The 461,373-nt window shown below is 60.2% G+C and carries 399 protein-coding genes, 3 tRNA genes and 9 pseudogenes (2 of these 411 cut by a window edge); 227 read left to right on the top strand and 184 right to left on the bottom strand.

The features are described from left to right. On the top strand, positions 1-705 hold the 3' portion of the coding sequence (locus tag BLU71_RS15970; protein WP_083353472.1) for a cache domain-containing protein. Its footprint begins 147 nt before the window's first position; 705 of the gene's 852 nt are visible here — the last part of the coding sequence; the start codon falls outside the window, past its left edge; the stop codon is at positions 703-705. A gap of 124 nt (positions 706-829) precedes the next feature. Here BLU71_RS15970 and BLU71_RS15965 read toward each other — a convergent pair whose 3' ends face one another. Further along, positions 830-2,347, bottom strand: a complete 1,518-nt coding sequence (locus BLU71_RS15965; protein WP_083353471.1) for an MDR family MFS transporter — start codon at positions 2,345-2,347, stop codon at positions 830-832. A gap of 78 nt (positions 2,348-2,425) precedes the next feature. Next, the gene (gene pobA, locus BLU71_RS15960) at positions 2,426-3,619 is read right to left on the bottom strand and encodes a 4-hydroxybenzoate 3-monooxygenase (protein ID WP_083353470.1); all 1,194 of its coding nucleotides are present in this window, start codon (positions 3,617-3,619) and stop codon (positions 2,426-2,428) included. A 176-nt stretch (positions 3,620-3,795) separates the two neighbouring features. On the opposite strand from pobA, the gene BLU71_RS15955 reads away from it, so the two are divergent. Further along, positions 3,796-4,686 (top strand): helix-turn-helix domain-containing protein, encoded by an 891-nt coding sequence (locus BLU71_RS15955; RefSeq protein ID WP_042607337.1) that lies wholly within the window; start codon positions 3,796-3,798, stop codon positions 4,684-4,686. 131 nt (positions 4,687-4,817) lie between these two features. Here BLU71_RS15955 and BLU71_RS27510 read toward each other — a convergent pair whose 3' ends face one another. Further along, positions 4,818-4,994 carry a hypothetical protein gene (locus BLU71_RS27510; protein ID WP_173867352.1) on the bottom strand — a complete coding sequence of 59 codons (177 nt, stop codon included), beginning with the start codon at positions 4,992-4,994 and terminating at the stop codon, positions 4,818-4,820. 217 nt (positions 4,995-5,211) lie between these two features. Beyond that, the gene (locus BLU71_RS15950) at positions 5,212-6,117 is read right to left on the bottom strand and encodes a LysR family transcriptional regulator (RefSeq protein WP_201297834.1); all 906 of its coding nucleotides are present in this window, start codon (positions 6,115-6,117) and stop codon (positions 5,212-5,214) included. A 113-nt stretch (positions 6,118-6,230) separates the two neighbouring features. Between BLU71_RS15950 and BLU71_RS15945 the strand changes: the two genes are divergently transcribed. Next, positions 6,231-7,109 carry an MBL fold metallo-hydrolase gene (locus tag BLU71_RS15945; RefSeq protein ID WP_083353468.1) on the top strand — a complete coding sequence of 293 codons (879 nt, stop codon included), beginning with the start codon at positions 6,231-6,233 and terminating at the stop codon, positions 7,107-7,109. A 45-nt stretch (positions 7,110-7,154) separates the two neighbouring features. Next, positions 7,155-7,769, top strand: coding sequence for an NAD(P)-dependent oxidoreductase (locus BLU71_RS15940; RefSeq protein WP_065616691.1), 615 nt, complete (start codon positions 7,155-7,157; stop codon positions 7,767-7,769). 197 nt (positions 7,770-7,966) lie between these two features. Here BLU71_RS15940 and BLU71_RS15935 read toward each other — a convergent pair whose 3' ends face one another. Continuing rightward, positions 7,967-8,848: a LysR substrate-binding domain-containing protein gene (locus tag BLU71_RS15935; protein WP_065616692.1), complete on the bottom strand. Its 882-nt coding sequence runs from the start codon at positions 8,846-8,848 to the stop codon at positions 7,967-7,969. Positions 8,849-9,075: 227 nt separating this feature from the next. On the opposite strand from BLU71_RS15935, the gene BLU71_RS15930 reads away from it, so the two are divergent. Together BLU71_RS15930 and BLU71_RS15925 are read left to right on the top strand one after the other, a co-directional pair. Beyond that, complete coding sequence (locus BLU71_RS15930; protein ID WP_083353467.1) at positions 9,076-10,713, top strand: 5-guanidino-2-oxopentanoate decarboxylase; 1,638 nt, start codon at positions 9,076-9,078, stop codon at positions 10,711-10,713. Further along, complete coding sequence (locus tag BLU71_RS15925; protein WP_173867406.1) at positions 10,713-12,161, top strand: aldehyde dehydrogenase family protein; 1,449 nt, start codon at positions 10,713-10,715, stop codon at positions 12,159-12,161. Before BLU71_RS15930 ends, BLU71_RS15925 begins: the two co-directional genes overlap by 1 nt. A 209-nt stretch (positions 12,162-12,370) precedes the next feature. On the opposite strand, the gene BLU71_RS15920 is transcribed toward BLU71_RS15925, so the two are convergent. Further along, a complete protein-coding gene (locus BLU71_RS15920) occupies positions 12,371-13,300 on the bottom strand; it encodes an AraC family transcriptional regulator (protein WP_042607330.1) in 930 nt (309 codons plus the stop codon). A gap of 396 nt (positions 13,301-13,696) precedes the next feature. Between BLU71_RS15920 and BLU71_RS15915 the strand changes: the two genes are divergently transcribed. Together BLU71_RS15915 and BLU71_RS15910 are read left to right on the top strand one after the other, a co-directional pair. Then, positions 13,697-14,050, top strand: coding sequence for a putative quinol monooxygenase (locus BLU71_RS15915; protein ID WP_039758266.1), 354 nt, complete (start codon positions 13,697-13,699; stop codon positions 14,048-14,050). Between the two features lie 43 nt (positions 14,051-14,093). Further along, positions 14,094-14,336, top strand: coding sequence for a hypothetical protein (locus BLU71_RS15910; RefSeq protein WP_083353465.1), 243 nt, complete (start codon positions 14,094-14,096; stop codon positions 14,334-14,336). On the opposite strand, the gene BLU71_RS15905 is transcribed toward BLU71_RS15910, so the two are convergent. The 8 genes from BLU71_RS15905 to BLU71_RS15870 form a co-directional block, all read right to left on the bottom strand. Next, on the bottom strand, positions 14,337-14,966 hold the full coding sequence (locus tag BLU71_RS15905; protein ID WP_065616696.1) for a flavin reductase family protein: 630 nt from the start codon (positions 14,964-14,966) through the stop codon (positions 14,337-14,339). It lies immediately after the preceding gene. A gap of 197 nt (positions 14,967-15,163) precedes the next feature. Continuing rightward, complete coding sequence (locus BLU71_RS15900; RefSeq protein WP_024014128.1) at positions 15,164-16,483, bottom strand: MFS transporter; 1,320 nt, start codon at positions 16,481-16,483, stop codon at positions 15,164-15,166. Between the two features lie 378 nt (positions 16,484-16,861). After that, positions 16,862-18,190 carry a sigma-54-dependent transcriptional regulator gene (locus BLU71_RS15895; RefSeq protein WP_083353464.1) on the bottom strand — a complete coding sequence of 443 codons (1,329 nt, stop codon included), beginning with the start codon at positions 18,188-18,190 and terminating at the stop codon, positions 16,862-16,864. Next, positions 18,190-19,950 (bottom strand): sensor histidine kinase, encoded by a 1,761-nt coding sequence (locus BLU71_RS15890; protein WP_083353463.1) that lies wholly within the window; start codon positions 19,948-19,950, stop codon positions 18,190-18,192. The genes BLU71_RS15895 and BLU71_RS15890 overlap by 1 nt, the downstream gene beginning before the upstream one ends. Positions 19,951-20,026: 76 nt before the next feature. Then, positions 20,027-22,699, bottom strand: a complete 2,673-nt coding sequence (locus tag BLU71_RS15885; RefSeq protein WP_331717124.1) for an RHS repeat-associated core domain-containing protein — start codon at positions 22,697-22,699, stop codon at positions 20,027-20,029. A 77-nt stretch (positions 22,700-22,776) separates the two neighbouring features. Further along, positions 22,777-25,488: an RHS repeat-associated core domain-containing protein gene (locus BLU71_RS15880; protein ID WP_083353461.1), complete on the bottom strand. Its 2,712-nt coding sequence runs from the start codon at positions 25,486-25,488 to the stop codon at positions 22,777-22,779. Beyond that, positions 25,485-29,999: a SpvB/TcaC N-terminal domain-containing protein gene (locus BLU71_RS15875; protein WP_083353460.1), complete on the bottom strand. Its 4,515-nt coding sequence runs from the start codon at positions 29,997-29,999 to the stop codon at positions 25,485-25,487. The genes BLU71_RS15880 and BLU71_RS15875 overlap by 4 nt, the downstream gene beginning before the upstream one ends. Before the next feature lie 201 nt (positions 30,000-30,200). Then, positions 30,201-31,724 carry a fumarate hydratase gene (locus BLU71_RS15870; protein ID WP_016773454.1) on the bottom strand — a complete coding sequence of 508 codons (1,524 nt, stop codon included), beginning with the start codon at positions 31,722-31,724 and terminating at the stop codon, positions 30,201-30,203. A gap of 430 nt (positions 31,725-32,154) precedes the next feature. On the opposite strand from BLU71_RS15870, the gene BLU71_RS15865 reads away from it, so the two are divergent. The 3 genes from BLU71_RS15865 to BLU71_RS15855 are packed head-to-tail and all read left to right on the top strand — an operon-like array spanning position 32,155 to position 34,967. After that, positions 32,155-33,261 carry a sensor domain-containing diguanylate cyclase gene (locus BLU71_RS15865; protein WP_064365051.1) on the top strand — a complete coding sequence of 369 codons (1,107 nt, stop codon included), beginning with the start codon at positions 32,155-32,157 and terminating at the stop codon, positions 33,259-33,261. Next, on the top strand, positions 33,254-34,189 hold the full coding sequence (locus tag BLU71_RS15860; RefSeq protein ID WP_083353459.1) for an iron-sulfur-binding ferredoxin reductase: 936 nt from the start codon (positions 33,254-33,256) through the stop codon (positions 34,187-34,189). The genes BLU71_RS15865 and BLU71_RS15860 overlap by 8 nt, the downstream gene beginning before the upstream one ends. A 28-nt stretch (positions 34,190-34,217) precedes the next feature. Further along, positions 34,218-34,967: an enoyl-CoA hydratase-related protein gene (locus BLU71_RS15855; RefSeq protein ID WP_083353458.1), complete on the top strand. Its 750-nt coding sequence runs from the start codon at positions 34,218-34,220 to the stop codon at positions 34,965-34,967. A gap of 126 nt (positions 34,968-35,093) precedes the next feature. On the opposite strand, the gene BLU71_RS15850 is transcribed toward BLU71_RS15855, so the two are convergent. Continuing rightward, on the bottom strand, positions 35,094-38,996 hold the full coding sequence (locus tag BLU71_RS15850) for a hypothetical protein (protein ID WP_083353457.1): 3,903 nt from the start codon (positions 38,994-38,996) through the stop codon (positions 35,094-35,096). A 163-nt stretch (positions 38,997-39,159) separates the two neighbouring features. Then, positions 39,160-40,611 (bottom strand): pyruvate kinase, encoded by a 1,452-nt coding sequence (gene pyk, locus BLU71_RS15845; protein WP_024014116.1) that lies wholly within the window; start codon positions 40,609-40,611, stop codon positions 39,160-39,162. A 172-nt stretch (positions 40,612-40,783) separates the two neighbouring features. Here pyk and BLU71_RS15840 point away from each other — a divergent pair, with 172 nt between their 5' ends. Together BLU71_RS15840 and BLU71_RS15835 are read left to right on the top strand one after the other, a co-directional pair. After that, a complete protein-coding gene (locus BLU71_RS15840; protein ID WP_042607317.1) occupies positions 40,784-41,170 on the top strand; it encodes a tetratricopeptide repeat protein in 387 nt (128 codons plus the stop codon). Between the two features lie 231 nt (positions 41,171-41,401). Next, on the top strand, positions 41,402-41,761 hold the full coding sequence (locus BLU71_RS15835) for a PilZ domain-containing protein (RefSeq protein ID WP_083354345.1): 360 nt from the start codon (positions 41,402-41,404) through the stop codon (positions 41,759-41,761). Positions 41,762-41,853: 92 nt separating this feature from the next. On the opposite strand, the gene BLU71_RS15830 is transcribed toward BLU71_RS15835, so the two are convergent. Continuing rightward, entirely contained in the window at positions 41,854-42,231 is a 378-nt protein-coding gene (locus BLU71_RS15830) for a DUF6124 family protein (protein ID WP_042607316.1), read from the bottom strand. 476 nt (positions 42,232-42,707) lie between these two features. On the opposite strand from BLU71_RS15830, the gene BLU71_RS15825 reads away from it, so the two are divergent. The 4 genes from BLU71_RS15825 (at position 42,708) to BLU71_RS15810 (ending at position 57,426) form a co-directional block, all read left to right on the top strand. Beyond that, positions 42,708-45,479, top strand: a complete 2,772-nt coding sequence (locus BLU71_RS15825; protein ID WP_083353456.1) for a carboxypeptidase regulatory-like domain-containing protein — start codon at positions 42,708-42,710, stop codon at positions 45,477-45,479. Positions 45,480-45,618: 139 nt separating this feature from the next. Next, positions 45,619-49,272 (top strand): Tc toxin subunit A, encoded by a 3,654-nt coding sequence (locus BLU71_RS15820; protein ID WP_083353455.1) that lies wholly within the window; start codon positions 45,619-45,621, stop codon positions 49,270-49,272. A 32-nt stretch (positions 49,273-49,304) separates the two neighbouring features. Further along, positions 49,305-53,393, top strand: coding sequence for a neuraminidase-like domain-containing protein (locus BLU71_RS15815; RefSeq protein ID WP_083354344.1), 4,089 nt, complete (start codon positions 49,305-49,307; stop codon positions 53,391-53,393). Then, positions 53,386-57,426, top strand: coding sequence for a hypothetical protein (locus BLU71_RS15810; RefSeq protein WP_083353454.1), 4,041 nt, complete (start codon positions 53,386-53,388; stop codon positions 57,424-57,426). Before BLU71_RS15815 ends, BLU71_RS15810 begins: the two co-directional genes overlap by 8 nt. Here the strand turns inward: BLU71_RS15810 and BLU71_RS15805 are convergent, their stop codons facing one another. From BLU71_RS15805 to BLU71_RS15780, 6 genes are read right to left on the bottom strand one after another with little or no spacing between them, the layout of a single operon-like run. Beyond that, positions 57,427-58,758: a DUF58 domain-containing protein gene (locus BLU71_RS15805; protein ID WP_083353453.1), complete on the bottom strand. Its 1,332-nt coding sequence runs from the start codon at positions 58,756-58,758 to the stop codon at positions 57,427-57,429. After that, on the bottom strand, positions 58,755-59,756 hold the full coding sequence (locus BLU71_RS15800) for an AAA family ATPase (protein ID WP_042607313.1): 1,002 nt from the start codon (positions 59,754-59,756) through the stop codon (positions 58,755-58,757). The genes BLU71_RS15805 and BLU71_RS15800 overlap by 4 nt, the downstream gene beginning before the upstream one ends. Continuing rightward, positions 59,753-60,916 carry a DUF4350 domain-containing protein gene (locus tag BLU71_RS15795; RefSeq protein ID WP_083353452.1) on the bottom strand — a complete coding sequence of 388 codons (1,164 nt, stop codon included), beginning with the start codon at positions 60,914-60,916 and terminating at the stop codon, positions 59,753-59,755. The genes BLU71_RS15800 and BLU71_RS15795 overlap by 4 nt, the downstream gene beginning before the upstream one ends. After that, positions 60,913-62,451: a DUF4129 domain-containing protein gene (locus BLU71_RS15790; RefSeq protein WP_083353451.1), complete on the bottom strand. Its 1,539-nt coding sequence runs from the start codon at positions 62,449-62,451 to the stop codon at positions 60,913-60,915. Before BLU71_RS15790 ends, BLU71_RS15795 begins: the two co-directional genes overlap by 4 nt. Next, the gene (locus BLU71_RS15785; RefSeq protein WP_083354343.1) at positions 62,438-63,415 is read right to left on the bottom strand and encodes a stage II sporulation protein M; all 978 of its coding nucleotides are present in this window, start codon (positions 63,413-63,415) and stop codon (positions 62,438-62,440) included. The genes BLU71_RS15790 and BLU71_RS15785 overlap by 14 nt, the downstream gene beginning before the upstream one ends. Beyond that, positions 63,412-64,128 carry an RDD family protein gene (locus BLU71_RS15780; protein ID WP_083353450.1) on the bottom strand — a complete coding sequence of 239 codons (717 nt, stop codon included), beginning with the start codon at positions 64,126-64,128 and terminating at the stop codon, positions 63,412-63,414. Before BLU71_RS15780 ends, BLU71_RS15785 begins: the two co-directional genes overlap by 4 nt. 267 nt (positions 64,129-64,395) lie before the next feature. Here BLU71_RS15780 and sbcB point away from each other — a divergent pair, with 267 nt between their 5' ends. Next, positions 64,396-65,826: an exodeoxyribonuclease I gene (gene sbcB, locus BLU71_RS15775; protein ID WP_083353449.1), complete on the top strand. Its 1,431-nt coding sequence runs from the start codon at positions 64,396-64,398 to the stop codon at positions 65,824-65,826. A 97-nt stretch (positions 65,827-65,923) separates the two neighbouring features. Here sbcB and mvaT read toward each other — a convergent pair whose 3' ends face one another. Continuing rightward, positions 65,924-66,301 carry a histone-like nucleoid-structuring protein MvaT gene (gene mvaT / locus BLU71_RS15770; RefSeq protein ID WP_016773476.1) on the bottom strand — a complete coding sequence of 126 codons (378 nt, stop codon included), beginning with the start codon at positions 66,299-66,301 and terminating at the stop codon, positions 65,924-65,926. Between the two features lie 336 nt (positions 66,302-66,637). Here mvaT and purU point away from each other — a divergent pair, with 336 nt between their 5' ends. Both purU and BLU71_RS27505 read left to right on the top strand, forming a co-directional pair. Further along, complete coding sequence (purU, locus tag BLU71_RS15765; protein WP_016773477.1) at positions 66,638-67,486, top strand: formyltetrahydrofolate deformylase; 849 nt, start codon at positions 66,638-66,640, stop codon at positions 67,484-67,486. 81 nt (positions 67,487-67,567) lie between these two features. Then, complete coding sequence (locus BLU71_RS27505; protein WP_173867350.1) at positions 67,568-67,744, top strand: hypothetical protein; 177 nt, start codon at positions 67,568-67,570, stop codon at positions 67,742-67,744. Here the strand turns inward: BLU71_RS27505 and BLU71_RS15760 are convergent. From BLU71_RS15760 to BLU71_RS15745, 4 genes are all read right to left on the bottom strand, one after another. Further along, on the bottom strand, positions 67,728-68,726 hold the full coding sequence (locus tag BLU71_RS15760) for a lysylphosphatidylglycerol synthase transmembrane domain-containing protein (RefSeq protein WP_042607308.1): 999 nt from the start codon (positions 68,724-68,726) through the stop codon (positions 67,728-67,730). The genes BLU71_RS27505 and BLU71_RS15760 overlap by 17 nt on opposite strands. Further along, positions 68,723-69,493 (bottom strand): DUF2334 domain-containing protein, encoded by a 771-nt coding sequence (locus tag BLU71_RS15755; RefSeq protein ID WP_083353448.1) that lies wholly within the window; start codon positions 69,491-69,493, stop codon positions 68,723-68,725. Before BLU71_RS15755 ends, BLU71_RS15760 begins: the two co-directional genes overlap by 4 nt. Next, positions 69,486-70,577, bottom strand: coding sequence for a glycosyltransferase family 4 protein (locus BLU71_RS15750; protein WP_173867404.1), 1,092 nt, complete (start codon positions 70,575-70,577; stop codon positions 69,486-69,488). Before BLU71_RS15750 ends, BLU71_RS15755 begins: the two co-directional genes overlap by 8 nt. A gap of 286 nt (positions 70,578-70,863) precedes the next feature. Continuing rightward, positions 70,864-72,753: a methyl-accepting chemotaxis protein gene (locus tag BLU71_RS15745; protein ID WP_083353447.1), complete on the bottom strand. Its 1,890-nt coding sequence runs from the start codon at positions 72,751-72,753 to the stop codon at positions 70,864-70,866. A 186-nt stretch (positions 72,754-72,939) separates the two neighbouring features. On the opposite strand from BLU71_RS15745, the gene BLU71_RS15740 reads away from it, so the two are divergent. Continuing rightward, positions 72,940-74,424, top strand: coding sequence for a helicase HerA-like domain-containing protein (locus tag BLU71_RS15740; RefSeq protein WP_064365102.1), 1,485 nt, complete (start codon positions 72,940-72,942; stop codon positions 74,422-74,424). 90 nt (positions 74,425-74,514) lie between these two features. Here BLU71_RS15740 and BLU71_RS15735 read toward each other — a convergent pair whose 3' ends face one another. Next, entirely contained in the window at positions 74,515-74,970 is a 456-nt protein-coding gene (locus BLU71_RS15735) for a DUF721 domain-containing protein (RefSeq protein ID WP_042607304.1), read from the bottom strand. Positions 74,971-75,277: 307 nt separating this feature from the next. Between BLU71_RS15735 and secA the strand changes: the two genes are divergently transcribed. From secA to BLU71_RS15715, 4 genes are all read left to right on the top strand, one after another. After that, a complete protein-coding gene (secA, locus tag BLU71_RS15730) occupies positions 75,278-78,019 on the top strand; it encodes a preprotein translocase subunit SecA (RefSeq protein ID WP_083353446.1) in 2,742 nt (913 codons plus the stop codon). Positions 78,020-78,141: 122 nt separating this feature from the next. Next, positions 78,142-79,359 carry a bifunctional glutamate N-acetyltransferase/amino-acid acetyltransferase ArgJ gene (argJ, locus tag BLU71_RS15725; protein WP_065616720.1) on the top strand — a complete coding sequence of 406 codons (1,218 nt, stop codon included), beginning with the start codon at positions 78,142-78,144 and terminating at the stop codon, positions 79,357-79,359. Positions 79,360-79,518: 159 nt separating this feature from the next. Further along, complete coding sequence (locus BLU71_RS15720) at positions 79,519-80,151, top strand: glutathione S-transferase family protein (protein ID WP_083353445.1); 633 nt, start codon at positions 79,519-79,521, stop codon at positions 80,149-80,151. Then, positions 80,148-81,095, top strand: a complete 948-nt coding sequence (locus BLU71_RS15715) for a Nudix family hydrolase (protein ID WP_042607300.1) — start codon at positions 80,148-80,150, stop codon at positions 81,093-81,095. Before BLU71_RS15720 ends, BLU71_RS15715 begins: the two co-directional genes overlap by 4 nt. A 111-nt stretch (positions 81,096-81,206) precedes the next feature. On the opposite strand, the gene BLU71_RS15710 is transcribed toward BLU71_RS15715, so the two are convergent. From BLU71_RS15710 to BLU71_RS15700, 3 genes are read right to left on the bottom strand one after another with little or no spacing between them, the layout of a single operon-like run. Continuing rightward, positions 81,207-81,791 carry a cob(I)yrinic acid a,c-diamide adenosyltransferase gene (locus tag BLU71_RS15710; RefSeq protein ID WP_064365019.1) on the bottom strand — a complete coding sequence of 195 codons (585 nt, stop codon included), beginning with the start codon at positions 81,789-81,791 and terminating at the stop codon, positions 81,207-81,209. A gap of 3 nt (positions 81,792-81,794) precedes the next feature. After that, positions 81,795-83,831 (bottom strand): sensor histidine kinase, encoded by a 2,037-nt coding sequence (locus tag BLU71_RS15705; RefSeq protein ID WP_042607298.1) that lies wholly within the window; start codon positions 83,829-83,831, stop codon positions 81,795-81,797. A 45-nt stretch (positions 83,832-83,876) separates the two neighbouring features. After that, positions 83,877-84,794 (bottom strand): putative 2-dehydropantoate 2-reductase, encoded by a 918-nt coding sequence (locus BLU71_RS15700; RefSeq protein ID WP_083353444.1) that lies wholly within the window; start codon positions 84,792-84,794, stop codon positions 83,877-83,879. Between the two features lie 140 nt (positions 84,795-84,934). Here BLU71_RS15700 and BLU71_RS15695 point away from each other — a divergent pair, with 140 nt between their 5' ends. Both BLU71_RS15695 and BLU71_RS15690 read left to right on the top strand, forming a co-directional pair. Continuing rightward, positions 84,935-85,420: a YajQ family cyclic di-GMP-binding protein gene (locus BLU71_RS15695; RefSeq protein WP_042607296.1), complete on the top strand. Its 486-nt coding sequence runs from the start codon at positions 84,935-84,937 to the stop codon at positions 85,418-85,420. Between the two features lie 152 nt (positions 85,421-85,572). Further along, a complete protein-coding gene (locus tag BLU71_RS15690) occupies positions 85,573-86,415 on the top strand; it encodes a mechanosensitive ion channel family protein (protein WP_042607295.1) in 843 nt (280 codons plus the stop codon). Between the two features lie 117 nt (positions 86,416-86,532). Here BLU71_RS15690 and BLU71_RS15685 read toward each other — a convergent pair whose 3' ends face one another. After that, on the bottom strand, positions 86,533-87,882 hold the full coding sequence (locus tag BLU71_RS15685) for an OprD family porin (protein ID WP_042607294.1): 1,350 nt from the start codon (positions 87,880-87,882) through the stop codon (positions 86,533-86,535). Positions 87,883-88,771: 889 nt separating this feature from the next. Between BLU71_RS15685 and BLU71_RS15680 the strand changes: the two genes are divergently transcribed. Together BLU71_RS15680 and BLU71_RS15675 are read left to right on the top strand one after the other, a co-directional pair. After that, positions 88,772-89,197, top strand: coding sequence for an HIT family protein (locus BLU71_RS15680; protein ID WP_065616723.1), 426 nt, complete (start codon positions 88,772-88,774; stop codon positions 89,195-89,197). A 3-nt stretch (positions 89,198-89,200) separates the two neighbouring features. Further along, on the top strand, positions 89,201-89,407 hold the full coding sequence (locus BLU71_RS15675) for a SlyX family protein (RefSeq protein WP_016773495.1): 207 nt from the start codon (positions 89,201-89,203) through the stop codon (positions 89,405-89,407). A gap of 64 nt (positions 89,408-89,471) precedes the next feature. Here the strand turns inward: BLU71_RS15675 and BLU71_RS27940 are convergent, their stop codons facing one another. Then, a complete protein-coding gene (locus BLU71_RS27940) occupies positions 89,472-90,074 on the bottom strand; it encodes a cold-shock protein (protein ID WP_042607292.1) in 603 nt (200 codons plus the stop codon). A 310-nt stretch (positions 90,075-90,384) separates the two neighbouring features. On the opposite strand from BLU71_RS27940, the gene BLU71_RS15665 reads away from it, so the two are divergent. The 19 genes from BLU71_RS15665 (at position 90,385) to nadA (ending at position 105,435) form a co-directional block, all read left to right on the top strand. After that, positions 90,385-90,855: a Dps family protein gene (locus tag BLU71_RS15665; RefSeq protein WP_016773497.1), complete on the top strand. Its 471-nt coding sequence runs from the start codon at positions 90,385-90,387 to the stop codon at positions 90,853-90,855. A gap of 181 nt (positions 90,856-91,036) precedes the next feature. Then, positions 91,037-91,375 carry a ribbon-helix-helix domain-containing protein gene (locus BLU71_RS15660; RefSeq protein ID WP_042607291.1) on the top strand — a complete coding sequence of 113 codons (339 nt, stop codon included), beginning with the start codon at positions 91,037-91,039 and terminating at the stop codon, positions 91,373-91,375. Between the two features lie 130 nt (positions 91,376-91,505). Next, the gene (locus BLU71_RS15655; RefSeq protein WP_042607290.1) at positions 91,506-91,727 is read left to right on the top strand and encodes an FmdB family zinc ribbon protein; all 222 of its coding nucleotides are present in this window, start codon (positions 91,506-91,508) and stop codon (positions 91,725-91,727) included. 97 nt (positions 91,728-91,824) lie between these two features. Then, positions 91,825-93,600 (top strand): aspartate--tRNA ligase, encoded by a 1,776-nt coding sequence (gene aspS, locus BLU71_RS15650; RefSeq protein WP_064365013.1) that lies wholly within the window; start codon positions 91,825-91,827, stop codon positions 93,598-93,600. A gap of 119 nt (positions 93,601-93,719) precedes the next feature. Beyond that, positions 93,720-94,466, top strand: a complete 747-nt coding sequence (locus tag BLU71_RS15645) for a YebC/PmpR family DNA-binding transcriptional regulator (RefSeq protein WP_024014089.1) — start codon at positions 93,720-93,722, stop codon at positions 94,464-94,466. A 155-nt stretch (positions 94,467-94,621) separates the two neighbouring features. Beyond that, positions 94,622-95,149, top strand: coding sequence for a crossover junction endodeoxyribonuclease RuvC (gene ruvC, locus BLU71_RS15640; protein ID WP_083353443.1), 528 nt, complete (start codon positions 94,622-94,624; stop codon positions 95,147-95,149). A 114-nt stretch (positions 95,150-95,263) separates the two neighbouring features. Next, positions 95,264-95,872, top strand: coding sequence for a Holliday junction branch migration protein RuvA (gene ruvA, locus BLU71_RS15635; RefSeq protein WP_024014088.1), 609 nt, complete (start codon positions 95,264-95,266; stop codon positions 95,870-95,872). Further along, positions 95,873-96,934: a Holliday junction branch migration DNA helicase RuvB gene (gene ruvB, locus BLU71_RS15630; protein ID WP_024014087.1), complete on the top strand. Its 1,062-nt coding sequence runs from the start codon at positions 95,873-95,875 to the stop codon at positions 96,932-96,934. Between the two features lie 126 nt (positions 96,935-97,060). After that, positions 97,061-97,528: a tol-pal system-associated acyl-CoA thioesterase gene (gene ybgC / locus BLU71_RS15625; protein WP_064365011.1), complete on the top strand. Its 468-nt coding sequence runs from the start codon at positions 97,061-97,063 to the stop codon at positions 97,526-97,528. After that, positions 97,518-98,213 (top strand): protein TolQ, encoded by a 696-nt coding sequence (gene tolQ / locus BLU71_RS15620; protein WP_008080223.1) that lies wholly within the window; start codon positions 97,518-97,520, stop codon positions 98,211-98,213. Before ybgC ends, tolQ begins: the two co-directional genes overlap by 11 nt. 23 nt (positions 98,214-98,236) lie before the next feature. Further along, on the top strand, positions 98,237-98,689 hold the full coding sequence (tolR, locus tag BLU71_RS15615) for a protein TolR (protein ID WP_161806102.1): 453 nt from the start codon (positions 98,237-98,239) through the stop codon (positions 98,687-98,689). Beyond that, a complete protein-coding gene (gene tolA / locus BLU71_RS15610; protein WP_042607286.1) occupies positions 98,689-99,765 on the top strand; it encodes a cell envelope integrity protein TolA in 1,077 nt (358 codons plus the stop codon). Before tolR ends, tolA begins: the two co-directional genes overlap by 1 nt. Before the next feature lie 17 nt (positions 99,766-99,782). Next, complete coding sequence (gene tolB / locus BLU71_RS15605) at positions 99,783-101,063, top strand: Tol-Pal system beta propeller repeat protein TolB (protein WP_082367955.1); 1,281 nt, start codon at positions 99,783-99,785, stop codon at positions 101,061-101,063. Positions 101,064-101,115: 52 nt separating this feature from the next. Continuing rightward, positions 101,116-101,613 (top strand): peptidoglycan-associated lipoprotein Pal, encoded by a 498-nt coding sequence (pal, locus tag BLU71_RS15600; RefSeq protein WP_003178634.1) that lies wholly within the window; start codon positions 101,116-101,118, stop codon positions 101,611-101,613. A gap of 6 nt (positions 101,614-101,619) precedes the next feature. Then, positions 101,620-102,459, top strand: a complete 840-nt coding sequence (gene ybgF / locus BLU71_RS15595; protein ID WP_083353442.1) for a tol-pal system protein YbgF — start codon at positions 101,620-101,622, stop codon at positions 102,457-102,459. A gap of 167 nt (positions 102,460-102,626) precedes the next feature. Next, positions 102,627-103,274 carry a 7-carboxy-7-deazaguanine synthase QueE gene (gene queE / locus BLU71_RS15590; protein ID WP_083353441.1) on the top strand — a complete coding sequence of 216 codons (648 nt, stop codon included), beginning with the start codon at positions 102,627-102,629 and terminating at the stop codon, positions 103,272-103,274. Position 103,275: 1 nt separating this feature from the next. Next, positions 103,276-103,968: a 7-cyano-7-deazaguanine synthase QueC gene (queC, locus tag BLU71_RS15585; protein WP_039758175.1), complete on the top strand. Its 693-nt coding sequence runs from the start codon at positions 103,276-103,278 to the stop codon at positions 103,966-103,968. A 62-nt stretch (positions 103,969-104,030) separates the two neighbouring features. Further along, positions 104,031-104,106 (top strand) — tRNA-Lys (locus BLU71_RS15580). Positions 104,107-104,376: 270 nt separating this feature from the next. Then, on the top strand, positions 104,377-105,435 hold the full coding sequence (gene nadA, locus BLU71_RS15575) for a quinolinate synthase NadA (protein ID WP_042607283.1): 1,059 nt from the start codon (positions 104,377-104,379) through the stop codon (positions 105,433-105,435). 135 nt (positions 105,436-105,570) lie between these two features. Here nadA and BLU71_RS15570 read toward each other — a convergent pair whose 3' ends face one another. From BLU71_RS15570 to arcD (BLU71_RS15515), 12 genes are all read right to left on the bottom strand, one after another. Beyond that, the gene (locus BLU71_RS15570; protein WP_065616727.1) at positions 105,571-106,059 is read right to left on the bottom strand and encodes an RDD family protein; all 489 of its coding nucleotides are present in this window, start codon (positions 106,057-106,059) and stop codon (positions 105,571-105,573) included. Between the two features lie 97 nt (positions 106,060-106,156). After that, the gene (locus BLU71_RS15565; protein WP_003227496.1) at positions 106,157-106,369 is read right to left on the bottom strand and encodes a cold-shock protein; all 213 of its coding nucleotides are present in this window, start codon (positions 106,367-106,369) and stop codon (positions 106,157-106,159) included. 403 nt (positions 106,370-106,772) lie between these two features. Next, positions 106,773-107,897 (bottom strand): glycine cleavage system aminomethyltransferase GcvT, encoded by a 1,125-nt coding sequence (gene gcvT / locus BLU71_RS15560; RefSeq protein WP_083353440.1) that lies wholly within the window; start codon positions 107,895-107,897, stop codon positions 106,773-106,775. A 151-nt stretch (positions 107,898-108,048) separates the two neighbouring features. Continuing rightward, the gene (locus BLU71_RS15555; protein WP_083353439.1) at positions 108,049-109,425 is read right to left on the bottom strand and encodes an L-serine ammonia-lyase; all 1,377 of its coding nucleotides are present in this window, start codon (positions 109,423-109,425) and stop codon (positions 108,049-108,051) included. 200 nt (positions 109,426-109,625) lie between these two features. Beyond that, complete coding sequence (gcvP, locus tag BLU71_RS15550) at positions 109,626-112,478, bottom strand: aminomethyl-transferring glycine dehydrogenase (RefSeq protein WP_083353438.1); 2,853 nt, start codon at positions 112,476-112,478, stop codon at positions 109,626-109,628. An 11-nt stretch (positions 112,479-112,489) separates the two neighbouring features. Then, entirely contained in the window at positions 112,490-112,873 is a 384-nt protein-coding gene (gene gcvH, locus BLU71_RS15545; RefSeq protein ID WP_083353437.1) for a glycine cleavage system protein GcvH, read from the bottom strand. 434 nt (positions 112,874-113,307) lie between these two features. Continuing rightward, positions 113,308-114,816: a sigma-54-dependent transcriptional regulator gene (locus BLU71_RS15540; RefSeq protein ID WP_064364998.1), complete on the bottom strand. Its 1,509-nt coding sequence runs from the start codon at positions 114,814-114,816 to the stop codon at positions 113,308-113,310. 262 nt (positions 114,817-115,078) lie between these two features. Beyond that, complete coding sequence (locus tag BLU71_RS15535; RefSeq protein WP_042607276.1) at positions 115,079-115,441, bottom strand: DUF5064 family protein; 363 nt, start codon at positions 115,439-115,441, stop codon at positions 115,079-115,081. A 62-nt stretch (positions 115,442-115,503) separates the two neighbouring features. Continuing rightward, positions 115,504-116,433: a carbamate kinase gene (arcC, locus tag BLU71_RS15530; protein WP_016770621.1), complete on the bottom strand. Its 930-nt coding sequence runs from the start codon at positions 116,431-116,433 to the stop codon at positions 115,504-115,506. A gap of 151 nt (positions 116,434-116,584) precedes the next feature. Then, positions 116,585-117,595 (bottom strand): ornithine carbamoyltransferase, encoded by a 1,011-nt coding sequence (locus BLU71_RS15525; protein ID WP_041479782.1) that lies wholly within the window; start codon positions 117,593-117,595, stop codon positions 116,585-116,587. A gap of 69 nt (positions 117,596-117,664) precedes the next feature. After that, positions 117,665-118,921 carry an arginine deiminase gene (arcA, locus tag BLU71_RS15520; protein ID WP_064364996.1) on the bottom strand — a complete coding sequence of 419 codons (1,257 nt, stop codon included), beginning with the start codon at positions 118,919-118,921 and terminating at the stop codon, positions 117,665-117,667. Positions 118,922-118,956: 35 nt separating this feature from the next. Continuing rightward, complete coding sequence (gene arcD / locus BLU71_RS15515) at positions 118,957-120,384, bottom strand: arginine-ornithine antiporter (RefSeq protein ID WP_083353436.1); 1,428 nt, start codon at positions 120,382-120,384, stop codon at positions 118,957-118,959. Positions 120,385-120,821: 437 nt separating this feature from the next. Between arcD (BLU71_RS15515) and arcD (BLU71_RS15510) the strand changes: the two genes are divergently transcribed. Further along, positions 120,822-122,249, top strand: coding sequence for an arginine-ornithine antiporter (gene arcD / locus BLU71_RS15510; RefSeq protein ID WP_083353435.1), 1,428 nt, complete (start codon positions 120,822-120,824; stop codon positions 122,247-122,249). Between the two features lie 196 nt (positions 122,250-122,445). Here the strand turns inward: arcD (BLU71_RS15510) and BLU71_RS15505 are convergent, their stop codons facing one another. From BLU71_RS15505 to gap, 9 genes and pseudogenes are all read right to left on the bottom strand, one after another. After that, on the bottom strand, positions 122,446-123,795 hold the full coding sequence (locus BLU71_RS15505; protein ID WP_083353434.1) for a CoA transferase: 1,350 nt from the start codon (positions 123,793-123,795) through the stop codon (positions 122,446-122,448). A gap of 188 nt (positions 123,796-123,983) precedes the next feature. Further along, positions 123,984-124,511 (bottom strand): annotated as a pseudogene (locus BLU71_RS28190) (methyl-accepting chemotaxis protein); the annotation flags it as partial. Positions 124,512-124,889: 378 nt separating this feature from the next. Continuing rightward, positions 124,890-125,849: pseudogene (locus BLU71_RS28185) on the bottom strand (chemotaxis protein); the annotation flags it as partial. Between the two features lie 442 nt (positions 125,850-126,291). Further along, positions 126,292-126,702 carry a YbaN family protein gene (locus BLU71_RS15490; protein ID WP_064364987.1) on the bottom strand — a complete coding sequence of 137 codons (411 nt, stop codon included), beginning with the start codon at positions 126,700-126,702 and terminating at the stop codon, positions 126,292-126,294. 164 nt (positions 126,703-126,866) lie between these two features. Then, positions 126,867-127,463 carry a biliverdin-producing heme oxygenase gene (locus BLU71_RS15485; RefSeq protein ID WP_083353432.1) on the bottom strand — a complete coding sequence of 199 codons (597 nt, stop codon included), beginning with the start codon at positions 127,461-127,463 and terminating at the stop codon, positions 126,867-126,869. Positions 127,464-127,566: 103 nt separating this feature from the next. After that, positions 127,567-130,152 carry a TonB-dependent receptor gene (locus tag BLU71_RS15480; protein ID WP_083353431.1) on the bottom strand — a complete coding sequence of 862 codons (2,586 nt, stop codon included), beginning with the start codon at positions 130,150-130,152 and terminating at the stop codon, positions 127,567-127,569. Between the two features lie 122 nt (positions 130,153-130,274). Beyond that, positions 130,275-131,240, bottom strand: coding sequence for a FecR family protein (locus BLU71_RS15475; protein WP_083353430.1), 966 nt, complete (start codon positions 131,238-131,240; stop codon positions 130,275-130,277). Positions 131,241-131,342: 102 nt separating this feature from the next. Further along, entirely contained in the window at positions 131,343-131,870 is a 528-nt protein-coding gene (locus BLU71_RS15470; RefSeq protein WP_042607266.1) for an RNA polymerase sigma factor, read from the bottom strand. A gap of 199 nt (positions 131,871-132,069) precedes the next feature. Beyond that, entirely contained in the window at positions 132,070-133,071 is a 1,002-nt protein-coding gene (gene gap, locus BLU71_RS15465) for a type I glyceraldehyde-3-phosphate dehydrogenase (protein ID WP_016773526.1), read from the bottom strand. A gap of 220 nt (positions 133,072-133,291) precedes the next feature. Between gap and edd the strand changes: the two genes are divergently transcribed. The 11 genes from edd to BLU71_RS15410 all read left to right on the top strand — a co-directional run bounded on the left by edd (position 133,292) and on the right by BLU71_RS15410 (position 147,015). Beyond that, entirely contained in the window at positions 133,292-135,118 is a 1,827-nt protein-coding gene (gene edd, locus BLU71_RS15460; protein ID WP_083353429.1) for a phosphogluconate dehydratase, read from the top strand. After that, complete coding sequence (locus BLU71_RS15455) at positions 135,115-136,074, top strand: glucokinase (protein WP_065616738.1); 960 nt, start codon at positions 135,115-135,117, stop codon at positions 136,072-136,074. The genes edd and BLU71_RS15455 overlap by 4 nt, the downstream gene beginning before the upstream one ends. A 178-nt stretch (positions 136,075-136,252) precedes the next feature. Then, entirely contained in the window at positions 136,253-136,984 is a 732-nt protein-coding gene (locus BLU71_RS15450) for a response regulator (protein WP_039758123.1), read from the top strand. Beyond that, complete coding sequence (locus BLU71_RS15445; RefSeq protein WP_083353428.1) at positions 136,974-138,443, top strand: ATP-binding protein; 1,470 nt, start codon at positions 136,974-136,976, stop codon at positions 138,441-138,443. The genes BLU71_RS15450 and BLU71_RS15445 overlap by 11 nt, the downstream gene beginning before the upstream one ends. 334 nt (positions 138,444-138,777) lie before the next feature. Continuing rightward, entirely contained in the window at positions 138,778-140,037 is a 1,260-nt protein-coding gene (locus BLU71_RS15440; protein ID WP_083353427.1) for an AGE family epimerase/isomerase, read from the top strand. A 118-nt stretch (positions 140,038-140,155) separates the two neighbouring features. Further along, entirely contained in the window at positions 140,156-141,457 is a 1,302-nt protein-coding gene (locus BLU71_RS15435) for an ABC transporter substrate-binding protein (RefSeq protein ID WP_024014061.1), read from the top strand. A 139-nt stretch (positions 141,458-141,596) separates the two neighbouring features. Further along, the gene (locus tag BLU71_RS15430; RefSeq protein ID WP_042607263.1) at positions 141,597-142,505 is read left to right on the top strand and encodes a carbohydrate ABC transporter permease; all 909 of its coding nucleotides are present in this window, start codon (positions 141,597-141,599) and stop codon (positions 142,503-142,505) included. Beyond that, positions 142,498-143,343 (top strand): carbohydrate ABC transporter permease, encoded by an 846-nt coding sequence (locus BLU71_RS15425; RefSeq protein ID WP_042607262.1) that lies wholly within the window; start codon positions 142,498-142,500, stop codon positions 143,341-143,343. Before BLU71_RS15430 ends, BLU71_RS15425 begins: the two co-directional genes overlap by 8 nt. A gap of 2 nt (positions 143,344-143,345) precedes the next feature. Then, complete coding sequence (locus BLU71_RS15420; protein WP_064364972.1) at positions 143,346-144,506, top strand: ABC transporter ATP-binding protein; 1,161 nt, start codon at positions 143,346-143,348, stop codon at positions 144,504-144,506. Positions 144,507-144,697: 191 nt separating this feature from the next. Continuing rightward, positions 144,698-146,047: a carbohydrate porin gene (locus BLU71_RS15415; protein ID WP_042607260.1), complete on the top strand. Its 1,350-nt coding sequence runs from the start codon at positions 144,698-144,700 to the stop codon at positions 146,045-146,047. Between the two features lie 113 nt (positions 146,048-146,160). Then, the gene (locus BLU71_RS15410) at positions 146,161-147,015 is read left to right on the top strand and encodes a D-hexose-6-phosphate mutarotase (protein WP_064364970.1); all 855 of its coding nucleotides are present in this window, start codon (positions 146,161-146,163) and stop codon (positions 147,013-147,015) included. A gap of 208 nt (positions 147,016-147,223) precedes the next feature. Here the strand turns inward: BLU71_RS15410 and BLU71_RS15405 are convergent, their stop codons facing one another. Beyond that, positions 147,224-148,084 carry a MurR/RpiR family transcriptional regulator gene (locus tag BLU71_RS15405; protein ID WP_169842436.1) on the bottom strand — a complete coding sequence of 287 codons (861 nt, stop codon included), beginning with the start codon at positions 148,082-148,084 and terminating at the stop codon, positions 147,224-147,226. A gap of 226 nt (positions 148,085-148,310) precedes the next feature. Here BLU71_RS15405 and zwf point away from each other — a divergent pair, with 226 nt between their 5' ends. From zwf to BLU71_RS15385, 4 genes are all read left to right on the top strand, one after another. After that, positions 148,311-149,777 (top strand): glucose-6-phosphate dehydrogenase, encoded by a 1,467-nt coding sequence (gene zwf / locus BLU71_RS15400; protein ID WP_083353426.1) that lies wholly within the window; start codon positions 148,311-148,313, stop codon positions 149,775-149,777. Continuing rightward, positions 149,764-150,477: a 6-phosphogluconolactonase gene (pgl, locus tag BLU71_RS15395; protein ID WP_083353425.1), complete on the top strand. Its 714-nt coding sequence runs from the start codon at positions 149,764-149,766 to the stop codon at positions 150,475-150,477. The genes zwf and pgl overlap by 14 nt, the downstream gene beginning before the upstream one ends. A 17-nt stretch (positions 150,478-150,494) precedes the next feature. Beyond that, positions 150,495-151,160 carry a bifunctional 4-hydroxy-2-oxoglutarate aldolase/2-dehydro-3-deoxy-phosphogluconate aldolase gene (locus tag BLU71_RS15390; protein WP_016773539.1) on the top strand — a complete coding sequence of 222 codons (666 nt, stop codon included), beginning with the start codon at positions 150,495-150,497 and terminating at the stop codon, positions 151,158-151,160. 171 nt (positions 151,161-151,331) lie between these two features. Beyond that, positions 151,332-151,913 carry a hypothetical protein gene (locus tag BLU71_RS15385; RefSeq protein WP_064364967.1) on the top strand — a complete coding sequence of 194 codons (582 nt, stop codon included), beginning with the start codon at positions 151,332-151,334 and terminating at the stop codon, positions 151,911-151,913. Here the strand turns inward: BLU71_RS15385 and BLU71_RS15380 are convergent. Together BLU71_RS15380 and BLU71_RS15375 are read right to left on the bottom strand one after the other, a co-directional pair. Next, positions 151,910-153,091, bottom strand: a complete 1,182-nt coding sequence (locus tag BLU71_RS15380; RefSeq protein ID WP_042607399.1) for an aminotransferase class V-fold PLP-dependent enzyme — start codon at positions 153,089-153,091, stop codon at positions 151,910-151,912. The genes BLU71_RS15385 and BLU71_RS15380 overlap by 4 nt on opposite strands. A 30-nt stretch (positions 153,092-153,121) precedes the next feature. After that, the gene (locus BLU71_RS15375; RefSeq protein ID WP_003227425.1) at positions 153,122-153,358 is read right to left on the bottom strand and encodes a DUF3820 family protein; all 237 of its coding nucleotides are present in this window, start codon (positions 153,356-153,358) and stop codon (positions 153,122-153,124) included. A gap of 206 nt (positions 153,359-153,564) precedes the next feature. Here BLU71_RS15375 and BLU71_RS15370 point away from each other — a divergent pair, with 206 nt between their 5' ends. Next, complete coding sequence (locus BLU71_RS15370; protein WP_042607255.1) at positions 153,565-154,032, top strand: PA2169 family four-helix-bundle protein; 468 nt, start codon at positions 153,565-153,567, stop codon at positions 154,030-154,032. Positions 154,033-154,296: 264 nt separating this feature from the next. Here BLU71_RS15370 and BLU71_RS15365 read toward each other — a convergent pair whose 3' ends face one another. Together BLU71_RS15365 and BLU71_RS15360 are read right to left on the bottom strand one after the other, a co-directional pair. Further along, positions 154,297-154,767: a MaoC family dehydratase gene (locus BLU71_RS15365; RefSeq protein WP_003227420.1), complete on the bottom strand. Its 471-nt coding sequence runs from the start codon at positions 154,765-154,767 to the stop codon at positions 154,297-154,299. Positions 154,768-154,809: 42 nt separating this feature from the next. Beyond that, positions 154,810-155,754, bottom strand: a complete 945-nt coding sequence (locus tag BLU71_RS15360) for an alpha/beta hydrolase (RefSeq protein ID WP_064364965.1) — start codon at positions 155,752-155,754, stop codon at positions 154,810-154,812. A gap of 225 nt (positions 155,755-155,979) precedes the next feature. On the opposite strand from BLU71_RS15360, the gene fadD2 reads away from it, so the two are divergent. Continuing rightward, the gene (gene fadD2, locus BLU71_RS15355) at positions 155,980-157,668 is read left to right on the top strand and encodes a long-chain-fatty-acid--CoA ligase FadD2 (RefSeq protein ID WP_065616743.1); all 1,689 of its coding nucleotides are present in this window, start codon (positions 155,980-155,982) and stop codon (positions 157,666-157,668) included. 350 nt (positions 157,669-158,018) lie between these two features. Then, entirely contained in the window at positions 158,019-159,716 is a 1,698-nt protein-coding gene (gene fadD1, locus BLU71_RS15350; protein WP_064364959.1) for a long-chain-fatty-acid--CoA ligase FadD1, read from the top strand. Positions 159,717-159,981: 265 nt separating this feature from the next. On the opposite strand, the gene BLU71_RS15345 is transcribed toward fadD1, so the two are convergent. Next, complete coding sequence (locus BLU71_RS15345; RefSeq protein ID WP_042607251.1) at positions 159,982-160,359, bottom strand: hypothetical protein; 378 nt, start codon at positions 160,357-160,359, stop codon at positions 159,982-159,984. Positions 160,360-160,554: 195 nt separating this feature from the next. Between BLU71_RS15345 and BLU71_RS15340 the strand changes: the two genes are divergently transcribed. The 3 genes from BLU71_RS15340 (at position 160,555) to def (ending at position 162,402) form a co-directional block, all read left to right on the top strand. Continuing rightward, a complete protein-coding gene (locus BLU71_RS15340) occupies positions 160,555-160,746 on the top strand; it encodes a CsbD family protein (RefSeq protein WP_042607250.1) in 192 nt (63 codons plus the stop codon). A 163-nt stretch (positions 160,747-160,909) separates the two neighbouring features. After that, entirely contained in the window at positions 160,910-161,866 is a 957-nt protein-coding gene (locus BLU71_RS15335) for a YihY/virulence factor BrkB family protein (protein ID WP_083353424.1), read from the top strand. Then, positions 161,863-162,402: a peptide deformylase gene (gene def, locus BLU71_RS15330; protein ID WP_042607249.1), complete on the top strand. Its 540-nt coding sequence runs from the start codon at positions 161,863-161,865 to the stop codon at positions 162,400-162,402. Before BLU71_RS15335 ends, def begins: the two co-directional genes overlap by 4 nt. Before the next feature lie 121 nt (positions 162,403-162,523). Here the strand turns inward: def and BLU71_RS15325 are convergent, their stop codons facing one another. Next, complete coding sequence (locus BLU71_RS15325) at positions 162,524-162,940, bottom strand: GNAT family N-acetyltransferase (protein WP_083353423.1); 417 nt, start codon at positions 162,938-162,940, stop codon at positions 162,524-162,526. Between the two features lie 323 nt (positions 162,941-163,263). Between BLU71_RS15325 and BLU71_RS15320 the strand changes: the two genes are divergently transcribed. From BLU71_RS15320 to BLU71_RS28175, 6 genes and pseudogenes are all read left to right on the top strand, one after another. Then, entirely contained in the window at positions 163,264-164,205 is a 942-nt protein-coding gene (locus tag BLU71_RS15320) for a fatty acid desaturase (protein ID WP_083353422.1), read from the top strand. A gap of 140 nt (positions 164,206-164,345) precedes the next feature. Then, complete coding sequence (locus BLU71_RS15315; protein ID WP_083353421.1) at positions 164,346-165,137, top strand: phosphate/phosphite/phosphonate ABC transporter substrate-binding protein; 792 nt, start codon at positions 164,346-164,348, stop codon at positions 165,135-165,137. Positions 165,138-165,260: 123 nt separating this feature from the next. Then, on the top strand, positions 165,261-165,788 hold the full coding sequence (locus BLU71_RS15310) for a sigma-70 family RNA polymerase sigma factor (RefSeq protein ID WP_083353420.1): 528 nt from the start codon (positions 165,261-165,263) through the stop codon (positions 165,786-165,788). Further along, entirely contained in the window at positions 165,785-166,798 is a 1,014-nt protein-coding gene (locus BLU71_RS15305; protein WP_064364949.1) for an ABC transporter substrate-binding protein, read from the top strand. Before BLU71_RS15310 ends, BLU71_RS15305 begins: the two co-directional genes overlap by 4 nt. A 563-nt stretch (positions 166,799-167,361) precedes the next feature. Beyond that, a pseudogene (locus tag BLU71_RS28180) lies at positions 167,362-168,135 on the top strand (PAS domain-containing protein); the annotation flags it as partial. 6 nt (positions 168,136-168,141) lie between these two features. Continuing rightward, positions 168,142-168,681 (top strand): methyl-accepting chemotaxis protein, encoded by a 540-nt coding sequence (locus tag BLU71_RS28175; protein ID WP_223259141.1) that lies wholly within the window; start codon positions 168,142-168,144, stop codon positions 168,679-168,681. 65 nt (positions 168,682-168,746) lie between these two features. Here the strand turns inward: BLU71_RS28175 and BLU71_RS15290 are convergent, their stop codons facing one another. Both BLU71_RS15290 and BLU71_RS15285 read right to left on the bottom strand, forming a co-directional pair. Further along, complete coding sequence (locus BLU71_RS15290) at positions 168,747-169,175, bottom strand: hypothetical protein (RefSeq protein ID WP_064364948.1); 429 nt, start codon at positions 169,173-169,175, stop codon at positions 168,747-168,749. Positions 169,176-169,405: 230 nt separating this feature from the next. Further along, complete coding sequence (locus tag BLU71_RS15285) at positions 169,406-169,843, bottom strand: PACE efflux transporter (protein WP_064364946.1); 438 nt, start codon at positions 169,841-169,843, stop codon at positions 169,406-169,408. A 121-nt stretch (positions 169,844-169,964) separates the two neighbouring features. On the opposite strand from BLU71_RS15285, the gene BLU71_RS15280 reads away from it, so the two are divergent. After that, positions 169,965-170,837: a LysR family transcriptional regulator gene (locus BLU71_RS15280; protein ID WP_083353419.1), complete on the top strand. Its 873-nt coding sequence runs from the start codon at positions 169,965-169,967 to the stop codon at positions 170,835-170,837. A 117-nt stretch (positions 170,838-170,954) separates the two neighbouring features. Here the strand turns inward: BLU71_RS15280 and BLU71_RS15275 are convergent, their stop codons facing one another. Beyond that, entirely contained in the window at positions 170,955-171,986 is a 1,032-nt protein-coding gene (locus BLU71_RS15275; RefSeq protein ID WP_042607241.1) for a LacI family DNA-binding transcriptional regulator, read from the bottom strand. 216 nt (positions 171,987-172,202) lie between these two features. Here BLU71_RS15275 and BLU71_RS15270 point away from each other — a divergent pair, with 216 nt between their 5' ends. Beyond that, positions 172,203-172,736, top strand: a complete 534-nt coding sequence (locus BLU71_RS15270) for a gluconokinase (RefSeq protein ID WP_065616749.1) — start codon at positions 172,203-172,205, stop codon at positions 172,734-172,736. An 82-nt stretch (positions 172,737-172,818) separates the two neighbouring features. Continuing rightward, a complete protein-coding gene (locus BLU71_RS15265) occupies positions 172,819-174,171 on the top strand; it encodes a GntP family permease (protein WP_042607239.1) in 1,353 nt (450 codons plus the stop codon). A gap of 248 nt (positions 174,172-174,419) precedes the next feature. Here BLU71_RS15265 and BLU71_RS27355 read toward each other — a convergent pair. Beyond that, positions 174,420-174,548: pseudogene (locus BLU71_RS27355) on the bottom strand (alanine transaminase); the annotation flags it as partial. Positions 174,549-174,550: 2 nt separating this feature from the next. On the opposite strand from BLU71_RS27355, the pseudogene BLU71_RS27350 reads away from it, so the two are divergent. Continuing rightward, a pseudogene (locus BLU71_RS27350) lies at positions 174,551-174,817 on the top strand (permease DsdX); the annotation flags it as partial. 236 nt (positions 174,818-175,053) lie between these two features. On the opposite strand, the gene alaC reads toward BLU71_RS27350, so the two are convergent. Beyond that, entirely contained in the window at positions 175,054-176,271 is a 1,218-nt protein-coding gene (gene alaC / locus BLU71_RS15255; RefSeq protein WP_065616751.1) for an alanine transaminase, read from the bottom strand. 138 nt (positions 176,272-176,409) lie between these two features. Here alaC and BLU71_RS15250 point away from each other — a divergent pair, with 138 nt between their 5' ends. From BLU71_RS15250 to BLU71_RS15240, 3 genes are all read left to right on the top strand, one after another. Beyond that, positions 176,410-177,072, top strand: a complete 663-nt coding sequence (locus BLU71_RS15250) for a LysE family translocator (protein ID WP_042607237.1) — start codon at positions 176,410-176,412, stop codon at positions 177,070-177,072. 69 nt (positions 177,073-177,141) lie between these two features. Then, entirely contained in the window at positions 177,142-177,627 is a 486-nt protein-coding gene (locus tag BLU71_RS15245; protein WP_083353417.1) for a GyrI-like domain-containing protein, read from the top strand. Positions 177,628-177,715: 88 nt separating this feature from the next. Continuing rightward, positions 177,716-178,204, top strand: a complete 489-nt coding sequence (locus BLU71_RS15240) for a GNAT family N-acetyltransferase (protein ID WP_083353416.1) — start codon at positions 177,716-177,718, stop codon at positions 178,202-178,204. 141 nt (positions 178,205-178,345) lie between these two features. On the opposite strand, the gene BLU71_RS15235 is transcribed toward BLU71_RS15240, so the two are convergent. Continuing rightward, entirely contained in the window at positions 178,346-178,831 is a 486-nt protein-coding gene (locus tag BLU71_RS15235; protein WP_042607234.1) for a GNAT family N-acetyltransferase, read from the bottom strand. Between the two features lie 142 nt (positions 178,832-178,973). Between BLU71_RS15235 and BLU71_RS15230 the strand changes: the two genes are divergently transcribed. Genes BLU71_RS15230 through BLU71_RS15220 form a run of 3 tightly spaced genes read left to right on the top strand, consistent with a single transcriptional unit; the run spans position 178,974 to position 181,012 of the window. Next, a complete protein-coding gene (locus tag BLU71_RS15230; RefSeq protein WP_083353415.1) occupies positions 178,974-179,399 on the top strand; it encodes a YybH family protein in 426 nt (141 codons plus the stop codon). A 40-nt stretch (positions 179,400-179,439) separates the two neighbouring features. Continuing rightward, positions 179,440-179,784: a YciI family protein gene (locus BLU71_RS15225; RefSeq protein ID WP_083353414.1), complete on the top strand. Its 345-nt coding sequence runs from the start codon at positions 179,440-179,442 to the stop codon at positions 179,782-179,784. Then, positions 179,777-181,012, top strand: coding sequence for an RNA polymerase sigma factor (locus tag BLU71_RS15220; protein ID WP_083353413.1), 1,236 nt, complete (start codon positions 179,777-179,779; stop codon positions 181,010-181,012). The genes BLU71_RS15225 and BLU71_RS15220 overlap by 8 nt, the downstream gene beginning before the upstream one ends. Before the next feature lie 233 nt (positions 181,013-181,245). Here the strand turns inward: BLU71_RS15220 and BLU71_RS15215 are convergent, their stop codons facing one another. After that, the gene (locus BLU71_RS15215; protein ID WP_083353412.1) at positions 181,246-182,100 is read right to left on the bottom strand and encodes a LysR family transcriptional regulator; all 855 of its coding nucleotides are present in this window, start codon (positions 182,098-182,100) and stop codon (positions 181,246-181,248) included. A gap of 89 nt (positions 182,101-182,189) precedes the next feature. Here BLU71_RS15215 and BLU71_RS15210 point away from each other — a divergent pair, with 89 nt between their 5' ends. Then, positions 182,190-182,627, top strand: a complete 438-nt coding sequence (locus tag BLU71_RS15210) for a multidrug/biocide efflux PACE transporter (RefSeq protein WP_083353411.1) — start codon at positions 182,190-182,192, stop codon at positions 182,625-182,627. A gap of 111 nt (positions 182,628-182,738) precedes the next feature. On the opposite strand, the gene BLU71_RS15205 is transcribed toward BLU71_RS15210, so the two are convergent. Continuing rightward, positions 182,739-183,497 carry an SDR family NAD(P)-dependent oxidoreductase gene (locus tag BLU71_RS15205; RefSeq protein WP_064364917.1) on the bottom strand — a complete coding sequence of 253 codons (759 nt, stop codon included), beginning with the start codon at positions 183,495-183,497 and terminating at the stop codon, positions 182,739-182,741. A gap of 121 nt (positions 183,498-183,618) precedes the next feature. Between BLU71_RS15205 and BLU71_RS15200 the strand changes: the two genes are divergently transcribed. Further along, positions 183,619-184,515 carry a LysR family transcriptional regulator gene (locus BLU71_RS15200; protein ID WP_083353410.1) on the top strand — a complete coding sequence of 299 codons (897 nt, stop codon included), beginning with the start codon at positions 183,619-183,621 and terminating at the stop codon, positions 184,513-184,515. A 122-nt stretch (positions 184,516-184,637) separates the two neighbouring features. On the opposite strand, the pseudogene BLU71_RS15195 reads toward BLU71_RS15200, so the two are convergent. Next, positions 184,638-186,251 (bottom strand): annotated as a pseudogene (locus BLU71_RS15195) (inorganic phosphate transporter). A gap of 247 nt (positions 186,252-186,498) precedes the next feature. Continuing rightward, the gene (locus BLU71_RS15190) at positions 186,499-187,521 is read right to left on the bottom strand and encodes a transporter (RefSeq protein ID WP_083353409.1); all 1,023 of its coding nucleotides are present in this window, start codon (positions 187,519-187,521) and stop codon (positions 186,499-186,501) included. A gap of 198 nt (positions 187,522-187,719) precedes the next feature. Here BLU71_RS15190 and BLU71_RS28170 point away from each other — a divergent pair. Both BLU71_RS28170 and BLU71_RS28165 read left to right on the top strand, forming a co-directional pair. After that, a pseudogene (locus BLU71_RS28170) lies at positions 187,720-188,535 on the top strand (methyl-accepting chemotaxis protein); the annotation flags it as partial. A gap of 117 nt (positions 188,536-188,652) precedes the next feature. Next, a complete protein-coding gene (locus BLU71_RS28165; RefSeq protein WP_371919899.1) occupies positions 188,653-189,420 on the top strand; it encodes a methyl-accepting chemotaxis protein in 768 nt (255 codons plus the stop codon). Between the two features lie 259 nt (positions 189,421-189,679). Here the strand turns inward: BLU71_RS28165 and BLU71_RS15180 are convergent. The 4 genes from BLU71_RS15180 to nhaA form a co-directional block, all read right to left on the bottom strand. Then, positions 189,680-190,821, bottom strand: a protein-coding gene (locus tag BLU71_RS15180; RefSeq protein WP_408980746.1) for an IS3 family transposase whose coding sequence is annotated in 2 segments (ribosomal slippage) — positions 189,680-190,560 and positions 190,560-190,821 — 1,143 coding nt in all. Because the reading frame shifts where the segments join, the coding sequence is not laid out codon by codon here. Positions 190,822-191,023: 202 nt separating this feature from the next. Continuing rightward, on the bottom strand, positions 191,024-191,764 hold the full coding sequence (locus BLU71_RS15175; RefSeq protein WP_083353407.1) for a zeta toxin family protein: 741 nt from the start codon (positions 191,762-191,764) through the stop codon (positions 191,024-191,026). Beyond that, entirely contained in the window at positions 191,761-192,030 is a 270-nt protein-coding gene (locus tag BLU71_RS15170) for a hypothetical protein (protein ID WP_042608213.1), read from the bottom strand. The genes BLU71_RS15175 and BLU71_RS15170 overlap by 4 nt, the downstream gene beginning before the upstream one ends. 120 nt (positions 192,031-192,150) lie before the next feature. After that, positions 192,151-193,338: a Na+/H+ antiporter NhaA gene (gene nhaA / locus BLU71_RS15165; RefSeq protein WP_042608212.1), complete on the bottom strand. Its 1,188-nt coding sequence runs from the start codon at positions 193,336-193,338 to the stop codon at positions 192,151-192,153. 250 nt (positions 193,339-193,588) lie between these two features. On the opposite strand from nhaA, the gene BLU71_RS15160 reads away from it, so the two are divergent. Next, positions 193,589-194,683 carry a PLP-dependent cysteine synthase family protein gene (locus BLU71_RS15160; RefSeq protein ID WP_065615240.1) on the top strand — a complete coding sequence of 365 codons (1,095 nt, stop codon included), beginning with the start codon at positions 193,589-193,591 and terminating at the stop codon, positions 194,681-194,683. Positions 194,684-194,799: 116 nt separating this feature from the next. Here BLU71_RS15160 and BLU71_RS15155 read toward each other — a convergent pair whose 3' ends face one another. The 3 genes from BLU71_RS15155 to BLU71_RS15145 form a co-directional block, all read right to left on the bottom strand. Next, the gene (locus BLU71_RS15155; RefSeq protein WP_083353406.1) at positions 194,800-196,413 is read right to left on the bottom strand and encodes an NAD(P)/FAD-dependent oxidoreductase; all 1,614 of its coding nucleotides are present in this window, start codon (positions 196,411-196,413) and stop codon (positions 194,800-194,802) included. Positions 196,414-196,508: 95 nt separating this feature from the next. After that, a complete protein-coding gene (locus BLU71_RS15150) occupies positions 196,509-197,162 on the bottom strand; it encodes a COG3650 family protein (protein WP_083353405.1) in 654 nt (217 codons plus the stop codon). 135 nt (positions 197,163-197,297) lie between these two features. Beyond that, positions 197,298-197,897, bottom strand: coding sequence for a short chain dehydrogenase (locus BLU71_RS15145; protein WP_083353404.1), 600 nt, complete (start codon positions 197,895-197,897; stop codon positions 197,298-197,300). 104 nt (positions 197,898-198,001) lie between these two features. On the opposite strand from BLU71_RS15145, the gene BLU71_RS15140 reads away from it, so the two are divergent. Further along, positions 198,002-198,916, top strand: a complete 915-nt coding sequence (locus BLU71_RS15140; RefSeq protein WP_042608207.1) for a LysR family transcriptional regulator — start codon at positions 198,002-198,004, stop codon at positions 198,914-198,916. 109 nt (positions 198,917-199,025) lie between these two features. Here the strand turns inward: BLU71_RS15140 and BLU71_RS15135 are convergent, their stop codons facing one another. The 9 genes from BLU71_RS15135 to BLU71_RS15095 all read right to left on the bottom strand — a co-directional run bounded on the left by BLU71_RS15135 (position 199,026) and on the right by BLU71_RS15095 (position 206,756). Continuing rightward, a complete protein-coding gene (locus tag BLU71_RS15135; RefSeq protein WP_083353403.1) occupies positions 199,026-199,502 on the bottom strand; it encodes a DoxX family protein in 477 nt (158 codons plus the stop codon). After that, a complete protein-coding gene (locus BLU71_RS15130) occupies positions 199,499-200,257 on the bottom strand; it encodes a DNA-binding domain-containing protein (protein ID WP_042608205.1) in 759 nt (252 codons plus the stop codon). The genes BLU71_RS15135 and BLU71_RS15130 overlap by 4 nt, the downstream gene beginning before the upstream one ends. Further along, complete coding sequence (locus BLU71_RS15125) at positions 200,254-201,141, bottom strand: DUF692 domain-containing protein (RefSeq protein ID WP_083353402.1); 888 nt, start codon at positions 201,139-201,141, stop codon at positions 200,254-200,256. The genes BLU71_RS15130 and BLU71_RS15125 overlap by 4 nt, the downstream gene beginning before the upstream one ends. A 25-nt stretch (positions 201,142-201,166) precedes the next feature. Beyond that, on the bottom strand, positions 201,167-201,472 hold the full coding sequence (locus BLU71_RS15120) for a DUF2282 domain-containing protein (RefSeq protein ID WP_065615234.1): 306 nt from the start codon (positions 201,470-201,472) through the stop codon (positions 201,167-201,169). A gap of 284 nt (positions 201,473-201,756) precedes the next feature. Next, positions 201,757-202,458, bottom strand: coding sequence for an ABC transporter ATP-binding protein (locus BLU71_RS15115; RefSeq protein WP_003222380.1), 702 nt, complete (start codon positions 202,456-202,458; stop codon positions 201,757-201,759). Then, on the bottom strand, positions 202,459-203,226 hold the full coding sequence (livG, locus tag BLU71_RS15110) for a high-affinity branched-chain amino acid ABC transporter ATP-binding protein LivG (protein ID WP_016771357.1): 768 nt from the start codon (positions 203,224-203,226) through the stop codon (positions 202,459-202,461). Further along, positions 203,223-204,479 carry a high-affinity branched-chain amino acid ABC transporter permease LivM gene (locus BLU71_RS15105; protein ID WP_016771356.1) on the bottom strand — a complete coding sequence of 419 codons (1,257 nt, stop codon included), beginning with the start codon at positions 204,477-204,479 and terminating at the stop codon, positions 203,223-203,225. The genes livG and BLU71_RS15105 overlap by 4 nt, the downstream gene beginning before the upstream one ends. Beyond that, positions 204,476-205,399, bottom strand: a complete 924-nt coding sequence (gene livH, locus BLU71_RS15100) for a high-affinity branched-chain amino acid ABC transporter permease LivH (protein WP_016771355.1) — start codon at positions 205,397-205,399, stop codon at positions 204,476-204,478. The genes BLU71_RS15105 and livH overlap by 4 nt, the downstream gene beginning before the upstream one ends. A 229-nt stretch (positions 205,400-205,628) precedes the next feature. Then, the gene (locus tag BLU71_RS15095; RefSeq protein ID WP_064364193.1) at positions 205,629-206,756 is read right to left on the bottom strand and encodes a branched-chain amino acid ABC transporter substrate-binding protein; all 1,128 of its coding nucleotides are present in this window, start codon (positions 206,754-206,756) and stop codon (positions 205,629-205,631) included. Positions 206,757-207,107: 351 nt separating this feature from the next. On the opposite strand from BLU71_RS15095, the gene BLU71_RS15090 reads away from it, so the two are divergent. After that, positions 207,108-207,428: a DUF2288 domain-containing protein gene (locus BLU71_RS15090; protein WP_042608201.1), complete on the top strand. Its 321-nt coding sequence runs from the start codon at positions 207,108-207,110 to the stop codon at positions 207,426-207,428. Positions 207,429-207,696: 268 nt separating this feature from the next. On the opposite strand, the gene BLU71_RS15085 is transcribed toward BLU71_RS15090, so the two are convergent. Continuing rightward, a complete protein-coding gene (locus BLU71_RS15085) occupies positions 207,697-209,895 on the bottom strand; it encodes a hypothetical protein (RefSeq protein ID WP_042608200.1) in 2,199 nt (732 codons plus the stop codon). A gap of 196 nt (positions 209,896-210,091) precedes the next feature. On the opposite strand from BLU71_RS15085, the gene BLU71_RS15080 reads away from it, so the two are divergent. Continuing rightward, positions 210,092-210,988, top strand: coding sequence for an NAD(P)-dependent oxidoreductase (locus BLU71_RS15080; RefSeq protein WP_162276425.1), 897 nt, complete (start codon positions 210,092-210,094; stop codon positions 210,986-210,988). On the opposite strand, the gene BLU71_RS15075 is transcribed toward BLU71_RS15080, so the two are convergent. Further along, a complete protein-coding gene (locus BLU71_RS15075; RefSeq protein WP_083353401.1) occupies positions 210,879-213,161 on the bottom strand; it encodes a putative bifunctional diguanylate cyclase/phosphodiesterase in 2,283 nt (760 codons plus the stop codon). The two genes, BLU71_RS15080 and BLU71_RS15075, sit on opposite strands and share 110 nt — an antisense overlap. 151 nt (positions 213,162-213,312) lie before the next feature. Next, entirely contained in the window at positions 213,313-213,681 is a 369-nt protein-coding gene (locus tag BLU71_RS15070; RefSeq protein ID WP_042608197.1) for a YkgJ family cysteine cluster protein, read from the bottom strand. A 301-nt stretch (positions 213,682-213,982) separates the two neighbouring features. Here BLU71_RS15070 and BLU71_RS15065 point away from each other — a divergent pair, with 301 nt between their 5' ends. After that, a complete protein-coding gene (locus BLU71_RS15065) occupies positions 213,983-215,332 on the top strand; it encodes a spinster family MFS transporter (RefSeq protein WP_083353400.1) in 1,350 nt (449 codons plus the stop codon). Positions 215,333-215,494: 162 nt separating this feature from the next. Here BLU71_RS15065 and rapA read toward each other — a convergent pair whose 3' ends face one another. Beyond that, positions 215,495-218,341, bottom strand: coding sequence for an RNA polymerase-associated protein RapA (rapA, locus tag BLU71_RS15060; RefSeq protein ID WP_083353399.1), 2,847 nt, complete (start codon positions 218,339-218,341; stop codon positions 215,495-215,497). Between the two features lie 252 nt (positions 218,342-218,593). Here rapA and BLU71_RS15055 point away from each other — a divergent pair, with 252 nt between their 5' ends. The 3 genes from BLU71_RS15055 (at position 218,594) to ccoM (ending at position 219,450) form a co-directional block, all read left to right on the top strand. After that, positions 218,594-218,935, top strand: coding sequence for a hypothetical protein (locus tag BLU71_RS15055; protein WP_024011931.1), 342 nt, complete (start codon positions 218,594-218,596; stop codon positions 218,933-218,935). A gap of 32 nt (positions 218,936-218,967) precedes the next feature. Next, positions 218,968-219,192: a hypothetical protein gene (locus BLU71_RS15050; protein ID WP_042608194.1), complete on the top strand. Its 225-nt coding sequence runs from the start codon at positions 218,968-218,970 to the stop codon at positions 219,190-219,192. A 144-nt stretch (positions 219,193-219,336) separates the two neighbouring features. Beyond that, a complete protein-coding gene (gene ccoM / locus BLU71_RS28005; protein ID WP_016771346.1) occupies positions 219,337-219,450 on the top strand; it encodes a cytochrome c oxidase subunit CcoM in 114 nt (37 codons plus the stop codon). A 1,094-nt stretch (positions 219,451-220,544) separates the two neighbouring features. Here ccoM and BLU71_RS15045 read toward each other — a convergent pair. Together BLU71_RS15045 and BLU71_RS15040 are read right to left on the bottom strand one after the other, a co-directional pair. Then, positions 220,545-222,020: an inorganic phosphate transporter gene (locus BLU71_RS15045; protein ID WP_042608193.1), complete on the bottom strand. Its 1,476-nt coding sequence runs from the start codon at positions 222,018-222,020 to the stop codon at positions 220,545-220,547. A gap of 371 nt (positions 222,021-222,391) precedes the next feature. Next, complete coding sequence (locus tag BLU71_RS15040; protein ID WP_008080067.1) at positions 222,392-222,592, bottom strand: hypothetical protein; 201 nt, start codon at positions 222,590-222,592, stop codon at positions 222,392-222,394. A 631-nt stretch (positions 222,593-223,223) separates the two neighbouring features. Here BLU71_RS15040 and pcaR point away from each other — a divergent pair. From pcaR to pcaC, 11 genes are all read left to right on the top strand, one after another. Beyond that, a complete protein-coding gene (pcaR, locus tag BLU71_RS15035) occupies positions 223,224-224,066 on the top strand; it encodes a pca regulon transcriptional regulator PcaR (RefSeq protein ID WP_016771343.1) in 843 nt (280 codons plus the stop codon). A gap of 294 nt (positions 224,067-224,360) precedes the next feature. Next, positions 224,361-225,707 (top strand): MFS transporter, encoded by a 1,347-nt coding sequence (locus tag BLU71_RS15030; protein WP_083353398.1) that lies wholly within the window; start codon positions 224,361-224,363, stop codon positions 225,705-225,707. A 268-nt stretch (positions 225,708-225,975) separates the two neighbouring features. Beyond that, positions 225,976-226,833: a CoA transferase subunit A gene (locus BLU71_RS15025; protein ID WP_024011937.1), complete on the top strand. Its 858-nt coding sequence runs from the start codon at positions 225,976-225,978 to the stop codon at positions 226,831-226,833. Then, the gene (locus tag BLU71_RS15020) at positions 226,833-227,612 is read left to right on the top strand and encodes a CoA-transferase subunit beta (RefSeq protein ID WP_042608191.1); all 780 of its coding nucleotides are present in this window, start codon (positions 226,833-226,835) and stop codon (positions 227,610-227,612) included. Before BLU71_RS15025 ends, BLU71_RS15020 begins: the two co-directional genes overlap by 1 nt. Continuing rightward, a complete protein-coding gene (gene pcaF, locus BLU71_RS15015; RefSeq protein ID WP_173867348.1) occupies positions 227,609-228,814 on the top strand; it encodes a 3-oxoadipyl-CoA thiolase in 1,206 nt (401 codons plus the stop codon). Before BLU71_RS15020 ends, pcaF begins: the two co-directional genes overlap by 4 nt. 36 nt (positions 228,815-228,850) lie before the next feature. After that, complete coding sequence (pcaH, locus tag BLU71_RS15010) at positions 228,851-229,555, top strand: protocatechuate 3,4-dioxygenase subunit beta (protein WP_042608189.1); 705 nt, start codon at positions 228,851-228,853, stop codon at positions 229,553-229,555. Position 229,556: 1 nt separating this feature from the next. Next, positions 229,557-230,123 (top strand): protocatechuate 3,4-dioxygenase subunit alpha, encoded by a 567-nt coding sequence (pcaG, locus tag BLU71_RS15005; RefSeq protein WP_064364185.1) that lies wholly within the window; start codon positions 229,557-229,559, stop codon positions 230,121-230,123. A 194-nt stretch (positions 230,124-230,317) separates the two neighbouring features. Next, positions 230,318-231,613 carry an MFS family transporter gene (locus BLU71_RS15000; RefSeq protein WP_039762664.1) on the top strand — a complete coding sequence of 432 codons (1,296 nt, stop codon included), beginning with the start codon at positions 230,318-230,320 and terminating at the stop codon, positions 231,611-231,613. Positions 231,614-231,659: 46 nt separating this feature from the next. Beyond that, positions 231,660-233,024, top strand: a complete 1,365-nt coding sequence (locus BLU71_RS14995; RefSeq protein WP_083353396.1) for a 3-carboxy-cis,cis-muconate cycloisomerase — start codon at positions 231,660-231,662, stop codon at positions 233,022-233,024. Positions 233,025-233,035: 11 nt separating this feature from the next. Next, positions 233,036-233,827 carry a 3-oxoadipate enol-lactonase gene (gene pcaD / locus BLU71_RS14990; RefSeq protein ID WP_064364183.1) on the top strand — a complete coding sequence of 264 codons (792 nt, stop codon included), beginning with the start codon at positions 233,036-233,038 and terminating at the stop codon, positions 233,825-233,827. A 10-nt stretch (positions 233,828-233,837) separates the two neighbouring features. Further along, complete coding sequence (gene pcaC, locus BLU71_RS14985; protein WP_025110738.1) at positions 233,838-234,230, top strand: 4-carboxymuconolactone decarboxylase; 393 nt, start codon at positions 233,838-233,840, stop codon at positions 234,228-234,230. 158 nt (positions 234,231-234,388) lie between these two features. On the opposite strand, the gene BLU71_RS14980 is transcribed toward pcaC, so the two are convergent. From BLU71_RS14980 to emhA, 4 genes are all read right to left on the bottom strand, one after another. Then, positions 234,389-235,648, bottom strand: a complete 1,260-nt coding sequence (locus BLU71_RS14980) for an OprD family porin (protein ID WP_083353395.1) — start codon at positions 235,646-235,648, stop codon at positions 234,389-234,391. 417 nt (positions 235,649-236,065) lie between these two features. Then, positions 236,066-237,526: an efflux RND transporter outer membrane subunit EmhC gene (gene emhC / locus BLU71_RS14975; protein ID WP_042608184.1), complete on the bottom strand. Its 1,461-nt coding sequence runs from the start codon at positions 237,524-237,526 to the stop codon at positions 236,066-236,068. Further along, complete coding sequence (gene emhB, locus BLU71_RS14970; RefSeq protein ID WP_039762672.1) at positions 237,523-240,687, bottom strand: efflux RND transporter permease subunit EmhB; 3,165 nt, start codon at positions 240,685-240,687, stop codon at positions 237,523-237,525. The genes emhC and emhB overlap by 4 nt, the downstream gene beginning before the upstream one ends. Positions 240,688-240,690: 3 nt before the next feature. Then, a complete protein-coding gene (gene emhA, locus BLU71_RS14965) occupies positions 240,691-241,848 on the bottom strand; it encodes an efflux RND transporter periplasmic adaptor subunit EmhA (protein ID WP_016771331.1) in 1,158 nt (385 codons plus the stop codon). Positions 241,849-242,114: 266 nt separating this feature from the next. On the opposite strand from emhA, the gene emhR reads away from it, so the two are divergent. Beyond that, positions 242,115-242,747, top strand: coding sequence for an efflux system transcriptional repressor EmhR (gene emhR, locus BLU71_RS14960; protein ID WP_016771330.1), 633 nt, complete (start codon positions 242,115-242,117; stop codon positions 242,745-242,747). Positions 242,748-243,131: 384 nt separating this feature from the next. Here the strand turns inward: emhR and BLU71_RS14955 are convergent, their stop codons facing one another. Genes BLU71_RS14955 through BLU71_RS14945 form a run of 3 tightly spaced genes read right to left on the bottom strand, consistent with a single transcriptional unit; the run spans position 243,132 to position 245,716 of the window. Continuing rightward, positions 243,132-244,181, bottom strand: a complete 1,050-nt coding sequence (locus tag BLU71_RS14955) for an alkene reductase (protein WP_065615224.1) — start codon at positions 244,179-244,181, stop codon at positions 243,132-243,134. A gap of 31 nt (positions 244,182-244,212) precedes the next feature. Then, positions 244,213-245,379 (bottom strand): MFS transporter, encoded by a 1,167-nt coding sequence (locus BLU71_RS14950; protein ID WP_064364180.1) that lies wholly within the window; start codon positions 245,377-245,379, stop codon positions 244,213-244,215. A gap of 34 nt (positions 245,380-245,413) precedes the next feature. Continuing rightward, on the bottom strand, positions 245,414-245,716 hold the full coding sequence (locus tag BLU71_RS14945; RefSeq protein ID WP_007917068.1) for an ArsR/SmtB family transcription factor: 303 nt from the start codon (positions 245,714-245,716) through the stop codon (positions 245,414-245,416). Between the two features lie 168 nt (positions 245,717-245,884). On the opposite strand from BLU71_RS14945, the gene BLU71_RS14940 reads away from it, so the two are divergent. Beyond that, positions 245,885-246,469, top strand: a complete 585-nt coding sequence (locus BLU71_RS14940) for an ACP phosphodiesterase (RefSeq protein ID WP_083353394.1) — start codon at positions 245,885-245,887, stop codon at positions 246,467-246,469. A gap of 102 nt (positions 246,470-246,571) precedes the next feature. On the opposite strand, the gene BLU71_RS14935 is transcribed toward BLU71_RS14940, so the two are convergent. Beyond that, on the bottom strand, positions 246,572-247,363 hold the full coding sequence (locus tag BLU71_RS14935) for a lysophospholipid acyltransferase family protein (protein ID WP_042608180.1): 792 nt from the start codon (positions 247,361-247,363) through the stop codon (positions 246,572-246,574). Next, complete coding sequence (gene olsB, locus BLU71_RS14930) at positions 247,363-248,118, bottom strand: L-ornithine N(alpha)-acyltransferase (protein WP_042608179.1); 756 nt, start codon at positions 248,116-248,118, stop codon at positions 247,363-247,365. The genes BLU71_RS14935 and olsB overlap by 1 nt, the downstream gene beginning before the upstream one ends. Before the next feature lie 153 nt (positions 248,119-248,271). On the opposite strand from olsB, the pseudogene BLU71_RS27345 reads away from it, so the two are divergent. From BLU71_RS27345 to BLU71_RS14905, 5 genes and pseudogenes are all read left to right on the top strand, one after another. Continuing rightward, positions 248,272-248,400 (top strand): annotated as a pseudogene (locus tag BLU71_RS27345) (acyl-CoA dehydrogenase); the annotation flags it as partial. 203 nt (positions 248,401-248,603) lie between these two features. Then, complete coding sequence (locus tag BLU71_RS14920; protein ID WP_083353392.1) at positions 248,604-249,683, top strand: serine hydrolase domain-containing protein; 1,080 nt, start codon at positions 248,604-248,606, stop codon at positions 249,681-249,683. Continuing rightward, complete coding sequence (locus tag BLU71_RS14915) at positions 249,680-249,976, top strand: hypothetical protein (protein WP_064364175.1); 297 nt, start codon at positions 249,680-249,682, stop codon at positions 249,974-249,976. The genes BLU71_RS14920 and BLU71_RS14915 overlap by 4 nt, the downstream gene beginning before the upstream one ends. A gap of 204 nt (positions 249,977-250,180) precedes the next feature. Continuing rightward, the gene (locus BLU71_RS14910; protein ID WP_042608176.1) at positions 250,181-250,771 is read left to right on the top strand and encodes a YceI family protein; all 591 of its coding nucleotides are present in this window, start codon (positions 250,181-250,183) and stop codon (positions 250,769-250,771) included. Between the two features lies 1 nt (position 250,772). Beyond that, the gene (locus BLU71_RS14905; protein ID WP_083353391.1) at positions 250,773-251,930 is read left to right on the top strand and encodes a phospholipase D-like domain-containing protein; all 1,158 of its coding nucleotides are present in this window, start codon (positions 250,773-250,775) and stop codon (positions 251,928-251,930) included. A 98-nt stretch (positions 251,931-252,028) separates the two neighbouring features. Here the strand turns inward: BLU71_RS14905 and bglX are convergent, their stop codons facing one another. Further along, positions 252,029-254,320, bottom strand: coding sequence for a beta-glucosidase BglX (bglX, locus tag BLU71_RS14900; RefSeq protein ID WP_083353390.1), 2,292 nt, complete (start codon positions 254,318-254,320; stop codon positions 252,029-252,031). 258 nt (positions 254,321-254,578) lie between these two features. On the opposite strand from bglX, the gene BLU71_RS14895 reads away from it, so the two are divergent. The 5 genes from BLU71_RS14895 (at position 254,579) to BLU71_RS14875 (ending at position 258,671) form a co-directional block, all read left to right on the top strand. Further along, a complete protein-coding gene (locus BLU71_RS14895) occupies positions 254,579-255,187 on the top strand; it encodes a LemA family protein (RefSeq protein WP_042608173.1) in 609 nt (202 codons plus the stop codon). Positions 255,188-255,200: 13 nt separating this feature from the next. Continuing rightward, positions 255,201-255,956, top strand: coding sequence for a TPM domain-containing protein (locus tag BLU71_RS14890; RefSeq protein WP_042608172.1), 756 nt, complete (start codon positions 255,201-255,203; stop codon positions 255,954-255,956). A gap of 33 nt (positions 255,957-255,989) precedes the next feature. Next, positions 255,990-256,607 (top strand): TPM domain-containing protein, encoded by a 618-nt coding sequence (locus BLU71_RS14885; protein WP_016771315.1) that lies wholly within the window; start codon positions 255,990-255,992, stop codon positions 256,605-256,607. Between the two features lie 310 nt (positions 256,608-256,917). After that, the gene (locus BLU71_RS14880) at positions 256,918-258,144 is read left to right on the top strand and encodes a class I SAM-dependent methyltransferase (protein ID WP_065615218.1); all 1,227 of its coding nucleotides are present in this window, start codon (positions 256,918-256,920) and stop codon (positions 258,142-258,144) included. A 182-nt stretch (positions 258,145-258,326) separates the two neighbouring features. Then, positions 258,327-258,671, top strand: a complete 345-nt coding sequence (locus tag BLU71_RS14875; protein ID WP_083353389.1) for a YegP family protein — start codon at positions 258,327-258,329, stop codon at positions 258,669-258,671. 166 nt (positions 258,672-258,837) lie between these two features. Here BLU71_RS14875 and BLU71_RS14870 read toward each other — a convergent pair whose 3' ends face one another. Beyond that, positions 258,838-259,857: a DUF4917 family protein gene (locus BLU71_RS14870; protein WP_083353388.1), complete on the bottom strand. Its 1,020-nt coding sequence runs from the start codon at positions 259,855-259,857 to the stop codon at positions 258,838-258,840. Positions 259,858-260,011: 154 nt separating this feature from the next. Here BLU71_RS14870 and yiaY point away from each other — a divergent pair, with 154 nt between their 5' ends. After that, positions 260,012-261,160 carry an L-threonine dehydrogenase gene (yiaY, locus tag BLU71_RS14865; protein WP_083353387.1) on the top strand — a complete coding sequence of 383 codons (1,149 nt, stop codon included), beginning with the start codon at positions 260,012-260,014 and terminating at the stop codon, positions 261,158-261,160. Here yiaY and BLU71_RS14860 read toward each other — a convergent pair. Then, positions 261,121-261,798 (bottom strand): hypothetical protein, encoded by a 678-nt coding sequence (locus tag BLU71_RS14860; RefSeq protein WP_173867346.1) that lies wholly within the window; start codon positions 261,796-261,798, stop codon positions 261,121-261,123. The genes yiaY and BLU71_RS14860 overlap by 40 nt on opposite strands. Before the next feature lie 218 nt (positions 261,799-262,016). Here BLU71_RS14860 and BLU71_RS14855 point away from each other — a divergent pair, with 218 nt between their 5' ends. The 8 genes from BLU71_RS14855 to BLU71_RS14820 all read left to right on the top strand — a co-directional run bounded on the left by BLU71_RS14855 (position 262,017) and on the right by BLU71_RS14820 (position 270,475). After that, a complete protein-coding gene (locus BLU71_RS14855; RefSeq protein ID WP_156889236.1) occupies positions 262,017-263,327 on the top strand; it encodes a hypothetical protein in 1,311 nt (436 codons plus the stop codon). 61 nt (positions 263,328-263,388) lie between these two features. Beyond that, positions 263,389-264,294: a LysR family transcriptional regulator gene (locus BLU71_RS14850; protein ID WP_064362625.1), complete on the top strand. Its 906-nt coding sequence runs from the start codon at positions 263,389-263,391 to the stop codon at positions 264,292-264,294. Between the two features lie 248 nt (positions 264,295-264,542). Then, on the top strand, positions 264,543-265,736 hold the full coding sequence (locus tag BLU71_RS14845; RefSeq protein WP_083353385.1) for a CaiB/BaiF CoA transferase family protein: 1,194 nt from the start codon (positions 264,543-264,545) through the stop codon (positions 265,734-265,736). Continuing rightward, a complete protein-coding gene (locus BLU71_RS14840; protein WP_083353384.1) occupies positions 265,733-266,659 on the top strand; it encodes a hydroxymethylglutaryl-CoA lyase in 927 nt (308 codons plus the stop codon). Before BLU71_RS14845 ends, BLU71_RS14840 begins: the two co-directional genes overlap by 4 nt. Before the next feature lie 172 nt (positions 266,660-266,831). Then, positions 266,832-268,163, top strand: a complete 1,332-nt coding sequence (locus BLU71_RS14835) for an MFS transporter (RefSeq protein WP_083353383.1) — start codon at positions 266,832-266,834, stop codon at positions 268,161-268,163. A gap of 193 nt (positions 268,164-268,356) precedes the next feature. Continuing rightward, positions 268,357-269,091 carry a hypothetical protein gene (locus tag BLU71_RS14830; protein ID WP_083353382.1) on the top strand — a complete coding sequence of 245 codons (735 nt, stop codon included), beginning with the start codon at positions 268,357-268,359 and terminating at the stop codon, positions 269,089-269,091. Between the two features lie 85 nt (positions 269,092-269,176). Continuing rightward, positions 269,177-269,815, top strand: a complete 639-nt coding sequence (locus BLU71_RS14825) for a LysE family translocator (RefSeq protein ID WP_042608161.1) — start codon at positions 269,177-269,179, stop codon at positions 269,813-269,815. A 156-nt stretch (positions 269,816-269,971) separates the two neighbouring features. Further along, positions 269,972-270,475, top strand: a complete 504-nt coding sequence (locus BLU71_RS14820) for a DUF4142 domain-containing protein (RefSeq protein WP_042608160.1) — start codon at positions 269,972-269,974, stop codon at positions 270,473-270,475. 170 nt (positions 270,476-270,645) lie between these two features. Here BLU71_RS14820 and BLU71_RS14815 read toward each other — a convergent pair whose 3' ends face one another. Further along, a complete protein-coding gene (locus tag BLU71_RS14815) occupies positions 270,646-271,056 on the bottom strand; it encodes a low affinity iron permease family protein (RefSeq protein ID WP_083353381.1) in 411 nt (136 codons plus the stop codon). A 218-nt stretch (positions 271,057-271,274) separates the two neighbouring features. Between BLU71_RS14815 and BLU71_RS14810 the strand changes: the two genes are divergently transcribed. Then, positions 271,275-272,360: a type I restriction endonuclease gene (locus BLU71_RS14810; RefSeq protein ID WP_083353380.1), complete on the top strand. Its 1,086-nt coding sequence runs from the start codon at positions 271,275-271,277 to the stop codon at positions 272,358-272,360. 108 nt (positions 272,361-272,468) lie between these two features. Continuing rightward, complete coding sequence (gene tam, locus BLU71_RS14805; protein ID WP_083353379.1) at positions 272,469-273,239, top strand: trans-aconitate 2-methyltransferase; 771 nt, start codon at positions 272,469-272,471, stop codon at positions 273,237-273,239. A gap of 130 nt (positions 273,240-273,369) precedes the next feature. Here tam and BLU71_RS14800 read toward each other — a convergent pair whose 3' ends face one another. After that, the gene (locus BLU71_RS14800) at positions 273,370-274,098 is read right to left on the bottom strand and encodes a class I SAM-dependent methyltransferase (protein ID WP_064362611.1); all 729 of its coding nucleotides are present in this window, start codon (positions 274,096-274,098) and stop codon (positions 273,370-273,372) included. A gap of 433 nt (positions 274,099-274,531) precedes the next feature. Between BLU71_RS14800 and BLU71_RS14795 the strand changes: the two genes are divergently transcribed. Next, positions 274,532-274,891 carry a DUF6124 family protein gene (locus tag BLU71_RS14795; RefSeq protein ID WP_039760852.1) on the top strand — a complete coding sequence of 120 codons (360 nt, stop codon included), beginning with the start codon at positions 274,532-274,534 and terminating at the stop codon, positions 274,889-274,891. Positions 274,892-274,958: 67 nt separating this feature from the next. On the opposite strand, the gene BLU71_RS14790 is transcribed toward BLU71_RS14795, so the two are convergent. Continuing rightward, on the bottom strand, positions 274,959-275,315 hold the full coding sequence (locus BLU71_RS14790) for a helix-turn-helix domain-containing protein (RefSeq protein WP_042608155.1): 357 nt from the start codon (positions 275,313-275,315) through the stop codon (positions 274,959-274,961). Then, positions 275,315-275,410 (bottom strand): type II toxin-antitoxin system HigB family toxin, encoded by a 96-nt coding sequence (locus BLU71_RS28160; RefSeq protein ID WP_231982414.1) that lies wholly within the window; start codon positions 275,408-275,410, stop codon positions 275,315-275,317. Before BLU71_RS28160 ends, BLU71_RS14790 begins: the two co-directional genes overlap by 1 nt. Positions 275,411-275,413: 3 nt before the next feature. On the opposite strand from BLU71_RS28160, the gene BLU71_RS14780 reads away from it, so the two are divergent. Beyond that, positions 275,414-275,668, top strand: coding sequence for a helix-turn-helix transcriptional regulator (locus tag BLU71_RS14780; protein ID WP_083354340.1), 255 nt, complete (start codon positions 275,414-275,416; stop codon positions 275,666-275,668). Between the two features lie 428 nt (positions 275,669-276,096). Here the strand turns inward: BLU71_RS14780 and BLU71_RS14770 are convergent. The 5 genes from BLU71_RS14770 to BLU71_RS14750 all read right to left on the bottom strand — a co-directional run bounded on the left by BLU71_RS14770 (position 276,097) and on the right by BLU71_RS14750 (position 279,966). After that, positions 276,097-276,170, bottom strand: a tRNA-Gly gene (locus BLU71_RS14770). 158 nt (positions 276,171-276,328) lie between these two features. Continuing rightward, the gene (locus BLU71_RS14765; RefSeq protein WP_041478884.1) at positions 276,329-277,213 is read right to left on the bottom strand and encodes an alpha/beta fold hydrolase; all 885 of its coding nucleotides are present in this window, start codon (positions 277,211-277,213) and stop codon (positions 276,329-276,331) included. Positions 277,214-277,529: 316 nt separating this feature from the next. After that, complete coding sequence (locus BLU71_RS14760) at positions 277,530-278,222, bottom strand: pseudouridine synthase (RefSeq protein WP_083353378.1); 693 nt, start codon at positions 278,220-278,222, stop codon at positions 277,530-277,532. A gap of 33 nt (positions 278,223-278,255) precedes the next feature. Next, on the bottom strand, positions 278,256-278,486 hold the full coding sequence (locus BLU71_RS14755) for a cysteine-rich CWC family protein (protein ID WP_064362599.1): 231 nt from the start codon (positions 278,484-278,486) through the stop codon (positions 278,256-278,258). After that, on the bottom strand, positions 278,479-279,966 hold the full coding sequence (locus BLU71_RS14750) for a sensor domain-containing diguanylate cyclase (protein WP_083353377.1): 1,488 nt from the start codon (positions 279,964-279,966) through the stop codon (positions 278,479-278,481). The genes BLU71_RS14755 and BLU71_RS14750 overlap by 8 nt, the downstream gene beginning before the upstream one ends. A gap of 370 nt (positions 279,967-280,336) precedes the next feature. On the opposite strand from BLU71_RS14750, the gene BLU71_RS14745 reads away from it, so the two are divergent. From BLU71_RS14745 to BLU71_RS27930, 4 genes are all read left to right on the top strand, one after another. Beyond that, positions 280,337-280,741: a hypothetical protein gene (locus BLU71_RS14745; protein WP_039760873.1), complete on the top strand. Its 405-nt coding sequence runs from the start codon at positions 280,337-280,339 to the stop codon at positions 280,739-280,741. A 196-nt stretch (positions 280,742-280,937) separates the two neighbouring features. Then, positions 280,938-282,182 carry a glycosyltransferase family 4 protein gene (locus BLU71_RS14740; protein ID WP_083353376.1) on the top strand — a complete coding sequence of 415 codons (1,245 nt, stop codon included), beginning with the start codon at positions 280,938-280,940 and terminating at the stop codon, positions 282,180-282,182. Between the two features lies 1 nt (position 282,183). Next, the gene (locus tag BLU71_RS14735; protein ID WP_083353375.1) at positions 282,184-283,038 is read left to right on the top strand and encodes a hypothetical protein; all 855 of its coding nucleotides are present in this window, start codon (positions 282,184-282,186) and stop codon (positions 283,036-283,038) included. 2 nt (positions 283,039-283,040) lie between these two features. Beyond that, positions 283,041-288,572, top strand: a complete 5,532-nt coding sequence (locus BLU71_RS27930; protein WP_083353374.1) for a calcium-binding protein — start codon at positions 283,041-283,043, stop codon at positions 288,570-288,572. A 68-nt stretch (positions 288,573-288,640) separates the two neighbouring features. Here BLU71_RS27930 and BLU71_RS14725 read toward each other — a convergent pair whose 3' ends face one another. Then, positions 288,641-289,753, bottom strand: coding sequence for an enoyl-CoA hydratase/isomerase family protein (locus BLU71_RS14725; RefSeq protein WP_042608148.1), 1,113 nt, complete (start codon positions 289,751-289,753; stop codon positions 288,641-288,643). Between the two features lie 132 nt (positions 289,754-289,885). On the opposite strand from BLU71_RS14725, the gene ung reads away from it, so the two are divergent. After that, complete coding sequence (gene ung, locus BLU71_RS14720; RefSeq protein WP_083353373.1) at positions 289,886-290,578, top strand: uracil-DNA glycosylase; 693 nt, start codon at positions 289,886-289,888, stop codon at positions 290,576-290,578. 90 nt (positions 290,579-290,668) lie between these two features. Here the strand turns inward: ung and BLU71_RS14715 are convergent, their stop codons facing one another. The 4 genes from BLU71_RS14715 to BLU71_RS14700 are packed head-to-tail and all read right to left on the bottom strand — an operon-like array spanning position 290,669 to position 294,704. Further along, complete coding sequence (locus BLU71_RS14715) at positions 290,669-291,703, bottom strand: AbrB family transcriptional regulator (protein ID WP_042608146.1); 1,035 nt, start codon at positions 291,701-291,703, stop codon at positions 290,669-290,671. Continuing rightward, positions 291,696-293,210, bottom strand: a complete 1,515-nt coding sequence (locus tag BLU71_RS14710) for a tripartite tricarboxylate transporter permease (RefSeq protein ID WP_042608145.1) — start codon at positions 293,208-293,210, stop codon at positions 291,696-291,698. Before BLU71_RS14710 ends, BLU71_RS14715 begins: the two co-directional genes overlap by 8 nt. A gap of 1 nt (position 293,211) precedes the next feature. After that, positions 293,212-293,670, bottom strand: coding sequence for a tripartite tricarboxylate transporter TctB family protein (locus BLU71_RS14705; protein ID WP_039760883.1), 459 nt, complete (start codon positions 293,668-293,670; stop codon positions 293,212-293,214). A gap of 56 nt (positions 293,671-293,726) precedes the next feature. Continuing rightward, positions 293,727-294,704: a Bug family tripartite tricarboxylate transporter substrate binding protein gene (locus tag BLU71_RS14700; RefSeq protein WP_042608144.1), complete on the bottom strand. Its 978-nt coding sequence runs from the start codon at positions 294,702-294,704 to the stop codon at positions 293,727-293,729. A 448-nt stretch (positions 294,705-295,152) separates the two neighbouring features. Here BLU71_RS14700 and BLU71_RS14695 point away from each other — a divergent pair, with 448 nt between their 5' ends. Beyond that, entirely contained in the window at positions 295,153-295,824 is a 672-nt protein-coding gene (locus tag BLU71_RS14695; RefSeq protein WP_034153139.1) for a response regulator, read from the top strand. Next, positions 295,817-297,202, top strand: coding sequence for a sensor histidine kinase (locus tag BLU71_RS14690; protein ID WP_083353372.1), 1,386 nt, complete (start codon positions 295,817-295,819; stop codon positions 297,200-297,202). Before BLU71_RS14695 ends, BLU71_RS14690 begins: the two co-directional genes overlap by 8 nt. Positions 297,203-297,288: 86 nt before the next feature. On the opposite strand, the gene BLU71_RS14685 is transcribed toward BLU71_RS14690, so the two are convergent. After that, positions 297,289-298,110 (bottom strand): HDOD domain-containing protein, encoded by an 822-nt coding sequence (locus BLU71_RS14685; protein WP_042608142.1) that lies wholly within the window; start codon positions 298,108-298,110, stop codon positions 297,289-297,291. A gap of 34 nt (positions 298,111-298,144) precedes the next feature. After that, a complete protein-coding gene (locus BLU71_RS14680; protein WP_083353371.1) occupies positions 298,145-299,086 on the bottom strand; it encodes a YgfZ/GcvT domain-containing protein in 942 nt (313 codons plus the stop codon). Between the two features lie 150 nt (positions 299,087-299,236). On the opposite strand from BLU71_RS14680, the gene BLU71_RS14675 reads away from it, so the two are divergent. Then, a complete protein-coding gene (locus BLU71_RS14675; protein WP_007911418.1) occupies positions 299,237-299,491 on the top strand; it encodes a succinate dehydrogenase assembly factor 2 in 255 nt (84 codons plus the stop codon). Next, positions 299,475-299,927, top strand: a complete 453-nt coding sequence (locus BLU71_RS14670) for a protein YgfX (protein WP_083353370.1) — start codon at positions 299,475-299,477, stop codon at positions 299,925-299,927. The genes BLU71_RS14675 and BLU71_RS14670 overlap by 17 nt, the downstream gene beginning before the upstream one ends. Here the strand turns inward: BLU71_RS14670 and nadB are convergent. Next, positions 299,896-301,512, bottom strand: a complete 1,617-nt coding sequence (gene nadB, locus BLU71_RS14665) for an L-aspartate oxidase (protein ID WP_064362580.1) — start codon at positions 301,510-301,512, stop codon at positions 299,896-299,898. The two genes, BLU71_RS14670 and nadB, sit on opposite strands and share 32 nt — an antisense overlap. Positions 301,513-302,069: 557 nt before the next feature. Here nadB and rpoE point away from each other — a divergent pair. The 4 genes from rpoE (at position 302,070) to BLU71_RS14645 (ending at position 305,885) form a co-directional block, all read left to right on the top strand. After that, positions 302,070-302,651, top strand: a complete 582-nt coding sequence (gene rpoE / locus BLU71_RS14660) for an RNA polymerase sigma factor RpoE (RefSeq protein WP_003172477.1) — start codon at positions 302,070-302,072, stop codon at positions 302,649-302,651. A gap of 30 nt (positions 302,652-302,681) precedes the next feature. Further along, positions 302,682-303,269, top strand: coding sequence for a sigma-E factor negative regulatory protein (locus BLU71_RS14655; RefSeq protein WP_008077804.1), 588 nt, complete (start codon positions 302,682-302,684; stop codon positions 303,267-303,269). 8 nt (positions 303,270-303,277) lie between these two features. After that, the gene (locus BLU71_RS14650; RefSeq protein ID WP_065615194.1) at positions 303,278-304,243 is read left to right on the top strand and encodes a MucB/RseB C-terminal domain-containing protein; all 966 of its coding nucleotides are present in this window, start codon (positions 303,278-303,280) and stop codon (positions 304,241-304,243) included. A 208-nt stretch (positions 304,244-304,451) separates the two neighbouring features. Beyond that, entirely contained in the window at positions 304,452-305,885 is a 1,434-nt protein-coding gene (locus BLU71_RS14645; protein WP_042608136.1) for a DegQ family serine endoprotease, read from the top strand. Between the two features lie 78 nt (positions 305,886-305,963). On the opposite strand, the gene BLU71_RS14640 is transcribed toward BLU71_RS14645, so the two are convergent. Beyond that, positions 305,964-307,397, bottom strand: coding sequence for a M48 family metalloprotease (locus BLU71_RS14640; protein ID WP_042608135.1), 1,434 nt, complete (start codon positions 307,395-307,397; stop codon positions 305,964-305,966). Between the two features lie 97 nt (positions 307,398-307,494). Between BLU71_RS14640 and BLU71_RS14635 the strand changes: the two genes are divergently transcribed. Continuing rightward, entirely contained in the window at positions 307,495-307,734 is a 240-nt protein-coding gene (locus BLU71_RS14635) for a sulfurtransferase TusA family protein (protein ID WP_042608134.1), read from the top strand. A 32-nt stretch (positions 307,735-307,766) separates the two neighbouring features. Continuing rightward, on the top strand, positions 307,767-308,837 hold the full coding sequence (locus tag BLU71_RS14630; RefSeq protein WP_041478862.1) for an AI-2E family transporter: 1,071 nt from the start codon (positions 307,767-307,769) through the stop codon (positions 308,835-308,837). A gap of 121 nt (positions 308,838-308,958) precedes the next feature. On the opposite strand, the gene BLU71_RS14625 is transcribed toward BLU71_RS14630, so the two are convergent. Beyond that, entirely contained in the window at positions 308,959-309,432 is a 474-nt protein-coding gene (locus BLU71_RS14625) for a peroxiredoxin (RefSeq protein ID WP_039760907.1), read from the bottom strand. 10 nt (positions 309,433-309,442) lie between these two features. Continuing rightward, positions 309,443-310,003 (bottom strand): glycine cleavage system protein R, encoded by a 561-nt coding sequence (locus tag BLU71_RS14620; protein ID WP_042607411.1) that lies wholly within the window; start codon positions 310,001-310,003, stop codon positions 309,443-309,445. Positions 310,004-310,331: 328 nt separating this feature from the next. Here BLU71_RS14620 and dapA point away from each other — a divergent pair, with 328 nt between their 5' ends. The 8 genes from dapA to BLU71_RS14575 all read left to right on the top strand — a co-directional run bounded on the left by dapA (position 310,332) and on the right by BLU71_RS14575 (position 317,217). Beyond that, positions 310,332-311,210 carry a 4-hydroxy-tetrahydrodipicolinate synthase gene (gene dapA / locus BLU71_RS14610; protein WP_083353369.1) on the top strand — a complete coding sequence of 293 codons (879 nt, stop codon included), beginning with the start codon at positions 310,332-310,334 and terminating at the stop codon, positions 311,208-311,210. A gap of 17 nt (positions 311,211-311,227) precedes the next feature. Next, positions 311,228-312,343 carry an outer membrane protein assembly factor BamC gene (bamC, locus tag BLU71_RS14605; RefSeq protein WP_083353368.1) on the top strand — a complete coding sequence of 372 codons (1,116 nt, stop codon included), beginning with the start codon at positions 311,228-311,230 and terminating at the stop codon, positions 312,341-312,343. Between the two features lie 6 nt (positions 312,344-312,349). Beyond that, complete coding sequence (locus tag BLU71_RS14600) at positions 312,350-313,111, top strand: MBL fold metallo-hydrolase (RefSeq protein ID WP_042607414.1); 762 nt, start codon at positions 312,350-312,352, stop codon at positions 313,109-313,111. A gap of 28 nt (positions 313,112-313,139) precedes the next feature. Further along, positions 313,140-313,853, top strand: coding sequence for a phosphoribosylaminoimidazolesuccinocarboxamide synthase (gene purC, locus BLU71_RS14595; RefSeq protein WP_016771262.1), 714 nt, complete (start codon positions 313,140-313,142; stop codon positions 313,851-313,853). Positions 313,854-313,937: 84 nt separating this feature from the next. Beyond that, positions 313,938-314,027 (top strand) — tRNA-Ser (locus BLU71_RS14590). 119 nt (positions 314,028-314,146) lie between these two features. Beyond that, entirely contained in the window at positions 314,147-315,502 is a 1,356-nt protein-coding gene (gene chrA / locus BLU71_RS14585) for a chromate efflux transporter (protein ID WP_083353367.1), read from the top strand. 243 nt (positions 315,503-315,745) lie between these two features. Then, on the top strand, positions 315,746-316,630 hold the full coding sequence (locus BLU71_RS14580) for a manganese catalase family protein (protein ID WP_064362567.1): 885 nt from the start codon (positions 315,746-315,748) through the stop codon (positions 316,628-316,630). Between the two features lie 77 nt (positions 316,631-316,707). Beyond that, the gene (locus BLU71_RS14575) at positions 316,708-317,217 is read left to right on the top strand and encodes a ferritin-like domain-containing protein (protein WP_083353366.1); all 510 of its coding nucleotides are present in this window, start codon (positions 316,708-316,710) and stop codon (positions 317,215-317,217) included. Between the two features lie 54 nt (positions 317,218-317,271). Here BLU71_RS14575 and BLU71_RS14570 read toward each other — a convergent pair whose 3' ends face one another. Then, the gene (locus tag BLU71_RS14570) at positions 317,272-318,261 is read right to left on the bottom strand and encodes a ribonuclease Z (protein ID WP_083353365.1); all 990 of its coding nucleotides are present in this window, start codon (positions 318,259-318,261) and stop codon (positions 317,272-317,274) included. A gap of 218 nt (positions 318,262-318,479) precedes the next feature. Here BLU71_RS14570 and BLU71_RS14565 point away from each other — a divergent pair, with 218 nt between their 5' ends. From BLU71_RS14565 to BLU71_RS14555, 3 genes are all read left to right on the top strand, one after another. Further along, positions 318,480-320,057, top strand: coding sequence for a histidine kinase famiy protein (locus BLU71_RS14565; RefSeq protein WP_083353364.1), 1,578 nt, complete (start codon positions 318,480-318,482; stop codon positions 320,055-320,057). A gap of 91 nt (positions 320,058-320,148) precedes the next feature. Further along, positions 320,149-320,379: a hypothetical protein gene (locus tag BLU71_RS14560; RefSeq protein WP_064362564.1), complete on the top strand. Its 231-nt coding sequence runs from the start codon at positions 320,149-320,151 to the stop codon at positions 320,377-320,379. A 19-nt stretch (positions 320,380-320,398) separates the two neighbouring features. Then, positions 320,399-321,376 (top strand): SDR family oxidoreductase, encoded by a 978-nt coding sequence (locus BLU71_RS14555; protein ID WP_083353363.1) that lies wholly within the window; start codon positions 320,399-320,401, stop codon positions 321,374-321,376. 16 nt (positions 321,377-321,392) lie between these two features. On the opposite strand, the gene BLU71_RS14550 is transcribed toward BLU71_RS14555, so the two are convergent. Continuing rightward, on the bottom strand, positions 321,393-321,914 hold the full coding sequence (locus BLU71_RS14550; RefSeq protein ID WP_159245214.1) for a DUF4142 domain-containing protein: 522 nt from the start codon (positions 321,912-321,914) through the stop codon (positions 321,393-321,395). 160 nt (positions 321,915-322,074) lie between these two features. Beyond that, on the bottom strand, positions 322,075-322,266 hold the full coding sequence (locus tag BLU71_RS14545) for a YegP family protein (RefSeq protein ID WP_016771242.1): 192 nt from the start codon (positions 322,264-322,266) through the stop codon (positions 322,075-322,077). Between the two features lie 202 nt (positions 322,267-322,468). Here BLU71_RS14545 and BLU71_RS14540 point away from each other — a divergent pair, with 202 nt between their 5' ends. Then, positions 322,469-323,398: a LysR substrate-binding domain-containing protein gene (locus BLU71_RS14540; protein ID WP_042607421.1), complete on the top strand. Its 930-nt coding sequence runs from the start codon at positions 322,469-322,471 to the stop codon at positions 323,396-323,398. A 159-nt stretch (positions 323,399-323,557) separates the two neighbouring features. Next, complete coding sequence (locus BLU71_RS14535) at positions 323,558-323,923, top strand: 5-carboxymethyl-2-hydroxymuconate Delta-isomerase (protein ID WP_064362557.1); 366 nt, start codon at positions 323,558-323,560, stop codon at positions 323,921-323,923. A gap of 3 nt (positions 323,924-323,926) precedes the next feature. On the opposite strand, the gene BLU71_RS14530 is transcribed toward BLU71_RS14535, so the two are convergent. Continuing rightward, positions 323,927-324,862: a LysR family transcriptional regulator gene (locus tag BLU71_RS14530; RefSeq protein ID WP_064362555.1), complete on the bottom strand. Its 936-nt coding sequence runs from the start codon at positions 324,860-324,862 to the stop codon at positions 323,927-323,929. 176 nt (positions 324,863-325,038) lie between these two features. Continuing rightward, positions 325,039-326,211: a cyanate transporter gene (locus tag BLU71_RS14525; protein WP_083353361.1), complete on the bottom strand. Its 1,173-nt coding sequence runs from the start codon at positions 326,209-326,211 to the stop codon at positions 325,039-325,041. Positions 326,212-326,613: 402 nt separating this feature from the next. On the opposite strand from BLU71_RS14525, the gene BLU71_RS14520 reads away from it, so the two are divergent. The 4 genes from BLU71_RS14520 to BLU71_RS14505 all read left to right on the top strand — a co-directional run bounded on the left by BLU71_RS14520 (position 326,614) and on the right by BLU71_RS14505 (position 330,888). Beyond that, entirely contained in the window at positions 326,614-328,263 is a 1,650-nt protein-coding gene (locus BLU71_RS14520; protein WP_083353360.1) for a phosphoethanolamine transferase, read from the top strand. 163 nt (positions 328,264-328,426) lie between these two features. Beyond that, positions 328,427-329,560, top strand: a complete 1,134-nt coding sequence (gene rnd / locus BLU71_RS14515) for a ribonuclease D (protein WP_064362548.1) — start codon at positions 328,427-328,429, stop codon at positions 329,558-329,560. Continuing rightward, positions 329,557-329,850, top strand: a complete 294-nt coding sequence (locus BLU71_RS14510) for a YcgL domain-containing protein (RefSeq protein ID WP_041478850.1) — start codon at positions 329,557-329,559, stop codon at positions 329,848-329,850. Before rnd ends, BLU71_RS14510 begins: the two co-directional genes overlap by 4 nt. A gap of 105 nt (positions 329,851-329,955) precedes the next feature. Then, on the top strand, positions 329,956-330,888 hold the full coding sequence (locus BLU71_RS14505) for a D-2-hydroxyacid dehydrogenase (RefSeq protein ID WP_065617454.1): 933 nt from the start codon (positions 329,956-329,958) through the stop codon (positions 330,886-330,888). Positions 330,889-331,013: 125 nt separating this feature from the next. Here the strand turns inward: BLU71_RS14505 and BLU71_RS14500 are convergent. Further along, a pseudogene (locus tag BLU71_RS14500) lies at positions 331,014-331,607 on the bottom strand (nitroreductase family protein). 164 nt (positions 331,608-331,771) lie between these two features. Between BLU71_RS14500 and BLU71_RS14495 the strand changes: the two are divergent. Then, positions 331,772-332,221 (top strand): YcgN family cysteine cluster protein, encoded by a 450-nt coding sequence (locus BLU71_RS14495; protein WP_016771232.1) that lies wholly within the window; start codon positions 331,772-331,774, stop codon positions 332,219-332,221. Positions 332,222-332,339: 118 nt separating this feature from the next. Here BLU71_RS14495 and BLU71_RS14490 read toward each other — a convergent pair whose 3' ends face one another. From BLU71_RS14490 to BLU71_RS14475, 4 genes are all read right to left on the bottom strand, one after another. Beyond that, positions 332,340-332,717 (bottom strand): YgaP family membrane protein, encoded by a 378-nt coding sequence (locus BLU71_RS14490; protein WP_042607429.1) that lies wholly within the window; start codon positions 332,715-332,717, stop codon positions 332,340-332,342. An 81-nt stretch (positions 332,718-332,798) separates the two neighbouring features. Then, a complete protein-coding gene (locus tag BLU71_RS14485; RefSeq protein WP_007911337.1) occupies positions 332,799-333,269 on the bottom strand; it encodes an RNA methyltransferase in 471 nt (156 codons plus the stop codon). Positions 333,270-333,398: 129 nt separating this feature from the next. Continuing rightward, positions 333,399-333,770 (bottom strand): YajD family HNH nuclease, encoded by a 372-nt coding sequence (locus BLU71_RS14480; protein ID WP_003222612.1) that lies wholly within the window; start codon positions 333,768-333,770, stop codon positions 333,399-333,401. Positions 333,771-333,818: 48 nt separating this feature from the next. Continuing rightward, a complete protein-coding gene (locus BLU71_RS14475; protein WP_083353359.1) occupies positions 333,819-334,505 on the bottom strand; it encodes a spermidine synthase in 687 nt (228 codons plus the stop codon). An 81-nt stretch (positions 334,506-334,586) separates the two neighbouring features. Here BLU71_RS14475 and BLU71_RS14470 point away from each other — a divergent pair, with 81 nt between their 5' ends. Continuing rightward, entirely contained in the window at positions 334,587-334,871 is a 285-nt protein-coding gene (locus tag BLU71_RS14470) for a hypothetical protein (RefSeq protein ID WP_042607431.1), read from the top strand. Here BLU71_RS14470 and BLU71_RS14465 read toward each other — a convergent pair. Then, the gene (locus BLU71_RS14465; protein WP_042607432.1) at positions 334,868-335,341 is read right to left on the bottom strand and encodes a cyclic nucleotide-binding domain-containing protein; all 474 of its coding nucleotides are present in this window, start codon (positions 335,339-335,341) and stop codon (positions 334,868-334,870) included. The genes BLU71_RS14470 and BLU71_RS14465 overlap by 4 nt on opposite strands. Before the next feature lie 191 nt (positions 335,342-335,532). Continuing rightward, positions 335,533-337,587 carry a S9 family peptidase gene (locus BLU71_RS14460; RefSeq protein WP_083353358.1) on the bottom strand — a complete coding sequence of 685 codons (2,055 nt, stop codon included), beginning with the start codon at positions 337,585-337,587 and terminating at the stop codon, positions 335,533-335,535. Between the two features lie 225 nt (positions 337,588-337,812). Here BLU71_RS14460 and BLU71_RS14455 point away from each other — a divergent pair, with 225 nt between their 5' ends. From BLU71_RS14455 to BLU71_RS14445, 3 genes are read left to right on the top strand one after another with little or no spacing between them, the layout of a single operon-like run. Then, positions 337,813-338,310: an MFS transporter gene (locus BLU71_RS14455; RefSeq protein WP_083353357.1), complete on the top strand. Its 498-nt coding sequence runs from the start codon at positions 337,813-337,815 to the stop codon at positions 338,308-338,310. Positions 338,311-338,325: 15 nt separating this feature from the next. Continuing rightward, positions 338,326-339,102, top strand: coding sequence for a class II glutamine amidotransferase (locus tag BLU71_RS14450; RefSeq protein WP_042607435.1), 777 nt, complete (start codon positions 338,326-338,328; stop codon positions 339,100-339,102). Between the two features lie 12 nt (positions 339,103-339,114). Beyond that, entirely contained in the window at positions 339,115-339,657 is a 543-nt protein-coding gene (locus BLU71_RS14445) for a DUF2937 family protein (protein ID WP_083353356.1), read from the top strand. 145 nt (positions 339,658-339,802) lie between these two features. Here BLU71_RS14445 and BLU71_RS14440 read toward each other — a convergent pair whose 3' ends face one another. Beyond that, positions 339,803-340,717: a LysR family transcriptional regulator gene (locus tag BLU71_RS14440; protein WP_083353355.1), complete on the bottom strand. Its 915-nt coding sequence runs from the start codon at positions 340,715-340,717 to the stop codon at positions 339,803-339,805. Between the two features lie 159 nt (positions 340,718-340,876). Here BLU71_RS14440 and BLU71_RS14435 point away from each other — a divergent pair, with 159 nt between their 5' ends. From BLU71_RS14435 to BLU71_RS14420, 4 genes are all read left to right on the top strand, one after another. Beyond that, positions 340,877-342,163, top strand: coding sequence for an MFS transporter (locus tag BLU71_RS14435; protein WP_064362531.1), 1,287 nt, complete (start codon positions 340,877-340,879; stop codon positions 342,161-342,163). 62 nt (positions 342,164-342,225) lie between these two features. Continuing rightward, positions 342,226-342,978 (top strand): 5-oxoprolinase subunit PxpA, encoded by a 753-nt coding sequence (locus BLU71_RS14430; RefSeq protein ID WP_065617449.1) that lies wholly within the window; start codon positions 342,226-342,228, stop codon positions 342,976-342,978. Further along, on the top strand, positions 342,975-343,679 hold the full coding sequence (pxpB, locus tag BLU71_RS14425) for a 5-oxoprolinase subunit PxpB (protein WP_065617448.1): 705 nt from the start codon (positions 342,975-342,977) through the stop codon (positions 343,677-343,679). The genes BLU71_RS14430 and pxpB overlap by 4 nt, the downstream gene beginning before the upstream one ends. After that, positions 343,676-344,599 (top strand): biotin-dependent carboxyltransferase family protein, encoded by a 924-nt coding sequence (locus BLU71_RS14420; protein ID WP_083353354.1) that lies wholly within the window; start codon positions 343,676-343,678, stop codon positions 344,597-344,599. The genes pxpB and BLU71_RS14420 overlap by 4 nt, the downstream gene beginning before the upstream one ends. Positions 344,600-344,687: 88 nt before the next feature. Here BLU71_RS14420 and BLU71_RS14415 read toward each other — a convergent pair whose 3' ends face one another. Together BLU71_RS14415 and BLU71_RS14410 are read right to left on the bottom strand one after the other, a co-directional pair. Next, positions 344,688-345,866: a vWA domain-containing protein gene (locus BLU71_RS14415; RefSeq protein WP_007956512.1), complete on the bottom strand. Its 1,179-nt coding sequence runs from the start codon at positions 345,864-345,866 to the stop codon at positions 344,688-344,690. Between the two features lie 12 nt (positions 345,867-345,878). Next, positions 345,879-346,724 (bottom strand): AAA family ATPase, encoded by an 846-nt coding sequence (locus tag BLU71_RS14410; RefSeq protein WP_083353353.1) that lies wholly within the window; start codon positions 346,722-346,724, stop codon positions 345,879-345,881. A gap of 226 nt (positions 346,725-346,950) precedes the next feature. On the opposite strand from BLU71_RS14410, the gene BLU71_RS14405 reads away from it, so the two are divergent. Then, a complete protein-coding gene (locus tag BLU71_RS14405) occupies positions 346,951-347,448 on the top strand; it encodes a helix-turn-helix domain-containing protein (protein WP_064362522.1) in 498 nt (165 codons plus the stop codon). Here the strand turns inward: BLU71_RS14405 and BLU71_RS14400 are convergent. After that, positions 347,445-348,521: a DUF748 domain-containing protein gene (locus BLU71_RS14400; protein ID WP_042607443.1), complete on the bottom strand. Its 1,077-nt coding sequence runs from the start codon at positions 348,519-348,521 to the stop codon at positions 347,445-347,447. The two genes, BLU71_RS14405 and BLU71_RS14400, sit on opposite strands and share 4 nt — an antisense overlap. Positions 348,522-348,662: 141 nt before the next feature. Between BLU71_RS14400 and cysK the strand changes: the two genes are divergently transcribed. Both cysK and BLU71_RS14390 read left to right on the top strand, forming a co-directional pair. Then, on the top strand, positions 348,663-349,637 hold the full coding sequence (gene cysK, locus BLU71_RS14395) for a cysteine synthase A (protein ID WP_064362519.1): 975 nt from the start codon (positions 348,663-348,665) through the stop codon (positions 349,635-349,637). Positions 349,638-349,821: 184 nt separating this feature from the next. Continuing rightward, positions 349,822-350,760, top strand: a complete 939-nt coding sequence (locus tag BLU71_RS14390) for an aspartyl/asparaginyl beta-hydroxylase domain-containing protein (RefSeq protein ID WP_039760974.1) — start codon at positions 349,822-349,824, stop codon at positions 350,758-350,760. A gap of 46 nt (positions 350,761-350,806) precedes the next feature. Here BLU71_RS14390 and BLU71_RS27340 read toward each other — a convergent pair whose 3' ends face one another. Then, entirely contained in the window at positions 350,807-350,983 is a 177-nt protein-coding gene (locus BLU71_RS27340; RefSeq protein ID WP_156889235.1) for a hypothetical protein, read from the bottom strand. A 43-nt stretch (positions 350,984-351,026) separates the two neighbouring features. Continuing rightward, the gene (locus tag BLU71_RS14385) at positions 351,027-351,563 is read right to left on the bottom strand and encodes a hypothetical protein (protein ID WP_064362517.1); all 537 of its coding nucleotides are present in this window, start codon (positions 351,561-351,563) and stop codon (positions 351,027-351,029) included. Positions 351,564-352,010: 447 nt separating this feature from the next. Here BLU71_RS14385 and BLU71_RS14380 point away from each other — a divergent pair, with 447 nt between their 5' ends. Then, complete coding sequence (locus tag BLU71_RS14380; RefSeq protein WP_064362516.1) at positions 352,011-352,874, top strand: DMT family transporter; 864 nt, start codon at positions 352,011-352,013, stop codon at positions 352,872-352,874. A gap of 119 nt (positions 352,875-352,993) precedes the next feature. On the opposite strand, the gene BLU71_RS14375 is transcribed toward BLU71_RS14380, so the two are convergent. Beyond that, the gene (locus tag BLU71_RS14375) at positions 352,994-353,902 is read right to left on the bottom strand and encodes a DMT family transporter (protein ID WP_042607446.1); all 909 of its coding nucleotides are present in this window, start codon (positions 353,900-353,902) and stop codon (positions 352,994-352,996) included. A 214-nt stretch (positions 353,903-354,116) separates the two neighbouring features. On the opposite strand from BLU71_RS14375, the gene aceK reads away from it, so the two are divergent. The 5 genes from aceK to BLU71_RS14350 all read left to right on the top strand — a co-directional run bounded on the left by aceK (position 354,117) and on the right by BLU71_RS14350 (position 362,349). Next, the gene (gene aceK, locus BLU71_RS14370; protein ID WP_083353352.1) at positions 354,117-355,838 is read left to right on the top strand and encodes a bifunctional isocitrate dehydrogenase kinase/phosphatase; all 1,722 of its coding nucleotides are present in this window, start codon (positions 354,117-354,119) and stop codon (positions 355,836-355,838) included. 169 nt (positions 355,839-356,007) lie between these two features. Beyond that, positions 356,008-359,919: an ATP-dependent RNA helicase HrpA gene (gene hrpA / locus BLU71_RS14365; RefSeq protein WP_083353351.1), complete on the top strand. Its 3,912-nt coding sequence runs from the start codon at positions 356,008-356,010 to the stop codon at positions 359,917-359,919. Between the two features lie 328 nt (positions 359,920-360,247). Continuing rightward, positions 360,248-361,369, top strand: a complete 1,122-nt coding sequence (locus BLU71_RS14360; protein ID WP_083353350.1) for a beta-ketoacyl-ACP synthase III — start codon at positions 360,248-360,250, stop codon at positions 361,367-361,369. Between the two features lie 135 nt (positions 361,370-361,504). Further along, positions 361,505-362,116, top strand: a complete 612-nt coding sequence (locus BLU71_RS14355; protein ID WP_065617442.1) for an RNA polymerase sigma factor — start codon at positions 361,505-361,507, stop codon at positions 362,114-362,116. Further along, on the top strand, positions 362,110-362,349 hold the full coding sequence (locus BLU71_RS14350) for an anti-sigma factor family protein (protein ID WP_042607451.1): 240 nt from the start codon (positions 362,110-362,112) through the stop codon (positions 362,347-362,349). Before BLU71_RS14355 ends, BLU71_RS14350 begins: the two co-directional genes overlap by 7 nt. Positions 362,350-362,526: 177 nt before the next feature. Here BLU71_RS14350 and BLU71_RS14345 read toward each other — a convergent pair whose 3' ends face one another. Further along, complete coding sequence (locus BLU71_RS14345; RefSeq protein WP_039760990.1) at positions 362,527-363,849, bottom strand: putative porin; 1,323 nt, start codon at positions 363,847-363,849, stop codon at positions 362,527-362,529. 281 nt (positions 363,850-364,130) lie between these two features. Here BLU71_RS14345 and BLU71_RS14340 point away from each other — a divergent pair, with 281 nt between their 5' ends. After that, positions 364,131-365,255: a GNAT family N-acetyltransferase gene (locus BLU71_RS14340; RefSeq protein ID WP_083353349.1), complete on the top strand. Its 1,125-nt coding sequence runs from the start codon at positions 364,131-364,133 to the stop codon at positions 365,253-365,255. A gap of 47 nt (positions 365,256-365,302) precedes the next feature. Here BLU71_RS14340 and BLU71_RS14335 read toward each other — a convergent pair whose 3' ends face one another. The 4 genes from BLU71_RS14335 to BLU71_RS14320 form a co-directional block, all read right to left on the bottom strand. Beyond that, positions 365,303-367,135, bottom strand: a complete 1,833-nt coding sequence (locus tag BLU71_RS14335) for an ABC transporter ATP-binding protein (RefSeq protein WP_083353348.1) — start codon at positions 367,133-367,135, stop codon at positions 365,303-365,305. 88 nt (positions 367,136-367,223) lie between these two features. After that, complete coding sequence (locus tag BLU71_RS14330) at positions 367,224-367,787, bottom strand: peptidylprolyl isomerase (RefSeq protein WP_042607454.1); 564 nt, start codon at positions 367,785-367,787, stop codon at positions 367,224-367,226. 3 nt (positions 367,788-367,790) lie between these two features. Next, on the bottom strand, positions 367,791-368,594 hold the full coding sequence (locus BLU71_RS14325; protein ID WP_083353347.1) for an alpha/beta fold hydrolase: 804 nt from the start codon (positions 368,592-368,594) through the stop codon (positions 367,791-367,793). Between the two features lie 14 nt (positions 368,595-368,608). Beyond that, positions 368,609-369,532 carry a LysR family transcriptional regulator gene (locus BLU71_RS14320; RefSeq protein WP_016771199.1) on the bottom strand — a complete coding sequence of 308 codons (924 nt, stop codon included), beginning with the start codon at positions 369,530-369,532 and terminating at the stop codon, positions 368,609-368,611. Positions 369,533-369,581: 49 nt separating this feature from the next. Here BLU71_RS14320 and BLU71_RS14315 point away from each other — a divergent pair, with 49 nt between their 5' ends. The 3 genes from BLU71_RS14315 (at position 369,582) to BLU71_RS14305 (ending at position 372,526) form a co-directional block, all read left to right on the top strand. Continuing rightward, positions 369,582-369,896, top strand: a complete 315-nt coding sequence (locus tag BLU71_RS14315; protein ID WP_083353346.1) for a 3-phosphoglycerate kinase — start codon at positions 369,582-369,584, stop codon at positions 369,894-369,896. A 233-nt stretch (positions 369,897-370,129) separates the two neighbouring features. Continuing rightward, on the top strand, positions 370,130-370,729 hold the full coding sequence (locus BLU71_RS14310) for an FMN-dependent NADH-azoreductase (RefSeq protein ID WP_083353345.1): 600 nt from the start codon (positions 370,130-370,132) through the stop codon (positions 370,727-370,729). A 930-nt stretch (positions 370,730-371,659) separates the two neighbouring features. Then, positions 371,660-372,526: a carboxylate/amino acid/amine transporter gene (locus tag BLU71_RS14305; protein ID WP_065617493.1), complete on the top strand. Its 867-nt coding sequence runs from the start codon at positions 371,660-371,662 to the stop codon at positions 372,524-372,526. 107 nt (positions 372,527-372,633) lie between these two features. Here BLU71_RS14305 and BLU71_RS14300 read toward each other — a convergent pair whose 3' ends face one another. Next, the gene (locus BLU71_RS14300; RefSeq protein WP_042607459.1) at positions 372,634-373,932 is read right to left on the bottom strand and encodes a mechanosensitive ion channel family protein; all 1,299 of its coding nucleotides are present in this window, start codon (positions 373,930-373,932) and stop codon (positions 372,634-372,636) included. Positions 373,933-374,122: 190 nt separating this feature from the next. Between BLU71_RS14300 and BLU71_RS14295 the strand changes: the two genes are divergently transcribed. Continuing rightward, positions 374,123-375,463, top strand: a complete 1,341-nt coding sequence (locus BLU71_RS14295) for a DEAD/DEAH box helicase (protein ID WP_039761006.1) — start codon at positions 374,123-374,125, stop codon at positions 375,461-375,463. 52 nt (positions 375,464-375,515) lie between these two features. Here BLU71_RS14295 and BLU71_RS14290 read toward each other — a convergent pair whose 3' ends face one another. Next, on the bottom strand, positions 375,516-375,791 hold the full coding sequence (locus tag BLU71_RS14290) for a hypothetical protein (RefSeq protein ID WP_042607461.1): 276 nt from the start codon (positions 375,789-375,791) through the stop codon (positions 375,516-375,518). Positions 375,792-375,880: 89 nt separating this feature from the next. Beyond that, positions 375,881-376,615 carry a DUF899 domain-containing protein gene (locus BLU71_RS14285; RefSeq protein ID WP_083353344.1) on the bottom strand — a complete coding sequence of 245 codons (735 nt, stop codon included), beginning with the start codon at positions 376,613-376,615 and terminating at the stop codon, positions 375,881-375,883. Between the two features lie 174 nt (positions 376,616-376,789). Between BLU71_RS14285 and BLU71_RS14280 the strand changes: the two genes are divergently transcribed. After that, positions 376,790-377,182, top strand: coding sequence for a transcriptional regulator (locus BLU71_RS14280; RefSeq protein WP_083353343.1), 393 nt, complete (start codon positions 376,790-376,792; stop codon positions 377,180-377,182). A 122-nt stretch (positions 377,183-377,304) separates the two neighbouring features. On the opposite strand, the gene BLU71_RS14275 is transcribed toward BLU71_RS14280, so the two are convergent. The 3 genes from BLU71_RS14275 to BLU71_RS14265 form a co-directional block, all read right to left on the bottom strand. Continuing rightward, entirely contained in the window at positions 377,305-378,174 is an 870-nt protein-coding gene (locus BLU71_RS14275; protein WP_042607464.1) for a DUF6279 family lipoprotein, read from the bottom strand. A gap of 77 nt (positions 378,175-378,251) precedes the next feature. Then, positions 378,252-378,968 (bottom strand): TorF family putative porin, encoded by a 717-nt coding sequence (locus BLU71_RS14270; RefSeq protein ID WP_083353342.1) that lies wholly within the window; start codon positions 378,966-378,968, stop codon positions 378,252-378,254. A gap of 202 nt (positions 378,969-379,170) precedes the next feature. Next, entirely contained in the window at positions 379,171-379,359 is a 189-nt protein-coding gene (locus BLU71_RS14265) for a hypothetical protein (RefSeq protein WP_016985943.1), read from the bottom strand. 339 nt (positions 379,360-379,698) lie between these two features. Between BLU71_RS14265 and BLU71_RS14260 the strand changes: the two genes are divergently transcribed. The 3 genes from BLU71_RS14260 (at position 379,699) to BLU71_RS14250 (ending at position 382,219) form a co-directional block, all read left to right on the top strand. Continuing rightward, on the top strand, positions 379,699-380,535 hold the full coding sequence (locus BLU71_RS14260; protein WP_016771157.1) for a S1 RNA-binding domain-containing protein: 837 nt from the start codon (positions 379,699-379,701) through the stop codon (positions 380,533-380,535). 109 nt (positions 380,536-380,644) lie between these two features. Then, complete coding sequence (locus tag BLU71_RS14255) at positions 380,645-381,037, top strand: DUF2177 family protein (RefSeq protein WP_064362496.1); 393 nt, start codon at positions 380,645-380,647, stop codon at positions 381,035-381,037. 252 nt (positions 381,038-381,289) lie between these two features. Then, positions 381,290-382,219, top strand: a complete 930-nt coding sequence (locus BLU71_RS14250) for a DMT family transporter (protein WP_042607467.1) — start codon at positions 381,290-381,292, stop codon at positions 382,217-382,219. On the opposite strand, the gene BLU71_RS14245 is transcribed toward BLU71_RS14250, so the two are convergent. Beyond that, complete coding sequence (locus tag BLU71_RS14245; protein WP_083353341.1) at positions 382,167-383,348, bottom strand: MFS transporter; 1,182 nt, start codon at positions 383,346-383,348, stop codon at positions 382,167-382,169. The genes BLU71_RS14250 and BLU71_RS14245 overlap by 53 nt on opposite strands. A 104-nt stretch (positions 383,349-383,452) precedes the next feature. Here BLU71_RS14245 and ptrR point away from each other — a divergent pair, with 104 nt between their 5' ends. Further along, positions 383,453-384,346 (top strand): putrescine utilization regulator PtrR, encoded by an 894-nt coding sequence (ptrR, locus tag BLU71_RS14240; protein ID WP_065617434.1) that lies wholly within the window; start codon positions 383,453-383,455, stop codon positions 384,344-384,346. A gap of 142 nt (positions 384,347-384,488) precedes the next feature. Then, on the top strand, positions 384,489-384,617 hold the full coding sequence (locus tag BLU71_RS27925) for a PA1414 family protein (protein WP_003184145.1): 129 nt from the start codon (positions 384,489-384,491) through the stop codon (positions 384,615-384,617). Positions 384,618-384,777: 160 nt separating this feature from the next. Here the strand turns inward: BLU71_RS27925 and BLU71_RS14235 are convergent, their stop codons facing one another. From BLU71_RS14235 to speB, 4 genes are all read right to left on the bottom strand, one after another. Then, positions 384,778-386,157 carry a sodium:solute symporter gene (locus tag BLU71_RS14235; protein ID WP_064362490.1) on the bottom strand — a complete coding sequence of 460 codons (1,380 nt, stop codon included), beginning with the start codon at positions 386,155-386,157 and terminating at the stop codon, positions 384,778-384,780. A 156-nt stretch (positions 386,158-386,313) separates the two neighbouring features. Further along, on the bottom strand, positions 386,314-387,816 hold the full coding sequence (locus tag BLU71_RS14230; RefSeq protein ID WP_064362488.1) for a purine-cytosine permease family protein: 1,503 nt from the start codon (positions 387,814-387,816) through the stop codon (positions 386,314-386,316). A gap of 51 nt (positions 387,817-387,867) precedes the next feature. Continuing rightward, the gene (locus tag BLU71_RS14225; RefSeq protein WP_083353340.1) at positions 387,868-388,290 is read right to left on the bottom strand and encodes a YybH family protein; all 423 of its coding nucleotides are present in this window, start codon (positions 388,288-388,290) and stop codon (positions 387,868-387,870) included. 10 nt (positions 388,291-388,300) lie between these two features. Next, positions 388,301-389,251, bottom strand: a complete 951-nt coding sequence (gene speB, locus BLU71_RS14220; protein WP_042607473.1) for an agmatinase — start codon at positions 389,249-389,251, stop codon at positions 388,301-388,303. A gap of 360 nt (positions 389,252-389,611) precedes the next feature. On the opposite strand from speB, the gene BLU71_RS14215 reads away from it, so the two are divergent. Together BLU71_RS14215 and BLU71_RS14210 are read left to right on the top strand one after the other, a co-directional pair. Then, positions 389,612-390,505 (top strand): LysR family transcriptional regulator, encoded by an 894-nt coding sequence (locus BLU71_RS14215; protein WP_083353339.1) that lies wholly within the window; start codon positions 389,612-389,614, stop codon positions 390,503-390,505. Positions 390,506-390,511: 6 nt separating this feature from the next. Next, a complete protein-coding gene (locus BLU71_RS14210) occupies positions 390,512-391,108 on the top strand; it encodes a tRNA-uridine aminocarboxypropyltransferase (RefSeq protein ID WP_042607475.1) in 597 nt (198 codons plus the stop codon). 159 nt (positions 391,109-391,267) lie between these two features. Here the strand turns inward: BLU71_RS14210 and BLU71_RS14205 are convergent, their stop codons facing one another. The 3 genes from BLU71_RS14205 to BLU71_RS14195 form a co-directional block, all read right to left on the bottom strand. Next, entirely contained in the window at positions 391,268-392,629 is a 1,362-nt protein-coding gene (locus BLU71_RS14205; RefSeq protein ID WP_083353338.1) for an HlyD family type I secretion periplasmic adaptor subunit, read from the bottom strand. 170 nt (positions 392,630-392,799) lie between these two features. Continuing rightward, the gene (locus BLU71_RS14200) at positions 392,800-394,959 is read right to left on the bottom strand and encodes a type I secretion system permease/ATPase (protein WP_083353337.1); all 2,160 of its coding nucleotides are present in this window, start codon (positions 394,957-394,959) and stop codon (positions 392,800-392,802) included. Positions 394,960-395,170: 211 nt separating this feature from the next. Next, positions 395,171-396,529 (bottom strand): TolC family outer membrane protein, encoded by a 1,359-nt coding sequence (locus BLU71_RS14195; protein WP_039761048.1) that lies wholly within the window; start codon positions 396,527-396,529, stop codon positions 395,171-395,173. Positions 396,530-397,061: 532 nt separating this feature from the next. Here BLU71_RS14195 and BLU71_RS14190 point away from each other — a divergent pair. The 4 genes from BLU71_RS14190 (at position 397,062) to BLU71_RS14175 (ending at position 411,738) form a co-directional block, all read left to right on the top strand. After that, positions 397,062-404,924 (top strand): retention module-containing protein, encoded by a 7,863-nt coding sequence (locus BLU71_RS14190; RefSeq protein WP_083353336.1) that lies wholly within the window; start codon positions 397,062-397,064, stop codon positions 404,922-404,924. 380 nt (positions 404,925-405,304) lie between these two features. Then, positions 405,305-407,239 (top strand): hypothetical protein, encoded by a 1,935-nt coding sequence (locus BLU71_RS14185; RefSeq protein ID WP_083353335.1) that lies wholly within the window; start codon positions 405,305-405,307, stop codon positions 407,237-407,239. A gap of 100 nt (positions 407,240-407,339) precedes the next feature. Then, entirely contained in the window at positions 407,340-409,271 is a 1,932-nt protein-coding gene (locus BLU71_RS14180) for a hypothetical protein (RefSeq protein ID WP_083353334.1), read from the top strand. A 178-nt stretch (positions 409,272-409,449) separates the two neighbouring features. Beyond that, positions 409,450-411,738, top strand: a complete 2,289-nt coding sequence (locus BLU71_RS14175) for an autotransporter outer membrane beta-barrel domain-containing protein (RefSeq protein WP_083353333.1) — start codon at positions 409,450-409,452, stop codon at positions 411,736-411,738. Between the two features lie 61 nt (positions 411,739-411,799). On the opposite strand, the gene BLU71_RS27765 is transcribed toward BLU71_RS14175, so the two are convergent. The 3 genes from BLU71_RS27765 to BLU71_RS14160 form a co-directional block, all read right to left on the bottom strand. Continuing rightward, positions 411,800-416,317, bottom strand: a complete 4,518-nt coding sequence (locus tag BLU71_RS27765; protein WP_231982412.1) for an Ig-like domain-containing protein — start codon at positions 416,315-416,317, stop codon at positions 411,800-411,802. Between the two features lie 247 nt (positions 416,318-416,564). Beyond that, positions 416,565-416,960, bottom strand: coding sequence for a YbaN family protein (locus BLU71_RS14165; protein WP_083353332.1), 396 nt, complete (start codon positions 416,958-416,960; stop codon positions 416,565-416,567). 10 nt (positions 416,961-416,970) lie between these two features. Then, positions 416,971-417,558 carry a YecA family protein gene (locus tag BLU71_RS14160; RefSeq protein WP_042607482.1) on the bottom strand — a complete coding sequence of 196 codons (588 nt, stop codon included), beginning with the start codon at positions 417,556-417,558 and terminating at the stop codon, positions 416,971-416,973. 386 nt (positions 417,559-417,944) lie between these two features. Between BLU71_RS14160 and recQ the strand changes: the two genes are divergently transcribed. The 3 genes from recQ (at position 417,945) to BLU71_RS14145 (ending at position 422,741) form a co-directional block, all read left to right on the top strand. Continuing rightward, positions 417,945-420,074 (top strand): DNA helicase RecQ, encoded by a 2,130-nt coding sequence (gene recQ / locus BLU71_RS14155; protein WP_083353331.1) that lies wholly within the window; start codon positions 417,945-417,947, stop codon positions 420,072-420,074. 308 nt (positions 420,075-420,382) lie between these two features. Beyond that, the gene (locus tag BLU71_RS14150) at positions 420,383-420,817 is read left to right on the top strand and encodes a MarR family transcriptional regulator (RefSeq protein WP_016771142.1); all 435 of its coding nucleotides are present in this window, start codon (positions 420,383-420,385) and stop codon (positions 420,815-420,817) included. Positions 420,818-420,944: 127 nt separating this feature from the next. After that, a complete protein-coding gene (locus tag BLU71_RS14145) occupies positions 420,945-422,741 on the top strand; it encodes a FimV/HubP family polar landmark protein (protein ID WP_083353330.1) in 1,797 nt (598 codons plus the stop codon). A 128-nt stretch (positions 422,742-422,869) separates the two neighbouring features. On the opposite strand, the gene BLU71_RS14140 is transcribed toward BLU71_RS14145, so the two are convergent. Next, on the bottom strand, positions 422,870-425,059 hold the full coding sequence (locus tag BLU71_RS14140; RefSeq protein ID WP_083353329.1) for a patatin-like phospholipase family protein: 2,190 nt from the start codon (positions 425,057-425,059) through the stop codon (positions 422,870-422,872). A gap of 71 nt (positions 425,060-425,130) precedes the next feature. Between BLU71_RS14140 and BLU71_RS14135 the strand changes: the two genes are divergently transcribed. Next, positions 425,131-425,418, top strand: coding sequence for a SelT/SelW/SelH family protein (locus BLU71_RS14135; RefSeq protein WP_083353328.1), 288 nt, complete (start codon positions 425,131-425,133; stop codon positions 425,416-425,418). On the opposite strand, the gene BLU71_RS14130 is transcribed toward BLU71_RS14135, so the two are convergent. Then, complete coding sequence (locus tag BLU71_RS14130) at positions 425,412-426,305, bottom strand: DMT family transporter (protein ID WP_083353327.1); 894 nt, start codon at positions 426,303-426,305, stop codon at positions 425,412-425,414. The two genes, BLU71_RS14135 and BLU71_RS14130, sit on opposite strands and share 7 nt — an antisense overlap. A 225-nt stretch (positions 426,306-426,530) precedes the next feature. Here BLU71_RS14130 and BLU71_RS14125 point away from each other — a divergent pair, with 225 nt between their 5' ends. Next, positions 426,531-427,346, top strand: coding sequence for a UDP-2,3-diacylglucosamine diphosphatase (locus BLU71_RS14125; RefSeq protein ID WP_025110572.1), 816 nt, complete (start codon positions 426,531-426,533; stop codon positions 427,344-427,346). Positions 427,347-427,457: 111 nt separating this feature from the next. On the opposite strand, the gene BLU71_RS14120 is transcribed toward BLU71_RS14125, so the two are convergent. Then, positions 427,458-428,048: an HD domain-containing protein gene (locus BLU71_RS14120; RefSeq protein WP_083353326.1), complete on the bottom strand. Its 591-nt coding sequence runs from the start codon at positions 428,046-428,048 to the stop codon at positions 427,458-427,460. 14 nt (positions 428,049-428,062) lie between these two features. Further along, positions 428,063-428,374: a DUF962 domain-containing protein gene (locus BLU71_RS14115; protein ID WP_042607489.1), complete on the bottom strand. Its 312-nt coding sequence runs from the start codon at positions 428,372-428,374 to the stop codon at positions 428,063-428,065. 165 nt (positions 428,375-428,539) lie between these two features. Here BLU71_RS14115 and BLU71_RS14110 point away from each other — a divergent pair, with 165 nt between their 5' ends. Next, the gene (locus BLU71_RS14110; RefSeq protein ID WP_201297820.1) at positions 428,540-429,601 is read left to right on the top strand and encodes an AraC family transcriptional regulator; all 1,062 of its coding nucleotides are present in this window, start codon (positions 428,540-428,542) and stop codon (positions 429,599-429,601) included. Here the strand turns inward: BLU71_RS14110 and BLU71_RS14105 are convergent. Further along, entirely contained in the window at positions 429,558-431,012 is a 1,455-nt protein-coding gene (locus tag BLU71_RS14105; protein WP_042607491.1) for a TrkH family potassium uptake protein, read from the bottom strand. The two genes, BLU71_RS14110 and BLU71_RS14105, sit on opposite strands and share 44 nt — an antisense overlap. A 121-nt stretch (positions 431,013-431,133) precedes the next feature. On the opposite strand from BLU71_RS14105, the gene BLU71_RS14100 reads away from it, so the two are divergent. Then, the gene (locus BLU71_RS14100; RefSeq protein WP_064362083.1) at positions 431,134-431,700 is read left to right on the top strand and encodes a nitroreductase family protein; all 567 of its coding nucleotides are present in this window, start codon (positions 431,134-431,136) and stop codon (positions 431,698-431,700) included. Positions 431,701-432,105: 405 nt separating this feature from the next. On the opposite strand, the gene BLU71_RS14095 is transcribed toward BLU71_RS14100, so the two are convergent. Beyond that, the gene (locus BLU71_RS14095) at positions 432,106-433,446 is read right to left on the bottom strand and encodes a sensor histidine kinase (RefSeq protein ID WP_083353324.1); all 1,341 of its coding nucleotides are present in this window, start codon (positions 433,444-433,446) and stop codon (positions 432,106-432,108) included. A gap of 173 nt (positions 433,447-433,619) precedes the next feature. Then, positions 433,620-434,072 (bottom strand): Spy/CpxP family protein refolding chaperone, encoded by a 453-nt coding sequence (locus BLU71_RS14090; protein ID WP_042607494.1) that lies wholly within the window; start codon positions 434,070-434,072, stop codon positions 433,620-433,622. A gap of 322 nt (positions 434,073-434,394) precedes the next feature. Between BLU71_RS14090 and BLU71_RS14085 the strand changes: the two genes are divergently transcribed. The 3 genes from BLU71_RS14085 to BLU71_RS14080 all read left to right on the top strand — a co-directional run bounded on the left by BLU71_RS14085 (position 434,395) and on the right by BLU71_RS14080 (position 436,053). Next, the gene (locus tag BLU71_RS14085; RefSeq protein ID WP_065617423.1) at positions 434,395-434,901 is read left to right on the top strand and encodes a PAAR domain-containing protein; all 507 of its coding nucleotides are present in this window, start codon (positions 434,395-434,397) and stop codon (positions 434,899-434,901) included. Then, positions 434,901-435,599, top strand: coding sequence for a hypothetical protein (locus tag BLU71_RS27335; RefSeq protein ID WP_116659053.1), 699 nt, complete (start codon positions 434,901-434,903; stop codon positions 435,597-435,599). The genes BLU71_RS14085 and BLU71_RS27335 overlap by 1 nt, the downstream gene beginning before the upstream one ends. Before the next feature lie 94 nt (positions 435,600-435,693). Beyond that, positions 435,694-436,053 (top strand): hypothetical protein, encoded by a 360-nt coding sequence (locus tag BLU71_RS14080; protein ID WP_223259156.1) that lies wholly within the window; start codon positions 435,694-435,696, stop codon positions 436,051-436,053. Between the two features lie 161 nt (positions 436,054-436,214). Here the strand turns inward: BLU71_RS14080 and BLU71_RS14075 are convergent, their stop codons facing one another. The 4 genes from BLU71_RS14075 to BLU71_RS14060 form a co-directional block, all read right to left on the bottom strand. Then, the gene (locus BLU71_RS14075) at positions 436,215-436,892 is read right to left on the bottom strand and encodes a response regulator transcription factor (protein WP_065617422.1); all 678 of its coding nucleotides are present in this window, start codon (positions 436,890-436,892) and stop codon (positions 436,215-436,217) included. 7 nt (positions 436,893-436,899) lie between these two features. Continuing rightward, positions 436,900-437,310, bottom strand: a complete 411-nt coding sequence (locus tag BLU71_RS14070) for a translation initiation factor 2 (protein ID WP_016771128.1) — start codon at positions 437,308-437,310, stop codon at positions 436,900-436,902. 108 nt (positions 437,311-437,418) lie between these two features. Further along, entirely contained in the window at positions 437,419-437,718 is a 300-nt protein-coding gene (locus BLU71_RS14065) for a YciI family protein (protein ID WP_041478984.1), read from the bottom strand. 1 nt (position 437,719) lies between these two features. Continuing rightward, positions 437,720-438,316 (bottom strand): septation protein A, encoded by a 597-nt coding sequence (locus BLU71_RS14060; protein WP_042607495.1) that lies wholly within the window; start codon positions 438,314-438,316, stop codon positions 437,720-437,722. 87 nt (positions 438,317-438,403) lie between these two features. On the opposite strand from BLU71_RS14060, the gene BLU71_RS14055 reads away from it, so the two are divergent. From BLU71_RS14055 to arfB, 8 genes are all read left to right on the top strand, one after another. After that, positions 438,404-439,267 carry a PHP domain-containing protein gene (locus BLU71_RS14055; RefSeq protein ID WP_065617421.1) on the top strand — a complete coding sequence of 288 codons (864 nt, stop codon included), beginning with the start codon at positions 438,404-438,406 and terminating at the stop codon, positions 439,265-439,267. Between the two features lie 13 nt (positions 439,268-439,280). Then, positions 439,281-439,910 (top strand): L-threonylcarbamoyladenylate synthase, encoded by a 630-nt coding sequence (locus BLU71_RS14050; protein ID WP_016771124.1) that lies wholly within the window; start codon positions 439,281-439,283, stop codon positions 439,908-439,910. A gap of 123 nt (positions 439,911-440,033) precedes the next feature. Continuing rightward, entirely contained in the window at positions 440,034-440,732 is a 699-nt protein-coding gene (locus BLU71_RS14045; RefSeq protein WP_172667879.1) for a segregation and condensation protein A, read from the top strand. A gap of 11 nt (positions 440,733-440,743) precedes the next feature. After that, entirely contained in the window at positions 440,744-441,703 is a 960-nt protein-coding gene (gene scpB, locus BLU71_RS14040; RefSeq protein WP_065617420.1) for an SMC-Scp complex subunit ScpB, read from the top strand. A 144-nt stretch (positions 441,704-441,847) separates the two neighbouring features. Continuing rightward, on the top strand, positions 441,848-442,039 hold the full coding sequence (locus tag BLU71_RS14035) for a DUF1289 domain-containing protein (RefSeq protein ID WP_016771121.1): 192 nt from the start codon (positions 441,848-441,850) through the stop codon (positions 442,037-442,039). Positions 442,040-442,182: 143 nt separating this feature from the next. Then, a complete protein-coding gene (rluB, locus tag BLU71_RS14030; RefSeq protein ID WP_039761212.1) occupies positions 442,183-443,403 on the top strand; it encodes a 23S rRNA pseudouridine(2605) synthase RluB in 1,221 nt (406 codons plus the stop codon). A gap of 947 nt (positions 443,404-444,350) precedes the next feature. Then, positions 444,351-445,763, top strand: a complete 1,413-nt coding sequence (locus tag BLU71_RS14025) for an amino acid permease (RefSeq protein ID WP_042607500.1) — start codon at positions 444,351-444,353, stop codon at positions 445,761-445,763. 229 nt (positions 445,764-445,992) lie between these two features. Then, entirely contained in the window at positions 445,993-446,406 is a 414-nt protein-coding gene (gene arfB, locus BLU71_RS14020) for an alternative ribosome rescue aminoacyl-tRNA hydrolase ArfB (protein WP_016771119.1), read from the top strand. Here arfB and BLU71_RS14015 read toward each other — a convergent pair. The 6 genes from BLU71_RS14015 to phhA all read right to left on the bottom strand — a co-directional run bounded on the left by BLU71_RS14015 (position 446,403) and on the right by phhA (position 450,813). Beyond that, positions 446,403-447,590 carry an MFS transporter gene (locus BLU71_RS14015; RefSeq protein ID WP_083354337.1) on the bottom strand — a complete coding sequence of 396 codons (1,188 nt, stop codon included), beginning with the start codon at positions 447,588-447,590 and terminating at the stop codon, positions 446,403-446,405. The two genes, arfB and BLU71_RS14015, sit on opposite strands and share 4 nt — an antisense overlap. Before the next feature lie 112 nt (positions 447,591-447,702). After that, positions 447,703-447,885 (bottom strand): hypothetical protein, encoded by a 183-nt coding sequence (locus BLU71_RS14010; RefSeq protein WP_039761215.1) that lies wholly within the window; start codon positions 447,883-447,885, stop codon positions 447,703-447,705. Positions 447,886-447,954: 69 nt separating this feature from the next. Then, positions 447,955-448,086 (bottom strand): hypothetical protein, encoded by a 132-nt coding sequence (locus tag BLU71_RS27920; RefSeq protein WP_268893344.1) that lies wholly within the window; start codon positions 448,084-448,086, stop codon positions 447,955-447,957. Between the two features lie 270 nt (positions 448,087-448,356). Next, a complete protein-coding gene (locus BLU71_RS14005; RefSeq protein ID WP_083353323.1) occupies positions 448,357-449,550 on the bottom strand; it encodes an amino acid aminotransferase in 1,194 nt (397 codons plus the stop codon). After that, the gene (locus tag BLU71_RS14000) at positions 449,550-449,906 is read right to left on the bottom strand and encodes a 4a-hydroxytetrahydrobiopterin dehydratase (RefSeq protein ID WP_016771115.1); all 357 of its coding nucleotides are present in this window, start codon (positions 449,904-449,906) and stop codon (positions 449,550-449,552) included. Before BLU71_RS14000 ends, BLU71_RS14005 begins: the two co-directional genes overlap by 1 nt. Positions 449,907-450,021: 115 nt before the next feature. Then, the gene (gene phhA / locus BLU71_RS13995; RefSeq protein ID WP_042607502.1) at positions 450,022-450,813 is read right to left on the bottom strand and encodes a phenylalanine 4-monooxygenase; all 792 of its coding nucleotides are present in this window, start codon (positions 450,811-450,813) and stop codon (positions 450,022-450,024) included. Between the two features lie 374 nt (positions 450,814-451,187). On the opposite strand from phhA, the gene BLU71_RS13990 reads away from it, so the two are divergent. The 8 genes from BLU71_RS13990 to BLU71_RS13955 all read left to right on the top strand — a co-directional run. After that, positions 451,188-452,750, top strand: coding sequence for a sigma-54-dependent transcriptional regulator (locus BLU71_RS13990; protein ID WP_083353322.1), 1,563 nt, complete (start codon positions 451,188-451,190; stop codon positions 452,748-452,750). Between the two features lie 348 nt (positions 452,751-453,098). After that, a complete protein-coding gene (locus BLU71_RS13985; protein ID WP_042607504.1) occupies positions 453,099-453,839 on the top strand; it encodes a flagellar basal body rod protein FlgF in 741 nt (246 codons plus the stop codon). Positions 453,840-453,884: 45 nt separating this feature from the next. After that, on the top strand, positions 453,885-454,670 hold the full coding sequence (gene flgG / locus BLU71_RS13980; protein ID WP_016771111.1) for a flagellar basal-body rod protein FlgG: 786 nt from the start codon (positions 453,885-453,887) through the stop codon (positions 454,668-454,670). Positions 454,671-454,721: 51 nt separating this feature from the next. Continuing rightward, positions 454,722-455,417: a flagellar basal body L-ring protein FlgH gene (flgH, locus tag BLU71_RS13975; protein ID WP_042607505.1), complete on the top strand. Its 696-nt coding sequence runs from the start codon at positions 454,722-454,724 to the stop codon at positions 455,415-455,417. A gap of 27 nt (positions 455,418-455,444) precedes the next feature. After that, positions 455,445-456,533, top strand: a complete 1,089-nt coding sequence (locus tag BLU71_RS13970; protein WP_024012083.1) for a flagellar basal body P-ring protein FlgI — start codon at positions 455,445-455,447, stop codon at positions 456,531-456,533. An 11-nt stretch (positions 456,534-456,544) separates the two neighbouring features. Further along, the gene (gene flgJ, locus BLU71_RS13965; RefSeq protein WP_042607506.1) at positions 456,545-457,858 is read left to right on the top strand and encodes a flagellar assembly peptidoglycan hydrolase FlgJ; all 1,314 of its coding nucleotides are present in this window, start codon (positions 456,545-456,547) and stop codon (positions 457,856-457,858) included. A gap of 25 nt (positions 457,859-457,883) precedes the next feature. Further along, positions 457,884-459,929 carry a flagellar hook-associated protein FlgK gene (gene flgK, locus BLU71_RS13960; RefSeq protein WP_064362075.1) on the top strand — a complete coding sequence of 682 codons (2,046 nt, stop codon included), beginning with the start codon at positions 457,884-457,886 and terminating at the stop codon, positions 459,927-459,929. A 13-nt stretch (positions 459,930-459,942) separates the two neighbouring features. Continuing rightward, positions 459,943-461,373: the 5' portion of a flagellar hook-associated protein 3 gene (locus tag BLU71_RS13955; RefSeq protein WP_042607508.1), read on the top strand. Its footprint extends 138 nt past the window's final position; the window shows 1,431 of its 1,569 coding nt (coding positions 1-1,431); it begins with the start codon at positions 459,943-459,945; the stop codon falls past the right edge of the window.

Genomic DNA, 461,373 nt, shown 5'->3' with positions numbered 1-461,373 from the left:
GGCGACAAGGCGTTCGCTGCGTTCAGCCGCCAAGGGGAGTTCGTCGACAAGGACCGCTATGTCTTCGTCCTCGACACCAAGGGCGTCATGCTTGCCAGCGGCGGGCCGTCTTCGGCGCTGATCGGCCGCGATGTCAGCGAAGTGCTCGGGCCGGATCTGCAGAAGGCGTTCAAGGACGCGCTGAAGGTGCCGGAAGGCAACGGCATCCAGCAGGCCGAATACCGCTGGCAGAACTGGGCCGACGGCAAGGTCGAGCGCAAGCATGTGTTCTATCAGCGCGTCGGTCAGCGCATTCTTGCCGTCGGTTACTACTTGCCGCGTGCCTCTGCCGAGCAGGCCAAGGCCTTGCTGGATAAAGCCGCGACGGATCTGGGCAAGGACGAGAAGGGCACGCTTACCGCGATCAACTCGCTCAAGGGCGGTTATCTGCAGGACGATCTGTATGTGTTCGTGGTCGATCTGAACAACCAGCGCTACGTCGCACACGGCACCAACCTGCGCTTGATCAACACCGATTTTGGCAAGGTCAAGGACCCGGAAGGCAAGCCGGTGGGCGAGCCGATTCTGGCGCTGATCGGCAAACAGGATGAAGGCGAATACGAATATCGCTGGAAAAACCCGGTGACCGGCAAGATCGAGGACAAGCATGCCTACCTGAAAAAGGTCGGGCACTTCCTCGTCGCGGTGGGTTACTACAGCCCTTGAGCGAACGCCGTTCCTCTGTAGGAGTGAGCCTGCTCGCGATGCGGTGTTTCATACAACAATGATGTCGACAGGCATACCGTCATCGCGAGCAGGCTCGCTCCTACAGGGTTTTGCGGTGCTTGTGCTATTTCGCGCCGTGTTCGCGCCCGCGCAGCAGGTTGTTCGGCATGGCAATCGCCGCCGCCAGCCCCAGCAGCGACACTGCCGTGCTGACCCAGAGCAAGTGTCGGAAGGTCACCAGCAGTTCCGCGCGCAAGGCGTTCTGCGCATCCCCCGGCGCGGCGTTCAGGCCATCGAGCAGGACATTGCCAGAATGCCCTTCGCTGATCAGCGCACTGTTCGCCAGGTGGGCGAAACTGGAGTCGTGCAGCAACGCGAGCAACAGCGCCGACATCAACGCCACGCCTACCGCACCGCCCAGTGAGCGAAACAGGTTGGTGGTGCTGGTAGCGACGCCGATGTCCCGTTGTTCCACTGAGTTTTGCGTACCGACCAGCGAGGTCGGGAACTGCATGCCGCCGGCAATACCGCTGAGCAACATGAACAACCCGCTGAGCAACGTCGCTTGCGGCGGACTGAAGGCCATGCCGAGAATCGAGATCGGCATGAGGATCGCCCCGGTGAGAATCTGCGGTTTGTAGCGCCCGGTAATCGACGTGCGGCGGCCGGCGAAATAGGCGCCGATCGGCAAGCCCATCGCCAGTGGCAGCAAGTGCAACGCGGCGCTGTCGGCGCCGGCGCCGGTGACGCTTTGAAAGCGCAGCGGCATCAGCACGATCAGCGAGATGGCCTGGAAACTGGTGAAGAAAATCGTGCACCAGCACAGCAGGGCATTGCGGTTGGCGAACAGGTGCATCGGCAGCAACGGCTCGCGTGCCCGGCGCTCATGCCAGACGAACAACGCCAGGACGATCACGGCGCAGGCGAGCAGGCCGAGCACTTCGCTGCTGCGCCATGAATGGCCCTGGCCGACTTCGGTGATGCCGAGCAGCAACGCAGTCAGACCGATGATCATCAGCACCGTGCCGAGGTAATCGATCACCGGTTTGCGCTGCGGAATCGGCAAGCCGCGCAGGTTGCGCCGCGCCACCCACCACGCGCCGAGGCCCAGCGGCAGGTTGATCAGAAACACCCAGCGCCACGACAGGTATTCGGTCATGTAGCCGCCGAGCACCGGGCCGGCGACGCTGGCCACGGCGTACATGCTGCTGAAGTAACCCTGATAGCGCCCGCGCTCACGCGGCGGGACGATGTCGCCGATGATCGCCTGACTCACCGAGATCATGCCGCCAGCGCCGATGCCCTGAAGAATGCGCGCCAGCACCAGTTGCTCCATGCTTTGCGCCATGCCGCAGAACAACGAGGCGAGGGTGAACAGGCCCATGCCGAACAGCATCAGTTTGCGTCGCCCGTACAAGTCGCCGAGCTTGCCGTAGATCGGCACCGCGACGGTCATCGCCACCATGTAGCCGGAAATCACCCAGGCCAGCAGGCTGACGTCCTTGAACTGCGCGGAGATCGCCGGCATCGACACGGCGACGATGGTCTGGTCCAGCGCACCAAGAAAGATCGCCATCATCAAGGCGACCAGCACGCTGCGAATGGCCGGTTTGGGCGTTTCAGGCTGGTTGAGAGTGGTCACGGAAAACCTGCGGGCAGTGATTGACCCGCACGGGCAAGGCGAGCGGGTAAGTGCTCGCCAGTGTAAGTCGATAGCAGGCTATTCGATAGCCTCGTACGGGAGCCCGACGTAATTTTCTGCAATGGTTTTCTGCCCGGCTTCCGAGCTGACGAAGTAGTCCAGTTCCGAAGCGCTGATGCGCTGGCTGAATTCATCGTGCTCGTCGAAGCGATGCAGCATCGACGTCATCCACCAGGAAAACCGCTCGGCTTTCCACACCCGGCGCAGGCAAATCTCTGAATATTTTTCCAGCAGATCGCTACGGCCTTCTCGATAGACCTTCAGCAGAATATTGAACAGCGTACTGACATCGCTGGCCGCCAGATTCAAGCCTTTGGCACCGGTGGGCGGGACGATGTGCGCGGCGTCGCCGACCAGGAACATCCGGCCGTACTGCATCGGTTCAACGACAAAGCTGCGCAGCGGCGCGATGCTTTTTTCGATCGAAGGGCCGGTAACCAGTTTTTCCGCGAGGGCCACCGGCAGGCGGTTTTTCAACTCATCCCAGAAACGCTGATCGCTCCAGTCATCGACGTTTTCATCCGCTGGCACTTGCAGGTAATAACGCGTGCGGGTGGCCGAACGCATGCTGCACAAGGCGAAGCCGCGCTCGTGACGGGCATAGACCAGTTCCTCGTGAACAGGTGGTGTGTCGGCAAGAATGCCCAGCCAGCCGAACGGATAAACCCGCTCGAAGATCTTCAGGCAATCGGCAGGAATCGACTGCCGCGCGACGCCGTGGAAGCCATCGCAACCGGCGATGTAATCGCAGTCGACGCGCCACGATTCACCGTCCTTTTCGAAGGTGACAAAAGCTTCGTCACTTTTCATGTCGTGGGGAACGACATTGCTCGCCTGATAAATAGTCGGTGCGCCGGCCTCCCGACGAGCGGCCATCAGGTCGCGGGTGACCTCGGTCTGGCCGTAGACCATTACGGTTTTGCCACCGGTCAACGCGTGCAGGTCGATATGCACCTGACGACCGTCCAGCGCCAGATCGAATCCGCCATGAATCAGGCCCTCGGCATCCATTCGCTGACCGATCCCGGCCTGACGCAGCAGCTCTACCATGCCTTGTTCAAGCACACCGGCACGGATGCGCCCGAGAATGTAATCAGGGGTCTGGCGTTCGAGGATCAGGGTGTCGATGCCAGCGTTGTGCAGCAACTGGCCGAGGAGCAGTCCGGAAGGACCGGCGCCGATAATGGCGACTTGGGTTTTCAGGGTTTTCATTGTTTTTATGACTCGCAAGCTTCACGCAGCAATTGCCGGTGAATGATTTTATGGATCGAGTGCTTGCATTTTTCCCTTGCGGGTCTGTCAATTGAAGGTGAAAACTGAGCCGATACCTGTACATTCTGCCAATCGGTGCGATTATCGCCCATAAACCCGAGGCCTGGATTGAAGTGATGAACAAGCCTGCCCTGCCTTCGATTCCGGTGTTCAAGCTCTATGGTGAAAGCCTGGACTGGCCGACCCCGGACTTGCTGCACTGTGAAACCATTTCCTCGCGCAGTCGCGAACATCAATGGGAAATCAAACCTCACCGCCACGCGGATCTGTGCCAGCTGCTATTCGTTTTCAAAGGTCAGGCAGAGCTTGAAATCGAAGGCCAGCGCACGCAACTCGAGACGCCTGCGATACAGGTGTTGCCACCGTTGTCGGTGCACGGTTTTCGCTTTTCCGAGGACGTCGAGGGCTTCATCGTCACCCTGGCGACGCCCCTGATCAACCATTTGCAGGCGCAACTGGGCGACTCGGTACACGCCCTGGCCCGGGCGGAAAACTACCCGGCCGGCGAGGACGGCGATTACCTCAACAGTCTGTTTGCAGCGTTGCAGGCCGAGTACAACGGCCATCAACCAGCGCGGGAAATGCTCATGCATTCGCTGGTCAGCGTGATCATGGTCTGGGTCAGCCGTCAGGCGATCGTCCGCCACAAGGCCAGTCAGCGCCCACAACGTCAGCGCGAGTACCTCAACGGTTTCATTCAGCTGGTGGAAGAGACTTACCGCCAGCACGTCAAAGTGGAAGACCTCGCCCATCGCCTGGGCATTTCCGTATCGCACCTCAACGGCACCTGCCGTGAACTGGCCGGGCAACCGGCGTTGCAGATCATGCACGAGCGCCAGTTGCTGGAAGCCAAGCGCCTGCTGACCTACACCAGCATGACCATTTACGAGATGTCGGAGTTGTTGGGCTTTTCCGACCCGACCAACTTCACGCGGCTGTTCCGCCGCCGGGTGGGGATTTCGCCAAAGGCATTCCGCGACCGCTTGAAGGCCGAGCAGCAATCCTGAGAACACCGCAACCCCCTGTGGGAGCGAGCCTGCTCGCGAATACGGCCTCTCATTCAGCAACGATGCTGGCTGACACAGCGCATTCGCGAGCAGGCTCGCTCCCACAGGGATTGCATTCCAGCCCAGGTCAATCAGCGCAATGCATTCAGCGTGGCATTGTGCGGAATACACCGCTCATAGTTGCAGCTCGCATACTCGCGCGGCAGCTGGCGTAACTGCTCGACCCGCCAGGCAGCGGCGCCATACAACGCCAGGGTGGCGGCGCAGGTGATGAAAATCGCGGCGTACCTTTTTGTTTTGATGTTCATGGCGTAGACCTCTGAACGTCTACCTTGCGGTATTACTTTGAGCATAGGTCAGCGGTGCACACTTGCCAGCGAGTGCGCTTGAGGATTTACCTGGCCATTCAGCACACTGATGAGCCCCTGTAGGAGTGAGCCTGCTCGCGATAGCGGTGTGTCAGTCACCGCTGTGCCGACAGAAATACCGCTATCGCGAGCAGGCTCACTCCTACAAGGGATTGCTTTACAGGCCGGCATCCCACGCGGGATTCTCGGGAAAGCGCTGCACCAGAAAATCGAGCAGGCTGCGCAGCGCTGCGGGCATGTGTTTGCGTGAGGCGTACACCGCGTAGATGTTCATCTGTCGCGGTTCGGCATGTGGCAGCAAACGCAGCAGTTCGCCGTTGTGAATGTGCACCCCGGCCTGGTAGGTCGGCAGCATCGCCACACCCGCGCCGGCCAGGGTGGCGCGCAGGAGGGTGCTGGCCTCGTTGGCGCTGATATTGCCCTGCACCGGTACAGAAACCGGTTGGCCATCCTCTTCGAAATGCCACAGGCTCTTGCCGAAGTAGGAATGGGTCAGGCAATTGTGTCGGCTCAGATCTTCAACTGTCCGTGGCGCCGGATGCTCTCGCAGGTAAGCCGGCGCTGCGCACACCACCGAACGACAAACGGTCAGGCGTCGGGCGATCAGATTCGGATCGAGATCGTTGCTGGTGCGAATCGCCAGATCGATGCGTTCATCGACCAGATTCACCGTGCGGTCGAGCATTTGCAGATCGATGCTCACGCCTGGGTAAAGCTTGACGTATGCCGCCATGGCATCGGCCAGTTGCGCCTGGCCGAACGAGGTGCTGACGCTGATCCGCAGCAGTCCGCGCGGGGCGTCATCGGGTTCGCTGACGGCGGCCCGCATGTCGTGCGACAGGTCGATCATCTGCCGACAACGCGGGAGGATTTCACTGCCGGCGGCGGTCAGGCTCAGTTTGCGCGTGGTGCGGTGCATCAGCCGCGCGCCGACCCAGTCTTCCAGCTCCGCCAGATAGCGCGAGACCACCGGCCGCGACAGGTCGAGGTGGTCGGCCGCCGCTGACTGGCTGCCCAGATCCACCACCGTGACGAATACGCGCATTGCTTGAAGCCGATCCATGATTTGCCCGATTTTAGAAACAAACTATGTTCAAGCATCGCATTTTTTGTACTGAGTCTGGCAACTAAGCTCTGTTGCATCGCCAACCTGGCATTCGAAACTCGGAGCAACAGATGATCGGTTTCACCCAGTTCAAACGCGTGCTGCTCGCCTCAGCATTTTTCGCTTTTGCCGCCCATGCGTCCGCTGCCGAGCTGAGCCTCGATATCTACAACCCGGGCACCCAGGCGATTTTCCCGGTCAGCTCGGTGCTGGTCAGTGGCGAGAAAGAGGCGATTCTGGTCGACGCGCAATTCGGCAAATCCCAAGCCGAGCAGGTGGTGGAAAAGATCCGCGCCAGCGGCAAGCAATTGACCACCATCTACATCAGCCACGGCGATCCGGATTACTACTTCGGTCTCGACACCCTGACCAAAGCATTTCCACAGGCGAAAGTGCTGGCCTCGCAGCCGACCGTTGATCACATCAAGCACACCGTCGATGGCAAACTGGCCTACTGGGGCCCGAAAATGGGTGCCGATGTGCCAGCGAAAACCATCGTCCCGGACGTGCTCAAGGGCGACAGCCTGACCCTCGAAGGGCAGAAGTTGCAGGTGATCGGCCTCGACGGCAAACAGCCGGATCGCAGCTTCGTGTGGATTCCGTCGCTGAAGGCGGTGGTCGGCGGCGTGGTGGTCGCCGAGAACATTCATGTGTGGATGGCCGACACCCAGACTGCGCAATCCCACGCCGACTGGCTGCACACCTTGCACACCATCGAAAGCCTGAAACCGCAAACCGTGGTGCCTGGCCATTACCTGGGTGATAGCAGCCGCTCGCTGGACAGCGTGAAATTCACCGCTGATTACATCAAGGCCTTCGATGCCGAAACCGCCAAGGCCAAAGATTCTGCTGCGTTGATCGCGGCGATGAAAAAGCGCTACCCGCAACTTGGCGAGGAAAGCTCGCTGGAACTCAGCGCGAAAGTCGCCAAGGGTGAGATGCAGTGGTAAGCCGAACCTGAACACGCAGCCTTTTCAAGCCAACTGGAGAATCTCATGAGCAAGATTGCAATCATCGGCGCCACCGGACGTGCCGGTAGCCAACTGCTGGAAGAAGCCCTGCGTCGCGGTCACAGCGTCACGGCCATTGCCCGCGATACTTCGAAGATCGGTAATCGCGCCGGTGTCGTCAGCAAAAATCTCGACGTGCTGGATGCGGCGGCGCTGCAGGCGGCGGTAGCCGGTCACGACGTGGTGATCAGCGCAGCGCATTTCGCCACCGTGCCGGCCTCGGCGATTGTCGGGCCGGTCAAGCAGGCGGGCGTTAAACGCTTGCTGGTGGTGGGCGGCGCCGGTTCGCTGTTGCTGCCGGATGACACGCGGGTGATCGACAGTGCCGGGTTCCCGGCCGAGTACAAAACCGAGGCGAGTGCGGGGGCGGCGTTTCTTGAAGCGTTGCGTCAGGAACAGGAACTGGACTGGACTTTCCTGTCGCCGTCGGCGGAGTTTGTCGAAGGTGAGCGCAGTGGCACCTTCCGTGTCGGCAAGGATCATCTGTTGGTCAGTGCGCAAGGGCGTAGCTGGATCACGTTTGCCGATTACGCGATTGCGCTGATTGACGAAGTGGAAACGCCGAAGCATTCGCGCCAACGTTATACGGTCGGATATTGAGTCAAGACTTTTCCCCTCACCCCAGCCCTCTCCCGGGGGGAGAGGGACGCGACCGAGTTGTCTTGGATCACGCATTGACCTGAACGACCGTGTCGATTATGGATTCGGCGCGGCTGTGTCAGGTCGATGAATTTCTTGAGCATCCCCCAATCAGTTCCCTCTCCCTGGGGAGAGGGCTATGGTGAGGGGGAGAAGCTTCAGCGCAAATGTGCCTGCTCAACCAGCCAAAGCATCAACTCTTCCAACTGCGGCGAGGGCTTGGCTGCAGCAGGCACCACCGCGTAATACGCCAACCCCGTCTTCACCTTCAACGCAAACGGCATCACCAGCCGCCCGGCGTTCAGATCATCACCAATCAGCGACCAGTCCCCGATCGCCACACCTGTGCCATGGGAGGCCATCGACATCGCCTGATCCAGCGTTTCGAAATGCTGCCCGCTACCCAGGTTACTCAGTTGCAAACCCGCCGCATCGAGCCACACCGACCAGTCCTGAAGGTCGTGGGTCGGGTGCAACAACAGATGCGCCTGCAAATCCTCCGGTGAATTAAGCGCGGGCGAGCCCTTGAGCAATTGCGGCGAGCAGACCGGTGTCAGTTGCTCGTCGAACAGATGCAGCGCGCCTGGCGAATTATCCGGTGGCGGGCCGTAGATCACGGCGGCGTCGAATTGCTCGCGCTGAAAATCCACACCGTGTTGCAGCGAGGCCGTCAGTTTTACCGGCACGTCCGGGCGCTCCTTCTGCCATTGCAGCAGACGCGGCAGCAGCCAGCGCATCACGCAGCTCGGGGCCTTGAGTTGCAAAGTCTGATGTTTGAGTCCGATCTGCTCGGTCGCTTCGCCGATCAGTCCGAAGACCTTTTCCACCTGCGGCAGCCATTCGCGGCCTTCGGCCGTTAACGCCAGACCGCGGGCCAGACGAATGAACAACGGATAACCGAGCTGTTCCTCCAGCCCGGCGATCTGCCGGCTCACCGCGCCCTGAGTGATGTGCAACTGCTCGGCGGCGCGGGTGAAGTTGCAACATTGCGCGGTGATCCAGAACGTATGCAGCGCGGGAAGGGGAGGCAGGCGTTTCATGGCAATCCGAGGTATGACGGGAGGACATGGCTAGTATGACTTTTAATCGATTGTTGCTGCCAGTTGTGCACCGTTCCAATGAACGCATTCCACGGCTTTTCTGTAGGAGTGAGCCTGCTCGCGATAGCGGTGAGTCAGTCACTGCAATGTTGAATTTCATGACGCTATCGCGAGCAGGCTCACTCCTGCACAAGCTGTGTTTCAGCGAACGAGAAAGGGCAATCAACATGGCAACGTGCGGCGAAGTACTGGTCAGGCTGTTGGAGAATTACGGGGTCGAGCAGGTGTTCGGCATTCCCGGTGTGCACACCGTTGAGCTGTACCGGGGCCTCGCCCGTTCGAGCATCAACCACGTCACGCCTCGCCATGAGCAGGGTGCCGGCTTCATGGCCGACGGCTATGCGCGCACCAGCGGCAAACCCGGTGTGTGTTTCATCATCACGGGCCCGGGCATGACCAATATCACCACCGCCATGGGCCAGGCTTACGCCGATTCGATTCCGATGCTGGTGATCTCCAGCGTCCAGTCGCGCCATCAGTTGGGCGGTGGCCGCGGCAAGTTGCATGAGCTGCCGAACCAGAGCGCACTGGTCGGCGGCGTTGCAGCGTTCTCGCACACGCTGATGTCTGCCGCCGAGTTGCCGGTGGTGCTGGCCCGTGCGTTTGCCTTGTTCCAGGCCGGGCGACCGCGTCCGGTGCACATCGAAATTCCCTTGGACGTGTTGGTGGAGGAGGCCGATGAATTGCTCGCCAGCATGCCGGTGAGCATCGACCGTGCCGGCGCCGCACCGGCTGCCGTGAGTCGCATGAGCGAACTGCTCGCCAGCGCGCAACGGCCACTGATTCTCGCCGGCGGCGGTGCCATCGACGCCGCCCCGGAGCTGAGGCGAATCGCCGAGTTGCTCGATGCGCCGGTAGCGCTGACCATCAACGCCAAGGGCATGCTGCCGACGGGCCATGCGCTGTTGATCGGTTCGACGCAAAGCCTGGTCGCCACCCGCGCACTGGTTGCCGAGGCCGATGTGGTGCTGGCGATCGGCACCGAGCTGGCCGAGACCGATTACGACGTCATGTTCGCTGGCGGCTTCGAGATTCCCGGCAGGCTGCTGCGCATCGACATCGATGCCGATCAGACCGTGCGCAACTACCCGCCGCACGTCGCACTGGTCGCTGATTCGCGCAACGCCGCACAGGCATTGCTCAGCACGCTGACGCAAAAACCGCTGGCCGAGCGCCGCGATGATTGGGGTCACGCTCGGGCTGCGCGCTTGCGCGATGAGCTGGCGGCGAGCTGGGATGCGCCGACCTTGGCGCAAACCCGTTTCCTCGAGACCGTACTGCACGAGCTGCCGGACGCGGTGTTCGTCGGCGATTCCACGCAACCCGTGTACACCGGCAATCTCACTTTCAACCCCGAGCGACCACGCCGCTGGTTCAACGCCTCCACCGGTTACGGCACCCTCGGCTATGCGTTGCCTGCGGCGATTGGTGCGTGGCTCGGTAAACAACTCGATAACGGCGCCCGTCCGCCCGTGGTGTGCCTGATCGGCGACGGCGGCTTGCAATTCACCCTGCCGGAACTGGCCAGCGCCGTCGAAGCGCGGGTGCCGGTGATCGTGCTGCTGTGGAATAACCAGGGTTACGAGGAGATCAAAAAGTACATGGTCAACCGCGCCATCGAACCGGTCGGCGTGGACATCTACACCCCGGACTTCGTCGCCGTGGCCAAGGGCCTCGGTTGCGCCGCGCAAGCCATCAGCAGCGTCGACGAACTGCGCGCAGCGCTGCGCAAGGCGACGGACCGGCAAGGCCCGACGCTGATTGAAATCGACCAGAACCAGTGGATGCAGGCGGTGGCCCCATGATCAATTTTCCAACCACACTCGATGGCCTCTACATCAACGGCCAATGGTCGTCGGGCCGTGAACACCTGCGGGTGATCAACCCCGCTACGGAGGCGCTGCTGACCACGGTCAATGGCGGTGACGAACAGACGGTCGATGAAGCGATCAGCGCCGCGTGCGAAGCGTTCAAACACTGGTCGCAGACCACCGGCACCGACCGCGCGGCGATCCTGCGCAACATTGCCAATGGCGTGCGCAAGGGTCGCGAGCATTTGATGAACCTGCAATCGAGCAACAACGGCAAACCGCAGTTCGAAGCGGCCATTGATGTCGATGACGTGATCGCCACGTTTGAGTATTACGCCGAACTCGCCGAAGGCCTCGACGCAAAACAGGACAGCCATGTGCCGCTGCCCAGCGCGGATTTCAGCGCGCGCCTGCGTCGTGAGCCGTGCGGCGTGGTCGGGCTGATCGTGCCGTGGAATTTCCCCATGGTCACCACCGCATGGAAACTCGCTCCAGCGCTGGCCGCCGGTTGCTGCGTGGTGCTCAAACCCTCCGAAGTGACGCCGCTGCCGGAGCTGGAACTGGCGGCGATCATCGCTGAATCCGGTTTGCCCGACGGCGTGTTCAATCTGGTCTGCGGTACTGGTCTGGCGGTGGGTGCGCCGTTGTCGGCGGATCCACGTATTGCCAAAATCTCCTTCACCGGCAGCAACGCGGTTGGCGTGCAGGTGATGCAACGCGCTGCCGAAACCGTGAAGGGAGTCAGCCTGGAGCTCGGTGGCAAATCGTCGTTGCTGGTGCTGGCGGATGCCGATGTTGAGCTGGCGGTGGAACTGGCGTGTGGCGGTGCGTTCTTCAACGCCGGGCAGATGTGTTCGGCCACCAGTCGGGTGCTGGTCGCCGAGCAATTGATGGATGAATTTCTTCAGCGCCTGCAAATACGCGCGCAGGCGATTCGAGTCGCCGATCCGTTCGACCCGGACGTGGAGATGGGCGCGCTGGTCAATCAGGCGCAATACCAGCGGGTACTCGGGCATATTGATCGTGGCCTGAGTGCGGGGGCGCGTTTGCTCTGTGGCGGCAATCGCCCGGCAGATTTGCCGCGGGGCTATTTTCTGCAACCGACGGTGTTCACCGACGTGCCGCTGGACAGCGCGTTATGGCGAGAGGAGATTTTCGGGCCGGTGGTATGTGTGCGCAGTTTCGGCAGCGAGGCCGAAGCAATTGCCTTGGCCAACGACACCCGGTTCGGCCTGGTGGCGAGTGTGGTGACGCGCGATGCCGCCGCAGCAGATCGCGTGGCCAATGGGTTGCAGGCGGGGCTGGTGTGGATCAATGCACCGCAGGTGATCTTCCCGCAGACGGCGTGGGGCGGATACAAGCAGAGCAGTATTGGCCGCGAACTGGGGCCTTGGGGGTTGGCGGCGTTTCAGGAAATCAAGCACGTCGTGCGAGCGGTGTAAAAGCCGACCCTCACCCCAGCCCTCCCGAAACGTCGGACCGCCCGGAGGGAGAGGGAGCCGACCGAGGTGTCTTGCGATGTTCGCCGACCTGAAAAATCGAGTCGATTATGGATTCAAAGGTAATCGTTCAAGTCGGTGAACCTCTTCAATATTCCCCAATCTGTCCCCTCTCCCTCTGGGAGAGGGCTAGGGTGAGGGGCTTTTAACGGTCAGACCGACAGCCGCAGCCGCGCCAGATCCCGCAACGGCGGTGCGCCAAACAGCCGGCTGTACTCGCGGCTGAATTGCGACGGGCTTTCATAGCCCACGCGATACCCCGCCGCTGACGCTTCCAGTCCTTCGGTCAACATCAGTCGCCGCGCCTCTTGCAGGCGCAGCTGCTTCTGATACTGCAACGGACTCATCGCCGTCATCGCCTTGAAGCGGTGATGCAGCGTCGACACGCTGAGGTTCACTTCCCGCGCCAGATCATCGATGCGCAACGGCTGCTCGAAATTGCCGTTGAGCCATTTGATCGCCTGGCTGATGCGATGGCTCTGGCTGTTGGCAATCGCAATCTCATACAAGCGATGACCCTGCGGGCTGCGCAGCAGGCGATAGAGAATCTCCCGGCGAATCAGTGGCGCGAGCATGGCGATGTCTTTCGGCGCGTCGAGCAATCGCGCCAGACGCAACACCGCGTCGAGCATGGCGCTGTCGATTTTTTCCACGTACAGACCACGGCCGGTCGGGCGCGTCGGCACGCCCATCGGGCCGGCGTCGGCGATCAGCGCGGTGATTTCCGTCGGGTCGATGTCGAGGCGCACGGCGAGGATCGGTTCTTCGGGGGAGACGTTGACCACCCGCCCGCTGAGCGGCATCGAAACCGACACCACCAGATAATTCAGCGGGTCGTAATTGAAGAACTCGTCAGCCAGTCGGACCTCTTTTCGCCCCTGCGCCATGATGCACAGCGCCGGCTGTGCGAGCACCGGGGCGAAGTCATGGGACTTGGTGTGGCGCGACATGACCAGCGAGCCGATGGCGGTCTGGTAGCTGCCATCATCGCTGGTGTTGCGGCGGATGATCGCCGCCAGCTCCGCTCGCTGCTTTTCCATGTCGGCGCTGGGTTCGGCTTGAAAACGATCGAATGACGTCATGCACGGCATCCTCGGCAAGTGAGGGGGAATGCAACAGAGCATATGTTTGTGCAAGCAGCGGCGGTAGACACATTCTGCCAAATGCTTGCCTGATTCTGCCCTGAGGTGCGCACATGTCTCCCGCCATACGATCCTGTAGGAGCTGCCGAAGGCTGCGATCCGTTGATCTTCAAGGCAAAATCAAAAGATCGCCGCCTTCGGCAGCTCCTACACAAAACGCGTATGACCCACGTGTTGCGCAGGTTTACAGGTTGTTACAGGTCGTCTGCACAGTCTCGCAGGATTGTGCAACGCGAAGGCAGGAATCGACTAACGGCGCTGCCGGCCCGGCCCTTAATCTTTGCTTCAGTCGCAGCCCGTCCCCCGGCTGCCACGCGATTTCATGGAGGGTTGATCATGTCCAAGCAGATGCCTGTCAGTCATATGGCCTTCGTTCGTGCCCAGGCCGGGCGCTCGGCGGAACTCGGTGTGCGCCTGAGCGCTTTGATCGAGGTCTCGCGCGCTGCGCCCGGTTGCCTGAGTTTCTCGTTGCAACAATCGCAGTGCGACGCCGACCTGTGGCTGGTCAGCGGCTACTGGAGCAGCCAGCAGATGATGACTGCTTACTTCAACAGTCCGTCGATGGAAGTCTTCGCCGAGCTGGTCCAGGACCTGGTGGTCAACAGCCTCGACTTCCACACCTTCAGGGACGTTTCCGCCGCGCAGGCCCTCGGTCAATGTTCGGCGCCGATACACAAACTCGCCGGTTGAGGGTTTAATGTCCGGCTTAATTGATTGAGCCAGGATCCGCGACATGGCACGTAAAGAGTTTGAACGCTTCGAAGCAGTCTCCGCAGTCGTCCCCGTCGAGCTGGGCGGCAACAAGGGTTATTACGCGGCCATCGCGGTCAAGGCCCTGATCGAGGGCGGCGCACCGCGCTTTCACAAATTGCTGAACGAGCAGGTGTTTCCCGGCGCCATCGCAGCCGATGAAGCGGCGATCAACGAGCTGGATAAACTCCAGGGCGTCACTGATGACGCCGAGCTGATCTGGTAGTTATTTCTGCGCCCCCGGGCGCCACATCTTGAACAATGCTTCAGGCCCCAGCTGGAAATAATCCGCCGGCCCGCCGCCACGCAGAATCGGTTGTGCGGCGGCGGTGTCGTAGACGCCATCTTTCAGCAGCCATTTGGCAATGTGCACGGCGACCACTTCGCCGAGAATCAGCCAGCTCGGCACGGTTGCGCCATCGGCGCGTTGCAGCTGAATGATCTGCGTGACCTTGCACTCAAAGGACACCGGGCTTTCGGCGACCCGTGGGACGGAAATCACCTTCGACGCCACGGTCGTCAGCCCCGCCAGTTCAAACTCGTTGACCTCCGGCGCGACCATCGCGCAGCTCTCGTTCATCTGCTCGGCCAACGGGCGGGTGGCGAGGTTCCAGACGAACTCACCGGTCTGCTCGATGTTGTTCAGACTGTCTTTGCGCCCGATGCTGGAAAAACCAATGATCGGCGGAATGTAGTTGAAGGCGTTGAAGAAACTGTACGGCGCCAGATTGAGCCGGCCTTCGGCATCCTGCGAAGAGATCCAGCCGATGGGGCGCGGGCCGACGATGGCGTTGAACGGATCGTGAGGCAAGCCGTGGCCATTGGCAGGTTCGTAGAAGTGGATGTCATCGGGCATGGGGAGCGGATTCCTGAGCTGCATTCGGATGCAGCCATAGTGCAAGGAGCCAGTGCATATTTCCACCCGGATGCAAACCTTGTAGGAGTGAGCCTGCTCGCGATGGCGGTGTGTCAGATATCAGTGATGGCGACTGATACACCGCTATCGCGAGCAGGCTCACTCCTACAGTGGATTTGTGTTGATCAAAAGCCCTATCAGTCAGTCACGATCCGCGAATGCTTCTGGGTGTCTTTCATGGTGATGTACACCAGCAGCGACACGGCAATGCATGCGGTGACGTACCAGTAGTAACCGGTTTCCATGCCGATGCTCTTGAACCACAGCGCGATGTATTCAGCGGTGCCGCCGAAGATCGATACGGTCAGTGCATACGGCAGCCCGACGCCCAGGGCGCGGATTTCGGTCGGGAACAATTCAGCTTTCACCACGGCGTTGATCGAGGTGTAGCCGCTGACGATGATCAGCGCCGCCATGATCAGGAAGAACGCGCCCCACCAGGTCTGGATGGTGTGCAGGGTCATCAGGATCGGCACGGTGAAGATCGTACCGAGCACGCCGAAGGCGATCAGGATCGGGCGCCGGCCGATCTTGTCCGACAGGCCACCGATGATCGGTTGCAGGCACATGAACAGGAACAGTGTTGCGGCAGAAATGGTGGTCGAGTCGGAGATGCTCATGCCGACGGTGTTCACCAGGTATTTCTGCATGTAAGTGGTGTAGGTGTAGAACGCCAGGGTACCGCCCATGGTCAGGCCGACCACGGTCAACAGCTCTTTCGGGTGGCGCATCAAGGTGCGCATGGCGCTTTCCTTGGACTTCTCTTTTTTGGTGAACGACTCGGTTTCTTCCATGCCGCGACGCAGGTACAGCGCCACGACCGCACACAGCGCGCCGATGGCGAACGGGATGCGCCAGCCCCACGCGTACAGCTGTTCGGTAGTCAGCATGTTTTGCAGCACGATCAGCACGCCGAGGGCGATGAGCTGGCCGGAGATCAGCGTTACGTACTGGAAGCTGGAGAAGAAGCCGCGACGTTCCTTGGTCGCCATCTCGGACAGATACGTCGCCGACGTGCCGTACTCGCCACCGACCGACAGGCCTTGCAGCAGGCGGGCGAACACCAGCAGGATCGGCGCGCCGATGCCGATGGTTTCATAGTTCGGGCTCAGGGCAATCAGCAGCGAGCCGAAGCACATCAGGTACACCGAGGCCATCAGCGCTTTCTTGCGTCCGACCTTGTCGGCGTACATGCCCATCAGCCAGCCACCGATCGGGCGCATCAGGAAGCCGACGGCGAAGATCGCTGCGGTGTTCATCAGTTGCGCGGTGGTTGAACCGGCGGGGAAGAAGGTCTTGGCGAAGTACAGGGAGAAGGCGGCATACACGTACCAGTCGTACCATTCGACCATGTTGCCGACAGAGCCGCTGAAGATCGATTTGATCCGGCTGGCGGTGGTTCTCGGTTTGGCCGGCACGGCAGCCGACCCGAGGGGCAGGGCGTTGGAGTTATCCATTGAAGGATCCTTCGTTTAATTGTTTTTGTGGAGCGCGTCGGAACGCAGCCTGCCGGGGCTATAGCAGGAGCTGTGCCAAGGGCCGGAGGGCCGGTTTAGAGGGGGTAGGGGGAATGGGTGAGCGGATTTGTGCCGACTGATTGGTTTGTGTGAGCGGATTTCCGCTTATCGGCGTGAAGATCAAAGCCCCTCACCCTAACCCTCTCCCAGAGGGAGAGGGAACTGACCGAGGTGTTCTCGTGGGTTACATCGACCTGCAATATCGAGTCGAATACAGATTCGGGAAAGCATGGAGATCGGCTCCCTTCCCCCTCGCCCCCCTGGGGGAGAGGGCTGGGGTGAGGGGGAGGGATTTCAGCTACACCACAAATCTCTGCCTCACTCGGCCAAAAACATCTCCCGACTCAACCCATGCCGCTGCATCTTTTCATTGAACGTGCGGCGCGGCAGTTGCAGTTCTTCGAGCACGGCTTTCACATCGCCTTTGTGCCGGGTCAGCGCCGCGCGCAGGCATTGCGCTTCGAAGGCTTCCTGCTGCGCCGCCAGCGATTGCCCCGGATCGATTCCGGCGACTGGTTCATCCAGCCCCAACACCTGACGCTCGGCAACGTTGGCCAGTTCGCGGACGTTGCCCGGCCAGTCGTGGCTGAGCAGGTGACTCAGTTGGGCGCCGGTCAACGGTGGAAAGGTCCGGCCCAGACGCTGGGCGGCGTTCTGGGCAAATGTTTCGAACAGCAACGGAATATCTTCGCGGCGATCGCGCAGCGGCGGCAAGCGCAGTTCGGCGACGTTCAGGCGATAAGCCAGGTCTTCGCGAAAACGTCCGGCGCGGGCCTCATCAAGCAGGTCCGGTTTGGTCGCCGCAACGATGCGCAAATCGACGCGAATGCTCTGATTCGAGCCCAGCCGTTCAAGCTTTTGCTCCTGCAACACCCGCAGCAATTTCACCTGTTGGGCCAGCGGCATGCTTTCGATCTCGTCGAGAAACAGCGTGCCGCCATCGGCGTACTCCAGTTTGCCGATGCGCTTGCCCGAGGCGCCGGTGAACGCGCCGCTCTCATGGCCGAACAGTTCGGCCTCGAACAGTTGTTCCGGGATCGCCGCGCAGTTCAGCGCCACGAACGGTTTGTCGGCGCGCGGGCCGAAATCATGCAGGCAGCGCGCGACCAGTTCCTTGCCGCTGCCGGTTTCGCCACGGATCAGCACGTTGACCGGCAGCGCCGCCAGATCCAGCACCTGCCGACGCAACGTCTGCAAACCCCGAGACACGCCCAGCAACGTCGCATCCAGCTTCGCGCGGTTGTCGGCCAGTTCGTGCAGGGCGCGGTTTTCCAGGACCAGGCGGCGCTTGTCCAGCGCCCTGCGCAGACTGCCGAGCAGGGTTTCCGGGCTGAACGGTTTTTCCAGAAAGTCGTAGGCGCCGTCGCGCATGGCTTCAACCGCCATCGGCACGTCGCCGTGGCCGGTGAGCAGAATCACCGGCAGGTCTGCGTCGCGCTTCTGCGCCTCGGCGAGCAATTGCAAACCGTCCATGCCGGGCATGCGCACATCGCTGAGGATCACCCCGGGAAAATGCTCCGGCAGCGCGGCGAGGCATTCTTCGGCGCGGCTGAACAGCTGCACTTCGAAGCCCGACAGGCTCAGCCATTGTTCGACGGCGTCGCGAATGCTGCTTTCGTCGTCGACCACCATCACCGAATTGAGCATCAGATGTGTGCCTCCAGATCGATTGGCAAAGTAAGACTGAACACCGCGCCGTTGTCGGCATTCTCGGCGCTCAGACGGCCGCCGGATTCATGCACGATGGCGAAGGATACTGCCAGCCCCAGGCCCAGGCCGTCACCCACCGGTTTGGTGGTGAAGAACGGATCGAACACCTGGCCCAGATGCTCCTCGGCAATGCCGCCACCATTGTCGCTGACGCTCAGCCGCCACAATTGCTCGTCGGCCTCCAGACGGATTTGCAGACGCTTGCAGGCTTTGCCTTGCATGGCGTCCAGCGCATTGCGCAACAGGTTGATCAGCACCTGTTCGAGACGAATCGCATCACCGCGCACCCATGCCGGGCGTGTCAGATGCAGCACCAGGCTGACCTGCTCGTCGCGCAGCCGCGCATCGAGCAATTGCAGCGATTGATCGACCACGGTCGCCAGATCCAGACGCTCACGCAAACCGCTCGGACTTTTGCGGGCGAAAGTCTTGAGGTGGCCGGTGAGGGCGGCCATGCGCGTAAGCATGTCATCCACCGGTTTCAGCGCCTTGTACGCGTCATCCACGCGGCCATGTTCGAGCAGCAGGCGCAGGGTCGCCAGTTGCATGCGCTGAGCGGTCAGCGGTTGATTGATTTCATGGGCCAGCGCGGCGGACATCTGCCCCAGCGCGGCAAGCTTGGCCGACTGCACCAGACCTTCCTGAGCAGTGCGCAGGTCGCGGGTACGCTCCTCGACCAGACGCTCGAGTTCTTCGCGATTGCGCTGGCGGACCTTGGCCAGCCGCCAGCGCTGGTTGAGAAACAGCAACAGAAACACCAGCGCCAGCCACACCCCGGCGGCGGCCAGCGCGGCGTTGCGCAAATCCTCGAAGGCCACTTGCGGGCGGCGCAGCAGGTGCAGGGTCCAGCCTTCGGTCGTCAGCGGCAGCGATTCCCACAGATAATCCGCCGTGCCCTGCGGGCCTTCGACCCGGCGCAGATCGCTGTTGTCATCGAAGCGCCGTAGCGGCAAATGGGTCAAAGGGACCAGCGATTGCTTGTCGTACTGGCGGGTGGTTTTGATCTCGGCCAGATCGCTGGCGCTCAACGGCCGCAAGGCGCGATAACGCCAGCCCGGCTGGTTGGCGATGAAGATGATCCCGCGCGCATCACTGACCAGCAGCGTGTCGCTGCCCTGACTCCATTCGCGCTCCAGCTCGGGAAATTCCAGCTTGACCACCATCGCGCCAAGGAACTCGCCGTTGTCCCCGAGCACAGCGCTTGAGAGGAAATAACCGGGAATGCCGCTGGTCACACCCACCGCGTAGAAACGCCCGGTGCCTTGGGTGCGGGTCTGGCTGAAGTAGGGGCGGAAGCCGTAATTGTGACCGACGTAACTGCTCGGCAAGCGCCAGTTACTGGCGGCCACGGCCAGGCCGGTGCGGTCGAGCAGTTCAAGGGTCGAGGACTGCGCCGCGCCATTGATCTTTTCCAGCTTCAGATTCAGTGCGGTCTGCTGCGCCGCATCGACAGGGCCGCCCAGTGCCGAACGCAATTGCGGATCCAGCGCCAGCACGGCGGGCAGCGCGCGGTAGCGGTCGATCAGGGTGTGCAATGAGTTGGCGTAGAGCCCCAGTTGCTGGTTCGCGCGGGTGGCGTCTTCTTCCTGTGCCTGACGCTCGGCGTGGCGCATGGCGAGCGTCGCGGCCACGACAGTGCCGGCGATGATCAGCAGGGAATACAACGACAGACGCAGGGTACGGGAAGTCGGCAGCATGCTGGGCGCAGGAATAAGGACGGGCAGGCACCTTACCATGAGCACTGTTCAGGCCAGGAGCGGCGTCGTCACCTTTTCATACGGCAGTAAAAGTCGACGAATTGGAATGAAGCACGGTCCTCAGGTTTCGCAGCCTTCTTATTCGCTGTCCTGTATCGCGTTCAATGCGTTCAATGCGCTTGGAGGGGTCCGTACGACTTAGGGTCTTGACCGTTTCGATTAAATGTTTCGAGCGATACTGCAGCATATTGATCGTGTCGGTAATGTCGGCATCCAGTGCAGTCACCTCATCCTCGGTAAGATCATTTGCGCTGGTTACTATTTCATTCAAGAGATCGAGGGTGTCCGGAATCACCTTGATGGCCGGCCCGACGTAGGGGATCTTGCCAGCGGCTGCCAGGGCCAGTTCCTTGCCAGCCGCGATGCCGCCTTGTTGGATCTCTTGCCGTCCTTCTGGTGTGAGCGGGTTGTAACTGGCGATAGCTTTAAAGTTGATCACGGGCCCTTGTTCGCCCTGGGTTTGCTTTAACAGCCTGGGTCCTTTCAATCGATCCGTTTGCAAGCTGATGGAGGTGTTCAAACCGGTTTTTTTGCCGATCGCTTTCGTCGTTCTACTCACGGTTTTTCCGACGACGAAACCAAGAGCTCCGCCAATCAGCATTCCCAGAGGGCCGCCAGGGATTCCCATTGCTACCCCGGCTGCGCCCATGCCTATGCCAACCGCGTTGGACGCGCCCTTTTCCGCAAGAAAAAAACCTGTTCGTTTCGCGGTTGATACCCTGCTGTTGGTCTCGGAACGATGATTGAGTATCTGTGTGGTGACATCCCTGACAGCCAGATCGACCGCTGAAAGCAGCTCGTTATGGAAGGCCAGTTTCTTCTGCATACGCTCTGTGGGAGTGTTTCCGGTAATAAACGCCAGAGCGCCTGTGCTTGACGGCTGGGCTTCTTCTGTTTTGTTGCCTGTCGTGTCGAAGTAAGTCATCGGATTGTTGCGCACGAATCCATACAGGTTCAGCCCATCCACATCCCCCGCCGGATCCGCACTGACCCAGCGCTGCAACCATGGCGCGTAATAACGGGCGCCGTAGTAATACAAACCGCTGGTGTCCATCTCCTTGCCCGAATAGCGGATGAACTTGTAGGGGGCCTCGATCTCTGAAGGCGCGGTCATCCACGCCGTGGCGCCGAACGGGTAGTAACCTTCGGCGCTGATCAGTTGCGCCTGCTGACCGAGTTCCATCACGCAGGAGCCGAGGTGATCTTCCAGGCTGTAGCGCAGTTGATCGGTGGCGATGCCTTCGGGTTTTTTCGCTACCCAATGCAGGCAACGGGCGTTGCCGAGGGTGATGACGTGCAGTTCTTCGCCGTTGTCGCGGGTGCGGATTTCCAGCCCCGGCAAGTAGCGCACCTGATGAAAGTGGGCGGCTGCGGAGCTATGGAATTCGTGGCGTTTGAACACGCGCATGCCCTGGCTGTAGCGGTAATGTTCGGCATCATCGGGGCCGTCCGGGCGCTGGATCAGGGTCACGCTTTGCAGCTCGTCGCGGGCATTCCAGGTCAGCGGTTTGCAGGGGTTCATCGCGTTCAGGTTGCCGTGGCGATCGAACAGAACGTCGAACTCCGGTTCCGGATCGTCTGTTTTCCAGCGTACCCCGCGATTACTGTTCGGATCGATGCGCATTTGCCGGGTGTAATGGTTGCCCGCCCGTACATGGCACAGCTCGATCAGGTTGCCACCGTGATCGTACTCATAGGTCTGGGTGTAGTTGCGGCGATCGTTAGGGTCACCCGGTTGCGGCAGACCGGGGATGTCCGGCGGCGGGCCCGCATCGTGGCCGGTGGCGCTGATCAGCCGATAAAGCGAGTCATAGATGAAATCACGGTGGCCGTCGATCCGTTGGTTGGCGAAATATCGCGGCGCAAAAGCGTGGTCTTCGATGCGGGTGATGTTGCCGACGCGGTCGTAGAAGTACTCGAGGTTTTGCAGGACCCCACGGTCTTCGTGGTGGCTGGACTGGGTGTGCAAACGATTATCCGCCGGGTCATACGTCCACGTGCTGTGCACCCGATTCCCGGCCAGTTGTTCGATGATCTGGTCGTTGGCGTTGTACTGCGCGTCGATCAGCACCGGTTGCCAGTCAGACGTGCCGCTGATCTGCAGTTGCGCGTCCTTGAGTTGCCCGGCCAGGCCGTAACATAAGCGTCGCCGGTGGCCGCCGGCGTCGGTCTGCTCCAGCAGTGCGCCGAGGGGGCTGAACACTTGGTGGCTGGTAAATGGCTCACCGTCGTGGAACGTGCGGGTTTCCCTCAGAGACGGGCCGGTCAGGGAAAAACTGTCGGTAAGCAGTGAGCCGGCACGATCCTCTTGTTCCAGCAACTGGCCGCGCTGATTGAGCCCCGCCTCGGCCGAGGCGTCGGCGTAGATGAAAACATCCACGTTGGGCCGGCCATTTTCCTCGACGGCGACCACCCGCAGTTGCGCATCGAAGAGCGTCTGCCAATGGCTGCCGCGCTGGTCCCAGCGGCGCAAAGGCTCACCGGCCAGCCCGGGCAGGGTCAGGCGCCAGCCGGCGTCGACGCTATCGGTTTTCAAGGGCTCGCCGTTCAGTGAATAGACGAGGGCAAGGTTGGGACGGGGGCTTGAGCCAAAAAGACGCGCATCCCATTTTTCAACCACCGCGCCTGTCGCGTTGTAATACTGACGAGCGACAAGCATTTGCACAGCAGGGTCACCGGGTTTGCGCAAACAGGCAATCTGTCTGACAGCCAGGCCTCTGCCATCCCAAGCGACTATGTCTGGTGTGCGAGTCAAGGCGCGAGCGTTCATAAGTGATTCGCTGCACTTTTTTTCTGCTGGTGTGCCGACACTCTCGGCAGCAACTCGGTGACACGGTTCAACTTGCCCAGCACAGCGGTCTCGACCTGTCCCAGGCGATAGCGGGTGCCTTGAGCCGTTGCAATGTGCTCTCGACCGAGACCTTCAAGCTCTGCCAATGCCTGGTCATACAGCTCCTTCCGGGCAGCGAGGTAATCGGCGGTCAATTCGATACTTTGTCCTACCAGGTCCAGATCGCGCTGCCCGAGCGAATTATTGAGTGCCTCCGTCACTTCGACACTGAGACGGAAAAAGGCCAGCCATTTTTCCAGATGAGTGCCTCCTGTGATGTCATCAGCGACTCCAATGGTTCCTGCTATCAGACTTTCCTTGTTACCGTCGGTGGTGCGGGGGTCATATTTTGAGAGAAAGGATTTGATTTTATTTTTCCCGTCCGTGGGTTTGGCTTCTTCAGCCAGACGACCGACATCGTAATCTGCGCTGTCGGGCAACAGTTTGTAGCCGTAAGGATTGTCTGCGCCTAGCTTGTCTATCCCTGCACCTGTCACGTCCGCGGCGATGGCTGCTGTGGCTATGCCGATACCCAACCCGGTGATCGGGTTGAACGTGGCAAATGTTCCGACGAATGTTCCTGCAGTAAGCGCCGTACCCGCAGTGAGGGCAGAGGCCAGAACGTTGAGCAGGGTCAGGGCTGCACGCTTCCCGCTGGAACGGTAGATATCCCTGGTGGAGTTCAAATGGCTGAGTTGATAGATCGATTTGTCCAGTTTGCCTGTAACAACAGCAAGCAGGTTTTCGTAGTCTGTCGCCACGGTCAGTAATTCAGAAGGTGTTCGCTGTTGCCCCTGAGCATCGAAGTACCGCAGCGGATTATTGCCAACGAATCCATACAGGTTCAGGCCATCCACATCCCCCGCCGGATCCGCACTGACCCAGCGCTGCAACCATGGCGCGTAATAACGGGCGCCGTAGTAATACAAACCGCTGGCATCCATCTCCTTGCCCGAATAGCGGATGAACTTGTAGGGGGCCTCGATCTCTGAAGGCGCGGTCATCCACGCCGTGGCGCCGAACGGGTAGTAACCTTCGGCGCTGATCAGTTGCGCCTGCTGACCGAGTTCCATGACGCAGGAGCCAAGGTGATCTTCCAGGCTGTAGCGCAGTTGATCGGTGGCGATGCCCTCGGGTTGTTTCGCTGCCCAATGCAGGCAACGGGCGTTGCCGAGAGTGATGACGTGCAGCTCTTCGCCGTTGTCGCGGGTGCGGATTTCCAGCCCCGGCAAGTAGCGCACCTGATGAAAGTGGGCGGCTGCGGAGCTATGGAATTCGTGGCGTTTGAACACGCGCATGCCCTGGCTGTAGCGGTAATGCTCGGCATCATCGGGGCCGTCCGGGCGCTGGATCAGGGTCACGCTTTGCAGCTCGTCGCGGGCATTCCAGGTCAGCGGTTTGCAGGGGTGCATCGCGTTCAGGTTGCCGTGGAGATCGAACAGAACGTCGAACTCCGGTTCCGGATCGTCTGTTTTCCAGCGTACCCCGCGATTACTGTTCGGATCGATGCGCATTTGCCAGGTGTAATTGTTGCCCGCCCGTACATGGCACAGCTCGATCAGGTTGCCACCGTGATCGTACTGATAGGTCTGGGTGTAGTTGCGGCGATCGTTAGGGTCACCCGGTTGCGGCAGACCGGGGATGTCCGGCGGCGGGCCCGCATCGTGGCCGGTGGCGCTGATCAGCCGATAAAGCGAGTCATAGATGAAATCACGGTGGCCTTCGATCCGTTGGTTGGCGAAATATCGCGGCGCAAAAGCGTGGTCTTCGATGCGGGTGATGTTGCCGACGCGGTCGTAGAAGTACTCGAGGTTTTGCAGGACCCCACGGTCTTCGTGGTGGCTGGACTGGGTGTGCAAACGATTATCCGCCGGGTCATACGTCCACGTGCTGTGCACCCGATTCCCGGCCAGTTGTTCGATGATCTGGTCGTTGGCGTTGTACTGCGCGTCGATCAACACCGGTTGCCAGTCAGACGTGCCGCTGATCAGCAGTTGCGCGTCCTTGAGTTGCCCGGCCAGGCCGTAACATAAGCGTCGCCGGTGGCCGCCGGCGTCGGTCTGCTCCAGCAGTGCGCCGAGGGGGCTGAACACTTGGTGGCTGGTAAACGGCTCACCGTCGTGGAACGTGCGGGTTTCCCTCAGAGACGGGCCGGTCAGGGAAAAACTGTCGGTAAGCAGTGAGCCGGCACGATCCTTTTGTTCCAGCAACTGGCCGCGCTGATTGAGCCCCGCCTCGGCCGAGGCGTCGGCGTAGATGAAAACATCCACGTTGGGCCGACCATTTTCCCCGACGGCGACCACCCGCAGTTGCGCATCGAAGAGCGTCTGCCAATGGCTGCCGCGCTGGTCCCAGCGGCGCAAAGGCTCACCGGCCAGCCCGGGCAGGGTCAGGCGCCAGCCGGCGTCGACGCTGTCGGTTTTCACGGCCGATCCGTCCAGGCGGTAAACCGTGGTCAGGCACGGTGCCGACAGGCGCGGATCCCATTGTTCGACCAGACGCCCGGCGCAGTCGTGCTGCTGCCGGGTTACCAGGGCTTTGGGAGTGTCGTCGGTCACACTGCGCAAGTACCCCACCTGCCGCACTGGCAAGCCGCGCGCATCGCCCACGGCCAGCGCGGGTGTGCGGCGATGCACGCTGGCGGTCACGACCCTGGCGCCTGGGTTGGAGATGATGTCTCGGCAGTGTCGTTGAAATCTTCGCTGGTTTGAAACCAGGGATGGTAGGCCACTCGGGACAGGTGCCCCTTGGCATTGATCAATCGCACCTGCCGGCTCATGACGTCATAGAAAACCTTGTCGTGATGGCCGAGGGTGCGCAGGGACTGATCGTTGACGTAGGTATAGGTATCGGCGAAAAACGCGCGGTACTGACGAACCGGCAAACCCTTGTTGTTGAATTCGACACGCTCGCTGATGCGCCAGCGCGGATTGGCATCGACCACTTTGATCTGACCATTTTCGATAATCAGTGAACCGTCAGCGTCCACGGCATACGCCTCGCCCGGATCGACCAGCTGCTGGGTTTGCAGAGCGCGGCCAAAGCCGTCGACACAGGCTTTGATGATCTGGATCTGCGCCAGCGGATCGTCCGGGTAGCGGTCGGCGCTGAGGATCACGCTGTGGACCGGTTCGCGATGCACGGCGGCGATGGCATCTTGCAGGGCTCGCTCATCGGGCGTCAGGACGTTACCAGGCCGGGCAAGTCGGCGGCGCGCGCTGGCCCTGATGTGGCCGCTGGGCAGCAGATAACCCTGGGCGATCCAGGCCAAGGGGGCGCGGGTATCACTGGCGATCCGACCCATCCAGCTGAACAGGTCCTTGCGCAGGGCACTCGCGGCTTTTTGTACGGCATCGGATGGGTGGGCAATGGCGGCGGCGGGGCTGCGGTCATCCGGAATTCTGTATTCGCTCAGTGGCTTGAACCCCGCCTCCCTGTTGTTCTCGGTGCCATGGAAACTGGTGGCCAGAGGCTGCCTGGCGGGGTCATAAATACCCTGATGAATGTTCAGGTTGGCATCGATGATTTGCAGCGGTTGCAGCGCGTGATAGTCGTACTCGATACGCGTCAGACAGCCGTCCGGTAACTCCACGCAGATGATGGCCAGCGAGTAAGGGTCGTATTCGGCACTGGTATAGCCATGGCTGAGCGTTTCACGGTAACGCCGTACCTTGTAGAAACGCTCGGGGCCGGCATATTCGGCGTAGCCGAAATTCGCCGACCAGAGGTCCTGCTCCCTGCTGCCCATGGGGTGGACCCAGAACAGGAACGGCATCGGTGTGTAACCGATTTTTGCCAATTCGGTCCGCACGTCGAAATTCGATAGAACGCTGTAAGCGTCCAGCGCCGTCTTGTCCAGTTGTGCCACTTCCAACGGGCCGAACAAGGCTTCGAAGCTGGCAGTGCCGTCGTCCAGCAGTTTGCCGTCGGTACTCACGTAACGTTGCACGGACTGTGTGGTCAGCACTCGCTGGGCGTTCCATTGCGGCGAATCCTCATGTTCCATCAGGCAGTCATAAGAGACCTGCCCAGGCATAAGCCCGGTGGGCAGTGTGCCTTTGGGCAAGACCAGCGCATTGCCGCGCTGCTGATAGGGCAAACCGAGCCGCCAATGCTGCGGATCCTTGTCCAGATCGATGAACGCAGAGCGGCTTTCATTCAGGTAGAACGATTGTTGCGCCGGGTCATGGGCGTCTGACCACCACTGCCGTTCATCAGGATCGTCGAACGGCGGCGTATCGTTGTCGGTGAGCCGCCGGGCGTAGCTCACGGTGATTGAGTGCGTCGCCTGGCCGTAAGCGTTGTAGCGCAGGACCAGATCCATGCGGCACATGGGATCGTCGACGAAGCCGTCGTACTGGTAGTTGATTTTTTCCACCACCAGCGGCAGCAGGACGGCGGCGGCGGTCGCGCCTTGTTTGCGCACCTCGCGCACCCGATAACGGATTTCTTCGACGGTAAAAGGCGTGGTGACCCGCGGAACATCCTCGCCTGTATCGGCATAGGTCTCGATGCGCGTGACCGCGCCAACCAGTGCCCGGGAAATCTGGTAGCAAGTGTCTGCGTCAGGAGCATCCAGCTGTTCCTCGCAATCGTCCGCCTCGTGGTAGCGGCTGAACAGCGTATCGCCCAGTGGCACTGCATGTGCGTCGTGAGTGAAATAGTCGTCACGCGAGCGGTTCATCGATTGCCCGGTATGAAACCAGGTGAAGACCCGCATCGGCTCGCTGAAGCCGTCGCCCTGATCGTCGCCGGCGCTCTCGCTGTCGGTTTGCTGCAACAGGCCGAAACCGCGGAACTCGCGCTCACGGCTGTCGTAGAAACCTTCCCGCCAGGTGAAAACCTGCGTCAGACAGTTGCCGGTGATTTCATCCAGTTGCTGCTGTTTTTTGACCACCGTCACCGGGAATGGCAGGTGGCACGCCGGAAAACGTCTGAGGGTGGGCAAATGGCGTTTCTCATCCAGCCATTCCTGCGCCGAGCTGCGGTAGACCACGCTGGCGCTGCAGCCCATGTTGTTGTTACTGCTGGTCAGCAGATACGGCTTGGCCGAAACGAAGTCGTAACGCCAATGCTGCGGCTGCATGTGCGTTACCGTCAGGATCAGGCTGGCGCAGCCCAGGCCTTGCAAGTCGGCGAAACTCACCTGACAGAACCGGTCGTAGCGCACAACGTCGGGCCACGGCACGCTGATCGGTGTTTGCTCCAGGCCATTGCCGCCGCGATTCAAATAGATATCGAAGGCGTCGGAGTTCAGATAAATCAGCGACGGGGCACCGGAGCCGTCGAGGTCGGCAAGGCGTACCCGGGACGAATCGAATTGCTCATAGCTGAAGGGCAACGCGCTGATCTTGCGGCCACGGCCAAACCGACCATGGCCCAGGTTCGGCCAGCAACGGAGTTCATCGTGGCGAATCCGGCACAGCTCAGGCATATCGCTGCCCAGAAAACTGCTCAGCGCCACCAGTTCTTTGCGGGAGTTGCTGAACAACGGCAAGCGGTCGTCGTCGGGTTTGTGAGCGACCTCCTCGGGAGCAGCAAAGCCCTGTTCACGTTCGTTGGCATACAGTCGCACCGAGTTCGGCCCGATCAATGCCAGGCTACTCAAACCATCTCCAGTCAAATCGCCGAGTGTCGAGAGCGTGTTGAAAAATTCCGGTGGGAATTTGCCAAACGGAATGAAGTCGGCAAACGTGCGTTGCTCTGTCAGGGTGCGAAACCCACTGATGCCCGGTCGGGCAGTAACCCAGTCGAGCCGACCGTCACCCGTCAGGTCGGTCAACAGTTGCTGGACCGGCCGGTTGCGATCAGCCACCGGAATCCTGTCCAGCGCGACCCAGGGCCCATAGTCGATTGCATCGGTGCCCTGGGTCGCGCGCCGCGGTTCGCGGTAGTACCAGCTCTGGTCATGGCGGCAGAGAAAACCCGGCACACCTTCGCCAAAAAGATCGACGCACTGATAAAAACCGCCGTCCTCGATACCCGGCTGCGTATCGAACTCTAGAAAGCGAAGCGGGGTTTTATTGAGGTCAAAAGGGGCGTAGTCGAACTCGACCGGTGGCGTATTTTCGACGAAGCCTGTGGCATCGAATGCCTGATAGTGCGCCGCGCTGATCTGGCTATAGGTCCACTTTGCGCCGTCCTGCGGTCGCCGGTATTCCAGTAGCAGGCGGCTCGCCAGTTTCGGTTGGTCAGTCGGCTTTGCGGGGAAATGATGGAACAGCAACGCTTGCTGGCAGAGTCTGCGCGTGCCCAGCTCAAACCCCTGACCATGGGTCAAAAAGCTGTCCGTTCGCAGCGTCCAGGGTTTCAGGGTGTCACCGTCGTACGCTGGGATATCGCTCAGTGACGTGCTGCGTTCGCCGTAATCGAACAGCAGATGAAAATGCCAGTCCAGTTCGGCGGGGTGTTCTGTGGTCCAGCTGTACAGATTGTTGCTGGCGGTGAAATTGCCGTAGCACACGCGGGCCAGATACCGCTGGGCGCGGTATTCATGCAGCGGGTCGGGATCCTGATCGTCGGCCTTGTAGTCGAAACAGATATGTTCGCCGCGCGCGTTCATGCTTTCGCCTATTAACCAGGCAGCGATATGTCCAGGCGCGTCGGGGTCGGCAATTCGGCTGGCTTCGGTCTTGCCGTAGAGGTGCAGCGAACCGTCGGCGCCGTGTATCAGCCAGAATGACGGTGGATAGGCCTCTCGGGTTTGCGCTTGCCAGCGCTCACGCAGGGCGAAATCACTTTCCACTTGCGGCCAGTAGCGCACGACCCTGTGCGGGCCGATGTCGACATCGTTATAGGTGTGTTCTTCCCGGAATTTGATCTCACCGTTTACATCCAGCTCCGGCATCCATACTTCGCCGTCGACACCGATGATCTCGTCGTGATCGGTGTAGCGCGGCACGCCTTTGTTGGTTCTACGGCTGATCTGACCCGCGCCGGCCAAGTGCCAGGAAAGCCCGAACGGACCGTTGCCGCTTTGGCTGCTGTAGTTCAACGAGAACTGCGCATCCCAGCCGCGCCCGGCCGTCGTCGGAATCGGCAGTTCGAACGAAGCCGCTCCGGTCGGCCCCACCGCGCCCCAGCTTTTGCCAATGGTGGCGATCGATGCGCTTTTGGCGATGGAGGGGGTGGTGATGCTCAGCTCTTGTTGTTCAGGCATGGTCGAATCCATTGCGCGCGGGGTGGGCGTGACTGGACTGACGCTAACAAGAATGGCGGGTAAATGAACCTGTCAGATCTGACAGGTGCGCAAGATCATTTTGTATGCTCCGGCAGTTTTTTTATCGCGATCGGTTTGCACATATGAAAACGGCCGAGTCATCCCTGCGGATGAATCGGCCGTTTCACGGAAGCGAAGGGCTTACTGCACTTCTACCGCCAGGCTTTCGCTGATCTTCTGCTGCCAGATCGCCGGGCCAGTGATGTGTACGGACTCACCTTTGCTGTCCACCGCCACGGTGACCGGCATGTCCTTGACCTCGAACTCGTAGATCGCTTCCATGCCCAGTTCGGCAAACGCCAGCACTTTGGACTTCTTGATCGCTTGCGCAACCAGGTAAGCCGCGCCGCCGACGGCCATCAGGTACACAGCCTTGTTGTCCTTGATCGCGTCGATCGCAGTCGGGCCGCGCTCGGATTTGCCGATCATGCCCAACAAACCGGTCTGCTCGAGGATCTGCCGGGTGAACTTGTCCATCCGCGTCGCGGTGGTCGGGCCAGCCGGGCCAACCACTTCGTCACCCACCGGATCAACCGGGCCGACGTAGTAGATGAAGCGACCCTTGAGGTCCACCGGCAGGGTTTCACCCTTGTTGAGCATCTCGACCATGCGCTTGTGCGCGGCGTCGCGACCGGTGAGCATCTTGCCGTTGAGCAGCACGGTTTCGCCCGGCTTCCAGCTCTGCACGTCTTCCGGCGTCAGAGTGTCGAGGTTGACACGGCGGGCCGACGGGCCGGCTTCCCAGACGATTTCCGGGTAGGCGTCCAGCGGTGGCGCTTCCAGCGAGGCCGGGCCGGAACCGTCGAGCACAAAGTGCGCGTGACGGGTGGCAGCGCAGTTGGGGATCATGCACACCGGCAGCGAGGCGGCGTGGGTCGGGTAGTCCATGATCTTCACGTCGAGCACGGTGGTCAGGCCACCGAGGCCCTGGGCGCCGATGCCCAACTGGTTGACCTTCTCGAACAACTCCAGACGCATTTCTTCGATGCGGTTCTGCGGGCCACGGGCCTTGAGTTCGTGAATGTCGATGGATTCCATCAACACTTCCTTGGCCATCACCGCGGCTTTCTCCGCGGTGCCGCCGATGCCGATACCGAGCATGCCTGGCGGGCACCAGCCAGCGCCCATGGTCGGAACAGTCTTGAGCACCCAGTCAACGATCGAATCGGACGGGTTGAGCATGGCCATTTTCGACTTGTTCTCGGAACCGCCGCCCTTGGCCGCCACGTCCACTTCCACGGTATTGCCCGGGACGATGGAGTAGTGGATCACGGCCGGGGTGTTGTCCTTGGTGTTCTTGCGAGCGCCTGCCGGGTCGGCAAGGATCGAGGCACGCAGGACGTTTTCCGGCAGGTTGTAGGCGCGACGCACGCCTTCGTTGATCATGTCGTCCAGGCCCATGGTGGCGCCATCCCAACGCACGTCCATGCCGACACGGACGAACACGGTGACGATACCGGTGTCCTGGCAAATCGGCCGATGGCCGGTGGCGCACATGCGCGAGTTGATCAGGATCTGCGCCATCGAATCACGGGCCGCCGGCGATTCTTCGCGCAGGTAGGCCTCGTGCATCGCCTGGATGAAATCCACGGGGTGGTAATAGGAAATGAACTGCAAAGCGTCGGCAACGCTCTGAATCAGGTCATCTTGCTTGATCACGGTCATGAGTCGCGCTCCTCGAAAAACACGGTGGGGCAGCTACAAGCTTCTAGCTTCAAGCGGCAAGTTAAAGCATTACGCGGACAGCTAGAGCTTGCCGCTTGAGGCTTGCGGCTGTCCCTTTGTGGCGCGACGCTAAAAAGGCGCGGCAGTATACCGCGGCTCTGTTGGGCATACACGCGCCAGTAGTCATTCATTGCAGCAGCTGCAAGCTGCAAGCTTCGAGCGGCAAGTCAAAGCAGTACGCGGACAGCTTGAGCTTGCCGCTTGAAGCTTGCGGCTTGTAGCTGCCCTTCCGGGCCGGGCGGGCCACACTTTTGACGCCATTTTCCCGGCCCGAAAATCGGTGGTCATTTAGCGACCGGGCCTCTAAAGTGGCATCCGGTCTGTAGAGTAGGACACTCGGTCAGCCTCCTATCGCACGGTGAGTCAACGATTGACCCATAACGCCATTCAACGCCTGTTGCTCAAACGCTTCGCCCTCGCTGCGGCCACCTACGGATTGGCTTTGCTGCTGCTGTGGCTGGCGTTTTTTACCGGGCATTACCAGCAATCGCTCAGTGGCGTGGCGATCGGCAGCGCTCTGGTGGTCATCAGTCAGGCGACCCTGTTCGGGCTGTTCTGGAGCGGTCGCAACCAGCGCTTCGCCGACCCCAGCCTGACCGAAGCGCAAGTGTTGATGGGCCTGGGCTGGCAGACCTGGCTGATCGCCCATGTCGACGAGGCGCGCGGGGCGTTTCTGGTGTTTTACGTGCTGATTCTGCTGTTCGGCCTGTTCCATCTCACCCGCCGGGTGTTCATCCGCTGCGCGCTGCTGGTGTTTTTCAGTTTCTCCGCGATTACCCTGTGGGACGCCTACCACTTCCGCCTCGCCGAGCCCGCGCTCGCGGCATTGCAGGTGTGCATTCTGGCGATGGTTTTGGCGTGGCTGGTGCTTTACGCACGTTTTGTCCAGGTTTCCCGACAACGTCAGCGCCAGCGCCGGTTTGCCTTGCAGGCGCATCAGGACACCTTGCGCGGAATGATGCGCCAGCTCGAAGACCTGGTCGCCACCGATGAACTGACCGGCCTGTTCAATCGCCGTCACTTCCTGCGCATCGCCTCGCGCGAGCTCAACGCGCTGGACAGCGACGTGATGCACGGTCTGGCGCTGATCGATCTGGATCACTTCAAACGCATCAACGACCTGCACGGCCACGCCGCCGGCGATCAGGTGCTGCAGGCGTTTGCCGCTGTCGCGCAAGCGTGCCTGCGCGACGGCGACGTGCTGGCGCGCTATGGTGGCGAGGAATTCGTGGTGCTGTTGCCCGACTGCGATGCCGAACGCCTGACCGCGTGTTGCGAGCGTTTGCGCATCGCCTTCAGTGAGGTGGAATTGATGGGCCTGCAAGTGCGCAACCTGAGCCTGTCGGCGGGCATGACCCTGCTGTGCGTTGGCGATGATCTGGATGAGGCGTTGCAGCGCGCCGATCAGGCGCTGTATCGGGCCAAGCGTGACGGGCGCAATCGTTGTGCCGCGGCATGGGAAAACGTCGATGCCTGAACTGCGCGTCGGTGATCGGCAATGGACGGTTGAGGCGGGCAGCAATCTGCTCGATGTCCTCAACCAGAACGGCGTCGTCGTGCCCTACAGCTGTCGCGCCGGCAGTTGCCATGCCTGTCTGGTGCAATGCACCCAAGGCCTGCCTGCCGACAACCGTCCGGACGCCTTGAGTGCCGAGCAACGTCAGGACGGTTGGCGCCTGGCCTGCCAATGCCAGGTGACCGAAGATCTGCAGGTGCACACCTTCGATCCGCTCGCCGACGGTCGCCCGGCCGTGGTCGAGGCGCTGGACTGGCTCAGCGACTGCGTTCTGCGCCTGCGGCTGACTCCGCAGCGGCCCCTGCGCTACAGCGCCGGTCAGCATCTGGTGTTGTGGATTGACCACATCGCTCGGCCTTACTCGCTGGCGAGCCTGCCGCAAGAAGACCGCTTTCTCGAGTTTCACCTCGATTGCCGTCAGCCCGGCGAATTCATCGATGCCGCACGTCACCTGCAGATCGGCGACTCGATCCGCCTCGGTGAACTGCGCGGCGGCGCTTTGCACTACGACCCGGACTGGCACGCCCGGCCGCTGTGGCTGCTCGCCGCCGGCACCGGTCTAGGCCCGTTGTTCGGTGTCCTGCGCGAAGCACTGCGTCAGGATCACCAAGGCGCCATCCGTGTCATTCACCTGGCCCATGACGCACGCGAGCACTATCTGGCCAAACCCCTTGCGGCACTGGCCGCGCAGCGGGAAAACCTCAGCGTCGAGCTGTGGACGGCGGCCGAGTCGGCCGCCGCTTTGGCGCAACTGCGCCTTGTTTCCCGACAGACCCTGGCCTTAGTCTGCGGCTCGACGGCCAGTGTCGACGCCTTCGCCAGGCGCTTGTATCTGGCCGGATTGCCGCGCAATCAACTGCTGGCCGATGTGTTTCTGTCCCGTGGTTGAGCGCTGATTTCCAGACGCGAGACACGCCATGACCGAAGCCATTCTGCTGGAACGCGAGCGCGGTCTGTTGACCCTGCGCCTCAACCGCCCGGACAAGAAAAACGCCCTGACCCGTGCCATGTACGGCCGCCTCGCCGACGCATTGAAGCAGGCCGATGGCGACCCGCAGATCAACGCCGTGCTGATCACCGGCAGCGCCGAGTGTTTCACGGCCGGCAACGACATCGCCGACTTCATCCAGCAACCGCCGAGCGACCTCGACAGCCCGGTGTTTCATTTCATGCTCAATTTGCTCGAGTGCCGCAAACCGGTGATTGCCGCTGTGGCCGGCGCGGCGGTTGGCATCGGCACAACCCTGTTGCTGCATTGCGATCTGGTTTACGTCAGCCGCGATGCACGCCTGCGCATGCCATTCGTCAACCTTGGTCTGTGCCCGGAGTTCGGTTCCAGCCTGATCCTGCCGCGACTGCTTGGGCAGGCCAGAGCGGCAGAATTGTTGTTGCTCGGCGAAAGCTTCAGCGGCGAGCAGGCTGCGCAGTGGGGGATCGCCACCCAAGCGCTGGACAGCGGTGATGCGGTGCTGAGCAAGGCCCGGGAGATGGCGCTGCGGTTTGATGAACTGCCGGCCGAAGCGGTACGCATCAGCAAGCAATTGATGCGAGCGCCGGATCGCGAGTTGCTGCGCAAAGTGATCGAGGAGGAGGGCGCGTTGTTCACCCAGCGGCTGCGTTCCCCGGAAGCGTTGGCGGCGTTGAACGGATTTATCAAACGGCACTGAAATGGCGGCGACTGCACTGGCCCTGTGAGCTAAGGGGCCACGTCAGCGAGCACATTTGTCAGGCCCAATATGCAACGCCCTGCCATTTACCTGGCAGGGCGTTGCATTTGAGGCGGTTGGCGAAACTCAGCCATGGTAGCGCAGCAACGCGATTTTTCTGCCGGGCAGGGTGGCGCAGATCAAAATCCGGCCATCCTCCTGCAGTGTCAAACCGGTAGCCAGTTGCACGCCGTCCTCCAGGCGTTTGCGTAGCCAACCTTGGCCATCGTTGAACTCCGGATCGAAGTCTGCGTCGATGAACCGTGCGATGACAATGTCAGCCTGTCCCCGTACTCCGATCGCCCCGGCGATCACAATCCTGCCGTTTTTCTGAATGGCTGCGCCTGTCCATGACGTAATCGAACCGGATTCCAGCTCCGTATAGAGAGGTTGACCCCGGTTGAACTGAATGTTGGGACTGCCGTCAGGTTCAAGGCTGATCATCACGCCTTCGTTGCCAAGGCTATCGCCGAACCCGAGGATGCGTTGATTGGGTTGCAGCACGGTAGCCTGGATCAGATGGGCGTGCAGTGGGCTGGCAACAGTGACAAATCCATTGTTGCCAAACTGCTCGTCCAGCTCACCGGAAGCGTTGTAGCGTACGAACATGGCCGGGCTGGGGTTGCCGGAGTCGTCGTACACATTGCCGCAACCCAGGTACTTGCCATCCGGTTGCACGATCACATTCCTCAACACCGTGGCATTGAGGGGGTAATCGGGATGAATCACCGGGATATAACCGATCTGGTTGAAGCCCAGATCCAGTGCGCCATTTTTTTCCAGGCGGATAATGAGGCCATGGGACTGCTGTAAATCGAAAAAATAGTTATGGGATGCGAGGATTTTGCCGTCCGGCAGTATTTCGACGCCGTGTGGATGGGTGGCGCTGGCGTCTATTTTTCGAGATCTGTCGCTGGATGCCGACCTGCCGGGTGGCGACAGCTTGATATCCAGTACGGTGTGTCCGTTGGTACCAAACGAGGGATCCAGTTGCCCGTGAGCGTCGTAGCGGGAGAAGGCGGGCACCAACTGGCCTCCAGCGTAGACTTCACTGAAGATGACGATGTTTCCATCGGGTTGAAACGTGAAGGATTTGATTTGCGACAGGGTGCAGTCAGGATAAATGTCCTGGGCAAAACCGGAGGTTGCAAAACTGCGATCGACACTGCCGTCACTGTTGAACCGACCAAGGAAATACCTGGGGTTCGGATCGGCGACATCTTCACCGTTGCCCGCGCAGTAAATCTTGTTGTCCGGGCCGATACGAACGCCGGAGACCCGCGCCAATGGCATGTCGGGGACATTGATCATTACTGTCCCGTCGGTACCGAACTCCAGGTCAGGCTTGCCTGCGCTATCGAGGGTTTGACTCTTCGTTGTCAGCAGACCGCGCGCTACGCAGGACACTCGCCGACCATTGTCCATTACGGTTGCAATGAACAGCGCGCTGTAGTCGGTGAGCAACGATGCAGGCATGAACCCCCTCATGACATCGAACTGCAGCCATCCTGTTCCGGCCCCGAACGTTTTATCCAGTTCGCCCCGGTCAGTGAACTTCGCGATCACGGTGCGACCTGGATCAAACAGGTATCCAAACGCCAGAATACTCCCGTCCGGCTGGGTGGCCGCCGATGACCAACTGGTCGAGCGGCCCTCCAGTCTGGTCAGCAACGGTTCGCCCCGATTGAACTGGATGTTCGCGCTGCCATCGGATTCCCGACTGATCAACAATCCCCGCTCCTTGTCCAAGTGTTGATCCTGGCCAATGCCCAACAGACGTCTGTTGGCCTGGGCAACGAGTTTGCCAATGAAGAAGCGCAGTTCGTCGCTATTGGGCTTGACCACCAAATAGCCCGCTGTGGCGAAGGAAGTGTCCAGGGCCCCAGTGATCTCCAGTTTGCTGAAAAGCGCGTCGCCCGGCCGATGGTTTTTTCCGAGGCAATAACCGCTCAGAGCGTACTTTCCTTCATGGTCGACGACCATATCGGTCAATACGGTATGAGGATAGTCAGGGTGTGCGACGCGGACCATTCCGGTCTGGTTGAAGCTGGTGTCGAGTGCACCATTGGGCATGAAACGAAGCACGACCGACTGCGTTTGTTCATTACCGTCATAAATCCGCGTCAGTACCAGAATCTTGCCATCAGGCAGCACAGGGCCGTGGCTGACCGATTGAGCCAGCGGCGTTGCGCGGGAGTTCTCATCGCGCAGTTTCCGGTCGGCGCTCAGGCTGCCAAGGGGGATCAGCACTTCCCCCTTGTCGCCGAAGTCCGGATCCGGACGGCCATCGGGTAACAGGCGCACGAGCCCGACCCATGCGTCAAAGCTGCCGTCGTGGTGGTCGCCTATCAGCAATATCTTGCCGTCAGGCAGCGGTACGACTTCAAGGATGTCCGAATGGGCACGTCCGCCTTCATCGGGATCGAACTCGCCGGTGACATGTCCACTCTTGCCGAATGTGCTGTCGACGACGCCACTGGCACTCATCCTCATGCACCAGTAGGAAACCCTGTCACTGTGCTCAGCGCCGACGACGTAGATCCGGCCAGTGGAATCGACGCCCAGCCCCCTGGGCTCAATCGTAGCCCCTTCAGTACCCGAAGCGTTCAGGAGCACTAGACCGTGGGTGCCGAAAGCGGGATCGAGTTGCCCTTCATTGTTCGAAGTCGATGGCGGCTTACCTGTGCCGTTGGCGTGGTAACGCAGGATCAGGCCTTGGAAGCCTCCGTCGCCGTGCCGAAAACCGGCCACGACGACCTTCCCGTCCTTCTGCAATGCCAGCCCATAGAAACGGGTGTGACCGTCGACCCGAGTGCTTGTCCAGCCGCGCTGGTGAAATGTCGTGTCCAGCGCGCCGTTGTCCAGCAAGCGCACCACCACGCCGGGCGACGACTCGTCCGCAGGCTTGATGGCTCCGCATAGAACAATTTTGCCATCGGGTTGCATTGCGCCTGCTTCCCATTTGGTAGTGCTGTCGTCGAGCCGGGTGAGCAACGGTGTTGCGCCATTGAACTGAATATTGTATTTGCCATCCGCTTCGAGACTGATCAAAAGGCCTCGCCCATCGCTGGTTGAGCCGATCCCCAGCAGCCGCTTGTTCGGCTGGGCAATGACCGTTTCGAATTCGGCGAATTCGAACAAGGTTTGTGGTGGGGCGAAGAAACCCGCCGTGCCAAAGCCGGGTACAAGTTTGCCGGCGCGCGTATAGCGCGCCATCAACGGCACTCTCAGATTCGGATCAGAAACCAGGCCTCCCGCCACCACAATCGTGCCATCGTGATCCACACATGCACTGCGCAGTTTCACTTGAGCGGGATCTGCTCCGGGATAAATCACCTGGACATAACCTGTGCCGTTGAAATCCGTGTCGTACGAACCATCGCTGTTGAGCAGGAACAGGTACGCACGGGTGTCTGTCACGTGAGTGACGGTATAGGTATTGCCCACGAGGATTTTTCCATCTGCCAGCGGTGTGACGCTGGTCGAAAATTCCTGACTGGCATTCTTCTCTGCTATGCCAGCCAGGTCCTGATCAACGCTGGAGACCGGCCGCCTGAGGATCACGTAGCCGTCGACACCGAAAGAGGTGTCGCGTCTGCCGTCAGCGAAGAATCTGGCCAACGCCGGAGTTGCCGTGTCGTAGATCCATCCGGTCAGCAGGATTTTCCCGTCATCGAGCAGCGTGATGGAGCTGCCCGCTGACTCCGTTCGTTGAATGAAATTGCCACTGGCGATGCCGTTATCGCCAAAGTCGGGATCGAGCGTGCCATCGGCTTTCAGGCAGCCCAACACGTAGGGTCTTTCGGTGACGCCCGTACGTGCCTGCCCCGTGAAATAAATCCGCTCGATGGTAGGGGTGTATTGCGTCTGGACGCCATACAGTATGGATTCGCGTCCGAGAGAGACGCGATCCAGTAAAAAAACACCGTTGTCTGCAAAGGTTTTGTCACGCCCATCGTCGTCCTGGGTCAACCGTATCGAATCGTTCATGCCGCTCTCCTTGAGTGGATGGTTACGACCCGATTAGCTACCCAACAATCGACCCGGTCTACTGTCAGGTCTGACAGTAGACACCCGTGTTGACTTTGTGCGCCGCCAACAAAAAGCCCCGCCATTCACATGGCGGGGCTTTTGCGTTTCAGCTGTCGGTCACTCAGACCTGCGGGTCGCCCACGTGCAGGATCTTCATGCCGTTGGTGCCGCCGGTGGTGTGGTAGCTGTCGCCCTTGGTCAGGATGACCCAGTCGCCTTTTTCCACAACGCCGCGCTTGGTCAGTTCGTCGATGGCTTTCTGGCTGACTTCGTGCGGTTCCAGCGAGGCCGGGTCGAACGGGATGGTGTAGACGCCACGGAACATGGCTGCGCGAGCCTGGGCTTCGCGGTGCGGGGTGAAGGCGTAGATCGGCACCGAGGAGCGGATACGCGACATGATCAGCGGAGTGAAGCCACTTTCGGTCAGGGCGATGATCGCTTTGACGCCCGGGAAGTGGTTGGCGGTGTACATGGTCGCCAGCGCGATGCTTTCGTCGCAGCGGCTGAATTCCTTGCCGATGCGGTGGCTGGAGGTCTTGCCGGTCGGGTGCTTCTCGGCGCCGACGCAGATGCGCGCCATTGCCTGCACGGCTTCCAGCGGGTACAGGCCAGCGGCGGATTCGGCCGAAAGCATTACGGCGTCGGTGTAGTCGAGCACGGCGTTGGCCACGTCGGAAACTTCGGCGCGGGTCGGCATCGGGTTCTGGATCATCGACTCCATCATCTGCGTCGCGACGATCACCGCTTTATTGTGGCGACGTGCGTGCAGGATGATTTTCTTCTGGATGCCCACCAGCTCGGCGTCGCCGATTTCCACACCCAGGTCACCACGGGCAACCATCACTGCGTCGGACGCCTTGATCAGCCCGTCGAGGGTTTCGTCGTCGGCCACGGCTTCGGCGCGCTCGATCTTCGCCACCAGCCAGGCAGTGCCGCCGGCCTCGTCGCGCAGTTGACGGGCGTATTCCATGTCCGCGGCGTCACGCGGGAAGGACACCGCGAGGTAGTCGACTTCCATTTCCGCGGCGAGCTTGATGTCGGCCTTGTCTTTTTCGGTCAGGGCCGGCGCGGTCAGACCGCCACCGCGACGGTTGATGCCTTTGTGATCGGACAGCGGGCCGCCGATGGTCACGACGCAATGCAGTTCGGTGGCGGTGGCGGTTTCAACGCGCATCACCACGCGGCCGTCGTCGAGCAGCAGCTCGTCGCCCACGCCGCAGTCCTTGACCAGATCCGGGTAGTCGATGCCGACCACTTGCTGGTTGCCTTCGGTCAACGGATGGCTGGTGGAGAAGGTGAATTTGTCACCGATCTTCAGCTCGATCTTCTTGTTGGCGAATTTGGCGATACGGATTTTCGGGCCTTGCAGGTCGCCGAGCAGGGCGACGAAGCGGCCGTGCTTGGCAGCGAGGTCACGCACCAGCTTCGCGCGAGCCTTGTGCTCGTCGGGGGTGCCGTGGGAGAAGTTCAGACGGGCAACGTCCAGACCAGCCAGAATCAGCTGTTCGAGAACTTCCGGCGAGTTACTGGCCGGGCCAAGGGTAGCGACGATTTTGGTACGACGGACGGACATGCAAAGACTCCTGAGTTCAAGCGCAGGCAGAGGCTACTATGCTCGAAGGGTGTAGTCATTGTTCGAATGCACTACTTATCGTTTTCTTTATTGAACGCGGCAACTTTGCGATCAGCGCGCCTGAAGATTTCCGACCAGGGGTCGATACAGAGCACAAGACAGGAGAACCCCCATGCGATTGTTGCCCATTGCCGCCCTTGCCCTCAGCGTCCTCGCCGTGACGGGCTGCACCCGTTGGTCGATGAACCATCACTTGAACAACGCCTACAGCGCCTACGAGCGGGGCAATTGCGAGCAGGTCATGCTCGAACTCTCCAAGGTCGAACGCGCCAGCCGTGCGCGGCCGTACGTGTGGCCGGAAGTGTCGATGATGCGCGGTCAGTGCCTGGAACGGCAGAAGCTGTACATCGACGCGGTGCAGACCTACCAGTTCATCATCGCTTCGTACCCCGACAGCGAATACGCCTACCGCGCCCGTGCGCGTCTGGAAACCCTGCAGAGTCTGGGCCATTACCCGACGCGCAGTGCCGCTGCGGTGGTGCGGCCGACACGCTTCTGACGGCACTTGCCGTACAAAATCTGGCCGTCTGTACAAGCTCCGCTATAGTCAAGGAAACCGCCTGAAGCCTTGTCTTCACGGCGGCGCAACACCTGCGACTGGCAGTTGTAAAGGTGACGGCGATGATTGCGACCGTCACACCGGAAGCGGGGAGAGCGGGCCTGCCGAACAGGTTCGTTCCGAAGCACAGGTGCGGCTCCTGAGGGAGCCATGCAGGGCGAACTGCTGATCATGTTTACCGACCGCCGGATCGAACGGCACCAGTTGCCGTACTACCTCAGAGTGTTCAATAGCGTGACCGACAAACCCGTTGGCTTTCTCGGCAACGTGTCGGCAGACGGGCTGATGCTGATCAGTCAATTGCCGATGATGGTCGGGATGGATTTCCAGTTACGCCTCAAAGTCCCCACCCGCGATGGCGGCCAGCAAGTCATCGATTTCAGCGCCTGTTGCGTGTGGTGCCATGAAGACGCCACGCCGCTGCACTACGACGCCGGTTTCATCCTGCGCCGCGCGCCAGTGGAGTTCGGTCAATTGGTGCTGGCGCTGCAGCAGTACTTCAGCTTTCAGCCGTTGCCGGCCTCGGCCTGAACAGCAAAAGATCGCAGCCTTCGGCAGCTCCTACAAGGGAACGCGTTCCAGATGCAGGCGCTGCCGAAGGCTGCGATCTTTTGATCTTGACGTCACGCCGTCGTGATCGCTCGCTCCTGATCCAGCGCCTTCTCCGCCAGCAATAACCCCATCTCGCTCAACTGATAGATCGCCATCGCCAGATGTCGCGGCTTGTCCTCGAGGCTGTCCGCCAGATCGAGCAACAGAATGCTGACCGAAGAAAAGGTCTCATAGGTTTGAATGGCCATCGCTTCAGGGTTGATATCAGGCGCGACCATGAACATCTGCATGCCGCGATCGACGGAATTGCACGACGGCGCAGTTGCGGGTTTTTTCAGGTAGTGGTCGAGGGCTTTTTCAGCGGCCTCGTGGAGTCTGGTGGAATCGGGGGACGCGTAGGGGGAGGTCGAGTCTTCGGTTTCGGGGGGATTGGGTGTTGGTTTGATCATGGTGATAACCCTTGGTTGGGGGCCTTCACCCCTCGCGACTAAACGAATGGGGTGGCGGCTGGACGCAGGTTAGTCGACCGGGGGTATCACCAAAAACCGGCGCGCCGAAGCGCCCTGCGTACAGCCACCATCGAGTGCGGGAATAGGATTACCCGACTTGATGACGCTTATACACCTTGATGACAAACCCCCGGGCGACTAAACCCGACCACTGATTGGCAGCGGCACGGATCACGTTACGGGGCAGCTTCAAAGCGCACAAGCCGGCGGATTCTGAGTGATGTGTAGGCAACGGCGCAAGCCGATGTAGCCGCGTGTTAATGGCTGAAGGACGTCTGCATGTTGCGGTGTGGGAATAGTTACCGCTGGTCGGGACTGTCAGAGTTGACAGGTGGCGGCCGAGGCACCAGCGGGTATTAAACACTCAGGCTCCGGCTCCCGCTTGCACCAGCTCTTAACCCGTCGAGGAAAGCTAGATGGAAGACTTTGACAAGAATGTCGATCCGCAGACCGAAAGCGTGTCCTCCTCGCAAATGAATGAAGGAAAGGCGCAGATACTTCAGATCGATTTCCCTCCTCCAAACGCTTTGCTGGGCAGCAAGGTAATCGTGCGAGGCAGAGCTGTTCCGCAGAATCCTTCTCAAGAGGTGGTGGTGGAGGTTAACCGGACACTTTATCCACCTCGAGACGGTAACGGGTATTGGTATGTAGAAGATGATCTTGAGAGTCTGCCCTATCCGAATCTGAACATAGCGGCAAGAATCCGCGACCCTGTGCAGCGTGTATCGGTAGACATTATCTGGCGGAAGAATTGCGGGACCTCGATTACATCTCCTGCTGCAGGCGCGTTCGTACCGCCGGCTCAGCCTTTTCTACTGAAAGGAGACGCCATAACGGGCTCGACGGTTACGGTAAAGAATGTTGCGACAGGCCAAACCTTGGGTACCTGTGTTGCCGGTACGTATGGTTTCTGGGAAGTGAGCATCATCCCTCCGCCCACTTCTTCGCTGACCATTCAGGCTTCTCATGACGGGTTTGGCGGCTCCCATGCTCCGGTCGAGCGCACGTTTGTCACGATGGGTGCACCTCGCATTACAAAACCGATGGAAGCCACTCCCCAGAATCCCCAATTTACTCTGGAAGGCGACCAGGGTGCGTTCGGGGCAACGGTTTCCATCTATCCGGATCTGGAAACCGGTCCGGTCCTCGGATCGTCGACCATCACAGATATGGCAGGTAGCTGGAAGGTAGAGGTCGATGTCTCCCCCGGCCGTCGCTCGTTGGTCGCCAGGCAGCAATTCACCGGCAGCCCTCCATCATCCGCCAGTGTGGCTCGTTACTTCAGAATTCGCCCGCCGAGGCTGGGGGAAGTCGATGTAGTGGTGGAGGGTACCGTTGTAACGTTGTCGGGCGAGGGTATTGATGACGCTACGGTCGAGTTCAAGGTTGTCAGTCCGCCTGAAGCCACAACTCCGCCGCCTGCAGAGGTCATAGGGGGGAAATTTCAAACACAGGTGAATGGCTGGCCGCTTGGGACTGTCATTCTGGACGTTGTGCAAAAAATTCGTGATGTCCCTGCCGGGTGGATCGAGTCTGAGCCTGCGCGGATAACGATTTCGCTGCAATTGCCGGATCCGGCAGCGATAGAACATGACCAGGATTATCAGCCGACCATTTCCGGGATGGGCTATCCCGGCGCAACGGTGAGGCTGCTTGGCCCTGATGACACGGTCGCGGCTGAACCGGTACTGGTGCCCACTGCGGGGCGGTGGTCTACCCGGACCATTGCTGAGTGGGGACCGGTGCGTGATCGCGAGGTTCGTATCAGGCAGTTCATGGACGAACATGCATCCCCCAGCTGGGTGACGTTAAAAGTCACCATCCGGCCGCGAAAACCTGAAATACATCCGTTCGACCAAGACACGCTTTCACCCGAATTCAGTGGAAGTTGCCACAGCACAGCGACCGTCCTTCTCAAGTTCAGTGATGACGAGCGCTTTTTTGAAGCAGATGTATCTGGAGACACCTGGCGCTTTCAGCGCGACCTCTTTTTCACTGAAGGTATGGCTTACGCCGTCCAGGCGACTCAGACGCTCAACGGGCAGACCTCAGAGCCTGCCTCCACCAGCTTCATGGTCTACAGGGAGCGGCTCAAGCCCGCGATCAGAACGCCGCTGCCCGAACAGGAAACGGACAGTGATCTGACAGTGACCGGTGACTTCGGCATGTCAGGCGCTTCGATGCGGCTGTGGAATTTACAGGACGGAAAGCCCTTGGGCGATCCCGTGGTTCTCGGGCAGGACGGCCCTTGGTCGGTGCGCCTCACCGGACTCGCCATCAAGACATGGTTCATCACCGCGCAGCAAACCCTCAACGACCGGGCCTCACCCGACAGTGAGGTGCGCCAATTCGACGTCGTGGTCATGCCGCCCGAGTTCGTGCGGCCGCTTCCTGGAGGCGATCTGACGCGCACGGCAGTTCTGTCGGGTACAGGTCGGCGAGACGGGTTGGTTACCGTTTGGCGCCGCGGGCTCGATGAGCCGTTGTTGCGCGATGTCCAGATCGGTGTGGACGGTACGTGGGAAGCCAGCGTTGTGTTGGAGGTCGGAGACGAAATCCTTTGGGCAACTCAGACGTTCGAGGGCAAAACTTCAAAACCCAGCCTTGACGTGCCATGTCGGGTCGTACCCGTCGCGGTGATGCCCGAATCACCCACTCCCGAAGAATTCCTCGGCGCTACAGTGACGGTGTCCGGGTTCGGCGTTCCTGGTGACCTGATCACGCTCAAGCGCGGGGAATGCGTATTGGGCACGGCCCCGGTGCTTGACGACGCAAGCTGGTCAATCCCCGCAACGCTGGAGCTACCCGATGGGGCTGTCACATTGAGCGTTATGGCCTCCAAGGGTGAATATCATTCGATCCCCAGCGAATGGGAGTGTCAGGCAAGGCTCTTTCTCCCGCAATTCATATACCCAGGGCCAGGCCTCTGGGTTCCTCCCTTGGTGGCCGTCACTGGCTTGGGCAAACCGGGCATCGGGACTCTCTTGAGCTGGTACAGCGCGGATGTCCTGCTTGCCGGCCCCATTACCGTCACTGACGCTGGCTGGACGGCCTCGCCGACGGAGCCGCTCCACAGTGGCGCCCAGTGGTGCCGTTTCCGGCAAATCTCCGACACAGGGGCGCCAATGTCAGACGATGCAGAAAGTGCGCGTTTTGATGTGCGTGTCGATTCGCCAGACAACGCTTGAAGGTTTTCCGATGAATGGTCGTAAAACCTGTCATTTATGACAGTGGACTATGTCTGTTCCGAAGCGCTGAATGCTCTGTATCAACCGATGCCGGCCAGGTTCCCCGCCAGCGCACATCAACTGTTCAAGGACTGACAGCATGGCCAGTAAAAGTACGGCGAAAAAACCCGCCCTGGAGTTGTTCGAGCAGGTCTTTGGCGAGCAGCAGAGCCTGGAGAAGTTCGCCGGTCTGAGATCCTGGCTGGAGCGTGGTGAGTCGATTTTTCCCTTGGTGGAGAAGGGCGCCGAGGGCCTGGCGAAAGACTTCGACATCAATGTCGAGGACGCCAGAAAGTTGCTGCGTCGGTTGAATGGCCTGGCGGTTTACCTGCGACGGCAGTTCATCGAGCAGTCATTGGCCGGCGAGACGACACCGGCACCGTTCGAGGCGGGTGGGTTCAATACCGGGCCCAGTTTCGAACTCCTGTTCCGCCCGGCATTTGACCAGTTCGCACCGGTTGGCGCGCTCGAAGATGCCACGGGGGTTGTCGCTTATCTGGTAGAGATGTGGAAGTGGGTCGGGGACAATATCGAGGACTATGGTGATTCCGATGCGGTAACCGGCATGATTCCGATCCACACGCGTCGGGCCGATATCAGCGAGCTGCTCATCGACCACAACGCGATGCACCAGACCGTTTCAGCAGTGGAGATCACGCTCAAGGTACTGGAAAGGTTTATCGGCAAAACTGAAGCGGAGCTGGAAGCCGCCATGATCCTGCGGCGCTATCCGAACGGTTTGCCGTACTACAAGCATTGGGCAACCATCAATGCGCTGGTCGCTGATCACGGTCTTTCGGTAGGGCACTTCGCCCGCTGGACAAATATCGAATATCCCAACTTTCTTCTCCCGGATGCCTGGGATGACGACGCCGGTCGTGCGCTGGCGCATGCGTCGCGGCTGGGGCCGTTTCAGCGAGACTTGTTGACCGAGAGGCCCGTTCCCGACGACGCCGACACCAGAAACGCATTCTATCTGAAGAATTACGGCGCCACCGGGGTGGACTGGCAGAACCTCAATCAAGTGAATTTTTTCGCCAAGCGCACCAAACTGGATGCCGATGGCGTGGAAGCATTTCTGTCCATTGGCCGTTACGCACCAACACGATCGGATAACGTGAGTATCTATGCGGCTGCCGAAAAGGAGGAAAGCGAGCGTTCCGGTTCGGTTTTTATCAACGGCGGCGAATCACCCGCCGTCAGTGTCAATTACGAAAGATTTCAGCACCGGTTGAGCGAATCCCCCCTCAACCCGAGGCGATACGACCGGATGAACCGCAAGCGACGCCTGGATTTATGGCTGAGGCTGCCTCCCGAAGAGGTCGATTCGCTGCTGGTGGCCGCTTTCAACGCCGAGTGGGCTGGCATCCCGGACTCCCCTGAAAAACCTGTAAAACCCGCCATCTGGGTTACCGACCATACCGTGCATGCGCTGGGGTTGTTCCAGACCTTGCGTGAAGGCTTCCAGTGCACGGCTGCGGAGTTCGCGGTGTTTATCGACAAATTCTCGATCTATGGCCGCGGGCAGCTAGCGTCACAGTTTGATCAGATATTCAATAATGTCCAGAGACACTACCGCGATCCATTGCTCCTGGATAACGGTGAGTTTCTCTTGCTACCGGCGCAGGGTGTGCCCGAACTCACCATCAGCCGAATCTGCAGCGCACTGGAAATCGACCTGCAGACCTACCAGTATCTGGCGCTGGCGATTGCCCGTGCCCATGGCCGAACCGGGACGCTCGAGCGCAGCCCGGAGATTCTGTCGGCGTTTTACCGACTGGTGAAATTGCCCCGCTTGTTGGGCATGACGCCGGTCGAGGGGCTGTTGATGCTCATGGTGCTTGGCGGGGAGGCATGGGCTGACGGACTGGCGGGCGTTCCGGTAATCACGGGAGAACCCACGGCCGGCGACACTGCCCCCGATGTGTTGAACCTCATTTCGGCACTGGTTGCATGCCGCTACTGGTGTCGAACGCGCGATTTGCCGGTGCTGTGGATGCTGCAACAGGTGGCGGTTCCTCAGGTGTCCAATGTGGCGGCCGAGCCAGAACTGCGCTTGTTCGAGCAGGTCCGCAATTTGCTGGGCGAGGCATTATTGACGCATACCGGATTTGTGACCGCCGGTGTGCCGCCGCTGCAGGTGGGGCATAACTGGAAAGATCTGCTTTCTTCGCTGACTGACCCGCTGGGGCTGGTGAAATCCCGCGAGGGTACGGAAGACCAATACGTTGTTTTCGCCAGAGAGGAACTCGACAAGGCGGTCAGGGAGGGGCTGATTGAAGATGACATCAGTGTGCGTGCGCCCATCGTCGAAATCATGCTCACGGTTCTGCTGCAGGCGCGTGCTGCTCAGCTGTCAGTCGCGCGTGAATGTCTGGCCGTTTATACCGGGCTGGATGCAGAGAGGGCGCTGAAGGTCTTGACCTGGGCGAATTCGAGCGTTTATGAGCTGTTGGTCAGAATCGTCGAGCAAATGGGTGAGGACTGGGAGCTGTCACACACCCTGCGCGAGGAACCTCTTGATCCGCTGTTTTTTCTGCTGGCTGACATACGTCGGCTCAGCGCCGTCGTGGCTGAACTCGACATAAGCCTCGAAACCCTCGATGCCCTGCTCGATTACGGACTCAACGATTGGTGGCAGCAGAACGACCCTGAAGTCTTCAGCGTCGCAACGCTGTACTACCTGACGGTTCTGATTCATGCCTTCGAGATCAGCAAGCAGCCTCATACCGAGTTGCTTGAGTACCTGAGGCAGATCCATGAATGGGGAGATCCGGAGGGTTTGTCCACCGACGCGCTGCGCCTTGCACAGCAGGCATCGGAGGTCTGGCTGGCACGGTTTTTCGACTGGAGCGAGCAGGAAGTGCACGAATGCATCGGGCGAATCGACCCGACATACAGGCTCTTGAAAAATCTCCAGCAACTGGATCTGTTGGTTCGGGTACGCGAACTGGCCACCCATACCCAGATGGATGCGCTGACCATTTTTCTCCTGGGGACGCTGCCTGAAACCGTCGACAAGTCGGTTTACAAAGACGCTGCCGAGCATGCCTCGTTGAGTCTGTGGGAAACGGCCGCAGCGGTTCGCCCATCCGCCGAGCTGCGGGCGCCGCTCATCAACATGCAGATTGTGCCGGATAACTTCGAGGTGATTGCCGGGAGTGAGGGCAAGATCATTTTCACCATCAGGCTGACAGATCAGGACGGCACGGCGCTCAGCGGTGTGTCCATTCGCGGACAGGCCAGTCTTGGCACCCTGGTTATCGGCAACACCCAGCCACAAACCGGTGTCGCCACGGCAACCTACACGCCAGGGAAGGTCATGGGCGCTGAGCGTCCGCTGTTCTGGTTGCCCTTGATCGCGCCGCAGGAGGGGCCGCTCATCCAGGTGACCGACGACGAGCTGCACCTGGATTTCCCCGCGCCTTTCATGTCCAGAGTGCCCACCAACGTTGTGCCAGCGGGGCAAGCGGTCGAGTTATCGGCCGTGCTCATGGATCGCTTCGGCAATCTGGGCAAAAACCGCGGGGTGCGTTGGTCCGCCACAGCTGTTGATGACGCGTCTTTACTGGCGGTTGAGGCGGTGATTCGGCCTCAGCAGGGCCAGACCACTCAGCAAGGCGTTGCCCGAGCGGTTATCTCAAGTCCGACGGGAGGCACATTCATTTGCACCGTGTTCTCGGAGAGCAGCAAAAACACAGTGGACTTTGCACCGATTGAATTCGCGCCTCCCCCCCTTCCGAATGAAGCATGACGTTCGCGCAGCCCCGCCAGAAGGTGAAGATCATGAGCCAAAGCATCATCAACGATTTGCTCGAACAACGTCGTACTGCTCTGACGGAGTATTGCCTGGGCCACTTCGGCGAGAGCGATGGCCGGTTCAGCATCATAAAGAACGCTGACCATCTGAATGAATTGTTGCGTCTGGACTCGCTCGACACGCAAAAAGTGCCCAGTGCACTGGGTGCCGAGGCAATCAGCTGCGCGCAGAAATTCATCAATGCTGCCTACCGCAAGCTTGAGCCGGGGTATTCGAAGACAGAGTTCCCTGAAGAGGATCTGAAACGCTGGGAGCTGTACAGAAACTATTCGGACTGGTCGGCGTTGATGTTGCTCCTCATTTACCCGGAAAACTACATGACGCCGTTCGCGCGGTCTCGCATGACTCGTTTGTTCCTGACGTTGATGACCGATCTGAACCAGACACGGTTAAGCACCGATTCGGTACTGATCGCTTTGCGTGCCTATCTGAAGTCTTTTGAAGAAATCTGCAACCTGGAAGTCATCAGTGCTTTTCTGCATGGCACCACGGCCGTGGATGGGCGCTATTTCCTTGTCGGCCGAGAACGGGTGGCGCCTTACCGATACTTTTGGCGCGAAGCGCAGATTGAACTGACGCCGACCTGTACCAACGTCAATCCGGCGGCGTGGTACGAGTGGGACATGATCGATGTCGGGGTGACCGGAACCGTGCTGGATGTGCGCCCGGTGTTCTGGAACGGCAGGCCGTGTCTGGTCTGGGCCGAGCTTTCAGACAAACTCGGGGAGAAAGACAAGGATGGCTATGTTCCCTACAAGGTGAGCATCAACATAGCCTTCAGATCGCAGAACGGAGAGTGGTCGCCGGCAACAAATCTGCAAAGCATTGGAGATCTCGACACGCCTCCGCCAGCCGATAGCCGCTTGATTGCCACGATCCGTGTTACCGAAAGTCATCCCAATGGCTTTCTCGGCGTTTTGTTTTTCAAAGGTGATGAAGCGCAGACGCCGGTAATGCGCGATGTGTTGTTTCGGCCACTCCCTGCGTATGAGGGCGGCTGGCTGGAAAAACTCGCGCAACGTTTCGACAGTGTGCTCACTGTCCAGCATTCGCTGACTGAACAGATGCGGCCAAAAATGGTTACGACGATCCCGACGTCCGGGACGCTGACTGACTTCTACGAACTGGATGCGTTTGTGCTGACTCACTCCACGGGAGACATCCTGGCCGTCAGGGGCATTTGCAGGCCAAATGGCACCGGGGGCGTGGCAACCGTGGGTTTCGACTTGACGCTGACCAGCGAACCCTCGGGCGGGGATCCGAAGGAAACCAGTGGAACGTATTCGACAGACGGTGGATGGGCCACCGACTGGCTTACCTACACGCGTGGTTCAGGCGGCTTCATCAGCCCCATCACCTTCACTTTCGGCGCGACTACTGCCTCTGCAACCTATGGCCGGAAACAGTTCGTGCTGACAATGACCGGCATCGTGGGTTTCGATCCCGCGGTACTGGAAAAGAATCGGCATGACGCGGCGCAGTTTCTGGCCTTCAACAAGCCTGGAACCCTGGCACGGGTACGCCTTAATTCGCTGTTCGGTCCGCGGCTGGTCGGGCTCGCCAATATTTCTGTAGATGCGGTGTACGCCTGGGAGGCGCAGTTTTTCGATGAGCCGACCTCGGAAGCCGGGCCGGTCAATGAGCCCAACGGTGCCTTCAATAGTGCCAATGGCTTGTACTTCTGGGAGTTGTACTACCATGTGATTCATCTGGTGGGTATCCGCTTCCGCGACGAAAATCGTTATCGCGAGGCTGAAGCCTGGTGGCGCAGGGTGTTCGATCCGCAAGCGACCGCGCAGGTTTCCAATCCCCCGCAGCCAAGCGACAAGCCGGACTACTGGCGCTGCCGGCCCTTGGTGAGTCCCGGCAATGCCGGCTCTGAGTGTCTGGTAGAAGATGATCCGTACGCCATCAGTTATGCGGCGCCACAGCATTTTCAGATCCTGACCTTCATGGAGTTCGTCAAGAATCTGGTCGAGGAGGGGGACTGGTATTACCGCCAGCAGACGCGGGACAGTCTGGTGCTGGCCAAGGAGTGTTATCAGCAGGCGCAGGACTTGATGGGCGACCCGCCTACGGCGCGCTCGGTGGCCGATTGGCAGACGCAGACGCTCGGAGCGCTGATTGACCAGAGCGGCGCGCGTCCAACGCTGGAAGCGTTCGAGAGAACGCATGTGTATTCCCTTGCCGACGTACCGCCCGCGGCTGATTTCGCACCGGCGATGGGGCTGCTGGCGACACCACCGTTCAAACTGCCGACCAATGATCGCTTGTTGGCGCTGATCCAACTGCCTCGGCAGCGCCTCTACAACTTGCGCCATTGGTTGACCATTGATGGCAAACCGCTCGAATTGCCGCTGTATGAACCGCCGGGTGATCCTGCGCAACTGTTACGTGATCTGGCGGCAGGAAACAACGCCGGGCCACGGCGAATGGGGGGGCGGCCAGTCCTGAACGGCTACGGCTGGCGAGTCACCAGCGAATTTGCCCTGCGGTCTGCACAGGAGCTGCAAAACCTCGGCAGTGAACTGCTGCGCTTCATGGAACAGCGCGACACAGCGCAACAGATTGAGTTGCAACAAAGGCATTTGCTGGAACAAGCCGAATGGACGAAAACCATTCAGGAAAAATCCCTCGCTCAGATGGACGTGACGCTGACGGCCTTGCGCCAAAGTCACGCCGCCGTCAAGCAACGCGCCGATGAGTACGCCGCGTGGTTTGACGAAAACGTCACGGCAGAGGAATACAAGGTCATGGATGACCTTCACGCTGCCAAGGAACTCAATCAGGGCTCGGTCGCGGTTCAGTCTGCGGCGGGGGGGATTTCGGTCATTCCCAAAGTTTTTGGTATGGCCAACGGCAATGCCTTTCCAGAAGGTGTTTTGCATGCCATCGCACAGGGCTTGCAGATTGCCTCACTGGGCAAGCAGGCCGACGCGGAAAAAAGAGCGGTGACTGAAGGCTATCGTCTGCGTCGCCGCGAGTGGGGTTTGCAACGCAACCTGGCACTCGCCGAACTGCAGGCGCTGGATGAGCAGATCAATGCGCAGGTGATTGCTGTGGATGCGGCCCAGGCCAGTCTGCAATTGGTCTTGCAAACCAATCTTCAATCCATGGCCGTGTACGACTTTCTGCAAAAACGCACCACCCACAGTCAGCTTTACGATTGGCTGCTGGCACAACTCAAGGCGTTGTACTACCAGGCTTATGACGCAACTTACAGTCTGTGCGTCAGTGCTCAGGCATCGCGCATTGCACAAACCGGTGATTACGATTCACCGTCGATTTTGGCCCAGGCATGGTCCGATAAACATCACGGTTTGTTGGCTGGCCAGCAGTTGGCGGGCTTTCTGATGCGCGAGCAGCGCGATCACCTGCAAAGCTTCGAGCGACGTATCGAGCGGGTCAAGACCGTTTCCTTGCGACAGCTTTTCGCTGATACCGTCGAGCCGCAGCCCGACGCCCCCGACTGGGCGACGGCGCTTGGAAACCTGCAGACTCACGGACGCCTCGCTTTTTGCGTGAGTGAGTTGAACTTCAATCGCGACCATCCCGGTGAATACTGCCGGTTGATCCGCTCGGTTGAATTTGACTGCCCGGCATTGCTCGGACCCTACGAAAACCTCAGGGCCACGCTGACCCAGACTGGCAGTCGTACCGTCGTCCGGCCAGTGCCACAGGCGGTGGAATATCTGCATAACCCCGAGAGCAAGGCAGCACCTGCCGATGTGGTGTTCAACACGCGCTCGGGGCAGCAAATCGGCATTTCCCAAGGCGTTGCCGATGATGGGCGCGTCATGGAAGACCAGGATACGGGGCTGCTTCGCGCCTTTGAGTGCTCGGGGGCCGTTTCCTGTTGGGAAATCCATTTTCCGTGGTGGGGCGAGCCGGCTCAATCTGCCGTGCTTGCATCCATTACCGACCTCATTATCACTATCCGCTATTCGGCCAGGCCCGGTGAGCCGACCTTCGTACTGGCAGTGGAAAACCTGGTGACAGAAGCCAAAGCGGATGCTTTGCAGCGCAATGCCGAACGGAGCCGTCATCATGCGTAACCCAGGGATTCAAGCCGAGCGCAATCTGATCCTCAACGGCGACTTCTCTCAGAGCCTGCGAGAGTGGAAAAGAGGGCCGGTCAACCCGGCTTATGTCGTGACCAAGGCCGAGCAATTGGAAAGTGGTGAGCGCCTGAATATCCTGTCCGCTCTCGACGGGTCTTCCGCGTATCAGGAAATTACCTTATTCAAAAGTGCCAGCAACGACGTCAGGTATGTCATCAGCTTTCTTTGTGAAATGGACCACGATGAGGAGGGGCTGCTGGAGCTCAGTGTGGCCGGGCTGCCCGATACGCAGAAAATTCCCCTGCGCGTGGGCGCACTTCGCGACCGCAATGCCGACCTCCAGCGCCAGCGCGATGGTCTGCCTCGGCTGTTCCGGCCACACACGTACGAAGTGGATGTGACACTGCCGCTGTTGGATACACAGCTTCTGAAAGTCCACGCCATCAGTCCGCTCAACAAAGAGGGCGACTACTTCTCCTCGTTGCGTATCACCCGGATCAACCTGCAGTTGCATTTGCCGGCCGCGCATGTGTTGACGTTGCAACTGGACGCAGAACAATTGCCATTGGCGCGCGTCTTGCCTCTTTGTCTGGGCGCGCTGGGTTCGACTGCGCACCGCTTCAAATGCATCCATGCGCAGGATGATGCCTGGCAGGGTACTCGGGCGTCCTTGAACATCAGGAACAACCCACAGGGCGCAATTGTCGCCGATCCGGACTGGGGCAGGGATAAACCGCTGGATGATAACTGGAGTCTCGTTTGCCCGGAACTTGACGGCGACCCTCCCTATCTTTTCACTCTGCAGTTAGCGAACGAGTTCAACTCCCCCGTGCTGGATATTCCGGTCTCACTGGGTGACCACCGCCTCAAGTTCATTCAACTGAAAGAGGCGGCGCATTACGTGGTAATGGAGTATGGCCAATCCATCAGGGTTGGCGTCTGCGTCGGTTCGTATTACACCGACAAGGCGCTGGAGGGCATGACAGTAACCTGGACGGTAGACGGCACGGACGTAAAAACCACAACGCCGACCGATCGTGAGGGCTGGGCCTGGTTTGAACAACAACCGAGCGCGGCCGGCGATGTGCAGATCCAAGCGTCGGTCGAAAGTCTCTACTACGCCAGCGGCGCAGTGAGTCACGTCTTTGAAGTCAAGGTGCTGGCGACCGACCCGTTGCAAGAGATCCGCACGATCATTGGAGAGGGAGGCGAGCGGCCGTGGGATCAGAAAGGCTATCCCAATCGCGGAACGACCTATCGTTTGCAAATCCGCTTCCCCGAGGAACTGTGGGACACAGACGTGACGTTGCGCTGGAGCGGCGACCCTGCCGAGAAGCTGGGAGTTACTGTCACGCCACCGCTTGAAACAGCCGCTCGTATAGGTTCGGGTGGACTGCTTGAGTATCGATTTGATAACGAGGACAGAGACGATGGCCAGTTTTCTCTGCGGTTGACCTCTGCGCATCTGTTGGAAAGTTCGCCTGCCAAACCCATGTTGCTGGCGCGCAATGTCGTTGAACCTGGTGAGGTGCGAGGGCCTGACAGGATTTGTGTGGTGGATGAAAACGACAGCGCACGAATGTGGGTGCAGGTGCTGCACAAGACGGCATCGGGAACCGGTGGCCCGGTCGAGGGAGCACTGGTGTTCTGGACGGAGCCGGATGGGAGCGTGACGAAGACCCTGACAGGCACCGGTGGCTGGGCCAGTCATAGCCATCAGCCTGGCGCTGCGGGAGACCATCGTGTGACTGCCACCATTAAGGCTCATGAAGATGCCGAGCCGAGCGAGATGGAGTTCGTCGTGAAGGCAATCGCGACCAATGTCTGGAAGGCGCATGTGCAGATCACTCTGGATGACGAAGCAGTGGATCTGCAAACCATCGGCCTGGTGTGCCGGCATGGACAGACCCATGTGCTGAAGGTCACCCCTGTTGAGGGCAGCCCATGGGTCGACAACAAACGCATCAGTCTGGATTGGCGAGAGGGCGATCCGCTGATCGGTCTGAACCCGGCTGACCCGGGCATTTTTTTCCCGCTGGGGGCTGATGGATTGACATGGAACCTGTCCTCCAGCGCCGCCGAAAGCCTGAGCAGACCCTTTGAGTTGCGTCTGCGCGCTGATGCTGTTGCAGATGATCGCGAGTTGTGCGGGCGATTCGTCAATGCAGACCTGACCCGGGAGCTTGGCGTCAGGCTGGACCGCGTAACGGCAGCACTCGATGGGCAGACGCTATATCCCTGCCTCGGTGCGGATCATCAGTTCACCGTCTGGCTCAATGAGCTGAGCCCGCTGGTGGGTCTGTCAACAGCGCTGGAGTGGTCGGGAACGCCTGCCGAAGAATTGAACGCGGGCGTGCGTCCGCCCCTGGCGCAATCTCAACCGCTGGGTGCAGAGGGTGCTTTCTGGCAACTCGACTTCAGCAGCAGCACAAAAGCAGGTGACTTTGCGCTCGCTGTGAACCTGCCTCAATTGGCATTCCTCGCCCCCGTCACACCCATGGATCTGGGACATAACGCCTTGAGTTTCAATTCCATACTGGAATCACCGGTGGATCCGGTAGTGGATCTTGATCGGGCCTGGACGTGGGCTAATGTGGTATCACGATTTACCGGGGAGGCAGTTGCCGATGTGCCGGTCACATGGTACGCAGGCGCAGCCCCCGTAGTGGTCAACACGGACAGCAGTGGTAACTCCGGCTTCGCCGTGCTTCCCGTGAGCGCCGACATGCATACGGTGCAGGCGACTTTGCTCAGTCTCTTCGACAATACCTCAGAGCAGAGAAGCGTCACCTTCAAAACATTGGCAGAAGATCTCTGGCCGCGAGTCAAGGTCAGTTTCGATGGTCAGACCAGTCAGGTCTGGGGTGTGACCACCGGATTCCCGCGTCGCAACGGTCGGCACAGTATCGTGGCGTTTTTCCCGGAAGAATTTAACGGGCAGACCGTACGTATGGGGCATACCGGCACGGCGCCCGCAGTACTGGGCAATAGCTATGAGCCAGAGCTGGGCATGGCGCAGGTCGTCACGAATGGAATGGCAAGGTTCGGGTTGCGCGCGGGAGATTTCACGGACGGCAGTTTTGCCTTGCGGCTCTGCGCCGAACGGCTGGCACGGCTTTCGCCGGCCAATGCGATGTCGCAGGGTTCAGGTTCGCGGGTCGTAGAGTTTGCCGAACATACCGTTGCGGACAGAGTACTTGATTGGGGAGAGACACTTGAGTGGCAAGTCAGATTGCAGTCATCGATCAGCGGCAAAGCGATGCCAGGCATAACGGTAAAATGGCTCGGGGCCGGGATCAATGACTTGATGAGTGTCTCGGACTTTTACGGAAGGGCGAAAATAGGTTTTATCCCTGCCTGCCCTGGATTGAACGAGTTGACTGCGACCGTGGGAGCAGGCGCGAGCGCACGCTCCATTCATTATCGATTCACGCTCAATGCGCCGCTTGAAATCAACGAACTGGTCCTTATCCAGTCCGCTGGCTATCCGGGTGAACCGGTAGAGCTTCAAGCCAGCGTCGTGTCAGCACTCGATGGTCAGCCGCAGAGTGACGTTGAGGTCATGTGGAATTACGCGGATGAATTCTTGCCGTCAACCCGTACCAACGCTCAAGGGCACGCAAAGCTTCGCTTGTCGCTGGGGGTTCCGGGGGAGGGGCATGTGTGGGCGGCGGTGAAGGGGGGCGTGGCGGGATGGGATATGAAATCGCTGCCACTGATTGTCACTGAGCGTCCAGCTGTTGTGGCGTCTGTTGTTGCGACGCCGAATCCTGCCTATGTGGGCGCCTATGTATCGATGACTGCATTGGTCGTGGACAAAACGTCGGCAGCACCCGTGCCTCAAAGAAAAATTCGGGTCCGCGTCAACGGCAAGCCTTTCATTGATTCCATTACAGACAGCAAGGGTGAATTCAAGACTGGCTGGAAAGTGATGGCCGCGTCGGAAATCGTTTCCCTTGAGGTTGAAGTGGAAAATGCCGACGGCACCTCCGAAAGTGGATCGGTGTATGTGCCGATTCTGGAGTGATCAAAGCGCCCCACTACTTTTCCAGCTCAGATACTGCGTCACCAGCTCGGCGCCGAACGCTGCGGGCCGAACATCCATCACGGCAACGCCATGAGCACTCAAGCGCTCATGGCGTTCTGCACGCTCATTCAGGTAGTTCACCGTGCCGCAATAAGCCAACGCCTCTGGCAGCGTTTGCACCGGTGACTGGCGTAACGTATCCAGCGCTTCTTCGCGCAGACTGGCGACCATTACCCGATGATGTGCGCTCAGACGCCTGATCGCGCTCAGCAGCTCCTCATCGTCTTCATCGCGCAGGTTGGTCACCATGACCACCAGTGCCCGGCGCTTCTGGCGCGTCAGCAGTTGGTTGACGGCGGCCTGATAATCAGCCGGACGCTGCGTGCTGTCCAGGTCGTAAACCGCGTTGAGCAGCACGTTCAGTTGCCCGCTGCCTTTGACTGGCACGACATGGCGCGGTCGATCATCGGCAAACGTACTCAATCCCACCGCATCGCCCTGACGCAACGCCACATAACTGAGCAACAGGCAGGCATTGAGCGCGTGGTCGAAGTGCGACAGTTCATCGTCCTGGCTGCGCATGCGTCGGCCGCAATCGAGGAGAAAGATGATTTGCTGGTCGCGCTCGTCCTGATACTCGCGGGCAATCGGCGTGCGCTGGCGCGCGGTGGCTTTCCAGTCGATCTGGCGCAGGCTGTCGCCCTCACGAAATTCGCGCAACTGATGGAACTCCTGACCCTGACCGCGACGTTGCCGCTGGCGTACGCCAAGCTGGCTGAGCCAGTTGTCGACGGCGCGTAACTCTGCGCCGTAGAGCCGGGCGAAATCGGGATAGACGCGGGTCTGATCGGCGACCTCGATCAGGCGTTTTCCCGACCATAATCCGAACGGGCTCGGCAGGTTGACTTCGCACTGTTCAAAGCGGAAATGCCCGCGTCTGGCCGGGCGCAGACGGTAGCGGATCTGGCTCGAATGGCCGGGTTGAAGCTCGACGGCCCATGGCAGATGTTCAAACGCGAGGCCGTCGGGAACGTGGTCGAAAAGATTGACGTTCAGCGCCTCGGCGAAGTCATGCGCAATGTCCAGCTGCACCTCTGCCCAGCGCCCCAATGCCAGGCTGCCGGGCATCTGCCGCTTGATGCGTAGCGAGGGCAGGCGTTTGAGGCGCAGTGCGTCAATAACTGCCAACGCCAACAGAGCCAGGAGCAAACCCCAGTTGATCGCAATCAGGCTCGACGGGAGCTCCCTGCCGAGTGCCTGAAAAACGCCGAGCACAAGGCTGACGACCAGCAGCAGGGCGAGCCAGCTCAGCAGCAGCCGCGAGGGTTTCACAGGCGTGGCGCCGGGACTTGATCGAGCAATTGCGCGAGCACCTGATCGACCTGCAGACCTTCGATATCCAGTTCCGGCGCGATGCGCACGCGATGGCGCAGCACGGCCAGCGCGCAACCCTTGATGTCATCGGGAATCACGAATTCGCCGCCGCGCAACAGCGCCCGGGCGCGGGCGCAACGCACCAGGGCGATCGAGGCGCGCGGCCCGGCACCAAGGGTCAACCCCGGCCAGGTTCGCGTACTGCGCGCCAGGCGCACGGCGTAATCGAGAACCTGATCGTCCAGCGGCAAATCACTGGCAATCCGTTGCAGGGCTTGCACATCCTTGGCCTGCAACACGGTGCGCAGTGGTTGCACGTCGAGCATGTCGGCGCGGGTCGAACGACACACCTGACGGACCATGTTCAGTTCCTGATCGGCATCGGGGTAATCCATGCGCACCTTGAGCATGAACCGGTCGAGTTCGGCTTCCGGCAGCGGATAGGTGCCTTCCTGTTCGATCGGGTTCTGCGTGGCCAGGACCATGAACGGTTGCGCGATGGGCAGGGCGCGACCTTCAAGTGTCACCTGGCGTTCCTGCATGGCTTCGAGCAAGGCCGCCTGGGTTTTCGCCGGAGCGCGATTGATCTCATCGGCCAGCAGCAGGTTGGTGAACAACGGGCCTTTGCGCAGCTTGAACTGCTCGGTCTGCAAGTCATACACGGCATGGCCGGTGACGTCGCTGGGCATCAGGTCGGGGGTGAATTGAATGCGCGCAAACTCGCCGCCGAAGCAACGCGCCAGCGCCCGCACCAGCAAGGTCTTGCCCAGACCGGGGACGCCTTCGAGCAACACGTGGCCGCCGGCAATCAGCGCGGTCAGCACGTCGTCGACCACTGCCTCCTGGCCGATCAGCGCCTTGTTCAATTCATTGCGTACCGCTTGCGCCAACTGGCTGGCACGCTGGCGTTGCTGGGCGGCGTGAGTCGCGCTGCCGGGCTCGATCTGTTCAGTCATAACGCGTTCCTCAAGGTTTGCAGATGAGCGACCTGACGGCTGAATTCGGCGCTGGACAAACGCTGCTTCGGTCGTGGGCTCAGGGCCTGGCTGATGGCGCGGGTGGGTTGCCGGGTCAGGCGCGATAACGCCAGCCATTGTTCGGCCACATTCAATTGATCGAAACCGGGATGGCGGCGACGGGCACGGCGCAGGACGTCTTGCTGCAGCGCTTGCAACAGCGCTTGCTGGCCGTTGTGGCGCAGCAGGAAATCGGCGCTGGCGCGCAGATGCTCCAGCAGTTGCCGGCGACCCGCTGGCGCCGGCATTTGCACCGGCCCGTGGCGCACACTCGCCTGCCACAACCACAGACCGATCAAGGCGAGCAGGGCGACGATAGCCTGCGGGAAGTAGCGCCAGAGCAACGTCCACAGACCATCGTGGGCGGTGCTGTAAATCAGCGTGACGTCGGTGTCCGCGCTCAGGTACCAGAGCAGCCAGGCGTTGTCGTATTGGCCGATGGCCGGGGTTTTCCACAGCTCGGCATCGGTGACCACGGTGACCGTGCCGAGGCCGTATACCCGTTGCATCATGTGCGTGGCTTTGGCGCTGTTGGCCCAGGCCTGGGCTACGTTGTTCGGGTCATCGAGGTGGAAGTCGGTGTCGAAACCGGCGTAGGCCGGCGCGTCTTCGTCTTCCAGATACAGCTTGGTCAGTTTCGGGAAGCGATCCTTTTCCACTTCTGCCGGAGGATCTTTCAAGTCTTTGCTCAGCGATTGGTGCAGTTGCACGCGGTCGAGCAGCAGATCGTTGCTTTGCCGGGTTTGCGCATCCCACAGCGACTCGGCGACAAACACCAGACGCCCGCCGGCGCGAGTCCAGTTCAGCACCTGATCGACTTCACGCGGCGTCATCCGCGCGCGTTCACCGAACAACAGCAAGGTGTGGTTGTGCGGATCGATCTGCGGCAGCACCGCCAGGGTGTCGGCGTGATTGACCGCGAGGCCGCGCTCGCGCAGGAACATTTCTGCGGCCAGATACGGGTTGGCTTGCGCGGTGGGCGAGGGGCCGTGATCGATAACTTCCTGATACGGCCGGGCTTTGAGAAACAGAAAAAGGCTCAAGCCGCCGAGCAGCAAAAGCGCCAGCGCACCGATCGACCAGCCGATGCGCCGGTTCAATGCGCAGCACCTTTGGCAAACAATGCACGCCAGCCGTTGCACAGCTCCGCTTGCAAATGTGCCGGTGGAACCCGGTGCCCGTAGGCCATGTTCTGCCAGTGGCCGGTAAGGTTGCGGCTGTAGGCGAGCAGGTCGGGGCGTTGCAATTGCTCGATGCGTTCGAGGATCTGGCTCTCGGTGTCGGCGGCTTTCAGCGTCAGGTCGAAATCGTGCAGCAGATGGCTGAGCAGCCCGCGATAGAGCAGGCCCAGCGCGGCGCGAGGTTCGCTGAGCCACAATTGTTCGGCGCTGGCGGCGATGTCGTCAGGCAAGGTTTCACGGTTCAGATCGAGGCCGAAAACTTGCGGTGGCGCCGGTGGTTTGCTGCGCGATGGCAGGTTCGGGCGACGACTGACAAAGGTCCGGAAGAATTCGCGATACCGCCAGACCAGCCAGCCCAGCGCGGCGATCAATGCACCCCACAACAGCACTTCAATGACATTGGCCACGGCATTCAGGCGTTGCCCGTCGAGCCAGCCGAGCAGGGTCTTCAGCCACTGCGGCGCCTCACCCGGTTGCGCGTCTTTCGCCGGGCTCGCCGGATCCTCGCCAAAGCGGTAACGGGTGACGCTTTCCTTGTTCTTGAACGGCGGTTGTTCCAGCAATGACTGGATGCTGTCGCGCGAGGCCTGACTGGTCAGCGGTTGATTGAGCAGTCGTGGCGCGTCCGGCGTATCAGCCGCCCACACCGGTTGCAGGTTCGGCAGTAGCAGACACGCGGCCAGCAACACGCCGAGCACGCTGTTGTTCAGGCGCTGGCGCAAGCGACGGAAGACCAGCTCGATATCCCAGGCTTCCAGTTGCGTGCGGCGGTTCAGGTACAGGCTGAAACCGCAGGCAACATAGACGGGTTCCCAGACCACCAGGATCAGCGCATAAAACGCGTTGGTCAGGTGTTCCTGCCAACGCCAGTCCTGATCGGCCGCGAGCAGCAGCGACTGCCAGTCCCAATCGGTTTCGATCTGCTGCGGCAGCAACATGTAGAACAGCAGCATCACGCCGATCCACAGTGCGGTTTCCAGATGCACGCCGATGATCGTCAACCATTGCGCGGCGCCGCCGTTGCGTTGCAGCAGCACCTGCAGGCGTTGTTGTCTGGCCTCGCCGTCGAGGCCTTCGAGTTGCGTCACCGGCAGCACAAAGCTGCGACTCAGGCTCAGCCGGCGCCAGGTCAGACTGGCCAGCAGTTGCGGCTTGAGCAGGCGCGGCCATTCACGCAAGGCCTGTTTGAGCGTCGGCGTCTCGCCGAACAGCGCTTTGGAGAGGATGTACAGCGGCAGGCGTTCATATGCCGGTTTCAGCCACCAGAACACAAACACCGCCAGCGATGGCGAATCCCACAGCAGCACGCTGAGCAGGGCGAACAGCGGCAGGGTGACGAGAGCCCAACTGGTCATCAACAACCGCCGATGCTGCTGGCTCAGCAACACGCCCAGGTCCATGGCTTCCCAGGTCGTGCGCGGGCGGATCACCACACTGGCGTCACTCAGGCGCATGGCGGGTCCTTCCGGCCAACAGCAGATAAACCGCAACGGCCAGCCACAGCGCGGCGCCAACGGCGTATTTGGTCAGCGGTGCGACACTGGTCTTCGACGACCAGTAAGCCTCGATGAAGGCTGCAATCAGCAAGAACAGCATGACCCCGCACACCAGCAGCACGCTTTTTTGCGCGGCCAGGCGCAGTGCCTCACCGCGGGTCAGGCGTCCCGGTGCGATCAGCGCCCAGCCCAGCTTCAGGCCCGCGGCACCGGCGAGGGCAATGGCGGTCAGTTCGAATGCGCCGTGGCCGATCACGAAGGACCAGAAGGTCTGGCCGAAGCCGATTTCGCTGAGATGTCCGGCCACCGCACCGATGATCATGCCGTTGTAGAGCAGGAAAAAACCGCTGCCCACGCCCATCAGCAAACCGCTGGCGAAGGTCTGGAAGGCGATGCCGATGTTGTGCATCACGTAATAGCCGAACATCACCCAGTCTTCACTCGCTGCGCGTTCCGCCGAGCGTCCGAGGTGGCCGGCGACGGGGTCGTACATGCCTTGCATCTCGCGCACCTGTTCGGCGGGGATCAGGTTGTAGATCAGCTGCGGAAACAGATAAACCAGCACTGCGAAACCGATCAGACTGCCAAAGAACAGCAGGCTGGCAACCGCAACGAAGCGCCACTCTTCGCGCACCAGTCGCGGAAAGTCGGCGAGGATGAAACTGATGATTTGCGCGCCGAGGCGACTGCGATGCCGATACAGCTGTTGATGGCCGCGCAACACCTGCTGCTGCAATGAATCGATCAGAAAACTGCTGTAGCCGCGCTCCTGGGCCAGAGCCAGATGCTGGCAGAGACGTCGATAGGCTTTGGGAAAAGCGCTCACCTGCGCGGTGTCCTTGCCATGTTCGAGGCGTTCCAGCGCCAGGGCGAAGCGCTCCCATTCGGCTTTGTGGCGGGTTTCGAACAGGCTCTGCTTCATGGGGTCGGCCCCAGCAGTCCGCGTGCGATGCCATTGAGTTCGGACACGGCCTTGGGCGCGGAGATATGCAGCGGCTGCGCCAGCAATGCCGCCAGCTCATTGACTCGAGCCGGCGACAGCTCGGCCTGACGCTCGGCGAAACCGAGTACCGCGCGTTGCTCGCTGAGCGTGAGAGCGACGGGGCAGCGGCGAGGTTCGGCCTCAGGCAATTGCGGGCGACTGAGCGGGCGTTCGCTGTAGACCACCAGTGTGCCGGCGGCAATGTCGCCGAGGCGTTTGAAGGTCGGGTGTTGCAGGCAACTGATCGCACCGAGGCAATAGCCGAAGGGCAGCAGGTCGACAACACGCAGCAGGTTGCGCAGCAGTGAGGCCGACCAGCCGATCGGCGTGCCGTCGTCATGGACGACGCGCAAACCCAGCCATTGCTTGCCCGGCGAGCGGCCTTGGCGCAGCACCTCGAACAGCACCATGTACCACCAGCTGATGGCAAACAGCAGCAGTGAACCGAGGCCCATGCCGAGCTTGCCGAGAAATGCCAGTGCGATAAACAGCACGCCCAGAATCAAGCCGCGAATGCCCAGATCGATGGCAAACGCCACGGCGCGCACCATCAGCCCGGCGGGGCGTAACGGCAGGTCGATGCCTTCCGGCGTTTCGACCTGATGCCGCGTATCCAGCGGTGCTTTCCTTGGCGGTGCTGTGGGTTCGAGCATGGGCTACCTGATGTTCGCCTGTTCGGGATGCAAGTGCGGCTGATGCTAGCAGCCTCTCGGGTGTGGGAGCGAGCCTGCTCGCGAATGCGGTGGATCAGTCAGCCCATGTGCAACTGACAGAAAGCTTTCGCGAACAGGCTCGCTCCCACAAGGGAAATGCAATTCAGCTGTAGGAATCTGGAGAAATTGCTGTTCAAGGGCTCCGAGGCTGGCCGTGGTAACCCTGGAGCGCCTAGACTTCGCCGATCTTCTGTTCAGGATTCGCCCGTGACTTCAATCTTCTGGTACGACTACGAAACCACTGGCATCAATCCGCGCAACGACCGTCCGCTGCAGGTGGCCGGGATTCGCACCGACCATGCGCTCAACGAAATCGATGAGCCGGTGAATCTGTATTGCCAGCCCAGCGAAGACATCCTGCCGCATCCGGCGGCGTGCGCAATCACCGGAATCACGCCCGCTCAGCTTGCCGAGAAGGGTTTGAGCGAAGCCGATTTCATGACCCGTGTGCATGCGCAACTGGCCGCACCGGGTACCTGTGGCGCCGGCTACAACACCTTGCGTTTCGACGACGAGATGACGCGCTACAGCCTGTATCGCAATTTCTTCGACCCCTATGCCCGGGAATGGCAGGGCGGCAACAGTCGCTGGGATCTGATCGACGTGGTGCGCGCCGCTTACGCATTGCGTCCTGACGGTCTGGTCTGGCCGACGGATGACCAGGGCCGCGTGACCCTCAAGCTCGAGCGCCTCACGGCGGCCAATAATATCGATCACGGCCATGCCCACGAGGCGCTGTCGGACGTGCGCGCCACCATCGCACTGGCGCGGCTGATTCGCGAGAAACAACCCAGACTCTACGACTGGCTGTTCCAGTTGCGCAGCAAACAGAAAGTCATGGATCAGATCCGCCTGTTGCAGCCAATGGTGCATGTGTCCGGACGTTTCTCGGCGGTGCGCAGTTATGTCGGCGTGGTCCTGCCGCTGGCCTGGCACCCGAAGAACCGTAACGCCTTGATCGTCTGTGACTTGCATCTCGATCCGCAGGGGCTGCTGGACCTGGACGCGCACGCCCTGCGCCAGCGTCTTTATACCCGCCGCGATGAGTTGGCCGAAGGTGAGTTGCCGGTGCCGCTCAAGCTGATTCACATCAATCGTTGTCCGGTTGTAGCGCCGCTGGCGGTATTGCGTGCAGAAGATCAGCAACGCCTTGGGCTGGATATGGCGCTTTATCAGGAGCGGGCACTGCGACTAACTGACGCACAACAAGTCTGGAAAGATAAAATCGCGGCGATTTATGCCAGCGAAGATTTCACCCCCAACGAAGATCCCGAGCAGCAGTTGTACGACGGATTTATCGGCGATCGTGACCGCCGCCTATGTGAGCAAGTTCGAATGGCGGACCCTGCGCAACTAGCGCAAGAGCCGTGGCCTTTCGATGATGAACGTTTGCCCGAATTACTTTTTCGATATCGAGCACGCAACTTTCCGCAGACCCTGGATGTTGCCGAGCAGGAACGCTGGAGATTATTTTGTCAGCAGCGTCTGACGCAACCCGAGGCAGGCGCACCGAATACCGTGCAGTCATTTATCGAGAGTGCCGAGCAATGGTCGCTTAGTGCGACGCCAATGCAGCGAGAGGTGCTCAATGACTGGCAGAACTATGTCCAGGCATTACGCAAACGTTTGAATCTGTGAAATCGAACATGCCCGGTAATAATTTACCGGCATAAAAAAACGCCAGCGCAAGCTGGCGTTTTTTTGTTCGCGGATCGCTCGGCGAAGGTGTCGCGGCTTAGCCCAGCAGGGTAGCCCAGCCTTCAACCACGTCGCCGCCCCACTTGGCTTTCCACTCTTTCAGAGTCTTGTGGTTGCCACCTTTGGTTTCGATGACTTCACCGTTGTGCGGGTTTTTGTATTGTTTAACTTTGCGTGCACGCTTGGTGCCGGTAGTTTTCACTGCGCCGCCACGTGGAGCCTTGGATTTGGCTTCCGGGTCCAGCAGCGCGATGATGTCACGCAGCGATTTGGAGTATTCACCCATCAGCGTGCGCAATTTGCCTTCGAATTCCAGTTCGGCTTGCAGTTTGTCGTCTTCGGACAGGTTTTTCAGACGGGCTTGCAGCTCTTTGATGGCTTCTTCGGTGGCGCGATATTCGTTGATCAAGGACATGAGTACTACCTTTTGTAGAATGCTGAATGACAGGGGACAGTGCCGCAATAATAGTCAGGCTGTTTCATCAAGTAAACATTTAGATGGGCTTTTTATTTAAATGAGTTACAGGAATTAGCCGTCAATTGAATGTTCCGTTAAATAATGTGATGCAGTCAGCACAGATATTTACAGTTGTCTGACAAACGCCTCGCTAAAGCGTCACGGTCTTGACGAAGACCTGCGTCAGAAAGCCGTTTCGCCGGGCTTCGTTTCGCCCGGCACGCATGCGTACTGCAGTTTTCCTGCACAGTCGCTAGAATGGCGGCCTTTGTGAAGTTCTGGAGTTTCCCCCTCATGCGCACTTTTCGGCTGGTGATATCTTGCCCGGACCGCGTTGGCATCGTTGCCAAAGTCAGTAATTTTCTGGCCTCTCATAACGGCTGGATCACCGAAGCGAGCCACCACTCTGACAATCAAGTGGGCTGGTTCTTCATGCGTCACGAAATTCGTGCCGATTCGCTGCCGTTCGGTATCGAAGAATTGCGCGAGAAGTTCGCGCCGATCGCCGAAGAGTTCTCGATGGACTGGCGCATCACCGACACCGAGCAGAAAAAACGCGTGGTGCTGATGGCCAGCCGCGAATCCCACTGCCTCGCCGACCTGCTGCACCGTTGGCACAGCGATGAGCTGGACTGCGAAATTTCCTGCGTGATTTCCAACCACGACGACCTGCGCAGCATGGTCGAGTGGCACGGCATTCCTTACTACCACGTACCGGTCAATCCGCAGGACAAGCAGCCAGCGTTCGACGAAGTGTCGCGCCTGGTCAAACAGCACGACGCCGAAGTGGTGGTGCTGGCGCGCTACATGCAGATCCTGCCGCCGGACATGTGCCGCGAATATGCGCACAAGGTCATCAACATTCACCACAGCTTCCTGCCTTCGTTTGTCGGCGCCAAGCCGTACCACCAGGCGTCCCTGCGCGGCGTCAAGCTGATCGGCGCGACCTGCCACTACGTGACCGAAGAGCTGGACGCCGGCCCGATCATCGAGCAGGACGTGGTGCGTGTCAGCCACAGCGACAGCATCGAAGACATGGTGCGTTTCGGCCGTGACGTCGAGAAGATGGTGCTGGCCCGCGGCCTGCGTTATCACCTCGAAGACCGTGTGCTGGTGCACGGCAACAAGACGGTCGTGTTCTGATAGCACACGACCTGCTTGAAAAACCAAGGGCCTGGGCGTTGAATCGCTCAGGCCCTTGTCATTTGAGCCCGAGGAAAAGCCATGAGCGATCCACTGGACAAAGCCACCTCCAAAGCACCTGCCACCCTTGGTGAAGGTTGCCTCAGTCGCTACGACCCCGACGACATGAGCCCCGAGGACGGCACCGAATTCCCCGGCGCCGCCGAGTTATGGGAGCAGCTGCAGCAAGAGCACGACGAACCTAAGAAGCCTGCCTGACGTTCATCAGCTTCTTCAGCAACGGCTTGCCCAGCATCAACACGAACACCGGGCCGCCGACCAGCAGATAGAAGTAATACGTCACTACGCGCCAGATCAGGATCGCCGCCGCTGCGGTGGATTTGCCCACCATCGGCGCGAGCAGCGCGGCCGAGGTCAATTCCGCTGCCCCTGCGCCGCCGGGTAACAGACTGAACTGGCCGGCGCCCAGCGAGAGCATCTGTACCAGAAAACTCCATGCCCACTGCAAGTCGGCACCGAGGCCGCGCAAGGCCAGATACAGCACGCTGTAGCGCAGCAGCCAGTGCACGCAGGTCAGGGCGAACACCTGAACCAGCGTCTGCCAGGGCAACTTCAAGGTATCGGTAAAGGCCGCGAGAAAGTGCAGCAACTTGCGCGCCCAGCGGCGGCGAGTGCGCGCCGTAACGTTCATCCCCGCCAACAGCCGGCCGCTCAGGCGAATCAACGCCCGGTGATAGCGCGCAATCAATACGCAACTGCACAAGCCGCCGAACAGCGACACGGCGCTGACCGTCAGCAGCCATTCGAGGCGATCGCTCAGGTGCTGGAACAGCGCGTAAATCAGAATTCCGCTCAGCGCGCAGAGAAAGAACAACAGATCGCTGAGCTGGTCCATGGCAAACACCGCGCTGCCCCGCGCCGGACGCACGCCGCACCGGGCCAGCAAGGCCATGATGGTCAGCGGCCCGCCGCTGCCCCCGGGCGTAGCGCAGTAGGCGAACTCGGCCGCCATCACCACGCCAAGACTTTTCAACGGCGCGACCTTTTCGCGCTGATCGCCCAGCAACAACCGCAGGCGCAGGGTGTTGATGCCCCAGCACAGCAGGATCATGCCGAACATGATCAACAGCCAGTTCAGCGGAAAACTGCGCAGGCGTGCCCAGGTTTCGCCGCCGCCAAGCAGCACCGGTATCAGCACCGCGGCGAGCAGGCCGATCAGCAACAACAGGCTGCGCTTCATGCTGCGCGTTCCAGTTGACCGTGCTGTCGGACGAGCCAGTCGATCTTGGTCAGCGGCACGCGTCCGTCTGCCAGCAGGCGTTCCAGTGTGCGTAACCAATAATCTCGAGAGAAACGATGGCGCATGTCGACCGGATGCAGGCCGAGGCGAATCACCGGCGCGTCGCGCCAGCGCTGTTCACGTTGGTCGCTGACGATTTTCGACACGCCGCGCCGCCAGGCGCTGCGTGCGCTCCAGACCAATCCGGGTGCATCAATGGCGGTGAAATCGGGCAAGCGATAAAGATGTTGCGGATCGCTGGTGTAGCTGAGCGGTAATTCGCGCAAGGCCTGACGGGTGCCGTCGCTCATCAGCCACGCCGGGGCGACGAAACCGTGCACCGGCCAGTCGTAGCGCTGAAACATCTCCAGACCTGCGTGCAGGCGGTCAAGGGCTGCTTCGCGGGACAGCCGATAGAACTCGCCTTCATGGGTGTAGACCCGACGCATGAACCAGTCGCGCGGGGTGTTCGGCACGGGCTCCTGATCGTCGTGGTAGTAACCGTGCAGCGCCAGTTCATCGCCTCGGGCAACCCTGGCATCGAGCACTTGCCGAAACGCCGGGTTGGCATCAAGGGCATCGTGGCGATGGAAATCCGGGACCACCAGCCACGTCATCGGTACATTACCCAACGCATCGACGGCCTCGACAAAGGGCTGGTAATCCGCCCAGGTCGAGGGCGCCACATCATGCAACACCAGACAAACCGTTTTCATTTGCTCAGCCATTGGCCACCCGTGGCAGCGTATGGCCAAGCACCGCGTGGTAGTGGCTGAGCAGGCTGTCGACCACGGTATCCCAAGCGTAGTGCCGCTCGACATGTTGGCGTGCCTGGCGGCCGAGTCGATCACAGCCACGACTGAACAGTTCGCGCACAGCATTGGCCATGGCTTGCGGATTGTTCGGCGCGCAGAGCAGGCCGCAGGAATCGTTGACGATTTCTTCAAACGCTCCGGCGGCGACGGCCACCACGGGAATGCCGCAAGCCATGGCTTCAAGGATGACCAGCCCGAAGGTTTCCTGATCACCGGCATGCAGCAGCGCATCGGCGCTGGCCATCAGCCGCGCGACTTTTGGCGCCGGGCAGAACTCGTCGATGACGCTGACGTTGTCCGGCACCGCAGCGGGCATCGACGAGCCGACCAGCAGCAGGTGATAGCGCGGGCCTAGGCGTTGCATGCACTTGAGCAGCACCGGCAGGTTTTTTTCCTTGGAACCGCGCCCGGCGAAGATCAGCAGGCGGGTGTCTTCGGCAATGCCCAGTTCGGCACGCAGGCCGGGGTCGCGGGCGTCAGGATGGAAGGTGTGCAGATCCACGCCGAGCGGCTGCACATGAACATTGCGCACGCCAAGCCCGGTGAGCTTGTCGGCCATGACCTGGCTCGGCGCAAGCACGCGGTCGAAATTGCCATAGAGACGGGTGACGTAGGCCTCGACATTCGGCGTGACCCAATGGCCCATGCGATTGCCCGCCAGCAGCGGCAGATCCGAGTGATAAAAGCCGATCACCGGCACATCCAGCTGCCGCCGGGCATCCAGCGCCGCCCACGCGGTGAGGTAGGGATCGCCGACTTCGATCAGGTCCGGCTGCAAATCCTGCAAGACATTGCGCCACGGCGCCAGGCGCAGCGGGAAGCGATAGCCTTTGCCGAAGGGCAGGGCGGGCGCAGGAACCGTATAAATGCCGTCATGTTCACCCAGTCGCGCGCCGGGGATCAGCAGGCTGTGACGAATGGCGTTGCGGTCGCCGAGGCGACGGTGTTTGGCATCCAGGTAAGTACGCACGCCTCCGCTGGCCGGGGCGTAGAACATGGTGATGTCGGCGATATGCACGGTGAGCAACCCTCCGCTGTGTTGTTCTCCCTTGGTTGACCGTTATCCAGAATAGATGTTCGGTCGGGATTGCTCGCCCCTCACCCTAACCTCTCCCGGAGGGAGAGGGGATTGATCGGGGTGTTTGGGATTGTTGCGATGTCCTGCGATATCCAGTCGAACACAGGCATTGAAAAGCTTGAAGATCTGCTCCCTTTCCCCCTCGCCCCCTTGGGGGCGGTCCGAGTTTCGGGAGGGCTGGGGTGAGGGGGTTAGGCTTTTGATCTTAAATGCGGAAGCTGCCCACCAGTTGCTTGAGACGCGAAGCCTGCTGCTCCAGATCCGAGCACGCGCGCAAGGTCGCCTGCAGGTTTTCCACGCCTTCCTGGTTCAGTGTATTGATCTCGGTAATGTCGACGTTGATAGACTCGACCACCGCAGTCTGCTCTTCAGTCGCGGTCGCCACCGACTGGTTCATCCCGTCGATCTCACCAATGCGCAAGGTCACGCTGTTCAGGCGTTCGCCGGCGAGATTGGCGATCTCCACGCTGTCCTGGCTGTGGCGCTGACTGTCGCTCATGGTGCTCACCGATTCCCGGGCGCCGACCTGCAGCTCCTCGATCATGGTCTGCACCTGTTGCGCCGATTCCTGAGTGCGGTGCGCGAGGTTGCGCACTTCGTCGGCCACCACCGCAAAGCCGCGACCTGCCTCACCCGCACGTGCCGCCTCGATGGCAGCGTTGAGCGCGAGCAGGTTGGTCTGCTGGGAAATGCTGGTGATCACTTCGAGAATCTGACCGATGTTGACGGTCTTGCTGTTCAGCGACTCGATGTTGGTGCTCGACGCGCTGAGCATGCTCGACAATTGATTCATCGCCTTGATGCTGCGCTCGACCACTTGCTGGCCATCCTCGGCCAGACCCCGTGCGTCACTGGCCTGATTCGAAGCTTGCGCGGCATTGCGGGCAATTTCCTGCGCGGCGGCGCCGAGCTGATTGATCGCGGCAGCGACGCTGCTGGTGCGCGAAGCTTGCTGGTCGGAGTTGTACATCGACGAGTTCGACGCAGCAACGACGCGCAGGGCGACCTCATTGACCTGGCCGGTGGCCGAGGACACTTCGCGGATCGAGCCGTGAATACGCTCGACGAAACGGTTGAACGCGGTGCCGAGGATGCCGAATTCATCGTTATTGACGATGTTCAGACGTTTGGTCAGGTCACCTTCACCGTCGGCGATGTCTTCCATGGCGCGGGTCATCACGTGCAGCGGCTGGATCAGCAGACGGATGAGCATGCCGAGCAGGGCAATGATGATCGCCACGGCAATAATGGTCGCGATCACCGCCGAGGTGCGGAATTGGCTGAGCATCGCGTAGGCCTGATCCTTGTCGATCGACAAACCGATGTACCAGTTCACCGACGGCAGGCCTTTGATCGGAGCGAAAGTGACAATGCGGGTTTTGCCATCCACCGTCACTTCACTGAAGTCGCTGCTGATGCGCGGGGTGTCCTGCGGGTAGGCTTCCTTGAGCGATTTCATCACCAGAGCCTTGTCCGGGTGGACGAGGATCTTGCCGTCGGCGCTGACCAGGAACACATAGCCCATCCCGTCGAAATCCCGCGCGGCGAGGGTATCGACCAGCGATTGCAGGCTGAGATCGCCGCCGACCACGCCGACGCTCTGCCCGGCCTTTTTCGACGCGGTGGCGATGGAGATGATCAACTGGCCGGTGGCGGCATCGATGTAGGGTTCGGTCAGGGTCGACGTGCTGCTGCTTTCGGCACCTTTATACCAAGGGCGTACGCGCGGATCGAAACCGTCCGGCATCTTCACGTCCGGGCGGATGGTGAAATGCCCGGTGGCATCGCCCAGGTAGGTGGCCATGAACGTCGAGGTCAGGCTTTTCTGCTCCAGCAGGCTGGCGACCGTGGCAGGTTCCGGGTTGATGGCGATGTTCTGCGCGGCGTTCTCGATCAGCAAGATGCGCCCGCTGAGCCAGGTCTGGATATTGCCGGCGGTGACCTCGCCCATTTCATTGAGGTAGTTATTGAGATCATCGCGGATCGCATTGCGCTGCAGCCAATCGTTGTACAACGTGAACGAGGCGAAAGCGGCAATGACGATGAGGGCGGCGGCAAGCAAAATCTTATGGCTGAAGCGCAGGTTTTTGTTCATGGCTTGGGGTTCCGCTAAGGTCTTAATGTCCTGGGCGTGCTTTGATAGGGGCGCGCACTATGGGCAAGGTTGAAAAACTGAAATTTCCGGCTCTCCTTAGGGAAATGTCCGACCCGAATTTCTGACGGGTCTGTCCAATTTATGTATCGGCCATGTGTCATCAAAGATTAACCATTGGGTGAGAAAATGCCTGACTCCTTGCAACTCGTTATCGGCGCTGATCCGGCCGCGCAACCCATTGCTCAGGCCATGCGCCTGGCCAACCGCCACGGACTGATCGCCGGCGCCACCGGCACCGGTAAAACCGTGACGTTGCAGCGTCTGGCCGAAGCGTTCAGCGATGCTGGCGTGGCGGTGTTCGCCGCCGACATCAAGGGCGACCTGTGCGGCCTCGGCGCCGCTGGCAACCCGCAGGGCAAAGTGGCCGAGCGCATTGCCGGCATGCCGTGGCTCGGTCACACGCCCCAGGCTTATCCCGTCACGCTGTGGGACATCCACGGCGAATCCGGTCATCCGCTGCGCACCACCCTGAGCGAAATGGGCCCGTTGCTGATCGGCAGCCTGCTCGAGCTGACCGACAGTCAGCAGTCGGCGCTTTACGCGGCCTTCAAAGTGGCGGATCGCGAAGGGCTGTTGCTGCTGGATCTCAAGGATCTGAAAGCGCTGCTCAATCACCTCAAGGACAACCCGCAGTTGCTCGGCGAAGACGCGGCGCTGATGACCACCGGTTCCAGCCAGGCACTGTTACGCCGCTTGGCGACGCTGGAACAGCAGGGCGCCGAAGCGCTGTTCGGTGAGCCGGCGCTGCAACTCGAGGACATTCTGCAACCGGGGGCGGATGGCCGTGGCCGCATCCATCTGCTCGACGCCAGCCGGCTGGTGCACGAGGCGCCGAAGGTTTACGCAACGTTCCTGCTGTGGCTGCTGGCCGAGTTGTTCGAGCAACTGCCCGAACGCGGCGACGCCGAAAAGCCGCTGCTGGCGCTGTTTTTCGACGAGGCGCATTTGCTCTTCGGCGACACGCCCAAGGCTTTGCAGGAGCGTCTGGAGCAAGTGGTGCGTTTGATCCGATCCAAAGGTGTGGGGGTTTACTTTGTCACCCAATCGCCGGCGGATCTGCCGGACGATGTGCTGGCGCAGTTGGGCTTGCGCATTCAGCATGGTCTGCGTGCGTTCACCGCAAAAGAGCAGAAATCCCTGCGCGCCGTGGCGGACGGTTTCCGGCCGAATCCGGCGTTCGACAGCCTGTCGGTGCTGACCGAACTGGGGATTGGCGAGGCGCTGGTCGGGACGTTGACCGACAAGGGCACGCCGGAAATGGTCCAGCGCGTGCTGGTGGCGCCGCCGCAATCGCGGATCGGGCCGTTGACCGAAACCGAACGCACCATGCTGATCGCCGGCTCGCCGTTCAGGGGTCGCTATGACAAGCCGATCGATCGTGAGTCGGCCTATGAAATTCTGATGGGCCGCAAAGGGCTGGCGCCTGAGGCCGAAACGCCGGCAGGTAAACAGGCTGAAGAGCCAAGCCTCGCTGATCGCGCGGGCGAATTCCTCGGCACGGCGGCAGGGCAGGCGCTGAAATCGGCGATGCGCCAGGCGGCCAATAACCTCGGCAAGCAGTTGGTGCGCGGGTTGATGGGGTCGCTGCTCGGCGGCAGCAAGCGCCGCTAAAAGCAAAGATCGCAGCCTTCGGCAGCTCCTACAGTTGAAATGCATTCATTCTGTAGGAGCTGCAGAAGGCTGCGATCTTTTGATTTTGCTTCAGGCTTTACCCTTGGCATGCGCCGCCAACCGCTCCAGCGCCGCGCGCAATCCCGGATCGCTGATCCCGTCGGCCGTCGACTGAATCGTCTCCGCCGCGCTGCTCGACAAATCCATCGTGTGCCCAGTCGCCCGATGCTGGACGATCGGCGGGCGCACGCTGAATTTGATCCGCGTCAGGCTGGCGAACTCTTCGAACAATTGCAGCTGCCGTTGCAGGCGTTTTTGCTGGTAGCGCAGGCGCGTGGCCCAGTGACCGTCAGTGACCACCAGCGACAGTTCGCCCTCGCGCCACTTGGCCACCCGGCAATGCTCGCGGGCGGCCGGTTGCAGCTGGCTTTCGAGCAGGCGCTGCAAATGCTCAAGGCGCTGGGCATGGCCGAGGATGGCTTTGAGCGGCCTGGCTTCGCGTAACAGGACGGCGGGTGCTCTGGCCGTGAGAGGGCGAAACGCCATGATCGAACACCTGAAGTAACAGAGGCGCCATGTTAGCAGAAAGCTGTGGAACCACTGGCCCATTGCTTTTGTCCCTGCTTTGCTCATTAAATCAACGCCTGACTTCTTTCCCCGACGGGTTGAAGTTGAGCAAAACGCCCCTATTTTAAGTGAGCCCCGTCAAAGCGCAGTGCCAGCATCGTGGAACATCGCCACTTTCCTCACCACCGTTTCCGGGTAGAATGCTCGTTCGCATGCGGCCATGAGGGCTGCACGGGCGACTCACGGGGCCGCCCTCCATCCCTTTAGTGTGGAAGATCCTGCCGATATGTTTGCGCCTTTGTTAAAGAAACTTTTTGGAAGCAAGAACGAGCGTGAAGTCAAACGCATGCTCAAGACGGTGCAGCTCGTCAATGCCTTCGAAGAGCAAATGGTGGCCCTTTCGGACGATCAATTGCGTGCCAAGACCGCCGAGTTCAAGGCCCGTATCGCCAAAGGGGAAACCCTCGACAAGCTGTTGCCGGAAGCCTTTGCCGTAGCCCGCGAGGCCGGCAAGCGCGTGATGGGCATGCGCCACTTCGACGTGCAACTCGTCGGCGGCATGACCTTGCACGAAGGCAAGATCGCCGAAATGCGCACCGGTGAGGGCAAGACCCTCGTGGCCACTTTGGGTGTTTACCTCAACGCATTGTCCGGCAAGGGCGTGCACGTTGTGACCGTGAACGACTACCTGGCCCGCCGTGACGCCAACTGGATGCGCCCGCTGTATGAATTCCTCGGCCTGACCGTCGGCGTCGTGACGCCGTTCCAGCCGCCGGAAGAGAAGCGTGCCGCCTACGCCGCCGACATCACCTACGGCACCAACAACGAATTCGGTTTCGACTACCTGCGCGACAACATGGCGTTCAGCATGGATGAAAAATTCCAGCGCGAACTCAACTTTGCCGTGATTGACGAAGTCGACTCCATCCTCATCGACGAAGCGCGTACCCCGCTGATCATTTCCGGTCAGGCCGAGGACAGCTCCAAGCTGTACATGGAGATCAACAAACTGATCCCGCAGCTGGAACTGCACGTCGAGGAAGTCGAAGGTCAGGTCACCAAGGCCGGACACTACACCGTTGACGAAAAGACCCGTCAGGTCGAGCTCAACGAAGCCGGTCACCAGTTCATCGAAGACATGCTCACCCGCGTCGGCCTGCTGGCCGAAGGCGAGAGCCTGTACTCGGCGCACAACCTCGGTCTGCTGACCCACGTCTATGCCGGTCTGCGTGCGCACAAACTGTTCAACCGCAATATCGAATACATCGTGCAGGACGGCCAGGTCGTACTGGTCGACGAGCACACCGGCCGGACCATGCCGGGTCGTCGTCTGTCCGAAGGCCTGCACCAGGCGATCGAAGCGAAGGAAGGCCTGAACATTCAGGCCGAGAGCCAGACCCTGGCCTCTACGACTTTCCAGAACTACTTCCGTCTGTACACCAAGCTGTCCGGCATGACCGGTACCGCCGACACCGAAGCGTTCGAATTCCACCAGATCTATGGTCTGGAAGTCATGGTCATCCCGCCGAACAAACCGTTGGCGCGTAAAGACTACAACGACCTGGTGTTCCTCACCGCCGAAGAGAAATACGCGGCAATCGTGGCGGACATCAAGGAAAGCATGGCCGCCGGTCGTCCGGTGCTCGTGGGTACCGCGACCATCGAGACTTCCGAGCACATGTCTGCATTGCTCGTCAAAGAAGGCATCGAACACAAGGTTCTCAACGCCAAGTTCCACGAGAAAGAAGCCGAAATCATCGCTCAGGCCGGTCGTCCGGGTGCGCTGACCATCGCCACCAACATGGCCGGTCGTGGTACCGACATCCTGTTGGGCGGCAACTGGGAAGTGGAAGTCGCTTCGCTGGAAAACCCGACCCCTGAGCAGATCGCCCAGATCAAGGCCGACTGGCAGAAGCGTCACCAACAAGTGCTGGAATCCGGCGGCTTGCAGGTAATCGCTTCCGAGCGTCACGAATCGCGCCGTATCGACAACCAGCTGCGTGGCCGTGCCGGCCGTCAGGGCGATGCCGGTTCGAGCCGCTTCTACCTGTCGCTGGAAGACAGCCTGATGCGCATCTTCGCCTCTGACCGGGTGAAGAACTTCATGAAAGCCCTGGGCATGCAGCCGGGCGAAGCGATCGAGCACCGCATGGTGACCAACGCGATCGAGAAGGCGCAGCGCAAGGTTGAAGGCCGCAACTTCGACATCCGCAAGCAATTGCTCGAGTTCGACGACGTCAACAACGAACAGCGTAAAGTGATCTATCACATGCGTAACACGTTGCTGGCCGCTGACAACATCGGTGAAACCATCGCCGACTTCCGTCAGGACGTGCTCAACGCTACCGTCAGCGCGCACATTCCGCCGCAATCGCTGCCAGAGCAGTGGGAAGTGGCCGGTCTGGAAGCGTCCATCGAAAGCGATTTCGGCGTGAAGCTGCCGATCCAGCAATGGCTCGACGAAGACGATCACCTGTACGAAGAAACCCTGCGCGAGAAGCTCATGACCGAGCTGATGGCGGCGTACAACGAGAAAGAAGACCAGGCCGGTGCCGAGGCGCTGCGCTCGTTCGAGAAGCAGATCGTCCTGCGCGTACTCGACGACCTGTGGAAAGACCACCTGTCGACCATGGATCACCTGCGTCACGGCATTCACTTGCGTGGTTATGCGCAGAAGAACCCGAAGCAGGAATACAAGCGCGAGTCGTTCACCCTGTTCTCCGAGCTGCTCGATTCGATCAAGCGCGACTCGATCCGCGTGCTCTCGCACGTTCAGGTCCGCCGCGAAGATCCGGAAGCCGAAGAGCAGCGCCTGCGTCAGGAAGCCGAAGCACTGGCGGCGCGCATGCAGTTCGAACACGCCGAAGCCCCTGGGCTGGATCAGCCGGAAGCGTTGGGTGAAGAGGTCGATGTGGCGCTGGCCACCGCCGCTGCCCCGGTTCGCAACGAGCAGAAGCTGGGCCGCAACGAACTGTGTTTCTGCGGTTCGGGCAAGAAATACAAGCATTGCCACGGGCAGATCCAGTAAAACCCGTTTCAATCGCTGAACACCCCGCGCCGCGACCGGCTCCTGCCGTCGCGGCGTTTTGCCATTTATCCCACCGTCCTTTCCCGTGGCGGTGCTGACATCATTGAGTAAGGAGCGCATTCATGGCTGTTGGTCTTGGTCCTTTGCCAACGTTGCACCCGGTTGCCGGTTTTGAACTCGGTATCGCCTCGGCCGGCATCAAGCGCCCGGGGCGCAAGGATGTGGTGGTGATGCGCTGCGCTGAAGGTTCGACCGTGGCTGGCGTGTTCACCCTGAACGCGTTCTGCGCCGCGCCGGTGATCCTGGCGAAAAAACGCGTGAACAACGCTGTGCGTTACTTGCTGACCAACACCGGCAACGCCAACGCCGGCACCGGCGAACCAGGCCTGGCCGCCGCCGAGCGCACCACTGCCAGACTGGCTGAGCTGACCGGCGTCGACGCCAGCCAGATCCTGCCTTACTCCACGGGTGTGATCGGCGAGCCGCTGCCGGTCGAGAAAATCGAAGGCGCACTGCAAGCCGCGCTGGACGATCTGTCGGAAAACAACTGGGAAGCTGCTGCCACCGGCATCATGACCACCGATACTTTGCCGAAGGGCGCCAGCCGCCAGTTCGAGCATGACGGCGTGACCATCACCGTCACCGGCATCAGCAAAGGCGCAGGGATGATTCGTCCGAACATGGCGACCATGCTCGGTTACATTGCCACCGATGCCAAAGTCTCCCGCGACGTGCTGCACAACCTGATGCTCGACGGTGCCAACAAGTCGTTCAACCGCATCACCATCGACGGCGACACCTCGACCAACGACTGCTGCATGCTGATCGCCACTGGCAAAGCCGCGCTGCCGGAAATCACCCGCGCAGAAGGCGAGCTGTTCGCCAAGCTCAAACAAGCCGTGTTCGAAGTGTGCATGGACGTGGCGCAGGCCATCGTGCGTGACGGCGAAGGTGCGACCAAGTTTGTCACTGTTGAAGTGAATGGCGGCGGCAACCACCAGGAATGCCTGGACGTCGGCTATACCGTGGCGCACTCGCCGCTGATCAAGACCGCGCTGTTCGCCTCCGACCCGAACTGGGGGCGCATCCTCGCCGCCGTGGGCCGCGCCGGTGTGCCGGACCTGGACGTGAGCAAGATTGACGTATTCCTCGGCGACGTGTGCATCGCCAGCCGTGGCGCCCGTGCGGCCACCTACACTGAAGCTCAGGGCTCGGCAGTGATGCAGCAGGAAGAAATCACCATCCGCATTGAACTGGGTCGCGGCGATTGCAGCGAAACCATCTGGACCACCGACCTGTCGCATGAATACGTGAAGATCAACGCTGAATACCGCACCTGATCCAGCCTGGGACCGAGTCGCCTGCATCGCCAGCAGGCTGGCTCCCACAGAGATATGTGTCGTTTCACACATCCACTGTAGGAGTGAGCCTGCTCGCGATAGCGCCAGTCCGGACACTACAAAATTAGAGTTTTCCCTCTGACGAAAAGGCGCCACACCATGTCCCTGCACCTGATCATCGGCGACAAACTGCTTTCCTCCTGGTCCCTGCGTGCGGCACTGGCGCTGGAGCTGACCGGCGCACCCTACAGCGAAGAGCTGATCAAACTCGGCAAGCCCGACACCCGCGAACGCCTGCTCAAGCATTCGCCGACCGGCAAGGTGCCGCTGCTGCAGACCACCCGCGGCACCATCGCCGATTCGCTGGCCATCGCTGAATACCTCGCGGAGCAGTTTCCGTCCGAGCAGCTCTGGCCGAGCGATACTTTCGCCCGCGCCCAGGCCCGCTCGGCCTGCGCACAAATGCACAGCGGCTTCTTCGCCATGCGCAACCACATGCCGTTCAACCTCAGTCAGGATGCGCCGCTGAACCCGGTGCCGCCAGAAGTGAAGGTCGATATCGAACGCATGCTCGCGCTCTGGGCCGAATGCCGTGCGGCGGCAACGGAAGAGGGGCCATACCTGTTCGGGCGGGTCAGCCTCGCCGATGCCTTTTTCGCGCCGATCGCCGTGCGCCTGCGCACCTATCAGGTGAAGCTGCCTGCGATCGACGAAGCTTATGTTGAAACCGTCTACCAATGGCCCGCCTTCAAGGCGTGGCAAAAGGCTGGACTGGAGGAATTGAACCCGTGAAACGCGTCCACGTCGCCGCTGCCGTCATTCGTGACGGTGCCGGCAAAATCCTTATCGCCCGTCGCGCCGACACTCAGCATCAGGGCGGCTTGTGGGAATTTCCCGGTGGCAAGGTCGAGGCTGACGAATCAGTCGAATCGGCACTGGCTCGGGAGCTGCACGAAGAGCTGGGCATCGTCGTTGATGCTGCCCGTCCGTTGATCAAGGTTCGCCACGACTACCCGGACAAACAGGTGTTGCTGGATGTCTGGGAAGTCTCGGCATTCAGCGGCGAACCCCACGGTGCTGAAGGCCAGCCACTGGCCTGGGTCAGCGCCAGAGAGCTGGTCAACTATGAATTCCCGGCGGCTAACCAGCCAATCGTCGCGGCGGCGCGTTTGCCCGCCGAATACCTGATCACCCCGGAAGATCTCGAAGGCCCGGCGTTGTTGCGCGGCATCCAGAAGGCGATTGCTGGCGGCATCAAGTTGATCCAGCTGCGCGCACCGAATGGCTACGACCCGAAATACCGCGATCTGGCGGTGGACGCGGTTGGCCTGTGCGCGGGCAAGGCGCAGTTGATGATCAAGGGGCCGTTCGAGTGGCTCGGCGATTTCCCGTCGGCGGGCTGGCACATCACCGCCGCCCAGCTGCGGAAATACGCGGCGGCAGGGCGTCCGTTGCCGGCGGAGCGCTGGCTCGCGGCGTCGTGCCATAACGCTGAGGAATTGGCGCTGGCGGAGCAGATGGGCGTCGACTTCGTCACCCTGTCGCCGGTGCAGCCGACGCTGACGCACCCGGATGCACAGCCGTTGGGCTGGGAGCAGGCTGCGGCGTTGATTGACGGTTTTAGCAAACCGGTGTTCCTGCTCGGTGGGGTAGGGCCGGCGGAGCGTGAGAAGGCTTGGGATGTCGGGGCGCAGGGTGTGGCGGGGATTCGGGCGTTCTGGCCTGATCCTGTATAGCGGCTACTGACCCTATCGCGAGCAGGCTCACTCCTACAATGACCGCGTTTCAACTGAAGAAATACGGTCACTGTAGGAGTGAGCCTGCTCGCGATAGCTTATTTTCAAACACTACAAATCTTCAGGTTTTGCCGCCGGCTGCCACAAAATCTCCGCCACTCCCTGCCGCCGCGCAATCAATCGCGCCGCGACAAACAACAAATCCGACAGCCGATTGATATACGCCAGGCCAACCCCGGCCAACGGTTCGATCGCGTTCAAATGCTGACACCGGCGCTCGGCGCTGCGGGCCAGACTGCGGCAGACATGCGCTTGCGCAATCAACATCGAGCCGCCGGGCAGGATGAAGTTTTCCAGCGGCCCCAGCTCTTCATTCCAGACATCGATCGCCGCTTCCAGCCGCTGGATTTCAGCCTCGTTCAGCGCCTGATACGCCGGCATCGCCAGTTCGCCGCCAAGGTCAAACAAGCGGTGCTGACACGGCGCCAACACCTCAATGATCTCGTTGAGCCCCGGATGCACTTCACGCTCGGCGAGCAGACCCGCCAGCAGCACGCCGACCTGACTGTTCAGCGTATCGACCTCGCCAATCGCCTCGATGCGCGGGTGATCCTTGGGGACGCGACGGCCGTCACCGAGGCCGGTCTCGCCTTTGTCGCCGGTGCGGGTGTAGATCTTCGACAAGCGAAAGCCCATGGGTTACCTCGGTAGTGAATTGGTTTCGGCGGTCAACGGCGCCGGTTGTACCAGCGGCAGACGCAGGGTGAAGCAAGTGCCCTGGCCGGGCGCCGACTGCACTTCCATCTGGCCTTTGTGGTTGTTGGTGATGATGAAGTACGACACCGACAAGCCAAGGCCGGTGCCCTGGCCGATTTCCTTGGTGGTAAAGAACGGCTCGAAGGTACGCTTGCGCACGTTCTCGCTCATGCCGATGCCGTTGTCCTCGACCTGAATCTCGGCCCACGGCGGATTGAGTCTGGTGCGCAAAATGATCCGTCCCGGTTCGCTGTCGTCTTCGCGCTGATGAATCGCCTGGGCGGCGTTTTTCAGCAGATTGAGCAGCACCTGTTCCAGCTCGTTGGCGGTGCCCGGCACCGGCCCCAATGCCGGATCGAACTGGCGGATGATCGCTTGACCCTTGAAGTCGAAACCAATCGCCAGATCGAAGTCGTTGCCGGCGATTTCCACCGCCTGATCGATCAGCGCCGGCAGATCGCACGGCGCCATCTGCCGGGTGCTGCGACGGCTGAAGCTGAGCATGTGCGTGACGATCTTCGCCGCGCGGGCGCCCGCCTGTTGAATGCCATCGAGCAATTGCGGGACTTCGCGGCCCTGCAGGTACCGGTTGACGGCATCCAGTTCGATGCCCAGTTGTTCGGCGGTTTCGATGTTCTTCGGCAGATCCGCCGACAGCCGCCGACGGATGTTCTGCACGTTGTGCAGGATCGCGCCGAGCGGGTTGTTGATTTCATGGGCCATGCCAGCCGCAAGGCCACCGACCGAGAGCATCTTCTCCGACTGCACCATCATTTCTTCCAGCGACAGGCGCTGGGTGATGTCGTCGATACGGATCACCACGCCACGCCCGGCACCGCCCATCAGCGGATAAAACGTCAGCGCGTAATGTTTCGGTTCATCGTCCTTGAACCAGGTCACCCGATCGACTTTCGCCACGGTGTGCTGCTCGACGGTAGCCTTGAGCTGCGGCAGAAACGGCTTGAGCGGTTCGAAGGCGAGGAAGATCGGCTGGTTCAGTGCCTCGTCCAGGCGCGTGCCGGAGAGCGCGCTGGCCTCCTGGTTCCACTGGGTGACGTAAAGCTGCTCGTCGAGGGCGATCAGCGCTGAAGGCATCGAGTCGATAATGCTGTTGAGGTAATTCTGGAAGCCGGTGAGTTTCTTCTCGATCTTGCTGCGCACCTGGACTTCCAGCTCCAGTTTGCGATTGGTGTGGCGGGTTTCCTCGGCCAGCCCCTGCGCCTGATCGTAGGCGGCTTGCGAGTCATCACGGGCGCGTTTGAGCTGCTGCTCGCGGGCTTCGATGCGCGAGAGCATGGTGTTGAACGCCTCGGCCAGACTGCCGATTTCATCGTGATTGCCCCGTGCAGCGCGCAGCGCGTAGTTCTCTTCGCGGGTGACCTGGCGGGACAGCTCCTCGAGCTGATGAATGGGGCGGGTGATCAGACGTTTGATCTGCCGGGCAATCACCAGCCACAACAAGACGCTGAAGATCAGGATGCCGAGGCTGGCGGTCAGGGTGCCGGTGTAGAACGCCATCGGCAGTTCGCTGCTGGCGACCAGCAACAGATGCCCCGGCGCGGCACCGGGGCGGGGCAGGGTGATCAGTTGATTGCTGCGAAATTCGGTGAGTTGCCAGGCTTCGACATGGCGATAGCGCTCGGGCAGGCTGAGCTTTTCACCGCGCTGCACCTGCGCCAGACGTTCACCCTTGCCGTCGTACAGGGCAGCGGCGCGCAACGGTGAATAACTGTCGAGTTCCTTGAGCAGGCGCTCGGCGCTGCGCGGCGATTCCAGCGCGTCGCTGACCAGACTCGGATTGGCGATCAGCCGGCCGATGGTCTGCAGGGCCTGTGGCGCCATGCTTTCCTGGGAAATGTAGTAGGCGGCGCTGATAAAAGTCAGGTTGGCGACCAGCAGAACCGTGGTCAACAACACCAGCAGGGCGGCCAGCAGTTTCTGGCCGACCGGCAGGTTTTCGAGGCGCTGGCGCAATGGCATCGGGTTTATCGCAGCAGGGGAACAAGCCGTCAGCCTAGCGGCTGCTCAGTCGCTGGGCAATCCACGGTTGCGCAGATGAGCGACCAGACGTTGCTGCAACTGGTGCAGGTGCGGCAGGTTCAACTGATGGCGCTCAGCGACTTTGCAGGCGTGGCCCAATAGATAGCTGATTTCGGTGCGGCGCTGGTTGGCGACGTCCTGATACATCGAAGAGTAATTGGCGGCGGTGGCGTGGATCACCCGTTCGACCTCCGCTTGCAGATTGTCTGCCGCTGTCGGCTGACCACAGCGTTCGAGCAGTTCAGTCAGTTCGGCGCAGAGCGTAGCGACCTCGCAGTGATGCGCTGTCAGGCCGCCGTTACGGCAGTCGTGGAGCACGGTCAGCGGGTTGATCGCGCAGTTCAGCGCCAGTTTGCGCCACAGCCGAGTGAGGATGTCGGCGCTCCATTCATGGGGAATATTTGCCGCTTGCAGATCGTCGAGCCAGACCGGTGCCAGCGGATTGCCGATATCGCCCAGCCAGTTGAAACCGTGGCCGGCGAACACCACCCGCCAATCGCCATCGCGAAACGCGCCCTCGGTGCTGGATGCGCTGATGCAGCGCGCTTGCGGCACCCGCGCGGCAACGGCGTCCTGACTGCCCAAACCGTTTTGCAGGAGGATCAATTCGGCATCCGGAGCGAGGCGTGAAGCGAGGCGGGCGACGGCCTCTTCGGCGTCATAGGCCTTGCACGCGACCAGCAGACGGCGAATCGGCTCGGGGCTGTCCGGGGTTTCGCCGGGAACTGCATAGGTATGAGCTTGTCCGTTTTCTACCAGGGTTAATCCGCCACCAGCTGCATAGCTGCGCAAGCGTGACGGGTCGCGCAGGATCAGTCGCACGGCCAATCCGGCGCGGGCCAGCCGTGTCGCCCAGAGTGTGCCGAGACTGCCGGCGCCCAAGACATGCCAGATGGTCGACATCAGTTTTTTGCTCGATTGCTTGCAGGCATGTGCGGCTCGCCGTATCGGTAGGAAAAGACCCGTTATAATGAGCCCGATTTTAACCGCAAGCCAAGCGCGCTCCATCCACATCGAGCGCGCCTTTTTATTGGAGAGATTACATGCCGTCGTTCGACGTGGTATCCGAACTGGACAAACACGAACTTACCAACGCGGTCGAGAACGCCGTGAAGGAACTCGATCGTCGTTATGACCTGAAAGGCAAAGGCAGCTTCGAGTTCAAGGAAAAAGACCTGACCGTCAGCCTCACCGCCGAAGCCGCTTTCCAGCTCGAAGCGATGATCGAAATCCTCAAGCTGGCGCTGACCAAGCGCAAGATCGACGTGCAGTGCCTCGAGGTCAAGGAGGCTTACGCTTCCGGCAAACTGATGAAGCAGGACGCCATCCTCAAGGAAGGCATCGACAAAGAACTTGCGAAGAAAATCGTCGGCCACATCAAAGAGGCCAAACTGAAAGTGCAGGCCGCCATTCAGGGCGAGCAGGTGCGTGTCACCGGCAAGAAGCGCGACGACCTCCAGGAAGCCATCGCGGCCCTGCGTGCCAAGGAATTCGGCATGCCGCTGCAGTTCAACAACTTCCGCGACTAAGCCTGGTCTGAATGCTGTGTGGGAGCGAGCCTGCTCGCGAATGCGGTGTTTCATTCAGCGATGAGTTGACTGACACACCGCTTTCGCGAGCAGGCTCGCTCCCACAGTTGTTTTTAATACACCCCGGGAAGCCGGAAATCAGGAGATAGAACATGGATTTGAATGCTGAAGTGGACCACCTGGTCAAGGCGTCCCAGGCGTGGATCCCGATGATCATGGAATACGGCAGTCGCGTGCTGCTGGCAGTGATTACCCTGGCCATCGGCTGGTGGCTGATCAACAAGGTCACGCAAAAACTCGGCGGTCTGCTGGCCCTGCGCAATGCCGACCTGGCGCTGCAAGGCTTTATCAGCAGCCTGGCCAACATCATTCTCAAGGTGCTGCTGATTGTCAGCGTCGCGTCGATGATTGGCGTCGAAACCACCTCGTTCGTCGCGGCTATTGGTGCTGCCGGTCTGGCGATCGGCCTGGCCCTGCAGGGCAGCCTGGCAAACTTCGCTGGCGGCGTGCTGATTCTGCTGTTCCGCCCGTTCCGCATCGGTGACTGGATCGAAGCCCAAGGCGTGGCGGGTACCGTCGACAGCATCCAGATCTTCCATACCGTGCTGCGCACCGGCGACAACAAGACCATCATCGTGCCCAACGGCAATCTGTCGAACGGCATCATCACCAACACCAACCGCCAGCCAACCCGCAAAGTCGTGTTCGACGTGGGCGTGGATTACGAAGCGGATCTGCAAAAGGCCCGTCAGGTGCTGCTGGATCTGGCCAAGGATGCGCGCGTCATGCAGGATCCAGAGCCACAGGCGGTAATTTCGACACTGGGCGACAGTTCGATCACGGTGTCCCTGCGCGTATGGGTTAAAACTGCAGACTATTGGGATGTGATGTTCATGTTTAATGAACAGGCGCGTGATCGTTTGAAGGCTGCCGGTATTGATATTCCATTTCCGCAGCGAGTTATACGCGTTGTTCAGGAGTCGGCGACACAATGATAGGTTGCTAGCTAAGTAATTGCTCTCGTAGCCAGACTCTTAATCAGTGCCAGGCAAATAAAAAAGGCCCATCGGAAGATGGGCCTTTTTTTATGCTTTGAAACTAACCACTGACGATTACAAGATGTTCAGCGGGTACTCGGTGATCAGGCGGAACTCTTTGACATCGCCTTCACCTTCGTCAGCGTTGGCAACGTGCCAGGCTTGACGAATGCGGAAGGAAAGATCTTTGGCCGGGCCGCTTTGAACAACGTACTTGGCTTCAAAGTTGGTTTCGTGGTGTTTGCCATCATCACCATACAGACCGGCGTAAGCGCTGCCCGCTGGAGTGTTGGTACCGTCGATATCCCAACCTTTGACGTAACGAACCATGAAGCTCAGGCCAGGAACGCCGTACTCGGCCATTTTCAGGTCGTAACGGGCCTGGACGGATTTCTCGCCTGCGCCGTTGAAGTCAGAGTACTGGATGGAGTTGGCGAGGAAGATCGAGTCGCCACCACGGTTGTTCTTGCCCACGCCGATGTAGTCGAACGGGGTGTCGCCGTTGACCTTCTGGAAGGCGAGGGTAAAGGTGTGCGCTTTGAGGAACGACAAAGCGGTTGCCAGGGAGAACGTGGTGTTGCTGATGTCACCCGCTTCGGCACTACCGGTGTCGGTGGTGCGGTAGATGTTGAAGTCGGTGTTCAGCGAAGTGTCACCACCGAACGGAGTGGTGAGGTTCACGTTGGCGTAGTACTGGTTCCAGATGTCTTCCAGTTTTGCGCCGTACAGCGATGCACTGAGGTTGTCAGTGATCGAGTATTTGCCGCCGAAGTAGTCGATGTTGTTCGCTTCAACACCAGCGTAGGTAGCGTAGAGGCCACCATCGCGGGCGTTCTTGTCCTGGCTGGAGCCGGAGTAGAAGTGACCGGCTTCGAGGTCAAGGTCTTTCACTTCGCTGCTCTGCAACTGGAAGCCAGTGGCAGTTTGCGGAAGGATGCGGGAACCGCCGACAGCGAACACCGGAGAAGTGCTTGGCTGCATGTCGCCGAATTTCAGTTCGGTCTTGGAGACGCGGAACTTGATGGAAGCGCCTGCCTTGCCCTGACTGTCATTGACGTCGCGGCCATAGCCGTTGGCCTTCACGGTATCGCTACGGCTCATGTTGCCAGTACCGGAAGTACCGTCACCGCCATCCAGTTTCAAGGCCAGATAACCGTATGCATCAATACCTACACCCACGGTGCCCTGGGTATAACCGGAGGTGAAGTTGCCGAGGAAGCCCTGGGTCCAGTCTTTCTGGTCGCGGCCACCGTTCTTGTTGTCGCGGTTGAAGTAGTAGTTCTTCAACGTCTCGGTGAGTTTCGCGTCTTCAACGAAACCTTTGGCTTCAGCCTGGTCACTGACAAACGGGGCGGCCGTAGCCAACTGCGAACTGGCTGCTGCTGCAACGGCCAGTGCGATCATGCTCCACTTCATCACGCGCATCGTGATTTGCTCCTTTGGTTTTAGAAGAGTACTGCCGTCCCACCTGTTTTATTATCTGGGCGGCTCTTTCTTTTTGTGTCGGCGCAAACTTATATCACGCCGACAATGTTGGCGATACTTGCGAAACCAACCTTTCAGCTTCTTTACGGCGTTGTCGCGAAAGGAGCGCTGGATGTCGCAAATTCACAGTACCAATGCAGCCTGACTGACAACTTCAATCGCTGTATCCGGGCCTTTTTGCATCGATAAAAAGAGTCCCTGGCAAAACACTTGAATCTCCATCGGGCAACCCTGCCACTGTTTTTATTGGCTTCAGCCGACCACTTCCAGTGGTGCGCTTTTAGTCCATACGGTTACGAATGCAACAAGCGTGCACAAACCGCAAAATCGGTGCGGTTATTTTTTCGTGTGCCGCCCGCATATGTGAAAACCTTGTGAAAACGGGGCCTCGGGCCTGTTTTGTCGCGGGCTTGACGAGATTCTCCCAATCGTGTTGCAACGCACCAAAGATGCGCAGGACAACCAAAAACGTTACCGGTTCACCCCGCCGTGAGTATTTGGCGGATGCCTGACCCAGTGAGCGTAGACCCGTTGTGCAGTTTTGGTGCAAAAAAAACACGATCAAGCCTGGAGCGATCGAGCGAGGACTGACTCGAGACTCGGCAGATCAAGGATTTTCATGCGTCTCTTCACGTTCAGGCTCATGTCAGGGGCGGTGTTGGTGCGCGGATGGGATAAATGTCTCATGTCGGAGCGCCTGGCGATTTAGCGCCGGAGGCAGCGTGAAGCCCGCTGCATTCGCAGGTATGCTGCCGCTCTGTCGCTTGGCGCGCCGGTTTTCGGAACCGGCCGCTAAGCTGAGTCATATGATCAGCCGGGAGTACGTACAGTGTTTGCTTTGGATTCACGACTTCAACAGGACACCCTGGTCATCGGCGACTTTCCGTTGTGCCGGCTGTTGCTGTCCAACGACAGTAATTACCCGTGGTTCATCCTGGTGCCTCGCCGCGAGGATATAAGCGAGTTGTTTCAGTTGGATGTCGCCGATCAGCAGCAACTCTGGCGGGAAACCACCACCCTTGCGGAATTGCTCAAGGATTCGTTCGATGCCGACAAGCTGAACGTGGCGACCCTGGGGAACGTTGTCAGTCAATTGCACATGCATGTGATCGTGCGAAAACGCGACGATGCCGCCTGGCCTGCGCCGGTCTGGGGCAAGCATCCGGCCAAGCCGTACAACGGGGACCAGGTGGCAGCCATTCGCGAGCGCTTGCGACTGGTACTGACTGAAGAATTCACTTTTGTGGAGGGCTGAGTCATGAGCCTCGAAGAACGCGTTACCGACCTGGAAAGCCGTCTGGCCTTTCAGGATGACACCATTCAGGCATTGAACGATGTGCTGGTGGCCCAGCAGAGGGTTATCGAGCGCCTGCAATTGCAGATGGAAGCGCTGATCAAGCGTCACGAGGAAATGGTCGGGCAGTTTGGTGCTTTTGAAGAAGATGCACCGCCGCCGCATTATTGAGCCATTCGGCAGGCACAAAAAAACCGCGAACAGTCAGGCTGCTCGCGGTTTTTTTTGCTTTGGATCAGCGACGCGGCAGGGCGGCGATCACGTCCTCGGCTTGCAGGCCTTTGTCGCGGTTCATCACCGAGAACTCGACGCGCTGGCCTTCGACCAGGACGCGATGGCCTTCGCCACGAATGGCGCGAAAGTGCACGAAAATATCATCGCCGGAGTCCCGGGAGATAAAACCGAAACCCTTGGAAGTGTTGAACCACTTCACGGTGCCGGTATCGCGATTGCTCATGTCATAGGTAGTCGGCGCGGCGGCCGGTGACGATTTGTAGAAGCTGACGGCCAGGTGCAGCAGCACGGCAACCAGCGCAATCGCCAGGCTGAACAGCACGGCCGGCTGGCCAGCGATGACCGGCATCGGTGCGATCAGGGTCAGGGTTTGCAGGACGACGGTCAGCACCAGCAGCGCGCTGACCAGATTTTGCAGATGCTGGCGCGGGCCTTTGTTCCAGTAGGGAATTACTGGAGCGATGACCAGGTTCAGCAGGCCGAAAAAGGCCAGGTAAAGTGCATCGGGCTGTTGCAGGTAAGGAACGGCTTCGGCTTTCAGGCTGGGTATGAACGACAGCAGCAAGGCTGCTGCGCCCATTAGCAGGTGGACGATTTTCAACATTTTGATTGGCTCACGTTATGACGGCTCACAAGGAAGAGCTGAAGGCGCACGGTTCGCTTCAGGACAAAATAAGAGGCGGTGGACACGTACACTGATCAGCCTATGCGCAACACCCCGGAAAATGGGGGGTGGCGACACACTCCCTATTTAACAGCAAAGCCTGCGGCTACTCAAATCAGCCCGGCCAGCGGCACGGAAACGGTCGATTTGTCGCAGTCTGATCACCGATTCATAGCTGCGAGCCAGCGCTTGCCTTGCTAAAGTGGGGCTGAACCTGCTGGATGAATTCAATCACTGTTAGGGGGTAAGCATGGCAATTGATATCGGTATCAGTGAAGAAGACCGCAAATCCATCGTCGAAGGTCTGTCGCGACTGCTGTCGGACACCTACGTGCTGTATCTGAAAACCCATAACTTCCACTGGAACGTCACTGGCCCGATGTTCCGCACGCTGCATCTGATGTTCGAAGAGCAGTACAACGAGCTGGCGCTGGCCGTCGATTCGATCGCCGAGCGTATTCGTGCGTTGGGCTTTCCGGCGCCGGGTGCTTATGCGACCTACGCGCGGCTGTCCTCTATTAAAGAAGAGGTCGGTGTGCCGAGCGCCGAGGACATGATCAAGCAATTGGTCGAGGGCCAGGAAGCGGTGACCCGCACCGCGCGGGGTATTTTCCCGCTGCTGGACAAGGTCAGCGACGAGCCGACAGCCGACCTGCTGACCCAGCGTATGCAGGTGCACGAGAAAACCGCCTGGATGCTGCGCGCGCTGCTCGAGGAGTAAGTCGGCCGGTGCGGGCGCCGTCAAGCCGTCCGCACCCTGTCCAGGCTCTTACCATTGTCGTTGGCTTATCCTACGAGGCTGGTCAACAAGTCGTATGGCGATAACTTTGTCACTGGGTTTTTATGAAGGCGCAGGATGTTGCCTTATAAATCAGCAGTCATGGCAAAGGAGTGTCAACGCTATGGTAGAAGGAGACAGGCGAAGCGACAGGATGTCGGCTTCGCGGCACGTAATAAAGGTCGATCCGTTTGTCAGCGAGTTCGACATGAACCTGATCCGGCCCTTGTCCCGATCAATCCGGCTCAACGGTTTCGCGACCTGCCTGCGACTCGAGCAGGTCTACTGGAACATCCTCGGCGGCATGGCCGAGGACAATCATTGTACGATCAGCACATTGTTATCCCACGTCGATCGTGAGGTGCATCTGCGGCACGGCGGGGTGAAGAACTTCAGTGCGCTGATTCGGGTAGTGTGCGTCATGAACGGGATCAAGGATCTCGCACCCGGCGTTTCGCGCTGAAACGGCAGGTACAACGAGGTTGCGGCCTGTGCAGTGTTACGGCTGCACAGGGCGCATTTAATCGATATAATCCCGCGCTTTCGCCGCAAAGCCCTGCGCGCGGCAGCAATCCGATCGCCGAGACACCCTCATGCCAATGTACGATTACCAATGTGCTTCCTGTGGTCATCAGTTGGAAGCCATTCAGAAGATCAGCGACGCACCGCTGGTCGACTGCCCTGCCTGCCAGGCGCCAGATCTGAAGAAGCAGCTGTCCATGCCGGGTTTTCGCCTCAGCGGCAACGGTTGGTACGAGACCGATTTCAAGACCGGAGCCAAGAAGAATCTGGCCGGTGGCGACAAAGCTGACTAGGGTTCAAACCCTGAACGAACGACACGCGTGAGTGGCCGCATTGCTTGAAGCGACGGTTACTCCACCGAATTTCGAATTACGAGAAGCGAACGACACCATGATGCGCAGCCACTATTGCGGCCAACTGAACGAAAGCCTGGAAGGCCAGGAAATTACCCTTTGCGGATGGGTCCACCGTCGCCGCGACCACGGCGGGGTGATTTTCCTCGATATCCGTGATCGTGACGGTCTGGCCCAGGTGGTGTTCGATCCGGATCGCGCCGAGAGCTTCGCCGCCGCCGATCGCGTGCGCAGCGAATACGTCGTGAAGATCACCGGCAAGGTGCGTCTGCGTCCGGCCGGTGCGACCAACGCCAACATGGCGTCGGGCATGATCGAAGTGCTGGGTTATGAACTGGAAGTGCTGAACGAGTCGGAAACCCCGCCGTTCCCGCTCAACGAGTTCTCCGACGTTGGCGAAGAAACCCGCCTGCGCTATCGCTTCCTCGACCTGCGTCGTCCGGAAATGGCCGAGAAGCTGCGTCTGCGTTCGCGCATGACCACCAGCATCCGCCGCTTCCTCGACGAGAACGGCTTCCTCGACGTCGAAACGCCGATCCTGACCCGTGCCACCCCGGAAGGTGCGCGTGACTATCTGGTGCCGAGCCGCACCCACGCCGGTTCGTTCTTCGCCCTGCCGCAATCGCCGCAGCTGTTCAAGCAGCTGCTGATGGTGGCCGGCTTCGACCGTTACTACCAGATCGCCAAATGCTTCCGTGACGAAGACCTGCGTGCCGACCGTCAGCCGGAATTCACCCAGATCGATATCGAGACCAGCTTCCTCGATGAAAAAGAGATCATGGGCCTGACCGAGCAGATGATCCGCAACCTGTTCAAGGAAGTGCTGGATCTGGAATTCGGCGAATTCCCGCACATGACCTTCGAAGAGGCCATGCGCCGCTATGGTTCGGACAAGCCGGACCTGCGTATTCCGCTGGAACTGGTCGACGTTGCCGACCAGCTCAAAGAAGTCGACTTCAAGGTATTCAGCGGCCCGGCCAATGATCCGAAGTGCCGTATCGCCGCACTGCGCGTTCCAGGCGGGGCGAGCATGCCGCGCAAGCAGATTGACGATTACACCAAGTTTGTCGGCATCTACGGTGCCAAGGGCCTGGCGTACATCAAGGTCAACGAGCGCGCAGCCGGTGTTGAAGGTCTGCAATCGCCAATCGTGAAGAACATTCCTGAAGACAAGCTCAACGTGATCCTCGATCGCGTCGGCGCAGTCGACGGCGACATCGTGTTCTTCGGTGCCGACAAGGCCAAGATCGTCAGCGAAGCCCTGGGCGCGCTGCGTATCAAGCTCGGTCACGACCTCAAGCTGCTGACCTGCGAGTGGGCGCCAATGTGGGTCGTCGACTTCCCGATGTTCGAAGAGAACGACGACGGCAGCTTCTCCGCGCTGCACCACCCGTTCACCGCACCGAAGTGCACCCCGCAGGAACTCGAAGCCAACCCGGCCGGCGCGCTGTCCCGTGCGTACGACATGGTGCTGAACGGCACCGAGTTGGGCGGCGGTTCGATCCGTATCCACCGCAAGGAAATGCAGCAAGCGGTATTCCGTCTGCTGGGCATCAACGAAGCGGAACAGGAAGAGAAATTCGGCTTCCTGCTCGACGCGCTGAAGTACGGTGCACCGCCGCACGGTGGTCTGGCCTTCGGTCTGGACCGTCTGGTGATGCTGATGACCGGCGCCCAGTCGATCCGTGAAGTGATCGCCTTCCCGAAAACCCAGAGTGCTGCCGACGTGATGACGCAGGCTCCGGGCGTGGTCGACGCGAAGGCATTGCGCGAGCTGCACATTCGCCTGCGCGAAACGCCAAAGGCTGAGTAAGACGGGCCTGAAGGCGCATCTTCGGATGCGCCTTTTTTCTTTCTCAGGTCGAATTTTTCAATTGCCGGCCGCTGCCTCGGCAGGGCGGGCAAGGTTTCAAAGAGCATTCGGAGCAAGTTATGGCAGGTCATTCCAAGTGGGCAAACATCAAGCACCGCAAAGAACGTCAGGATGCCAAGAGGGGCAAGATCTTCACCAAGTGGATCCGTGAACTGACCGTTGCCGCCCGTCAGGGCGGCGGTGATCCGGGTTCCAACCCGCGTTTGCGTCTGGCGCTGGACAAGGCGTTGAGCGCCAACATGAGCCGCGACATCATCGACCGCGCCGTCGCGCGCGGTGCCGGTGCCACTGAAGCGGACAACGTTGAAGAACTGACCTACGAAGGCTACGGCCCGGGCGGCGTGGCGGTGATGGTCGAGTGCATGACCGACAACCGCAACCGCACCGCCGCAGCTGTGCGTCACGCGTTCAGCAAGTGTGGAGGCAACCTCGGCACCGACGGTTCGGTGGCGTATCTGTTCGAACGCAAGGGCCAGATCAGCTTCGCCCCGGGCGTCGATGAAGACGCGCTGACCGAAGCGGCGCTGGAAGCCGACGCCGATGACGTGGTCACCCACGAAGACGGTTCGATCGACGTGTTCACCTCGTTCACCGGTTTCTATGCGGTGCGCAACGCGCTGGAAGCGGCCGGGTTCAAGGGCGACGACGCGGAAATCGTGATGCAGCCAACCACCAGCGCCGAACTGGATCTGGAAGGCGCGGAAAAAGTGCTCAAGCTGATCGACATGCTCGAGGACCTGGATGACGTGCAGAACGTCTATTCCAACGCGGATATCCCGGAAGACGTCGCTGCTCAGTTGGGTTGATTAGCGACTAGTCTTCCCTGTGGGAGCGAGCCTGCTCGCGAAAGCGGTGTGTCATTCAGCACCTGTGTTGCTGATATACCGCGTTCGCGAGCAGGCTCGCTCCCACATTTGCTATTGGGTGTCAGGTAAATCGTTTTTATGAATCTGCAGGCGTTATGACTCTAATTCTTGGTATCGACCCCGGTTCGCGCATCACCGGTTACGGGATCGTTCGCGATACCGGGCGGGGCGGCTGCATCTATGTGGCTTCGGGCTGCATTCGCACCGGTTCCGGCGAGCTGCATGAGCGTCTGCAGATCGTCTATCGCGGCGTTCGCGAGATCATCAAGACCTACGGCCCGGTGACCATGGGCATCGAAAAGGTGTTCATGGCGAAAAACGCCGACTCGGCGCTGAAGCTCGGTCAGGCGCGCGGCGCTGCGATTGTTGCTGGCGCTGAAGAATGCCTGGAAATTGCCGAGTACACCGCCACGCAAGTCAAACAGGCCGTGGTCGGCACGGGCGCGGCCAATAAAGAGCAGGTGCAGATGATGGTCATGCACATGCTCAAATTGATCAGCAAGCCGCAAATCGACGCCTCCGACGCCCTGGCGATCGCCATCTGCCATGCGCATACACGCTCGAGCCTGCTCCCCCACGGTCTGGGAACCGCACGCAGTCGTGGCGGGCGCCTGCGTCTCTGATAGCATCAGCATCAATTTTCCTGAAAGTGGCTTTTCGGTGCCTGTGTTGCCGGCGCGCAAGCCCCCTTCAATCGTCGCCAGCCCACGGCTGGCCAGCGCTCAAGGATTTCAAACGTGATTGGACGCTTGCGCGGCACCCTGGCTGAGAAACAGCCGCCGCACCTGATTCTCGATGTAAACGGCCTCGGCTATGAGGTGGAAGTGCCGATGACCACCCTTTATCGCCTGCCGTCGGTCGGTGAACCGCTGACCCTGCACACCCACTTGGTCGTACGCGAAGATGCGCAATTGCTCTATGGTTTTGCCGGCAAGCGTGAGCGAGACTTCTTCCGCGAGCTGATCCGTCTCAACGGGGTCGGGCCGAAACTGGCGCTGGCGCTGATGTCGAGCCTGGAAGTCGATGAGCTGGTGCGTTGCGTGCAGTCTCAGGACACCTCGGCGCTGACCAAGGTGCCTGGGGTTGGCAAGAAGACTGCCGAGCGTTTGCTGGTCGAATTGAAAGACCGTTTCAAAGCCTGGGAAACTTCGCCGGCGATGTTCGCGCTGGTGCCGAATCAGCCGGACGGCCCGGCGCCGGTCAACAGCGCCGAGACCGATGCCGTCAGTGCGTTGATATCCCTGGGCTACAAGCCGCAGGAAGCGAGCAAGGCGATTTCCGCGATCAAAGACAAGAACCTGAGCAGCGAAGACCTGATCCGCCGCGCTCTGAAGGGAATGATTTAAGTGATTGAAGCTGACCGTCTGATCGCCGCCGCGCACAGCCCGCGCGAGCGCGAAGAAGTCCAGGACCGGGCGATTCGTCCCGTCAGCCTGGCCGATTACATTGGCCAGCCGACCGTGCGCGAGCAGATGGAACTGTTCATCCAGGCCGCCCGTGGCCGTAGCGAATCCCTCGATCACACCTTGATCTTCGGTCCGCCGGGTCTGGGCAAGACCACGCTGGCGAACATCATTGCCCAGGAAATGGGCGTGTCGATCAAGAGCACCTCGGGCCCAGTGCTCGAGCGTCCCGGTGATCTGGCCGCATTGCTCACCAATCTCGAGCCGCACGACGTGCTGTTCATCGACGAAATCCATCGACTGTCGCCGATCGTTGAAGAAGTGCTGTATCCGGCGATGGAAGATTTCCAGCTCGACATCATGATCGGCGAAGGGCCGGCGGCGCGCTCGATCAAGCTGGATCTGCCGCCGTTCACTCTGGTCGGTGCGACTACCCGCGCGGGCATGCTGACCAATCCGCTGCGTGACCGCTTCGGTATCGTCCAGCGCCTGGAGTTCTACAGCACCGCCGACCTGGCAACGATCGTCAGCCGTTCGGCGGCGATTCTGGGTCTGCCGCTGGATCCGGAAGGTTCGTTCGAGATCGCCCGTCGTGCTCGTGGCACGCCACGAATTGCCAACCGGCTGCTGCGCCGAGTACGCGACTTCGCCGAGGTCCGCGCCAAGGGCCACATCACCAAAGCGGTCGCAGATCTGGCGCTGAACCTGCTGGATGTCGACGAACACGGTTTCGATCACCAGGACCGGCGACTGCTGCTGACCATGATCGAGAAGTTCGACGGCGGCCCGGTCGGGATCGACAGTCTGGCGGCGGCAATCAGTGAAGAACGCCACACCATTGAAGACGTGCTCGAGCCCTATCTGATCCAGCAGGGCTATATCATGCGCACACCCCGGGGCAGGGTGGTGACGCGCCATGCCTACCTGCATTTCGGTTTGAACGTTCCATCGCGTATGGGTGAGATGCCCGTGGCAGACGAGTTTCTCGACGCCGTGGACGATTGATACACATTTGTTGGTGATTTATTCAGGGTTTGTACGGTCATAGGACGGTACTTTTGCGTTATAGCTTTGAAACCACGAAAAACAGTTGTCTGCCGGATTGGCAACCTGAGGAGTAAGCACTAGAGTATGCGCGCGCAAAACGGGCTTGGGCCGTTCGCACATCGTTGTCGCGTTTATTACGAGGACACCGATGCGGGCGGCATCGTGTATTACGTTAATTACCTCAAGTTTATGGAACGGGCTCGAACCGAACGGCTACGGGAACTGGGCTTTGCCCAATCGCAGCTGGCCGGAGAGGACCTGTTGTTCGTCGTGCATTCCAGCGAAGCGCGCTACCACGCGCCGGCGCGACTGGATGACGAACTGCTGGTAAGCGCTGATGTAACCGAATTGAACCGTGCCAGCCTGCGCTTCAGACAGCAGGTCAGGCGGGCCACGGATAATGTGCTGCTCTGCGAAGGGCAGTTTTTGGTGGCCTGCGTGCGCACCGACAGTTTGAAACCCCGGGCCCTTCCCGAAGACCTGCGTGCGGCCTTTGCCGACGCGGTCGGCCCGGGTACACACTCAGAGCAGGAGATAAAGCGTGGAAGCTAACGTCGTCGACCATTCCTCCATGTGGAGCCTGGTCAGCAATGCCAGCATCGTGGTGCAGTTGGTAATGTTGACCCTGGTGGCCGCATCGGTGACCTCATGGATCATGATCTTTCAGCGCAGCAACTTGCTGCGTGCCGGTCGACGCGCCCTGGAGAGCTTCGAAGAGCGCTTCTGGTCGGGTATCGATCTGTCCAAACTATACCGTCAGGCCGGCAGCAATCCCGATCCGGATTCGGGCGTCGAGCAGATCTTCCGTGCCGGTTTCAAGGAGTTCTCCCGTCTGCGTCAGCAGCCAGGTGTCGATCCTGAAGCCGTGATGGAAGGTGTCGCTCGTGCCATGCGCGTGGCCATCTCCCGTGAAGAAGAGAAGCTGGAGCAGAGCCTGCCGTTTCTCGCCACCGTCGGTTCGGTCAGCCCGTACATCGGTCTGTTCGGTACCGTCTGGGGGATCATGAACTCCTTCCGCGGTCTGGCCAGCGCCCAGCAGGCGACCCTTGCCACCGTTGCCCCGGGTATCGCCGAAGCCCTGATCGCCACGGCGATCGGCCTGTTCGCTGCGATCCCGGCGGTCATCGCTTACAACCGTTTTGCTGCACGCAGCGAAACCTTGCTGGGCCGCTACTACACCTTCGCCGATGAATTCCAGGCGATCCTGCACCGCAAAGTGCACACCAGCGAAGAATAAGCAGGTATTTCCCGATGGCTTTAATCGCTCGAGCTCGCAAAAAGCGCAAGCCGGTCGCCGAGATGAACGTGGTGCCCTACATCGACGTGATGTTGGTGCTGCTGGTCATCTTCATGGTGACCGCGCCGATGCTCAATCAGGGCGTGAAAGTTGATCTGCCCAAGGTTTCCAGCGAAGCCTTGCCGCAGGACAACAACACCCAGGTCCTGACCATTTCGATCAAGGCTGACAAGACCTACTACTGGAACCTTGGCAGCGAAGTCGACACCGAGAAGCAACAGGACAGGGCCATGACCCTGCCGCAGATGACTGACGCAGTGACCAAGATCATTCGTGTCGGCACCGAAGGCGGCAAACGCACCCAGGTGTTCATTCGTGGCGACAAGACTGTCGACTATGGCGCCGTCATGGGTGCCATGGGCGGGTTGCAGAAAGCCGGGGTCGGTAACGTTGGTCTGATTACCGAGGCCCCCTGATGCAGCAACAGCGAGAGCCGTCCGCCTCGGAAAGCTACTTCTGGCCTAGTGTTCTGGCAATTGTCCTGCACGTGCTGGTATTCGGCATGCTGTTCGTCAGTTTTGCCTTCACGCCCGAACTGCCGCCGGCCAAGCCGATCGTCCAGGCGACTCTGTACCAGCTGAAATCGAAAAGTCCGGCGACTACCCAGACCAATCAGAAGATTGCGGGTGAGGCGAAGAAAACTGCCGCGCGCCAGACTGAAGTCGAACAGCTCGAACAGAAAAAGATCGAGCAGGAAGCGGTGAAAGCGGCGGAACAAAAGAAAGAGGAAGCGGCTCAAAAGGCCGAGGAAGCGAAGAAGGCCGACGAGGCGAAAAAAGCGGACGAAGCGAAAAAGGCTGATGAAGCCAAAAAAGCCGATGACGCGAAGAAAGCCGAAGCCAAAAAAGCCGAAGAGAAACAATTGGCTGATATAGCCAAGAAGAAGGCCGAAGACGAAGCGAAAAAAGCTGCTGAGGAAGAGGCCAAGAAAGCCGCTGCCGAAGAAGCCAAGAAGAAGATCGTCGAAGACGCGAAGAAGAAAGCCGCCGAAGACGCCAAGAAGAAAGCTGAAGCTGAAGAGGCGAAGAAGAAAGTCGCCGAAGACGCGAAGAAAAAGGCTGCTGCTGACGCTGCCAAGAAAAAGGCCCAGGATGCAGCTCGCAAGTCGGCTGAAGACAAAAAGGCTCAGGCGTTGGCTGAGTTGCTTTCGGACAAGACGGATCGGGCAGCGACCAAGGCGGACGAGCTCGGCGACAGCGTAGCGGGTGATTTCGATGACCTGATCAGGCTCCGTGTTTCGGAGGGTTGGAATCTTCCACCTTCGGCGCGTAAAGGCATGAAAGTGGAGCTTCGGATCAGTATGTTGCCGGACGGTACCGTAACGGGTGCTACGGTCACAAAGTCCAGCGGCGATGCTCCATTTGACGCTTCTGCGGTAGCCGCGGTTAAGAATATCGGGCGATTGACGGAAATGCAGGGCTTGAGCCCCGCTGATTTTGCTCCGTATCGCTCATTCAAGATGACATTCAATCCTGAGGATTTAGGCTTGTGAGAACTATTCTTCGATCAATGCTGGTCGTTATCTGCTGCCTTGCAGGGATAGCGGTAGCAGACGAAAAGAACATCCTGATCAGCAGTGGCACTGACCGGGCTACGCCGATCGCCGTCGTTCCATTCGGCATGCAGGGCGGTGCCGTGCTGCCGGATGACATGGCAGAAATTATCGGTAACGATTTGCGCAACTCTGGCTATTACGCGCCGATCCCCAAGCAGAACATGATCAGCCAGCCGAGCCAGCCGAGCGAAATCATCTTCCGTGACTGGAAGGCATTGGGTGCTCAATACGTGATGGTCGGCAGCATTGCTCCAGCGGGCGGTCGTCTGCAGGTGCAGTGGGCACTGTTCAACGTTGCCACCGAACAGAAAGTGGCTGACGGCAGTGTTTCCGGGACTACCGACCAGATCCGTGACATGGCGCACTTCATTTCCGATCAGTCGTTCCAGAAGCTGACCGGCATCGACGGCGCGTTCTCGACGCGTCTGCTGTACGTAACCGCCGAGCGCTTCTCCGAGAAGAACACGCGTTACACCCTGCAACGTTCCGACTATGACGGCGCTCGTGCAGTGACGCTGCTGCAATCCCGTGAGCCGATCCTGTCGCCACGTTTCGCACCGGACGGCAAACGTATCGCCTATGTGTCGTTCGAGCAGAAGCGTCCGCGCATCTTCATGCAGAACATCGACACCGGTCGCCGTGAGCAGATCACCAACTTCGAAGGCCTCAATGGCGCGCCAGCCTGGTCGCCGGATGGCAATCGCCTGGCGTTCGTTCTGTCGAAAGACGGTAACCCGGACATCTACGTGATGAACCTCGGTTCGCGCCAGATCAGCCGTGTAACCAATGGTCAGGGCATCAATACCGAACCGTTCTGGGGCAAGGATGGCTCGACCATCTACTTCACCTCCGACCGTGGCGGCAAGCCGCAAATCTATAAAACCAGCGTCGGTGGCGGTGGTGCCGAGCGTGTGACGTTCGTGGGCAACTACAACGCCAACCCGAAACTTTCGGCTGATGAAAAGACTTTGGTGATGATCCATCGTCAGGATGGCTTCACCAATTTCAAGGTGGCAGCTCAGGATCTGCAGCGGGGTAGTGTAAAGATCCTCACTGATAGCACTCTGGACGAGTCACCTACTGTTGCGCCCAACGGCACCATGGTAATCTACGCCACCCGCCAACAGGGCCGGGGAGTCTTGATGCTCGTGTCCATTAATGGACGCGTGAGGCTCCCGCTTCCTACCGCTCAAGGCGAAGTCAGAGAACCGTCCTGGTCCCCTTACCTGAAGTGAGCGGGCGCTACACGTTTTACTTAACACACTGGGGTTCATTAGGAGTTTCACGATGGAAATGCTGAAGTTTGGTAAATTTGCTGCGCTGGCTCTGGCCATGGCTGTAGCTGTAGGTTGCTCGTCCAAAGGCGGCGACAACGCCGGCGAAGGCGCTGTTGATCCAAACGCTGGTTACGGCGCAAACACCGGTGCCGTTGACGGCTCCCTGAGCGAAGAAGCTGCTCTGCGCGCAATCACCACCTTCTACTTCGAATACGACAGCTCGGACCTGAAGCCAGAAGCCATGCGCGCTCTGGACGTTCACGCCAAAGACCTGAAAGCAAACGGCGCTCGCGTTGTTCTGGAAGGCAACACCGACGAACGTGGTACTCGTGAGTACAACATGGCACTGGGCGAGCGTCGTGCGAAAGCCGTTCAGCGCTACCTGGTACTGCAAGGTGTTTCCCCAGCTCAGCTGGAACTGGTTTCCTACGGCGAAGAGCGTCCAGTTGCTACCGGCAACGACGAGCAGTCCTGGGCCCAGAACCGTCGCGTCGAACTGCGTAAGTAATTCGATATGCGAACGTGCCGTCGTGCTGTAACTGTTCTGGCTCTCAGCCTCGCGCCGCTTGCGGCGTGGGCTGCGGTTCCTGTGGTCGATGACAACTCCGGTTATAACAATAGCGGGAGCAGTTATCCGCCTGCGGGTTACGGTACGAACGGCGCCTATGCCGGGGGAGCGGCTTCGGCCCCTGCCTCGGCACAAGGCATGCTGTTCAACCAATTGCAACAGATGCAGGATCAGATCTCGCGCCAACAGGGCGTGATCGAAGAACTGCAGAATCAGGTTGCGCGCATGAAGCAGGAATCCCTGGAGCGATACCAGGATCTTGATCGGCGCATAGGATCCGGCGTTGCACCAGCCGCGACTCCCGAGAATTCTTCTACCGGCGGCGATGCAAGTGCTGCTGCCGGTGCTGCCGCAGGCGCGGGTGCTGCTGCGGCCGCCCAAGCCCCTGCTGCGGGTAGCGAACCGGCTGATCCGGCCAAGGAAAAGCTGTATTACGATGCCGCTTTCGACCTGATCAAAGCCAAGGATTTCGACAAGGCCAGCCAGGCCTTCGCGGCTTTCCTGCGCAAATATCCGAACAGCCAGTACGCGGGCAACGCTCAGTACTGGTTGGGCGAAGTGAACCTGGCCAAGGGTGATCTGCAAGGTGCAGGTCAGGCCTTTGCCAAGGTTTCGCAGCTGTATCCCAAGCACAACAAAGTGCCGGACTCGCTGTACAAACTGGCTGACGTAGAACGCCGCCTCGGTCATACCGACAAGGTCAAAGGCATTCTGCAGCAGGTGGTGTCCCAATATCCGGGCACGTCCGCCGCGCAATTGGCCCAGCGTGATCTGCAGCGCATGTAAGCCTGTTTATCCGTGTTTTGAAGAAACCCGCGCTTGTCGCGGGTTTTTTCGTTAGAATTCACGCCCTTTTTCTGAAACACGCTTCTTGCGGTCTACGCGTTGGCGGGATTGCCTGAAGTGCCTGACGGAGGCGGACAGCCTGTTTAGCTGTTACGCCCGTGGCGACTATGCAAGACACATTGAGAATCACCGAAGTTTTCTACTCGTTGCAGGGGGAAACTCGGACTGCCGGGCTGCCCACGGTTTTCGTGCGCCTGACCGGTTGCCCGTTGCGTTGCCAATACTGCGACAGCGCTTATGCGTTCAGTGGCGGCACCGTCCGCACCCTCGACGACATCCTTGAGCAAGTGGCCGGGCTTCGCCCGCGCTACGTCTGTGTCACCGGCGGTGAGCCGTTGGCTCAGCCAAACGCTATTCCTTTGCTTGAACGGTTGTGTGATGCCGGCTACGAGGTTTCGCTGGAAACCAGCGGCGCCCTCGACGTCTCGGCGGTGGATTCACGCGTCAGTCGCGTGGTTGACCTGAAGACCCCAGGCTCGAAAGAAGCGCATCGCAACCGCTACGAGAACATCGAACTGCTGACCCGCAACGATCAGGTGAAGTTTGTCATCTGCTCGCGGGAGGACTATGACTGGGCGGTCTCCAAGCTGATCCAGTACGGTCTCGACCAGCGTGCCGGCGAAGTGCTGTTTTCTCCAAGCCACCATGACCTCAATGCTCGCGAGCTGGCAGACTGGGTGGTGGCGGACAATCTGCCGGTACGCCTGCAATTGCAGCTGCATAAATATCTTTGGAACGACGAACCGGGGCGCTGAGATGACTGAGCAACTGAACACTACCGAAAAACGTGCGGTCATCCTGCTGTCAGGCGGCCTCGACTCGGCCACCGTCGTTGCGATGGCCCGCGCCGAAGGCTACGCCTGCTACACCATGAGTTTCGATTACGGTCAGCGCTCGCATGCCGAATTGCATGCCGCCGCCCGCGTTGCTCGTGATCTGGGCGTGGTCGAGCACAAGGTCATTGGCCTGAATCTCAATGGCATGGGCGGTTCGGCCCTGACCGACACCAGTATCGACATCCCGGAGGAGCTGGGCGAAGGCATTCCGGTGACTTACGTGCCGGCACGCAATACCGTGTTCCTGTCGTTGGCATTGGGTTGGGCGGAAGTGCTCGGCGCCCGCGACATCTTCATTGGCGTCAACGCGGTGGATTATTCCGGCTACCCGGATTGCCGTCCCGAGTTCATCGAGTCGTTCGAGCGCATGGCCAATCTGGCGACCAAGGCGGGCGTGGAGGGCAACGGCTTCCGCATTCAGGCACCTTTGCAGAACCTGAGCAAGGCGCAGATCGTCCAGGCCGGCGTGAAGCTGGGCGTGGATTATGGCCTGACGGTTTCCTGCTACCAGGCAGACGATGACGGGCGCGCGTGCGGCAAATGCGACAGCTGCCGCCTGCGTGCAGAAGGCTTCGCGGCAGCTGGTGTGGACGATCCAACCCCTTATTTTTGATTATTTTCAAAAAGGTGTTGAATAGTCCTTAAAAATCAGTATTATACGCGCCACCACACAGCGGGTCGTTAGCTCAGTTGGTAGAGCAGTTGGCTTTTAACCAATTGGTCGTAGGTTCGAATCCCACACGACCCACCATATTTGGCGGTTTAGAAAATCCGGAAGGCCCACGAAAGTGAGGATTTCCGGGTTTTTTTTTGCCTGCGATTCGGCTGCTTTGTGTTTCAGCGCCGCGGTGCCTGACACAGGTCAGAATCATCTTTTGTATCAACGGGATATTCTGTAGCCTTGCGCAGCTTCAACGCTGTCCGTGCCTGATGATACTCACTCTCCCGGCGGTACCTCTAGCGGTCCGGAGCCGGGTGTATACTCGACTTTCGCGCGAATGCGCCTGCAGGTCTTGCGAACATGACGCAGATTTCCGAACGCCTTCTGGTTCAAGCCCACCTCGACGCCAAACAGCCCAAACCGCTGACGGCAGAGGAAGAGGCCTACTACCGTTCCGCCATCGCCGCCGAGCTCAAGGCTCAGGACGCGGTGCTAGTGGCCCACTTCTATTGCGATCCGGTGATTCAGGCCCTGGCCGAAGAAACCGGCGGCTGTGTTTCCGATTCCCTGGAAATGGCCCGCTTCGGCAACGCCCACCCGGCCAAGACCGTGGTGGTCGCCGGCGTGAAGTTCATGGGCGAGACGGCAAAAATTCTCAACCCGGAAAAACGCGTGCTGATGCCGACCCTGGAGGCGACCTGCTCGCTGGACCTGGGTTGCCCGGTCGACGAGTTCTCGGCGTTCTGCGATCAGCATCCGGAGCGCACCGTGGTGGTTTACGCAAACACCTCCGCCGCCGTGAAGGCTCGGGCTGACTGGGTGGTGACGTCGAGCTGCGCACTGGAAATCGTCGAAAGCCTGATGGACAACGGCGAAACGATCATCTGGGGCCCGGACAAGCACCTGGGCACTTACATTCAGCGCAAGACCGGCGCCGACATGCTGCTTTGGGACGGTGCCTGCATCGTTCACGAAGAGTTCAAGTCCAAGCAGCTCGAAGACATGAAGGCGTTGTACCCGGACGCGGCGATTCTGGTTCACCCGGAGTCGCCGACATCGGTGATCGAGCTGGCCGACGCCGTCGGTTCCACCAGTCAGTTGATCGCAGCCGCACAGAGCCTGCCGAACAAGACCTTCATCGTGGCGACCGACCGCGGCATCTTCTACAAGATGCAGCAGCTGTGCCCGGACAAGGTCTTCATCGAGGCGCCTACCGCCGGCAACGGCGCGGCGTGCCGCAGTTGCGCGCATTGCCCCTGGATGGCCATGAACACCCTTGAGCGCACGCTCAAGAGCCTGAAGGAAGGCACGAACGAGATCTTCGTTGATCCGGCGCTGATCCCGCAGGCGATCCGCCCGTTGAAGCGCATGCTGGACTTCACCCAGGCAGCGCGGATGAAATTGGCCGGTAACGCATAAAACCTTTCAGATACAACACAAAACCTGTAGGAGTGAGCCTGCTCGCGATAGCGGTGTGTCAGTCAGCGATACGTTGACTGACACACCGCTATCGCGAGCAGGCTCGCTCCTACATTGGTATTCGGTGTCTGGAAGTTATATGGCCTTTTTCGGGATTCGCACGAGGCGGGTATCCGAATAAATGTCATGCCACGTGCGCTTCTGCTTGTCGAACAGCGACCAGAAGAATCCCAGCCCGATACACAGCCACGACGCAATCGACACCATAAAGCGCAACAGCGCCTGCCACAGGCTGATCGCTGTGCCGTCGGCGTTCTGCACGCGAATGCCCCAGACCTGCATGCCGAGGGTCTGCCCGCCATGGGTCCAGAACTTGGCGAAGAAGCCGAACAACACCAACAGCAGCACTGTGGAGTAGAGCGGATCACCGTCGAGCTGGCCAGCATCGGTCATTGCCCGCAGGCGTTCTTCGCCGATGATCGCGCCCTGGATCAACTTGTAGATGAAGCCGGTGACGATCAGCAGAGCGGTGCACAGCAGGAAGTCGTAGAACATCGCCGCCAGACGACGACCAAGCGCGACAGGAGGGAAGTCCCCTTGGGGCGTGAGCAGGTTTTTCGACATGGCAGCCTCGGGACGCGAATGGAAGCGCCATTTTACGGATTAGCGCGCACAAAAAAGCCCCTGATATCAATATCAGGGGCTTTTTCGTATCAGAAGATCAGGCTTCTGCTTGTACTTCGTCAGCCTGCATGCCTTTCTGGCCTTGCACAGCAACGAAAGTCACTTTCTGGCCTTCTTTCAGGCTTTTGAAGCCGTTGCCCTGAATGGCGCGGAAATGTACGAACAGATCCGGACCGCTTTCTGGAGTGATAAAACCAAAACCTTTCTCGTCGTTAAACCACTTGACGGTACCGCTCTGACGTGTGGACATTTCTTATTTCCTTTGACGCATAAATTGATGACAGCCCCTTTCACATGAAAGAGTACTGGAGCTGGTTGCAAGGAGTAAGAAGACGTCGAGCGGGATGTAGCTAACTTGTAGGCTACTGCCCAGGTCACGATTCCAAGCTGACCCATGCAAACACAGTGGACAAACTCTACGCCAACTACGGGAGAAAAAACAAGCCCCGCGAAGGCCCCGGTTTTACTGCTCTGAACGGCTGTTAGTCAGCTCACTAGTCCGGGCTTAGACGATTGTCTGGTTATGGTTTTTATAAACGTTATAAGCAACGATCATATTTCACTCGGATGTTAAAAAACGCACTGTTTTATGGCGATTGCGTTACACATTAGTGCACGCATAACGCAATCGCGTTACTTATAGAAACAGTCGATCAGCCACGATAGTAGCGTTGTGGAACAAATGGCATTTTGCTTACAAGCATCTGCACCTTTTTCCCACGGACAATGGCCCACACGGGCGTGTCGAGCGCTACGTAAGCATTGTCGAGGTAACCCATTGCCAACGGCCCGCCCAGGGTCGGACCGAAGCCGCCGCTGCAGACACTGCCGATGATCTCGCCAGCCTCGTTGACGATTTCTGCACCTTCACGCACCGGGGTGCGTTCCTGTGGCAGCAGGCCCACGCGTTTGCGTGCGACGCCATTCTGTTGCTGAGCGAAAATCTGCTGCGCGCCGGGGAAACCGCCGGCCCGTGCGCCATCGGCACGGCGTGGCTTGGACATCGCCCAGAGCAGGCTGGCTTCGATTGGTGTGGTTTCGGTGTTCATATCGTGGCCGTACAGGCACAGCCCGGCTTCGAGGCGCAGCGAATCGCGCGCGCCGAGGCCGATGGCCTGGACTTCAGGTTCGGCGAGCAGGGCGCGGGCGAGTTTTTCCGCTTCGGCAGCCGGTACCGAGATTTCGAAACCGTCTTCACCGGTGTAGCCCGAACGGCTGACAAAGCAGTCGATGCCGAGCAACGACACACGCTTGAACTGCATGAAGGTCATCTTCGCCACGTCCGGCGCAAGACGCGCCAGCACTGTTACGGCTGCCGGACCTTGCAAGGCGAGCAGGGCGCGCTCCTCGAACAGCGCCGTAATGGTGCACTGATCGCCGATGTATTTGTGCAGATGCGCGAGATCCTGATCCTTGCACGCGGCGTTGACCACCAGGAACAGCTCGTCATTGCCGAGGTTGGCGACCATCAGGTCATCGAGGATGCCGCCGCCTTCGTTGGTGAACATCGCATAACGCTGCATGCCCACCGGCAAGTCGATGATGTCGACCGGTACCAGGGTTTCCAGGGCTTTGGCAGCGCTGGCACCGGTCAGGCGAATCTGGCCCATGTGCGAGACGTCGAACAACCCGGCCTGATCGCGGGTGTGTTGGTGTTCTTTCATCACGCCGAGCGGGTATTGCACGGGCATGTCGTAGCCGGCGAACGGCACCATGCGCGCGCCGAGTTCGAGGTGCAGCGCGTGCAGCGGGGTTTTCGACAGGGTTTCGGTGGACATGCGTAGCTCCTTGGAAATTAGAGTTTGGGGGTGAGAAGCAAGATCAAGATCAAAAGCCCCTCACCCCAGCCCTCTCCCAGAGGGAGAGGGGGCTAATTACGTTTCTCTCCCTAGGGGAGAGGTGGTCAATTTCGTTTGGCTTGGTTCGTGATCAGCATTCGATAATGTTGACTGCCAAACCGCCGCGGGCGGTTTCCTTGTATTTGCTTTTCATGTCGGCGCCGGTCTGGCGCATGGTGCGGATGACTTTGTCGAGGGAGACGAAATGCTGACCGTCGCCACGCATGGCCATGCGCACCGCGTTGATGGCTTTCACCGAGCCCATCGCGTTGCGCTCGATGCACGGCACCTGCACCAGGCCGCCGATCGGGTCGCAGGTCAGGCCGAGGTTGTGTTCCATGCCGATTTCCGCGGCGTTCTCGACTTGCTGCACGCTGCCGCCGAGCACTTCGCACAGGGCGCCGGCTGCCATCGAACAGGCCACACCGACTTCACCCTGGCAGCCGACTTCGGCGCCGGAGATCGAGGCGTTTTCCTTGTAGAGAATGCCGATAGCGGCAGCGGTCAGCAGAAAACGCACGACGCCGTCGTCATTCGCCCCGGGGATAAAACGCATGTAGTAATGCAGCACCGCCGGAATGATTCCCGCCGCGCCATTGGTGGGCGCGGTAACCACGCGTCCGCCGTTGGCGTTTTCTTCGTTGACCGCCAATGCATAAAGGTTGACCCAGTCAAGCACCGACAGCGGATCACGCAGGGCCGACTCCGGGTTCTTGCACAATTGCCGATGCAGCGCGGCGGCCCGGCGCTTGACCTTCAGACCGCCGGGCAAAATGCCTTCGTTTCTGCAGCCCGCAGCCACGCAGTCCTGCATCACTTGCCAGATGTTCAGCAGGCCGGCGCGAGTCTCGGCTTCCGGGCGCCAGGCGCTTTCGTTGGTCAGCATCACCTGACTGATCGACAGCCCGTAGGTGCTGCAATGGCCCAGCAAGTCCTTGGCGCTTTTGAACGGGAAAGTCAGCGGCGTGGCGTCTTCGACGATGCGATCGGCACCGGCGGCATCTTCATCGACAACGAAACCACCGCCGACCGAATAGTACTCGCGGCTGCGAATCTGAATTGCGGCCGCATCGAAGGCGCGAAAGATCATGCCGTTGGGGTGGTAGGCCAACGGCTTGCGGATCATTGCCAGATGTTCTTTCTCGTTGAACGCAATGCTGTGCTCGCCGAGCAGATTCAGCCGGCCGTTGCCGCGAATCTCCTGCAGGCGCGCGGCAACGGTTTCGGTGTCGACCGTGTCCGGGTGCTCGCCTTCGAGGCCGAGCAATACGGCTTTGTCGCTGCCGTGACCTTTGCCGGTAGCGCCCAGCGAACCGTACAGCTCGACGCGAACGCTGGCGGTGGCCGACAGCAGGTTTTCACGGCGCAGACCTTCGGCGAACCGCGCCGCCGCGCGCATCGGGCCGACGGTGTGGGAACTGGAGGGACCGATGCCAATCTTGAACAGGTCGAACACGCTTAACGACATGAGTGGTTCTCCGGTTTCTTGTTATGGGGATTGGCAGGTTCGTGCGGCTGACCACATTCCCCTGTAGGAGTGAGCCTGCTCGCGATAACGGTATGTCAGATAACAATTGAGTCGGCTGATCCACCGCTATCGCGAGCAGGCTCACTCCTACAGGGGGCTGCGGCGTGTGGGGGATCGGTGCAACTGATCCCCCTATACGGTTAAGCGTAGCTTTCGATCGATGGGCAGGCGCACACCAGGTTGCGATCACCGAAGACGTTGTCGACCCGGCCGACCGGCGGCCAGTATTTGCCTTCGATCAGCGAGGCGACCGGGTACACCGCTTGCTCGCGGCTGTACGGGTGAGTCCACTCGCCGACCAGTTCCGCTGCGGTGTGCGGGGCGTTTTTCAGTGGGTTGTCTTCCTTGTCCAGGGTGCCGTTTTCCACTGCGCGGATTTCTTCGCGGATGCGGATCATGGCGTCGCAGAAGCGATCCAGTTCTTCCTTGGATTCGCTTTCGGTCGGCTCGATCATCAGCGTGCCAGCGACCGGGAACGACATGGTCGGCGCGTGGAAGCCGAAGTCGATCAGGCGCTTGGCGACGTCATCGACGCTGATGCCGCTGCTGTCTTTCAACGGACGCAGATCGAGGATGCATTCGTGCGCCACCAGACCATTGCTGCCGGTGTACAGCACTGGGTAGTGCTCTTCCAGGCGACGGGAAATGTAGTTGGCATTGAGGATCGCCAGTTGCGAAGCGCGCTTCAGACCGGCGCCACCCATCATGCGGATGTACATCCAGGTGATCGGCAGAATGCTTGCGCTGCCGAACGGTGCCGCGCAGACCGCGCCTTCCTTGCGTGCCATCTGGCCGTGGCCCGGCAGGAACGGGGTCAAGTGCGATTTGACGCCAATCGGGCCGACGCCCGGGCCGCCACCGCCGTGGGGGATGCAGAAGGTTTTGTGCAGGTTCAGGTGGGATACGTCGCCGCCGAACTTGCCCGGGGCGCAGAGGCCGACCATGGCGTTCATGTTGGCGCCGTCGATGTACACCTGGCCGCCGTTGTCGTGAATGATCGCGCAGATTTCGCGGATGCCTTCTTCGAACACGCCGTGGGTCGACGGGTAAGTGATCATCAATGCAGCGAGGTGTTCACGGTGCTCGATGGCTTTGGCGCGCAGGTCTTCGATGTCGACGTTGCCACGGGCATCGCACGCGGTGACGACCACGCGCATGCCAGCCATTTGCGCGGTAGCCGGGTTGGTGCCGTGGGCCGACGACGGGATCAGGCAGATGTCGCGGCGCTCATCGCCACGGCTCTGGTGATAGGCGCGGATTGCCAGGAGACCTGCGTATTCACCTTGCGAACCAGCGTTCGGTTGCAGCGAGATCGAGTCGTAACCGGTGGCGGCACAGAGCATCGCTTCCAGTTCATCGGTCAGTTGCTGGTAACCGGCGCTTTGCGCGGCCGGGGCGAACGGGTGCAGCGCACCGAATTCGGCCCAGGTCACCGGAATCATTTCGCTGGCGGCGTTGAGTTTCATAGTGCACGAGCCCAGCGGGATCATGGTGCGATCCAGCGCCAGGTCTTTGTCCGCCAGTTTGCGCAGGTAGCGCATCAGCTCGGTTTCCGAGTGATAGCGGTTGAACACCGGGTGGCTGAGGATCGGCGACTGACGTACCAGCGCAGCAGGGATGGTGCTCTGCACCGAAGCAGCCAGTGCAGCGAAGTCCGGCAGGGTCTTGCCGTCGGCGAACAGGCCCCACAGGGTTTCGATATCAGCCTGGGTGGTGGTCTCATCGACCGACAGGCCCAGACGTTCAGCGTCGACCACGCGCAGGTTGATCTGCGCAGCGTGCGCCTTGTCGTGCAGCGCGGCGGTGTGTGCGCCGGTGGCTACGGTCAGGGTGTCGAAGAAACTAGCTTGTTCGACGTTAGCGCCCAGTGCGCTCAGGCCCTTGGCCAGAATCGCGGTCAGGTGGTGCACGCGGTTGGCGATCTGGGTCAGGCCTTTCGGGCCGTGGTAGACGGCGTACATGCTGGCGATGTTGGCCAGCAGCACCTGCGCGGTGCAGATGTTCGACGTGGCCTTTTCGCGGCGGATGTGTTGCTCGCGGGTCTGCATCGCCAGACGCAGGGCCGGCTTGCCGAAGCGGTCAACCGAGACACCGACCAGACGGCCGGGCATGTCACGCTTGAACGCATCTTTGGTGGAGAAGTAAGCGGCGTGCGGGCCACCGAAGCCCAGCGGCACGCCAAAACGTTGCGCCGAACCGATCGCCACATCGGCACCGAATTCGCCCGGTGCGGTGAGCAGGGTCAGGGCCAGCAGATCAGCGGCCACGGCGACCAAAGCGTTGGCGGCGTGGAAGCGTTCGGTCAGTTCGCGGTAGTCGAACAGATCACCGTTGCTTGCCGGGTATTGCAGCAGCGCGCCGAAGAACGGCGTCACGTCAGTCAGTTCACGCTCATCGCCCACTACAACTTCAATGCCCAGCGGCTCGGCACGGGTGCGCAGCACGTCGAGGGTTTGCGGGTGGCTGTGGATCGAGGCGAAGAATTGGTGGCTGCCCTTGTTCTTGCTCAGGCGCTTGCAGAAGGTCATGGCTTCGGCAGCGGCGGTGGCTTCGTCGAGCAGGGAGGCGTTGGCGATCGGCAGGCCGGTGAGGTCGCTGATCAGGGTCTGGAAGTTCAGCAGCGCTTCGAGACGGCCCTGGGAAATTTCTGGCTGATACGGGGTGTAAGCGGTGTACCAGGCCGGGTTTTCCAGCAGGTTGCGCAGGATCGGCGACGGCGTGTGGCAGTTGTAGTAGCCCTGGCCGATGTAGGTTTTGAACAGCTGATTCTTGCCGGCGATGGATTTGATCATCGCCAGGGCGTCGGCCTCGCTGAGGCCGTCGTCCATGCCGAGCACGCTGGTGCCCTTGATGCTTTCCGGGATGACGCTGGCGCTCAGGGCCTCGAGGGAATCGAAGCCGAGGCTGTTGAGCATGGCTTGCTCGTCACCGGCGCGCGGGCCGATGTGACGGGCGATGAATTCGTTGGCGGTGCCGAGATTGATCTGGCTCATGGCGTAATTCCTCAGGCTTCGGCTTGGGCTTTGATCAGGCGGTCATAGGCGTCCTGATCGAGCAGTTTGCCGACAGCGGCGGCGTCGCTTGGCTGGAAGCGGAAGAACCAGCCTTCGCCCAGCGGATCTTCGTTGACCAGCTCAGGAGCGTTTTCCAGCGCCGGGTTGACGGCCAGTACTTCGCCGTCGAGCGGCATGTACACGCCGCTGGCGGCTTTCACCGATTCCACGGTGGCGGCTTCGGCGCCTTTTTCGTAAGCCTGCAGCTCAGGCAGTTGCACGAACACCACGTCGCCCAGGGCGTTCTGCGCAAACGCGGTGATGCCGACAGTGACACTGCCGTCGGCTTCGGTGCGCAGCCATTCGTGATCTTCAGTAAAACGCAACTCGCTCATGGAAACTCCTCAGGGGCCAGACGCGTCTGGTGGACGCGGTGGAAAGCTTGGGGCGGGGAGCCCTAATAGATGAGGAGACAGGTAGCAAGAATGCGGCCAAGGTTAATTTATCTATATAAATCAATAGTTTGGCTGTTTGTCGCATTTCTCGGGATGTCGCTGTTGTAGCGAAATCGCTACAGCTTGGGGCGATGAGAAAAGCTGAACGGGATCAAAGCGTTGCGCAGCGCAGGTGATAGGCGGGTGTAGCGATATCGTTCCGCTGTAGCGCTTTCGGTACAGGTGAAGGTCGCTTTTGAACAGATTTCAAATCCGCCACAAATCATTGTAGGAGTGAGCCTGCTCGCGATAGCGGTGTGGCAGACGACAAATTAATTGACTGATAAACCGCTATCGCGAGCAGGCTCACTCCTACAAGGGGGAGCGGCAATGAGTCAGGGTTTATTGGGAATGCCGTACTTGCGCAATCGATGGGCGATGGCGGTATGCGAAGTTTGCAAGCGGCTCGCCAGTTGCCGGGTCGAGGGGTAGCTGACGTAGAGCTTTTCCAGCAGCTCTCTCTCGAAAGACTCGACGGCTTGTTCAAGACTGTCGACGTCGGTGTCGGCCTGGCGCGCCACTGAGGTGCCGGCAATGTCGAGGTCGCCGATATCGACCAGGCTGCTCTCGCAAATCGCTGCCGCGCGGAAAATCACGTTCTGCAGTTGCCGCACGTTGCCCGGCCAGCGATTGCCGAGCAGCGCCGGATAAGTCCCTGGCGCCAGGCGGCAGACCGGGCGCTGGATCTGCGCACAGGCTTGCTGCATGAAATACCGCGCCAACAGCAGAATGTCCTGGCCGCGTTCACGCAGCGGCGGCACTTCGACGTTGAGCACGTTGAGGCGATAGAACAGGTCTTCGCGGAACAGGCCTTCGCTGACCATTTTTTCCAGATCGCGGTGGGTCGCGCTGAGGATGCGCACGTTGACCTTTACTTCACGATCACCGCCCACCCGACGAAAGCTGCCGTCGTTCAGGAAACGCAGGAGCTTGGCCTGCAAGTACGGTGACATCTCGCCGATCTCATCGAGAAACACCGTGCCCTGGTTGGCCAGTTCCATCAGCCCCGGTTTACCGCCACGCGCGGCGCCGGTGAAAGCGCCGGGGGCGTAGCCGAACAGCTCGCTCTCGGCGAGGTTTTCCGGCAACGCTGCGCAGTTCAACGCCAGAAAAGGAGCGCTGTGGCGAGTGCTGATCGCGTGGCAGGCGCGGGCGACCAGTTCTTTGCCGGTACCGGTTTCGCCTTGAATCAATAAAGGTGCGTCGAGCGCCGCGACCCTTTGCGCGCGGGCCTTGAGGGTGCGGATCGCCGGGGATTCGCCGAGCAGCGCGTCGAAGCCTTCGGCGTGGTCGTGGTGCAGCGCCGAGAGCTGTTCGCCGATGCGGTTCGGTTGATAGAGGGTCAGCAGGGCGCCGGCGTCGGTGATCGGCGTGGCATCCAGCAACAGGGTCTGGCCGTTGACGGTGATCTCGCGCAGCGGCAGGCGGAAGCCGTTTTCGAGCAGGGTGCCGAGCAGGCCGGGATCATTGAACAGCGCCGACACGCTTTCGCCAGCGGGTTCGCGACCGTACAACGCGATCAACGCCGGGTTGGCCAGCAGCACCTTGCCGGCGCTGTCGAGGGCCAACACCGGATCGGTCATCGCCGCGAGCAGGGCGTCGAGCTGCAAATGCCGACGCTGGCCGGGCAGGATATCGACCACGGTTACCGCTACCACGCCGAGCACCCGAAACAGCGCATCTTTCAGCTCTTCGAGCACTTGCGGGCTGAGGGTCGGCGCGTCGATGTAGACGTTCGGCGGGATCATCTCCACCGCATCCAGATTGAGATTGCGCCCACCGAGGATAGCCAGGACTTCCTGGGTGATGCCGACGCGGTCGATGAAGCTGACGTGGATACGCATGGGGGCGGTTCAGTGATCTGCAGAGCGGAGGGCGCAAGTATGCCTTGGGCTTGAAGAGAGGTGAAAGCAAAAGCACCCTCACCCCAGCCCTCTCCCGGAGGGAGAGGGAGCCGACCGAGGTGTCTGAGGTTATGCATCGACCTGAAAGTACCGGGCGATTATGGATTCAGTGATGCAGGATCAGGTCGACGCAATGCTGCAGCATCCCCCAATCGGTCCCCTCTCCCTCTGGGAGAGGGTTAGGGTGAGGGGCTTTAGATTTTTATTCGAAATGCTCGAGATTGACCGGATCCCCTGACTGCATATTCAACTTCTGCCGAATGTCTTCGAACATCAGGTCGTAATGCTTGTGCACCGAGCCGATCTGGCTGTGGGTCTTGGGGATTCCGTACTTCTCGGCGATCCGGGTCACGTCACGGGCGAAGTTGTAGGCCTCCTCCTTGGGCAGGAAAAACGTTTCCTTCATGTCCTTGCCCTGCATGCTGCCATGCAGGGTGAACTGAATCCCTTTGCCTTTCTGCGGATCGGTGAACACTTCATAGTCCAGATGCACGTTGTAATTGACGTCATCGTCGGTCAACGCGTGCCGCTCGATATGCAGATGACCGGGTTCGAATTGGGCCATTGAGCTACTCCTTTCAAGGCATGGGAGCGGAGCAGGTCTTGTGCCTGCTCCGGCGTTTATTGTTATCGGTAGCTGATCCCCGGCTTCGCCGTGCTGACCCGCGTACCGGCGGTGCCCTGGACGATGGCTTCGATATCGGCCAGCGAACCGATCACCGCGACCTTGCCAGTATGGCGTGCGAACTCGCAAGCTGCCTGCACCTTCGGCCCCATGGAACCGGCGGCGAAACCGAGGCGTTCGAGTTCGTCCGGGTGGGCTTCGGCGATGGCTTTCTGGGTGGGTTTGCCGTAGTCGATGAACGCCGCGTTGACGTCGGTGGCAATCACCAGCAGGTCGGCTTCCAGTTGCTCGGCGAGCAGCGACGAGCACAGGTCCTTGTCGATTACCGCCTCGATGCCTTTGAGATTGCGCTGTTCGTCGTACATGGTCGGAATGCCGCCGCCACCGGCGCAGATCACAATGCTGCCCTTGTCCAGCAGCCACTTGATCGGGCGGATTTCGAAGATGCGTTTCGGCCGTGGACTGGCGACGACACGGCGGAATTTGTCGCCATCGGCAGCAATTGCCCAGCCTTTTTCGGCGGCGAGTTTTTCCGCTTCGGCTTTTTCGTACACCGGGCCGATCGGCTTGGTCGGGTTCTTGAAGGCCGGGTCGTTGGCGTCGACTTCGACCTGGGTGAGCAGGGTGGCGAACGGCACTTCGAAGTCGAGCAGATTGCCCAGTTCCTGTTCGATGATGTAGCCGATCATGCCCTCGGTTTCGGCGCCGAGCACGTCCAGCGGGTACGGAGTGACAGACGTATAGGCCGCCGCTTGCAGCGACAGCAGGCCGACTTGCGGGCCATTGCCGTGGGCGATGACCAGTTGGTTGCCGGGATGGATCTTGGCGATTTGCTCGGTGGCGATGCGGATGTTGGCGCGCTGATTGTCAGCGGTCATCGGCTCACCACGGCGGAGCAGGGCGTTACCGCCCAAGGCTACGACGATACGCATGGTGCAATCCTTCTAAGCAGAGGAGTGGCAAACGACTCGATCAATTGTAGGAGTGAGCCTGCTCGCGATGACGGAGCATCAGTCGACATTAATGTTGAATGTCAGACCGCTATCGCGAGCAGGCTCACTCCTACATGGAGCGGTGCCGCTCTTAGAGATCAGCCAGGGTCGAGACCAGGATCGCCTTGATCGTGTGCATGCGGTTTTCCGCTTGCTCGAAGGCGATGCAGGCCGGCGATTCGAACACGTCGTCGGTCACTTCGATGCCGTTTTTCAGATGCGGATATTGTTCGGCGATCTGTTTGCCGACCTTGGTGTCACTGTTGTGGAACGCTGGCAGGCAGTGCATGAACTTGGTGCGCGGGTTGCCGGTGGCTTTCATCAGCTCGGCGTTGACCTGATACGGCAGCAGCTGCTGGATGCGCTCGGCCCAGGCTTCCACCGGTTCGCCCATCGATACCCAGACGTCGGTGTGAATGAAGTCGACGCCTTTGACCGCTTCCTTCGGATCTTCGGTGAGGGTGATGCGTGCGCCACTTTCCTCACCGTATTTTTTGCAGCGCGCTACCAGATCGTCCAGTGGCCACAGGGCTTTTGGCGCGCAGATGCGCACGTCCATACCGAGTTTGGCGCCGATCAGCAACAGCGAGTTGCCCATGTTGTTGCGCGCATCGCCGAGGTAGGCGTAGCTGATTTCGTGGATCGGCTTGTCGGCGTGCTCACGCATGGTCAGCACGTCGGCGATCATCTGGGTCGGGTGATATTCATCGGTCAGGCCGTTGAACACCGGCACGCCGGCGAACTTGGCGAGCTCCTCGACGATTTCCTGTTTGAAGCCACGGTACTCGATGGCGTCGTACATGCGCCCGAGCACGCGGGCGGTGTCCTTCATGCTTTCCTTGTGGCCGATCTGCGAGGAGTTCGGGTCGATGTAGGTGACGTTGGCGCCCTGGTCATAGGCCGCCACTTCGAAGGCGCAACGGGTGCGGGTCGAGGTTTTCTCGAAGATCAGGGCGATGTTGTTGCCCTTCAGGTGTTGCTGCTCGGTGCCGGTGTATTTCGCGCGTTTGAGGTCGCGGGACAGGTCGAGCAGGTAACGCAACTCGCGAGGGGTGTGGTGTTCCAGGCTGAGCAGGTTACGGTTGTGGATGTTAAACGCCATGATGATTCTCCTTGGATTCGGTAATCGGCCCGGCCGCTACGGGATAAGTGCGGCCGGGGGGACGGTCGTTTAGTAGTCGATCGGGTCGCGGATGATCGGGCAGGTCATGCAGTGGCCGCCGCCACGGCCGCGACCGAGTTCGCCGGCGCTGATGGTGATGACTTCCACGCCAGCCTTGCGCAGCAGGGTATTGGTGTAGGTGTTGCGGTCGTAGCCGATGACCACGCCGGGCTCCATCGCCACCACGTTGTTGCCGTCGTCCCATTGCTCGCGTTCGGCGGCGAAGCTGTTGCCGCCGGTTTCCACCACGCGCAGTTTCGGCAGGTTGAGCGCAGCGGCGACGGTGTCGAGGAAGCTGCCTTCTTCGCGGCGAATGTCGATGCCGCCCTGTTTGCTTTCGTCAGGGCGCAGGGTGAAGGCGACGATCTGGTTGACCACTTCCGGGAAGATCGTCACCAGGTCGCGGTCGCAGAAGCTGAACACCGTGTCCAGGTGCATCGCCGCGCGGGATTTCGGCAGGCCGGCGACGATGACTTTTTCCACCGCCTTGTTGTTGAACAGGTTCAGCGCCAGTTGGCCGATGGCCTGACGCGATGAACGCTCGCCCATGCCGATCAGCACCACGCCGTTGCCGATCGGCATGACGTCGCCGCCCTCGAGGGTGGAGTTGCCGTGATCCTTGTCCGGGTCGCCGTACCAGATCTCGAATTCGGCATTGGTGAATTGCGGATGGAATTTGTAGATGGCGGTGGTCAGCAGGGTTTCCTGACGGCGCGCCGGCCAGTACATCGGGTTCAGCGTCACGCCGCCGTAGATCCAGCAGGTGGTGTCGCGGGTGAACTGGGTGTTCGGCAGCGGCGGCAGGATGAAGCTGGAGTGGCCGAGGAAGTCGCGGAACATCTGGATGGTCTTGCCACCGAAGCTGTCCGGCAGATCATCGGCCGAGACGCCGCCAATCAGGAATTCGGCGATGTGCCGTGGCTCAAGGCTTTTCAGCCAGGATTTCACCTCACTGATCAGGCCCAGGCCCACCGAGTCGGCGGTGACCTTGCGCTCAAGAATCCAGTCCAGCGCCTCGGGGATGGCGACGATGTCGGTCAGCAGGTTGTGCATTTCCAGCACGTCGATGCCGCGTTCGCGCATCTTGGTGACGAAGTCGAAGTGGTCGCGCTTGGCCTGTGCCACCCACAGCACGTCGTCGAACAGCAGTTCATCGCAGTTGTTCGGGGTCAGCCGCTGATGGGCCAGACCTGGGGAGCAAACCATGACTTTACGCAGTTTCCCGGCTTCGGAGTGGACGCCGTACTTCACTTTTTCCGTGGTCATTTCTGTGTTCCTCCAGATGACAGATCAATCAGGGGTTACAGCGTCAGGAAGCCATCGTAGAGACCGTAGGCCGCCACCACGGCGCCCACGACCACTGCGGCGAAAATCAGCTTCTCGACGTTGGTGAAAACCGGTTGTTTGAGTTCCAGCTTGGCCTTGGCGAACAGGATTGCGCCGGGCGCATAAAGCAGGGCCGACAGCAGCAGGTACTTGACCCCGCCGGCGTACAACAACCACACCGCATAGATCAGGGCGATACCGCCGATGATCAGATCCTTGCGCCGCTCGGCGGCAAACCCTTCGTAGCTCTCGCCGCGCACCGCCAGCAGCAGGGCATAGGCCGCCGACCACAGGTAGGGCACCAGAATCATCGAGGTGGCGAGGTAGATCAGCGACAGGTACGTGCTGGCCGAGAACAGCGTGATGATGAGGAAAATCTGCACCATGGCATTGGTCAGCCACAGCGCGTTGACCGGCACGTGGTTGGCGTTTTCCTTGCGCAGGAACTCCGGCATGGTGTGGTCTTTGGCGGCGGCGAACATGATCTCCGCACATAGCAGCACCCACGACAGCAGCGCCCCCAGCAGCGAAATGATCAGACCGACGCTGATCAGCACCGCGCCCCAGTGCCCGACCACGTGTTCAAGCACGGCGGCCATCGACGGGTTCTGCAGTTTCGCCAGTTCCGGCTGGGTCATGATGCCCAGCGACAGCACGTTCACCAGCACCAGAAACAGCAGCACGGTGATGAAACCGATCACGGTGGCCTTGCCGACGTCCGAACGTTTCTCGGCGCGGGCGGAGAAGATGCTCGCGCCTTCGATGCCGATGAACACCCAGACGGTGACCAGCATCATGTTGCGCACCTGGTTCATCACGCTGCCCAGATCCGGATTTTTTACGCCCCAGATGTCGGCGGTGAAGATGTCCAGTTTGAACGCGAAGATGGCGATCAGCACGAACAGCAGCAGCGGCACGACCTTGGCGACCGTGGTCACCAGGTTGATGAACGCCGCTTCCTTGATCCCGCGCAGCACCAGGAAGTGCACGCCCCACAGCAGCAAGGACGCGCCGATCACCGCCGCCGGCGTGTTGCCTTCGCCGAAGATCGGAAAGAAGTAGCCGAGGGTGCTGAACAGCAGAACGAAGTAGCCGACGTTGCCCAGCCAGGCGCTGATCCAGTAGCCCCAGGCAGACGAGAAGCCCATGTAGTCGCCGAATCCGGCTTTGGCGTAGGCGTAGACCCCGCCGTCCAGGTCAGGCTTGCGATTGGCGAGGGTCTGAAAGACGAAAGCGAGGGTGAGCATGCCGACGGCGGTGATGGCCCAGCCGATCAGCACGGCACCGACGTCGGCGCTGGCGGCCATGTTTTGTGGCAACGAAAATATCCCGCCACCGATCATTGAACCGACTACCAGTGCAACCAGTGCACCGAGTCTTAGTTTTCCGGGCGCTTCAGACATTTGCATGACTCCATTGCAGGAAAGGAGAGCTCACAGCCTAGTACCGTTGTCTGTTCGAATAGCTGACTTGGATCAGTGCATGGCTACATTCCATTGTTAATGAATGACTTATCCACCCGTTGCGGGCATAACGCTGTGCTCTGAAAGGCCCGTGACAGAGCCTTTTCGCTAATGCAATTGGGAATAGCTATTAATGCTTTCGAACTATGACGCTAGTTGCTTTTGCGGGTTTGGCAAATGTCCGTCATCTGTTTTCAGTACAGAATCGAATTATCAGGATCAGCGCACAAAACTGACTTAACGTGCTACGCGTTATCGTCATCCGCTATATATAAATGTGTTCGCCTATGCATTACCTGATAAACGTCATCTACTCTTAGGCTTTTAGTCAGCTGTTGTTACAAATAAATAACAGCGGCTTGTTCAAGGAGATCTGCATGTCGCAACCGACGCAAAAGCTGCGCCTTGGTGCGTTGATCGCTCTGGTGGTGGGCTCGATGATCGGCGGGGGGATTTTCTCGTTGCCGCAGAACATGGCGGCGCGCGCCGATGCCGGGGCGATCCTGATCGGCTGGGGCATCACCGCGATCGGCATGCTGACCCTGGCGTTCGTCTTTCAGACCCTGGCCAATCGCAAACCGGAGCTGGACTCGGGCGTCTATGCCTATGCCAAGGCCGGGTTTGGCGATTACATGGGCTTTTCGTCGGCCTGGGGTTACTGGATCAGCGCCTGGCTGGGCAACGTCGGTTATTTCGTCTTGCTGTTCAGCACCCTCGGCTACTTCTTTCCGGTGTTCGGCCAGGGCAATACGCCGATCGCCATCGGCTGCGCCTCGGTGCTGTTGTGGGCGGTGCATTTCCTGGTGATGCGCGGAATCAAGGAGGCGGCGCTGATCAACCAGTTGACCACCGTGGCCAAGGTCGTACCGCTGATCATGTTCATCGTCATCGCTGCCGTGGCGTTCAAGGCGGACGTCTTTACCCGCGACATCTGGGGCCGCAGCAACCCGAACTTCGGCGGGGTGATGGACCAGGTGCGCAACATGATGCTGGTCACCGTGTTCGTGTTCATCGGCATCGAAGGCGCCAGCGTCTACTCCGCCCGTGCCGAAAAACGCAGCGATGTCGGTCGCGCCACGGTGATCGGTTTCATCGGCGTGCTGGCGCTGCTGGTGCTGGTCAATGTGCTGTCGCTGGGGATCATGAGCCAGCCGGAGCTGGCCAGTCTGCAGAACCCTTCACTGGCGGCGGTGCTCGAACACATCGTCGGGCCGTGGGGCGCGTTGCTGATCAGCGTCGGGCTGGCGATTTCCCTGTTGGGCGCGTTGCTGTCGTGGGCCCTGCTGTGCGCAGAAATCCTCTTCGCCACGGCCAAGGACAAGACCATGCCGGCGTTCCTGAAGAAGGAAAACAACAATCACGTACCGGTCAACGCGTTGTGGCTGACTAACGCGATGATCCAGATTTTCCTGCTGATCACGCTGTTCTCGGCGGGTACTTACACCAGTCTGATCTATCTGGCGTCGTCGATGATTCTGGTGCCGTATCTGTGGTCGGCGGCGTACGCGGTGCTACTCAGCGGGCGCGGTGAAACCTACGAACACGCCTCCGCCGAACGCACCAAGGATCTGCTGATTGGCGGCATCGCACTGGTTTACGCGGTGTGGCTGTTGTACGCCGGCGGGGTGAAGTATCTGCTGCTGTCGGCGCTGTTGTATGCCCCCGGGGTGATTCTGTTTGCCAAGGCCAAGCATGAACAGGGCCAGCCGGTTTTTACCACGGTAGAGAAAGGGATTTTTGCCTGCGTGGTGATTGGCGCGGGGCTGGCGGCGTATGGGTTGTATAGCGGGGTGTTGGCGTTGTGATCTGAAAAGCAGCCCCTCACCCCAGCCCTCTCCCGGAGGTAGAGGGGGCCGACCGGGGGATATTGGCGAATTACGCCGACGTGAAAGACCTTTTCCGAATCCATAATCGACTGGTTTTTTCAGGTCGACGTATAGCGCAAGACACCTCGGTCGGCCCCCTCTCCCTCCGGGAGAGGGCTGGGGTGAGGGGCATCTTCTAGAGCCACTGCGCAGGATACGAGCCCAACTCCATCGCCGGCAAATCCCACCGCACTGCCACCCCGCTGATCTGCACCGGCACGCGCAACCTCCGCGCCGGGCCCCACGCTGTGTGCTCAAGCGCCGAATCCTGATCCTGCACATCTTCGCCACGCAATGCTTCATCCGATCCCTGGCCATGCTCGACCAACAGCTTCGCCGTGCGCGCCAGCGACAGCCGCGCCGAACCCCCGCGACCTTTGGCCAGGCGTTCAGTCAGCAGCCTGATCGCACTCGCCGCCATCAGATACCCGGTCGCATGATCCAGCGCCTGCACTGGCAACGGCGTCGGTTTATCGCTGTGCTTCCAGCGCTGTCCGGCCTCGGCGATGCCGCTGCTCATCTGCACCAGGCTGTCGAAGCCCCTGCGGTTCTGCCACGGGCCGCTCCAGCCGTAGGCGTTGAGGCAGACATCGATCAGACCGGGCGCCAGTTGTCGACGGCGCTCAACACCAAAGCCAAGGTGTTCCAGAGCGTCGGCACGATAGCCGTGCAGCAGGATGTCGGCGTCTTGCAACAAACCTTCGAACACTGCGCGATCCGCTGGAGTCTGCAGGTCCAGCCGCGCGCAATGTTTGCCGACGGTCATTTCCGGAACCACGCCGGGTTCGTTCCAGCTCGGCGGATCGATGCGCAGCACATTGGCGCCCAATCCGGCGAGCAAGCGGCTGGCGGTGGGGCCGGCGAGCACGCGGGTCAGATCGAGCACCTTGATCCCGGCCAGTGGTCGCGCGATCGAACCTTGCCATTCGGCGCGGTGCTCGTCTGTCTGCGCAATGAAATGCACCAACGGCTCAGCATTCACTGCCAGCCCTTGCGGGTGCTGCTGCCACTGCGCCCAACTGCGCATTTCAGCGGCGCAACCCTGGGCGTCGACCACCGCTTGTTCCAGATCCGTACTTGCCCATTGCGCAACTTTCGCCGCCATTGCTGCACGGTCGGCGCAGGCGCCAAGCACCCGTTCAGCGGCGGCGCGGTGATGCGGGGCGTTGGTGTGCAGGCGGATCCAGCCGTCCCGGGTGGCATAGTCGCCGGCGACCGGATCCCACAGCGGCGGCACTTGCCAGCCGATCGGGCGCAGCGAGGTGGAGAACCAGAACGAGGCCAGACGTCGATCGACCGCAACGGCGGGCATGTCACCGGTCTGCTGGTGGAGCAATTCGCTGACCGCTTGCCCGGCAACGGCGATGCTGGCGCAGGCCAGCTCGGTGACCGCGAACGCCGAGGGCAGCGCGCCGTCACCGTTGCAGGGGATTGGCGTGCGCGGCAGGTCGAGTGCGGTCTGGATGGACGTAAGCAGATCAGTCATCGAAGCCCTCCTGAGCGAGAGGGGGATGATAGTGCAAAAAAATCGCGGTTTAGATGAAACCAGGATGTGAACCCGTTCCCTGTGGGAGCGAGCCTGCTCGCGAAGGCGTCGTGTCAGTCAACACTGATGTTGGATATGACGACCTCTTCGCGAGCAGGCTCGCTCCCACAGGGATTTATGCTGGATTGTTACACGCGGAACTGATCCATCAATTTCATCTGCTGGCTCGCCAGGCTGTTGAGCTGGCTGCTGATCGCCGCTGATTCCGTGGCCTGTTCGGTCAGGGTTTCGGTCACGGTGCGAATCGCCGAGACGTTGCGGTTGACCTCTTCGGCCACTGCGCTCTGCTCTTCGGCAGCACTGGCGATCTGCAGGTTCATGTCGCTGATCACCGTCACCGCATCGCTGATCTTGCCCAGTGCATCGACCGCCTGACGAATCTGCCCGGCGTTGTTGTGCGCCTGGGTCTGGCTCGAGTGCATGGTCGCGACCACGCCACGGGTGCCGGTCTGGATGCGCTCGATGACTACGCGGATTTCTTCCACCGAATCCTGCGTGCGCTTGGCCAGGTTGCGCACCTCGTCAGCAACCACGGCAAAACCGCGACCGCTTTCACCGGCGCGGGCGGCTTCGATAGCAGCGTTGAGGGCCAGCAGGTTGGTCTGTTCGGCGATGCTGCGGATCACTTCCAGCACCGAGCCGATCTGCTCGCTGTTGACCGCCAGCGCTTCGACTTCGGTCACCGCTTTGCTGACTTCATCGGCCAGTTGATTGATGTCGCGGGTGCTACGCTCGATGATCGCCATGCCGTCCTTGGCCGATTGGTCGGCACCTTTGGCCGCATTGGCGGCGTTCGAGGCACTGTTGGCGACATCGTGGGCGGTGGCGCTCATTTCGTTGGACGCGGTGGCGACCTGATCGATTTCGCGGAACTGCACCTGCATGCCTTCGCTGGTCTGCCGGGCAATTTCCGAAGACTGGTCAGCCGTGCCACGGGCTTCGGTGATGCTCTGTTTGATCTGCGCGATGGTCGGCTGCAGCTTGTCGAGAAAGCGGTTGAACCAGTTCACCAGCTCGCCCAGTTCGTCTTTCTTGCTGTAGTTCAGGCGCTGGGTCAGATCGCCTTCGCCGCTGGCAATGTTCTTCAGCATTTCGGCGACACTGTTGATCGGACGGGTGACCCCGGAGGCGGTGAGCCAGATCAGCAGCAGGCCGACCAGACCGGCCACCACGGCGACCAGCAGGGCAGTGATCACGCCGGTTTCCTGCGCATCATCCAGCACCGCTTGCAGCTTCACAGAGTCAGCCAGCAGCACTTGTTTGGGCAGGTCGATGACCACGCCCCACGCCCGCGAATTGCCGATCGGATCAACCGGGTAAACCGCGCGAATCAAATCGCCCTGTTCGAGGATTTTCGCGGTGCCGCTGCCGACCAATTGCAATACGTCCTTGCCGTCCGCGCCGAGGGTGTCACTGATCTTTTTGCCGACCCGCGTCGCGTCAGCACTGTCGGCCGCCAGCACGCCGCTGCCGGAGACGATCAACATGTGGCCGGCGTTGTTGAACAGGCTGCGTTGCGAGTCGACGGCGGCGGCTTGCAGCGCGTCGAGGGCGATGTCGACACCAACCACGCCGATCGCTTTGCCGTCGACCATCACTGGCACGGAAATGGTCGTCATGAGCATTTCCTTGCCACCGACGGTGTCGGCATACGGGTCGAGCAGGCAGGTGCGCTTGTTGTCGCGAGGGCAGGTGTACCAACTGTTGTACGGCGTGCCGCTGACGCTGAGGGTGGTCTTGGTCAGGTCATCTTCGACCATGATCGTATTCAGCGCGGCGCCGGCGGCACGGCTCCAGTAGGAGGCGAAGCGCCCGGCCTCGTTGGATTGCCGCGCGGCGTCGTTGGCGAACTCGCTGTCCTTGCCGTCGAGGCCGTTGGGTTCGAAGGCCAGCCAGATACCGAGGACTTTATCGTTGCGCTCGAACGCGGTTTTCAGGCTCTGGTTCAACTCTTCACGAACCGCGCCTGGTTCGAGTGAACGCTTGGCCGCCATCGTCCGCAGATCCTTGATCTGATCGGCGAGGGCGGTGACCACCAGCAGGCTTTCACCAAAGGTTTTCTGCACCCGCACTGCCTGTTCGGCGGCCTTGGCCTGCAGCAGGTTCTGCACGCTGGCGGTGAGCAACTGGTTGCTGGATTGACTGACCAGTTCGTCGTTCTGGTTGGTCTGGTAGATGTTCATGCTGACAATCAGCGCCACCACTCCGAGCAGGCACAGGCCGGAGAGCAGGACGATTTTCAGGCGAATGGACAGAGCGTCGAACATGGGGCGGTCTCGCGAATGGAAAGAAACAGGTGGCTGGGCCTGAGGCCCGGTTTGCCAAATCCATTCAGCGCCATGCAATGCTCATCGGCGTCGATCGAGACGGCATGAGGCGCGCGCCGACGGACGGTCGCCGCTAAACGTTTGCGCAGGGGGAAGTGCTGAAAAATCTTTAATTACAGGGATGTTTCGCGACAGCAGCGGGCGTTTCCGGGCGCGACCAGATCCAAAGATTGCCCAGGCCCATGCCGACCATTGCCAGATAAATCGGCCAGCCGTGATCGAGCAGCACCAGCATCAATGTTGCGCACAGCAGCATGCTCACGGTGGCACTGACCTTGGCCTTGCGCGCGATGATCTTGCCGTTGCGCCAGTTACTGAGGATCGGTCCGAACAGACGATGGTTTTCCAGCCAGGCACTCAAGCGTGGCGAACTGCGGGTCGCGGCCCACGCGGCAAGGAGGATGAACTCGGTGGTCGGCAGACCGGGCACGACGATGGCGATCAGGCCAATGCCGAGGCTGACATAGGCCAGCAGGGCGAACAGCAGACGTGCGAGTTTCGAAGAGGCGGGTGCGGGCATGGGCTCGAGGTGGCTTCTGGAGCGGAACGGGGATCTTACAGACTTACGCAGCCCCCTGTAGGAGTGAGCCTGCTCGCGATAGCAATGTATCAGTCGACATCGATGTTGAATGAAAGGACGCTATCGCGAGCAGGCTCACTCCTACAGAGGGAAATGGCGGTGTGTCAGGCAGGTTCGGCTTCTGTCGCATAAGCCCGTTCCAGCAGCACGGTGAAGCGGTTGAAAGCATCCAGCGCGCCTTGCTCCACTTCGGCCTCTTCCTCTGCCGTGAACGGCAACGCGTCGAGGGTGCGCACAAAGCTTTTCCAGCCCTCGGCGCGGCCACCTTGCGGTTCAGCCAAATGCCGGGCGCCAAAGGTTTCGCTCAGCTCGAGCGCCACGGCGCGCTTGATCAGGAACGCCGCGCCGAGCTTGGAACCCTCCGACACGAAGATCCAGCCCAGCGCCCGTGCCTTGCTCGGGTTTTTCAGCGCGCCAGCCACTGGGGCCGGGACGTCGGTATCGAGGTCGGCGAGGTCAGCCTTGGCCGCTTCGGCGCGGCAACGGGCCGGCAGGTCAGGGACGATCGCAGTCAGTTCGGCGTCGTTGTACAGCTCGACCAGTTCCGCCTGGAACAGGTATTGCGCAACAACGAAACGGGCGAAGCTGGCGCGGGTTTCGAAGGGCGCGTGGGCTTTGACCAGCGCATCGAGTTTGCTGTGCGGCTCATGGGTGATCTGGTTCAGGCGTTGCGAACGCAGGGCTTTTTCCGAGGCAGTCATGATATGTCCTTGATAAATGAGGCGCTTGATAACAAGACGTACGGGCGGGCGCCGGACAGTAAAAAAACTCACTGCGCCGTTAAGCGCAGTGAGGCCGGGCCGATCAGATGTCCCAGATCAGATTGATCGCGAAGTTGCGTCCCGGTTGGGTCAGGCGATCGAGGTTGGCCGGTTGCGTCACCGAGGCTTCGCCGACGCTGTCGTAACCGCGCACGTCGTCCCACAGCCAGTATTTTTTGTCGGTGAGGTTGTAGATGCCGCCGCTGACGGTGACGTCGTCGCTAACCTTGTAATAGCCGGCCAGATCGAGAATGCCGAAGCCCGGGGTCTTGAACTGACTGCTGACGCCGTCCGGCGATTTGAAGTTGCTGTCGTCGACACGGTCCTTTTTCTTCACCACGGTCCAGCTCAGCAGGCCGCCGTAATGATCCTGGTCGTAACCGAGGCCGAAGACGCCGGTGAGTGGGTTGACGCTGTTGATCGGTTCGCCGTTGTCGTTGTTGCGGCCGTAGGCGTAAGCGATCGAGCCCTGGGTATACAGGCCCTGCGGCGCACCGAATGCATCCAGGTTCAAACGACCTTTGACTTCCGCGCCCTTGATGGTGGCGCGCTTGATGTTGTTGCTCTGGAAGGTCAACTGATCGTCGCCCGGCTTGACTGCGTCTTCGTTGATGAAGTCGCGGTACTTGTTATAGAACACCGCGACGTCGAACGAACCCTGCTCGAAATTCCCGCGCAGGCCGGTTTCGAAGCCTTTGCTCTTTTCCGGCTCAAGGTCGGAGTTGGGCGCGACGGTGTAGCCGCTGGTGTTGTTCTCGAAACGCCCGTACAGCGCTTTCGCCGTCGGCGTGCGGAAGCCTTCGGCGTACTGGCCGTACCAGGTGTAGTGTTCCGTCAGCGCATAGGTCAGGCCGAATTTCGGCGAGACTTTGTGCCAGGTCTTGTTCTTGTCGCTGACCGTGCCCTGGCCGTCGGCGTTTACGGTGTTGAGGAACTCCTCAGTGATGTGCGGCTTGAGCTGGGTGTAGTCGTAGCGCAGACCCGGCAGGAAGGTCCAGTCGTTCCAACTGATCTGATCCTGGGCAAACAGGCTGTAGGTGTTGATGGTCGGATCGGGGAAGTCGCTGGCCTTGGCCAGCACGTCCGCCGCGCTGGTCGCGCCAATCGCCGTGCAGCCGCGACCGACTGCCAGGCACGTGCCGTCGCCGCTGCGCGAGCCGGTGACTTTCTGCTGCTTGATCGTGGTGCCGTAAGTCAGCAGATGATCGGTATCACCGATGGCGAAAGCCTTGTCCAGTTGCGCGTCGAACACCCACTGTTTTTCCTGGTAGATGGTGTCGCGGGTACGCAGCACCCTGCGGGTCATCGGGAAGTAATCCTCTTCGGTGCTCTGGTCGGTCTTGGCGATCTGGTGATTGAGGCTCCACTTCACGTTATCTGCCAGCAGGCTGTCGAGGGCGAACGAATGTTCGATGCCGAAACGCTCGCGGGTGATGGTGTCGTTGCCAGTGCGCCACTGGTACATGCCGCCAGGCAGTACGCTGTCGGGGATGGTCGGGGCGCCGTTGAAGTACGGGCCGCCGTAGGCACTTTTCTGATCGGTGTCGCGGTCGTCCTTGTACTTTTCGTAGGTCAGGCCCAGGCGGGAATCGTCGTTGTAGTTCCAGCCGAGCTTGGCCAGCACGTTGGTCGCACGGACGTCTTCCGGGTTCGCCGCGGTGCGCGCAAGACCAGTGCCGTTGTGGCTGCCGAAGGATTCGGTTTCGTGGCCGTCGCGCTGACTGTAATGCAGCAGACCGTCGAACTCACCGCTGCGCCCGGCGACGGTGGCGGATTTCAGCCAGCTGTCGTCGGCGGAGCTGTAGCCGCTTTTCAAACGCGCGCCGACATCCTTGCCCGGTTTGATGATGTCGTCGGCGTCCAGCGTGTAATAGCTGACCGCGCCGCCGATGGCGTTGCTGCCGTACAGCACCGAGGCCGGGCCGCGGAGGATCTCCACGCGCTTGACGATTTCCGGGTCGACGTAATTGCGCTGGCTCTTGGCGTACGGACCGTTGAAGAACCCGTTGGGGATTTCCACGCCGTCGACCTGGGTCAGGATGCGGTCGCCGTCGATACCACGAATGTTATAGCCGCTGATGCCGCCACGCTGACCGGCACCGGCAACGGAAACGCCCGGCTCGTAGCGCACCAGATCCTTGATGGTGTTGACGTTGTTGCGGTCGAGCTCTTGGCGATCCTGCACGCTGACTGTCGAAGGCACGCTGTTGACCGACTGTTCCTGACGCGTCGCGCTGATCGTCACCTGATCGAGATTCAGCGTTCCGCTGCTGCCGCGTTTTTCCAGCACGACGTTGTTGCTGCTCAGCTTGCGGAAGCTCAGGTTGGTCCCCACCAACAGGCGCTCGAGGGCTTTCTCTGGTGGGAGCGAACCGCGCACGCCGGGCGACGAAACGTTCTGACCCAGCTCTGCCGGCAAGCCGACCTGCCAACCGGTCACGGCGGTAAAGGCATTCAGCGCTGAAACCAGCGGTTGCTGGCCGATGGCGAACGCGTAGTCGCCCATGTTGCGCGCTGGTTGCTCGGTGGCTGCGAGCAGCGGCGCGGTGCCGGCCATGAGAATCGCCGCAGTCAGCAGCGACAGTACGCGGGAAGGGGAGGAAGTCTGGCGGGTAAGGCGTGAGGACATCGATAGCGCTCCGTGTCGCACGAATCTTTATAGGTGCTGATCGGCATGGTTAGATGCGAATCAATTGCATTGGCTATAACGAGACGTACTGCCGTTGGCTATCGAGTAAAAATAATTCTCATTCAGTTCAAGATGACCAGCGCGGGGAATTCCTGCAGGCGCGCCGAGGTGATGTGGGCGAGGGAGCGCACCACGTCGAGCGGCTGGTCGAGACGGTAATTGCCGGTGACGGCGACGTCGGCCAGTTGCTCGTTGTTGTTGATGATCCAGCCCGGGTAGTAGCGGCGCAGCTCGGCCAGCACCTGATTGAGCGGACAGTTCTCGAACACCAGACGGCCTTCAATCCACGCCAGATCCGCATTGGCGTCGAGCTTGGCCGGACGATCAAATCCGTTGGGACCGATCCGAATGCTTTCCCCGGCACGCAAGCGCACGCGGGCATCGTTGTGGGTGGCGCGCAGATCGACATCGCCACGCTGCACATTCACCTGCGCGACCCCGTCGAGGTAGCGCACGGCGAATGCGGTGTCGTGCACACTGGCCGTTACCGGCCCCGCATCGATCTCCAGCGGCTGATTGCGCCCGCTGGCGATCTCGAAAAACGCCTCGCCCTGAAACAGCCGGGCCACGCGTTGCTGGTCATTGATGGTGCTGGAGAATGCCGAATTGGTGTTGAGCAGCACTTTCGAGCCGTCTTCCAATTGCAGGCGCTGGCGCTCGCCGACCACGGTCAGGTGATCGGCCTGCAGGCGCATCGGCAGGTTGCTGAAACTGAACAGACCGAGGATCAACACCGCAGCGCTGGCCAGCGGTTTCCAGTGCGGACGCAGACGTTGCAGGACAGTGACTTTCGCCGGTTTCGCTGCCAGGGCCTGGGCGCACAGCACCACTTGCGGGCCATCCCAGATCGCCTGGGCCTTGGCGAAAACTTCGGCATTCAACGGATCCGCCGCCAGCCAGGCATGAAATTGCCGGGTCTGTTCCGCGTCCGGGCTGCCGAGCACGATGAGCCAGTCCAGCGCCTGGTCCATTGCTGCTGCAGCGTCCCGCGCCGAATCGGGCGAAGGCGGGCGGTGGGTGTCCGTCACGGTGGTTCCTCAAGGCTTCTGGCGAAGCAGTTTCCAGCTTCAAGCTGCAAGCTGCAAGCCGGAGTGCGTTACTGCTTTTTGTTTTTACTTGTAGCTTGCTGCTCAAAGCTTGCCGCTGCTGTCATGTCGTTCGGCAACGCCGATGCAAATCGACATGATCAGTTTCAGCTCCTTCTGCACAGTGCTCAGCGACACCTTCAGTTCATCGGCGATTTCCTGATAGCTGTGCCCGTGCAGGCGGCTGAGGATGAAGATCTGCTGCTGGCGCGGGCTGAGTTGACTGAGGCTCACGTTCAAACGCTCCAGCAGTTGTTCGGCATGGGCGGCGTCTTCGGCGCTGCTGGCCGGTGCGGCTATGCTCTGCACCACGTCCTGCGGCACGTCATCGACCATGGTTCGCGCATGGATCTTGCGCGCACGCAAATGGTCCAGTGCCAGGTTACGCGCGGTCTGGAAGACGAAGGGTTCAAGGTGATCGATGGCCCGCTCGCTCAACGCGCGGGTCACGCGCAGGTAAGTCTCCTGCAACAGGTCCTCAGCGGTGCTGTGATTGTTGACCATCCGTTCCAGCGTGCGCAGCAGGGAAGTGCGCTGGGCGAGGAAGACGTGGTTGAAGCGCGATTGACTCACGGGAGGACCTGATCCATTTCGAGCGAATGATAATGCTTATCATCTGGCTGAATGGTCAAGTGCTGATTTCATCGATTTCAATGCATATCCCTGTGGGAGCGAGCCTGCTCGCGAAGGCGTCGTGTCAGTCAATTCCATATCGACTGGCAGAAAGCTTTCGCGAGCAGGCTCGCTCCCACAGGTTTGGGGATACCCGCAATTATTCCGCGTTACACAACGCCAGGCAGTTATCCAGCATGCGGTTGGAGAAGCCCCATTCGTTGTCGTACCAGGCCAGCACCTTGAGCAACTTGCCGCTGACTTTGGTGTGGTTGGCGTCGAAGATCGACGACAGCGGGTTGTGGTTGAAGTCGCTGGAAACCAGCGGCAAGGTGTTGTAACCGAGGATTTTCGAATGCTGGCTGGCCGCTTTCAGCAGGGCGTTGACTTCGTCGGCACTGGCCTCTTTCTTCAGTTGCACGGTGAGGTCGACCAGCGACACGTTGATCACCGGTACGCGCACGGCCATGCCAGTCAGTTTGCCGGCCAGTTCCGGCAGCACCAGACCCACCGCTTCGGCAGCGCCGGTCTTGCTCGGGATCATGTTCTGCGTCGCCGAACGGGCGCGGTACGGGTCGCTGTGATAGACGTCGGTAAGGTTCTGGTCGTTGGTGTAGGCGTGGATGGTGGTCATCAGACCGCTCTCGATGCCCAGCTCGCGATGCAGCACCTGCGCCACTGGCGCGAGGCAGTTGGTGGTGCACGAAGCGTTGGAGATGATCTGGTGCGACTGGCGCAGAATGTCGTGGTTGACGCCGTACACGACAGTGGCGTCGGCGCCTTTGGCCGGAGCCGAGATGATCACTTTGCGGGCGCCGGCGCTGATGTGCGCGGCGGCTTTGGCACGGTCGGTGAACAGACCGGTGCATTCGAAGACCACGTCGATCTTTTCCGCGGCCCATGGCAGGTCGGCCGGGTTGCGAATGGCGCTGACCGCGATGCGGTCGCCATTGACCGTCAGGCTTTCGTTATCGTGGGCCACTTCGGCGTCGAACGTGCCGTGGACGGTGTCATATTTGAGCAGATGGGCATTGATCGAACTGTCACCCAGATCGTTGATCGCGACGATCTGCAGGTCTTGACGATAGCCTTGGGTATACAGTGCGCGCAGGACATTACGGCCGATGCGGCCAAAACCATTGATTGCGATTCGAAGAGTCATGGAACAGCGCCGCCGTCGTTTTGTTGTTGGAATTACAAGATTATTCGCATAAAAATAGAAAACAAGCCTTTTTAGTGGCAATATTTTGTTTTATCTACAACGAGTGACCTGAATCAACTGGTCCGAATGGTCAAAAAAGCCGTCTGTCATTCCAACAACAACGGCGTTTGACCAGCATAGACAATCAGGTCGCCACATCCGTTAGCCTGGAGTTCTACACATGCATCCCCGCGTTCTTGAGGTCACCGAACGGCTTATCGCCCGCAGCCGCGCCACGCGTCAGGCTTACCTTGCACTGATTCGCGGCGCTGCCACCGACGGCCCGATGCGCGGCAAGCTGCAATGCGCCAACTTCGCCCACGGCGTGGCCGGGTGCGGCACGGAAGACAAGCACAGCCTGCGGATGATGAACTCGGCGAACATCGCCATTGTGTCTTCGTATAACGACATGCTTTCGGCGCATCAGCCATACGAAGTTTTCCCACAACAGATCAAGAACGCCCTGCGCGAGATCGGCTCGGTCGGCCAGTTCGCCGGCGGCACTCCGGCGATGTGTGACGGCGTGACCCAGGGCGAGCCGGGCATGGAACTGAGCCTGCCAAGTCGCGAAGTGATCGCCATGTCGACCGCCGTGGCGCTGTCGCACAACATGTTCGATGGTGCGCTGATGCTCGGCATCTGCGACAAGATTGTTCCGGGCCTGATGATGGGCTCGCTGCGCTTCGGTCATTTGCCAACGATCTTTGTCCCGGGCGGGCCGATGGTTTCGGGGATTTCCAACAAGGAAAAAGCCGACGTCCGCCAGAAGTACGCCGAAGGCAAGGCCACCCGTGAAGAGCTGCTGGAATCGGAGATGAAGTCCTACCACAGCCCGGGCACCTGCACGTTTTACGGCACCGCCAACACCAATCAGTTGCTGATGGAAGTCATGGGCCTGCACTTGCCGGGCGCGTCCTTCGTCAACCCGAATACACCGCTGCGCGACGCGCTGACCCGCGAAGCCGCGCATCAGGTCACTCGGCTGACCAAGCAGAACGGCAACTTCATGCCGATCGGCGAAATCGTCGACGAGAAGGCGCTGGTCAACTCCATCGTTGCCCTGCACGCCACTGGCGGCTCGACCAACCACACCCTGCACATGCCGGCCATCGCCATGGCCGCGGGCATTCAACTGACCTGGCAAGACATGGCCGACCTCTCCGAAGTCGTGCCGACCTTGAGCCACGTCTACCCGAACGGCAAAGCTGACATCAATCACTTCCAGGCCGCCGGCGGCATGTCGTTCCTGATTCGCGAACTGCTCGGCGCCGGTCTGCTGCACGAAGACGTCAACACCGTGCTCGGTCATGGCCTGAGCCAGTACACCAAGGAACCGTTCCTCGATAACGGTGAGCTGGTCTGGCGCGAAGGCCCGACTGACAGCCTCGACGAAAACATCCTCCGTCCGGTGTCCCGTGCGTTCTCGCAAGAAGGCGGGCTGCGGGTGATGGAAGGCAATCTCGGTCGCGGCGTGATGAAAGTGTCTGCCGTCGCGCTGGAAAACCAGATCGTCGAAGCACCGGCGATGGTCTTCCAGGATCAGCAGGATCTGGCCGATGCGTTCAAGGCCGGTCTGCTGGAGAAGGATTTTGTCGCGGTGATGCGCTTCCAGGGCCCGCGTTCCAACGGCATGCCGGAGTTGCACAAGATGACGCCGTTCCTCGGCGTGCTGCAGGATCGCGGCTTCAAAGTAGCGCTGGTGACCGATGGGCGCATGTCCGGCGCGTCGGGGAAAATCCCGGCGGCGATTCACGTCAGCCCCGAAGCTTATGTCGGTGGTGCTTTGGCGCGGGTGCAAGAGGGCGATATCATCCGCGTCGATGGCGTCAAAGGCACCTTGGAACTGAAGGTCGACGCCGCCGAATTTGCAGTGCGCGAACCTGCCAAGGGCCTGTTGGGCAACAACATTGGCAGCGGCCGCGAGCTGTTTGGCTTCATGCGCATGGCCTTCAGCTCGGCGGAGCAGGGCGCCAGCGCCTTCACTTCTGCCCTGGAGACGCTTAATTGAAACTGGCTTTGGTCGGTGACATCGGAGGCACCAACGCGCGTTTCGCGTTGTGGCAAAACCAGCAACTGCAATCGGTTCAGGTGCTGGCCACGGCCGACTTCGCCACGCCGGAAGAGGCGATCGGCCTGTACCTGAGCGGGCTTGGCCTGGCGCCGGGTTCAATCGGTTCGGTATGCCTGTCGGTGGCCGGTCCGGTGAGCGGCGATGAATTCAAATTCACCAACAATCACTGGCGACTCAGTCGCAGCGCGTTCTGCAAGACCTTGCAGGTCGACCAATTGTTGCTGACCAACGACTTCTCGGCGATGGCACTGGGCATGACCCGTTTGCAGCCGGGCGAATTCCGCGTGGTCTGCGAAGGCACGCCGGAGCCGTTGCGCCCGGCGGTGGTGATCGGCCCAGGCACAGGCCTGGGTGTCGGCACCTTGCTCGATCTCGGCGAAGGTCGCTTTGCCGCGCTGCCGGGCGAGGGCGGCCACGTCGACCTGCCACTGAGCAGCCCGCGGGAAACGCAATTGTGGCAGCACATCCACAACGAGATCGGCCATGTCAGCGCGGAAACCGCATTGAGCGGCGGCGGCCTGCCGCGGCTGTACCGGGCGATCTGTGCGGTGGATGGCCATGAGCCGACGCTCGAGACGCCGGAAGCCATCACTGCCGCCGGCCTTGCCGGTGACCCGATTGCTCTGGAAGTGCTCGAGCAGTTCTGCTGCTGGCTCGGTCGCGTCGCTGGTAACAACGTGCTCACCACCGGCGCGCGCGGCGGCGTGTTTATCGTCGGTGGGGTGATTCCACGCTTCGCCGATTTCTTCCTCGAAAGCGGCTTCGCTCGCTGCTTCGCCGACAAGGGCTGCATGAGCGACTACTTCAAAGGCATCCCGGTGTGGCTGGTGACGGCACCGTACTCCGGCCTGGTGGGCGCCGGCGTCGCGCTGGATCAAGCAACTCGACCCTGATATACGGTCAACTGTAGGAGTGAGCCTGCTCGCGATAGCGGTACATCAGTCAACGAATCCGTTGTATGTGAAACCGCTATCGCGAGCAGGCTCGCTCCCACAGTGGTTTTGTGGTGTTTGTAAAATCAGCGCTTAAGGCATAATCCGCCCCAACTCCAACAACAAGGATGCCTTCGAAGTGAGCTCAGTCAACAAGTCGATATTGTTGGTCGATGACGACCAGGAAATACGCGAGTTGCTGGAAACCTACCTGACCCGCGCCGGGTTTCAGGTGCGGGCCACCGCCGATGGCGCCGGTTTTCGTCAGGCGCTCAACGAGGCGCCGAGCGATCTGGTGATCCTCGATGTCATGCTGCCCGACGAAGACGGCTTCAGCCTGTGCCGTTGGGTGCGTCAGCATCCGCGTCAGGCGCAGGTGCCGATCATCATGCTGACCGCCAGTTCCGACGAAGCCGACCGCGTGATCGGTCTCGAACTCGGCGCCGATGACTACCTCGGCAAACCGTTCAGCCCGCGCGAACTGCAAGCGCGAATCAAGGCTTTGCTGCGCCGCGCGCAATTCGCCCACGAACGCAGCGGCAGCGAAGTGCTGGCCTTTGACGACTGGCGCCTGGACACGGTCAGCCATCGGCTGTTCCACACTGACGGTGAAGAGGTGATTCTCTCCGGCGCCGATTTCGCCCTGCTGAAACTGTTCCTCGACCACCCGCAGCAAATCCTCGACCGCGACACCATCGGCAACGCCACCCGTGGCCGCGATCTGATGCCGCTCGATCGCATCGTCGACATGGCCGTCAGCCGTTTGCGCCAACGCCTGCGCGACACCGAAAAACCGCCACGACTGATTCGCACCGTGCGTGGCAGCGGTTATCAGTTGGCAGCCAATGTGGTTGCCGGCAATGCTCACTGAGTCACTGCGCAAGTTCGCCAACCGCATGCCGGTGCCGCGTTCGCTGCTCGGGCGGATGTTGCTGCTGACCCTGCTGGCGGTGCTGTTCGCACAGACGCTGTCGAGTGTGATCTGGGTTTCGCAGTTGCGCGCCACCCAGCTCGAAGGCCTGGTCACCAGCGCCCGCAGCCTGGCCCATTCGATGACCGCCAGCGTCAGTTATTTCCGTTCCTTGCCGGTGGCCTATCGACCGCTGGTGCTCGATCAATTGCGCAGCATGGGCGGCACCCGGTTTGTCGTGACCCTCAACGACAAGCCCTTGGGCATGGACGTGCTGCCAGTGACGCCGCGCAAGGCCGCGGTGATGCAAGCGGTGGATGAAGTACTGCGCCAGTCGCTTGGCCATGACACGGATATTTCGGTGACCTTCGTCAGTCCCGAAGACCTGCGCATTTTCAACGCCGGACTGAAACTCGATGAATTGCCGCGTTCCTGGGCGCACTACGCGTTGACGCTTGAACCGGTGAATCCGCCGGTGCTGGTCACTCAAATTCAGATGGCCCCGGGCGAGTGGCTGTACATCGCCTCGTTGCTGCCCGAGCCCTACACCAGTCTCGAAGAGCAAGGCCTGCCGGCGCAGCAGGTGTGGTTCATCGTCCTGACCAGCGGCTTTCTGTTGTTGTTCATCGGCCTGCTGGTGCACTGGCAGAGCCGGCCGCTCAAGCGTCTGGCACGGGCGGCGCGGGATCTGTCGCTGGGCGCCGACGTCGAGCCAGTGGCGGAGGGCGGCGGCAGTGAAGTGGTGGAGGTCGGGCGCGCGTTCAACACCATGCGCGAACGCATCAGCCGCTACCTGACCGAGCGCAGCCAGTTGTTCAGCGCGATTTCCCACGACTTGCGCACGCCGATCACCCGCTTGCGCTTGCGCGTCGAGCTGCTCGAGGACGAACAGCTGCAAGCCAAGTTCGGCCGCGATCTGGATGAGCTGGAGCTGCTGGTCAAAGGCGCGTTGCAATGCGTGAAAGACACCGACATCCACGAGAACATCGAGCCGGTGGATCTCAACCATGTCCTCGATTGTCTGGTCGAGCCGTACCTGGCGCCGAATGGCAACGGTCGCGTAACCCAGCATGGGCGCGCGCTGTCGGCGTATCCGGGCAAGCCGCTGGCGCTCAAGCGCTGCATCGGCAACCTGATCGACAACGCCTTGAAGTATGGACAGAACGCGCACCTGCACATTGATGACGATGACAGTGCGTTTGTTTTGCACGTCGACGATGAAGGGCCGGGCGTGCCGCAGCAGCGGTTGGAGCAGGTGTTCGAACCGCACTTCAGGTTGGCGGGGCAGCAGCAGGGTTATGGGTTGGGTCTTGGCATTGCGCGCAATATTGCCCATAGCCATGGCGGGGAAGTGACGTTGCAGAATCTGCGTGAGGGTGGGTTGCGGGTGACGTTGCAGTTGCCTCGGTCTGTGGATTAACCCCGAAGAGCCCCTCACCCTGGCCCTCTCCCGGAGGGAGAGGGGACCGATTGGGGGATATTTGAGGGATACGCCGACCTGAGCGTGCGATGTCGAATCCAGAGTCTATCCGGTGCATTGCCCAATCCATAATCGACTCGATGGTTCAGGTCGACGGAGAGCGCAAGACGCCTCGGTCGGCCCCCTCTTCCTCCGGGAGAGGGCTGGGGTGAGGGTGCTTTTGCTCTTCTCTTTTGTCACGAGTCAGTGACAAACCCCGTCCCCTTCGTTACAAGCCCGCCCCGGCCCGTTGTTTAGACTGCCCGCAGTCCTAACAACAAAAAAGGGTCACTCCATGGACACCTTTCACCCAGACTTCAGCAGTTGGCTGAATGCCCCTGCCCACCAGCAATGGCTTGCCGCCGAAGGCCTGCGTCTGCTGGATTTTGCCAAGGCCTCGAAGCTGCCGGAAGGTTTCGGCAATCTCGACGAGCGCGGCCGTCTGCCGGCGCACGCGCAAGCCGAAACCATGAACACCGCGCGCATGACCCACAGCTTCGCCATGGCCCACATTCAGGGGCTGCCGGGGTTCGCCGAGCTGATCGATCACGGCATCGCCGCCCTGCGCGGGCCGCTGCGTGATGCGTTGCACGGCGGCTGGTTTGCAGTCGCCGGGCACCGCGATGACAACACCGGCAAGAACGCCTACCTGCACGCTTTTGTCGCCCTCGCCGCCAGTTCTGCCGTGGTTGCACAACGGCCCGGCGCCCAGGCCTTGCTCGATGATGCGATCGATATCATCGACACCTATTTCTGGAGCGAAGAAGAGGGCGCCATGCGCGAATTCTTCAATCGCGACTGGAGCGAAGAAGAAGCCTATCGCGGCGCCAACAGCAACATGCACGCCACCGAAGCATTCCTCGCGCTGGCCGATGTCACCGAAGATCCGCGCTGGCTGGTGCGCGCTCAGCGCATCGTTGAGCGGGTGATCCACGGTCACGCAGCGGCCAATGATTACATGGTCATCGAACACTTCGACCGTGACTGGCAGCCGCTGCGCGAATACAACCACGACAATCCTGCTGACGGTTTCCGTCCGTATGGCACCACGCCGGGCCACGGTTTCGAGTGGGCACGATTGCTTCTGCACCTCGAAGCCGCGCGGGGGCAGGCGGGTATGCTCACGCCGGGCTGGCTGGCCCTTGATGCGCAAAAGCTGTTTGAAAACAATTGCCGCCACGGCTGGGATGTCGATGGTGCGCCGGGCATCGTCTACACCCTCGACTGGGATAACCAGGCCGTCGTTCGCCATCGCCTGCACTGGACGCATGCCGAAGCCAGCGCCGCTGCCAGTGCCTTGCTCAAACGCACCGGCGACGCGCAATACGAAACCTGGTACCGACTGTTCTGGGAATTCTGTGAGACGAATTTCATCGACCGCTGCAACGGCAGCTGGCACCACGAACTCAATCCACAGAATGTGCCCAGTGCCGATATCTGGCCGGGCAAGCCCGATCTGTATCACGCCTGGCAGGCTGTGCTGATTCCGCGGTTGCCGCTGGCGCCGAGCATGGCCACGGCTTTGGCACGGTTATCTCGGCCTGTTCCTGTGTAACCATGTCGTGACATTTGCGCGTCCCTTCGTTACCTGCGAAGCGAAACGCTCTGTTTAAACTCCGTGCAGCGCAAGCACCAGACTTGCAATGCATAACAACAAGAAAGGTACATCTCGAATGAATGCGATTTCTCGCCTCGCTACTGTCATTTCTGTCGCCTCCCTGTTCCCGCTCGCAATCCTGCCGCTCAGTGTCTCCGCTGCCGACTCCAAAGGTTCGGTCGAAGTCGTGCACTGGTGGACCTCCGGTGGCGAAAAAGCCGCTGTCGATGTGCTCAAGGCCCAAGTCGAAAAAGACGGTTTCACCTGGAAGGACGGCGCTGTCGCCGGTGGTGGCGGTGCGACTGCCATGACCGTGCTCAAGAGCCGCGCCGTCGCCGGCAATCCGCCTGGCGTCGCCCAGATCAAAGGCCCGGACATCCAGGAATGGGCGTCGACCGGTCTGCTCGACACTGACGTTTTGAAAGACGTCGCCAAGTCGGAAAAGTGGGACAGCCTGCTCGACAAGAAGGTCTCCGATACCGTGAAGTACGACGGTGATTACGTGGCCGTGCCGGTGAACATTCACCGTGTGAACTGGCTGTGGATCAACCCGGAAGTCTTCAAGAAAGCCGGCATCACCAAGAATCCAACCACCCTCGAAGAGTTCTACGCCGCCGGCGACAAGCTGAAAGCCGCGGGCTTCATTCCGCTGGCCCACGGCGGTCAGCCTTGGCAGGACAGCACCGTGTTCGAAGCCGTGGTGCTCTCGGTCATGGGCGTGGATGGCTACAAGAAAGCCCTGGTCGATCTCGACAACAAGGCGCTGACCGGCCCGGAAATGGTCAAGGCGCTCACCGAGCTGAAGAAAGTCGCGACCTACATGGACGCTGACGGCAAAGGCCAGGACTGGAACCTCGAAGCGGCCAAGGTCATCAACGGCAAGGCCGGCATGCAGATCATGGGTGACTGGGCCAAGTCCGAATGGACCGCCGCCAAGAAAGTCGCCGGCAAGGACTACGAGTGCGTAGCGTTCCCGGGCACCGACAAGGCGTTCACCTACAACATCGACTCGCTGGCCGTGTTCAAGCAGAAGGACGCAGGCACTGCGGCCGGTCAGCAGGACATCGCCAAAGTCGTGCTGGGTGAGAACTTCCAGAAAGTCTTCAGCATCAACAAAGGCTCGATTCCGGTGCGCAATGACATGTTGAACAACATGGACAAGCTCGGCTTCGATTCCTGCGCACAGACCGCTGCCAAGGACTTCCTCGCGGACGCCAAGTCCGGCGGCCTGCAACCAAGCATGGCGCACAACATGGCAACCACGCTGGCGGTGCAGGGCGCGTTCTTTGACGTAGTCACCAACTACATCAACGACCCGAAAGCCGACCCGGCCGATGCCGCGAAGAAATTGGGCGCGGCAGTTCAGTCGGCCAAGTAATGCTTGGCCCCTGTAGGAGTGAGCCTGCTCGCGATAGCAATCTGTCAGCCACCGTCTGAGTGACTGACACACCGCAATCGCGAGCAGGCTCACTCCTACAAGGGGAATGCTTTCGTAAACCCTTATTGTGGATTTCCCCATGAGTTCTGTTGCTGTGTTCAGCAAGGCCTCGCCGTTCGATGCATTGCAGCGCTGGCTACCGAAACTGGTGCTGGCGCCGAGCATGTTCATCGTGCTGGTGGGCTTCTATGGCTACATCCTGTGGACGTTCATTCTGTCGTTCACCACGTCGACCTTCCTGCCCAACTACAAGTGGGCCGGCCTGGCGCAATACGCGCGGTTGTTCGACAACGATCGCTGGTGGGTGGCGAGCAAGAACCTCGCCGTGTTCGGCGGCATGTTCATCGGCATCACCCTGGTGATCGGCGTGTTGCTGGCGGTGTTCCTCGACCAGCGGATTCGTCGCGAAGGCTTTATCCGCACCATTTACCTGTACCCGATGGCGCTCTCGATGATCGTCACCGGTACCGCGTGGAAATGGCTGCTCAACCCGGGCATGGGCCTGGACAAATTGTTGCGTGACTGGGGCTGGGAAGGCTTCCGTCTGGACTGGCTGATCGACCCCGATCGCGTGGTTTATTGCCTGGTGATCGCCGCTGTGTGGCAAGCCTCGGGCTTCATCATGGCGATGTTCCTTGCCGGCCTGCGTGGCGTCGATCAATCGATCATCCGTGCCGCGCAGATCGACGGCGCGAGCATGCCGCGCATCTACTGGAAAGTCGTGCTGCCAAGCCTGCGTCCGGTGTTCTTCAGTGCGGTAATGATCCTTGCGCACATCGCGATCAAGAGCTTCGACCTCGTTGCGGCAATGACCGCCGGTGGCCCGGGTTATTCCTCCGACCTGCCAGCGATGTTCATGTATTCCTTCACCTTCAGTCGCGGCCAGATGGGCATGGGCTCGGCCAGTGCGATTCTGATGCTCGGTGCGATCCTCGCGATCATCGTGCCTTACCTGTACTCCGAGCTGAGGACCAAGCGTAATGACTAGTCTTGCTGCCAAACCCGCTATCAGCTTGAGCCGTATCGCGATCTACGCGGTGCTGATCTTCGCGGTGTTTCTCTATCTGGTGCCGCTGGTGGTCATGTTGCTGACCAGCTTCAAGACCCCGGAAGACATCAGCACCGGCAACCTGCTGAGCTGGCCGACCGTGGTCAGCGGCATCGGTTGGGTCAAGGCCTGGGCCACGGTTGATGGCTACTTCTGGAACTCGATCAAGATCACCGTACCGGCCGTAATCATCTCCACGGCCATCGGTGCGTTGAACGGTTACGTGCTGTCGATGTGGCGCTTCCGGGGTTCGCAACTGTTTTTCGGTCTGTTGCTGTTCGGCTGCTTCCTGCCATTCCAGACCGTGCTGCTGCCGGCCTCGTTCACCCTCGGCAAGATGGGCCTGGCGAGCACCACCACCGGCCTGGTGTTTGTCCATGTGGTTTACGGTCTGGCGTTCACCACGCTGTTCTTCCGCAACTACTACGTGAGCATTCCCGATGCGCTGGTCAAGGCTGCGCGCCTGGATGGCGCTGGGTTCTTCACGATTTTCCGCCGCATCATCCTGCCGATGTCGACGCCGATCATCATGGTCTGCCTGATCTGGCAGTTCACCCAGATCTGGAACGACTTCCTGTTCGGGGTGGTGTTCTCCAGCGGTGATTCGCAACCGATCACCGTGGCGCTGAACAACCTGGTCAACACCAGCACCGGCGCCAAGGAATACAACGTGGATATGGCAGCGGCGATGATCGCCGGCCTGCCGACCCTGCTGGTCTATGTGGTCGCAGGCAAGTATTTCGTGCGCGGGCTGACGGCCGGCGCGGTCAAGGGGTAATCATGGCTACGCTTGAACTTCGCAACGTAAACAAGACCTACGGGGCCGGCCTGCCGGACACCCTGAAGAACATCGAACTGTCGATCAAGGACGGTGAATTCCTGATCCTCGTCGGCCCGTCGGGCTGCGGTAAATCGACCTTGATGAACTGCATCGCCGGCCTCGAAACCATCACTGGCGGCGCGATCATGATCGGTGATCAGGACGTCAGCGGCATGAGCCCCAAGGATCGCGACATCGCCATGGTGTTCCAGTCCTACGCGCTGTACCCGACCATGAGCGTGCGCGAGAACATCGAGTTCGGCCTGAAAATTCGCAAGATGCCGCAGGCCGCGATCGACGAAGAAGTCGCCCGCGTGGCCAAGCTGCTGCAGATCGAACACCTGCTCAATCGCAAGCCGGGCCAGCTCTCCGGTGGTCAGCAACAGCGCGTGGCGATGGGTCGTGCGCTGGCGCGGCGGCCGAAGATCTACCTGTTCGACGAACCGCTGTCCAACCTCGACGCCAAGCTGCGCGTCGAGATGCGTACCGAAATGAAACTGATGCACCAGCGCCTGAAAACCACCACGGTCTACGTGACCCACGACCAGATCGAAGCGATGACCCTGGGCGACAAAGTCGCGGTGATGAAGGACGGCATCATTCAGCAGTTCGGCACGCCGAAAGACATCTATAACGACCCGGCGAACCTGTTCGTCGCCAGCTTCATCGGTTCGCCGCCGATGAACTTCATCCCCCTGCGTCTGCAGCGCAAGGACGGTCGTCTGCTGGCGCTGCTCGACAGCGGTCAGGCGCGTTGTGAATTGCCGATGAGCATGCAGGACGCCGGGCTTGAAGACCGCGAAGTGATCCTCGGCCTGCGCCCGGAGCAGATTGTGCTGGCGAACGGCGAGGGCAATGGCCTGCCAAGCATCCGCGCGGAAGTGCAGGTCACGGAACCGACCGGGCCGGACACCCTGGTGTTCGTCAACCTGAATGACACCAAGGTCTGCTGCCGACTGGCACCGGACGTGGCTCCGCAGGTGGGCGAAAGCCTGACGCTGCAATTCGATCCATCAAAAGTGTTGTTGTTCGACGCCAATACCGGCGAGCGTCTGGGCACTGCCGGTCAACCACAGACCGATGCGCGGTCTGCGAACGTCGCCCAATTCAAAGGGCGCTGAAAAACAATGTAGGAGTGAGCCTGCTCGCGATGACGGTGTATCAGTCGACAGAGATGTTGAGTGTCAAACCGTTATCGCGAGCAGGCTCACTCCTACAAGGAGCACGCGGTGCCCGGCCTGTCGAGCACTGCAATTTATGTAAACCGCGTTAGATAAAAACAGTTAATAACAATAAAGACGAGGATGTAGGGATGAAAAAGAAACACGTCAATGCCCGGTTGATCTGCCAGGTTTCAGCGGCAGCTGCACTGGTGCTGGCCGGTAATGCAATGGCGGCGGATGCGTTCAGCTCCGACTCCAAATGGATGACCGGCGACTGGGGCGGTGAGCGCACCAAGCTGATCGAGCAGGGTATCGACATCAAGGCCGACTACGTTGGCGAGATGGGCGCCAACCTGCACGGCGGTTATGACGACGACAAGACCGGCCGCTACAGCGACCAGTTCGGCCTCGGCGTGGCCCTCGACCTGCAGAAACTGTGGGGCTGGGACAACACGCAAGCGAAGATCCAGCTGACCAACCGTAACGGCTACAACATCTCCAACGACCGCGTTGGCGATCCGCGTGCCGGCACCCTCAGCTCCTCGCAGGAAGTCTACGGCCGTGGCCACATGGTGCGTCTGACCCAACTGTGGATTCAGCACCAGTTCTTCGACAACAAGCTCGACGTCAAGGCCGGTTACTTCGGCGAAGGCGAAGACTTCAACACCTTCCCGTGCGACTTCCAGAACCTCGCATTCTGCGGTTCGCAAGTGGGTAACTGGGCGACCAACATCTGGTACAACTGGCCAGTCAGCCAGGCCGCGATCCGTGTGAAGTACAACATCAACGACGAGCTCTACGCGCAAATCGGTGCGTACAACCAGAACCCGTCGCAGCTGGAACACGGCAACGGCTTCAAGCTCAGCGGCAGCGGCACCAAGGGTACCGTGCTGCCGGTTGAATTGGTCTGGTCGCCGAAGGTCAACAGCCTGCCGGGCGAATACCGCGTCGGTTACTACAAGAGCACGGCCGATGCCGATGACGTTCGCGAAGACGTCAACGGTTTCGACGCGGCAACCACTGGTGACGAGTACAAGTCGCACAGCAGCAAACACGGCTACTGGTTCGTCGCGCAACAACAACTCACCAGCCACAACGGTGACGCGACTCGCGGTCTGAACATCGCTGCCAACGCGACCTTCCATGACAAGGACACCAACTTCATCGACAACTACCAGTCGGTGATGTTTGTCTACAAAGGCCCGTTCGATGCGCGTCCGAAGGATGACATCGGTATCGGCGCGGCGCGTATCCACGTCAACAAGGACGTCAAGCGCAACGCTGAACTGCTGAACGCCTCCAACGGTGTGTCCGACTACGACAACGCCGCGTTCTCGCCGATTCGTGAGACCGAATACAACTACGAGCTGAACTACGGTTTCCACGTCACCAACTGGCTGACCGTGCGTCCCAACCTGCAATACATCACCCATCCGGGCGGTGTGGATGAAGTCGATAACGCTTTGGTCGCTGGCCTGAAAATTCAGTCAACGTTCTGACGCGTCTGCGATAAGCTCCTCTCTATGTGCGCATTTTGCGGACAGCCCAGGCTGTCCGCTTTTTTTTGGAGGGTTCGCGCCGCCCATGAAAGTTGAATTCGGAACCGTAGCCAATGCCTGAGCATCCGCTGCAACGCTTCTTCAAATCCCTGCGCGAGCGACCGGTGTTCGCCTGGGAGCGCTATCAGATGCGCGACGTGTTGGTGATCGATCATCCGCTGTGTCAGGCGGTGTTCAGTCGTCAGGGCGCGCAGTTGCTGCACTTTCAGCCGCGTGGACAGAAGCCGTGGTTGTGGTGTGCGGCGAAGTGGCCGCATGTCGGCGCGATTCGCGGTGGCGTGCCGGTGTGCTGGCCCTGGTATGGCCGTCATCCGAGCGAAAACGCCTGGCCATCGCATGGTTGGGCGCGACTGCTCGACTGGAAACTGCTCGACAGCAGCAGCGCCGAGGATGGCGTGCGCCTGCACTGGCAATTGCAGCTGTGCGATTGGCAGGTCGACCTGCACGCGCATCTGGGTGAGCGCATGGAATTACGCCTGAGCACCGAGCATCAGGACGACATGCCGTGCCAGTTGAGCCAGGCTTTGCACGCTTACTGGCGTATTGGCGATGTCGGTGAGATAGCGCTGTCTGGCCTCGAAGGCGCACAGGGTTATGACCAGTTGAGCCGCCAGTCTTGCCAACAGGAAGGCGAGTTGCGGGTGGATGGCGGGTGTCAGCGGGTGTTCCAGCATGACGGCGAATTGCAGCTGAAAGATCACGCCTGGCAGCGTGAGTTGTGCATTGATACCGGTGACAGCGCGGACACGGTGGTCTGGCATCCCGGGGCACGGCCGTTGTTGGGCGTGACGTGGGATGAGATTTCCGAGTTTGTCTGTGTGGAAGCGGCGGCGGGCGGGACGGACAGTCTGCATCTGGCGCCGGGGGAGAAGGCGCATTTGAGTTTGCAGGCGTGGGCGGCGGCTTGAGTACGTCAGTTGGAGCGCGGGCCCTCACCCTAGCCCTCTCCCAGAGGGAGAGGGGACCGAATGGGGGATATTCAGGAGATCCACCGACCTGAACGAAGGTCGGTGAATCCATAATCGACTCGGTCATTCAGGTCGATGTATAGCGCAAGACACCTCGATCGGCCCCCTCTCCCTCCGGGAGAGGGCTGGGGTGAGGGGCTTTTGATCTTTAGTTGAATTCATCCCCAACCGGATACCGGCTTGCATTCAAGCTCTCTTTGATCTTGCGCAGATGCGGCTGGAAATCCACCCCGCGACGCAAGGTCATCCCGGTCGCCAACACATCCAGCACGGTCAACTGAATGATCCGCGAGGTCATCGGCATATAGATGTCGGTGTCTTCCGGCAGCGGAATGTTCAGGCTCAGCGTACTCGCCTTGGCCAGCGGCGAATTCTCCGCCGTCAGGCCCAGCACGGACGCGCCGTTCTCCCGGGCGATCCGCGCCACTTCCACCAGCTCGCGCGTCCGCCCGGTGTAGGAAATGATCACGAACAGCTCACCGGTGTGCGCCACCGAGGCGATCATCCGCTGCATCAGCACGTCGGCATGCGCAGTCACCGCAAGGTTGAAGCGGAAGAACTTGTGCTGCGCATCCAGCGCCACCGGTGCCGAAGCACCGAGGCCGAAAAAGTGGATCTGCCGGGCCTGGATCAACAGGTCGACGGCGCGGCTGATCAGGTTCGGGTCCAGCGCCTGACAAGCGCTGTCCAGCGAGGCGATGGCGCTGCCGAAAATCTTCTGTGTGTAGGCTTCGGGATTGTCGTCAGCCTCGACCGCGCGGCTGACATACGCCGCGCCACTGGCCAGGCTCTGGGCCAATTGCAGCTTGAGTTCGGGATAACCGCTGACGCCGAACGAACGGCAGAAACGGTTGACCGTCGGTTCGCTCACCGAGGCGGCCTGGGCGAGGGCGGCGATGCTGAAGCGGGTGGCCTGCTGCGGATTGAGCAGGATCACCTCGGCGACCTTGCGTTCAGCCTTGTTCAGCTCTTCAAGGCGACTCTGGATCTGTTCCAGTAAATTTCGCACGCGGTCCATATGGAATTCCTGATTCACCAACGCAGAGTTGCGTCGGGCTATGCAAATTGGGCCTTTGATATGGCCCGGGACGGTGGCCTATCCTACTGATGCGTCCGGGCGACCACCACTCGGATTGTGCATTGTGGGAAAATGTTGTGGTTATTACTACATTTTCCCTTGAGTGATGCCTTGAAAAAAGGTATTTGTAGCTTAACTTGATAAAAGAACAAACATCATGCCTTCCATTACGGTTGAACCGTGCACCTTTGCCTTGTTCGGCGCGCTGGGCGATCTGGCCCTGCGCAAGCTGTTTCCTGCCCTTTATCACCTTGACGGTGCCGACCTGCTGCACGAGGACACGCGCATCATCGCGCTGGCCCGTGAGCCCGGCAGCGAGCAGCAGCACATGGCGTTCATCGCCGCCGAATTGCGCCGTTACGTCGGCAAAGAGCTGAACGAAACCGTGGCCGAGCGCTTCCTCGCGCGCCTGACCTACCTGCACGTCGACTTCCTCAAGGCCGAAGACTACGTGGCACTGGCCGAACTGGCCGGCAACAGTCAGCGCATGATCGCCTACTTCGCCACGCCGGCGGCGGTGTACGGCGCGATCTGCGAGAACCTGGAAAAAGTCGGTCTGGCCGAGAACACCCGCGTGGTCCTGGAAAAGCCGATCGGCTCTGACCTGGAATCGTCGCGCAGGGTCAACGACGCGGTGGCGCAGTTCTTCCCGGAAGACCGCACGTACCGCATCGACCACTATCTGGGCAAGGAAACCGTTCAAAACCTGATCGCCCTGCGGTTCGCCAACAGCCTGTTCGAAACCCAGTGGAACCAGAATTACATCTCCCACGTGGAAATCACCGTGGCCGAGAAGGTCGGCATCGAAGGCCGCTGGGGCTATTTCGACAAGGCCGGCCAGCTGCGCGACATGATCCAGAATCACCTGCTGCAGTTGCTCTGCCTGATTGCCATGGATCCGCCGGCCGACCTGTCCGCCGACAGCATCCGTGACGAGAAAGTAAAGGTGCTGAAGGCGCTGGCGCCGATCAGCCCGGAAGGCCTGACTACACAAGTGGTGCGCGGCCAGTACATCGCTGGCCACAGCGAGGGGAAATCCGTTCCGGGTTACCTCGAAGAACCGAATTCCAACACCCAGAGCGACACTGAAACCTTCGTCGCTCTGCGTGCCGACATCCGCAACTGGCGCTGGGCCGGCGTGCCGTTCTATTTGCGCACCGGCAAGCGCATGCCGCAAAAGCTGTCGCAGATCGTCATCCATTTCAAGGAGCCGTCGCACTACATCTTCGCCCCGGAGCAGCGCCTGCAGATCAGCAACAAACTGATCATCCGCCTGCAACCGGACGAAGGCATTTCCTTGCGGGTGATGACCAAAGAGCAGGGCCTGGACAAGGGCATGCAACTGCGCAGCGGGCCGCTGCAACTGAATTTCTCCGACACTTGGCGTAGCGCGCGAATCCCCGATGCCTACGAGCGGTTGTTGCTGGAAGTGATGAACGGCAATCAGAACCTGTTTGTCCGTAAAGATGAAATCGAAGCCGCGTGGAAGTGGTGTGACCAGTTGATCGCTGGGTGGAAAAAATCCGGTGACGCGCCCAAGCCGTATGCGGCCGGGTCGTGGGGGCCGATGAGTTCCATTGCATTGATCACGCGGGACGGGAGGTCGTGGTATGGCGATATCTGATGTGCAACTGCCGACGGGCGTGACTGCCCGCGAATTCAACAGCCCGGTGTTGCTGGCCGAAGGCCTGGCACTGAACGTTGCCCAGCAATTGAGCGAGGCCATTGCGGCTCGCGGCAACGCGGTGCTGGTGGTGTCCGGCGGGCGCAGCCCGGTGGCGTTTTTCCAGCATCTGGCCAAACAGGAACTGGACTGGTCGAAAGTCGTTGTGACCCTGGCCGACGAACGTTGGGTGCCGGTCGAACACGCCGACAGCAATGCCGGTCTGCTCAAGCAGTACTTGCTCAAAGGCCCGGCAGCCAAGGCGCAGTTCCTCAGCCTCTACAGCGCTGCGGCGAATGTCGAGCAGGCTGCGGAACAGGCCGACCGTCTGCTCGCCGAGTTGCCGCCGATCGACGTGTTGGTGCTCGGCATGGGCGATGACGGTCACACCGCGTCGCTGTTCCCCGACAGCCCGAACCTCGTCGAAGCCCTGCAAGCCGATGGCACGCGCCGTTGCTGGCCGATGCTGGCGCCAAGCGTGCCGCGTCAGCGCCTGACCATGAGCCGTGCGCTGCTGGCTTCGGCCAAACGCAAGATTCTGTCGATTTCCGGTCAATCGAAACTGACCACCCTGAATGCCGCGCTGGCATCCGATGACGTCGCGGCCATGCCGGTGCGCGCGTTTCTGCAACCTACGTTAGAGATTTACTGGTGCCCATGAGCCAAGGAACAGCCGCTATGACAACCCCATCCCCGACCGTTTCCATGGCGGACAAAGTTGCCCTGATCGACAGTCTCTGCGCCAAGGCGCGGATCCTGCCGGTGATCACCATCGCCCGCGAACAGGACGTGCTGCCGCTGGCCGACGCCCTCGCCGCCGGTGGCCTGACCGCGCTGGAAGTGACCCTGCGTTCGCAGTTCGGCCTCAAAGCGATCCAGATCCTGCGCGAACAGCGCCCGGAACTGATGACCGGTGCTGGCACCGTGCTCGACCGCAACATGCTCGCGGCGGCGGAAGCGGCAGGCTCGCAATTCATCGTCACCCCGGGCATCACCCGCGACCTGCTCGAAGCCAGTGTCGACAGCCCGATCCCGCTGTTGCCGGGCATCAGCAACGCCTCGGGGATCATGGAAGGCTACGGCCTGGGGTATCGCCGCTTCAAGCTGTTCCCGGCGGAAGTCAGCGGTGGCGTAGCGGCAATCAAGGCCCTTGGCGGTCCGTTTGGCGAAGTGAAATTCTGCCCGACTGGCGGCGTCGGCCCGGCCAATATCAAGAGCTACATGGCGCTGAAAAACGTCATGTGCGTGGGCGGTAGCTGGATGCTTGATCCGGAGTGGATCAAGAACGGCGACTGGGCCCGCATTCAGGAATGCACCGCCGAAGCTCTGGCGCTGCTGGACTGATCGTTACCCGACACTTCGTTGTGTGCTTTACGGCTTTATGGTGCGCTTGGTCGGCGCACCTTTTTTTTTGCGCTGAAACAACCGCCGGTACATGCCGCGATACATAGTTACCGCACGCTGGCTGTTTCACGGGGTTAACCTGCGTTCATCTTATGGAAGAGAGAACGCCTCATGGACGACCTTCAGTCTCTGACCCTTACGCCACAATCCCTTTATCAACCGAAGCTGGCCACCCATGGCCGCCCCGATGGCCGAGCAGCCGAACCCCAGGTGCGCAATATCAGCAAGGGGGTCGAAGGCCTGCCGCTGATCCTGCGTCTGTTGCTGGTCGATGTGATGACCGGCGAGCCGGTTACCGGCGCGCTGGTGCGCATTCGGCAGCGTGTCGATAGCCACACCAGCCTCTGCGGCAGCCAATTGACCGACAGCCAGGGCATCGTCCGTTTCACCAGCATCTACCCGGATCGCCCGGCGCTTGGCACATCTTGCCTTTCCCTGAACGTATACATCCCCAGCGACGACAAAAGCGCCCAGGCTCACCACGAAGCCTGGGCCGGCACCTTGCACCTGCCCGGCTGCTGCGACTGTGAAGTGCCCGCCGAGGAAGCCTTGCGGTTGGTGTTGCAGCCGATCGCCGGCACGGATCTCGACGACGGTGCCTTCGCCTGCCAGACGCTCGGCATCGACACCTTCGCCGTATCGTCGCAGCTTGGCCTTGAAGGCTACGAAAAAAATTCCGCTGTGCCGTTCTAGCGCAGCTGGTTCAGCGCCCCTACCAGTTGCTCCATTTCGCCAGCCGTGGTGGTCAGCCCCGGTGTAACGCGGATGCACGGCCCGCATGCGGCGCCGGTGCGCACCACGGTGAACAGGTTGAACTCGTTGAGCAGGCGCTCAACCATGACCTGTTGATCGGCATGACGAGTGAAGCGCAGCGAGGTGATCCCGCAATACAGTTGCGGATCATCCGGCGTCAGCACCTCAATGCCCGGCAGGTCCCGCACTGCGCTGACCCAGAGATTGCGCAGGTAATTCAGGCGTGCGCTTTTGGCTGCGGCACCGCCGAGGGCGTTGTGCTCTTCGAACACCAGCGGCAGGGTCATCAGCGCCGGGATGTTTGGCGTGCTGTACGAGGTGCGCGCGCGAATGTCGGTGACCGGATAATGCATCTCGCCCATGTCCGGATCGATGTCGGCCAGACGCTGCGGGGCAACATAAATGAAGCCGAGGGTCAGCGGCGCGCCGATCCACTTGTGCAGGTTGTAGCCGGCGAAAGCGATGCCCAATGCTTGCAGATCGAATTCGATCTGGCCGAGGGCGTGGGCACCGTCGAGGATAATGTCGACCCCATGCTCTTTGGCCAGCGCGGCGATAGCCTGCACCGGCATGACCAGACCAGTGCGGTGGGTGACGTGAGTAAGGGCCATCAGTTTGAGTTTCGGATGGCGGATGAACGCCTCGCGGTAGCTTTCCAGCAGGCTTTCGAAGCTGGCCGGATGGCGGTGGGCAATTTCGATGACCTCGACCCCGCGGTGTTTCGCCAGCCAGCGCATGGCGCCTTTGACCGTGTCGTAGTCGAGGTCGCAGATCAGTACCTGATCGCCCGGCTGCAGGCGATTGTAATTGCGGATCAGCGATTGCAGGCCTTCGGTGGCGTTACGCGTCAGGGCCACGCTTTGCGCGCGTACGCCAATCAGTTCGGCCAGTTGCGCGCGGATCTCGAGGTTGTCGTGCTGTTCAAAGCGCTGGCGCACGTAAACCGAGTTGCTGGTGTTGATCAGCTCGATGTTGCGCTGGTATTCCTCGATCACCGTACGCGACAGGCGCCCGAAGTAACCGTTCTCCAGATTGACCGGGCCGGGCTGCACATCGTATCGGTCGGCAAAGGTTTGCCAGAAAGCTTCGTCACGGGCTCGGCGGGTGTTGTCAGGCATGGTCGGCACGGCTCAAGAGAGGAGGGCGCTTCAGTGGCGCGGGGCGGGTTTGCCATGTTTGGCGCGTAGCGGCTCAAGCAGGTCGGACAGGCCGTTGTGGTCGATCTCCTGCATTAGCGCGAGCAGACCACCGAGTTCGCCGTGGGGAAAGCCTTCACGGGCGAACCAGTTCAGGTAGGGGCCGGGCAGGTCGGCAATGATTCGGCCCTTGTACTTGCCGAAAGGCATCTCGCGGGTGATCAGCAGTTCGAGTTTTTCCGGATTCATCAGCGCGCTTCATCGGTTTTCAGGTCAGTCTGGAAAATACAGGCATTCTGCATGCAGGCCAAATGACAGATCATGCAAAAAACCAGCATACAGATGGTTCAATCTTTTATAAGTCACTGAAAAACAAGGTTTTATTCTCAATAAGCAAACTGGCACGCACACTGCAATATCCCTTGCATCTTCAACCAACCGCAAGGAATTGGAAAATGACTGACGTAAACAAAGAATCCATCTCGGTACTCAATGACCTGATCGAAACCTCCAAGGACGGTCAGGAAGGTTTCAAGACTTGCGCCGAAGACATCAAGCACCCAGAGCTGAAAAGCCTGTTTGTGACTCGCGCAGCTGATTGCGCCGCTGCCGCAGCTGAGCTGCAAGCGGCCGTTCGTTCGCTGGGCGGCGATCCGGAAACTTCCACCAGCGTCAGCGGTGACCTGCACCGTCGCTGGGTCGACGTGAAAGCCATGTTCACCGGCAAAGACGAAGAGGCTGTGCTGAACGAAGCCGAGCGCGGTGAAGACCATGCCCTGAAGGCTTACAAGGAAGCGCTGGAAAAAATCACCAAGCACAATCTGGTGGGTATTCGTGACCTGGTTGAGCGTCAGTACCACGGCGTACAACGCAACCACGACCAGGTGAAAGCCCTGCGTAACCAGGCTCGTGCCAACTCGTAAGAGTTAGTCGGCTACAAAAAACGCCAGCTAGTCTGGCGTTTTTTTGTGCCCGCAGGAAAAGCCCCTCACCCTAGCCCTCTCCCGGAGGGAGAGGGGACTGACCGAGGTGTCTTTCGCTAAACATCGACCGAATGATCGAGTCGATTGAGGATTTGAAAAACACTCAAACCTGCTCCCTTTCCCCCTCGCCCCCTTGGGGGCGGTCCGACGTTTCGGGAGGGCTGGGGTGAGGGGGAAAGGCTCTACCTGACACCCTACAATCCATCAGCCAATACTGATCGCCGGCAATGTCGGCAAAGTCACCGTCTGCTGCTTGCGCGGCGCGAGAATCTCCGCCTCGCCATCCACCACAAGCTCATCACGCTGATTGAATACGCGAGTGGCAATGCGCACGCGAAATTTCGGCAGTTTCTCGAGAATCTCCAGACGCACCGTCAGCGTGTCGCCGATCTTTACCGGTTTCTGAAAGCTCATCTGCTGACCGATATAAATAGTGCCCGGCCCAGGCAGTTCGCAAGCGACCGCGGCGCTGATCAGCGCACCGCTGAACATACCGTGGGCAATGCGTTCCTTAAACATGCTCGCGGCGGCAAACTCGGCGTCCAGGTGCACCGGGTTGTGGTCGCCCGACATCGCGGCGAACAGCTGGATGTCGCGCTCTTCGACAGTCTTGCTGTAGCTGGCGGTCTGGCCGACTTCGAGGGCTTCGTAAGGGATGTTGGTAACCTGGGTCATCGGTTTCGATTCCTGTGACGGATTCAGTGAATCCACAAAAAATTATTCGCTGCGCTGCGGGCGCGGATGGCTCAGGGCCTGATCGATCCAGGCGAGCACATCGGCGGTCACTTCGTCGCGATTGCTTTCATTGAACAATTCGTGCCGGGCCTGCGGGTAGATCTTCAGTTGCAGGTGCTGGCTGCCGGCCCTGCGCAAGGCGTTGGCCAGATCAGTCAGACGCTTGCCTTCGCTCACCGGATCACATTCGCCGCCAATCACCAGCAGCGGCAGGCCCGGATCGATTTGCGCGAGATTGGACGCTTTGCTGATTTGCTGCAAGCCGCCGAGCAGGTCGATCCAGAACTGATTGGTACAGCGAAAGCCACACAACGGGTCGGCGGCGTATTTGTCGACCTCGGCCGGATCGCGGCTCAGCCAGTCGAAACGGGTGCGCAGCGGTTTGAATTTATTGTTGAACGAGCCGAACGACAGCCACTCGATCAACGCGCTGCGGCCCTTGCCGCCCTGACGCAGTTTTTCCAGCCGGGCAATCTGCCGGGCGACGCGATACAGGGCCACTGGCTGGAAATTCGATCCGCTGAGAATCGCCCCGTGCAGACTGGCGCTGTGGTGTAGCAGATAGGCCTGGGCCAGGTAACTGCCCATGCTGTGCCCGAGCAGAATGATCGGCACGCCGGGGTGTTGCTGGCCGATGTGCTGGTTGAGGCTGGCCAGATCGCCAACGACCTTGCACCAGCCATCGTCATCGGCGAAATGGCCGAGGGTGCCGTTGTCGGCGGTGCGGCCATGGCCGCGCAGATCCGGTGCGTAGACGCCATAGTCTTTGTCGCAAAACGTGTCGGCGAGGCGGGCGTAGCGAGCGCTGTGCTCGGCCATGCCATGGGCGACGAGAATCACCGCTTTCAAGGGCGTGGCCGGCAGCCAGCGGTTGACGTACAGGCGGCTGCGGTCACTCGCGTCCAGCCAGAAGGTGTCGTGGGTCATGGCGATTCCTTTGCTCAGCATCGCCACAGTGTATAGCGCGTCTGATCAGCCCACGCCACGGCAGGAAGATTCACGGGATCAATGAGGGCTTGCGTCATATTTGCCTCAATGGCCATAGCTGCTAGTGTCCGTGAAGCTCCGCTTTGTGCTTTTCGCCTTCCATGGACGAAGCAGAAACGACAGAAAGCGGCTCCCGGATCGGCTCAGGTAAAGAGGACAAGAACAATGCAACCTGATTTCTGGAATGACAAACGCCCGGCCGGCGTACCGCTGGACATCGACATGGGCGAGTTCAAGTCGGTCATCGAAGTGTTTGAGCGTTCCTGCAAGAAGTTCGCTGACCGCCCCGCGTTCAGCAGCATGGGCATCACCCTGACCTACGCCGAGCTCGAGCGCCAGAGCTCGGCGTTTGCCGGTTATCTGCAGGCCCATACCGATCTGGTGCCGGGAGACCGCATCGCGGTGCAGATGCCCAACGTCCTGCATTATCCGATTGCCGTGTTCGGCGCGCTGCGCGCCGGGCTGATCGTGGTCAACACCAACCCGCTCTACACGCCGCGCGAGATGCGCCATCAATTCAAGGATTCCGGTGCGCGTGCGCTGGTCTACCTGAATCTGTTCGGGCAGAAAGTCCAGGAAGTGCTGCCCGACACCGATATCCAATACCTGATCGAAGCGAAGATGGGCGACCTGATGCCCGCCGCCAAGGGCTGGCTGGTCAATACCGTGGTCAGCAAGGTGAAAAAACTGGTTCCCGAGTATTCGCTGCCGCAGGCGATCTCCTTCAAAAGCGCGCTGCGCATGGGTCGTGGCCTGGGTATCAAACCGCTGAGCGTCGGCCTCGAGGACATCGCCGTGCTGCAATACACCGGCGGCACCACCGGCCTGGCGAAAGGCGCGATGCTCACCCACGGCAATCTCGTGGCGAACATGCAGCAAGTGCGCGCCTGTCTGGCCCAGCTCGGCCCGGACGGTCAGCCGCTGTTGCGCGAGGGCCAGGAGGTGATGATCGCGCCGCTGCCGCTGTACCACATCTATGCCTTCACGGCGAATTGCATGTGCATGATGGTGTCGGGCAACCACAACGTGCTGATCTCCAATCCGCGCGACATCGCCGGCTTCATCAAGGAGTTGAAGAACTGGCGCTTCTCTGCGCTATTGGGTTTGAACACCTTGTTCGTCGCGCTGATGGATCACCCTGACTTCAAGACCCTGGATTTCTCCAGTCTGAAGCTGACCAACTCCGGCGGCACCGCGCTGGTCAAAGCCACCGCCGAGCGCTGGGAGCAGATGACCGGTTGCCGTATCACCGAAGGCTACGGCCTGACCGAAACCTCGCCGGTGGCCTGCACTAACCCTTACGGCGACCAATCGCGCTTGGGCACGGTGGGCCTGCCGGTGCCGGGTACGCTGGTGAAAATCATCAACGATGACGGCGTTGAGCAGCCGCTGGGCGAGCGCGGTGAGCTGTGCATCAAAGGCCCGCAGATCATGAAGGGCTACTGGAACAAACCCGAGGCCACCGCCGAAGTGCTCGATGCCGAAGGCTGGTTCAAGTCCGGCGACATCGCCGTGATCGACCCGGACGGTTTCGTGCGTATCGTTGATCGCAAGAAGGACATGATCATCGTCTCCGGCTTCAACGTGTATCCGAACGAAATCGAAGACGTGGTCATGGCCCACCCGAAAGTCGCCAACTGCGCGGTGATCGGCGTGCCGGACGAGCGTTCGGGGGAGGCGGTGAAGCTGTTTGTCGTGGCGCGGGAAACCGGTGTCAGTCTTGAAGAGCTGAAGGCCTACTGCAAAGAGAATTTCACCGCCTACAAAGTGCCGAAACACATCGTGCTGCGTGAGTCGTTGCCGATGACGCCTGTAGGGAAAATTCTGCGGCGCGAGTTGCGGGATATCGCATAAAGGTCACAAGCGAAAAGATCGCAGCCTTCGGCAGCTCCTACATTTGGAATGCGTTCCCTTTGTAGGAGCTGCCGAAGGCTGCGATCTTTTGCTTTTACACCCCCTGACTATGGGGCTTTTACGGTTTAATAGGATTTTTGCTCTAAAATGACCGCTGACAAGTCTTGAGTCGTCAATGTGACTGTAGGGCCCACGTTTGGCTCTGGTCGGCCCTCGGCAAAGCTGCTACTCTCGGCGCGCTTTGTGACTTCTCGGCCTGTAAAACGCCGGATTCACCAATACAAAACACACACCAATAATAATCGCATCAAATGCGGTGAAGAATTCGCGTTGCTGAGGAGTGGGCTTCCATGATCGAAGACTTTTGGAAGGATAAGTATCCGGCGGGAATCGCAGCCGAGATTAATCCAGACGAGTATCCGAACATTCAGGCAGTGTTGAAGCAATCCTGCCAACGCTTCGCCAACAAACCGGCTTTCAGCAACCTGGGCAAGACAATCACCTACGGTGAACTGTATGAACTGTCCGGTGCCTTTGCCGCGTATCTGCAACAGCATACCGACTTGCAGCCCGGTGATCGAATCGCCGTGCAACTGCCCAACGTCCTGCAATACCCGGTCGCGGTCTTCGGTGCCATTCGCGCCGGGTTGATCGTGGTCAACACCAATCCGCTGTACACCGCGCGGGAAATGGAACACCAATTCAACGACTCCGGTGCCAAAGCGCTGGTGTGCCTGGCGAACATGGCGCACCTGGCCGAAGCCGTGGTGCCGAAGACCGGCGTCAAGCACATCATCGTCACCGAAGTCGCCGACCTGCTGCCGCCGATCAAGCGCCTGCTGATCAACAGCGTCATCAAGTACGTGAAGAAAATGGTCCCGGCCTATCACCTGCCCAAAGCCATCAGGTTCAACGACGTGCTGAGCAAGGGCCACGGTCAGCCAGTGGCCGAAGCCAACCCGGACAGCGGCGATGTCGCGGTGCTGCAATACACCGGCGGCACCACCGGCGTGGCCAAGGGCGCGATGCTCACCCACCGCAACCTGGTCGCCAACATGCTGCAATGCAAGGCGCTGATGGGCTCCAACCTCAACGAAGGCTGCGAGATCCTGATCACGCCGCTGCCGCTGTACCACATCTATGCGTTCACTTTTCACTGCATGGCGATGATGCTGATCGGCAACCACAACATCCTGATCAGCAACCCGCGCGACCTGCCGGCGATGGTCAAGGAGCTGTCGAAGTGGAAGTTCAGCGGTTTCGTCGGTCTGAACACGCTGTTCGTGGCGCTGTGCAATAACGAAGGTTTCCGCAAGCTGGATTTCTCCGCGCTGAAAGTCACCCTGTCCGGCGGCATGGCCCTGCAATTGGCCGCGGCCGAGCGCTGGAAAGCCGTGACCGGTTGCGCCATCTGCGAAGGCTACGGCATGACCGAAACCAGCCCGGTGGCCACGGTCAACCCGATCCAGCACATCCAGATCGGCACGATCGGCATTCCGGTGCCGTCGACCCTGTGCAAGGTCATCGACGATGCCGGTGTCGAGCAGCCGCTGGGCGAAATCGGCGAGCTGTGCGTCAAGGGCCCGCAAGTGATGAAGGGCTACTGGCAGCGTCAGGAAGCCACCGATGAAATGCTCGACAGCGATGGCTGGCTGAAAACCGGTGACATCGCGCTGATCCAGCCGGACGGCTACATGCGCATTGTCGATCGCAAGAAAGACATGATTCTGGTGTCCGGTTTCAACGTTTATCCGAACGAACTGGAAGACGTGCTGGCGACTTTGCCGGGCGTCCTGCAATGCGCGGCGATTGGCGTACCGGACGAGAAATCGGGTGAGGCGATCAAGATTTTCATTGTCGCCAAACCGGGTGTGACCCTGACCAAAGAACAGGTCATGGACCACATGCGCGCCAACGTCACCGGCTACAAAGTGCCGCGTTCGGTGGAATTCCGCGATGCGTTGCCGACCACCAACGTCGGCAAGATCCTGCGCCGCGAGTTGCGTGATGAAGAGCTGAAGAAGCTCAAGGCCACGTCTGCCGCGTAAATAAAAAGCCCCGCAGATGCGGGGCTTTTTGTTGGTGCAGAGCAGGGCTTTGATCATGCGGTGAAGCGGCCCCTCACCCCAGCCCTCTCCCGAGGGAGAGGGAGCCGATCGAGATGTCTGGCGTTGAGCATCAACCTGAAAAACCGAGTCGATTATGGATTCAGTAAGCTCGATCAGGTCGGCGTATCTCTTGAATATCCCCCATTCGGTCCCCTCTCCCTCTGGGAGAGGGCTAGGGTGAGGGGAAGGGCTGACGCCACAAATCCTACTGACGAAACGGCGCAAAATTCACGTTGGTCCCCGCCGGACGCATGTCCTGCAGATACGAATCCTTGTCGGCACTCAGCTCCAGGCTCAGCGCCGCCTTGCGCTTGCCTTCATTGCGGATCACCAGACCTTCGAGCTTTTCGCGCAGGAACACCGTCGGCACTTTCAGGTGCAGCAACTCATCGGTGGCCGGGGTGTGCAGCAACAAGTGAATCCACTCGTACTGACCGATCGCCAGACGCGACACCGGCAGGTCGAACCACCAGATGTTGCGGTTGCGGTTCAGTTCGGCGAAGTGGCAGTTGTTGGTGCCGAGCACGGCGCCGCCCAGTTGCTGGTTGCGACGGGCGATGGCCTGGGTTTTATTGAGCTTCATGACATTCCTGCGAATCGGTGTGCGGGGCGCAACGCCCATAGGCTGAGCATTCTCGGGGCAACGCCGGCAAACATAAAGCGCAACCTGCGCATCGCGACGAAATCCCCGCAAAAATAAATGAAACTCGGCGCAAAGCGCACCGGTCAATCGTTACGTAATGACTTTTCTTCCCTATATGCATCACGGAGAAACACCATGAGTAGCACAGGCGATAAAGTAAAAGGCATGGCCAACGAAGCTGTCGGTAACGTCAAACAGGGCGTCGGCAAGGCCACTGACAACGACAAACTGCGCGCGGAAGGCAAAGTTCAAGAGAAAAAAGGCGAAGCCCAGCAAGCGGTCGGCAACGCTAAGGACGCTGTGAAAAAAGGCGTCGACAAGGCGTAAGCGAGCCTTGAACGAATCACACGAGCGGCCATCCAAAGATGGCCGTTTTTGTATCAGAACCCTGCGGTCATCCGCCGAAGGATCGCCAAACAGGCTACCTTGAGGTAAAAAACGGCCCCTGAGTCGCCACGACTTCAACCTTTTGCGGCGCAAGGAGACGCGAATGATATTTCCGGACATGAAAGGTCTGCCCCTGCACCGGGTGATGGTGCGCACGGTCACTGAGTTCGTCGATGACGAAATGTCGACCTACGCCTCGGCACTGGCCTACCAGATGCTGTTCTCGCTGTTTCCGTTCATTCTCTTCCTGATTGCCCTGATCGGTTTCCTCCATCTGCCGGACTTCTTCTCCTGGCTGCGCCTGCAATCCGAACTGGTCCTGCCGCCGCAGGCGCTGGAGCAGGTCAACCCGGTGATCGACCAGTTGCAGCAATCCAAGGGTGGCCTGCTTTCAATCGGTATCGTGATCGCCCTGTACACCGCGTCCGCCGGCGTGCGCCTGATGATGAGCGCGATGAATGCCGCTTACGACGTGGTCGAAGGCCGACCGGTCTGGAAGCGTTTTCCCCTGTCGATCGTCTACACCGTCGGCATTGCCGGCATGCTGTTGATCGCCGCGGCGCTGATGGTGCTCGGGCCGCAGGTGATGGGCTGGATCGCCGCACAAGTGGGGCTGGAAGACTTCATCGTCACGGTGTGGACCATCGCGCGCTGGCCGGTGATCGTGATTCTGATGATGGTCGCGGTGGCACTGATCTACTACGTGATGCCCGACGTCAAACAGGACTTCCGCTTCATCACACCCGGTTCGGCGCTGGCGGTGGTGGTGTGGATCCTCGCCTCGCTGGGTTTTGCCTTCTACGTGAAAACCTTCGCCAACTACAACGCGATGTATGGCAGCATCGGGGCGATCATCGTGCTCTTGCTGTATTTCTATATTTCCGCGGCGGTGTTGTTGCTCGGCGCGGAAATGAATGCGGTGATCGAGCACATGTCCGCCGAAGGCAAGGACAAGGGCGAGAAAGCCCCTGGCGAGCCCGACGAATCCAGCAAACAACACGTCTCGGGCCTGGGCCGCGATCATTCGCTCAAGCCGGACACTGATGAAGCGCGACCATGATCCGTGAAATTCTGAAAATGGGCGACGAGCGCCTGCTGCGCATCGCCCCGCCGGTACCGCCGGAGATGTTCAACAGCGCCGAGCTGTGGCAATTGATCGACGACATGTTCCAGACCATGGAAAGCGTCGGTGGCGTGGGTCTGGCGGCACCGCAGATCGGCGTCGATCTGCAACTGGTGATCTTCGGCTTCGAGCATAGCGAGCGTTACCCGGACGCCGAGGCTGTGCCGCAGACGATCCTGATCAATCCGCTGATCACGCCTTTGAATCCGCTGATGGAAGAGGGTTTCGAAGGCTGCTTGTCGGTACCTGGCCTGCGCGGCGCGGTGGATCGCTATCAGCAGATTCGCTACGAGGGCTTCGATCCCAAGGGCGAGCCGATCGTGCGCGTGGCCTCGGGTTTTCATGCGCGAGTGGTGCAGCATGAATGCGATCACCTGATCGGTCGGCTGTACCCGTCGCGGATTACCGATTTCAGCAAATTCGGCTTTACCGAAGTGCTGTTCCCGGATCTTGATCCCATGGCCGACGACTGATCCAGACTCACCACAATTCCCTGTAGGAGTGAGCCTGCTCGCGATAGCGGTCTGTCATTGACGAATCCGGTGACTGATAGATCGCTATCGCGAGCAGGCTCACTCCTACAAGGGAACTGCGTCAGTCTGGAGGGCTGAGCCCCATCGCAATCATCGGCTTGCTCCGCGCATACCGGCTCAACCGTTCGGCCATTGCCTGCGGCAGCGCCGGATCAACGCTGAACCCGCGCCGCTCATAAAACCCGCGCAGATCCGGATGACAGAACAGCCACACCGGCCCGTCCACCTGAGCAACCGCCGCCGCAATCAACTGCCCGGCAATTCCCTGTTCCCGACACCCCGGATCGACAAACAACCCCGTCAGCCAGTGGCCGCCCGATACCGGTCGCAGGCACAGCGCCGCCACGATCTCGCCGCGCCGCGCGACCCACAGTTGCGCCTCGCGCACGGCTTTCATCGAGGACTGGTGGCTGCGGTAGAACTTGTTCATCAGCGGCCACACCGGTTCGTCGAGCTGGCTGTAGTGGATGTCGGGCATGGTTCGGACTGTCGGTTCGAAAAGCGCCGATTATAAAAGAACGCGCGGCGCGGGATAGGTGTATACCTGATCTCACATCCCTGTGAGTGGAGTACCGATCATGTCCAAAGGTATGGATTCAAAGAAAGCCGCGAAGAAGAAGCCGGCCAAGACCGCGATTGAAAAACGCGCAGAAAAGAAAGCCAAGAAAGTCGACATCTTCGGCCATTGAGCAAACCCTTTGGAAGCCCGTCTCTCGGGCTTCCACGCCATCTGAAAAATAATCTGCAAGATTGCACCGCCTCGTTGCACAGAAGGGGACGATTCCCGTTCCGAGCAACACCATGGCTTTTTATTTCGACGCCCGACATCGCCAGCAAATCGAAACCCTGCGCCAACGCTTTACCGCCCGCAGCGAATGGCCGACCTGGCTGTTGCTGATCGGTGTGTACGCCGGCTGGTTCGCCATCCTCCTCAACAGCGCCTGGCTGGGACGCGGCTTGAGTACGTTGCTGCTGATCCCGCTGCTGGTGTTGTGGTTGTCGCTGCAGCATGAATTGCTTCACGGCCATCCGACCCGCTGGACCTTCATCAATAAAATCCTCGGCTACGCGCCGTTTGCCGTGTGGTATCCGTACACGCTGTATCGCGACAGCCATTTGCGTCATCACCGCGAGGAAGACTTGACGGTGCCGGGCGTCGATCCGGAAAGTCGTTATCTGACCTCGGCGAGCTGGCGGGACGGCTCGGTGTTCGAGCGCAGCGTGCATTGGCTGAACAAAACGGTGCTCGGACGCTTCTTGATTGGCGCGCCGCTGGCGTTGACGGCGTTAGCGCGCGAAGAGCAGCAGCGCTTGCGAAACGCTGATCCGCAAGCCTGGCTGATGTGGCTGAGCCACGGCGTGGTTACTCTATTGATGCTGGGTTTCATTGCCCGCTACAGCATTTTGCCGGTGTGGCATTACCTGTTGCTGATCAGCATACCGGCGCTGTCGATCGCGATGATCCGTTCGTTTCACGAGCATCGACCGCATGCCCAGGCCGAGCAACGCACCGTGCTCAACGAGGCTGGCTGGCCGTGGCGCTGGCTGTTTCTCAACCTGAATTTTCATCTGGTGCATCACGACCTGCCGGGGCTGGCGTGGTACGACTTGCCCAAGGTCTACCGGCTGCACCGCGAGCAGTGGATTGCGCGCAGTGGCGGGTTTGTCGTCCGGGGGTATGGGGAGTTGTGGCGACAACATGGCTTCAAACCGATTGATAGCCCGGAGCATCCGTTTCACTGATCCAGAAACACCACAATCCCCTGTAGGAGTGAGCCTGCTCGCGATAGCGTCGTACCAGTCACTGAGTTTGTCACTGACACACCGCTATCGCGAGCAGGCTCACTCCTACAGGGGAAATTTGTTGTCGGGGAGAAATTTGCATGACCCAACACCACGCCGAACTGCTGATGTACCCGGCCCCGGAGCCCGTCCGCGTGGCCAATGAACAATGGCTGGCGCGCATCCTCGAACACCTCGGCCACAGCCGACTCGACGCGACAAAGCTGACGCTGCCCGAACTGTGGCTATCGCCGCATCTGCTGCTCACCCAGACCTGCGGCTATCCGCTGATGACAGCGCTGCGTGGCCGGGTCCGTCTCATTGGCCGGCCGCGCTATGAATTGCCTGAGGCCAGCGGCGGCCAGCATTGCAGCCTGATCCTTGGCCGCGCTGTTGATCCGCGCTACTCGCTTGGCGACTTTCGCCACAGCCGGGGCGTGATCAACAGCGGAGATTCCAACAGCGGGATGAACCTGCTGCGCCAGCGTCTGGCGCCGCTGCAGCTGAACGGCCGGTTTTTCGCCAGTGTCGGCATCAGTGGCGGCCACCGCGAGAGCCTGCGCTGGCTGCGGGAAAACCTCGCCGACCTGGCCGCGATCGACAGCGTCACGTTCGCTTATATCGCCCGGCACGCGCCCGAAGAAGTCAGCGGATTACGTGTGGTTGCGCTCAGTGCGTTGAGCCCGACGCTGCCATTCATCACGGCTGCCGGTGCCAGCGACGCGCAGGTCGAACGGCTGCTGCAAGTGATGAATCAGACGTTGCATGAATTGCCTGAGGTAGTGCAGACCTTGGGTTTGCCTGAAGTTCTGCCGGCAACTGAAAGCGACTATGAGGTGCTGCTCGACTATCAGCGAGACGCTGAAGCTCAGGGCTATGGGCAACTGCGCTAGTTCGCGCTAATTCCCAAAGTGAATATAAAAATAATATTTAAATATTATTAACGCATAAGGCGCCTTGCTACGATCGCGCCACCGGAACACCGGACATTCAGCGACCCTTGCCCAGGAGCCCCTATGTCCGGCGCCGATCAATTCCATCGCGACACCGTGGAACGCCTGTTCCGCGCGCATTATCGCTGGCTCTGTGATTACCTGCGTCGACACTCGCGCGACGTGGCCGGCGCGGAAGACATTGCCGGCGAAACCTTCGCCCAACTGCTCGAAGCCCCAGCGCTGACGGCGATTCGCGAACCTCGCGCCTTGCTGACGACGATCGCGCAACGTCTGCTTTATCAGCACTGGCGCCGTGCGGATCTGCAACGCCGGCATCGTCAGCAATCCGAACTCGATGTCGCGGCTTCGCCTGAAGACCTTGCACAGTTCTCGCAAACCCTCGATCGCCTTGATCGCAGCCTGCATCGCTTGCCGGCCAAGGTCCGTTCGACCTTTCTGCTCGCGCGTATCGATGGCCTGACCTACCCGCAAATCGCTGCCGAACTGGGCATCTCACAGCGTTCGGTGAGCGTTTACATGGCTCGTTCCCAAGCGCTGTGCGACCGCCACTGCGCCAACCAATACCTGGAAGAAAAGAGGTCTGCATGACATCGATCAAAACCCTGCTCGGCCGCACGCTGCTGGCGCTGAGCCTGAGCGTCGGGGCTGTTTGCGCAGCCGAAAAAAGCGCACCGATTCACTTCGGCGACATCACGTGGGAGAGCGGCAGTTTCATCACCGAAGTGCTGCGCTTGATCGTCGAAAAAGGCTACGGCTATCCGACCGACACGTTGCCGGGCAGCACGGTCAGCCTGGAGGCGGCATTGGCGAAAAACGACATTCAGGTAATCGGCGAAGAGTGGGCCGGGCGCAGTCCGGCGTGGGTCAAGGCTGCCGCCGAGGGCAAGGTATTCGGCCTCGGCGACACGGTCAAAGGTGCCACCGAAGGCTGGTGGGTACCGGAATATGTGATCAAGGGCGACCCGGAACGCGGAATCAAGGCGCTGGCGCCGGAACTGAAATCGGTCGCTGACCTGCCGCGCTACAAAGATGTGTTCCGGGACCCCGAAGACCCGGGCCGCGGGCGCTTTCTCAACAGCCCGACCGGCTGGACCTCGGAAATCGTCAACAGCCAGAAGCTCAAGGCGTATGGTCTGAGCGACAGCTTCGTCAACTTCCGCACCGGCTCCGGCGCGGCATTGGATGCCGAGGTGGCGTCGTCGATCAAGCGCGGCAAACCGGTGCTGTTCTATTACTGGTCGCCAACGCCGTTGCTCGGGCGTTTCAAACTGGTGAAGCTGGAAGAGCCACCGTTCGATGCCGAGGCATGGAAAACCCTGGCCGATGCCAACAACCCGAATCCGCAGGGCACGCGCTCGATGCCGGCGAGCCTGGCGATTGGCGTGTCGGCGCCGTTCAAGGCGCAGTACCCGGAGCTGGTCGCGTTCTTTGAGAAAGTCGATCTGCCGATTGATCTGCTCAACCAGACATTGGCCGGCATGAGTGAAAAACGCCTGCAACCGCGGGCGGTGGCCGAGGCGTTTTTGCGTGATCAGCCGCAGGTCTGGACAGCTTGGGTGCCGGGGGAGGTGGCGGCCAAGGTCAGGGGAAGTTTGTAGTGTTTTCTGATGTTTTTGTGGTGCTGCAACTAACGCTATCGCGAGCAGGCTCACTCCTACAGGGGGGATCGATTCCCATGTGGGAGCGAGCTTGCTCGCGAAAGCGTCCGCTTAGGCAACATTTTTCCCCGCGCTGAACCGTTTCTTGTACAAAAAATGCCAGATACTGGCCGACTAGTGGCCTTGCGCCCGGCGTCAGGCTGGCTATCCTTGCAGGTAACTAACCATGTCGACCGTCATGCCATCCATGACAGCGGCACAGGGTTGGTCCGTGATTCATGCTGCCAGAGTGCGCGATCCAAGGCACCGACACTGAACCAACAAGGAGCGTCACCTACATGGAAGTTCTTCTACGCGTTAGGGCTGGCCCGCATGCGGGCTATCAAGAAAAGGATGTCTTGATCAGAGCGTCGCTGCACGACCCCTCCGATTGATCATCATTTATCACCTGACAACTTCCTCCCTTGGAGGAAGGCGTGTGCCTGTTCTGTGGAACGTAGTGGTGGATCTTGAAGGACCTGGACTTTCATCAAATCAAAGAACGCGCGGAAGGTGATACAACCATGTTCAACCTACATCGCAAGGCTGACCTGCGGGAAATCGAGCGCTTCAGCTGTGCGCTGACCGAGGCCAACGCGAAAATCGAAGCGATCAGCCGCTCGATGGCCATGATCGAGTTCACGCCCGAAGGCATCGTCCTCGACGCCAACGAAAACTTCTGCAAGACCATGGGTTACAGCGCCGATGAAGTGCGCGGCAAACACCATCGGGTCTTCTGCGAAGAAAGCTTTTATCGCAGCGAGGACTACGCAAAGTTGTGGCGTGACCTGGCCCGTGGTGAACCCCTCAGTGGGACTTTTCTGCGTTTGAACAAAAGCGGGCGGGAGATCTGGCTCGAGGCCAGTTACATGCCGGTGTTCGGTCCCGACAAACAGGTCAGAAGTGTCATCAAGGTTGCGGCGGACATCACCGCACGCATTAACAAAGAGCATGAAGAAGAAGCCATGCTGGCGGCGATCGGCCGTTCCATGGCGGTGATCGAGTTCACCCCTGAAGGCCATGTCATCAGCGCCAACGACAACTTCCTGCAAACCATGCAGTACACGCACAACGAAATTGTCGGCCAGCACCACAGCCTGTTCTGTCACCGCGCCGAAGCCGAATCCGCACAGTACAAGGCATTCTGGGCTTCGCTCAATCGCGGCGAATATCACTCGCACCGTTTCGAGCGCAAGAACAAGTCCGGGCAGATGGTTTATCTGGAGGCCTCGTATAACCCGCTGTTCGACGCCAAGGGCCGCTTGTACAAAGTGGTCAAGTTCGCCAGCGACATCACCCGGCAGATGACCACGTTGCAAAATGCTGCGGAATCGGCCCACAGCACTTCGGTACAAAACGACGCCTGCGCGCAAAAAGGCTCACAGGTGGTGCAGCAGACCGTGCAGATCATTCAGGACATTTCCCGCGACCTGAATGAAGCCGCGGTGAGTATCGATGCAGTGAGCAAGCAGTCGGACATCATCGGCACCATCGTCCAGACCATTCGCGGGATTGCCGATCAGACAAACCTGCTGGCGCTCAATGCTGCCATCGAAGCGGCGCGTGCCGGGGAACATGGACGCGGTTTTGCAGTAGTGGCCGATGAGGTACGCAGCCTAGCCGCGCGAACCAGTCAGGCGACGCTGGAAATTGTCGACGTGGTGCGCAAGAACCATGACCTGTCGCTGAGTGCGGTGTCGAGCATGCAGTCGAGCCTGAGCCGCACCGGGCTGGGCGTGGAACTGGCCAACGAAGCGGGCGAGGTGATTCTGGAAATTCAGCAGGGCTCGCGGCATGTGGTGGATGCGATCAGTCAGTTCAATGAAACCCTGCAATTGAACTGACAGACCCTGCAACTGCCCCGACTGCAGGGTGGGGCAGTTTCACGCGGCTTGCTCGAGGCTTTTATTTATTGTCTCAAATTAAAGTTGCCGCGGACCTTCGCAGTTTTTGTCCCGTCTGGTGATTCCGCGGTGTACTCAAAACTGCCTTTTACAGTTTGGTTAACGACGTCGACCTCATCGATGGTGATCTTTCCGCCAGCGGACTGTGCAGTCCATGAACTTTTCTCCCATACCTTGGGAATGTAGTTACCACCACTTTGCCGTGATTCGAAAAGATAAGTAGTACCGGCCACGATGGCGGCATTGATATAAATATCCGCTCCGTGGGAGATGATGTCGTCCTTTACATTTCCAGCGATATATAGGCCTTTGGAGTCCAACCACAATACACGTCGTGTGATGGATAGACTTTCCTCTCCTTGGGCTTGCTCATCGGCATATATAGCGATGTGCCCGATGGCGTTCTTGGCTTTGTTCTTCAGTTCTTCAGACATAATTCCCTTCCTTGATGGTGACTGACAGAGAGCCAGCCATGCTGGTGCATGGCCCGTTCCATGGTTCTTCAGACAAGGCTCAGCGTCTACTGTCAGAAATTACAGGTGCGGTACCCTTTCAGACGGACGGTCTGGGGCCGATTGGCCCTGATGCTGTTCAGCAGAGGCTTATCGCTAACGGCGTTAGCGATGCGTAATTCCCCCACGCCAGCTAGTAGTGCGACGTACCGTTATGCTGTTGCTGAATCCGGCAGCGCCGACGCCGGCAAACCGAAGATCCGGTCAAACAGCCAGTTGAACACGAACGTGTAGCACGGGATGAAAATGATCAGCGCCAGATCCAGCACAAAGGCCTGCACCAGACTGATGTTCATCCACCAGGCAATCAGCGGAATCAGAAACACGATCAGCGTCAGTTGAAAACCGACGGCATGGGCGATGCGCCGTTTGACCGTGCGGGTGCGCGAGACCTGGCGGCTTTCCCAGCGCTCGAACAACGAGGTGTAAATGAAATTCCAGGTCACGGCGATGCTGGTGATGATCACCGCCAGTGGCCCGGTGCTGCCCGGCGATGTGCCCGACAGTAACGCCAGACCGAGGGCGGAGAAGGTCATGCCGATCACTTCGTAGAGCGATACGTAGACCAGTTTGCGTTTCACGCCTTGCATGCAGATTTGCCTCTTTCTTGCCAATTGGGGCCAGCAGGGCTGGCGAAGGCGGCGAAAGATAGCTTCAATAGACCTGACAGAAAAAGTCGGTAGCTTTCAGTTTTATTGATAGGTGGGCAGGTTGAATTTCAATAGCGACAGTATCGAATTGTTTCTCGCGGTGATCGAGCGCGGCTCGTTTTCCGCCGCCGCGCGGCAATTGGGTAAGGTGCCTTCGGCGGTGAGCATGGGCATTGCCAACCTTGAAGCCGAACTCGGCTACCCGTTGTTCGATCGCAGTCACCGTGAGCCGCAACCCACGGCGATCGCACAATCGCTGGTGCCGCACGCGCGACTGATCGCCGAGCAGCTCAAGCAACTGCAAGTGCACGCGGTGGAGTTATCGCTGGGGCTGGAAAGCCGGTTGTCGATCGGCGTAGTCGCCGACCTTGATCGACGTCGCTTGCTGGCGGCGATCAAGGTGATTGCCGAGCGTCATCCGCTGCTCGATGTCGAAGTGCTGACCGCGCCGCAGGATGATGTGCTGGCGATGTTGCACAGTGGCCGGGTCAGCGTGTGCCTGGCCTTCGCCGGGTTGAGCGTAAATGCGCTGGAGCGGTTTCAGTTCGTCGGCAGCGAACGCATGATCGCCACGCTGGCGGCGGACAGTCCGTTGCTGCAGGGGCGGGATGTGTTTCTCGAAGATCTGGTGCAGGTGCGGCAGATCATCGTCGCCAGTCGCGACTTGCCGATCAGCGAGACGCGGCCGTTGGTGGCGGAATCCTACTGGCGCACGGATAACCTCGAAACGGCGATGGAGATGGTCGAGGCGGGATTGGGCTGGGGCAACTTTCCGCTGTCGGTGGTGCAGCCGTGGCTGGAGTCCGGACGCTTGAAACGACTGAATTTTCGCAACATCGAAAATGGTCTGGTGCTGCCGGTGCATGCGGTGTGGCTCAAGAGCCAGCCATTGCAGAAGGGCGCGCAGGCGTTGGTCGACCTGCTCAGCCATTGAGCCCAACACAAAACCCCTGTAGGAGCTGCCGAAGGCTGCGATCTTTTGATCTTGTTCTTGAAAGCAAAATCAAAAGATCGCAGCCTTCGGCAGCTCCTACAGGGGATCGCGTGAGTTTCAGGTACTCTCGCGCACCTTCAGCTCAAACCCCATATCCTCCACCGGCCGCGCTACTTTGTTGCCCGCCATCAACGTCAGCATCTGCTCCGCCGCGCGCCGGCCGATGGCTTCACGCGGGGTGTTGATGCTGCTCAGGCGCGGGACCATGTGCTCGGACATTGGCAGGTCGTTGAAGCCCAGAATCGCCACTTGCTCGGGAATTTTGATGCCATTGCGCAAGGCTTCCAGCAGCGCACCCTGGGCCAGGTCATCGTTGCCAAAGAAAATCGCATCGACATCCGGATGCGCCGCCAGCAGTTGCAGAAACAGCTCACCACCCAAGCCCACCGACGAAGCGCGCGGCGTCAGCACTTCCAGATCCGGGTCGTAGCGGCCAGCCTTCTGCAGTGCCTTGCGGAAACCCTCACCACGCAACAACGTGCGCTGATCCAGCTGCGCGCCGATATACGCCAAGCGCTTGCGCCCGCGAGACAGCAAATGCTCCGCCGCCGTTTCACCGGCGCTCAACTGCGAAAAACCCACGCAATTGACCCCGGCGGCGCTGTCCAGCTCCATCATGTACACGCAGGGAATGTTGCTGAGCTCGATCATCCGCCGCGAACTCTCGGTGCGATCGAAACCGGTCAGCAGAAACCCGCGCGGCTGATAGGCCATGTAATTGCGCAGCAGGTTTTCTTCTTCATCGCGCGAGTAGTGGAAGTTGCCGATCAGCACTTCGAAGCCCTTGGGCGTCAGCACTCGATGAATGGCTTCCAGTGTGTCGATGAACAGCAGGTTGGACAGCGACGGCACCAGCACCACCACCGAATGGCTCTGCGCCGAGGCCAGCGCGCGGGCGGCGGGGTTGACTACATAGTTGAGTTCGAGCGCGGCTTTCTGCACTTTTTCCACCAGTTCGGTGGCCACCGTGCTGACCCCGCGCAGAGCGCGCGAGGCGGTAATCGGGCTGACGCCGGCCAGGCGGGCTACTTCGTTAAGGGTCGGACGGCCGGTGGTGCGGGTATTTTTATCGTTCTTGGGGGAGGTCATCGGGCGGCTTGCCAAACAAAAATCAAGGCACTAAGGTAGCGCTGTCCTGATGCAGCTGCAAATGCGTGAGCGCGGTCCTGCCTGATCTGCGCGCTTTGGCATCGGGAACAAACCTGCTGCAACCCAAAAAAACGACAAGAAGGCGTCGGCAACTTCTGCCTGTGCACTAGAGTCATAGCTAGCAAAGGTAGCGCTGTCTGCGCGCTGAGGTGTTATATGAGTCATCCCATCACCGCCCTGGTCATCATGGGCGTTGCCGGTTGCGGCAAGACGTGCGTCAGCCAGGCCCTGTGCCATTTGAGCGGCGCCACTGCCATTGAAGGCGATACTTTCCATCCGGCCGCGAACATCGAAAAGATGAGCGCGGGGATCCCCCTGAACGACGAAGACCGTGCCGGCTGGCTCGACAGCCTGTGCGATGAACTGCGTCGCGTCGATGCCGAAGGCCAGCGCCCGGTGTTGACCTGCTCGGCCCTTAAACACAGTTATCGCGAACGTCTGCGCAGCGCCTTGCCGGGCCTGGGCTTCGTGTTTCTTGAATTGACCCCGGAAGTCGCCGCCGAGCGTGTATCGCACCGCCCGGGCCACTTCATGCCGGCGACGTTGATCGAAAGCCAGTTCGCCACCCTCGAATCGCCAGTAGGCGAGCCGCTGACCCTGGCCCTGAATGCTTCGGTCCACAGCGTTGAACAACTGGCGTCCCAGGCTCACGTCTGGTGGCAGGCCAACGGCCTGAAACAGGCGGTATGAGTATGTTGAAAAAGACAGCGCTGTCCTCCCGACTTCTGTTCAACCCGCTTTAATAACAACAACAATCCAGGAGACACCCCCCATGTTTGGCATGTCCCACGAGACGTTCCTGCTGCTCGATGCGGTGGTCACGGTAATCGGCCTGATTATCCTGATCACCAAGTTCAAGATTCACCCCTTTATCGCCCTGACCATCGCCGCCGCGTTCCTCGGCCTGACTTCCGGCATGCCGATCAACACCATCATCAAGGCGTTCCAGGATGGCTTCGGTGGCGTACTCGGTTTCGTCGGCATCATCCTCGCCCTGGGCACCATGCTCGGCAAGATGATGGCCGAATCCGGCGGCGCCGATCAGATCGCCCAGACCCTGATCCGCGCCTTCGGCAAGGACAAGGTGCAGTGGGCAATGATGTTCGCCGCGTTCCTGGTGGGCATCCCGCTGTTTTTCGAAATCGGCTTCGTGCTGCTGATTCCGCTGGTGTTCATCGTTGCCCGCCGCACTGGCGTATCGATCATCAAGATCGGTATCCCGCTGCTCGCCGGCCTGTCCGCTGTGCACGGTCTGGTGCCACCGCATCCGGGCCCACTGTTGGCCATCGGCGTGTTCGGCGCTGACATCGGCAAGACCATTCTCTATGGCCTGATCGTCGCGCTGCCGACCGCCATCATTGCCGGTCCGATCTTCGGTACGTTCATCGCCAAGCACATTCCCGGTCACCCGAATCAGGAACTGGTCGATCAACTGGCCCGCGAAAACGATTCGGCCATCCTGCCGAGCTTCAGCATCACCCTGGTCACCGTGCTCCTGCCGGTGTTCCTGATGCTGCTGAAAACCTTCGCTGACGTGGCGCTGCCGGACGGCAATTTCTTCCGCATCTGGATGGACATGATCGGCCACCCGATCTCCGCACTGCTGCTGGCGTTGCTGCTGTCGCTGTACACCTTCGGCTACAAGCAGGGCATCGGTTCCAATCAGATGCTCAAATGGCTGGACGCGAGCCTGGCGCCAACGGCCGCAATCATCCTGATCATTGGTGCCGGCGGTGGCTTCAAGCAGATGCTGGTGACCAGCGGCGTGGGTGACGTGATTGGCCACATGGCAGTGAGCGCGCAGATCTCGCCGATCCTGCTGGCGTGGCTGGTGGCGGCGGTGATTCGTATCGCCACCGGTTCGGCGACCGTGGCGACCATCACTGGCGCCGGTATTGTTGTGCCGGTCGTCGGCATGATTCCGGGCGTCAATCGTGAACTGCTGGTGCTGGCCACCGGCGCCGGTTCGCTGATCCTGTCCCACGTCAACGATGCCGGTTTCTGGCTGGTCAAGCAGTACTTCAACATGACCGTGGCCGAAACCTTCAAGACCTGGACCGCGATGGAAACCATTCTGTCGGTGGTGGCCCTGGGCTTTATCCTGCTGTTGTCGCTGTTCGTTTAAGCTGTTCTTTGTTTAAAGAAAGCGCAGGCACAAAAAACCGCAGCGATGCGGTTTTTTTGCGGGTAAAAAATCTGTGGTAACACGGATGTTGTGGCGAGGGAGATTGCTCCCGCTCGGCTGCGCAGCAGTCGTAAAAACCTCTGCACCCAGTGAATCAGACAGACCGCGATTGCAGGATTTGGGCCTGCTGCGCAGTCCAGCGGGAGCAAGCTCCCTCGCCACATAAGTGTTGTTCTGCCGGTACTGTGTTAGCCGCCAGTTTTTGCGACTAAGCCATCCGCGCGGAACATCCCGCGGATCCCGCGCACGGCCTGACGAATGCGGTCCTGGTTTTCGATCAGGGCGAAGCGCACGTGGTCGTCACCGTACTCGCCGAAACGGTTCGGCGACCGTGGCAACCGTCACCGGTGCTGGCATTGTTGTGCCGTTCGTCGGCATGATTCCGGGCGTCAATCGTGAACTGCTGGTGCTGGCCACCGGCGCCGGTTCGCTGATCCTGTCCCACGTCAACGATGCCGGTTTCTGGCTGGTCAAGCAGTACTTCAACATGACCGTGGCCGAAACCTTCAAGACCTGGACCGCGATGGAAACCATTCTGTCCATCGTCGCGTTGGGCTTTATCCTATTGTTGTCGCTGTTCGTTTAAGCGGCCGTTTGCAGGCACAAAAAAACCGCAGCGATGCGGTTTTTTTGTGGGTAAAAAATCTGTGGTAACACGGATGTTGTGGCGAGGGAGATTGCTCCCGCTCGGCTGCGCAGCAGTCGTAAAAACCTCTGCACCCAGTGAATCAGACAGACCGCGATTGCAGGATTTGGGCCTGCTGCGCAGTCCAGCGGGAGCAAGCTCCCTCGCCACATAAGTGTTGTTCTGCCGGTACTGTGTTAGCCGCCAGTTTTTGCGACTAAGCCATCCGCGCGGAACATTCCGCGGATCCCGCGCACGGCCTGACGAATGCGGTCCTGGTTTTCGATCAGGGCGAAGCGTACGTGGTCGTCGCCGTACTCGCCGAAACCCACCCCCGGCGACACGCAGACCTTGGCCTCGGCCAGCAGTTTCTTGGCAAATTCCAATGAGCCCAGATGTGCATACGCGTCGGGAATCTTCGCCCACACATACATGGAAGCCTTTGGATTCTCGACCATCCAGCCCAATTCATGCAGGCCCTTGACCAGCACGTTACGCCGCTGGCGATACTGCTCGGCGATGTCGCGCACGCATTGCTGATCGCCTTCGAGCGCAGCAATCGCCGCCACTTGCAGCGGAGTAAAGGTGCCGTAGTCGTGGTAGCTCTTGATCCGCGCCAGAGCGTTGACCAGTTCCGGGTTACCGACCATGAACCCGATGCGCCAGCCGGCCATGTTGTAGCTCTTGGACAGGGTGAAAAATTCCACCGCGATGTCCTTGGCGCCCGGCACTTGCATGATCGACGGCGCTTTCCAGCCGTCGTAGACGATGTCGGCGTAAGCCAGATCGTGAATCACCAGCACGTCGTACTGCTTGGCGAGGGCGATCACCCGTTCGAAGAAATCCAGCTCCACGCACTGCGCGGTCGGGTTCGACGGGAAGCCGAGGATCATCATTTTCGGCTTGGGGATCGAGCCGCGAATCGCCCGCTCCAGCTCATCGAAGAAGTCCACCCCCGGCACCAGCGGCACCGACCGCACCTGAGCGCCGGCAATCACCGCGCCGTAAATGTGAATCGGGTAGCTCGGGTTCGGCACCAGTACGGTGTCGCCCTGATCCAGAGTCGCCAGCATCAAGTGCGCCAGGCCTTCCTTGGAACCGATGGTGACGATGGCTTCGCTTTCCGGGTCGATATCGACTTCGTAGCGCTGCTTGTACCAGTTGGAAATCGCCCGGCGCAGGCGCGGAATGCCCTTGGACGTCGAGTAACCGTGGGTGTCTTCACGTTGGGCGACCTGCACGAGTTTTTCGACAATGTGCGGCGGCGTGGCGCCGTCGGGATTGCCCATGCTCAGGTCGATGATGTCTTCACCACGGCGGCGAGCGGCCATCTTCAGCTCGGCGGTGATGTTGAAAACGTAAGGGGGGAGTCGATCTATGCGCGCAAAGCGGCGCGGCGAACCTTGTTCGGCCATTGTTGCCTCGGATAACGTAAGCGCCCGGAACCGTCCGAGCGACGCTGGTCACTGCGGTGACCTGTGGCGGAAGATAAGGGCAGTGATGGCATACTGTCCAGCGCGGTTGTAAACATTTTTTTCAAGGAAAATCGGTCAATGGAATTCACCAGCGGCTTCCTGCTGAGCCTTTCGCTGTGCCTGGATATCGGCGTGGCCAACATCGCGATGATCACCCTGGCCATGCAGCGCGGCTACTTTCAGGGCTTCGCCCTCGGCCTGGGCACCTGCGTCGGCGACTTGATTTATGCGGTGCTGGCACTGGCCGGCATGACCGTTTTGCTGCAATACGAAACCGTACGCTGGGTGCTGTGGATCGGCGGTTCGGCGCTGCTGATCTATTTCGCGGCGAAGATGATTTATTCGGCGATCCACCACGAAGCGCTGCTGGCGGATACGGCCGAGGTGGGGCAGAACTCCCATCGCAAGGAGTTCTTTCGCGGCATCTTTCTCGCCATGTCGTCGCCAAGCGCGATTCTCTGGTTCGCTGCCGTTGGCGGCACCTTGATCGCCCGCTCGGGTGGCGGCGGGCCTTTGAGCTCGGCGTTGTTCCTCGGTGGTTTTCTCTGCGCCGGGCTGCTGTGGTCGGCCGGTTTGTGCTTCGCCGCCAGCCACGGCGGCAAGTTGCTGGGCGACAAGCTTTTGCGCTACTCCTATCTGGCATCCGCGGCGATCTTCTGCTATTTCGCGGTGTACGTGATCGTTTCCGGCTACAACGAGTTTGTCGGATCGGGCGCCGTCGAGCAGTTGCATGCGCTGTAAACGTGCGAAACGGGTCGGCCTTTCTATACTCCCAGCCGAACCCACTTTTCCGTTCTGAGGAGCCGCGTCATGGATGAACACACACGCGTCGAAATAGCCGAACCTCGCTTCGAGCACGGGCAATTTCTGCTGATCGCCGGTTTCGGCGGGCGATTCACTCAGGAAACCACTGGAGACATTCCAAGGCTGTGGGAAAAGCTTATCCCGCACCTGGGAAAAATCCCTGCGCAGGTCAACGAAGTGACCTACGGCGTTTGCTGCAACGCGGACGGCGAGGGAGGTTTCGAGTACATCGCCGGCGTGCAGATCGACAAGCTCGATGACCTGCCGGAGCAGTACCGCTGGGTTGAAATCCAGCCGCAGGAATATGCGGTGTTCGAGCACAAAGGACCCCTGACGCAACTCCCCGACACCTTCCAGCACATCTGGAAAACCTGGCTGCCGCAGTCCGGTTACGAAGCGGCGGATGCGCCGGAATTCGAGCGCTACAGCGACGATTACAACCCGAAGCTCAACACCGGCACCCTGGAAATCTGGCTGCCGATCAAGGCCTGACCGGCGTTCGAATCGAGGCGGAGCATGTCCGCCCCGGTGGTTGTGCTTTATGCTGGCGGGCCTTGTGTCCACAGATTTTCGAGTTGCCATGAACACCGTGATCCGCAACGTCAGCGCCGCCGACCTCGAGCGCTGCTACGCCATCGAAACCGTCGCCTACGAAGGCGACGAAGCCGCCACCCGCGAGAAGATCGCCACGCGCATTGCCACTTGGCCGGACGGCTTCATCGTCGCCGAAGTAGACGGAGTGGTTGCCGGTTTCATCAATTCCGGCGCGGCGTTCGACGTGCAGATGTCCGACGAGGCCTTCAAGGAACTGATCGGCCACGACCCGAAAGGCCCGAACGTGGTGATCATGTCGGTGGTAGTGCACCCGGATTACCAGGGGCAGGGCCTGGCCAAGCGCCTGCTGGCAGAGTTCATCGAGCGCATGCGCGGAATGGACAAAGCGACGATTCATCTGATGTGCAAAGAGCAGCACATTGCACTGTATGCCGGGTTTGGTTTTGCCTACATCAAACCCTCCGAGTCTGACCATGGCGGCATGGCGTGGCACGAAATGATCCTGACCCTCTGAAGCCAACACCTATCACAACTGTAGGAGCTGCCGAAGGCTGCGATCTTTTGATCTTGATCTTCAAAAGCCAGATCAAAAGATCGCAGCCTTCGGCAGCTCCTACAGAGGATCGTGGCGTGTCAGCAGAGAGTTTCTGGATATTCAGAAAACCAGCCCCATCCGCCGCTCGTACCCAATCCGTCCCTTGTACGCTTCGCCGCTGTCGACGTAGCCATGCCTGGCATACAGCGCAATCGCCGCTTCGTTATCGGCGTCCACCGACAATTCCAGCCCCTTGATCTCCGGCCATGCTTCACGCGCGACGGCGGGCAGTGCTTGCAGACAAGCCTTGCCGTAGCCCTTGCCTTGGGCGCGGCGATCGACCTGCAAGGCATGCAACGTGGCGCTGTGTTCGTCGGCCCAGTCGGGCAATACCGGCGGGCGCTTGAGCAGCAAAAATGCCACCGGCACGTCGTCAGCCAGCAGGGCAAAACCCTTTACCCCGGGGCCGGGTTTCGAGAGAAGAGTGTGCAACGCACCGTGGATGTCGCCGGAGAATCTGATCTGCTCGGGGTGGATTTCAATGGCCTCGACTTGCTGACGCTGCAAAGGGCTGAGGCTGTCGTACGGCACGAGTTGGGCTGACACGGGAATTTCCTTTTTCCTACAAAGAATGAGCCTCGGATTCTAGCGACATTGTCGTCGGCGAATTTTTTTTGTTTGCCTTGTCGATCTGCGCAAAGGGCAAACGACTAAAGGTGTCTTCACAACAAAAACCACGGAGAACACCATGAGCGCACAGACCGAAATCCAGACCCTGATCAACACCTATCGCGAAGCGGTGATGGCCAAGGACGTCGAAAAAGTCATGGCCCTGTATGCCGATGACATTGTCTCGTTCGATGCGATCAAGGCCCTGCAATTCAAGGGCAAAGCGGCCTACCGTGCGCACTGGGTCGAGTGCATGGAAATGTGCCCCGGCCCGCACATCTTCGAGTTCCACGAAATCGCCATCGAAAGCGCCGACAACATCGCCTTCGCCCACTGGGTGGCTAACTGCGGCGGCACCAATGACAAGGGCGAAACCCAGAGCTGCTGGATGCGTGTCACTGCCTGTTACCGGCAGGTTGGGGGGACGTGGAAGATTGCTCACGAGCACTGGTCGGCACCGTTCGATCCGATGAGCGGCGCGACGCTGTTCGATGTGACTCCCTGATCTTCAGCCATAGTTGATCCGTTCGAATCAGGAGATCGCCATGAAATATCTATGCCTGGTCTACAGCGATGAACGCCTGTTGCACTCCTCGCCGGACAGCCCGGAGGACGCCGAATGCTGGGCCTACGCCGAGTCGGTGCAGGGCAGCGGGCGGATGATCGCCGCCGAAGCGTTGGAGTCGGTAGAGACCGCAACCACGGTACGGATGCGCAACGGCAAGTTGTCGATCACCGATGGGCCTTTCGCTGAAACCAAGGAGCAACTGGCCGGTTTCTACCTGATCGACGCCAAGGATCTCAACGAAGCGATTCAGCTCGCCGGCAACATTCCCGCAGCCCGGGTCGGCAGCGTTGAAGTGCGTCCGGTGCGGCAGTTGAATGTCTGACGTCAGGGCGCGGGTCGAGCAGGTCTACCGCGAGGATTCGCGGCGGATCCTGGCAACGCTGATCCGCCTGCTCGGTGATTTCGACCTCGCCGAAGAAGCCTTGCACGAGGCGTTCTTCGTCGCGGTCGAGCGCTGGCAACGCGACGGCGTTCCGGACAATCCGCGCACCTGGCTGGTCTCTACCGGACGTTTCAAAGCCATCGATGTGCTGCGCCGGCGCGCGCGGTTCAAGGCTTCGCAACCGCTGCTGCTGGCGCAACTCGATGAGCTGGAACAGGCTGACTGGAGTGGCGAAGACGTGGAAGACGATCGCTTGCGGCTGATCTTCACCTGCTGCCACCCGGCACTCGCGGCGGATGCGCAAGTGCCGCTGACCTTGCGCGAAGTCTGCGACCTCACCACCGAAGAAATCGCCCGTGCTTTTCTCTCGGCACCGGCGGCGATTGCCCAGCGCATCGTGCGCGCGAAAGCCAAGATCCGTGACGCAAAAATTCCTTATCAAGTGCCGACGCTGCATGAACTGCCCGAGCGCCTCGACAGTGTGTTGCGGGTGATCTATCTGGTGTTCAACGAAGGCTATTCGGCCTCGGTCGGCGCCGAGCTGACCCGCGAGGATCTGACGCGCGAAGCCATTCGCCTGGGGCGCCTGCTCATGGAGTTGCTGCCGGAACCGGAAGTCATGGGCCTGCTGGCGCTGATGCTGCTGCACGAATCACGCCGGCCGGCACGCACCTCGCCGAGCGGTGAGCTGGTGCTGCTCGACGATCAGGATCGCGCGTTGTGGGACGCCGGGTTGATGGCAGAAGGTTGCGCGCTGGTCGAGCGCGCGCTGAGTACACGACGCTTCGGGCCGTATTGCCTGCAGGCGGCGATTGCAGCGGTGCATGCGGAAGCGCCGTCGGCGGCGGAAACCGACTGGCGGCAGATTGTCGGGCTGTACGATGTCTTGCTGCGCGCGGTGCCCTCGCCGGTGATCGAGCTGAACCGGGCAGTGGCGGTGGCCAAGCGTGATGGAGCGTTGGCCGGGTTGTCATTGATAGAAGGGATTTTGGCCCGAGGCGAGTTGCAGGATTACCACTTGGCGCATTCGGCGCGGGCGGAGTTTTGCCGGCAGTTGGGGCGGGTCGAGGAGGCGCGTAGCGCTTATCTTCGCGCGCTGGAGTTGACGCGGCAGGAGCCGGAGCGGCGGTTTATTCGAGGACGGATCAAGGCGCTGGGACTGCCCTGAGTTTGGCGCTCTCGCGACGGTGGGCAGCCTGTGGATTGCCCTCACCCTAACCCTCTCCCAGAGGGAGAGGGGACTGATTGGGGGATATTGGAGAGATTCACCGACTTGAACGAATTGTCTTGAATCCATAATCGATAAGGTTTTTCAGGTCGATGCATAACGCCAGACACCTCGGTCGGCCCCCTCTCCCTCCGGGAGAGGGCTGGGGTGAGGGGCTTTTGATCTTGGCAGCTTTATTCGAGCATCTTGCTCAACAACCAGCTCCCCGCCGGCCCCGGCGGATATAGCCGCGACCACAAGGCATCGACAAACACCGGTTTCGGCCAGCCGCGCACGTCCAGTTCAACCAGCAAATCATTGGCATAGCGCTGCACCAGCCACCTCGGCAATGGCGCCCAGCCAAATCCCTTTTCCGCCATTTCCAGCAGCATCAGATAACTCGGCGCCGACCACACCCGGCCTTTGCCGCGACTGTCATATGGATTGACGATGGTCGCCAGGCGCAACTCGCGATGTTGCTCGAGGATCTGCTGATCGACATGCTCAAGCTTCGCCAACGGATGCTCGCGGCTGACGAACAGGGCGATCTCCGTGCGCTCGGCGACGGTCGAGGTGACCAGATCCGGCGGGTAGTTATCCTGCATTTCCGCGAAGGCCAGATGCGCGCGGCCGCGCTGGACCAGTTCGATCAGGTCATCGCATTCGGCAATCAGACATTCCAGCTCCAGCTCTGGATATCGCTGCTCGAAACTCACCAGTGCCGCCTCAAAACGATACGACTGATAGGTATCGGAAATCGCCACGGTCAGCTTCGGCTCGATGCCTTGCGCCAATTGCCGTGCGCTCATCTCCAGGCGACTGGTGGCGGCCAGAATCGCTTCGGCTTTCTGCAACATGACGTGGCCGGCGGGGGTGAGCGTGGGTTTGCGGCTGCTGCGGTCAAACAGTTGCAAATCCAGATCGATTTCCAGACTGGCAACCGCTGCGCTGATGGTCGACTGACTGCGCCCCAACTTACGTGCAGCGGCGGAAAACGAGCCTTGCGTCGCCGCCTGCACAAACGCCAACAGCACTTCTTGCGAAGCCATGAACTATCGCCTTGATCGATGGTTATTGGTTATGAAGTATCGGGAATCGGTTGGATCATGGCAACCATCGTCAAACAAGGAGTCAGGCCATGACTGTCCACAAGTCCATCACCGAACGCGTTTTCCAGGCTGTCGGGTTCGAATTTCTCGCCATCCTCATCTGCACACCGCTGCTGGCGTGGATCATGCAAAAACCTCTGCTCGACATGGGGGCCGTGACCGTACTCATTGCGATGTTGGCGCTGGCATGGAACGTGGTGTTCAACCGTTTTTTCGACCGTGCTCTGGCGCGGATGAATCAGTCGCACAACGCCTGGGTGCGGGTGGTGCATGCATTGTTGTTCGAAGGTGGACTGATCGTGATGGGCGTGCCGCTGATTGCCTGGTGGCTGTCGGTCAGCCTGTGGCAGGCGTTGTTGCTCGACATCGGTGTGCTGCTGTTTTTCCTGCCGTACACCTACGTTTATCACTGGGGCTATGACGTCCTGCGCGAGCGCTTCATGGCGCGCCGCGCCTATGAAAGCTAACGCCGATCCCTGTAGGAGCTGCGGAACGCTGCGATCTTTTGATCTTGTTTTTAAAAATCAAAGTCAAAAGATCGCAGCGTTCCGCAGCTCCTACAGATTCGGTGTTTGCAGTTAGAGAAACATGCCGCCGGATGCCTCGACCCGCTGACCGTTGATCCACTGTCCACCCGGTGACAGCAGCAGCGCCAATGCTCCGCCAATATCGTCTGGTTGGCCGACGCGACCCAGCGCGGTGTTGCTCGAGACCATCGCGTTGACAGCGCTGTTGTCGCGCACCGTACCGCCACCAAAATCGGTTTCAATCGCACCCGGCGCCAGAATGTTCACGCCAATCTGCCGCGCGCCAAGCTCCTTCGCCTGATAACGGGTCAGCACTTCCATCGCGCCTTTCATCGCCGCGTAGGCGCCGTAACCCGGCAGGCTGAAGCGGGTCAGGCCGCTGGAAATATTGACGATGCGCCCACCGTCGTTGATCTGCGGCAGCAGTTGCTGAGTCAGAAAGAACGGCCCTTTCAGTTGCACGTTCATCAGCAGATCGAACTGCTCCGGGGTGGTTTCGCTGAACAGCGCATGCACGCCGATCCCGGCATTGTTGATGAGGAAATCAAAGCGCTGCCGCTCAAAGGTCTGCTCCAGTACTTGTGCAACCTGCGCGGCGAACGCGGCAAAGTGTTCGCTGTGGCCGACGTCCAGTTGCAGCATTGCCGCTTTCGCGCCGAGTGCCTGTAGCTCTATGACCAGATTCTGCGCCTCGTCGGCGCGGCTGTTGTAGGTGCCGATGATGTCGATGCCTTGCGCGGCGAGATGCAGGGCGGCGCTGCGGCCCAGGCCGCGACTGGCGCCGGTGATCAGTGCGATTTTGCGATTCATGCGGACTTCCTCGATTGCGTTGAGTGGGGATGGAAGAAGTTTATTTATCCGCCCTGAGGTGATAAACACGGCAAAAGCGGAATCACTGATCGGCTCAGCCGAACAATCACCGAGGCCTGTGATGAACAAACTGGAACTGCTGCGTACCTTCGTCCGGGTCAGCGAACTGTCGAGTTTCACCCTCGCCGGTGAAAGCCTCGGCCTGCCGCGCTCCACGGTGTCCGACCAAGTGCAGGCACTCGAAGCCTTGCTCGGCACGCGCCTGTTGCAGCGCACCACGCGCAAGGTGCAGGCCACCCAGGACGGCCTGGTGTTGTATGAACGCAGCAAGGATCTGCTCTCGCACATGGATGAGATCGAAGGGCTGTTTCGTCAGGACGAGGCTTCGCTGACCGGGCGCATCCGGGTCGATATGCCGAATATTCTCGCGCGACGGTTGATCATGCCGCGCCTGCCAGAATTCATGGATCGCCACCCGAATCTGCAGATGGAAATCAGCAGCACCGATCGCCGTGTCGATCTGCTGAGCGAGGGTTTCGACTGCGTGTTGCGCATCGGCGCGCAGCCGGATCAGTCGGTGGTCGCCCGGCACTTGGGCGACTTCCCGATGGTCAACTGCGCCAGCCCGGATTATCTGCAACGTTACGGCGTGCCGCAGACCCTGGAAGATCTGGCACAGCATCGGCTGGTGCATTACGTCGGCGTGCTGGGCTCGCGTTCGGAAGGGTTTGTCTATGAGGAGGACGGTGAGGTGCGGCGCGTGGCGATGGCCGGCAGTGTCACGGTCAACAGCACCGATGCCTACGAAGCGGCGTGCCTGGGCGGTTTCGGCCTGACCCAGGTACCGCGCACCGGCATGCAACCGCATCTGGAAAATGGCGAACTGGTGACCGTGCTCGCGCAACACACCGCACCGCCGATGGCGATTTCCTTGTTGTATGCGCGACAACGGCATTTGCCGCTGCGGGTGCGGGTGTTCATGGATTGGCTCGGCGACGTGGTCCGCTCAACGCTCTGACTGATCACGCAGACCCTTGTAGGAGTGAGCCTGCTCGCGATAGCGGTGGGTCAGATAAATCAATGTTGACTGACACACCGCTATCGCGAGCAGGCTCACTCCTACAGGGGGAACTGTTTGGGTCAGAAGATTTGGGTGAACAGCCAGTAAAGGCTGCCCGACAGCAGGATGGCCGCTGGCAGGGTCAACACCCAGGCCATCAGCAAGTTGCGGATCGTGCGCATCTGCAACCCGGCGCCGTTGGCAACCATGGTCCCGGCCACGCCCGAGGACAACACATGGGTTGTCGATACCGGCAAACCGAACATGTCCGCCGCGCCGATGGTCAGCATCGCCACGGTTTCCGCCGAGGCGCCCTGGGCGTAGGTCAGGTGAGTCTTGCCGATCTTCTAGCCGACGGTCACGACAATGCGCTTCCAGCCGACCATGGTGCCGAGTCCTAGGGCAATCGCCACGGCGATCTTCACCCACAGCGGAATGAACCGCGTGGCGTTGTCGATCTGTTGTTTGAACAGTTGCAGCTTGCTACTGGTGTCGGCATCGAAGTTGCCGACCTTGTTCTTGTCCATCAGGCGAATGCTTTCGCTCGCCAGGTACATGTCGTTGCGCACGTTGCCCATGGCTTCGGCCGGGACCTTTGCCAGCGAACCGTAGCCTTTGACTTCCTCGCCGATATGCCCGGTCAGGGCGGCGAGGGCGGGGATCAGTTGCGGCGTGGGTTCCTTGCTGCGCACGTAATCCGAAAGGACCGGGCGCGGATCGGCAGGTGCTGGCAGCGGCGCACTTTTCACCAGCGCTTGTTGAGTGACTTGGGCGACGGCGGCGAATTGCAGCGCTTGTTCTTCCGGCATGGTCCGGTTCAATGCGTAGGCCATTGGCAGCGTGCCGACCAGAATCAGCATGATCAGGCCCATGCCTTTCTGACCGTCGTTGGAGCCGTGGGCGAACGACACGCCGGTGCAGGTGGCGATGAGCAAACCGCGAATCCACAGTGGCGGTGGAGTATTGCCTTCGGGCGCCTTGTACAGCGCACGGTTCTTGACGAACGCGCGCAATGCCAGCAGCAACAGCGCCGCACAACCGAAACCCACCAGCGGCGACAGCAGCAGCGCATAGCCGATCTTGGTCGCCTGCGCCCAGTCGACACCGCTGGTGCCGTCGCGACCGTGCATCAAGGCATTCGCCACGCCGACGCCGATGATCGAGCCGATCAAGGTGTGCGAAGACGACGCCGGCAAGCCCAGCCACCAGGTGCCGAGGTTCCACAGAATCGCCGCGATCAACAGGGCGAAGATCATCGCAAACCCGGCGGACGAGCCGACCTGCAGAATCAGCTCCACCGGCAACAGCGCAATGATGCCGAACGCCACCGCACCGCTCGACAGCAGCACCCCGAGGAAATTGAAGAACCCCGACCAGACTACCGCGACATTCGGCGGCAGCGAGTGGGTATAGATCACCGTCGCCACGGCGTTGGCGGTGTCGTGGAAACCGTTGACGAACTCAAAGCCCAGCGCAATCAACAACGCCACGCCGAGCAGTAGGAACGGCGTCCAGGTGGTGACCACCGTGCCAAGTTCGTGCATGTCGTGCATCAGGCTGTAGGCGGTAAACAGCATGCCCATGGCGAGCACGGCGAAAAAGATGACGTAAGTGAACGGACCGGTTTTCTTGTCGAGCGCCGGTCTGCCACTGGCGGCGGATGCAGGGCTGGCGGTCAGTGAGGGCGTGGCCATGGCGGACAATCCTGAGCGAGGGAAGGAATGTCGCCCATGATCGTTGCAGAATGTTACAGAGAGACTGCGTCAGGTCAGTGTTTGGGTGTTCAAGCCCGCCGCTGATCCGAAGGCTGAAGAAGAAACCTGTGGGAGCGAGCCTGCTCGCGAAAGCGCCCTGTCATTCAACATTGATTTATCTGACACACCGACTTCGCGAGCAGGCTCGCTCCCACAGGGACGACTGTCTTGTGTGTGGGATTTGCGCTCAATAATCCCCACGCTTGCGAAACGCCCAGCGCCCGGCGATCACCGTGAACGTCGCCACCAGCGCAACCAGCACCCAAAACCCGTGCGGGTCCTGCGACAGCGGCACACCGCCGACATTCATGCCGAAAAAACCGGCAATGATGTTGATGGGCAGGGCCAGCACCGTCACCACGGTCAGGGTGAACAGCGTGCGGTTGCTCTGTTCGTTGAGGTTGGCGGCGATTTCCTCCTGCAGCAATTTGATCCGCTCGCCGAGGGCGGTGAGGTCGTTGATGATCAGCGCAAACTCCTCGGTGGATTTGCGCAACTCCTTGACGTCCTCCTTCTGCAACCACGGCGGCGGGCGGTTGAGCAGGCGCAGCAGCGAACCCGGCTCCAGTGCCAGCAGCCGTTGCAGGCGCACCAGCACGCGGCGATTTGCGCCAAGCTCGGCGCGGTTGGTCGACAGGCGCGAGGAAAGCAATTGGTCCTCGACCAGATCGACGCTCAGGCTGGTCTTGCGCACGATCTGCGTCAGCACTTCGCCCTGATCGCGCAGCAGGTGCACGAGCAATTCCGAGGGCGAACGAAAGCACTCGCCGGCCTTCACCGACGAGCGCAATTTATCCACCGAGTGCAGCGGTTGCAGGCGTGCGCTGACGATCAATTTGCTGCGCACGCAGACCCACAGCGTCGACACGTCCGAGGAGACCATGCTGCTGAGGTTGAACACCACATCGTTGACCACCGCCAGCAGCGCCGAGTCGACATGCTCGATGCGCGTCGAACGCGAACCCTCGTGCAAAGCCTCGAAAAATTCGTCGGGCAATTGCAGATGACTTTTCATCCAGCGCTCGCACGCAGCATGGGCCAGGTTCAGGTGCAGCCAGAGGAATTGGTCACTGTCGCTGTCGTCCTGCAAACAGCGCAACGCCGTCGCCGAATCGATCTCCCGACCGCGCTCACCGGGCAGGAAGCGAAAGCCGTAGAGCAGGCCAAACAGATCCGAATCGCGATGGCTGATATCGAGGCTATGGTTCATGGCGGCTCGCTGGGAGGAGGGTGTCTGGTAGAGGATTTTCAGGTTCACCTGAGCGGCATCATCGCAAGCTCACATGACCGTTTTGTGACAGTGAAATGACGTCAAATCAATGCGTTACCGACTGTCGGAAGATTCTCAAGAAGCGCTCTGGCGCGCCGATCCCAAGTGAGTTAGCTTGCGCGCCATTGGCTTCTGGCCATGGTGCGACGACAGGGAAGTCCGGCCATTTTTCACGTCCGCTCGGGCGTGCCTCATCCCTGCTTCGAGTACCTTGCAATGCTGCAAAAATCCCTGAGAGCGCAAATTCTCGCCCTGCTGAGCGGCAGTCTGCTGGCGATGCTGTTGATCGCGCTGGCCTGCTTTCACTTCCTCTCCAACGGCGTGCAAAGCTACAGCCAGTTGATCGCCGGCCCGTTGCACACTTCGCAACTGATCGATGAAGCCAACCTGCAGTTCAAGGTGCAGGTGCAAGAGTGGAAAAACGTCCTGTTGCGCGGCAAGCAACCGGCGGATCTGGCGAAATACTGGAGCCAGTTCGAAGAGCGTCAGCGCGACGTGCAGAACATTCTCGGCGAACTGGCCGGCCAGAAAGGCATCGAGACAAATCTGAAATCACGCATCGAACGTTTGCGCGAAGAGCATCGCCAGTTGGGTGCTGCCTACCAGAAGGGCCGCGATGCCTACGTGGCAGCCGGTGGTGAGCCGAGCGCCGGCGACGCAGCGGTCAAAGGCGTCGACCGCGCCACCAGTGAGCAAATGAGTGCGCTGGTCGCCGAGTTGCGCCAGCAGGGCACCGAGCAATCGGCGCTGATCAGTGCCAGCGCTGAGCGCACCGTGTGGCTGGGGCTTCTGGTGATGCTCGGGTCAGGCTTGCTGATCGGGTTGCTGAGCCTGTGGCTGGTCAGCCGCAACCTGATCGAGCCGATCCGCAACCTCATCGATTACGTCACTCGCTTGAGCCGTGGCCAGTTGGCCGAACGTGTAGTCAGCGAGCGCCGCGATGAGCTGGGCAACCTCGCCGCCGCCGCCAACACCCTGCGCGATTTCCTTGCCGACACCTTCACTCGGTTGCAGCGCAGCACCAGCAATCTGGACAGCGCCAGCGGCGAGCTCAATGCCATTGCCACGACCATGGCCGGGGGCACCAACGAGCAATTCAACCGCACCGATCAGGTGGCCACGGCGATGAATGAAATGTCCGCCACCGCCCAGGAAGTCGCCCGCCACGCCGCTGATGCCGCGCGTGCTGCCGACGATGCCGATCAGTCGGCGCAGCAGGGCGAAAAGGTCATGCAAACCACCATTCATTCCATCACGCAGATGCGCGGCGAAATCGCCAACACCGCCACGGTGATCCGTCGTCTGGAAACCGATAGCGGTCGTATCGGCAAGGTGCTGGAGGTGATTCGCGGCATCGCCGAGCAGACCAACCTGCTGGCGCTCAACGCAGCCATCGAAGCGGCACGGGCCGGCGAGGCCGGGCGCGGTTTTGCGGTGGTGGCCGACGAGGTACGTAACCTCGCCCAGCGCACGGCGGAGTCGATCATCGAGATCAACCAGATCATTCAGAACGTGCAGACTGGGGCTGTCGACGCCGCGCAGGCTATCGAGAGCGGACAGGCGCGCAGTGACGAAAGTGTCGAGCAAGTGACCCAGGCTGGCGCGATGCTGGAGCGCATCACCCTGGCCGTGGAAGCCATTCGCGACATGAACCGTCAGATCGCCACCGCGGCTGAAGAGCAGACGTCGGTGGCCGAGGATATCTCGCGCAACCTGACTGAAATCACCGCGATTGCCAGCACCAATCTGGACAACGTGCAGCGCACCGAAAGTGCCAGTCAGAATCTGCATGGGTTGTCGGGGCAGTTGAATGAGGTGACGGCGCGGTTGAGTGCCTGATTTTGGCTGGCGGTTTGTCAGTGTTTTCGGCGTGATGGCTTTTGCCCCTCACCCTAACCCTCTCCCAGAGGGAGAGGGGACTGACCGTGTTGATTGTTCGAGGTACGCCGACCTGAGATGTCGAGGTGCACTCAGGCTGGTAGTCCTTTGTGATGGCTTTTGAATTTTGAGGCGAACTCAGGCTCCGAAATTTCCCCGATCTGCTCCCTTTGTTCTGGTCAAACGATACTGGACACGGTTATAGGGTTTAGGTCATTTCTCATGCTGCCAAGGCTTCCATTGCTACCGGAGTCCGATATCCGTTGTGACTGTGCAGCCTGATCCGATTGTAATAATGGGTCAGGTAGCGCAACACATCGGTACTAGCCTCATCTTCGTTTCGGTAGCCAGCCTTGGGTATCCATTCAGATTTCAAACTGCCAAAGAAACGCTCCATCGGGGCGTTATCCCAGCAGTTTCCTCGTCGACTCATGCTTTGTTTTATGCGCATGTCCGCCAGCATTTCACGAAATACTTTACTGCTGTAATGACAGCCCTGATCCGAATGGAACATTAGGTTTTCAGGGCGTCCTCGCGACTCGAAAGCCATCTTTAACGCTCGACAGGTCAGAGCTGAATCCGGGCTTCTGGACATCGCCCAGCCGACGATACGCCGGGCATGCAGATCAAGTACAGCAGCCAGATAAACCCAGTAAGTACCGGCCCAAATGTAAGTCACGTCGCCACACCACACTCGATTGGGGATCTCGACATTGAATTTACGCTCCAAATGATTGGGGGCGTATTGCGCCTCCGCACCGCTGGGTTTGTAACGATGCCTGCGCCGTTGCTGACTCTTCAACCCGAGCTCGCGCATCAGGCTACGAGCCATGTAACGACCCACCGACTCTTTTTCGTTACATAGCGCCTTTGACAGGCTGCGCGCGCCCATTGAGCCGCGACTTTGCTCATGTAATTCAGCAGCTTTGATCTTTAGGCGATTGCGCCCGTCATCTACTTTCGCCCGCTGTTTCAGACGCTCGTAATAACTGCTGCGGTTGATTCCAAATACAACGCACAACTCGGATCTTGAATATTGCTCGCTTAACTCCTCGACCAGCCTTACCGATCGAGGGAATCCGACATCAAGAGAGCTGTAGCCTTTTTTAAAATTTCCTTCTCGCGCTCAATCCGTCGAATTGTTGCTTCCAGTTCCTGGATGCGTTGTTGGTCAACGGTCATGGCCTTGGACTTCTCAGGCGTCTTGCCGCTGCGCTCCGCACGCAGTTGCTCAACCCAGCGACGCAGAGCTGTAGGGCCCACGCCCATTGCTTCGCAGGCTTCACTCACCGAATAGTCTTTATCCAAAACCAGGCAAGCCGCATCCCGTTTGAAATCTGTCGAAAAATATCGTCTGGTCAAATCACACCTCGTCTATGGGCGTAGATTACCGCCCTTTAGGGGTGTCCAGAATCATTAAGCCAGATCAGGAAAGCGCGGCTGTAGGACGAGTCGCTAAATACGTGGGGATTGTTCGACGTGGGCGAGGTAATCACGGAGAGCGGGGGGCTGTCTGTTATTCACATTCAGCGTAACCAATCGGCAAAATGATTTTAGAACCAATCTAAAGCAATTTATCCAGCACGAACTGCTTGAACCACGGTGGCTGGGTGTCTGATTTGATTTCTATCAGTTCGCCATCCGTAATTTCAGCTATCTGCGTCAAACCTTCACTGCCTTCATCAGAGTTATCGAAGATATAGGCTCGGTTGGAGGTCAGGATAGCTTCGGATAAAAGCTCTAGAGATCGCCAGTATCGAGCCTCAATCTTTTCAGCAGGCACGTTATGCCCGCCTCGGGAAACGCGGTATGCAACTCTCGCAATATTGATCTGCGGGTCCGCTGTTGCGACGTAATAGACGTAGACCCTATAGCCGGATTTATTCGCTTCAGCGAGAAGGCTGACTTTGTCTGCGGAGGACATGACGGTTTCGAAAGTAAAGCTGATGCGCTCTTTTATCAGCGATCTACGGATGAAGTCGCAGAGTGCTGACGCCACGTACGAGTCGATTTCAGTATTCGAAAAGTTGAGCCGGACTCCGTCAATTGCGAGGTCATCAAGCTTTGCCTGCGAATGAGGCGATTTTTTCAGAAGGGGGTGAGCACGTAGGAAGTCGAACAGCTCGGCTTTGTGTGCTTCGATGCGATAAGAACTGAAATCAAAATACCCGGTATCTTTAATTGAGCGTTCGATGTCGTCAGGGTTTATGTAGTTGCCCAGCAGATGCGCAGGGACAAGTCGATTGAATGTGCTTTTCCCGGATCCGTTCGGTCCCGCGAATATCCGTATTCTCGGTGTGCTCAAGAAGTAACCTGTTTTGAGGATTTTTTGATGTGCAGACGCGTTCCGCTTTTCAGATTGCCGTAGGCGCCAATCGACCGCAAAACGATGGAAGTCTTCTCGGTCACTTCAAGCAGCTGACCATCTTTAGCGACAAGCACCGCTGCGCCGTTTGCAAGTGCCATTTTGTAGGCGTTGCTGAAGGCCTTTAGAGCGATGTCAGGAATTCGCGACTCCTGAACGGCAATCTGATCGTCAGTCATTGGGCGTTTTTCGGCTTTGCGCGACATGAATGACTCCAAGCTGTGCTGAGTAGATGGCTGTTTGATGCGCAAGATATAGCACATTTGCAAGGCTTAGAGCCAAGCCCCTCGTCTGGTGAGGGGCTATGCCATTGGCCGCAATAAACCTCAGGAAGTTTGTATCGTGACCCTACGACTCGCCGCCGCCGTCACCGCATAACCAATCAGCGCCGCGAGAATCGAGCCGGTGAGGATGCCCATCCGATCCATTCCTGCGTAATCACTCACGCCCGGTTCGAAGGCCAGCGAGCCGACGAACAGGCTCATGGTGAAGCCGATGCCGCAGAGGATCGCGACGCCGAGGACCTGGCCCCAGTTGGCGCCTTGGGGCAGGGCGGCGATGCCGATCTTGACCGCCAGCCAGGTCAGGCCGAACACGCCGATGGTCTTGCCCAGCAGCAGGCCGATGGCGATGCCCATCGGTACGTCGTGGGTGAAGCTTTCGACGGTGACGCCGCTCAGCGACAGGCCGGCGTTGGCGAAAGCGAACAGCGGCAGGATGCCGTAGGCGACCCACGGGTGCAGCGCGTGTTCGAGGGTCAGCAGTGGCGACGGCTCGGCATTTTTCGTCCGCAATGGGATGCAGAAAGCCAGGGTCACACCGGCCAATGTGGCGTGGACACCGCTCTTGAGCACGCAGACCCAGAGGATCAGGCCGATGATCATGTACGGCCCGAGCTTGACCACGCCGAGCCGGTTCATCGCCACCAGCGCGGCAATGCAGGCCGCCGCCAGGCCCAGCGAAAGGGTCGACAGTTCGCCAGAGTAGAAAATCGCGATGATGACGATGGCGCCGAGGTCATCGATGATTGCCAGGGTCATCAGGAACAATTTCAGCGAGACCGGCACGCGCTTGCCGAGCAGCGCCAATACGCCGAGGGCGAAAGCGATGTCGGTGGCGGTCGGAATGGCCCAGCCACTCAGGGCGGCGGGGTTGTCGCGGTTGAGGAACCAGTAGATCAGCGCCGGCACCAGCATGCCGCCGATCGCCGCAGCGCCGGGCAGGACGATCTGCGAGGGCTTGGACAACTGACCGTCGAGCACTTCGCGTTTGACTTCCAGACCGATCAGCAGGAAGAACAGCGCCATCAGACCGTCGTTGATCCACAGCAGCAGGGGTTTGGCGATTTTTAACGCGCCGATCTGCGCCACCACCGGGGTGTCGAGCAGGCCGGTGTACAGCCACGACAGCGGCGAGTTGTTGATGATCAGGGCGAGAATGGCTGCGGCGATCAGTAACAGACCGCTGGCAGCTTCCAACTGAAAGAAACGCGTGAAAGTGCTACGCAGAGGCAAGGTCGCTCTCCATCGATTGGTGAAAAAGGTGGGCTACCCTAACCCGTACCGTTAGTTGTTAAAACAAAAGTTATATTCTTTTTTGTTATATGGCGTTACAGGCTGTCTGGCTCGGAAGCATTGAGCCTAGCAGTTGCCTGACACATTGAGACTCAGCTGTATCTTTGCCGTCTGCGGGATATTTCCTAAGCTTGCGCAAGACCTTTTTCAGGAGACCCATCTCCTGTCCGATTCCATGAGAAACGAGACCATGAGCGACAACCGACAGTGGGCCCGCGAAGCCATCCGCATCATCGAGGCGGATTTCCAGCGCAGCGCCGACACCCACCTGATCCCTTTGCCGCTGCCCGGTTTTGCCGGCATCGAGTTGTATTTCAAGGACGAATCCAGCCACCCGACCGGCAGCCTCAAGCATCGCCTGGCCCGTTCGCTGTTCCTTTACGCGCTGTGTAACGGCTGGCTGAAACCCGGCGCGCCGGTGATCGAAGCGTCCAGCGGCTCGACGGCGATTTCCGAAGCGTATTTCGCGCGCATGCTCGGTTTGCCGTTTATCGCGGTGATGCCCGCGACCACTTCGAAAGAGAAGATTGCCCAGATTGCCTTCTACGGTGGCCAGAGCCATCTGGTGCAGGATCCGACGCAGATCTATGCCGAATCCGAGCGCCTGGCCCGCGAGCATGGCGGTCACTTCATCGACCAGTTCACCTACGCCGAACGCGCCACCGACTGGCGGGCGAACAACAACATCGCCGAGTCGATCTTCCAGCAGATGCGTTTCGAAAAACACCCAGAGCCGACCTGGCTGATTTCCAGCCCCGGCACTGGCGGCACCACCGCCACCCTCGGGCGTTACGTGCGCTATCGCCAGCACTGCACCCGCGTGTTGTGTGCCGATGCCGAGCGTTCGGTGTTCTTCGATTTCTATCAGAGTGGTGATGCGAGCCTGCGCCTGGACTGCGGCTCGCGCATCGAAGGCATTGGCCGGCCTCGGGTGGAAGCATCGTTTCTGCCCAAGGTCATCGATGCGATGGTCAAGGTGCCGGACGCATTGTCGCTGGCGGCCATGCATTATCTGGCGCAGCGTTTGGGGCGGCATGTCGGCGGGTCGAGCGGGACCAATCTGATCGGCGCCCTGATGGCGGCGCAGCAGATGAAAGCGGCGGGGCATTCTGGGTCAATCGTGGCGATCCTGTGCGATGGCGGCGAGCGGTATGCCGACACGTACTACGATCAGGATTGGCTGAAAGCGCAGGGGTATGAACTGGGTGATTTGATTGCAGCGGTGGCGGCGAGTGCCGAGCGCGGGGAGGCGCTGCCGACCTCGGTGTTGCGCGCGAATATCTGACACGCCCCAATCAAATGTAGGAGTGAGCCTGCTCGCGATAACGGTGTGTCAGACGCCATAAATGCTGACTGACACGCCGCTATCGCGAGCAGGCTCACTCCTACAAGGGTTTTGTATCAGTCAGTAAGGCCGAGGATATCGCGAGCCACGGCCTCGGCAATGCGAATCCCGTCGACGCCCGCCGAGAGAATCCCGCCGGCATAGCCCGCGCCTTCACCGGCCGGGAACAGGCCCTTGACGTTCATGCTCTGCAGCGACTCGTTGCGGGTGATGCGCAGCGGCGACGAAGTACGTGTCTCGATCCCGGTCAGCACGGCGTCGTGCAGCGAATAACCGCGAATCTGCTTTTCGAACGCCGGCAAAGCCTCACGGATTGCTTCAATGGCAAAATCCGGTAGTGCCAGAGCCAGATCGCCCAGCGCCACCCCCGGCTTGTACGACGGCTCGACTTCGCCCAGTTCGGTGGAAGGCTTGCCGTTGATGAAATCGCCAACCAGTTGCGCCGGGGCCTTGTAGTCGCTGCCGCCAAGGATGAACGCGTGGGATTCGAGGCGTTCCTGCAACTCGATACCGGCGAGCGGGCCGCCCGGGTAATCGACTTCCGGGGTGATGCCGACGACGATGCCGGAGTTGGCATTGCGCTCGTTACGCGAGTATTGGCTCATGCCGTTGGTGACCACACGATTGGGCTCGGACGTCGCCGCGACCACGGTGCCGCCCGGGCACATGCAGAAGCTGTAGACCGAACGGCCATTCCTGGCGTGGTGCACCAGCTTGTAATCGGCAGCGCCGAGTTTCGGGTGGCCGGCGTATTTGCCCAGACGTGCACGGTCGATCAGCGATTGCGGGTGCTCGATGCGGAAACCCACCGAGAACGGCTTGGCTTCCATGAACACGCCACGGCCATGGAGCATGCGGAAGGTGTCGCGGGCACTGTGGCCGAGGGCGAGAACCACGTGTTTGGAATGCAGGGTTTCGCCGCTGGCCAGTTGCACGCCGAGCAGTTGGCCGTCTTCGATCAGCACGTCGGAAACGCGCTCCTGAAAGCGCACTTCACCGCCCAGTTCGCGGATCTGCTCGCGCATGTTTTCGACCATGCCGGTCAGGCGAAACGTACCGATGTGCGGCTTGCTGACGTAAAGGATTTCTTCCGGTGCGCCGGCCTTGACGAACTCATGCAGAACCTTGCGCCCGAGGAATTTCGGGTCCTTGATCTGGCTGTAGAGTTTGCCGTCGGAGAATGTACCCGCGCCGCCTTCGCCGAACTGCACGTTGGACTCGGGATTGAGCACGCTTTTACGCCACAGGCCCCAGGTGTCCTTGGTCCGCTGACGGACTTCGGTGCCGCGTTCGAGAATGATCGGTTTGAAGCCCATTTGCGCCAGCAGCAGACCGGCGAAGATACCGCACGGGCCGAAACCGACGACGATCGGCCGCTGGCCGAGATCGCTCGGGGCCTGACCGACGAATTTGTAGCTGACATCCGGCGCCACGTTGACGTTACGGTCGTCGGCGAACTTGCCCAACACCCGGGCCTCATCGCGTACGTTGAGGTCGATAGTGTAGATGAAGCACAGTTCGGAGGACTTTTTGCGCGCGTCATAGCTGCGCTTGAACAAGGTGAAATCGAGCAGATCATCGCTGGCGATGCCCAGACGCTGCACGATGGCGGCGCGCAGGTCTTCTTCGGGATGGTCGATTGGCAGCTTGAGTTCGGTGATTCGTAACATGGCGGGATCCGGATTCGCGGGGCGCACAACTGCGCCAGGGCGTTTGAAGGCGGCGATTATAAGCCGCCGCGAGCGAATCCGTGGGGGAAAAACGATCAGTCGTTGCGCGCGCCGCCGAAATAGCCGCAGCCGCGCTGCACCTGACCGTCGATGCGCAACTCGGCGCTCATGTGCTGCACGCTGCCGGTGCTGCTGTCGACGCAGCGCTGCGGCGCGACCCATAATTCGATGCGCTGGTTGTTGGCTTCGCTGCTGAGATTGAAGCGGCCGTCGCCCAGTTGCTCTTCCACATAGGGCACGGCGAGCGGGGGCTGGCCGTCGCGCTCGATGACCATGCCTTTGCCGCTGACCTTGGCGTTCCACTCCGGGCCATGGCCGGCGGCGCGCAGGATCAACAGTTTGAAATTCGGGTCATCGCAGGCTGTGCCCGAGCGTTCGACGCGATACAACTGGCCCAGGTCGAGGCGATCGCCGGAGACCTTGCCGCGCACATCGGCAAACAGCTTGCCTTGCTCGTCGGCGAGGGTGGCGGCCTCTTGCAGGACGCTGGTGCCGCCGATGTCATTGACCACCAGTTGCCGCTGCTCCTGACACGGCTGGAACACCAGTTTGCCGTCGGCGGCGGTCAGTTGCCCCTGCATCCGCGTCTGCCCGGCATGGGACACACTTGCACGCTGGCCGTCGAGCAACTGGCAGGCGGCAAACAACGGTAGCAGGGCAACGAGGACGAACGAACGGGCAACACGCATCTTTGGCTCTCCAGACAAGTGCTGCCACGTTACGCAGCCTGACCCCCAAATGCAAAAGATCGCAGCCTGCGGCAGTTTCTGCAGGGAACCATAAAGTCCTGTGCAGGAGCTGCCGAAGGCTGCGATCTTTTGCTCTTAACCGACGTGAAACGTCTGCCCTGTTTGCAATCCCTCGACACTTTTCGCGTAGGCCAATGCGACGTCCGCTGCAGGAACCGACTTGAAGCCACGGAAATAGGGCGCGTATTTGCCCAAGGCTTCGGTCAGGACGGTCGGGCTCACCGAGTTCACCCGCAGGCCCCGCGGCAGTTCGATGGCGGCGGCGCGGACGAAGCTGTCGATTGCGCCATTGACCAGCGCTGCCGAGGCGCCGCTGCGAATCGGGTCGTGGCTGAGCACGCCGGTGGTGAAGGTGAACGAGGCGCCGTCATTGGCGTACTCGCGACCGATCAGCAGCAGGTTGACTTGGCCCATCAGTTTGTCTTTCAGGCCAAGGGCGAAGCTGTCTGCAGTCATCTCGTCCAGCGCTGCGAACGTCACGTTGCCCGCTGCGCAGATCAGCGCATCGAACTTGCCGGTCTGTTCGAACAGCTTGCGGATTGACGCGCTGTCGCTGATATCCACTTGCAAGTCACCGCTGTTACGACCGATACGGATGACTTCGTGGCGTTGCGACAATTCTTTGTCCACCGCCGAACCGATGGTGCCGCCGGCGCCTATCAACAGAATCTTCATCGAGCTGTACCCCAAGTGAGTGAATGAGGTTTCAGTCTAGAGTGGTTTTTTCCGCGGATAAGCGCACTAATGGGCAACCTTTGGTTTTCAATTGGAAACAATCCATGAGCGAAATGGATGACCTCGCCGCATTCGCCGTACTGATCGAGGCCGGCAGTTTCACCCTCGCGGCGCAGCAGTTGGGCTGCAGCAAGGGCCAGTTGTCCAAGCGCATCAGTCAGCTCGAAGCGCAGTTCGGTGTGGTGTTGCTGCAACGCACCACCCGCCGTTTGAGCCTGACGGCGGCGGGGGCGGCGCTGCTGCCGCAAGCGCAGGCACTGGTGGTTCAGGTTGAACGCGCACGGCAGGCTTTGGCGCGGTTGAAGGACGACATGGCTGGCCCCGTGCGCATGACCGTTCCGGTATCGCTCGGCGAGACCTTCTTCGATGGCTTGCTGCTGGAGTTTTCCGGGCAATACCCCGAGGTGCAGATCGAGCTGGAGCTGAACAACAGTTATCGCGATCTGTCCCGCGACGGTTTTGATCTGGCGATTCGCGCCGAAGTCGCCAACGACGAGCGGCTGGTGGCCAAGCCGCTGTTGGCGTGGCACGAAATGACCTGCGCCAGCCCGGCCTACCTTGAGCGCTTCGGCGAACCGGCGGCGCCGCAAGCCTTGGCCGAGCATCGCTGCTTGCTCAATAGCCATTACAGCGGGCGCGAAGAGTGGCTCTATCACCAACAGCACGAGTTGTTGCGGGTGCGGGTGTCAGGCCCGTTCGCCAGCAACCATTACAGCCTGCTGAAAAAAGCCGCGCTGTCCGGCGCCGGCATCGCCCGTTTGCCGTCGTATCTGCTGCAATCCGAACTGGCTGACGGCCGCTTGCGCTGGCTGCTGCGCGATTATCAGACCCGACGGATGCCGATGTACCTGGTGCACCCGTATCAGGGCGGATTACCGAAGCGCACGCAGGTGTTGGCGGATTATCTGATGGGCTGGTTCAAGCGCAGTGGCGAGGCGCTGGATCGACTGCAGCGCTGAAAGCAATCCCCTTTGTAGGAGTGAGCCTGCTCGCGATCACGGTACATCAGCTACGAATTCATCAACTGACAGTCCGCTATCGCGAGCAGGCTCACTCCTACACTTCAGGTCAGCGTTGGAGGCGGCGAGCAATCAGGTGATCAATCGACAACTTGCCCGGGCCGGTCGCCATCAGGTACAGCAGCACCGCCGCCCAGGTGCCGTGGGTCGGGTAGGCATCCGGGTAGACAAACAGTTGAATGGTCAGGGTCATGCCGAGCAACGCCAGCGCCGAAAACCGTGTGGCGAGGCCGAGCAGGATCAGCAGCGGGAACACATGCTCGGCAAACGCCGCCATGTGTGCGGCAATCTCCGGCGACAACAGCGGCAGGCTGTACTCGCTCTGAAACAGCGGAACCGTCGAATCAGCCAAGCGCGGCCAGCCCAGTTCAAATGTGCCGTCAAACAAGTCGACGGCCAGCCCTTCGATCTTGGTTTGCCCGGATTTCCAGAACACGGCGGCGATGGAAAAACGCGCGATGAAGGCAATCAGACTGAGAGGGATTTTTTCGAACGACGCGATGACGCGCAGGATCAGGCTGTTCATGGCAACTCCTTGTAATTGAGCCGGGTGATCGCGTTATGCGCAATCAACAGCGCGAGGGTTTGGGCGAGATCGAACGGCGGACTTTTCTCTGCTGCCACCAGCAGTGGTCGCCCTCCCGCAAGGTGACGAATAAACACGCTCGCCGCGGTCTCGAGAGCAAACACTTCAACATCGAGACCGTTGCGCAGCACCAGGGCGTGTTGGCCTTGATTCAGGCCAATGCCCGCCAGACTTTGCTCCTGCTGATGCGCGGCCCAGATCGCAACCACCGCATAGGCGGAGTCGAGCAAATGCAACGAAGGATGTAATTCGAAACACAGCTCGCTCAGCGACTGCGGATCGGCCAGCGCGGCGCTGACTTGCTCCGGCCGGATCGGCTGCGCATCGGCGGCGTGATAGGCGAGGGTGCGCAAATATTCGAGTCGCGCGACATCGGCCACATAAGGCACGCCGGCGATGGGTTCGAATTGCCCGATGAAGTCAGCGAAGCCCTCGCCGTAACGGCTCATCAACGGACTCTGTGGCGGCTGACTGCGTACGAAAATCGCCGCCATGGCGCGGAAAAATTCCTCACCGACCAATTGCTGCACCACCGGATAACTGTCGGCCAGGGCATTGATCAGCGAGCTCTGCACATTGTTGCGATAGACCGCGAAACGCCGTGACGGATCGGCGCCATTGCGGCTGCACAGGCCCTTGGGGTACGGCAGTTGCACATCGAGCAGGGCGGCGGCGAAGTCCGCTTGCGTGCTCATGCCGCACGCTCCGCTCGGCGCAACAGCGTATCGGCGTGCTGCGCTTCGGCAAGCAATACGTCAAAGGCCGGCAGGTGATTGTCACGTTCGATCAGCGTCGCCACCGGGCCGATCCGACGCAGCACTTGCCGGTACAGATGCCAGACAGCCTGATCAATCGGCGCGCCATGATCGTCGATCAGCAAGCGATCGCCGAGATTGTCGCGATCTTCAGCGAAGCCGGCCAGATGAATCTCGCCGACTGCGTGCAGCGGTAACGCATCGAGATAGGCCAGCGGATCGCGTTGATGATTGATGCATGACACGTAGACATTGTTGACGTCGAGCAACAAGCCGCAACCGCTGCGGCGGATCACTTCGGCGATGAACTCGGCCTCGTCGATCGTCGAATGCTGAAACGCCAGATAGGTCGCCGGGTTCTCCAGCAGCATTGTTCGTTTCAAGGTGTTCTGTACTTGATCGATATGCGCGCAGACGCGGTTCAGGGTCGGCGTGTCGTAGGCCAGTGGCAGCAGATCATTGAGGAACACCGGGCCATGGCTGGACCACGCCAGATGTTCGGAAAAGGCTTGTGGTTGATAGCGCTCGATCAGCTCGGCAAGGCGTTTGAGGTGCTGGCTGTCCAGCGGGCCTTCGCCACCGATCGACAGTCCGACGCCATGCAAGGACAGCGGGTACTGTTCGCGAATCAGACCAAGAAAATGATGAAACGGGCCGCCGGCCACCATGTAGTTTTCGGCGTGGACTTCGAAGAAACCGAGGTCCGGTACGGAGCCGAGCACTTCGAGGAAGTGCCCGGTCTTGAGCCCCAGCCCGGCGCGGGCAGGAAGCTCGGTGCGAGCGGCCTGAGTGCGCGGCAGGGACGGTTCGTGATGACTGAACATGGGCGTCACTCAGGCAGGCCTTGAATCAGGACTTGGCTTTGAAGGCTTCGAGCTGGCCGAAGCCAGTCGGCGAGGTTGTGCTTTCGGTGGTAGCGCAGGTGCCTTTAGGGACGAGTTTCCAGGCGTTGGCCTGATAGTCCGTTTTCGCCGTGCCAGCGCAGGTGGTGCCGGCACCTGCAGCGCAATCGTTCTTGCCTTTGAGGGCCACGCCGAAGCATTTTTCCATGTTGGCATCGGCGGCCTGGGCGGTGGAGACAGTGGCGATGCTCAGAGCGGAACCGAGGGCCAGAACCAGGGCGGTGGCGGACAGGGTGCGGGTAGTAGCAGTCATGATGTTTCTCCAGTTTTTTATCAGGGTTTCTGCAAGCGGTCTGCGCTTGCTTGTCCCTCTAGAGAACGGGTGGCGGGATGCGTTACACGCGGGGCTGAATTTTTTATAAAAATCTTCAGACCACCGCGTCCCCTGTAGGAGTGAGCCTGCTCGCGATGGCGTTTTGTCAGTCACTGCCGTTGCGACTGATACACCGCTATCGCGAGCAGGCTCACTCCTACAGGGGATTTGTGGTGGGCATGAAAAAACGGCCCGAAGGCCGTTTTTCTGTCCAGCGATAACATTCAACCGCCGAGGTACGCCTCGCGTACTTTCGGGTCGGTCAGCAGCGCTTCACCGGTGCCTTGCATGACCACACGGCCGTTCTCCAGCACGTAGGCGCGGTCGGCAATTTTCAGCGCCTGGTTGGCGTTCTGCTCGACCAGGAACACCGTCACCCCGTCCTTGCGCAGCTGTTCGATGATGTCGAAGATCTGCTGGATGATGATCGGTGCCAGGCCCAGCGACGGCTCGTCGAGCAGCAGCAGCTTGGGCTTGCTCATCAGCGCACGGCCGATGGCGAGCATCTGCTGTTCGCCGCCGGACATGGTGCCGCCGCGCTGGTTGAAGCGCTCTTTCAGGCGTGGGAAAAGTCCGAGAACCTTGTCCATCTGTTCCTGATAGTCGCCCTTGTCGGTGAAGAATCCGCCCATGGACAGGTTTTCTTCCACGGTCAGGCGGGCAAATACCCGACGACCTTCCGGGACCACGGCGATGCTCTTGCGCATGATCTGCGACGAGTCCTGGCCGACCAGTTCCTCACCCATGTAGCGGATGCTGCCGCTATGCGCCTGCGGCGAACCGCACAGCGTCATCAGCAGCGTGGATTTGCCGGCACCGTTGGCGCCGATCAGCGTCACGATCTCGCCCTGACGGACTTCGACGTTAACGCTGTGCAGGGCCTGGATCTTGCCGTAGAAGGTGGAAACGTTTTCGAACTGCAGCATTTACGCTTCCCCCAGGTAGGCTTTGATCACTTCAGGATTGTCGCGGATCTGTTCCGGCGTGCCGTCGGCCAGCGGAGTGCCCTGGTTGATCACGACGATGTGGTCGGAGATGCTCATGACCAGTTTCATGTCGTGCTCGATCAGCAGCACGGTGACGTTGTGCTCTTCACGCAACACACCGATCAGCGCCTTGAGGTCTTCGGTTTCCTTCGGGTTCAGGCCGGCGGCCGGTTCGTCGAGCATGAGGATCCGCGGGCGGGTCATCATGCAGCGGGCGATTTCCAGACGCCGTTGCTGGCCGTAGGCGAGGGTGCCGGCGGTGCGGTTGGCGAACTCTTTGAGGTTGACCTTTTCCAGCCAGTACTCGGCAAATTCCATCGCCTCGCGCTCGCTTTTGCGGAACGCCGGGGTCTTGAACAGGCCGGACAGGAAGTTGGTGTTCAAGTGACGGTGCTGGGCGATCAACAGGTTCTCGACCGCGGTCATGTCCTTGAACAAACGCACGTTCTGGAAGGTACGCACCACGCCCTTGAGGGCGATCTTGTGGCCCGGCAGGCCCTGGATGGGCTCGCCGTCGAGCAGGATGCTGCCGCCGGTAGGCTGATAGAAACCGGTCAGGCAGTTGAACACGGTGGTCTTGCCGGCGCCGTTCGGGCCGATCAGGGCAACCACCTGTTTTTCCTTGACGGTCAGCGCCACGCCGTTGACCGCCAGCAAGCCGCCGAAGCGCATGCTCAGATTTTCGACTTTAAGGATCTCGCGGCTCATTTGCGCAACTCCATGTGTGGGCGTTGCATCGGCAGCAGACCTTGTGGACGCCAGATCATCATCAGCACCATCAGCGCACCGAACATCAACATGCGGTACTCGCTGAACTCACGCATCATTTCCGGCAACAGGATCATCACGATCGCCGCCAGGATCACGCCCAGTTGCGAGCCCATGCCGCCCAACACGACGATGGCGAGGATGATCGCCGACTCGATGAAGGTGAACGATTCCGGGGTCACCAGACCCTGGCGCGCGGCGAAGAAGCTGCCGGCGAAACCGGCGAACGCAGCACCCAGGGTGAACGCGGAGAGCTTGATCACGGTCGGGTTCAGGCCCAGCGCACGGCAGGCGATTTCGTCTTCACGCAGCGCTTCCCACGCGCGACCGATCGGCATGCGCAGCAGACGGTTGATGACGAACAGCGCGGCCAGTGCGAGCAACAGCGCAACCAGGTACAGGAAGATCACCTTGTTGATCGAGTTGTATTGCAGGCCGAAATACTCGTGGAACGTCTGCAGGCCTTCGGCGGCCTTGCGCTCGAAGGTCAGGCCGAAGAACGTCGGCTTCTCGATGTTGCTGATGCCGTTCGGGCCGCCGGTGATGTCAGTCAGGTTACGCAGGAACAGACGGATGATCTCGCCGAAGCCGAGGGTCACGATCGCCAGATAGTCGCCACGCAAACGCAATACCGGGAAGCCCAGCAGGAAGCCGAATGTCGCCGCCATCAGGCCGGCAATCGGCAGGCAGATCCAGAAACTCAGGCCGTAGTAGTGCGAGAGCAGCGCGTAGCTGTAGGCGCCGACGGCGTAGAAACCGACGTAACCCAGGTCAAGCAGGCCGGCCAGACCGACGACGATGTTCAGGCCCAGGCCGAGCATCACGTAGATCAGGATCAGCGTTGCGATATCCACCGCGCCACGGGAACCGAAGAACGGCCAGACCAGGGCAATCAGAATCAGCGCAATGATGAAATAGCGCTGGGTGGTCGGCAGGGTCAGGAAGTTGCTGGCCTTGGCCGGGATCAGCGGCATGCCCGGCGAGGAACGCCAGGCCTTGCTGATCTGCTGGTTGAACAGCACGCGCAGAAACATCAGCACCGAGCAGATCGCGATGGTCGCGAGTACCGCCGGGCTGGTGTTGTGCACTTCCAGATTGATGCCGACGATGGTCAGTTTCAGTCCGAGTACCGGGTAGGCCACCGCCCACACCAGCAAGGCACTGAACAGTGCCTGTTTAAGATTCCTAGTCATACTTTCTCAACCTCCGGACGGCCCAGAATGCCGGTCGGACGGAACAACAGCACCAGAACCAGCAGGCCGAACGCGACGACGTCCTTGTACTGGTCGCCGAAGATATCGGCACCGAACGCTTCCGCTACACCGAGCACCAACCCACCGAGCATGGCCCCGGGGATGCTGCCGATGCCGCCCAGTACCGCAGCGGTGAAGGCCTTGAGGCCGACGAGGAAACCGGCGTTCGGGTTGATCACGCCGTATTGCATGCTCAGCAGCACCGCCGCCACGGCGGCCAGCGCAGCACCGATGACGAAGGTCAGGGCGATGATGTTGTTGGTGTTGATGCCGAGCAGGTTGGCCATCTTGATGTCCTCGGCACAGGCGCGGCAGGCGCGACCCAGGCGGGAACGGGAGATGAACAGGGTCAGGCCGAGCATGGCGATCAGGGTCACGACGAACACCACGATCTGCATGTAGGAAATCAGCACTTCTTGTGCGCCACCCGGACCAAAGGCGAAGTTGCCCGGGATCAGGTTGGGGATCGCTTTGTCCTTGGAGTCTTGCGCCAGCAGAACGGTGTTCTGCAGGAAGATCGACATACCGATGGCGGAAATCAGCGGGATCAGACGGTTGCTGCCGCGCAGCGGGCGGTAGGCGATCCGTTCGATGCTGTAACCGTAGGAACTGGTGACGACGATGCTGGCGATGAACGCCGCGGTCATCAACAGCGGGACACTGTCGAGTCCCATCATGGTCAGCCCGGCGATGGCGATGAACGCCACGTAGGAACCGATCATGTACACCTCGCCGTGGGCGAAGTTGATCATTCCAATGATGCCGTAGACCATCGTGTAGCCGATGGCGATCAGGGCATACATGCTGCCAACGTTGAGGCCGTTAACCAGCTGTTGGAAGAAGTGATAGAGGTCAGGCATTACAGCGCTCCTAAAAACCTGTACGCATTTCACTGGTGGAGTCATTTTCCCGCCCGGCCCCGTGGATCTCTATCCACTTCGAATCCGGGTTTTGCCAGCGAACCGCTGATGACGGTTTTGAGATTTTCAGGTGGGCAGACTGGCGGATCACGCCAGCGCGGCCCTTACATTCGCAAAACAAAGCCCACGGCACGCCGTGGGCTTTATTGGCAGTCAGTCGGGCATGGCCTTACTGAGGCGAAACTTCGGTTTTAGGTTTGCCGTTGTGCCACTCGTACACGACAAATTTGAAGTCTTTCAGGTCGCCCTTGTCGTCGAAGCTCAGGTCGCCGGTCGGGGTCTTGAACGAACCGGCGTGGATGGCTTCAGCGACTTTGGCCGCGTCTTCGGACTTGGCCGCCTTGATGCCTTCGGCAATCACGGTCACCGCCGAGTAGGAAGGGAACACGAACGGACCGCTCGGATCTTCCTTCTTGGCTTTGAAGGCGTCAGCCAGAGCAACGTTGGCCGGATCCTGGTCGAAGGACTTCGGCAGGGTCACCAGCAGGCCTTCGGAGGCGTCCTTGGCGATCTGGGTGATCGAGTCGTTACCCACGCCTTCCGGACCCATGAACTTGGCTTTCAGGCCTTTTTCCTGAGCCTGACGCAGAATCAGGCCCAGCTCCGGGTGGTAGCCGCCGTAGTAGACGAAGTCGACGTTGGCTTGCTTGAGCTTGGCGATGATTGCGGAGAAGTCCTTGTCACCAGCGTTGACGCCTTCGAAGACGGCAACCTTGGTGCCTTTCTTCTCGAGGGTCGATTTCACGGCGGTGGCGATACCTTCACCGTACTGCTGTTTGTCGTGCAGCACGCCAACCACTTTAGGTTTCACGTAATCGGCGATGTAGTTGCCGGCGGCAGGGCCCTGGGCGCTGTCGAGACCGATGGTACGGAAGATCATTTTGTAGCCACGGGCGGTGATGTCCGGGCTGGTGGCAGCCGGGGTGATCATGATCACGCCTTCGTCTTCGTAGATGTCCGAAGCGGGCTGGGTGGAGCTGGAGCACAGGTGACCGACCACGAACTTGACGCCATCGTTGACGACCTTGTTCGCTACCGCTACCGCTTGTTTCGGGTCGCAGGCATCGTCGTATTCAACGGCTTGCAGTTGCTTGCCGTCGACGCCGCCCTTGGCGTTGATCTGCTCGATGGCCATTTTCGCGCCACTGAACTGCATGTCGCCGTACTGGGCTACTGGACCGGTCTTGGGGCCGGCGATACCGATTTTGATGGTGTCAGCTGCGAACGAATGGCTGGCAACCCCGGCCAGAACCATAGCGGCAAACAGTTTGGAAATCTGCTTAGTAGCCTTAGTCATAGTGCTCCACTCTTACTGTTGTATTTTTTAGAGTTCTGGCGCCGTAGCAGCAGAACCGGGTCAGATATCTTCGCGATACCCTCCGGAAAATGCCCCGGCAACTGTACCGGTACAGTGTAGAGCGCCGCTTGATCAACTGGGAAGCAGGCGCCACGGGGCAAAACTTGAGGGTGTCGCATTTTTGAATGAAAGAGACAGAATTGCGGCGGGGCAATCGGGGGCATATATCCCAAAAGGCAGCATTCCCTGGCCTTCCTGCTTTTTTCGTTCGGTGAAGCCATTTGCAACCGGGTTTTTCTGACGGACCACCGACGTTATCATTCGCGTCGATTTCTTTTCCGGACAGCTCCCATGAATCAAGAACCTAGCACCCTCTATGCCAAGCTGCTTGGTGAAACGGCATCAATTACCTGGAAAGAGCTGGAGCCGTTCTTCGCCAAGGGTGCCCTATTGTGGGTCGACCCCGACCTTGATTTGATCGCTGCCGCCGAGGCCGTAGCATCGGACGAGGGCGAGAAAGTCGCGGCCTGGCTGGCCGAGGACAAGGTCGCCAAGCTGTCTGAAACGCGGGCGCTGGATATTTTCGATCGTGATCCGCAGCTGTGGGCTGTAGTGGTTTCACCGTGGATTCTGATCCAGGAAAGGGCGGTCACTTCGGGTGATGCACCTTGATGGTGCGACGGGGCGTCTTCGAAAAGTGTGTAGCCGAGTAGCGTGATGGCACCTTGCCGTGGAGAAACACCACGCCTCACGGTGACGTAAACGTAACGGGAACAGTTCATTGAGCGGCCGGACGGTCGCTTAATTGTTTCTGGATGTTGGTTCAGCAGAATTTTCGGTGTTTGAAGGGCCTCATCGCGAGCAGGCTCACTCCTACAGGGGAACGCATTCCGAAATGTAGGAGTGAGCCTGCTCGCGATTGAGACGACCCGGTCTTTGATCAGACCGAGTAAGTCTTCCCGGTATGATTATTCAGCGAAATCACCTTGGTCTTGCCAATCCGGTGGCGGTAGATCTCGCGCAAATACTTGATCGACTTCTTCACGCAATCACGCGACAGGCGGATGTCATTGATCGAGACGAACTTGTCTTTGTCGTTGATCAGCTCGCGATACTTTTTCTCGTACATCGGTTTGATCGCGTACCAATTGGTGTCGAGGATCTTCGCCGGGTTTTCGAATTCGTTGAGCAGGTCGTCGATACGCGCTTCGTCGAAATCTTCCTGAATGATGAAGTCGAGAATCGAGTTGTCCAGCGTCTCGTCGAAACGGTACGGGTTCTTCGCGAAACAGCGCTTGATGAACGCCACGATCAAGGTCAGGAAATCGTCCGACAGGCATGGGCTCTTGGCGATCAGCGTGGTCAGCGACAGGTTGGCCGAAGCGCCGATCACCAGCGCGTAGCGCTTGAGCGTGGTGTTGGGGAACAGGCTGTTGAGGTGGGTCTTCAACCGGTTCAGGTCCATGTACGACAGCTTGTAGTCTTTCGGCAGCGAGACGATCGAGACCACCGACGAGCAGTTCTTGAAGAAGTGCAGATCGTGCAGCGCTGCCGCGTCGTAACCGGAGTTCTTGTACTGCTCCAGCGAAGCGCGATAACGCTTGGATTCGATCGGCAGCAGGCTGATGCCTTCGATCGCCTGAGTGACCTTGTTGAAGTGCGGCAGGTCGATCGAGCGGAAGAACAGGTCGTCGATGTTCAGGCGCTGCGGCTCTTTATCGAAGACCTTGAACTTGTCGCTGCTCGGCGGCGGCGTTTCCGGGACCACCGATTCGGCGTAGGCAATCGCCACCGGGCCGGCCAGACTCATGAACAGGTCATTGGCATCCAGGCGGATGGTTTCGCCGATGTCGATGCCGGCGCGGCGGAAGTAGTTCTGGTCGTAGTCCGTGGTGACTGCCTGCGCCGTCAGAATGTTGAAGATCTGCTGCGAGATGTACTGGTTGGCGTGCTTCTCCATGGCATTGACATCAATGTTCTGGATATTGCCGTCATCGCTTTCTTCGGCGTATCGCATGATGTCGTTGGAGATCAGCATCATCGCGTTCCACGGGCGGATACGCCCCATGACGCTGGCTTCGCTGCTGTCCTCGTTGGCGAAGTTGTAGGAGAAATCCCACTCCTCCGACAGATATTTGCACAACAGGCGCCCGGCGTTGATGTGCAGGGCTTCGGACATTTCGCTGCGGTGATCGGAAATGTTCGGCAGCACGCAAATGCCGCTGGTGAAGATCGGTTCGAACACAAACGAATGGCCGCTCTTGCCGTCGTGCTCGTCCATCGGCTTGGTGTCGAAGGTCTTGTTCATGTACGAGTGCTGCTGCGCCAGACCGAACTCCGAGGCCATGCCGGAACCGGTACCGCCGCCGGCACTGAAGATCGAGAAATACAGGCGCGACTGGTTGGCCTTGATCCCGCAGCTGTCGATCAGGTACGAGTGAATCATTTTCCAGTCAGGGCTGGAGAAGCGCTGGGTGTCCTTGTTGAGGATGATCTTCGCCAGGTACTGGCCGAGGATCGGCGCGTTACCGGCGCCGCCGGCGTGGACTTCGGACAAGTCCATGATCTTCATTTTGCTGTAGTCGCGCAGGAAGCCGCTTTTCTCGCCCTTGCGCGAGAAACGGATGCGCCCGGCGATGTCCTTGTCGAGGTCGCCGAGCATCACCAGCGGTTCGACCAGGAATACCGGTTTGGTCGATTTGCTGGTGCCGATGCGCAGATTGTTCTTGATCCACTGCGCCGGGCTGTAGCCCTTGTCGGCCAGACGCCGGTCAGCCGGGCGGTCTTCGTTGTTGAATTCGTTGAGGTAGAACTTGCGCGCGTTGTACACCAGCTCCGCCACGTCGAGGGCGATGTTGGAGCCGCAGCGACCGAGGCCGATCAGGCACACCGAAGGAAATTCCTGGTCGCTGTGCTGCTCGTTGTCGCCTTCCAGATGCGCCGGGCGCGGAAATACCGAGTCGCGCAGACCGTCGAGGTTATCGAGGATGCGGTCGGTGTTGGTTTCGGTGAAGTACAGATATTGCTGGGTCGACAGCGGGCGTGAAGGCTGCGCGGGTCGGGACAGTGACGCGCTGTTCGCGGCGGGGCTCAGGGTCAGATCGGCTGTTGCACTGGCGGGATTGTTTTTGGAGGTCATGGTGCGCCATTTACCTGGACTGGGTTGGCTCGCCGCACAGTGCCGGCGAACCTCACGGAATTAGATCTCGCGTCTTGTGTGCGCGAATACGGCCCGGGCGTCGTGGTGCTGGCTGCTTTGGTCGCCGGGCGGAATCCTTTCCTGATCGTTGATGAATCGGCCATGATTCGGTGATCTTTAATGGAAAAGAGGCAAAATGATGTCAACGCTACCTTCGTTGGGGTTTGCCGGAATCGGCCTGATGGGCCTGCCGATGTGCCAGCGTTTGCTGGCGGCGGGTTATCCGCTGACCGTGTGGAACCGCAACCCGGACAAGTGCGCACCGCTGGTTGCGGTCGGCGCCCGGCAAGTGACGAGCCCCGCCGAACTGTGTGCGCACGCTGACATCGTCATGCTGTGTCTGGCCGATACTGCCGTGGTGCGTGACGTGGTGTTTGGCGGTGGCGGTATCGCCGAAGGTGCGAAAAAAGGCCAGCTATTGGTGGATTTCTCCAGCCTTGAACCGACCGCGACTCGCGAGATGGCTGCAGCGCTGGCCGAGAAAACCGCCATGGCCTGGCTCGATTCACCGGTGTCCGGCGGCGTGGCGGGGGCCGAGGCCGGCAGTCTGGCGATCATGGTCGGCGGTGCGGCGGCGGATCTCGAACGGGTACGCCCGGTGCTACTCAACCTGGGTCAGCGCGTCACGCACATGGGCGGCATCGGCGCCGGGCAGGTGACCAAGGCGTGCAACCAGATGATCGTTGCCTGCAATGCGCTGGTGATCGCCGAAGTGGTGGCGTTGGCCGAGCAGGCCGGGGTCGATGCCCGTCTGATCGCCGAAGCGCTGGCCGGTGGTTTCGCCGATTCGAAGCCGTTGCAGATCCTCGCCCCGCAAATGGCCGAGAGCCGTTTCGAGCCGATCAAATGGCACGTGCGCACGCTGCTCAAGGATCTCGACACGGCGGTGAAATTTTCCCGCGAACAGGGTTCGGCGACGCCAATCAGCGGATTGGCCGCACAATTGATGCGCCTGCATGGGGCGCAAGGCTTTTTAGCGCAGGATCCAGCGACACTGGTGCAAATGTATCGCGGGCCAGACTCAGAGGATTGATCCCGAGCACGGGTTTGCGCTGGTTGATTTCATCGAGCACCGCGCGCAGTTCGTCCAGCGGCACCGGGCGGCTGAGCAGATAGCCCTGAATGAAATCGCAGCCCGAACGCTCGAGAAACTCATATTGCTCCAGGCTTTCGACGCCTTCTGTGACCACTTGCAGATGCAGGGTATGCGCCATGACGATGATCGCCTGGACGATCTCCATGTCCGCCGTGGCAGTGGGAATATCGAGGATGAACGAGCGGTCGATCTTCAGAGTATTCAGCGGCAGGCGCTTGAGGTAGGCAAGCGATGAGTAGCCGGTGCCGAAATCATCGATCGACAGCGACACGCCGAGGGCACGGATCTGCCGCAGCAGTACCAGGGTGTTGGCGATATTGCCCATCAAAGCGTTTTCGGTAACCTCCAGTTCAAGGCGTTCCGGCGCTACCCCGGCGGTGCGCAATGCGTGTTCGATCTCCTCGGCCAGCTCTTCCCGCGCCAGATTCAGTGGCGAGCAGTTCCAGGCGATTTTCAATTCTGCACAACCATGCCGCGACAGTTCGCCAAGATCCTTGCAGGCGCGGCGCAGCACCCAGTTGTCCAGTTCGGCGATCAAACCGTTGTTCTCGGCGATACCGATAAAGCGATCGGGCGTGAGCAAGCCGTGAAGCGGATGCTGCCAGCGGATCAGCGCTTCGAGCTTGGTCACGCGCCCGGTTTTCAGTTCGAAGATCGGCTGGTAGTAAAGCATCAGCGCGTTGTCTTCCCGTAACGCGCCGCGCAGTTCTTCTTCCAGTTGCAGCTCACAACTGGCGCGGGTCTTCAGGCTGGAATTGAAGAAGTGCAAGCCGTTGCGCCCGGCGCCCTTGGATTGGTACAGCGCCAGGTCGGCGTGCTTGAGCAGCTCTTCGCAGGTGGTGCCGTCTTCGGGAAACAGGCTGATGCCGATGCTGGTGGTCATCACCATGCGCCGGCCGGCCAGTTCGATCGGCTCTTTCATCTTGTGCATGATGCGCTGCGCCATGCCGCGCGCCTCTTCGCGGTCGCGCAGGCTGATAAGGATGCAGAACTCATCGCCGCCGAACCGCGCGACCACGTCTTCGTGGCTGCGCACCGAGCTCTTGATGTGTTGGGCGATGACTTTGAGCAGCGCATCCCCAGCATCATGGCCGAGGCTGTCGTTGATGCGCTTGAAATGGTCGATGTCGAGAAACATCACCGCGAGCATGCCACCTTCGCTGGTTTTCTGGCTGAGCTTCTCGGCGAACATCTGGTTGAAGCCACGGCGGTTGATCAGGTTGGTCAGCGCGTCGTAATTGGCCGCTTGCTGCAGGGACATGCGCGCCTGATCGAGCTGGCTGAGCAACGCGTTGACCCGGCGCAGATCGTTGTCCTTGTTTTGCAGTTTCTTGTCGGCGAGAGCGGCGCTGATCGCACTGCCGAGGATCAACAGGATGATCAGCGCCACGGTCAGGCCCAGTTGCAGATGCCCGGTTTCGGCGCCGCTCGCTGCCAGAGCGCCTTCGGGAAGCACCAGATCCAGGGCAGCCATGCCGGTGAAGTGCATGCTGATGATGCCAGCACCGAGGATCAGCGCCGCGCTGTACTTGAGCAATTGATGCGCGACGCCGCTGCCTTCGCTCAGATAACGCGCCACCCACAGCGCGGCGAAACTCGCGCCGATGGCAATCAGCACCGACAGCGCGAACAGTCCTGGCTGATAGTAGGCGGTGGCGCTCGACTTCATCGCTGCCATGCCGACGTAATGCATCCCCGCGATGCCCAAGCCGATGACAAACGCAGTTTTGAGACAATGCAATGCGCTTGGCTGGACCTCGCTCAGGGTGTGCATGGCCAGCCATGAGGCGAGCAGGGCGATCAGCAAAGAGAAAAGGGTGATGCCGAGGTCGTACTGAATGTCGATCGCTGTCTGGAAAGCCAGCATGCCAATGAAGTGCATGGCCCAGATGCCGCCGGCCAGGCACGTCGCGCCGATCCAGCGCCAAATCCGCCGCGATCCCGGATCTTCGGCATGCACGACGCGCTCAGCCATGTCGAGGGTGGCGAAGCTCGCCGCGCAGGCGACCAGATAGGCCACCAGCACCAGCAAGGGATTGTGACTGCAATCGAGGAGTATCTGCCCGCTCGCCGGCAGCTCGGCAACAAACTGCAAACCAAGCCACTCCATAGCGTGCCCCGTCTCGGATTCATCTGGCCCGTGCGTCAATCCAACGCAGGCGAATGCAAGGAGTATAGAGGCGGTTTCCAAGCTGCAAGGCGTAGTGGCACATTGGTGGTAACGATTTTGCCATTAGCCTCATAGCGATTCGCGCTAAGGCTCAGGCAATGCGCTCCAGCGGCAGGTCGTTCCAGTGTGGCGGCAAGGGTGGCAAGCCGTGGGCGGCGCGGGCCTTGTCGCAGTCGGGGTTGTGCTCGCCGTTCTCCCATGACGCCTCGAACTCGCGGCAGGTGCTCGAGCGTTTGTCATAGATCGTGCAGGCCACAGCGCTGCCGACCTCACCCGCCAGAGACGTGCAACGCGCCGGCTTGCGGTCGGTGCCGATCATCGCCACTCGGCTCGGGGTGATCTGTGCGACCAGTTCATCGGGCACCGTCCCGCCAGCGGATGAGCACTCACCCCAGAAAAAAGACACGCGAAAATGGGAACAGCAGGCACCGCAATTCAGACACGGACTGGCTTCGGACATGGGCGGGGGTATCAAAGGGATTGATCGGAAGATCCGGACGGATCCGGCGGCCATTCTAGGCGTTGCCATGGCGTTGGGAAGGGGGGCGCGAAACTATTTTTTTGTCGCCGGATTTTGCCGGAAAAGCCCCGTATGGCGGGGGATTCCAGACTTATCAAGGGCTTACGTTTCGTTACAGTGCGATGGGCCGATATCAGGCTGACGAATGATGACAGACAGCCCCCGCGCGCCTGACTAGATTGCAGGTTCCGGGCTCGACGCGCTGGCAGTGAAGCCCTCATAACAATAAAGAGACGGACCCATGCAGAACTCGACCCAAGCGGCGAATGCCTGGCGCATTCTGTTCCTGCTGTTCCTCGCCAACCTGTTCAATTTCTTCGACCGCACCATCCCGGCGATCATCATCGAACCGATCCGCATGGAATGGCACCTCAGCGACTTTCAGCTGGGCATCATCGGCACCGCGTTCACCGTGGTTTATGCGATCGCCGGCCTGCCGCTGGGGCGCATGGCCGACACCGGTTCGCGCAGCAAACTGATGGGCTGGGGCCTGGCGACGTGGAGCGCGCTGACCGCCGTCAACGGTCTGGTCGGCAGTTTCTGGAGCTTCCTGATCGTGCGCATGGGCATCGGCATCGGAGAGGCCAGTTACGCACCAGCGGCGAACTCGCTGATCGGTGACCTGTTTCCCGCACACCGTCGGGCACGGGCGATGGGTATCTTCATGCTTGGCCTGCCGCTGGGGCTGCTGCTGGCGTTCTTCACCATCGGCGCGATGGTCAAGGCCTTCGACAGCTGGCGCGCGCCGTTCTTCATTGCCGCCGTGCCGGGGCTGATCCTCGCGGTTTTCATGTTCTTCATCAAGGAGCCGAAACGCGGCGCGGCTGAAACCGTGCAGGTCTCGCAAGAGAGGGTCGACAAGCCGATCCGTCGCGTCCTCGCCGTGCCGACTTTCCTGTGGCTGGTGATGGCCGGGCTGTGCTTCAACTTCGCCACCTATGCCTGCAACTCGTTTCTGGTGCCGATGCTGCAGCGCTATTTCCTCATGCCGTTGCAGGAGGCGGCGGTGGCCACCGGATTTATCGTCGGCGTCACCGGGCTGGTCGGGCTGACCCTCGGCGGCTGGATCGCCGACAAGATTCATCAGCGGTTCGCCAGTGGGCGCCTGCTGTTTGCGGCGTTCAGTCTGATCATCTCGACCTTGTGCACGGCGTGGGCGCTGCATGCCGGACGCGTCGAGATCGGCGTGTTCGTTGCGGTGTTCAGCGTCGGCTGGCTGTTCGCCTACAACTTTTACACCTGCGTGTACACGGCGATTCAGGACGTGGTCGAACCGCGCCTGCGGGCGACGGCGATGGCGTTGTTCTTTGCCGGTCTGTATTTGCTGGGGGGCGGGTTAGGGCCGGTAGTCGTCGGTGGGCTGTCGGATCACTTCGCACACACGGCGATGCTGTCGGCGGGCGCTGAGCAGATGACCGAAGCGTTCAAGGCAGTCGGTCTGCATGACGCGATGTACCTGATTCCGGTCGCGCTGTTTTTGACCATGGTCTTTCTGTTTCTGGCATCGCGCTGTTTCGTGCGGGATGCGCAGCGGATGAAGGACGGGTTGGTGGCGGTGGTTGAGCCAGAAATTGCAGCGGCGACTGCTTAACCGCTATCGCGAGCAGGCTCACTCCTACAAGGGGAACGCATTCCAACTGTAGGAGTGAGCCTGCTCGCGATAGGGCAATTAGCATCAACCCTTGAATTTCAGGCAAACAAAAAGGCCCGCATCACTGCGGGCCTGTTTGTTTTCAGCGGTGGAGCAGGGCGGTTAGCCCGCCACCAGCACCCGAATCGCTTCCAGGCGCAACGCCGCTTTGTCCAGCATCGCCAGACCCTGCTCACGCTGAGTGCGCAAGGCTTCCAGTTCGCTGTCGCGCACGGTCGGGTTGACCGCTTGCAACGCGGTCAGGCGCGCCAGTTCTTCGTCGGTGTCGGCGGCCAGACGGCGGCGCGCTTCGGCCACACGTTCGGCGTGACGCGGGGCGATCTTTTCTTCGCCGGCGTTGATCCGAGGTGTCAGCTGATCGCGCTGGGCCTGGATGAACTTGTTGGCGCTGGCGCGCGGCACGCTTTCCAGCTGGTCGTTGAGGGTTTCGAAGGAGACCCGTGGCGACAGGTCATTGCCGTTGGCGTCGAGCAGGCAGCGCAGTGCCGCCGGTGGCAGGTAGCGCCCCAGTTGCAGCGAACGCGGTGCGACCACTTCGCTGACGTAGAGCAATTCCAGCAACACGGTGCCCGGTTTCAGCGCCTTGTTCTTGATCAGCGCGACGGCGGTGTTACCCATCGAGCCGGACAGCACCAGGTCCATGCCGCCCTGCACCATCGGGTGTTCCCAGGTGATGAACTGCATGTCCTCGCGCGACAGCGCCTGGTTGCGGTCGTAGGTGATGGTCACGCCTTCGTCGTCGCCCAGCGGGAAACTGGCGTCGAGCATCTTTTCGCTCGGCTTGAGGATCAGGGCGTTTTCCGAATGGTCTTCGCTGTCGATGCCGAACGCGTCGAACAGGGTTTCCATGTAGATCGGCAGGGCGAACTGGTCGTCCTGCTCGAGGATCGCCTCGACCAGCGCTTCACCTTCGCCAGCGCCGCCGGAATTGAGTTCCAGTAGACGGTCGCGGCCGGTGTGCAGCTCGGCTTCGAGACGTTCACGCTCGGCGCGCGCTTCGTCGATCAGCGCTTGCCACTCGCCGTCGTCCGCTTCTTCGAGCAGCGGTAGCAGGCGCGGGCCGAACTGATGCTGCAAGGCGTTGCCGGTCGGGCAGGTATTGAGGAACGCGTTGAGCGCTTCGTGGTACCACTGGAACAGGCGCTGTTGCGGACTGGTTTCCAGGTACGGCACGTGCAGTTCGATGATGTGCTTCTGGCCGATCCGGTCGAGACGACCGATGCGCTGCTCGAGCAGGTCCGGGTGCGACGGCAGATCGAACAGCACCAGATGGTGAGCGAACTGGAAGTTGCGACCTTCACTGCCGATTTCCGAGCAGATCAGCACCTGTGCGCCGAACTCTTCGTCGGCGAAGTAGGCGGCGGCGCGGTCGCGCTCAAGGATGTTCATGCCTTCGTGGAACACCGTGGCCGGGATGCCGGAACGCACGCGCAGGGCGTCTTCCAGGTCCATAGCGGTTTCGGCGTGGGCGCAGATCACCAGCACTTTGGTGCGCTTGAGCATTTTCAGCTGATCGATCAGCCACTCGACGCGCGGATCGAATTTCCACCAGCGCTCTTCTTCACTGGCGTCCGGCTGCGCCTGAAAGCTGACTTCCGGATACAGCTCGGCGTGTTCGCCCAGTGGCAGTTCGAGGTATTCGGCCGGGCACGGCAGCGGGTACGGATGCAGTTTGCGCTCCGGGAAACCCTGCACCGCGGCACGGGTGTTGCGGAACAGCACGCGGCCGGTGCCATGGCGATCAAGCAGTTCACGGACCAGGCGCGCACTGGCTTCTGTGTCGCCATCGTTGACCGCGGTCAGCAGCGCTTCGCCTTCGTTGCCGAGGAAACCGTGAATGGTTATGTGCGCTTCGGCCGAGAGACGGCCCTTGTCGAGCAGTTCCTGCACGGCTTCGGCCACCGGGCGATAGTTCTCGCTCTCGGCGCGGAACGCGGCCAGGTCGTGGAAACGGTTCGGGTCGAGCAGGCGCAGACGGGCGAAGTGACTGTCCTGACCGAGTTGTTCCGGGGTCGCGGTGAGCAGCAGCACGCCGGGAATCACTTCGGCCAGTTGTTCGACCAGCGAATATTCCGCGCTGGCCTTGTCTTCGTGCCACACGAGATGATGCGCTTCATCGACCACCATCAGATCCCAACCGGCGGCGAACAAGGCGTCCTGCGCCTTCTCGTCATCGACCAGCCATTCCAGCGCAACCAGCGCCAGTTGCGTGTCTTCGAACGGGTTGGTGGCATCGCTCTCGATGAAGCGCTCTTCGTCGAACAGCGCGACCTGCAGGTTGAAACGGCGGCGCATCTCCACCAGCCATTGATGCTGGAGGTTCTCCGGGACCAGGATCAGCACGCGATTGGCGCGGCCCGAGAGCAACTGGCGGTGGATGACCAGACCGGCCTCGATGGTTTTACCCAGGCCCACTTCGTCCGCCAGCAGTACACGCGGGGCGATACGGTCGGCGACTTCACGGGCGATGTGCAACTGGTGCGCGATCGGCTGCGCCCGCACGCCGCCCAGGCCCCACAGCGAGGACTGCAACTGGCGGCTGGTGTGTTCAAGAGTGTTGTAGCGCAGGGAGAACCACGGCAGCGGATCGATCTGCCCGGCGAACAGACGGTCGCTGGCCAGGCGGAACTGAATGAAGTTCGACAGCTGGGTTTCCGGCAGAGTGACGACTTCGTTCTGCCCGTTGAGGCCGTGATAGACCATCAGCCCGTCGACGTCGTCGACCTGCTGCACGGTCATCTTCCAGCCTTCGAAATGGGTGATGGAGTCGCCGGGCGAGAACCGCACACGGGTCAGGGGCGCATTCCGTAGCGCGTACTGGCGGGTTTCGCCAGTGGCCGGGTAAAGCACGGTCAACAAGCGGCCGTCCTGTGCCAGAACGGTGCCTAAACCAAGCTCTGCTTCGCTGTCACTGATCCAGCGTTGCCCCGGTTGATACTGCTGCGCCATGCTGCCTGACTCCCACCTTGAAAAAGCGGGCTATCTTAACGGAATGAGGGCTTCAGGGCCAAAGATTACTGGCGTAGGAGCTGCCGAAGGCTGCGATCTTTTGATCTTTGGGAACACTTGGGTTTTGCGTTGTCCCATGAAAGATCGCAGCCTGCGGCAGCTCCTACGGGTGCGAGGTGCATCACACAATTACGACAGGCGGCTCAAGGCGCCTGCCCCCCAGCCGATAGCCTGCAGACAGGAGACCTTTATATGTTGCCACCGATGCTCCCCTTGAGCGCTGTGCCGATCACTTCCCAGCAGGATCCGATCCGCCAGCGGCCGGACATTCCGCCGGTGGTGCCGGTGCAGGAAAGCTCCAACGAAAGCACGATCGATCTGCAGAAGCGTGATCCGGAAGAGGATCGGCTGCTGGCCCGAGAGGAACAACGCCGTCAGCAGGAACGTGATCGTCGGCGCCGCGAGGCGGACGAAGATCCTGAAGAGCATCTGGCCGTGCCGGGCACCGAGCTGAACGCTGACAATACCGTGCCAGTGGTGCCGCTGATTGACGATCAGCCGCGTCAGGGACTGTGGGTCGACATCGAGATTTGAGCTGTCACTGGTCAGCGCCAGCGCCACGCGGCATGATTGGCGCAATCCTGCCGGTGATCGGCAGCTGTGATCTCTTTTGCGATGTGCCGAACGCCATGAGCCAAGACGACAAACTGATCGACCTCAACACCGAACGCGCCAAGCGTGTGCATGACCTCAACGAAAAGCGCCTGAACGAAGTGCGCAACGCCTTCGAGCAGGCGATGCCGTTGGGAAAAACCAAGAAAAAGTCGAAGAACAAACCGAAAAAGCGTTGATCTCCCGCCGCATCCATTGATGCAGGTCAGTTATTTCCCCTCCTTTGATTTCCTTCCTTGCGGATATTGATCCTGGTCAATGTGCGCGCCTGTGTGTTTGCTAATTTGAACCCATCGCAGCAAAGCAGGGCCAGGAGGCCAGTCATGTTTTTCGATAACGTGGTGTTTGCCGGAGTTCTGACGGTGGGGCTCATGGTGCTGTTTTTTGCAGGGTTTGGATTTTTTATCTGGAAGGATGCGCATAAGCGGCGCAAGTGAGTTCTTCTGGATTTGATGGGCACGCAAGGCATTTTGGGGCGACTTCGGTTGCCCCTTTTTTTTGGTCGTGGCGGCCTGTGGGCCGGCCAGGCTCTGGTTGGTTTGGGTGAATATCCGGATGTTTCGCTGCGGCGGCTGGCGGTTTCGCCCTTACGGCGAGGCACTTTTTCCAGACGCCGAAAAAGTACCCAAAAAGGCTTGCTCCTGCGTTCGGCCCTCGCAGGCTCGGGTTCCTTCGCTGCGGGATCGATCCTGGCGCAGCGGCTCCGGTTTGCTTCGCTGCACCTCCTTCCGCTGTGTCTGGCTGCGCCAGACGGTCGCTGCGCTCCCACGCCCGGATCAATCCCTCCACTCAGCCTTCCGAAGTCGCCTGTGGATCAAGATCAAAAGCACTCGAGCTAACGCTCATTGTTGAGTGGTGAAAAGCGTGTGGTGTGCTTTGGATCTGTGTTGGATTCGCCCCTCACCCCAGCCGTCTCCCGAGGGAGAGGGAGCCGATTTGCGGGTTTTTCAGAATCTGCATTCGACTCGGTATCTCACGTCAGCGTATTTCGCCTAAACACCTCGGTCAGTCCCCTCTCCCTCCGGGAGAGGGCTAGGGTGAGGGGCTTTTGATCTTGTGCGTATTTGCATTCGACTCGATATCCCAGGCCGGCGTGCTTCGCCCAATCACCCCGTTCAGTCCCCTCTCCCTCCGGGAGAGGGTTAGTGAGGGGCTCTTGATCTGGCTTTTGCTTTGCTTCGGCTCTTGATCTTTTGCCCCTTCGGCAGGCTTCGTTACGGGATTGATCCGGGGGTGGGAGCGCAGCGACCGTACGACGCAGTCGTACACAGCGAGTGTAGGTGCAGCGGAGCAAACCGGAGCCGCTGCGCCCGGATCGATCCCGTAACGAAGGTACCCCGAGCCCCAGCGAGCGGGCCGTACGCCGGGGCAAAGCCTTTTGGGTTACCTTTTCGGCGTTTGGAAAAGGTGACTCGCTGTAAGAGCGAAACCATAAGAAGCCGTTACCGCAGCAACGGATATACACACAAACTCAAAACCAAAAAAAGGCGCGATTCCAAAGAATCGCGCCTCCTTCACAAGCAGCAATCGATCAACTACCCAAAGCCTTCGAAGCCAACCAGAACAACCCGGCCGACAGCGCCACAGTCGCCGGCAGGGTCAACACCCAGGCCAGCAGAATAGTCTTCACCGTGCCACCCTGCAGGCCGCTTTTATTGGCAACCATGGTCCCGGCGACACCCGAAGACAGCACGTGAGTGGTCGACACCGGCAGGCTGAAAATATTGGCCATGCCGATCAGACTGGCCGTGGTGATCTGCGCCGACATGCCCTGCGAATAGGTCATGCCCTGCTTGCCGATCTTCTCGCCAATGGTCAGCACCACGCGCTTCCAGCCCACCATGGTGCCCAGGCCCAGCGCCAGGGCGACCGCCAGAATCACCCAGAACGGCGCGTATTCGGTGGTGGTGGTCAGGTCCTTGCGCAGCTTGTCGAGGTCAGCCTTTTCACGGGCTTCCAGGCCAGGCAATTTGCCGACTTTCTTCGCCGTGTCGTCCAGGCAGAGCAGGTAGCGACGCACTTCGATGCGGCTTTCCGACGACAGCGAATGGTAGTCCGCTACGCCTTTAAGCGTGTGCAGCAGAGCGGTGATGGTCGGTTCGGTCTGCTGCGGGTTGCAGCGGAATTTCTCCGGCAAGTCGCCTTCCACGCTCTTGCCCAGGGCCAGGAACTCACCCAGCGAATCGGCGTTGCGCTGGTAGAACTGGCTCAGGTGCAGGGTCGCGTCGCGGGTGCGTTCGATCTGGTAGGTGGTGCTGTTCAGATCGAGCACGAACTGCGCCGGCACGATACCGATCAGCACCAGCATGATCAGGCCGATGCCTTTCTGGCCGTCGTTGGAACCGTGCACGAAGCTCACGGCCATGGCCGAGATCACCAGGACCAGACGGTTCCAGAACGGCGGGTGTTTCTTGTCGTCGATCTTGCGGCGCTGTTCCGGCGTCTTGTGCATCTTCGACAGCGGGCGCCACCACTTCAGGCCGATCAGCACCAGCGCGGCGATGAGGAAGCCGGCCATCGGCGAGAACACCAGCGAGGCGCCGATGTCGATCGCTTTCTGCCAGTTCACGCCATCGGCCAACGGGATGTCGTTGATCAGCGCGTTGGCCAGGCCGACACCGAGGATCGAGCCGATCAGGGTGTGCGAGCTGGAAGCCGGGATACCGAAGTACCAGGTGCCCAAATTCCAGGCGATTGCCGCGGCGAGCAACGAGAACACCATCGCCAGGCCATGGCCGGTGTTCACATTGATCAGCAGCTCAACCGGCAGCAGATGGACAATGGCATACGCCACACCCACGCCGCCCAGCAGCACGCCGAGGAAATTGAACACACCGGAAAAGAACACCGCCAGGTGCGGCGGCATGGCTTTGGTGTAGATAACAGTGGCTACCGCGTTAGCGGTGTCATGAAATCCATTGATGAACTCGAAGGCGAGGACAAACGTCAGGGCGAGCAAGAGGCTCACAAGCACCCAAGCATCCAGTCCGCTGAATAAATCGATCATGAAGGTTTTCTGACCCGGTCGTAAGGGGGCGCGATTATGCCAGAAAAGACAGGAAATCGATGCCCCGTCTGCTCACTGGTCTCACCCTTGTTCGATTTAATTTGTTGCAGGGCGTGAAAACCAGGCGTCACGAAGGGTTTTTCAACTATTTGATTTTTCTAGTGAAAATTGATTTTCAAGAGTGTTTTTCCGGCGCTTTGGCGCCTCAAACGTTTGTCTGAAATATCTCTGAAACCTGTGGGACGTTCGTTCTTGAGCCACACAATAGCGATGCAGCCGCTGCCCGCGGGTAGCGGGCGCGCGAGGTGTCGTCTTGCCACCGCGCTGAGGCTCGGGTGGACGCCGACTCTGGAATGTTCAGCAGCCGTGGCTCATGGCTCTTCGGCTTTGAGTTCCTTCTCGATTTTTTCGATTTCCTGCTTGAACACCTGATCCTGAACGGTAGGGCGCTTGCGCCATGCCTTGCGTTCCGGTTCCGGCTGAGCGGCGTAGGTGGTGACTTCCCCGCCGTAAACTTCCTTGTAACGTTGTTCCTGGCGCTCTAGTTCCGCGCGCAGTTCGTCTTTCGTCACGGTGTTACCTGTATGAGTTGAATTGAATATCCGGTGAAACACACTGCAACGAGTCAATTGAGCGAACCCGTCAGTCATCCACAGCCCGATCAGGCAGGGTGACATTGGAGAGGCGATCAAGACTTCCGTGTTACAGGCGGCTACGGCACCAGATAAAAACTGACGCAGCATCAGTTTCCTGTTTCAGCGAGCGCTGGCGTTGCATGTGTAATGGGCGCCGGGCGCTGGCCGGGGCTGAGACGAAGGGCCTCGTTCAGCAAGTCGCGGGCTTTGGATTAAAGCGCCGCGACTAGGGTGCATTATAGCGGTCGATTCGGGAATGACTATCTTTGCCAAGTTAAAAACGGTTCTGAATGTGTGACGGGTTTGTTGCTGGCAACTTTTGCCCATAGTTGAGTGTAACGACAGCGTTATAGAAACAGGCGTTCTGTTTTTGGCGCCATTAACTAGAACAACCAAGTTGTGAGCAGAATCGATAAAGGCGACTCAGGGCAATGGAAAGGCGCGCTGGGCTGGATTGCGATTATCGGTCGGCGGTTCGATAATCGCCCAATGTTGATGCCCCGGTGCTTGTGCATCGCGTGGCGAGCCGTTTGACTAGGCATTGATGCGTGCCGGACAAGGACAAGAAATGAACGATCAAATGCGCAACTCCTTCACGTCGGTGGCGCCGCCCATCGTCGCCTCGCCGGCCAAGCGCATTCAGGCGCTGACCGGTGATCCGGATTTCATGACCTCGCTGGCCCGTGGCCTGGCGGTGGTGCAGGCATTTCAGGAACGCAAGCGTCACCTGACCATTGCACAGATCAGCCATCGCACGGAAATTCCCCGCGCCGCCGTGCGCCGTTGCCTGCACACGCTGATCAAGCTCGGCTACGCCACCACCGACGGCCGTACCTATTCGTTGCTGCCGAAGGTGCTGACCCTCGGCCACGCCTATTTGTCCTCGACGCCGCTCGCCGTTTCCGCCCAGCCCTATCTCGACCGCATGAGCGAGCAACTGCACGAAGCCTGCAACATGGCGACGCTGGAGGGCGATGACATTCTCTACATTGCCCGCTCGGCGACCACGCAGCGGTTGATCTCGGTAGACCTTTCGGTCGGCGGGCGTCTCCCTGCGTATTGCACGTCGATGGGCCGGATTCTGTTGGCAGCGCTGGATGACACTTCGCTGGGCGAATACCTCGACCACGCTGAACTCGTCGCCAAGACCAGCCGCACCATTCACACGCCCGACGCTTTGCTTGAATGTTTGCAGCAAGTGCGTCAGCAGGGCTGGTGCATTGTCGATCAGGAACTGGAACAGGGCCTGCGCTCGATCGCCGTGCCGGTATACGACGCCTCCGGGCAAGTGGTTGCGGCGCTGAATGTCAGCACCCACGCCGGCCGGGTCAGTCGCGCCGAGTTGGAGCAGCGCTTTCTGCCGGGCCTGCTCAGCGCCAGTCGCGACCTCAGTGCGCAGTTGTTCGCCTGAGGAAGCTGTTCGATAAACGCACAGTGTTGCGTTTATCGAATTGACGCTAAAACCCTCGGATCATTAATGTCGCGGCAGCGTCATCCGGTGCTGACGTGTATGAGCCCGCCGGACTGTCGACCACGATAATAATGACAAGAGGCAACTCACCATGCGCCCGATCCCCGTCTGTCTGTGTTTCACCCGTTGTTGCCGGGTCCCGCGCAACGCCTGATTACAACCTTCTAATCTTGTGACCGTGCCGTGCTCTGGCCGGCCGCCGTTCGACTGCGTTTTTTGCGTGGAATAAAAATAATGAACCAGCCTCAGTCCGCTGTGGGTAACTGCCTCGATGTGCAGACCTTCATCAACGACCAACCGATCTCGCGCTATCAGTGGCGGGTGGTGATCCTGTGTTTCCTGATCGTATTTCTCGATGGTCTCGACACTGCCGCCATGGGCTTCATCGCCCCGGCGCTGTCGCAGGACTGGGGTATCGATCGCGCCAGCCTCGGCCCGGTGATGAGTGCCGCGCTGATCGGCATGGTCTTCGGTGCCCTCGGCTCCGGCCCTCTGGCTGACCGCTTCGGACGAAAAGTCGTACTCGTTGGCGCGGTGGTTCTGTTCGGCGGCTTCAGCCTGGCCTCGGCGTACAGCACCAACGTCGAACAACTGCTGGTGTTGCGCTTCCTGACCGGGCTCGGTCTCGGTGCGGGCATGCCCAACGCCACCACGCTGCTCTCGGAATACACCCCGGAGCGCAAGAAGTCGCTGCTGGTGACGAGCATGTTCTGCGGCTTCAATCTCGGCATGGCCGGCGGTGGTTTCATCTCGGCAAAACTGATCCCGGCGTTCGGCTGGCACGCCTTGCTGATGATCGGCGGGATCCTGCCGCTGATCCTCGCGGTTGTGCTGCTGTTCTGGCTGCCGGAATCGGCGCGTTACCTGGTGGTGCGCAACCGTGGCACCGACAAAGTGCGCAAGACCCTGGCACCGATCGATCCGATCACCGTCGCTCAGGCTTCGAGCTTCAGTGTGCCGGAACAGAAAACCGTCAAGGCGCGCAATGTCTTCGCGGTGATTTTCTCCGGTACTTACAGCACTGGCACGCTGCTGTTGTGGCTGACCTATTTCATGGGCCTGGTGATCGTCTACCTGCTGACCAGTTGGTTGCCGACGCTGATGCGCGACAGCGGCGCGAGCATGGAGCAGGCCGCGTTTATCGGTGCGTTGTTCCAGTTCGGCGGCGTGTTGAGTGCGGTCGCTGTGGGCTGGGCGATGGACCGCTTCAATCCGCACAAGGTCATCGGCATTTTCTACCTGCTGGCCGGGGTATTTGCCTACGCGGTAGGGCAGAGCCTGGGCAACATCACCTTGCTGGCGACGCTGGTGCTGGTGGCGGGCATGTGTGTGAACGGCGCGCAATCGGCGATGCCGTCGCTGGCAGCCCGCTTCTACCCGACTCAGGGCCGCGCGACCGGGGTGTCGTGGATGCTCGGCATCGGCCGCTTTGGCGCGATCCTCGGCGCGTGGATGGGCGCGACCTTGCTCGGCCTGGGCTGGAATTTCGAGCAGGTGCTGACCGCACTGGTGATCCCGGCCGGCCTGGCAACGGCGGCGGTGCTGATCAAGGGCGTGGTCAGTCACGCCGATGCGACCTGACCGGGCATGAATCTTTATTGAACATGCCGGCCTCTTCGCGAGCAGGCTCGCTCCCACTCTGGAATGCATTTCCCTGTGGGAACGAGCCTGCTCGCGAAGCTTTTGATCTGATTGTTAGGTGAACAACAATCCGTGCGATAAACGAACACTCAGTCGATTATCGGATTGTTTGGCGATTTTCCCAGGCTTAATCTTCAGTGACTCCGGCGCTGAACCTCGCGCCTTTTTATCACTGGCGATTCCTTACAAAAGAACAGGAGCCCGCTCCATGGCTGAGATCCTTTCGCTGCACGACGCGGTGAAGCAATTCGTCAACGACGGCGATACCGTCGCCCTCGAAGGCTTCACTCACCTGATCCCTACGGCAGCGGGTCATGAAATCATTCGTCAGGGCAAGAAAGATCTGACGCTGGTGCGGATGACGCCGGACCTGATCTACGACCAACTGATCGGCGCCGGTTGCGCGCGCAAACTGATTTTCTCCTGGGGCGGCAACCCGGGTGTGGGCTCGCTGCACCGTCTGCGTGACGCGGTCGAGAAGCAATGGCCGCACGCCCTGGAAATCGAAGAGCACAGCCATGCCGACCTCGCCAATGCCTATGTCGCTGGCGCGTCCGGCCTGCCGTTCGCGGTGCTGCGTGCCTACGCCGGTTCCGACCTCCCGAAGGTCAATCCGCTGATCAAAACCGTGACCTGCCCGTTCACCGGCGAAGTGCTGGCGGCAGTGCCATCGGTACGCCCCGACGTCACCGTGATTCATGCGCAGAAGGCCGACCGCAAAGGCAACGTGCTGCTCTGGGGCATTCTCGGTGTGCAGAAAGAAGCCGCGCTGGCGGCCAAACGCTGCATCGTCACCGTGGAAGAAATCGTCGACGACCTCAACGCACCGATGAACGCCTGTGTACTGCCGACCTGGGCCTTGAGCGCGGTCTGCCATGTACCGGGTGGCGCGCATCCGTCCTACGCCCACGGTTACACCGAGCGTGACAATCGTTTCTATCAGGCGTGGGACCCGATCGCTCGCGACCGTGAGACGTTTACCGCGTGGATCAACGAATACATCCATGGCTGCGCTGATTTCAGCGAATTCCAGGCCAAGTTGGCCGCTGCTTCGGAGGCCAAGTAATGACTTACACCACCAATGAAATGATGACCGTCGCTGCGGCCCGGCGCCTGAAGAACGGCTCGGTGTGCTTCGTCGGCATCGGCCTGCCGTCGAAAGCCGCCAACCTTGCGCGTCTGACTTCATCGCCGGACGTGGTGCTGATCTACGAATCCGGCCCGATTGGCGCCAAGCCGAGCGTGCTGCCACTGTCCATCGGTGACGGCGAGCTGGCCGAAACCGCCGACACCGTCGTGCCGACCGGTGAGATTTTTCGCTATTGGCTGCAGGGCGGGCGCATCGACGTCGGTTTTCTCGGCGCCGCGCAGGTCGACCGTTTCGGCAACATCAACACCACCGTGGTCGGCGACTACCACGCGCCGAAAGTGCGTCTGCCGGGTGCCGGTGGCGCGCCGGAGATTGCCGGTTCGGCGAAAAGCGTGCTGATCATCCTTAAACAGTCGGCGCGTTCGTTTGTCGACAAACTCGATTTCATCACCTCCGTCGGTCACGGCGAGGGTGGCGATTCGCGCAAACGTCTGGGCCTGCCGGGTGCCGGGCCGGTGGGGATCATCACCGACCTGTGCATCATGGAACCGGAGGAGGGCACTAACGAGTTCGTGGTCACCGCGTTGCATCCGGGCGTGACCCGCGAGCAAGTGGTCGCCGCCACCGGTTGGGCGATCCGTTTTGCCGAATCCGTTGAAACCACTGCTGAGCCGACCGACGTCGAGCTGACCGCGCTGCGTGATCTTGAAGCGCGCACCGCCGCCGCCCACGGTCAGGCACCGGGAGAAGCATGATGCGTGACGTGTATATCTGCGACGCGATTCGCACCCCCATCGGCCGTTTCGGCGGCGCACTGTCCGGCGTTCGCGCCGATGACCTGGCCGCCGTGCCGATCAAAGCCTTGATGGAGCGCAATCCATCGGTGGACTGGAATGCAGTCGATGAGGTGTTCCTTGGCTGCGCCAACCAGGCTGGCGAAGACAACCGCAACGTTGCACGCATGGCGCTGCTGCTCGCCGGTCTGCCGGACAGCGTGCCCGGCGTGACCCTCAATCGTCTTTGCGCCTCGGGCATGGACGCCATCGGCACTGCGTTTCGTGCGATTGCCAGCGGCGAAATGGAGCTGGCAATTGCCGGCGGCGTCGAGTCGATGTCCCGCGCGCCGTTCGTGATGGGCAAGGCTGATGCGGCGTTCTCGCGCAACATGAAACTGGAAGACACCACCATCGGCTGGCGTTTCATCAACCCGCTGATGAAGGCGCAGTACGGCGTCGATGCCATGCCGCAAACCGCTGACAACGTCGCCGACGACTACCAGGTTTCGCGTGAGGATCAGGACGCCTTTGCCCTGCGCAGTCAGCAACGTACCGCTGCCGCTCAAGCCGCCGGTTACTTCGCTGAAGAAATCGTCGAAGTGCGCATCGCTCATAAAAAAGGCGAAACCGTGGTCAGCCAGGACGAGCATCCGCGCGCCGACACCACAATTGAAGCGCTGGCCAGACTGAAACCCGTCAACGGCGCGGACAAAACCGTCACCGCCGGCAATGCCTCTGGCGTTAACGATGGCGCCGCGGCGCTGATACTTGCCTCGGCTGAAGCGGTGAAAAAACACGGCCTGACCGCCCGCGCGAAAGTGCTCGGCATGGCCAGCGCCGGCGTCGCACCGCGGGTGATGGGCATCGGCCCGGTGCCAGCGGTGCGCAAACTGACCGAGCGCCTCGGCGTCGCGGTCAGCGATTTTGACGTGATCGAACTCAATGAGGCGTTTGCCAGCCAAGGCTTGGCGGTGCTGCGTGAGCTGGGTCTGGCGGATGACGCTACGCAGGTCAACCCGAACGGTGGCGCGATTGCCCTCGGTCACCCATTGGGCATGAGCGGCGCACGACTGGTGCTGACTGCCCTGCATCAGTTGGAAAAGACCGGTGGCAAGAAAGGTCTGGCGACCATGTGCGTCGGTGTCGGCCAAGGTCTGGCCCTGGCCATCGAACGCGTCTGACGCGCTGCGGCACTTACAAGAATTGAGGAAAGTGAAATGACTGACAAGCCTGGTTATCGTCGCCCACAGGCAGGCACTCAGCCTGACTACCTGCACCCGACGTATCAATCCACCAACCTGCGCTCGCCGTCCAAGCCTTTGGTGTACCTGCCCCATTCACTCTCGGAAATCACCGGTCCGACCATCGGTGCCGAACACGTTGCCGAGAAAGACAACGACCTGACCGCGCAGCACGCCGGCGAGCCGTTGGGCGAGCGCATCATTATTCACGGCCGTGTGCTCGATGAAGACGGTCTGCCGGTGCCGGGGATTCTCGTGGAGATCTGGCAGGCCAACGCCGCCGGTCGCTACAACCACGCCCGCGACCTGCACGATGCGCCGCTGGACCCGAACTTCACCGGCACCGGCCGCACCGTTACCGATGCCGACGGCTGGTACCAGTTCCAGACCATCAAGCCCGGGGCTTACCCGTGGGGCAACCACCACAACGCCTGGCGCCCGGCGCACATCCACTTTTCGCTGTTCGGGCCGAGCATCCTTACGCGTCTGGTCACGCAGATGTACTTCCCCGGCGATCCGTTGCTCGCGTATGACCCGATCTACAACTGCGTGCCGGACACCTCGGCCAAGGAACGCCTGATCGCCAGCTTCGATCTGGAAAAAACCATTCCGTCCTACGCCCTCGGTTACCGTTGGGACATCGTGCTGCGCGGGCGTGAAGCCACGCCGATGGAGAAATAAGATGACCCTCTATGCGACCACGTCCCACACCGTCGGGCCGTATTACCACATCGGCCTGACCTGGCTGAACCGCGAAACCCTGGCCAACGAGCTGACCCTCGGCGAGCGCGTGGCGATCACCGGCCAGGTGGTCGACGGCAATGGCGATGTCGTCAACGACGCCATGCTGGAAGTCTGGCAGGCCAACGCCGTCGGCAAATATGACCACCCGGAAGACCAGCAGGACAAACCGCTCGATCCGAATTTCGAAGGCTTCGGTCGGGTGCCGGTGGACGCCGAAGGGCGCTTCCGTTTCACCACGATCAAACCCGGCACCGTGCCCGGCCTGAAAGGCTCGACCCAGGCGCCGCATCTGGTGGTGCTGGTGTTTGCCCGTGGTCTGGTCAAGCACTTGCTGACGCGGATTTATTTTGAGGGTGAGCCGGCGAACGTCGATGATCCACTGCTCGAATGCGTCCCGGCTGAACGCCGCGATACGTTGCTGGCGAAGCAGGATGCGTCCGGTGTTTACCAGTGGAACGTGATTCTGCAGGGCACTGATGCCGAGACGGTGTTCTTCGACTATTGAAAGAACACCATCAATCCCTGTAGGAGTGAGCCTGCTCGCGATGGCAGTGTGTCAGATTTAAATGGTCTGAATGACACACCGCCATCGCGAGCAGGCTCACTCCTACAAGGGAACTGTGTTGCAGATGGAACTGTGGAACGGGACTGTTGCAAAGTATGTCTAGACTGTGACTGTCCCTATCGAGTGAAAAAACAATGACAACGCCCACCTCCCATTACACCGGTGAAGAGCGCAGCAAGCGCATTTTCGCCATTGTCGGCGCTTCGTCCGGCAACCTCGTCGAATGGTTCGACTTCTACGTCTACGCCTTCTGCGCGATCTATTTCGCCCCGGCGTTTTTCCCCTCCGATAACCCTACCGTGCAACTGGTCAACACCGCTGGCGTGTTCGCTGCCGGGTTCCTGATGCGGCCGATTGGTGGCTGGATTTTCGGCCGCGTTGCTGACAAGCACGGGCGCAAGAATTCGATGCTCATCTCGATCCTGATGATGTGCTTCGGCTCGTTGCTGATCGCCTGCTTGCCAACGTACAAGGACATCGGCGTCTGGGCGCCGGTGCTGTTGTTGTTTGCGCGCTTGCTGCAAGGCCTGTCGGTCGGCGGCGAGTACGGCACCACCGCGACCTACATGAGCGAAGTCGCGCTCAAGGGCCAGCGTGGTTTCTTCGCTTCGTTCCAGTACGTGACGCTGATCGGCGGGCAACTGCTGGCGGTGTCGCTGGTGGTGGTGCTGCAACAGTTCCTCACTGAAGAAGATCTGCGCGCCTACGGCTGGCGCATTCCGTTCGTGGTCGGTGCGGTGGCGGCGCTGATTTCGCTGTTCCTGCGTCGTTCGCTGAAGGAAACCACCAACGAAGAAACCCGTGCACACAAGGATGCCGGCAGCATCACCGCACTGTTCCGCGATCACAAGGCGGCGTTCATCACCGTGCTCGGCTACACCGCTGGCGGCTCGCTGATTTTCTACACCTTCACCACCTACATGCAGAAATACCTGGTGAACACCGCCGGCATGCACGCCAAGACCGCCAGCTACATCATGACCGGCGCGCTGTTCCTGTATATGTGCATGCAGCCGCTGTTCGGCATGCTTGCCGACAAGATCGGCCGGCGCAACTCGATGCTCTGGTTCGGCGCCCTCGGCACGCTGTTCACCGTACCGATCCTGCTCAGCCTGAAAAGCATCAGCAGTCCGTTCCTCGCCTTCGTGCTGATCACCCTGGCGCTGGCGATCGTCAGTTTCTACACCTCGATCAGCGGTCTGGTGAAAGCCGAGATGTTCCCGCCGGAAGTGCGCGCCCTGGGTGTCGGCCTGGCTTACGCGGTGGCCAATGCAATCTTCGGCGGCTCGGCGGAATTCGTCGCCCTGAGCCTCAAGGCCGGCGGTATGGAAAACGCCTTCTACTGGTACGTCACGGCGATGATGGCGGTGGCCTTCCTGTTCAGCTTGCGGTTGCCCAAGCAGGCGAAGTATTTGCACCACGATCTCTAACCCGAAGTGCGCGGGCCGTTCTGGCCCGCGCCGGCAAGGACTGTTTATGACTCAGCGACCGGGCAATCAATTGTTCGATGCCTACTTCACCGCCCGCGATATGCGCGAGGTGTTCTGCGATCAGGGCCGGGTGCAGGCGATGCTCGATTTCGAAGCGGCGCTGGCCCGGGCCGAAGCGCGGGTCGGGCTGATTCCTTCTTCGGCCGTGGCACCGATCGCCGCAGCGTGCGATGCGCACCTGTATGACTTCGCCGCATTGGGTGAGGCGATTGCCACGGCCGGCAATTCGGCGATTCCGCTGGTCAAGGCGTTGGGCAAACAGATCGCCTCGAGCGATGCCGAAGCCGAGCGCTATGTGCATCTGGGCGCGACCAGTCAGGACGTGATGGATTCCGGGCTGGTCCTGCAATTGCGTCAGGCGCTGGCGCTGATCGAAGACCAACTGACGCATCTGGCCGACTCACTTGCCGCCCACGCACAACGTTTCGCCACCACACCATTGGCCGGGCGCACCTGGCTGCAACACGCGACGCCAGTGACGCTGGGCATGAAGATCGCCGGTTGGCTGGGCGCTGTGACGCGCAGCCGCCAGCGTCTGCGAGAACTCAAGCCACGGCTGCTGGTGCTGCAATTCGGTGGCGCGTCGGGGACGCTCGCGGCGCTGGGCGAGCAGGGGTTGCCGATTGCTCAAGCGCTGGCCGAAGAACTGCAACTGAGCCTGCCCGAGCAACCGTGGCACACCCAGCGCGATCGCATCGTCGAGTTCGGCGCGGTGCTTGGCTTGATTGCCGGCAGCCTCGGCAAATTCGGTCGCGACATCAGCCTGTTGATGCAGACCGAAGCGGCGGAAGTGTTCGAACCCGCCGCACCGGGCAAGGGCGGTTCGTCGACCATGCCGCACAAGCGCAACCCGGTCGGCGCGGCGGTGCTGATCGGCGCGGCAACGCGGGTGCCGGGGCTGGTATCGACACTGTTCAGCGCCATGCCGCAGGAGCACGAACGCAGCCTCGGTTTGTGGCACGCCGAATGGGAAACCCTGCCGGAGATCTGCTGCCTGGTGTCCGGTTCGCTGCAGCAGGCGCGTTTGCTCGCCGATGGCCTGGAGGTCGACGCCGCACGCATGGCCAGCAACCTCGAATTGACCCAAGGGCTGGTGCTGGCCGAAGCGGTGAGTATCGTCCTCGCGCAACGAGTGGGCCGCGACACCGCGCATCATCTGCTCGAACAATGCTGCAAGCGCGCGGTGGCCGAACAACGCCATTTGCGCGCCGTACTCGGTGACGAGCCGCAAGTCACCGCCGAACTCAGCGGTGCTGAACTCGATGATCTTCTGAACCCGGCGCATTACCTTGGTCAGGCGCAAGTCTGGGTCGAGCGCGCGGTGGCCGAACACAACGCTTTGACTGTCTGAAGGAGAGGGCTGTGGCTTTCGTTCAACTCGCCGATGGCGAACTGCATTATCAAATAGAAGGCCCGGCCGATGCGCCGGTGCTGGTGCTGTCCAACTCGCTGGGCACCGACCTGCACATGTGGGACGCGCAGATGCCGGCGTTCACCGAGCATTTTCGCGTGCTGCGTTTCGACACTCGCGGCCACGGACAATCGCTGGTCACCGAAGGGCCGTACAGCATCGAGCAACTGGGCCACGACGTGCTCGGTCTGCTGGATGCGCTGCACATCGAGCGCGCGCATTTCTGCGGACTGTCGATGGGCGGGCTGATCGGTCAGTGGCTGGGTATTAACGCCGGGCATCGTTTGCACAAGCTAGTCGTCTGCAACACCGCAGCGAAGATCGGTGATCCGTCGGTGTGGAATCCACGCATCGAAACCGTGTTGCGCGACGGCCCGGCGGCGATGGTCGCGCTGCGTGATGCCTCGATCGCGCGCTGGTTTACTCCGGACTTTTCGGCGGCGCATCCCGAGGCGGCGAAGAAGATTACCGACATGCTCGCCGCGACCAATCCGCAGGGCTATGCGGCCAATTGCGCGGCGGTGCGCGATGCCGATTTCCGTGAACAACTGGCTTCGATCAATGTGCCGTTGCTGGTGATTGCCGGCAGCGAAGATGCGGTGACGCCGCCGTCCGGCGGGCATTTCATCCGCGATCATGTGCGCGGCGCCGAGTACGCCGAGTTCTATGCGGCGCATTTGTCCAACGTGCAGGCCGGCACCGATTTCAGCGACCGGGTGCTGGCGTTTTTGCGAGCTCAGTGAGGAAGATTTTGTGGACGAGAAACAACGTTACGACGATGGCATGCAAGTGCGCCGCGCGGTACTGGGTGATGCCCACGTCGATCGCAGCCTGACCACGCTGACCGAGTTCAACTCGGAATTCCAGGAGATGATCACCCGCCACGCCTGGGGCGACATCTGGACCCGCCCGGGCCTGCCCCGGCACACACGCAGCCTGATCACCATCGCCATGCTGATCGGCATGAACCGCGAAGGCGAACTGAAACTGCACCTGCGCGCCGCGGCCAATAATGGCGTCAGCCGTGGCGAGATCAAGGAAGTGATCATGCAGAGCGCGATCTACTGCGGGATTCCGGCGGCGAATGCGACGTTTCATCTGGCGGAATCGGTTTGGGATGAGCTAGGCGTCGAATCTCGAGAATAATGGCGACCGGTCTGCCGCTTTCGCGAGCAGGCTCGCTCCCACAGTTGGAAATGCGTACCCGTGTAGGAGCTGCCGAAGGCTGCGATCTTTTGATCTTGTTTTTAAAAAATCAAACTCAAAAGATCGCAGCCTTCGGCAGCTCCTACAAGGATCGGTAGTTAGAGCAGGCTGATCGGGTAGCTGACGATCAAGCGGTTCTCATCAAACTCGTTATTGCTGAAATCCCGGCGCATCGTCGAGTTGCGCCATCTGACGTTCAAGTCTTTCAACGTGCCGCTCTGCACCGTGTAACCCAGTTCCGATTCGCGACCCCATTCCTTGCCGTCGGTAATCGTCCCGGTGTGCACGTTGTCGCCACTGATGTAGCGGTTCATCAGGGTCAGACCGGGGATGCCCATGGCGGCGAAATTGTAGTCGTGGCGCAGTTGCCAGGAGCGTTCCTGAGCGTTGTCATAACTGGCGTTGTAGCTGTCGTTGGCCAGGGTGCCGCCACTGGTGCCGTTGACCCGCATCCACGCGCTGTCGCCGGTCAGTTTCTGCAGGCCGACGTAGAACGTGTTGCCGCCGTATTTGGCGGAAAACATCCCGTACCAAGTCTTGTTGTCGAGATCGCCGGCGCGGGCGCTGCCATCTTCCTTGCCATAGAAAAAGCCGAGGTTGGCGCCCAGCGTCCAGTCGCCGAGCGGCTGGCTATGCAGCACGTTGAGGTACTGCTGGCTGTAGATGTCCTTGAGCTGCGCGTTCCATAAGCCGATCTGCGTGCGCTTGTCGTTGAACAGGTATTCGCCGCCCTGGAAGTTGAAACGGTCAGAGGTGAACGCGGCTTTGCCGGTCATCGACATGTCGCTCATGCTGCTGTCGTCGCGCGGGCTGTTGGCGCGGAACTGGCCGCCATAGAGGGTCAGGCCAGCGATTTCCTTCGAAGTGATCTGGCCGCCACGAAAAGTCTGCGGCAACGAACGACCGTCGTCCGAACGCAGGATCGGCAGCACTGGCATCCACTCACCGACCTTGACTTCGGTCTGCGAGAGTCTGGCCTTGAACGCGACGTTGGTGCGGCCGAAGTTGTCCGCCGGGCGACCGTCATGGTCCAGTGGCAACAACTGCGTACCGCCCGTGCCTTTACCGCCATCAAGCTTGACCGAATACAGCCCGAGCACGTCCATGCCGAAACCGACGGTGCCTTGGGTGAAGCCGGATTTCGCGTCGAGGATGAAACTCTGCGTCCACTCTTCAGCCTTGCCCTGGGCTTTGGTCGGGTTGGTGAAGTTGCGGTTGATGTAGAAGTTGCGCAGGTTGAGGTTGACCTTGGCGCCTTCGACGAAGCCACCTTCTTCGGCGCTGGCTGGCAGGGCCAGACCGGCGATGGCCAGGGCGATCACACCGGGCAATGCATAAGGCACAGGGAAAACTGTCATGGACTTGGGTCTCTCTTGTTTTTTTAGGGCGAACGGCTGCGCTGTCGCGGCGGGTGCGGCGCAGGCAAAGTGATGCGTGTCTGAGGTTAAGCGGTGGCGGTCAGCCGGGCGGGGCAGGGCGCTGGAGCATGGTGTCGAACCTTGTTGTTATTGGTTTTCTGGGTCGAATGGTGAAGGGCGCGGATGATTGGATTCAATTAGGAAAAGCGGGTTTTGGGCGGTTATCGAACGCAAGATTCCTCCGGATTAGGTGGTGGGTGTGAGGTCCTCTTCGCGAGCAGGCTCGCTCCCACAATTGGAATGCGTTTCCCTGTGGGAGCGAGCCTGCTCGCGAAGAGGCCAGTTCGGCCGTCAAACCTTTCCGACAGGCAACAAAAAGCCCACCAATAAGGTGGGCTTGATGTATTCAGCCGATGATCAGAACAGCTTCATCTTCGGCGCTTCTTCTTTCAGCGGTTCGTTCTGCGCGGTCTGCGCATTCCAGCCACCGCCCAAGGCCTTGTACAGGTTGACCGCACTGGTCAGCTGCGCGAGGCGGTCGGTGATCAGTGCCTGTTGCGCGCTGAACAACTGACGCTGGGCATCGAGGAAGGTCAGGTTGCTGTCGACGCCGATGCGGTAGCGACGTTCGGCCAGGCGGTAGTAATCCTGGTTGGCCTGAACGAAGTCACGCTGTGCTTGCAACTGCTCGGTGTAGGTCTGGCGGGCAGCGAGGCCGTCGGCGACTTCCTGGAAAGCTGTCTGAATCGACTTCTCGTAATTCGCCACGCCAATGTCCTTCTGGATCTTGGCGTAGTCGAGGCTGGCGCGCAGGCTGCCGGCGTTGAAGATCGGCAGGTTGATCTGCGGCTGGAACAGCCACGTCCCCGAGCCACCCTTGAACAGGCCGGACAGATCCGGGCTCAGGCTACCCGCGTTGGCGGTCAGGCTGATGCTCGGGAAAAACGCTGCACGGGCCGCGCCGATGTTGGCGTTGGCCGCCTTCAGGTTGTACTCGGCCTGCAGAATGTCCGGACGACGTTGCAGCAGATCCGAAGGCAGACCGGCCGGCACGTCGCTGAGCAGGTCGTCGGCCAGCGGTTTGGCCGCTTGCAGATTGGCCGGAATACCGGTGCCGAGCAGCAGGGTCAGGCTGTTTTCGTCCTGCGCGACCTGGCGGGTATAACGCGCCAATTGTGCCCGGGCGTTTTCCACGGAAGTGCGCGACTGCGCCAGATCCAGCGCCGAAGCCACACCGACTTCGTTGCTGCGGCTGGTCAGCTTGTAGCTTTCTTCGAAGGCACCGAGGGTGTCCTGAGTCAGCTTGAGCAGTTCCTTGTCCGCCTGCCAGGTCAGGTAAGCATTGGCGACGTTGGCCACCAGACTGATCTGTGTGCTGCGACGTGCTTCTTCAGTGGCGAAGTATTGTTGCAGCGCTTGCTCGCTCAGGCTGCGCACTCGACCGAACAGGTCGAGTTCGTAGGCGCTGACCCCGACCGTGGCCGAGTAGGAGCTGCTGATAGTCGACTCGCCGGTCTGCGAGGCACGGGCCGGCAGACGCTGGCGGCTGCCGGCGGCAGTGGCCGACACCGCCGGGAACAGGTCGGCGCGCTGGATGCGGTACTGCGCCGCGTAAGCGTCGATGTTCAGCGCCGCGACCCGCAGGTCGCGGTTGTTTTCCAGGGCGACCTGGATCAGCTGTTGCAGGGCAGGGTCATGGAAAAACTGCTTCCAGCCCTGTTCGGCCGCGGCTTGCGCCGGAGCCTGGGCCGGCGAATACGCCGGCCCCTGCGGGTACTGGCCTGCGACCGGAGCCTCAGGCTGCTGATAGTCAGGTATCAGCGAGCAACCGCTCAGCACGAATGCGGCGACTGCGATGGAGAGTAGCGACTTGCTCATTGGCCAGCCTCTTTAGGAGTTTCAGTAGTCTCATCCGCGTCGGTCTTTTTGCGCTGACCGATCGACGACACAGTAACGAAGAACAGTGGGACCCAGAAGATCGCCAGGATCGTGGCCGTGAGCATACCGCCAATCACGCCGGTACCGATCGCATGTTGACTGCCTGAACCGGCGCCGGTGGAAATCGCCAGCGGTACCACGCCGAGGACGAAGGCCAGCGAGGTCATGATGATCGGGCGCAGACGCATGCGGCAGGCTTCGATTGCCGCTTCACGCAGGGTGCGTCCCTGTTCATGCAGTTCCTTGGCGAATTCGACGATCAGAATGGCGTTTTTAGCCGCCAGACCGATGGTCGTCAACAGGCCTACCTGGAAGTACACGTCGTTGGACAGACCGCGCAGACTGGTCGCCATCAGTGCACCGATGATCCCCAGCGGTACCACGAGCATGACCGCGATCGGAATCGACCAGCTTTCATACAGCGCCGCCAGACACAGGAACACCATCAGCAGCGACAGGGCGTACAGCGCTGGCGCTTGCGAGCCGGACAGACGTTCCTCGTAGGACAGACCGGTCCAGGAGATACCGACACCGGACGGCAGCTTCTTGGCAATCGCTTCGACTTCGGCCATCGCTTCACCGGTGGAGTAGCCCGGCGCTGGAGCCCCGAGGACCTCGACCGCTTCCACACCGTTGTAGCGCGCCAGTTTCGGCGAACCGTAGACCCACTCGCCCTTGGCGAATGCCGAGAACGGAACCATGGTGCCTTCGGCGTTGCGCACGTACCACTTCTTCAGGTCTTCCGGGCTCATGCGCGAGTCCGGTTGGCCCTGCACGTAGACTTTCTTCACCCGACCACGGTCGATGAAGTCGTTGACGTAGCTACTGCCCAGCGCGATCGACAGGGTGTTGTTGATGTCGCTGATGGTGATGCCGAGGGCACTGGCCTTCTCGTCATCGATTTCCAGCTGGAACTGCGGCTCATCGTTCAGGCCGTTCGGACGCACCTGGGTCAGCACCTTGCTTTGCGCCGCCATGCCGAGGAACTGGTTACGCGCTTCCATCAGTTTTTCGTGACCGATACCGGCACGGTCCTGCAGGAACACGTCGAAACCGGTGGCGTTACCCAATTCCAGAACCGCTGGCGGGGCGAAGGCAAACACCATCGCGTCGCGGAAGCTGAAGAAGTGTTGCTGGGCACGCGCAGCGAGATTGAACACGCTGTTGTCGGCGTTACGTTCGCCCCACGGCTTGAGCATGATGAACGCCATACCCGAGCTCTGCCCACGGCCAGCGAAGTTGAAGCCGGTCACGGTGAACACCGAAGCCACCGCGTCCGCCTCACCGCCGTCCTTGTTGGGACGCAGCAGGTACTCACGCATTTCGTCCACGACCACTTGTGTGCGCTGGGCACTGGAACCGGCCGGGGTCTGCACCTGAGCGAACAGAACGCCCTGGTCTTCTTCCGGCAGGAACGCGGTCGGGATGCGGGTGAACAGCCAGATCATGCCCACGACGATCAGCAGGTACGCCAGCAGGTACGGAGCCTTGCGGGTCAGCATGTTGCCGACGCCGCGCTCGTAGCTGCGTACGCCACGGTCGAAGTTGCGGTTGAACCAGCCGAAGAAACCTTTCTTCGGGGTACCGTGCTCGCCTTTCGGAATCGGCTTGAGCATGGTCGCGCACAGCGCCGGGGTGAAGATCAGGGCAACCAGTACCGACAGGGCCATGGCCGACACGATGGTGATCGAGAACTGCTTGTAGATCACACCGGTGGAGCCGCTGAAGAATGCCATCGGCAGCAGTACCGCCGAGAGCACGAGGGCGATACCCACCAGCGCGCCTTGGATCTGGCCCATGGACTTCTTCGTCGCTTCCTTCGGTGACAAGCCTTCTTCGCTCATCACCCGCTCGACGTTCTCCACCACGACGATGGCGTCGTCCACCAGCAGACCGATGGCCAGCACCATGCCGAACATGGTCAGGGTGTTGATGCTGAAACCGGCAGCGGCGAGGATGCCGAACGTACCGAGCAGTACCACTGGCACGGTCATCGTGGTGATGACGGTGGCGCGGAAGTTCTGCAGGAACAGGAACATCACCAGGAACACCAGCGCGATCGCTTCGACCAGCGTGTGCACCACGCCTTTGATCGACTCGGTCACCACCGGGGTGGTGTCGTACGGGAACACCACTTCCATGCCTTGCGGGAAGAACGGCTTGAGGCTGTCGATGGTGTTGCGCAGTGCTTTGGCGGTGTCGAGGGCGTTGGCGCCGTTGGCCAGTTTCACCGCCAGACCGGACGCCGGGCTGCCGTTGAACTGGGCGCTGATCGCGTAGTTCTCACCGCCCAGGCCGACTTCAGCGACGTCTTTGAGGCGAACCTGCGAGCCGTCCTTGTTGACCTTGAGGAGGATTTCCTTGAACTGCTCGGCGGTCTGCAGACGGGTCTTGCCGATGATCGTCGCGTTCAGTTGCTGGCCCTGCACGGCAGGCAAGCCACCGAGCTGACCGGACGAAACCTGAACGTTCTGCGCGGCAATGGCGTTTTTCACGTCGACCGGGGTCAGGTTGAAGTTGTTCAACTTGGCCGGGTCGAGCCAGATACGCATCGCGTACTGCGCACCGAAGACCTGGAAGTCACCGACACCGGCAGTTCGCGAGATCGGGTCCTGCATGTTCGACACGATGTAGTTGGACAGGTCGTCCTTGGTCATGCTGCCGTCACGCGACACCACGCCGATCACCAGCAGGAAGTTCTTCACTGCCTTGGTCACGCGGATACCCTGTTGCTGCACTTCCTGCGGCAGCAGCGGGGTGGCCAGGTTCAGCTTGTTCTGGACCTGAACCTGCGCGGTGTCGGAGTTGGTGCCTTGCTCGAAGGTCGCGGTGATGGTCATGCTGCCGTCGGAGTTACTTTCCGACGACACATAACGCAGGTTGTCGATACCGTTGAGCTGTTGCTCGATGACCTGGACCACGGTGTCCTGCACGGTTTGTGCGGACGCACCTGGGTAGGTCACTTGGATCGCAATGGCCGGTGGCGCAATGCTCGGGTATTGGTTGATCGGCAATTTCAGGATCGAAAGTGCCCCGACCAGCATGATCACCAGGGCGATCACCCAGGCGAAAATCGGACGGTCGATGAAGAATTTTGACATGGGTTACTCCCCTTTGCCGCCGGCGGCTTTGTCAGCTGCCTGTGCGGGGGCCGGGTTCTTGGTGCCGACGTTCGTCGCCTCGGTCGCTTTGACCTCGACGCCCGGTTTGACGTACTGCAGCCCTTCGGTGATCAGACGATCGCCGGCTTTCAGGCCGTCTTCGATCAGCCACTGGCTGCCGACGGTGCGGCTGGCCTTGAGCTGACGCAGCTCGACCTTGTTGTCAGCGCCGACCACCAGTGCCGTCGGGGTGCCTTTGAGGTCGCGGGTCACGCCTTGCTGCGGCGCGAGAATCGCTGCGCTGTTGACGCCGGCCTGCAGCTGGGCGTGAACGAACATGCCTGGCAGCAGGGTGTGATCCGGGTTCGGGAACACCGCGCGCAGGGTCACCGAGCCAGTGGTCTGGTCAACCGAGACTTCGGAGAATTCCAGCTTGCCGTCGAGCTTGTACTGGCTGCCGTCTTCCAGGGTCAGCTTGACTGCCGCGGCGTTGTCGCCGGCCTTCTGCAGACGGCCGCTTTCCAGTTCGCGGCGCAGCTCCAGCAGTTCCACCGACGACTGGGTGACGTCGACGTAGATCGGATCGAGCTGTTGAATCACCGCCATCGCGTCGGCCTGACCATTGCTGACCAGTGCGCCTTCGGTCACCGAAGAACGGCCAATGCGGCCGGAGATCGGCGCATAGACCTTGGTGTAACGCACGTTGATCTGCGCGCTCTGAAGGGACGCTTCCGATTGCAAGCGGTTGGCCAGCGCAGTGTCGTATTCCTGACGGCTGACGGCCTGCTCATCGACCAGTTGCTTGTAGCGGTCGGAGATCGACTTGGTCGAACGCAGCTCGGCTTCGGCGCTTTTCAGCGTCGCTTCATACACCGACGGATCGATCTGATACAGCTGCTGGCCGGCCTTGACGTCGGCGCCTTCCTTGAACAGACGCTTGAGAATGATGCCGTTGACCTGCGGCCGGACTTCGGCGATGCGGAACGCACTGGTGCGGCCCGGCAGCTCGGAGGTGAGGGTAAAGGCTTGTGGTTGCAGAGTGACGACGCCGACCTGAGGGGGCGGAGCGGCAGGGGCCGCTTCTTCCTTTTTACATCCGCTGAGCAGCGATGCCAGGGCGACGGCAGTGACCAGAGCGGTAACAGCTGGCTTGAATTGCATGAAGATCCTCGGGTCAGGCGCGCAAGAAGCGCACAAGAAGTGTGAAAGAGTAAAAATCGGGCACCGGGTGGATAAGTAGCTTGCTAAGTAATATACTTACGTTCATGGTTGTTTGTAAACACCTGCGCCGCGTATCCACCCTGTTACAAAAGTCGTCGCAAGGTTTGAAATTGTAGGCCGGGGAGTCGATTCACGAGAGATCGCCCCCTCTTTATTCAGCGGATATTCAGCCATCCCTGAAACATCCTGTTTGAGGTTTTACTGCCATGGTCCGTCGTACCAAAGAGGAAGCTCAGGAAACCCGCAGCCAGATTCTGGAAGCGGCCGAGAAAGCCTTCTATGAAAGGGGGGTTGCCCGCACCACCCTGGCGGACATCGCGACCCTCGCCGGCGTGACGCGTGGCGCCATCTACTGGCATTTCAGCAACAAGGCCGATCTGGTCCAGGCCATGCTCGACAGCCTGCACGAACCGCTGGATGAACTGGCCAAGGCCAGTGAAAGCGAAGACGAGCCAGACCCGCTGGGCTGCATGCGGCAGTTGCTGATTCATTTGTTTCATCAAGTTGCACTGGATCCGAAAACCCGGCGCATCAACGAAATTCTGTTTCATAAGTGCGAGTTCACCGATGAAATGTGCGATCTGCGCCAGCAGCGCCGGACGGCCAGTCTCGATTGCAACCTGCGCATCGGCCTGACCCTGCGTAATGCGGTGAATCGCGGCCAGTTGCCGGAAGATCTCGACACTGCCCGCGCGGCCATCAGCATTCATGCCTACATCGACGGCCTGCTGTACGGCTGGCTGCTGGCCCCGGACAGCTTCGAATTGCACGCCGAGGCTGAACGCTGGGTCGACACCGGGCTGGACATGCTGCGCCTGAGCCCGAGCCTGCGCAAATGAAACAAAATGCGCAATTGCCCGGGGAGATGTCAATCAGCCGCCATGGCTGATGATCGCGGCGGGGAGTTTAAACGCAGCGAGCCGTGCATTTTGTAGGGAAATTGTGTAGCTCTTGTGAAACCGTGTTTCGCCGCTTTCCCCTCACCCTAGCCCTCTCCCAGAGGGAGAGGTGACCGACCGGGCTGCTCTTACAAGATACGCCGACCTGGAATATCTCCGCCGAACTCAGGTTCTGAAAGCTCTGCAAATCGGCTCCCTCTCCCTCGGGAGAGGGCTGGGGTGAGGGGCTACGCGTCGTGCCACGCAACAAATCTGAAGCCGAACAACAAAAAGCCCCTGACTCTCACGAGTCAGGGGCTTCTTCATTTCTGCGCTACCGCTTGGTTACAGCGTCGGATAGTCGATGTAACCCACCGGACCCTTGCCATAGAAAGTTTCCGGATGCGGCTCGTTCAACGGTGCATCAGCCTGCAAACGGGCGGGCAGATCCGGGTTGGCAATGAACGGCACGCCGAACGCCACCGCGTCAGCCTTACCGCTGGCCAGCCACTCGTTGGCGCTGTCCTTGGTGAATTTTTCGTTGGCGATGTACGGGCCACCGAAAGCTTCTTTCAGTTGCGGGCCGAGGCTGTCGGCGCCTTCTTTTTCCCGTGAGCAGATGAACGCGATGCCGCGCTTGCCCAGTTCACGAGCGACATAGGTGAAGGTCTCCGCGAGGTTGTCATCGCCCATGTCGTGGGAGTCGGCACGCGGTGCCAGGTGCACACCAACGCGGCCGGCGCCCCAGACGTCGATCGCGGCATCGGTTACTTCCAGCAAGAGGCGCGCACGGTTTTCCAGCGAGCCACCGTACTGATCGGTGCGCTGGTTGGTGCTGCTTTGCAGGAACTGGTCGAGCAGGTAACCGTTGGCGCCATGGATTTCCACGCCGTCGAAACCGGCGGCCTTGGCGTTTTCGGCACCGGTGCGGTAGGCGTCGACGATGTCGGCGATTTCAGCGGTTTCCAGGGCGCGCGGGGTTGGGTAGTCGGCCAGTGGGCGCACCAGGCTGACGTGGCCCTTTGGCTGGATGGCGCTTGGTGCCACCGGCGCTTCACCGTTCAAGTACGAAGGGTGAGAGATGCGGCCAACGTGCCACAGTTGCAGGAAGATCTTGCCGCCGGCAGCGTGAATCGCCTTGGTCACATTGGCCCAGCCACGCACTTGATCGTTGGACCAGATGCCCGGGGTGTCCGGGTAGCCAACGCCCATCGGCGTTACCGAAGTGGCTTCGCTGAGGATCAGGCCGGCCGAGGCGCGTTGCACGTAGTATTCGGCCATCAGCGCGTTCGGCACACGACCTTCGTCGGCGCGGCAGCGGGTCAGCGGGGCCATGATGATGCGGTTGTTCAGCTCGATGTCGCCAAGTTTGATCGGGTCGAAAATAGTCGCCATGTCTAAAAGTCTCTCTTGATAAGGAAGTTGATCAGTGGGAAGCAGCGGCCAGCTCGGCATTGCCGTTCTGGCGGAAAGTAATCAGGGTCACCAGCAGGGCCAGTACGGCGAGTGCGGCGGCGGCCAGTGGCACGCTGGTCAGGCCGTAGCCGTGGGCGATGACGCTGCCGCCGACCCAGGCGCCGAGGGCGTTGCCGACGTTGAAGGCGCCGATGTTCAGGGTCGAGACCAGATTTGGCGCAGCCTTGCCGAAGGTCACCACGTTGACTTGCAGCGCCGGCACAGCGGCGAAACAGGCGGTGGCCCAGAGGAACAAGGTGATCTCGGTCGGGATCAGCGCAACGCTGGTCCAGCTCAGCACCGTGGAAACCACGGCCATGCTGATGAACACGCCGATCAGCGTGGCGGCCATGCCTTTGTCGGCGAGTTTGCCGCCGATGATGTTGCCGACGGTCAGGCCCAGACCGATGAGCATCAGCGTCCAGGTCACGCCACGCGGCGACACGCCGGTAACTTCGCCGAGCAGTGGGGCGACATAGGTGAACAGGGTGAACACCGAGGCGGCGAACAGTGCGGTCATGCTCAGCGACAGCCAGATGCCGGCGCCCTTGAGCGCGGCGAGTTCAGCGCGCATGTCGAGTTTCTCTTCGTCACGCTTGGCCGGCAGGAAGCGGATCAGGCCGATCAGCGCGATCACCCCGATGACGGTCACCGCCCAGAAGGTCGAACGCCAGCCGGCTTCCTGACCCAATGCGGTGCCCAGCGGCACGCCCAACACGTTGGCCAGGGTCAGACCGGTGAACATCAACGCCACCGCCGAGGCACGTTTGTTCGGCGCGACCAGACCGGCGGCCACCACTGAACCGATGCCGAAGAACGCACCGTGACACAGCGCCGTGACCACCCGGGCAAACATCAGCACGTTGTAGTCGCTGGCAATGGCGCAGAGCAGGTTGCCGACAATAAAGATGCCCATCAACGCCACCAGCGCGGCCTTGCGCGGCAGCTTCGCGGTGGCCAGCGCCATGAACGGTGCACCGATTGCCACGCCCAGGGCGTAACCGGTGACCAGCCAGCCGGCACCGGGAATCGACACGCCGAGGTCCGCCGCCACGTCTGGCAGCAGGCCCATGATGACGAACTCGGTGGTGCCGATGGCGAAGGCGCTCAGGGCGAGGATGAGGAGCGAAAGGGGCATGCAGGTTTCCTTGTCGGCTGGCTGACGTTAAGGGTCAGAGCTCTTTACTGAGGGTGCTGAGAAACGCCTGGATGACGTCCTCGTTACGTTTGAAAAAATGCCACTGCCCGGCCTTTTGGCTGCTGATCAGCCCGGCCCGTTGCAGGGTCGCCAGGTGTGCCGACACAGTCGATTGCGACAGGCCGCAACGCTGATCGATCTGCCCGGCGCAAATCCCGTATTCGTGGTTGTGCAACTGCTCGGGGAATTCGTTTTTCGGGTCTTTCAGCCAGTTGAGGATGTCTCGCCGTACTGGGTGCGCCAGGGCTTTTATTATTTCGTCGAGGTCGAGGTTCATGGCGTGGGCTCGTGGGGGCAGTGGCGATATATCGCGATGAGGCGAACTTTAAATCGTTGGATCGCGATATACCAATATGAAAACGGTCTGAGCATCTTGTAAATCGCTATATCGGGTTATAACGATACAAGGGTGCTGAATGTTCGAACCCAGTGCTAAGCTGCGCCCATGAACTATCTCGCGCATTTGCATCTCGGCGGCCAGCGCCCCGGTCAGTTACTCGGCAGCCTGTATGGCGACTTCGTCAAAGGTCGCCTGCAGGGCCAGTTCGACCCGGAGGTTGAAGCGGCGATTGCGCTGCATCGGCGCATCGACGTGTTCACTGATCGCCATCCGCTGGTGGACACTGCCTTGGGGCGGTTTACCGAAACGCGGCGGCGCTACGCCGGGATCGTCCTCGATGTGTTTTTCGATCACTGCCTGGCGCGGGACTGGCGTTTGTATGCCGATCAACCGCTGGAACAGTTCACCGCAGACGTCTATCGGGTGCTGTCCCGCGAACGGCAATTGCCGGAACGGCTGGCGAAGATCGCGCCGCACATGGTTGCCAATGACTGGCTGGGTTCGTATCGCGAATTTGCCGTGCTGGAGCAGGTCCTGCGGGGGATCTCGCGGCGGTTGACGAGGCCTGAAGAGTTGGCGGGAGCGATGCAGGAGTTGCGACGATTGTATGAGCCGCTCAGCGAAGACTTCAGCCTGTTCTACCCGCAATTGCAGGATTTCGCCCGGCACGCCAAACCACCGAAAATCTAATGTAGGAGTGAGCCTGCTCGCGATGGCGGTCTGTCAGTTCATGCAAATGTGACTGACAGACCGCCATCGCGAGCAGGCTCACTCCTACAATGGAAATGTATTTCAGGCAGCAATTGCCGGGCGCATGGGCGATTGTCGGCTTTCCGGGATCGATCCAAACAACACCTTCTGCACCGCCTGCTGCGCTTCGAACGCCAGCGCCGCGCGCTCGCGGCCCTGACAGGCAATCGGCTTGAGCAGATGCACTTCGACATCGCCGCAGTCATGGCTGAACAGGCGCATCAGATGCGAGAGCAAATCATCGTCGCCAATGAACGGCGCCAGCGTGTCGATTTTGCCCTCGCGCAGATAACGGATCGCCACCGGTTGCAGCATCACCTGCGAATCGATCGCCGCCGACAGCAGGCGACCATGGAACGTGCGCAGCGAACGGCCGTCGGTGGTAGTGCCTTCAGGGAACATCAGCAGTGAATGTTCGGTTTGCAAATGACGGGTCATCTGTTTGCGGATCAACTGGCTGTCGCCCGAACCACGGCGGATGAACAGACTGCCGGCCTTGGCCGCGAGCCAACCGGCCACCGGCCAGGTGCGCACTTCGGCCTTGGACAGAAACGACAGCGGCGTGAGCATGCCCAGCAGCGGAATATCGGTCCACGACACGTGATTGCTGACCCACAGCATCGGCTGTTTCGGCAGCTCACCGTGCACGCTCACGCGAAAGGGCAGGGCGTTGCTCAGCCGCGCCATGAAGAAGCGCGACCAGCGCTGGCGACGCTCCATCGAATGGGCCAGACCGATGCGTTCGAACACGCCGAAGACGCTGGCCATGGTCAATCCCAGCGTCACCACCAGCAGCACTCGCGCGATTCGCGCGTACACCCGCAACCGGCTCATCACACCGCCGCCTTGAAGTGCCTGGCGTAGCGCGGGCAGAGTTCGTCGCGCTTGAGCAGGATGAACACGTCGGCGACCTGGAAGTCTTCGTCCCAGCACGGTTCGCCGCAGATCTTCGCACCGAGGCGCATGTAAGCCTTGAGCAGCGGCGGCATTTCGGCGATGACGTTGGAGGGGATATCCAGCGTCGGCAGCGGATTTTTCGGCTCGGCCCGCAGGTGTTCGGTGCACAGATAACGTTCGCGCAAACGCTGCATGATTGCGTGGGCCTGAATGCCGCCGTCCTGCATCGGAATGCTCGCGCAACCCATCAGATAGCTGTAGCCGCCCTGATTGAGTACTTCGGCCAACTCGCCCCAGAGCACGGCGATGGTGCCGCCGTTGCGGTACGCCGGGTCGACGCAGGTGCGGCCGATTTCCAGGATCGGACCTTGCAGATGCGCGAGCCCATGCAGGCTGAATTCTTCTTCGCTGTAGAACTTGCCGAGGCTGCTGGCGGCGGTGTGATCGAGCAAACGCGTGGTTGCGACCAGACGCCCGGTGTTCAGATCACGCACGCCGATGTGGCTGCAGTGAACATCATAATCATCCATGTCCAGACCCAGTTCCGCGCCTTTCAATTTGGCGTTGAACTCGCCGCTGAAGACGGCGAAGCGCAGGGCCTGGGCTTGCTGCAAGGCTTCGGCGCCGACCAGGCGTTCGGCTTGCAGGCGGCGTTCATTGCCGGTGTCGCTGATGCGGGCGATTTGCGTCATGTGAATCTCCGTACGGGCCTTTAACCCGTCGTGGGTTGCAGCCGATCGACTTTCTTTATGCAGCCGTGTTGTGCAAAGTCAGGCTATGTAGCCCCGGTGTCATCGCCATGAACGTTCGGTGATGCTTATATGACAGCCCATAAGGAGGCGCCCGTGCCCTGGACAGAACTGCTGCACCGCCGTGAACGCCTGCCCGCCGCTGCTGATCTGGCCGAAGGTTTTGCAACGTTGTCGCAGGCGCTGGGCAACGTCACGCCGTTCGAATTGGCGGTGGCGGGCGGGGGCGAAGCGCTTGGCCAAGGCTCTTGCATCGGCCTGACTGGCCTCATCGCGAGCAGGCTCACTCCTACACTTGATCGCGTTTGTTCAGTTGGAATGCGATCAAACTGTAGGAGTGAGCCTGCTCGCGATAGCAATATACGAAACGCCACCAACCTGTCATGAACGCCACCTAAGCTCAGCAGACCAACCCCAGAGCCTCAACCATGTTCAAAGGCCTGTCCCTGTTCCTGCTGCTGATCAGCCTCACCGCTCACGCCGAACAATGGCCGAATGAGCAATGGCCAATCGGCTCGCCGATCGCGGGCCCCGCCGTCGAGGCACTGGAAAGTTACGCCTTCCCGCCCCGCAACGACGCCACTCGCGAAGGCATCCGCACCGACGCCTTGTTGATCATCCGCGACGGCCAGATCGTCTACGAACGCTACGCCGGCCCGACCACCGCTCAGAGCCCGCATTTGACCTGGTCGATCAGCAAAAGCCTGCTGGCTACGGTGCTCGGTGTGGCCTACGGCGAAGGCCGGTTCAAACTCGACGACCCGGCCCTGAAGTTCTACCCGGCGCTGGAAAAACACCCGGCGATCAGCCTCGGCCATCTGCTCAACTGGGCGTCCGGTCTGGATTGGCAGGAAGACTACGAATACGCCCCGCTGAAATCTTCGGTGGTAGCGATGCTCTACACCCGGGGCCATCGCGACATGGCGGCATTCACTGCGAACCACGACGCTTATGCCGCACCGGGTCAGGCTTTCCGTTATTCCAGCGGCGACAGCAATCTGCTCGCCGCCGCGCTGAAAACTATCGTGGGGCCGCAGCGTTATGCCGACTATCCGTGGACAGCACTGTTCGAACCCTTGGGCATCCGCCATGCCGTGTGGGAAAGCGATGCCCGCGGCACCTTTGTCGCCTCGTCCTATGCTTATCTCACTGCACGGGATCTGGCGCGGGTCGGCCTGCTGATGGCGCGCGGCGGGCGCTGGAACGATCGGCAGTTGCTGCCCGAGGATTGGCTCGCGTTCAACCTCACACCGTTTGCCGGCTACAAGGCGCATCAGGACGAAGCCGTGCCGGGCGGCCATTGGTGGCTCAATCGTTCTGTCGCTGGTGCAGCATCACCGTGGCCCGACGCCCCGCCCGACACCTTCGCCGCCCTCGGCCACTGGGGCCAGGCGCTGTATGTGATGCCCAGCCGGAAGCTGGTGATCGTGCGTTACGGCGATGACCGCGATGGCAGCTACCGGCACAACGAACTGCTCAAACGCGTGTTGCAGGCGGTGCGGCCATGAAGCGTTTTTTGCTGGTGCTGCTGTTGTTACTGCTCGGCTGGGGCTGGTATGAACGCGAGAATCTCTGGGCGTTTGCGGACATCATCAGCGCCTACACCGCCAAGGAATATTGCTCGTGCCGGTATGTGATGAACAACGATGCCGGGTATTGCCGCGGGTATGTGAAGCAGTGGCTGCCAACCAGCGGTTTTACCGATGACGCTTCGAGCAAAACCATCACCGTCAGCGGCATGGGCCGCAGCAACAGTGCGCAATGGCTGAGCGAACGCCAGGGCTGTCGCCTGAATCCCTGACCACAGCCGATCCCCTTGTAGGAGTGAGCCTGCTCGCGATAGCGGTTTGACATTTAAAAAAGATGTCGACTGATATGCCGTCATCGCGAGCAGGCTCACTCCTACAGGATTTCACCAGCCAATCAATCAGTGGTGATCTCCAGTTTGCAATAACCGTGGAGGCGGTTAAGGTTCGTGCAGGTTTATCGCCCCCACGAGTGTTCAATGTTCAACCGCTCCCTCTATACAGTCTTCGCCAGTCTGCTGTTGACGGCCGCTGCACTGCCGGCCCAGGCCAATTGGTATCTGGACGGCGAATCGTCGCGGCTGTCGTTCGTCAGCACCAAAAATGCCAGCGTGTCGGAAGTGCAGCGCTTTCTGGTGCTGCACGGCAAGGTCGATCCCAACGGTCGCGCCGAAGTCGAAGTCGAGCTCGAATCGATCAACAGTGGCATTCCCTTGCGTGATGAACGCATGCGCAAAGAGCTGTTCCAGATCGAGCAATTCCCCGCAGCGACCATCACCACGCAGATCGACCTGCGCCCGATCAACGATCTGGCCCCCGGCGCGCAGCTGGAATTACGCCTGCCGCTGACCGTCAGCCTGCACGGCAAGCAGCACGAATACCCGGCCGAGTTGCTCGCCACGCGTCTCGATGATCGACGCTTTCAGGTGGTGACCCTGGAGCCGCTGGTGATCAACGCCGAGGATTTCGATCTGGCGCCTGGCCTGGAAAACCTGCGCAAACTCGCCGACCTGTCGGCCATCAGTCTGTCGGTGCCGGTGGGTGCGGTGCTGATTTTCACGGCGCGCTGACATGCGCGGTGCGGTGTTCCCCTGGCGTGACGGCAACCGTTTCGAACTGTTGATCGACGGCCCGCAATTCTTTCCGCGCATGCTCGAGCACATTGCCCTCGCCAAAGAGCAGATCGAACTGGAGCTGTATCTGGTCGAGGCCGGCGCCTGCGCCGAAGCCATCGTTCAGGCTCTGGTCGCGGCGGCCGAGCGCGGTGTGCGCGTCCGGTGCCTGTTCGATGATTACGGCAGTCTCGCGTTTACCCTGACACTGCGTCAGCGCCTGACCGAGGCGGGCGTCGAGCTGCGTTTCTACAATCGCCTGAGCTGGCGGCGCTGGGTCGGCAACTTCTACCGCGATCACCGTAAATTGCTGCTGGTCGATCAATGCCTCGCGGTGGTCGGCGGCACGGGCGTGACCGATGAATTCTGGACGCCGGGCCATGATGTCAGCGAGTGGCACGAAGTCATGGTCGAGATCAGTGGCCCGTTGGTGCTCGATTGGCAATTGCTCTTCGATCGGCAGTGGATTGCCAACCGTTACCGCCGCGCCTGGCGCCCGGCCGCGCATTTCGGGTTACCGCGCCTGCCGCGTGTGCCGGACAAGGGCGAGGGGATGGGCCGCGTCGCTTATGCCGACGCCCGTCAGCACCGCGACATCCTGCAATCACTGTTCCGCGCCTTGAACAGCGGCCAGCAACGCATCTGGATGGCCACGCCGTACTTTCTGCCAACCTGGCAAATCCGCCGCTCCCTGCGCAAAGCCGCGGCACGCGGTGTCGATGTGCGTCTGTTGCTGACCGGGCCGCGGACTGATCACCCTTCGGTGCGCTACGCCGGGCATCGCTACTACCCGCGCCTGCTCAAGGCCGGGGTGCAGATCTTCGAATACCAGCCGTGCTTCCTGCACCTGAAAATGGTTCTGGTGGACGATTGGGTGAGCATAGGCTCGTGCAACTTCGATCACTGGAATCTGCGTTTCAATCTGGAGGCGAATCTGGAGGCACTGGATCCGGCGCTGACGGCAGCGGTGGAGGCGAGCTTTGAGAAGGACTTCGGCTTGAGTCAGTTGGTGAGCCTGGAGCAATGGCAGCGCCGGCCGTTGTGGCGGCGGGTGAAGCAGCGGGTGTGGGGCTGGGTGGATCGGTTGGTGGTGAATATTCTCGATAGACGCGGTTGAAGCAAGATCAAAAGATCGCAGCCTTCGGCAGCTCCTACAATGGCAGGGTGTACACCCTGTAGGAGCTGCCGAAGGCTGCGATCTTTTGCTTTCATGGGTTACAGCAATTCAAAGCTCTGCTGCGTCACCGCCTGCGAATCCAGGCCGATCTGTACGTTGAACTTGCCAGGCTCGGCTGCGTATTTGAGCTGGGCGTTGTAGAACTTCAGGTCGTCCTCGGTGATGGTGAAGTGCACGACTTTCTGTTCGCCGGCCTTGAGCATGATCTTCTGAAAGTTCTTCAGTTCTTTCACCGGGCGGATCATCGAGCCGGTGACGTCCTGGATGTACAACTGCACCACGGTTTCGCCATCACGCTTGCCGGTGTTCTTGACCATGACGCTGGCGTCGAGCTTGCCAGTGGCGTTCAGCGTGGTCGACGACAGCGCCATGTCGCTCAGGGCAAACGTGGTGTAGCTCAGGCCGTAACCAAACGGAAACAGCGGGCCGGTGGTGTCATCGAAATACTGCGAGGTGTAGTTGCCCGGTTTGCCCGGCGTGAACGGCCGGCCGATGCTCAAGTGGTTGTAGTAGGTCGGGATCTGGCCCACGGAGCGCGGGAAAGTGACCGGTAGTTTGCCCGACGGGTTGTAGTCGCCGAACAGCACGTCGGCGATGGCGTTGCCGCCCTCGGTGCCGCTGAACCAGGTTTCCAGAATCGCGTCGGCCGACTGGTTCTCTTCGAGAATCGTCAGTGGACGGCCGTTCATCAACACCAGCACCAGCGGTTTGCCAGTGGCTTTCAGCGCGCGGATCAATTCGCGCTGGGTTTCCGGGATGTTCAGGTCAGTGCGGCTCGAGGATTCGTGGGACATGCCACGGGACTCACCGACAGCCGCGACGATCACGTCAGCATCCTTCGCCGCTTTCAGCGCTTCGTCGATCAGCACATTGGCCGGGCGCGGGTCATCGACCACTTCCGGGGCATCGAAGTTGAGGAAGTTGAGGTAATCGAGGACCTTCTTGTCGCCTGTGATGTTGGCGCCACGGGCATAGATGAGGTTGGCCTTGTCGCCAATCACTGAACTCATACCATCGAACAGCGTGACCGATTGTGTCGGACGCCCGGCGGCGGCCCAACTGCCCATCATGTCGATCGGCGCCTTGGCCAGCGGGCCGACCAGGGCGATTTTCGCGTCTTTCTTCAGCGGCAGGGTTTCGTTCTGATTCTTCAGCAGCACCAGACTGCGACGCGCCACCTCACGGGCCTCGGCGCGGTGCAGGCGGTTTTCGGCGTAGGTGTCGGCCGGATCATCTGCAGCCTTGCCGATGCGCAGGTACGGATCCTTGAACAGGCCCATGTCGTACTTGGCCGCGAGCACTTCGCGCACAGCGTTGTCGATGTCTTTCTGTTCGATTTCGCCGGACTTGAGCAGCCCCGGCAGCTCTTTGCCGTAGAGGGTGTCGTTCATACTCATGTCGATGCCGGCCTTGATCGCCAGCTTCGCCGCTTCACGACCGTCGCGGGCGACGCCGTGCTTGATCAGTTCGAAGATCGCGCCGTGGTCGCTGACCGCCAGGCCCTTGAAGCCCCAATCCTTGCGCAGCAGATCGTTCATCAGCCAGGTGTTGGCCGTGGCCGGAATGCCGTTGATCGAGTTCAACGCCACCATCACACCGCCAGCACCGGCATCGATCGCGGCGCGGTAGGGCGGCAGGTAATCCTGGTACATCTTCACCGGGCTCATGTCGACGGTGTTGTAGTCGCGACCGCCCTCGACCGCGCCGTACAGGGCGAAGTGCTTGACGCTGGCCATGATGCTGTCGGCGGCGCTCGGGGTTTCGCCCTGATAGGCCTTGACCATGACTTTGGCGATGCGCGAAGTCAGGTAGGTGTCTTCACCGAAACCTTCGGAACTGCGGCCCCAGCGCGGGTCGCGGGAGATATCGACCATCGGCGCAAAGGTGATGTCGAGACTGTCAGCGGCGGCTTCTTTCGCCGCAACCCGACCGGACTGGCCGATGGCGTCCATGTCCCAGCTCGACGCGAGGGCCAGCGGAATCGGGAAAATCGTACGGTGACCGTGGATCACGTCGTACGCGAAAAACATCGGGATCTTCAGGCGACTGCGCATGGCAGCGTCCTGCATTGGACGGTTTTCCGCGCGGGTGATCGAGTTGAAGGTGCCGCCGATGTTGCCGGCGGCGATCTCCTTGCGGATCAGCTCGCGGGGCATTTCCGGGCCGATGCTGATCAGGCGCAACTGGCCGATCTTCTCGTCGAGGGTCATTTGTTTCATCAGGTTGCTGATGAAAGCGTCCTTGTTCTCCAGGGGTACCGGGGTCGTGGCGGCCAGTACCTGATGACTGGCCAGGCTGACGAACAGACCCAGCAAACACAGCTTCTTCATGAATTTTTTCTCAAGGGCCCAAACGGTGAGGCAACACCGGCCAGCCAAAATGTAGGGAGCGACTATTGTTGTTCGGGTACCGGCGCAAAACCCTGAGCCGGAAAACCGCAGCCGACCGCGGCAATGTGAACACGAAGGGCACTTTTTAGCCGATTAACCCGTCGCATGCCAGTGGCGGCGCCGATTATGCCCCAACCGCTGGCCGGGAATGCCCAGCGCTCGGTTTTTAAATCAAATGTGTCATGGAGCATCACTGCAATGAATATCAGCCCAACCTCTCGTTCACGGCTACAGATCGCCACGTTGCTGGTGTTCGCCACGCTGTTGACCGCGTGCGGCATCAACAATATCCCGACCCTCGATGAACAGGCGAAAGCCGCCTGGGGCCAGGTGCAGAACCAGTACCAGCGCCGCGCCGACCTGATTCCCAATCTGGTGGAAACCGTGAAGGGCTACGCGGCCCACGAACAGGAAACCCTGACTGCAGTGATCGAGGCACGGGCCAAGGCAACCTCGATTCAGGTCGATGCCAGCACCCTCGACAATCCCGAGAAGCTCAAGCAGTTCCAGCAGGCGCAGGATCAACTGACCGGCGCGTTGAGCCGTCTGATGGTGGTCTCCGAGCGCTACCCGGATCTGAAGGCCAACCAGAATTTCCTTGCCCTGCAATCGCAACTCGAAGGCACGGAAAACCGGATTGCCGTGGCGCGTCGCGATTTCATTCTGGCGGTGCAGAAATACAACACCGAGATCCGCACCTTCCCCGGTCGCCTGTGGCACAGCGTGATGTACAGCGATCTGCCGATGCGCGAAACCTTCGAAGCCACCACGCCCGGCGCGGAAAAGGCCCCGGAAGTGAAATTCTGATTCGAGGTTGCCCATGCGTGTGTTGAAACTGGGCCTGGTGCTGATGCTGTGGCTGTTCGCCGTCAGCGCCCGGGCCGAATTGACGTTCCCGCCGCTGAGCGGACGCGTGGTCGATCAGGCACAAATGCTCGAGCCAACGGTGCGCGCGCAACTCAGCCAGCAATTGCAGGCGCACGAACAGGCCACTGGCGAGCAATTGGTGGTGGTCACGCTGCCGGACCTGCAGGGCACGACCATCGAGGATTTCGGCGTTCAGCTTGGTCGGCACTGGGGCATCGGCCAGAAGGACAAGAACAACGGTGCGCTGCTGATCGTCGCCCGTGACGAGCGCAAACTGCGCATCGAAGTCGGCTATGGCCTGGAAGATCGCCTGACCGATGCGCAGTCGTCGGTGATCATCCATCAGGTCATCACCCCGGCGTTCAAGACCGGCAACTTCAGCAAAGGCATCAGCGATGGCGTTGCGGCGATGCTGGTGGTATTGGGCGGCAATCCGCTCGATGAGCCGTCCACGGTGTACGAATCCAGCGGCGACCCGGCGGATGATTTCATCTCGCGGCATCCGGCGCTGTTCATGTTTCTGGTGATGTTGTTCATCCTGACGGTGTTTGTCTGCCAGATGCTCGGTATCCTGCCTGCCGGTCGGGGCGGCTCCGGAGGAGGGGGCGGTTTCGGCGGTGGCGGCGGCTTTGGCGGCGGTGGCGGAGGCGGTGGCTTCAGCGGTGGCGGGGGCAGTTTCGGCGGCGGCGGTTCGTCCGGCGGCTGGTGAGATCAAAAGAATAATGAGCAGGCACTTTTCGACATGGCATTACTGACTGAACACGAACAACGCAAAGTCGCCGAGGCCATTGCCCGGGTCGAACGCGACACCGACGCCGAGCTGGTCACGGTGCTCGCTGCCCGCGCCGACGATTACGCGTACATCCCGCTGCTCTGGGCCAGTCTGCTGGCGCTGGTGTTGCCGGGCATCGTGCACTACCTCACGGGCTGGCTGACCCTGCGCAGTCTGTTGCTGGTGCAGTGGGGCATGTTCATCGTCCTCTGCCTGCTGTTTCGCCTGCCAAAGATCACCACCCACCTGGTCCCGCGCCGCGTGCGCCACTGGCGCGCCTCCAACCTGGCGCGGCGGCAGTTTCTTGAGCAGAACCTGCACCACACCGTGGGCAGTACGGGCATGCTGATTTTCGTCTGCGAGGCTGAGCGCTATGTGGAGATTCTGGTGGACGAGGGGATTTCCAAACGGCTGGATAACAGCAACTGGGATGCGATCGTCGCGGCGTTTACCGAACAGGTCCGCCAGGGCCGCACGCTGGAGGGGTTTGTCACCTGCGTAGAGGCCTGTGGCGAGTTGTTGAAGGTGCATGTGCCGGTGACGCAGGTGCGGAACGAGTTGCCGAATCGGTTGGTGGTTCTGGGCTGATATTCCTTCTCGCTTGAGATCCAGACCCTCACCAGCCCTCTCCCAGAGGGAGAGGGAGCCGACCGAGGTGTTCTGTCGAGTTCCGCCGACCTGAAATGCCGAGTCGAACTCAAATCCTGACAGCCATAGTCGACTCGGTCGTTCAGGTCGATGTCGAGCGCAAGACACCTCGATCGGCCCCCTCTCCCTCCGGGAGAGGGCTGGTGTGAGGGGCTTCTGGACCGTTGGGTAAATAAGAGGGTGTCCCCAATCCCCATCCCCCCTAAAATACCCGCCATTCCCGATTCCGCCCGTCCGAGGCCGTTTGTCCATGTCCGTTACCGCACCTTCCGCGCCGTCCGCCAGACCGGCCCCAGATCACCACGCCCAGTTCATCGAGCTGCTGCAAACCAGCCTCGACGACAACGGCTTCATCAAACTGGTGCTGGCCAAGTACGTCGGTGAAGAGGCGGATCTGCAGCGGGTCATCATCAAGCCGGTGACGGTCAAGGCGCAGCCGTGCCTGTCGTTCGTTTATCGCTACAAGACCCGCGACATCACCAAGAACCTGCCGCTGAGCGAGGGCGTGGCGCTGATTGCCGGGCTGCTGCCGACCTCGTTCAAAAATGCCCACTTGCTGGCGCTGACCGACGAAGCGCAGCTGGAATACAGCAAAAAAGGCAAGAGTTCGCTGTTCAAGAGCAAGCCTCAGCAATTGCGCGAAGCGCCGTCCGCCGAGCACAACCGCGAGAAAAACCGCTTCCTCGAATTGAGCCGCCCGTTCCTCAAGGACCTGGGCGTGACCAACGCTCAGCATGAACTGATCCCGGCGATGTCGCGCAAGTGGAAGCAGATCAACAAGTTCATCGAAGTGTTCAGTCACGCCTTGACCTCCTCGCCGCTGGCGCTGGACAAACCGGTGCGGGTCGCCGATTTCGGTTCGGGCAAGGGCTACCTGACGTTTGCCATTCACGACTACCTGCGCAACACCCTGAAGGCCGAGGGCGAAGTCACCGGCGTCGAGCTGCGCGAAGAAATGGTCAACCTGTGCAATGCCGCAGCGGCGAAGCTCGAGCATCCGGGGCTGGTGTTCAAATGCGGTGACGTGCGCACAGTGGCGCCGAGCAAGCTGGACGTGATGATCGCCCTGCATGCGTGCGACATCGCCACCGATTACGCGATCCACACCGGCATCCGCTCGGGCGCGTCGATAATCATGTGCTCGCCGTGCTGCCACAAACAGATCCGCCTGCAGATCCAGAGCCCGGCGCTGCTCAAGCCGATGCTGCAATACGGTCTGCACCTCGGCCAGCAGGCGGAAATGGTCACCGACAGCCTGCGCGCGCTGTTCCTCGAAGCGTGTGGTTACGAGACCAAGGTCTTCGAGTTCATCTCGCTGGAACACACCAACAAGAACAAGATGATTCTCGCGGTGAAACGCACCGAACCGGTCGATCCGTCGCAGCTGTTGGCGAAGATCGAAGAGCTGAAAGCGTTCTACCACATCAGCGAACACTGCCTGGAAACCCTGCTGCGCGCCGACGGCTATATGCCTTGAGAGGCAGCTGCAAGCTTCAAGCGGCAAGCTGCAAGTGAAGCATGACGCTGGTGTGCCTGATTTGGGTGATCCTGCTTTTTCTTGCAGCTTGCAGCTTGCAGTCGGCTCAGGCGACAGATCGCAGGTGCTGGTCTTTACTCTGAAGCGCGAGATCTCGCAATCGCCCCCAAGGAGGAACAGGCATGTCCGGATGGTACGAAGTGAGCAAAAGCAGCAACGGCCAATTCAGGTTCGTGTTGAAAGCGGCGAATGCCGAAACGATTCTGACCAGCGAGCTCTACAGCACCCGCGCCGGTGCCGACGGCGGCATTGCTGCGGTTCAGAGCAACAGCCCGCTGGATGAGCGCTACGAGAAAAAGTCGACCAGGGATGGCCATCCCTACTTCAATCTCAAGGCGGCCAATCACCAGATCATCGGCAGCAGCGAGTCGTATTCATCGGATGGCGCCTGTGACAAGGGCATCGCCAGCGTGAAGGCCAACGGCCCGACCACAGTCATCAAGGACAAGACCGTGCCTGTGCTCTGAGGGCACCGAATTCCCTTGTAGGAGTGAGCCTGCTCGCGATGAGGCGATCAGATCCAACTCAGATGTCGCCTGTCGGACCGCTATCGCGAGCAGGCTCACTCCTACAGTTGGAATACATTCCATTGTGGGAGCGAGCCTGCTCGCGAACGCGTCAGCCCGGCCAATATCAAACCTCAACCGGTACCGACAATTTCGGATCACCGAGGGCATGGCTCTTGGCATCAAAAAACCGCAACTCAACCCCGGTACCTTCAAACACCTTGGCGTAGTGACGCTTCTGATGCTGGATGAACGCCGCGCTGCGCGGATAAATCGAGATCGCCACGCACTTCGGGTTAGCCAACCGCAGCGCGCGTACCAGATGCGCATCCTGCTCGCCCAAGGCATGGCCGAAGATGCACAGGCTGTCGCCATGGGCCAGTAACTGCTCATAGCAGAACGACAGATAATCCGAGCTGCGAATAGTCTTGAGCTTGTCGGCGCTCGGTCCTTCGGTGACGAACAGCGGCACGTCATCCAGCGTCTTGATCGTATTGTTGATCGCGAAACTGCCGAGCAGAGTGCCCTCGGTCGAAGTCAGTTTGCGCGCGGTGCCGTCTTGATTGCGCACCAGATGCAGACCACCGTGCAGGTACAGCAGGCGCGGTTTGTCCGTGGCGCTTTGGCTCAGGTCGAAACTGGCGTCCGCGCCGTTGAACAGATCGTCGATGGCTTCGCCCGGGTGTTGCAGCGCCCAATAGTTGAGCAGGTCGTAGTTGGTGGTGAACACCGTGCGATAGCGCGCCAGTTCTGCATTCAGCACCGTCAGCGTCGAAGGCTGCACCAGCCGCCACGGGATGTGCACCGCGTGCACGGTGTTGATCAGCGCTTCCTTGATCGCGTAATAGCGATTGCGCGGCGCCGCCGAGCTGACCGCCAGGGCCTTGTTGACCCGGCTGGTGGTTTTCAGGGCGCCCAGCACTTGCTCGAAGCTGCGGGTTTGCAGCGCGTCGAATACTGCCAGTTCCGATGGGCTCAGCGGTTTCTCTTCGACCGTACGGGCGTTTTCGAACAGCGAGTCGTAGCCGAAGTCATCCCATACCGCGCGACTGGCGCCGTTGCCCACCAGCAAACCGCTGAAAGCGGTCGTGGTGCGCAGGGCACTCCAGTCTTCGAGGGTGGCGTCGACATTGAGAAAATCGGTCATTGCGTGGGCGGTCTCAAAACAAAGGGCAGATGGACGGCGACTTTATCACGAGCGGACATTGAGCCAGATCAACATTGCTGGTGACCGATCGGTCGATGCTGTGTGCACCCGCCGAATCGAGGCAGTCGATCCGGCTCCAGTCAGGAGACACACGATGAGCAGCACCTTCTTCATTCCGGCGGTCAACATCATGGGCAGCGGCTGCCTCGATGAAGCGATGCTCGCGATTCGCAATTATGGCTTTCGCAAGGCGCTGATCGTCACCGACAGCGGGCTGGCCAAGGCCGGCGTGGCCGCAATGATCGCCGAGAAACTGGCGATGCAGGACATCGATTCGGTGATCTTCGATGGCGCCAGACCGAACCCGAGCACGGCCAATGTCGAATCGGGTCTGGGGCTGTTGAAGGAAAGCCACTGTGATTTTGTCGTGTCACTGGGCGGCGGCTCGCCGCACGATTGCGCCAAGGGCATTGCCCTGTGCGCGACCAATGGCGGGCAGATCGGCGATTACGAAGGCGTCGATCGCTCGAGCAAGCCGCAATTGCCTCTGGTCGCGATCAACACCACCGCCGGTACTGCCAGCGAGATGACTCGCTTCTGCATCATCACCGACGAATCGCGCCACGTGAAAATGGCCATCGTCGACCGCAACGTCACGCCGCTGCTGTCGGTCAACGACCCGGAGTTGATGGTTGCGATGCCCAAGGGCCTGACCGCCGCCACTGGCATGGACGCACTGACCCACGCCATCGAAGCCTACGTTTCGACCGCCGCCAACCCGATCACCGACGCTTGCGCGCTGAAGGCCATGAGCCTGATCAGCAGCAACCTGCGCCTGGCCGTGCGCGACGGCAGCGACCTGGCGGCGCGGGAGAACATGGCTTACGCGCAGTTCCTCGCCGGTATGGCCTTCAATAATGCGTCGCTGGGTTTCGTCCACGCCATGGCGCATCAACTGGGCGGCTACTATGACTTGCCCCACGGCGTGTGCAACGCCGTACTGTTGCCGCATGTGCAGAGCTTCAATGCGCTGGTCTGTGCTGATCGACTCAGGGATGTCGCTCACGCCATGGGCGCGGATATTCGTGGTTTCAGCGCGGAGGAGGGTGCGCAAGCGGCGATCCATGCCATTCGCAGCCTCGCCAAAGACGTCGAGATTCCCGGCGGACTGCGTGAGCTGGGCGCGAAGCTCAGCGACATCCCGGTGCTCGCCGCCAATGCCTTGAAAGACGCCTGCGGACTGACCAATCCGCGAGCGGCGGATCAACGCCAGATCGAAGAGATTTTCCGTAATGCGTTTTGAGTGAGGGCGCGAAGGCGAGCGACGCCGAGCAGTTCATCGCCTGTTCGTGCCGCGACGGTAAATGTCCGCACACGGCCCCAATCTGAAGTTTCGCCGGCAATGTTGTGAACAGCGGATATCCGGTACTGCCCGACGGGCAAGCGGTGCTCAGCCGGGGTTGCCCATTTTCGGTCGCTTTCGACCCGGGCCCGGGCAATCTCCAGGCCGGTGTCCAGATCGAAAATACTGACGAAACCTTCGGCCCGTGTGACATCTCCCGAAAACACCGGAGGCGCGGCAACCTGTGCTCCCTCTATCGGTTCGAGAACGAGCGGGACGTCGATGGCGGGCCGCAGTCGCACCTCATATGCGCGCTCGTCACTCCATTGCGACGTGTTGCCTGCGTATGTCTGGTGTGCGTGAATCCTTTGCTGGCCCTGAGCCTGAGCGCCGCTGATGCTGAATGCCCATCGTCCATTTGCGCTGACCTTTCCTGCGCCGAGCGAATGGGTATTTTCAATGTTCCAGACCTGCACAAGCGCATCGGGTATGCCGCTGCCGAGCAACAGTGTTGCAGGCCCGGTCGTGCTGCCCTGTTCTGGATAGGTGATGGTCGGGGCCGGTGGCGGTTGTGAAATTTGCTCGTCGCGAGTGCTCATCGTTCTTCTCGTCTACGGCGGATATGAACGCTGAGGTTGGCATGACGTGCCTGACTTAGAACCTGTAAGAACTACCAGTTCTTCAGGCTTTTTTGATCGGTGAGTAATTTCGTTTTCTTCTGAAAAACTGTCATTTATGTCAGTTGTCTGCAATGGCTTCTTCAGGTCGAATGCTCCGGACAAGGGGATCGAGTCGATCTCTTCAAGAGCATACGAACATGTCGAACTCCGCCGCGGCAAACTCACCAAACGCGCAGTCAGCCGGGGAGCTCGATGAGCTGTTTGGGCAACGAACGCTCGAATTTCCCGGCGCGAGCAAAACCATTGGCAGAGGCGTGGCGATCACCCCGTCGGGGCAGATCATGGTCAGCGCAACGGTCGAGCAGTCGGGCCATTCGTACTACGGCCTCGCGCGTCTGGATGGCAATGGAAATCCGGATCCGGCCTTTGGTGATGGCGGCTATCTCTGCGGCCAGTTCGGTACCGGCCTGCTATCGCAAGGCGGATCCTTGATCGTTGATGCGCTCGGACGGATCTGGATGTGCGGTGTGGTCGGCGTGGTCACAGACAAGGCTTTGGAATACCAGCAAGTCATCGCCCGGTTTTCCCCCGACGGCTCGCCGGACATCGAGTTCGGCGGCGACCGGAGCGGCTATCGGATTGTGCCCATGCGTATTCCATCGCTGGGCGGTGCCACGCATGGGCATCTGATTCTGGCGAAATCTGTTCCACAGGTGACCGAGCCGGACAGACTGCTGTTTGTCACCTCGCAAAAGGGCAGTGGCTTGCTCACGCGGCTGCATTTCGACGGCTCGGACGATTTGACGTTCGCTGCCAACGGCTGGATGCCCCTGACCCTGCCGAGGGTGGCCATTTCCTTGCTCGGGATCGTCCAGCTCGGCAGTGGGCTGATTCTTGTGCACGGCAAAACAGAAATAACCAACCAGGGATTGGTCATGGCGTTCGATCACAGCGGCAACCTCGCAAAAGCATTCGGCGACGAGGGGATTTTGCTGCTGAATATCCAACGGGATGGCAAGCCGCTTGAAAGCAGCGTGGCGGAGATTGTTGTGCAAACGGCAGCGCGCCTGCTCCTGCTTGGTTCGGCGGTCGAGTCATCTGAAGGTGAGAAACTTCAACATGCGTTCATCAGCGGTATCACTTACACCGGTGCGATGGATGAAACGTTCAATCGCAAAAATCCTGTGATCACCCCAGCGACAGGGGCACTGGACCTCAGGCAATGGCAAGCGGGTTTCGCGCTGGACGATATCGATGGCCAACGGATCGTTGCGGTCGGACAGACCTCGGGCAGCACGCGTGGCTTGCTGACGGCGGGCTTTCTGGTTGACGGCGCGGAGGATGATTGTTTCGATGTCGACGGCGCGAAGGATATTTCGTGGCCCGCCATCGATGCCTGTGCGCAAGGCTCTTCGATCCTGGTGTTGGGTCGCAAGGACGACAGCGCGAAGTTGGTCCGCTTGCTGACCGCCTCTGCGACGAAACGCCGTGACAGCACTGGCCTTTGAGCAGGCACAGGTAAAACCGGGCTATCCTGCCGACTCGAATGAACCTGTCTTCGAGTCTCCCATGCTGCAAAAAAACCTGATCCGCCGCCTCGACCTGATCACCCTGCAACTTTTTGTCGCCGTCCACGAGGAAGGCACGCTGACCCGTGCGGCTGCGCGCGAAGCCATTGCGGTGTCGGCGGCGAGCAAGCGTCTGATGGAATTGGAGGAGGCGCTGGGCATCGCACTGTTCGTGCGCCAGGCCAAAGGCATGGTCCTCACCGCGGCCGGTGAAACCCTGCTGCACCATGCGCGGCAGATGCTTTTCAACGTGGAAAAAATGGGCCTGGAGCTGGGTGAGCACAGCCACGGGGTGCGCGGTTACGTGCGCATGCTGGCCAATCTTTCAGCAATCATTCAGTTTCTGCCCGAAGACTTGCGTGACTTCTCTGCGCAGCATCCGCAGGTCAAGACCGACCTTGAAGAAAGGCCTAGCGCCGGGGTGATTCAGGGCGTGCTCGATGGTGTCGCGGACCTCGGCATCTGTTCCGATGACAGCGATACCAAAGGCCTGCACAGCGTGTTGTACCGCCAGGACAAACTGGTGGTGGTGATGCTCCCGGAGCATCCGTTGGCGACGCGCGAATCGGTGACCTTCCACGAAACTCTCGACAGTGACTACGTCGGTTTGCACGCGGCCAGTTCGATCAACATGCGCACCCATGCGGCGGCGCGACAGGCCGGCAAAGTTCTGCGCATCCGCATTCATGTGCCGGGATTCGATGCGGTGTGCCGGATGGTGCAGGCGAACATGGGCATCGGCATTCTGCCGCAGCGAGCCTATGAGTTGTTTGGTCAGGCGCTGGGATTGCGGGCGGTGCCGCTGACCGATGCCTGGTCGGACCGTGCGCTGATAGTAGTGGTGCGCGATGAAGCGGGATTGTCGCCGGTGAGCCGAATGTTGTTTGAGCATTTGCGTGCGCCGTAGATCTTCATTGCGGCTGATGGCCTCTTCGCGAGCAGGCTCGCTCCTACAGGGGATCTGGGTGAACTCAAATCTGTGGGCGACGCAAAACCTGTAGGAGTGAGCCTGCTCGCGATGGCTGACCTGAGGTCACCGAAACTTTCTGGAGCATTCGCATTTCGCGAACGCTCATTGCCGAGAGACGGCTGGATTGTCCAATCATCGTTCCTCTAGCCTTGGCCACCTATTCCAAGAACAAGAGGTACACCGCGATGACTGCCCCTTTGAGTGCAATCAAAGTGATCGAGATCGGCGCCCTGATCGCCGCGCCGTTTGCCGCGCGCATGCTTGCCGAGTTCGGCGCCGAGGTGATCAAGATCGAAGCCATGGGCCAGGGCGACCCGCTGCGCAAATGGCGCAAGCTGCACGAAGGCACGTCGCTGTGGTGGTACCTGCAATCGCGCAACAAGAAATCCCTGGCACTCAACCTCAAATCTACTGAAGGCATCGAACTGGTCAAGCAACTGGCCGGCGACGCCGACGTGATCATCGAAAATCTGCGCCCCGGCGCGCTGGAAAAACTCGGTCTGGGCTGGGACGTGCTGCACGCCTTGAATCCGAACCTGACCCTGGTGCGTATCTCCGGCTACGGCCAGACCGGCCCGTACCGCGACCGTCCCGGTTTCGGTGCGATTGGCGAGGCCATGGGCGGTATTCGCTACACCACCGGCAATCCCGATTCGCCACCGGCGCGGGTCGGCGTCAGCCTCGGCGATTCGCTCGCCTCGCTGCACGCGGTGATCGGCGCGCTGATGTCGTTGTTGCGGGTCAAGACCGGGCAGGGCGGCGGGCAGATTGTCGATGTGTCGCTGGCCGAAAGCGTGTTCAACGTCATGGAAAGTCTGGTGCCGGAATACGACATGCTTGGTCATGTCCGCGAACGCAGCGGCGGCGCCTTGCCGGGTATCGCGCCCTCCAACACTTACCTCACCGCCGACGGTGCCTACGTGGTGATCGCCGGCAACAGCGACCCGATCTACAAGCGCTTGATGCACACCATCGGCCGCGCCGATCTGGCCGATGCAGAGGAATTTGCTCACAACGACGGCCGCGCCGCCAAGAGCGGATTGCTCGATGCGGCCATCACCCACTGGACCAGCAGCCTGCCGATCGACGAAGTTCTGGCCGCCCTCGAAGCCGCCGAAGTGCCGGCCGGGCGCATCTACTCGGTGGCCGACATCGTCGCCGATCCGCACTATCAGGCGCGGGAAATGCTGCTCAATGCCGAGCTGCCCGGCGGCGCAACGGTGAAGATGCCCGGCATCGTCCCCAAGCTCTCGGAGACCCCCGGCGGGGTGAACTGGTCCGGGCCGAAACTGGGCCAGCACACCGACGCTATTCTGGCCGGGCTGGGCCTGACTGAACTCGATATCGAACGCCTGAAAGGCCAAGGGGTCGTGCAATGATCACTGACTATTCGCACCAGCTGATCGTCCAGGAAGTCTCGCCCCGCGACGGTTTGCAGATCGAGCCGACCTGGGTGGAAACCGCTGACAAGATCGCCCTGATCGATCAACTGTCGCAGGCCGGGTTCAGCCGCATCGAAGCCGGCTCCTTCGTTTCGCCCAAAGCCATCCCGGCCCTGCGTGACGGCGAGCAGGTGTTCACCGGCATTCAGCGCCAGCCGGGGGTGATCTACGTGGCGCTGATCCCCAATCTGAAAGGCGCACAACGGGCAGTGGCGGCGAAGGCCGATGAGTTGAATCTGGTGATGTCCGCCAGCCAGACCCACAACCTCGCGAATATGCGCATGCGTTGCGAGGATTCGCTGGCAGCGTTCGCTGACATCGTCGCGTTTGTCTGCGGCTCGGGTGTACGCCTCAACGGCAGCATCGCCACCACCTTCGGCTGCCCGTTCGAAGGCAAGATTGACGAGGATCGGGTGCTGCAGATCGTCGACGCTTATCAGGAACTCGGCATTCAGGGCATCAGCCTCGCCGATACCACCGGCATGGCCAATCCGCGTCAGGTGGATCGTTTGGTACGGCGTGTTCTGCAGCGGGTTTCGCCGGCCGATCTGACCCTGCATTTCCATAACACCCGTGGCCTCGGTTTGTGCAACGTGCTGGCCGCTTACGAGGCCGGCGCACGGCGCTTCGATGCGGCGCTCGGTGGTCTTGGTGGTTGCCCGTTTGCGCCGGGGGCGTCGGGCAATATCTGCACTGAAGACCTGGTGAATCTGTGCGAGGAAGTCGGCATTCCCACCGGGATCGATTTGCCGTTGCTGCTGAAACTCTCGTGTGGCTTGCCAGATCTGTTAGGCCACGAAGTCCCCGGCCAACTGGCCAAGGCCGGGCGCAACTGCGACCTGCACCCGATCCCCACCTGATACACATCAATCCCTTGTAGGAGTGAGCCTGCTCGCGATAGCGGTGTATCAGGCGCCGCATAGGTTGCCTGACACACCGCCATCGCGAGCAGGCTCACTCCTACAGTTGAAACCGCATACCAGACAACAAAAACAATCGGACGCCCATCGGCAGTCCGCCTGGAGAAAAGCTATGAGCCTCAATGTAATGGAGGCGGGCGTGAGTCCGTCCGTCGATCACGACGCCGAGAAAGCCCTGGTCAGCAAAGTCGCCTGGCGCCTGATGCCGCTGATCATGGTCTGCTACCTGTTCGCTTTTTTCGATCGCATCAACATCAGCTTCGCCAAATTCCAGTTGCAGACCGACCTGAGCCTGAGCGACACCGCGTACGGCCTCGGCGCCGGGCTGTTCGTGGTCGGTTACGTGCTGTTCGAAGTGCCGAGCAACATGATGCTGTACAAGGTCGGCGCACGGCGCTGGATTGCGCGGATCATGATGTCGTGGGGCGTGGCAACGGCGGCGATGGTCTTCGTCAACAGCGAATGGCAGTTCTATGCGCTGCGCTTCGTCATCGGCGCGATGGAAGCCGGTTTCGCCCCCGGCGTGCTGTATTACCTGACGCTGTGGTTTCCACAGCACTTCCGTGGCCGCATCACGTCGATGCTGTTTCTCGCCTCGGCATTCGCCGGACTGGTCGGCGCGCCGTTCTCCGGGCTGGTGCTGCAACACCTCGACGGCGTGTTGCAGATGCGCGGCTGGCACTGGCTGTTCCTGCTCGGTGGCGTGCCGTGCATCGCGCTCGGTTTTCTCGTGCTCACCCAGCTCAAAGACCGCATCGAGGATGCGCACTGGCTGACCGCTGACGAGAAGAAATTGCTTTCCAGCCGCATCGCCCATCACGAGCCGCACAAAAGCGGCGGCTCGTTGCTCGCGGCGCTGAAAATCCCCGGTTTCCTGACGTTGGGTTTGATTTACTTCCTGATCCAGGTCGCGTCCTACGGCCTGAATTTCTGGGCGCCACAATTGATCCGCAGCGCCGGCACCGAAAGCCCGGTGATGATCGGCCTGCTGACCGCCATTCCCTACATCTGCGGGGCGATCAGCATGGTCGTGATCGGACGCTTGTCAGACGCCACCGGTGAGCGGCGCAAGTTCGTCGCCGGGCTGGTGATCGTCGGCGCGATCGGCTTCTTCAGCGCGGGGATCTTCGCCAGCCACACGACATTCCTGATCGTCGCGCTCGGGCTTCTCGGTGCGGGCATCATCGCTTCGATCCCGAGCTTCTGGACCCTGCCACCGAAGTTGCTCGCAGGTGCCGGTGCCGGCGCGGCAGGCGGGATCGCGGTGATCAATACCCTGGGGCAGTTCGGCGGGATCGTCAGCCCGGTCATGGTCGGACGCATCAAGGACCTCACCGGCAGCACCACCCCGGCGCTGTACGTCATCGGCGTCGCCGCGCTGATCGCTGCAGCATTGCTGCTGTGGGGCTTGCCGCAGAAGTTGCGGACGCTGGACAAGTATTGAGATTGGCGGCGTCTGTGATGACGCCTTCGCCAGTCGGCTCGCTCCCACATTTGGAATGCGCTCTCCTGTGGGAGCGAGCCTGCTCGCGAATTCCGACTTCAGACGCATGAGAAGACTGGCTGGCCTGATCTGTTGAATCCTCCGATGCAGAAAGGGATAGTGCTCGCCTGGAAATATCTTCAAGGAGCAGGAATTGACAATGAAGTCCATGTGGATCAGCGCTGCGGTGCTCTACGGATGGTTAATGACTGGGCAGGCGTGGGCCGATTGCCCGCCGCCTGCGATCACCGGGGAAGCGGATTTTTCTCTGTGCAAGGACTGGCCGGCTTATTCGCAGTTGACGATTACCGCGCTATCGACGTTCGTGCCCGATCCCGTCTATGCCGACGGCGGCAGGGTGGGTTCATACAATCTCGATTTGGCCGTCATCTCGGCAGGCAGTGCCCAACCGCTGGCGACCTATCATCAGCCGTCGGCGTTTCTCTCCGATGCCATCGCGCTGGAGAGTCTGGAACTGGATACCGCGCGCTATAAACTCACGCCCGACCTGCGTGCATTCGGCGTACGCGCCCATTTCAAAGGCTCCTCACGCGTCAATCCGCTGGATGAAACGTTGCTGTCGCTCTATGTGAAAGAGGGCGACAAGTTGCGCCCGGTGCTGGATCGCTTGGTCGTCTACAGCTTCAGCGGCGAATGGGATGGCAACTGCGCGGGCGAGCGCTCGGAGACGGTGCGCACGCTCGAGATGGGCAAAACCGGTGCCCATGGTTATGCCGATATCATTGTCCGCTCAGTCACCACGGGCCTAGCCGGTGAGGGACCACCTGACAGCTGCGAATTGAAGACCACCCACGAAAAGCCAGTGCTGACCACGTTGAGCTACGACGGCAAAACGTACGTGTTGCCGCAAGGTTTCAAGGGCATGTGACTGGCGTTTTCACGACGCGCAGTGATCGGACGTGATCGGCTGATATAGACTTTGCGCCACGTATTCTGGCGCTTGCAGGTTTTCCATGACTCCATCATTGCTGTTGGCCGTTCTGGCTTCGGGTTTCATCTACGGGATCACGCCGGGGCCGGGTGTGCTGGCGGTGTTCGGGATTGGCGCGGCGCACGGGCGGCGGGCCGGGGCGGGGTTTCTCTGTGGGCACCTGCTCGGCGATGTGATCTGGTGCAGCACCGCGCTGGTGGCGATTGTTGGCGCGCGGGAAATCGGCAGCACTGCATTTGATGTGCTCGGCGTGCTTAGTGCGGTGTACCTGTTCTGGCTCGGCTGGCGTGCGGTGCGTGCCCAGCGTCGCAATGGCGACGAAGCGCAAGGCGCGGCGCGCCAGCCGTTCTGGCACGGCATCGTCTTCGGCCTGACCAATCCCAAGGCGTACCCGGTAGCGGTGGCGACCTTCACCGCGCTGCTGTCGAGCCGCGCCGAATTGCTCAACTGGTCAATGCTGCCGGCGCTGATCGCCCTGAGTTTCATCGGCGGTGCGCTGGCTTACGCCATTCTTATCGGTGTGGTTGGCGCGCAACGAGTGCGTACGGTGTATCAGCGTCACGAACTGCTGATCACCCGTTTGTGCGGCGTGATGTTTATCGGTTTTGCCATCAATGCGCTGGTGCACGCGCTCCCGGGGTTGATGCCGAACAAGGGCTGATGCTGAGCAAGCACCGTTCGTCGCGCCCCGGGCGGTTTTTCTAAACCTTTGACCGTCAAAGCATTCCTAACTGAGGCGGACGCTTGTCCGCCGCGATATTTTGAGCAGCGGGTGAACCACGGCCCGCTTGAATTTTCAACGAAGGAGGGCGCGACCATGAGCCGGATGGCCACCCGTTTACGTAACGTCAGTTTTGCAACCCTGCTGGGCCTGTGCGCCAGCACTGCATTCGCCCAGTCGCCTGCCGAATTCATCAACGATGCCTCCGCCAAAGGCATGGCCGACATCGAAGCCAGCCGTCTGGCACACGGCAAGACCGAATCGAAAGAGGTCAAGGATTACACCATCGTCGTCATCAACGACCGCACCACGGCCAACCAGCACCTGGCGAAAATCGCCAAGAAACTCGACCTGCCGGTTGCGCCCCGCGAAGAACTCGCCGACAAGGCCAAAGAGCTGATGCCGGAAGTGAAGGACGGCGCAACCTTCGATCAGGCCTACGCCGCCAGTCAGGTCAAAGCCACCGAAGAGGCGATTACCCAGATCGAACAACAGGCACAGACCACCGACGTGCCTGAGATCAAAGCGTTTGCCGATGAGACTTTGCCGAAATTGCAAAGTCATCTGGAGAAGGCCCGCGCGTTGCAGGCCAGTCGCTGAGTTCGCTGTATTATTGCAACGCGACCGAAACCTTCAGTTGAAATGCGATGCGTGCCCTGTGGGAGCGAGCCTGCTCGCGAAAGTTGTGTGTCAGTCAATGAGGTTTTGACTGACCATCCATCTTCGCGAGCAGGCTCGCTCCCACAAGTGTGTTTATACCCTGGATTTGTTCAGCACTCGTTCAAATCCTGTTTCGGCTTGCTCTTGTCACCCAGCCCCTCTAGATCAAACACCTGATTCTCACCCAGTGCGCGGTAATGCCGGCGCAGCGCTTCCAGCTGTTTCAAATCCAGCGCCTCCAGCCCGAGCATCGCGTTCTGCGCCTCCTTGTTCACCCGCAGCAGCTCATCGAGTTTCAAATGCAGAATGTCGGTATCGCGGTTCTGCGTGTTCTGAATCAGGAACACCATGAGGAACGTGATGATCGTCGTTGAGGTATTGATGATCAGCTGCCACGTGTCGTTGTAACCAAAAATCGGCCCGCTCGACCCCCACAACCCGATCAGAATCAACGCCCCCATGAACGTCTTCGGGCTACCGGCCCACAGGGCAAGTTTCTGGGCAATCTTGGCGAATTTCATGATGGAAGTCCTTGTTTTGGGAGCCTGAAATTCAGACATCGGCGTTGCGCTGAAAATTCTGTTTACAACTTCCTCGCTCACTCATACGTCGGGCAGGACTCGCCAATCCAAGGCTTCTATATGGACACCTTTCATTGTGGAGGTTTGAGACTAGTATCAAGTGGCAGTCAAACTGCCATCAGCTCATTCCACGGATAGAAACCCGTAAGAGGCGCCTCATGGAATTCTTCGAAAAGTTAGCCAGCCTAGCCGCAAAAGTCCGCTTGCAAAGCGCTGCGATCCAGACTGAGGAGGCAACGAAAAATGCATTCGTCATGCCATTTATCAGCACGGTTCTGGGTTATGACGTTTTTGACCCGACCGAGGTGACCCCCGAGTTCGTCTGCGATATCGGCACCAAGAAAGGCGAGAAGATCGACTACGCGATCATGAAAGAGGGGGAGGTGCAGATTCTGATTGAATGCAAAAAAATCGGTGAACCGTTGCACATCAATCACGCCTCACAGTTGTTCCGCTATTTCCATGTCACCAGCGCTCGAATCTCCATTCTTACCAACGGCCAAGTCTATAAGTTTTTCACCGATCTGGATGCGCCGAATAAAATGGACGAGAAACCGTTCCTTGAATTGGATTTGTTGGACATTGATGAGTATTCAGTCCCCGAGTTGGTGAAGTTGACGAAGTCAGCTTTTGATGTTGATTCCATCATCAACGCAGCGGGGGAGTTGAAATATGTCAGCCAAATCAAAAAGGTCCTCGCCGCGCAGGTCAGCAAGCCAGACGATGACTTTGTAAAGGTTTTCGCTTCTCGGGTTTATGACGGCGTGATCACACAGAAAGTGCGCGACCAGTTTCACGAGCTGACCAGAAAAGCTGTCGGGCAATTTTTGAATGACCAGATCAATGATCGGCTCAAATCGGCAATGAGCGGCGCTATCCAGCCAGCGCTGGCCTCCCTGCCGTCAGTTCCTGCCGGAACTGATCCGGTAGATCCGCGTGACGAATCAGATGATAAGGTTTTAACGACGCTGGAAGAGCTGGAGGGCTATCACATCGTTCGGGCGTTGGTTCGATCTGTCGTTGATGCCAAGCGCATTGTTCAGCGCGATACGCAGAGCTATTTCGGTATCTTGCTGGACGATAACAATCGCAAACCGATCTGCCGTTTGCATTTCAATCGATCACAAAAGTATCTCGGCATCTTCGATGAAGAAAAAAACGAGACCCGGCATGCGATCAATTCGGTGGATGACATCTATGAGTTCTCGGATCATCTGAAAAAAACTGTCGGCTATTACGATTGATGGGAGTCGACCATTCACTCAGACACCTCTTGCAACGTTCGCACTGGAATTGCTTTTCATGCTGCCTGTATCGTGAAAAGCAATTGAACGCCCCGACAGGAGAACGCAATGAGTTGGTCTGCCAAGCAATACGTCGCTTTCGAAGATGAACGCACCCGCCCGGCCTGTGATCTGCTGGCGGCAATACCCACGGCGCAGGCGCGGGCGGTGGTGGACATTGGTTGCGGGCCGGGCAATTCCACCGGGTTGCTGGTGCAGCGGTTTCCTGAGGCAAGGGTCAGTGGCCTCGACAGTTCGGCAGACATGATTGCCGCCGCGCGCAAGCGCTTGCCAGATTTGCAGTTTCAGGTGGCCGAGATCGACAAATGGGCTGACCAAGGTCCGTTCGATGTGATCTTCGCCAATGCGGTGTTGCAGTGGGTGCCTGATCACCATTCGTTGCTGCCAGCCCTGGCGAGCAAGCTTTCAGAGGGCGGCAGCCTGGCGATCCAGATGCCGGACAACCTCAACGAACCGTCCCACCGCTTGATGCGCGAAGTCGCTGCGGATGGACCGTGGGCGAGCAAGCTTGCAGGCGCTGCGGGACAGCGTACCGACATGGCAAGTGCCAGCGAGTACTTTTCGATGCTGCGGCCGCACTGCACGCGGGTCGATGTGTGGCGCACGACTTATCATCATCCACTGGCGGACGGAGCGGCGGGGGTGGTTGAGTGGTTCAAGGGCAGTGGTTTGATTCCGTTTCTGAGCCCGTTGACCGAGGAAGAGCGCGCGCAGTATCTGCGGAGATACCTGGCGGAAGTTGCAAAGGCTTACCCAGCATTGGCCGACGGCTCGGTGCTGTTGCCGTTTCCGCGTTTGTTTATTGTTGCGACTCGCTGAATCACGCCTCTAAGTTTCTTGAGTCCGCCACGTTATCTCAGGTCGGCGCATCTCTCGAAAGCAACCCGGTCGGTTCCCTCTCCCCCGGGAGAGGGTTAGGGTGAGGGGCCTTTCGGAGCATGAAACCCGATCATCGCTGCACTGCCACCAGCATCATCATCGGCCGCTCGCGTTCTTCGGCCAACGCCGGTTGCGCTGCGACCTCTTCGTCACTCGGTCCCCACTCATTGACGTGACGAATATTGAAACCCGCTGCGATCAACGTATTGAGCAACGTGCCCACGGTCCGATGCTGCTTGATCACGCCGTCGGCCAACCAATTCGTCACCCGCTCGCCTTCCATCTGATAGCTTTCCAGCGGCCAGCGCTTGCGACCTTCGTTGTCGATCAGCCAACCCGGATTGCGTGGCGCCATGAAAATCGGATGTTCAATTGAAAAGACAAAATGCGAACCCGGTTTGAGTGCGGCATACAGCTGCGCGAACAACCCCGGGAGATCTGTTATGTAGTGCAGTGCTAGCGAGCTGTAGGCGAGGTCGAAACTGCAGGCGGGCAAGGCGAGGTGTTCGAGGTCGGCGCGTTCATAGCGCACATTCGCGACGGTCGTCGATTGCCGTGCGCGGTCGAGCATCCTCTCGGAGACGTCCAGCCCCAGCACGCTGGCCGCGCCTTGCTCGACTGCCCAGCGGCTGAACCAGCCATACCCGCACCCCAGATCAACCACATTCAGACCGTGCATGACCGGCAGCAATGCCTTGAGCGCTGGCCATTCCGGGGCGGCATCGAGGCCGCCGATCGAGCGATTCATCTGGCTGTAGCCGTGGAAGAACTCGGGATCATCGTAGATGTTTTGCGTCATGTTGACGGTGTCCTTTCAATCCGTTTGCGTTGAATGTGTCGGAGAAATTTCTCTTTTCCCAGCGCTTTTACACGTGGTGCGCCATGGCTGTTTAAAGTCGAATCGCGTTACGTCCCGATGCCTACAAATCCTTGCGCCGCTGCCTACCGGTACGCCAGAATCCGCCGGCTTGTGCGCCTGGAGGGCGGTCGGTAACTTGGTTCGCGTCACTGATTTCCAGTGATCGGGTTTAGTAGCCCGGCAATGTCCTCCTCGTAACGGTTGCACGAGTTCCGTTGAATCAGGCGCGTGCCTGTATTTTATGGTGGCTGTGCGCATGGCGCCTTCGGGTGCGCCGGATGGGGGATGGGTCCGGTCTACTAACTTGCGTACAGCCGCCACCCTCCCGTTTAGTAGCGTGGTGGATGCGGCTCAAATTAAAGGTACCGCCCCCGTGTTCAAAGTAACGCCAAATCCGCCGGAAACCGACCCGGCCTCTCCGTACGAGTCCCTCGACTCAAAAAAACTCCACGAAGCCGCCGAACGCGCCCTCGACCACTATCTCATCCCGCCGAAAACCACTTCACCGCCGTACCAGACCAGCAGCATGTTCCAGGTCAACCCGAGCACCGACACCGAGTCGCTACTGGTCAATGCCAGCGAATCCCTCGGCTCGGCCAGCGTCATGCTCGGCGATTTCGCTGCCTTGCTCGACGGCAGCCAGCGCAAAACCCTGCTCGGCATCGCCCAGGTCGTCATGCTGGGCGAACTGGCGGTGAATCAGGTTTTGGATAATGTGGTGCCGGTGGGTTAGCCGGCGTTGATTTCCGGGTAAAAAGAAACCGGTCGTTGCGACCGGTTTTTCGTGCGATATATTTTCTTCAGACACTGGCGAGCAGGCATTCATAAGGAATACGCAAGCCATCGTGCAGACGTTTGATCATCGCCAGACTCAGCTTGCGTTTGCGGTTCAGCACCTCCGAAACGCGGCCACTTGTGCCAATAAAGGGCTCAAGATCCCGCGGTGTCAAACCTTGCTGATCCATACGAAATTTGATGGCTTCAATGGGATCAGAAGGCGGCATCGGAAAATGCTGCTCCTCATACTTTTCGATCAGCAGAGCGAGAATTTCCAACTCATCGCCCTCCGGCGAGTCGATTTCTGCACCCCACAGCTGTTCCATGCGCAGCAATGCTGCGCTCAGGTCTTCCGGGCTACGAATGGGTCTGATGTTCATTAAACGGTCTCCGCGTTGATCTGGTCGTATTGAGCGTTAGTCCCAACGAAGCGGATAAAGCCGAGTTGCCGTTGGTAGTCGATCGCCAGAATCACTCGATATTTATTCCCGCCGATATTGAATACCACCCTGGCTCCCTTGAGGACGCTCGCAAGACGCTCGCAGAAAAGGCGGGGGTTTCCGAATCCACCATCAAGCGATTCGAAGCGACCGGGCTCGTGACGTTGGAGGCTTTGATCCTGATCGCCACTGCGCTTGATGAACTCGACGCTGTGACCAAACTGTTCAAACCTGAGCACCCGGGCTCGCTGGATGAGCTGAAGAATGCCAGGCGCAAGAGAGGGATGCGCTGATGATCAAGCCGTTCAAACAAACAGAAGCGCTGAATGTTTTGAAGACGGCGCCAAGGTTGGTGAGCTGATTAAAGTCGCGGGCCGCTGACTTCGGTGGCCGCGCAAGCGGATCATGGAGATTTGCAGGGATTACAAATACCTCAAGGCCGAAGAATACATCGAGCAGACTCTCGCTGCGCTCGCCGACTGGAGGGAGGTATTCACTCGACTGAATGTCCCACACAAAGCCGGGGAACCGATCTTTAACGACTGGCGAAGCTGCATCAGGATTTCGAGAAGTAAACCCAAGAGGTAGGGCTCACACCTTCCACGAAAGTCTTTGCCGCGAATACGCGTGAAATCCCGCGCAAAAAAAAACCGGCCATCAAGGCCGGTTTTTCTATTCCTGCATCCCCCGTCAGACAACCCAACGCGAGATCAATATTCGGTGGAGCGGGTAGAGGGAATCGAACCCTCATCTAAAGCTTGGGAAGCTTTCGTTCTACCACTAAACTATACCCGCTCAGAGCGGCTGACTTTGTACCAGACTCGGCCACGGATTTGAAGTTTTCTTTTCTTCGCGATGGCTTTGCCACGCAGAAATCGGTCGATCGCGAGCAAGTGGTGCGCCGGTGCAGTAAGGCACCTCAGGCTTGCAGCCTTGCCCGCGATGACGCGGTTTCAAATGGCCAGTGCATGTTGATCCTGCACAAACGAGTAGCGCGTTCGGCTGGCTTGCGGCGCGGGTTTCAGAAAGCCGAGCAGGGCGTTCTGGCTGTCGCGGCAGGCGGCTTTGTGCTCCATGTCGAGGAAGTGCCCGGTGGCTTGCAGGGTGGTGAAGCTGCTGTGGGCGACGTGATTGCCGAACAGTCGCGCATCCTCGGCGGCGGTGTATTCGTCCCATTCACCGTTGAGAAACAGCACCGGCACGTTGATCTTTTTCGCCGCGTTCAGATAGCACTGTCGATCGCTGTGCAGCACATCGTTGATGTGAAAGTGCATCTGCCCGTATTCATGCTCGGCGAGGCTGCTGACGTGGCGATAGTTGAAGCGTTTGAACAGCGACGGCAGGTGTTTGCCGATGGTGTTGTTGACCAGATGGCCGACCCGGTCGCCGTCGCGGCTGCCGAGGTAGTCGACGCCGCGCTCGAGGTAATCGAGCATGTGTGCATTGATCACCGGTGAAAACGAGCTGATCACGGCTTTTTCGATACGCCGGGGCTGCTGGGCGAGGGCGACCAATGTTGCCGCACCGCCCCAGGAGAAGGACAGCACGTGCTCGGCAGCAAAGTGGTCGATCAGCTCCAGAAGAATCTGCCCTTCGACTTCCTTCGTCAGATGTTTCTCATGCCGGTTGTGGGCTTTTGACCGGCCCGCGTAGGGCTGGTCGTAGCAGACCACGTTGAATTGCGGGTGCAGGTTTTTCACGGTCTGTGCAAACGACGCAGTCGTGGCCATCGAGCCGTTGACCAGAATGATGGTCTTTTCTGCGGCGTCTGCGCGATAGAACTCCGTGTAAACCCGATACTGACCCTGTATATCCAGCACAGCGATTTCTGGCCTCATGTCATAAGACTCCTGGCAAGCAAGCGGGTATGCGCGCAATCGAGATTGCACGAGCTTTGTGACAGGTAGGCATACGCCTGGAATGTGCTGGCCCATGTCGATCCGGTACGGCAGGTCGACGGGTGTTGTTATTGGCGGGCAGATTGCCGGCTGAGGCGCAGCCCCTAAGGGCAGACGACCGACAAAAAGTTTCTTGGAAGTATGTGGTGACTAATCGGTCACATTTCGGCCGACGTCCTGATTCAAGCAGGGGAGCCAGGATCACGCAAGTGCGGTTGGTAAATTGTTCGACAACTTCGGCTGAGCGGTAGCGGGCTTAGAACAAATGGATCTCTTCGGTGCGTAAAACGCGGTACTCGCCCGGTTTTAGCGCGTGGTCGAGGGCCAGTTCACCGATGGATTCGCGATGCAGGCGCAGCACTTTGTTGTTGAAAAAACCAAACATGCGCTTGACCTGATGGTAGCGGCCTTCAACGATGCTCAGCCGCGCCGAGCGCGGACCGAGCAGCTCCAGATGCGCCGGTTGCGTGGTCAGATCCTCGAAAGCGAAGTAGATGCCCTCGGCAAATTTCAGCGCGTAGCCTGCGTCGATGTCCTGCTCGGTTTCGACGTAATAGACCTTCGGCAGTCTGGTTTGCGGCTGCGTCAGTCGCCGCGACCAGGCGCCGTCGTTGGTGATCAGCATCAGCCCGGTGGTATTGAAGTCCAGACGCCCGGCGATGTGCAGCTCTTCCTTGTCCGGTTCATCGAGCAGGTCGAGCACGGTCGCATGCTGCGGATCGCGGGTGGCGCTGACGCAACCCGGCGGTTTATGCAGCATGAAATAGCGCGCCGGTTTGCCGCTTTGCAGCACCTCATCGTCGATTTCGACCCGGCTGAATTCCAGTACCTCACTGTGCGGGTCGCTGACGATTTTTCCGTCAATCCGCACGCGCTTTTCCACCAGCAACAGGCGAACCTGCTGACGGTTGTAGCGGGGCAGATTGCTGAGGAAACGGTCGACGCGCATGGTCACAATTCAACGGAAAAAGGGTCGCGCATCTTACGGGATCGGCCGCCGGCCTGCTTGCAGTTGCGCTTCGACCTGCGCGCAGCGCGGGCACAGGCAGGCTTGATTGCGCAGCTCGAACGGCAGCGCCTCGAGCACTGCCGGATCGATGGTTACGCCGTAGCACCAGCATTCGCGGTCGGCGGTGCGCGGGTCGGCGAGGCTGCAGTCGTTGCGGGCGCCACACGCAGGGCAGTGTTCGGGTTTGACGTTGAGATCAGGCATAGGTCGAGTGCGGCATTTCCATGCAGGTGCGGTTGCGCCCGGATTGCTTGGCGCGGTACATCGCATGATCGGCCCGGGACAGCAGGCTGTGCAAGGTGTCATCGCGTTGCACGGTGGTGGCGCCGATGCTCACCGTCAGATGCAGGCTGTGGCCGTCGTAGGCATATTCGTGTTGCTCGACGTGCTGACGGATTTTTTCGGCGATTTTCTGCGCGGTCTCGCCGTCGGTGTCTTTCAACAGAACGATGAATTCTTCACCGCCCCAGCGGCAGACGATATCCGCGTGGCGCAGGCAACTTTGCAGATCGCGGGCGAACCCGATCAACACCTGATCGCCGGCCATGTGCCCGTAAGTGTCATTCAACGTCTTGAAGTGGTCGAGGTCGAGCAGCAAAGCGGTCAGCGGCCGGGTTTCGCGTTGAGCCTCGTGCAGTGCCTGTGCGGCAAGAATGTCGAAGCCACGTCGGTTCGGTAGTTCGGTGAGGCTGTCGAGTGTGGCGTGCGCCTGAATCTTCGCCTGGAAGCGCTTGATCACCCGATTGAGCAGCGCCAGCACTATCAGCGTCACCAGCAGGCAGATCAGCAGATTGAGATACAGCGACTGGCGGATTTCGCTCAGCGCGCCGTCCTCGCGTTTATCGACGAACAGGTACCAGTTCAACTCGGGAATAAACCGCACGTTGAGAAAATGTCCCTGGCCGTGGGTGGAGTATTCGTAACTGCCGCTGTGCGGCTTGGGCAACTGGCTGACCAGACTTTTCATGCTTTCCAGTTCGCCGAGGCCCTGGCCGATGTGCGCGCCTTCCGGGCCGCCCTCGGCACCGGTCAACACGAGGCGGCCGAAGGTGTCGACGAAGTACACGCTGCGTTGATAGCGCTGTTGATACTTGTCGATCAGCTTGATCACCGCGTCCACGGTCAGGCCCACGCCCGCGGCGCCGATGAAGCGGTTGTGGTAGTCGTAGACCTTGTAGTTGATGAAGAACGTCAGATTGTCCTTGTTGGCCAGATCCGGATCGACGTTGATCTCGTACGGGTCCCGCATGTCGCGTACGCGGAAATACCAGGCATCGCGCGGCTCTTCGATTTTGACCTGCTTGAGCACGCCTTTGGCGTGGTAGTAGGTGAGCGTGGCATTGGAAACGAAGAATGCGGTGTAGGCGCCGTAATGGGTCATGACTTCGTCGAGGTAACGGGTCATCTGCTCGGGGTTCTGTTCGCCGTTGACCACCCAGTCGCGCATGAACGTGTCGCGGGACATCATCGAAGAAATCAGGATCGGCCGGACCAGGTCTTTCTGGATTTCCGAATAGACCGTGTCGGAGGTCAACGGCAGTTCGGTGTTGACGATGTTGTCGCGGATCGACCCGCGGGAAGCGAAATAGCTCAACAGCGAGGTGGCGAGAAACCCGGCGCCGAGCAGGGCGACCAAGGTGAGCACCAGTGAACGTTGCGAGTACAAGGGAGAACGAAGCGGCATGGCAGATCCGTTGGCAGTGGCCCGATGGGATGCATTCTAGTGGGATGGTCGGGAAAACACTGCGGGATTTGTGCCTGAAATGGCGGGGGATATGACTCAGCGGTGTGTCAGGGAAATCGCATCCTTCTACCGGAGGCAGAGGCTGATTGTGGTGATGGCGAAATTGCTGATCGGCTCGGTATCAGTCAAATGATCGCCTCTGAAACTCATCTCCGTGAAGTAAACAGGATTTCATAATCACTTGTTTCAACTTGTTGCAGGAACGCACCAGATTCGGAAAACGCTGTCTGATTTTTCGACAGTCACAGAATTTTTGACTGTCGCCTGCCAGCGTCGCTGGTGTGGCCAACCCGCGGTCCAGGAGGCCGCCATGTATCGCCGAATCGTACTGCTTGCCGTGATGCTTTTTTCCCTTGGCGGATGCGTCCCATATTCATACGGAGACAGCTACTACAGGTCAGAGGTCTACACATCACCCGCACCGGCCTATTACAGCGGTGGCGGCTCCTATTACCGTAGCGGCGGCACCTATTACACCCAGCCGCGCTATTACCAGCCAGCGCCGCGGTACTACCAGCAACCGCGTTATTACCAGGCCCCGCGTCACTACCAACCGGCCCCACGCTATTACGAAAGCCGTCGCTGGCACGGCAATGATCGCGGACGTTGGGACGGCCACCGTCGCGGCGGTTGGGACAACGACCACCGTGGCCGCGGCAACTACGATCGCCACAGCGGTCGCCGTGACTACAACGGCCGTGGCAACCGCTGGTAATTAACCGTAAACAAACAAGCGGCGCATCAGGCGCCGCTTTTTTTTGCCCGTCGAAAAGTAGTTTCATTCGCCTTCTCCCAAGGGATTCCCGGAAGCGTCCTACAGTTTCATTTCGTGGCATTTGTTAGCGTTTGTGGATGCCGAACGACGTGAGAGATCCTCAGCTCAATAGCGGCGAAAAATGGACGTTAGCGCTATGAAGCTTCTGGTTATTCACCAAAATTTTCCGGGTCAGTTCCGCCATGTGGTGCTGGCGGCGATGGCCCGGCATGACGAGGTTGTGGCGATAGGCCGGGACACGGCACCGGGCGTCGTCGGGGTGAAAATCTATCGCTATCGAGCGACCAGCCGAGCGCCCGGCAATATGCACCCCTATCTGATTCGCTACGAACAAGCCGTGATGGATGGGCAGCAAGTTTTCGCAATCCTGAGCAGGCTGAAACGGTCGGGTTATCGACCAGACGCGATTCTCGCTCATCCCGGATGGGGAGAGACGCTCTTCGCCAAGGACGTCTATCCCGATACGCCGCTTATCCACTATTGCGAGTACTACTATCGAGCGCAGGGCGCCGATTCCGGCTTCGACCCCGAGTTTGCGCGGGCCACGGCGGAATCGTCACGGCTGCGGGTGCTCAATTCGCTGCATCTTTTGAATCTTGAACAATGTGATATCGCAATTTCGCCTACGCAGTGGCAGCGCAGCCTTTTTCCGGCCGCTTACCGGTCGGCAATCCGGGTCATTCATGAAGGTGTCATTCAAGGTTCTGACCTGGCAACAGTCGGGGCAGTCAGGTTGCCCAATGGAATCGAGCTCAAAGCGGGACAGCCGATCGTTACCTACGTCGCCAGAAATCTCGAGCCTTATCGCGGGTTTCACAGTTTCATGCGAGCGATTCCGCATATTCAGGCTCAGTGCCCCGATGCGCAAATCATCGTGGTTGGCGGTGATGACGTCAGTTATGGGAGTAAGCCGGTCGGGTATGCAAGCTGGCGCCGCAGGATGGAGGCGGAAGTAAGTTTTGATCACTCCAGAGTGCATTTCACAGGAAAGCTTTCTTACCAGACTTATCGAGCGGTCCTGCAGTGTTCGAAAGTCCATGTTTATTTGACGTATCCGTTTGTTTTGTCGTGGTCGTTACTGGAGGCGATGGCGTCTGGTTGCGTGGTCATTGCGTCGGATACGGCCCCGGTCAAGGAAGTGATCGTTGATGGGATTAATGGAGTGTTGGTGGATTTCTTCGACCATCAAGGATTTGCCAGAAGTGTGTGCAAGGTTTTGAAGTCGGCGGGTGAGTACGATGGTCTTGCCAGCGCTGCGAAGTTGACGGCAAGTCGGTTCAGTGTGAAATCGGGCGTGAGCCAATACTTTGAGATTTTTGAAAGGACGATGTCCGGGCATGACGATATATCAACCGTTCCGCAGTTTGATCGGGAGGGTTGAAATGTCCAGGAAGTCGCGTAAGCAGGCGATCAAATGGTTCAAAAGGTTATTGAAGTATGGCCTGTTCGTGTATGTCTGTTACTGCGTAGCGGAATTTTATATTCAAAAAGAACAATCCGCCGAGTCGGCGGCTATTCACCAGGCAAACGAGAAAGCCTGTCAGAACAAGCTGGCGAGCATGAAGCAGGTGCCGATATTAGGCGGTGCCTATGTGGATAAGACGATGGTCCCGGAGTTTTACGTTGGCATGCCTGAAATGGTGAATAAGAAGGCTTGCCTGGCAATTGCTCTGAAGGGGTTTTTCTGGTGGACCGGCGCGGGACTGCACCGTTACCAGGATCTGCGCCTGGAGCCGATACCCAAAAGCTGGCGGCTTTATAAATTGAATGCCGGACTTTTTACCAGAAAAGAAACCACCGAGCCCCATGAGCGCGGTTATCGGCACGTCAACTGGCCGGATGAGTTGATCGTGAAATTGAAAAATTATCCGGGGCTGGAGATTTGGCTGGATGCACCTCCGCCGCATTTCAAGAATGAAGATTCGGTCAGAACGTTTGTCATTACTGGCTGGCCGCGGCGAGATGGAACCCCTCGGTTGATCAACTGTGATGGCTTGATTCGTCCGGCTTCGGAGGAACAACTGACTGACGAGAAACTGGCACGGTTCAGCAGAGCTGAATTGGAAAACCTTGATTTCGGAAAATTGAATTTTTTCTGCACTATCAATCTGGATAACTTCGACTTCGCTGGGGGACACGGGAGCGTAGGTCTCGGACTAGCGTCATTACGCGAAGCACCTGAGATGCTCAAGTATCTCAGTGATTATCTTTCACGCTCTGTTATTACAAGGAAGTAACAATGAGTTATGTTTTTAGCGATATGGAAAAAACAGAAATTTTCAACGCAGCCAATATTTGCAAAGGAATGAGGCTGCGCTCAAAACAAATTCAGTACGATGCGCTGAAACTAGCAGGAGCCAGCTGCGCTCCTCTGTATCAAAAGCTGTTCGATATTATTGGCGAAAAAATTTCTGAGGTTTTCGCTGTCGATAAAGAGGCTGGAGAAGTGCTGAAAAATGCCAGGCTCTGGCTGGCCGTGGCTATTGATGCCAACGGTGGAAACGGTGCCTACTCGGCGCTGATTCGTGGTTACACCTCGCGGCAAGGTGAACTCAGACTGAATACAATTTTCAGTGAAGACCTGATGCAGCTTTCATCTAACCAGGTTGCCGTCAATTTCATCAATACCCTGATCAACGGGTCCCTCGCCGGTCAACTGGCGCCCTGGACCGTTCCGTCGATCAGCCAGATCGCAGAAATCGATGCCAGCGCGATTGGCGAGGCACTGTTCAAGGAGGTTTGCGGGGAGGACGATACCGCCGTGAAACGCAATGCCGGTTGGTCCGGAACGGTCGGCTTCAGCCTGTTGGGCGGTAAACCTCCCTATGAGACGTGGAGATTGATCTCTGCGGGCGAACAGGATGCGGAAGATGACGGCCCACCCATTCAGGCAAAAGCCAACCGGCTCGACGACTATAAAAACATTCTCTTCGCCATCGATTCCTACAGCGTCGGCCTGCGAGCGGCGATCAGCAATTTCGGCATCAACCCACTGCAAAGTCTGCTTTCAGTGGTGCCGGAGCAGATCAACATTGCTCTAGCCAGTGGCAGTGTGAATCCACTGATCCAGCATGTAGTGAAAGGCACGCCTGTCGCCGCCGTGGTCGACCTGATCTTGCGCTACGGCCAGAACGAATTTCTCGACATGTTCAGGCGCACTTACGACGGCGATTCTGCTGCTTCACCCACCTCCAACGAGACCTTCGCCAGCAACGCTTACGCATTCTTCTCGGCATTCTCCCCAGAGCAGTCGCAAAGCATCGTCACCCGAACAATCGGCGAGTTTGGCAATGCGGGTGCATGGGCAAAACTCGCAGCCGAGGCGACTCCGCTCTGCCTTGCCATCCGCAACTCTTTGCAGCAGCTCAGTGAAGTCGTCATAGAACGTGCCGACGGTTATCCCGGTCGCAACCTCGAGCTTTACCATCCTCACACTGGCGAAGGCTTTATCACCGCGCAGTGGCTGGTGGATCGTGCACAGATGCTGGCCCGGTTGATTGCCCGAACCCAGGGCTCGTTCGGTGAACATTCGCTGCAGAGGTTTTCCTACTCCGATCTCGCCTCAGGCAGACAGGCGACAATGACCACCGGTGTGTTGAACCCGTTGGCCCTGTTCGGTGATGACGATGGGCGATCTTTCGCCGGCGGCGCCAATGCCGATCATCTGTATGGCGGCGTGGGAAATGACTCGATCGCCGGATTGGCGGGTAACGATGTCATTGAAGGAGGCCGCGGCAATGACTCGCTAAGCGGAGGCGATGGCAATGATGCGCTGTACGCAATGGGCGGTGATGATGTGCTGATCGGAGGTAAGGGCAACGACACTCTGATCGGAGGCGAGGGCAGTGACCGCTACGAGTTCTCCAGCGGCGATGGCATTGATGAGATTTTCGATGCCAACGCCAATGGGCAGCTGTGGATCAACGGTGTGCCGATCCCCACGCTAAAGCGCCGCACACCTTCGAGCAACATTTGGTCTACCGAGGATCGGTCCATTACCCTGACGCTTATTGGAAACACGCTCAACATCAAATACGGCCAGAGCGATCTGGTGGTGATCAAGAACTTCCAGCCCGGGATGCTTGGCATCCGACTCCCCGACCATGAGCGGCAGCCGGTCAGCGTTGCAGATCTGACACTTCAGGGCGACTGGAAAGCCAAAGACGCTGATCCCACTACCCCCGGCGATCAACCCTCCTTTGATGAGCTGGGCAACGTTGTGCTGCTGCCCAAGGTAAAACAGCGCAACAAGGCCGACGTACTTTACGGTTCCGCTGCAGACGACGTTGTTCTCGGCCTGGGTGGTTCTGATCGATTGTTCGGCAAGGCTGGAGACGATCGGTTATTCGGCGACAAAGAGACGACGCTCGAAAGGGCCATGGCCGACGGTGATGCCAAGGGCAAGGCAAGTCGCGGCGACTGGCTCGATGGCGGGCAAGGTGACGATTTGCTCATCGGCACGGCATCGCGAGACGTTCTGCTCGGTGGCAATGACCGGGATACCTTGATCGGTGGCGCTGGCGACGACGTTTTATCCGGAGACGAAACCACCGGTGCGCTGGAGCAGGGTTGGGCGGTCAAGCGCGCTGACGTCGCCATAGCTGGCGGTGTCACCAGTCATCGAACGGTCTATTCAAAGGCCTCGACAAACAGCGCATCCGAGGGCGGTGATGACGTGCTGTATGGGCAGGGTGGCAAGGACTTCATCAACGGCGGCTGGGGTCAGGACCTGCTCGACGGCGGGGCTGACGACGATTTGCTCGAAGGCGAGCAAGGGAACGACACCCTGGCCGGTGGCAGCGGCGATGACACGATGCTCGGTGACAATCTCGATTGGGGCGGTGGTCTACCCAGCAAGCATCATGGCAACGATGTGCTGGACGGCGGTAGCGGTGATGACTTGCTCGCCGGTAACGGTGGCAGCGACGCGTTGTATGGCGGCCTTGGCAACGACACTTTGCAGGGTGATGACGACGTAATCGACGGCGTCAACGGTAACGCCGCAGATTTTTTTGGCGATGATCTGCTAGACGGTGGTCCCGGTGACGACAGGCTCTGGGGCGGCGGTGGCGATGATCTGCTCTTCGGCGGCGAAGGCAATGACGATCTGATCGGCGATAGCCCTGACCATCCTGTTCGTTATCAGGGTAACGACTTCCTCGATGGCGGTGCGGGGGACGACACGCTGCGTGGCATGGGGGGCTCGGACACGCTGCTGGGTGGGGCAGGAGCGGATTTCCTGGATGGCGATGTGTCTGACCTGCAGCCGGGCGGAATCAACAATGACCTGCTTCAGGGCGGCGAAGGAAACGATACCTTACAGGGTGGCTTCGGTGCCGACACACTGTACGGCGGCGCGGGCGACGACATTCTTGCCGGCGATTACGAAAATAGCGCTGAAACCGAGCTGAATGCCGATTATCTGGACGGTGGCTCAGGTAACGACACGTTGCTCGGTGGCGCCGGCAACGACACGTTGCTGGGCGCAGAAGGCACGGACTACCTTCGCGGTGATTCCGGCGACAACGTGTTTGATGGCGGTCCCGGTCACGACGTGTTGGACGGGCTGGAGGGTGCTGACATTTATTATTTCGGCACTGGCGATGGCCTGGATGTTGTTACCGATTCTGGTGGCCGCAACATCATCAGGTTCGGTGCAGGGTTTTCCGCGCAAAGCCTGAAGGCCGACGTTATCGAAGTTACCGTCGGCACGGTGTTGCGACTGGCCAATGGCATGGGCGACGCGATACTCATCAAGAATCACGAGAAGTGGAAGGACTCCACATTCAGTTTCAGCGACGGCGTGGTACTGGGTTATGACGATGTCTTGCACAAAACATTGCCGCAGATGGAGGTGCCTGAGTTACCCGTACCGGAAGGTGTAACCGCCCCAGGAACCGTTGAAAGCAGAGTTGAGGATCCGCTTCAGTCAGACGATGTAACTGCTCCGAAGCAACGCCCAGTGGCATCTGTTCAAACGGTTGACTGGACCGAGGAATTCCTCGCGCAAATCAATTCAAAACGCTCCGCCCGCAGACACGCCACTGGTTTTACCCTGGATGAACAAGGGGTCTGGGTTCGCAGTCATATCACCACCAGCGACACTGGTTACACCACCCACACTGAGCTGATCGATCACAGCGTCGAAGCAGGTTCACTGTCTGAAACGCCGCAGTGGATGAAAGCTGATGGCGGGCGAGCCGTAGTCAGTGAAAGGCAGTCGAAAACCACAACGCGGGTCGAACATAAACAGGTGAAAGCCGAGGGAACAATGCCCTCCTCAAGCCAGGCGCCTCGCTATTATCGATCCGGTTCTGCCAGCGGTTTTTCATTCAATATCGCAGATGTATTGGTTGAAGACCGGCAGGAGTCCGGCGCCCTTGAAGGCTGGTACGTTTATCCGGCGGCAAGTTTCAGTTCGAGCGAAACCGTGCGCAGGGAATTCCGTTGGGATGCCGAGAGCACAACGATCAAAAACAAAATCGTCCAAGGCGACGACGTCGGTGGGCGAGTCAATATCGAAGTGGAGAACGTTTTTCACGGCGGTGCGGGAGATGATCTGATCGTCGTTTATGCAGGCTCCCCACTCGACTACGGCACTGTCGGTGACAGAACACCGGGCGCGTATTTATCCGCAGGGGCAGGGGACGATACCTTGCTGGGCTCCGAGGGCGCCGACTATCTGCTCAGCGGCTCAGGTGACGATTGGCTCTACGGCGAAGACGGTGCCGACACCTACATCGTCCAAGCGCACGCCGGAGCGACCACCACGATTGCGGATGTACCGAACCCGGTTTTCTACCGAGCAGAAGTTGGCGCAGCGGGGTGGAAAGACGAGTTCGGATTGATCGATCAGGACACGGTCGTTCTGCCAGCAGATGCACAGCGCGATGCACTGCACTTGAGCTGGGGTGCTGCATTGATAGAAACCACCCATGTCGAGCTGGAGCCCAACCCAGGTCGCGCGGCTTACCGCAATCCGCCGAGGGCGAAAATGCTCCATCCGACTCTGGATATCCAATGGAGCGGGACGCAGAAAGTCCGCATCGTCTTGCCCCTCAACGGTGAACTTGAGGGGGCCGGGATTGAGCTCGTAAAGTTCGGCGATGGGTCGGTCGTAAGTGTGAAGCAACTCTTGGAATCAAGTCAGCTGAGCCCCGCGCCCGACACTTCTCATACTGGCGTCATCGTCAGCAATCCCACGCGTTTCACTGCCTTGCGAGACGAACGAGCACTTCCCTTGGTGGGCGGTCGTGGCAACGACACGATAACCGGCGCCGGAGAGATTCGCGGCATGCAGGGTGATGACCTGCTCACGGGCAGCCCCGCTGATGATCTGCTGCTGGGGGGGGCGGGCAACGACACACTGTCCGGCGGCGCTGGAAATGATATCTACCGATACGATGGCCTCGGCAGAGATGTGGTCATCAACAGCGGAGGTGGCCTGGATGGAATCGATTTTTCCGAGCGCAGGCTGACCATCGACAACCTGAAATTTCACCGTGATCGCGATGATCTGGTGATCGTGGTGGATTACGGCATGGCACCGAAAATCCGGGTTTCCAATCATTTCGCCGCAGGTGAAAGCGCTATCGGCTTCATAAGAGTCAGCCAAGGAGCAACGATTCAGGACTACACCGCAGGGCAAATTGCTGAACGTCTGCACCCGCTTCCGCCATTGAGGGATGTCGAAGACATTTTGATAAAGGGCGACGATGAAGCGCAGCGGGCGATGATGGAAATCATCCAGTTTTACGAGCTGAATGTCTGAGTCGTATGGCGCCCGATTGAGCCAGCTCGCGATGGAAAGCCAGTCGCCATCGCGAGCAACGCGTCAGCTCAATACCGGGTCAGATCCGCCAAGGGATGTCGCCCCTCCCAGACTTTATGGAAGTGCGCCTCGACCACCGCATCCGGCACGTTATTGATATCTGGCCAGTGCCAGTGCGGCTTCTGATCCTTGTCGATCAAACGTGCGCGCACGCCTTCGCTGAATTCCGGGTGCCGGCAGCAGTTGAGGCTCAGGGTGTATTCCATCTGGAATACTTCGGCCAGCGACATATGCCGCGCGCGGAGGATCTGTTGCCAGACCAGATGCGCGGTCAGCGGCGAGCCCTCGGCCATGGTTTTCGCCGCGCGGGCAATCAACGGATCGCTGCTGTCACGGTGCAGGCTGATGGCTTTCCACGCACAGGTGACGTCGCTGACGTCGAGCAATTCGTCGATCTGCTGGCGACGCGGCAGCCATTGCGCTTCGGGCATTTGCTCAAGGGCCTCCTGCTGCAGAGCCTTGAGCAGGCTGTTGAGCTGCATGGCGGTCTGTTCCTGCCAGTTCAATTGCAGCAGGCCTTCGATCAGTTGCGGTTGCTGTTCGTCGAGCAGGAAGCGGTCGGCCAGATCCAGATCCAGCGCATCGCGACCGTTGATGTGCGCGCCGGTCAGCCCGAGGAACAAGCCGAGCCTGCCCGGCAGCCGTGCGAGAAACCAGCTGGCGCCAACATCCGGATACAGGCCAATGCTGATTTCCGGCATCGCCAGACGGCTGCTCGGCGTGACGATCCGCGTGCTGGCGCCCTGCAACAGGCCCATGCCGCCGCCCAGCACGTAACCGTGGCCCCAGCAGATCAGCGGTTTGGGATAGGTGTGCAGGCTGTAATCCAGGCGATATTCCGCGCTGAAAAACTGCGCGGCCAGTGGCGGCACTTCGCCGGGATGAGCGCGGCAGGCTTCGACCAGGCTGCGCACCTCGCCGCCGGCGCAGAAGGCCTTGGCACCGTTGCCGCGCAGCAATACGCAGACGATTTGCGGATCATCGGCCCATACTTTCAATTTGTCGCTGAGGGCGTTGATCATCGGCAGGGACAGCGCGTTCAGCGACTTTTCGGCATCCAGGCTGGCGATGCCGATGCGGGCGCCGTCGGTGCCGGTGCGTTCTTCGAAGTGCAGATTCATCGTGACCTCGATCGGAAATTTGAGCGATCAGTATGATCGCTGTGGGGGAAAGTGCCGGATCTGCGTCAGATCAATTGACAAGCGTGGCCGGCTTTCCTAGGGTTCGCCCCATTGTTTTTGCCGGAAATGACCATGACTGCTGACGACCGTATCAAACTCGAACCGAGCTGGAAGGAGGCACTGCGTGCTGAGTTCGACCAGCCTTACATGGCAGAGTTGCGCAGCTTTCTGCAGCAGGAGCGGGCGGCCGGCAAGGAGATCTACCCGCCTGGGCCGTTGATTTTCAATGCGCTGAACTCGACGCCGCTGGACAAGGTGAAAGTGGTGATTCTCGGTCAGGATCCCTATCACGGCCCGGGCCAGGCCCACGGTCTGTGCTTCTCGGTGCAACCGGGCGTGCCGGCGCCACCGTCGCTGGTCAACATCTATAAAGAGCTGAAGCGCGACCTCAACATCGACATTCCCAACCACGGCTACCTGCAGAGCTGGGCCGATCAGGGCGTGCTGCTGCTCAACACCACCATGACCGTCGAGCGCGCCAACGCCAACGCGCACAAGGACAAGGGCTGGCAGCACTTCACCGACCGTATCATTGAAGTGGTCAGCGAAAAGCAGCCGCATCTGGTGTTCATGCTCTGGGGCGCCCATGCGCAGAGCAAGCAGAAGCTGATCGACGCCACCAAGCACCTGGTGCTGACCTCGGTGCATCCGTCGCCGTTGTCGGCCTATCGCGGGTTTTTGGGCTGTGGGCATTTCAGCCGGACCAACAAGTTTCTCGAACAGAATGGCGAAACGCCGATCGACTGGCGCCTTCCACCAATCTAAAAGCATCGCGAGCAGGCTCACTCCTACTTTGCAATACATTCCCCTGTAGGAGTGAGCCTGCTCGCGATTGGGGCGACTCGGTCTTGAGACTCATGCGGCATTGCGATTCCAGTACCTGAACAACGGCTCCGCCAGAAACAGCACAAACAGCAGCCGCATCACCTGCAGCGCCGTCACCAGTGGCACCGACAATTGCAGTGTCTCCGCCGTCAGACTCATCTCGGCAATCCCCCCCGGCATCATGCCCAGGGTCAGCGAACGCAGATCCAGATGGGTCAGCGCACTCAAGCCCAACGCCGCCAGCGACGCGATCAACATGGTCAGCGCCGTGCCGATCAACGTCCGGCCCATGAACGACGGCGCGCGTCGGAAGAATTGCCGATTGAAGTGACAGCCCAAACCGCTGCCGATCAGCCATTGGCCGATCTGGCTGCCGCCGTTGGGCAAACCGATGTGCAAATCCCAGGTGATGCTCACCGCCGCGCTGACCAGCAACGGCCCGAACAGCCATGGATTGGGTTGGCGCAGACGCTGCCAGAGCCAGGCGAGCAGGGCGCCCGCCGGAAACAGAATCGCCAACCAGCGCCAATCGACGCTGCCGGCATGAGAAATCGGCGTGCCGTCACCGAGCAGATACTTGAACGCCGCCGGCACGCACAACACCACCACCAGTACCCGCAGACTTTGCCCCGCCGCGACATGGCTGAGCAAAGCACCGTTGCGCGCGCCGAGGTTGACCATCTCTCCGGAACCGCCGGGCATGCTCGAGAAAAATGCGGTGGCGCGATCTTCGCCTGTGCGGCGCATCAGCCACACCCCGACCACCGCCGACAGGCTGGTGACCAGCGCACCGAAGAAGATCAGACCGAAATGACTGAGCACCTGCTCCATCACCAGCGGGGTGAAGTGCAGGCCGATACCGATGCCGACGATCCACTGGCCGCACTTGCGCCCGCCAGGGATTTCCGCCAGTTGCCACGGGGTCAGGCAGCGCACGAGGATGATCGCCAGCAATGAGCCGACCATCCACGGCAGTGGCCAGCCGATCTGACTGGCGATGAAACCGCCCAGCAGACCGACCAGCGGGGTGCCCCACCAGGCTTTCAGGGACGAGCGATCAGACATCGGCGATAGCGCGACGAGCGACCGCGCGTTTGCGCCAGATGCGAATCAGCGGGAACAGCAGCATCAGCGCGGTCAGCACCCACACACCGAAAGTGATCGGGCTCGACCAGAGGATTTCCAGCGCACCGTTGGAAATCGACAGCGCGCGACGCAGGTTCTGCTCCATCAGACCGCCGAGGATGAAGCCCAGCAATACCGGCGACAACGGGAAGTCGAGCTTGCGCAGGATGTACCCGAAGATGCCGATGCCGACCATCAGGAACAGGTCGAAAGTGGTGGCGTGAACCGCGTAGACGCCGATCCCGGTGATGATCGCGATGACCGGCACCAGTGCCCAGTTCGGCACGGCGAGGATGCGCGTGAAAATGCGGATCATCGGGATGTTGAGGATCACCAGCATGATGTTGGCGATGAACAACGACGCGATCAGGCCCCAGACGATATCCGGTTGTTGCTGGAACAGCAGCGGGCCTGGGGTGATGTTGTACAGCGACAGCGCGCCGATCATCACCGCCGTGGTGCCCGAACCCGGTACGCCCAGTGTCAGCATCGGCACCAGCGCGCCGCAGGCCGAAGCACCGATCGCCGTTTCCGGTGCAGCCAGGCCACGGGCATCGCCCTGGCCGAACTTGCCGCTCGCACCGGCGATGCGCTTTTCGGTCATGTAGGCCACGGCGCTGGCCAATGTCGCGCCCGCACCCGGCAACACGCCCATGATGAAACCGAGCAGGCCGCAACGAATGTTCACCACGAACACCGAAGCCGCTTCCTTGAAGTTGAACATCATGCGCCCGGTCGCTTTTACCGCTTCCTGGCCGCGATGGGTTTTTTCCAGCAGCAAGAGGATTTCGCTGATCGAGAACAGACCCAGCACCAGCACCACGAATTGAATGCCGTCGGTCAGGTGAATATTGTCGCCGGTAAAACGGTACACGCCGCTGTTCGCGTCGATGCCGACGCTGGACAGGAACAGGCCGATCAATGCCGCGATAAAGGTCTTCAATGGTCGATCACCGGCCATGCCGCCGAGACAGACGATCGCAAACACCATCAACACGAAATATTCCGCCGGTCCGAAAGCAATCGCCCACTTCGCCAGCAGCGGCGCAAACAACACCATCCCGCACGTGGCGATGAACGCGCCGATGAACGAACTCCACGCCGACAGCGACAACGCCACACCGGCCATGCCTTGGCGGGCCATCGGGTAGCCGTCGAGGGTGGTCATGACGGTGGATGCTTCGCCGGGAATGTTCAGCAGGATCGAGCTGATCCGGCCGCCGTATTCGCAGCCCAGATACACCGCCGCGAGCAGGATCAACGCCGACTCCGGCGGCAAACCGAGTGCGAACGCAATCGGGATCAGCAGCGCCACGCCGTTGATCGGGCCGAGGCCCGGCAGCAGCCCGACGACGGTGCCGATCAAGGTGCCGGTCAGCGCCGTGACCAGGTTGTACGGGCTCAGCGCGACGCCGAAGCCTTGACCCAAATAACCGAGGGTATCCATATCAGTTCTCCAGCACGTCGAGCAGGCCAAGGGGCAGCGGGACTTCCATCACCCGATCGAACAACAGGTACAGACCAATGGCCATCAGCGTGGTGACGACGATGCTCGGCACCCAGCGCCCGCCGTACAGGCGCGCCATCGGAATGCCGATCACGATGCTGCTGAGGATGAAACCCAGCGGTTCGAACAGGCCGGCGAACACCAGCAACAGTGCGACGCAGATTGCAATCTTGGTCAGGGTTTCGCGGTCCAGCGGCGGCTCGTCTTCACTGTGTTTGATCGGCGCCGGGCGGAACACCATGTACAGCAGCGCCAGGCCCATCAGGCCAAGCATCAGCAGCGGGAAGGCGCGCGGGCCGACCGGTTCGTAGGAAAAAGCCGCCTGGTACGGCCACGCCATCAGTGCCAGACCGGCGCAAACCAGCAGCAACACCGAGGCGAAAATGCGTTGAATAAGCATGAGAACTCCTGTGCCGCGCCCCCGAAGCGGGGAGCGCGGCCACTAGACAGAGACGATCACTGGATCAGGCCGAACTCTTTGGCCAGCACTTTGTAGTCGGCTACCTGCTTCTTCACATAGGTGTCCAGTTCCGCGCCAGTCATGGCGAACGGGAACAGTTCACGCTGATCGCGCAGGGTGGCGAACTCGTCGGAGGCCAGCAGTTTGTCGAACGCGTCTTTCCACCAGGCGTAGTCTTCGTCGCTGACTTTCGGCCCGAGGTAGAAGCCGCGCACCACCGGCCAGACGATGTCGTAGCCCTGCTCGCGGGCGGTCGGGATGTCTTTCATTTCCGGCTCGTCGAGACGCTTGTCGGCGAACACCGCGAGCAGGCGCATGTCACCGCTCTGGATGTGCGGCATGGAGTCGGAGATATCGGTACTGCCAACCTGGATGTGACCGCCGAGCAGAGCAGTGGCGATTTCGCCGCCGCCTTCGAGTGCCACGTAACGCAGCTCACGGGGATTGATCCCGGCGGCCTTGGCGATCAATGCAGTTTGCATCCAGTCCTGGCTGCCGACGGTGCCGCCGGAGCCAATGACCACCGAGCCTGGATCTTTCTTCAAGGCCTGCACGAGATCGTCGAGGGTCTTGTAGGGCGAATCGCTTTTCACCGCGATGGCGCCATAGCTGGTGCCGACCGCCGCGAGCCAGCGCACGTTGGTCTCATCGAAGCGACCGAACTTGCCCTGAGCCAGGTTCAACAGCGAACCGCTCGACCAGGCTACCAGCGTGCCGGCATCCGCCGGACGTTGCGCAACTACTGCGTTGTACGCGACCGCACCGACACCGCCGGGCATGTAGGTCACGCGCATCGGCTTGCTCAGCAGCTTCTGGTTGACCAGTGCGCTCTGCACCAGTTTGCAGGTCAGGTCGAAACCACCGCCGGGGGAGGCGGGGGCGATGCATTCAGGCCGTTTTGGTTCGGCCAGCAGTTGCCCGGCAAACAGCATCGCGCCAGCGGCGAGCGCAACTTTACGCAGTGATAAGTTCATCTGAGTCTCCTTGGGAGTTGTTGTTATGGACGTGCAGAATTACCAAAGGGCAACGCTTTGCTCAGCAGCGGGCGCAGGTGTTCGTTGCGCGGACGCATTGACTGGAATATCGGAAGGAAAAACGGCGTAGCCCGTCGCGGAAAAACCGGCGAGGGCGGGGTTGCAGCGAAGTGTGTCGGCCTGTGAGAAAGCCCGGGTGTGCATGTACGACATGCGGGGTACTCCGATTATTGTTCTTATTGGTCGAAAACGCGTCGTGGCGTTTTGCGTTGCGCTGTGTGGCAGCAGCGGCGACAGTCGAAACTGTCCGTGGGCCGACTCTAACCGGCTAACCTTTCAGCAACCTTTCAGTTGCCTTTCACGGTTTTCAGGCTTCACAGCGGCGGTTGCGGCTGTAAACTCCGCGGCAAAGCGCGGCGTCGGCCGACCCTGAACGAGGTAACAATCCATGCGTGTCCTGCTCGTCGAAGACCATCTGCAACTGGCCGAAAGCGTGGCTCAGGCGCTCAAGAGCACCGGTCTGACCGTGGATGTGTTGCACGATGGCGTGGCTGCCGACCTGGCGCTCGGCAGTGAGGAATACGCCGTGGCGATTCTCGACGTCGGCCTGCCTCGCATGGACGGTTTCGAGGTACTGGCCCGTCTGCGTGCCCGCGGCAAGAACCTGCCCGTCCTGATGCTGACGGCGCGCAGTGATGTGAAGGACCGCGTACATGGCCTCAATCTCGGTGCTGACGATTATCTGGCCAAGCCGTTTGAACTGACGGAACTGGAAGCGCGGGTCAAAGCCTTGCTGCGCCGCAGTGTCCTGGGCGGCGAGCGTCAGCAGCGCTGTGGCGTGCTGGCCTATGACCTCGACACCCGGCGCTTCACCCTCGGCGAAGAATTGCTGACCCTGACGTCGCGCGAGCAAGCCGTTCTCGAAGCGCTGATCGCGCGGCCGGGGCGAGTGATGAGCAAGGAGCAGCTCGCCGCCCAGGTATTCGGCCTCGACGAAGAAGCCAGCCCCGACGCGATCGAAATCTACGTGCACCGCTTGCGCAAGAAGCTCGACGGCCAGCCCGTGGCCATCGTGACTTTCCGCGGCCTCGGCTACCTGCTGGAAAGCCGCGATGCATAAGCCCAGCAGCCTGCGCTGGCGGTTGCTGTGGAACCTCGGATGGTTGCTGGTGGTGCTGATGCTCGCCAGTGGCTTGAGCGCTTACTGGAATGGTCGCGAAGCCGCCGACACCGCGTATGACCGCACACTGCTGGCCTCGGCGCGGACCATTGCGGCCGGGTTGTCGCAGCGCGATGGCAGCCTCAGCGCCGACGTGCCTTACGTGGCACTGGACACCTTCGCCTACGACAGCGCCGGGCGCATCTATTATCAGGTCAACGACATCCACCAGAAGCTGATTTCCGGCTACGAGAATCTGCCCGGGCCACCGCCCGGCACGCCGCGCACGCACAGCTATCCGGCGCTCGCCCGCTTCTATAACGCCAAGTACAACGGCCAGAACGTACGCGTGGTCAGCCTGCTCAAAGCCGTGAGTGAGCCGAACATGAATGGCATGGCGGAGATTCGCGTGGCCGAAACCGACGAAGCGCGGGTCAGCATGGCGCGCAGTCTGGCGGCGGATACCTTGCTGCGCCTGGGCATGCTGGCCGTGGGTGCATTGTTGCTGGTGTGGTTTGCGGTCAGTGCGGCATTGCGTCCGCTGGAGCGCTTGCGCACCGCCGTCGAAGAGCGCCAGCCCGACGACTTGCGGCCTCTGCCGCTGGTGGAAGTCCAGCATGAACTCGGGCCATTGGTTCGCGCGCTCAACCATTTCACCGAGCGCCTGCGCGGCCAGTTCGAGCGACAAGCGCAGTTCATCGCCGATGCTGCCCACGAATTGCTTACGCCGCTGGCGGCGCTGAAAGCTCGGCTGGAATTGGGCCTGCGTTCAAACGAGCCGGAGACCTGGCGCACAACCCTCGAGTCATCCGCACAAAGCACCGATCGCCTGACGCATCTGGCCAATCAGCTGCTGTCGCTGGCCCGCGTCGAAAACGGTGCGCGGGCGATCGCCGAGGGCGGCGCGCAACTGCTCGATCTGAGCCAATTGGCGCGCGAGCTGGGTATGGCCATGGCGCCTCTGGCGCACAAGCGCGGCGTAGCGCTGGCCTTGGAGGCGGATGAGCCGGTGTGGCTGCGTGGCGAACCGACCTTGCTTAACGAACTGTTGAGCAATCTGGTCGATAACGCACTGGCGCATACCCCGCAGGGTGGCAATGTGATCTTGCGGGTGACGGCACCGGCAGTGCTTGAGGTTGAAGACGACGGGCCAGGCATTCCGCAGGAAGAGCGCGATCGCGTGTTCGAGCGGTTTTACCGGCGTAATCAGCAGGTCGCCGGATCAGGCCTGGGCCTGGCGATTGTCGGCGAGATCTGCCGGGCGCATCTGGCGCAGATCACCTTGCATGACGGTGAGCAGGCGGGGTTGAAGGTGCGGGTGAGTTTTATCGCTGGGTGATCGTGGTGTCTGCACGGGCCTTTTCGCGAGCAGGCTCACTCCTACATGGGATTGCATTCCAGGTGAGGGTACGCCTCGGTCCCTGATCAGTAAAACATCGACCGCGACTCTTCCAGATCCGCGCAAAACTGCTTGTTCTCCGGATCAATCCCCAGCTTTCTGAACGCCGGAACACTCAGCGGATCAATCCGCGCGAAAGGATGGTCGGTACCCTTGCGGCAATACAGGTTCGCTACTTGCACCAAATCGACGTAATCGATTTTGGCCGAGTCGCGCTGAAAGTCCTCGTACAGCAATGGCAGTTGCACCAGCCGTTCGGGAAACTCCCAGACCCGCAGCAACTTCTCGCCCAGCAATGGATGAATCTGCTCGATCACATGAGTGAGGCTGACCGCATCCGAGAGCAACTCGTTGTGGTCTTCGGCGTAGGTCAAAATCGGCAACACACCAATCTGATGCACCAGGCCGCCGAGCGCCGCCTGATCCGGCTTGAGCTGAGTGTGACGACGACACAGCGCATAACTCACACCGGCGATCTCCAGGCTGCTGCGCCAGACTTCGCGCATCTTCTGTTCGACCACTTCGGAGCGGGCGTTGAAGATCTGCTCCATGACCAGACCGATCGCCAGGTTGCTGCTGTAGTTGATGCCCAGGCGGGTGATGGCGGTGTGCAGGTCAGTGACTTCCTGCGCGGCGCGTAGCAGCGGGCTGTTGACCACTTTGATCAGGCGCGCCGACAGCGCAGTGTCACGGCCGATGACTTTGCTCAGATCGCTGACGCTGATTTCCGGATCCTCGGCGGCCTTGCGGATTTGCAGGGCCACTTCCGGCAACGTTGGCAGAACCAGGTCATCGTTATCGATGGCCGCAACCAAATCCTGTTGGACCTTTTCCGCCAGTTCGCTCATTTGGACTCTCTAGGGTGTCGCAACAATGCTGCGATCAGCGCTGGATTTCGCGGTCGCGATCCAGTTCGTAAGGCAGGTCGAGCAGATGCAGCGCGGGGCCTTCGAGGGCGCCCAGATGCAAGTCACCGGCTTCGGCAGCTTCGGCCTGCAACACGGCCAGGAGTTCAATGTTTCCCTCGGCATTGGCCGCCAGCACCACTTCGCCGATCGAGCTGTTGTGGCTTGGGGCAAACAACTGAGTGCCGGGCTCCGGCAGCTCAGCCGTGTCAAGGCGCAAGCGATACAGGCGACGTTTGAGCTTGCCCAGGTACTGCATGCGCGCAACGATTTCCTGGCCGGTGTAGCAGCCTTTCTTGAAACTCACGCCGCCGACCGCCTGCAGATTGAGCATCTGCGGGATGAACAGCTCGCGGGTGCTTGGCATGACCTGACCGATACCGGCGCGGATCTGGCCGAGCAGCCATTGATTCAGATCGCCCTCGGGCAGCGTCGAGGACAATTGGCTCTGGATGTTCTGCGCCTGGACGGCGGGCACCCAGAGTTCGGCGCGCTCGGGCGAGACGCGAATCGCAATCAGGCTTTCGTGGCGCACGACGCTATCGGTTTCGGCCGGCAGTGCCAGACCGAGGCTGGTCAAGGCTGCGTCGCCATGCTCCAGGCCGAAGCGCACCCAGGCGGCGCTTTCATCGGTCAGTTTCGATTTGGAGAACACCGCGTATTTTTTCAGGTCGGCCAGTTGTGGTTCGAGCAGCTCGCTGGCCATCGCCATCACCACGCCGTCACCTTCCAGCAGGATACGGAAGCTCGACTGCATCCGGCCTTTCTGCGTGCAGCGGGCGCCGAGGCTGGCGCGGGTGTCACTCAGGTAATTGATATTGCAGGTCAACTGGCCTTGCAGAAATTTTCCGGCGTCCGCACCGCGAACCGCGAGTACGCCTTCATGAGACAGGGTGCAGAAAAAAGCAGAATCGGCCATGGGTCATCGCAGGGTAAATAGACTGGGGCACATCATAAGGGGGCAGGGTTGAAATGGGTAGTTGATAAAGGATCAAGGGTGCCCGACCAAAGCCGACTGTGCGGGCCGCGCCGGGGCTGTATACTGCCCGGCAAATTCGAGGAGGGCTCCATGGTCGAACAAGTTGAACTGAATCGCCTCTTTTGGCACAGCCGTCGCGGGATGCTTGAGCTTGACGTGTTGCTGGTGCCGTTCGTGCAGGAGGTTTACGCAACGTTGAATCAGGTGGATCGCGATCTCTACGTGCGTTTGCTGACCTGTGAGGATCAGGACATGTTCGGCTGGTTCATGGAGCGCAGCGAGTCGGAAGACCCTGAGCTGCAACGCATGGTCCGGATGATCCTGGATCGTGTTCAGCCCAAGTAATACGTTCGAATGCCGCTGGCATGCCTCACGGCAGTTGCTGGCGGCGTATCTGTTGGCCCAGGCGTTCGCCGTGGGCTCGTTGTGTCTACTGTCGATTCCGCTGTGGGCCAGTCTGGCCGGTGTTTCCGGCTGTCTGTTGCATGGCTTTTGGGTGATGCCCCGGCAGATTCTGCTGAGTCACCCGAATGCATTTTGCGGATTGCGACGCGACGGCGATGGCTGGCAGGTCTGGAATCGGGCGTGCGGTTGGCAGGCCGCGCAGTTACGACCGGACAGCCTGGCGCTGCCGCTGATCGTGGTGCTGCGTTTTCGCTTGCGCGGGGAATGGCGGGTCAGATCGATCTGCGTGCCACGGGATTCGCAGGCGGCGGATCTGCACCGACGCCTGCGAGTGCGGCTCAAGTTCAGCCGGCGTAGGTGGGCGGCACCAGAATAGTGTCGAGCGCTTCCGGCAGCAGGTCCGGGTAGTCGAGGGTGTAATGCAGGCCGCGACTTTCCTTGCGTTCCATGGCCGAGCTGATCATCAACTCGGCCACCTGCGCCAGATTGCGCAGCTCGATCAGGTCACGGCTGACTTTATAGTTGCTGTAGAACTCGTCGATCTCGTCCAGTAGCAAGCGCACCCGATGCTGTGCCCGTTGCAGGCGCTTGTTGGTGCGCACGATGCCGACGTAGTCCCACATGAATCGACGCAATTCGTCCCAGTTGTGCGCGATGATCACGTCTTCGTCCGAGTCGGTGACCTGGCTGGCGTCCCAGACGGGCAGGGCGCTCGGCGCCGCGACATCATCCAGCTGCGCGAGAATGTCTGTCGCTGCCGAACGGGCATAGACGAAGCATTCCAGAAGCGAGTTGCTGGCCATGCGGTTGGCGCCGTGCAGACCGGTGAAGCTGGTTTCGCCGATGGCGTAGAGTCCGGGCACGTCGGTGCGACCGTGCTGATCAACCATCACACCGCCACAGGTGTAGTGCGCTGCGGGAACCACCGGGATCGGTTGACTGGTGATGTCGATGCCGAAGCCCAGGCAGCGCTCATAAACAGTCGGGAAGTGGCTTTTGACGAACGATTCGGGCTTGTGACTGATGTCGAGATAAACGCAGTCGATGCCCAGGCGCTTCATTTCATGGTCGATGGCCCGCGCGACGATGTCACGCGGCGCCAGCTCGGCGCGTTTGTCGAAGCGGTGCATGAAGCGCTCGCCGTTGGGCAGCTTCAAATGCGCACCTTCGCCACGCAGGGCTTCGGTGATCAGGAAGCTTTTGGCTTGCGGGTGATAGAGGCAGGTCGGGTGGAACTGGTTGAATTCCAGATTGGCCACCCGGCAGCCGGAGCGCCAGGCCATGGCGATGCCGTCACCGCAGGCGCCGTCCGGGTTGCTGGTATAAAGGTAGACTTTGGCGGCGCCGCCCGAGGCGAGGATCACGAAGCGTGCGCCGTAAGTATCGACTTCGCCGGTGGCGCGGTTCAGCACATAGGCGCCGAGACACCGCTCGCCTTGCAGGCCCAGACGGCGCTCGGTGATCAGATCGACGGCGACACGCTGTTCCAGCAATTCGATGTTCGCGCGCTCTTTGGCCCGGGCCAACAAGGTCTTGAAGATCGCAGCGCCGGTGGCGTCGGCCGCGTGGATGATCCGCCGATGGCTGTGGCCGCCTTCGCGGGTCAGGTGAAATTCGAAACCGCCATCCTCGGTGCCGGACTTTTCGTCACGGGTAAACGGCACGCCCTGGTCGATCAGCCATTGAATGGCTTCGCGGCTGTGCTCGACGGTGAAGCGCACGGCATCTTCGTGGCACAAACCGCCGCCGGCATTAAGGGTGTCGTCGACGTGGGATTCGACAGTGTCAGTGTCGTCGAGCACGGCGGCGACCCCACCTTGAGCCCAAAAGGTCGAGCCGTTGGCGAGATCGCCCTTGCTCAATACGGCAATGCGCAGATGACCGGGCAAGGTCAGCGCGAGACTCAAACCGGCAGCACCGCTGCCAATCACCAGAACATCGTGTTGGAACTGTTGGCTCATTTCAGGATTCCGCTCAAAGCGACCCGGATCGGGGTTGGCGCAAGACAGCTGGATCGGCGAGTCAAGACAGCCACACAGCCCACTAGTATATAGAGGGGTTGGACGGCACAATAGCCGGGCCCAGATGGCATTGTGAGACTACAGCGGGGTAAAAAGCGCTGTGCTTCGTCGGAAGATTTTTTCCCAGTGTGTGGGAAAAGACACCTGTATCGGCGCTGAAACAGACTTTTCCGCCCACGGTTGCGCAATGTCAGGTGGGTCCGGCTATAAATAATTGGAACTTTTGCCAAAGGCCCAAGATCAATAGACGGTGCCAGAAACCACGGACAGTGTCGGCTTCAGTGCGGAATCTGCGTTTGGATTCCTGCCGGCGAAACCGATAACAAGATTATTCGCGCAGCCGGTTTATCCCGCGCTGCGTTTTTCGTGCGTGCCAAATCAGAGCCCGCAGGAAACTTGCTTGGAGGGGGAGAACTTTTGCGAAAAGCCCGAGTCTATGTTTGCAAGTCTGGTCGTTTAGTAATGCAAGTCTCCTCCGGGCTTATCGAGGAGTGTTCATGCTAACCCAGGAAGAGGATCAGCAGCTGGTCGAACGCGTTCAGCGTGGCGACAAGCGAGCTTTCGATCTGCTGGTGCTGAAATATCAGCACAAAATTCTCGGGTTGATCGTGCGTTTTGTGCACGACACCCATGAAGCCCAGGACGTTGCTCAGGAAGCCTTTATCAAGGCGTATCGGGCACTTGGAAATTTCCGCGGTGACAGTGCGTTTTATACGTGGCTGTACCGTATTGCCATTAACACGGCGAAGAACTACCTGGTTTCCCGCGGCCGTCGGCCGCCGGATAGCGATGTAAGTTCGGAGGATGCAGAGTTCTACGATGGCGATCACGGCCTCAAGGATCTCGAATCACCTGAACGTGCGTTGCTGCGGGATGAGATCGAAGGCACTGTCCATCGGACCATCCAGCAACTGCCAGAGGATTTGCGTACGGCTTTAACTTTACGTGAATTCGATGGTCTGAGTTACGAGGACATTGCGAGCGTCATGCAGTGTCCGGTGGGTACCGTGCGCTCCCGGATTTTCCGCGCTCGGGAGGCCATCGACAAAGCCCTGCAACCGTTGTTGCAGGAAAACTGAGACAGCGGCGACAGCCAAGAGAGGAACGCCATGAGTCGTGAAGCCCTGCAGGAATCGCTGTCCGCAGTGATGGATAACGAAGCGGACGAACTGGAATTGCGTCGAGTGCTCAGCGCACTGGATGATGTTGATACCCGTGAGACCTGGGCTCGTTACCAGATCGCTCGGGCAGCCATGCACAAGGATCTGCTGCTTCCGCGTCTGGATATCGCTGCGGCAGTGTCTGCTGCGCTGGAAGACGAAACGGCTCCGGCCAAAGTATCCCGCAGCCCATGGCGTAACCTGGGTCGCCTCGCTGTTGCCGCTTCGGTGACCGTGGCCGTACTGGCCGGTGTTCGCCTGTACAACCAGGACGAAATCGCTGGCGTCGAATTGGCGCAGCAGTCGAATCAGCCAACTCTGGCCACTCCACAGGTCAAGGGTCCGGCAGTTCTGGCTGGTTACAGCGAAAGCTCGGAAGCGACTGGCCCGATGGCCAATGGCGTTCTGCAAGGTCAGCCAGGCTGGCATGATCAGCGTCTGCCAGGCTATCTGCGTCAGCACGCTCAGCAGGCTGCACTCAAGGGAACTGAAAGCGCGCTGCCATACGCACGTGCTGCAAGCCTGGAAAACCGTTAAGGAGGATCATGCGCGCCATCCCTCTACTTTCGCTTCTGCTCAGTGGCTGGTTCGTTGTTCCAGCCCACGCTGATGAGGCCCAGGACTGGTTGACCCGTCTGGGCCAGGCCGAGCAGCAGCAAAGCTTCAACGGTACTTTCGTTTACGAGCGCAACGGCAGTTTTTCCACGCACAACATCTGGCATCGTGTCCAGAATGGTCAGGTCCGCGAGCGGCTGTTGCAGCTCGACGGCTCGGCTCAGGAAGTCGTGCGCATTGATGGCCGTACTCAATGCGTCAGCGGCACCCTGATTGCGGGATTGGGTGATTCACCCAACGCTGCCGCCCGTGCGCTGGATCCCAAAAAGCTGAAGAACTGGTATGACCTAGCGGTTATCGGCAAGTCGCGCGTTGCCGGCCGTGACGCGGTGATCGTGTCGCTGACCCCTCGTGATCAGCACCGTTACGGTTTCGAACTGCATCTGGACAAGAAAACCGCGCTGCCGCTCAAGTCGTTGCTGTTGAACGATAAAGGTCAGTTGCTCGAACGTTTCCAGTTCACCAGTCTCGACACTGATGAAATCCCTTCTGACAAAGAATTGCTGGCAGACGCCGATTGCAAGCCGATCAATATCGGCAATGACAAGGCTTCCGCAGCGAAGACCGTGCAGAACTGGCGTTCGGACTGGCTGCCGCCAGGCTTCGAGCTGACCAGCAGCAGTTCGCACAAGGATGCGCAGACCAAGACCCAGGTCAGCAGCCTGATGTACGACGATGGCCTGGCGCGGTTCTCGGTGTTTCTTGAGCCGTTGAACGGTGCAACCGTCACCGACACCCGCACTCAGTTGGGTCCGACCGTCGCGGTATCGCGTCGCCTGACCACGCCGCAAGGTGAAATGATGGTCACGGTGGTGGGCGAAATCCCCATTGGTACTGCCGAACGAATCGCTCTATCGATGCGTAACAACGATGGCGCTGCGACCAGCAAGCAGTGAGCTGATTTCAGTCATTTCCACTTCGTCGTCGAGACGTCGAAATGTTTGCTGAGCATTTTCATTTGCAAAACCCCTGAAAATTTTTTATAGGTCAGAGCCTCACGGCTCTGGCCTTGTTTGTTGTTCCCGGAACAAAAATGCCGGTCTGTGGTTTCCGGTGTTCCTTTGCTCCATATCGCTTAACCCTGCTCGTCGTAACGGGAGCTGTATGTCGATACCTAGTTTGAAGTCTTACCTTTCCATCTTCGCCACTGTGCTGTTGCTCGGTCAGGCGGTCCCTGCTGCGCAAGCGGCCGATCTGCCTGATTTCACCCAGTTGGTCGAACAAGCTTCGCCAGCGGTGGTGAACATCAGTACCACGCAGAAACTGCCGGACCGCCGCGTCAATCAGCAGATGCCGGATCTGGAAGGCCTGCCACCGATGTTGCGCGAATTCTTCGAGCGCGGCATGCCGCCTCAGCAGCGCTCGCCACGTGGCGACGGGCGCCAGCGTGAAGCGCAATCGTTGGGCTCGGGTTTCATCATTTCGCCGGATGGCTACATTCTCACCAACAACCACGTGATCGCCGATGCCGACGAAATCCTCGTCCGGCTGGCTGACCGCAGTGAGATGAAGGCCAAGCTGATCGGCACCGATCCACGTTCCGACGTGGCATTGCTGAAAATCGAAGGCAAGGATCTGCCGGTGCTCAAACTCGGCAAATCCCAGGACCTGAAAGCCGGCCAGTGGGTCGTCGCGATCGGTTCGCCGTTCGGCTTTGACCACACCGTGACCCAAGGCATCGTCAGCGCCGTCGGCCGCAGCCTGCCAAACGAAAACTATGTGCCATTCATTCAGACCGACGTGCCGATCAACCCGGGCAACTCCGGTGGTCCGCTGTTCAACCTGAACGGTGAAGTGGTCGGCATCAACTCGCAGATCTACACCCGCTCCGGCGGATTCATGGGTGTGTCGTTCGCGATCCCGATCGACGTGGCGATGGACGTTTCCAACCAGCTCAAGAGTGGTGGCAAAGTCAGCCGCGGCTGGCTGGGCGTGGTCATTCAGGAAGTGAACAAGGATCTGGCCGAGTCGTTCGGTCTGGACAAGCCGGCCGGCGCCCTTGTTGCGCAGATCCAGGATGACGGCCCTGCGGCCAAGGGCGGCCTGCAGGTTGGCGACGTGATCCTGAGCATGAACGGTCAGCCGATCGTCATGTCGGCTGATCTGCCGCATCTGGTCGGCGCGCTGAAGGCTGGCGCCAAGGCCAATCTGGAAGTGATTCGTGAAGGCAAGCGCAAGAACGTCGAGTTGACTGTCGGCGCGATCCCGGACGAAGACAAAGAGCTGAACGCGTTGCCGAAGTCCGGCGCTGAAAGCAGCAGCAACCGCCTCGGTGTTGCGGTCGGTGAATTGACCGCCGAGCAGAAGAAAACCTACGACCTCAAAGGTGGTGTGGTAATCAAGGAAGTGCAGGACGGTCCTGCGGCCCTGATCGGTCTGCAGCCGGGTGACGTGATCACCCACCTGAACAACCAGGCCATTGGCTCGGCGAAGGAGTTCACCGACATCGCCAAGGCGTTGCCGAAGAACCGGTCGGTGTCGATGCGCGTACTGCGTCAGGGTCGTGCCAGCTTCATCACCTTCAAACTGGCTGAATAAGCCCGCAACAGGGTAAAAAGAAACCGCCTCGAAATAGGCGGTTTTTTTGTGTCTGCACTTTATGTCTTGCGGGAAGACTCAGCCCATCATGTCCTTGACCATGCGCTCCTGCTCCATCAGCTCGCGCTGGCGGGCATCGATGCGCGAGGACAGCGGGAAGTTGCTGCCGGCCTTGCGCTTGGCGAAGTCCAGTTGCTGAATGGCCTGCCGATAGTCGCCGACCAGCGCAAAGTATTCGGCCCGCGCCTGATGCAGGCCGATGATGTTGCCCGACAGGCCGCGGGTTTCGGCAACCTGATACCAGACGTCCGGATCATCCGGGCGTGACTTGAGCAGACTGTCGAGCGCCTTCTCGGCATCGGCGGCGCGATTCTGTTTCAGCAGCAGATCGACGCGCACCTGGTTCAGCGGATAGTTGCCCGGGTATTGCGTGAGCATGCGGTCGACTCGCGACTGCGCATCGGGCAGACGATTGTTGGTGATGTCCAGATCGACCTGCGCGAGGTTGTAGATGATCTCGTTCGGCGATTTGGTCAACAACTGCTTGAGGTTCTCCCGTGCTTCGTTGAGTTGGCCACCCTTGATCTGGGCGATGGCCAGGCCGTAACGGGCGACATCGTTTTTCGGATTCTCATCAAGCAGGGCGCGGAAACGCTTGGCACCCAGCCCCGGGGTTTCCTCGTAGATCAACTGCACCCGCGCGCGGATCAACTGGTAGCGCATGCTGTCTTCGATGCCGCCCGGTTTCGCCTGTTCGGCGCGGTTGCGGGTGTCGGCGATCCGCGATTCGGTAACCGGGTGAGTCAGCAGGAATTCCGGCGGCTTGGCGTCGAAGCGGTACTGGCGCATCAGGCGTTCGAACATGGTCGGCATCGAGCGCGGGTCGTAACCTGCCTTCTCCAGGTTGAGAATGCCGATGCGGTCGGCTTCCTGTTCATTCTGCCGCGAGAAGCGCCGTTGTTCCTGCAATGCCGCTGCCTGGGTGCCGGCGATGGTAGCGATGCCGGCATCCCCACCACCGGCCGCCGCAATGACAATGCCGGCCAGCAGCGCGGCCATCATCGGCACCTGCATGCGTTGTGAGGCTTCCACTCCGCGAGCAAAGTGACGTTGCGACAAGTGCGCCAATTCGTGAGCGAGCACCGAGGCGTATTCGCCTTCGGTCTGGGCGTTGAGGAACAGGCCGCCGTTGACCCCGACCACGCCGCCCGGTGCGGCGAAGGCGTTGAGTTGCGGGCTGTTGATCAGAATGAATTCCAGGCGTCGGTCGGAGACCTGGCTGGTCTCGACGAGCTTGTACACGCTGGATTCAACGTAATCCTTGAGCTGTGGATCGTTGAGCTGGGAAACCTGACTGCGCAGCATGGCCAGCCAGGCGCGGCCGAGCTGGTATTCCTGTTGCGGCGAGACGATGGCAGAACTGGCGTCGCCAAGTGACGGCAGATCGTCGGCAAAGCCTGGTGAGGCGAGCAGGCAAGCGAGCGTCAGCAGGGTAGGGCGCAGAAAAGTCATGCACAAAGCCTTGAAGGACAAAGACCTTACTGTAGCCGGACACCGAAGCCGCGACCAGATATTCTAGGCAGCTCGATAACCCGAACGGAGTGACGCAATGACTGACGCTGTAGACCATGACGTGGAACTGGACGCCAGTGGCCTGAACTGTCCGTTGCCGTTGCTCAAGGCAAAAATGGAACTCAATAAACTGCCAAGTGGTGCCGTGCTCAAGGTGATCGCCACGGACGCCGGTTCGCAGCGCGACTTCCGTACCTTTGCCAAACTGGCCGGTCATGCGCTGCTGCGTGAAGAGGACGAGGCCGGGATCTACCGTTACTGGTTGAAGAAAGCCTGAAGCGACCGCGTTAACAATCGAAGGGATTATTGATGTTCAAAGTGTTACGCGACTGGATTCAGCGCTACTTCTCCGATGAAGAAGCCGTGGTACTGGCGGTGCTGCTGGTTCTCGCCTTCACCGCCGTGCTCACCCTCGGTGGCATGCTCGCCCCGGTGCTCGCCGGCATGGTGCTGGCGTATCTGATGCAAGGCCTGGTGGTGACACTCGAGCGGCTGCGCGTGCCCGGCGGCGTGGCGGTGGGGCTGGTGTTCGCGCTGTTCATGGGCGCGCTGATGCTGTTTATCGTCGTGGTTCTGCCGCTGTTGTGGCACCAGTTGATCACGCTGTTCAACGAACTGCCAGGCATGCTCGCCAAGTGGCAGTCGTTGCTGCTTCTATTGCCGGAGCGCTATCCGCATCTGGTGTCCGACGAGCAAGTCTTGCAAGCGATCGAAGCGGCGCGGGGCGAGATCGGCAAGTTCGGCCAGTGGGCGCTGACGTTCTCGCTGTCGAGTCTGCCGCTGCTGGTGAACATCATGATCTACCTGGTGCTGGTGCCGATTCTGGTGTTTTTCTTCCTGAAGGATCGGGCGATGATCGGCGAGTGGGTGCGCGGCTATCTGCCCCGCGAGCGCGCGTTGATCACCCGCGTAGCGCAGGAAATGAACCGGCAGATCGCCAATTACATTCGTGGCAAAGGCATCGAGATCGTGATTTGCGGCGGCGTGACCTACATCGCTTTTATCGCCCTGGGTCTGAACTATGCGGCACTGCTGGCGTTGCTGGTCGGCTTGTCGGTGGTGGTGCCGTATGTCGGCGCCGTAGTGGTGACCGTGCCGGTGCTGCTGATTGCGCTGTTCCAGTGGGGCTGGAGCGATCAGTTCATTTATCTGATGGCGGTCTACGGAATCATTCAGACGCTGGACGGCAACGTGCTGGTGCCGCTGTTGTTCTCGGAAGCGGTCAACCTGCATCCGGTGGCGATTATCTGTGCGGTGTTGTTGTTTGGCGGGTTGTGGGGATTCTGGGGTGTGTTCTTTGCGATCCCGCTGGCGACGCTGTTCAAGGCTGTGCTGGATGCATGGCCGCGCAAGGAACCGGTGGTGGCGCCGTTGCTTTAGCGGTTGATCCGGATTTTGCAGAGAGGCTATTCGCGAGCAGGCTCGCTCCCACAGTTGATTGCATTCCAACTGTGGGAGCGAGCCTGCTCGCGAAGGCGTCTTCAAAGACGCAACAGAAACATCAGGCTTTATTCAGAGCTTCAGCTGCCGCCAGCACGGCATCAACATGCCCCGGGACTTTCACGCCACGCCATTCCTGACGCAGCACGCCGTCCTTATCAATCAGGAACGTGCTGCGATCAACGCCCAGGTATTCCTTGCCATACAGCTTCTTCAGCTTGATCACGTCGAACAACTGGCAAACCGCCTCGTCCTTGTCGCTGATCAGCTCGAAGGGGAATTGCTGTTTGCCTTTGAAGTTTTCGTGCGACTTCAAACTGTCGCGGGAAATGCCGAAGACTTCGGTGTTGGCAGCCTTGAAAGCCGCATATTGATCACGAAAGCCCTGGCCCTGAGTGGTGCAGCCCGGGGTGCTGTCCTTCGGGTAGAAGTAGATCACCACTTGCTTGCCCTTGAGTTCGGACAGGCTGACGGTCTGCCCGCTGGTCGCAGGCGCGGTGAAATCCGCAACCGGTTGGTCGATGACAACGGCCATGAAAGCTTCCTTACATTGGGTTTTGTGGGCGCCAGGGCTCGATCAGGGCATCCAGGTTCATTGCGTCGGCGAAGTCGAGGAACTGATCGCGCAGCCAACTGATCTGGGTGCCGGCCGGCAGAGTCACGGTGAACGTGGCGTTGAGCATGGTGCCGCCGGTCTGGGGCGCCTGGTAGGTGTCGCAGGTGAGGTTTTCCAGTTCGACGTTGTGGTCCATGAAGAACTGGCACAGCTCATTGATGATGTCCGGGCGATAGGCCGAGCTGACGTAGGCCACGTAAGGCAGGGCCTGCGGACGATTTTCCAGCGCCGCGCTGCGCACCACGTTGACGGTGAACGCATGACGCTTGGCCAGCAGCGGCAGGCTGCCTTCGAGGCGCGCCAGGGCGTCCCAGCTACCGGAAACTTCCAGCACCAGGGCGCTGCACTCGCCGTGGCGGGTCAGGCGGGAGGTGACGACGGCGCAGCGGTTTTCATGGCTGGCGCGGCACAGGACGTTGGTCAGCTCCATGGGGTTGGCGCCGAGGGCACTGATGACAAGGAATTGTTCGCGAACTGTGGGGGTGGACATGCAGCATTCCTAAAGCGATGAGCGGTCGGTAGGTTGACGGGCGTTGCTGGTCGGGAGTGCCTGTTCTGGCGGTCCGTATAAAGAGACCCGGCCTGCGCTCGCGGCTCGCTCCACTGTGCGGGAGCGCGTCGATGCGACGCAGGAACGGGGCCTGGGAGGCCGAAAAGGGAGGCTGGAACCCGGCGTACAAGCTGATCTGTACCGATCAAAGTCTGAAGGGTAGCGAAAAGCGGCGCCAAGGGGAATGGCGGCGGCGCAGTACTTCGCTTGTGCAAGCATCTTGGCGCCAGTACCATTACCGCTCTCTTTTTCCGGCAGGAGCGGTTTCATGATTGCGGGCAGTATGGTGGCACTGGTCACTCCCATGGATGCACAAGGGCGTCTTGACTGGGACAGCCTCAGCAAACTCGTGGACTTCCACCTCAAGAACGGCACCCATGCCATCGTCGCCGTCGGGACTACCGGCGAGTCGGCCACCCTTGATGTAGAAGAGCACATCGCCGTCATCAAAGCCGTGGTCAAACAGGTTGCCGGGCGCATTCCGGTCATCGCCGGCACCGGCGCCAACTCGACCCGCGAAGCCGTCGAACTGACCCGCAACGCCAAGGCCGCCGGCGCCGATGCCTGCCTGCTGGTGGTTCCTTATTACAACAAGCCGACCCAGGAAGGTCTGTACCAGCACTTCAAGCACATCGCTGAAGCGGTCGACATTCCGCAGATTCTCTACAACGTTCCCGGCCGCACCTCCTGCGACATGCAGGCCGAGACCGTGATTCGCCTGTCCAGCGTGCCGAACATCATCGGCATCAAGGAAGCCACCGGCGATCTGAAACGCGCCAAGGCGATCATCGATGGCGTGAGCAAGGATTTCATCGTGTTGTCCGGCGATGATCCGACCGCAGTCGAGCTGATCCTGCTCGGCGGTAAGGGCAACATCTCGGTCACCGCCAACGTCGCCCCGCGCGAAATGGCTGACCTGTGCGAGGCCGCGCTGAAAGGCGACGCCGACACCGCACGCGCAATCAACGAAAAACTGATGCCGCTGCACAAGGACCTGTTCATCGAAGCCAACCCGATTCCGGTGAAGTGGGCTTTGGTCGAAATGGGCCTGATGCACGAAGGCATCCGCCTGCCACTGACCTGGCTGAGCACTCCTTGTCATGAAACGCTGCGCTCGGCCCTGCGCCAGTGCAGCGTCCTGGTTTAATTGAGGAAGTACAACGCATGAAGCGAATGGCCGGACTTTCCGCACTTGCCTTGATTATCTCCAGCACCAGTGGCTGCGGATGGGTCTGGGGGCCGGAAGGTTATTTCCGCGACCGTGGAAGCGATTACCTGCAAGCGCAACAGACTGCACCGATGCAATTGCCAACGGATGTGAGCACTGCCAAGCGTCTCGATCCGCTGTTGCCGATCCCGCGCAACGTGGCCGACGACACCGCGACCGGCGAATACGTGGTTCCGCGTCCTCAGCCGCTTTCGGCGGTTGCTGATGCCACCGATTACTCGCTGCAGAAAAGCGGTGATTCGCGCTGGGTCGTGGCGCAGCATCCACCGGCCGAAGTCTGGCCAGTGGCGCTGCAGTTCTTCCAGGACAACGGTTTCCGTCTGGATGAACAGCGCCCGCAAACCGGTGAGTTCACTACCACCTGGCAGCACTCCGACGAACTGTCCGCTTCGATGGCCAAGCGCCTGAGCGCGGCCGGTATCGCCAGCGACAGCGAAACCCGCGTGCGTGTACGCATCGAGCCGGGCGTGCAGCGCAACACCAGTGAAATCTACGTGGTCAGCGCCGAGCGTCCTGCCGGCAGCACGGCCGACGTGGCTTTCACCAACCGTTCGGTCAACACTGGCCTGGACGCTGCGCTGGTCGACGACATGCTCGCGAGCATGAGCCGCACCTCCGAGAAGGGTGGTTCGGTGTCGATGCTGGCCTCGCGTGATTTCGATGCACCGAGCCGCGTCAGCCTCAGCGAAGACGGCAGCGGCAACCCGGTGTTGAACGTCGGTACCGATCTGGACCGCGCCTGGTCGAGCGTCGGCCGTGCGCTGGAACAGGGCGAATGGCGCGTTGAAGACATCAACCGCAGCCTGGGCCTGTACTACATCAACCTGGCCGAAAAAGCCGAGAACAAAGACGACAAGCCTGGCTTCTTCAGCGGCCTGTTCGGCAGCGCGCCGAGCAAGGAAGAAGTCGAAGCCCGCGCCGAGCGTTATCAGGTTCGCCTGAGCAAGGTGGGCGAGAACATCCAGGTCACCGTCGAAAAGAACATCAACACCGTCGCGCCGGCCGATGTCGCGCGTAAAGTGCTGAGCGTGATTCAGGACAACCTGGGCTGATCCGATATGCGTTTTGCCGTTCTCGGCAGCGGTAGCCAAGGGAACGGCACGCTGATCGCCAGTGCCGATACGTACGTGCTGGTGGATTGTGGTTTTTCCCTGCGGGAAACCGAAAGACGTCTGTTGCGCCTGGGTGTGCACCCGGCGCAACTGAGCGCGATACTCGTGACCCACGAACATGCCGACCACGTGCATGGCGTGGGTTTGCTGTCTCGGCGCTACAATCTGCCGGTGTACCTCAGTCGCGGCACGCTGCGCGGGATGCGCAAACCGCTTGAACCGGCAGGCTTTCTGGCCGGCGGCGAGCAGATGCAGATCGGCGCACTGAACGTCGGGGTCATTGCCGTGGCCCATGACGCGCAGGAGCCGACCCAGTACGTCTTCAGCGATCAGGAACAGCGGCGCTTCGGCCTGCTGACCGACCTGGGATCGTTTTGTGAGCGGGTGCTGGATGGCTACCGGGACCTCGATGCATTGATGATCGAGTCGAACCATTGCCGCGACATGCTCGCCCGTGGTCACTACCCGTACTTTCTCAAGCAGCGGGTGGGCGGCGAACGCGGACATCTGAACAACCATCAGGCGGCATTCCTGGTGGCCGAGTTGGGCTGGCAGGGCTTGCAACACCTGGTCCTGGCCCATCTGAGCAGCAAGAACAACCTGCCGCAGCTGGCCCGGCAATGTTTTGTCGACACCCTCGGGTGCGACCCGGACTGGCTGCAACTGGCCGATCAAGATTCAGGGCTCGACTGGCGCCACATCGCCTAGCCCACCTACTTAGCAAGCGGAGCCCATCATGGAAAAACGTGAAGAACTCTACCGCGGCAAAGCCAAATCGGTTTACAAGACCGACGACGCTGACCGCTTGATCCTGCTGTTTCGCAACGACACTTCGGCGTTCGACGGCAAGCGCATCGAACAGCTCGATCGCAAAGGTATGGTGAACAACAAGTTCAACGCCTTCATCATGCAGAAACTCGAAGCGGCCGGCGTACCGACCCAGTTCGACAAACTGCTGGGCGACAACGAATGCCTGGTGAAGAAGCTCGACATGATCCCGGTCGAATGCGTCGTGCGTAACTACGCTGCCGGCAGCCTGGTCAAGCGTCTGGGCGTCGAGGAGGGCATGAAGCTCAACCCGTACACCTTCGAACTGTTCCTCAAGGACGACGCCAAAGGCGACCCGTTCATCAACGAATCCCACGTCGTGGCGTTCGGTTGGGGCACCGCCGAGCAACTGGCGCGCATGAAGGAACTGTCGCTCAAGGTCAACGAAGTCCTGAGCAAACTGTTCGACGACGCCGGCCTGCTGCTGGTCGACTTCAAGCTTGAATTCGGCGTGTTCAGCGACGGCTCCATCGTCCTCGGCGACGAGTTCAGCCCGGACGGCTGCCGTCTGTGGGACAAGGACACCAAGAAGAAGATGGACAAGGACCGCTTCCGTCAGGGCCTCGGTGACGTCATCGAAGCCTACGAAGAAGTCGCCGCTCGTCTGGGCGTACCGCTTTAATCGACGCAAGCATCTGATAGCACGGAAAAAATTTCGTTTGGGGGGTTCGCAACCAACGAAAGTGTTGTTATGATGCGCGCCGTTGGAGAGATGCCAGAGTGGCCGAATGGGACGGATTCGAAATCCGTTGTACCTTCACCGGTACCTAGGGTTCGAATCCCTATCTCTCCGCCATTATTGAACAAGACAAAGCCCCCGTAATCATTGCTGATTACGGGGGCTTTTTCGTTTCTGGCGTTTTGTTCGCGACGCTTTTCGGGTACAACCTGCCGACTGCACTAAAGGACAGCTCGATGAGTGAAGTTCAGCCGTTGGCGGATGGTGGCGAGGTGAAGCCGCAGGCCGTGAGTTTGCGCGACGCGTTCTGGTTCTGGTTGAAGCTGGGGTTTATCAGTTTCGGCGGGCCGGCCGGGCAGATTTCGATCATGCACCAGGAGTTGGTCGAGCGGCGGCGGTGGATTTCCGAGCGGCGTTTTCTGCACGCGTTGAACTATTGCATGTTGCTGCCCGGGCCGGAGGCGCAGCAGCTGGCGACCTACATTGGCTGGTTGATGCATCGAAGCTGGGGCGGGATTGTGGCCGGTGCGTTGTTTGTGTTGCCGTCGCTGTTCATCCTTATTTTCCTCTCTTGGCTGTACATCGCTTTCGGTGAAGTACCGGTGGTGGCCGGTTTGTTTTATGGGATCAAGCCTGCGGTAACGGCCATTGTTGTGCAGGCGGCGCATCGCATCGGTTCGCGGGCGCTGAAGAACAATTGGCTGTGGGCGATTGCGGCGGCGTCGTTTACCGCGATTTTTGTGCTCAATGTGCCGTTCCCGCTGATCGTGCTGGGCGCGGCGGTGATCGGCTACTTCGGCGGTCGACTGGCGCCTGAGAAGTTCAGGGTCGGCGGGCATAGCGCGGCGAACAAGTCTTTCGGCCCGGCATTGATCGATGACGACACGCCATCGCCAGCACATGCCCGCTTCAGTTGGACGAAACTGGCGATGCTCGCCGTGATCGGCGCCGCGCTATGGGCATTGCCGATGGGCGTGTTGACTGCGCTGTTTGGCTGGCATGGCACGCTGACGCAGATGAGCTGGTTCTTCACCAAAGCTGCGCTGCTTACCTTTGGCGGGGCGTATGCGGTGCTGCCCTATGTCTATCAGGGCGCCGTCGGTCACTACGGCTGGCTGACGCCGACGCAGATGATCGACGGCCTGGCGCTGGGCGAAACCACCCCCGGACCGCTGATCATGGTAGTGGCGTTTGTCGGGTTTGTCGGGGCTTATGTGTCGCAGGTGTTTGGCGCCGATCAGGTGTTTCTCGCCGGCGCGGTCGCCGCTGCGCTGGTGACGTGGTTCACCTTTCTGCCCTCATTTCTGTTCATCCTCGCCGGCGGCCCGCTGGTGGAGTCGACCCACGATGAACTCAAATTCACTGCACCGCTGACCGCGATCACCGCCGCGGTGGTTGGCGTGATTCTCAATCTGGCGTGTTTCTTCGGCTACCACCTGCTCTGGCCGCAGGGCTTCAGCGGCAGCCTGGACTGGCCGTCGGCATTGATTGCCATTGCCGCGGCCATTGCGCTGTTTCGCTTCAAGCGCGGGGTGATTCAGGTGCTGCTGGGCTGTGCGCTGATCGGGTTGCTGGTGCATTTGCTGCGTTGAGCCAGGCAGACCCGGCCAGATTGAAATCGCGGGCGGACAACCCGATCTTTTGTCATTGGTTCCATTTAACCAAGTGCGAGTCGTACCAGCGGCAAGCCGCCGTTTCACTTGCCCATACGGTTCAAACCATTTGTCCTGTTACCGCAATTTTTTTGAAATTTCCGCAAAGACAATGCTTCACAAAAGGGTAGGCAGGCTTTCACCCGACGACTTGCCACGCTTATCCGACTGAGGAGATTTGTCATGTTTCTACATAACAAGCGACTTCAATACACCGTTCGTGTTGCCGAGCCCAATCCGGGGCTGGCCAATCTGTTGCTCGAGCAATTTGGCGGCGCACAAGGTGAACTGGCGGCGGCTTCGCGCTATTTCACTCAAGCCCTGGCCGAGGAAGATCCGGGACGCAAAGACCTGCTGATGGACATCGCCACTGAAGAACTCAGTCACCTGGAGATCATTGGCTCGATCATCGTCATGCTCAACAAAGGCGCAAAAGGCCGGATGGCCGAAGGCGTCGAGCAGGAGGGCGAATTGTATCGCTCGCTCAATGGCAACGGCAATGACTCGCACATCACCAGCCTGCTCTACGGTGCCGGTTCGCCGTTGACCAACTCGGCCGGCGTGCCGTGGACAGCGGCGTACGTCGATACCATCGGCGAGCCCACCGCCGACATGCGCTCCAACATCGCCGCCGAAGCTCGGGCGAAGATCGTCTATGAGCGCTTGATGAACGTGACCGATGATCCCGGCGTAAAAGAGGCGCTGGGCTTTCTGATGACCCGCGAGATTGCCCACCAATTGTCCTTCGAAAAAGCCCTGCACTCGATCCAGCCCAATTTCCCGCAAGGCAAACTGCCGGGTATGCCGGAGTTCACCAACGTTTACTTCAACATGTCGCAAGGCACCGAAAGCATGCGCGGTCCCTGGAACCAGGGCGACGATTGGGAGTTTGTCGAAGACCCGACGCCAGCAGTCGACGGCGGCGATGGTCTGGCCACCGTGCAACTGGACAGCGCCGACGAAGCGCTGCTGGAAAACATGAAGATGCGCACCATGTCCGACCCCAACAGCGAGCCGGTCACTGGAGCGGATCTGGGCTCCGGCGCGCAAGCCAAGCCTGGGTTGTGAGGCACGTGGGGCGCGCCTGACATGCGACGGCGCGCCCCGGTTGATCATTGGGAAATCATCAAGAAGAGGACTCGACAATGGCTACTCCACAGGAAAATCTGCTCGACTGGCTGCGTGACGCCCACGCCATGGAGCAACAGGCCGAGCAGATGCTCAAGGCGCAGTCCAAGCGTCTGGAGCATTACCCGAAGCTCAAGGCGCGCATTGATCAGCACATCGAAGAAACCCTCGGCCAGCAGAAACTCATCGACGAATGCCTGCAACGCCTGGGCGGTGATTCGTCGACGATCAAAGACCTGGGCGGCAAGCTGATGGCGTTCGGTCAGGCCGTCGGCGGCTCCTTGATGAGCGACGAGGTGATCAAGGGCGCCATGGCCGGTTATGTATTCGAAAACATGGAAATCGCCAGTTACACCGTGCTTATTGCAGCGGCGAAAGCGGCGGGGGACAAGCAGACACAGAAGGCCTGCGAAAAGATTCTGCCGCAGGAAGTGGCCATGGCTGAATGGCTGCTCAAGCACCTGCCGCAACTGACAGAAGCGTTTCTCGAACGCTCGGCGGATCCGGACAAGGAAGCCAAGAAGTAAGCCCGCGTGCCAGCGTCCGCCTGTCAGCCGGGCGGACGCGGTAGCGGTAGCGGATTATGGCACGACCTGCAGCGGTTTGCGCTCAGTCGCCACCGGCTGCAAATGTCCCGACCGATCCAGGTGATAACGCTGCAGGTCACGCGCCAGAATCAGTTGGCCGTGATACAGCGACGCCGCTTCACTACGCACATCTTCGATCGACGGACTCAAAGCCGGATTGGCCTGATAGCGCGCGCTGAAATGCGTCAGCACCAGGTTGCGTACGCCGGCGGACTCGGCAAAACCGGCGACAGCGGCGGCGCTGCTGTGGCCGTAACTGGCGCGAGCGCGGTCGATCGCTGCTTGCACGAATGTCGCTTCATGCACCAGCACATCCGCCGATTGCGCCACTTCGGCCAGCAGTGCCGGGCGATCGTTATCGCCGCAGACAATGATGCGCCGATCAGGTCGTGAGCTGAGCAAGTAATCCCGCGCATGCAACAACTGCCCGTTGTGCTCTACGTCCTGACCATGGGCCAGCTGACCCCAGAGCGGGCCGCGCTCTATGCCTTCGGCCTCGAGGCGCTGCACGTCCAGACGCGGCTCCGGATCGGACTCGGTAAATACATAACCATGACACGGCACACGGTGGGACAGCTCGACGGTCTGCACTTGAACGTTGACGTTGCGCCACTCTGTGAGCGTTTCCACGGCGTGCAGGTTGATCTCAAAGGGCAGGTGCGATTGCGTCACCTCAAGGCTCATTCTCAGCCACGGATGCAGCGCTGTCGGCAGCACAATATCCAGCGGCCGCGTGCGCCCCGACATGCCCGTGCTCGCCAGCAACCCCGGCAGGCCGAGGCAGTGATCGGCATGCACGTGGGTGATGAAAATCCCCCGCAGCTCGCTCAGCGACAGCGGTGTGCGCAACACCTGATGCTGGGTGCCTTCACCGCAATCGATCAGGTACCAGCCCTTGCCCGCAGACGCGATCAATGCGGTGGCGCTGACATTGCGCTGGCGGGTCGGCACGCCGGCTGACGTGCCCAGAAACAACAAATCCACGGTGGTTCTCCCTGGCGGTTCGGATTTGACTATGCAGGCTGCCGAACGCGATAACCGCGTGCAGTGCTCGGTGTGCTTTCGACAATCAGCGACACGCTTCGGATCCCTCGACAGTCTGCGGCAACTCATCGGACACCTGCGCTGTCGGCGTTCGATCGCGGCACTCCGATCGGTGATGGTGGTCTCAGCGAAACGGAAGTAACTCAGCGGAGGTCAACTTGCCTAGAAATTCCAGGCCGATCGTCGACCGAGCCGATGTGGCGGTCCTTTCGCAAGAGCGCAAAGATGTGTTCTTCGCGGCGGTGCAGGTCAGCCGCATGGCCATGATCGTCACCGATCCTGCGCAGGCCGATGATCCCATTATTTTTGCCAACAATGCCTTTCTTGAACTCAGTGGCTACGAGCGGGAAGAGGTGCTCGGGCGCAACTGCCGATTTCTGCAAGGCGAGCAGACCGATCGCGCCGTGTTGCAACAGGTCAAACAAGCGTTGAGACATCACCACGAAACCTGCGTGGAAGTGCTCAACTATCGCAAGGACGGTTCATCGTTCTGGAACGAGCTGTTTATCGCGCCGTTATTCAACGAGCGCGGGCAACTGGTGTATTTCTTCGCCTCGCAAATGGACGTCAGCCGACGCCGTGACGCCGAGGACGGTTTGCGTTACAGCGAGAACATGGAAGCACTGGGGCAGTTGACCGGTGGCATCGCCCACGATTTCAACAACCTGCTGCAAGTGATGATCGGCTACATCGAGCTGATCCAGCACACCGCCAAACGCCCGAGCATCGACCCGCAGCGCATCGTGGTCGGCGCCGGTCACGCCCGTGCGGCGGCGGAAAAAGCCCGTCTGCTGACTCAGCATCTGCTGGCGTTTTCCCGGCGGCAACGGCTTGAGGGCCGGGTGATCAATCTCAATGCCTTGCTCGAGCGGTCAACGCTGCCGGCACCGGAATCCTGCGATCTGGAGCCGCAATTTGAGTTGGCCGAGGATTTGTGGAATTGCCGCCTCGACCCGGCGCAGGCGGAGATGGCGCTGAACCATTTGCTCTCCAACGCCTGCGATGCGCTGGTTGACCAGCAGCAACCTGCGATCACCGTGCAGACCCGCAACGTCGATGTACCGGATCCGACGGATCCGCATCAGGCCGGACTGGCGGCGGGGCGTTACGTCTGCATCGCGGTTGCCGATAACGGCGTGGGCATAGCCGCCGACGATCTCGACAAAGTGATGGAGCCTTTTTTCACCACCAAAGAAGAAGGCAACGGTGCCGGTCTCGGGCTTTCGATGGTCTACGGCTTCGTCAAGCAATCCGGCGGCGTGGTCAAAATCGAATCGACGCCGGGACTCGGCACTACGGTGCGCCTGTTCTTCCCGGCGGACGACAGTCAGCCATCGGCAACTGGTGCGCCTTACGCCGCCGAAAACCTCAAGGGTACCGAGCGCATCCTGATCGTCGAGGACCGCGCCGAAGTCGCTGAACTGGCGCGCTTTGTATTGTCCGAACAGGGTTATCACACTGACCTCGTTGCAGATGCGAGCGAGGCACTGGTCGTGCTGCAGAGTAGCGAATACGACCTGGTATTCACCGATCTGGTCATGCCTGGCGAGATGAACGGGCTGGCACTGGCGCGGGAAGTCAGCCAACGCTATCCGGCCATTAAAATCCTGCTCACGACCGGGTACTGCGCGGACGAGTCGACGCCGGAGGAGCTGACTGACAATGAATTCGAATTGATCGCCAAGCCCTACGCGCCGGTGGACCTGTTGCGCAAGCTGCGCTCGATGCTCGATTAAAAAAACGAACTGTCGTCGCGCGGCAGGCGTCCATCCTTAAGACCCCATTGAGCAACCAGTGAGGGGACTGATCCCCGAGGAGATGTTGGTCATGAGCGATTACCCGATGGACGAAACCGATTCCGATCACCGCAACCGTCAGTTTGGCCAGGCGCTGGGGCTAGACGCCGACGAGGTCGAGCTGTGGGTCAGCGCGATCGAAGAGGACGGCAGCGGCATGGGCTATGTCGTGCATTTTTCCAGCGAAACGCCGGTGGATGTGCTGGCCAAGGTGCAAGGGCTGGGTGACGACCTGATGATCAATATCGGGCCGATTGACTGAGCGTCAACGAGGACGGTTCATGCAGGAGCAACCTTTGGTGGTGATAAGCGGCGCCAGTGCTGGCGTCGGGCGCGCGGTGGCGCATCGGTTTGCCGCTGGCGGGTATAGCATCGGCTTGCTGGCGCGCGATCCCGCAGGATTGGCCGCTACGCAACAGGAGCTGGAAATGTATGGGGTCGAGGTGGCTGCCGTCAGCGTCGACGTTGCCGATGCGCTTGCCGTGCAGGAGGCCGCGCAGCAAATGGAAGCCAGGCTCGGGCCTTTGACGGTGTGGATCAATGCGGCGATGGTCACAGTGCTCTCGCCGATAGAGCAATTGTCCGCCGCCGAGATTGAGCGCGTCACCCAGGTGACCTATCTCGGCACCGTCCACGGCACGTTGGCAGCGCTGTCGTTGATGCGCCCGCGCAACAAGGGGCTGATCATTCAGGTCGGCTCGGCGCTGGCATATCGCGCCATTCCGTTGCAGGCCGCTTACTGCGGGGCAAAATTCGCCGTGCGCGGTTTTACCGACGCGTTGCGCTGCGAGTTACTGCATGAGCGCAGCGGTATCCGCGTGTGCATGGTGCAACTGCCGGCGATCAACACGCCGCAGTTCGACTGGGCACGCAACAAATTGCCCAGACGCCCGCAACCTGTGCCGCCGATCCATGACCCGGACGTGGCAGCGCGAGCGATTTTCAGCGTGGTCAAACACCCGCCGCGAGAGTTGTGGCTGGGATGGTCGACGATCAAGGCGATCATCGGCCAGTCGGTCATGCCAGGTTTGCTGGATCGTTTGCTGGCGCGCAGCGCCTGGACCGGTCAGCAGACCAGTGAACCTGAGGACAACGAGCACCCGGACAACCTGTTCGAAGCGCAGCCAGGTTTACATCAGATTCGTGGCCGCTGCGTCGGCCGTTCCAAGGAGGCGGCGCTGGCGTTCACCTCGACCCAAGTGATGGCGGTATCTGCGGTAATCGCCGTATTGGTGGGTGTGATTCTTTTGCAGTTTTGATCGTTCCGCGGTTCGCTCAAGGGTTGACGGACTTCAGCGCGCCCGCTGACGGTTTGAGTTTTTCCTGCAGGTCCCGAGCAGTTTTCGCCTGTTTTTCAATGCCCGGCAAGACTGCTTGAGCGAAAGCCTTGAGCTGCGGATCTTGCGACGACATGGCTTCTTTCTTGAACAGCATCAGTTTTTGCTCGAGGGTTTCGGCCTGGCTGTCGATGTAGATACGGTCGAAGGAATCGTCGCGAGACTCGAGGCGCAGTTGCTTGGCTTTCGAGGCTACTGAAGGTTCTGTCGGCACCGCCATGCGTTGGCTCTCCCCCAACTGCCGGAGCTGTTTATCGAAACGCTCATGGTCGGCAATCATTTGTCTGGCGAACGCTTTGACCTCGGGCAGGGTGGCCTTTTCCAGCGCGATATGTGCGCTGTTGTTCTGGAACAGGCTCTGCTGGGCCGCTTCTTCGACGAAAGCATCGAGGGTGTCCGCGTGGCCGGGCTGGGCGCTCAGGGCCAGTATTGCAAGGCAGATTGCGGCAAGTGATTTCATCGCGCGTAACCTCTGCGGGATCAATGGACGGTCAGGTGCATGGCAGCAACAATTGCAGCACATGCACCTTTGATGAGCATAGCGGATGGGTATTCAGCAACCGTTCTGAATGGCGACCAACGGCCCGTCTTTCCAGAAACAACAAGGACGGTCGCCTGGCTCAAATCTCCTTGATCGGCGTCTCGCCCTGTACGGCTTTGATCAGGTTGATCACATGCAGGCAATCGGCCTTGTTCACGTACGACTCACCACTGGCCACCGTCTCGTGGTTGCGCGCGCGCAGGCGCCAGCGCCATTGGCCTTTGCCGGTGCTCGGGGTGCCTCGGGTTTGTCGGTAGATTTCGAAATACATACGGTTCGCTCCCTGCGATCGATAGGCGCGCCAACCTGTGTGGCGCATCGACGCAAGCCTAGCGCAGAGGGTTTTTTTGGCTATCGCGGATTTGTTTCCAATCGTTCGCGGATGTTTCTGCAACGCTGTCTCGGAAACGTTTATGGACGCAATGCCCAAGGCCTTTCTACACTGCCGCTATTCCGGGGAGCAGGGGCAATGGATGAACCGCAATGAACTTCGCAAGGCCGACATCAACCTGATGGTGGTGTTTGAGACTCTGATGCTCGAACGCAACGTGACCCGCGCGGCGGAGAAGCTGTTCCTCGGCCAGCCGACCATCAGCTCGGCGCTCAACCGTTTGCGCACGATGCTCAACGACCCGCTGTTCATCCGCGTCGGTCATCGCATGGAACCGACGGCCCGTGCCGAAGATATTTACCGCCATCTCAAACCGGCACTCGACTCACTGTCGGCGGCGCTGAGCCTGACCCGCGATTTCGACCCCGCCACCAGCACCATGACCTTTCGCATCGGCCTGTCCGATGACGTCGAATTCGGCCTCCTGCCGCCGCTGTTGCGCGCTCTGCGCCAAGAAGCACCGAACGTGGTGTTCGTCGTGCAGCATGTCGATTACTGGCGGATTCCCGATCTTCTCGCGGCTGGCGATATCACCGTCGGCATCAGCCAGACCCGTGGCCTGCCGGCCAACGCCAAACGCAAACTGCTGCGGCATATCCAGCCGAGCATCCTGCGCGCCGACGCCTCTGATACGCCGCTGACCCTCGACGAATATTGCGCTCGCCCGCATGTGCTGGTGTCGCACACGGCCAACGTCAGTGGCTATGCCGATGAATGGCTGGCGGAGCTGGGCCGGACGCGCCAGGTGGTGTTGTCGGTGCCGCAGTACAGCGCGCTGCCGGCGCTGCTGGCGGGCACCGACCTGATCGCCAGCCTGCCGGACTACACCGCAGCGGCGATGGCGGCGTCCGGGGCGCTGTTCCAGGAACCGTTTCCGTTCAAGACGCCGACGCTGGACCTGTCGATGGTCTGGCTCAGTCATGTCGACAGCGACCCGGCCGAACGCTGGCTGCGTTCGCGACTGGAAGCATTCATGAGCGAACGGCCAACTGAGCGCCACGATCCCTTGTAGGAACTGTCGAGTGAAACGAGGCTGCGATCTTTTGATTTTGATCTTCAAATGAAGGATCAAAAGCTCGCAGCCTCGTTCCACTCGACAGTTCCATCAGAAAGTCCGCTGATTCGCATGTGTTATACGTACGCCCCCGCACCCCCCGACTGGAGATCCGCAATGCCACACCTGCACATGGAATACACCGCCAACCTGACGCAGTTGAACGCCGACATTGCCCTGATCAGGCTCAACAACACCCTGGTCGGTTCCGGTCAGTTCGGGGCGGAGTTCGATATCAAGAGCCGCGCGATCAAGGTCGAACACTTCAAGGTCGGCACGGCTCTCGGCGAGCGTGCCTTCGTCCATGTGAAGCTGGCCTTGCTCAGCGGGCGCTCGGCAGAAATCAAGAAGCAGTTGTCGCAAAGCCTGCTGGCGGTGTTGCAGGAGCTCTGCGAATGGCCGGCCGGGCTCGAAGTGCAACTGTGCGTCGAACTGCTCGACATCGATCGCGAGTCCTACAGCAAGACCGCGATCGGCATCTGAGGCTCAGGCGCTTTCCAGCTCGCTGCACACCTGAATCACCTGCTCGCGCAGCCAGACATTGGCGCTGTCCTGATCGACGTTCTGGCTCCACTGCATATCGAGGGTGAAGCCCGGCAAACCGTTGGGTGCCTCGCAGTGTTTGAATACCGCGTCATTGGTCAGCAAACGCTGGATGCGCCGGGGCAGGGTGAGGATGAAGTCAGTGCCGGTGATCATCTTCAACGCGGCGCTGTAGCTGTTTGATCGCGCGACGATCTGGCGTTTCTGCGCCTGGCGCGCCAGCCAGCCGTCGACCATGTTGGTGCTCGATGTCCACGGCGTCGGGAACACATGCCGACGCTCGGTAAATGCTTGCAGGCTCAAACGCGGTTCCAATGGCGTGGCGCGCTTGTCGAAGACGCAGACCAGGTCATCTTCAAGCAACATCCGCGATTTCAGATCCGCATGCTGGCGATGAAAGTGCGGGCCGAAACTGATCACCAGGTCGAGTGAGCCGTCGCGTAACTCATCGGCGGGCACGTCGGTTTCGAACTTGTGCATGTTGACCATCACCGGCAAATCGTCGAAGTCGAAGCGCTTCAACAGGCGCGGCAGGATCAACTGCTCGAAATATTCCGGGGCGCAGATGTTGAAGGTCACCGCCTGCCGGCTCGGGTCGAAGGCCGGTGCTCCGGCGTGGCAGAGGTTGATGCTTTCGAGGATCTTCTGCACATGGCCGTACATGCTGCAGGCCTTGTAAGTCGGGCGCATGCCCGTGCGGGTGTTGATGAACAATTCGTCTTCGAAACTGGTGCGCAGTTTCTTCAGGCAATAACTGACAGTGGACTGACTGACAAACAGGGTTTCCGAGACATCGGTGACACTGCTCTGCTCATACACAGCAACAAATACCATCAAATCCTGCATGTCGAGCTTGCGAAGCAAATTACTGTTCAGCATGAGTTCCGTCTCGCTGTGCCCCTTGCGCAGAATTCGCGCAAACGTGTGCGTACGATCCTAGCGGAACGATGGTGCCAGGAGAAACCCTCGTAGGACATTTCACGGACACATGTGGGACAGAAACTTTTAGTAACACGACGTTGCCTATTTCGTGCGGAAAAGATGGCCAGAGGCCTCTAGCCCGGGCAAGGCAAGTGACGTGTGTAATGGCGAGGATTGAAGCGCACGACCATCAGCAACATGCTCACCATCACCGCAGTCAGCGCCCACCACGCGCCTTCAAAACTGCCCAGCCGATCACGAATTGTCCCTGCCAATAGCGGCGAGAGGCCAGCGATCAGGTAACCGATACCCTGCACAAATGCAGTGAGGCCACCGGCCTGCTGCGGGTCGTCGCAATGATCGAGCGCGACGATCAGGCTCATCGGAAACAGACCGCCAATACCCAGTCCCAACAGACACGGCCAGAGCAGGGCCAGCTGCGCCGGTGCGAGAATCAGCCCGCAGAAACCGCCGATGATCAGTAACAGCAGAGCCGCCAATATTGCGCGTCGATCACGGCTGCGGTTGGCAATCGCAGGCACCGCCAAGCCGGAAATGACCTCCATCGCTGTGAGAAAACCCAACAGCAGCCCGGCGTGTTGTTCGCTCCAGCCCTTTTCCACGTAGTACGGGGCGAGCCAGGCGAGGACACAGGTGTAGGACGCCGTACCGAGCCCAAAGAAAATCGCCAGCAACCAGGCGCGACGGCGGGTGATAACAGACTCCCGCTTGATCCCTCTTGATATGGCACGCGCGGGCTGTAGAGCCCAGACCAGCAAGGCGAGCACCGCCAGCGCGGCCCAAACGGCCAGCCCTGCGCGCCAGTTGCCGGTCTGCACCATCACCAGTGGCGCCAATGATGCGGCAATCGCCGCGCCGCCCATGATCGACGTCACGTAGACGCCCATGCATAACGCTACTTTGTCGGGAAAGCGCGACTTGATCAGCGCCGGCATCAACGCTTGAATCATGGCGATGCCGATGCCGGCCACTATGGCGCTGAGGATCAGCGCAAGAGCCGAATCGATAAACAACCGCGACAGCGTCGCCAGCCCGATGATCAGCAACGACAGCAGCACCGTGCGCTGTTCGCCGAAGCGCTGGCTGACGCTCAGGCCGAAGAACATCGCCAGCCCCATGGCCATGACCGGCAACATCGTCAGCAGGGAGGCAGCGCCGAAGCTCAACGGGATATCGCCACGGATCGCCGACAGCAACGGTCCCACGGCGGCCATTGATGTGCGCAGATTAAGTGCGACAAGGATGATCGCGAACATCAGCCAAGCGGCGGGGCGGTGATGATTCATCAGCAGGCCTTCGATTGCGGAAGCTGATGATTAGGCGTCGCGTCGCGCAGATCGGCAAATCAGAAAATCCCGCGCCAGACCTGAAAACTCGATAACACCGCATCCCCGTGTAGGAGTGAGCCTGCTCGCGATAGCGATGTATCAGATGAATAAATATTGACTGACACACCGCTATCGCGAGCAGGCTCACTCCTACAGGGGGGGCGTAGCTGGGCAATTAACTGAATGAAACCTGAACCATTCGCAAATACGCGCAAACTTCCAGAACAATGCCCGAAGGCAACTAATCATTAGCATCTTTTTCACGAAAAATTGATCCATGGCTGCCTAAAGTTTGTCATGCCTCGGTGAATGAAATTTTCACAAGTGACGAGGCTCTTCTTTCAGGAACAGTCACTCATCATGTTGAAGTTAAAAGCCGTGCGCCCGGAATGGGTGACGTTGTTCGCCAGCGCCTTTTTGTTGCTCGGTTTCAACCTAGTGCTCTGGCAACATCTGTTCGAGATAACCGCCGCCGATGGCAAGGGCAGCGTCCTGCGCCTGGCGTTCGGCGTGATGATCTTCGCCGCGTTCAATATTGTCCTGACGTTGTTCGCTTTCCGCCCCCTGCTCAAACCGTTATTGACCCTGTTGTTTTTAATCAGCGCTGGCGTGGCTTATTTCATGAGCCAATACGGCGTGATGATCGATGCCGGCATGTTGCGAAACCTCGCTGAAACCAATGCGACGGAAGTGCGTGATCTGCTTTCAATGAAGTTGTTTGCCTATATTGTCTTGCTGGGTATTTTGCCGTGTTTGATGTTATGGAAAGTGCCGGTCACTTATCGGCGCTGGCATCGTGAGTTGTTCAGCAAAGTTATTGTCAGTGTCGCCTCTGCGGCGGTGATCGGTGTCGTGGCACTGGCCAACTATCAGGGGTTGTCTTCGTTGTTTCGCAACCATCATGAAATTCGCCTGATGCTGGTGCCGAGCAATTACATCGGCGCGTCCCTCGGCTACCTGCAAGAGCAAGTCGTCTCGGCACAGCAGCCGTTCATCAAGATTGGCGTAGATGCCCAGCGCAATCCCGACTTGCAATTCCGGCCCCGCAAATCGCTGACCGTGCTGGTGGTCGGGGAAAGTGCGCGGGCGCAGAACTTCGGCATTCTCGGTTACGACCGGGACACCACGCCGCAACTGGACAAAGAGGCGGGGCTGATCGCCTTTACCGATGTGCATTCCTGCGGCACGGAGACCGCGATCTCGGTGCCATGCATGTTCTCCAACATGGGCCGCAAGGATTACAACGCCAGCAAGGCCAAGAATGAAGAGGGTTTGCTCGATGTGCTCAAGCGCGCCGGCATCGATGTGATCTGGCGCGATAACCAGTCCGGCTGCAAAGGCACTTGCGACCGGGTCACGGTGCAGGATGTCAGCAAATTGCAGGACCCGGCGTTGTGCGCCAACAGCGAATGCCGCGATGAAATCCTCCTGCAGGGTTTGCAGAGCTTTATCGATCACCTGGATAAAGACACGGTGCTGGTTCTGCACCAGATGGGCAGTCACGGCCCGGATTACTTCAAGCGTTATCCCAAGGAGTACGAACACTTCACCCCGGTCTGTGAGAGTAACGCGCTGAACAATTGCAGCCGCGAAAGTATCGTCAACGGTTACGACAACACGCTGGTCTACACCGATCATGTGCTGGCGAGCCTGATCGATGTGCTGCGCAGCAATCAGGACAAAGTCGACACCGCCATGCTCTATCTGTCGGATCACGGTGAATCGCTGGGCGAATACAACCTGTTTCTGCACGGCACGCCGTACATGCTGGCGCCCGAGCAGCAGAAGCATGTAGCGATGCTGGCGTGGTTCTCCGACAGCTATCAGAAAGCCTACTCGGTCGATACGCATTGCCTGCAACTGAGCCGCGACAAGCCGCTGAGTCAGGACAACCTGTTCCACTCCATGCTTGGCCTGCTCGAGGTGCGCAGCAGCGTGTACCAGCCGGCGCTGGACATGTTTGCCGGCTGTCGCGGCGCGGTGATCGACGGCGTACTGGCCAAGCAGTGAGGCATTTCCTGCCCGTCGCGCTGATGCGACGGGCCTTTCTGTTTCCGCTGTCAGACTATTCTTGCTGGCAGGCAAGACATTTCCTTACAGCTCTTGCCCTTCAAAGGCGCGTAAATCGCCAGTGGCGATATATACTGCGCGCCATTCTTCAAGGGAGAGCCGTGTGGCTATCGATATTCACTGGATTCGCGACAACGAAAGCCTCGCGCAGTTTTGCGCCGAGTGGCAGCAACTGCCGTTCGTTGCCCTCGACACCGAATTCATGCGGGTCGACACCTTCTACCCGATTGCCGGCCTGTTGCAGATCGGCGACGGTAAACGCGCCTACCTGATCGATCCGCTGACCATCAACGCCTGGCAACCGCTGGCCGCGTTGCTGGAAAACCCGGCGGTCCTCAAAGTCCTGCACGCCTGCAGCGAAGACCTCGAAGTGCTGTTGCGCCTGACCGGCAGCCTGCCGGCGCCGCTGTTCGACACGCAACTGGCCGCCGCTTACCTGAACCTCGGTTTTTCCATGGGCTACTCGCGATTGGTGCAGGAAGTGCTCGGCATCGACCTGCCCAAGGGTGAAACCCGCTCCGACTGGTTGCAGCGTCCGTTGTCCGAAACCCAGATCAGCTATGCCGCCGAAGACGCCGTGCATCTGGCCGAGGTGTTCGTCGAGTTGCGGCCCAAGCTGTCCGACGACAAGTTCGCCTGGGTACTGGAAGATGGCGCCGAACTGGTCGCCAACCTGCGCCGCGAAACCGATCCTTACGAGGTCTATCGCGAGGCGAAACTGGCGTGGAAGCTGTCCCGCGCGCAACTGGCCGTGCTGCGTGAGCTGTGCGCCTGGCGCGAAAAAGAAGCCCGCGCCCGTGACTTGCCGCGTAACCGCATTGTTCGTGAACACTCGCTGTGGCCCTTGGCCCGCACGCAGCCGGATAACCTCGCGGCGCTGGGCAAGATCGAAGACATGCACCCGCGTACCGTGCGTCAGGACGGCCAGTTTCTGCTTGATCTGATCAAGCGCTCTGGCAGTGTGGGCCCTGATCAATGGCCACCGGCAGTGCCGGAGCCGTTGCCGATCGAAGCTGCTGCGTTGATCAAGCAACTGCGCGCGCTGGGTCAGGCCGAGGCCGAACGCCTCGGGATCGCCCCGGAACTGATGCTGCGCAAGAAAACCCTCGAAGCCCTGGTCAAAAGCGGCTTCCCCGAGGGGCCTTACCAATTGCCCGATTCGCTGCGTGGCTGGCGCCGCGAATTGCTCGGTCAGAAGCTGCTCGACAGCCTGTCCACCGCCGGAGAACAGCCTTGAAACGTATTTGCTCCATCTACCAAAGCTCCAAGCGCAGCGGCATGTATCTCTATGTGCTCAAGAGCGATGCGCTCGAGCGCGTGCCGGAAGCGCTGATGACGGCTTTCGGCAAAGCGAAGCATTCCTTCGATCTGGTGTTGTCGCCCGAGCGCAAGCTGGCCAGCGAAGACATCACCGTGGTCCTGGAAAACCTCGACAAGCAGGGCTATCACCTGCAAATGCCACCGGCCGAGGACGAGTACATCGAGCACTTGCCCGAAGAGTTGCTGCGACGCAACGACCCGGTCTGACCCGCGAGGCCCTGTCCTGGGCCTCGGTTAACCCTGGAACTGTTTTTACCGCGATGGCCGGCCCGATCCCGGCGGCCGTCTGCACGGTTTGCGAAAGGTTTGAAGATGCGCGTTCTGATTGCCGAACACGACCACGCGATATACGCCCGACTGCTGCGTCAGGCACTGCCCGAGCTTGAAGTCCTGACCAGCGGCGACTCCGCCGAACTGGCGCGTCAGGCCGCCGATTGCCCGGTCTGGCTGGGCCAGCCGGACCTGCTGGCGACCCTGCTGCGCCAGGGCCATCAACCGCAATGGCTGCAATCGACCTGGGCCGGTATCACGCCGCTGCTCGCCGACGGCTTGCGCCGCGATTATCGCCTGACCCGTGCGGTGGGGATTTTCGGTCAGGTCATGGCCGAATACGTGCTGACCTACATCCTCGGCCATGAGCGCGAAGTGCTGGCGCGGCTGGTCAGCCAGGTCGAGCGCAAGTGGGACAACCGCAGCGGTCAGAGTCTGGTCGGGCGCAAGGTGCTGATCGTCGGCACCGGTGACATCGGCCAGAGTGTCGCGCAATTTCTCCTGCCATTCGGCGTCGAGTTGTACGGCATCGCCAGCAGCGCCCGCGCACAGGCGCCGTTCGTCGAAGTCGGCGCGCTGGCCGATCTTCCGCGTCTGGTGGGCGAGGTGGATTACGTGGTCAACCTGCTGCCGAACACCGAACACACCCACGATATCTACGACGCAGCGCTGTTCAAGCAATTCAAGCCGACCGGGTTGTTCATCAACGCCGGGCGCGGTGTCGCGGTGGTCGATGCCGATCTGGTCGAGGCCTTGAAGGAAGGGCACCTGGCCGGTGCGGTGATTGACGTCTGCCGTCAGGAGCCATTGCCGCAACGCCATCCATTCTGGACCGCGTGGGGCTTGCTGCTGACCGGGCACAGCTCGGCACCAACGTCGCCGGCGCTGATGGTGGATTTGTTTGTGCAGAACCTGAAGGCGTATGAGGCGGGTGAGGCGTTGCGTGGGGAAGTGGATTTCACCCGAGGTTACTGATTCTGCGCGGTACCCCTTGTAGGAGTGAGCCTGCTCGCGATGACGGCGTGTCAGTCAACATTGATGTCGACTGACACGGCGTCATCGCGAGCAGGCTCACTCCTACAGTGGTTTTATGGCGTGGCTTATAAAGTGAAATCTCCTTCGGCCACCAGCTCGCTCAGCGGACGACGCGGGCTCGGCGTTTCGCGGGCTTGCAGGTACTCGGCCAGGGTTGCCTTGTCACCGAGCTTGCCCACCGCCACCGCCGCATGCAGGGCATATTCCTCAGGAATGTTCAGCTCCTTGCGGGTCAGCTCCTGATCGAAACCGGCCATGCCGTGGGTGTGCCAGCCGCTGAGGCTCGCCTGCAGCGCCAGATGGCCCCACGCCGAGCCGGTATCGAACGTGCTCCAAAGCGCCGGGGTTTCCTCGGTAGCGCCCGGTGCCACGAAAGTGGTCTTCGAAATCACGATCACCAGCGCTGAAGCATGCTGCGCCCAGCTGCGGTTGAATTCGTTGAGCAGGCCCAGATAACGCTGCCAGTTCTGCGTATCGCGGCGTGCATAGAGAAAACGCCACGGTTACGAGTTGTACGCCGACGGCGCCCAGCGCGCGGCTTCGAAGAAGCTCAGCAAGGTCTCTTCAGGGATCGCTTCGCCGTTAAAAGCGCGGGGCGACCAGCGCTCGGTGAACTGCGGGTGAATGGCGTAATCGGCAACGCGAGGGTTGGCACTCATGCACGGATTCCTTGCAACGGATGGGGAGAAGTTCGCTGCAAAACCCTACTGGGCGGCGCTGGGGCTGACAAGCGGATTTACCGACAGTCGCCAGCGCTTGGCCACCGCGCCCGCTGGCACTAGACTGGCGGCCTTTTCACCACCTTGATGTTGATGCTTGAACCATGGCCGCCATTGTCGAACCGTTCTGGAAACGCAAAACCCTCGATCAACTCGATCACGAGGAATGGGAATCGCTGTGCGACGGCTGCGGCCTGTGCTGCCTGCAAAAGCTCGAGGATGAAGAAGACAACAGCGTCTATTACACGCGCATCGCCTGCAAACTGCTGGATCTGAAGACCTGTCAGTGCAGCGATTATCCGAACCGGATCAAGTTTGTCCCTGACTGCATCCAGCTCACCCCTGGGCAGGCGGAAGAATTCAAATGGCTGCCGCCGACCTGCGGATATCGTCTGGTCAGCGAAGGCAAGGATCTGCCGTTATGGCATCACCTGGTGTGCGGTGATCGCGATGCTGTGCACCACGAGCGAATTTCCCAATCCGGACGCATGCTCGCCGAAGGCAGCGTGCCGGAGGATGACTGGGAAGATCACCTGATTTTTCGCGCGGGCTGATGGTGAAGGGATTCGAAACCGCTATCGCGAGCAGGCTCACTCCTACAGGTGAACGCGTTTCAATTGTAGGAGTGAGCCTGCTCGCGATGGCGTAATTCGCCTCAACGCATTATTTGGATCAAACGCCGGCTTTCGGCGAGGTCAGCGAATCATTGCCGGTAACGGTCGCCGTTTCCGTGGCAACTTCGGCGTTGGTTTTCAGCTTGCTCAGTTCTTCCCCGGCGCGTTCGATCTTCGCCCGTACGTTGTTCATGTCCTGACGACCTTTCTCCAACAGGCTTTTCGCCGAGCAATGGCCGGTGATGCCGCGGGCCACGGCCATGCCGCCGAGCGCCACTTGAATCAGGCCGAACACGCCGCCACGGCGCAGGCCCTTGCCGACCATCAGCACGCCGCCGGTCAACGAGCCGACGCGTTCCCAGCCGTGCACGTTCTTGTGCGAAGGCGACTGGAACGGGGTGGATTCGATGCGTTCTACGCGTTTGAGCTCGCTCATGATCTATCTCCAGGCAGGGTGCGATTGATAGATAAGCTGACTGCCGGGGCGGTCAGCTTGTTCCATCGAATGTGCGACGCTTCAGCGGAATTTCGGCCCGGAGCGGGTGTTCAGGCCTTTGGCCATGCGGTCGTAAAGCACGACGTTGACCGTAGCGGCGAGGTTCATGCAGCCGGTGGTCGGGATGTACACGACGTCTTCGCACCAGTCGCGAATCTCTTTATCCAGCGAACCGTCTTCCGGACCGAAGATGTACAGCGCGCGGTCGGGGTGGGTGTATTCCGGCAATGGGCGGGCGCCTTCCACCAGTTCCACAGCGACGGGCACGCAGTTGAGCGGGAGGATTTTTTTCAGGTCGTCGATGCCGATCAGCGGGATGTCGTAGTGCACGCGCTTGGTGTCGGTGACGAAATCGGCGGCGCGTTCATAACGCTTGCCGGTGTAGAACACCGAGGCCACGCCATAACAGCCTGCGGCGCGCATCACCGAACCGACGTTCTCCGGTGATTTGGGATTATACAAACCAATGCAGCTGTACCGTTTGTCTGCCACGAGCGGGGTGCCTTCGGGAAAAGAGGGCGATTATACGGGGATAAGATCAAAAGATCGCAGCCTTCGGCAGCTCCTACAGTCTAATGGCGTACACCGTGTAGGAGCTGCCGAAGGCTGCGAACTTTGCTTTTAATCTTCTTTTTTCATCAGGCCAGCGAGGGCCGCAAACGGGTTATGCGTGGCCTTGGCGATTTTCGGTGTGCTCAGCGAGCCGTCGCCGAAATACTGCTGGTCGGTGTAACGCGAATGCTCGTTGTCGTGGCAATACAGGCACAACAGCTCCCAGTTCGAGCCGTCCTGCGGGTTGTTGTCGTGATTGTGGTCGCGGTGGTGCACGGTCAGTTCGCTCAGGCGTTTGCCGGAGAACTCGCGGGCGCAGCGGCCGCAGACGTGCGGGTACATCTTCAGGGCTTTGTCGCGGTAGCCCATTTCCTTGTCGCGCTGGTTGTCGGCGAGGATGCGGTCCAGCTTCGACGTGTTGGTGGGGGTGGACGAACTCATGGGTTCACCTTTGTAAAAGACTGATGACGGTTATGCGCAGAGTTTAGCTCAGCCCTTGAGCTTCTCGGCAATCCAGATCGTGTGGCGGGTGCCCTTGTTGCCGTGGGCGAAGACCTGGACTTCTTCGGCCTTGAAATCGGCCTTCTTCAATTTGTCGGAAAACTGCCGATCAGCGCTGGCCGACCACACCGCCAGCACGCCTTTGGGACGCAGGGCCTTGGCGCAGGCATTCAGACCAGCGGCCGAGTACAACCAACTGTTGGCTTTCTGGGTCAGGCCTTCAGGGCCGTTGTCGACATCAAGCATGATCGCGTCGAACCCGTTCGGCTCGCTTTGCAGCACCTTGGCGACGTCTTCCATGCGGATCACCGTTCGCGGATCGAGCAATGGCCGGCCGGACTTTTCTCCGAGCGGGCCGCGATTCCACTCGACCACGCCGGGCACCAGCTCAGCGACCACCACTTCGGCGGCCTTGCCCAAATGCTTGAGTGCCGAGGCGAGGGTGAAGCCCATGCCCAGGCCACCTATCAGCACGCGCGAATTCGGCCGGCCGGCGACCTTGCGGCAGGGAATCTCGGCCAATGCGTCTTCGGAACCGTGCATGCGCGTGTTCATTAATTGCCCGCCGTCGCCGCCCTGGATCTTGATGACGAAGTCCTCGCCATACTCGAACAGGCACAGGGCACCGCCGTTTTCGGGGATCGGGGTGGTGTCGAGCAGAACGAAACGTTTCATGGAAATCTCTAAAGGGGGGGAAGGCAAGCAGGCGCGTTGGGAGTAGCCTGAGCACAGACTAAAGGCCAAACGGAGCCCTTGATGAAGCGCACCATTCTAACGGTCATTACCCTGGCCGCGCTCGCGATTACTGCTGCGCAGGCCCAGCAGAGCATTCCGGTCAGTCCGACGCCGCAACCCGGCTCGCCCGGCACCGCGACGCCGACGCCGTATCCGCAGATCACCCCGATTACCCTGCCCAAGTCGGGCGCCGGCAGTGGCAGCCCGCCGCTGGTGCCGATCGAAATGCCCAGCCCGCCGAGCAAGGATCAACCGGTGCCGGGTATCGAGCCGAACGGCAACAAGGCTAAATCCCCCGGCGGTTAAACCTGTTGCGCAGCCAATTGACCGTCGGCCATGCGCAGGCGTTTGGACAGCGAGACGGCAAGGGCGCGGATGATCTTTGCGGCGATTTTTGGTGCGTCGTTGAGCATTTTTTCCAGCGAGTCCTTGCCCAGGTTCAGCAACTGACAGTTGCTTGCCGCGATGCACGTGGCCGAACGCCGTTCGCCATCGAGCACGGCCATTTCACCGAAGGCACGGCCGCTGCGCAGGGTGGCCATGGTGATGACCTGACCGTCGACGCCGGTTTTCTGCACGGCGACCTGGCCGGTGTGGATGATGCACATGAAACTGCCGGCATCGCCCTCGCGAAAAATCGCTTCGCCTTCAGCCACGGTGCTGATGCTGAAGTAGCCGGAAGCTGCCGCGAAGTCGGCCAGCTGCAATTGATCGAACAGGCCACAGTCCATCAGCCAGTCGCGGATTTCGTTGTTCAGGAAGGTCGGTTCGGACATGTCGATGCGGTCTTTTTGTTTTCACATTTTCCGGGTATCACACGTTCCTTGTGTAGGAGCTGCCGAAGGCTGCGATCTTTTGATCTTGCTGTTAAAAAATCAAAAGATCGCAGCCTTCGGCAGCTCCTACACAGGGGAATCGGTGGAGGCGTTGGGTCTGCTGTTAAGACCCAGGCCACCCGCAGAGTTCCTCAGGCCATCTGCAAAACCTTGAACACAAACGCATATTCGAGTGCTACGTCACGTAATCCCTGATAGCGCCCGCTCATGCCGCCATGCCCGGCGCCCAGTTCGGTCTTGAGCAGCAGCAGGTTGGCGTCGGTCTTGGTCGCGCGCAATTTCGCTACCCACTTGGCTGCTTCCCAATATTGCACACGGCTGTCGTTGTAGCCGGCGATTACCAGCAGTGGTGGATAAGCCTGCGCGGTGACGTTTTCGTACGGCGCATAAGCCTTGATCCGATCATAGACGTCCGGTTCTTCCGGGTTGCCCCATTCGTCGTATTCGGTGACGGTCAGCGGCAGTTCTGGGTCGAGCATGGTGTTGAGTACGTCGACGAACGGCACTTCGGCAATCGCCACGCCGAACAGGTCCGGACGCTGATTGAGCACCGCGCCGATCAGCAGGCCACCGGCGCTGCCGCCGCTGATCGCCAGTTTGTCCGCCGTGGTGATGCCGTTGAGCAGCAGAAACTCAGCGCAGGCGATGAAGTCGCTGAAGGTGTTGGGTTTGTGTTCCTGCTTGCCGGCGCGATACCAGGCTTCGCCCAGCTCGCCGCCGCCGCGTACGTGGGCGATGGCGAAGGCCATGCCGCGATCGAGGAGGCTCAGGCGCGCGTGGGAAAACCACGGATCGAGGCTGGAGCCGTAGGCACCGTAACCGTACAGATACAGCGGCACGGGTTTGCCGACCATCTCGCGCTTCATCACCAGACTGATCGGCACCTGCGTGCCGTCCGGGGCGGTGGCCCACAGGCGCTGACTGACATAGGCATCGGCATCGAACGGGCCGAGCACCGGGGTTTCCTTGAGCACCGTTTGCTCGCCCGTGGCGAGAATCAACTGGCGCACCTGGGCCGGGCGATTCAACGCTTCGTAGCGCAGCCGAATGCGATCGCTCTCGAACTCCAGGCTGTTTTGCACATGGAGGCTGTAGGCCGCATCTGGCAGTTGCACGCGATATGAAGCTTGGCCCTGCGGATGAACTTCGATGATCGGCAGACCCCCTTCACGCAGGCTCAAGGTCACCGCCTCGGTGTTGAGGCTGACGCCGTCGAGCATCACTTCATCGCTGTGCGGGATCAGGTTCTGCCAGTCGGCCTCGCTCGGCGGTACGCCGGTATCCGCAGCCTGATACAGGGCGAAGTTGATGCCGTCGCGGTTGGTGCGGATGAACCACGTCCAGACGCCATCGAGCAGGCCGTGGTCGACGTCGTATTCGTGATCTTCGACCCGGGGCGCCAGACAGGCGAACGGCAGGTGCGGCTGATTGGCGTCCAGCGCCCAGACTTCGCTGGTGGTCTTGCTGCCCAGCGACAGCAGCAATTGCTGCTCGGAGCTGGCGCGGTAGCAATGCAGGAAGAAACGCCCGTCCGGCTCGTGAAAAACCTCTTCGGCGGCGGTGCCATCGAGTCGATAGCGGAACAGTTTGTGCGGGCGATGGGTGTCGTCGAGCACGCCGAAGAACAGAGTCAGACTGTCGTTGGCCCAAGTCATGCTGCCGTCGCAGTCTGCGAATTCGAGTTCGCTGACCTTGTCGTTGGACAGTTCCTTGACGAACAGCGTGTAGATCTCATCGCCCGAGGCATCGACGCTGTAAGCCAGGCGCTGGTGATCGGGGCTGATGCTGAAAGCACCGAGCGAGAAGAAGCCGCCATTGGCCAGCGCATTCGGATCGAGCAGTAGCTGTTCGCGGCTTTCGTCGAGCGTCAGGCTGTCGTCCGACGGACGCGGGCAGCGGTAGTGCCGGGCGTATTCGTCACCGGCGGTGGTGCGCGTGTAATACAGATAGGGGCCCCAGGGCGAGGGCAGGGACAGGTCGGTTTCCAGAATCCGGCCCTTGATCTCGTTGAACAGGCTTTCGCGCAGTTCGGCCTGATCAGCGGTTTGCGCTTCCTGATAAGCGTTTTCGGCCTTGAGGTAGTCGAGCACCGCGTCGGTATCGCGCTCCTGCAGCCAGGCATACGGGTCGGCGCCGGGCGCCCGGTGGGCAATCGGGGCTGGGATGACATTGGCGGATTGGGGCATGGAAGGCTCTCGGACAGATATACAAATTGGGTTTTTCGCAGCATTTGAAACTGCCGCAATCCCTGTAGGAGTGAGCCTGCCCGCGATAGCGGTGTGTCATTCAAAATAACTTTGACTGATCAATTGCTATCGCGAGCAGGCTCACTCCTACAGGGGATGTGTCTATTGGGACAAGCCGCATGGGCGAAAAGTCGTTACTATAAGCGCCTCTTTGCCTGCCTTGCCATGGACACCATGACCGAGAACGACTATCTGATCGCCTGGGGCCTTTACGCCTTTGCCGCCGTAGGCTGCCTGCTGGTATGGATGCGCCTGACCACCTGGATGTGGCGCTGGCTGCGCGAGCCGCTGCGTGTGCTGATGGCGGTGTTGCTGTTCAGCCCGACCATCGTCGATCCAGTGAAAGCCAAGGTTGCGCCGGCCATCGCCATCACCGCGCTGGACACGCTGTTCAAGGTCGGCAACAACGCCTGGCGCGCGGTTTCCGATCTGTTCATGTACGGCATGATCGCCTTCGGGGTCTATCTGGTTTTCGTCTTGATCCGTATGCCGATCGAGCGTGCTTCGACAGCCCGACGCGAACGCGCCGAGGCCGCCAAGGCTGCGGCCCGTGCCGAAGAACGCGACGATGATCAGCCGTTCGGCGGCGCCGGTGACGACCGCTACGGTCGCCCGCCCGTGCCGAACAATCCGCAGCGCATGCGGGTCGAGCCGCGTCTGTAACCCGAGAGTCCGCACATGTGTGAATTACTGGGCATGAGTGCCAACGTGCCGACCGACATCGTGTTCAGCTTCACTGGCCTGATGCAGCGCGGCGGCCGCACCGGCCCGCACCGCGACGGCTGGGGCATTGCCTTCTATGAGGGCCGGGGCTTGCGGCTGTTCCAGGACCCGGCGGCGAGCAGCGAGTCGGAAGTCGCCAATCTGGTGCAGCGTTATCCGATCAAGAGCGAAGTGGTCATCGGCCATATTCGCCAGGCCAACGTCGGCAAGGTCTGCCTGTCCAACACCCACCCGTTCGTCCGCGAACTGTGGGGGCGCAACTGGTGTTTCGCGCACAACGGGCAGCTCGCCGACTTCACCCCGATCAAGAGTTTCTACCGCCCGGTCGGCGATACCGACAGCGAAGCGGCGTTCTGCGATTTGCTCAACCGTGTGCGCGCAGCCTTTCCGGAACCGGAGGATATCGAAGTGCTGCTGCCGGATCTGGTCGCCGCCTGCGCCGAATACCGCAGCAAAGGCGTGTTCAATTGCCTGCTCAGCGACGGCGACTGGCTGTTCTGTTATTGCTCGACCAAACTGGCCCAGATCACCCGGCGCGCACCGTTCGGCCCCGCACGGCTCAAGGATGTCGATGTGATTGTCGACTTCCAGGCCGAAACCACGCCCAACGACGTGGTCACGGTGATCGCCACCGAGCCTTTGACCGAAAACGAAACCTGGACCCGCTACGAACCGGGCCAATGGAGCCTGTGGCGACGCGGCGAATGCGTCAGCCAGGGCAAGACCGAATAAGGATTTGCACCCATGTTGCTCAGTTATGTACGGCTGGTGTTGTTTGCGGCGGGCCTGTTGATCGGTGTCCAGGTGCCGGGGTTCATCAACGATTACGCCCAGCGGGTCGAAGCGCATCTGATCGAAGCGCAGACCGGTCTGCGTGGTTTTCAGGGCACCGCCGATCAGTTTTTCAAAGGCGACATGCAGGCGCTGGTCGCGCATTACCGGGCGAGCGAAGACCCGATTTTTCGCAGCGATGCCGACAGCCTGAACACCTTGCTCACTCGCCAGGTCGCGCTGGATAAACAATTCCAGGCGATGCAAGGCCCGTGGTACGTGCGCTTCCTGCAAGTGGCGCTGGCCGCCGACCCGGACATCCGCAAGGAAACCTGGAATGGCTACAGTTATCAGATCCTGCTGACGCCAGAGGCAATGATCTGGGGCATGAGCGGGGCGTTGCTGCTGTCGTTCGGCATCGAATGCCTGTTCCGCCTGATCGACTGGGTAGTACTCGGCGGCCGCCGTCTGCGCCAGAGCCGGCCGATCGAAGATCGCGACGTACGAGGCCTTTGAGATCGCTCTTTTCCCCTGTGGCGAGGGAGCTTGCTCCCGCTGGAGTGCGAAGCGCTCCCGTCCATTTATTCTGAACGAGCGCAGGTAACGATTTTACGACTGCTGCGCAGCCGAGCGGGAGCAAGCTCCCTCGCCACAAGTGTGCTCAGTCAGTGAGGGTGATGCAGTCCTTGCCCACCTTTTGCGCATACCCCGCCAAGACCTGCTGACACAACGTCACTATCTCCTCGACCCACTCAACCCCGACCCGCCACGACACCACCACCGGCAGATTCGCCGGCCGCTGCGCGATGTCGAGCAGGGTCAGTTCGCCGCGTGCCAGTTCCTCGGCCACCAGCACCGGTGGCAGCGCGCCGATACCGAAGCCGTCACGCAACAACCGGGTGATCGCTGACACCGAGTTCACGCAATTCAAGCGTGGCGCCATGACGCCGCTGGCCTGCATCAGCGCGACGATATCCTGATGCGGTCGTGAGTTTTTCGAGTAAGTGACGATCCGCTCCTGCGCCAGTTCGGCGAGGTCGGCGTAGTCGCGGTTGTAGATCGAATTGCTCGCGACGATCCAGCCCAACGGATGGCTGGCCAACTCCAGACTACGCACGCTTTCGTGACGGACCAGATCGGTTTGCAGAACCAGATCGAGGAAGCCTTTTTGCAGCTGATCGCAGAGATTCAGCGCGGTATCCGCAACCAATTCGATTTCCACTCGCGGGTACAGATCGGTCATCTGCGCCACCAGCGGGCTCAGCCAGGTATGGATCACCGTATCCATCACGCCGATACGCACCCGGCCGACCTTGCTCGAACGAGTCTCGATCGACTGTCTCAGCGCCGCCATGGTGTCGAGCATCTGTTCGGCATAATCGAGCACCTTCAGACCTTCCGGGGTCAGGCTGACGCCGCGTGAGTCGCGCAGAAACAGCTTCACTCCCAGCTCGCCTTCGAGCACTGCGATGCGGCTGGAAATCGACGCCTGAGTGGTGAACAGCTTGTCGGCGGTCAGGCGAAAACTCTTCAGGCGCGCGACCCAGACAAAGGTCTCGAGAAACTTCAGGTTCATGGGCAAGGCTCGGCTGACAAATTTTTCTTATGCCTAAGGCGGGTTTTTATTCGTTGGACGGCGCGGGGCAGGGCGACGAAAAATCGGCGCATCCGGTTCCCACGATAGGCGTCGTCGGAGCTTCGAACAAGACCAATAAAAGCCCTGCGGAGATTTGCCATGAGTGCTCCTGACACCCTCCCTTTATCCAAGCCTGCGGCGCGGCCCGGGCCGTTCGACTGGTATCGCAACATCAACCAGCAGGAGCGCCGCACGTTCTGGAGCTGCAAGATCGGTTACGGTCTGGATGGCATGGACACGCAGATGCTCAGCTTCGTCGTGCCGACGCTGATTGCGATGTGGGGCATCACCACTGGCGAAGCGGGGCTGATTCACACCAGCACCCTGATCGCGTCGGCGATCGGCGGCTGGGTCGCCGGGATTCTCTCCGACCGCATCGGTCGCGTGCGCACCCTGCAACTGACGGTGCTGTGGTTCGCCTTCTTCACTTTTCTTTGCGGTTTCGCGCAAAACTATGAACAACTGTTGATCGCCCGCACCCTGATGGGCTTCGGTTTCGGTGGTGAGTGGACCGCCGGTGCAGTACTGATCGGCGAGGTGATCCGCGCCCAGGATCGCGGCAAAGCGGTGGGCATGGTGCAATCCGGTTGGGCGCTGGGCTGGGGGCTGACGGCGATTCTGTATGCGCTGCTGTTCTCGGTGTTGCCACCGGAAGATGCCTGGCGTGCGCTGTTCATCCTCGGCATCGTGCCGGCGATATTCGTGATTTTTGTCCGACGCCTGGTGAAAGATCCGGAAATCTATCGCGAAGCCAAAGCCGCGCAAACGCCAGAAAACCCGGCGAAGTTCTACGAGATCTTCGCACCGGGCATGCTCTTCACCACGTTTCGAGCGTCGTTGCTGACCACCGGTGCGCTGGGCGGTTATTACGCAATCACCTCCTGGCTGCCGACCTTCCTCAAGAACGAACGCGGTTTGAGCGTGCTTGGCACCGGTGGTTATCTGGCGATGGTGATCGTCGGTTCCTACGTCGGTTACGTGATCAGCGCTTATCTGACCGATCTGCTGGGGCGGAAAAAGAATTTCATTTTGTTCGCGGTCGGCTCGTTCACCATCGTTCTGCTGTACACGCAGATGCCGGTCAGCAACGGCGTGATGCTGTGGCTGGGGTTTCCGCTGGGCTTCTTTGCCTCGGGGATTTTCAGCGGCATGGGTGCGTTTCTCACTGAATTGTTCCCCACGCGGATTCGCGGCTCGGGCCAGGGTTTCTGCTACAACATCGGCCGCGCGCTGGCGGCGTTGTTCCCGCTGCTGATCGGCCTGCTCAGCCAGAAAGTGCCATTGAGCATGGGCATCGGTGCCTTCGCGGCGGTGTCCTACGGCGTGGTGATTATTGCGGCTTTGAGCCTGCCGGAAACCCGCGGCAAACAACTCGAGGCGCAGTAACTGATAACCTGCTGGGCAGTGTCCTACAGATAAAAAGACGAGCAGCTACAGGAGTGTTCACCGTGAGCCGCCTGCTATTGAATTGCGACATTGGCGAGAGCTTCGGCAGCTGGACCATGGGTCTGGACGCCGAGGTCATGCCCTTCATCGATTGCGCCAACGTTGCCTGCGGTTTCCATGCCGGCGACCCGAGCATCATGCGCAAGACCGTGGCGCTGGCCCTCGAACACAGCGTGCAGATTGGCGCGCATCCGGCCTATCAGGATCTGGTCGGATTCGGCCGGCGCTCCATGGCCTATTCCGCGCAGGAGCTGCAAGACATCCTGCATTACCAGATCGGTGCGCTCGATGGCATCTGCAAGGCGCAGGGCGGGCGGGTCAGCTACGTCAAACCCCACGGCGCGATGTACAACGACATGATGGCCAACCCGGCGCAACTGCATGCGGTAGTGCAGGCCGTGGCCGCGTATGACCGCAATCTTCCGCTGATGCTCATGGCGACCCGCGACAACGCTGCGGCGCAGCAAGTCGGCGATGAATACGGCGTGACGCTGTGGTTCGAAGCTTTCGCCGATCGCGCTTACGACAGCGCCGGCCGGCTGGTCTCACGGCAGTTGCCGGGCGCGGTGCATCACGATCCCGAGAAAATCATCGAGCAAGCGCTGACCATCGCCCATGGCGGCGAGCTCACCGCTAGCGACGGCAGCGCCTTGATCCTGCGCGCCAACACCTTGTGCGTACACGGCGACAACGCCAGTTCCGTGGCCGCCGTGCAGCGCATTCGCCAAGCCTTACAGCAGTCGAGTGCGTCATGAATCCACGGATTGAAGTGGTGGCGCTCGATTGCCTGATGCTGCGTCTGTTCGATGAAATCGCCGAAGCCAACATGCCGTGGATGCTCGCCGCCACCGAGCGTTTGCGCACGGCGTTTGGCGCCCAACTGATCGATCTGGTGCCGTCCTATACGACGTTGATGGTGCATTACGATCTGACGCTGCTGAGTCCGGCTCAGGCGCGCGAATTGATCGCCGAAGCGCTGGTCGACCTGTCGCCGAATGCGCGAAGCGCTGGGCAGTGTCACGTCTTGCCGGTCTGGTACGACCTCAGTGTCGGCCCGGAACTGAGCCTGCTGGCTGAACGTAGCGGGCTCGCGGTGGAGGAGGTGATCCGTCGGCACAGCGCACGGGAGTATCAGGTATTCGCCCTTGGTTTTGCGCCGGGCTTTGCCTTCATGGGCCTGGTCGAAAAGATTCTCGCCACGCCGCGCTTGAGCACACCGCGCAAAAAAGTCGCCGCCGGCAGCGTCGGTATCGCCGAGCGGCAGACCGCGGCTTATCCGGTCGTTTCACCCGGCGGCTGGAATTTGATCGGCCGCACTCCGGCGAAACTGTTTGATCGCCATCGCGACGGCTACAGCCTGATGCAGCCCGGTGACACGGTACGCTTCGAAGCGGTCGATCACGCCGAATTCATTCGTCTGGGCGGTGACGACACACCACTGGAGGCACTGGCATGAGTCGACTGACGATCGAAGCCAGCACACCGCTGTGCCTGGTGCAGGATGCCGGGCGCTTCGGTGTGCGACACCTGGGCGTAACCCAAGGCGGCGCGGCGGATTGGTGTTCCATGAGCTGGGCCAATTGGCTGCTTGGCAATGAGCTGGATGCTGCGGTGGTTGAAATCACCCTCGGCGGGTTTGCCGTGGTGGCTGAAGAGGATTGCCTGCTGGCGCTGGCCGGAGCGGATCTCGGTGCGCAGATCGATAGACAGGCGCTGGCGCCGTGGCGCGGTTTCACGTTGCACAAAGGTCAGAGGTTGCAGTTCACCCAACCCTTGCTTGGCGCCCGGGCTTATCTGGCGGCTCCCGGCGGTTTTGCCGCGCCGTCCGTGTTGGCCAGTTGCGCGACGGTCGTGCGCGAAGAGCTCGGAGGGCTTGATGGTCTGGGCGTGCCGCTGACAAAAGGAGCGATCCTGAGTTATCACGGCGAACCCCGGCCGGTGCGTGACGTACCACAGACGCAGCAACCGGACCTGCGCTCGGTTAAACCGCTGGATCTGGTGATTGGTGCACAGATCGGCCAGTTCAGCGGGCAAAGTCTGTTTGATGTCTTCAACAGCACCTGGACAATCGACAGCCGCGCCGACCGCATGGGCATCCGCCTGCTGGGCGCGACATTGCACTATCAGGGCGCGGCGATGATTTCCGAAGGGATTCCCTTGGGCGCGGTGCAAGTGCCACCGGACGGGCAGCCGATTGTGTTGCTCAATGATCGCCAGACCATCGGCGGGTATCCGCGCCTGGGCGCGTTGACGCCGCTGGCACTGGCGCGGCTGGCGCAGTGCTTGCCGGGAGCGAAGGTGAGATTGCGGCCGGTGGTGCAGGACGTCGCGCACCGCGAGCATGTCGAGTATTTGCAGCGTTTTATAGATCGCTAAAAGCTTCGCGAGCAGGCTCGCTCCCACAGGTAAAAGCATTCCAATGTGGGAGCGAGCCTGCTCGCGAAGGCGTTCGTCGGGTTAACGATTATTTGGAAAGAAACCGCATCCCTTCCTCAAGCCCGCGCAACGTCAGCGGATACATCTGATCCTCGATCAGGTCGCGGACAATGTTGGTCGACGAGGTATAGCCCCACGTGTCCTTCGGATACGGGTTGATCCAGATGAGTTTCTTGTATTTCTCCATGAAGCGCTGCATCCACACGTAGCCCGGCTCTTCGTTCCAGTGCTCGACACTGCCGCCAGCCTGGGTGATTTCATAAGGCGCCATGGCGGCGTCGCCGATGAAAATCACTTTGTAGTCGGCACCGTACTTGTGCAGCAGATCCTGGGTCGAGGTGCGCTCGGAAGTGCGGCGCATGTTGTTCTTCCACACTGATTCATAAATGAAGTTGTGGAAGTAGAAGTACTCCAGATGCTTGAACTCGGTCTTGCAGGCCGAAAACAATTCCTCGCAGATCTTCACGTGCGCATCCATTGAGCCGCCGATATCGAACAACAGCAGCAGCTTCACCGTGTTGCGCCGTTCCGGGCGCATCTGGATATTCAGCAGGCCGGCATCCTTGGCGGTGTGGTCGATGGTGCCATCGATGTCCAGCTCTTCCGCCGCGCCCTGTCGAGCGAACTTGCGCAGACGACGCAAGGCGACCTTGATATTGCGGGTGCCCAGTTCCACTGAATCGTCGAGGTTCTTGTACTCGCGCTGATCCCAGACCTTGACTGCCTTGCCCTGACGCTTGCCGGCATCGCCAACCCGGATGCCCTCCGGGTTGAAACCGCCGGAGCCGAACGGGCTGGTGCCGCCGGTGCCGATCCATTTGTTGCCGCCGGCGTGACGTTCCTTCTGTTCTTCCAGACGCTTCTTGAACTCCTCGATGAGCTTGTCCAGCCCGCCCAGGGACTGGATCTGCGCGCGTTCTTCATCAGTCAGCGAGCGCTCGAACTCCTTGCGCAGCCAGTCTTCGGGAATCAGCGCCTGCAAGTGGTCGTCGAGTTTTTCGAGGCCATTGAAGTAAGCGCCGAATGCACGGTCGAACTTGTCGAAATGACGTTCGTCCTTCACCAGAATCGCCCGCGACAGATAATAGAACTCGTCCATGTCGGCGAAGGTCACGCGCTGTTTCAGCGCGTTGATCAGGTCGAGCAACTCACGCACCGACACCGGCACCTTGGCTGCACGCATTTCATTGAACAGGTTGAGCAGCATGGCAGCAGCCTCTTAGCGGGTGCCGCGACGGCTCATGAACGCCAGGCGCTCAAGCAGTTGCACGTCCTGTTCGTTCTTCACCAGCGCACCGGCCAGCGGCGGGATGGCCTTGGTCGGATCGCGCTCGCGCAGCACGGCTTCGCCGATGTTGTCGGCCATCAGCAGTTTCAGCCAGTCGACCAGTTCCGACGTTGAAGGTTTTTTCTTCAGGCCCGGTACCTTGCGCACGTCAAAGAACACGTCGAGCGCTTCGCTGACCAGATCCTTCTTGATGTCCGGGTAGTGCACATCGACGATTCTCTGCAGGGTAGTGCGGTCGGGGAAAGCGATGTAGTGGAAGAAGCAGCGGCGCAGGAAGGCGTCCGGCAGCTCTTTCTCGTTGTTGGAGGTAATGATGATGATCGGGCGCTTCTTGGCCTTGATGGTCTCGTCGATCTCGTAAACGTAGAACTCCATCTTGTCGAGTTCTTGCAGCAAGTCATTGGGGAACTCGATGTCAGCCTTGTCGATTTCGTCGATCAGCAGAATCACCCGCTCCTCGGACTCGAACGCTTCCCAGAGCTTGCCTTTCTTCAGGTAATTGCGCACGTCGTGGACTTTTTCATTGCCCAACTGCGAGTCGCGCAAACGGCTGACCGCGTCGTACTCGTAAAGACCCTGATGGGCCTTGGTGGTGGACTTGATGTGCCAGGTGATCAGCTTGGCACCGAACGACTCGGCCAGTTGCTCGGCGAGCATGGTCTTGCCGGTGCCCGGCTCACCCTTGACCAGCAGCGGCCGCTCCAGGGTGATGGCGGCATTGATCGCCAGCTTCAGGTCATCGGTGGCGACGTAGGCCTGGGTGCCTTCGAACTTCATCTGCTAATCCTCGAACGGTAACGCCGACCTTGCGGGCAGGGCGGGGGCGAATAATCGGATGCCCCGACTATAACGCGCACGCCGGTCGACTGTGAACGCAGACGGCTTATTCAGTCTCTGAATGGGGCGTCACATGTTGACTCAGTCTCGGCGGATGGCCAGTATTCAGGTATCGCCGATTTGGCGATAGCCTTTCTTACTTGGTAGATAAAAAGGCAGAAAATCGATGTTACCCATGAAACGCCCGCGTCTACGATCTGCGCAGGTCCTGTCGGATTTCAGGTTGGCGCTGACATTTATCAATGGTCAGGAACTGACAGTTGATTTGGGGGTGGATATTCATACTTGTCCAGGTCTGCGGCCACTGCTTGATCGCGATGTCTTTGCGACTGCCGTAGGTGGGGACGAGGGTTGGTTCGTCGAATGGCTAGAGCCCGACATACAGATTGGCGCAGACACCTTGTACATGGATGCGCTGGCGCAAAATGCCCAAGACGAGAACACACGCATTTTTATCGACTGGCGCGCCCGTACGGGACTTTCGCTCAGTGAGGCGGCCGAGGCGCTGGGTGTGAGCGCTCGGAGCATCAGCCGTTACAGCAATGGGCGTGAGGCAGTGCCACGTTCTTTGGCGTTGGCCTGTCTGGGCTGGGATTCGCTGCAACAGCGCTCATCGATCGCGGCCGAAGACACTGGTAGATATGTCGTCAACCGCAAAACTTAACCCTCATCCGGCTTCGGCCTTTCATACCGCGCATTGAAGGCCTGGATAAACCCGTTGCGCAAAATCTGCAAAAACGCCTCGAACGCGTTGACGTTCTGCTGGTGCACATTGCCACTGAGTTGGACCCGGGTGGCGAACTGGTTTTTGTTCTGGTTTTTCAGAACGGTCTCGGTGCCGCCGACCAGTGCTTCCCAGACCGAGCGGAACAGGCCTTTGTTCTTGTTCTCGACGTCCTGCTGCCAGTTGAAAACGTCGACGTCGCGCAGCAGGGGTTTGATGTAGCCGGTGAGCCGGGCTTTCTCTGCCTTGGCTTCGATGACCACATCGCCGTGGCCGGCGTTGAAGTCGAATTTGCCGTAGGCCGAGGCAAAGTCGTTCATGCGTTTGAGCTCGATGTCGCGGGCACGCAGGCGGAATTCGAAGTCTTCGAAGTTGCTCAACGGATCGAAGGTGGCGGTGGTTTCCAGTGGCGCGTGGCCCAGCAGCAGCGCTTTGCCTTCGAAGCGGGCGTCGCGCTTGCCTTCCTTGTCGACCACGTTGGTCAGGTTGTAGATGCTGGCGTTGACGTTGCTGGCATTCATGTTCACCGGCGGCTTGGAATTGAAGTTGCGAAAAGTGATACGGCCGTCGTTGATCTGCACTTCATCGAGGGTGATCGGCAGCAGCTTGCCCAATTGTTCACGCCAGTCGGTGCCCTGACCGGTCTGCGAGTTCTGCTTGTTGGGGCCGCCGTCGACAAAGTTGATTTCGGGATTGAGGAACTGCACCTGCGCAACCACGGCATGGTCGTACCACAGCGAATGCCAGCTCACCGAGAGGTCGATCAACGGCGCATCGACGAACGGCACCGGCACCTTGCCGTCGACCTTGACGATTTTCAGACCGTTGATTTTGTACGCACCGCGCCACAGCGCGAGGTCGACATCGGTGATCTGGCCACGGTAATCACCCATGTCCGCGAGCTTGTCATTGAGGTAGTCGCGTACCAGATAGGGCAGGGCGAAGTGCAGAGCGACCAGCAGCACCACGACACCCGCCAGGGTCCAGAGCGGCCAGCTGTAACGACGTTTCATGCCATTGTTCCTTCAAGAGTGTGCCTTGACGATTCAAAGCGATTGACTGCGTGCGTTCGCAGACGTTCGCCCCGACTGGACTGTGATCGGTAACAGGCTTACCTTGAAAGGCTGAATTCAACGCTGCATAAGGACCCAGCCATGAGCCGTATCTACGCTGACAACGCCCACTCCATCGGCAATACGCCGCTGGTCCAGATCAACCGCATCGCGCCGCGCGGGGTCACGATCCTGGCCAAGATCGAAGGGCGCAACCCCGGTTACTCGGTCAAGTGCCGGATCGGCGCCAACATGATCTGGGACGCCGAAAGCAGCGGCAAACTCAAACCGGGCATGACCATTGTCGAGCCCACCTCCGGTAACACCGGCATCGGCCTGGCCTTCGTCGCTGCTGCGCGTGGCTACAAACTGATGCTGACCATGCCGGCGTCGATGAGCATCGAGCGCCGCAAGGTCCTCAAGGCCCTGGGGGCGGAACTGGTGTTGACCGAGCCGGCCAAGGGCATGAAGGGCGCCATCGAGAAAGCCGCGGAAATCGTCGCCAGTGATGCCGACAAATATTTCATGCCGGCGCAATTCGATAACCCGGCCAACCCGGCGATTCACGAAAAGACCACCGGTCCGGAAATCTGGAATGACACCGATGGGGCCGTCGACGTGCTGGTGGCTGGCGTCGGCACCGGCGGAACCATCACCGGCGTCTCGCGGTATATCAAGAACACCGCCGGCAAACCGATTCTGTCGGTGGCTGTGGAGCCTGCATCTTCGCCGGTCATCACCCAGGCGCTGGCCGGTGACGAGATCAAGCCTAGCCCGCACAAGATTCAGGGCATTGGCGCCGGTTTTGTGCCGAAGAACCTGGATCTGTCGATGGTCGATCGTGTCGAGCAGGTGACTGACGAAGAATCCAAGGCCATGGCTTTGCGCCTGATGCAGGAAGAGGGGATTCTGTGCGGTATTTCCTGCGGTGCCGCCATGGCGGTGGCAGTGCGTCTGGCGGAAACCCCGGAGATGCAGGGCAAAACCATCGTCGTGGTGCTGCCGGATTCGGGTGAGCGTTATCTGTCGAGCATGTTGTTCAGTGACCTGTTCACCGAGCAGGAGAACCAGCAGTAATCCTGTTGATTCAGGTCAGCCGAGGTTCAGGCGCTGCATGTTAATAAAGGCTTTGTTGCGCGATGCATAACACTGAATCTTGTATCAGGCGGGTTTTTCCCGGAGCCGGTAGTGTTTATCATGGCCGGCTGCCATGCCGGGAAAAGGGCATTGCGCAGCGTTGTCTTTATTCAAGGAGTCGTTGATGACCGTTTCGTTTGCCGCCAAGGCGTTTGTGCTGTTGCTGTTTCTGGGCAGCACGCTCTATGTGCATTTGCGCGGCAAGGCGCGTTTGCCGGTATTGCGCCAGTTCGTCAACCACTCGGCGCTGTTCGCCCCGTACAACGCTTTGATGTACCTGTTCTCCGCAGTGCCGTCCAGACCGTATCTGGATCGCAGCAAGTTTCCGGAACTGGATGTGCTGCGCGATAACTGGGAAACCATCCGCGACGAAGCCATGCATCTGTTTGACGAGGGCTATATTCGCGCCGCCGAAAAGAACAACGACGCCGGTTTTGGCTCGTTCTTCAAGAAGGGCTGGAAGCGCTTCTATCTGAAGTGGTACGACAAACCGCTGCCATCGGCCGAAGCCCTGTGCCCGAAAACCGTGGCACTGGTCAGTGCCATTCCCAACGTCAAGGGCGCGATGTTCGCGCTGCTGCCGGGCGGCAGTCACCTCAATCCCCATCGTGACCCGTTTGCCGGCTCCCTGCGTTATCACCTCGGTCTGTCGACACCCAACTCTGACGATTGCCGGATCTTCGTCGACGGTCAGGTTTACGCCTGGCGCGACGGCGATGACGTGATGTTCGACGAGACCTACGTGCACTGGGTCAAGAATGAAACCGATCAGACTCGCGTCATTCTGTTCTGCGACATCGAACGCCCACTGAGCAATCGCCTGATGACCCGCATCAATCGCTTCATCAGCGGCTGGCTCGGCCGCGCCACTGCCCCGCAGAACCTTGACGATGAACGCGTCGGCGGCATCAACCAGGCTTATGCCTGGAGCAAGAACTTCAGCGACCGTTTCAGCGGCGTGGTCAAACAGTGGAAACGCCGGCATCCCAAGGCCTACCGCGTCATGCGCCCGGTGCTGGCGGTGCTGGTGCTGACGTTGCTGGGGTATTGGCTGTTTGGTTGAGGCTGGATCAGGCAATGAAAAACCGCTCTTGGGGAGCGGTTTTTTGTTAGCGGAAGGAAAAGGACGACCCGGCTAATACGCCGCTTGGCTCTTCAACGGCTGGATTGGCCAGTGCATTCCTGATGCGATGCATGTCGGTTTCAGATAACTCAACAGATGGCTGCTTTTTCTCCATCTTTCTGGATTTGGAGTTTGATGCTTTCTTTTCAACGACAGCTTTCATGGGATCTCCGACGTTGATGAGTAAATGAGCAGGTGCTCAGATACTAGACTTGGTCAATGCGCTTCACAAGACGGCCCTCAGAGTCGAATTCGAAACCCAGTTGACGGTATAGAGGTATAGCTCCCGAAAGAGGCTCCTGAATTTCGATCTGCTGGCTGCCGATGATACGGGCGAAGTGAGTGACCGCAGTCAGGGCGAAGGTCGCTATGCGGCTCTTGAGTGGGTGTTCGTCTGGCTGCCCCTCAAGACGCACAATCCTGACTCTCAGCCGGCTTTGGTTCGGATTGGCGAAACAAAGTCCGCACAGTTCACGATCAAACCAGATTGCCAAATCGAAGCTCATTGGTTCTTTGGCTTTCCATCGGACAATTTCCTCCCAGCAGAAATGCGGATCGAGCCATTGCTCATAAGCTTTCATGGCGGACGCATCAATCGCCTCGAAGCGAACCCTGGAATAATCAACGTCAACAATTGCGCGCGCCTCAAGTTCGCTGTGTAGCTTCGCAAATGTAAGTGCGGCCCGCTTCCTGGCCTCTGACCGATAAACCTGATACCGCAAATACGTCCGTTCCCTTGGCATATGATCTCTTGCATTCCATGTCTCCTGACAATCCATTGCCACCGCCAATCACCCTAATCATCCCGCCCCAAACTGTCGCTGCCGGCCCTTTGCCCAAGTCATTGCAATCTGTGTCCCGGGCTGGTTATAGTCAGCCCGCTTGAGCGCCGTGCTCACGCTTTCATTTCCTCAATAAAGATCTGCCTCCATGCCTGCATCCCTCATCAATGCGGTAGTCGATTCAGCGGTCAACGCTGGCGTCGTGCCGTGCGGGAATCAGCAGCCTGTGCAGATCAGTCATTACCCTCCACCTGTCAGTAGCACGCCGGTGTGCGCAGTTGTATCGCCGCCGGGCGTTGGTGTTCGGGGCTGACCGGCAGTTTCTGCTGACCCCTGCGCCCGCCAGAAAAAACTACTGGATTTCAGCTTCGGCTGAGTTGGCTTCTTGCCTGACTACAGGTGGTATTCATGTTTGTCCTTTCGAAACAATCCGTGCTCGCGGCGGCGTCCACGAGCCTGTTCGTTCTGCTGTGGAGCAGCGGGGCGATTTTCTCCAAATGGGGCCTGGCCCACGCTTCGCCCTTTGCCTTTCTGCTGATTCGCTTCGCCATCGCCCTGTGCGGGTTGTTGCTGCTGGCGCCGCTGCTCAAGTTAAAGTTGCCCAAGGGTGGCAAACCGATGCTGTTTGCGATCACCACGGGGTTGGTGTTGCTCGGGGCGTATCAGATTTTTTATCTGTTGGCGCTGGACTGCAAAGTCACGCCGGGGGTAATGGCGACTCTGATGGGGGTACAGCCGATCCTCACGGTGGTGCTCATGGAGCGTCAGCGGTCGGCGAGCCGTCTGTTCGGCCTGGCGCTGGGGCTGGCCGGGTTGATCATGGTGGTTTATCAGGGCATCGGTCTGGCCGGAATGTCCTGGGCTGGCATGTTGTTCGGCTTGCTCGCGCTGGCGAGCATGACGCTGGGCTCGATCATGCAAAAACGCATCACCGACAATCCTCTCGGCACGCTGCCAGTGCAGTATCTGGCGGGGCTGTTGCTGTGTGCGATCTTCGTGCCGTTCCAGCCGTTCCACTTCGAGCACAGCACAGGTTTCATCGTGCCGGTGTTGTGGATGGGCCTGGTGGTCTCGGTGCTGGCGACGTTGTTGCTGTATCGGCTGATCGCGCGGGGCAATCTGGTGAACGTCACTAGCCTGTTCTATCTGGTGCCGGCGGTGACGGCGGTGATGGATTATCTGATTTTCGGTAATCGGTTGGCCGCGTTGAGTGTGCTGGGGATGCTGCTGATCATTATTGGATTGGCTTTTGTGTTCCGTAAAACCGGATAAAAGAAAGATAAGCGGTGGCTGTTCGGGCGCCATCGCGAGCAGGCTCACTCCTACAGGGGAACGTATTCCAACTGTAGGAGTGAGCCTGCTCGCGATAGCGATTTTGCCAACAAAGCGGATTACCGATTGATCATCTCACCAGGCTTCACCACCGCCGGCTTCAACACCAGCCACAACGCCGCTGCAATCAGCAACCCGCCATAAATGTGCGCCATCGACAACGGCTCATCCAGCAACAACGCCCCCCACAACACGCCGAACGGCGGGATCATGAAGGTGACGGTCATCGATTTCACCGGGCCGATCGAGCTGAGCAGGCGGAAATAGATGATGTAGGCAAACGCCGTGCAACCCAGACCCAAGCCAAGTAGCGACAGCCAGACGTGCCAACCGCCCCAACTGACCGGCGGCGCAGTGATCACGCTGTAGGCGAACAGCGGCAGCAAGAACAACGTCGCCCCGAGCATGCTGCCCAGTGCCGACAAACGGCTGTCCAGCCCACCGGCCTGATCCAGCCAGCGCCGCGCGAGAAATCCGGCAAAGCCATAACAAGTGGTTGCCAGCAGGCAAGCAACCGCGCCCATCAGCAGTTGCAGGTCGAAGGCCACGGGACCCGCCCGCGTCAGCACGCCGACGCCGAACAGGCCGAGGAATACGCCGCCCAGCTTCGCAATCGTGAGTTTTTCGCTGAAGAACAGACCACCAATCAACACGCCCATCAGCGGCGTGGTGGCATTGAAAATCGCGGAATAGCCGGCCGGTAGCACTTGCGCCGCCACCGAATACAGCGTCGCCGGGATCCCCGAGTTGATCACCCCCAGCAGCATCACGGTTTTCAGCTTGCCCTTGAAATCCCAGCTGATGCGCATCAGCCCAAGGATCACCAGCAACCCGGCGGCCGCAATCGACACGCGAAAGAACCCGGTCGGGATCGTGCCGATCACCGGCGCAATGATGCGCATGAACAGAAAGCTCGCGCCCCAGATAGCGGCCAGCGACAACATACGGAAAATATCGACAGGGCTCACGGCGGGCTCCTTCCTTGATCGGGACGAGAGTGTTGCCGAGCGTCCGGATCATGGCAACCGCTATTCGGGCTTTTAATTTTGCCTGCCGATGCATCGGCCCGAGAAAGCGCGTCAACGGTCAGCCCTGTATCGGTTTTGGCAGAAATTGCGCTTTTCCTGCGAGCCGTTCCGTGACTAAGCTCAGACGAATCGAATTCCCGCCGAGGTTTCCTCTATGTCGCAGCAATGGCCAGCCACCGAGATCGCCCGGATGATCCTCGCCGGCTTCGACGATTACCGCGAGCATTTCCGTCGCATCACCGATGGCGCGCGGGAGCGCTTCGAGCAGGCGCGCTGGCAGGAGGCGCAGGCCGCCTCGGCGGCGCGGATCAGTCTGTATGAGGAAAAGGTCGGCGAAACCGTTGCTCGCCTGCGCGAGTGTTTCGACGAAGAAGCGCTGATGAACGTCAGCTGCTGGCCGCTGGTGAAAAGCGCCTATATCAGTGTTATCGATCTGCGCTTCGACGATGAGCTTTCCGAGACCTGGTACAACTCGATTTTCTGCGGGTTGTTCAGCCACGACCTGATCAGCGACGGCTGCATGTTCATCCATACCACGCGCCCGAGCCTGCGCCGAGCCCGCGCTGCGCAAACCCGCACGTACAAGCCGCAGGGCCAGTTGTCCGCCATGCTCGCGAGCATTTTTGCCGATTACCGCTTCAGCGAGGATTACGCTGATCTGCCCGGCGACTTGCTGCGGCTCGAAGCGCAGTTGCGCGAAAACCTGCCGGACTGGGTGTGCAAGGATCCGGAGCTGAGCGTCGAGCTGTTTTCCTCGGTGCTTTACCGCAACAAGGGCGCCTATCTGGTCGGGCGCATCTACACCCGCGATGAGCAATGGCCGCTGGTGATTCCGCTGCTGCACCGCGAGGGTCGCGGCATTCAGATCGACGCGTTGATTACCGACGAAGCCGATGTGTCGATCATCTTCTCTTTCACTCGCTCCTATTTCATGGTCGATGTGCCGGTGCCGGCGGAGTTCATCGGTTTTCTGCGGCGCATCCTGCCGGGCAAGCACATCGCCGAGTTGTACACCTCGATCGGCTTCTACAAGCACGGCAAATCCGAGTTCTACCGCGCGCTGATCAATCACCTGGCCAACACTGACGACCAGTTCATCATGGCCCCGGGCGTGCGCGGCATGGTCATGAGCGTGTTCACCCTGCCGGGTTTCAACACCGTGTTCAAAATCATCAAGGACCGTTTCTCACCATCGAAAAACGTCGACCGCGCCACGGTGATCGAAAAGTATCGGCTGGTGAAAAGCGTCGATCGGGTCGGGCGTATGGCCGATACCCAGGAGTTTGCCGACTTTCGTTTTCCGCTGAGCAAGTTCGATCCGGCGTGTCTGGAGGAATTGCTAGAAGTCGCGCCGTCGACGGTGTCGGTCGAGGGCGAAACCGTGCTGATCCGCCACTGCTGGACCGAACGCCGGATGACCCCGCTCAATCTCTATCTGGAAAATGCCAACGACGCCCAGGTACGTGAAGCGCTGGAGGATTACGGCCTGGCGATCAAGCAATTGGCCGCGGCGAATATTTTCCCCGGCGACATGCTGCTGAAAAACTTCGGCGTCACCCGCCACGGGCGAGTGGTGTTTTACGACTACGACGAAATCTGCTTTCTGACTGAGGCCAACTTCCGCCACATTCCGGCACCGCGCACGCCGGAGGACGAAATGGCCTCCGAACCGTGGTACTCGATCGGCCCGCTGGACGTGTTTCCCGAGGAATTTCCGCCGTTTCTGTTCGCCGATGCCGGGCAACGCAAATTGTTCGATCAGTTGCACGGCGAGTTGTATGACGCCGATTACTGGAAGAGCCTGCAGGAGGCGATTCGGGCGGGGAAGGTGATTGACGTCTTCCCATATCGGCGCAAAGGCCTCGATAACGAATAACAACCCATTGTAGGAGCTGCCGAAGGCTGCGATCTTTTGATCTTGATCTTCAAAAGCAAAATCAAGAGATCGCAGCCTTCGGCAGCTCCTACAGGGGAAGCAGGTCAACTGCAGGCAAATCTGCGACAATCCGCCCCCTGCATAAATAGACGACCGAATTGCCTACCCGATGACCGACGAATCGCCCTCCATCGACAAACTGCTGAAAAACCTCGATCACGCCATGCTCGCCGACCGTCACCGGCTGCGGCGGCAGTTGCTTGAGCTGCGCAAGAAACCCGACGAGGCCAAACTGGCCCAATGGGTGGTGCGGATGCAGGCATCCTGTGATCAGGTGCTGGCGCGCCGTGCCAGCCTGCCGGTGATTCGCTACGACGACAGTTTGCCGATCGCGGCCAAACGCGACGAGATCAAAAAGGCCCTGGAGCAACATCAGGTGCTGATCATCGCTGGCGAAACCGGCTCGGGCAAAACCACTCAGTTGCCGAAAATCTGTCTGGAAATCGGTCGCGGCCAGCACGGTCTGATCGGCCATACCCAGCCGCGTCGGATCGCCGCGCGCAGCGTCGCCAGCCGCGTCGCCGAAGAACTCGGCACGCCCCTCGGTGCACTGGTCGGCTATCAGGTGCGCTTCGAAGATCAGAGCGATGCCAACACCCTGATCAAGCTGATGACCGACGGCATTCTGCTGGCGGAAACCCAGAACGATCGTTACCTCGAACGCTACGACACGATCATCGTCGACGAAGCGCACGAACGCAGCCTCAACATTGATTTCCTCCTCGGTTACCTGAAAACCCTGCTGCCGCTTCGCCCGGATCTGAAAGTCATCATCACCTCGGCGACCATCGATCTTGAGCGTTTCTCCAAGCATTTCGATGATGCGCCGATTGTTGAAGTGTCCGGTCGCACGTTCCCGGTGGACACCTGGTATCGCCCGCTGACGCTGGAGCAGGACGAGGAGGGCAACCGGGTCGAGGACGACCTTACCGTCGATCAGGCGATCCTCGCCACCCTCGACGAAATCGCCGCCTACGAGCGCAGCGAACGCCGCAGTCCGGGTGATGTGCTGGTGTTCCTGCCCGGTGAGCGCGAGATTCGTGATGCCGCGGACATGCTGCGCAAGGCCCAGCTCAAGCACACCGAAATCCTGCCGCTGTACGCGCGTCTGTCGCCGGCCGAACAGCAGCGGATTTTCCAGTCGCACCCGGGCCGTCGTGTGGTGCTGGCGACCAACGTTGCCGAGACTTCGCTGACCGTTCCGGGTATTCGCTATGTGATCGACAGCGGCACCGCGCGCATCAGTCGCTACAGCTATCGGGCCAAAGTCCAGCGCTTGCCGATCGAAGCGATTTCCCAGGCCAGCGCCAATCAACGTAAAGGTCGTTGCGGGCGGGTCGAGCCGGGCATCTGCGTGCGGTTGTACAGCGAAGAGGATTTCCTCGGTCGTCCGGAATTTACCGACCCGGAAATTCTGCGCACCAACCTCGCCGCCGTTATTTTGCAGATGCTCCATCTGCGTCTCGGCGAAATCACCGCGTTCCCGTTTATCGAACCGCCGGACGGCAAGGCGATCAGCGACGGTTTCAACCTGCTGCAGGAGCTTTCGGCGGTGGACCGCAACAGCCAGCTGACGCCGCTCGGTCGACAGCTGGCGCGCTTGCCGGTCGACCCGCGCATGGGCCGCATGCTGCTCGAAGCGGCCAAACTCGGCAGCCTGCAGGAAGTGCTGATTGTCGCCAGTGCGATGTCGATTCAGGACCCGCGCGAGCGTCCGCCGGAGCGTCAGCAAGCGGCGGATCAGGCCCATGCGCAATGGAAGGATCCGGATTCGGACTTCGCCGGGCTGGTCAATCTGTGGCGTGGTTTTGAAGAACAGCGCCAGGCGCTGACCGCCAACCCGCTGCGTAACTGGTGCCGGAAGAATTTCCTCAATTACCTGCGCTTGCGCGAGTGGCGAGATTCCCATCGGCAGTTGAGCCTGATCTGCCGCGACATGCAGCTGAGCCTGAACAAAGAGCCGGCGGATTATCCGAAACTGCACAAAGCGGTGCTGGTCGGCTTGCTCAGCCAGATCGGCCAGAAAACCGAAGACGGCGATTACCTTGGCGCGCGCCAACGGCGCTTCTGGATTCATCCGTCGTCGGGCATCGGCAAGAAGCGCCCGCAGTGGCTGATGACCGCCGAACTGGTGGAAACCACCAAGCTTTACGCGCGCATGGTCGCCAAGATCGATGCCGACTGGATCGAACCGCTGGCCGGGCACCTGATCAAGAAGAACCACTTCGAACCGCATTGGGAAAAGAAGCGCGGCCAGGTCGTGGCCTACGAGCAGATCACCCTGTTCGGCCTGATCGTCGTCGGTCGCCGCCCGGTGCATTACGGCCCGGTCGATCCGGTGGTCTCTCGTGAGCTGTTTATCCGCGAAGGGTTGGTGCGCGGCGAGATTCAGTCGCGGGCCAAATGCCTGAGCGCCAATCAGAAACTGCTCGAGCAGCTCGACGAACTCGAGGCCAAGGCGCGCCGTCGCGATATTCTCGCCGACGAGGAAACCCTCTACGCCTTCTACGATGCGCGTCTGCCGGCGGAAATCCACCAGACCGCGACGTTCGACAGTTGGTACAAGGTCAACAGCCAGAAAGACCCGCAACTTTTGATCATGCGCGAAGAAGACGTGCTGGCCCGCGAGGCCAGTGAAGTCACCGCCCGTGATTACCCGGACACCCTGCACATCGGCGATCTGGAGCTGGCGCTCACTTACCATTTCGAACCGAATCACCCGCGCGATGGCGTGACCTTGCGCGTGCCGGCGCCGCTGCTGCCGATGCTGCCACCGGAGCGTCTGGAATGGCTGGTGCCGGGCCTGATCGAGGCCAAGTGCATTGCCTTGGTGCGGAACCTGCCGAAAGCCCTGCGCAAGAATTTCGTGCCGGTGCCGGACTTCATCAAAGCCGCGCTGCAGCGCATGACGTTCGCCGAACGTTCGCTGCCGCAAGCGCTCGGTCGCGAACTGCTGCGCATGACTGGCGCACGGGTCAGTGATGAGGCGTGGGCGGAAGCCGCGCAACAGGTTGAAAGCCATCTGCGCATGAACCTGGAAATCGTCGACGGCGAGGGCAAGTTCCTTGGCGAAGGCCGCGATCTGGCTGAGCTGACCGCACGCTTCGCTGAAGCCAGCCAGGCCGCGCTGGCGGTGCCGCAGAGTGCGAAAAGCCAGCAACCGGTCGAGGCGAAGGTTTTCGCGCCGGTGGCGGAAAAGACCCAGCAGAAGATCGCCGGGCTGTCGATGACGGTTTACCCAGCGTTGGTGGAAGAGGGCGGCACGGTCAAGGAAGGGCGGTTCTCGACCCCGGCCGAAGCCGAGTTCCAGCATCGTCGCGCCTTGCGGCGCTTGTTGATGCAGCAACTGGCCGAGCCGGCCAAGTTCCTGCGCGGCAAGTTGCCGGGGCAGACTGAACTGGGCTTGCTTTATCGTGAGCTGGGCCGCGTCGATGCGCTGGTGGAAGACATTCTGCTGGCCAGCCTCGACAGTTGCATTCTCGAAGGCGAAGACCCGCTGCCCCGGGATGGTGCCGGGTTGGCGGCATTGGCCGAGCGCAAACGCGGCAACTGGACCGAGCACGCCGAGCGCGTGGCGCGGCTGACCCTGGAAATCCTGAAGATCTGGCACGGTCTGCAAAAACGCTTCAAGGGCAAGATCGATCTGGCCCAGGCCGTAGCGTTGAATGACATCAAGCAGCAGATCGGCAATCTGGTCTATCCGGGCTTCGTCCGTGAAACGCCGATGCAATGGCTCAAGGAGTTGCCCCGTTACCTGAAAGCGGTCGAGCAACGTTTCGAGAAACTCGGCGCGCAGGTGCAGAAGGATCGGGTCTGGAGTGGCGAACTCGCGGGCCTGTGGGCGCAATACCAGAGCCGCGCGGCCAAGCATGCGCAGGAAGGCAAGCGCGACCCGCAACTGGAGTTGTACCGCTGGTGGCTGGAGGAGTACCGCGTCTCGCTGTTTGCCCAGCAGTTGGGCACGAAAGTGCCGATCTCCGACAAACGCCTGAGCAAACAGTGGAGCCAGGTCGAGCCCTGACCTTCAGAGTTTGTGTCATCCCCTGTGGGAGCGAGCCTGCTCGCGAAAGCGTCATGTCTGGCACCCTTTGTGTGACTGACACACCGTCTTCGCGAGCAGGCTCGCTCCCACATCGGGAATGGCGGAATGTCGGGAATGGCGCCAAAAGCCAAGGTTTATGGCAAACTTCGCCCCCATAACCCGCCGTTTCGCGACCCAGAGCCTTCGGCCGTGTCGCGCTGCGGAATAAAACGATGCCAGGTTTGCGTCCCCCGGATGGGAATAGACCCTTTGCGTGTTGGTACGACGGTTCCAGCACTTTCTGCCTGAACAGATTAGAGAAACGACCATGCATAACGTCGTCATCAGCGGCACCGGCCTGTACACACCGGCCAACAGCATCTCCAACGAAGAGCTGGTGCAGTCTTTCAATACCTACGTCGCCCAGTTCAACGCCGATCACGCCGAGGCCATTGCCAGCGGTGAAGTCCAGGCCCTGACCGAATCCAGCGCCGCGTTCATCGAAAAAGCCTCGGGCATCAAGAGCCGCTTTGTCATGGACAAGGACGGCATCCTCGATCCGCAACGCATGGCCCCGCGCCTGCCGGAACGTTCCAACGACGAATGGTCGGTGCTCTGCCAAATGGCCGTCGGTGCGGCTGAACAAGCCCTGCAACGAGCCGGCAAAACCGCAGCCGACATCGACGGCGTGATCGTTGCCTGCTCGAACCTGCAACGCGCTTATCCGGCCATCGCCATCGAAGTCCAGGAAGCACTGGGCATCGAAGGTTTCGGTTTCGACATGAACGTCGCTTGTTCTTCGGCCACCTTCGGCATCCAGGCCGCCGCCAACAGCGTGCAACTGGGCCAGGCGCGGGCGATCCTCATGGTCAACCCGGAAGTCTGCACCGGGCACCTGAACTTCCGTGACCGCGACAGCCATTTCATTTTCGGCGATGCCGCGACTGCGGTGATCATCGAACGCGCGGATCTGGCGACCTCGCCGTACCAGTTCGACGTGGTCAGCACCAAATTGCTGACCAAGTTCTCCAACAACATCCGCAACAACTTCGGCTTCCTCAATCGCGCTGCCGAGGAGGGTGTGGGCGCCCGCGACAAGCTGTTCGTGCAGGAAGGCCGCAAGGTGTTCAAGGATGTCTGCCCGATGGTTGCCGAGCTGATCGGCGAGCACCTGGAAGAGAACCAGCTCAACGTCGGCGACGTGAAACGCTTCTGGCTGCACCAGGCCAACCTGAGCATGAACCACCTGATCGTGCGCAAGCTGCTCGGCCGCGAAGCCAGCAAAGAAGAAGCGCCGGTGATTCTCGACAGCTATGCCAACACCAGCTCGGCCGGTTCGGTCATTGCCTTCCACAAATACCAGGATGACCTGGCCTCGGGTTCGCTGGCGGTGTTGAGCTCGTTCGGTGCCGGTTACTCGATTGGTAGTGTGTTGCTGCGCAAACGCTGAAACAGGTTAATTTCCCCTTAATCGCGTCGATCTTTCCTACATTCGAAGCGAGTGAAACGCTGTAATTTTTCGGACGTCGCGGCAGGTGAATACCTGCCGCGTTCATTTTCGAAGTCCGGACAAGGGGATTGATGGATGGCGGCTGATGACACCCAACTGCTCGCGCGCTTGCTGGCGGGGGAGCAAAAGGCTTTCAAGGAACTGGTTACTACCTATCAGAGCGCCATGCGAGCGGTGGCTTACGCGATTGTCGGCCAGCGTCATGTCGAGGAAGTCGTGCAGGATGCGTGGCTGTCGGTGGTGCGCCATCTGGCCAGCTTCGAGGGCCGTTCCAGCCTGAAGACCTGGTTGCTGACCATCACCGCCAACTCGGCCAAAAGTCGCTACAAGCTCAATCGCCGGGAAGTCCTGCTCGATGACCTGCCATCGCCGCATGGCACTATCGGCGACGATCGGTTTTCTTCAAGCGACGGTCACTGGCTGGTGGCGCCGTTCGCCTGGCACCAGGACACCCCCGAAGCGCTGCTCACCGAAAACGAACTGCGCGAATGCCTCGAACATACGTTGCTGAGTCTTTCCGAGTTGCAGCGCAGTGTCCTGCTGTTGCGCGAACGCCAGGGCCTGGAGCTGGAAGAGATCTGTAATCTTCTGGAGATCTCGCTCTCCAATGTCCGCGTGCTGCTGCACCGGGCACGCTTGAAGGTTTTTGCGACCGTGGAACATTTTGAGGAGACGGGAGAATGTTGACCTGCAAGGAGCAAGTAGCACGATCCAGCGATTATCTCGACGGCCAACTGAGCTTTCGCGAGACGCTGATGGTGCGTCATCACCTGTTGTTCTGCCCCAACTGCCGGCGTTTCCTGCGGCAGATGCGCTTGATGCAGGCGACGCTGAAGGCATTGCCGGAACAACCGGACGAGCATGTCGATGCGCTGGCCGAACGCCTCGCCGATCAACGACGAAAAGATAACCCCCTGTAGGAGCTGTCGAGTGAAACGAGGCTGCGATCTTTTGATCTTGTTTTCAAGATCAAGATCAAAAGATCGCAGCCTTCGGCAGCTCCTACAGGGTTTTTTTGCATCCTGCAGAAATAACCCGGTGCGGATGAAACGAACGGATGATGGGGATCGTCCCGCCCGCACTGGGCTATCACTTTTTTAGAACTTCGCTTCAGCATCCAGTTGCAGGGTGTTGGCATCTGCATCGCGCTGGCCGCGGCTGGCGAAGTCGGCCTTGGTCAGGAAGTACGTGGCGCCGACGGCGAAGTTCTTGTCGATGTCGTAACCGACCTTGAACTTGTGCCCGCGGGAACCGGTGGTGCCGTTGGCAAAGTCGGAGTCGGTGAAGGCGCCGACCACGGCGTTGCGCTGCACGTCACGGTAGTTGTAGTCGAGGTTGAAGCCGAAGACTTTCGACTTGGCGCCGAGCAACCATGCGGTGTCCTGATCGGTCACGGCATCGTTGTTCTTCACGTACTGGCCGTAGAAAGACAACGGCATTGGCAGGCCGCCGATATCGATCTGGCTGAACCCTTCATACAGACGGAATTCGTTGTTCGCCGAGTTGCCGTTGACTGCCAGCGCGCACGGCGTCGAGGTGCCGGTGCAGCGGCTGTCTTCGTCGTTCTGGTAGGCGTAGACGCTACCGCCCAAAGTCATCTTCAGGTTATCGGTGATGTTGAAGCGGCTGCCCAACTGGCCAGCGGTCAGGCGCAGATCGTGACGGAATTGCACGCCGTCGCCGTCAACGTTGTCCTTGAGGTTGTAGTTACCCAGGCTGCCGAACAGTTCGGCGCTGCCGCCCAGTGGGTACTTGTAGGTAACGGCCAGACCTTCCGGGTTGATGTCGCTGTCCCAGATCACGTCGCCCATGCTCACCCACGGTTGCAGCATCTTGCCGCCGATCACGTGCAGGTTCTTGATCTGATCGGGGTGGTAGTCGATGTAGCCGAGGTCGAGCCAGATCTGCTTCTTGTCGAAGTAGTTGTCCTGGTCCTGGTTGGTCGAACGGGCGTCGTCGCCGCCGCCGGTGGCGATACGGATGCCGGTGTCGACCTGCGGGTTGATCTCGGTGTAGGCGCCCAGACGCGCACGGATGCGCTGGCGATCCTTGTCGCGGCCGCCATTGTTCGGCTCGCCGTCGATCTTGATGGTTTCCTGACGGATGCGCACGTCACCCTTGAACTGGGTCTTGGCCGCCCAGGCCAGTTTCTGGTCGAACAGGCTCTGTTCGTTGGTCTTCTTCGCGACCGCTGCCACTTGTTCGTTGGTTTCCTGCTGCGCCTGTTGGGCGATTTGCTGAGCCTTCTGATCCTTGGCCAGTTCTGTTTGCAGCTCGATGTACTGCGCCTGGGAAATCGACCCGTTGGCCTTGAGCATGTCGAGCAGTTTGGCGTCGACTGCAGCACTGGCCGGAACGCTCATGGCCAGCAACAAGCCGCCGCACAGGGCCGCTGCAGTTTTCGTGGAAGCAAGACGCATAGCAATCTCCGAAGATGAAGGGGATGGCTGAACCATCCTGGGCACAACCGACCCGAAGGCCGGAAAACTGTGTCCGGGTTAGAACCCGGCGCTCTAAAAACAGGCGCCAGTATCGCGATGGTTTATGACAGAGCGGTGGCACAGTGATGGCAGGTTGATGACGATGCATATCCGGCGTGAACTATCGAGTTAGAGCGCTGTCGGCCGATTGAGCGTGTGCAACTGGGTCGCGATCAGCGATACTCGCCGGGCTTTGTCGCCAAGCTGTGGAGTGCCAGTGAATGCCGTTGCAACGCCTGCAAGACCTGTCAGAAATCGCCCCGGCCACTTGGGATGCGCTGGTCCCGGACAACCAGCCATTTCTGCGCCACGCCTTCCTCAGTGCGCTGGAAGACAGCGGCAGTGTCGGCCCGCATACCGGCTGGCAGCCCGAGCATTTGCTGCATATCGAAGAGGGTCGCCTGATCGCCGCGCTGCCCAGTTACCGCAAGTGGCATTCCTACGGCGAGTACGTGTTCGATCACGGCTGGGCCGACGCCTGTGCGCGTGCCGGCATCGATTACTACCCCAAGCTTTTAACGGCTGTGCCATTCAGTCCGGTGAGCGGCCCGCGCCTGCTGGCGGCCAGTGTCGAAGACGGTTTTGAATTGCTCAAGAGCCTGCCCGGCTATCTGGAGATCGAAGGGCTTTCCAGCGCGCACATCAATTTCACCGACCCGTTCACTGACGCGGCGATGGCCGAGCAACCGGGCTGGCTGCAACGCATTGGCTGTCAGTATCACTGGCAGAATCGCGGTTACCGCGACTTTCAGGATTTCCTCGATGCCCTCAGCTCACGCAAGCGCAAGCAGATGCGCAAGGAACGCGAGCAGGTAGCGGGGCAGGGCTTTGACTTCGAGTGGCTGCAAGGGCGGGAACTGGACGAGGCGCAGTGGGATTTTGTTTACGCTTGCTATGCCAACACCTACGCGGTGCGGCGTCAGGCGCCGTATCTGACCCGCGAGTTCTTCAGCCTGCTGGCCGAGCGCATGCCCGAGGCGATTCGCGTGGTCTTGGCCAAACAGGGATCACGGCCGGTAGCAATGGCCTTCAGTCTGGCCGGTGGCGACAGTTTCTACGGGCGTTACTGGGGTTGCCTGGCCGAGTTCGATCGGCTGCATTTCGAGACGTGTTTTTATCAAGGCATGGACTACGCGATCGCCCATGGCATCCAGCGTTTCGATGCCGGGGCGCAGGGCGAGCACAAGTTGATTCGCGGCTTCGAACCGGTGATCACCCATTCCTGGCACTACCTGCGCCATCCGGGGCTGAAAGCGGCGGTGGAGGATTTCCTCCAGCAAGAGCGCGCCGGGGTTCTGGCCTATGCCGAAGAGGCGAGAACGGCGTTGCCCTATCGCCAGACCTGACCTCTGTGGGAGCGAGCAGGCTCACTCCTACAGGGGAATGTGGTGCATTAGTCGATGCCGACAAAGCCTCCGGTCTGGTGCGCCCACAAACGCGCATACAGGCCGCGATGCGCAAGCAATTCGGCGTGGGTGCCGCTCTCGGCGATCTTGCCGTTCTCCAGGACCACCAGGCGATCCATCCGCGCAATGGTCGAGAGACGATGCGCAATAGCGATCACGGTTTTGCCCTGCATCAAGGTCTCGAGGCTTTCCTGAATCGCCGCTTCCACCTCAGAGTCCAGCGCCGAGGTGGCTTCGTCCATGATCAGGATCGGCGCGTCCTTGAGCAGCACCCTTGCAATCGCGATGCGCTGGCGCTGACCGCCGGACAGTTTCACCCCGCGCTCACCGACGTGCGCATCGAAACCGGTGCGGCCTTCCGCATCGGACAGCAGCGGGATGAACTCATCGGCGCGGGCCTTGTGCACCGCCTCCCACAATTCGGCGTTGGTGGCGTCGGGTTTGCCGTAAAGCAGATTGTCGCGGATCGAGCGGTGCAGCAGCGAGGTGTCCTGAGTGATCATGCCGATCCGCGCACGCAGGCTTTCCTGGCCGACTTCGGCGATGTTCTGGCCGTCGATCAGGATCCGCCCACCCTCTACGTCGTACAGGCGCAGCAACAGGTTGACCAGGGTCGATTTGCCGGCGCCGGACGGGCCGATCAAGCCGATTTTCTCGCCCGGTTTGATCGTCAGGTTGAGGTCGCCGATGATGCCTTTCTTCTTGCCGTAGTGAAAATCCACGTGCTCGAAACGCACTTCGCCCGAGGCCACGGCCAGCGGTTTGGCCTGCTCGCGGTCGGTGACGCCGACCGGTTGCGAGATGGTGCGCAGACCGTCCTGAACCATGCCGATGTTTTCGAAAATGCCGGTGACCACCCACATGATCCAGCCGGACATGTTGACGATGCGGATCACCAGACCGGTGGCCAGGGCAATCGCGCCGACGGTAATCAGCGACTGCGTCCACAGCCACAACGCCAGCGCCGTGGTGCCGACGATCAGCAGGCCGTTCATGGTGGTAATCGCCACGTCCATGCTGGTGACCACGCGACCGGCCATCTGTGCTTTGACGGTCTGTTCTTCGATGGCTTCCTTGGCATAGTGCTGTTCGAAGTTGGTGTGAGCGAACAGCTTCAGCGTGGCGATGTTGGTGTAGCCGTCGACGATGCGCCCCATCAGTTTCGAGCGCGCATCCGAGGCTTCCACCGAACGCTCTTTCACCCGTGGCACGAAGTAGTACAGCGCGCCGATGTAGGCGACGATCCAGGTCAGCAGCGGGATCATCAGGCGCCAGTCAGCTTCGGCGAACAGCACCAGCGAACTGATCGCGTAGATCACCACGTGCCACAGCGCGTCCACCGCTTGCACGGCAGAATCTCGCAGCGAGTTGCCGGTCTGCATGATGCGTTGGGCGATGCGCCCGGCGAAATCGTTCTGGAAGAAATTCAGGCTCTGCTTGAGCACGTAGCTGTGGTTCTGCCAGCGGATCATGCTGGTCATGCCGGGGCTCAGGGTCTGGTGCACCAGCAAGTCGTGCAGACCGAAGAAAATCGGTCGCAGCACCAGGGCGACCACCAGCATCCAGGTCAATTCGAGGGCATGGTCGCTGAAGAAATTCGGGTTGGGCGTGCCTTGTGCAAGGTCGATGATGCGGCTCAGGTAACTGAACAGCGCTACTTCGATCAAAGCGGCGAACAGGCCAACCACGAGCAGGGCGGCGAAACTCGGCCAGACCTGCTTCAGGTAATAGGTATAGAAGGGCCAGACACGGTCCGGCGGGGACGCCGTCGGGGCGTCGCGGAAGATATCGATCAGTTGTTCGAAACGGCGATAGAGCATCAGATAACCGCCCGGGATACGGGCTCTCCTTTTATCAGTGCGAGCGGCGCAGGCTCAGCCCGGCGCCGCTCGGTATGCCCGGCGAAACTCAGTCGATGCGCTTGGCCGACTTGATGATCACAGGGTCGGAAGGCACGTTCTGCATGCCTTGTTTGGTGATGGTCGGCGAGTTGACGATGATGTCGACGACATCCATGCCCTTGACCACTTTGGCGAACACCGCGTAACCGGCGTCACGGCCCGGATCGAGGAAAGCGTTGTCGGCAACGTTGATGAAGAACTGACTGGTCGCCGAATCAGGATTGGAAGTGCGCGCCATCGACAGGGTGCCACGAACGTTGTGCAGGCCATTGCTGGCTTCGTTCTTGATCGGCGCCTTGGTTTCTTTCTGTTGCATCTGCTGGGTGAAACCGCCGCCCTGGGCCATGAAGCCCGGGATCACGCGGTGGAAAATGGTGTTGTTGTAGAAGCCGCTGTCGACGTATTCAAGGAAATTCTTGGTGCTGATCGGCGCCTTGACCGGGTCCAGTTCGATTTCGATCTGGCCGTTGGTGGTGTCCAGCAGCACGTGGGGCGCCTTGGCCGGGGTGGCAGCCATCAGGTTGGCGGCAAACAGTACAGAGCCGGCGGCGAGGGCGAGTTTTTTCAGCATGGGTCAGTGATCCTGAGAGTGAAGGTCGGCTGTGGCGAGAAAATCCAGCAGCGTTTGATTGAAGCGTTCGGGTTGATCGAGCGGGGTGGCATGGCGCGAGTCGGCGATGACCACCAGCCGCGCATCCGGCAGCAGTTTTACATAGGTTTCCTTTAACGCCACCGGTGTGTAATCACGGTCGGCGCTGATGACGAGCGTTGGACAGGACACCCGGGAAAGTCGTTCCTGAACGCCCCAGCCGACAATCGCATCGAAGCTGGCGAGATAAGCACGTTTGTCGTTTTTTGCCCAGCGTTCGGCCATTTTCCGTCGCAGATGGGCCTGTTCCGGCTTGGGAAAAAGTTTGCTGCCGAGGGCTTTGCCGATGGTCTCCAGACTAAGCAGGCGCATCAGACTCCAGCGTTTGAACCACTGCCAGTAATCGTCGCGGCTGCGCAATTTGACTTGAGGTGCGCTGTTGACGATGGTCAGGCTCTTGAGCGCTTGCGGCTGATCGACGGCCAGCTGAAAACCGATCATCCCGCCCATCGACAGCCCGACGTAGTGCACCGGGCCGAGGCGCAGGTGTTCGATCAAGGCCAGCAGGTCGGCGCTGAATGCGGCGATGCTGTAGCGCTCGCGGGGTTTGTCCGAGCGCCCGTGGCCGCGAATGTCCGGGACGATTACCCGGTACCGCGCGGCCAGCGCCGGGATCTGCATTTCCCAATCCAGCGTGCTCGAGCCGAGCCCGTGAACCAGCAGCAACGGCGTACCGTGGCCATATTCCTCGTAGTGCAGGTTGCAACCTTCGTGCTCGAAATACGCCATCGGTGAACTCCGTGTCAGGCTTGCTCGGGGGCGGCGAACGGGGCGTCCAGCGGCAAGGTGTCGAAAGTGCGCAACAACTCGATGAGGATTTGCGTGGCCGGGCCCAAGGGTTTGTCCTTGTTCGAATACAGATAGAAACTGGAGTTGCGGCTGCCGCCCCGGTCCAACGGTAGCAGCTTGAGCGAGCCATCCTTCAATTCCCGGTCAATCATGTGCCGCGGTAGCCAGGCAAAACCCAGGCCGCTGCTGACGAAGGTCGCGGCGGTGGCGAGGCTGCCGACGGTCCAGCGCTGTTCGGCGCCGAGCCAGCCGACATCGCGCGGCTGCTGGCGACCGGAGTCGCGGATCACCACTTGCATCTGGGTTTCCAGATCCTGAAAGCTCAGCTCGCGATTGAGCCGATGCAGCGGGTGATCAGGATGGGCGACGGCGACGAATTCGACATCGCTCAACTCCGCGCCGAGGTAGCCCGGAATGCTCAGGCCGGTGATGGCCAGATCCGCGACGCCTTCGAGCAGCACTTCCTCAACGCCCGACAATACTTCTTCGCGCAGACGCACGCGGCAGCCGCGACTCTGCGGCATGAACGCGGTCAGGGCGCGGACGATCCGCGCGCTCGGGTAGGCGGCATCGACCACCAGCCGCACTTCGGCTTCCCAGCCTTGCTCCATGTGATGGGCCAGATCTTCCAACTGGCTGGCCTGTTTCACCAGTTGCCGCGAACGGCGCAGCAACACACCGCCGGCCTCGGTGAGCACGGCTTTACGGCCGTCGATGCGCAGCAACGGCACGCCGAGCTGATCCTGCATGCGGGCGACGGTGTAGCTCACCGATGACTGCGAACGGTGCAGGGCCTCGGCGGCCTGGGCGAATCCGCCGTGGTCGACCACGGCCTGCAACGTTCGCCATTGATCAAGGGTCACGCGGGGCGCTTTCATCAATAGCTCCTCTTGTCCTAAGCTGGCCGTCCCTCATGGAGACTGCCGAATGAAAAAATTCTGTTGTGTGGTGCTGGCGCTGCTGCCGTTGACCGCGTTTGCCTATCCGATCGATGTGCAAAAGGATCTCAACGGCATGAAGATCGACTACGAGACCTTCGACACCGATAACGACATCGGCTCGATCCGCGTGGCCAATTACGGTGATGTCGACGCGACCTGCCGGGCCGTATTCAGCAACGGCCCGGAAGCACCACGCACGCGCAGCATCGATGTGCCGGCCGGCAAGCACAAAAACGCCACGGCCAAGTTCACCCGCGAGATCATCAAGCTGCGCATCAAACTGACCTGCACTCCGAAATAACGGTTTCCACTTGTAGGAGTGAGCCTGCTCGCGATAGCGCTGTGTCAGTCGACATGGGTGTATCTGATACACCGCTATCGCGAGCAGGCTCGCTCCCACAGGGGTATGTGGGTTTAGCTTATAAACGAATTTATCGATGGGTTACAGCGGATATTTGCGCTTTTTCATCGATTCGACTCTGTTTAACCTTCACTCCATCGACTTACAACATTCTCGGATGGAGACTACACACCATGTCCCGCGTTCTGATCATCGAAAGCAGTGCCCGCCAGCAAGACTCGGTTTCCCGTCAACTGACCCAGACCTTCATCGCTCAGTGGAAAGCCGCGCACCCTGCCGATCAGATCACTGTGCGTGACCTCGCCTTGAACCCGGTGCCGCATCTGGACGCCAACTTGCTGGGTGGCTGGATGAAACCCGCCGAACAGCGCAACGACAGCGAACAAGCGTCGCTGGATCGTTCCAACGAATTGACTGATGAGCTGCTCGCCGCCGACTTGCTGGTGATGGCTGCACCGATGTACAACTTTGCAATCCCGAGCACGCTCAAGGCCTGGCTTGACCATGTGCTGCGTGCCGGAGTGACCTTCAAGTACACCGAGACCGGTCCGCAAGGTTTGCTCAATGGCAAGCGTGCCTTTGTGTTGACCGCTCGCGGTGGTGTGTATGCCGGTGGTCCGGCGGATCATCAGGAACCGTATCTGCGTCAGGTGATGGGTTTCATCGGGATCAACGACGTGACCTTTATCCATGCCGAGGGCATGAACCTTGGCGGTGACTTCCAGGAGAAGGGGCTGAATCAGGCCAACGCCAAATTGTCTCAGGTCGCTTGATCGGTTAATCGCCAGATAATCGCTGGATGGTCTAGTGACCTGGCGCAACCCCTTCAAGGTTCCACGCGCATCGAACCTCCCTTTGCACTTTTGCTCCTGAGTGCTGTAGCCCGATTGAACGCTTTAGCGAGATCGGGCTTTTTTTTGTCTGGGTTTTCTTGGCGGCCTTTGGGCCGACCAGGTTCTTGGGGTTTTGGGGGTATATCCGTTTTTTGCGGTGCTGCGGCTGGCGGTTCCGCTCTTACAGCGGGTCACTTTGGCAAACGCCCCAAAGTAACCAAAGGTCTGTGCCCCAACGTTCGGCCCGCTCGCTGGGGCTCGGGGTTCCTTCGCTCCGGGATCGATCCTGGCGCAGCGGCTCCGGTTTGCTTCGCTGCACCTACACTCGCTGTGTACGACTGCGTCGTACGGTCGCTGCGCTCCCCCGCCCGGATCAATCCCTCCACTCAGCCTGCCGACGGGGCGGGTGGATCAAGATCAAGAGCGGTACTCGAGCTTGCGCTCATTGTGTGGAGTGGTGGAGGGCCGGTTTTTGGCTTTTTTGGATTCGATGCGGTATTTCATGTGCGTAGCTTGCCCAAACACCTCGGTCAGTCCCCTGTCCCTCCGGGAGAGGGCCAGGGTGAGGGGCTTTTGATTTTTTCAGGCCTGAGTTCGATTCGGTATCCCAAGTCGGCGCAGCTAGCCCAAACACCTCGGTCAGTCCACTCTCACTCTGGGAGAGGGCCAGGGTGAGGGGCTTTTGATTTTTTTCAGGCCTGAGTTCGATTCGGTATCCCAAGTCGGCGCAGCTAGCCCAAACCCCTCGGTCAGTCCCCTCTCCCTCCGGGAGAGGGTTAGGGTGAGGGGCTTTTGATTCCGGCGCCGTTTGCTGTTGGAGCCTATCCGAAAAACCGCTATCGTCGCCGCCATTCGATTTTCGAGGCGAGCATGGGCTATCTACTTTTTGTCACGCTGATCCAGGCGTTTTCCTTCAGTTTGATCGGCGAGTACCTGGCCGGGCATGTCGACAGTTACTTTGCGGTGCTGGTCCGTGTGGTATTGGCCGGGCTGGTGTTTATTCCGTTGACGCGCTGGCGTTCGGTGGAGCCGGCGTTCATGCGGGGCATGTTGCTGATCGGCGCGTTGCAGTTTGGCGTGACTTACGTCTGCCTGTACCTGAGTTTCCGTGTGCTGACGGTGCCGGAGGTGTTGCTGTTCACCATTCTCACGCCGCTGCATGTGACGCTGATCGAAGACGCGCTGAACCGTCGCTTCAACCCATGGGCGCTGATTGCCGCGCTGGTGGCAGTCGGCGGTGCGGCGGTGATTCGTTTCGACAGCATCAGTCCGGACTTCTTCATGGGCTTCCTGCTGCTACAACTGGCCAACTTCACCTACGCCGCCGGGCAGGTCCTGTACAAGCATCTGGTGGCCAGGCACCCGAGTGATCTGCCGCATTACCGGCGCTTCGGTTATTTCTACCTCGGCGCATTGGCGGTGGTGCTGCCGGCGTTTCTGTTGTTCGGCAAATCGAATTTTCTCCCGGAAGCACCGCTGCAATGGGCGGTGTTGCTGTTTCTCGGGCTGGTGTCGACGGCGCTGGGCTTGTACTGGTGGAACAAGGGCGCGTGCATGGTCAACGGCGGGACGCTGGCGGTGATGAACAATCTGCATGTACCGGTAGGGTTGTTGTTGAATTTGCTGATCTGGAATCAGCATGAGGAACTGGGGAGATTGTTCCTCGGCGGCAGTGTGATTCTGATGGCGGTGTGGATCAGCCGGTTGGGTATTCGCAAATCCCAGGCCACCGCATAGCCCATGTAGGAGTGAGCCTGCTCGCGATAGCAATTGTTCAGTCGACATCGAGTTGTCTGGACTGGCGCTATCGCGAGCAGGCTCACTCCTACAGTTGGATTCGTGGGTTACATCAGGTGTTTTTCCGGCTCCGGAATATTCGCCGTGCCCAACACCGCCGGCAGCAACCCCGCGCGCAAATCCCCGCCGCTTGGCTGTTGGTACAGACTCAAGCCAAACTCCGGCAGCACCGCCAGCAGATAATCGAAAATATCCCCCTGAATCCGCTCGTAATCGGCCCACACCGTGGTGCGGGTGAAGCAGTAGATTTCCAGTGGAATGCCCTGGGCGGTGGTCTGCATCTGCCTGACCATGCAAGTCATGTTCGGCTGAATCTCCGGGTGACTCTTCAGATACGCCAAAGCGTAGGCGCGAAAGGTGCCGATATTGGTCATCCGGCGGCGGTTGGCCGACATTGCGGCGACATTGCCCTGCGCTTCGTTCCAGGCCTTGAGCTCGGCTTTCTTGCGGCCCATGTAGTCGGTCAGCAGGTGCACTTGCGAAAGCTTTTCTTCCTCGTCGTCGCGGATGAAGCGCACGCCGCTGGCGTCGATGAACAGGCTGCGCTTGATCCGCCTGCCGCCGGACTGCTGCATGCCGCGCCAGTTCTTGAACGACTCGGACATCAAGCGCCAGGTCGGGATCGAGACGATGGTTTTGTCGAAGTTCTGTACCTTGACCGTGTGCAACGTGATGTCGACCACGTCGCCATCGGCGCCGACTTGCGGCATCTCGATCCAGTCGCCAACCCGCAGCATGTCGTTGCTGGTCAGCTGCACACTGGCGACGAATGACAGCAGGGTGTCCTTGTAGACCAACAGGATCACCGCCGACATCGCACCCAGGCCCGAGAGCAGCAACAGCGGCGAACGGTCGATCAGGGTGGCGACGATGATGATCGCGCCGAACACGTACAAGACCATCTTCGCCAGTTGCACGTAGCCTTTGATCGAGCGCGTGCGCGCATGCTCGGTGCGCGCGTAGATGTCGAGCAAGGCATTGAGCAGGGCGCTGACCGAGAGCAGCAGGAAGAGGATGGTGAAGGCCAGCGCGACGTTGCCGAGAAAATTCATCGCGGTCTTGCTCAGTTCCGGCACCAGGTGCAGGCCGAACTGGATCACCAGCGACGGCGTCATTTGCGCCAGTCGTTGAAACACCTTGTTGTGGCGCAAGTCGTTGATCCAGTGCAGCGCCGGTTGGCGGCCGAGCATGCGGCTGGCGTGCAGGATCAGATAACGCGCCACGCGTCCGAGTACCAGCGCGATGACCAGCAGCACCAGCAGTGCCAGTCCCGATTGCAGCAGCGGGTGCTCTTCGAGTGTGCCCCAGAGGTCCTGGGCTTTGAGCCAGAGCTGTTTGATATCCATGAGCGAGACGTTTCTTCTGTAAGACGCGAGGGCCGATTAGAGCATTTAAGACGCTGTGTATTGCAGCGAGTGACAAATCGGGCAACAAAAAACCACTGATTGTCGGCGTTTGCACAAAGAAACTCGGCCTGAGCGCTCGAAACCGGTAACCTATGCAGCTGTTTTTTTGCATATCTTCGAGGTAGCACCCGTGTTTTCCCAATTCGCCCTGCACGAACGCCTGCTCAAAGCCGTGGCCGAGCTGAAATTTGTCGAGCCAACGCCTGTGCAAGCCGCGGCCATTCCGCTGGCGCTCCAGGGGCGTGATCTGCGGGTGACGGCGCAAACCGGTAGCGGCAAAACCGCCGCTTTCGTTCTGCCAATCCTCAATCGCCTGATCGGCCCGGCGAAGATTCGCGTCAGCATCAAGACGCTGATCCTGCTACCGACCCGTGAACTGGCCCAGCAGACTTTGAAGGAGGTTGAACGCTTCGCGCAGTTCACTTTCATCAAGTCCGGCCTGATCACTGGCGGTGAAGACTTCAAGGTACAGGCCGCAATGCTGCGCAAAGTGCCGGACATCCTCATCGGCACCCCGGGGCGGATGATCGAGCAGCTCAACGCCGGCAACCTCGACCTCAAAGAAGTCGAGGTGCTGGTGCTCGACGAAGCCGACCGCATGCTCGACATGGGTTTCGCCGAAGACGTGCAGCGTCTGGTCGATGAATGCCCGAACCGTCAGCAGACCATGCTGTTCTCCGCCACCACCGGCGGTTCCGGCCTGCGCGAGATGATCGCCAAGGTCCTGAACAACCCGGAGCACTTGCAGCTCAATGCGGTCAGTCAACTGAACTCGACGACTCGTCAGCAAATCATCACCGCCGACCACAATCAGCATAAAGAGCAGATTGTGAACTGGTTGCTGGCCAACGAGACCTACCAGAAGGCCATCGTCTTCACCAACACCCGCGCCATGGCCGATCGCATCTACGGCCGCCTGGTGGCTCAGGAATACAAGGCGTTCGTGCTGCACGGCGAGAAAGACCAGAAGGACCGCAAACTGGCGATCGATCGTCTGAAGCAGGGCGGTGTGAAGATCCTCGTTGCCACTGACGTTGCGGCCCGTGGTCTGGACGTCGACGGTCTGGATCTGGTAATCAACTTCGACATGCCACGCAGCGGTGACGAGTACGTACACCGCATCGGTCGAACCGGCCGTGCCGGCAACGATGGCCTGGCGATCTCGCTGATCTGCCACGGCGACTGGAACCTGATGTCGAGTATCGAGCGCTACCTCAAGCAGAGCTTCGAGCGCCGCACGATCAAGGAAGTCAAAGGCACCTACGGCGGCCCTAAAAAGGTCAAGGCCTCGGGCAAAGCCGTCGGCGTGAAGAAGAAAAAGACCGACGCCAAGGGCGACAAGAAGAAAACCGCCGCCAAGACACCAACCAAGCGCAAGAGCGTCAACCGTCCGAAGCCGGATTCTCTGGTGAGCAGCGACGGCATGGCCCCGCTCAAGCGTCGCAAGCCAGCAGAACCTGCGGCTGAGTAAGCTTTAGAACGCGCATAAAAAAAACCGGACATTGTCCGGTTTTTTTTCGTCCTCAACTTTCGGCCTTTTTCTCCGCCGAACCCAGTTCCTTCAAACGCTGGTCGATCAACTGGCACTTGTCGGGCACATCAGCGCTGGCCGTCTCCAGATCCATTTTCTGCAACTCGGCGTTGATCTCCTTGGCTTTTTCCGGATTCTGCTCGGTGAGCTTCGAGACTTCCTTGGCCAGTTGTTCGCGTTTGATCGTCGCCTCTTCTGGCGTACAGGCCCAGACGGGCAGGGCGCAGGCGAGAGTGGCGGCGAGGGAGAGCTTGATCAGGGTCTTCATGGGCAGGCCTCAGTTCCGGTTAAGGCGGGTTAACCGGTTGAGGGCTGAAGCCTGGCAAAAGTTCAGAAACTGTGGGGTCAGCGTTGCGCTCAATCGGCATGACAGCAACCCGACTTCGGCGCACCTTCATACCGATCATGATGCCGCACCCATTCCATGATCTCGTCCTCGTTCCTGCCCTTGGGCGTCAGATCAAGATAGTGGTAGGCGCCAACCAGCATGTCCAGGCCGCGCGCGTATGTCGAATAAGTGTGGAAAATCTCGCCTTTGTCGTTGCGATAAAACACGCTCAAACCGGGCATTTCTTCCTCGGCGCTGTCGGTCTTTTCGTAGTTGTACGTAGCCTTTCCCTCAGCGACATCTTCAGCCCGGGCGCAGACGCCGAAGTCGTAGTTGAAGTCGCAACCTTCTGACGAGACCCAGTCGAATTTCCAGCCCATGCGCTGTTTGAATGCCTGAAATTCGCTGAACGGCGCGTGGGAAACGGCGACTACCGCGACATCGTGGTGGGCCAGGTGCTGGTCGGCGCCGTCGATGTGATCGCTGAGGAACGAGCAGCCCTGGCAGCCTTCCTTCCAGCCTTTGGCGAACATGAAGTGGTAGATGATCAACTGACTGTGGTTGCCAAACAGGTCGTTGAGCTTGAGCTCGCCGTTCGGCCCCTGGAAATGGTAGTCCTTGTCGACTTTTACCCACGGCAGGGCGCGGCGCTCGGCGCTGAGGCGGTCGCGTTCGCGGGTAAAGGCTTTTTCGTGAGCCAGATGCTGTTGACGGGCGGCGAGCCATTCTTCGCGTGATACCACCGGGTGATTTGCAACGTTCATGACGATGTCTCCTGCGGGATGAGCCGGCTGTTTTGAGACTAGTCGTTCAACGGGCAGGGGAATCGACACACCGCCGGTCGGTCGGCGTGAAAATATGCGGCTGAACGGCTGCGCGGCGCTTGGGTCACAACCTTGAACGCGGCACAAATCACCCGCACCGGAGGTTGAATCAGGATGACGACTTATAACTGGGATTTGATTGAACGTTTGCTGCACGAAGTGCAGAACAGCGCGGGCCACAGCTTCGCTCCCCGCGCTTATGCCGAGGACCATGCGGCCGAGAAAGCCAGCGCCGGCGAGCCGATCGAGAATCTTGATCACCTTAAAACCGTGGCCTGCGATTACGAGAAGCTCCTGCTGGAACGTGGATTCATCGAGCCGCGTGCGGATCATGAAGGCAGTACCGGCAATAACTTCAGTCTGACACCGCGTGGCTCCAGCCTGCTGAGCCTGATCGACAGCAGCATTCCCGGCAATGACCACCCGCGCCAGGTGCTGGATGAGCAGGAAGATGCGCTGGAGGAAGCGACGTTTGATGAAGTCGCCTCAAAAGCCCAGATCGCCTGACTGACCACCGCCCTCCTGTAGGAGTGAGCCTGCTCGCGATAGCGGTCTGTCAGTTGAATATGTGCTGAATGGATAACCGCTATCGCGAGCAGGCTCACTCCTACAGGGGGATGTGTAATGTCTTAAGGTTTCTTCGCGGCCTTCAGGCATTTCAGGTCATTGAAATCCTTGCGCACGCCTTCGATCTTTTTCAGCAAGCGCTCACGTTGTTGCGGCGTGCTCTCCGCCATCAAGTCCACAAACAACGAGCGCGCCTGGGCTTCTGTGTTGGCGTAGGCCTTACGGTAATCCGCTGTCCACAACCGCTCGCGATTGACCAGAAGCGTCTCGATGCGTTGTGGGAATTCCGGACTTTTGCGTTGCGCAACGGCGGCGCTGAACTGTTGCTGCCAATGCGCACGGTTGGCGATCCATTGGGTGTTCTGATCGCCCAAAGCGTTGGTCCAGGCCACCACGCGTTGTTTTTGCGTGTCGCTCAACGGACCCAGCCAATCGTTCAAGCGCTTTTCCATGCGTTCGCCGCGTTCCTTGATTTGCTGGGCCAAGGGTGGTTTTACGTATTCCTGCTGGCGTTTGCGCAAATCCTTGGCGAAGGCGTCATTCATTTCCGCCACCTGTTTATCGTCCAGACCTTGCAGCAGCTCGATCGCCGACGGGGTGATCTCCCGGGCGGTTTCGGCGATCGCCTGTTTGGCTTCGGCGGTGCGCTCCTGCAAAGCGGCGTCGGTGACCTGGTTGCTTTCGACCATGGCCTGCAAACGATCCAGCCAGTCCAGGTAACCGGGTAACTGCGTGGTGCAGTGCCAGCTCAGGTGCTCCTTCAGTCGTTCGTTGAACCAGTCTTTCTGCTCGCCGTTCATGTCCACGTAGTCGCCGAGCGACCACGGAATGATTACGTCGAGGTTGCGGTAGGCCAGGCCCACGCGGCTGCAGGCGCCGAGGGCGAGGGTGAAGATCAGCAGGGCGGCAATCTGTTTGAACCAGCGAGACATGGGCAAATCCTTGCGAGAGCCTGGCGTCGGAAATCTGATTCTTATGTGATGCGGGATGCGCGCAGCAGTTCAGCCGATCAATAGAACGTGCGTACGGCCTTGAGCGTGACCAGGCCGTCGCACTCGCTGTTGTGCCCGGAATAGGCCGAGCAATCGCTGCCACTAAGGCTGGAATTGCTGTAGATCAGATCGAGATCGACGCCCATGAACGGCCGCGACAGTTTTACCGACCAATCGCTGAAACTGCTGATGTAGCCTCCGTCCACGGCCACCGGGCTGTTCAATTGGTGAGTGGTGTATTTCATGCTCACGCCAATGCCGAACGGCTGGTTGCCACTGAGATCGGCAAACAAGGTGTTGTTCTGTTTATCCGGGTCGTTGCTTAGAGCGATGCCAAAGCGACTGCCGAGCAGGGTCAGGCCACCGAACAGCTCCTGGCTGTCGAGCGTGTCGACGCGTGGATAGCTGTAGTGAATCATCCCGACTTCATAGCCGAGCACCTGATCGAAAGGTTGCTTGAAGCCGACGTAGGAATCGATCTCGAGGTTTTTGCCCGGCGTGATGCCCATGCTCGGCGCGTACTGGCCGAAATACACGCCGCTGTCGTGGCTCAGATCGAGGCCGCCATGGAACGAACCGACCGCCGCCGGTTTGACCAGTCCTTGGGCCATGCTGCGGCTGGGCGTGGTGCCGAGCTTGAGATCGAAGTCGCCCAGTTGACCCTGAAAAACCTGCGCGTGCGCAGTCGCGCCTGAGAGCAGGCTGACGAACAATAAACAGGGAAATGGGCGCATGCGTCACTCCATGAACCGCGAGCGCAGGGCGAATGCCTGCTGAAACGCTTGATCTAGACGCGTGCAAGGATACCGGCGAATGCTCGGCATTGATGGCCGTTCGTCGATTTTCGAGGATTTTTGTTTAAAGCGAAGGGGGGGGTGCGGTGCCAGTCCAGGCGCTTCGAAGCTCAAAGCGCCTCTGGACGGGGTAAAACCGGTATTACTTCTTGCCCAGGCTGATCTGCTTGGACGGGCCGAACGTCTGGCCACTGACGCCTTTGGCAATTTGCTGGATCTCGCCGCCGGACTTGAGGAACGCTGCGATCTGATCGTTGATCGATTCGCTGGTTTCAACGGCTGGAGCTGGCTTTGCTTTGCTGGTGGATGCTTTTACACGCATGGCGGCCATTAACCTGTAGAAAAGTAACTCGGCCAGGCATCGTACAGGAATAACTTGACAATAGCTTGGTAAATATCCCCGGGAATAACCAGGCTCAGCGCCGCATTAATGCCGGGTCGACACTATTAATATGTCGCTAACCCGCTGTTTTAAATAAGAACATCTGCTCAGACCGAGGCAAATGCGCACAGCAGTGAGCCGCCTCGCCGGACTGACGAGTGGCACCTCGCGGGGCGGTGATCAAGCAAAATCAACACGTTGAAGCAGATTTCCCGCTGCGAGGATCTGCCGCCCGACGTTCGCGGCAAAAACGGGTAGAATGCCGCCCACGTATTGAGGGTTTCGGAAATGGCTTTAGTCGGGCGTTACAACAGTTTGCAAGTGGTTAAACACACTAACTTCGGTTTATATCTGGACGGCGGTGCCGATGGCGAAATTCTTTTGCCCAACCGTTATATCCCTAAGGATATTCCCAGCGAAGATGAAGACTGGCTCAACGTATTCATCTATCTGGACAGCGAAGACAAACTTCTCGCCACCACGGAAAAACCCAAAGTCCAGGTCGGCGAATTTGCCAGCCTGAAAGTGGTTGAAGTCAACAGCATCGGCGTGTTTCTCGACTGGGGCCTGCCGAAGGATCTGTTGCTGCCGTATTCGGAAGAAAAGCGCCAGATGACCGCTGGCGAATATTGCGTGGTGCATGTCTACCTCGACAAACACACGCGCCGCATTACCGCCACCGCGCGCCTCGATCGTTATCTGGACAAGACCCCGGCCACCTACAGCCCGGGCCAGGAAGTGGATCTGCTGGTTGCCGAGGCCACCGACATGGGCTTCAAGGCGATCATCAACAACAAGCACTGGGGCTTGATCCACAAGAACGAGATCTTCAAGTTCATGCGTTCGGGCATGCGCGAGAAAGGCTTCATCAAGGAAGTGCGCGCCGACGGCAAGATCAGCCTGAGCCTGCAACCGGTTGGCCAGGAAGCCGCCAGCAGCCTGAGCTCGAAGATCCTCGGCAAGTTGCGTGAAAACGACGGCACCCTGGCGGTCAGCGACAAGAGTGATCCGGCGTTGATCAGCAGCCTGTTCGGCGTCAGCAAAGGCAACTTCAAGAAAGCCATCGGCTCGCTGTACAAGGAAGGCAAGATCGTCATCCACGCCGATCGCATTGAACTAACCTGACTCACCGCAGGCCCATGGTAGGAGCTGCCGAAGGCTCGGGCCGCGTTCGGACGATCTTTTGATCTTGATCTTGAAAATCGGCGGCTCCCACATCTAAAGGGGTGAGCCAATGAAAAAGGCGCTGATCGCATACGTCTCGACGCTACTGACGTTTCTTCTGCTCGACGGTATCTGGCTCGGGCTATTGATGGCTCCGACCTATCGCGAACTGCTCGGTTCGCTGATGCTGGAAAAACCGCTGCTGTTCCCCGCAGCGGTTTTTTATGGCCTGTACGTGATCGGCTGCGTGGTGTTCGTGGTGTTGCCGGCGCTGCGCTGGCAACGAGCTGCGAAGCTCGGTGCGCTGCTGGGGCTGGTGGCCTATGGCACTTATGACCTGACCAACTGGGCGACCTTGCGCGGCTGGTCGGCGCAGGTGAGTTTGCTGGATTGGGCGTGGGGCACAGTGGCGACTGCGGTTGCCTGCACGGTGGGTTATCTGGTGGCGAAGCGATTCGCCTGACTGATCCAAAAGCTTTATCGCCAGTGCTGACCTCTTCGCGAGCAGGCTCACTCCTACATGTTCACCGAACCCTCTGTGGGAGCGAGCCTGCTCGCGAATGACGGCGCAGCCGTCAACCATTCAGCGCTGACGTCACTGACCAACTGAATGTCTTTTCCAGACGCCTTTCTCTGCTCATCTGGTTGATAATCCCCGACACTGTTTTCTGACCAATGGATGGCCTGCCATGTTGTGCGTGTTCGAGGTGTTACGGTGAGTGCCGAGCGGCGCAATGCCGACGGTTTTGCCCTGCAAGTGATGATCGGCCTGTGCCTGATCTGGGGTGTCCAGCAAGTCCTGATCAAGTGGGCGGCGACGGACATCGCGCCGGTGATGCAAGCGGCGGGGCGCTCGGGAATTTCCGCGTTGCTGGTCGGCTTGCTGATCTGCTGGAAGGGCGGTTGGGATCAGGTCCCCAGTACTTGGCGCGGCGGGCTGCTGGCCGGCGCCCTGTTTGGTCTGGAGTTCCTGTTCATCGCCGAGGGCCTGCAACTGACCACTGCCGCGCACATGTCGGTGTTCCTCTATACCGCGCCGATCTTCACCGCACTCGGCGTGCATTTCCTCCTCGCCAGCGAACGCCTGCGCCCGCTGCAATGGCTGGGGATTCTGCTGGCTTTCATCGGCATCGCGATTGCCTTCGCCGGCGGTGTGTCGTGGGACAACCTCGACCGCCGCATGCTCCTGGGCGATGCCTTCGGCGTGCTCGCGGGCGCCTGTTGGGGCGCGACCACTGTAGTGGTGCGCGCCTCGCGACTGTCGGAAGCGCCGGTGACGCTGACCTTGTTTTATCAATTGCTGGTCGGCTTCCTCGGCCTGCTGCTGATCGCGCTGTTCAGCGGCCAGATCACGCATGTCAGCCTGACCACTGTGGCGGTAGCCAGCGTGCTGTTCCAGGGCCTGGTGGTGTCTTTTTTCAGTTACCTGGTGTGGTTCTGGCTGCTGCGTCGTTATCTGGCGGCCAACCTGGCGGTGTTCTCGTTCATGACGCCGTTGTTCGGCGTGACCTTCGGCGTGCTGTTGCTCGGTGAAGCGTTGAGCCTGAACTTCGTCATCGGCGCCGTGCTGGTGCTGCTCGGCATCACTTTTGTCAGCGCCGAGCAGTGGCTGCGTCGGCGTTTGCGCAAGGCGCTGGGCCAGTAGCTTTTAGCTGCATCGCCAGCGCGCCTGCCGCCAACAGGCCTGCGCCGGCGATCAGCAGCGCCGGTTGCAAACCGCCGCTGAAATGGCTGCTCAGCGCCGCCAGCAACGGGCCGCTGAGCTGGCCGACGGCGAAGCACGCCGTGAGCATTCCAGCATTGCGTTGAGTGGCGTGGGGTGCCAGTTCCCGCGAGCGCTGCATCACCAGTTGCATGCAGGCCAGAAACGGCGTGCCGCAGAGGATCACCCCCAACGCCAGGCCGAGCCCGCTGCCCAGCAGACAGGCGAACACGCCGGCCGCTTGCAGCCACAACGTCGCCATCAGCCAGTGCCGCGTGGTCTCGGGATCATGCCGACGCAGGCTCACCAGCCACACACCGAGCGCCGCGCCGAGGCCGAAGCACGGCCAGAACAGATCCGCCTGCCACTGGCCATGAAACTGCGCGTTGGCCATCTGCGCCAGAAACGTCGCCGGAATGATGTAGCCGATGCCGTAGAGCGCATACACCAGTGCCAGTCGGCCAATCTCTCGGTTAGCTGATGTCGCAGGGGCGATCGCCGTCTCCTTTATCGCCGCGGGCTGCGGCAACAACCGCCAGACGCCAAGCATCATCAGCAATGCGGCGGCTGCGTAAATCAGCCACAGCGTCGCTGATGTCTGCTGCAACCGATGTGAGACCAGTGCCAGCAATCCTGTGAGAAAAATCCCCAGACCCGGCCCTGCGAAAACCAGAGCGCCCCAGCGCGGACGACCTGCTGCCGCCGCCAGCGGCTGACTGATCGAAGTGATCATTACCACCACCCAGGCACTTGCCACCCCGGTACCAAAGCGCAACAGCAGGTGCGACCAGAAACCGTTGGCCCAGAAAGACGCCAGTGTCAGCAGCACGCACAGCCACAGCCCGCCATGCAGCCGTCGCTGCACCTGTCGCGGACGCTGGGCGAACATCGCATCCAGCGCCCCGAGCAGATAGCCGAGATAGTTGGCGGCTGCGATCAGACCGGCGGCGGTGAGGTCTATCTGCCCTTCGCTGAGCAGGTGCGGCATCTGAGGCGTCAGGGCGAAACGGCCGATGCCCATGGCCAGCATCAGGGCAACGAAGCAGGCAGATAAACGTATCAACGGCGACATGGTCGGGCTTCCGTCAGAGGAACAATGACCGTCAGGCTAGGACTGATTGACTTTCTTTAAAATTGAATAATAGTGAGTAACTTGTTCTGTTCAGGAGAAAGCAGGTGGAATTCAGTCAGTTGCGGATTTTTCAGGCAGTCGCCGAAGAAGGCTCGATCACCCGCGCTGCCGAGCGCCTGCATCGCGTGCCATCGAACCTGTCGACGCGGCTGAAACAGCTCGAAGAGCAGCTGGGTGTCGAACTGTTCGTCCGCGAGCGGCAGCGCCTGCAGTTGTCGCCGGCGGGCAAGGTTTTGCTCGACTACACCGGGAAACTGTTTGCCCTGCGCGATCAGGCCAGCGCGGCGGTGATGGGCGGGCAACCGGCCGGTGACTTCGTGCTGGGCACCATGTACAGCACGGCGGCGATCCATCTGCCGGCGTTGCTGGCGCGTTATCACAAGCAGTACCCGATGGTGAATTTGCAGGTGCAATCGGCGCCGACCGGCGAATTGCTCGAAGGCTTGCTCACCGGCCGCCTCGACGCGGCATTGGTTGACGGGCCACTGGAACTGGCCGGCCTCGATGGCGTGCCGCTTTGCGAGGAACGCTTGGTGCTGATCACCGAAATCGACCATCCACCGGTGCGCAGCGCGCGGGACGTGGAAGGGCGCGCGGTGTTTACCTTTCGTCAGGGCTGCTCCTACCGCATGCGCCTGGAGGCTTGGTTTTCTCACTACCATGCGGCGATGGGCCGGCCGATGGAAATCGAGTCGTATCAGGGCATGCTCGCCTGTGTGATCGCCGGCAGCGGTGTGGCACTGATGGCCGAGTCGATGCTCGCCAGCCTGCCGGGCCGCGAAAGCGTCGCCGTGCATCCGCTGGCCGAACCGTTCGCGGGTGCGACAACGTGGCTCATGTGGCGCAAGGGCATGGCCGGGGCCAACCTGAACGCCTGGATCGACGTGCAGCAAGCGGTCTATCCCGTGGCTTTGGATGAAGTGCGTGAAACAGCGTGAACCAATCGCCGCGGATCCTGTTCAATTCAGTAACAGATCATTGCGGATTTGGCCGAGCATTGCGTAGGACTTCGGACTATTATCAGTGCGAAGCGGCCTCAGAATTCCGGCCGCTCAGCACCACCCTGAAGGGGGCATGACGATGAAAGAGAAAATCCAGAACTGGCTGCACGATTTGGGAGTTGCCCTCGGTTTGATCGAACCGCCTCTGCAACCGGTACCGATTCGCACGGACGACGAACAGCGTCGGCGCCAGCCACGTCGGCGTTAATACCTCCGATCAGAGATTTCAAGATCGCAGCCTTCGGCGGTTTCTACAAAAGTAGAAGCTGCCGAAGGCTGCGATCTTTTGCTTTTCGCCAGGCGAAAAAAACGGGCATGGCCACCGACGCCATACCCGCTGAAGAAAACATCAAAGCGTTACCGCCGATTCACACCGCAGTTGCTACCACTGCCGGGCGACGGGACATCAGGCTGACCACGACAAAACTCACCAGACCCACAGCCAGGCTGTAGTAAATCGGCGTGTTGGCATCCAGACCATCCTTGAACATGAACAGCAGCGCCGTGGCAAAGCCCAGGCCCATGCTGGCGATCGCGCCGGCGGTGGTTGCGCGCTTCCAGAAAATTGCCCCGATCAGCGGAATCAGCATGCCACCGACCAACAGGTTGTAGGCGAGGGTGAGGGCGCTGATCACATCATTCACCACCAGCGCGATTCCCAAAACCACTACGCCAGTCAGTAGAGTGAACAATCGGTTCACGCCCAGGCTCGACTGTTTGCCGCCACGCAGTTTCGGCAGCAGGTCTTCGGTCAGTGTCGTGGCTGCGGCGAGCAGGCCGGCGCTGGCGGTGGACATCATCGCCGCCAGTGCAGCAGCGATCACCAGACCACGGATGCCATCGGGTAGCGACAGTTTGACGATGGCCGCAAAGGCATTGTTGACGTTGTCCAGATCCGGAATCAGCACGTGCGCGGCCATGCCGATCAACGCGCAGGCAAGGCCGTAAACGATGCAATAGATGCCCGCGATGCTGCCGGCGTATTGCGCGACTTTTGCGGTCTTGACGGTGAACACCCGTTGCCAGATGTCCTGGCCGATGAGGATGCCGAAGAAGTAGATCATGAAGTAGGTGATGATCGTGTCCCAGCCGATCGTGGTGAAGTTGAACGCGGTGGCCGGCAGTTTCAGCACCAGTTCGTCCCAGCCGCCGACGCGGTACAGGCAGATCGGCAACAGGATGAACATCAGGCCGACAGTCTTGATGATGAACTGGACGATGTCGGTCAGGGTCAGCGACCACATGCCGCCGATCGCCGAATAGATCACCACCACGCCACCGCCGAGCAGTACCGAAATCCAGAACGGCAGGCCGAACAGCACTTGCAGCACGGTGCCGATCGCGAGGATGGAGGTCACGCCGATCATCAGCGCATAAGCCAGCATGATCGCCGCGCTCGCCGAGCGGGCCATCGGGTTGTAGCGTTTTTCCAGGACCTGGGTGACGGTGTAGATCTTCAGTTTCAGCAGCGGCTTGGCGAGGAACAGGTTCAGCGCAACGATGCCGCAACCCAGCGCCGCACACAGCCAGAAACCGGAGATCCCATGCACGTAGCCCAGACGCACGGTGCCGACGGTCGACGCACCGCCCAGCACGGTGGCGGCCATGGTGCCCATGTACAGGCTCGGACCGAGGTTACGACCGGCGACGAGAAAGTCCTCGTTGGTCTTGGCCTTGCGCATGCCGAAGTAGCCGAGCAAGAGCATGCCGGCGGCGTAGATGAGGACGACGAATAAATCCAAAGCCATGATGGCGTGTCTCCGATTGTCTTTTTTATATCGAGGCTGAAATCAGTTCCTTTGTAGGAGTGAGCCTGCTCGCGATAGCGGTCTTTCAGTCACATCGATGGCGAATGTGCTGCAGTCATCGCGAGCAGGCTCACTCCTACAGGGTTTTGTGTGTAATCAGGCGGCCTGACGTAGTTCGGGTTTTATGGCGGCTTCGCTGCGCACATCGCTCGGCCCGAACACTTCGCGCGGTTCCGGGAACAGCTTGAGCAGCGTCAGGTACACCACCGAGGCCAAGCCCAACGTCACCGGCAGGCTGATGTCGATGCCGCCGGCCATTTCGCCGAGCGGGCCGACGAACTGACCCGGCAGGTTGACGAAGCACAGGCCAACCAGTGCGCTCGGAATCCACGCGCCCAGACCGCGCCAGTTCCAGCCGTGGTTGAACCAGTAGCGTCCGCCCTGTTCGCCGCGGGTGAACACTTGCAGGTCATCCGGGCAATAGAAGCCGCGCCGCACCAGCAGGCCGATGATCATGATCACCATCCACGGGGTGGTGCAGGTGATGATCAGCACGGCGAAGGTCGACACGCTCTGCACCAGATTCGCCGCAAACCGGCCGATGAAGATGAAGGCGATCGACAGCACGCCGATCAGCAAAGTCGCTTTGACGCGGGAGAGGACGCGGGGGAACACGCTGGACATGTCCAGTCCGGTGCCATACAGCGACGTGGTGCCGGTGGACATGCCGCCGATCACCGCAATCAGGCACACCGGCAGGAAGAACCAGCTCGGTGACACCGCCAGCAAGCCGCCGACGTAGTTGTTCGCGGCGATGTAGTCCGGTGCCTTGATCGCCACGATAGTGGCGGTGGCGAGGCCGAACAGGAACGGGATCAACGTTGCCAGTTGCGCAGCGATCACCGCCAGCATGATCCGGCCTTTCGGTGTCTCACGCGGGATGTAGCGCGACCAGTCGCCGAGGAACGCACCGAAGGAAATCGGGTTGCTCATCGCCACCAGCGCCGCGCCGATGAATGCCGCCCAGAACCCCGCCTGACCCAGTGCCACGCTGCCGGCGTACTGGCTGTCGAAAGCAGGAGCGAAGGCGAAGATGCCGAGCAGGAACAACAGGCTCGCGGCCCACACCGCGATACGGTTGACCCACAGCATGATGCGGAAACCGTAGATGCACACGGTCAGCACCAGCAGCGCGAACAGACCGTAAGCCAGGCCCAGGGTCAGGTCGGTTTCCGGCAAATCGACGAGGCGTTTGGCGCCGCCGACCAGCGCATCGCCGGAACTCCACACCGACAGCGAGAAGAACGCGATCGCCGTCAGCAACGACAGGAACGAACCGACAATCCGCCCGTGCACGCCGAAGTGCGCACCGGAAGACACGGCATTGTTGGTGCCATTGAGCGGGCCGAACAGGCCCATCGGCGCGAGGATCAACGCACCGACCAGCACACCCAGGACAATCGCCCAGACGCCGGCCTGAAACGACAGGCCGAACAGCACCGGGAAACTGCCGAGCACAGCGGTGGCGAAGGTATTGGCGCCGCCGAAGATCAAGCGAAACAAGTCGCTGGGTCGGGCGTCGCGCTCATGAGCCGGGATCTGTTCGACCCCGTTTGTTTCGATGCTGCTAAGGCTTTTTTCGTTGTTGTTGTTATTCATGATCTGCTCCGATCATCAGGCGCGCTCATCGTGCGTGAGCGTCACCATTGGCTAAGGGGGTGGCAGCCCTTCCGGCATTGCGGACAAATGTTCGTGACAGGCCAGCCATAGGCCTTGTTGTTCTAGGCTCGACGCTTGTTTGCGGAAAACAATCGTCTCGCGCTCCTGGCTGAAGTGTTGCTCCCCTTGCATGCGCAGCTCGGTGGCCACGTCATGGATGAAAATCGCCACGTCACCCTGCAGGCTGACGAAGGCGTTGCTCGAGGTGCACGACAGCACCTCGAAACCGTCCTCGGCACGCCAGCTATCCCACAAGGCCTGATAGGCATCGCGCGACAGCAATGGCTGATCGAGGGTGTAGAAAACGAAACTTGCATCGGCGCTGAACGCGCCGAAATAAGCTTCGCGATCGTTACGGGCGAAGGCGGACACCAGATCGGCGGCCGCTTGCAGAACCTGATCACGTGCGTGCATGACCCGACCCTCAGCGATGAACCACGCCAGGCAGTACGCAGAGCATTTCGTACAGCAGGTTGGCGGCCAGCAGCGAGGTGTTGCCGGTGGTGTCGTAAGCGGGCGAGACTTCTACCAGATCGCAACCGATCAGGTCGAGGCCCTGACAGCCACGGATGATTTCAATCGCCTGAATGGTGGTCAGGCCACCGATTTCCGGGGTGCCGGTGCCGGGCGCCCAGGCCGGGTCGATGCCATCGATGTCAAAACTCAAATAGACCGGACCGCCGCCGACTTTTTCGCGCACTTCGGCCATCAGTGGCGCCAGCGATTTGTGCCAGCACTCTTCGGCCTGGACCACGCGGAAGCCTTGGTCGCGGCTCCAGTTGAAGTCGTCGGCGGTGTAACCCTGTGCACGCAAACCGATCTGCACCACGCGCTCGCAATCGAGCAGACCTTCTTCGACGGCGCGACGGAACGTGGTGCCGTGGGCGATTTTCTCGCCGAACATGTGGTCGTTGACGTCAGCGTGGGCATCGATGTGCACCAGGCCAACCTTGCCGTGCTTTTTATGGATCGCGCGCAGGATCGGCAGAGTGATGGTGTGGTCGCCACCCAGCGTCATCGGAACAACGTTGTGCTCGAGAATGTTGTCGTAGGCTTCTTCGATGATGCGCACGGCGTCGAGCAGGTTGAAGGTGTTGATCGCCACGTCACCGATGTCGGCAACCGACAGCGAGTCGAACGGCGCGGCACCGGTGGCCATGTTGTACGGGCGGATCATCACCGATTCGGTGCGGATGTCGCGCGGCCCGAAACGCGTGCCGGGACGCAGCGAAGTGCCGATGTCCAGCGGCACGCCAACGAAGGCAGCGTCGAGGCCGGCAGCGGTCGGTACATGGGGAAGTCGGAGCATGGTGGCGATGCCGCCGAAGCGCGGCATTTCGTTGCCGCCCAGTGGTTGGTGAAGAATCTTGTCCACGGGTAGGGCCTCATCGTCGTTGTTTTATTTATATCGGCGCGCCGTTGAGCACAGGTCGCACGCCGCTGTGGGGCCGATGATGCGAAATGCAGTGGCGGGGAAGAATCGCTACGGGCAAAAACTTAGTTCAGATTTTTCTAAACTAATGCTGAGGTGCGGGATAGACTCGTTGGCCATGTGTATATGACTTGTGGCGAGGGAGCTTGCTCCCGCTGGACGGCGAAGCCGGCCCGAAACCATTCGACTCGGTACATCAGCTGAACTGTATTCACCGGGTTTGCGACTGCTTCGCAGCCGAGCGGGAGCAAGCTCCCTCGCCACAAGGGATGTGGTGTTCCAGATCTTTTCGTGGAGTCTTTGATGGCCAACGCTTTACCCGACCTGAAACTCTTGCGCATCTTCGCCAGCGTCGTACGCCATCAGGGTTTCGCCAATGCGCAGCAGGAACTCAATCTCTCGACCTCGGCGATCAGCACCTACATGAGCCAACTCGAGGCCGCGCTCGGTCTGGTGCTGTGCCATCGTGGGCGCGGCGGGTTCAGCCTGACCAGCAAGGGCGAATTGTTCCATCAGGAAACCCTGCGCCTGCTTGCCGAGCTTGAAGGCTTCGAGCAATACGCCGCCGCGCTCAAGGGCGAACTGCGCGGCACGCTCAACCTCGGGGTGATCGACTCGACGGTCAGCGACAAGGCCTTGCCGTTCGCCGAGGCTATCGGCGCCTACAGTCAGGAACACCCGGCGGTGCATTTGCATTTGTCGGTGATGAGCCCTTATGAGTTGCAACTCGGGGTGCAGGACAATCGCCTCGATCTGGCCATCGGCGCGTTTTCCACGCGCATGAGTGGTCTGGTCTACATGCCGTTGTACCGCGAGCAGCACTGGCTGTATTGCAGCAGTCGTCATCCGCTGTTCAACGAGCGGCGCATCCCCGAGCAGGTCATCACCCAGCAACGGATGGTCGGGCGCGGTTACTGGAGTCAGGCGGAACTGGCGCGGCACGGTTTCAAACACAGCGCCGCGACCGTGGAAAGCATGGAAGCGCAACTGATTCTGGTGCTCTCCGGCGCGTACATCGGATATCTGCCGGAACACTACGCGCAGGCCTGGGCCGACAAGGGTGATCTGCGTGTCTTGCTGCCGGCAACTTTCGGTTATCAGGCGCCGTTTTCGATGATCATGCGCCGCGGTCGCAGTCGCGAGCCGCTGATCCAGACTTTCCGCGATTTGCTCAAAGCGCAATTGAATCAGGCGTAATCCATCATGTCCCGACCCCAATGCCAGCGCTGCCTGCGCCCAAAGACCCATTGCCTGTGCCCGTTGATTCCGCACCTCGACAGCCGCACCCGGGTATTGCTGCTGCAGCACCCGAGCGAGGTCAGTCACGCGCTCAATACCGCGCGCCTGGCGGCGCTTGGCCTGAGCAATGCCGAGCTGATTGTCGGTGAAGTGTTCGAGGATTTGCCGACGCTGCTGAACCGGCCGGGTTATCAAACGCGATTGTTGTTTCCGGCTGATGATGCGCAACCGATGCAGGCTTATGGCGAGTCCGATGAACCACTGTTGCTGGTAGTTCCGGATGGAACATGGCGCAAGGCGCGCAAGATGTTGCACCTCAATCCGCTGCTGGCGGCGTTGCCACGGGTGACGTTGGCCGAGGGCGGCGTGTCGCGCTATCGCTTGCGCAAGGCACCGGGGCCGGGGGCGTTATCGACTATCGAGGCGATTGTGCAGGCGTTGGAAACACTTGAAGCGCCAACGACGTTTGCGCCGTTACTCAAGCCGTTCGAGGCGTTGATTGAAGGGCAGATTGCGGCGATGGGGGAGGAGACTTATGAGAGGAACCATGGGCCGCAATAGGGGGCGCTGTGGCGAGGGAGCTTGCTCCCGCTGGGCTGCGCAGCAGACCCAAGACCCTTCACCTGATTGAGTCAGGCAGACTCCGCCAACAGGTTTTACGACGGCTGCGCCGTCGGGCGGGAGCAAGCTCCCTCGCCACAGGGTTGAGTCGAGCCCGGCTCAGCGCTCCCGCATCGCCTCGGTCCGCGCCTTCAACACCGGTTTGAGCAGGTAATCCAGTACGCTTTTCTCGCCGGTAATAATGTCCACCGTCGCCACCATCCCCGGGATGATCAGCAGCGGTTTCACATCGCCGCCCAAGTGATTCTTGTCGGTGCGCACCTGAATCAGATAGAAGCTGTTGCCCTTGTCGTCGGTAATCGTATCGGCGCCGATCAGCTCCAGTTTGGCGCTCAGCCCGCCGTAAATCGTGTAGTCGTAGGCACTGAACTTGACCATGGCTTTCTGGCCCGGATGCAGGAACGCGACGTCCTGCGGGCGGACCTTGGCTTCGATCAGCAGGTTGTCTTCCAGCGGCACGATTTCGACCATGTCGCTGCCCGGCTGAACCACGCCGCCAATGGTGTTGACCTTCATCTGCTTGATCACCCCGCGTACCGGCGAGGTCACCGTAGTACGGCTGACGCGGTCGTCGATGGCGATGCTCGAGGCGGTGATTTTCGACAGGTCGGTGCGTTTCTCATTCAGCTCTTTTGCCGCTTCCGAACGGAAGGTTTGCTCGGATTCGTCGATCTTGCTGCGGATCTCGGCGATGGCTGATTCGGCGCGGGGAATCGCCAGCGTGGTGGCGTTCAGCGAACCACGGATCTCCACCGCGCTGCGCCGCAGCCTGAGGATTTCCACCGGTGACACGGCGCCGGTTTTCACCAGCGGTTCGGACATGTTCATCTCTTGTTGCAGCAGCGCCAGGCTCGAGCTGAACTGGCCCTGCTTGGAGCGAAATTCGGCCAGCTCCTGGGTTTTCTGGCGCAGCTGTTCGCTGAGGGTCCGCTGTTCGCTGGCCAAGCGGCGCTGACGCTGTTCGTGCAGCGAGCGCTCGTCCTCGGCAACTTGCGGTGCCTTGGCGATTACTTCGGCAGAAAGCTTGAAGGGGCGTCCTTCGGCCTCTGCTGACAAGCGTTCGACCTGCGCCGTCAGCGCGTAACGGTCGGCTTCGCTTTCACCCTTGTTCGAGCGAAAGCGCGTGTCATCCAGACGCAGGAGGGTGTCGCCCTTGCCGACCATCTGACCTTCGCGGACGAAAATCTCGGTGACGATGCCGCCTTCCAGGTTCTGGATCACCTGAACCTTGCTCGACGGGATCGCCTTGCCTTCGCCCATGGTCACTTCTTCGAGCACGGCGAATTTGGCCCAGACCAGTGCGGCGATCAGCAGCGCCGCCGCCAGCCACACGGTGATCCGCGATTTGCGCGGCGAATCCTGCAACGCCGCGCCGGCGGTTTCCGGCATGAACTCGGCTTCGGCGCTTTTGCCGAAACTGTCGAAGTAGCCGCGAGGCTGGTTTTCTGAAGCACCGGACATGGGGCGGTCCCCCTCTTAAAAGATCGTCAAACTGAGTACTCCGTGGCGAGGGAGCTTGCTCCCGCTTGGGTGCGTAGCGCCCACAAAATCCTTGGGGCTGCTGCGCAACCCAGCGGGAGCAAGCTCCCTCGCCACAGGGGGCGTGTAGATCATGAGTCGAGTAAACGTATCTAAACCGCCGCCGAGCCGACTCGGCCCTTGCGCAGTGCATCGATGACCGCTTCTTTCGGGCCGTCAGCCACGACCCGGCCGTTGTCCAGCACCAGCAACCGGTCCACCAGGCTCAGCATCGAGGTGCGGTGAGTGACCAGCAGCAGGGTTTTGCCTTGCATCCAGCCATGCAGTTTCTGCCGCAGCGCATCTTCGCTGCTGTTGTCCATGGCGCTGGTGGGTTCGTCGAGCAGCATGATCGGCGGATCGAGCAGTAATGCCCGGGCCAGCAACACTGCCTGGCGCTGGCCGCCGGAAAGCAGTTGCCCGCGTTCGCCCACCGGCCGGTCGAAGCCTTGCGGATGTTGCCTGGCCAGTTCGGTGACGCCGGTCAGTTCGGCGACTTCGAGCATGCGTGAATCGCTGATGTAGCGCGCACCCAGGGTCAGGTTGTCGCGCAGGCTGCCGGCCAGCAGCGGCAGGTCGTGGGCGACATAACCGATCTGCTGGCGCAGGTCAGCCACGTCCAGTTGGCGCAGGTCGAGGCCGTCTAGCAAAAGTTGGCCTTCCTCCGCTTCGTAGAAGCCCATGACCAACCGCGCCAGGGTACTTTTGCCCGAGCCGCTGCGGCCGATGATGCCGACCCGCTCCCCGGGTTTCAGGCTGAAGCTGACCTCGCTCAGCGCTGGCGCATTCTGGCCGTGGTAATGAAAGGTCACGCCGCTGACATCCAGCGCACCCTGCAACTGCGTGCGCTCCAGTGGCCGGTGTTTGCCGTCGCGTTCCTGCGGCAGGGCCATCAGCGCATCGGTGCTTTTCATGGTCAGTTGCGCTTGCTGGTAACGGGTGATCAGCCCGGCGATCTGGCCGAGCGGGGCGAGCACACGGCTGCCGAGCATGTAGGTGGCGACCAGTGCGCCGACGCTGAGGTTGCCGGCGATGATGCTGTAGACCCCGGCGACAATCGTCGCCATCCCGGAAAACTGCTGAATGAACAGGGTGCCATTGGTGGCCAGCGCCGACAGGTTGCGCGCGTGGCTGTCGAGGCGGGTGAGGGCGCCGTGGGTGCTTTCCCATTTGTGCTGGCGCTCGCTTTCGGCGCCGCAGGCCTTGAGGGTTTCCAGGCCGCCGAGGGTTTCGATCAGCAGCGCCTGACGCTCGGCGCCGAGGCTCAGGCTTTTCTGCACGGTGTCGCGCAGGCGCACCTGAATCGCCATGGCGAAGATGATCGTGATCGGAAACGCCAGCAGCGGAATCACCACCAGCCAGCCGCCGAGCAGGCCGATCACCACCAGCATCAACACCACGAAGGGCAAGTCGATCAGGCTGGTCAGAGTCACGGCGGTGAGGAATTCTCTCAGGCCCTGAAAGTCATGAATGCTCTGGGCGAATCCGCCGATGGTCGCCGGCCGCGCTTTCATCGACATGCCGGTGATGCGCTCGAACAAAGTGGCCGAGAGGATCACATCGGTTTTTTTCCCGGCGGTGTCGAGCAGGTGTGCACGCACCACGCGCAGCACCAGTTCGAAACCGGTGCCGATCAGCAAGCCGATCGACAGCACCCACAAGGTCGAGGTCGCCTGATTCGGTACCACGCGGTCGTAGGTCTGCATGACGAACAACGGCACCATCAGGCCCAACAGGTTGATCAGGAAACTGGCGAGGATCGCATCGCTGTACAGCCATTTCGACAGTTTCAGGGTGTCGCGAAACCACGCATGCACCCGTGGCACCAGCGGCGCGCGCAGGTCTTCGAGTTCATGGCGCGGGCGGGCGAACAACGCCTGGCCGCTGTAGTACTCGTTGAGTTCTTCGCGACTGACCCATTGCTCGCCGCCATCGGCCTCACTGGGCAGCAGCAGGGCTTTGCCGTCCTCGCCAAACCGGCGCAGCACGGCGGTGCGGCCATCGTTGAGCAGCAACAGGATCGGCAGGTTCAGCGGCGAAATGTCTTTCAAGTCACGCCGTAATAACCGCGCCTGCAACCCGGCCCGCGCCGCCGCACGGGGTAGCAGATCCAGGCTCAGGCGTTGTTTGTTCAACGGCAGCCCGGCACTCAGGCTGGCACGACTGACCGTGGCGCCGTGCAGCTTGCAGAGAATCAACAGACCGTCGAGTAACGGATCATCGAAGCTCAAGCGCGGATCGACCCCGGTGGCGCCGGGTTCCATGCTGGTCATAGTGATTGCCTCTCCTGAAGACGACTCGATAACTCTGTGGCGAGGGAGCTTGCTCCCGCTGGGCTGCATAGCAGCCCGAGACTTCAGTCATGCGCAAAGAATGAGCGCTGCGCACTCAAGCGGGAGCGAGCTCCCTCGCCACAATTGATCGTTTCCACGGTCTGCGTGGGAACGATCAGAGATCGCAGCCTTCGGCAGCTCCTGCACGGGGCTATTTCAACTCGGGCAGGCGCGCCTGGTTTTTCACTTCGGTGGTGGCAATCGCATCAGCCGGCAGCACTACGCGTTGTTTGCTCAGCAGTTGGCCCATGTTCGCCAAGACGCGGTACATCGAGTATTCCTCGGTGTAGCGGATTTCGGTGTAGCGACGGTTGGCGTTGTACAGCTCGTTTTCGCTGTCGAGCAGGTCGAGCAGGGTGCGTTGGCCGAGGCCGAACTGGTCCTGATAAGCGGCGCGCACGCGTTTGGTGGTCTCGGCGTATTCGCGGGCGGTCGGCGTCTGCTTCTTGGCGTTTTCCATGGCGTTCCAGGCCAGACGGATATTCTCGTTGAGCTGACGCAGGGCGTTGTTGCGGATGTCCATCGCCTGGTTGATGTCGTGGGCATTCGCGGCCAGACGTGCCTTGTCGCTGCCGCCACGGAACAGGTTGTAGTTCATCACCACGCCAACCCGCCATTCGTTGTCGTGGCCTTCATCGCCCTGCACGTTGTTGTTGGCGCCGACTGCCGCCTCCGCGTCAAAGCGTGGATAGAACGGCGACTTGGCCACTTCGTACTGGCTCTCGGCGGACTGCACGTCAGCCTGGGCCGATTTCAGGTACGGGTTGTTGTCGACCATGCTCTGCTGCGCTTCACGCAGGTCCGGCGGCAGTTCGCCACGGGTCGAGGCCGGGGTTTCCAGCTCGTCGGGCATGCGTCCGACCACACTGTAGAAATTCGATTCGGCATCGGCCAGATCGACCTCGGCGGTGTCGAGGTTGTTCTGCGCCAGCGCACGACGGGCGACCGATTGATCGGAGTCTGCGGTGCTGCCAATGCCGCGCTCGGTGCGCAGGCCGATCTGATCGTTGACCCGCAAGTGCGCCTGCAGGTTGTTCTTGGCCAGCGTCACCAGCTCACGACGCTTGAGTACTTCGAGGTAGACCTCAATGGTGCGCAGGGCCAGATCCTGTGCGGTGCCTTGCGCGTAATAGGCGCGGGAGTTGGACACGCCCTTGGTGCGCTCGACCTCGTTGGCGGTGTTGAACCCGTCGAAGATCATCTGCCGCAAGCGCAGCTCCGATTGGGTGTAATTGAGAATTTCGGTGTTGTGATTACCGAAGGCGCGGGTGTTGGTGTTGTCGCTGTAGCCGCGACCGTAGGCAGCGTTCAAGTCGACCGACGGATAGAACCCGCCCTTGGCCACTTTCACCTGTTCATCTGCCGACAGGCGAGCGTCCACGCGCGAAGCCAGTTCCGGGTGGGTGGCGATAGTGCTTTGAATCGCCTCGGTGAGGTTCATCGCCTGGGCTTGGGAAGTGCAAGCCATGGCCAGCAAAACCGCGCTGCAGAGGGGGGTTAAAACGCGCATGGGTGCATCTCCCTGGATCTCAATGTTGTGTTACCGTCGCCAAATATTTGACGTAAATTTAGGGTGTAAGCGTTTCACTCTTGTAACAACAGAGCTAAGAACATCCTAGAGCGTAGCTAAGAAAAAATTTTCATAAGGCTTATTCCAAAAAAAACTTATGCGGTTTTTCAAAAGCAGCACATTGTTCAGCTCGAAAGCCTTTGTTTTATGCGCTTTAGGGAGCTCGATAAGGCTTGAGGAAAGTTCCATTCACTTTGCGAGACACTGCGAAGTACTGCTGAAGGGGAGGGACGCGTAGCGGCAAATGAGCGACAGATTTTTGTCACTTGGGTGAGTCACCGCCGTTACGTAGCGCTAGTGGGTCGATGAATTGAACAGGGTTGGCAAGTGCTTGATAGCACTGACAATCCTCTTCAAAACGGGCCTGCGAAACGAACTGTCGAGGGTGCGAGCGTCGCCCCCGGCAACCCGATTGAGCCATGGGCTGCTTCGCGAACGAGTGCCGACGGTGGTCGGCAGCGGAGGATTTCACATGGCAACGCTCATCGGTACGGTCACAAAAGTCATTGGTCACGTGTTCGCTCAGGCGAGCGATGGCATCAAACGTCCGCTGTTCGAAGGCGATCGTTTGTACGCCGGCGATCAACTGATCACCGGCGCGGAAGGCGCGGTGGCGGTGAAACTGCAAAATGGCGAGGAATTGACCCTCGGCCGTGGCAGCAGCATCACCATGACCGGGCAACTGCTGGCCGATCAGGCTGTGCCGGTGAACGTCGACGAAGCGCAGACCCCGAGCCAGGCGCAACTGACCGATGTCGAGCAGATCCAGAAAGCCATCGCCGCCGGTGAAGACCCGAGTAAAACCGCCGAAGCCACCGCTGCCGGCCCCAACGCGCCCACCGGCAATACCGGTGAACTGGGCGGCGGGCACAGCTTCGTTCTGCTGACCGAAGTCGGCGGCCGGGTCGATCCGGTGATCGGTTTCCCAACTGCCGGTTTCAATGGCATCCCCGAATTTCCCGATTATCGCCGCGACGCGGACAACGACACTGGCGACGACACCCCAGCGCCGATCGTGGCGCCACCGCCAGCGGTGAACAACCCGGTCATCCTCAATGGCCTTGACGCAGCGGGCGGCGAGCTGAACCTCAATGAGGCCAATCTGCCGACCGGTTCGGCGGCCAATCCTGGCGCGCTGACGCAAAGCGGCAGCTTCAGCGTTTCGGCGCCGGATGGTCTGAACAGCCTGAGCATCGGCGGCATCAACGTGATCGTTGGCGGCGTGCCGATCGGCTTTCCCCAGTCGATCACCACGCAGCTCGGCAACACCCTGACCATCACCGGCTACAACCCGGCGACCGGCACGGTCAGCTACAGCTACACCCTCACCGGCAACGAAACCCATGCGGCCGGCGATGGCGTGAACAACCTCAGCGAACAGTTCACCGTGATCGCCACCGACAGCAATGGCGACAGCGCCACCGGCACGCTGGACGTGAACATCACTGACGATGTGCCCAAAGCTTTTGATGACGCCAACGGCGTTGCCTCGGAAACCTTGCTGACCCTGACCGGCAATGTCCTCACCAATGACATACAAGGCGCTGACCGTGTGCCCACCGGTCCAGTCACGCCCGGCACATTCACCGGTACTTACGGCACTTTGGTTCTGAACGCTGACGGCACTTACACCTACACTCTCAATACCAACGACGCCGATTTCAAAAACCTGCACGGCGGTGGCAACGGCACCGAAACCTTCGCCTACACCATCACCGATGCCGACGGCGATACCAGCAGCGCCAATCTGGTTCTGCAGATTCACAACAATGACGACCCGGTGATCATCGACGGCCTGAACGTCGCTGGCGGCGAGCTGACGGTTTACGAGAAAAACCTCAGCGATGGCAGCACTCCGGATGCTGGTGCGCTGACGCAAAACGGCACGTTCACCATCACCGCACTCGATGGCGTCACCACGCTGACCGTCGGCGGTATCGCCGTGGTCACCAATGGCGTGGCCGCAGGCTTTCCGCAATCGATCACCACGCCACTGGGCAGCACGCTGACCATAACCGGTTTCAACGCGGCAACCGGTGTGGTCAGTTACAGCTACACCCTGGCCGACAACGAAGCGCATCCAAACGCCAACGGTGCCAACAATCTGCCTGAGCAGTTCGCGGTCACGGTAGTCGATGACAACGGCACGACGGCCACCGGCACCCTCGACGTCAACATCGTCGACGACCTGCCGAAAGCCATCGACGACAGCAACGGCACCGCTTCAGAAAGCCAACTGACCCTGACCGGCAATGTCCTGACCAATGACATACAAGGCGCTGACCGCGTGCCCACCGGCCCAGTCACGCCCGGCACCTTCACCGGTACTTACGGCACTTTGGTTCTGAACGCTGACGGCACCTACACCTACACCCTCAATACCAACGACGCCGATTTCAAAAACCTGCACGGCGGCGGCAACGGCACCGAGACTTTCGCCTACACCATCACCGATGCCGATGGCGATACCAGCACTGCCAACCTTGTCCTGCAGATTCACAATAACGACGATCCAGTCACCATCGACGGCCTGAACGTCGCTGGCGGCGAGCTGACGGTTTACGAGAAAAACCTCAGCGATGGCAGCACTCCGGATGCTGGTGCGCTGACGCAAAACGGCACGTTCACCATCACCGCACTTGATGGCGTCACCACGCTGACCGTTGGCGGTATCGCCGTGGTCACCAATGGCGTGGCCGCAGGCTTTCCGCAGTCGATTACCACACCACTGGGCAGCACGCTGACCATCACCGGTTTCAACGCGGCAACCGGTGTGGTCAGTTACAGCTACACCCTGGCCGACAACGAAGCGCATCCGAATGCCAACGGCGCGAATAATCTGCCTGAGCAGTTCGCGGTCACGGTAGTCGATGACAACGGCACGACGGCCACCGGCACCCTCGACGTCAACATCGTCGACGACCTGCCGAAAGCCATCGACGACAGCAATGGCACCGCTTCAGAAAGCCAACTGACCCTGACCGGCAACGTCCTCACCAATGACATACAAGGCGCTGACCGGGTGCCCACCGGCCCAGTCACGCCCGGCACCTTCACCGGCACTTACGGCACTTTGGTTCTGAACGCTGACGGCACCTACACCTACACGCTGAATACCAACGACGCCGATTTCAAAAACCTGCACGGCGGCGGCAACGGCACCGAGACTTTCGCCTACACCATCACCGATGCCGACGGCGATACCAGCACTGCCAATCTCGTATTGAACATCCATAACAACGACGACCCGGTGCTGCTCAATGGCCTCGACGTCAACGGTGGCGAGCTCACCGTCTACGAAAAAAATCTCGGCGACGGCACCAGCCCCGACACGCCCGCGCTGACCCAGAATGGCACCTTCACCGTCAGCGCCCTCGATGGTCTGCAGACCCTCACGGTCGGCGGCATCGCGGTGATCACTAATGGCGTGGCCGCAGGTTTCCCGCAATCGGTGATCACGCCGCTGGGCAGCACCTTGACCATCACCGGTTATGATCCGGCGACCGGCGTGGTCAGTTACAGCTATAGCCTGGCCGACAACGAAGCCCATCCAACCGCCAACGGCGCCAACAGCCTCACCGAAAACTTCGACGTCGTCGCAACCGACACCGATGGCAGCACCGCCAGCGGCCAGATCAACGTCAACATCGTCGACGATTTGCCGACCGCCCACGCGGACGCGGCTTCGGTGACGGAGGGCGGCACCGTCAGCGGCAATGTGCTCAACAACGATATCGGCGGCGCGGATGGCCCGGCGGTTACCGGTGCAGTGGTCGGCGTGCGCGCCGGTGCCGACACCTCGACGTCGGCCATCGGTGGACTCAATTCGCAGATCAACGGCACCTACGGCTACCTCACCCTGGATGCCAACGGCAACGCGGTTTATCACAGCAATCCCAACACGGTGAACGGCCCGGGCGCGGTGGACGTATTCACCTACACCGTGCGCGATGCCGATGGTGATGAAAGCACTACGACGATCACCATCGATGTCTACAACAGCTGCCTGAAAGCGGTCAGCGACACCGACGTCACCGTCTACGAAAAAGCCCTTGACCTGAACCAGGACGGCCAGGATCTGGCGGCGGGCAGTGTGGTCGGCAGCGATCCGAACAGTACTGGTGAAACCGCCTCCGGCACGCTGGTCGGTTCGGTCACTGGCGCGGTTGGCGCGATCAGCTATGCACTGGTCGGCAGCGCCACCGGCAATTACGGACAGATCGTTCTCAATGCCAATGGCACTTACACCTACACCCTGACTTCACCCGCGACGACCACGCCGCATGCCGACGACGGCGCCAACAGCCTGAGCGAAACCTTCACCTATCAGGCGACCGATTCGCTGGGTAACGTCGTCACCAGCAGCATCGTTGTGAGCATCGTCGATGACATGCCGAAAGCGCTGAACGACAGCAACGCCAATAACGCGACCGAAGCCCAGTTGACCCTGACCGGCAACGTCCTCGACAACGACGTGCAAGGCGCCGACCGCGTCGCCAGTGGCCCGGTGACCGCCGGCACCTTCATCGGCACCTACGGCACGCTGGTACTCAACGGCAACGGCACTTACACCTACACGCTGGATGCCAACGACGCTGACTTCAAAAACCTCCACGGCGGCGGCAACGGCACGGAAACCTTCGCCTATACCATCACCGACTCCGACGGTGACACCAGCACCGCCAACCTGGTGCTGAACATCCACAACAACGACGATCCGGTGTGCCTCGACGGCCTCAACGTGAAGGGCGGCGAACTCAGCGTCTACGAGAAAAACCTCAGCGACGGCAGCACTCCCAATGCCTCGGCGCTGACCCAGAGCGGCAGCTTCACCGTGACCGCTCTCGATGGCCTGCAAACCCTGACGGTCGGCGGTATTGCCGTGATCAGCAATGGCGTCGCCGCCGGTTTGCCGCAGTCCGTGGTCTCGCCGCTGGGCAGCACCTTCACCATCACTGGTTACGACCCGGCTACCGGTGTGGTCAGTTACAGCTACACCCTGGCCGACAACGAAGCCCATCCGAACGCCAACGGTGCCAATAGCCTCAGCGAGAACTTCGACGTGGTCGCCACGGACACCGATGGCAGCACGTCCAGCGGTCAGATCAACGTCAATATCGTCGATGATCTACCGACCGCGCACGCGGATGCCGCTTCGGTGGCGGAGGGCGGCACCGTCAGCGGCAATGTGCTGGACAACGACATCGGCGGTGCTGACGGCCCGGCGGCCACAGGCGCAGTGGTCGGCGTGCGCGCCGGTGCCGACACCTCGACGTCGGCCATCGGCGGACTCAATTCGCAGATCAACGGCACCTACGGCTATCTGACCCTGGATGCCAACGGCAACGCGGTCTATCACAGCAATCCCAATGTGGTGAACGGCCCGGGTGCGGTGGATGTGTTCACCTACACCGTGCGCGATGCCGATGGCGACGAAAGCACCACGACGATCACCATCGACGTGCACAACAGTTGCCTGACCGCCGTCAGCGACACCGACGTCACCGTCTACGAAAAAGCCCTCGACCTGAGCAAGGATGGCCTGGATCTCGCCCCCGGCACAGTCACCGGCAGTGATCCGGGCAATACCGGCGAAACCGCCAGCGGCACGCTGGTCGGTTCGGTCAGCGGCGGCAGCGGCGCGATCACGTACACGTTGGTCGGCAACGCCACCGGCAGCTACGGACAACTGCAGCTCAACGCCGACGGCACCTACACCTATACGCTGACCTCGGCGCCGAAAACCGCGCCGAACGCCAGCGACGGGCCGAACACCCTCAGCGAAACGTTCACCTACAAAGCCACCGATGCGCTGGGCAACGCCACCACCAGCACCCTCGTGGTGAACATCGTCGACGACGTGCCCAAAGCCGTTGCCTCGGATCGTTCGGTGACGGCGGTGGAGATCGATTCCAACGTGCTCATCGTCCTCGACATCTCCGGCAGCATGGCCGATGCCTCCGGTGTACCTGGTCTGTCGCGGCTGGCGCTGGCCAAGCAGGCCATTGGTGCCCTGCTCGACAAGTATGATGATCTGGGCGATGTGAAAGTGCAGTTGGTGACATTCAGCAGCAATGCCGCCGACCGCACCACGGTGTGGGTCGATGTCGCCACCGCCAAGACACTGCTTGCGGGTCTGAATGCCGGCGGCGGCACCAACTACGACGCTGCCGTGGCGGTGATGCAGAACGCGTTCAACACCTCAGGCAAACTTACCGGGGCGCAGAACGTCGGCTACTTCTTCTCCGACGGCAAGCCCAACGAGGGCGACATCGGCAGCGCTGACGAAGCCGCGCTGAAAAACTTCCTCGATGCCAACAACATCAAGAACTACGCCATTGGCTTGGGCAACGGCGTGAGCAACGCCTACCTCGATCCGCTGGCCTACGACGGTATCAGCCACACCAACACCAATGCGGTGGTGGTCACCGATCTCAACCAGCTCAACTCGGTATTGTCCGGCACCGTGCAGGGCGCGCCGGTCACCGGTTCGCTGCTGGGCGAGGGCGGTTCGTTCGGCGCCGATGGCGGTTTCATCAAATCCATCATGGTCGACGGCACCACCTACACCTACGATCCCAAAGCCCTCAGTGGCCAGGGTTCGTTGACCGCGAGCGGCGGCGCCAACCACGGCACCTTCAACACGGCGAACAACACCGTCAGCATCGCCACCAACAACAGCGGCACGCTGGTGATCAACCTGGATACCGGCGAATACAGCTACACCTCGCAGAAAACCACCGCCGTGGTGATCACCGAAAACATCGGCTTCACCGTCAGCGACAACGACGGCGACCTCGCCAGTTCCACGCTGACGGTGAAAGTGATTCCCAACGCGCCGCCCGTGGCGATGGACGATCACGTCATCACCAACGTGCTCTCGGGCAACATCGTGGTGCCGGGCGAGCTGTTGCTGGCCAACGACACCGATCCGAACGGCGACGCCCTCAGCGCCACGCCAACCAGTTTCAACACCGGGTGGGTGTCGAAAGCGGCGGACTTCACCGGCAGTGGCCTGATCGGCTTCACCGGGCAGACCAATAACTCGGCCAACCAGAACCTGGCCAATGTGCGCAGCGCCTTCAGCGCCAATGCCGCGACCATGACCGCCGTGCTGGTAGTCAGCGGTTATCTCGGCATGGTGAGCAACAGCAACGCCAACGATGAAGACCGCATCACCGTCCACCTGCGTCAGGGCGAAACCCTCAATCTGGATCACAACCTCGCTGCCGGTCATGTCGGCATGGAGTACTCGCTCAACGGCGGCGCCTGGATGGCACTGGCGGACGGGCAAACCCTGACCGCGTCGGCCGATGGTATCTATCAGATCCACATCACCAACATTGCCAATCCTACGGGCACCGGCAACCCGAACGCGGGGGAAAACTATCAACTGACCATGACCCTCAACTACGCCGGGGCCCATGACATTACGCCGGACTATCACGGCACTTACACCGCCAACGACAACCACGGCGGCAGCGACACGGCCAACGTCAGCATCAGCTATCAGGACGGCCACACCCTGACCGGCACGGCTGGCGACGATGTCTTGGTGGCGGGCAGCGGCAACAACGTGATCAATGCCGGCGATGGCAACGACGTACTCAGCGGCGGATCCGGCAACAACGAAATGCACGGCGGCGCCGGCAACGATTTGCTCTACAGCGGCGCCGGCAATGACCTGCTCGACGGTGGCACCGGCAGCGACACCGCCAGCTACGCCCACGCCACGGCCGCCGTAACCGTCAACCTCGGCCTGCTTGGTGAGCAAAACACCTTCGGCGCCGGTACCGATACGCTGACCGGCATCGAAAACCTGCTCGGCTCCAACTTCAACGACAGCCTCACCGGCGATGGCAACAACAACGTGATCAACGGTGGCCTCGGCAACGACTTCCTCAACGGTGGCGCTGGCGATGACTTGCTGATCGGTGGCATGGGCAACAATACACTGACGGGCGGGGCAGGGGCCGACACCTTCCAGTGGCTCAAGGGCAACAGCGGCCACGACCTGATCACCGACTTCACCCCCGGCACCGACAAACTCGACCTGTCGCAACTGCTGCAAGGCGAAAACGCCAGCACCGCGTCGCTGGACGACTACCTGCACTTCACCGTCAGCGGCAGTGGTGCTTCGGTGATGACCAGCATCGACATCAGCGCCATGGCCGGCGCCACGCCGAACCAGACCATCGATCTTGCCGGCGTCAACCTCGCCAGCCACTACGGCGTGACGCCGGGGGCGGGTGGGATGGTGGCTGGCGGGCATGACACGGCGACGATCATCAGCGGGATGCTCAATGATCATTCGTTGAAGGTGGATACGGTGTAAGCGCAGTTTGAAACGACAAAACCCGCCGTCCCGGTTGATTCGGGACGGCGGGTTTTGTCTGTCTGCAGAGGTGTGTTGCCTGTGAATCAGCCTTCGCGAGCAGGCTCGCCCCTTGGAACACGGTCAGAAAGGTGGGAGCGAGCCTGCTCGCGAAGGGGGGCGGCCTGAACAGCGCATAATTCAGCCGACCTGCACCAACTCCGGATTATCTGACACCCGATCCACCGCCCAATACCCTTCCCATGCAAATCGCCTTCCGACAAACGGTAGCAATACCTGTAATTTCTGACAGTAGGCAGGTTCATCCCACCCGCATCTAATGAAGCCATTCCGACAGCGCTTGAACGGCGCTGTACCGCCGCTTATCGAGGAACGCTGGAATGGCCAAGCGAAAGAACCCAGTCGGTCAGCCTGATCAGAACACCCCGGTTTCCTGGGGCAGGTCGGTCGAAGTGAAGGTACCGGCCGTGCTTGATCCTGCCGACCCTAAAGGTCTTTTGCCGCTAAGGGCGTTGGGTGATGACCTTATCGTCACATTCATGGATTTTGAACAAGGAGATGCGCCGGACGAGTTGGATCTGGTCGAATTGGGCTTCATGTCCAAAGGTGGAACGTTCAGAAAGGTCGATGAACGCTGGTATCCGACCAATGATCCCATTGCGTTCCCGCAAACCCTGAAGGTGCCTCGCGATTTACTGTCAGAGGGTGTCTACGAAGTCGCAATCCAGATCTCGATCTACGGAAACAACCCGAATGAAGGCCCTCGCAAAACGCTGACCATCGATACCACCAAACCCAACTTCGGAAACAAGCCGGGCGCGGCCGGGTTCCCCCCCGAGCTGAATGGCACCATCACCGAAACCTTCCTGGCTCAGGAGGGGGAGGTCAGTGTGCTGGTGCCTTGGTACGACGATGCCGAGGCGCTGGATCGCGCGCCGTATTACTGGACCAGCGAAGCCATCCCGCCAGACTCTGAAACACCCATCCGCGAGCAGGAGTTCAGCGCTGAAGATATCCGCGACAAACGCTTGAGCATCACCGTGTACGCGGATGAAATTCGATCGTGGGGCTCTGGCACGCGTTATTTTTATTACCACCTGAGGGACAGGGCCGGAAACGAAGGACCGAACTCCTTTCTTTCGGCTATCGAAGTTGATCTGTCGCCTGCACCGGGGGCACTGCTGCCACCCCGAGTGCCGCTGTCATCCCGGGGGCTGGTCGATCGCCAACAAGCCCGTGACGGTGTCGCCGTGGAAGTCGATGAATATGACTTTGCCGATCCCGGCCATTGGCTGGCGGTTTTCTGGGACGATACGCCCCTGCCTGAAATCCCCATCGATCCCTCCGCTTTTCCGCTGTCGGTCCCTGTGCCGTGGTCGACCTTGCATGCAAAAGGCGATGGGCCTTTGCGGGCGAAGATCTATTACAAGATTCGCCAGGGAACAGCCTACGGGCCACCCTCGCCGACCATTTCGGTGGCAGTGAACCTGACGCTGGCAGGTCAGGATCATGCCAAGGCGCCGGCATTGATCAACGAAGATCTTGCACTGGTTGAGGTGTACGGCGAAGAAAGTCAAACCCGCAATACCTTGCTGACGGACGATTTTGGTCTGCCGGCCAGCGTGTTGCTGCCTCTGTACGATGCACCCGAACAGGGACAGATACTGGAACTGCACTGGGGAAGCTACCCCGGCGTCGTCGCGTTTTATGAAGTGAAACCAGGCGATGAAGCCGGCAAATCCGTCAGGTTTTCCGTGCCCTGGAATGTTATCGATACCGACAAGGAGAATCCGGCATTGCCGGTTTGGTACACCACCAGCAACGGTGTGAACCAGCAACAGTCGTTACCGACCCGGGTGGCGGTATCGATAGTGGTGATCGAGGGGTTGAAGGAGGTTGTGTTTCCGCATGCGAACAGGGATGGCGTATTGCACTGTTGCAGTCGGCCCAGGCTCTGGAAGGGCGTCACGGTAAGAGTCAAAGCTGACCCGCTTATCGAGCAGGGCGACACGCTGACGGTGTGCTGGCAGGGCAGCACCGGACTCAATGGCAGCGAGCCCATCAAAGGTACTTACGAGGAAATTGAAAAAGAGCTCACAACACTGCCGCCGGGTGAAGACATCGATATTGTCGTCGAGGATTACGACCGGTTGGTTGCGCCCATGGTCAACTACGGTTCTGCGCTGGTTTATTACCGGTTGAAAAAAAGCATGGGCGGTCGGGGGATATCCAAAAAGGAGATTGTGATCATCAATCGCACCCTGCCCAGTGGCGCAGTATGTTCACCTCTCAATGATTTGTGCGAAGAGAACTGAAGTATTAGCAAATTATGCAGTGTGGTTAATTGCCGGCATTTCTCTGGACGTTTGTATTGGGTTGGAGGGTCGGTGCGTTCATAAAACAGGAGAGCTTACAATGAGTAACTTGAAAGTACTGTCCAAGGCAGAGGCTGCCCGTAAAAAAGTTTTTGATTTGCGTCAAGCCCTGAGTACCCGTTCGGGTACTCCTCCTGAAGTTGAAGACTTGCTCCCGCCCCTGCCGGGTGACAATGTCAAGAAACTTCAGGCGGCGCGTCAGGGCACAGACTGCAAGGTGATAATTACCTCCATGGTAGTGCCGCCGGGGTCAACCCCAGGTGACACATATATCGCATTGCAGAAAGATTCAGTAGTGGTTACGGAGTGGGTAGTGGTTCCCATCCCCCCACCTGCAACTTTCGAAATGATTTTGCCTGCAAAGGAAACCGCAACGCCAGGTCCTTTTCGCTTGACTTATGTAGTTGATTACGGTGGCAACAAAAATACTTCTGATACCTCTGAGTTCTTCATCGACATTGTCGCACCTAATCATGGTGCACCTGGAGGTAAAGCGGCACCGCCCGACGAAATCATTGATGGCGTGTTGACCCGAGAAATTCTTGATGCGCTGGGTGATATAAAGATGATCATCCCCGTGCCTGACGATGTCAAACAGGGGGATATCTATACGGCGTACTATGGGAAAAGTGATCCAGCGACACCCGTGGACACTTTTATTGTCGATGAAGATTCGAGTGCGCCAATTGAACTGTTTATCAAGAAGACCAATATCGAAACGTTGGGAGAAGGACTGTTTATCTTTTACTGCAAATATGCAGATCGCGTCGGTAACGTCGGGCCTTCTTCCGACCCTTTTCATTTTGATGTTCGGCTGACACCGGCACCCAGCGGGTTGCTACCCCCTGAGGTGCCGGAAAACGACGATGGTGTTGTCGACTTGAAAGATGCCTACCCTGATGTCGCCGTGGTCATTCCTGCATTCGCTAATGGTCAGCCGAACGATGTGGCCCGAGTCACCTTCAACGGAAAGTTGCAACCCGACAAGCCGACTGATGGCACCGCTCCGGTCATTGTCGACGTACCGTTCAGGGACGCCGCAGAAGGCGGTGATGGTCCGAAGGATGTGGCGGTGAATTACGCGATCATTCGAAATGGCAACCCGTTTCCGGAAGCGACAGGGGCGACCATCAATGTCGATCTGTCGATCCCTGGTCCAACCAATCCTGAGCCTGATCCGGACAAAGGTAATCCGAACCTGGTTGCTTTGGTCGTCAAGGGTTCCACAGGCGATAACACTTTGGTGGTGGATGATGTTGGCAGCTTGATCGACATTGACTTGACTATTCCTGATCTCACGACATTGGATCCCGGTGATATTTTCGATTTGATGTACGACGGTAAAATAGTTTCGCCTCCAGAAGGTCGTTATGAGGTCGTCGGCGATGAGGCCGATGATTTCAAGATTCCATTCAAGCTACCGTCTGATGTTTTTGTGGCCGCAAAAAACGGGATAAAGACAGCCCGCTACATCATCACCAATCCGGCAAATGGCAGCAACGCGAATCCATCATTGCCGACTCCGGTAGATGCTTATGTTATTGCAGTGACATTGCCAGAGCCCGTTATTCAGAATCTTTATACGAATCCGGGTAATTTGGTGTATCTGAACTGTTCTTCTCTACGCGATATTCCTGTGATAGGTAAGGCCGCAGTTGTGCGTGTCGCGGGAGGCGGGTCACTTGTTGCTGATTTGAAACTGGACTTCGTATGGAAAGGAACCCCGCTTTCAGGAGGGGATGATATTCCCGATTATACGTTCAGCAAGACGTTGCAGGGCAATGAACATACGGCGGGCTTTGAAGTTTACCTGCCCTTCAATGCTGCCCTCAGACCTATCAGGGACGGACGCGGAGTCATTTCATATACAACGGAGATTGATGGCCGTACTCATGACTCCGCGGATCACGACGTCAGAGTGGTTGTGGTTGATAATATAGGGACATTCTGTCCCGGAACTAACGATGCCTAATTAACGGTCAATGCAGGCGGGGACACATCCCCGCCTTCTTTTATTTGACATACACGGTAAAAATATCCATCGAAGAAAGGGAACTTTCCTACAGAACGAGGTAAGTAATGTCTGTACGGTGCGTGCGGACGAAACTACTTTTGTTGAAATACATCCGCTAAATGTCGAAGGAGTACATATGGGTATCTGTACGGTTCTTTATCCATTGAAGGCATCAAAAACAAAACTGGCTTGGTTCGCCTTGGCGCCAGTCCTCTCCTCAAGCCCGCTGGCCTTTGCCCTCACTTCCATCGAAGCGGGTCAAACATTGACTATTGATAGCTCAACCGAACAAGACAACTATCGCGCCCGCGATGGTGGTGTATTGAACGCCAATGCTGCGAATACCTATGAAGTCTTGATCACCACCGGTTCGCAATTGAATGTGGTGGGGGGGACTTATGCCGGGCGTTCGGGCAACGCGGGGATTACCCTCATCAATGCCCGTGCCGATGTGAGCGACGCCATTGTGACCGGTACCCGAATGGGGATGTCGATCGCCCGGGCGACGGGTACGACCACAGGTTCGACTGCCGTGATCAGTGGCAGCCGGATTACCGGGCAGACCTCCGGAATCGAAACCGGTGGCGGCGCTGATATCCAATTGACTGATACGCATCTGACCGGTACGGGAGCAAACAGCTTTGGTTTGAATTCGTTCGGTGCAGAGGTCAGGGCCAAGGGCGGCAGCATGACCGGAGGCATGAACGGCATTCGCCTGCGTCCCGACGGCGAGGGCATCGGCAACGGTGCCAATGTGTCGCTGGACAACGTTGAGGTACGAGGGGTGGCGGGTGCAGCCATCCTTGCCAATGGCGGGGTTGTGGCACAGATCAACGTGCTGAATTTCACGCGCTTGCTTGCCGGCAACGGCGTACTCCTTGATGTGCAAGGCGCTTCCACCGCAACGATGACGGTGGCTGACAGTACGTTGGAAGGCAACATCAATGTCACCGATAACAGCCTCGCCAATCTGACTTTCAATCACGGCCACATGGTAGGTGATGTCATCGTCGATGGCAGCTCAACGGCGGGTGTCACATTGGAAAATCATTCGCAGTTCACCGGTCGTCTCGATCAGGTCGACAGCGTGAACGTCAACAGCAATTCCAATTGGACACTGACCGGCAATGATTCGATCGGTGCACTGGGCATGAACGGTGGCACTGTCACCTTTGGCGCCCAGGACGCCCCCGGTACGTATTACACGCTCAATGTCGGCTCACTTTCCGGCAATGGGACCTTTGCGATGAAGGGCGATTTCGCCAGCGGTGAGCATGACTTTCTCAATGTCGCCGGGGCTTCCTCGGGCGACTTCGCCCTGGCTGTCGCGGCCTCTGGTCTGAATGCGGCCTCGCCGCAGCAGTTGACGCTGGTACGTACCGGCACCACCGACGCTGCGAATTTTGCTCTGGCCGGCGAGCAGAGGGTTGACGTCGGCACCTGGTCTTACGCTCTGGCCAGCCGGGAAATCGGGGGGGGAGCGAAGGAGTGGTTTCTCGACCCGACCACCGAAGTCATCAGTCCTGGCGCGCGCTCGGTACTCGCCTTGTTCAACACTGCGCCAACCGTCTGGTATGGCGAGCTGTCGTCGTTGCGCAGCCGTATGGGTGAGTTGCGTTTGAACGGTGGCGAGGGCGGAGGGTGGAGTCGTGTTTACAGCAACAGACACGACGTCGCTGATGGGTCAGGTGTCGGTTATCAGCAAACACAACAGGGATTCTCCCTCGGCGCCGATGCGCGGGTGGGCGAAAGCCAGGTGCTGGTCGGGGTGCTCGCCGGCACGAGCGAATCCGATCTGGATCTGAATCGCGGAACCTCGGGTACGGTGAAAAGTTACTACGTCGGTCCCTATGTCACGTGGCTCGACAGTGACACCGGTTACTACTTCGACGGCGTGCTCAAGTTCAACCGGTTTCGTAACGAGTCCAAAGTCAACCTGAGCGATGGCAGCCGCACCAAAGGCGATTACGACAACTGGGGTGTAGGCGGTTCCGCCGAGTTCGGTCGGCATATCAAACTGGCCGACAACTACTTCGTCGAACCGTTCGCGCAACTGTCGGCCGTGCAGATCCAGGGCCAACACTACACGCTGGACAACGACATGGACGCCGACGGCGATCGCATGCGCTCACTGCTCGGCAAGGCCGGGGCCACGGTGGGGCGAAACTTCGGTTTCGCCGACGGTGCTGTTGCCCAGCCTTATGTACGTGCGGCGATTGCTCACGAGTTCGCTTCGAACAACGAAGTGAAGGTCAACAACAACGTGTTCAACAACGATTTGTCAGGCTCCCGGGCGGAGTTTGGGGCAGGGATGGCTGTGGCGATGTCCGAGCGGTGGCAGGTGCATGTCGATCTGGACTATGCCAAAGGGGAGCATATTGAGCAGCCTTACGGTGTGAATCTGGGGTTACGGTATTTTTGGTAAAGAGCCATCGGGATGACCCCAAGTGAAGGCGCCCCACGATTTGTGGGGCGTTTTTTTATCCCTAAGGGTCAATGCCCACTCCCAAGCCGGATCCGTAGTACTGGACGTGCCCTTCTGCACCATTGACCAGGTTTTTTAACCAGTACCGAGCTGGCCAGCCACCTGCGGAGTCAGCGGCCCAGTACCAATAGTCACCCATCGGCCAACGACTACCCCAAGCGTTATGGATTTCCCGCAACTCACCCATTGATGGTAATCGCTTTCCTCGGCCTGCTGCCCTGTCTCTGATCGCGTACCAGTTTCCACCGTCCAGTCCCACAACGAATTTCACCCCTGTGACACGAACGTTGTAGCTCTTGGACTGGCTTGCGTTGTCTATGACAGTGATTGTTGCGTCTCCATTACCTCTGACAGTCACCAACCCTGAACCGTCTACCGCGGCGACGTTGTTGTTACTCGACGTGTAACGATAGGGAAGAACTCCGCCGCTTGCCGTGTGCTGTACATATGTGCCAGGGCCGAAGTTTGGATATGCAGCCCAGTCAGGTATGAGGTAACACCTGCCACTCAATGTCACGCTGCCCGTGTTGAAATGCAACGGCGGAATCGGTGAGATCACAGTGAAGGTTCGCGTATTTGAATCCTGCCCGGTACTCAACGCTTTTACTCTCAGCGAATGCCCGCCCAAACCAACCGACAAGGTAGTGTTCCAGGCGCTGCCCACGGCAGTCACCGTGTGCCTTGGGTTGTTGTTGTCGTAAATCTGGACCTGACGATTCGGTGTGACCGTACCGCGCAGGGTCACCGAAGTGCTTTTGGTTTGCCCGCCATTGCCTATTTCACTGACGCCATCATGTACGGACGTCAGCGTCGGCGCGATGTGGGCGGCGACGTTAAAGGCTCTCGCCGGGCTCTCTACCGGAACCACGTCATACATGGCCAAGGCAGTCAGGCTGTGCGAGCGGATGGCCAGACCGGTGACAGACGTTGTCCATTGTTTATCGGCATTGACGGTGACCGGCGTACCAACGGGGGCGCCATTGTCGTGCATCTGGATCTGCTCGCGCGGGGTGGCTTCGCCTTTGACGGTCACTGCGGTGTCATAGGTCGTTTCGTTCTGTCCCACCGTGCCGACCGAGTCGGTGACTGTGGTAATCGTCGGTGAAATAAAGGCTGCAACTGTAAAGACCCGAGGGGGACTGGACTCCGGATTGCTGCCGTAATCGCCTCGCGCGGTCAGGCGGTAAGTGCTCAGGTTCAGGCTGCTGAAAACATATTGCCAATCGCCTCTGGCGTTGACACTCACCGTTTCGACGGCCGCACCGGCATTGAGCAGAATGATCTTTTCGTTTGGACTGGCCTTGCCTGTCAGCGTGACGGTCCGGTAGTAGGTCGTACCATTGGCGGCGACTTCACCGCGCAGGTCACTCACACGGGAGATCGTCGGTGTGACCGCTTGCGCCACGACGAAATCCCGCGGCGGACTGGTCGCAGGGTCTATCTCGTACAACGCCTCGGCAGTGAGGCTGTAGCTGCGAACTTGCAGATCGTTGAGGCGGTGGTTCCAGTCACCCTTATCGTCGACGTCAAGGGTAATGAGCGGCTGTTTGTTCTCCAGCAGTTTGACCTGCAGGTTTGGCGTCGCGCTGCCGGCCACCAGCACGCTGTTGTCATAGGTGGTTGCCCCATGGGCGACGTCCCCCCGTGAATCGCTGACCACAAGAATTTCCGGCGTCTGTGCGAATTTCACGTTGAATGTTCGCGGCTCGCTGGACACCGGGTCGGCGTCATAAAGAGCCTTGGCGCTGATGCGGTAAGACTTCTCGGTCAATGGGCCGATCTCGCAGCTCCAGGTGCTGTCGGCGCCCACTGGCGCCGTACCCATTGATGTCGTCGTTCCATCGAACAGCTCAACCGTTTCGCCACGCGTGGCCGTGCCGGTGACGGTGACTTTTTCGTCACGGGTTTTGCCGCCTTCTTCCACCTCGCCCCGCGAGTCTGTCACACCGGTGATGACCGGTTGCACGTAGTCGTAGCGGGTTCTGATGGTCAGGGGCAACTGTGGAAATATGCGGGCAGTGTCCTCTTTTTCACTGCCATCGAATGCCACTTTGCAGATCACAGTGGCGGGCGTGGAGTGGCCCAGTTTCATCAGTTCGCTTCTGAGCAAGCTTTCGTTGAGTCCGCTGCTGACTTGGGTCGGGGTTATTTCCAGGCCGGTGATTAGCGGGATCGTATGGGAAGCGCCTGAACTTGTTTGTCCTGTCAGGTAGAACCAGAGGCGCTGTTTCAGTGCAATGTACGGCCATATAGCGAGGACAGCTTTTGCATCGCCGCTGAATGTCATCAGATCCAGGACGTTGTTCTGTGCCTGAGGCACATGCGGGTGGGGCAGTTCGTTTTCTGGGTCCTGGAAGTCTGAAACATACAGGTCGAGCATTTGTGAGGGCGTTGTGAGGGTATAGCGGGTTACTTCGTATTCAACCGACACCGTTTTCGCAATATTGGCGCCAACCACTGAAGCGGGTAAATGGAATTGCACGGTGCCTGTGGGACTGCCCGGCAGCTCCAGATCATCAGAGGTTCCCGCGCCGGGCGCTCCTAACCACTTTAAACGGATCATGTCCCGGTCCGGGTTCATGCTGGAGTAACTGGCGTTGATGTCTACGCCATTCAACCCATCCATTGGGTTGAGCGTCTTGTCGGGTGCCTGTACCACCTCGGGCGGCGGCAACTCGCCGACGAGTTCGCCTATGAGCAAATTGAGCGTGGCCGAGTGCTCGTATTGTTTGTTCGACGCCCGCAACACCGAGTAGCGCACTTTCACATACTGGCCAATGTTGGGCGTCACGAATTCAGCGTCCACCTGAAAACGTACAGGTTGGCCTTCAGTCACTGTGGTGATGGGCAGCCAGTCGCTGGTGCTGGCGAAGGGATTGGGACTGCGCCAGTAATACGCAAGAATATCGCCCCTGAGGGTCTTCGCCTCGCTGATATACACATGCACCTTATCGAACACCTTGGACGGGTCCAGCACATCCCCCGGCGGATCGGCCTCTTCCACTTCGGGGGCCGGCAGCGTCGCGCGGACCTTTTCAATCCTGGCCAGCAGCCGCTCCGACTCTCTTATGTCGAGGAGGCCAGGTGCATCGTTTGCCACCACGTAGAACAGGTCGAGCGTGCCGTTTTCAAGCACTTTGATGTGCTCCGCGTCGGTGTAGAACGTCACCAGCCCGTCCTTGGCTTCGTTGGCGCTGACGATATGGGAAACCTCATGCAGATAGGTGTCGCCATCGGACTTGATGCCAGACCATCTCAGGCAGATCAGGTCGCCATTTTTCATCGCGTAGCGCACGTCGACCGTAGCGTAAGGCTCGTCCGGTTCGAGGGTATCGCCGATCAGCTCACGAATGTTTGGCTCGGGGAGCATGTTGACGTCGCCCTGTACCATTGCAAAGGCACGCTTTGAAGACAGCGGGTCGTCCCCGTTTTTTTTGTAGAGAATGTAAGACGCATCGGCGCGCCCTTGGGCGATGGCCCTGATCAACTCATAGGGCACGTTGATGTCCAGCACGGAAGGGATGTTGTCGATGTCGCGGGTTTCACTGCAGATGATCGGTTCACCGTTATCCGGCGGTGTGCCGATGAAGGTCATTTTCACGCTGTCGCCCAAGCTGAAGTACTGGCTGCTGACAAAGATCTGAATAGTCACCGGCTGCTTGTTCAAATCCCTGATGATAATGAAGCCGTTGACGGCTTCCTTGATGATCGGTGAATCCAGGCGCCAGCCCCCGGCGTCCACGTCGATGTAGGTGCGTTTGGAGGGGCGGTCGGCCCAGTTCCAGACTTCGTCATTGATGTCGTACCTGATTTCCCGTTTGAGCCCGTCGCCGGCGCCGAGAATGGCGTCCTGATCAATGTGGATCTCGATCGGCTGCAGACCTTCGGCTTGCTCCGGCGTGATGCGGTGCGCCGGAAGCCGGTATTCGCCCAGCTGTAAACGGACCTTGTCGTTGCGCGTGCAATACACATAATGAGGGACCGTCGCCAGCACGCCCTTTTTGGCCCATTCGGCGTCTATGACGCCCTGTTCGACCAGCTCGGGCGGCAGTTGCACGATGTTCAACTCTGAGTGACCGTCGTCATTATTAGGTTCCCTGTCAAAGTTCCCCGGCCTGTACAGTTTGATCAGGACCCGCAAGGATGCCGACGGCGGGTCTGCTTCGGTTTCACCCACTCGGGTCAGCACATAATGGCAATTTTCGACCCAGCCGGACTTTTCAGGCGTCGGCAAGTAGAAGAACACCCGCTGATTGACCTCGTCGGCCATCACGAAGCGTTCGAGCACTTTCTCGTTGTTCCACCAGATATCCAGCCTGTCCCTCTCGCTCATGAGGCCCAGATAAGGATTGATGACGCACAGCACGCCATCGGGGTCGTCGGTGGCTACCTGGATACTGATCCCGCCATCGCCGTCCTGCACCGGCTCGACCATCCCCGGAATCAGCAGGGGGCGCAGCGCCAGTGTGTTAGAGCCTTCGGTGAGGGGGGGGAAGCGGAAGTTCTTGTGAGAAGGCATCAGGCAAGTCCTCTGTAAGCGAATTCAGGCGTTTTCTGGTGACGACCGGTGCAGTCGGACTCGGTGAGAATCAGGTGAGATTCAGGCTTGAGATGGTTGACGACACGGGAATGCACTCCAGCCGGGTGATGGAGTGATTGAACCTGCATTGACGGGTTAGCGCACCTGTCAGATCTGACAGGTGGATGGGGGTATCCGACGAGTGGTATTAACGGGGTGCCCTGTTTCGCTCTCGTTCAAACACGGTTCAAGGCTTGTGCAGCGTCTTATGCCGCAAGATATAAACCGTCACCAGCACCGCACTGGTCAACATGAAGCCCCGCGCCCAGACCAGCGGCACCAGATAACAAGAAAACAGAATGCTCACCCACATCAGCCCGATCGCGTAGACCTTGCCTTTGAGTGGAATGCCGTTGCCTTCGAGGTAGTCGCGAATCCATGGACCCAGCCGTGGGTGTTCGACCAGCCAGCGATAAAAGCGCGGTGAACTGCGCGCGAAGCAGGCCGCGGCGAGCAGGAGGAAGGGGGTGGTGGGCAGGACCGGCAGGAAAATGCCGATCACCCCCAATGCCACGCTGAGCCAGCCGATGGCCAGCAGAACGTAACGCAACATCAGGGGGCGGTTGCCTATGGGGTTGTCCATAGGCCAGGTCTTAGTGGTGGCGTGGCTTGAGGATCGCCGGTTTTTCGTCGGGCGCCTGGCACAGCAAGTACAGCGCGGTCAGGGCTTCCGGAATTTGAACGATCATGTCGTCCATCAGGTTGGCGTCCTTGGCGATGTCTTCAAACTCCGGTTGTTCGTCGAACAGGCCGGAACCGACCATGATCGGCAGGAGCATCTCGCTGACTTCTTCTTCGGCGGTTTCGAACCAGGCCGCTTCGCGCAGGAACACGCCTTCCATGAAGCCGATGCACCAGCCGCGCAGTTCGGAATCGTCCGGCTCTTCGCCCAGATCCAGTTCGCACGGCAATTCGAATTCTTCATCCGAGGCCAGTTGACGAGCGATGTGGGCCTTGAGGCCGATCAGCGTGGCTTCGATTTCGGCACGCTGGGCTTCGTCGCTGTAATGCGGCTCTTCGGCGAACAGCGCATCGATCCACTCGCGCTCGGGGACGTCTTCGGAGCAGATCGACAGTGCGGTCAGGTAACCGTGGGCGGCGACGTAATCCAGCGCCTCTTCGTGCAGCTCGTCGGCGTCGAGGAAGACTTGCAGGCGGGTCAGTTGCTCAGCGAAGGACATTACGGGGCTACCTTGGGGAATAAACAATGCGGGAATTCTAGGCCTTCTTGCGCGCTCTAGCCAGCCGCTTGGCAGATTTGCCGGTCGCAACACAAAACCCTGTAGGAGTGAGCCTGCTCGCGATGCGGTATACCAGTCACTTCAATGTCCGATGTGCTGACGCGATCGCGAGCAGGCTCACTCCTACAGGGGGCATATGTTGCAAGTCGGGCGATGTCTTCTCAGCGGCACCCTCTGCGGCGAAGGCCTCGGGTATACTGCCGCGTTTTGCGATCCCTGCCGGCGCTGCGCTGGTCATGCAATGTGTTCTTACGTTTTGTTTAAGCAGCCGAGGCTGCTCTGAACCAGCCTGAGCAGGGATGTATCGGTAGATTTTTGGAGTTTTTATGCTCGAACAGGCTCAACGCGTCCTCAAGGACATCTTCGGCTACGACAGTTTCCGTGGCCGTCAGGGTGCGATCATTGAGCGCGTGGCCAGCGGCGGTGATGCGCTGGTGCTGATGCCTACCGGTGGCGGCAAGTCGTTGTGCTTTCAGGTACCGGCGCTGCTGCGCGAAGGCCTGGCCGTAGTGGTATCGCCGTTGATCGCACTGATGGACGATCAGGTCGCAACCCTTGAAGAACTGGGCGTCGCCGCTGCTGCGCTGAACTCCACGCTGAGCGCCGAGCAACAGCGTGATCTCGCCCTGCGGATCAAGCGCGGCGAAGTGAAAATGCTCTATCTCGCCCCCGAGCGCCTGGTGCAGCCGCGCATGCTGGCGTTCCTGCAAAGCCTGGAAATTGCCCTGTTCGCCATCGACGAAGCGCATTGCGTGTCGCAATGGGGCCACGATTTCCGCCGCGAATACCTGCAACTGGGCCAGTTGGCAGAGCTGTTCCCCCACGTTCCGCGCATTGCCCTCACCGCGACCGCCGACAAGCGCACCCGTGAAGAGATCGTAGATCGCCTGCACCTGCAGAACGCCGAACGCTTCCTGTCGAGCTTCGACCGTCCGAATATTTTCTACCGCATCGTCCCGAAGGAGCAGCCGCGCAAACAGTTGCTGGCGTTCCTCGCCGAACGGCGCAGCGACGCCGGCATCGTGTATTGCCTGTCGCGCAAAAAGGTCGAGGAGGTCGCGGCGTTCCTTAGCGAACAGGGCTTCCCGGCGCTGCCGTACCACGCCGGTCTGCCCAACGATCTGCGCGCCTATCACCAGAAGCGCTTCCTCAATGAGGAAGGGCTGATCATGGTCGCCACAGTGGCGTTCGGCATGGGCATCGACAAACCCAACGTGCGCTTTGTCGCGCACCTCGATCTGCCGAAATCCCTTGAGGCGTATTACCAGGAAACCGGGCGTGGCGGCCGTGATGGTCTGCCGGCGGATGCGTGGATGGCCTACGGTCTGCAAGACGTGGTGATGCTCAAGCAGATGCTGCAGAACTCCGAAGGCGACGAACGGCATAAACGTCTGGAGCAGCACAAGCTCGACGCCATGCTCTCGCTGTGTGAAGAGACCCGCTGCCGGCGTCAGGCGTTGCTGGCCTATTTCGATGAGGACATGCCCGAGCCGTGCGGCCATTGCGACAACTGTGTCGACGGCGTGCAGACGTGGGATGCAACAGAGCCAGCACGCCAGGCCTTGTCGGCGATTTTCCGCACCGGTCAGCGATATGGCGTCGGTCATCTGGTCGACGTGTTGCTGGGCAAGGACAACGAAAAGGTGCGCAGCTTCGGCCATCAGCATTTGTCGGTGTTTGGCGTTGGCAAGGCGTTGAGCGAGAGCGAATGGCGTTCCCTGTTCCGCCAGTTGGTGGCGCGCGGGCTGGCTGATGTCGATCACGAGGGGTATGGCGGTCTGCGCTTGAATGACAGTTGCCGACCATTGCTCAAAGGCGAAGTGAAACTGGAGCTGCGCCGCGACCTGAAACCGCAAGTCACCGCCAAGACCGGCAGCAAGAGCCAGGCCAGCCAACTGGTGCGCGGCGAGGAGCGCGAACAGTGGGAAGCCTTGCGCGCACTACGGCGCAAGCTCGCCGAAGAACACGGCGTACCGCCGTACGTCATCTTTCCCGACTCCACGCTTTTGGAAATGCTCCGCAGCCAGCCGACCTCGCTGGCGGAAATGGCCCGGGTCAGCGGCGTCGGCGCACGCAAGCTGGAACGTTATGGCGAAGCGTTCCTCGAGGTGCTCGGCGGCGAGGCCGAGGCGCCGAAGGTGGTGGCCGATGTCCGTCACGAGCTGATCACCCTGGCCCGCGCCGGCATGACGCCGCTGCAGATCGCCGGGCAGCTGCAGTGCTCGGAGAAGAACGTCTACGCGATGCTCGCCGAAGCCATCGGCAAGCAGCAATTGTCGCTGGAGCAAGCGCTGGACTTGCCAGAAGAGCTGATGGGTGAAGTGCAGGACGCGTTTCTCGATGGCGAGGGCGAGTTGCCGTCCGTCGCCGAAGTCGCCGAATTGTTCGCCGGGCGAGTTCCTGAAGGCGTGCTTCATTGTGTGCGGGCGGCGTTGCAGTCTGAATTCGAGATGTAATCTGGCCCGACCCCTCACCCCAGCCCTCTCCCCGAGGAGAGGGCTGGGGTGAGGGGTCTGGTGTCATATGTCGACCCGCAAAATCGAGTCGATTATGGATTCAGCACAGCGCTTTGACGTTGGCGAATTTCAAAAGCGTCCCCCACTCAGTTCCCTCTCCCTCTGGGAAAGGGCTAGGGTGAGGGGCTTTTGATCTTTGCGCAGTTGTAACGATTCAGTACAGAGCGACTCTTGCCTATAACTGCCACCCATGCTTAGCTGACTAATAATTAGATTTTCCGTATTTTCAGTCTGACCGTGAGTGTTTTATGCCGTTAACCGATCAACATCGCTTTGGTATGCAACTGGCCCAGATGTCCCGTGGCTGGCGTGCCGAACTGGATCGCCGCCTCGCCGGGCTGGGCCTGTCGCAGGCACGCTGGCTGGTACTGCTGCATCTGGCGCGCTTTGAAGAAGCGCCGACCCAGCGCGAACTGGCGCAGAGTGTCGGCGTCGAAGGCCCGACTCTGGCGCGATTGCTCGATAGTCTGGAAAACCAGGGACTGGTGCAACGCCAGTCGGTGATGGAAGACCGTCGAGCGAAAAAAATCGTTCTCTGCGCACCTGCGCTGCCGCTGATCGAACAAATCGAAACCATTGCCACACAACTGCGCCACGAATTGTTCGAAGGCGTCGACGAGGCTGATTTGAAGGTGTGCATGCGCGTTCACGGGCACATTCTGGCCAATCTGGAAAAATCTTGAGGCACATCCTGACGGCGATTTTTTGAGAGATCGCGCTGAGCCGACTATAAGAACTACTGGGCAATATCGTGTTCGTACCGGATGTGCGAACGCATAGAAACCGGTTTTGCTTATTTAAGGGATGCTCATGCTCGCAAGTCGGCACATGCTGCGCGGGGGCGCCAAATGGCTGCTCGCTGCCGGTGTATTCAGCTATTCGACCTGGTCGATGGCATTGGGGTTGGGCGAAATCACTGTTCACTCAGCCCTCAATCAGCCGTTCAAGGCCGACATCGCACTGGTCGATGTCGGCACGTTGACGCAAAACGATCTCTCGGCCAGCCTGGCCTCGGCGGATGAATTCGGCCGCGCCGGCGTCGAGCGGGTGTTCTTTCTCAACGACCTCAAGTTCACCCCGATCCTGCGTGGCAATCGCCAGATGATCCGGGTGACGTCGGGCAAACCGGTCAACGAACCCTTCCTGAATTTCCTCGTGCAGCTCGATCAGCCCAACGGCCGTCTGCTGCGTGAATACACGGTGCTGATCGACCCGCCGGGTTCGCCGGGCATCGTGCCGGCCACCGACGAGCCGGATCCGCGCCCGCAATCCTCCGCTTTTCCGACCGTCGAACCTGTCACCGCACCGGCCCAGGCGCCTCAGGGCAAACGCGCTGCGGCGTCCTTGCCGTCAGCGCCGGCCGCGCCTGCGAATGACGCGCAGGCCGAGCAATTGGCGGCCAGCGTGCTGCTGACCCAGCAACTGCAAAAGACCCTCGATGAACAGAACCTCAGACTGCAAGAACAGCAAGTGCAAATAGCCGACGGCAGGAAGCAGGTGGAAGATTTGCAAACCCGTCTGGCCGAATTGCAGAAAGCGCCGTCGCCGGTAGTCGCGCCGGCTCCGGTCGCTGTTTCAGCCCCGGCCGAGTCAACCGACGACGGCCTGAACTGGCCACTGCTCGGCGGGCTGATAGTGCTGCTGGGCGCGCTGGCCGCTTTGTTCATACGCCGCCGTCAGCAGCGTTCGACCGTCGATGGCACGCCGCTGCCGCTGTTGCCTGTGAGTGCCGACGACGTCGATGAACCCGAACTGCAACATGCCGTTGGTTCGCACGCGGCCGCCGATCATCGCGACGAACCCGCTGCCGGCGACGTGCTGGAGGCCGTGGGGATCTATCTGGCCTACGGCCGACTCAGCGAAGCTGCGGGGTTGCTGCGTGATGCGTTGCACAAGGAACCCGAGCGTACCGATCTTGGTTTGCAGCTCCTTGAAGTACTGGGGCGGCAGGGTGACAGCGCCGCTTTTGAGCAGCAGGAAAACCATCTGCGCGCGCTCGGCGTTGATGATCACGCACTGGTTGAAGCCCGCGCTCGCCACCCAAAACTGGCAGGCGTTGCACCGGCGGCGTTTGCAGCAACGGTAAACGCGCCCGAGCTGCCCGCGGCCCCGGCAGCGATTCTGGCCGCGCCGCTCGCGTCGACGCTCAGCGCTCCCGAGGATGATTTCGAATTGAATCTGGGCGAGCTGTCGATGGATTCGAACTGGGATCTCAACGACAGCCGCACTGATTCCGCAGCACCGCCGATCGATGATCCGCAGCTGGGCACCAGCCTGTCAGTGCTGCCGGTCGATTTCGAACTGCCACAGGCTGCGTCTGCCGAAGAAGCCGAGCTTGAATGGATTCCCGAACCCGACGCTCAGCCGCTCGACGATGACTTCCTCAACGAGTTCGGCGATCCCGAGCCGTCACTGGTGTTGCAGCCTCTGGATCTGCAATTGCCCGAGTCCAGCGAAACGGAGGCCGCCGGCAAGCTCGAACAGGCGCAAACCTGCATCGACGACGGCGACATCGACAGTGCGATCGCGCTGCTCAATGAATTGCTCAAGGAAGGGGATGAACCGTTGAAGCAGACAGCACGGACGTTGTTGGCAGGGATTCGCTGAGTGTCGACGAATACCGGTTCATCCAAGAGCGCTTTCGCGAGCAGGCTCGCTCCCACAATGAAATTCGCTGTACCTGTGGGAGCGAGCCTGCTCTCTAAGGCGTCAGATCGGCCAACGCCGGTTTCAGGTCAGAACGTCTGCCCCAGATTCAGATAAACCGCCTGCTCATCCGCATCATTCAACCCATAAGTGAAATTCAACGGCCCCAGCGGCGTATCGAAGCCGATGAACACACTCGCGGCATTGATGTAGCCGCTGTCGAACTCATTGTCGTTGTTCCACGCCCGACCGCGTTCCAGTGAAGCGCCGGCGTACAGCGGGAAGTCCAATGGCAGATAGGAGCGTGGTGTCAGGCGCCGGTAATACACAGCGCGCATCAGGCTGACGTTCTGCCCGGACAGCGCGTCCTCACGAAACCCCGACAACTGCCGCGCGCCGCCGAGCAGGAAGCTTGAAGTGACTACGTTGGCATCGTCCAGTGTGCGGCCATAGCGCCCGCCCAGAATCAGTGTGTCGGGACCGTGGCTCATGGCCTTGTCGAACTTCGCTTCCCATTGGCGATAGCGGTTGTCTGAACCCAGACCTGGCTCGAACTGGGCGAACGTCAGGCTGACGTCCTTGCCCTCGTGCGGAAAGTACACGTTGTCCAGCGAGTCGTAGGAATACTTCACGGTATAGAAACCTTCGTTGAAGCTCTCGCTCGGCAGATCCTGATCACCGATGCGCACGTCAGCCTTGCCCCAGGCCTGGCCGACACCGAAGCGCACTTCGCCGTTGTTGCCGATCTGCCGGCCGAGGTTGAGGCCGAAACCGTAACGCTCGACGCGATACTGCGCGATCGGATCGTTATCCAGCACCGAGTCAACGTTCTGCGCCTCGAACGACGCGTAGGGCGCGACGAAGTAGCGCGAGCCGACGTCCAGCGGCTGATAGAACTCGCTGTACAGCTCCTGTTTGTCGCCGATCTGCGCGCGGGTCAGCCATTCCGCGCCGAGGCGATTGATGCCGTTGACGCGGTAACTGGCGCCGAGGTTGAAAGCACTGTCGCCGCGCATGTCGTCCGACAGATTGAGGCCGACCCGCAAGTAATCGGTACCGCTGCGCTTGCCGCTGGCGCTGATGACCAGGGTGTGATCCTGGCCTTTGTGCACCACGCGGTAACGCACTTGATCGAAGTAATCGAGGCCGTACAACGTGCCCATGTCCGAGTGCAGGCGCCCCAGATCCAGCTGTTCGCCGATCGGCTGGCGGATGTAATAGCGAATCACGTCATCATCGACTTTCGAATCGTTCTCGACGCGGATTGCGGTAATGATCGGCGTGCGCTGACCAGGCTGGCGGGCGGCGTTGAGTTCGGCGTCCTGGGTTTGCGCCGGCTTCAGTTGCACCAGCCGCGCGTCAAGGATTCGCGTGGCGCGGTAGCCGGCATCGATCATCTCCTGAGCCTTGCCGAAATCGGTCCCGCCAAACGCTGCCAGCGCAGGTTGAATCAATACGTCATCGGCATGCAGAGTCGCCAGTTGCTCTTCGGAATTGCGCCGGGTCATCAGGGTGATCGACTGGTTGAGCACATCCACCACTGTGGTCAGCTGCTTGCGGTTGCGCAGCGGCGTGCCGATATCGACGACGATGGCGATGTCGACGCCCATTTCTCGTGCGACATCCAGCGGGATGTTGTCGGTCATGCCGCCATCCACCAGCAGGCGCCCGTCGAGCTCGACCGGGGCGAACACTGCCGGGATCGACATGCTGGCGCGGATCACCTGCGGCAGGTGACCTTTGCGAAACACCACTTTTTCGCCATTGGCGATGTCGGTGGTCACGGCGCGAAACGGGATCGGCAGCTTGTCGAAGTCGCGGGTGTCGCTGGTGTGGGCCAACAGGCTTTCCAGCAACAGCGCGAGGTTCTGGCCCTGAATCACGCCCAACGGCAGGCCGAGGCTGCCGTCGTCGCGAAAGCTGAGTTTCTGCTTCACCAGAAAGTCGCGGTCATCCTGCTTGCGCCGAAATGGCACGTCCTCACGCGGCGGCGCGTCGGACAGTGCCGCCTGCCAGTCGATGCCCAGGGCGAGTTTTTCCAGCTCGTCGATCTTGTAACCCGAGGCGTACAGGCCGCCGACCACCGCGCCCATGCTGGTGCCGGCAATCGCATCGATCCTGATGCCTTGTTCTTCCAGCGCCTTGAGCACGCCGATGTGCGCCAGCCCGCGAGCCGCGCCACCGGACAGCACCAGGCCGACTTTCGGTCGTGGCGCGTCACTGGCGTGAACCAGCAGGGGAAGGAAACCAAGCAGCAGGCAGAACAGCAAACGGCGCATTGTGAGTCTCGGGGCAAGCGGTAAAGCCGGCTATTATAGCGGCGCCCTCTGTCTCAGGAGTTTCAGCGATCATGACCGTTGCCAAAGCCGAAGTTGTCATCACTTACTGCACCCAATGCCAGTGGCTGCTGCGCGCGGCGTGGCTGGCCCAGGAACTGCTCAGCACTTTCGCTGACGACCTGGGCAAAGTGTCATTGGTGCCGGGCACCGGCGGGGTGTTTCACATCACCTGCGCGGGCGTGCAGATCTGGGAGCGCAAGGCCGACGGCGGCTTCCCGGAGGCCAAGGTATTGAAGCAGCGGGTGCGCGATCAGATTGATCCTGACCGCGACCTCGGCCACAACGAGCGCACTCAGTGAGAAGCTGCCTCGGCAGCGACGGTTTTCCTGTCGCTGCCGCCTGACATTCGCGCCGACACCACGATCGCCACGATGATCAGCGCGCCACCGATGAGCATGCGCAGGGTCGGGGTTTCACTGAACAGCAGCCAGGCAATGGTGATGCCGTAGACCGGCTCCATGGCGAACACCACCGCCGCCGTGCGCGCCTTGATCACTGCCAGGCTGGCGACGAACAGGCTGTGCGCCACGCCCGTGCAGAACACCCCGAGCAGGGCGATCCACAGCCAGTCCAGCGCGCGCACTGCACTTAACTGCGACGCCGCGACCGGCAACAGACACAAGGCCACGACGACGTTCTGACACAACGCTGCCTGCACCGCCGGGATGCGCCCGGAGCTGGCGCGGTTGGTCAACGACAACAGGGAAAACAGCAGGCCGGACAGCACGGCCCAGAGCAAGCCGATGGTCGCGCCGCTGCCCAGATCGAACGCCGGGGTCACCAGTACCAGACCGACGCTGACCAAGACCACCAGCACGATTTCATTGGCGCGGATGCGTTCGCGGAAGATCAGCCCTTCGAGAATCACCGTGAACGCCGGGAAACTGGCAAAGCCCAACGTCGCGATGGCCACCCCGGCGACTTTCACTGATACGAAAAAGCTCACCCAGTGCCCGGCCAGCAACACGCCGCTCAGCGCCAGGCGTCGCCAGTCCACCGCTTGCAGCTTTTGCCAGCCGCTCTGGCTGGCGAATCGAGCAAAAAAGGCCAGGGCAAGCACGGCGAAAGCGGCGCGGCCGAACACGATGACCGCCGGCGACGCGGCAGCGAGTTTGCCGAACACACCGGTCAGGCCGAACATCAAAGCGCCGATATGCAGGGCGCCGAGGGCGGTACGCGGAGTCATTGCAATCCTTAATCCAGACACAATTTTCTGTAATTGATCGTTCCCACGCAGGAGCGTGGGAACGATCATCAAAAGAGCGCCAGTCTAAAGGGCTGGCGCCGTCGCGTCTGTCGTCCGATTCGTCAATCAGTTGAAGACAACTGCTGTCACACGACTGACGCGCATCTGTCACGGTCGATTAACGGTGCGCGCGCAAGCTGGCGAAAACATCGCAGAGGGTTGCCCATGACCAGCGCCGAGCTCGCCAGACCCAGTCGCAAACAACGGGTGCGAACCCTGTGGATCTCCGATGTGCACTTGGGCACGCGGGATTGTCAGGCCGAGCATTTGTCGCAATTCCTCAAGGGCTACCACGCCGACAAGATTTATCTGGTCGGTGACATTATCGACGGCTGGAAACTGCGCGGCGGCATGTACTGGCCGCAAGCGCACACCAACGTCATCCGCCGGCTGCTGACCATGAGCAAGCGCGGCACCGAGGTGATTTACGTCACCGGCAACCATGACGAATTTCTGCGGCGCTATTCGAAGCTGATTCTGGGCAATATCCAGTTGGTCGACGAGGCGGTGCATGTCACCGCCGATGGTCGACATTTGCTGGTGATTCACGGCGATCAGTTCGATGTGATCACTCGCTATCACCGCTGGCTGGCCTTTCTCGGTGACTCGGCCTACGAATTCACCCTGACCCTCAACCGTTGGCTCAATCACTGGCGCGCCCGTTATGGCTATGGTTACTGGTCGCTGTCGGCGTATCTGAAGCACAAGGTGAAGACCGCCGTCAGTTTCATCAGCGACTTTGAAGAAGCCATTGCGCACGAATGTGTGAAGCGCGAATTGCATGGCGTGGTCTGCGGACATATCCATCATGCCGAGATTCGCAAGGTCGGCGAGGTGGATTACCTCAATTGCGGCGATTGGGTTGAATCGTGCACGGCGTTGATCGAGCATTGGGACGGCACGATCGAGCTGTATCGGCTGGCGGATGCCCAGGCGCGGGAGGCGGAATTAAAAGCTGCCAAAGTTGCCGAGATCGCCTGAGCGAAAGAGAAACCCTGTGGGAGCGAGCCTGCTCGCGAAGGCGTAGTGTCAGACAAAACTTCTGTGCCTGATACAGCGCTTTCGCGAGCAGGCTCGCTCCCACAGGTGTTTTCAGGCTGGGCTATGTTCTTGCATCGCAGCCTTGTAAATCGAGTTCTTTGGCTGGGCAAACAGCCGCTCCATCATCGGCTCGAAGAAACTCAGCGGCAACGTGTCGTACCCCGGATCAAACGCCGCCGCGTCGTATTTGGCGCAGAATTCGGCGGTGGCGTGGAACTGCGGATGGTCCTTGAACTGCTCGCGCAGGTGTCGATCCATGCCCAGGTGATGAAAGAAGTAATAGCCCTGAAAGATCCCGTGTTTCTCCACCATCCACAGGTTTTCCGCACTGACGAACGGCTTCAGAATCGCTGCGGCGATGTCTGGATGATTGTACGAGCCGAGGGTGTCACCAATGTCATGCAACAGTGCACACACCACGTATTCCTCATCACGCCCGTCGCGAAAGGCACGGGTCGCGGTTTGCAGCGAGTGGGTCAGGCGATCCACCGGGAAACCGCCGAAGTCGCCTTCGAGCAGTTTCAAATGCGCAAGGATCCGCGACGGCAGTTGCTTGGCATAGGCACTGAAATCGGCGGCGATGATCGCCCAGTCTTCCTGGGTGCCGTCCTGCATATGGGTGAAGTGAGCATGGGCATTCATTGGCAGACCCTCATTCAGAACGCCACGCGACCGAGAATCATGTCGCGGTACATGACGAAATCGCCGAGCAGGCTGTACAGCGGGTGCTGAAAGGTCGCCGGGCGGTTCTTCTCGAAAAAGAAATGGCCGATCCAGGCAAAGCTGTAACCGGCCAGCGGCAACGCCAGCAACAGCAGCCACGCGCCCTTGGCGATGCTCAGGGCGAGAATGAAGATGACCAGAGAGGTGCCGATGAAATGCAGGCGACGGCAGGTGCTGTTGCTGTGCTCGGCGAGGTAATACGGGTAGAACTCGGCGAAGCTGTTGAACCGCTTGATGTTTTCCACGACCGCTATCTCTGTGGTGAATATTCTGGCGACAAGTTGTTCGGCGGGGAGCTTATTTGAGTCTAGAGTGATCATTGGCGTGGGCCAGTGACAATCGGCGCCACTTTAGTATCCTTCGCAAATAGGGCGGTCACCTGCAGCCCGTCATGTAAAAGAATAACAACCATGAGCGAACGAACGACCTCTGCAAGCTGGGCGATGGGGATAGTCAAAGCACTGGAAATGGACGGCCTGGATTGCCGGGTTCTGTTCAAGCAACTGGGGCTGGATTTCAGTGCCCTCGACGATCCGGATGCGCGTTTCCCGCAGGACTCCATGACCCGGCTCTGGCAGCGCGCTGTGGAGGTCTCCGGCAACCCGGCGATCGGCCTGAACATGGGCAAAGTGGTGCGCCCGGCCTCGTTTCATGTCGCCGGCTACGCACTGATGTCGAGCAATACGCTGGCGGAAGGCTTCCAGCGCCTGGTGCGCTATCAACGCATCATTGCCGAAAGCGCCGACCTGAGTTTTCGCCTGCTCGATGAGGGGTACGCGCTGATCCTCACCGTGCACGGCGATCATCTGCCGCCGACCCGGCAGAGTGCCGAAGCGTCACTGGCCTGCGCACTGGCGCTGTGCGGCTGGCTGACCGGGCGCCCGCTGCATCCGCTCAAAGTGCTGATCCAGGGCAATCAGCCTGCCAATCTGCAACCTTACAAAGAAGCCTTCCACGCGCCACTGGTGTTCGGTGCGCCTTACGATGCGTTGATCTTCGAACGTGCCGATATGGAGGCGCCGCTGCCAACCGCCAACGAAGCCATGGCGCTGTTGCATGACCGGTTTGCCGGGGAGTATCTGGCGCGGTTTTCCGAGAGTCGCGTGACACATCGGGCGCGGCAGGTGCTGTGCCGCTTGCTGCCTCAGGGCGAGCCCAAACGCGACACCGTGGCGCAGACCTTGCACCTGTCGCAGCGTACTTTGCAGCGTCGTTTGCAGGAGGAGGGCACCAGTTTCCAGCAGTTGCTCGATGACACTCGCCGCGAACTCGCCGAGCAGTATCTGGCGCAACCGAGCATGACCCTGTTGGAGATTGCTTACCTGTTGGGCTTTGCCGATCCGAGCAATTTCTTCCGCGCTTTCCGTCGCTGGTTCGACACCACGCCCGGCGACTACCGGGCGCGGTTGCTACAGGCACCGAGCCCGGTCAGTGACGCCAGAACGCCGGAATACACAGCACAAACACAGTAATGATCTCCAGTCGGCCGAGCAGCATGCCGAACGACAGAATCCACTTGGCCGCATCCGGCAGGGTGGCGAAGTTGCCCGCCGGGCCGATGGTTTCGCCCAGCCCCGGACCGACGCCAGACACGGTGCTGGCGGCACCGGTCAGCGCGGTCATCCAGTCGACACCCAAGAGCGACAGCAGCAGGGCGATCACGCAGATGGTGATGGCGAAGAAAAACGAGAAGGTCAGGATCGAGCGGACGATTTCTTCGTCGAGGCGGTGACCGTTGTACTTCTGCTTGATCACTGCGCGCGGGTGGATCAGCTGATTAAGGTTGGCCTTGAGCAGGATGTAGGCGACCTGGAAACGGAAAATCTTGATTCCGCCTGCCGTCGAGCCGGAACAGCCGCCGACAAAGCCCAGATAGAAAAACAGCATCAGCGAGAAGTTGCCCCACAAGCTGTAGTCACCCAAGGCAAAACCAGTGGTGGTGACCACCGAGGTCACGTTCAGCGCCACATGCCGCAGTGCTTCCAGCCAATGCAGCTTGGTGGTCCACCAGTACCAGGTGCCGAGCACCAGCCAGGTCACCAGCAACATCGCCAGCAAGCCCTGCACCTGTTGATCACGGATCAACGCCTTGCGATTGCCGCGCAGCGTGGCGACGTACAGGGTGAACGGCAGGCTGCCGAGGATCATGATGACGATCGCCACCCAGTGCACCGCCGGTTGCGTCCACTTCGCCAGCGACTGGTCGGAGGTCGAAAAACCACCGGTGGAAATCGCCGACATTGCGTGGTTGATCGCATCGAACGGACTCATCCCGGCCCACCAGAACGCCAGGCTGCCGAGAATGGTGATGCCGACATAGGCCGCCACGATCAGCCGCGCCACCATGTGCGAACGCGGCATGACCTTTTCCGAGCGGTCGGAAGATTCGGTCTGGAACAGGCGCATGCCACCGATGCGCAGCAGCGGCAGAATCGCCACCGCCATACCGATAAAGCCGATGCCGCCGATCCAGTGCAGCATCGAGCGCCACATCAGGATGCCCGGGGACATGCTGTCCAGATGATTGAGCACGGTGGAACCGGTGGCGGTAATGCCGGACATGCTTTCGAAAAACGAGTCGGTGTAGCTGATGTGCTGGGTCAGCAGAAACGGCAGCGCAGCGAAAATGCACACCACCAACCAGCTGCTGACCGTCAGCAGATACATGTCCCGCGGGCGCAGATGCACGTGTTCCGGTCGACCGGGAATCACCAGCGCGAGGCCGGCGACGAAGGTGATCATGCTCGCCCAGAGAAAGGACGGCAGGTCGCTGGTGCGCTCGAAAATCACCAGCGTGGCCATCGGCACGACCATCGCCACAGCCAGGGTGATCAGGAAAATGCCGATGATGAAACCAATGGTCCGTAAGGTCGGCAACGCCATGAAATCCGCTCGGGCTGGTGGAAGAAGGGCGCCATTCTACCTGCGGGGCAAGGCATGTAAACCGGCAGGCGTTGTGCAGTTGCAGCTAGAATAGCCGCACATTTTTCAAAGGAGGTGGCCGATGCAGGCTCTCGACGCGTTGCTCAACCGTGTTTCCGTACCCCGACTGGTCGAACCGGCCCCCACTGCCGAGCAGCGCGAAGCCCTGTTCGGCGCAGCGTTGCGCGCCCCTGATCACGGGCATCTGCAGCCGTACCGCTTTTTGACCGTCGAAGGCGCGGCACGTGAGCAAATGGGCGAGCTGCTGGCCGAGGCGGCCCGCCAGCAGGGCGGCGAAGTCACTGAAGCGATGATCGACAAGGCCCGCAATGGCCCGTTGCGCGCGCCGCTGGTGGTTGTGGTGATCGCGAAACTGCAGGAACACGTGAAATATCCGAAGGCTGAGCAATTGCTCACGGCGGGCTGCGCCGCCCACGGCATTCTGCTGGCGGCGTATGCACAGGGGATTGGTGCGGTGTGGCGCACCGGGGATCTGGCGTATTCGAAGCATGTTGCCGAAGGTTTGGGGCTGGTAGAAGGCGAGGAAGTCATTGCGTTCCTCTACCTTGGTACGCCGCAGAAAGAGCCGCGCGTGGCAGAGAAGGTCGATCTGGCTGAGTTCGTCAGCGCCTGGCCCGGTAAGGCCTGAAGATCAAAAGCCCCTCACCCTAGCCCTCTCCCGGAGGGAGAGGGAACTGATTGGGGGATGCTTTGGAATTACACCGACCTGAGCCGCCTTCGCTGGATCCAGATTCGCCTCAAATGCCGGACGTGGTGTTTCTGCGAATCCATAATCGACCCGGTCTTCCACGTCGATGCATCACGCCAGACACCTCGGTCAGCTCCCTCTCCCTCGGGGAGAGGGAACTGATTGGGGGATGCTTTGGAATTACACCGACCTGAGCCGCCTTCGCTGGATCCAGATTCGCCTCAAATGCCGGACGTGGTGTTTCTGCGAATCCATAATCGACCCGGTCTTTCACGTCGATGCATCACGCCAGACACCTCGGTCAGCTCCCTCTCCCTCGGGGAGAGGGCTGGGGTGAGGGGCTTTTCAGGGCTGGACCACGACTCCCGGTACGAGGGGCAATTCCAGACTCGCCACAAACCCGCCCTGCGCATGATTGGCCAGCGTCAGCGTGCCGCCATGCCGTTCCGCCGCCCGTTTGGCGATCGCCAGTCCCAAGCCATGCCCGGCGGCCGTCTGCCCCGGCGCTCGGTAGAACGGCTCGCCCAGCTGACTCAGATGCTCCGCCTGCACGCCCTGCCCGTGGTCGCGCACGCTGATGACAATCCGTTCACCCTGCCGCGAGGCCTGCAGTTCGATCGGCTGATCGCTGGGGTTGAAGCGCTGGGCGTTGCGCAGCAGATTATCCACGGCGCGTTCGATCATCGTTGGCCAGCCTTTGAGATTCAGCTGCGGCTCGGCTTGCAGGCGCACGGTCTGTTCGGGCGAGCTCAACTGCGCATCCTTTTGCAGCGTGGCGAGCAGCGCATTGAGATCCACGTCTTCAGCGCTGGCGTTGTCGGCATCGACCCGCGCCAGCACCAGGATTTCACTGATCAACGCCTCCAGCCGATCGCATTCGCGGGTCAGCCGTGGCCACAGTTTCTCGCGTTCTTCAGGATTGGCGCGCTCGGCCAAGGCCAAGGCAATACGCAGGCGCGCCAGGGGTGAGCGCAATTCATGGGAGACATCGCGCAGCAACTGCCGCTGACTGCCAATGAGACTTTGCAGACGTGCGCCCATGCGGTTGAAATCGGTGGCGAGCACGCCGAATTCGTCGCGTCGGTTGGCCAGTTTTGCCAGGCTGTTCTGCTGATAAGTGGTCTGTCCCAGATCATGCACCGCGCCACGCAAGCGACTGAGCGGGCGGGTGATCGAGAAGGTCACCAGCAAACTGAACAGGGTCAGCACCACCAGTGCAATGCCCAGCGCACTCAGCGGCCAGAGCAGGCTTTCGCGGTGCCAGGCGTCGAGTTCCGGGTGCGGGATGCGGTAGATGAACAGGTAGGTGTCACCGGTTTTCTCACTGGTGATCTCGTCAGTCAGACGCCGCCACGGCAGACGGCGATCGTCGTTGTTCTGCCGCGCTTCGAACGCGGCGGCGCGACGCGGGAAGGTGCCACGCACCACCGGGTCGCCGGTTTCGTTGAGCACCTGAACGTCAATGTGATACTGGCGTTTGCGTTGTTCGAGGATGTCCTGCGCCGCTTCTTCGCCCTGGCCTTCGTAAGTCTGCGTCCATTCTGCCGCCAGTGTGTTGAGGCCGGGATGGCGGCTGAGTATCCACGCGTCCTGATTGAGCATGTGCCCAAGCAGGATCGACAGCCCGGCTACCAGAGCGATGGCCAGCCAGAAGCTCGCAAGAATCCGCCAGAACAGTGAACGCACAGAAACTCCTCAAAAAACACAAAACCCTGTAGGAGTGAGCCTGCTCGCGATAGCGGTGGGTCAGACAAAAATCTGTCAACTGACACACCGCTATCGCGAGCAGGCTCACTCCTGCATTTGGATCGATGAAAACAGGTCCGACGATGTGAGTCGTCGGGCCCAGGCTCAAGCCATTATTGCGCCTTTTGTGCCTGCTGCGCTTTCCAGGCCTTGAACTCGGCCCATTCGGCGCGGCGTTCGGCGCGTTTTTTCTGGATCTCGTCGAACTGCTTCTGTTGCTCGGGTTTCAGCAGTGCGCGGACATCGGATTCGGCTTTCTTGTGGTTGGCCGCGATCTCGTCCTTCATGGCTTTCTGGTCGGCCGGCGAGAGTTTTTCCAGGTACTTGTCGACCACCTGCTTACGCTCATGCATCTGCTCGCCCATGATCTTGCGGATCTGCTCGCGCTGTTCGCGGGTCAGGTCGAGCTGGCTGTACGGGCCTTTGCCGTGCATGCCGCCGTGCATCTGACCGCCGTGGCGCGGGCCATCAAGCGGACCACCCAGCGGACCGCCATCCTGCGGCATGGCCATGGCCACGGTTGGCAGAGCGGCAGCGAACATCAGAGCGATAAGAGTCTTGCGCATGGTGTATCTCCTTGTCTCGTTCCCGGTACGTTCCGGATGAGTGCAGATTACGCAGATCAAGGTCAGCGGCGGTCAGCGCAGCGTAAAGCTTCGGTAAAGACGCTTCGTACCCGAACTGACAAACACTGATGTGAATGACCCGCGTAGCAATGTGGGAGGGGCTGAAGGCTGCGATCTTTCTGATTTGCAGTTGAGGAAGATACGCATTGAATTGAGAGTCGCCCTGCAGGGTGTTGATGCGAAAGGACGGGAACAGTGATCGTTGAGCAGTCATCAAAGTGAGGTAACATCTGCTCATCGTGAAGTTCAAAGGAGAAAAACGATGGCAGGAAAGCCGGTCGCAAGGCTCGGAGATCCAGGGAGTCACGGCGGAAATATCACGACTGGATCAAGTCCTATTTTTGTGAATTCGATGCCCGTGGCTTTGGTTGGGGATATTTACTCTTGCCCAATTCACGGCAGCAATCCCATCACGACTGGCGCTCCCCATGTTTTCGGTTTGGGGAAAGAAGTTGCCCATGTTGGCTCCCTGACGGCATGCGGAGCGACGATTACTGCTGGATCGCCCGACACCTTCGTAGGTGAGTCTGGTGGTGGCGCTCCAATTAGCTTCTTCTCGGAATTTTTGAAAGAAAAGACTTTCGTTGAGTTTCAGTTGCTCAACGAAAGAGGTGAGCCTATCGCCAACGAGGCGTATGAATTGACGCTCCCCGATGGCACCTTGTTGACAGGCTTGCTTGACGAAAATGGCTTTGTGCATGTTGCAAATGTTCCTAGGGGAAATTGCAGCATAAAGTTTCCGAAACTTGAAGATACGGAACATCTTTAATGGTTCAGCCCACTCAATCTACTAGCACAACACAGTCAGCAAAGAACACAGGTGTGTCAGGGAAAACAACGAAGACCAACCAGGTAGTCGTATCCGGTGCCTATATGGAAATACTGGTGGGAGGCCCTTACACTCGCGATAAAGAAGAGCATCCTTTCGGACACGCAGCTTTACATGTAGTGGTGGGTAGCAAAGATATCACTTACGACTTTGGCCGTTATGGTAAGACATGGGGTACGTTTGATAGCGAGGGTGAGGGCGTTCTGAATGTCTGGACTTCTTTCAAGGCTTATATCTCTGGTGAAAATAGCTTAGGACGTACGACGACAGGTTTTGTTTATTTTTTGGATAACGCAAAGGCTGAGGCTGTGATCGCTCATTTCGATGCTGTTATCGCTCAGCAAAAAGAGCAGAGGAGAAAAACAGCTTCGTCAGCACGTTATGTCCTTCCTTCAAACTATCACCCGACCACGAATAACTGCACAACAGTGACGATTGCAGGAGCAAAGGTTTCAGGTAAGTCTATTTTGTACAACCCTTCGAAATATAACGAAATGCGAGGTCTTTCTTTCATCGAACGGCAGGCCGCGCGTACGCAAAATAGTCCGCAGGATGGGATCTTCATGCCTGCGGACTTGCAAGCCATGCTCGAAGCAAATGCCGAGGCACCCTATGATAAGAAAAACGTTTACAAATAAGCGACTCGGCCTATGCCTGGCGGCAGTAGCTTTAACCGTCAATGCGATTTTTTTGGCTTTTCTGATTTTTGATGATAATGCGAAGGGGCACGATATGAAGATGATCAAAACTAAAGAACCGTTGCTGATCGAGGGTCCAAACGGCGACGAGAATTACTACGTGCTGCCGCAGGGTACTACGCTATATCACGATAAAAGCTTTCCTGAAGGGCATGATCGTTATGTGGTGTATCTCAACCATAAGGGTACGATTGCCCACGAAGAAGTACCGATGAAGCCTGAGTATGGCGGTTCTTTCATTGATCCGCTCTGGCTGGCAAATGTTGATGCGAATACTTTGCAAGAAATTTTCAAGCGTTTTCCACTTTCCAAAAAAGACATTGCCGCTGCCATTAAGGCCAACGAGATAACCAAGGACGATTTGGCCGACATTATTCGTTCGATGCCCGATTAACCACTGCAAAGTCACCGACGGCTGCATTCCCTACAGAGCGTGGAAACGATCAGATACCCCTCTGTAGGAGTGAGCCTGCTCGCGATGGCGGCGCGCTATACAAGAATGTGTTGACTGACACACCGCCATCGCGTGCGGCTCACTCCTACAAGGCGCAGGTCTTATAGGCTGTAGTAATAACCCCGACTACGCAGCGCAACGATGCGCGGGCGGCCGTCGGGGTGGGGGCCGATTTTCTTGCGCAGGTTGCTGACGTGCATGTCGAGGCTGCGATCGTAAAGGGTCAGCTTGCGGCCGAGGGCCAGTTGCGCAAGTTCCTGTTTGTCCAGCGGCTCGCCGGGCTGCTTGAGCAGGGCTTCGAGCAGGCGGCTCTCGGAGACGGTGAGCGTCAGTTCTTTTTCCTCGATGCTGACCACGCCGCGCACCGGGCTGAAACTCAGATCACCCAGCTCAAGCTGCGTCGATACGGCCGCCGGGTGGCTGCGGCGCAACACGGCGCGCAGGCGTGCAGTGAGTTCGCGTGGGTCGCAGGGTTTGGCCAGATAATCGTCGGCACCCAGTTCGAGGCCGAGGATGCGGTCCAGCGGTTCGCCACGCGCCGACAGCATCAGCACCGGCAGGTCCGCATGGTCGTTGCGCAATTGCTTGAGCAGTTCCAGACCGCTGCCGTCGGGCAGCATAACGTCCAGCACCACCGCCGCCGGGGCGGTTTCGGCCAACGCCTTGCGGGCGCTCTGGCCATCGTGGCAGGCGCGCACCTGGAAGCCTTCCTGGCTCAACCAGCTACTCAGGAGTTCGCACAACTCCTGGTCATCATCAATCAGTAACAGCTCGCTCATGACTCACTCAATTTAGCCATTGCCGACGTTTTCGGCTTGCACCACTGGCAAAGATACCGCAGAGCAGCGCCAATAGCGCTACCCCGGCGCCAGTGACGAACCACTGCTGTTGATCGGTCAGCAAACGCGGCAACGGGCTGGCCTGGGCTTCCTTGAGTTGCAGCTTCAGACGCTGGTTCTCCTGGCGCAACCGGGCAAGCTGGGCGCTTTCGCGAGTGTTGTCGGCATTCTGCAGTTGTTTGTTTAGTTCCTCGCGCTGCTGTTCACTGGCCTTGAGCCGCTGTTGCAGCTCGGTGATCTGGCTGCCGGCGCTCAATGACAATGGCGTGGAGCTGCCGCTTTCGGTGGTTTCCTCACCATGGGCGGGCGCCATGATCGACAACGTGAGCAACATCAGACACAACGGACCCTTGCGCATCGCGACACCTGCTTCCAAATGGATATTGGGCAGGTTGTCGGCAGGCAAACGAGAATAATGAGCGATTGAGAGCGCGATGAACCGAGAAGGTTCATCGCGTGGAAGGACTCAAGGCAGGACTTGCTTGAACGGCTTGACGATCACATTGGCATACACGCCAGCGGCGATGTACGGATCGGCGTCGGCCCAGGCCTGGGCAGCGCTGAGGGACTCGAACTCGGCGACGATCAGGCTGCCGGTGAAACCCGCTGCGCCCGGATCATTGCTGTCGACCGCCGGATGCGGGCCGGCCAGCACGATGCGGCCTTCGCCCTTGAGCGCTTGCAGGCGTTCCAGATGCGCCGGGCGCGCGGACAGGCGGGCTTCGAGCGAGTTGGCAACGTCGGTGGCAATGATGGCGTAGAGCATGTCAGTCCTCGGTTTTTGGCGTTGTGGTATCGGTGTCATGCAGATGACGCGACAGGTAGATGCCCTGTGCAACCAGGAACAGCACGGTCATGCCCAGGCTGCCGAACACCTTGAAGTCGACCCAGATGCTCTGGAAGGTGAAGGCGACGAACAGGTTGGCGGCGCCGCAGAACAGAAAGAAGGCGATCCAGGCGATGTTCAAACGGGTCCACACAGGATCCGGCAGGGTCAGCGCGTGGCCCATGATGCGCTTGATCAGCAGGCGATCACCGATGAAATGGCTGCCGATGAACGCCGCAGCGAACAACCAGTTGACCACCGGCGCTTTCCATTTCAGGAAGGTTTCGCTGTGGAAGGCCAGCGTCAGGCTGCCGAATACCAGGCAGGCGATCAGCGTCAGCCATTGGCTCTTTTCCAGCTTGCGCTGCTTGATGAACAGCGCGCCGTACACCACCAGGGAGCTGATGATCAGCATCGCCGTGGCGCTGTAGATACCGCCTACGGTCACTTGCTGGCCGGCAATGTCGACGACCCGTGGATCAAGTTTGTAAACGATGAAGAACAGCAGAAGCGGGATGAAATCGATGAATTGTTTCACAGTGAGAGCCAGAAGCTGGATGTGGCGGCATAATAACAAACATACGGGCGCGCGATAGCGCCAGCTGATTTGAGGTTACAACTCCCCGTGAATGTTGATTTGCACTGCCACAGCACGGCCTCCGACGGCGCCCTGGCGCCTGCGGTTCTGGTTGCGCGTGCGTTCGAAAACGGCGTGCGAGTCCTGGCGTTGACCGACCACGACACCCTCGAAGGCCTCGCCGAAGCGCGTACGGCGGCGACCGCGTTGGGCATGCAACTGGTCAACGGCGTCGAATTGTCCTGCACCTGGGGCGGGGCGACCATTCATGTGTTGGGCTACGGTTTCGACGTCAACGCCGCGCCGTTGGTCGAAGCGATCGCCAAATTGCACGATGGTCGCTGGCTGCGGTCCGAAGAAATAAGCCGCAAGCTCGCCCTCAAGGGCATGCCCGGCGCCCTTGAGGGCGCCCGGCAGATCCAGCAGGAACTGGGCGACAGCGGCAACGCGCCGGCCCGTCCGCATTTCGCCGACTGGATGGTGCGTGAAGGTTTTGTGAAGGATCGCGCCGAGGCGTTTCGCAAATGGCTCGGCGCCGGCAAGCTCGGCGACGTCAAGCTGCACTGGCCGACCCTGGAAGACACCGTCGGCACCCTGCGCGCCGCCGGTGCCTGGGTCAGTCTGGCGCATCCCTGGCACTACGATTTCACCCGCAGCAAACGCCGAAAGCTGATTGCCGACTATATTCAAGCAGGCGGGCATGCAATCGAGGTGGTCAATGGCCACCAGCCCGCGGAACAGGTGGGCAGCCTGGCGATCCTTGCCCGTGAGTTCGGTCTGCTGGTCAGCGCCGGCAGTGACTTCCATGGCCCTGGCGGCTGGTCCGAGATCGGCCAGTACCGGCCGGTTCCCGAGGACCTTCCACCCCTGTGGTGTCGGTTCAAACATGACACAGATATTGCCGCCGTCTGAACAGGTAGAGAATGTGAGTCAATTTTTCCAGATACATCCGGAAAACCCGCAAGCGCGCCTGATCAAACAGGCGGTCGAGATCATCCGCAAGGGCGGGGTGGTGATTTATCCCACGGACTCGTCCTACGCCATCGGTTGCCAGATCGGCGACAAGACCGCGATCGAGCGTGTGCGACGTCTGCGCCAGCTCGATGAAAAGCACAACTTCGCGCTGATCTGCAGCGACCTGTCGCAACTGGGCAACTACGCCAAGATCGACACCGGCACCTTCCGCATTCTCAAGGCGCATCTGCCGGGGCCTTACACTTTTATTCTCAACGCTACCCGCGAAGTACCGCGCCTGTTACTGCATCCGAAGAAACGCACCATCGGCCTGCGCGTGCCCAGCCATCCGATTGCGCTGGCGCTGCTGGCCGAACTCGGCGAGCCGCTGATGAGCGTGACGCTGATCATGCCCGGCGACGAAGACCCACTGAGCGATCCGTACGAAATGCGCCAGTTGCTTGAGCATCAGGTCGATCTGATCATCGACGGCGGTTTCGGCGGCATCAAGGCGTCGACGGTGATTGACCTGACCGGCGACGACCCGGAAGTGGTCCGCGTCGGTTGCGGCGATCCGACGCCGTTCATGGTCGAGGCCTGAATGTCCGCAGTGGAAACCGTGGTCGATCCCCAGGCCGGCGCTCAGCAGGAACTGCCATTTGCCATGGTCTATGGCCAGGCAGTCATGGAAATGCCGCTGGACCTGTACATCCCGCCGGATGCACTGGAAGTCTTTCTTGAAGCCTTCGAAGGCCCGCTCGACCTGCTGCTGTACCTGATCCGCAAACAGAACATCAACATCCTCGACATCCCGGTGGCGGAAATCACCCGCCAGTACATGGGCTATGTCGAGTTGATGCAGTCGGTGCGTCTGGAGCTGGCCGCCGAGTATCTGGTGATGGCGGCGATGCTCGCCGAGATCAAGTCGCGCATGCTCCTGCCGCGCGCGGAAACCGTCGAAGACGAAGAAGACGACCCGCGCGCCGAACTGATCCGCCGCTTGCAGGAATACGAGCGCTTCAAGGCTGCCGCTGAAGGTATCGATGGCCTGAGCCGGGTCGGCCGCGATGTGATCGTGCCCAAGCTCGATGCCCCGGAAGCACGGGCGCGTAAACTGCTGCCGGACGTGGCGCTGGAAGAAATCCTGATGTGTATGGCCGAAGTGCTGCGCCGTGGCGACATGTTCGAAAGCCACCAGGTCAGCCGCGAGGCGCTGTCCACCCGCGAGCGCATGAGCGATGTGCTGGAACGGCTCAAAGGCGGCGGCTTCGTGCCGTTTGTCGAGCTGTTCACCGCTGAAGAAGGTCGCCTGGGTGTGGTGGTGACCTTTATGGCGGTCCTTGAACTGGTCAAGGAATCCTTGGTCGAGCTGGTGCAGAATGAGCCCTTCGCCGCGATCCACGTGCGAGCCCGAGCCGAATAACGAGTCCCTACATGAACCTGACTGAACCCCGCGAGCTGGCGCCCCTGCTTGAAGCCTTTCTGTTGGCCTCCGGAAAGCCGCAATCCCTTGAGCGCCTGTTTGAACTGTTTGAAGAAGGCGAGCGGCCGGAGCCGGCGGTCTTCAAGAAAGCCCTGACCCTGCTCGGCAAGTCCTGCGAGGGCCGCGCGTTTGAGCTCAAGGAAGTCTCGTCGGGCTATCGCTTGCAGATCCGCGAGAAGTTTTCGCCGTGGGTCGGCCGACTCTGGGAGGAACGCCCGCAGCGCTATTCCCGTGCTTTGCTGGAAACCATTGCGCTGATCGCCTATCGCCAACCGATCACCCGTGGCGAAATCGAAGACGTGCGTGGCGTCGCGGTCAACAGCAACATCGTCAAGACCTTGCTTGAGCGTGAGTGGATCCGCGTCGTCGGCTATCGCGACGTGCCGGGCAAACCGGCGATGTTCGCCACGACCAAGGCGTTTCTCGATCACTTCAACCTGAAAAACCTCGAGGACCTGCCGCCGCTGGCCGAACTGCGCGAAATGGAAGCCGAGCCGGTGCTCGATTTCGACGACGCGCCGGTGCCGCAAAGTCTGCAGGAACTGGCCGACGCCAGCGCCGAGCCCGAGGAGGAAAAGGAAGAAACCAGCTTCCATTCCCTGCTGCTGGAACTGGACAGCATGGAGGAGGGGATCAAGACCGACTTCGACGATTTGCTGCGCGATGCGGCGGATGGCGAAGCGCCGGTGCCCGAGCCTGAGATCATCGAACACGCGATTGAAGTGGAACTTGAGACCGCGCCTGACGCCGAACCGGAAGACGACATTCTCGGTGTCGCCGAGGCCCGCGAAAAACTTCTGGCCGCTGTCGCCGCCCTCGAGCAGCCGGAACCCGAACTCAGCGAAGAAGAAGCCGAAGCCCGCGCCCTGGCCGAAGCCATCGAAGCCGAACGGCGCGAATTCGACGATTGACCCGATTCCCGGAACACCGCCATTCCCTGTAGGAGTGAGCCTGCTCGCGATAGCGGTGTAACTGACAAGATGATGTCGACTGACCCACCGCTATCGCGAGCAGGCTCACTCCTACAATGGATTCGTGTTTTTCCGGAGACCTCGATGAGCTCAACCAAAGACCCCTGCATCAGCCTCTGCAAATTCAGCGACGACATCTGCCTCGGCTGTGGCCGCAGCAAGCGCGAGATCAAGGCCTGGAAAAAGCTCGACAAGGACGACAAGCGCACTGTGCTGGCCGAAGCCGCGCTGCGCCTGATCAAACTCGGCGGTGCCGGTCGGCGGAAAAAGAAATAACTGGCAATCGATCAGCTAGTCTCTGATGCGCGACGGCGCACATCCGCGTATGATTCGCGACCCTTCGCCGATCCCTTCGGCCGAATACCCAGATTTCAATGCTTCAGGCGTCGCCTGAACAGACCACACCGGGAGGTGCCCAGATGAGTGACATCAATCAGAAAGACGACCAGGAAATCGGCCCAGCAGGCGAAAAGCTGCAGAAAGTCCTCGCCCGTATCGGCGTCGGCTCGCGCCGTGACGTCGAAGCCTGGATCAGCCAGGGCCGGATCAAGGTCAATGGCAAAGACGCCACCCTTGGCCTGCGTGTCGACATGCACGACGCCATCACCATCGATGGCAAGGTGATCAAGCGCGAAGAGGCCGCCGAATCGGTGCGCCGCGTGATCATGTACAACAAGCCCGATGGCGAGATCTGCACCCGTGACGACCCGGAAGGCCGTCCGACCGTGTTCGACAAGCTGCCGCGCCCGAAAGAAGGTCGCTGGATCAACATCGGCCGTCTCGACATCAACACCACCGGTCTGCTGATGTTCACCACCGACGGTGAGCTGGCCAACCGTCTGATGCACCCGTCCTACGAGATGGACCGTGAGTACGCTGTGCGTGTACGCGGTGAAGTCGACGACGAGATGATCGAACGCCTGAAAGCTGGCGTGGTGCTCGAAGACGGTCCGGCGCGTTTCACCGACATTCAACAGGCCCCGGGCGGTGAGGGCTTCAACCACTGGTACCACTGCGTGGTCATGGAAGGGCGTAACCGCGAGGTTCGGCGTCTGTGGGAATCGCAGGGTCTGGTGGTCAGCCGTTTGAAGCGCGTGCGTTTCGGTCCGGTGTTCCTCAACTCCGACCTGCCGATGGGCCGCTGGCGCGAAATGAGCCAGTACGAAGTCGACGTACTCAGCGCCGAAGTCGGCCTGACGCCGGTGGCGATGCCGCAGCTGAACGCCAAAAGCAAGGACAAGCTCGAGCGCATGCAGCGCAAATCGTCGCGACCAATGGCCAAGACCGAGCGCGTGCGCACCCTGCGCCCAGCCGCTGGCGCACCGACCGGGCCACGCCCGGGCCGCGAGCCGCAGATTGAAGGCGAGCGTCCAGGCCGCAAGCCGGTTGCCCGAGACGGCGAGCGCGCACCGCGTCCAGCCAATGGCCGTACTGAGCGTGGCGAACGCGGCGCTCCTGCCGGTCGCGGTACGCCAGTAGCGGATCGCCCGGCCGATACCACCAACAAGCGCCCGGCCAAGCCTGCGCCAAAGCGCCCGGGGATCAAACTGGTCGACGGCGACAAGCCATCGGGCAAGCGCCGCGGCGCACCGGCCGGTTCCGGTCAGCGCCCGGGTTTCGGACGCAAGAAGCCGGAGTGAGGCAGCTGTGAGTTTCTAGCTGCAAGCTGCAAGCTGAAGAAAAAACGCCAACCTCAGGGTTGGCGTTTTTTTGTCTGGCTCTCATATGCGGTGCTCTCACCCGTAGGAGCTGACGAGTGAAACAAGGCTGCGATCTTTTGATGTTGATTTTCAAGATCAAAAGATCGCAGCCTCGTTTCACTCGTCAGCTCCTACAGGGCTCATGCGGAGGCTGGAACACGAACCGTCCGTCGAACACCGGCCGATAGCAGGCTAGCTACCGTCAAGATGCAGACATCCTTCAGAAATTTCTGATTCGGAAAATTTACGTTACGGGTTGTAAAGAAAAGCTGACGGTTCGGTGCGATCTATATGGTGCTTTCACGCGTTGCGTGCGGTTGTAAGGAAAAGCTTCCGTGCGCCGTTCGATCTGGCGCTGCGTGAGGCTCTGGGGCGCTTGTTTCCGTTGTTCAGGCGAGGTGTGATGCGCGGCATGCCTGTCGTGCAGGCCAATAACAAGAAGGAGGCGCAATGAACGCCGCGACTGATTTCCACTTCTCCCCGCGGGACGGTTTTTTCCTCGTCCCCGTCGATGGCCCGCAAAGGCCTGACTCATATTTTGCAGCCGCTCGAGACGATCGAGGCGGACACACGCAATCCCGGCAACCGACACGCTGATCAGGCGGGTCTGGCAGCAGGGGGTTAGCGGTGTACAATGCGCCGCGTTTTAACTGTGACCCTCTGCGTAATCGCAAAAATATCGAGGCTACCCGCCTTGTTCACTCCGCCGCGCCACAAGCGTGCCGGGTTCGATTTCGTCACAGATAAAAACAAACAGGTGACGCATGACCGTTGTAAATGAGCTGAACTCCTGGTGCCTGCGCTGGGGTTTGATCGGGGCTGCCTGAAATCGCAACCTTGCAGCAACGTCTACTGAACATCATCAAACCTTGCGTGAGACCTTTTTCATGAGTGGACAACCCTCGCAATCAGGCGAGCTTAAACGCGGCCTGAAAAATCGCCATATTCAACTGATCGCCCTCGGTGGCGCGATCGGTACCGGATTGTTCCTTGGTTCTGCCGGGGTCCTGAAATCCGCCGGCCCGTCGATGATCCTCGGCTACGCCATCTGCGGCTTCATCGCCTTCATGATCATGCGCCAGCTCGGCGAGATGATCGTTGAAGAGCCGGTGGCCGGTTCCTTCAGCCACTTCGCGCACAAATACTGGGGCGGTTTCGCCGGTTTCCTCTCGGGCTGGAACTGCTGGATTCTGTACATTCTGGTGGGCATGTCCGAGCTGACAGCGGTCGGCAAATACATCCATTACTGGGCGCCTGACATCCCGACCTGGGTCTCCGCTGCGGCGTTTTTCGTACTGATCAACGCGATCAACCTGGCCAACGTCAAAGTTTTCGGTGAAGCCGAGTTCTGGTTCGCGATCATCAAGGTTGTGGCCATTGTCGGCATGATCGCCCTTGGCAGCTACCTGCTGGTCAGCGGCCACGGCGGCCCGCAGGCCTCGGTGAGCAACCTGTGGTCCCACGGCGGTTTCTTCCCCAACGGGGTGAGCGGTCTGGTCATGGCCATGGCGATCATCATGTTCTCCTTCGGTGGTCTGGAAATGCTCGGTTTTACCGCGGCTGAAGCCGACAAGCCGAAAACCGTGATCCCGAAAGCGATCAACCAAGTGATCTACCGCATCCTGATTTTCTACATCGGCGCACTGGTGATCCTGCTGTCGCTGACCCCATGGGACAGCCTGCTGGCAACCCTTAACGCGTCCGGCGATTCGTACAGCGGCAGCCCGTTCGTGCAGGTGTTCTCGATGCTCGGCAGCGACACCGCTGCGCACATCCTCAACTTCGTCGTGCTGACCGCCGCGTTGTCGGTGTACAACAGCGGCACCTACTGCAACAGCCGCATGCTGCTGGGCATGGCCGAGCAGGGCGATGCGCCGAAAGCGCTGGCGAAGATCGACAAGCGCGGCGTGCCGGTGCGTTCGATTCTGGCTTCGGCGGCAGTGACCCTGGTTGCGGTGCTGCTCAACTACCTGATCCCGCAGCACGCGCTGGAACTGCTGATGTCGCTGGTGGTTGCAACGCTGGTGATCAACTGGGCGATGATCAGCTACTCCCACGTCAAATTCCGTCAGCACATGAACCAAAGCAAACAGACGCCGCTGTTCAAGGCGTTGTGGTATCCGTACGGCAACTTCGTCTGCCTGGCGTTCGTGGTGTTCATCCTCGGCGTGATGCTGCTGATCCCGGGGATTCAGATCTCGGTGTACGCGATTCCGGTGTGGGTGGTGTTCATGTGGGTCTGCTACCTGATCAAGAACAAGCGCAGTGTGCAGCCGGTGGTGGCTGCAACGGCGAAATAACAGCGCATGCAGAAACGACAAACCCGGCCAGAGTGCCGGGTTTGTTGTTTCCAGGGTTCATGCAAATCCCTTGTAGGAGTGAGCCTGCTCGCGATAGCGGAATGTCAGGAACATATTTGTCGACTGACACCCCGCTATCGCGAGCAGGCTCACTCCTACAAGGGGGTCTCCAGCAGGATTGCGATGATTTTCAGGTTATCCTGCACGCTCTGATTACGGACGCTTTTCCATGCTGGTGATTTCCAACAATGTGCATCTGCCGGATGCCGAGATCGAGTTGACCGCCATCCGCGCGCAAGGCGCCGGTGGGCAGAACGTCAACAAGGTTTCCAGCGCCATGCACCTGCGCTTCGACATTCCCAATTCGTCCTTGCCGGAGTTCTACAAGGAACGCCTGCTCGCACTGCGCGACAGTCGCATCACCAGCGACGGCGTGCTGATCATCAAGGCGCAGCAATATCGCACCCAGGAAGCCAACCGCGCCGATGCGCTGGAGCGGCTGGTCGAGCTGATTCTCAGCGCCACCAAAGTCGAAAAGAAACGCCGCCCGACCAAGCCGACCCTCGGTTCGAAGAAGCGTCGGCTGGAGTCGAAAACCAAGCGCGGCAGCATCAAGGCCGGACGCGGCAAAGTGGATTTTTAAGCCTCGCGGTATTTCGCCGTGTGCTTGTACAGATAGACACTCAAACCAAGTCCGCTCAGCGCCGCGAATGCGGCGAACAGGAAGATCGAAGCAAAGCCGAACCCGGCGGCAATCGCCCCGGCCAATGGCCCGGTGATCCCCAGCGACAAATCAATGAACAGTGAATAGGCACCGACCGCCGCACCACGGCTGGAGGCCGGCACCAGATTCACCGCTTCGACGCCCAGCGCCGGGAACACCAGCGAGAAGCCAAAGCCGCTGAGCGCCGCACCGGCCAGGGCCCAGTGCGCATCCGGCGCGATCCAGAGCAGCAACAGCCCCAACGTTTCCACCGACAGGCAGGCGATCGCCACGCGGAAACCGCCGAGGCGGTTGATCAGGTTGCCGAACAGCAGCCGCGCGCCGATGAAGCTGGCGCCGAACAGGCTCAGGCACAGCACCGCGTTATCCCAATGCTGGGTCGCGTAGTACAGGGTGATGAACGTGGCGATGGTGCCGAAGCCGATCGAGCCCAGCGCCAGTCCGCAGCCGTGAGGGAAGACTTTGCCCAGCACATGCATGAACGGCAAACGCTCACCAGCGACAATCGGCGCCGCGGTCTTCGGCCATGCCAGCGCCAAACCGAGCAAGGCGAGGAGGATGATGCTCACGCCCATGCTCCACAAACCCAGGCGGCTCACCAGCCACACGCCGAATGGCGCGCCGATCGCCAGAGCGCCGTAACTGGCGATGCCGTTCCAGGAAATCACTTTCGCGGTATTCGCCGCGCCGACGCGACCGATGCCCCAGCCAATCGAACCGGAACCGACCAGACTCTCGGCGCTGCCCAGTACCAGGCGGCCGATCAACAGGCTGATCAGGCTGAGCAGCGGCAGGTTCGGTGTCCACGCGGAAATCAGCATGAACACACCGCTCAAGCCACAACCCGCGAGGCCAATCATTACCGCGCGCTTGCTGCCCTGATTGTCGATGATCTTGCCGGCATACGGACGGCTGAGCAGGGTGGCGAGGTATTGCACGCTGATCACCAGCCCGGCGATCACCGCGCCGAAACCGAGGTCACTGTGAACGTAACCCGGCAACACGGCGAGCGGGATGCCGATGTTCAGGTAACCGATGAAGGTGAAGAGGACGATGGAAACCACTTGCAGCGTAACCGCCAGCGGGCGCTGGGGCTCGGATATAGACGACATGGGTAACGATCCACGGGAGCAGCAGATTGGATAGGCTGCTCATGATACCGGCGTGAACCGTTCAGGGGCGGGGAAAAGTAAAACTATTTGCCGGGCGGCGCTTTCAGGATTTTGCCGGGGCGACCAGTTGCGTGGTGACGAGGGCGGCGAGGGCGTTCTCTTCGCTGCCGAAACGCTCGAGCAGGGCAGCTTGCTTCTCGGGCGACAGGCGATTCCAGATCTCGATCATTTTCTCGGTGGCGCCGATCAGTACGGCAGCTTGGCTTTCGGAGAATTCGTCGGTCATGGCGGGCTCGGGTTCAGGCAGTGTGGAAAGCGCATGTTAGCGCTTTCCACACGGTCTGTACGGCGGGTCTTACTCTTCGCTGTCGGCTTTGCGGCTGTCAGCGGCTTCTTGCGGCTCGGGCTTATCAGCGCCGGTGTGTTGCGGGGTCGTCTGCTCAGGTACGTGCAGGCTCGGGAAGGGGAGATTGGGAATCTCGTGCATGGTTGCGCTCCTCGCTAAGTCTGTTGATAGATCAGGTGCTCCGCGCTTTACAAAGCCTGCGCAGGATACAGCAGGAAAAATGACAATCAGACTTTTAATTCAAATTAATGCGACAGATGGCCGCAGGGGAGGGCAACCCCCAAAGGTCACCACAAAACAAATGTGGGAGCGAGCCTGCTCGCGAAGGCAGTGTGTCAGGCAACATTTTCGTTGAATGACACGCCGCTTTCGCGAGCAGGCTCGCTCCCACAGGGTTTTGTGTTGCAGTAATTATTTGCAAACGCTGGCGATGGCTTCGGCCAGCGAGGTGAGGCGGGTGGCGTCGATGCCCGCGACGTTGGCCCGGCCGGAGCTGACCATGTACACGCTGTGCCGTTCGCGCAGGTGCTTCACCTGTTCCGGCGACAGGCCGGTGTAGGAGAACATCCCGCGTTGCACGCCAATGTGCGCGAAACGCTCGCGCAAACCGTGCGGTTCCAGCGCTTCGACCAGACCGCTGCGCAGCTGCGCGATCCGCAGACGCATGGCTTCCACTTCATCGGCCCAGCGCGCTTTCAGCTCTGGATCGGCAAGGATGGTCGCGACCACTGCCGCGCCGTGATCCGGCGGCGTCGACCACAGATTGCGGGCGATGTTGGCCAGTTGGCTGCGGATGTCGGTGAGCTTGTCGGCGTTGTTGGCGCAGACGATCAGCGCACCGGTGCGGTCGCGGTACAGGCCGAAGTTCTTCGAGCAGGAACTGGTGATCAACAGCTCCGGCACTTGTGACGCGAACAGCCGGGTTGACCACGCGTCCTGTTCGAGGCCATCACCAAAACCCTGATAAGCGAAGTCGATCAGCGGCAGCAGATCGCGGCTGCGCACCACTTCAAGCACGCGCTTCCAGTCGTCATGGTTCAGGTCGAAACCGGTCGGATTGTGGCAGCAGGCATGCAGCAGCACCACGTCGCCCTTCGGCACTTCCCTGAGCACGGCGAGCATCGCTTCGACGTCGAGGCGGTTGTCGCTACCGACGTACGGGTAGTGGCTGACCTTGACCTTGGCTGCGGCGAAAATCGTTTCGTGGATCGGCCAGGTCGGGTTGCTCAACCACACACCTTTGCCCGGCAGGCATTGCGCGATGAAGTCGGCAGCCAGACGCAGGGCTCCGGTGCCGCCCGGGGTCTGGGTGGCGCCGGCGCGTTGTTCGGCGATCAACGGCGAGTCGGCACCCAGTACCAGCTCATTGATGACCTTGCCGAACAGCGGGTTGCCGTGGCCACCGATGTAGGTCTTGGTGTCCTGGCTTTCGACCATCCGCGCTTCGGCGATCTTCACCGCTTCCGGGATCGGCGTCAGACCCTGGGCATCCTTGTAGACACCAACGCCGAGGTCGAATTTGCGCGGATTGGCATCCTGCGCATAAGCCTCCATCAAACCGAGGATCGGGTCGCCGGGGACCCGGCCGATGGCGTCGAAGTGCATTACTTGCGTCCTTCTGCGGTCTTCGCCACTTCGTCAGTGCGCGCAGCCATGATGAAGTCGTTGCGGTGCAGGCCTTTGATCGAGTGGCTCCACCAGGTCACGGTGACTTTGCCCCACTCGGTCAGGAGGCCCGGGTGGTGACCTTCGGCCTCGGAGATCTCGCCCACGGCGTTGGTAAACGCCAGCGCATGTTTGAAGTTCTTGAACAGGAAAACCTTCTCCAGCTGCATGATGCCGTCGCGTACTTCGATGTTCCAGTCAGGGATCTGCTTGATCAGGATCGGCAGTTCTTCATCGCTGACTTGTGGCGCATCGGCGCGGCAGGCTTCGCAGTGGGCTTGGTTCAAAGTCGACATGGTGTATTCCTGAAATCGAGTGTGTTTTTTATTAAAGCGCATGTGCCGTCATTGCCGTCACGCTAAAGCAAAGCGGCGGCGACGCACAGACGCAATTGTCAGCAAAAGTCGCGGTTCAGGCGGCTTTGGGTTTCGGCGGAAATTTTGGCGCGTGCAAGCCCAACTGCATGCCCTGGCGAACCATGGCCATGATGTCTTCATGGGCGACATCGAACAGGCGCTTGAGATTCGGCAAGACGAAGTACAGCGGTTGCAGGATGTCGATGCGATACGGCGTGCGCATGGCTTCCAGGGGATCGAACAACTGATGCTCCGGCTCGTCCGACAAGCAGTAAACGCTTTCTTTCGGCGAGGACAGAATCCCGCCACCGTAAATGCGCTTGCCCTGCGGGGTGTCAACCAGACCGAATTCGATGGTCATCCAGTACAACCGCGCCAGGTACACGCGCTCTTCCTTGGTCGCCTGCAGACCGAGCTTGCCGTAGGTGTGGGTGAATTCGGCGAAATACGGGTTGGTCAGCAGCGGGCAGTGGCCAAAGATCTCGTGAAAGATGTCCGGCTCCTGCAGATAGTCGAGTTCTTCGCGGGTACGGATGAAGGTAGCGACGGGGAATTGCTTGCTGGCGAGCAATTCGAAAAAAGTCTGGAAAGGAATCAGCGCCGGCACCCGGGCGACCTGCCAGCCTGTGGTCTCGCCAAGGACTTTGTTGATCTCCGCCAGTTGCGGAATGCGGTCGTGGGGCAGACCGAGTTTTTCGATACCGTCCAGGTATTCCTGGCACGCACGACCTTCAATCACCTTCAACTGGCGAGTGATCAGCGTGTTCCACACCGCATGTTCTTCGGCGGGGTAGTCGATAAAACCTTGCGCATCGGGCTCGCGAGCCACGTATTGCGTCTGCTTCATGCTGCTCTCCTGCTAGGGGAATCTGGTTTTTGTTATGTCCAGCGATGGCTACAGGAATACCCGAGAGTGTGAAGGCGTGCAGCATGTTGACCCGCAGGCGCGTGGGAAAATTCTGCTTGTTTCGTAAAGTTATCGTTACGGTTTGTCGGCTAGAGCGCATTTGCGGCGATTGGTGGGTTTGAAAAGGGCAGGGGCTGTCACATAATCTTGACAACTATCTGCGTGCCTCGACAGAAAATCGGGCGCCGTTCCCCTGTAGGAGTGAGCCTGCTCGCGATAGCGGTGTGTCAGTCGATGAATATGAACTTGATAGACCGCTATCGCGAGCAGGCTCATTCCTACAGGTTTCTCTTCGTTCAACCGGGCCTTTTTTTATGCGCATCAAAGTCCACTGCCAGAACCGCATCGGCATCCTGCGCGACATTCTCAATCTGCTGGTGGCGTACGGGATCAATGTTGCCCGCGGTGAGGTGGGTGGTGAGCATGGCAATGCGATCTATCTGCACTGTCCGAACCTGATCAACATCCAGTTCCAGGCGCTGCGGCCGAAGTTCGAGGCGATTGGTGGAGTGTTCGGGGTCAAGCGTGTCGGCCTGATGCCCAGCGAACGCCGGCATATGGAATTGAATGCGTTGCTCGGCGCGCTGGAGTTTCCGGTGTTGTCGATCGACATGGGCGGCTCGATCGTTGCGGCCAACCGCGCGGCAGCGCAATTGCTCGGGGTGCGCGTCGATGAAGTGCCGGGGATTCCGCTGTCGCGTTATGCCGAGGATTTCGACCTGCCGGAACTGGTGCGCGCCAACAAGTCGCGGATCAACGGCATGCGGGTCAAGGTCAAGGGCGACATCTTTCTCGCCGACATCGCGCCGCTGCAATCGGAGCACGACGACAGCGAGGCCATGGCCGGCGCGGTGCTGACCCTGCACCGCGCCGATCGCGTCGGCGAGCGTATCTACAATGTGCGCAAACAGGAACTGCGGGGCTTCGACAGTATCTTCCAGAGCTCGAAAGTCATGGCCGCCGTGGTCCGCGAAGCGCGACGCATGGCGCCGCTGGATGCGCCGCTATTAATAGAAGGCGAAACCGGCACCGGCAAGGAGCTGCTCGCGCGCGCCTGCCACCTCGCGAGTCCGCGTGGGCAATCGCCGTTGATGGCGCTCAACTGCGCCGGGTTGCCGGAGTCGATGGCCGAGACCGAACTGTTCGGCTACGGCCCAGGCGCCTTCGAAGGTGCGCGGGCCGAAGGCAAGCTCGGCCTGCTGGAGTTGACCGCTGGCGGCACGCTGTTTCTCGATGGCGTTGGCGAGATGAGCCCGCGTTTGCAGGTCAAGCTGTTGCGCTTTCTCCAGGACGGTTGCTTCCGCCGTGTCGGCAGCGATGAAGAGGTCTATCTCGACGTGCGGGTAATCTGCGCGACGCAGGTGGATTTGTCCGAACTGTGCGCGCGCGGCGAGTTTCGCCAGGATCTGTATCACCGCTTGAATGTGTTGTCGCTGCACATTCCGCCACTGCGCGAATGCCTCGACGGTTTGACGCCGCTGGTCGAGCACTTCCTCGATCAGGCCAGTCGGCAGATCGGCTGCCCGCTGCCGAAACTGGTCCCGGCGGCGATGGAGCGGCTCAGCCATTACCACTGGCCGGGCAACGTGCGGCAACTGGAGAACGTGCTGTTCCAGGCGGTTTCGTTGTGCGACGGCGGTAAGGTCAAGGCCGAACATATCCGCCTGCCGGATTACGGCGTGCGTCAGCCGCTTGGCGATTTTTCCCTCGACGGAAATCTCGACGAGATCGTCGGGCGTTTCGAGAAAGCGGTACTGGAACGGTTGTATTCCGAGCACCCGAGCAGTCGACAACTGGGCAAGCGGCTCGGTGTTTCGCACACCACGATTGCCAACAAGCTGCGTGAATATGAGGTGGGCAAAGACGCGGCCGAATAACCTTGTGGCGAGGGAGCTTGCTCCCGCTGGGTTGCGCAGCAGCCCCAAATCCATTCAGCCGGGTGAGTCAGGCACACCGCACTCACCGGGTTTACGACTGCTTCGCAGCCGAGCGGGAGCAAGCTCCCTCGCCACAGGGACTGATTTCACTCGTAATCAGGGATTGCCGCGAAGCGGCATGACACCGCCGGTTTTTCGTCTTCTGCACATTTCAAATTCCCCCTCCATCCCCCTCAAGTCCCTTGTTTACCGGGCCTTCGTCCGCCAATAAAAAGTTGGTCTGCAAATTGCTTATGGCTGAGCAGTACAGCGGTGGGCGGCAAACGTCCGGCATGCAGAGGAAACACAGTGGACAAGTACCTTTATGTGGCAATGACCGGCGCCAGCCAGAACGCACTGGCGCAGCGGGCGCATGCCAACAACCTGGCGAACATCTCCACCAACGGCTTTCAGCGCGACCTCGAACAGGCGCGGTCGATGCCGGTGTTTGGTGACAGCTTTCCGGCGCGCGCGTTTGCCATGAGCGAGCGTCCCGCCACCGATTTCACCCCGGGCTCGCTGGTGCAGACCGGTCGTGAACTCGACGTCGCGGTATCCGGCAACGGTTTCATCGCCGTGCAGAACCCCGGTGGCGGTGAAAGCTACGTGCGCACCGGCAGCCTGAACATCGACGCCCTCGGCGTGCTGCGCGCCGGCAACGGCATGCCGGTAATCGGTAACGGCGGCCCGATCGCTGTGCCGCCCGAGCAGCAGGTCGAAGTCGGTGAAGACGGCACCATCAGCATCCGCGCCATGGGTGAAGGCCCGCGCGTGATGGCCGAAGTCGACCGCATCAAGCTGGTCAACCCGGACATCAAGAACATGAACAAAGGTCTCGACGGTTCGATTTACACCAAGGACGGCCAGCCGGCGCAAGCCGACGCCAACGTCAAACTGGTCTCGGGTTTCCTCGAGTCGAGCAACGTCAATGCCGTGGAAGAAATGACCTCGGTGCTGGCCCTGGCCAAGCAGTTCGAGTTGCACGTCAAGATGATGAACACCGCCAAAGACGACGACCAGGCCATGGCTCGGGTCTTGCAGATCAGCTAATTATCAGAACGTCGCGCCGTAAAACAGGCGCACGAGGAGAATCGAATGCTTCCGGCTCTATGGGTTGCCAAAACCGGTCTGTCCGCCCAGGACACCAACCTGACCACCATTTCCAACAACCTGGCGAACGTTTCGACCACGGGTTTCAAACGTGACCGTGCCGAGTTCCAGGACCTGCTGTACCAGATCAAGCGTCAGCCAGGTGCTCAGTCGACCCAGGACAGCGAACTGCCGTCGGGTCTGCAAGTGGGTACCGGTGTGCGCATTGTCGGCACCCAGAAGAACTTCACCGCCGGCAGCCTGCAAACCACCGAGCAGCCGCTGGACATGGCCATCGACGGTCGCGGTTTCTTCCAGATCCTGCAGCCGGATGGCACCACGTCCTACACCCGTGACGGTACGTTCCACCTCGACTCCAATGGCCAGATCGTCAACGCCAGCGGTTTCGCTCTGGAGCCGGCGATCATCATCCCGAACGATGCGCAGACCTTCACCGTCGGCCGTGACGGCACCGTGTCGATCACCATCGCCGGCAACCCGGCTTCGCAAGTGATCGGCAACCTGCAGACCGCCGACTTCATCAACCCGGCCGGCCTGCAAGCCGTGGGCAACAACCTGTTCCTCGAAACCGCTGCTTCCGGCGCACCGCAAATCGGCACTCCGGGCCTGAACGGTTTCGGTACCACGCTGCAGAACACCCTGGAAACCTCGAACGTTAGCACCGTTGAAGAGATGGTCAACATGATCACCACTCAGCGCGCCTACGAGATGAACTCCAAGGTGATCTCCACCGCCGACCAGATGCTCTCGTTCGTAACGCAGAATCTGTAATCCAGTCTATGGGGCGGCCTGAGGTCGCCAGCAACACCGTGAGGTAGGGTCATGAAGCGCTTTGTATCTGTTCTGGCATTGGGTGGGGTCGTCTCGCTCGCGGGCTGCGTCGCTCCGGCGCCCAAGCCCAATGACCCTTACTACGCCCCGGTGTTGCCGCGCACACCGTTGCCGGCGGCCGCCAATAACGGCTCGATCTATCAGGCCGGCTTTGAGCAGAACCTGTACAGCGACCGCAAGGCGTTCCGGGTCGGTGACATCATCACCATCACCCTCAACGAGCGTACCCAGGCGAGCAAGAACGCCAACTCGCAGATGGACAAGAACAGCGACAACAAGATCGGTCTGACCTCGTTGTTCGGCTCCAGCCTGACGACCAACAACCCGATCGGTGGCAACGACCTGAGCCTCAACGCCGGCTACAGCGCTGACCGTTCGACCAAGGGCGACGCCAAGTCCGGGCAGAGCAACAGCCTGACCGGCTCGATCACCGTGACCGTGGCCGACGTGCTGCCCAACGGCATCATCGCCGTGCGTGGCGAGAAGTGGCTGACGCTCAACACCGGTGACGAACTGGTGCGCATCGCCGGCATGGTCCGCGCCGATGACATCGCGACCGACAACACCGTGTCGTCGACCCGCGTCGCCGATGCACGCATCACCTACTCGGGTACCGGCGCGTTTGCCGATACGAGTCAGCCAGGCTGGTTCGACCGTTTCTTCCTCAGCCCGCTGTTCCCTTTCTAGGTGGCTACGTTGAATCTGAAAAGCCTTATGGTGGCCGCATTATTGATGTCTGCGGCTTTCACCGCACACGCCGAGCGGCTGAAAGACATCGCCAGCATTTCCGGCGTGCGCTCCAACCAGTTGATCGGTTACGGCCTGGTGGTCGGGCTTAACGGCACCGGTGACCAGACGACGCAGACTCCGTTCACCCTGCAGACCTTCAACAACATGCTCTCGCAGTTCGGCATCAAGGTACCGCCGGGATCGGGCAACGTGCAGTTGAAGAACGTCGCGGCGGTGTCGGTGAGTGCCGATCTGCCGGCGTTTGCCAAACCGGGTCAGCAGGTCGATATCACCGTGTCCTCGATCGGTAACTCCAAGAGCCTGCGTGGCGGCACCTTGTTGCTGACCCCGCTCAAGGGTATCGACGGCAACGTCTATGCAATTGCTCAGGGCAACCTCGTGGTCGGCGGTTTCGATGCCGAAGGTCGTGACGGTTCGAAGATCACCGTCAACGTTCCGTCGGCCGGCCGCATCCCTGGCGGTGCGTCGGTGGAACGTGCAGTGCCGAGCGGTTTCAACCAGGGCAACAGCCTGACGCTGAACCTCAACCGCTCCGACTTCACCACCGCCAAGCGCATCGTCGACAAGGTCAACGACATGCTCGGTCCTGGCGTCGCCCAAGCCATCGACGGCGGTTCGGTGCGCGTGACTGCGCCACTGGATCCGAGCCAGCGCGTCGACTACCTGTCGATCCTGGAAAACCTCGAAATCGATCCGGGTCAGGCGGTGGCGAAGGTCATCATCAACTCGCGCACCGGCACCATCGTCATCGGCCAGAACGTGAAAGTGTCGCCAGCCGCCGTAACCCACGGCAGCCTGACCGTGACCATCACCGAAGACCCGATCGTCAGCCAGCCGGGGCCGCTGTCCAACGGCCAGACCGCCGTCGTGCCGCGCTCGCGGGTGAATGCTGAACAGGAAGCCAAACCGATGTTCAAGTTCGGCCCGGGCACCACCCTCGACGAGATCGTCCGTGCGGTGAACCAGGTCGGCGCGGCGCCGGGTGACTTGATGGCGATTCTTGAAGCTCTGAAACAGGCCGGCGCATTGCAAGCCGACCTGATCGTGATCTGAGGCCGGCCACCATGGATATGCGCAAAAGCGGTCTGGTCAGCAGCAGCGATTCGGGTTCCTACTCGGACCTCAATCGTCTGAACCAGCTCAAGGTCGGCGACAAGAACAGCGACGAAAACATGCGCAAGGTGGCGCAGGAGTTCGAGTCGCTGTTCCTTGGCGAAATGCTCAAGTCGATGCGTTCGGCCACCGAAGCGCTCGGCCAGGACAACCCGCTCAACACGCCAGCGGCCAAGCAGTACCAGGAAATGTACGACCAGCAACTGGCGGTTTCCATGTCCCGCGAGGGCGGTGGTATCGGCCTGGCTGACGTGCTGATCCGGCAGATGTCGAAGAACAAACCGATGGCGCCGGGCGAGGCTGCGGCTGCGTCCGCCGCCAAGCAACAGGAAGCGCTGGCCAAGGCCGCCGCCGTGCCGACACCGATTGCCGCCGGCACCGTCGCCACCGGTCCACTGTCCCGCGTCAACGGCGAGCGTCCGTTGTGGGCATCGCGCTCGGTGCATGCGCCGAATACCGATATTTCCCATCGCAACGACATGGCGCTGATCAATCAGCGGCGTCTGGCGCTGCCGCCGAAACTGGCCGATCGCTTGCTCGCGGGCCTGGTACCGTCGGCGCCGAGCGCTGCCACTGCGACCACCACGACGGCCGCGACCAACGCCTTGCCGCAACGTGCTGCGACCACCGCCATCAGCGGTTCCGGCGCGTTGTACAACGGCGACTGGCTGGCCCGTGCCGAAGAACAGAAAGCCGCCGGCGGGCAGATGCAGGTCTACGGCCGCGCCATGGCGCAGATTCCGCTGGCACCGGCGAAGAAGGCCTTCAGTTCGGCCGACGAATTCGTCAACACCATGCTGCCGATGGCCAAGGAAGCCGCCGACCGCATCGGCGTTGATCCGCGTTATCTGGTAGCGCAAGCGGCACTGGAAACCGGCTGGGGCAAATCGGTCATGCGCGCCCAGGACGGCAGCAGCAGCCACAACCTGTTCGGCATCAAGGCGAGCAGCAACTGGAAGGGCGATTCGGCCCGCGCGATCACCAGCGAGTTCCGCAATGGCGCGATGGTCAAGGAGACCGCGGAGTTCCGTTCCTATGCCTCGTACAAGGACAGCTTCCACGATCTGGTGACGTTGCTGCAGAGCAACAATCGCTATCAAGAAGTGCTGAAGTCTGCCGATAACCCAGAACAGTTTGTACGCGAGTTGCAGAAGGCCGGTTACGCCACCGACCCGAACTACGCGACGAAGATTTCGCAAATTGCCAAGCAGATGAACAGTTTTGAAAACTACGCTGCGGCGGGTGTCTCCACCACGCCTTTATAAGGCACCAGGTAATAAGGTCTGAACCATGAGTTTGCTCAATATCGGGATGTCGGGACTGTCGGCCAGCCAGTCCTCTCTGGCTACGACAGGCAACAACATTGCCAACGTCGACACCGCCGGTTATTCACGTCAGCAAACCGTGCAGGGCACCAAGTCCTCGCAGCAGTACGGCAGCGTTTTCATCGGCACGGGCACGACCCTGGCCGACGTGCGTCGGGTGTACAACTCGTACCTGGAGTCGCAGCTGCACACCGCGACTTCCCTGGACAGCGAATCGGCCGCGTTCCTCAAGCAGGCGACGCCGCTGGATTCCATTCTGTCGGACACCAACACCGGCCTGACCGGTGTACTGCAGAAATTCTTCACCTCGATGCAGGGCGTATCGACGTCGGCCACCGATGACACTTCGCGTCAGTCGGTGTTGACCGGTGCGCAGGCGCTGACCAGCCGCTTCAATACCCTGGCCAAGCAGCTCAACGATCAGAACACCACGATCAACGGCAGCCTCGGCGACATGACCGCCCAGGTGAACAAACTCGCCACGTCGATCGCCAATCTCAACCAGAAGATCGGCGAAATCTCCACCAGTGGCGGGGCGCCGAACGACCTGCTCGACAGCCGTAACGAAGCGGTGCGTCAGCTGTCCGAGCTGACCGGTGCCCAGGTCGTCGAGCGCGGCACCAGCTTCGACATTTATGTCGGCAGCGGTCAGCCACTGGTCATCGGCAACACCACCAACAGCCTGAGCATGGTCGCGAGCAAGACCGACCCGTCGCGCATGGCGATCCAGATGGATCGCGGTTCGAGCACCATCGACATCACCTCGGTGATCAGCGGTGGCGAAATCGGTGGCCTGCTGACCTATCGCAAGGAAGTCCTCGACCCGTCGCTCAACGAGCTCGGTCGCGTGGCCCTGGTGATTGCCGATCAGATCAACAGCCAGCAAGCCCAGGGCATCGACAAGAACGGTGACTTCGGCGCGGCGATTTTCAACAACATCAACAGTGCCGCACTGATCAGTCAGCGCAGCATTGCGAAGGATGGCAACAGCGCCGGTTCGGGCAACCTCGATGTGACCATCAAGGACACCGGCAAGCTGACCACCAGCGATTATCAGGTGACCTTCACCAGCGCCACCGATTACACCGTCAAGCGTTCCGACGGCACCGATCTGGGCGCGTTCAGCACCACGACCAACCCGCCGCCAGTGATTGACGGCTTTACCCTGGCCTTGAATGGCGGCGCGCTGAGCGCGGGTGACTCGTTCAAGATCACGCCGACCCGCAACGCGGCGGCGAGCATTCAGACCGTGCTCAGCGATCCGAAGAAAATCGCTGCGGCAGGTCCCTTGACCGGCGTCGCCAGCGCCAACGGCCTGGGCAATTACACCCAGCCGACGCTCAGCGACAAGATCGACATCTACAACCCGACCGCCCAGGCCGACATGCAGGCGGCGTTGAAGAATTCGACGCCGGTCAAACTGGTATTCGGCGCAGCCAGCGGCGGCAGCCAGTCATACAATCTGGTGGATGCCAAGGGCGCGACCATCGGCACCGGCACCATCGTGCCTGGCCAGTCGAACACGCTGAACCTGAAAGTCGGCATCGTCGATGCCAGCGGCAACCCGGTGATGGACACTACCGTCACGCCGAACGTACAGAAGACCTTCACCGTGCAGACCACCGTGGGCGGCACGCCGAAATCCGGCGAGACCTTCACCATGAACCTGACCGGCGCGGCGTCTTCGGACAACCGCAACGCTCAGGCACTGGTCGCGTTGCAAACCAAACAGACCGTGGACACCGGTTCGGCGAGCAAGGGCATCAGCCTGACCGACGCCTACAACACCCTGGTGACCAACGTCGGTACCAAGACCGCCCAAGGCAAATCCGACAGCGCCGCGACCACGGCGATTCTGGAGAACGCCAAGGGTGCCCGCGATTCGCTGTCCGGGGTCAACCTGGACGAAGAAACCGGCAACCTGGTCAAGTACCAGCAGTACTACACAGCGTCTTCGCAGATCATCAAAGCTGCGCAGGAAACTTTCGCCACGCTGATCAACAGCCTTTAAGGAGTCGTAATTCATGCGCATTTCCACCGCCCAGTATTACGGAACGCAAGCTTCGGATTATCAGCGTAACTTCAACAAGGCCGTCGCCACCGCGAGCGAGGCGAGCAGCCTGCAGCGCATCAACACCGCCGCCGATGATCCGATCGGTGCCGGACGTCTGCTGCAGCTGGGTCAGCAGGCAGCGATGCTGGATCAGTACAAGACCAACGTCGATACCACCAAAAGCGCGTTGAATGTGCAGGAGTCCACGCTGGACTCGATCACCACGGCGTTGGCCCGCGCCAAGGAACTCGCGCTGGCCGCGAACAACGGCACGATCACCGACAAGGATCGCCAGGCTTACGCCTCGGAGATGGGCGAGATCCAGCAACAAGTGCTGGGCCTGATGAACGCCAAGGACGCCAATGGTAATTACCTGTTCTCCGGTTCGAAAACCGATACCGCGCCTTACTCGAAGAATTCTGACGGCACATTCACCTACAACGGCGACCAGACCACCATCAATCTGGGCATCGGCGACGGCATGACCGTGGGCACCAATACCACCGGTTGGGACGCGTTCCAGCAGACCATCAACACCGGCCGCACCAACACCAAAATGACTGCGCCAGCCGTCGATGACGGCCGTGTCGTGCTGTCCAACGGCACCGTCGGCACTGTTGCCACCTACGATGCCAAGTTCACTGCCGGGCAGCCGTACACCGTCGATTTCGTCAGCAGCACCCAGCTGAAGATCACCGATGCCTTGGGCAACGACGTGACCGCCGAGGCCAGCCAGAATGGCCTGATCAGCAACAGCAGCGGCGCCAACCAGACTGTCAGCTTCCGTGGCGTAGACCTCAAGCTGAACGTCAACCTGAAGGCCGGCGATACCAATCCGGACGCGGTTATCGCAGGGCACAGCTTCCAGCTGTCGGCCTCGCCGGACTCGTTCACCACCACGCGCAATCCGGGTAACCCGTCGACCAGCGTGATCACTGGTTCGACCATCACCGATCAGGCGGCCTATAACGCAGCGTTCCCGCAGGGCGGCGCGGTGCTCAAGTTCACCAGTGCCACCGATTTCGATCTGTATGCCGCGCCGGTGACGGCCGACAGCAAGCCGGTTTCCTCGGGCACGGTAGTGGGCGGTAACGCGACGGCTGCCGGTGTGACTTTCGCCCTGGGCAACACGCCGGCAACGGGTGATCAGTTCTCGATCCAGCCAAACAATCACCAGACCCAGAACGTGCTCGACACCCTGGGCCAGATGATCTCCGCGCTGAACACGCCGGTCGATGGCGATCCGGTTGCCAAGCAGAAGTTGCAGGGCGCGATGGAGGCAGGCCTCGGCAACATCGACGCCGCCGCCAATCAGATCGGCACCGCAGTCACCACCATTGGTGCGCGCGGCCAGGCGCTGGACATGCAGGCCATCACCAACGACAGCCTGACCACGGCGAAC

It is taken from the genome of Pseudomonas moraviensis, from assembly GCF_900105805.1.
GTDB lineage: Bacteria > Pseudomonadota > Gammaproteobacteria > Pseudomonadales > Pseudomonadaceae > Aquipseudomonas > Aquipseudomonas moraviensis_A.
This window is presented reverse-complemented; position numbering and strand designations above follow the sequence as displayed.

Bases quoted from the DNA above. Each gene is read 5' to 3' on its own strand.
- BLU71_RS14705 (WP_039760883.1), bottom strand. From the start codon at position 293,670: ATGCTTATTCAACGCATTTTCGCCTCGGTGTTGCTGCTGGTTTGCGCC.
- emhB (WP_039762672.1), bottom strand. From the start codon at position 240,687: ATGTCAAAATTCTTCATCGACCGTCCGATTTTCGCCTGGGTGATCGCC.
- BLU71_RS15425 (WP_042607262.1), top strand. From the start codon at position 142,498: ATGACTAGTCTTGCTGCCAAACCCGCTATCAGCTTGAGCCGTATCGCG.
- BLU71_RS14100 (WP_064362083.1), top strand. From the start codon at position 431,134: ATGCAGGCTCTCGACGCGTTGCTCAACCGTGTTTCCGTACCCCGACTG.
- BLU71_RS15130 (WP_042608205.1), bottom strand. From the start codon at position 200,257: ATGAGCACGCAAGCGGACTTCGCCGCCGCCCTGCTCGATGTGCAACTG.
- BLU71_RS14995 (WP_083353396.1), top strand. From the start codon at position 231,660: ATGACTCAGCGACCGGGCAATCAATTGTTCGATGCCTACTTCACCGCC.
- BLU71_RS14880 (WP_065615218.1), top strand. From the start codon at position 256,918: ATGTCCGTTACCGCACCTTCCGCGCCGTCCGCCAGACCGGCCCCAGAT.
- pcaR (WP_016771343.1), top strand. From the start codon at position 223,224: ATGAACGATCAAATGCGCAACTCCTTCACGTCGGTGGCGCCGCCCATC.
- BLU71_RS14600 (WP_042607414.1), top strand. From the start codon at position 312,350: ATGCGTTTTGCCGTTCTCGGCAGCGGTAGCCAAGGGAACGGCACGCTG.
- BLU71_RS27930 (WP_083353374.1), top strand. From the start codon at position 283,041: ATGAGTTATGTTTTTAGCGATATGGAAAAAACAGAAATTTTCAACGCA.
- alaC (WP_065616751.1), bottom strand. From the start codon at position 176,271: ATGGCCGAACAAGGTTCGCCGCGCCGCTTTGCGCGCATAGATCGACTC.
- BLU71_RS15645 (WP_024014089.1), top strand. From the start codon at position 93,720: ATGGCAGGTCATTCCAAGTGGGCAAACATCAAGCACCGCAAAGAACGT.
- pcaH (WP_042608189.1), top strand. From the start codon at position 228,851: ATGACTGACAAGCCTGGTTATCGTCGCCCACAGGCAGGCACTCAGCCT.
- BLU71_RS15220 (WP_083353413.1), top strand. From the start codon at position 179,777: ATGTCTGACGTCAGGGCGCGGGTCGAGCAGGTCTACCGCGAGGATTCG.
- BLU71_RS14385 (WP_064362517.1), bottom strand. From the start codon at position 351,563: ATGCCAAGGGAACGGACGTATTTGCGGTATCAGGTTTATCGGTCAGAG.
- BLU71_RS15225 (WP_083353414.1), top strand. From the start codon at position 179,440: ATGAAATATCTATGCCTGGTCTACAGCGATGAACGCCTGTTGCACTCC.
- BLU71_RS15380 (WP_042607399.1), bottom strand. From the start codon at position 153,091: ATGCCTGACAACACCCGCCGAGCCCGTGACGAAGCTTTCTGGCAAACC.
- flgH (WP_042607505.1), top strand. From the start codon at position 454,722: ATGAAGCGCTTTGTATCTGTTCTGGCATTGGGTGGGGTCGTCTCGCTC.
- edd (WP_083353429.1), top strand. From the start codon at position 133,292: ATGCATCCCCGCGTTCTTGAGGTCACCGAACGGCTTATCGCCCGCAGC.
- arcD (WP_083353435.1), top strand. From the start codon at position 120,822: ATGTCGCAACCGACGCAAAAGCTGCGCCTTGGTGCGTTGATCGCTCTG.
- BLU71_RS14890 (WP_042608172.1), top strand. From the start codon at position 255,201: ATGCGTGTGTTGAAACTGGGCCTGGTGCTGATGCTGTGGCTGTTCGCC.
- BLU71_RS14550 (WP_159245214.1), bottom strand. From the start codon at position 321,914: ATGAAATCACTTGCCGCAATCTGCCTTGCAATACTGGCCCTGAGCGCC.
- BLU71_RS15800 (WP_042607313.1), bottom strand. From the start codon at position 59,756: ATGACTGAACAGATCGAGCCCGGCAGCGCGACTCACGCCGCCCAGCAA.
- pcaF (WP_173867348.1), top strand. From the start codon at position 227,609: ATGATGCGTGACGTGTATATCTGCGACGCGATTCGCACCCCCATCGGC.
- arcA (WP_064364996.1), bottom strand. From the start codon at position 118,921: ATGACCACGGAAAAAGTGAAGTACGGCGTCCACTCCGAAGCCGGGAAA.
- BLU71_RS14325 (WP_083353347.1), bottom strand. From the start codon at position 368,594: ATGGCGTATTTCGAGCACGAAGGTTGCAACCTGCACTACGAGGAATAT.
- BLU71_RS15085 (WP_042608200.1), bottom strand. From the start codon at position 209,895: ATGACCTCCAAAAACAATCCCGCCAGTGCAACAGCCGATCTGACCCTG.
- dapA (WP_083353369.1), top strand. From the start codon at position 310,332: ATGATTGCGGGCAGTATGGTGGCACTGGTCACTCCCATGGATGCACAA.
- BLU71_RS14280 (WP_083353343.1), top strand. From the start codon at position 376,790: ATGACGACTTATAACTGGGATTTGATTGAACGTTTGCTGCACGAAGTG.
- BLU71_RS14825 (WP_042608161.1), top strand. From the start codon at position 269,177: ATGACTCCATCATTGCTGTTGGCCGTTCTGGCTTCGGGTTTCATCTAC.
- BLU71_RS14450 (WP_042607435.1), top strand. From the start codon at position 338,326: ATGTGTGAATTACTGGGCATGAGTGCCAACGTGCCGACCGACATCGTG.
- BLU71_RS14065 (WP_041478984.1), bottom strand. From the start codon at position 437,718: ATGCTCTACGCCATCATTGCCACCGACGTTGCCAACTCGCTCGAAGCC.
- BLU71_RS14955 (WP_065615224.1), bottom strand. From the start codon at position 244,181: ATGGCGACTATTTTCGACCCGATCAAACTTGGCGACATCGAGCTGAAC.
- chrA (WP_083353367.1), top strand. From the start codon at position 314,147: ATGAGTGAAGTTCAGCCGTTGGCGGATGGTGGCGAGGTGAAGCCGCAG.
- BLU71_RS14915 (WP_064364175.1), top strand. From the start codon at position 249,680: ATGAAGCGTTTTTTGCTGGTGCTGCTGTTGTTACTGCTCGGCTGGGGC.
- BLU71_RS14845 (WP_083353385.1), top strand. From the start codon at position 264,543: ATGACTGCCCCTTTGAGTGCAATCAAAGTGATCGAGATCGGCGCCCTG.
- BLU71_RS15860 (WP_083353459.1), top strand. From the start codon at position 33,254: ATGCCTGAACTGCGCGTCGGTGATCGGCAATGGACGGTTGAGGCGGGC.
- def (WP_042607249.1), top strand. From the start codon at position 161,863: ATGATCCGTGAAATTCTGAAAATGGGCGACGAGCGCCTGCTGCGCATC.
- BLU71_RS15415 (WP_042607260.1), top strand. From the start codon at position 144,698: ATGAAAAAGAAACACGTCAATGCCCGGTTGATCTGCCAGGTTTCAGCG.
- BLU71_RS15900 (WP_024014128.1), bottom strand. From the start codon at position 16,483: ATGGATAACTCCAACGCCCTGCCCCTCGGGTCGGCTGCCGTGCCGGCC.
- BLU71_RS15700 (WP_083353444.1), bottom strand. From the start codon at position 84,794: ATGTCGACCATCTGGCATGTCTTGGGCGCCGGCAGTCTCGGCACACTC.
- BLU71_RS14270 (WP_083353342.1), bottom strand. From the start codon at position 378,968: ATGCGCCCATTTCCCTGTTTATTGTTCGTCAGCCTGCTCTCAGGCGCG.
- BLU71_RS15820 (WP_083353455.1), top strand. From the start codon at position 45,619: ATGGCCAGTAAAAGTACGGCGAAAAAACCCGCCCTGGAGTTGTTCGAG.
- rapA (WP_083353399.1), bottom strand. From the start codon at position 218,341: ATGGCGCAGCAGTATCAACCGGGGCAACGCTGGATCAGTGACAGCGAA.
- nadA (WP_042607283.1), top strand. From the start codon at position 104,377: ATGACGCAGATTTCCGAACGCCTTCTGGTTCAAGCCCACCTCGACGCC.
- BLU71_RS15720 (WP_083353445.1), top strand. From the start codon at position 79,519: ATGTCCCTGCACCTGATCATCGGCGACAAACTGCTTTCCTCCTGGTCC.
- BLU71_RS14145 (WP_083353330.1), top strand. From the start codon at position 420,945: ATGCTCGCAAGTCGGCACATGCTGCGCGGGGGCGCCAAATGGCTGCTC.
- BLU71_RS15490 (WP_064364987.1), bottom strand. From the start codon at position 126,702: ATGCCCGCACCCGCCTCTTCGAAACTCGCACGTCTGCTGTTCGCCCTG.
- BLU71_RS15045 (WP_042608193.1), bottom strand. From the start codon at position 222,020: ATGATCGATTTATTCAGCGGACTGGATGCTTGGGTGCTTGTGAGCCTC.
- tolB (WP_082367955.1), top strand. From the start codon at position 99,783: ATGCTGGTCGTTATCTGCTGCCTTGCAGGGATAGCGGTAGCAGACGAA.
- BLU71_RS14625 (WP_039760907.1), bottom strand. From the start codon at position 309,432: ATGGCCGTTGTCATCGACCAACCGGTTGCGGATTTCACCGCGCCTGCG.
- emhC (WP_042608184.1), bottom strand. From the start codon at position 237,526: ATGAGCAAGTCGCTACTCTCCATCGCAGTCGCCGCATTCGTGCTGAGC.
- BLU71_RS15660 (WP_042607291.1), top strand. From the start codon at position 91,037: ATGGTAGAAGGAGACAGGCGAAGCGACAGGATGTCGGCTTCGCGGCAC.
- BLU71_RS15420 (WP_064364972.1), top strand. From the start codon at position 143,346: ATGGCTACGCTTGAACTTCGCAACGTAAACAAGACCTACGGGGCCGGC.
- tolA (WP_042607286.1), top strand. From the start codon at position 98,689: ATGCAGCAACAGCGAGAGCCGTCCGCCTCGGAAAGCTACTTCTGGCCT.
- BLU71_RS14940 (WP_083353394.1), top strand. From the start codon at position 245,885: ATGAACTATCTCGCGCATTTGCATCTCGGCGGCCAGCGCCCCGGTCAG.
- BLU71_RS14905 (WP_083353391.1), top strand. From the start codon at position 250,773: ATGCGCGGTGCGGTGTTCCCCTGGCGTGACGGCAACCGTTTCGAACTG.
- BLU71_RS14420 (WP_083353354.1), top strand. From the start codon at position 343,676: ATGAGTCGACTGACGATCGAAGCCAGCACACCGCTGTGCCTGGTGCAG.
- BLU71_RS15090 (WP_042608201.1), top strand. From the start codon at position 207,108: ATGAATCAAGAACCTAGCACCCTCTATGCCAAGCTGCTTGGTGAAACG.
- BLU71_RS15435 (WP_024014061.1), top strand. From the start codon at position 140,156: ATGAATGCGATTTCTCGCCTCGCTACTGTCATTTCTGTCGCCTCCCTG.
- BLU71_RS14685 (WP_042608142.1), bottom strand. From the start codon at position 298,110: ATGAGCGAACTGGCGGAAAAGGTCCAACAGGATTTGGTTGCGGCCATC.
- BLU71_RS14535 (WP_064362557.1), top strand. From the start codon at position 323,558: ATGCCACACCTGCACATGGAATACACCGCCAACCTGACGCAGTTGAAC.
- BLU71_RS15125 (WP_083353402.1), bottom strand. From the start codon at position 201,141: ATGTTCAGTCATCACGAACCGTCCCTGCCGCGCACTCAGGCCGCTCGC.
- BLU71_RS14755 (WP_064362599.1), bottom strand. From the start codon at position 278,486: ATGCCTGATCTCAACGTCAAACCCGAACACTGCCCTGCGTGTGGCGCC.
- BLU71_RS14070 (WP_016771128.1), bottom strand. From the start codon at position 437,310: ATGCGCAAGGGTCCGTTGTGTCTGATGTTGCTCACGTTGTCGATCATG.
- BLU71_RS15075 (WP_083353401.1), bottom strand. From the start codon at position 213,161: ATGGAGTGGCTTGGTTTGCAGTTTGTTGCCGAGCTGCCGGCGAGCGGG.
- BLU71_RS15285 (WP_064364946.1), bottom strand. From the start codon at position 169,843: ATGCAAGGCGTGAAACGCAAACTGGTCTACGTATCGCTCTACGAAGTG.
- BLU71_RS15875 (WP_083353460.1), bottom strand. From the start codon at position 29,999: ATGCCTGAACAACAAGAGCTGAGCATCACCACCCCCTCCATCGCCAAA.
- BLU71_RS15000 (WP_039762664.1), top strand. From the start codon at position 230,318: ATGACAACGCCCACCTCCCATTACACCGGTGAAGAGCGCAGCAAGCGC.
- BLU71_RS14260 (WP_016771157.1), top strand. From the start codon at position 379,699: ATGGCTTTAGTCGGGCGTTACAACAGTTTGCAAGTGGTTAAACACACT.
- BLU71_RS15835 (WP_083354345.1), top strand. From the start codon at position 41,402: ATGTTTACCGACCGCCGGATCGAACGGCACCAGTTGCCGTACTACCTC.
- BLU71_RS14180 (WP_083353334.1), top strand. From the start codon at position 407,340: ATGAGTAACTTGAAAGTACTGTCCAAGGCAGAGGCTGCCCGTAAAAAA.
- BLU71_RS27765 (WP_231982412.1), bottom strand. From the start codon at position 416,317: ATGCCTTCTCACAAGAACTTCCGCTTCCCCCCCCTCACCGAAGGCTCT.
- BLU71_RS15210 (WP_083353411.1), top strand. From the start codon at position 182,190: ATGACTGTCCACAAGTCCATCACCGAACGCGTTTTCCAGGCTGTCGGG.
- BLU71_RS14945 (WP_007917068.1), bottom strand. From the start codon at position 245,716: ATGAACCTCGACCTCGACGAAATAATAAAAGCCCTGGCGCACCCAGTA.
- BLU71_RS14160 (WP_042607482.1), bottom strand. From the start codon at position 417,558: ATGTCCTTCGCTGAGCAACTGACCCGCCTGCAAGTCTTCCTCGACGCC.
- BLU71_RS15215 (WP_083353412.1), bottom strand. From the start codon at position 182,100: ATGGCTTCGCAAGAAGTGCTGTTGGCGTTTGTGCAGGCGGCGACGCAA.
- argJ (WP_065616720.1), top strand. From the start codon at position 78,142: ATGGCTGTTGGTCTTGGTCCTTTGCCAACGTTGCACCCGGTTGCCGGT.
- BLU71_RS15755 (WP_083353448.1), bottom strand. From the start codon at position 69,493: ATGGCTGAGCAAATGAAAACGGTTTGTCTGGTGTTGCATGATGTGGCG.
- BLU71_RS15555 (WP_083353439.1), bottom strand. From the start codon at position 109,425: ATGTCGTTAAGCGTGTTCGACCTGTTCAAGATTGGCATCGGTCCCTCC.
- BLU71_RS15485 (WP_083353432.1), bottom strand. From the start codon at position 127,463: ATGACTGCCTCGGAAAAAGCCCTGCGTTCGCAACGCCTGAACCAGATC.
- BLU71_RS15265 (WP_042607239.1), top strand. From the start codon at position 172,819: ATGTTTGGCATGTCCCACGAGACGTTCCTGCTGCTCGATGCGGTGGTC.
- rluB (WP_039761212.1), top strand. From the start codon at position 442,183: ATGAGTGACATCAATCAGAAAGACGACCAGGAAATCGGCCCAGCAGGC.
- BLU71_RS14405 (WP_064362522.1), top strand. From the start codon at position 346,951: ATGTTACCCATGAAACGCCCGCGTCTACGATCTGCGCAGGTCCTGTCG.
- BLU71_RS14580 (WP_064362567.1), top strand. From the start codon at position 315,746: ATGTTTCTACATAACAAGCGACTTCAATACACCGTTCGTGTTGCCGAG.
- BLU71_RS15675 (WP_016773495.1), top strand. From the start codon at position 89,201: ATGAGCCTCGAAGAACGCGTTACCGACCTGGAAAGCCGTCTGGCCTTT.
- BLU71_RS14715 (WP_042608146.1), bottom strand. From the start codon at position 291,703: ATGTCTGATCGCTCGTCCCTGAAAGCCTGGTGGGGCACCCCGCTGGTC.
- emhR (WP_016771330.1), top strand. From the start codon at position 242,115: ATGGTCCGTCGTACCAAAGAGGAAGCTCAGGAAACCCGCAGCCAGATT.
- BLU71_RS14545 (WP_016771242.1), bottom strand. From the start codon at position 322,266: ATGTATTTCGAAATCTACCGACAAACCCGAGGCACCCCGAGCACCGGC.
- BLU71_RS15370 (WP_042607255.1), top strand. From the start codon at position 153,565: ATGACTGACGTAAACAAAGAATCCATCTCGGTACTCAATGACCTGATC.
- ccoM (WP_016771346.1), top strand. From the start codon at position 219,337: ATGTTTTTCGATAACGTGGTGTTTGCCGGAGTTCTGACGGTGGGGCTC.
- BLU71_RS15095 (WP_064364193.1), bottom strand. From the start codon at position 206,756: ATGACTAAGGCTACTAAGCAGATTTCCAAACTGTTTGCCGCTATGGTT.
- BLU71_RS14130 (WP_083353327.1), bottom strand. From the start codon at position 426,305: ATGACTCCGCGTACCGCCCTCGGCGCCCTGCATATCGGCGCTTTGATG.
- BLU71_RS14340 (WP_083353349.1), top strand. From the start codon at position 364,131: ATGCCGTTGCAACGCCTGCAAGACCTGTCAGAAATCGCCCCGGCCACT.
- BLU71_RS15275 (WP_042607241.1), bottom strand. From the start codon at position 171,986: ATGACCTCCCCCAAGAACGATAAAAATACCCGCACCACCGGCCGTCCG.
- secA (WP_083353446.1), top strand. From the start codon at position 75,278: ATGTTTGCGCCTTTGTTAAAGAAACTTTTTGGAAGCAAGAACGAGCGT.
- BLU71_RS15135 (WP_083353403.1), bottom strand. From the start codon at position 199,502: ATGAACAGCCTGATCCTGCGCGTCATCGCGTCGTTCGAAAAAATCCCT.
- pxpB (WP_065617448.1), top strand. From the start codon at position 342,975: ATGAATCCACGGATTGAAGTGGTGGCGCTCGATTGCCTGATGCTGCGT.
- BLU71_RS14455 (WP_083353357.1), top strand. From the start codon at position 337,813: ATGGACACCATGACCGAGAACGACTATCTGATCGCCTGGGGCCTTTAC.
- BLU71_RS15525 (WP_041479782.1), bottom strand. From the start codon at position 117,595: ATGGCGTTTAACATCCACAACCGTAACCTGCTCAGCCTGGAACACCAC.
- BLU71_RS13990 (WP_083353322.1), top strand. From the start codon at position 451,188: ATGCGCATCAAAGTCCACTGCCAGAACCGCATCGGCATCCTGCGCGAC.
- BLU71_RS15325 (WP_083353423.1), bottom strand. From the start codon at position 162,940: ATGCCCGACATCCACTACAGCCAGCTCGACGAACCGGTGTGGCCGCTG.
- BLU71_RS14355 (WP_065617442.1), top strand. From the start codon at position 361,505: ATGGCGGCTGATGACACCCAACTGCTCGCGCGCTTGCTGGCGGGGGAG.
- BLU71_RS14200 (WP_083353337.1), bottom strand. From the start codon at position 394,959: ATGACCAGCATGGAACCCGGCGCCACCGGGGTCGATCCGCGCTTGAGC.
- BLU71_RS14315 (WP_083353346.1), top strand. From the start codon at position 369,582: ATGAAAAAATTCTGTTGTGTGGTGCTGGCGCTGCTGCCGTTGACCGCG.
- BLU71_RS14765 (WP_041478884.1), bottom strand. From the start codon at position 277,213: ATGAGGCCAGAAATCGCTGTGCTGGATATACAGGGTCAGTATCGGGTT.
- BLU71_RS15540 (WP_064364998.1), bottom strand. From the start codon at position 114,816: ATGCGTATCCACGTCAGCTTCATCGACCGCGTCGGCATCACCCAGGAA.
- BLU71_RS15565 (WP_003227496.1), bottom strand. From the start codon at position 106,369: ATGTCCACACGTCAGAGCGGTACCGTCAAGTGGTTTAACGACGAGAAA.
- BLU71_RS14520 (WP_083353360.1), top strand. From the start codon at position 326,614: ATGTTGAAGTTAAAAGCCGTGCGCCCGGAATGGGTGACGTTGTTCGCC.
- pgl (WP_083353425.1), top strand. From the start codon at position 149,764: ATGGCGATATCTGATGTGCAACTGCCGACGGGCGTGACTGCCCGCGAA.
- bamC (WP_083353368.1), top strand. From the start codon at position 311,228: ATGAAGCGAATGGCCGGACTTTCCGCACTTGCCTTGATTATCTCCAGC.
- BLU71_RS14505 (WP_065617454.1), top strand. From the start codon at position 329,956: ATGCGCGTTCTGATTGCCGAACACGACCACGCGATATACGCCCGACTG.
- BLU71_RS14090 (WP_042607494.1), bottom strand. From the start codon at position 434,072: ATGCGCAAGACTCTTATCGCTCTGATGTTCGCTGCCGCTCTGCCAACC.
- BLU71_RS14620 (WP_042607411.1), bottom strand. From the start codon at position 310,003: ATGTCCACCCCCACAGTTCGCGAACAATTCCTTGTCATCAGTGCCCTC.
- fadD2 (WP_065616743.1), top strand. From the start codon at position 155,980: ATGCAACCTGATTTCTGGAATGACAAACGCCCGGCCGGCGTACCGCTG.
- BLU71_RS15815 (WP_083354344.1), top strand. From the start codon at position 49,305: ATGAGCCAAAGCATCATCAACGATTTGCTCGAACAACGTCGTACTGCT.
- BLU71_RS27510 (WP_173867352.1), bottom strand. From the start codon at position 4,994: ATGAACATCAAAACAAAAAGGTACGCCGCGATTTTCATCACCTGCGCC.
- BLU71_RS15305 (WP_064364949.1), top strand. From the start codon at position 165,785: ATGACATCGATCAAAACCCTGCTCGGCCGCACGCTGCTGGCGCTGAGC.
- BLU71_RS15825 (WP_083353456.1), top strand. From the start codon at position 42,708: ATGGAAGACTTTGACAAGAATGTCGATCCGCAGACCGAAAGCGTGTCC.
- BLU71_RS15375 (WP_003227425.1), bottom strand. From the start codon at position 153,358: ATGAATCCGGAAAAACTCGAACTGCTGATCACCCGCGAGATGCCTTTC.
- BLU71_RS14000 (WP_016771115.1), bottom strand. From the start codon at position 449,906: ATGTCGACTTTGAACCAAGCCCACTGCGAAGCCTGCCGCGCCGATGCG.
- BLU71_RS15895 (WP_083353464.1), bottom strand. From the start codon at position 18,190: ATGCTCAATTCGGTGATGGTGGTCGACGACGAAAGCAGCATTCGCGAC.
- BLU71_RS14225 (WP_083353340.1), bottom strand. From the start codon at position 388,290: ATGCACGCACGTGATCAGGTTCTGCAAGCGGCCGCCGATCTGGTGTCC.
- tam (WP_083353379.1), top strand. From the start codon at position 272,469: ATGAGTTGGTCTGCCAAGCAATACGTCGCTTTCGAAGATGAACGCACC.
- BLU71_RS15790 (WP_083353451.1), bottom strand. From the start codon at position 62,451: ATGCGCCTGAGTGACGCCAGTGTGGTGATCCGCCCGCGCACGACCTGG.
- BLU71_RS15145 (WP_083353404.1), bottom strand. From the start codon at position 197,897: ATGAAGATTCTGTTGATAGGCGCCGGCGGCACCATCGGTTCGGCGGTG.
- BLU71_RS14195 (WP_039761048.1), bottom strand. From the start codon at position 396,529: ATGCGCGTTTTAACCCCCCTCTGCAGCGCGGTTTTGCTGGCCATGGCT.
- flgJ (WP_042607506.1), top strand. From the start codon at position 456,545: ATGGATATGCGCAAAAGCGGTCTGGTCAGCAGCAGCGATTCGGGTTCC.
- BLU71_RS14630 (WP_041478862.1), top strand. From the start codon at position 307,767: ATGTTCAAAGTGTTACGCGACTGGATTCAGCGCTACTTCTCCGATGAA.
- BLU71_RS14400 (WP_042607443.1), bottom strand. From the start codon at position 348,521: ATGAAACGTCGTTACAGCTGGCCGCTCTGGACCCTGGCGGGTGTCGTG.
- BLU71_RS15920 (WP_042607330.1), bottom strand. From the start codon at position 13,300: ATGACGTCATTCGATCGTTTTCAAGCCGAACCCAGCGCCGACATGGAA.
- BLU71_RS27340 (WP_156889235.1), bottom strand. From the start codon at position 350,983: ATGAAAGCTGTCGTTGAAAAGAAAGCATCAAACTCCAAATCCAGAAAG.
- BLU71_RS14300 (WP_042607459.1), bottom strand. From the start codon at position 373,932: ATGGATATCAAACAGCTCTGGCTCAAAGCCCAGGACCTCTGGGGCACA.
- BLU71_RS15240 (WP_083353416.1), top strand. From the start codon at position 177,716: ATGAACACCGTGATCCGCAACGTCAGCGCCGCCGACCTCGAGCGCTGC.
- BLU71_RS15310 (WP_083353420.1), top strand. From the start codon at position 165,261: ATGTCCGGCGCCGATCAATTCCATCGCGACACCGTGGAACGCCTGTTC.
- BLU71_RS14790 (WP_042608155.1), bottom strand. From the start codon at position 275,315: ATGAACATCAGACCCATTCGTAGCCCGGAAGACCTGAGCGCAGCATTG.
- BLU71_RS14695 (WP_034153139.1), top strand. From the start codon at position 295,153: ATGCGTGTCCTGCTCGTCGAAGACCATCTGCAACTGGCCGAAAGCGTG.
- BLU71_RS15070 (WP_042608197.1), bottom strand. From the start codon at position 213,681: ATGTCCGAAGCCAGTCCGTGTCTGAATTGCGGTGCCTGCTGTTCCCAT.
- BLU71_RS14575 (WP_083353366.1), top strand. From the start codon at position 316,708: ATGGCTACTCCACAGGAAAATCTGCTCGACTGGCTGCGTGACGCCCAC.
- purU (WP_016773477.1), top strand. From the start codon at position 66,638: ATGCGCACTTTTCGGCTGGTGATATCTTGCCCGGACCGCGTTGGCATC.
- BLU71_RS14440 (WP_083353355.1), bottom strand. From the start codon at position 340,717: ATGAACCTGAAGTTTCTCGAGACCTTTGTCTGGGTCGCGCGCCTGAAG.
- BLU71_RS14530 (WP_064362555.1), bottom strand. From the start codon at position 324,862: ATGCTGAACAGTAATTTGCTTCGCAAGCTCGACATGCAGGATTTGATG.
- BLU71_RS15445 (WP_083353428.1), top strand. From the start codon at position 136,974: ATGCTCACTGAGTCACTGCGCAAGTTCGCCAACCGCATGCCGGTGCCG.
- rpoE (WP_003172477.1), top strand. From the start codon at position 302,070: ATGCTAACCCAGGAAGAGGATCAGCAGCTGGTCGAACGCGTTCAGCGT.
- BLU71_RS14390 (WP_039760974.1), top strand. From the start codon at position 349,822: ATGACCGTTTCGTTTGCCGCCAAGGCGTTTGTGCTGTTGCTGTTTCTG.
- BLU71_RS14290 (WP_042607461.1), bottom strand. From the start codon at position 375,791: ATGAAGACCCTGATCAAGCTCTCCCTCGCCGCCACTCTCGCCTGCGCC.
- BLU71_RS14495 (WP_016771232.1), top strand. From the start codon at position 331,772: ATGGCCGCCATTGTCGAACCGTTCTGGAAACGCAAAACCCTCGATCAA.
- pobA (WP_083353470.1), bottom strand. From the start codon at position 3,619: ATGAAAACCCTGAAAACCCAAGTCGCCATTATCGGCGCCGGTCCTTCC.
- BLU71_RS15170 (WP_042608213.1), bottom strand. From the start codon at position 192,030: ATGTCGCGCAAAGCCGAAAAACGCCCAATGACTGACGATCAGATTGCC.
- BLU71_RS15250 (WP_042607237.1), top strand. From the start codon at position 176,410: ATGGAATTCACCAGCGGCTTCCTGCTGAGCCTTTCGCTGTGCCTGGAT.
- BLU71_RS14635 (WP_042608134.1), top strand. From the start codon at position 307,495: ATGACTGACGCTGTAGACCATGACGTGGAACTGGACGCCAGTGGCCTG.
- livG (WP_016771357.1), bottom strand. From the start codon at position 203,226: ATGAGCCGCGAGATCCTTAAAGTCGAAAATCTGAGCATGCGCTTCGGC.
- BLU71_RS14005 (WP_083353323.1), bottom strand. From the start codon at position 449,550: ATGCACTTCGACGCCATCGGCCGGGTCCCCGGCGACCCGATCCTCGGT.
- BLU71_RS15735 (WP_042607304.1), bottom strand. From the start codon at position 74,970: ATGGCGTTTCGCCCTCTCACGGCCAGAGCACCCGCCGTCCTGTTACGC.
- pal (WP_003178634.1), top strand. From the start codon at position 101,116: ATGGAAATGCTGAAGTTTGGTAAATTTGCTGCGCTGGCTCTGGCCATG.
- BLU71_RS15360 (WP_064364965.1), bottom strand. From the start codon at position 155,754: ATGACCCACGACACCTTCTGGCTGGACGCGAGTGACCGCAGCCGCCTG.
- BLU71_RS15480 (WP_083353431.1), bottom strand. From the start codon at position 130,152: ATGTCCTCACGCCTTACCCGCCAGACTTCCTCCCCTTCCCGCGTACTG.
- mvaT (WP_016773476.1), bottom strand. From the start codon at position 66,301: ATGTCCTTGATCAACGAATATCGCGCCACCGAAGAAGCCATCAAAGAG.
- ruvC (WP_083353443.1), top strand. From the start codon at position 94,622: ATGACTCTAATTCTTGGTATCGACCCCGGTTCGCGCATCACCGGTTAC.
- BLU71_RS15345 (WP_042607251.1), bottom strand. From the start codon at position 160,359: ATGAAGCTCAATAAAACCCAGGCCATCGCCCGTCGCAACCAGCAACTG.
- BLU71_RS15020 (WP_042608191.1), top strand. From the start codon at position 226,833: ATGACTTACACCACCAATGAAATGATGACCGTCGCTGCGGCCCGGCGC.
- BLU71_RS14230 (WP_064362488.1), bottom strand. From the start codon at position 387,816: ATGAATAACAACAACAACGAAAAAAGCCTTAGCAGCATCGAAACAAAC.
- BLU71_RS14275 (WP_042607464.1), bottom strand. From the start codon at position 378,174: ATGTCTCGCTGGTTCAAACAGATTGCCGCCCTGCTGATCTTCACCCTC.
- flgG (WP_016771111.1), top strand. From the start codon at position 453,885: ATGCTTCCGGCTCTATGGGTTGCCAAAACCGGTCTGTCCGCCCAGGAC.
- BLU71_RS14725 (WP_042608148.1), bottom strand. From the start codon at position 289,753: ATGAATCTGCACTTCGAAGAACGCACCGGCACCGACGGCGCCCGCATC.
- BLU71_RS14645 (WP_042608136.1), top strand. From the start codon at position 304,452: ATGTCGATACCTAGTTTGAAGTCTTACCTTTCCATCTTCGCCACTGTG.
- BLU71_RS14855 (WP_156889236.1), top strand. From the start codon at position 262,017: ATGTCGAACTCCGCCGCGGCAAACTCACCAAACGCGCAGTCAGCCGGG.
- BLU71_RS14910 (WP_042608176.1), top strand. From the start codon at position 250,181: ATGTTCAACCGCTCCCTCTATACAGTCTTCGCCAGTCTGCTGTTGACG.
- BLU71_RS15950 (WP_201297834.1), bottom strand. From the start codon at position 6,117: ATGGATCGGCTTCAAGCAATGCGCGTATTCGTCACGGTGGTGGATCTG.
- BLU71_RS15025 (WP_024011937.1), top strand. From the start codon at position 225,976: ATGGCTGAGATCCTTTCGCTGCACGACGCGGTGAAGCAATTCGTCAAC.
- BLU71_RS28165 (WP_371919899.1), top strand. From the start codon at position 188,653: ATGGCCGGGGGCACCAACGAGCAATTCAACCGCACCGATCAGGTGGCC.
- BLU71_RS14140 (WP_083353329.1), bottom strand. From the start codon at position 425,059: ATGCGCCGTTTGCTGTTCTGCCTGCTGCTTGGTTTCCTTCCCCTGCTG.
- BLU71_RS14675 (WP_007911418.1), top strand. From the start codon at position 299,237: ATGGTCGAACAAGTTGAACTGAATCGCCTCTTTTGGCACAGCCGTCGC.
- BLU71_RS15870 (WP_016773454.1), bottom strand. From the start codon at position 31,724: ATGACCGTGATCAAGCAAGATGACCTGATTCAGAGCGTTGCCGACGCT.
- BLU71_RS14760 (WP_083353378.1), bottom strand. From the start codon at position 278,222: ATGCGCGTCGACCGTTTCCTCAGCAATCTGCCCCGCTACAACCGTCAG.
- BLU71_RS14980 (WP_083353395.1), bottom strand. From the start codon at position 235,648: ATGACAGTTTTCCCTGTGCCTTATGCATTGCCCGGTGTGATCGCCCTG.
- BLU71_RS15290 (WP_064364948.1), bottom strand. From the start codon at position 169,175: ATGTCTGAAGAACTGAAGAACAAAGCCAAGAACGCCATCGGGCACATC.
- BLU71_RS14335 (WP_083353348.1), bottom strand. From the start codon at position 367,135: ATGCTCTATCGCCGTTTCGAACAACTGATCGATATCTTCCGCGACGCC.
- olsB (WP_042608179.1), bottom strand. From the start codon at position 248,118: ATGACGCAAATCGCCCGCATCAGCGACACCGGCAATGAACGCCGCCTG.
- BLU71_RS14920 (WP_083353392.1), top strand. From the start codon at position 248,604: ATGTTCAAAGGCCTGTCCCTGTTCCTGCTGCTGATCAGCCTCACCGCT.
- BLU71_RS14540 (WP_042607421.1), top strand. From the start codon at position 322,469: ATGAACCGCAATGAACTTCGCAAGGCCGACATCAACCTGATGGTGGTG.
- BLU71_RS15655 (WP_042607290.1), top strand. From the start codon at position 91,506: ATGCCAATGTACGATTACCAATGTGCTTCCTGTGGTCATCAGTTGGAA.
- gap (WP_016773526.1), bottom strand. From the start codon at position 133,071: ATGACTCTTCGAATCGCAATCAATGGTTTTGGCCGCATCGGCCGTAAT.
- emhA (WP_016771331.1), bottom strand. From the start codon at position 241,848: ATGCAATTCAAGCCAGCTGTTACCGCTCTGGTCACTGCCGTCGCCCTG.
- BLU71_RS14255 (WP_064362496.1), top strand. From the start codon at position 380,645: ATGAAAAAGGCGCTGATCGCATACGTCTCGACGCTACTGACGTTTCTT.
- BLU71_RS28175 (WP_223259141.1), top strand. From the start codon at position 168,142: ATGACCACGTTGCAAAATGCTGCGGAATCGGCCCACAGCACTTCGGTA.
- BLU71_RS14245 (WP_083353341.1), bottom strand. From the start codon at position 383,348: ATGTCGCCGTTGATACGTTTATCTGCCTGCTTCGTTGCCCTGATGCTG.
- BLU71_RS14475 (WP_083353359.1), bottom strand. From the start codon at position 334,505: ATGAAACGTTTCGTTCTGCTCGACACCACCCCGATCCCCGAAAACGGC.
- BLU71_RS14935 (WP_042608180.1), bottom strand. From the start codon at position 247,363: ATGAGCCGGTTGCGGGTGTACGCGCGAATCGCGCGAGTGCTGCTGGTG.
- BLU71_RS15120 (WP_065615234.1), bottom strand. From the start codon at position 201,472: ATGACTGCTACTACCCGCACCCTGTCCGCCACCGCCCTGGTTCTGGCC.
- BLU71_RS14490 (WP_042607429.1), bottom strand. From the start codon at position 332,717: ATGAGCGAGCTCAAACGCGTAGAACGCATCGAATCCACCCCGTTCCAG.
- queE (WP_083353441.1), top strand. From the start codon at position 102,627: ATGCAAGACACATTGAGAATCACCGAAGTTTTCTACTCGTTGCAGGGG.
- BLU71_RS14380 (WP_064362516.1), top strand. From the start codon at position 352,011: ATGTTTGTCCTTTCGAAACAATCCGTGCTCGCGGCGGCGTCCACGAGC.
- BLU71_RS14415 (WP_007956512.1), bottom strand. From the start codon at position 345,866: ATGCTGCTCAACCTGTTCAATGAAATGCGTGCAGCCAAGGTGCCGGTG.
- fadD1 (WP_064364959.1), top strand. From the start codon at position 158,019: ATGATCGAAGACTTTTGGAAGGATAAGTATCCGGCGGGAATCGCAGCC.
- BLU71_RS14740 (WP_083353376.1), top strand. From the start codon at position 280,938: ATGAAGCTTCTGGTTATTCACCAAAATTTTCCGGGTCAGTTCCGCCAT.
- arfB (WP_016771119.1), top strand. From the start codon at position 445,993: ATGCTGGTGATTTCCAACAATGTGCATCTGCCGGATGCCGAGATCGAG.
- BLU71_RS14460 (WP_083353358.1), bottom strand. From the start codon at position 337,587: ATGCCCCAATCCGCCAATGTCATCCCAGCCCCGATTGCCCACCGGGCG.
- BLU71_RS15570 (WP_065616727.1), bottom strand. From the start codon at position 106,059: ATGTCGAAAAACCTGCTCACGCCCCAAGGGGACTTCCCTCCTGTCGCG.
- BLU71_RS15830 (WP_042607316.1), bottom strand. From the start codon at position 42,231: ATGATCAAACCAACACCCAATCCCCCCGAAACCGAAGACTCGACCTCC.
- pyk (WP_024014116.1), bottom strand. From the start codon at position 40,611: ATGTCCGTCCGTCGTACCAAAATCGTCGCTACCCTTGGCCCGGCCAGT.
- BLU71_RS14860 (WP_173867346.1), bottom strand. From the start codon at position 261,798: ATGAGCACTCGCGACGAGCAAATTTCACAACCGCCACCGGCCCCGACC.
- BLU71_RS15365 (WP_003227420.1), bottom strand. From the start codon at position 154,767: ATGACCCAGGTTACCAACATCCCTTACGAAGCCCTCGAAGTCGGCCAG.
- hrpA (WP_083353351.1), top strand. From the start codon at position 356,008: ATGACCGACGAATCGCCCTCCATCGACAAACTGCTGAAAAACCTCGAT.
- phhA (WP_042607502.1), bottom strand. From the start codon at position 450,813: ATGAAGCAGACGCAATACGTGGCTCGCGAGCCCGATGCGCAAGGTTTT.
- BLU71_RS15945 (WP_083353468.1), top strand. From the start codon at position 6,231: ATGATCGGTTTCACCCAGTTCAAACGCGTGCTGCTCGCCTCAGCATTT.
- BLU71_RS14465 (WP_042607432.1), bottom strand. From the start codon at position 335,341: ATGTCCGAACCGACCTTCCTGAACAACGAAATCCGCGACTGGCTGATG.
- BLU71_RS14470 (WP_042607431.1), top strand. From the start codon at position 334,587: ATGAAGCGCACCATTCTAACGGTCATTACCCTGGCCGCGCTCGCGATT.
- BLU71_RS15390 (WP_016773539.1), top strand. From the start codon at position 150,495: ATGACAACCCCATCCCCGACCGTTTCCATGGCGGACAAAGTTGCCCTG.
- BLU71_RS14690 (WP_083353372.1), top strand. From the start codon at position 295,817: ATGCATAAGCCCAGCAGCCTGCGCTGGCGGTTGCTGTGGAACCTCGGA.
- BLU71_RS14075 (WP_065617422.1), bottom strand. From the start codon at position 436,892: ATGAGCGAGCTGTTACTGATTGATGATGACCAGGAGTTGTGCGAACTC.
- BLU71_RS14700 (WP_042608144.1), bottom strand. From the start codon at position 294,704: ATGAACTTATCACTGCGTAAAGTTGCGCTCGCCGCTGGCGCGATGCTG.
- BLU71_RS15930 (WP_083353467.1), top strand. From the start codon at position 9,076: ATGGCAACGTGCGGCGAAGTACTGGTCAGGCTGTTGGAGAATTACGGG.
- BLU71_RS14310 (WP_083353345.1), top strand. From the start codon at position 370,130: ATGTCCCGCGTTCTGATCATCGAAAGCAGTGCCCGCCAGCAAGACTCG.
- BLU71_RS14870 (WP_083353388.1), bottom strand. From the start codon at position 259,857: ATGACCGATTTTCTCAATGTCGACGCCACCCTCGAAGACTGGAGTGCC.
- BLU71_RS15205 (WP_064364917.1), bottom strand. From the start codon at position 183,497: ATGAATCGCAAAATCGCACTGATCACCGGCGCCAGTCGCGGCCTGGGC.
- yiaY (WP_083353387.1), top strand. From the start codon at position 260,012: ATGAGCAGCACCTTCTTCATTCCGGCGGTCAACATCATGGGCAGCGGC.
- BLU71_RS14150 (WP_016771142.1), top strand. From the start codon at position 420,383: ATGCCGTTAACCGATCAACATCGCTTTGGTATGCAACTGGCCCAGATG.
- BLU71_RS14445 (WP_083353356.1), top strand. From the start codon at position 339,115: ATGTTGCTCAGTTATGTACGGCTGGTGTTGTTTGCGGCGGGCCTGTTG.
- BLU71_RS27920 (WP_268893344.1), bottom strand. From the start codon at position 448,086: ATGCACGAGATTCCCAATCTCCCCTTCCCGAGCCTGCACGTACCTGAG.
- BLU71_RS15810 (WP_083353454.1), top strand. From the start codon at position 53,386: ATGCGTAACCCAGGGATTCAAGCCGAGCGCAATCTGATCCTCAACGGC.
- scpB (WP_065617420.1), top strand. From the start codon at position 440,744: ATGAACCTGACTGAACCCCGCGAGCTGGCGCCCCTGCTTGAAGCCTTT.
- BLU71_RS15905 (WP_065616696.1), bottom strand. From the start codon at position 14,966: ATGCCCGATGACATCCACTTCTACGAACCTGCCAATGGCCACGGCTTG.
- BLU71_RS14810 (WP_083353380.1), top strand. From the start codon at position 271,275: ATGGAATTCTTCGAAAAGTTAGCCAGCCTAGCCGCAAAAGTCCGCTTG.
- BLU71_RS14210 (WP_042607475.1), top strand. From the start codon at position 390,512: ATGTCCCGACCCCAATGCCAGCGCTGCCTGCGCCCAAAGACCCATTGC.
- BLU71_RS14320 (WP_016771199.1), bottom strand. From the start codon at position 369,532: ATGAAAGCGCCCCGCGTGACCCTTGATCAATGGCGAACGTTGCAGGCC.
- BLU71_RS14080 (WP_223259156.1), top strand. From the start codon at position 435,694: ATGAAGATGATCAAAACTAAAGAACCGTTGCTGATCGAGGGTCCAAAC.
- BLU71_RS15065 (WP_083353400.1), top strand. From the start codon at position 213,983: ATGCAGAACTCGACCCAAGCGGCGAATGCCTGGCGCATTCTGTTCCTG.
- BLU71_RS14105 (WP_042607491.1), bottom strand. From the start codon at position 431,012: ATGGCGTTGCCGACCTTACGGACCATTGGTTTCATCATCGGCATTTTC.
- BLU71_RS14135 (WP_083353328.1), top strand. From the start codon at position 425,131: ATGACCGTTGCCAAAGCCGAAGTTGTCATCACTTACTGCACCCAATGC.
- BLU71_RS27505 (WP_173867350.1), top strand. From the start codon at position 67,568: ATGAGCGATCCACTGGACAAAGCCACCTCCAAAGCACCTGCCACCCTT.
- BLU71_RS14185 (WP_083353335.1), top strand. From the start codon at position 405,305: ATGGCCAAGCGAAAGAACCCAGTCGGTCAGCCTGATCAGAACACCCCG.
- BLU71_RS14640 (WP_042608135.1), bottom strand. From the start codon at position 307,397: ATGACTTTTCTGCGCCCTACCCTGCTGACGCTCGCTTGCCTGCTCGCC.
- BLU71_RS27925 (WP_003184145.1), top strand. From the start codon at position 384,489: ATGAAAGAGAAAATCCAGAACTGGCTGCACGATTTGGGAGTTGCCCTC.
- aspS (WP_064365013.1), top strand. From the start codon at position 91,825: ATGATGCGCAGCCACTATTGCGGCCAACTGAACGAAAGCCTGGAAGGC.
- BLU71_RS15385 (WP_064364967.1), top strand. From the start codon at position 151,332: ATGGACGACCTTCAGTCTCTGACCCTTACGCCACAATCCCTTTATCAA.
- BLU71_RS27335 (WP_116659053.1), top strand. From the start codon at position 434,901: ATGGTTCAGCCCACTCAATCTACTAGCACAACACAGTCAGCAAAGAAC.
- BLU71_RS15440 (WP_083353427.1), top strand. From the start codon at position 138,778: ATGGACACCTTTCACCCAGACTTCAGCAGTTGGCTGAATGCCCCTGCC.
- BLU71_RS15535 (WP_042607276.1), bottom strand. From the start codon at position 115,441: ATGGCCCAATTCGAACCCGGTCATCTGCATATCGAGCGGCACGCGTTG.
- BLU71_RS14560 (WP_064362564.1), top strand. From the start codon at position 320,149: ATGAGCGATTACCCGATGGACGAAACCGATTCCGATCACCGCAACCGT.
- BLU71_RS15745 (WP_083353447.1), bottom strand. From the start codon at position 72,753: ATGAACAAAAACCTGCGCTTCAGCCATAAGATTTTGCTTGCCGCCGCC.
- BLU71_RS15685 (WP_042607294.1), bottom strand. From the start codon at position 87,882: ATGCGCGTGATGAAGTGGAGCATGATCGCACTGGCCGTTGCAGCAGCA.
- arcC (WP_016770621.1), bottom strand. From the start codon at position 116,433: ATGCGTATCGTCGTAGCCTTGGGCGGTAACGCCCTGCTCCGCCGTGGT.
- BLU71_RS14360 (WP_083353350.1), top strand. From the start codon at position 360,248: ATGCATAACGTCGTCATCAGCGGCACCGGCCTGTACACACCGGCCAAC.
- BLU71_RS14875 (WP_083353389.1), top strand. From the start codon at position 258,327: ATGTCCGGATGGTACGAAGTGAGCAAAAGCAGCAACGGCCAATTCAGG.
- BLU71_RS15320 (WP_083353422.1), top strand. From the start codon at position 163,264: ATGGCTTTTTATTTCGACGCCCGACATCGCCAGCAAATCGAAACCCTG.
- BLU71_RS15245 (WP_083353417.1), top strand. From the start codon at position 177,142: ATGGATGAACACACACGCGTCGAAATAGCCGAACCTCGCTTCGAGCAC.
- ybgC (WP_064365011.1), top strand. From the start codon at position 97,061: ATGCGCGCGCAAAACGGGCTTGGGCCGTTCGCACATCGTTGTCGCGTT.
- BLU71_RS15050 (WP_042608194.1), top strand. From the start codon at position 218,968: ATGATTGGCGCAATCCTGCCGGTGATCGGCAGCTGTGATCTCTTTTGC.
- BLU71_RS14035 (WP_016771121.1), top strand. From the start codon at position 441,848: ATGAGCTCAACCAAAGACCCCTGCATCAGCCTCTGCAAATTCAGCGAC.
- BLU71_RS14815 (WP_083353381.1), bottom strand. From the start codon at position 271,056: ATGAAATTCGCCAAGATTGCCCAGAAACTTGCCCTGTGGGCCGGTAGC.
- BLU71_RS15105 (WP_016771356.1), bottom strand. From the start codon at position 204,479: ATGACTAGGAATCTTAAACAGGCACTGTTCAGTGCCTTGCTGGTGTGG.
- BLU71_RS14650 (WP_065615194.1), top strand. From the start codon at position 303,278: ATGCGCGCCATCCCTCTACTTTCGCTTCTGCTCAGTGGCTGGTTCGTT.
- BLU71_RS15230 (WP_083353415.1), top strand. From the start codon at position 178,974: ATGAGCGCACAGACCGAAATCCAGACCCTGATCAACACCTATCGCGAA.
- BLU71_RS15055 (WP_024011931.1), top strand. From the start codon at position 218,594: ATGTTGCCACCGATGCTCCCCTTGAGCGCTGTGCCGATCACTTCCCAG.
- BLU71_RS15890 (WP_083353463.1), bottom strand. From the start codon at position 19,950: ATGCTGCCGACTTCCCGTACCCTGCGTCTGTCGTTGTATTCCCTGCTG.
- BLU71_RS14265 (WP_016985943.1), bottom strand. From the start codon at position 379,359: ATGGCCGCCATGCGTGTAAAAGCATCCACCAGCAAAGCAAAGCCAGCT.
- pcaG (WP_064364185.1), top strand. From the start codon at position 229,557: ATGACCCTCTATGCGACCACGTCCCACACCGTCGGGCCGTATTACCAC.
- gcvT (WP_083353440.1), bottom strand. From the start codon at position 107,897: ATGTCCACCGAAACCCTGTCGAAAACCCCGCTGCACGCGCTGCACCTC.
- BLU71_RS14350 (WP_042607451.1), top strand. From the start codon at position 362,110: ATGTTGACCTGCAAGGAGCAAGTAGCACGATCCAGCGATTATCTCGAC.
- cysK (WP_064362519.1), top strand. From the start codon at position 348,663: ATGAGCCGTATCTACGCTGACAACGCCCACTCCATCGGCAATACGCCG.
- purC (WP_016771262.1), top strand. From the start codon at position 313,140: ATGGAAAAACGTGAAGAACTCTACCGCGGCAAAGCCAAATCGGTTTAC.
- BLU71_RS15430 (WP_042607263.1), top strand. From the start codon at position 141,597: ATGAGTTCTGTTGCTGTGTTCAGCAAGGCCTCGCCGTTCGATGCATTG.
- zwf (WP_083353426.1), top strand. From the start codon at position 148,311: ATGCCTTCCATTACGGTTGAACCGTGCACCTTTGCCTTGTTCGGCGCG.
- gcvP (WP_083353438.1), bottom strand. From the start codon at position 112,478: ATGAGCCAGATCAATCTCGGCACCGCCAACGAATTCATCGCCCGTCAC.
- BLU71_RS14895 (WP_042608173.1), top strand. From the start codon at position 254,579: ATGAATATCAGCCCAACCTCTCGTTCACGGCTACAGATCGCCACGTTG.
- BLU71_RS15785 (WP_083354343.1), bottom strand. From the start codon at position 63,415: ATGAAGCAGAGCCTGTTCGAAACCCGCCACAAAGCCGAATGGGAGCGC.
- BLU71_RS14710 (WP_042608145.1), bottom strand. From the start codon at position 293,210: ATGGATACCCTCGGTTATTTGGGTCAAGGCTTCGGCGTCGCGCTGAGC.
- BLU71_RS14285 (WP_083353344.1), bottom strand. From the start codon at position 376,615: ATGAACGTTGCAAATCACCCGGTGGTATCACGCGAAGAATGGCTCGCC.
- BLU71_RS15160 (WP_065615240.1), top strand. From the start codon at position 193,589: ATGAGCGACAACCGACAGTGGGCCCGCGAAGCCATCCGCATCATCGAG.
- BLU71_RS14085 (WP_065617423.1), top strand. From the start codon at position 434,395: ATGGCAGGAAAGCCGGTCGCAAGGCTCGGAGATCCAGGGAGTCACGGC.
- BLU71_RS15850 (WP_083353457.1), bottom strand. From the start codon at position 38,996: ATGAACGATTCGATACGGTTGACCCAGGACGACGATGGGCGTGACAAA.
- BLU71_RS14800 (WP_064362611.1), bottom strand. From the start codon at position 274,098: ATGACGCAAAACATCTACGATGATCCCGAGTTCTTCCACGGCTACAGC.
- BLU71_RS14680 (WP_083353371.1), bottom strand. From the start codon at position 299,086: ATGGCCGATTCTGCTTTTTTCTGCACCCTGTCTCATGAAGGCGTACTC.
- BLU71_RS15155 (WP_083353406.1), bottom strand. From the start codon at position 196,413: ATGTTACGAATCACCGAACTCAAGCTGCCAATCGACCATCCCGAAGAA.
- BLU71_RS15760 (WP_042607308.1), bottom strand. From the start codon at position 68,726: ATGAAGCGCAGCCTGTTGTTGCTGATCGGCCTGCTCGCCGCGGTGCTG.
- BLU71_RS14885 (WP_016771315.1), top strand. From the start codon at position 255,990: ATGGCATTACTGACTGAACACGAACAACGCAAAGTCGCCGAGGCCATT.
- aceK (WP_083353352.1), top strand. From the start codon at position 354,117: ATGTCGCAGCAATGGCCAGCCACCGAGATCGCCCGGATGATCCTCGCC.
- recQ (WP_083353331.1), top strand. From the start codon at position 417,945: ATGCTCGAACAGGCTCAACGCGTCCTCAAGGACATCTTCGGCTACGAC.
- BLU71_RS15740 (WP_064365102.1), top strand. From the start codon at position 72,940: ATGCCTGACTCCTTGCAACTCGTTATCGGCGCTGATCCGGCCGCGCAA.
- BLU71_RS15840 (WP_042607317.1), top strand. From the start codon at position 40,784: ATGCGATTGTTGCCCATTGCCGCCCTTGCCCTCAGCGTCCTCGCCGTG.
- BLU71_RS15270 (WP_065616749.1), top strand. From the start codon at position 172,203: ATGAGTCATCCCATCACCGCCCTGGTCATCATGGGCGTTGCCGGTTGC.
- BLU71_RS14750 (WP_083353377.1), bottom strand. From the start codon at position 279,966: ATGCCGCTTCGTTCTCCCTTGTACTCGCAACGTTCACTGGTGCTCACC.
- BLU71_RS14120 (WP_083353326.1), bottom strand. From the start codon at position 428,048: ATGAATGCCCATGCTCACTTCACCCATATGCAGGACGGCACCCAGGAA.
- BLU71_RS14110 (WP_201297820.1), top strand. From the start codon at position 428,540: ATGAGCGAACGAACGACCTCTGCAAGCTGGGCGATGGGGATAGTCAAA.
- BLU71_RS14835 (WP_083353383.1), top strand. From the start codon at position 266,832: ATGAGCCTCAATGTAATGGAGGCGGGCGTGAGTCCGTCCGTCGATCAC.
- BLU71_RS15315 (WP_083353421.1), top strand. From the start codon at position 164,346: ATGACCCAACACCACGCCGAACTGCTGATGTACCCGGCCCCGGAGCCC.
- BLU71_RS15855 (WP_083353458.1), top strand. From the start codon at position 34,218: ATGACCGAAGCCATTCTGCTGGAACGCGAGCGCGGTCTGTTGACCCTG.
- BLU71_RS13970 (WP_024012083.1), top strand. From the start codon at position 455,445: ATGGTGGCCGCATTATTGATGTCTGCGGCTTTCACCGCACACGCCGAG.
- BLU71_RS15340 (WP_042607250.1), top strand. From the start codon at position 160,555: ATGAGTAGCACAGGCGATAAAGTAAAAGGCATGGCCAACGAAGCTGTC.
- BLU71_RS15750 (WP_173867404.1), bottom strand. From the start codon at position 70,577: ATGTTCTACGCCCCGGCCAGCGGAGGCGTGCGTACTTACCTGGATGCC.
- BLU71_RS14205 (WP_083353338.1), bottom strand. From the start codon at position 392,629: ATGTCCGGTGCTTCAGAAAACCAGCCTCGCGGCTACTTCGACAGTTTC.
- BLU71_RS27940 (WP_042607292.1), bottom strand. From the start codon at position 90,074: ATGTTGAAAATCGTCCACCTGCTAATGGGCGCAGCAGCCTTGCTGCTG.
- BLU71_RS15910 (WP_083353465.1), top strand. From the start codon at position 14,094: ATGGCACGTAAAGAGTTTGAACGCTTCGAAGCAGTCTCCGCAGTCGTC.
- BLU71_RS14190 (WP_083353336.1), top strand. From the start codon at position 397,062: ATGGCAACGCTCATCGGTACGGTCACAAAAGTCATTGGTCACGTGTTC.
- gcvH (WP_083353437.1), bottom strand. From the start codon at position 112,873: ATGAGCGAGTTGCGTTTTACTGAAGATCACGAATGGCTGCGCACCGAA.
- BLU71_RS14435 (WP_064362531.1), top strand. From the start codon at position 340,877: ATGAGTGCTCCTGACACCCTCCCTTTATCCAAGCCTGCGGCGCGGCCC.
- BLU71_RS15940 (WP_065616691.1), top strand. From the start codon at position 7,155: ATGAGCAAGATTGCAATCATCGGCGCCACCGGACGTGCCGGTAGCCAA.
- BLU71_RS14305 (WP_065617493.1), top strand. From the start codon at position 371,660: ATGGGCTATCTACTTTTTGTCACGCTGATCCAGGCGTTTTCCTTCAGT.
- BLU71_RS14010 (WP_039761215.1), bottom strand. From the start codon at position 447,885: ATGACCGACGAATTCTCCGAAAGCCAAGCTGCCGTACTGATCGGCGCC.
- BLU71_RS14820 (WP_042608160.1), top strand. From the start codon at position 269,972: ATGAGCCGGATGGCCACCCGTTTACGTAACGTCAGTTTTGCAACCCTG.
- BLU71_RS14840 (WP_083353384.1), top strand. From the start codon at position 265,733: ATGATCACTGACTATTCGCACCAGCTGATCGTCCAGGAAGTCTCGCCC.
- BLU71_RS14555 (WP_083353363.1), top strand. From the start codon at position 320,399: ATGCAGGAGCAACCTTTGGTGGTGATAAGCGGCGCCAGTGCTGGCGTC.
- BLU71_RS14330 (WP_042607454.1), bottom strand. From the start codon at position 367,787: ATGCTGAAAAAACTCGCCCTCGCCGCCGGCTCTGTACTGTTTGCCGCC.
- BLU71_RS15915 (WP_039758266.1), top strand. From the start codon at position 13,697: ATGTCCAAGCAGATGCCTGTCAGTCATATGGCCTTCGTTCGTGCCCAG.
- BLU71_RS15935 (WP_065616692.1), bottom strand. From the start codon at position 8,848: ATGAAACGCCTGCCTCCCCTTCCCGCGCTGCATACGTTCTGGATCACC.
- BLU71_RS15190 (WP_083353409.1), bottom strand. From the start codon at position 187,521: ATGAACCATAGCCTCGATATCAGCCATCGCGATTCGGATCTGTTTGGC.
- BLU71_RS15200 (WP_083353410.1), top strand. From the start codon at position 183,619: ATGAACAAACTGGAACTGCTGCGTACCTTCGTCCGGGTCAGCGAACTG.
- BLU71_RS15665 (WP_016773497.1), top strand. From the start codon at position 90,385: ATGGCAATTGATATCGGTATCAGTGAAGAAGACCGCAAATCCATCGTC.
- queC (WP_039758175.1), top strand. From the start codon at position 103,276: ATGACTGAGCAACTGAACACTACCGAAAAACGTGCGGTCATCCTGCTG.
- BLU71_RS15115 (WP_003222380.1), bottom strand. From the start codon at position 202,458: ATGCTGCAGTTCGAAAACGTTTCCACCTTCTACGGCAAGATCCAGGCC.
- BLU71_RS15150 (WP_083353405.1), bottom strand. From the start codon at position 197,162: ATGCGTGTTGCCCGTTCGTTCGTCCTCGTTGCCCTGCTACCGTTGTTT.
- BLU71_RS15710 (WP_064365019.1), bottom strand. From the start codon at position 81,791: ATGGGCTTTCGCTTGTCGAAGATCTACACCCGCACCGGCGACAAAGGC.
- BLU71_RS14525 (WP_083353361.1), bottom strand. From the start codon at position 326,211: ATGAATCATCACCGCCCCGCCGCTTGGCTGATGTTCGCGATCATCCTT.
- BLU71_RS15705 (WP_042607298.1), bottom strand. From the start codon at position 83,831: ATGCCATTGCGCCAGCGCCTCGAAAACCTGCCGGTCGGCCAGAAACTG.
- BLU71_RS15140 (WP_042608207.1), top strand. From the start codon at position 198,002: ATGAGCGAAATGGATGACCTCGCCGCATTCGCCGTACTGATCGAGGCC.
- BLU71_RS15080 (WP_162276425.1), top strand. From the start codon at position 210,092: ATGATGTCAACGCTACCTTCGTTGGGGTTTGCCGGAATCGGCCTGATG.
- BLU71_RS15410 (WP_064364970.1), top strand. From the start codon at position 146,161: ATGCCTGAGCATCCGCTGCAACGCTTCTTCAAATCCCTGCGCGAGCGA.
- arcD (WP_083353436.1), bottom strand. From the start codon at position 120,384: ATGTCTGAAGCGCCCGGAAAACTAAGACTCGGTGCACTGGTTGCACTG.
- nadB (WP_064362580.1), bottom strand. From the start codon at position 301,512: ATGAGCCAACAGTTCCAACACGATGTTCTGGTGATTGGCAGCGGTGCT.
- BLU71_RS15690 (WP_042607295.1), top strand. From the start codon at position 85,573: ATGGATTTGAATGCTGAAGTGGACCACCTGGTCAAGGCGTCCCAGGCG.
- BLU71_RS14735 (WP_083353375.1), top strand. From the start codon at position 282,184: ATGTCCAGGAAGTCGCGTAAGCAGGCGATCAAATGGTTCAAAAGGTTA.
- BLU71_RS15030 (WP_083353398.1), top strand. From the start codon at position 224,361: ATGAACCAGCCTCAGTCCGCTGTGGGTAACTGCCTCGATGTGCAGACC.
- ybgF (WP_083353442.1), top strand. From the start codon at position 101,620: ATGCGAACGTGCCGTCGTGCTGTAACTGTTCTGGCTCTCAGCCTCGCG.
- BLU71_RS14850 (WP_064362625.1), top strand. From the start codon at position 263,389: ATGCTGCAAAAAAACCTGATCCGCCGCCTCGACCTGATCACCCTGCAA.
- BLU71_RS14125 (WP_025110572.1), top strand. From the start codon at position 426,531: ATGACCAGCGCCGAGCTCGCCAGACCCAGTCGCAAACAACGGGTGCGA.
- BLU71_RS14950 (WP_064364180.1), bottom strand. From the start codon at position 245,379: ATGCCCCTTTCGCTCCTCATCCTCGCCCTGAGCGCCTTCGCCATCGGC.
- BLU71_RS15955 (WP_042607337.1), top strand. From the start codon at position 3,796: ATGAACAAGCCTGCCCTGCCTTCGATTCCGGTGTTCAAGCTCTATGGT.
- BLU71_RS15695 (WP_042607296.1), top strand. From the start codon at position 84,935: ATGCCGTCGTTCGACGTGGTATCCGAACTGGACAAACACGAACTTACC.
- ung (WP_083353373.1), top strand. From the start codon at position 289,886: ATGACTGCTGACGACCGTATCAAACTCGAACCGAGCTGGAAGGAGGCA.
- BLU71_RS14165 (WP_083353332.1), bottom strand. From the start codon at position 416,960: ATGGACAACCCCATAGGCAACCGCCCCCTGATGTTGCGTTACGTTCTG.
- livH (WP_016771355.1), bottom strand. From the start codon at position 205,399: ATGCCTGACCTCTATCACTTCTTCCAACAGCTGGTTAACGGCCTCAAC.
- BLU71_RS15335 (WP_083353424.1), top strand. From the start codon at position 160,910: ATGATATTTCCGGACATGAAAGGTCTGCCCCTGCACCGGGTGATGGTG.
- BLU71_RS14175 (WP_083353333.1), top strand. From the start codon at position 409,450: ATGGGTATCTGTACGGTTCTTTATCCATTGAAGGCATCAAAAACAAAA.
- flgK (WP_064362075.1), top strand. From the start codon at position 457,884: ATGAGTTTGCTCAATATCGGGATGTCGGGACTGTCGGCCAGCCAGTCC.
- bglX (WP_083353390.1), bottom strand. From the start codon at position 254,320: ATGAAGAAGCTGTGTTTGCTGGGTCTGTTCGTCAGCCTGGCCAGTCAT.
- BLU71_RS15505 (WP_083353434.1), bottom strand. From the start codon at position 123,795: ATGACTGATCTGCTTACGTCCATCCAGACCGCACTCGACCTGCCGCGC.
- BLU71_RS14025 (WP_042607500.1), top strand. From the start codon at position 444,351: ATGAGTGGACAACCCTCGCAATCAGGCGAGCTTAAACGCGGCCTGAAA.
- BLU71_RS14655 (WP_008077804.1), top strand. From the start codon at position 302,682: ATGAGTCGTGAAGCCCTGCAGGAATCGCTGTCCGCAGTGATGGATAAC.
- BLU71_RS15780 (WP_083353450.1), bottom strand. From the start codon at position 64,128: ATGCTCGAACCCACAGCACCGCCAAGGAAAGCACCGCTGGATACGCGG.
- BLU71_RS14235 (WP_064362490.1), bottom strand. From the start codon at position 386,157: ATGGCTTTGGATTTATTCGTCGTCCTCATCTACGCCGCCGGCATGCTC.
- BLU71_RS14480 (WP_003222612.1), bottom strand. From the start codon at position 333,770: ATGAGTTCGTCCACCCCCACCAACACGTCGAAGCTGGACCGCATCCTC.
- BLU71_RS14215 (WP_083353339.1), top strand. From the start codon at position 389,612: ATGGCCAACGCTTTACCCGACCTGAAACTCTTGCGCATCTTCGCCAGC.
- BLU71_RS14410 (WP_083353353.1), bottom strand. From the start codon at position 346,724: ATGAAGTTCGAAGGCACCCAGGCCTACGTCGCCACCGATGACCTGAAG.
- BLU71_RS14345 (WP_039760990.1), bottom strand. From the start codon at position 363,849: ATGCGTCTTGCTTCCACGAAAACTGCAGCGGCCCTGTGCGGCGGCTTG.
- BLU71_RS14745 (WP_039760873.1), top strand. From the start codon at position 280,337: ATGTATCGCCGAATCGTACTGCTTGCCGTGATGCTTTTTTCCCTTGGC.